General features: G+C 68.5%; 314 protein-coding genes, 6 tRNA genes, 1 pseudogene and 1 riboswitch (1 of these 322 cut by a window edge). Of the genes and pseudogenes, 142 read left to right on the plus strand and 179 right to left on the minus strand.

Annotation, left to right across the window (positions count from 1 at the left end; all coding sequences use genetic code 11):
* The 3 genes in view from F9288_RS19630 to F9288_RS19640 are tightly spaced (at most 41 nt apart) and all read left to right on the plus strand, a layout consistent with a single transcriptional unit that may run on beyond the window.
* Positions 1 to 403, plus strand: partial view of a SulP family inorganic anion transporter gene (locus F9288_RS19630; RefSeq protein WP_174838326.1) — the 3' portion only. 1,265 nt of this gene lie to the left of the window's left edge; only the last 403 of its 1,668 coding nucleotides appear in the window; its start codon lies beyond the left edge, outside the window; the stop codon is at positions 401 to 403.
* Positions 384 to 938, plus strand: coding sequence for a ParB-like protein (locus tag F9288_RS19635; protein ID WP_254620976.1), 555 nt, complete (start codon positions 384 to 386; stop codon positions 936 to 938). Before F9288_RS19630 ends, F9288_RS19635 begins: the two co-directional genes overlap by 20 nt.
* A gap of 41 nt (positions 939 to 979) precedes the next feature.
* Entirely contained in the window at positions 980 to 1,675 is a 696-nt protein-coding gene (locus F9288_RS19640) for a response regulator (protein ID WP_174838328.1), read from the plus strand.
* 116 nt (positions 1,676 to 1,791) lie between these two features.
* Here the strand turns inward: F9288_RS19640 and F9288_RS19645 are convergent, their stop codons facing one another.
* From F9288_RS19645 to F9288_RS19655, 3 genes are read right to left on the minus strand one after another with little or no spacing between them, the layout of a single operon-like run.
* Positions 1,792 to 3,219: an efflux transporter outer membrane subunit gene (locus F9288_RS19645; protein WP_368076174.1), complete on the minus strand. Its 1,428-nt coding sequence runs from the start codon at positions 3,217 to 3,219 to the stop codon at positions 1,792 to 1,794.
* Complete coding sequence (locus F9288_RS19650; RefSeq protein WP_174838329.1) at positions 3,216 to 6,410, minus strand: efflux RND transporter permease subunit; 3,195 nt, start codon at positions 6,408 to 6,410, stop codon at positions 3,216 to 3,218. The genes F9288_RS19645 and F9288_RS19650 overlap by 4 nt, the downstream gene beginning before the upstream one ends.
* A complete protein-coding gene (locus F9288_RS19655) occupies positions 6,407 to 7,651 on the minus strand; it encodes an efflux RND transporter periplasmic adaptor subunit (protein ID WP_174838330.1) in 1,245 nt (414 codons plus the stop codon). Before F9288_RS19655 ends, F9288_RS19650 begins: the two co-directional genes overlap by 4 nt.
* 212 nt (positions 7,652 to 7,863) lie before the next feature.
* On the opposite strand from F9288_RS19655, the gene F9288_RS19660 reads away from it, so the two are divergent.
* Positions 7,864 to 8,865, plus strand: coding sequence for a sensor histidine kinase (locus tag F9288_RS19660; protein ID WP_174838331.1), 1,002 nt, complete (start codon positions 7,864 to 7,866; stop codon positions 8,863 to 8,865).
* Here F9288_RS19660 and F9288_RS19665 read toward each other — a convergent pair.
* Complete coding sequence (locus F9288_RS19665) at positions 8,862 to 9,257, minus strand: (deoxy)nucleoside triphosphate pyrophosphohydrolase (protein WP_302675302.1); 396 nt, start codon at positions 9,255 to 9,257, stop codon at positions 8,862 to 8,864. The genes F9288_RS19660 and F9288_RS19665 overlap by 4 nt on opposite strands.
* 48 nt (positions 9,258 to 9,305) lie before the next feature.
* Here F9288_RS19665 and F9288_RS19670 point away from each other — a divergent pair, with 48 nt between their 5' ends.
* From F9288_RS19670 to F9288_RS19680, 3 genes are all read left to right on the plus strand, one after another.
* The gene (locus tag F9288_RS19670) at positions 9,306 to 9,512 is read left to right on the plus strand and encodes a Flp family type IVb pilin (RefSeq protein ID WP_174838332.1); all 207 of its coding nucleotides are present in this window, start codon (positions 9,306 to 9,308) and stop codon (positions 9,510 to 9,512) included.
* 136 nt (positions 9,513 to 9,648) lie between these two features.
* Entirely contained in the window at positions 9,649 to 9,816 is a 168-nt protein-coding gene (locus F9288_RS19675) for a Flp family type IVb pilin (RefSeq protein WP_174838333.1), read from the plus strand.
* A gap of 128 nt (positions 9,817 to 9,944) precedes the next feature.
* Positions 9,945 to 10,724 (plus strand): tyrosine-protein phosphatase, encoded by a 780-nt coding sequence (locus F9288_RS19680; RefSeq protein WP_174838334.1) that lies wholly within the window; start codon positions 9,945 to 9,947, stop codon positions 10,722 to 10,724.
* A gap of 2 nt (positions 10,725 to 10,726) precedes the next feature.
* Here the strand turns inward: F9288_RS19680 and F9288_RS19685 are convergent, their stop codons facing one another.
* Positions 10,727 to 12,025: an Nramp family divalent metal transporter gene (locus F9288_RS19685; RefSeq protein ID WP_174838335.1), complete on the minus strand. Its 1,299-nt coding sequence runs from the start codon at positions 12,023 to 12,025 to the stop codon at positions 10,727 to 10,729.
* Between the two features lie 67 nt (positions 12,026 to 12,092).
* On the opposite strand from F9288_RS19685, the gene F9288_RS19690 reads away from it, so the two are divergent.
* Positions 12,093 to 12,551: a DUF2147 domain-containing protein gene (locus F9288_RS19690; protein WP_254620977.1), complete on the plus strand. Its 459-nt coding sequence runs from the start codon at positions 12,093 to 12,095 to the stop codon at positions 12,549 to 12,551.
* Positions 12,552 to 12,557: 6 nt separating this feature from the next.
* Here F9288_RS19690 and F9288_RS19695 read toward each other — a convergent pair whose 3' ends face one another.
* Positions 12,558 to 13,187: a DNA-3-methyladenine glycosylase gene (locus F9288_RS19695; RefSeq protein ID WP_174838336.1), complete on the minus strand. Its 630-nt coding sequence runs from the start codon at positions 13,185 to 13,187 to the stop codon at positions 12,558 to 12,560.
* Between the two features lie 54 nt (positions 13,188 to 13,241).
* Here F9288_RS19695 and F9288_RS19700 point away from each other — a divergent pair, with 54 nt between their 5' ends.
* A complete protein-coding gene (locus tag F9288_RS19700; protein WP_174839215.1) occupies positions 13,242 to 13,559 on the plus strand; it encodes a 2Fe-2S iron-sulfur cluster-binding protein in 318 nt (105 codons plus the stop codon).
* Between the two features lie 156 nt (positions 13,560 to 13,715).
* On the opposite strand, the gene rlmB is transcribed toward F9288_RS19700, so the two are convergent.
* On the minus strand, positions 13,716 to 14,462 hold the full coding sequence (gene rlmB / locus F9288_RS19705) for a 23S rRNA (guanosine(2251)-2'-O)-methyltransferase RlmB (RefSeq protein ID WP_174838337.1): 747 nt from the start codon (positions 14,460 to 14,462) through the stop codon (positions 13,716 to 13,718).
* A gap of 198 nt (positions 14,463 to 14,660) precedes the next feature.
* Between rlmB and F9288_RS19710 the strand changes: the two genes are divergently transcribed.
* A tRNA-Tyr gene (locus F9288_RS19710) sits at positions 14,661 to 14,746 on the plus strand.
* A 430-nt stretch (positions 14,747 to 15,176) separates the two neighbouring features.
* Here F9288_RS19710 and F9288_RS19715 read toward each other — a convergent pair.
* Positions 15,177 to 15,250, minus strand: a tRNA-Gly gene (locus tag F9288_RS19715).
* Between the two features lie 69 nt (positions 15,251 to 15,319).
* Between F9288_RS19715 and F9288_RS19720 the strand changes: the two genes are divergently transcribed.
* Complete coding sequence (locus F9288_RS19720) at positions 15,320 to 16,456, plus strand: epoxide hydrolase family protein (protein ID WP_174838338.1); 1,137 nt, start codon at positions 15,320 to 15,322, stop codon at positions 16,454 to 16,456.
* Between the two features lie 64 nt (positions 16,457 to 16,520).
* Positions 16,521 to 17,798, plus strand: a complete 1,278-nt coding sequence (locus tag F9288_RS19725; RefSeq protein WP_174838339.1) for an isoprenylcysteine carboxylmethyltransferase family protein — start codon at positions 16,521 to 16,523, stop codon at positions 17,796 to 17,798.
* Here F9288_RS19725 and F9288_RS19730 read toward each other — a convergent pair.
* The 5 genes from F9288_RS19730 to F9288_RS19750 form a co-directional block, all read right to left on the minus strand.
* Positions 17,795 to 19,168: a glutamate--cysteine ligase gene (locus F9288_RS19730; RefSeq protein ID WP_174838340.1), complete on the minus strand. Its 1,374-nt coding sequence runs from the start codon at positions 19,166 to 19,168 to the stop codon at positions 17,795 to 17,797. The genes F9288_RS19725 and F9288_RS19730 overlap by 4 nt on opposite strands.
* Before the next feature lie 43 nt (positions 19,169 to 19,211).
* Positions 19,212 to 19,769 carry a septation protein IspZ gene (locus tag F9288_RS19735; RefSeq protein ID WP_174838341.1) on the minus strand — a complete coding sequence of 186 codons (558 nt, stop codon included), beginning with the start codon at positions 19,767 to 19,769 and terminating at the stop codon, positions 19,212 to 19,214.
* Between the two features lie 114 nt (positions 19,770 to 19,883).
* Positions 19,884 to 20,621 carry a 16S rRNA (uracil(1498)-N(3))-methyltransferase gene (locus F9288_RS19740; RefSeq protein WP_174838342.1) on the minus strand — a complete coding sequence of 246 codons (738 nt, stop codon included), beginning with the start codon at positions 20,619 to 20,621 and terminating at the stop codon, positions 19,884 to 19,886.
* Positions 20,618 to 20,830, minus strand: a complete 213-nt coding sequence (locus F9288_RS19745; RefSeq protein ID WP_174834737.1) for a hypothetical protein — start codon at positions 20,828 to 20,830, stop codon at positions 20,618 to 20,620. Before F9288_RS19745 ends, F9288_RS19740 begins: the two co-directional genes overlap by 4 nt.
* Positions 20,776 to 21,183: a DUF2147 domain-containing protein gene (locus F9288_RS19750; protein WP_254620978.1), complete on the minus strand. Its 408-nt coding sequence runs from the start codon at positions 21,181 to 21,183 to the stop codon at positions 20,776 to 20,778. The genes F9288_RS19745 and F9288_RS19750 overlap by 55 nt, the downstream gene beginning before the upstream one ends.
* Before the next feature lie 96 nt (positions 21,184 to 21,279).
* Here F9288_RS19750 and ubiA point away from each other — a divergent pair, with 96 nt between their 5' ends.
* Positions 21,280 to 22,194: a 4-hydroxybenzoate octaprenyltransferase gene (ubiA, locus tag F9288_RS19755; protein WP_174838343.1), complete on the plus strand. Its 915-nt coding sequence runs from the start codon at positions 21,280 to 21,282 to the stop codon at positions 22,192 to 22,194.
* Here ubiA and F9288_RS19760 read toward each other — a convergent pair whose 3' ends face one another.
* The gene (locus F9288_RS19760) at positions 22,195 to 22,701 is read right to left on the minus strand and encodes a hypothetical protein (RefSeq protein WP_254620979.1); all 507 of its coding nucleotides are present in this window, start codon (positions 22,699 to 22,701) and stop codon (positions 22,195 to 22,197) included. It abuts the gene before it with no gap.
* Positions 22,702 to 22,822: 121 nt separating this feature from the next.
* On the opposite strand from F9288_RS19760, the gene creD reads away from it, so the two are divergent.
* The 9 genes from creD (at position 22,823) to F9288_RS19805 (ending at position 33,876) form a co-directional block, all read left to right on the plus strand.
* On the plus strand, positions 22,823 to 24,208 hold the full coding sequence (gene creD, locus F9288_RS19765; RefSeq protein WP_174838344.1) for a cell envelope integrity protein CreD: 1,386 nt from the start codon (positions 22,823 to 22,825) through the stop codon (positions 24,206 to 24,208).
* Between the two features lie 14 nt (positions 24,209 to 24,222).
* Positions 24,223 to 25,005 carry a succinate dehydrogenase iron-sulfur subunit gene (locus F9288_RS19770; RefSeq protein WP_302675303.1) on the plus strand — a complete coding sequence of 261 codons (783 nt, stop codon included), beginning with the start codon at positions 24,223 to 24,225 and terminating at the stop codon, positions 25,003 to 25,005.
* A gap of 22 nt (positions 25,006 to 25,027) precedes the next feature.
* Positions 25,028 to 25,495, plus strand: coding sequence for a PaaI family thioesterase (locus F9288_RS19775; protein ID WP_174838345.1), 468 nt, complete (start codon positions 25,028 to 25,030; stop codon positions 25,493 to 25,495).
* Positions 25,496 to 25,526: 31 nt separating this feature from the next.
* Positions 25,527 to 26,618, plus strand: a complete 1,092-nt coding sequence (gene zapE / locus F9288_RS19780) for a cell division protein ZapE (RefSeq protein WP_174838346.1) — start codon at positions 25,527 to 25,529, stop codon at positions 26,616 to 26,618.
* 208 nt (positions 26,619 to 26,826) lie between these two features.
* Positions 26,827 to 27,789, plus strand: a complete 963-nt coding sequence (mdh, locus tag F9288_RS19785; protein ID WP_174838347.1) for a malate dehydrogenase — start codon at positions 26,827 to 26,829, stop codon at positions 27,787 to 27,789.
* A gap of 81 nt (positions 27,790 to 27,870) precedes the next feature.
* The gene (gene sucD / locus F9288_RS19790) at positions 27,871 to 28,761 is read left to right on the plus strand and encodes a succinate--CoA ligase subunit alpha (RefSeq protein ID WP_174838348.1); all 891 of its coding nucleotides are present in this window, start codon (positions 27,871 to 27,873) and stop codon (positions 28,759 to 28,761) included.
* A 74-nt stretch (positions 28,762 to 28,835) separates the two neighbouring features.
* A complete protein-coding gene (locus F9288_RS19795) occupies positions 28,836 to 31,802 on the plus strand; it encodes a 2-oxoglutarate dehydrogenase E1 component (protein WP_174838349.1) in 2,967 nt (988 codons plus the stop codon).
* A 77-nt stretch (positions 31,803 to 31,879) separates the two neighbouring features.
* Positions 31,880 to 33,076, plus strand: coding sequence for a 2-oxoglutarate dehydrogenase complex dihydrolipoyllysine-residue succinyltransferase (gene odhB, locus F9288_RS19800; RefSeq protein WP_174838350.1), 1,197 nt, complete (start codon positions 31,880 to 31,882; stop codon positions 33,074 to 33,076).
* 329 nt (positions 33,077 to 33,405) lie between these two features.
* Positions 33,406 to 33,876 (plus strand): GNAT family N-acetyltransferase, encoded by a 471-nt coding sequence (locus F9288_RS19805; RefSeq protein ID WP_174838351.1) that lies wholly within the window; start codon positions 33,406 to 33,408, stop codon positions 33,874 to 33,876.
* Positions 33,877 to 33,886: 10 nt separating this feature from the next.
* Here the strand turns inward: F9288_RS19805 and F9288_RS19810 are convergent, their stop codons facing one another.
* Genes F9288_RS19810 through F9288_RS19820 form a run of 3 tightly spaced genes read right to left on the minus strand, consistent with a single transcriptional unit; the run spans position 33,887 to position 36,345 of the window.
* Positions 33,887 to 34,414: a DUF2141 domain-containing protein gene (locus F9288_RS19810; protein WP_174838352.1), complete on the minus strand. Its 528-nt coding sequence runs from the start codon at positions 34,412 to 34,414 to the stop codon at positions 33,887 to 33,889.
* A 57-nt stretch (positions 34,415 to 34,471) separates the two neighbouring features.
* Complete coding sequence (locus F9288_RS19815) at positions 34,472 to 35,137, minus strand: hypothetical protein (RefSeq protein ID WP_174838353.1); 666 nt, start codon at positions 35,135 to 35,137, stop codon at positions 34,472 to 34,474.
* Complete coding sequence (locus F9288_RS19820) at positions 35,110 to 36,345, minus strand: TIGR04063 family PEP-CTERM/XrtA system glycosyltransferase (RefSeq protein WP_174838354.1); 1,236 nt, start codon at positions 36,343 to 36,345, stop codon at positions 35,110 to 35,112. Before F9288_RS19820 ends, F9288_RS19815 begins: the two co-directional genes overlap by 28 nt.
* A gap of 93 nt (positions 36,346 to 36,438) precedes the next feature.
* On the opposite strand from F9288_RS19820, the gene F9288_RS19825 reads away from it, so the two are divergent.
* From F9288_RS19825 to dinB, 7 genes are all read left to right on the plus strand, one after another.
* Positions 36,439 to 36,579 carry a hypothetical protein gene (locus F9288_RS19825; RefSeq protein WP_174838355.1) on the plus strand — a complete coding sequence of 47 codons (141 nt, stop codon included), beginning with the start codon at positions 36,439 to 36,441 and terminating at the stop codon, positions 36,577 to 36,579.
* Positions 36,572 to 37,933 carry a putative O-glycosylation ligase, exosortase A system-associated gene (locus tag F9288_RS19830; RefSeq protein ID WP_174838356.1) on the plus strand — a complete coding sequence of 454 codons (1,362 nt, stop codon included), beginning with the start codon at positions 36,572 to 36,574 and terminating at the stop codon, positions 37,931 to 37,933. Before F9288_RS19825 ends, F9288_RS19830 begins: the two co-directional genes overlap by 8 nt.
* A gap of 41 nt (positions 37,934 to 37,974) precedes the next feature.
* Positions 37,975 to 38,979 (plus strand): DNA topoisomerase IB, encoded by a 1,005-nt coding sequence (locus F9288_RS19835; RefSeq protein WP_174838357.1) that lies wholly within the window; start codon positions 37,975 to 37,977, stop codon positions 38,977 to 38,979.
* A 13-nt stretch (positions 38,980 to 38,992) separates the two neighbouring features.
* Positions 38,993 to 40,150, plus strand: coding sequence for a mechanosensitive ion channel family protein (locus F9288_RS19840; RefSeq protein ID WP_174838358.1), 1,158 nt, complete (start codon positions 38,993 to 38,995; stop codon positions 40,148 to 40,150).
* 182 nt (positions 40,151 to 40,332) lie between these two features.
* Positions 40,333 to 40,782, plus strand: a complete 450-nt coding sequence (locus tag F9288_RS19845) for a MaoC family dehydratase (RefSeq protein WP_174838359.1) — start codon at positions 40,333 to 40,335, stop codon at positions 40,780 to 40,782.
* Positions 40,783 to 40,845: 63 nt separating this feature from the next.
* Positions 40,846 to 42,024, plus strand: coding sequence for an acetyl-CoA C-acyltransferase (locus F9288_RS19850; RefSeq protein ID WP_174838360.1), 1,179 nt, complete (start codon positions 40,846 to 40,848; stop codon positions 42,022 to 42,024).
* 101 nt (positions 42,025 to 42,125) lie between these two features.
* A complete protein-coding gene (dinB, locus tag F9288_RS19855) occupies positions 42,126 to 43,214 on the plus strand; it encodes a DNA polymerase IV (protein WP_174838361.1) in 1,089 nt (362 codons plus the stop codon).
* Between the two features lie 6 nt (positions 43,215 to 43,220).
* Here dinB and F9288_RS19860 read toward each other — a convergent pair whose 3' ends face one another.
* Positions 43,221 to 43,664 (minus strand): MarR family winged helix-turn-helix transcriptional regulator, encoded by a 444-nt coding sequence (locus tag F9288_RS19860; protein ID WP_174838362.1) that lies wholly within the window; start codon positions 43,662 to 43,664, stop codon positions 43,221 to 43,223.
* 81 nt (positions 43,665 to 43,745) lie between these two features.
* On the opposite strand from F9288_RS19860, the gene hppD reads away from it, so the two are divergent.
* The 4 genes from hppD to F9288_RS19880 all read left to right on the plus strand — a co-directional run bounded on the left by hppD (position 43,746) and on the right by F9288_RS19880 (position 47,512).
* Positions 43,746 to 44,783, plus strand: a complete 1,038-nt coding sequence (gene hppD / locus F9288_RS19865; protein ID WP_174838363.1) for a 4-hydroxyphenylpyruvate dioxygenase — start codon at positions 43,746 to 43,748, stop codon at positions 44,781 to 44,783.
* A gap of 134 nt (positions 44,784 to 44,917) precedes the next feature.
* Entirely contained in the window at positions 44,918 to 46,198 is a 1,281-nt protein-coding gene (gene hmgA / locus F9288_RS19870) for a homogentisate 1,2-dioxygenase (protein WP_174838364.1), read from the plus strand.
* Positions 46,162 to 46,545, plus strand: coding sequence for a Rieske (2Fe-2S) protein (locus F9288_RS19875; protein ID WP_174838365.1), 384 nt, complete (start codon positions 46,162 to 46,164; stop codon positions 46,543 to 46,545). The genes hmgA and F9288_RS19875 overlap by 37 nt, the downstream gene beginning before the upstream one ends.
* A gap of 67 nt (positions 46,546 to 46,612) precedes the next feature.
* Entirely contained in the window at positions 46,613 to 47,512 is a 900-nt protein-coding gene (locus F9288_RS19880) for an alpha/beta fold hydrolase (protein ID WP_174838366.1), read from the plus strand.
* A 54-nt stretch (positions 47,513 to 47,566) separates the two neighbouring features.
* Here the strand turns inward: F9288_RS19880 and F9288_RS19885 are convergent, their stop codons facing one another.
* Positions 47,567 to 48,553 carry an NADP-dependent oxidoreductase gene (locus tag F9288_RS19885; RefSeq protein WP_174838367.1) on the minus strand — a complete coding sequence of 329 codons (987 nt, stop codon included), beginning with the start codon at positions 48,551 to 48,553 and terminating at the stop codon, positions 47,567 to 47,569.
* A gap of 132 nt (positions 48,554 to 48,685) precedes the next feature.
* Positions 48,686 to 49,648: a DUF2171 domain-containing protein gene (locus tag F9288_RS19890; protein ID WP_174838368.1), complete on the minus strand. Its 963-nt coding sequence runs from the start codon at positions 49,646 to 49,648 to the stop codon at positions 48,686 to 48,688.
* Positions 49,649 to 49,894: 246 nt separating this feature from the next.
* On the opposite strand from F9288_RS19890, the gene F9288_RS19895 reads away from it, so the two are divergent.
* Positions 49,895 to 49,970 (plus strand) — tRNA-Ala (locus F9288_RS19895).
* 136 nt (positions 49,971 to 50,106) lie between these two features.
* Entirely contained in the window at positions 50,107 to 50,865 is a 759-nt protein-coding gene (locus F9288_RS19900; RefSeq protein ID WP_174838369.1) for an NUDIX domain-containing protein, read from the plus strand.
* 11 nt (positions 50,866 to 50,876) lie between these two features.
* Here the strand turns inward: F9288_RS19900 and F9288_RS19905 are convergent, their stop codons facing one another.
* The 5 genes from F9288_RS19905 to F9288_RS19925 all read right to left on the minus strand — a co-directional run bounded on the left by F9288_RS19905 (position 50,877) and on the right by F9288_RS19925 (position 55,735).
* On the minus strand, positions 50,877 to 51,428 hold the full coding sequence (locus F9288_RS19905; protein ID WP_174838370.1) for a hypothetical protein: 552 nt from the start codon (positions 51,426 to 51,428) through the stop codon (positions 50,877 to 50,879).
* Between the two features lie 186 nt (positions 51,429 to 51,614).
* Positions 51,615 to 51,848: a hypothetical protein gene (locus F9288_RS19910; protein WP_174838371.1), complete on the minus strand. Its 234-nt coding sequence runs from the start codon at positions 51,846 to 51,848 to the stop codon at positions 51,615 to 51,617.
* Between the two features lie 61 nt (positions 51,849 to 51,909).
* Complete coding sequence (mprF, locus tag F9288_RS19915) at positions 51,910 to 54,468, minus strand: bifunctional lysylphosphatidylglycerol flippase/synthetase MprF (protein ID WP_174838372.1); 2,559 nt, start codon at positions 54,466 to 54,468, stop codon at positions 51,910 to 51,912.
* Positions 54,468 to 54,878, minus strand: a complete 411-nt coding sequence (locus F9288_RS19920; protein ID WP_174838373.1) for a DUF2147 domain-containing protein — start codon at positions 54,876 to 54,878, stop codon at positions 54,468 to 54,470. Before F9288_RS19920 ends, mprF begins: the two co-directional genes overlap by 1 nt.
* The gene (locus F9288_RS19925; protein ID WP_174838374.1) at positions 54,875 to 55,735 is read right to left on the minus strand and encodes an AcvB/VirJ family lysyl-phosphatidylglycerol hydrolase; all 861 of its coding nucleotides are present in this window, start codon (positions 55,733 to 55,735) and stop codon (positions 54,875 to 54,877) included. The genes F9288_RS19920 and F9288_RS19925 overlap by 4 nt, the downstream gene beginning before the upstream one ends.
* A gap of 69 nt (positions 55,736 to 55,804) precedes the next feature.
* Between F9288_RS19925 and F9288_RS19930 the strand changes: the two genes are divergently transcribed.
* Genes F9288_RS19930 through F9288_RS19940 form a run of 3 tightly spaced genes read left to right on the plus strand, consistent with a single transcriptional unit; the run spans position 55,805 to position 61,719 of the window.
* On the plus strand, positions 55,805 to 56,590 hold the full coding sequence (locus F9288_RS19930; RefSeq protein WP_254620980.1) for an ImuA family protein: 786 nt from the start codon (positions 55,805 to 55,807) through the stop codon (positions 56,588 to 56,590).
* The gene (locus F9288_RS19935) at positions 56,505 to 58,427 is read left to right on the plus strand and encodes a DNA polymerase Y family protein (protein WP_174838375.1); all 1,923 of its coding nucleotides are present in this window, start codon (positions 56,505 to 56,507) and stop codon (positions 58,425 to 58,427) included. The genes F9288_RS19930 and F9288_RS19935 overlap by 86 nt, the downstream gene beginning before the upstream one ends.
* A 16-nt stretch (positions 58,428 to 58,443) precedes the next feature.
* The gene (locus F9288_RS19940; protein WP_174838376.1) at positions 58,444 to 61,719 is read left to right on the plus strand and encodes an error-prone DNA polymerase; all 3,276 of its coding nucleotides are present in this window, start codon (positions 58,444 to 58,446) and stop codon (positions 61,717 to 61,719) included.
* Positions 61,720 to 61,815: 96 nt separating this feature from the next.
* Here F9288_RS19940 and F9288_RS19945 read toward each other — a convergent pair whose 3' ends face one another.
* Positions 61,816 to 62,073, minus strand: coding sequence for a hypothetical protein (locus F9288_RS19945; protein WP_174838377.1), 258 nt, complete (start codon positions 62,071 to 62,073; stop codon positions 61,816 to 61,818).
* A 107-nt stretch (positions 62,074 to 62,180) separates the two neighbouring features.
* Positions 62,181 to 63,182, minus strand: a complete 1,002-nt coding sequence (locus F9288_RS19950) for a fumarylacetoacetate hydrolase family protein (protein WP_174838378.1) — start codon at positions 63,180 to 63,182, stop codon at positions 62,181 to 62,183.
* A 174-nt stretch (positions 63,183 to 63,356) separates the two neighbouring features.
* Here F9288_RS19950 and F9288_RS19955 point away from each other — a divergent pair, with 174 nt between their 5' ends.
* The 3 genes from F9288_RS19955 to F9288_RS19965 all read left to right on the plus strand — a co-directional run bounded on the left by F9288_RS19955 (position 63,357) and on the right by F9288_RS19965 (position 66,677).
* Positions 63,357 to 64,511 carry an acyl-CoA dehydrogenase family protein gene (locus F9288_RS19955; protein ID WP_174838379.1) on the plus strand — a complete coding sequence of 385 codons (1,155 nt, stop codon included), beginning with the start codon at positions 63,357 to 63,359 and terminating at the stop codon, positions 64,509 to 64,511.
* A gap of 37 nt (positions 64,512 to 64,548) precedes the next feature.
* Positions 64,549 to 65,112 carry a YdeI/OmpD-associated family protein gene (locus F9288_RS19960; protein WP_174838380.1) on the plus strand — a complete coding sequence of 188 codons (564 nt, stop codon included), beginning with the start codon at positions 64,549 to 64,551 and terminating at the stop codon, positions 65,110 to 65,112.
* Between the two features lie 218 nt (positions 65,113 to 65,330).
* Positions 65,331 to 66,677 carry a DEAD/DEAH box helicase gene (locus F9288_RS19965; RefSeq protein ID WP_174838381.1) on the plus strand — a complete coding sequence of 449 codons (1,347 nt, stop codon included), beginning with the start codon at positions 65,331 to 65,333 and terminating at the stop codon, positions 66,675 to 66,677.
* 185 nt (positions 66,678 to 66,862) lie between these two features.
* On the opposite strand, the gene F9288_RS19970 is transcribed toward F9288_RS19965, so the two are convergent.
* Positions 66,863 to 67,528 carry a nitroreductase gene (locus F9288_RS19970; RefSeq protein WP_174838382.1) on the minus strand — a complete coding sequence of 222 codons (666 nt, stop codon included), beginning with the start codon at positions 67,526 to 67,528 and terminating at the stop codon, positions 66,863 to 66,865.
* An 81-nt stretch (positions 67,529 to 67,609) separates the two neighbouring features.
* Between F9288_RS19970 and F9288_RS19975 the strand changes: the two genes are divergently transcribed.
* From F9288_RS19975 to F9288_RS19990, 4 genes are all read left to right on the plus strand, one after another.
* A complete protein-coding gene (locus F9288_RS19975; RefSeq protein WP_174838383.1) occupies positions 67,610 to 68,794 on the plus strand; it encodes an acetyl-CoA C-acetyltransferase in 1,185 nt (394 codons plus the stop codon).
* 31 nt (positions 68,795 to 68,825) lie between these two features.
* The gene (locus F9288_RS19980) at positions 68,826 to 69,608 is read left to right on the plus strand and encodes an SDR family NAD(P)-dependent oxidoreductase (RefSeq protein WP_174838384.1); all 783 of its coding nucleotides are present in this window, start codon (positions 68,826 to 68,828) and stop codon (positions 69,606 to 69,608) included.
* 132 nt (positions 69,609 to 69,740) lie between these two features.
* Entirely contained in the window at positions 69,741 to 70,181 is a 441-nt protein-coding gene (locus F9288_RS19985; protein WP_174838385.1) for a thioesterase family protein, read from the plus strand.
* Between the two features lie 106 nt (positions 70,182 to 70,287).
* On the plus strand, positions 70,288 to 70,740 hold the full coding sequence (locus F9288_RS19990; protein WP_174838386.1) for a GNAT family N-acetyltransferase: 453 nt from the start codon (positions 70,288 to 70,290) through the stop codon (positions 70,738 to 70,740).
* Positions 70,741 to 70,844: 104 nt separating this feature from the next.
* Here F9288_RS19990 and F9288_RS19995 read toward each other — a convergent pair whose 3' ends face one another.
* Positions 70,845 to 71,600, minus strand: coding sequence for an SDR family NAD(P)-dependent oxidoreductase (locus F9288_RS19995; protein ID WP_174838387.1), 756 nt, complete (start codon positions 71,598 to 71,600; stop codon positions 70,845 to 70,847).
* Positions 71,601 to 71,774: 174 nt separating this feature from the next.
* Here F9288_RS19995 and dcd point away from each other — a divergent pair, with 174 nt between their 5' ends.
* Entirely contained in the window at positions 71,775 to 72,329 is a 555-nt protein-coding gene (dcd, locus tag F9288_RS20000; RefSeq protein WP_174838388.1) for a dCTP deaminase, read from the plus strand.
* A gap of 198 nt (positions 72,330 to 72,527) precedes the next feature.
* On the opposite strand, the gene F9288_RS20005 is transcribed toward dcd, so the two are convergent.
* From F9288_RS20005 to F9288_RS20020, 4 genes are all read right to left on the minus strand, one after another.
* Positions 72,528 to 72,956, minus strand: a complete 429-nt coding sequence (locus F9288_RS20005; protein ID WP_174838389.1) for a biopolymer transporter ExbD — start codon at positions 72,954 to 72,956, stop codon at positions 72,528 to 72,530.
* Positions 72,957 to 72,981: 25 nt separating this feature from the next.
* A complete protein-coding gene (locus tag F9288_RS20010; protein ID WP_174838390.1) occupies positions 72,982 to 73,467 on the minus strand; it encodes a biopolymer transporter ExbD in 486 nt (161 codons plus the stop codon).
* Between the two features lie 94 nt (positions 73,468 to 73,561).
* Positions 73,562 to 74,365 (minus strand): MotA/TolQ/ExbB proton channel family protein, encoded by an 804-nt coding sequence (locus F9288_RS20015; RefSeq protein ID WP_174838391.1) that lies wholly within the window; start codon positions 74,363 to 74,365, stop codon positions 73,562 to 73,564.
* 55 nt (positions 74,366 to 74,420) lie between these two features.
* Complete coding sequence (locus tag F9288_RS20020) at positions 74,421 to 75,071, minus strand: energy transducer TonB (RefSeq protein WP_174838392.1); 651 nt, start codon at positions 75,069 to 75,071, stop codon at positions 74,421 to 74,423.
* Between the two features lie 231 nt (positions 75,072 to 75,302).
* Here F9288_RS20020 and F9288_RS20025 point away from each other — a divergent pair, with 231 nt between their 5' ends.
* Complete coding sequence (locus F9288_RS20025) at positions 75,303 to 76,199, plus strand: hypothetical protein (protein WP_254620981.1); 897 nt, start codon at positions 75,303 to 75,305, stop codon at positions 76,197 to 76,199.
* Here the strand turns inward: F9288_RS20025 and F9288_RS20030 are convergent.
* Positions 76,174 to 76,545: a dihydroneopterin aldolase gene (locus F9288_RS20030; RefSeq protein ID WP_174838393.1), complete on the minus strand. Its 372-nt coding sequence runs from the start codon at positions 76,543 to 76,545 to the stop codon at positions 76,174 to 76,176. The genes F9288_RS20025 and F9288_RS20030 overlap by 26 nt on opposite strands.
* 41 nt (positions 76,546 to 76,586) lie before the next feature.
* On the minus strand, positions 76,587 to 77,219 hold the full coding sequence (locus F9288_RS20035) for a glutathione S-transferase family protein (RefSeq protein ID WP_174838394.1): 633 nt from the start codon (positions 77,217 to 77,219) through the stop codon (positions 76,587 to 76,589).
* A gap of 67 nt (positions 77,220 to 77,286) precedes the next feature.
* Between F9288_RS20035 and F9288_RS20040 the strand changes: the two genes are divergently transcribed.
* From F9288_RS20040 to F9288_RS20055, 4 genes are read left to right on the plus strand one after another with little or no spacing between them, the layout of a single operon-like run.
* On the plus strand, positions 77,287 to 77,808 hold the full coding sequence (locus F9288_RS20040) for a GNAT family N-acetyltransferase (protein ID WP_174838395.1): 522 nt from the start codon (positions 77,287 to 77,289) through the stop codon (positions 77,806 to 77,808).
* 38 nt (positions 77,809 to 77,846) lie between these two features.
* Entirely contained in the window at positions 77,847 to 78,407 is a 561-nt protein-coding gene (locus F9288_RS20045) for a DUF1285 domain-containing protein (RefSeq protein ID WP_174838396.1), read from the plus strand.
* Positions 78,404 to 79,006 (plus strand): CoA pyrophosphatase, encoded by a 603-nt coding sequence (locus tag F9288_RS20050; protein WP_174838397.1) that lies wholly within the window; start codon positions 78,404 to 78,406, stop codon positions 79,004 to 79,006. Before F9288_RS20045 ends, F9288_RS20050 begins: the two co-directional genes overlap by 4 nt.
* Positions 78,994 to 80,187, plus strand: a complete 1,194-nt coding sequence (locus tag F9288_RS20055) for a CCA tRNA nucleotidyltransferase (protein WP_174838398.1) — start codon at positions 78,994 to 78,996, stop codon at positions 80,185 to 80,187. The genes F9288_RS20050 and F9288_RS20055 overlap by 13 nt, the downstream gene beginning before the upstream one ends.
* On the opposite strand, the gene F9288_RS20060 is transcribed toward F9288_RS20055, so the two are convergent.
* From F9288_RS20060 to gcvA, 3 genes are all read right to left on the minus strand, one after another.
* Positions 80,157 to 81,821: a bifunctional diguanylate cyclase/phosphodiesterase gene (locus F9288_RS20060; protein ID WP_174838399.1), complete on the minus strand. Its 1,665-nt coding sequence runs from the start codon at positions 81,819 to 81,821 to the stop codon at positions 80,157 to 80,159. The genes F9288_RS20055 and F9288_RS20060 overlap by 31 nt on opposite strands.
* A gap of 71 nt (positions 81,822 to 81,892) precedes the next feature.
* Positions 81,893 to 84,130, minus strand: a complete 2,238-nt coding sequence (gene parC, locus F9288_RS20065; RefSeq protein WP_174838400.1) for a DNA topoisomerase IV subunit A — start codon at positions 84,128 to 84,130, stop codon at positions 81,893 to 81,895.
* Between the two features lie 32 nt (positions 84,131 to 84,162).
* A complete protein-coding gene (gene gcvA, locus F9288_RS20070; RefSeq protein WP_174838401.1) occupies positions 84,163 to 85,062 on the minus strand; it encodes a transcriptional regulator GcvA in 900 nt (299 codons plus the stop codon).
* Between the two features lie 23 nt (positions 85,063 to 85,085).
* Between gcvA and F9288_RS20075 the strand changes: the two genes are divergently transcribed.
* The 4 genes from F9288_RS20075 (at position 85,086) to F9288_RS20090 (ending at position 89,065) form a co-directional block, all read left to right on the plus strand.
* Entirely contained in the window at positions 85,086 to 85,340 is a 255-nt protein-coding gene (locus F9288_RS20075) for a hypothetical protein (RefSeq protein ID WP_174838402.1), read from the plus strand.
* Positions 85,341 to 85,650: 310 nt separating this feature from the next.
* Positions 85,651 to 86,430, plus strand: a complete 780-nt coding sequence (purC, locus tag F9288_RS20080) for a phosphoribosylaminoimidazolesuccinocarboxamide synthase (protein WP_174838403.1) — start codon at positions 85,651 to 85,653, stop codon at positions 86,428 to 86,430.
* 86 nt (positions 86,431 to 86,516) lie between these two features.
* Positions 86,517 to 87,707, plus strand: coding sequence for a transferrin-binding protein-like solute binding protein (locus tag F9288_RS20085; RefSeq protein ID WP_174838404.1), 1,191 nt, complete (start codon positions 86,517 to 86,519; stop codon positions 87,705 to 87,707).
* On the plus strand, positions 87,704 to 89,065 hold the full coding sequence (locus tag F9288_RS20090) for a porin family protein (RefSeq protein WP_174838405.1): 1,362 nt from the start codon (positions 87,704 to 87,706) through the stop codon (positions 89,063 to 89,065). The genes F9288_RS20085 and F9288_RS20090 overlap by 4 nt, the downstream gene beginning before the upstream one ends.
* A 44-nt stretch (positions 89,066 to 89,109) precedes the next feature.
* Here the strand turns inward: F9288_RS20090 and F9288_RS20095 are convergent, their stop codons facing one another.
* Both F9288_RS20095 and F9288_RS20100 read right to left on the minus strand, forming a co-directional pair.
* Positions 89,110 to 89,358, minus strand: a complete 249-nt coding sequence (locus tag F9288_RS20095; protein ID WP_174838406.1) for a hypothetical protein — start codon at positions 89,356 to 89,358, stop codon at positions 89,110 to 89,112.
* Positions 89,359 to 89,444: 86 nt separating this feature from the next.
* A complete protein-coding gene (locus F9288_RS20100) occupies positions 89,445 to 89,762 on the minus strand; it encodes a hypothetical protein (RefSeq protein WP_174838407.1) in 318 nt (105 codons plus the stop codon).
* Between the two features lie 135 nt (positions 89,763 to 89,897).
* Here F9288_RS20100 and uvrA point away from each other — a divergent pair, with 135 nt between their 5' ends.
* A complete protein-coding gene (gene uvrA, locus F9288_RS20105; protein WP_174838408.1) occupies positions 89,898 to 92,822 on the plus strand; it encodes an excinuclease ABC subunit UvrA in 2,925 nt (974 codons plus the stop codon).
* A gap of 51 nt (positions 92,823 to 92,873) precedes the next feature.
* On the opposite strand, the gene F9288_RS20110 is transcribed toward uvrA, so the two are convergent.
* Positions 92,874 to 93,893, minus strand: coding sequence for a FecR domain-containing protein (locus F9288_RS20110; protein ID WP_174838409.1), 1,020 nt, complete (start codon positions 93,891 to 93,893; stop codon positions 92,874 to 92,876).
* Complete coding sequence (locus F9288_RS20115; protein ID WP_174838410.1) at positions 93,817 to 94,473, minus strand: RNA polymerase sigma factor; 657 nt, start codon at positions 94,471 to 94,473, stop codon at positions 93,817 to 93,819. Before F9288_RS20115 ends, F9288_RS20110 begins: the two co-directional genes overlap by 77 nt.
* A gap of 134 nt (positions 94,474 to 94,607) precedes the next feature.
* Between F9288_RS20115 and F9288_RS20120 the strand changes: the two genes are divergently transcribed.
* Genes F9288_RS20120 through F9288_RS20130 form a run of 3 tightly spaced genes read left to right on the plus strand, consistent with a single transcriptional unit; the run spans position 94,608 to position 102,255 of the window.
* Complete coding sequence (locus tag F9288_RS20120) at positions 94,608 to 98,000, plus strand: TonB-dependent receptor (protein WP_254620982.1); 3,393 nt, start codon at positions 94,608 to 94,610, stop codon at positions 97,998 to 98,000.
* Positions 98,000 to 100,468, plus strand: a complete 2,469-nt coding sequence (locus F9288_RS20125) for a zinc-dependent metalloprotease (protein WP_174838411.1) — start codon at positions 98,000 to 98,002, stop codon at positions 100,466 to 100,468. Before F9288_RS20120 ends, F9288_RS20125 begins: the two co-directional genes overlap by 1 nt.
* Positions 100,465 to 102,255: an amidohydrolase family protein gene (locus tag F9288_RS20130; protein ID WP_174838412.1), complete on the plus strand. Its 1,791-nt coding sequence runs from the start codon at positions 100,465 to 100,467 to the stop codon at positions 102,253 to 102,255. Before F9288_RS20125 ends, F9288_RS20130 begins: the two co-directional genes overlap by 4 nt.
* Positions 102,256 to 102,280: 25 nt before the next feature.
* Here the strand turns inward: F9288_RS20130 and F9288_RS21960 are convergent, their stop codons facing one another.
* The 3 genes from F9288_RS21960 to F9288_RS20140 all read right to left on the minus strand — a co-directional run bounded on the left by F9288_RS21960 (position 102,281) and on the right by F9288_RS20140 (position 105,728).
* Entirely contained in the window at positions 102,281 to 103,165 is an 885-nt protein-coding gene (locus F9288_RS21960) for an acyl-CoA dehydrogenase family protein (RefSeq protein ID WP_217482558.1), read from the minus strand.
* On the minus strand, positions 103,081 to 103,902 hold the full coding sequence (locus tag F9288_RS21965; RefSeq protein WP_217482559.1) for an acyl-CoA dehydrogenase family protein: 822 nt from the start codon (positions 103,900 to 103,902) through the stop codon (positions 103,081 to 103,083). Before F9288_RS21965 ends, F9288_RS21960 begins: the two co-directional genes overlap by 85 nt.
* Before the next feature lie 80 nt (positions 103,903 to 103,982).
* Positions 103,983 to 105,728 (minus strand): DEAD/DEAH box helicase, encoded by a 1,746-nt coding sequence (locus tag F9288_RS20140; RefSeq protein ID WP_174838413.1) that lies wholly within the window; start codon positions 105,726 to 105,728, stop codon positions 103,983 to 103,985.
* 309 nt (positions 105,729 to 106,037) lie between these two features.
* On the opposite strand from F9288_RS20140, the gene F9288_RS20145 reads away from it, so the two are divergent.
* A complete protein-coding gene (locus tag F9288_RS20145; protein WP_254620983.1) occupies positions 106,038 to 107,717 on the plus strand; it encodes a thiamine pyrophosphate-binding protein in 1,680 nt (559 codons plus the stop codon).
* Positions 107,718 to 107,786: 69 nt separating this feature from the next.
* On the opposite strand, the gene F9288_RS20150 is transcribed toward F9288_RS20145, so the two are convergent.
* The 7 genes from F9288_RS20150 to F9288_RS20180 form a co-directional block, all read right to left on the minus strand.
* A complete protein-coding gene (locus F9288_RS20150) occupies positions 107,787 to 109,130 on the minus strand; it encodes an MFS transporter (RefSeq protein ID WP_174838414.1) in 1,344 nt (447 codons plus the stop codon).
* A gap of 187 nt (positions 109,131 to 109,317) precedes the next feature.
* Positions 109,318 to 109,797 carry a MarR family transcriptional regulator gene (locus F9288_RS20155; RefSeq protein WP_174838415.1) on the minus strand — a complete coding sequence of 160 codons (480 nt, stop codon included), beginning with the start codon at positions 109,795 to 109,797 and terminating at the stop codon, positions 109,318 to 109,320.
* Positions 109,798 to 109,857: 60 nt separating this feature from the next.
* Entirely contained in the window at positions 109,858 to 110,832 is a 975-nt protein-coding gene (locus tag F9288_RS20160; protein WP_174838416.1) for a fumarylacetoacetate hydrolase family protein, read from the minus strand.
* Positions 110,829 to 112,475, minus strand: coding sequence for an FAD-dependent oxidoreductase (locus F9288_RS20165; protein WP_174838417.1), 1,647 nt, complete (start codon positions 112,473 to 112,475; stop codon positions 110,829 to 110,831). The genes F9288_RS20160 and F9288_RS20165 overlap by 4 nt, the downstream gene beginning before the upstream one ends.
* Positions 112,475 to 113,497, minus strand: coding sequence for a protocatechuate 3,4-dioxygenase (locus F9288_RS20170; protein WP_174838418.1), 1,023 nt, complete (start codon positions 113,495 to 113,497; stop codon positions 112,475 to 112,477). Before F9288_RS20170 ends, F9288_RS20165 begins: the two co-directional genes overlap by 1 nt.
* A gap of 34 nt (positions 113,498 to 113,531) precedes the next feature.
* The gene (locus tag F9288_RS20175; protein ID WP_174838419.1) at positions 113,532 to 114,497 is read right to left on the minus strand and encodes a fumarylacetoacetate hydrolase family protein; all 966 of its coding nucleotides are present in this window, start codon (positions 114,495 to 114,497) and stop codon (positions 113,532 to 113,534) included.
* Between the two features lie 30 nt (positions 114,498 to 114,527).
* Positions 114,528 to 115,811, minus strand: coding sequence for an aromatic ring-hydroxylating dioxygenase subunit alpha (locus F9288_RS20180; protein WP_174838420.1), 1,284 nt, complete (start codon positions 115,809 to 115,811; stop codon positions 114,528 to 114,530).
* A 71-nt stretch (positions 115,812 to 115,882) separates the two neighbouring features.
* Between F9288_RS20180 and F9288_RS20185 the strand changes: the two genes are divergently transcribed.
* Positions 115,883 to 116,737, plus strand: coding sequence for an IclR family transcriptional regulator (locus tag F9288_RS20185; protein ID WP_174838421.1), 855 nt, complete (start codon positions 115,883 to 115,885; stop codon positions 116,735 to 116,737).
* A 36-nt stretch (positions 116,738 to 116,773) separates the two neighbouring features.
* Here the strand turns inward: F9288_RS20185 and F9288_RS20190 are convergent, their stop codons facing one another.
* Complete coding sequence (locus F9288_RS20190; protein WP_254620984.1) at positions 116,774 to 118,129, minus strand: methyl-accepting chemotaxis protein; 1,356 nt, start codon at positions 118,127 to 118,129, stop codon at positions 116,774 to 116,776.
* Positions 118,130 to 118,294: 165 nt separating this feature from the next.
* On the opposite strand from F9288_RS20190, the gene sdhC reads away from it, so the two are divergent.
* Genes sdhC through sdhA form a run of 3 tightly spaced genes read left to right on the plus strand, consistent with a single transcriptional unit; the run spans position 118,295 to position 120,905 of the window.
* Positions 118,295 to 118,720, plus strand: a complete 426-nt coding sequence (gene sdhC, locus F9288_RS20195; protein ID WP_302675304.1) for a succinate dehydrogenase, cytochrome b556 subunit — start codon at positions 118,295 to 118,297, stop codon at positions 118,718 to 118,720.
* On the plus strand, positions 118,720 to 119,103 hold the full coding sequence (sdhD, locus tag F9288_RS20200) for a succinate dehydrogenase, hydrophobic membrane anchor protein (protein WP_174838422.1): 384 nt from the start codon (positions 118,720 to 118,722) through the stop codon (positions 119,101 to 119,103). The genes sdhC and sdhD overlap by 1 nt, the downstream gene beginning before the upstream one ends.
* Positions 119,103 to 120,905 (plus strand): succinate dehydrogenase flavoprotein subunit, encoded by a 1,803-nt coding sequence (gene sdhA, locus F9288_RS20205; RefSeq protein WP_174838423.1) that lies wholly within the window; start codon positions 119,103 to 119,105, stop codon positions 120,903 to 120,905. Before sdhD ends, sdhA begins: the two co-directional genes overlap by 1 nt.
* Before the next feature lie 66 nt (positions 120,906 to 120,971).
* Here the strand turns inward: sdhA and F9288_RS20210 are convergent, their stop codons facing one another.
* From F9288_RS20210 to F9288_RS20230, 5 genes are read right to left on the minus strand one after another with little or no spacing between them, the layout of a single operon-like run.
* Complete coding sequence (locus tag F9288_RS20210) at positions 120,972 to 123,230, minus strand: TonB-dependent receptor (RefSeq protein WP_302675305.1); 2,259 nt, start codon at positions 123,228 to 123,230, stop codon at positions 120,972 to 120,974.
* A gap of 25 nt (positions 123,231 to 123,255) precedes the next feature.
* Positions 123,256 to 124,182 carry a FecR domain-containing protein gene (locus F9288_RS20215; protein WP_174838425.1) on the minus strand — a complete coding sequence of 309 codons (927 nt, stop codon included), beginning with the start codon at positions 124,180 to 124,182 and terminating at the stop codon, positions 123,256 to 123,258.
* Positions 124,175 to 124,681, minus strand: a complete 507-nt coding sequence (locus F9288_RS20220) for an RNA polymerase sigma factor (RefSeq protein ID WP_254620985.1) — start codon at positions 124,679 to 124,681, stop codon at positions 124,175 to 124,177. Before F9288_RS20220 ends, F9288_RS20215 begins: the two co-directional genes overlap by 8 nt.
* A 36-nt stretch (positions 124,682 to 124,717) precedes the next feature.
* On the minus strand, positions 124,718 to 125,524 hold the full coding sequence (locus tag F9288_RS20225; protein ID WP_174839226.1) for a ChbG/HpnK family deacetylase: 807 nt from the start codon (positions 125,522 to 125,524) through the stop codon (positions 124,718 to 124,720).
* A gap of 2 nt (positions 125,525 to 125,526) precedes the next feature.
* Positions 125,527 to 126,393, minus strand: a complete 867-nt coding sequence (locus F9288_RS20230; RefSeq protein ID WP_254620986.1) for a glycosyltransferase family 2 protein — start codon at positions 126,391 to 126,393, stop codon at positions 125,527 to 125,529.
* A 158-nt stretch (positions 126,394 to 126,551) separates the two neighbouring features.
* On the opposite strand from F9288_RS20230, the gene folK reads away from it, so the two are divergent.
* On the plus strand, positions 126,552 to 127,049 hold the full coding sequence (gene folK / locus F9288_RS20235; protein ID WP_174838427.1) for a 2-amino-4-hydroxy-6-hydroxymethyldihydropteridine diphosphokinase: 498 nt from the start codon (positions 126,552 to 126,554) through the stop codon (positions 127,047 to 127,049).
* Positions 127,040 to 127,115 (plus strand) — tRNA-Lys (locus F9288_RS20240). Before folK ends, F9288_RS20240 begins: the two co-directional genes overlap by 10 nt.
* A 73-nt stretch (positions 127,116 to 127,188) precedes the next feature.
* Here F9288_RS20240 and F9288_RS20245 read toward each other — a convergent pair.
* The 7 genes from F9288_RS20245 to F9288_RS20275 all read right to left on the minus strand — a co-directional run bounded on the left by F9288_RS20245 (position 127,189) and on the right by F9288_RS20275 (position 134,480).
* Entirely contained in the window at positions 127,189 to 127,563 is a 375-nt protein-coding gene (locus tag F9288_RS20245; RefSeq protein ID WP_174838428.1) for a glycine zipper 2TM domain-containing protein, read from the minus strand.
* Positions 127,564 to 127,640: 77 nt separating this feature from the next.
* Complete coding sequence (locus F9288_RS20250; protein WP_174838430.1) at positions 127,641 to 128,786, minus strand: DSD1 family PLP-dependent enzyme; 1,146 nt, start codon at positions 128,784 to 128,786, stop codon at positions 127,641 to 127,643.
* A gap of 13 nt (positions 128,787 to 128,799) precedes the next feature.
* Positions 128,800 to 130,062, minus strand: coding sequence for a D-arabinono-1,4-lactone oxidase (locus F9288_RS20255; protein ID WP_174838431.1), 1,263 nt, complete (start codon positions 130,060 to 130,062; stop codon positions 128,800 to 128,802).
* A gap of 24 nt (positions 130,063 to 130,086) precedes the next feature.
* The gene (locus F9288_RS20260; protein WP_174838432.1) at positions 130,087 to 130,758 is read right to left on the minus strand and encodes a TetR/AcrR family transcriptional regulator; all 672 of its coding nucleotides are present in this window, start codon (positions 130,756 to 130,758) and stop codon (positions 130,087 to 130,089) included.
* On the minus strand, positions 130,755 to 131,942 hold the full coding sequence (locus F9288_RS20265) for an MFS transporter (protein WP_174838433.1): 1,188 nt from the start codon (positions 131,940 to 131,942) through the stop codon (positions 130,755 to 130,757). The genes F9288_RS20260 and F9288_RS20265 overlap by 4 nt, the downstream gene beginning before the upstream one ends.
* A 1-nt stretch (position 131,943) precedes the next feature.
* Positions 131,944 to 134,172 carry a TonB-dependent receptor gene (locus F9288_RS20270; RefSeq protein ID WP_174838434.1) on the minus strand — a complete coding sequence of 743 codons (2,229 nt, stop codon included), beginning with the start codon at positions 134,170 to 134,172 and terminating at the stop codon, positions 131,944 to 131,946.
* 234 nt (positions 134,173 to 134,406) lie between these two features.
* Positions 134,407 to 134,480 (minus strand) — tRNA-Gly (locus F9288_RS20275).
* A gap of 328 nt (positions 134,481 to 134,808) precedes the next feature.
* Here F9288_RS20275 and F9288_RS20280 point away from each other — a divergent pair.
* Positions 134,809 to 135,609, plus strand: a complete 801-nt coding sequence (locus tag F9288_RS20280; RefSeq protein ID WP_174838435.1) for a universal stress protein — start codon at positions 134,809 to 134,811, stop codon at positions 135,607 to 135,609.
* 15 nt (positions 135,610 to 135,624) lie between these two features.
* Here the strand turns inward: F9288_RS20280 and F9288_RS20285 are convergent, their stop codons facing one another.
* Both F9288_RS20285 and F9288_RS20290 read right to left on the minus strand, forming a co-directional pair.
* On the minus strand, positions 135,625 to 136,770 hold the full coding sequence (locus F9288_RS20285) for an aminotransferase class I/II-fold pyridoxal phosphate-dependent enzyme (protein WP_174838436.1): 1,146 nt from the start codon (positions 136,768 to 136,770) through the stop codon (positions 135,625 to 135,627).
* Between the two features lie 9 nt (positions 136,771 to 136,779).
* The gene (locus F9288_RS20290) at positions 136,780 to 138,279 is read right to left on the minus strand and encodes a glycerol-3-phosphate dehydrogenase (protein WP_174838437.1); all 1,500 of its coding nucleotides are present in this window, start codon (positions 138,277 to 138,279) and stop codon (positions 136,780 to 136,782) included.
* A 76-nt stretch (positions 138,280 to 138,355) separates the two neighbouring features.
* On the opposite strand from F9288_RS20290, the gene glpK reads away from it, so the two are divergent.
* Entirely contained in the window at positions 138,356 to 139,843 is a 1,488-nt protein-coding gene (glpK, locus tag F9288_RS20295; protein WP_174838438.1) for a glycerol kinase GlpK, read from the plus strand.
* On the opposite strand, the gene F9288_RS20300 is transcribed toward glpK, so the two are convergent.
* From F9288_RS20300 to ggt, 11 genes are all read right to left on the minus strand, one after another.
* Positions 139,836 to 141,455, minus strand: coding sequence for an alpha-D-glucose phosphate-specific phosphoglucomutase (locus F9288_RS20300; RefSeq protein ID WP_174838439.1), 1,620 nt, complete (start codon positions 141,453 to 141,455; stop codon positions 139,836 to 139,838). The genes glpK and F9288_RS20300 overlap by 8 nt on opposite strands.
* 45 nt (positions 141,456 to 141,500) lie before the next feature.
* Positions 141,501 to 141,857 carry an iron-sulfur cluster assembly accessory protein gene (locus F9288_RS20305; RefSeq protein ID WP_174838440.1) on the minus strand — a complete coding sequence of 119 codons (357 nt, stop codon included), beginning with the start codon at positions 141,855 to 141,857 and terminating at the stop codon, positions 141,501 to 141,503.
* On the minus strand, positions 141,857 to 142,315 hold the full coding sequence (locus F9288_RS20310; protein WP_174838442.1) for an SUF system Fe-S cluster assembly protein: 459 nt from the start codon (positions 142,313 to 142,315) through the stop codon (positions 141,857 to 141,859). The genes F9288_RS20305 and F9288_RS20310 overlap by 1 nt, the downstream gene beginning before the upstream one ends.
* Positions 142,312 to 143,523: a cysteine desulfurase gene (locus tag F9288_RS20315; protein WP_174838444.1), complete on the minus strand. Its 1,212-nt coding sequence runs from the start codon at positions 143,521 to 143,523 to the stop codon at positions 142,312 to 142,314. Before F9288_RS20315 ends, F9288_RS20310 begins: the two co-directional genes overlap by 4 nt.
* Positions 143,520 to 144,593: a SufD family Fe-S cluster assembly protein gene (locus tag F9288_RS20320; protein WP_174838446.1), complete on the minus strand. Its 1,074-nt coding sequence runs from the start codon at positions 144,591 to 144,593 to the stop codon at positions 143,520 to 143,522. The genes F9288_RS20315 and F9288_RS20320 overlap by 4 nt, the downstream gene beginning before the upstream one ends.
* Complete coding sequence (gene sufC / locus F9288_RS20325; RefSeq protein ID WP_174838448.1) at positions 144,593 to 145,336, minus strand: Fe-S cluster assembly ATPase SufC; 744 nt, start codon at positions 145,334 to 145,336, stop codon at positions 144,593 to 144,595. Before sufC ends, F9288_RS20320 begins: the two co-directional genes overlap by 1 nt.
* Before the next feature lie 23 nt (positions 145,337 to 145,359).
* Complete coding sequence (locus tag F9288_RS20330; protein WP_174838450.1) at positions 145,360 to 145,632, minus strand: hypothetical protein; 273 nt, start codon at positions 145,630 to 145,632, stop codon at positions 145,360 to 145,362.
* Positions 145,629 to 147,092: a Fe-S cluster assembly protein SufB gene (sufB, locus tag F9288_RS20335; protein WP_174838451.1), complete on the minus strand. Its 1,464-nt coding sequence runs from the start codon at positions 147,090 to 147,092 to the stop codon at positions 145,629 to 145,631. The genes F9288_RS20330 and sufB overlap by 4 nt, the downstream gene beginning before the upstream one ends.
* Positions 147,092 to 147,529, minus strand: a complete 438-nt coding sequence (locus F9288_RS20340; RefSeq protein WP_174839228.1) for an Rrf2 family transcriptional regulator — start codon at positions 147,527 to 147,529, stop codon at positions 147,092 to 147,094. Before F9288_RS20340 ends, sufB begins: the two co-directional genes overlap by 1 nt.
* A gap of 119 nt (positions 147,530 to 147,648) precedes the next feature.
* Positions 147,649 to 148,503: an AraC family transcriptional regulator gene (locus F9288_RS20345; protein ID WP_174838453.1), complete on the minus strand. Its 855-nt coding sequence runs from the start codon at positions 148,501 to 148,503 to the stop codon at positions 147,649 to 147,651.
* A gap of 238 nt (positions 148,504 to 148,741) precedes the next feature.
* The gene (gene ggt / locus F9288_RS20350; protein WP_174838455.1) at positions 148,742 to 150,487 is read right to left on the minus strand and encodes a gamma-glutamyltransferase; all 1,746 of its coding nucleotides are present in this window, start codon (positions 150,485 to 150,487) and stop codon (positions 148,742 to 148,744) included.
* Between the two features lie 131 nt (positions 150,488 to 150,618).
* Here ggt and F9288_RS20355 point away from each other — a divergent pair, with 131 nt between their 5' ends.
* Positions 150,619 to 152,403, plus strand: a complete 1,785-nt coding sequence (locus F9288_RS20355; protein ID WP_174838457.1) for a long-chain fatty acid--CoA ligase — start codon at positions 150,619 to 150,621, stop codon at positions 152,401 to 152,403.
* Between the two features lie 3 nt (positions 152,404 to 152,406).
* Here the strand turns inward: F9288_RS20355 and F9288_RS20360 are convergent, their stop codons facing one another.
* Positions 152,407 to 155,322 carry a pitrilysin family protein gene (locus F9288_RS20360; protein WP_174838458.1) on the minus strand — a complete coding sequence of 972 codons (2,916 nt, stop codon included), beginning with the start codon at positions 155,320 to 155,322 and terminating at the stop codon, positions 152,407 to 152,409.
* A gap of 225 nt (positions 155,323 to 155,547) precedes the next feature.
* Here F9288_RS20360 and F9288_RS20365 point away from each other — a divergent pair, with 225 nt between their 5' ends.
* Positions 155,548 to 156,375 (plus strand): aspartyl/asparaginyl beta-hydroxylase domain-containing protein, encoded by an 828-nt coding sequence (locus tag F9288_RS20365; protein WP_254620987.1) that lies wholly within the window; start codon positions 155,548 to 155,550, stop codon positions 156,373 to 156,375.
* 74 nt (positions 156,376 to 156,449) lie between these two features.
* Positions 156,450 to 157,022, plus strand: a complete 573-nt coding sequence (locus F9288_RS20370; protein WP_174839230.1) for a NifU family protein — start codon at positions 156,450 to 156,452, stop codon at positions 157,020 to 157,022.
* A gap of 10 nt (positions 157,023 to 157,032) precedes the next feature.
* Here F9288_RS20370 and F9288_RS20375 read toward each other — a convergent pair whose 3' ends face one another.
* Positions 157,033 to 158,013, minus strand: a complete 981-nt coding sequence (locus F9288_RS20375; RefSeq protein WP_174838460.1) for a L,D-transpeptidase family protein — start codon at positions 158,011 to 158,013, stop codon at positions 157,033 to 157,035.
* Between the two features lie 115 nt (positions 158,014 to 158,128).
* Here F9288_RS20375 and aguB point away from each other — a divergent pair, with 115 nt between their 5' ends.
* The 4 genes from aguB (at position 158,129) to F9288_RS20395 (ending at position 161,833) form a co-directional block, all read left to right on the plus strand.
* Entirely contained in the window at positions 158,129 to 158,977 is an 849-nt protein-coding gene (gene aguB / locus F9288_RS20380) for an N-carbamoylputrescine amidase (RefSeq protein WP_174838462.1), read from the plus strand.
* A gap of 54 nt (positions 158,978 to 159,031) precedes the next feature.
* A complete protein-coding gene (locus F9288_RS20385) occupies positions 159,032 to 160,072 on the plus strand; it encodes an AI-2E family transporter (RefSeq protein WP_174838464.1) in 1,041 nt (346 codons plus the stop codon).
* A 154-nt stretch (positions 160,073 to 160,226) separates the two neighbouring features.
* A complete protein-coding gene (gene ctrA, locus F9288_RS20390; protein WP_174838466.1) occupies positions 160,227 to 160,922 on the plus strand; it encodes a response regulator transcription factor CtrA in 696 nt (231 codons plus the stop codon).
* A gap of 131 nt (positions 160,923 to 161,053) precedes the next feature.
* Positions 161,054 to 161,833, plus strand: coding sequence for an acetoin reductase (locus F9288_RS20395; protein WP_174838467.1), 780 nt, complete (start codon positions 161,054 to 161,056; stop codon positions 161,831 to 161,833).
* Here F9288_RS20395 and F9288_RS20400 read toward each other — a convergent pair.
* Together F9288_RS20400 and F9288_RS20405 are read right to left on the minus strand one after the other, a co-directional pair.
* On the minus strand, positions 161,824 to 163,509 hold the full coding sequence (locus F9288_RS20400) for an amidohydrolase (RefSeq protein WP_174838469.1): 1,686 nt from the start codon (positions 163,507 to 163,509) through the stop codon (positions 161,824 to 161,826). The two genes, F9288_RS20395 and F9288_RS20400, sit on opposite strands and share 10 nt — an antisense overlap.
* Positions 163,506 to 164,345 carry an NAD(P)-dependent oxidoreductase gene (locus F9288_RS20405; protein ID WP_174838471.1) on the minus strand — a complete coding sequence of 280 codons (840 nt, stop codon included), beginning with the start codon at positions 164,343 to 164,345 and terminating at the stop codon, positions 163,506 to 163,508. Before F9288_RS20405 ends, F9288_RS20400 begins: the two co-directional genes overlap by 4 nt.
* 83 nt (positions 164,346 to 164,428) lie before the next feature.
* Between F9288_RS20405 and F9288_RS20410 the strand changes: the two genes are divergently transcribed.
* Positions 164,429 to 165,685 carry a threonine ammonia-lyase gene (locus F9288_RS20410; protein WP_174838473.1) on the plus strand — a complete coding sequence of 419 codons (1,257 nt, stop codon included), beginning with the start codon at positions 164,429 to 164,431 and terminating at the stop codon, positions 165,683 to 165,685.
* Between the two features lie 145 nt (positions 165,686 to 165,830).
* Positions 165,831 to 166,583, plus strand: coding sequence for an arginyltransferase (locus F9288_RS20415; protein WP_174838475.1), 753 nt, complete (start codon positions 165,831 to 165,833; stop codon positions 166,581 to 166,583).
* Positions 166,584 to 166,586: 3 nt separating this feature from the next.
* Here F9288_RS20415 and F9288_RS20420 read toward each other — a convergent pair whose 3' ends face one another.
* Positions 166,587 to 168,554: a protein-disulfide reductase DsbD gene (locus tag F9288_RS20420; protein WP_254621228.1), complete on the minus strand. Its 1,968-nt coding sequence runs from the start codon at positions 168,552 to 168,554 to the stop codon at positions 166,587 to 166,589.
* A 101-nt stretch (positions 168,555 to 168,655) separates the two neighbouring features.
* Here F9288_RS20420 and F9288_RS20425 point away from each other — a divergent pair, with 101 nt between their 5' ends.
* Positions 168,656 to 170,323 (plus strand): alkaline phosphatase family protein, encoded by a 1,668-nt coding sequence (locus F9288_RS20425; protein ID WP_174838476.1) that lies wholly within the window; start codon positions 168,656 to 168,658, stop codon positions 170,321 to 170,323.
* Positions 170,324 to 170,326: 3 nt separating this feature from the next.
* Here the strand turns inward: F9288_RS20425 and F9288_RS20430 are convergent, their stop codons facing one another.
* Entirely contained in the window at positions 170,327 to 173,200 is a 2,874-nt protein-coding gene (locus tag F9288_RS20430; protein ID WP_174838478.1) for a PAS domain S-box protein, read from the minus strand.
* An 85-nt stretch (positions 173,201 to 173,285) separates the two neighbouring features.
* On the opposite strand from F9288_RS20430, the gene F9288_RS20435 reads away from it, so the two are divergent.
* The gene (locus F9288_RS20435; protein ID WP_174838480.1) at positions 173,286 to 175,328 is read left to right on the plus strand and encodes an NAD(+) synthase; all 2,043 of its coding nucleotides are present in this window, start codon (positions 173,286 to 173,288) and stop codon (positions 175,326 to 175,328) included.
* 6 nt (positions 175,329 to 175,334) lie between these two features.
* On the opposite strand, the gene F9288_RS20440 is transcribed toward F9288_RS20435, so the two are convergent.
* The 8 genes from F9288_RS20440 to F9288_RS20475 all read right to left on the minus strand — a co-directional run bounded on the left by F9288_RS20440 (position 175,335) and on the right by F9288_RS20475 (position 183,656).
* Positions 175,335 to 175,823 carry a hypothetical protein gene (locus F9288_RS20440; protein ID WP_174838481.1) on the minus strand — a complete coding sequence of 163 codons (489 nt, stop codon included), beginning with the start codon at positions 175,821 to 175,823 and terminating at the stop codon, positions 175,335 to 175,337.
* Positions 175,823 to 176,803: an NAD(P)H-dependent flavin oxidoreductase gene (locus tag F9288_RS20445; RefSeq protein WP_368076180.1), complete on the minus strand. Its 981-nt coding sequence runs from the start codon at positions 176,801 to 176,803 to the stop codon at positions 175,823 to 175,825. The genes F9288_RS20440 and F9288_RS20445 overlap by 1 nt, the downstream gene beginning before the upstream one ends.
* A gap of 41 nt (positions 176,804 to 176,844) precedes the next feature.
* Complete coding sequence (gcvPB, locus tag F9288_RS20450; protein ID WP_174838485.1) at positions 176,845 to 178,419, minus strand: aminomethyl-transferring glycine dehydrogenase subunit GcvPB; 1,575 nt, start codon at positions 178,417 to 178,419, stop codon at positions 176,845 to 176,847.
* Positions 178,416 to 179,774, minus strand: a complete 1,359-nt coding sequence (gcvPA, locus tag F9288_RS20455) for an aminomethyl-transferring glycine dehydrogenase subunit GcvPA (protein WP_174838487.1) — start codon at positions 179,772 to 179,774, stop codon at positions 178,416 to 178,418. Before gcvPA ends, gcvPB begins: the two co-directional genes overlap by 4 nt.
* Positions 179,774 to 180,541 (minus strand): class I SAM-dependent methyltransferase, encoded by a 768-nt coding sequence (locus tag F9288_RS20460; RefSeq protein ID WP_174838489.1) that lies wholly within the window; start codon positions 180,539 to 180,541, stop codon positions 179,774 to 179,776. Before F9288_RS20460 ends, gcvPA begins: the two co-directional genes overlap by 1 nt.
* 7 nt (positions 180,542 to 180,548) lie before the next feature.
* Entirely contained in the window at positions 180,549 to 180,920 is a 372-nt protein-coding gene (gene gcvH / locus F9288_RS20465; protein ID WP_174838490.1) for a glycine cleavage system protein GcvH, read from the minus strand.
* Between the two features lies 1 nt (position 180,921).
* Positions 180,922 to 182,064, minus strand: coding sequence for a glycine cleavage system aminomethyltransferase GcvT (gcvT, locus tag F9288_RS20470; protein WP_174838492.1), 1,143 nt, complete (start codon positions 182,062 to 182,064; stop codon positions 180,922 to 180,924).
* A gap of 164 nt (positions 182,065 to 182,228) precedes the next feature.
* Positions 182,229 to 182,339: riboswitch (glycine riboswitch) on the minus strand.
* A gap of 81 nt (positions 182,340 to 182,420) precedes the next feature.
* Positions 182,421 to 183,656, minus strand: coding sequence for a PQQ-dependent sugar dehydrogenase (locus tag F9288_RS20475; protein ID WP_174838494.1), 1,236 nt, complete (start codon positions 183,654 to 183,656; stop codon positions 182,421 to 182,423).
* Between the two features lie 173 nt (positions 183,657 to 183,829).
* Here F9288_RS20475 and rimP point away from each other — a divergent pair, with 173 nt between their 5' ends.
* From rimP to F9288_RS20540, 13 genes are all read left to right on the plus strand, one after another.
* Positions 183,830 to 184,366 carry a ribosome maturation protein RimP gene (gene rimP, locus F9288_RS20480; protein ID WP_174838496.1) on the plus strand — a complete coding sequence of 179 codons (537 nt, stop codon included), beginning with the start codon at positions 183,830 to 183,832 and terminating at the stop codon, positions 184,364 to 184,366.
* Positions 184,366 to 185,976 carry a transcription termination factor NusA gene (gene nusA, locus F9288_RS20485; RefSeq protein WP_174838498.1) on the plus strand — a complete coding sequence of 537 codons (1,611 nt, stop codon included), beginning with the start codon at positions 184,366 to 184,368 and terminating at the stop codon, positions 185,974 to 185,976. Before rimP ends, nusA begins: the two co-directional genes overlap by 1 nt.
* The gene (locus F9288_RS20490) at positions 185,976 to 186,197 is read left to right on the plus strand and encodes a 4-oxalocrotonate tautomerase family protein (protein WP_174838500.1); all 222 of its coding nucleotides are present in this window, start codon (positions 185,976 to 185,978) and stop codon (positions 186,195 to 186,197) included. Before nusA ends, F9288_RS20490 begins: the two co-directional genes overlap by 1 nt.
* Entirely contained in the window at positions 186,178 to 186,906 is a 729-nt protein-coding gene (locus F9288_RS20495; protein ID WP_174838502.1) for a DUF448 domain-containing protein, read from the plus strand. The genes F9288_RS20490 and F9288_RS20495 overlap by 20 nt, the downstream gene beginning before the upstream one ends.
* Positions 186,907 to 189,633 (plus strand): translation initiation factor IF-2, encoded by a 2,727-nt coding sequence (gene infB, locus F9288_RS20500; RefSeq protein ID WP_174838504.1) that lies wholly within the window; start codon positions 186,907 to 186,909, stop codon positions 189,631 to 189,633. It abuts the gene before it with no gap.
* A gap of 16 nt (positions 189,634 to 189,649) precedes the next feature.
* The gene (locus F9288_RS20505) at positions 189,650 to 190,030 is read left to right on the plus strand and encodes a glyoxalase superfamily protein (RefSeq protein ID WP_174838506.1); all 381 of its coding nucleotides are present in this window, start codon (positions 189,650 to 189,652) and stop codon (positions 190,028 to 190,030) included.
* Positions 190,014 to 190,403: a 30S ribosome-binding factor RbfA gene (gene rbfA, locus F9288_RS20510; RefSeq protein ID WP_174838507.1), complete on the plus strand. Its 390-nt coding sequence runs from the start codon at positions 190,014 to 190,016 to the stop codon at positions 190,401 to 190,403. The genes F9288_RS20505 and rbfA overlap by 17 nt, the downstream gene beginning before the upstream one ends.
* Positions 190,404 to 190,418: 15 nt before the next feature.
* Complete coding sequence (locus F9288_RS20515) at positions 190,419 to 191,006, plus strand: thymidine kinase (RefSeq protein ID WP_174838509.1); 588 nt, start codon at positions 190,419 to 190,421, stop codon at positions 191,004 to 191,006.
* A gap of 46 nt (positions 191,007 to 191,052) precedes the next feature.
* Positions 191,053 to 191,745, plus strand: coding sequence for a site-2 protease family protein (locus tag F9288_RS20520; RefSeq protein ID WP_174838511.1), 693 nt, complete (start codon positions 191,053 to 191,055; stop codon positions 191,743 to 191,745).
* The gene (gene truB / locus F9288_RS20525; RefSeq protein WP_174838513.1) at positions 191,742 to 192,632 is read left to right on the plus strand and encodes a tRNA pseudouridine(55) synthase TruB; all 891 of its coding nucleotides are present in this window, start codon (positions 191,742 to 191,744) and stop codon (positions 192,630 to 192,632) included. The genes F9288_RS20520 and truB overlap by 4 nt, the downstream gene beginning before the upstream one ends.
* Positions 192,633 to 192,657: 25 nt before the next feature.
* Entirely contained in the window at positions 192,658 to 192,927 is a 270-nt protein-coding gene (gene rpsO / locus F9288_RS20530) for a 30S ribosomal protein S15 (protein WP_174838515.1), read from the plus strand.
* Positions 192,928 to 193,079: 152 nt separating this feature from the next.
* Positions 193,080 to 195,410 carry a polyribonucleotide nucleotidyltransferase gene (gene pnp / locus F9288_RS20535; protein ID WP_174838517.1) on the plus strand — a complete coding sequence of 777 codons (2,331 nt, stop codon included), beginning with the start codon at positions 193,080 to 193,082 and terminating at the stop codon, positions 195,408 to 195,410.
* Positions 195,411 to 195,805: 395 nt separating this feature from the next.
* Entirely contained in the window at positions 195,806 to 196,867 is a 1,062-nt protein-coding gene (locus F9288_RS20540) for a class I SAM-dependent methyltransferase (RefSeq protein ID WP_174838519.1), read from the plus strand.
* Positions 196,868 to 196,876: 9 nt separating this feature from the next.
* Here the strand turns inward: F9288_RS20540 and F9288_RS20545 are convergent, their stop codons facing one another.
* Positions 196,877 to 197,650 (minus strand): class II aldolase/adducin family protein, encoded by a 774-nt coding sequence (locus tag F9288_RS20545; RefSeq protein ID WP_174838521.1) that lies wholly within the window; start codon positions 197,648 to 197,650, stop codon positions 196,877 to 196,879.
* 128 nt (positions 197,651 to 197,778) lie between these two features.
* Between F9288_RS20545 and clpB the strand changes: the two genes are divergently transcribed.
* Positions 197,779 to 200,358, plus strand: a complete 2,580-nt coding sequence (gene clpB, locus F9288_RS20550) for an ATP-dependent chaperone ClpB (RefSeq protein WP_174838523.1) — start codon at positions 197,779 to 197,781, stop codon at positions 200,356 to 200,358.
* A 54-nt stretch (positions 200,359 to 200,412) separates the two neighbouring features.
* Here the strand turns inward: clpB and F9288_RS20555 are convergent, their stop codons facing one another.
* Together F9288_RS20555 and F9288_RS20560 are read right to left on the minus strand one after the other, a co-directional pair.
* Positions 200,413 to 202,287: a tetratricopeptide repeat-containing sulfotransferase family protein gene (locus F9288_RS20555; protein ID WP_174838525.1), complete on the minus strand. Its 1,875-nt coding sequence runs from the start codon at positions 202,285 to 202,287 to the stop codon at positions 200,413 to 200,415.
* 99 nt (positions 202,288 to 202,386) lie between these two features.
* Entirely contained in the window at positions 202,387 to 205,365 is a 2,979-nt protein-coding gene (locus F9288_RS20560) for a TonB-dependent receptor (protein WP_254620988.1), read from the minus strand.
* Between the two features lie 274 nt (positions 205,366 to 205,639).
* Here F9288_RS20560 and F9288_RS20565 point away from each other — a divergent pair, with 274 nt between their 5' ends.
* Positions 205,640 to 206,155, plus strand: coding sequence for a hypothetical protein (locus F9288_RS20565; protein ID WP_174838526.1), 516 nt, complete (start codon positions 205,640 to 205,642; stop codon positions 206,153 to 206,155).
* Positions 206,156 to 206,179: 24 nt separating this feature from the next.
* Here the strand turns inward: F9288_RS20565 and F9288_RS20570 are convergent, their stop codons facing one another.
* The 7 genes from F9288_RS20570 to xseA form a co-directional block, all read right to left on the minus strand.
* Complete coding sequence (locus F9288_RS20570) at positions 206,180 to 207,463, minus strand: aspartyl/asparaginyl beta-hydroxylase domain-containing protein (RefSeq protein ID WP_174838528.1); 1,284 nt, start codon at positions 207,461 to 207,463, stop codon at positions 206,180 to 206,182.
* A complete protein-coding gene (locus tag F9288_RS20575; protein WP_174838530.1) occupies positions 207,442 to 208,176 on the minus strand; it encodes a 2OG-Fe(II) oxygenase family protein in 735 nt (244 codons plus the stop codon). Before F9288_RS20575 ends, F9288_RS20570 begins: the two co-directional genes overlap by 22 nt.
* A 2-nt stretch (positions 208,177 to 208,178) precedes the next feature.
* The gene (locus F9288_RS20580; protein ID WP_174838532.1) at positions 208,179 to 208,820 is read right to left on the minus strand and encodes a hypothetical protein; all 642 of its coding nucleotides are present in this window, start codon (positions 208,818 to 208,820) and stop codon (positions 208,179 to 208,181) included.
* Positions 208,820 to 209,458, minus strand: a complete 639-nt coding sequence (locus F9288_RS20585) for a putative 2OG-Fe(II) oxygenase (protein ID WP_174838534.1) — start codon at positions 209,456 to 209,458, stop codon at positions 208,820 to 208,822. Before F9288_RS20585 ends, F9288_RS20580 begins: the two co-directional genes overlap by 1 nt.
* Positions 209,459 to 209,522: 64 nt before the next feature.
* Complete coding sequence (locus tag F9288_RS20590) at positions 209,523 to 210,425, minus strand: M23 family metallopeptidase (protein WP_174838536.1); 903 nt, start codon at positions 210,423 to 210,425, stop codon at positions 209,523 to 209,525.
* On the minus strand, positions 210,422 to 210,622 hold the full coding sequence (locus F9288_RS20595) for a DUF2093 domain-containing protein (protein ID WP_174838538.1): 201 nt from the start codon (positions 210,620 to 210,622) through the stop codon (positions 210,422 to 210,424). The genes F9288_RS20590 and F9288_RS20595 overlap by 4 nt, the downstream gene beginning before the upstream one ends.
* A 12-nt stretch (positions 210,623 to 210,634) precedes the next feature.
* On the minus strand, positions 210,635 to 211,999 hold the full coding sequence (gene xseA / locus F9288_RS20600; protein WP_174838540.1) for an exodeoxyribonuclease VII large subunit: 1,365 nt from the start codon (positions 211,997 to 211,999) through the stop codon (positions 210,635 to 210,637).
* Here xseA and purD point away from each other — a divergent pair.
* The 8 genes from purD (at position 211,999) to F9288_RS20640 (ending at position 218,907) form a co-directional block, all read left to right on the plus strand.
* A complete protein-coding gene (gene purD, locus F9288_RS20605) occupies positions 211,999 to 213,249 on the plus strand; it encodes a phosphoribosylamine--glycine ligase (protein WP_174838542.1) in 1,251 nt (416 codons plus the stop codon). The two genes, xseA and purD, sit on opposite strands and share 1 nt — an antisense overlap.
* A gap of 68 nt (positions 213,250 to 213,317) precedes the next feature.
* Positions 213,318 to 213,995, plus strand: coding sequence for a hypothetical protein (locus F9288_RS20610; protein ID WP_254620989.1), 678 nt, complete (start codon positions 213,318 to 213,320; stop codon positions 213,993 to 213,995).
* A gap of 70 nt (positions 213,996 to 214,065) precedes the next feature.
* Positions 214,066 to 215,013 carry a DnaJ C-terminal domain-containing protein gene (locus tag F9288_RS20615; RefSeq protein ID WP_174838545.1) on the plus strand — a complete coding sequence of 316 codons (948 nt, stop codon included), beginning with the start codon at positions 214,066 to 214,068 and terminating at the stop codon, positions 215,011 to 215,013.
* Between the two features lie 28 nt (positions 215,014 to 215,041).
* The gene (locus tag F9288_RS20620; RefSeq protein ID WP_174838546.1) at positions 215,042 to 215,998 is read left to right on the plus strand and encodes a YihY/virulence factor BrkB family protein; all 957 of its coding nucleotides are present in this window, start codon (positions 215,042 to 215,044) and stop codon (positions 215,996 to 215,998) included.
* An 8-nt stretch (positions 215,999 to 216,006) separates the two neighbouring features.
* Positions 216,007 to 216,798, plus strand: a complete 792-nt coding sequence (gene fabI / locus F9288_RS20625) for an enoyl-ACP reductase FabI (RefSeq protein ID WP_174839233.1) — start codon at positions 216,007 to 216,009, stop codon at positions 216,796 to 216,798.
* Between the two features lie 3 nt (positions 216,799 to 216,801).
* Entirely contained in the window at positions 216,802 to 217,326 is a 525-nt protein-coding gene (locus tag F9288_RS20630) for a GNAT family N-acetyltransferase (RefSeq protein WP_174838547.1), read from the plus strand.
* The gene (gene aroC / locus F9288_RS20635) at positions 217,323 to 218,396 is read left to right on the plus strand and encodes a chorismate synthase (protein WP_174838548.1); all 1,074 of its coding nucleotides are present in this window, start codon (positions 217,323 to 217,325) and stop codon (positions 218,394 to 218,396) included. Before F9288_RS20630 ends, aroC begins: the two co-directional genes overlap by 4 nt.
* A gap of 214 nt (positions 218,397 to 218,610) precedes the next feature.
* Complete coding sequence (locus F9288_RS20640) at positions 218,611 to 218,907, plus strand: hypothetical protein (protein ID WP_174838549.1); 297 nt, start codon at positions 218,611 to 218,613, stop codon at positions 218,905 to 218,907.
* Positions 218,908 to 218,973: 66 nt separating this feature from the next.
* Here F9288_RS20640 and F9288_RS20645 read toward each other — a convergent pair whose 3' ends face one another.
* The 4 genes from F9288_RS20645 to F9288_RS20660 all read right to left on the minus strand — a co-directional run bounded on the left by F9288_RS20645 (position 218,974) and on the right by F9288_RS20660 (position 224,407).
* Positions 218,974 to 220,263, minus strand: coding sequence for an adenylosuccinate synthase (locus tag F9288_RS20645; protein WP_174838551.1), 1,290 nt, complete (start codon positions 220,261 to 220,263; stop codon positions 218,974 to 218,976).
* Between the two features lie 108 nt (positions 220,264 to 220,371).
* Complete coding sequence (locus F9288_RS20650; protein ID WP_174838553.1) at positions 220,372 to 221,466, minus strand: ATP phosphoribosyltransferase regulatory subunit; 1,095 nt, start codon at positions 221,464 to 221,466, stop codon at positions 220,372 to 220,374.
* Positions 221,467 to 221,561: 95 nt separating this feature from the next.
* A complete protein-coding gene (gene serA, locus F9288_RS20655; protein ID WP_174838555.1) occupies positions 221,562 to 223,139 on the minus strand; it encodes a phosphoglycerate dehydrogenase in 1,578 nt (525 codons plus the stop codon).
* A 104-nt stretch (positions 223,140 to 223,243) separates the two neighbouring features.
* The gene (locus F9288_RS20660; RefSeq protein ID WP_174838556.1) at positions 223,244 to 224,407 is read right to left on the minus strand and encodes a phosphoserine transaminase; all 1,164 of its coding nucleotides are present in this window, start codon (positions 224,405 to 224,407) and stop codon (positions 223,244 to 223,246) included.
* A 250-nt stretch (positions 224,408 to 224,657) separates the two neighbouring features.
* Here F9288_RS20660 and F9288_RS20665 point away from each other — a divergent pair, with 250 nt between their 5' ends.
* Together F9288_RS20665 and F9288_RS20670 are read left to right on the plus strand one after the other, a co-directional pair.
* Positions 224,658 to 225,281 (plus strand): extensin family protein, encoded by a 624-nt coding sequence (locus F9288_RS20665; protein WP_174838558.1) that lies wholly within the window; start codon positions 224,658 to 224,660, stop codon positions 225,279 to 225,281.
* A 9-nt stretch (positions 225,282 to 225,290) separates the two neighbouring features.
* Complete coding sequence (locus tag F9288_RS20670) at positions 225,291 to 226,163, plus strand: LOG family protein (RefSeq protein ID WP_174838560.1); 873 nt, start codon at positions 225,291 to 225,293, stop codon at positions 226,161 to 226,163.
* Positions 226,164 to 226,256: 93 nt separating this feature from the next.
* On the opposite strand, the gene F9288_RS20675 is transcribed toward F9288_RS20670, so the two are convergent.
* Positions 226,257 to 226,916, minus strand: coding sequence for a cytochrome c family protein (locus F9288_RS20675; RefSeq protein WP_174838561.1), 660 nt, complete (start codon positions 226,914 to 226,916; stop codon positions 226,257 to 226,259).
* A gap of 109 nt (positions 226,917 to 227,025) precedes the next feature.
* On the opposite strand from F9288_RS20675, the gene F9288_RS20680 reads away from it, so the two are divergent.
* A complete protein-coding gene (locus tag F9288_RS20680; RefSeq protein WP_174839234.1) occupies positions 227,026 to 227,916 on the plus strand; it encodes a prephenate dehydratase in 891 nt (296 codons plus the stop codon).
* A gap of 13 nt (positions 227,917 to 227,929) precedes the next feature.
* On the opposite strand, the gene F9288_RS20685 is transcribed toward F9288_RS20680, so the two are convergent.
* The 5 genes from F9288_RS20685 to F9288_RS20705 form a co-directional block, all read right to left on the minus strand.
* Positions 227,930 to 228,460, minus strand: a complete 531-nt coding sequence (locus F9288_RS20685; RefSeq protein WP_174838563.1) for a DUF1254 domain-containing protein — start codon at positions 228,458 to 228,460, stop codon at positions 227,930 to 227,932.
* Positions 228,457 to 229,026, minus strand: coding sequence for a DUF1214 domain-containing protein (locus F9288_RS20690; RefSeq protein ID WP_174838565.1), 570 nt, complete (start codon positions 229,024 to 229,026; stop codon positions 228,457 to 228,459). The genes F9288_RS20685 and F9288_RS20690 overlap by 4 nt, the downstream gene beginning before the upstream one ends.
* A 10-nt stretch (positions 229,027 to 229,036) precedes the next feature.
* Entirely contained in the window at positions 229,037 to 231,709 is a 2,673-nt protein-coding gene (ppdK, locus tag F9288_RS20695) for a pyruvate, phosphate dikinase (RefSeq protein ID WP_174838567.1), read from the minus strand.
* Between the two features lie 62 nt (positions 231,710 to 231,771).
* Positions 231,772 to 234,003 carry a glycine--tRNA ligase subunit beta gene (glyS, locus tag F9288_RS20700; protein ID WP_254620990.1) on the minus strand — a complete coding sequence of 744 codons (2,232 nt, stop codon included), beginning with the start codon at positions 234,001 to 234,003 and terminating at the stop codon, positions 231,772 to 231,774.
* Positions 234,000 to 234,905 carry a glycine--tRNA ligase subunit alpha gene (locus F9288_RS20705; RefSeq protein WP_254620991.1) on the minus strand — a complete coding sequence of 302 codons (906 nt, stop codon included), beginning with the start codon at positions 234,903 to 234,905 and terminating at the stop codon, positions 234,000 to 234,002. Before F9288_RS20705 ends, glyS begins: the two co-directional genes overlap by 4 nt.
* Positions 234,906 to 234,997: 92 nt before the next feature.
* On the opposite strand from F9288_RS20705, the gene F9288_RS20710 reads away from it, so the two are divergent.
* The 6 genes from F9288_RS20710 to ychF all read left to right on the plus strand — a co-directional run bounded on the left by F9288_RS20710 (position 234,998) and on the right by ychF (position 240,884).
* Positions 234,998 to 235,888 (plus strand): TraB/GumN family protein, encoded by an 891-nt coding sequence (locus tag F9288_RS20710; RefSeq protein ID WP_174838570.1) that lies wholly within the window; start codon positions 234,998 to 235,000, stop codon positions 235,886 to 235,888.
* Between the two features lie 125 nt (positions 235,889 to 236,013).
* Positions 236,014 to 236,631, plus strand: coding sequence for a 50S ribosomal protein L25/general stress protein Ctc (locus F9288_RS20715; RefSeq protein WP_174838572.1), 618 nt, complete (start codon positions 236,014 to 236,016; stop codon positions 236,629 to 236,631).
* 82 nt (positions 236,632 to 236,713) lie between these two features.
* On the plus strand, positions 236,714 to 237,283 hold the full coding sequence (pth, locus tag F9288_RS20720) for an aminoacyl-tRNA hydrolase (protein ID WP_174838574.1): 570 nt from the start codon (positions 236,714 to 236,716) through the stop codon (positions 237,281 to 237,283).
* 1 nt (position 237,284) lies between these two features.
* Positions 237,285 to 237,866, plus strand: coding sequence for a TIGR02466 family protein (locus F9288_RS20725; protein WP_174838576.1), 582 nt, complete (start codon positions 237,285 to 237,287; stop codon positions 237,864 to 237,866).
* Positions 237,867 to 237,982: 116 nt separating this feature from the next.
* Entirely contained in the window at positions 237,983 to 239,701 is a 1,719-nt protein-coding gene (locus tag F9288_RS20730; RefSeq protein WP_174838578.1) for a hypothetical protein, read from the plus strand.
* 82 nt (positions 239,702 to 239,783) lie between these two features.
* The gene (ychF, locus tag F9288_RS20735) at positions 239,784 to 240,884 is read left to right on the plus strand and encodes a redox-regulated ATPase YchF (RefSeq protein ID WP_174838579.1); all 1,101 of its coding nucleotides are present in this window, start codon (positions 239,784 to 239,786) and stop codon (positions 240,882 to 240,884) included.
* A gap of 18 nt (positions 240,885 to 240,902) precedes the next feature.
* Here ychF and F9288_RS20740 read toward each other — a convergent pair whose 3' ends face one another.
* Positions 240,903 to 241,322 (minus strand): MerR family DNA-binding protein, encoded by a 420-nt coding sequence (locus F9288_RS20740; protein ID WP_254620992.1) that lies wholly within the window; start codon positions 241,320 to 241,322, stop codon positions 240,903 to 240,905.
* A 24-nt stretch (positions 241,323 to 241,346) separates the two neighbouring features.
* Between F9288_RS20740 and F9288_RS20745 the strand changes: the two genes are divergently transcribed.
* The 4 genes from F9288_RS20745 to F9288_RS20760 all read left to right on the plus strand — a co-directional run bounded on the left by F9288_RS20745 (position 241,347) and on the right by F9288_RS20760 (position 244,876).
* Positions 241,347 to 242,096: a glutaredoxin family protein gene (locus tag F9288_RS20745; RefSeq protein WP_174838581.1), complete on the plus strand. Its 750-nt coding sequence runs from the start codon at positions 241,347 to 241,349 to the stop codon at positions 242,094 to 242,096.
* Positions 242,097 to 242,212: 116 nt separating this feature from the next.
* Positions 242,213 to 243,529, plus strand: a complete 1,317-nt coding sequence (locus tag F9288_RS20750; RefSeq protein WP_174838582.1) for an ectonucleotide pyrophosphatase/phosphodiesterase — start codon at positions 242,213 to 242,215, stop codon at positions 243,527 to 243,529.
* 14 nt (positions 243,530 to 243,543) lie between these two features.
* Positions 243,544 to 244,002, plus strand: a complete 459-nt coding sequence (locus F9288_RS20755; protein ID WP_174839237.1) for a MaoC family dehydratase — start codon at positions 243,544 to 243,546, stop codon at positions 244,000 to 244,002.
* A 175-nt stretch (positions 244,003 to 244,177) separates the two neighbouring features.
* Positions 244,178 to 244,876 (plus strand): DNA helicase, encoded by a 699-nt coding sequence (locus tag F9288_RS20760; protein ID WP_174838584.1) that lies wholly within the window; start codon positions 244,178 to 244,180, stop codon positions 244,874 to 244,876.
* A gap of 46 nt (positions 244,877 to 244,922) precedes the next feature.
* Here the strand turns inward: F9288_RS20760 and F9288_RS20765 are convergent, their stop codons facing one another.
* The 5 genes from F9288_RS20765 to petA form a co-directional block, all read right to left on the minus strand.
* Positions 244,923 to 245,327, minus strand: coding sequence for a hypothetical protein (locus F9288_RS20765; protein ID WP_174838586.1), 405 nt, complete (start codon positions 245,325 to 245,327; stop codon positions 244,923 to 244,925).
* A 198-nt stretch (positions 245,328 to 245,525) separates the two neighbouring features.
* Positions 245,526 to 246,068: an adenine phosphoribosyltransferase gene (locus F9288_RS20770; RefSeq protein ID WP_174838587.1), complete on the minus strand. Its 543-nt coding sequence runs from the start codon at positions 246,066 to 246,068 to the stop codon at positions 245,526 to 245,528.
* 114 nt (positions 246,069 to 246,182) lie between these two features.
* Positions 246,183 to 247,025: a cytochrome c1 gene (locus F9288_RS20775; protein WP_174838589.1), complete on the minus strand. Its 843-nt coding sequence runs from the start codon at positions 247,023 to 247,025 to the stop codon at positions 246,183 to 246,185.
* A 24-nt stretch (positions 247,026 to 247,049) separates the two neighbouring features.
* Positions 247,050 to 248,339 carry a cytochrome b N-terminal domain-containing protein gene (locus tag F9288_RS20780; RefSeq protein ID WP_174838590.1) on the minus strand — a complete coding sequence of 430 codons (1,290 nt, stop codon included), beginning with the start codon at positions 248,337 to 248,339 and terminating at the stop codon, positions 247,050 to 247,052.
* An 11-nt stretch (positions 248,340 to 248,350) separates the two neighbouring features.
* Positions 248,351 to 248,935, minus strand: coding sequence for a ubiquinol-cytochrome c reductase iron-sulfur subunit (gene petA / locus F9288_RS20785; protein WP_174838592.1), 585 nt, complete (start codon positions 248,933 to 248,935; stop codon positions 248,351 to 248,353).
* Positions 248,936 to 249,139: 204 nt separating this feature from the next.
* Here petA and F9288_RS20790 point away from each other — a divergent pair, with 204 nt between their 5' ends.
* On the plus strand, positions 249,140 to 249,589 hold the full coding sequence (locus F9288_RS20790; protein WP_174838594.1) for a tRNA (cytidine(34)-2'-O)-methyltransferase: 450 nt from the start codon (positions 249,140 to 249,142) through the stop codon (positions 249,587 to 249,589).
* A 46-nt stretch (positions 249,590 to 249,635) separates the two neighbouring features.
* Here the strand turns inward: F9288_RS20790 and F9288_RS20795 are convergent, their stop codons facing one another.
* Together F9288_RS20795 and F9288_RS20800 are read right to left on the minus strand one after the other, a co-directional pair.
* Positions 249,636 to 250,631 (minus strand): nitronate monooxygenase family protein, encoded by a 996-nt coding sequence (locus F9288_RS20795; RefSeq protein ID WP_174838595.1) that lies wholly within the window; start codon positions 250,629 to 250,631, stop codon positions 249,636 to 249,638.
* A gap of 82 nt (positions 250,632 to 250,713) precedes the next feature.
* Positions 250,714 to 252,087, minus strand: a complete 1,374-nt coding sequence (locus tag F9288_RS20800; protein WP_174838597.1) for an acyl-CoA dehydrogenase family protein — start codon at positions 252,085 to 252,087, stop codon at positions 250,714 to 250,716.
* A gap of 86 nt (positions 252,088 to 252,173) precedes the next feature.
* On the opposite strand from F9288_RS20800, the gene F9288_RS20805 reads away from it, so the two are divergent.
* The 4 genes from F9288_RS20805 to F9288_RS20820 all read left to right on the plus strand — a co-directional run bounded on the left by F9288_RS20805 (position 252,174) and on the right by F9288_RS20820 (position 255,479).
* Positions 252,174 to 253,166: a phosphotransferase family protein gene (locus tag F9288_RS20805; protein ID WP_174838598.1), complete on the plus strand. Its 993-nt coding sequence runs from the start codon at positions 252,174 to 252,176 to the stop codon at positions 253,164 to 253,166.
* Positions 253,163 to 253,510 carry a DUF6285 domain-containing protein gene (locus F9288_RS20810; protein WP_174838600.1) on the plus strand — a complete coding sequence of 116 codons (348 nt, stop codon included), beginning with the start codon at positions 253,163 to 253,165 and terminating at the stop codon, positions 253,508 to 253,510. The genes F9288_RS20805 and F9288_RS20810 overlap by 4 nt, the downstream gene beginning before the upstream one ends.
* A 100-nt stretch (positions 253,511 to 253,610) precedes the next feature.
* The gene (locus F9288_RS20815; protein ID WP_174838601.1) at positions 253,611 to 254,174 is read left to right on the plus strand and encodes an FxDxF family PEP-CTERM protein; all 564 of its coding nucleotides are present in this window, start codon (positions 253,611 to 253,613) and stop codon (positions 254,172 to 254,174) included.
* A gap of 120 nt (positions 254,175 to 254,294) precedes the next feature.
* Positions 254,295 to 255,479 (plus strand): acyl-CoA dehydrogenase, encoded by a 1,185-nt coding sequence (locus F9288_RS20820; RefSeq protein ID WP_174839238.1) that lies wholly within the window; start codon positions 254,295 to 254,297, stop codon positions 255,477 to 255,479.
* A 39-nt stretch (positions 255,480 to 255,518) separates the two neighbouring features.
* Here F9288_RS20820 and F9288_RS20825 read toward each other — a convergent pair whose 3' ends face one another.
* The 7 genes from F9288_RS20825 to cyoA are packed head-to-tail and all read right to left on the minus strand — an operon-like array spanning position 255,519 to position 262,045.
* Complete coding sequence (locus F9288_RS20825) at positions 255,519 to 256,049, minus strand: response regulator transcription factor (RefSeq protein WP_174838603.1); 531 nt, start codon at positions 256,047 to 256,049, stop codon at positions 255,519 to 255,521.
* Positions 256,046 to 257,332, minus strand: a complete 1,287-nt coding sequence (locus F9288_RS20830; RefSeq protein WP_174838604.1) for an ATP-binding protein — start codon at positions 257,330 to 257,332, stop codon at positions 256,046 to 256,048. Before F9288_RS20830 ends, F9288_RS20825 begins: the two co-directional genes overlap by 4 nt.
* Positions 257,329 to 257,997, minus strand: a complete 669-nt coding sequence (locus F9288_RS20835) for an SURF1 family protein (protein WP_174838606.1) — start codon at positions 257,995 to 257,997, stop codon at positions 257,329 to 257,331. Before F9288_RS20835 ends, F9288_RS20830 begins: the two co-directional genes overlap by 4 nt.
* On the minus strand, positions 257,994 to 258,386 hold the full coding sequence (gene cyoD / locus F9288_RS20840) for a cytochrome o ubiquinol oxidase subunit IV (protein WP_174838608.1): 393 nt from the start codon (positions 258,384 to 258,386) through the stop codon (positions 257,994 to 257,996). Before cyoD ends, F9288_RS20835 begins: the two co-directional genes overlap by 4 nt.
* Complete coding sequence (cyoC, locus tag F9288_RS20845; RefSeq protein ID WP_174838609.1) at positions 258,383 to 259,015, minus strand: cytochrome o ubiquinol oxidase subunit III; 633 nt, start codon at positions 259,013 to 259,015, stop codon at positions 258,383 to 258,385. Before cyoC ends, cyoD begins: the two co-directional genes overlap by 4 nt.
* Positions 259,016 to 259,020: 5 nt before the next feature.
* Positions 259,021 to 261,018: a cytochrome o ubiquinol oxidase subunit I gene (gene cyoB / locus F9288_RS20850; protein WP_174838611.1), complete on the minus strand. Its 1,998-nt coding sequence runs from the start codon at positions 261,016 to 261,018 to the stop codon at positions 259,021 to 259,023.
* 4 nt (positions 261,019 to 261,022) lie between these two features.
* The gene (cyoA, locus tag F9288_RS20855; RefSeq protein ID WP_174839239.1) at positions 261,023 to 262,045 is read right to left on the minus strand and encodes a ubiquinol oxidase subunit II; all 1,023 of its coding nucleotides are present in this window, start codon (positions 262,043 to 262,045) and stop codon (positions 261,023 to 261,025) included.
* Positions 262,046 to 262,166: 121 nt separating this feature from the next.
* On the opposite strand from cyoA, the gene F9288_RS20860 reads away from it, so the two are divergent.
* Positions 262,167 to 263,489 (plus strand): MFS transporter, encoded by a 1,323-nt coding sequence (locus F9288_RS20860; RefSeq protein ID WP_174838612.1) that lies wholly within the window; start codon positions 262,167 to 262,169, stop codon positions 263,487 to 263,489.
* Positions 263,490 to 263,680: 191 nt separating this feature from the next.
* Positions 263,681 to 266,368, plus strand: coding sequence for an aconitate hydratase AcnA (gene acnA, locus F9288_RS20865; protein ID WP_174838614.1), 2,688 nt, complete (start codon positions 263,681 to 263,683; stop codon positions 266,366 to 266,368).
* A gap of 81 nt (positions 266,369 to 266,449) precedes the next feature.
* On the opposite strand, the gene F9288_RS20870 is transcribed toward acnA, so the two are convergent.
* Entirely contained in the window at positions 266,450 to 267,856 is a 1,407-nt protein-coding gene (locus F9288_RS20870) for an amino acid permease (protein ID WP_174838615.1), read from the minus strand.
* A gap of 143 nt (positions 267,857 to 267,999) precedes the next feature.
* Here F9288_RS20870 and hemF point away from each other — a divergent pair, with 143 nt between their 5' ends.
* On the plus strand, positions 268,000 to 268,842 hold the full coding sequence (gene hemF / locus F9288_RS20875) for an oxygen-dependent coproporphyrinogen oxidase (RefSeq protein ID WP_174839240.1): 843 nt from the start codon (positions 268,000 to 268,002) through the stop codon (positions 268,840 to 268,842).
* 7 nt (positions 268,843 to 268,849) lie between these two features.
* Positions 268,850 to 269,443 (plus strand): N-acetyltransferase, encoded by a 594-nt coding sequence (locus tag F9288_RS20880; protein WP_174838616.1) that lies wholly within the window; start codon positions 268,850 to 268,852, stop codon positions 269,441 to 269,443.
* Here the strand turns inward: F9288_RS20880 and F9288_RS20885 are convergent.
* Together F9288_RS20885 and F9288_RS20890 are read right to left on the minus strand one after the other, a co-directional pair.
* On the minus strand, positions 269,413 to 270,159 hold the full coding sequence (locus F9288_RS20885) for a hypothetical protein (protein WP_174838618.1): 747 nt from the start codon (positions 270,157 to 270,159) through the stop codon (positions 269,413 to 269,415). The two genes, F9288_RS20880 and F9288_RS20885, sit on opposite strands and share 31 nt — an antisense overlap.
* Complete coding sequence (locus F9288_RS20890) at positions 270,156 to 270,971, minus strand: hypothetical protein (RefSeq protein WP_174838620.1); 816 nt, start codon at positions 270,969 to 270,971, stop codon at positions 270,156 to 270,158. Before F9288_RS20890 ends, F9288_RS20885 begins: the two co-directional genes overlap by 4 nt.
* 81 nt (positions 270,972 to 271,052) lie before the next feature.
* Between F9288_RS20890 and lipB the strand changes: the two genes are divergently transcribed.
* The 3 genes from lipB to F9288_RS20905 all read left to right on the plus strand — a co-directional run bounded on the left by lipB (position 271,053) and on the right by F9288_RS20905 (position 272,951).
* Complete coding sequence (gene lipB, locus F9288_RS20895) at positions 271,053 to 271,718, plus strand: lipoyl(octanoyl) transferase LipB (protein WP_174838621.1); 666 nt, start codon at positions 271,053 to 271,055, stop codon at positions 271,716 to 271,718.
* Positions 271,719 to 271,806: 88 nt separating this feature from the next.
* Positions 271,807 to 272,058 carry a hypothetical protein gene (locus F9288_RS20900; protein WP_174838623.1) on the plus strand — a complete coding sequence of 84 codons (252 nt, stop codon included), beginning with the start codon at positions 271,807 to 271,809 and terminating at the stop codon, positions 272,056 to 272,058.
* 200 nt (positions 272,059 to 272,258) lie between these two features.
* Positions 272,259 to 272,951, plus strand: a complete 693-nt coding sequence (locus F9288_RS20905; protein WP_174838625.1) for a hypothetical protein — start codon at positions 272,259 to 272,261, stop codon at positions 272,949 to 272,951.
* Positions 272,952 to 273,106: 155 nt separating this feature from the next.
* Here F9288_RS20905 and queE read toward each other — a convergent pair whose 3' ends face one another.
* The 11 genes from queE to F9288_RS20960 all read right to left on the minus strand — a co-directional run bounded on the left by queE (position 273,107) and on the right by F9288_RS20960 (position 284,106).
* A complete protein-coding gene (gene queE, locus F9288_RS20910) occupies positions 273,107 to 273,739 on the minus strand; it encodes a 7-carboxy-7-deazaguanine synthase (RefSeq protein ID WP_174838627.1) in 633 nt (210 codons plus the stop codon).
* A complete protein-coding gene (gene queC / locus F9288_RS20915; protein WP_174838629.1) occupies positions 273,739 to 274,437 on the minus strand; it encodes a 7-cyano-7-deazaguanine synthase QueC in 699 nt (232 codons plus the stop codon). Before queC ends, queE begins: the two co-directional genes overlap by 1 nt.
* 169 nt (positions 274,438 to 274,606) lie before the next feature.
* Positions 274,607 to 275,008, minus strand: a complete 402-nt coding sequence (locus F9288_RS20920) for a hypothetical protein (RefSeq protein ID WP_174838631.1) — start codon at positions 275,006 to 275,008, stop codon at positions 274,607 to 274,609.
* Positions 275,009 to 275,056: 48 nt separating this feature from the next.
* On the minus strand, positions 275,057 to 275,965 hold the full coding sequence (locus F9288_RS20925) for an Hsp33 family molecular chaperone HslO (protein ID WP_174838633.1): 909 nt from the start codon (positions 275,963 to 275,965) through the stop codon (positions 275,057 to 275,059).
* Positions 275,966 to 276,075: 110 nt separating this feature from the next.
* On the minus strand, positions 276,076 to 276,999 hold the full coding sequence (argF, locus tag F9288_RS20930; RefSeq protein WP_174838635.1) for an ornithine carbamoyltransferase: 924 nt from the start codon (positions 276,997 to 276,999) through the stop codon (positions 276,076 to 276,078).
* A 60-nt stretch (positions 277,000 to 277,059) separates the two neighbouring features.
* Complete coding sequence (locus F9288_RS20935) at positions 277,060 to 278,250, minus strand: aspartate aminotransferase family protein (protein WP_174838637.1); 1,191 nt, start codon at positions 278,248 to 278,250, stop codon at positions 277,060 to 277,062.
* A gap of 116 nt (positions 278,251 to 278,366) precedes the next feature.
* Positions 278,367 to 279,176 (minus strand): alpha/beta hydrolase, encoded by an 810-nt coding sequence (locus F9288_RS20940; RefSeq protein ID WP_174838639.1) that lies wholly within the window; start codon positions 279,174 to 279,176, stop codon positions 278,367 to 278,369.
* Positions 279,173 to 281,161 carry a DNA topoisomerase IV subunit B gene (gene parE, locus F9288_RS20945; RefSeq protein WP_174838640.1) on the minus strand — a complete coding sequence of 663 codons (1,989 nt, stop codon included), beginning with the start codon at positions 281,159 to 281,161 and terminating at the stop codon, positions 279,173 to 279,175. Before parE ends, F9288_RS20940 begins: the two co-directional genes overlap by 4 nt.
* Positions 281,162 to 281,204: 43 nt before the next feature.
* Positions 281,205 to 282,854, minus strand: a complete 1,650-nt coding sequence (locus F9288_RS20950; RefSeq protein WP_174838642.1) for a pilus assembly protein TadG-related protein — start codon at positions 282,852 to 282,854, stop codon at positions 281,205 to 281,207.
* Positions 282,851 to 283,282, minus strand: coding sequence for a TadE/TadG family type IV pilus assembly protein (locus F9288_RS20955; RefSeq protein ID WP_174838644.1), 432 nt, complete (start codon positions 283,280 to 283,282; stop codon positions 282,851 to 282,853). Before F9288_RS20955 ends, F9288_RS20950 begins: the two co-directional genes overlap by 4 nt.
* 134 nt (positions 283,283 to 283,416) lie before the next feature.
* Positions 283,417 to 284,106: a GcrA family cell cycle regulator gene (locus F9288_RS20960; RefSeq protein WP_174838646.1), complete on the minus strand. Its 690-nt coding sequence runs from the start codon at positions 284,104 to 284,106 to the stop codon at positions 283,417 to 283,419.
* 62 nt (positions 284,107 to 284,168) lie between these two features.
* Between F9288_RS20960 and F9288_RS20965 the strand changes: the two genes are divergently transcribed.
* Both F9288_RS20965 and F9288_RS20970 read left to right on the plus strand, forming a co-directional pair.
* On the plus strand, positions 284,169 to 285,023 hold the full coding sequence (locus F9288_RS20965; RefSeq protein ID WP_174838647.1) for an ABC transporter permease: 855 nt from the start codon (positions 284,169 to 284,171) through the stop codon (positions 285,021 to 285,023).
* 205 nt (positions 285,024 to 285,228) lie between these two features.
* Positions 285,229 to 285,618, plus strand: coding sequence for a DUF4440 domain-containing protein (locus tag F9288_RS20970; RefSeq protein WP_174838649.1), 390 nt, complete (start codon positions 285,229 to 285,231; stop codon positions 285,616 to 285,618).
* A gap of 67 nt (positions 285,619 to 285,685) precedes the next feature.
* Here the strand turns inward: F9288_RS20970 and F9288_RS20975 are convergent, their stop codons facing one another.
* From F9288_RS20975 to F9288_RS21070, 21 genes are all read right to left on the minus strand, one after another.
* Positions 285,686 to 286,852 (minus strand): deoxyguanosinetriphosphate triphosphohydrolase, encoded by a 1,167-nt coding sequence (locus F9288_RS20975; RefSeq protein ID WP_174839241.1) that lies wholly within the window; start codon positions 286,850 to 286,852, stop codon positions 285,686 to 285,688.
* Positions 286,852 to 288,714: a tetratricopeptide repeat protein gene (locus F9288_RS20980; RefSeq protein ID WP_174838651.1), complete on the minus strand. Its 1,863-nt coding sequence runs from the start codon at positions 288,712 to 288,714 to the stop codon at positions 286,852 to 286,854. The genes F9288_RS20975 and F9288_RS20980 overlap by 1 nt, the downstream gene beginning before the upstream one ends.
* A gap of 215 nt (positions 288,715 to 288,929) precedes the next feature.
* Positions 288,930 to 290,414, minus strand: coding sequence for a cell division protein FtsZ (gene ftsZ, locus F9288_RS20985; RefSeq protein ID WP_174838653.1), 1,485 nt, complete (start codon positions 290,412 to 290,414; stop codon positions 288,930 to 288,932).
* 105 nt (positions 290,415 to 290,519) lie between these two features.
* On the minus strand, positions 290,520 to 291,782 hold the full coding sequence (ftsA, locus tag F9288_RS20990; RefSeq protein ID WP_174838655.1) for a cell division protein FtsA: 1,263 nt from the start codon (positions 291,780 to 291,782) through the stop codon (positions 290,520 to 290,522).
* 17 nt (positions 291,783 to 291,799) lie between these two features.
* Positions 291,800 to 292,729 (minus strand): cell division protein FtsQ/DivIB, encoded by a 930-nt coding sequence (locus F9288_RS20995; protein WP_174838657.1) that lies wholly within the window; start codon positions 292,727 to 292,729, stop codon positions 291,800 to 291,802.
* Complete coding sequence (locus F9288_RS21000; RefSeq protein ID WP_302675307.1) at positions 292,726 to 293,679, minus strand: D-alanine--D-alanine ligase; 954 nt, start codon at positions 293,677 to 293,679, stop codon at positions 292,726 to 292,728. Before F9288_RS21000 ends, F9288_RS20995 begins: the two co-directional genes overlap by 4 nt.
* 51 nt (positions 293,680 to 293,730) lie before the next feature.
* Complete coding sequence (gene murB / locus F9288_RS21005) at positions 293,731 to 294,612, minus strand: UDP-N-acetylmuramate dehydrogenase (protein ID WP_174839243.1); 882 nt, start codon at positions 294,610 to 294,612, stop codon at positions 293,731 to 293,733.
* Positions 294,613 to 294,641: 29 nt separating this feature from the next.
* Positions 294,642 to 296,057 (minus strand): UDP-N-acetylmuramate--L-alanine ligase, encoded by a 1,416-nt coding sequence (murC, locus tag F9288_RS21010; RefSeq protein WP_174838659.1) that lies wholly within the window; start codon positions 296,055 to 296,057, stop codon positions 294,642 to 294,644.
* A complete protein-coding gene (gene murG / locus F9288_RS21015; protein WP_174838660.1) occupies positions 296,054 to 297,199 on the minus strand; it encodes an undecaprenyldiphospho-muramoylpentapeptide beta-N-acetylglucosaminyltransferase in 1,146 nt (381 codons plus the stop codon). The genes murC and murG overlap by 4 nt, the downstream gene beginning before the upstream one ends.
* A complete protein-coding gene (locus F9288_RS21020; protein WP_174838662.1) occupies positions 297,196 to 298,428 on the minus strand; it encodes an FtsW/RodA/SpoVE family cell cycle protein in 1,233 nt (410 codons plus the stop codon). The genes murG and F9288_RS21020 overlap by 4 nt, the downstream gene beginning before the upstream one ends.
* Positions 298,425 to 299,708 (minus strand): UDP-N-acetylmuramoyl-L-alanine--D-glutamate ligase, encoded by a 1,284-nt coding sequence (gene murD / locus F9288_RS21025; protein WP_174838664.1) that lies wholly within the window; start codon positions 299,706 to 299,708, stop codon positions 298,425 to 298,427. The genes F9288_RS21020 and murD overlap by 4 nt, the downstream gene beginning before the upstream one ends.
* Positions 299,705 to 300,775, minus strand: coding sequence for a phospho-N-acetylmuramoyl-pentapeptide-transferase (gene mraY, locus F9288_RS21030; RefSeq protein WP_174838665.1), 1,071 nt, complete (start codon positions 300,773 to 300,775; stop codon positions 299,705 to 299,707). The genes murD and mraY overlap by 4 nt, the downstream gene beginning before the upstream one ends.
* Positions 300,775 to 302,142, minus strand: a complete 1,368-nt coding sequence (murF, locus tag F9288_RS21035; RefSeq protein WP_174838667.1) for a UDP-N-acetylmuramoyl-tripeptide--D-alanyl-D-alanine ligase — start codon at positions 302,140 to 302,142, stop codon at positions 300,775 to 300,777. The genes mraY and murF overlap by 1 nt, the downstream gene beginning before the upstream one ends.
* Before the next feature lie 27 nt (positions 302,143 to 302,169).
* Positions 302,170 to 302,301 (minus strand): hypothetical protein, encoded by a 132-nt coding sequence (locus F9288_RS22330; RefSeq protein ID WP_302675308.1) that lies wholly within the window; start codon positions 302,299 to 302,301, stop codon positions 302,170 to 302,172.
* The gene (locus F9288_RS21040; RefSeq protein WP_174838669.1) at positions 302,298 to 303,710 is read right to left on the minus strand and encodes a UDP-N-acetylmuramoyl-L-alanyl-D-glutamate--2,6-diaminopimelate ligase; all 1,413 of its coding nucleotides are present in this window, start codon (positions 303,708 to 303,710) and stop codon (positions 302,298 to 302,300) included. The genes F9288_RS22330 and F9288_RS21040 overlap by 4 nt, the downstream gene beginning before the upstream one ends.
* Positions 303,707 to 305,428 (minus strand): penicillin-binding protein 2, encoded by a 1,722-nt coding sequence (locus F9288_RS21045; RefSeq protein ID WP_174838671.1) that lies wholly within the window; start codon positions 305,426 to 305,428, stop codon positions 303,707 to 303,709. Before F9288_RS21045 ends, F9288_RS21040 begins: the two co-directional genes overlap by 4 nt.
* Positions 305,425 to 306,165 carry a hypothetical protein gene (locus F9288_RS21050; RefSeq protein WP_174838673.1) on the minus strand — a complete coding sequence of 247 codons (741 nt, stop codon included), beginning with the start codon at positions 306,163 to 306,165 and terminating at the stop codon, positions 305,425 to 305,427. The genes F9288_RS21045 and F9288_RS21050 overlap by 4 nt, the downstream gene beginning before the upstream one ends.
* Positions 306,166 to 306,167: 2 nt before the next feature.
* Complete coding sequence (gene rsmH, locus F9288_RS21055) at positions 306,168 to 307,127, minus strand: 16S rRNA (cytosine(1402)-N(4))-methyltransferase RsmH (RefSeq protein WP_174838675.1); 960 nt, start codon at positions 307,125 to 307,127, stop codon at positions 306,168 to 306,170.
* On the minus strand, positions 307,124 to 307,624 hold the full coding sequence (locus tag F9288_RS21060) for a division/cell wall cluster transcriptional repressor MraZ (protein WP_174838676.1): 501 nt from the start codon (positions 307,622 to 307,624) through the stop codon (positions 307,124 to 307,126). Before F9288_RS21060 ends, rsmH begins: the two co-directional genes overlap by 4 nt.
* A gap of 304 nt (positions 307,625 to 307,928) precedes the next feature.
* Entirely contained in the window at positions 307,929 to 308,216 is a 288-nt protein-coding gene (locus tag F9288_RS21065; protein ID WP_254620993.1) for a hypothetical protein, read from the minus strand.
* A gap of 43 nt (positions 308,217 to 308,259) precedes the next feature.
* Positions 308,260 to 309,243, minus strand: a complete 984-nt coding sequence (locus F9288_RS21070; RefSeq protein ID WP_174838677.1) for a cysteine synthase A — start codon at positions 309,241 to 309,243, stop codon at positions 308,260 to 308,262.
* An 88-nt stretch (positions 309,244 to 309,331) separates the two neighbouring features.
* Between F9288_RS21070 and F9288_RS21075 the strand changes: the two genes are divergently transcribed.
* The 4 genes from F9288_RS21075 (at position 309,332) to aat (ending at position 311,841) form a co-directional block, all read left to right on the plus strand.
* Complete coding sequence (locus F9288_RS21075) at positions 309,332 to 309,820, plus strand: DNA-deoxyinosine glycosylase (RefSeq protein WP_174838679.1); 489 nt, start codon at positions 309,332 to 309,334, stop codon at positions 309,818 to 309,820.
* An 89-nt stretch (positions 309,821 to 309,909) separates the two neighbouring features.
* A complete protein-coding gene (locus F9288_RS21080; RefSeq protein WP_174838681.1) occupies positions 309,910 to 310,296 on the plus strand; it encodes a hypothetical protein in 387 nt (128 codons plus the stop codon).
* A 103-nt stretch (positions 310,297 to 310,399) separates the two neighbouring features.
* Positions 310,400 to 311,110 (plus strand): ParA family protein, encoded by a 711-nt coding sequence (locus F9288_RS21085; RefSeq protein ID WP_174839245.1) that lies wholly within the window; start codon positions 310,400 to 310,402, stop codon positions 311,108 to 311,110.
* Positions 311,107 to 311,841 (plus strand): leucyl/phenylalanyl-tRNA--protein transferase, encoded by a 735-nt coding sequence (gene aat / locus F9288_RS21090; RefSeq protein ID WP_174838683.1) that lies wholly within the window; start codon positions 311,107 to 311,109, stop codon positions 311,839 to 311,841. Before F9288_RS21085 ends, aat begins: the two co-directional genes overlap by 4 nt.
* 35 nt (positions 311,842 to 311,876) lie before the next feature.
* On the opposite strand, the pseudogene F9288_RS22250 reads toward aat, so the two are convergent.
* The 5 genes and pseudogenes from F9288_RS22250 to F9288_RS21115 form a co-directional block, all read right to left on the minus strand.
* Positions 311,877 to 312,110: pseudogene (locus F9288_RS22250) on the minus strand (DUF2155 domain-containing protein); the annotation flags it as partial.
* 209 nt (positions 312,111 to 312,319) lie between these two features.
* The gene (locus F9288_RS21100) at positions 312,320 to 312,712 is read right to left on the minus strand and encodes an NADH:ubiquinone oxidoreductase subunit NDUFA12 (protein ID WP_174838685.1); all 393 of its coding nucleotides are present in this window, start codon (positions 312,710 to 312,712) and stop codon (positions 312,320 to 312,322) included.
* Positions 312,713 to 312,743: 31 nt separating this feature from the next.
* The gene (locus tag F9288_RS21105) at positions 312,744 to 313,244 is read right to left on the minus strand and encodes a DUF192 domain-containing protein (RefSeq protein ID WP_174838687.1); all 501 of its coding nucleotides are present in this window, start codon (positions 313,242 to 313,244) and stop codon (positions 312,744 to 312,746) included.
* A gap of 1 nt (position 313,245) precedes the next feature.
* Positions 313,246 to 313,809 (minus strand): cold-shock protein, encoded by a 564-nt coding sequence (locus F9288_RS21110; RefSeq protein ID WP_174838689.1) that lies wholly within the window; start codon positions 313,807 to 313,809, stop codon positions 313,246 to 313,248.
* A 91-nt stretch (positions 313,810 to 313,900) separates the two neighbouring features.
* Positions 313,901 to 314,425, minus strand: coding sequence for a regulatory protein RecX (locus F9288_RS21115; protein WP_254620994.1), 525 nt, complete (start codon positions 314,423 to 314,425; stop codon positions 313,901 to 313,903).
* A 109-nt stretch (positions 314,426 to 314,534) separates the two neighbouring features.
* Between F9288_RS21115 and F9288_RS21120 the strand changes: the two genes are divergently transcribed.
* The 4 genes from F9288_RS21120 (at position 314,535) to F9288_RS22255 (ending at position 319,647) form a co-directional block, all read left to right on the plus strand.
* Positions 314,535 to 316,262: a fatty acyl-AMP ligase gene (locus F9288_RS21120; RefSeq protein WP_174838692.1), complete on the plus strand. Its 1,728-nt coding sequence runs from the start codon at positions 314,535 to 314,537 to the stop codon at positions 316,260 to 316,262.
* 77 nt (positions 316,263 to 316,339) lie between these two features.
* Positions 316,340 to 318,700: a bifunctional diguanylate cyclase/phosphodiesterase gene (locus tag F9288_RS21125; protein ID WP_254620995.1), complete on the plus strand. Its 2,361-nt coding sequence runs from the start codon at positions 316,340 to 316,342 to the stop codon at positions 318,698 to 318,700.
* A 91-nt stretch (positions 318,701 to 318,791) separates the two neighbouring features.
* Positions 318,792 to 318,868: transfer RNA gene (locus F9288_RS21130), tRNA-Trp, on the plus strand.
* Between the two features lie 239 nt (positions 318,869 to 319,107).
* Complete coding sequence (locus tag F9288_RS22255) at positions 319,108 to 319,647, plus strand: PEPxxWA-CTERM sorting domain-containing protein (protein WP_254620996.1); 540 nt, start codon at positions 319,108 to 319,110, stop codon at positions 319,645 to 319,647.
* 163 nt (positions 319,648 to 319,810) lie between these two features.
* On the opposite strand, the gene F9288_RS21140 is transcribed toward F9288_RS22255, so the two are convergent.
* From F9288_RS21140 to F9288_RS21150, 3 genes are all read right to left on the minus strand, one after another.
* Positions 319,811 to 322,237: a TonB-dependent receptor gene (locus tag F9288_RS21140; protein ID WP_254620997.1), complete on the minus strand. Its 2,427-nt coding sequence runs from the start codon at positions 322,235 to 322,237 to the stop codon at positions 319,811 to 319,813.
* Positions 322,238 to 322,488: 251 nt separating this feature from the next.
* The gene (locus F9288_RS21145; protein ID WP_174838698.1) at positions 322,489 to 323,778 is read right to left on the minus strand and encodes an NRAMP family divalent metal transporter; all 1,290 of its coding nucleotides are present in this window, start codon (positions 323,776 to 323,778) and stop codon (positions 322,489 to 322,491) included.
* Positions 323,775 to 325,364, minus strand: coding sequence for a sulfotransferase (locus F9288_RS21150; protein WP_174838700.1), 1,590 nt, complete (start codon positions 325,362 to 325,364; stop codon positions 323,775 to 323,777). The genes F9288_RS21145 and F9288_RS21150 overlap by 4 nt, the downstream gene beginning before the upstream one ends.
* Positions 325,365 to 325,550: 186 nt before the next feature.
* On the opposite strand from F9288_RS21150, the gene secE reads away from it, so the two are divergent.
* Positions 325,551 to 325,748, plus strand: coding sequence for a preprotein translocase subunit SecE (gene secE / locus F9288_RS21155; RefSeq protein WP_174838703.1), 198 nt, complete (start codon positions 325,551 to 325,553; stop codon positions 325,746 to 325,748).
* A gap of 19 nt (positions 325,749 to 325,767) precedes the next feature.
* Entirely contained in the window at positions 325,768 to 326,304 is a 537-nt protein-coding gene (nusG, locus tag F9288_RS21160) for a transcription termination/antitermination protein NusG (protein ID WP_174838704.1), read from the plus strand.
* Positions 326,305 to 326,410: 106 nt separating this feature from the next.
* Here the strand turns inward: nusG and F9288_RS21165 are convergent, their stop codons facing one another.
* From F9288_RS21165 to F9288_RS21175, 3 genes are read right to left on the minus strand one after another with little or no spacing between them, the layout of a single operon-like run.
* Positions 326,411 to 327,787: a hypothetical protein gene (locus F9288_RS21165; RefSeq protein ID WP_174838706.1), complete on the minus strand. Its 1,377-nt coding sequence runs from the start codon at positions 327,785 to 327,787 to the stop codon at positions 326,411 to 326,413.
* Positions 327,788 to 327,796: 9 nt separating this feature from the next.
* Complete coding sequence (locus tag F9288_RS21170) at positions 327,797 to 328,501, minus strand: DUF4163 domain-containing protein (protein ID WP_174838708.1); 705 nt, start codon at positions 328,499 to 328,501, stop codon at positions 327,797 to 327,799.
* A gap of 13 nt (positions 328,502 to 328,514) precedes the next feature.
* Positions 328,515 to 329,549: a quinone-dependent dihydroorotate dehydrogenase gene (locus F9288_RS21175; RefSeq protein ID WP_174838709.1), complete on the minus strand. Its 1,035-nt coding sequence runs from the start codon at positions 329,547 to 329,549 to the stop codon at positions 328,515 to 328,517.
* Between the two features lie 162 nt (positions 329,550 to 329,711).
* On the opposite strand from F9288_RS21175, the gene F9288_RS21180 reads away from it, so the two are divergent.
* On the plus strand, positions 329,712 to 330,518 hold the full coding sequence (locus F9288_RS21180; protein WP_254620998.1) for an EF-hand domain-containing protein: 807 nt from the start codon (positions 329,712 to 329,714) through the stop codon (positions 330,516 to 330,518).
* A 50-nt stretch (positions 330,519 to 330,568) separates the two neighbouring features.
* Complete coding sequence (locus F9288_RS22335) at positions 330,569 to 333,256, plus strand: TonB-dependent receptor (RefSeq protein ID WP_174838711.1); 2,688 nt, start codon at positions 330,569 to 330,571, stop codon at positions 333,254 to 333,256.
* 116 nt (positions 333,257 to 333,372) lie between these two features.
* On the opposite strand, the gene F9288_RS21190 is transcribed toward F9288_RS22335, so the two are convergent.
* The 6 genes from F9288_RS21190 to F9288_RS21215 all read right to left on the minus strand — a co-directional run bounded on the left by F9288_RS21190 (position 333,373) and on the right by F9288_RS21215 (position 340,062).
* Complete coding sequence (locus F9288_RS21190; protein ID WP_174838713.1) at positions 333,373 to 334,386, minus strand: inorganic phosphate transporter; 1,014 nt, start codon at positions 334,384 to 334,386, stop codon at positions 333,373 to 333,375.
* Between the two features lie 8 nt (positions 334,387 to 334,394).
* On the minus strand, positions 334,395 to 335,519 hold the full coding sequence (locus tag F9288_RS21195; protein WP_174839247.1) for a DUF47 family protein: 1,125 nt from the start codon (positions 335,517 to 335,519) through the stop codon (positions 334,395 to 334,397).
* A gap of 177 nt (positions 335,520 to 335,696) precedes the next feature.
* A complete protein-coding gene (locus F9288_RS21200; RefSeq protein ID WP_174838714.1) occupies positions 335,697 to 336,323 on the minus strand; it encodes a glutathione S-transferase family protein in 627 nt (208 codons plus the stop codon).
* A gap of 49 nt (positions 336,324 to 336,372) precedes the next feature.
* On the minus strand, positions 336,373 to 337,254 hold the full coding sequence (locus tag F9288_RS21205) for a dienelactone hydrolase family protein (RefSeq protein ID WP_174838716.1): 882 nt from the start codon (positions 337,252 to 337,254) through the stop codon (positions 336,373 to 336,375).
* Positions 337,255 to 337,326: 72 nt separating this feature from the next.
* On the minus strand, positions 337,327 to 338,418 hold the full coding sequence (locus F9288_RS21210; protein WP_174838718.1) for an MBL fold metallo-hydrolase: 1,092 nt from the start codon (positions 338,416 to 338,418) through the stop codon (positions 337,327 to 337,329).
* 33 nt (positions 338,419 to 338,451) lie between these two features.
* On the minus strand, positions 338,452 to 340,062 hold the full coding sequence (locus tag F9288_RS21215) for a DUF6311 domain-containing protein (RefSeq protein ID WP_174838719.1): 1,611 nt from the start codon (positions 340,060 to 340,062) through the stop codon (positions 338,452 to 338,454).
* A 120-nt stretch (positions 340,063 to 340,182) separates the two neighbouring features.
* On the opposite strand from F9288_RS21215, the gene F9288_RS21220 reads away from it, so the two are divergent.
* A complete protein-coding gene (locus tag F9288_RS21220) occupies positions 340,183 to 340,800 on the plus strand; it encodes a glutathione S-transferase family protein (RefSeq protein WP_174838720.1) in 618 nt (205 codons plus the stop codon).
* Positions 340,801 to 340,877 lie beyond the last annotated feature (77 nt).

The raw sequence follows: 340,877 nt of genomic DNA on the forward strand, positions 1-340,877 counted from the left end.
GCTGCCGGGGGTCGCGATCCTGCGCCCCGCGCAGCCGCTGTTCTTCGGCAATGCGGAGCGGGTGATGGGCGAGGTGGAACGGCGGCTGGGCGGCGATCGCGCGCTGGTGCTGAGCCTCGAGGAAAGCTCCGATCTCGACAGCACCGCGCTCGATTGCCTGATCGAGTTCGACGGGCGGCTGAAGCGCAACGGCATCCGCTTGCGGCTCGCGCGCGTTCACGATCATATCCGCGACCTGTTCCACCGCGCCGGGCAGGACACGCTCGTCGCGCGAAGCAGCTTCAGCGTCGCGGATGCGGTGGCGACGATAGAGGGAAATGACGATGCAGGATTTTCCACCGGTTCTGAAGCCGACCCCGATCCTGGATCTGCGCCCGACACAGATGACGGTCGGAAAACGTGAAGTCGCGCGCAAGCGCCGCGACTGGGAGGAACGTCCCCAGTCCACCGACGCCAATTTCCTGTCGCACCATCTCGTCCCCGCCGTGATCGGGCCGAAGCAGCGACCGTGGCTGATCGACAGCCATCACCTCGCGCTCGCGTTGCACGACGCGGGGCAGAAAACCGTGCTCGTGCGCGTCGTCGCCGATCTGAGCCACCTTCCGCCAGGGATGTTCATGACGGTGATGGACAACCGCAACTGGCTGCACCCCTTTGACGAGCATGGCGTGCGCCGGTCGGCGGACGATCTGCCCCGGAAAGTCACGAAGCTGCGCGACGACCCCTATCGCTCGCTCGCCGGCGAGCTGCGCCGCGCGGGCGGCTATGCCAAGGACGACACGCCCTATTCGGAATTCCTGTGGGCGGATTTCCTGCGTCATCGCGTCAAGGCCGCGCTGCTGGAGAAGGATTTCGATACGGCGGTGCAGCGCGCGCTCAAGCTCGCGCGCGGCGCGGAGGCCGCCTATCTGCCGGGCTATGCCGGTCCGCATGGTTGATCCGCGTTGAATCGGGAGCGCAAGCACCGCATGAAGCCGCGATGAGATTGCTGATCGTCGAGGACAATGCCGAGCTTGCCGAGGCGATGCGCGAGGCATTCGCGGGCCGACACCTGCATTGCGACATCGCGGCGGATGCCGGCGACGCGGAGATATTGATCCGCACGACGCGCTATGCGCTCGTCATCCTCGATCTCGGCCTGCCCGACGAGGATGGGCTGGACCTGCTGCGGCGGCTGCGCGCGGCGCGGCACAACGAGCCGATCCTGATCGTCACCGCGCGCGGCGAGGTGGAGAATCGCATCCTCGGCCTCAGCGCCGGGGCCGACGATTACATGGCCAAGCCGTTCCATTTCGACGAGCTTCACGCCCGCGTGCTGGCGATCCTGCGGCGCGAATCCGGCTATAAGGACCGGCTGCTGCGCGCCGGAGCGCTGGAGCTGGACACCGAGGCGCGGCAGTTCCGCGTCGATGGCGCGCTGCTGGAATTTTCCGTGCGCGAGGGCGAGCTGCTGGAGTTGCTGATGCGCCAGCTCGATCGCGTCGTGCCCAAGCGCGTGCTGGAGGACCAGCTGTTCGGCGCGGGCGACAGCCTCGGGTCGAACGCGGTGGAGGTCTATATCCACCGCATCCGCCGCCACCTGAAGAACGCCGGGCTGGCGCTGACCGTGCAGACGGTGCGCGGCGTCGGCTACATGCTCCAGACGGTGCAGGATGGATCGACATTCGGAAGATGACGAGCCGAAAATGATGGTTTTCCGTAACCGGAAGCGCAGCGAACTACAGGTCCGTGAGCACCGGAAGCGCGGAAAGCCGCCATTTGCAGGCCGTCAGGGCTGAATGTCGATCCGTCCTAGCGCGCGCCGACCGGCGTGCCGCAGGCCTGGAACAACGCCACCGTGTCGGTCAGCCGCGCGGCGGTCGCCTGGAGGCGCTGCACCGACGCCTGCGACGCCGCCGACGAGGCGTTGAGCAGCGCCAGCGTGCCGACCGCGCCAAGCTCCATCTGCCGCCGCGTCATCGCCAGCGTGCGCCCGGCGGCATCGTCGGCGCGCGTGGCGGCGTCCAGCGCGGCGGCGTCGGTGCGCAGGCCGGATAGCGCATCGTCCACGTCGAGGAACGCCTGCAACACCGCCGCGCGATATTGCGCCTTGGTCGCGTCCAGCGCCGCCTCCGCCGCGCGCTGGCGATGGCGCAATTCGCCGGAATGGAAGATCGGCTGGGTCACGCCGCCGATCAGCGCGAAGAACGGATTGCCGCTGGCGAACATGTCGAGGAAACGCGTCGAGGAGCCGCCGGCATTGCCGCTCAGCGTGATCGCGGGCAGTCGCGCCGCGATCGCCGCGCCGACATCCGCCGCCGCGCCGCGCATCTGCGCCTCCGCCGCGCGCACGTCCGGGCGATGCGCGACGATATCGGACGGCAGCGACAGCGGCAGGTCGGCGGGCAAGTGCAGTTCCTCCATCGCCGGCAGGTCGGGCAGCGGCGAGCCAGCCGGGCGGCCGAGCAGCGAGAGGATCAGCCCGGCCTGGTGATCGCGCTGCCGCTCCAGCGCCGGCAGCGCCGTCTCGACATTGGCGAGCACGGTCTGCTGCGCCGTCACCTCGGCCAGCCCCACGTCGCCTAGCGCGCGGCGGCGTTCGAGCATCGCGACCAGCGCGCGATTGTCCGCGATCGCCTTCTCCGTCGCCGCCACCTGCGCGTCGAGCGCGGCATGCTGGATCGCCGCGACGACGAGATTGGCGACCGCCGCGATCCGCGCCGCCTCCAGCCGCTGCCCCGCCACCTCGGCCGCCGCTCGGGCCGAGCGCACCGCGTTGCGTCCCGCGCCGAACAGGTCGAGCGGATAGGCCACCGTCACCTGCGCGGTATGCAATGTGTAGAGATAGCTCACGTTGTCGGCGAGCGGCGGGGAGAGCGCGCGCGATATCCGCGTCCGCTCCGCCTGATAGCCGGCGTCCACCTTCGGTCCCTGCGCCCCGGCGGTGGCGCTGGCCAGCTCGCGCGCCTGCCGGAGGTTGGCTTCGGCGGTCGCCAGATCCTCGTTATGCGCCAGCGCGGCGCGGACCAGCGCGTCGAGCTTCGCGCTGCCGAACGCGCGCCACCATTCGGCGAGCGCGGGCGCGCCCGCTTCCAGCCGCTGCGCCCCGCCGGTTACGGGCGCGATCGTCTCGGATACGCGCGCGGGCGGCAGCGGCGCCTCCGTCCCCGGATGCGCGGGAGCGATCGTGCAGCCCGCGAGCAGCAATGCCGCGAGCGAGACGGGAAACAGGCGCATCATGCCGGCTCCATCGGCGTGCCGTCGGCATGGTGCCGGTGCTCGGCGTGGCCGTGTGCCCCGTGATGGCGCGAGAAGCGCACGATCAGCACCGGCAGCACCATCAGGATCAGCACCGGCGCCAGCGTCATCCCGCCGACCACCACCAGCGCCAGCGGCTTCTGCACCTGGCTACCGATGCCGGTCGAGATCGCCGCCGGCAGCAGGCCGATCGCGGCCGCGAGGCAGGTCATCACCACCGGGCGCAGGCAGTGGCGCACCGTCACGGCGATCGCCTCGTCGCGCGCCAGCCCTTCGTTGACCTGGGTGTTGAAGGTCGCGACGACGAGGATGCCGTCCATCACCGCGATGCCGAACAGCGCGACGAAGCCGATCGCGGCGGAGATGCTGAACGGCGTGCCCGTCAGCGCCAGCGCCAGCACGCCCCCGATCAGCGCCATCGGGATGACGCTGAACGCCAGCATCGTGTCCCGGATCGAGCCGAAATTGGCGAACAGCAGCACGACGATCAGCAGCAGGCTGATCGGCACCACCACCTCCAGCCGCGCGACCGCATTGGCGAGGTTGCCCAGCTCGCCCGCCCATTCGAGGTGATAGCCCGGCGGCAGCACGACATGTTTCGCGATCCGCGCCTTCACCTCGTCCACCGTGCTGCCGAGATCGCGACCGCGCACGCTGAACTTGATCGGGACATAGCGTTCCTGATGCTCGCGATAGATGAACGACGCGCCGGAGGTGAGGCGGATCTTCGCCACTTCCGACAGCGGCACCTGCACCAGCCCGTTGCCGCTTGGCGCCGGCGCGCCGACGGTGATGCGGTTCAGCGCCTCGATATCGTTGCGCTGCGCCGGATCGAGCCGGACGACGATCGGGAAATAGCGATCGGTATCCTTCTCGTAGAGGTTGGCGACGGACGCGCCGCCGACCGCCGCCGCGATCGTCTGGTTGATGTCGTCGGGCGCGAGACCGTAGCGCGCCGCCGCCAGCCGGTCGATGTCGATGCGCACGGTCGGCTGGCCGAGCGAATCCGACACGCCGAGGTCGGCGATGCCGCGCACCTGCGCCATCTGCGCCTTGATCTCGCCCGCGATCTTTTCCAGCGTCTCAAGATCGCTGCCGAACACCTTGATCGAATTGGCGCCCTTCACGCCCGACGACGCCTCGTCGACATTGTCCTGGATATATTGCGAGAATTCGAAATCCACGCCGGGATATTTCGCCTGCAATTTCCGTTGCAGCTCGGCGGTGAGCTTCTCCTTGCTCGCGCCGCGCGGCCAGTCCTCCGCCGGCTTCAGCGGCGCGTAGAATTCGGCGTTGAAGAAGCCCGTCGCGTCGGTGCCGTCGTCGGGGCGGCCGTGGGTGGAGACGACGCGCTCCACCTCCGGCCGCCCGGCGATGATGCGGCGGATGCCGTTGACCACCGGCTGCCCCGCCTCCAGCGAGATCGACGGCGGCAGCGTGGCGCGGATGTAGAGGTTGCCCTCCTCCAGATGCGGCAGGAACTCCACGCCCAGCGCGCGCACCGCATAGAGCGAGCCGGCCAGCGCGATCCCGGTCAGCCCCAGCGTCAGCACGCGATTGGCGAGCGCGAAGGACACCGCCGGCTCGGCGACCCGCTTCAGCTGGCGGACCACCCATGTATCGACCTCCGCCAGCTTGTCCGGCAGCAGCAGCGCCGACAGCACGGGCGCGACGGTGAAGGCGGCGACCAGCCCGCCGGCGATGGCATAGGCATAGGTCTTGGCCATCGGGCCGAAGATATGCCCCTCCACCCCGGTCAGCGTGAACAGCGGCAGGAAGCTGGCGATGATGATCGCGGCGGCGAAGAAGATGCCCCGGCTCACGTCGTTCGACGCATGCAGGATCGCGGAGAAGCGGTTCGCCGTGCTCGCATGGATGCGCCCGGTGCCGATATCGTGCGACCGCTCCGCCATGCGGCGGAAGATCGCCTCCACCATGATGACGGCCGCATCGACGATCAGCCCGAAATCGAGCGCGCCGAGCGACAGCAGGTTGGCGGATTCGCCCTGGAAGATCAGCACCAGCACCGCGACCGACAGCGCGAAGGGGATCGTCACCGCGACGATCAGCGCGCTGCGCAGGTTGCCGAGGAACAGCCATTGCAGCGCGAAGATCAGCAGCACGCCCATGGCGAGGTTGTGCATCACCGTATGGGTGGTGACGCCGATCAGGTTCGAGCGGTCGTAGATGCGCTCCAGATGGACGCCGGGGGGCAGGACGCCGCCGGCATTGACCGTCTCCACCTCCTGCTCCACCGCGCGGATCGCGGGCATCGACCGCGCGCCGCGCTGCATCAGCACGATGCCCATGACGATGTCGTCGTCCGCGCCGTCCCCGGCGATGCCGAGGCGCGGCATGTTGCCGATCGCCACCTCGCCCACGTCGCGCAGCAGCACCGGCGTCGAGCCGCCCGCGCCGCCCCCCGTGCCGACCCCCATGCCAACCATCGTGTCGCGGATCGCCTCGACCGACTGGATCAGCCCGACGCCGCGCACGATCGCCGCCTGCTCGCCGAAATTCACCGTCTGCCCGCCGACGTTGCCGTCGCTCTTGCCGAGCGCCGCCAGCACCTGCGGCACGGAGACGCCATGCGCGATCAGCCTGTCGCGATCGAGCCGCACCTCATAGGTGCGCAGCTTGCCGCCCCATCCGGTGACGTCGACGACGCCCGGCAGCCGCTTGAAGCGGCGTTGCAGCACCCAGTCCTGCAACGTCTTGAGGTCCATCACCGAATAGCCCGGCGGGCCGACGATGCGGTAGCGGTAGATCTCCCCGATCGGGCTGGTCGGCGAGAGGGTCGGCTGCGCGCCGTTGGGCATCGGCGGGATTTGCGAAAGGCGGCCGAGCACGAGTTGCTCCGCCTCGCGGAAGGTCTCGTCATAGGTGAACTGGATCTTCACGTCCGACAGGCCGAACAGCGAGATCGAACGCACCGCCGTGACGTGCGGCAGCCCGGCGATCGCCACTTCGATCGGGGTGGTGACGTTGCGCTCCATCTCCTCCGCCGAGGTGCCGTTGCTCTGCGTCAGCACCTCCACCATCGGCGGGACCGGATCGGGATAGGCCTCGATATTGAGGTTCGCGAAGCCGACCGCGCCGGCCAGGATCAGCCCGATCAGCAGCGTCAGCACCAGCATCCGCTGGCGCAGCGCCAGCTCGACCAGCCGGTTCATTGGTCGAGGCCCGCCTCGTTGACGAACAGCGCGCCCTTGGTGACGACCCGGTCGCCGGGCTTGAGGCCGGCGAGGATGCGGGTGAAGCCGCCTTCGCTCGGCCCGGTGGTGACGGGGCGGGCGTAGAGCAGCCGGTCGCGCCCCTCCACCCACACGCGGGCGCTGTCGCCCTCATGGATCACCGCCGATCCGGGCACCAGCACGGCATCGCCGCCCCCGGTCCGCCGGCTGATCGTGAAGGAGGCGAACATCTGCGGCTTGAGCGCGCCGTCCGGGTTGTCGATCGAGGCGCGCACCGGCAGGCGGTGGCTGTTCGGATCGAGCGCCGCGCCGACATTGTCGATCCGCGCGGCGAAGGTGCGGCCGGGCAGCGCGGGCGTCGTCACCCGCACCTGATCGCCGACGTGGACGGTCGCCGCATCGCTCTCCGCCAGTTGCGCGACGAGCCAGACGCGCGAGGGATCGGTGATCGTCAGCAGCGGTGTGGTGCCGCCGGCGGTGACGAACTGGCCCGGCGCGACGTTGCGATCCGCGATCAGCCCGGCGACCGGCGCGCGATAGACGGTGGCGGGCTGCCCCGCGGGTCCCCCGCTGTCCCCGCTGCTGCCGAAGATCGCGACATGGTTGCGCGCCGCCCGCTCGGCCGATTCCGCCGTGCGCAGCGCCGATTGCGCCGCGACCAGATCGGCCTGCGACTGGGTGTAATCCTTCAGCGCGCCGCCGGCCGTCTCATAGATCGCCTTCTGCCGGGCGGCGCTGGCCGTGGCGACGCGCAGCGCCTCCGCCGCCGACGCGCGCTGCGCCGCCGCCGTCGCGAGCGCGTTGCGCGCATCGACCATCTCGGGCGACGCGATGCGCAGCAGCGGCTGCCCCTTCGCCACCCGCCGCCCCGGCTCGACATAGACCGCCAGCACCTGTCCCGAGAACGGCAGCAGGACGGGCGTGCTGTGATCCCCGTCGACCGCGATCGCCCCGCTGGCGCGCACGAGCTGCGCATCCGCCCCGCTCGTCACCGGCGCGATGGTGAGCTGCGCCAGCTGCTCCGGCGTCGGCCTGAACGCGCCCGCCGGCAATTTCGGCGGCACCGGCGGCGGCGAGGTGAACAGCGCCCGCGCGCCCGCGATCAGCAGCAGCACCGCCACCAGTACGGCGGCGGCCAGCACGACGAGGCGAAGCTGCCCGGCGCGGCCGATCGCCCGCGCGGGCGGAAGTGGTGACGAGGAAGCCAGATTGTCGGTCACGCGCCCTGTCCGCTGCCGGTTGATGCCTTCGTTCCCGGGAAAAGGGAGCCGTTCGCGCCCCTCTATTCCCCGTCGCTTACATGGACATTACGCTGACGCCGCGATCGGATATTCCTTCAAGTAAGGCGCCCGTAAGCAACCCCGCCCACAGTCCCCGCCGGTCAGCCCGCGCCTGCATCGGCTTCGCACGGATGTGGGCAGGAGAAGCCGCCGTGTCTCCATCATCGCTCTATCGCTCGCTCGTCCTGCCCGCCGGCGCGTTCCTACTGGTCGTCGCGGTCACGGTCGCCTCGGTGCATTTCGCCCCGGACCGGCCGTGGCTGCTGTTCATCTTCATGGCGCTGGCGTTCGTCGTCGTCGCGGTGGTGGGCGGTCGCGGACCCGGACTGGTGGGGGTCGGCTTCGGCACGCTCGCCCTCGCCGTCGCGCTGCCCGGCGAAGGGTTGGCGGTGCCCGATCCCGACGACGCGCTGGCGCTGATCGCGACGCTGGCGCTGGGGTTGCTCGTCACATGGGCGGCGGGTCACTGGAAGCGCCGGAATGACCTGCTTGCCGCCGAGCTGCGACTCGCCCGCGCCGGGCAGGAGCGCGCGGCCGCGCTGCTGCGCGAATTGTCGCACCGGCTCGCCAACGATCTCGCGATGCTCGTTTCCACCGCTTCGCTCGCTGCCCGCCGCTCGACCAGCCCGGAAACCGCCGCCACCCTCGATCAGGTGATATCGCGCATGGTGGTGCTGAGCCGGGTCTATCAGCGCCTGCGGATCTACGAGGCGACAAGCGAGCGGGTGGAACTGAGCGCCTTCCTCGCCAACCTGTGCGACGACATGCGGCTCACGCGCTTCAACATGCGCCCGATCGCGCTGCATCTGGAGCTTTCGGCCTGCGCCGTGCCGCTGTCGCAGGCGGTGATCCTCGGCCTGGTCACCAACGAGCTGCTGACGAACATCGCCAAACATTCATTTCCCGACGACCGGCCCGGCAATGTCACGGTGCGATTGCGGCCGCACCCCTTCCGCCCGGACGCGATGCAGCTCACGGTGAGCGACGACGGCATCGGCTTCACGCCGGCCGCGCCGGACGACGCGCACATGGGCCAGCGGCTGCTCGCCGCGCTCGCCTCGCAACTCGGCGGCGACATCGCGACCGCCCGGCAGGAAGGGAGGACGATCGCGACTCTCCACTTCCCGCTGTCGCCCCACGCGCCGGGCGCCTAGGATCGCAACGCCGCGAGCAGCGGCACGTCCGCCGCCGGCATCGGCAGCGCGGCGAGCGAATCGGCATCGCCCCATCGCAATTCGGCCGCCTCCAGCGCCTGCGGATCGCCGCTCCAGCGCCGGCAGCGATAGAGCATCAGGATCATGTGCCGGTCGCCAAGCGGCTGGCTGGCGAAGGTGACGGGAGAGAGATCACCGGGCGCGACGATAATGCCAAGTTCCTCATCCAGCTCGCGACAGAGCGCCGCCTCGGGTGATTCGCCGCATTCGACCTTGCCGCCGGGAAATTCCCACAGCCCGGCCAGCGCCTTTCCTTCCGGGCGGCGCTGCATGAGGATATGGCCAGCCTCGTCGATCAACGCGGCGGCCACCACGGGGAAAATTACGGTCACGGCGTGCGCGTCGACATTTCGTTAAGCCTGCTCTGTCATTCTTAGCCCATGTTACGATCGCGGCCATCCCGGACGACCGGTTTTCGTGCCTTCCGCGCGCGCCTCCTCCGCGATCGGCGCGGCGCGACGGCTGTCGAATACGGCCTGATTGTCGCGCTGATCGTGATCGCGATGATCTCCAGCCTGACGAATCTCGCCTCGGTGACCACCGGCATGTGGAACAACGTCAGCAGCAAAGTGGTCAACGCGCAATAATTCTCCGCGCCACGCGCTGAATTTGCCCGCCTTAAACATTCCTCAACCCAGACATTCTATCGATTCGCTTGCTGGATAGGGGGACCCTCGATCCAGTCGGGTGACTGAAGCAATAGATTACCACTGGAGATCGAGCATGCAGAAGATTCGGACCTTCCTGAAGAATTCGAAGGGCGCCACCGCGATCGAGTACGGTCTGATCGCCGCGCTCATCGCCGTCGCCGCGATCGGCGCCATGCAGGGCTTGGGCAGCAAGCTGACCACGACCTTCAACAACGTTTCGAGCAACATGAACGCCAGTTAAGCGTTCACGTTCGAAATTCTGAAAGAACGGGCGGCGGACTTCGGTTCGTCGCCTTTTCTTTTTTTGCGCGAGCGCGTCGCATCGACGCGGTAGCGACAATGCCACGCCGATCGGGTAGCGCGATTCGCATGACCGATCGCGTGCTGAGTTTCGAGGGCGTCCACAATTTCCGCGACTATGGCGGCTATCGCACGCCATCGGGGCCGATGTGCAGCGGCTTGCTGTGGCGTTCCGGCCAGCATGGCGACGCGACGCCTGAAGACCTCGCCGGATTGGCCCGCCTGCGCATCGCCACCGTGATCGACCTGCGCGGCGATACCGAGCGCCGACTCGCCCCATGCCGCCGCCACGACGGCTTCGACGGCGCGGTGCTGTTCGCCCCTGGCGAGACGACCGGCAGCGAACTCGCCCCGCACGAGGAAGCCGGCGCCGGCATCACCACCGCCGCGGAAGCGCGCGCCGCGATGAGGCGGCTCTATGCCACCATGCCCTTTCGCGACGTGCTGATCGGCTCGCTCAGCCTCTATTTCGAGGCGCTGGCGACGCGCGACGGGGCGAGCCTGCTCCACTGCCTCGCCGGCAAGGACCGCACCGGGCTGGCGGTAGCATTGCTCCACGGCCTGCTCGGCGTAAGCGAGGACGATGTGATGGCGGACTATCTCCTCACCAACACCGCCGGCGATCCCGAGCGGCGCATCGCGAGCGCGGCCGTGTCGGTGCGCCAGCGCTACGGCCCGCGGATGAGCGACGAGGCGGTGGTTGCACTGATGTCGGTGGAGGCGGATTATCTCCACACCGCGCTCGGCGCGATCCGCGAGCGGCACGGCAATGTCGAAACCTATGCCGAGCAAGTGCTGGGCGTGGACGCCGCCCGGCGCGAGGCAATCGCGGCGCGGCTGGTCGGCTGAACTCAGCCGAACGCGATCCCCCATAACAGCACGGCGTTCAGCGCGACGATCAGCGCCGCGACCACCCAGGCGACCGCGATCAGCCAGCGCGGCGCGACATGGGCACCCATCACCTTCGCGTTGCCGCTGAAGGTGACGAGCGGGATCACCGCGAACGGCAATTGCATCGACAGGATCACCTGGCTGAGCAGCAGCAGCGGCGTCGTCCCCCGGTCGCCCATCGCCACCACCACCGCGACCGCCGGCACCAGCGCCAGCCCGCGCGTCACCAGCCGTCGCAGCCACATCGGCAGGCGCAGGTCGAGGAAGCCCTCCATCACCACCTGCCCGGCGAGTGTGCCCGTCACGGTGGAATTCTGCCCGCTCGCCAGCAGCGCGATGGCGAACACCGTGCTCGCCGCGCCCACGCCCAGCATCGGCGCGAGCAGGCGGTGCGCCTCCTCGATCTCCGCCACGCCGGTCCGCCCCGCGACATGGAAGGTCGCCGCCGCCAGCACGAGGATCGCGGCGTTGATGAAGAAGGCGAGGCCGAGCGAGACGGTCGAATCGATCGTCGCCAGCCGGATCGCCTCACGCCGGTCGCGATCGGCGCGCCCGAACGCGCGGGTCTGCACCACCGCCGAGTGGAGGTAGAGGTTGTGCGGCATCACCGTCGCGCCGAGGATGCCGATCGCGATGTAGAGCATCGCCGGGTTGCGCACGATCTCCGCCGTCGGCACCAGCCCGCGCGCCGCCGCGCGCCAGTCCGGCCCGGCCCAGGCCAGCTCCAGCGCGAAGCAGCCGGCGATCACGATCAGCAGCGCGGCGATGAACGCCTCCAGCCGCCGGAAGCCAAAGCGTTGCAACGCAAGGATCAGGAACACGTCCAGCGCGGTGAGGCACACGCCGGCGACCAAAGGCAGGCCGAACAGCAATTTCAGCGCGATCGCCGTGCCCAGTACCTCGGCGAGATCGCAGGCGACGATCGCGATCTCGCACAGCACCCACAGGAGCAGCGTGACGCGGCGCGGATAATGCGCCCGGCACGCCTGCGCGAGATCCAGCCCCGAGCCGATCCCCAGCCGCGCGGCGAGCGCCTGAAGCACGATCGCCATCAGGTTCGACAGCAGGACGACCGACAGCAGGGCATAGCCGAACGCCGATCCGCCGGCGATGTCGGTCGCCCAATTGCCCGGGTCCATATAGCCGACCGCGACCAGCCAGCCCGGCCCGATGAAGGCGAGCAGCTTGCGCCAGAACCCGCCGCCGCGCGGCACGGCGACGGAGCCGTGGCTTTCCGGCAGGGAGCGCATGGTATCCATTGTCCGCCTCAATGCGGAAGCGCGCGACGCGGTTCAACCTTGATTGCGAAATGCGACGGAAAAGCGCTTGCCCAAGCGGAGCGCCACCGGCACGTTCCGCGTCATGATGCGCCTTCGCTTTCCCGTCCTCGCCGCGCCCTTGCTCCTGGGTCTCACGGGAGCGGCCCATGCCGCCGATCCGATCGCCGGCCGCTATCTGACGGCGGACGGATCGGGGATCGTCGCGATCGCCGCTTGCGGGGCGGCGATGTGCGGCAAGCTCGCCACCGTGGTGAAGCCCGCGCCGAACGGAGCGGCGGTCGATGCCAGGAACGCCGACCCCGCCCTGCGCTCGCGCCCGCTGCTCGGGCTGGCGATCCTGTCGGGCCTGACGGACAGCGGCAAGGACTGGCGCGGCGAGATATACGATCCGCGCCGGGGCCGGACGTTCAAGTCGATCGTCGCCCGCAATGCCGACGGTTCGCTCAACGTGCAGGGCTGCGTCGCGTTATTCTGCCAGACGCAGGTGTGGCAGCCGGCGCGCTGACGGCGGTCACACCGGCGCGGCGTCCGCCCCCGCGCCATAATGGTGCCAGGTGAAGATCGCCGCAGCGCCGCGATGCGGGCGCCATGCCTCGGCCAGCTCGCGCGTGTATTTCTCGCTCGGCCGGGATTCGTGGCCAAGGATGCGGCCGACCTCGATCTGCACCGCCAGATCGCCCGCCGGCCAGATATCGGGCCGCCCCTCCGCGAACAGCAGGTAGATTTCCGCCGACCAGCGCCCAATGCCCTTCACCCGCGTCAGCGCGGCGATCGCCGCCTCATCGTCGGCAGGCAGCGCGGCGAGATCGAGTCGCCTGCTCAGCACCTCGTCCGCGAGGCTGCGCGCATAGCCCGACTTCTGGCGGGAGAAGCCGCAGGCGCGCAGCGCCTCGTCGCTGGCGCGGGCGATGATCGCCGGATCGGTCGGGTCACCGACCTGCGCCTCCAGCTTGCGCCACACCGCGTCGGCGGCCTTCACGCTGACCTGCTGGCCGACGATCGTGCGCAGCAAGGTGATGTAGCCGCGCGCGCGGATGCGGGGCGCCGGATAGCCGACGCGGGCGAGCGCGGCGGCGAATTTCGGCTCGATTGCGCCCAGCGCATCAACGCCCGCGCGCAGTTGCGCCTCGCTCAACCCCATTGCAGCGTCGTGCTAAGGAAGGCATGGGGCAATGGGAATTTCACGGAGAGCATGATGCCTAAGCTTATCGTCGTTACGCGGGATGGGGAAGAACGCGAGCTTGACGGCGAGGCGGGCCTGTCGGTGATGGAGGTGATCCGCGATGGCGGCATCGACGAAATCCTGGCTCTGTGCGGCGGCTGCTGTAGCTGCGCGACCTGCCACGTCCATGTCGACCCGGAATTTGCGGCCAAACTGCCCGCGATGAGCGAGGACGAGAACGACCTGCTCGATTCGTCAAGCGACCGTAACGAGAATTCGCGCCTGTCGTGCCAGATTCCGTTCAGCGACGCGCTGGACGGGCTGAAGGTGACGATCGCGGCGGAGGACTGACGGGCGAAGGCGCGCGTGCCGCGCGCCGGTGCGCCAAGGCGTATTGCCTGTCACGGCCGGCGAACCCGTCCGACGGCGCGTCTCCGCGACGCCACCCACCATCCCCTCGTCACCCCGGCACAAGGGCCGGGGTGACGAAGAGGGTCGCCCCGCGAACTACCCCCGCGCCGCCACCGCATAGAGCGCGATCGCGGCGGCGTTCGACACGTTGAGGCTCTCCACCTTCGGCGAGATCGGCAGCTTCGCGAGCTGGTCGCAATGCGCCTCCGTGTTCTGGCGCATCCCCTCGCCTTCCGCGCCGAGCACCACCGCGATTCGCGCCTCGCCCATCGTTTCGGCCAGCGTCAGCGTCGCGTGGCCGGTTAGGCCGATGCGCCAGAAACCGGCCTCCGCGATCTCGTCCAGAGCGCGCGCGAGGTTCACCACGCGCACCCACGGCACCGTCTCCAGCGCGCCCGAGGCGGCGCGCGCCAGCACGCCCGATTCGGGCGGCGCATGGCGATCCTGCGTGATGATGCCGAGCGCGTCGAACGCCGCCGCGGAGCGCATGATCGCGCCGACATTGTGCGGATCGGTCACCTGATCGAGCACCACGAGCGGGCGACGGTCGTCGCGCCCCTGCTCCAGCAGGTCGCCGAGCCAAATTTCCTCCAGCGGATCGACCTCCGCCACCAGTCCCTGATGCGGCGCGTCGTTCGGCACCATCCGCCCGAGATCGGCTACATCGGCATAGACCACCGGCAGCACCGGCGGCAGATCGAGCGCCGCCAGCGCCTCGCGCGTGCCCCATAGCTTGCGCACGTTGCGATCGGGGTTCGCCAGCGCCGCGATCACGGCATGGCGCCCCCAGAAGCGGGGGCGGCCGCCGGTGGGCTGGGAGGGTCGGTGTCCGCGACGGGCCATCAATTGTCTTTCCGGTCAGGCGAAAGGATCATCGCAGCGGATTGGGCGGTGGTGGCGGGCGCGGCAAGGGTTTTTCCGCCGCGCGGGCGTTATTTCGCCGCGCAAGGCCGTGCCCCGCGCGCCGGACGGCCAGAGTGCGTTGACAGCGCCGCCGCGCTTCGGCATTGGGCGCCCTCGCTTTGACGAAGCGGCCCCATTGGAAGGGTGGCCGAGTGGTTAAAGGCAGCAGACTGTAAATCTGCCCACGCAAGTGTACGCTGGTTCGAATCCAGCCCCTTCCACCATCCGCCGCGCCAGGGGCTTCCCACGATCACCAGAGAAAAACGCCCCTTCGCGGGCTCATCGCGCTTGTCTCGCGAATACCCCGTCTGTCAGCGGCGCGCAGAAAGTTGCGGACAACACCGGCCCGGCGCGCACTTCAGCGCGATCGGCACGCCGGCAAGATACAACGCCGCCGCCATGCTGAGCTGGAGCAGCCTCCAACGCTCACGCGAGGGCGGAAGCGCCAGCGGCGCAAGTCCGAGAGAAAGAAACGGCGCGGGTCGCCAACGAAGCGGTCTCGTCCAAACCGGCGCAGCCAGCCACCGGGACACGCGCGATGAGAGCGAAAAGGGGAGCGATTTCAGGCCCGCCGATCTAAAGAGGCGTGGCCTCTGAAGCGATCACCGCCCGGCCCATATTTGGCGGCGGGTACGGCGCCGTCAGGTGGGAGGCTGGAGCGGGTAACGGGAATCGAACCCGTGTATTCAGCTTGGAAGGCTGCTGCACTACCATTGTGCTATACCCGCGCTCCGGTCGTCCGCCTGCCACACCAAAGCGGCGCCGGTCAACCGGGTGCGCGCCATGCGGAGAGGATAATGAGCGACGCGATCACCCCGTTCCATCTCGCCATCCCCGAAACCGAGCTGGACGACCTGCGCGCGCGGCTCGCCCGAACGCGCTGGCCGGAGCGGGAGACGGTGGACGGCTGGGAACAGGGCGTGCCGCTCGATCGCGCGCGGGCGCTGGTCGATCACTGGCGCGACCGATATGACTGGCGCGCGTGCGAGGCGCGGCTCAATACGCTCGGCCAATATCGCACGACGATCGACGGCACGGGCATCCATTTCCTCCACGTCCGCTCGCCGGAGCGGAACGCGTTGCCGCTGGTCATCACCCACGGCTGGCCGGGATCGGTGATCGAGTTCCTCAAGGTGATCGGCCCGCTCGCAGACCCTGCCGCGCACGGCGGCGACCCGCGCGACGCCTTCCATGTCGTCGCGCCCTCGCTCCCCGGCTACGGCTTTTCGGACCGCCCGGCGGATCGCTGGCCGGTCGAGCGGATCGCCGCCGCGTGGATCACGCTGATGAAGCGCCTCGGCTATGAACGCTTCGTCGCACAGGGCGGCGACTGGGGCTCGGCGGTGGCCTCCGCGATCGGCGCGAGCGGCGATCCGGCGGTGGCGGGCATACACGTCAACATGATCGTCGCGCCGCCGACGCCCGAGGATATCGCCAGCGCGGCGCCGGAGGAGCAACGCGCGCTCGTCACGCTGCAACGTTATATGAGCGACGGCAACGGCTATGCCCGGCAGCAGGCGACGCGGCCGCAGACGCTCGGCTACGGCCTGACCGATTCGCCCGCCGGGCAGGCGATGTGGATCTACGAGAAATTCCGCGAATGGAGCGATTGCGCTGGCGATCCGCTCAACGTGCTGACGATCGACGAGATCATCGACGACATCATGCTCTACTGGCTGCCGGGCACCGCCGCCTCGTCCGCGCGGCTCTATTGGGAGAGCTTCGACCGCTTCGCCGCTGCCCGAGTCGATCTGCCGGTGGCGTGCAGCCTGTTCCCGAAGGAGATTTTCGGAGCCTCGCGCCGCTGGGCGGAGCGGCGCTATCCGAACATCGTCTATTGGAACGAGCCGCCGCGCGGCGGCCATTTCGCCGCATTCGAACAGCCGGCGCTGTTCGTCGAGGAGGTGCGCGCCGGCTTCCGCCCGATGCGGTGATATTCGCAAAGCCCCGGATATCCTTCACGCGATGCTTACCATTGCCATGCCAGACAGTGGGGCGATGCTGCACGACCCCACCTTCTCCCCCGCCGTCCGCGCCGATCCGCGCCCCGCTTCGGCGGTGTCGCACGGCGTGGGGCTGGCCGGGCTGGCCGGGCTGATCCTGTGGGTCGCGGTCGCGCGGCATTTCGGGATGGACGGCCCTTATGCCGCGCTGGTCAATGTCGCCGCCTGCGCGGCGCCGATGGTCCTGTGGTCGCTGCTGATCGACAAGGTGCATCGCAACCCGAGCACCGGAATCGACTGGGCGAGCCGCCGCCCGCTACGCGAGACGATCGACGTCAGCCTCGTCAAACTCACCGGCCTGTGGGTGACATGGGCGGCGATCGCGCTGATCTACGCCACCGGGCGCTTCTATTGGCAGGGCAATTTCCAGTTCGCCATGTGGTGCTTCGAACGCGCCGCGCCGGTGCTGTTCGTGCTTTCCGTCCCCTATGTGATCTGGCTCGACCGCCATCTGGTCGAGCCGCGCGACGGGGCCTGGGCGCTCGGGGCGTGGCTGCTCGGGCAAGGCGCGCCGGAACGCGAGGCGATCTACAACCACCTGAGATCCTGGGCGGTGAAGGGCTTCTTCCTCGCCTTCATGCTGGCGATCGTGCCGCCGGGTTTCGGCGACTTCATCCGCGCCGATGCCTCCGCCGTGCTGCACGATCCGGTGGTGCTGGCGAATTGGCTGATCACCTTCATGTTCGTGATCGACGTGGCTTTCGCGACGGTCGGCTACCTGCTGACGATGCGCCCGCTCGACGCGCATATCCGCACCGCCAACCCCTATGCGGCGGCGTGGATGGCGGCGCTGATGTGCTATCCGCCGTTCATCCTGATGGATACCAACGGCCCGCTCGATTATCATCCCGGCACGGCGGAATGGACATACTGGCTGGCGGGGCACCCGGTCCTGCTGGCGACGACCGGCGCGGCGCTGGTGGTGCTGACCGCGATCTATGCGTGGTCGACGATGGCGTTCGGGATGCGCTTCTCCAATCTCACGCATCGCGGCATCCTGACGCACGGGCCCTATGCCTGGTCGCGGCATCCGGCCTATTTGTCGAAGAACCTGTTCTGGTGGCTCTCGACGCTGCCTTTGCTCTCGACCGGGAGCATCGTGGATGCGACGCGCGCGACGCTGCTGCTCGGCGTGGTGAGCGGCGTCTATTACTGGCGCGCGCGGACGGAGGAGCGGCACCTTTCCGCCGATCCCGACTATCGGGCGTACAGCGAGTGGATGGCGCGCAACGGCCCCGTGCCGCGCTTCTTCGCGTGGATCAGGGGACGCTAGAAGCTCGCTTCGCCGTAAACCCGCGACACGTCGCCGTTCCATGCGCCGTGATAGCGTTCCAGCAGCACCTCCGCCGGCACCTTGCCGCTGCGCACGATCTCGCGCAGCGGATCGAGGAAGCCAGTTTCGTTGTCGCCCGAGCGATTGAGCCGCGCGCGCGCGGCGAGGCCGGCGTTGGCGATCTCCAGCACCTCCCCCGCGATGTCGCGCAGCGTGCCACCGCCGGGGATTGGCGCGGATAGGCCGAGCTTCGGCGCGGCGGTGCGTAGCGCCTCGCGCTCCGCCATCGACCAGTGCTTCACCACGTCCCATGCCGCGTCGAGCGCGCCCTGGTCGTAGAGCAGCCCGACCCATAAAGCCGGCAGCGCGCAGATGCGGTTCCACGGCCCCCCGTCCGCCCCGCGCATCTCGAGGAAGGTCTTGAGCCGCACCTCGGGGAAAGCGGTGGAGAGGTGGTCGTTCCAGTCCTCCAGCGTCGGCTTCTCGCCGGGGAGGACGGGCAGTTCGCCCTTCAGGAAATCGCGGAACGACAACCCGGCCGCGTCGATATACCTGCCGTCGCGGTAAACAAAATACATCGGCACATCGAGCATGTATTCAGCGTAGCGCTCGTAGCCGAAACCATCCTCGAACACGAACGGCAGCATCCCCGTCCGCGCCGGATCGGTATCGGACCAGATGTGGCTGCGGTACGAGAGATAGCCGTTGGGCTTCCCTTCCGTGAACGGCGAGTTGGCGAACAGGGCGGTCGCCAGCGGCTGGAGCGCGAGGCCGACACGGAACTTCCGCGCCATGTCCGCCTCGCTCGCATAATCGAGGTTCACCTGGATCGTGCAGGTGCGCAGCATCATGTCCAGCCCCATCGAGCCGACGCGCGGCATGTGGCGCAACATGATGGCGTAGCGGCCCTTCGGCATGACGGGCAGGTCGCCGCGTGTCTTGTCCGGCCACATGCCGAGGCCGAGGAAGCCGAGGCCGAGCTTCTCCCCCGCCGCCTTCACCTGCTCCAGATGGCGGCCGGTTTCGCAGCACGTCTCGTGCAGATTGTCGAGCGGCGCGCCGGACAGCTCGAACTGCCCCGCCGGCTCCAGGCTGACGCTGCCGTCCGCGCCGGTCAGCGCGATCAGGTTGCCACCCTCCTCCACCGGCTTCCAGCCGTGCCGCTGAAGCTCGATCAGCAGCGCGCGGATTCCGTGCGGCTCGCCCCATGACGGCGCGTGGTGGTCTGTTAGCGAATAAACGAACTTCTCGTGCTCGGTGCCGATGCGCCAGCGTTCCTTCGGCTTCTCGCCCCGCGCGAAGCTGGCGATGAGCTGCTCGCGCGATTCGATGACCGGCGAGTTGCTTTCCGAAACGGTCTTGGTCGTCATGATCGCGCCTTACCGGGCGGCGAACGGGTCCGCTAGAGTGTAACTAGAGACCCTGCCCCACCCGCGCACGGCCGATCGCGTTGACCGTCAGGAACTGGGCCGCGAACAGCAGCAGTTTCGACGCCAGCGGGAAGACGGCGATGAACGCGGGCCAGGCGGCGGTGAAGGCCAGCGCGAACAGCAGGTTCAGCGCCGCGGTGGCCAGCATCAGCAAGGCCCAGACAAAGCCGAATAACGTCATCAGGTCGCCGATCCGCGCCAGATCGTCCGGCGAGACGTAGCGGTTCATCCATCCGCGCCGCAGCATCGCCAGGCCGACCACCGCATAGATGATGCTGGGCTTCACCATCACGAAGCGCGCGTCGCCGCTGAGCATCGTCGCCCCGGCGGAGAACAGGATCAGCGCGAGGCTCACCCATTGCAGCTCCGGCACGCGCCGATGCCGGAAAGCCTCCCACGCCACCACCGCGCAGCCGACGACCGCCCCCGCGCTCGTCGCGGGGACCAGCGCCACATGCGCCGCCAGGAGGAGCGCGAAGACGATCACGCCGAGCGAATCGAGGAACAGCGGCACCAGCGCGTAGAGGAGCGGCCTGAGCATTATCGCCTCAAGTATGTTTCCGTTGTTAACATAGCGATGCGGCCCGCGGCCACGGAAGTCAATCGAAAGTTATCAATGTCAACATTGAGGATGGACGAGGACGGTCGCCCGACGCTACCGCCAGTCGCCCGCGCTCGCCATCCAGATGGAGACGGCGGCGGCGGCGGCGGTATCGGCGCGAAGGATACGCGGCCCGAGCGAGATCGCCACCGCGCCCGGCGTCGCGCGGATCAATGCGCGCTCCTCGTCGTCGAAGCCCCCTTCCGGGCCGATCAGGATCGCCGCCGCGCCCGGCCGCATCGCATCGCGCGCGGGCGCCCCGCCCTGCTCGTCGGCGAAATAGAGCGCGCGCTCCGCCGGCCAGTCGCGCAGCAGCGCGGCGAGCTTCACCGGCTCCGCCACCTCGGGCAAGGCGGTGCGGCCGCATTGCTCCGCCGCCTCGATCATATGCGCGCGCAGGCGATCGGTGTTGGGCTTGTCGACCACCGTGCGCCGGGTGACGACCGGCACGAAGCGCGCGACGCCAAGCTCGCACGCCTTCTCCGCCATCCAGTCCACCCGCCCCTTCTTGAGCGGCGCGGCGAGCAGCCACAGGTCCGGCACCGCCTCGCGCGCCGCCATCCGCTCGCGCACGTCGAGCGCCAGCTCGCGCCGCCCGACGCTCTCCACCACCGCGAGCCATTCGCCGGTCGCGTCGTCGAACAGCCTGACCGGATCGCCCGCTTTCAATCGCATCACCTGCCCGAGATAATGCGCCGCCGGCCCGTCGATCCGCCGCGCGCCGGCGGCAAGCTGCTCGGGCACATAGAGGCGCGGCGTCGAGCGCGGCGGCCAGGAGGGGGGGGCGATCATTGCTTGCGGTCCCGGATCATGCGTCGCGCGAGCATGAACAGGAGGAAACCGGCGAAGGCAATGCCGATCACCGCGATCGCGATGCCGCCCGCCACCCGCAGGATGGCGTAGAACAGGGCCTCGACGAAACGGCCGATCGCGACGGAAAGATGGATCAGCGGACGCGCTTCCAGCTTTGCGTCTTGCAGCCGAAGCCCGCGAACAGGCACCCCTTGCCGACGATCGTATCGTGATCGACCAGTTCCAGCGTGCCGTCGAACGTCTGCCCGATATCCGGCACATAGACCTGCCCGTACCACAAGCCGTCATCCTCGCGCCGGAAGTCGTGGAACAATTCGGTGCCGATGAGCCGGTCGGTGCCGCCACGCGCGGCATCGGCCACTGCCTTCTCGCTGGCGGCGACGACGCGACCGCACAGCCCCTGCCCGCATGGCGCGATGCGGATGCGCACGCTGCCCGAATCGTTGCGCCACGTCCCCGTCAGCGCCGGCCCGCGCTGCGCCTCCACCGGGGCGACGATCGAGACGAGAGCGGCCACCGCCGCGATCCGCATCAGGGACATACGCTTGCACTCCTTCACCCGTCGCGGGTCTAGCCCGAACGACAAACTCGCGACAGCCTGTGGCGGAAGCATGACGCGAGGGATAGGAAGCGCATCGTGACCGACACGCCCGATATCGTCCCCGACAGCCAGCATCGCGGCATCGTCGCCGCCCTCCCCCCGCGCCTGCGCGACTTCGCCTTGCTCGCGCGGTTCGACCGGCCGATCGGCTGGTGGCTGCTGTTCTGGCCCGGCGCATGGGCGGTGGGGCTGGCCGGCGGCGCGGTCGAGCGCTGGCGGCTGATCCTGTGGCTGCTTGCCGGCAGCATCGCGATGCGGGGCGCCGGCTGCGTCTATAACGACATCGTCGACCGCAAGCTGGACGCCAGCGTCGCGCGCACCCGCGCGCGCCCGCTCGCCAGCGGCGCGGTGTCGCTCAAGGCGGCGTGGGCGTGGCTCGGCCTCTTGTGCCTCGTCGGGCTGGTCGTGCTGCTGCAATTGCGCGCCGACACCGCGATCATCGCGCTCGCCAGCCTCGCGCCGGTCGCCGCTTATCCGTTCATGAAGAAGATCACCTGGTGGCCGCAGGCGTGGCTCGGCCTCGTCTTCTCCTGGGCGGCGCTGGTCGGGTGGAACGAGACATGGGGCTGGCTCGCGCTGCCCGGCCTGCTGCTCTACGCGGGATCGATCTGCTGGGTGATCGGCTATGACACGATCTATGCGTTGCAGGACCGCGAGGACGACGCGCTGGTCGGCATCCGCTCGTCGGCGCGGCGGATGGGATCGGCGGTGGTGCCGGGGGTTGGCGGCTTCTATCTCGCCGCGCTGGTATTGTGGGGCGCGGCTTTCTGGCTCGTCCGCCGCGATCCCCTGGTGTTCGCGGCCCTGCTGCCGATGGCGGCGCACCTCGGATGGCAGGTGCTGACGCTCAGGCCGCAGGACAATGACGGCGCGCTCGCCCGGTTCCGCGCCAACCGCTTCGCCGGCCTGCTGATGTTCCTCGCCTGCGCCGTGGTGGGCACGCGGCTCTAGTCAGACCCGGCATCCCTTCCCGCGCGCGATGCCGCGCAGGAAGCCGCGCCGGGCGAGGCCGGCATAGGTCGCCGCCTGCATCCGCCGCTGCGCCGCCGCCGCGCCGCTCACCTCGCGCACCAGCCCGCGGAACGGGATGATCGTGTCGACCACCGTCTCGCCCGCCACCTTGGCGATTTGCCCCGCCTTGGTGCCGGTCACCGCCACCGTCTCGCCGAAATCGGGGCCGAGCGCATTGTTGAGCGCGGCGATCCCGCCTGAAAGCTGCGCGCAGGAAGCCGTGCCGCGCATGCTGTAGGGCGCGTTCGCCGCGCGCTGGAGCACGGGGGGCACCTTCTTGTTGCCGATCCCGACGTCATGCACCGGCCGCGCGGCGATCTTGCCCGCCTCGTCGAGCGTGGAATCGCCCTTCTGCTCCTGCGGGCGCGGCGCATCCTGCGCGGCGAGGCTCGCGGGCAGCGCCGCCGAGGTCAGGATCAGAACCACGCGGGCAATACGCATCATCATTCACCTCTCTTTTGCCGCTCAAGCCGGTTCAACGCCGCAACCGCGCAGGCGATCCGCGCGGATTGCGGCATCTTCGCTTCATCGCTAATCCCTCTCCATTCGCCGACGGAGGGACGCGCAAATGGCGGTTGGACAACGGACGCCCGGCGGCAAGCTGCTGATCGCGGTGCTGATCGGGCTGCTGCTCGCGATCCCGCTCTTCACCGTCTATCTGCTGGTATATGATCGCCAATCGCAGTCGCAGGTCGCGCGCGCCTCGATCGCGGAGGGCTGGGGCGGGCCGCAGACGATCGCCGGCCCGGTGCTGGTGCTCCCCTATCAGGAGCAGGTGACGGAGACGGTCAACGAAGGCGGGCGGCAGGTCGCCAGGACCAGCACCGTCTGGCGCGAGCTGACGCTGGCCCCGGAACAGGCCGACCTGCGCACCGACCTCACCCCCGAACGCCGCCGCCGCTCGATCTACGAGGCGGTGCTGTTCGACGCGGCGGCGAGCGGTACGGCGCGCTTCGCCCTCCCGGCGGACCTCGCGCGGTTCGGCATCACGTCCGATCGCCTGTTCTTCGACCGCGCCGAACTGCGCTTCGGCCTGCGCGACGCGCGCGGGCTTTACGGCCCGCCTCCGGCGGTGACGGTCGACGGGCGCAAGCTGGTGCTCCAGCCCGGCAAGGGCTCGCCCGCCACCGGCGGCGCCGGCTTCTTCACCTGGCTCGACGCCTCGGCGCTGCGCGAGCGGGCGATGACCGCGAGCTTCCGCTTCACCTTCCGCGGCAACGGCTGGCTCGCGCTCGCTCCGCAGGCGGGGGACACGCGCTGGACGGTCGCCTCGACCTGGCCGCATCCCAGCTTCCAGGGCGGCTTCCTGCCCAGCGCGCAGAAAGTGACGGCAAGCGGTTTTACCGCGACATGGCGGGTCGGCAACCTCGCGCTCGGCCGCGCGCTCGTCTCGGCCGGCGAGCAGACGCCGGACGCCGCGCCCAACGCGCTGCCCGACCGCTACGACACCGCGCAGCCGGCGGGCAGCTACGAGGCGCGGGTCGACCTCATCTCCCCGGTCGATCTCTACAGCCAGGTCAACCGCTCGGTGAAATACGGCTTCCTGTTCATCGGCTTCACCTTCATGGCGTTCCTGATGTTCGACGTGATCGCGGGGGTGCGCGTGGCGACGGCGGAATATCTGCTGGTCGGCGCGGGGCTGGTGCTGTTCTTCGTGATGCTGCTCGCCTTCGCGGAGGTGATCGGCTTCGCGGCGGCGTATATCCTGGCGGCGGCGGCGATCATCGGGCTGCTCGCGGCATATTCGGCCGCCGTGCTGAAAAGCTGGCGGCGGGGCGGCTATATCGCCGCCTTGCTCACCGCGCTTTACGCGATCCTGTACGTCCTGCTGAGCCTTGAAGCCTATTCGTTGCTGATCGGAGCGATTCTCCTGTTTGCGGCGCTGGCCGGCATCATGTACCTGACGCGCAATCTCGACTGGAGCGGCCTTCGCTCCGCGACCGCAAACGACTGAGATCGGGAAGAACGATGGCCGAATTCACCTTGCCCGCCAACAGCAAGATCAAGGGCGGACGGAAGATCCCCTCGCCCCAGCCGGGGGGCAAGATGCGGAATTTCAAGATCTACCGCTACGATCCCGACTCGGGCGAGAACCCGCGCTACGACACGTTCGAGGTGAACCTCGACGAATGCGGCCCGATGGTCCTCGACGCGCTCATCAAGATCAAGTCGGAGCAGGATTCCACCCTCACCTTCCGCCGCTCCTGCCGCGAGGGCATCTGCGGCTCCTGCTCGATGAACATCGACGGCAAGAACGGCCTCGCCTGCACCACCGCGATCGAGGACATGAGAGGCGAGGTGAAGATCACCCCGCTCCCCGCGATGGACGTCATCAAGGACCTCGTTCCCGACTTCACGCATTTCTACGCGCAATATGCCTCGATCAAGCCGTGGCTCCAGACGGTGACGCCGCCGCCCGCCGGCAAGGAGCGGCTCCAGTCGCCGGAGGACCGCAACAAGCTCGACGGCCTCTACGAGTGCATCCTGTGCGCCTGCTGCTCCACCTCTTGCCCGAGCTATTGGTGGAACAGCGACAAGTTCCTCGGCCCGGCGATCCTGCTGCAGGCCTATCGCTGGCTGGCCGACAGCCGCGACGAGATGACCGGCGAGCGGCTCGACGCGCTGGAGGACCCGTTTCGCCTCTACCGCTGCCACACGATCATGAACTGCGCCAACGCCTGCCCCAAGGGCCTGTCGCCGGCCAAGGCGATCGCGGAGATCAAGAAGATGGAAGCCGAGCGGATCGTCTGATCCCCGCGCATCGCCTTCTTCCATGACCGAACCCAAACCCGAATTCCTCTACGAGGAGCATCCCGATCATCCCGGCTGGATGAAATGGGGGTTCAAGGACGCGACGCGCTACAACGCCTTCCTCGGCGAGATGATGGTGCGCATCGACGAGGACGGCCATGCCCGCGTGCGGATGACGCCGCAGCGGCAGCATTCCAATCTCGCCAACGTCATCCACGGCGGCGCGATGCTCGGCTTCATCGACGTGTCGCTGTTCGCCGCCGCGCGCGGCTTCGGCCTCATCACGGCGGGCACGGCGGTGACGCTCGACCTCAACACCCATTTCATCGGCGGCGGCCGGATCGGCGAGCCGCTGGAGGCGCGCGTCGAGCTGCTGCGCGAGACGGGCCGCCTGCTGTTCCTGCGCGGGCTGGTCGTGCAGGGCGATGGCGATGAGGTGATGGCGGAGTTTTCCGGCACGATCAGGAAGCCCTCGACGCCGCGTCGATAGCCGTTCGTCCTGGCCGCAAGAAACGGAAATCATGGGTAAAGTCCTCACCGCTTATGACGCGCTGATCGCCGCCGGCGAGTTGCGCCCGGACGTGGAGCAAGCTTCCGCCGCCGCCCGGCTCGACGTGCTTGCCGCCGAATTGGAGCATCCGAAGACCAAGGGCCTGTTCCGTCGCCGCCCCGTCCCGCCGCGCGGCGTGTACATGTGGGGCGACGTCGGGCGCGGCAAGTCGATGCTGATGGACCTGTTCTTCGCCAATGTGGCGATCGAGCGGAAGCGCCGCGTCCATTTCGCCGAATTCATGCTGGAGGTGCATGGCCGCATCGCGATCGAGCGGCGCAAGGAGCAGGGCGACCCGATCCTCCCCGTCGCCGCAGCGCTGGCGGAGGAGGCGCGATTGCTCGCCTTCGACGAGATGATGGTGACCAACTCGCCCGACGCGATGATCCTCTCGCGGCTGTTCACCGCGCTGATCGAATCGGGCGTGACGGTGGTGACAACCTCCAACCGCGCGCCGTCCGAGCTTTATAGGAACGGCCTCAATCGCGAGCATTTCCTGCCCTTCATCGCGCTGATCGAGGAGCGGCTCGACATCCTCACGCTGAACGGCCCGATCGATTACCGCCGCGACCGGCTCGGCCAGCAGGACACCTGGCTGGTGCCCAACGGCCCGAAGGCGACCGCCGAGCTTTCCGCCGCCTTCTTCCGCCTCACGGATTACCCGCCCGAGGATCGCGATCACGTGCCCTCGGAGGATTTGATCGTGCAGGGCCGGGAACTGCACGTGCCCAAGGCGCTGAAGGGCGTGGCGGTGTTCAGCTTCAAGAAGCTGTGCGCGGAGGCGCGTGGCAGCGCCGATTACCTCGCGATCGCAAGGCGTTACCATACCGTCATCCTCGTCGGCATCCCCGTGCTGGGACCGGAGAGCCGCAACGAGGCGGCGCGCTTCGTCAGCCTGATCGATGCGCTCTACGAGCATAAGGTGAAGCTGCTCGCCGCCGCCGACGCGCAGCCCGACCAACTCTATCCCAGGGGCGACGGCCGCTTCGAGTTCCAGCGCACCGTCAGCCGGCTGGAGGAGATGCGATCGGAGGAGTATCTCACAGCCGGGCACGGGGCCTGATCGGGCCGGCGCACCCGCCGACGCGATATGCGCCCTTCGTTCAGGCGACGGTCAGCAAGCAGATTCGCCGGACACGGTCGTTTATTGCTATTGCGAATGTTTTGCAATAAATTCCTTAACCTTCGGGCTTTATCGGGTTGCCCTACGCGTTGGATGGGCGTAGGCGGCCTTTCCATTCACGCCGCAACCACTGACGGAAGGGAATGGAATGGCCCGCAAGAAGATCGCGCTGATCGGCGCCGGAAACATCGGCGGAACGCTCGCGCATTTGGCGGCCCTCAAGGGCCTGGGTGACATCGTCCTGTTCGACGTGGTGGAGGGCGTGCCGCAGGGCAAGGCGCTCGACCTGTCGCAGTGCGGCCCGGTCGAGGGCTTCGACGCGAAGATCACCGGCACCAACGACTACAAGGATATCGCGGGCGCGGACGTCATCATCGTCACCGCCGGCGTCGCCCGCAAGCCGGGCATGAGCCGCGACGACCTGCTCGGCATCAACCTCAAGGTGATGAAGTCGGTCGGCGAGGGCATCCGCGACAACGCGCCGGACGCCTTCGTGATCTGCATCACCAATCCGCTCGACGCGATGGTGTGGGCGCTGCGCGAATTCTCCGGCCTGCCGACCAACAAGGTCGTGGGCATGGCGGGCGTGCTCGATTCGGCGCGCTTCAGCTACTTCCTCGCCGAGGAGTTCGGCGTCTCCGTGAAGGACGTGAACACCTTCGTGCTCGGCGGGCACGGCGACACGATGGTGCCCGTGCTCGAATATTCCACCGTCAGCGGCATCCCGGTCAGCGACATGATCGCGATGGGCTTCTCCACCAGGGAGAAGGTTGACGAGATCATCAAGCGCACCCGTGGCGGCGGCGGCGAGATCGTCGCGCTGCTCAAGACCGGCTCGGCCTATTACGCGCCCGCCACCAGCGGCATCGCGATGGCGGAAGCCTATCTCTACGACCAGAAGCGCATCCTGCCCTGCGCGGCCTATCTGTCGGGCGAATATGGCGTGAACGACCTGTATGTCGGCGTGCCGGTCGTCATCGGCGCGGGCGGCGTGGAGAAGGTGGTCGAGGTGAAGCTCGGCGATGAGGCGAAGGCCAACCTCCAGGTCTCGGTCGACGCGGTCAAGGAACTGCTGGTCGCCTGCAAGGGCATCGACGGCAGCCTCGCGTAATCGCGGATTTCCGCCCGCGCGGGCATATGATTTGGAAGCCATCCTCTCGACGGGTGGTTTAAGGGTTTGATTGGAGAACCAATGAGCATTCTCGTCGACAGGAACACCAAGGTCATCACCCAGGGGATGACCGGCAAGACCGGCACCTTCCACACGAAGGCCGCGCTGGATTACGGCACGCAGATGGTCGGCGGCGTCACGCCGGGCAAGGGCGGCACGGTGCACGAAGAGCTCGGCCTGCCGAACTTCGACACGGTGGCGGAGGCCGTCGCCAAGACCGGCGCGAACGCCAGCGTGATCTACGTGCCGCCGCCTTTCGCGGCGGATTCGATCCTCGAGGCGATCGACGCGGAAGTGCCGCTGATCGTGTGCATCACGGAAGGGATTCCGGTGCTCGACATGGTCAAGGTGAAGCGTGCCCTTTCCGGCTCCAAGTCGCGCCTGATCGGCCCGAACTGCCCCGGCGTGCTGACGCCGGGCGAGTGCAAGATCGGCATCATGCCGGGCAACATCTTCAAGAAGGGCTCGGTCGGCGTGGTCTCGCGCTCGGGCACGCTCACCTATGAGGCGGTGTTCCAGACCTCCAACGCCGGCCTCGGCCAGACCACGGCGGTCGGCATCGGCGGCGATCCGGTCAACGGCACCAACTTCATCGACGTGCTGGAGCTGTTCCTGGCCGACGACGCGACCGAATCGATCATCATGATCGGCGAGATCGGCGGATCGGCCGAGGAGGAAGCCGCGCAGTTCCTGAAGGACGAGGCGAAGCGCGGCCGCAAGAAGCCGATGGCCGGCTTCATCGCCGGCCGCACCGCCCCTCCGGGCCGCCGCATGGGCCATGCCGGCGCGATCGTCTCCGGCGGCCAGGGCGGCGCGGAGGACAAGATCGCGGCGATGGAAGCGGCCGGGATCAAGGTCGCGGCTTCGCCCAGCGAGCTTGGCTCGACGCTGCTCGAAGTGTTGAAGGGTTGATAAATCCGCCCCGGAAGCGAACCTTCCGGGGCGCAAGCGGCATTCTCCCCGGGATGCCCCAGGACGGGTGAATCATGGGCTACGAAGGCCAGGATTTTTCGGACATCGCGGGCGGCGTCTCGCCGGCGTTCATCGACGCGCTCTACGCGCGCTACAAGACCTCGCCGGATAGCGTCGAGCCGGGCTGGCGCGACTTCTTCGAGGGGCTGGAGGGCGCGGTTTCCCATCCATCGTGGGAAAGCGACCGCTGGCCGCTGACCACCACCGACGACCTGACCGCCGCGCTCGACCCGACGCAGATGGAGCCGGCGCCCCGGCCCGCGAAGGGCAAGCCCGCTCCTGTCGCCGACGCCCCCGCCCCCAGCCAGGACGCGATCGTCAAGGCCGCCGCCGATGCGATCCGCGCGCAGATGCTGATCCGCACCTATCGCGTGCGCGGCCATCTCGCGTCGAACCTCGATCCGCTCGGCCTGTCCGGCCTGCGCGAGCTGCCGGCGGACCTCACCACCGAATATCACGGCTTCTCCGACGCCGACCTCGACCGCCCGGTGTATCTCGGCGGCACGCTCGGCCTGCAATGGGCGACGGTGCGCGAGATCGTCGCCATCCTGCGCGCCAATTACTGCGGCAACGTCGGCCTCGAATATATGCACATCGCCGACGTGGAGGAGCGTCGCTTCCTCCAGGACCGTATGGAGGGCAAGGACAAGGCGATCCAGTTCACCTCCGACGGCAAGAAGGCGATCCTCAACAAGGTGATCGAGGCCGAGCAGTGGGAACGCTTCCTCGGCAAGAAGTATGTCGGCACCAAGCGTTTCGGCCTCGACGGCGGCGAGAGCATGATCCCGGCGCTGGAAAGCGTCATCAAGTACGGCGGCCAGATGGGCGTCAACGAGATCGTGTTCGGCATGGCGCATCGCGGCCGCCTCAACGTGCTGGCCAACGTGATGGCCAAGCCGCTGCGCGTGATCTTCCACGAATTCGCCGGCGGATCGGCCAACCCGGACGACATCGGCGGCTCGGGCGACGTGAAATATCACCTCGGCACCTCCACCGATCGCGAGTTCGACGGGCACAAGGTGCATATGTCGCTGGTCGCCAACCCGTCTCACCTCGAGGCGGCCGACCCGGTGGTGCTGGGCAAGACCCGCGCGATCCAGACGATCGCGCACGATCTGGAGGAGCATTCGCACTCGCTGCCGGTGCTGATCCACGGCGACGCGGCCTTCGCCGGGCAGGGCATCGTATGGGAATGCCTCGGCTTCTCCGGCATCCGGGGTTACAACACCGGCGGCTGCATCCATTTCGTCATCAACAACCAGATTGGCTTCACCACCAGCCCGCAATTCGCGCGCTCCTCGCCCTATCCGTCGGACGTGGCGAAGGGCGTGCAGGCGCCGATCTTCCATGTGAACGGCGACGATCCCGAAGCCGTCACCTTCGCGTGCAAGATGGCGATCGAATATCGCCAGACCTTCCACCGCGACGTGGTGATCGACATGTGGTGCTATCGCCGCTTCGGCCACAACGAGGGCGACGAGCCGAGCTTCACCCAGCCCTTGATGTACAAGGCGATCCGCAGCCATCCGCCGGTCAGCGAGATCTACGGCGCGCGCCTCATCTCCGAGGGGGTGATCGATCGGGCGTGGATCGACGGGAACGTCAAACAGTTCACCACCCTGCTCGAAGGCGAGTTCGAGGCGGGCGCGAGCTACAAGCCGAACAAGGCCGACTGGTTCGCCGGCCGCTGGTCCGGCCTGTCGGTGCCGGCCGATGCCGAAACCGCGCGGCGCGTGGCGGACACCGCGATCGAGCCGAAGCTGTTCGACGCGCTCGGCCGGCTGCTGACCACTGTCCCCGACACGATCAGCATCCACAAGACGCTGGCGCGTGTGCTGGACGCCAAGCGCGAGATGTTCCGCACCGGCGAGAATTTCGACTGGGCGACCGGCGAGGCGCTGGCGTATGGTTCGCTGTTGTCGGAAGGCTATGGTGTGCGCCTGTCCGGGCAGGATTCCGGGCGCGGCACTTTCTCTCAGCGCCATGCCGTGTGGGTCGACCAGAACGACGAGCATAAATATATCCCGCTCGCGCATGTCGAGCATGGCGATTTCGAGGTGCTGGACAGCCCGCTCTCCGAATATGGCGTGCTCGGCTTCGAATACGGCTATGCGCTGGCCGATCCCAAGACGCTCGTGCTGTGGGAGGCGCAGTTCGGCGACTTCGCCAACGGCGCGCAGATCATGATCGACCAGTTCATCGCGGCGGGCGAGGCCAAGTGGCTGCGCGCCAACGGCCTGGTGATGCTGCTGCCGCACGGCTACGAGGGACAGGGGCCGGAGCACAGCTCGGCCCGGCCGGAGCGTTTCCTCCAGCTTTGCGCCGGCGACAACATGCAGGTCGCCAATTGCACCACGCCGGCCAATTACTTCCATCTGCTGCGCCGGCAGATGCACCGCCCGTTCCGCAAGCCGCTGATCGTGTTCACGCCCAAGTCGCTGCTGCGGCACAAGATGGCGGTGTCGGGCGCGGCGGACTTCCTGGGCGACAGCCATTTCCGCCGCATCCTCTCCGATCCGTCCGCCCCGGCGGACGCGGAGACGAAGCGGCTGGTGCTGTGCACCGGCAAGGTCGCCTATGACCTGATCGAGGCGCGCGACGCGGCGGGCGACACGGCCACCCAGATCGTCCGCATCGAGCAGCTCTATCCCTTCCCCGGCGACGCGCTGGCGGTGCGCCTCGCGCGCATGCCGAACCTCGATGAAGTGATCTGGGCGCAGGAGGAACCGCGCAACAACGGCTATTGGTTCTTCGTGGAACCCTTCATCGAACAGGCGCTGATCGCGGCGGACAGCCCGGTGAAGCGCCCGCGCTACGCCGGCCGCGCCGCCGCCGCCTCGCCGGCCACCGGCCTGATGAAGCGCCACCAGGCGGAGCAGGGCGCGCTGGTCGCCGATGCGCTCGGCCACAATGTTCGCGAGGAGATCCGCCGCACCCGCGAGGGCGATTCGGCGAAGAAGGCCGGCAAGGCCGGCGCGTGACTTTCGTCGCTCCGGCGCTTGCCGGGGCCTCACAGTGACAGCAATATCCCGGCTCCGGCAGGGATGATGAGGTAAAGATGGCAACCGAAGTTCTGGTCCCCACGCTGGGCGAATCGATCACCGAGGCGACGCTGGGCGAATGGCTCAAGCAACCGGGCGACAAGGTGGCGGCCGACGAGCCGATCGCCAGCCTGGAGACCGACAAGGTCTCGGTCGAGGTGCCCTCCCCTGTCGCCGGCGTCATGGGCCAGCATGCCGTGCAGGTCGGCGACACCGTGCAGGTCGGCGCGATGATCGCGACGGTCGAGGCGGGTGACGGCGTGGCTGCCGCCCCGGCTCCCGCCGCCGCCGCTCCGGCGCCCGCCACCGGCGAAAGCGCGGACACCCCGGCCGCGCTATCGCCTTCGGTGCGCCGCGCGGTGCTGGAGCATGGCGTCGATCCGGCGACGATCAAGGGCACCGGCAAGGACGGCCGCCTGACCAAGGAGGACGTCGCCGCCGCCGCCACCGCCAAGGCCGCCGCGCCGTCGGCCGCGCCCGCCCCTGCCACGCCGTCGGTCGCCGCCTCCACCGGCCGCAAGGAGGAGCGCGTGCGCATGACGCGCCTGCGCCAGACGATCGCCAAGCGCCTGAAGGACGCGCAGAACTCGGCCGCCATGCTCACCACATTCAACGACGTGGACATGACCGCGGTGATCGAGGCGCGCGCCAAATACAAGGACCTGTTCGAGAAGAAGCACGGCGTCCGCCTCGGTTTCATGGGCTTCTTCGTGAAGGCCGCGTGCATGGCGCTGAAGGATATCCCGTCCGTCAACGCCTCGATCGAGGGTGATGAGATCGTCTATCACGACTACGCCGATATCTCGGTCGCGGTGAGCGCGCCCAACGGCCTCGTCGTGCCGGTGATCCGCGACGCGGACCAGCTTTCGGTGGCCGGCATCGAGAAGACGATCGGCGACTTCGGCCGCCGCGCCAAGGACGGCACGCTCAAGATGGAGGAGATGAAGGGCGGCACCTTCACCATCTCCAATGGCGGCGTGTTCGGCTCGCTGATGTCGACCCCGATCATCAACCCGCCGCAGTCGGCGGTGCTCGGCCTGCACCGCATCGAGGACCGTCCGGTGGTGCGCGACGGACAGGTGGTGGTGCGCCCGATGATGTACCTCGCGCTCAGCTACGACCATCGCCTGATCGACGGCCGCGAGGCGGTGACCTTCCTCGTCGCGCTGAAGAACGCGATGGAAGACCCGACGCGCATTTTGATCGACCTGTGACCGTGCGGCCGCCGGCTTCCGCAGGAGCCGGCGCGCAAGTCCCGCGCGCCTGTTGCGACATACCGGCGGATATCGCCCGCCGGGCCACCGCCTTTCGCTGGTGAGGTAAACGGCCGTAGCGATCGGATGAATCGCCCGGACGGCTTTGCTATCATCGCGGGATGCCCGACGCTCCCTTTTATCCCGCTCTCTTGTACGGTTGGCTTTCAGCGCGATCGGTTTGCCGCGGGCTTCCCTTGCCCGTAGCCGATCGTGGCGGATTCAGGGTTGAAACGAATCTCCCCGACGAGGCGTGCCGTTGGGTCTTCCCCGCGCTTTGCGAGGGGCTGGTGGATATCGGGCGGGAAGTCACGCAGCCGCGCCACTTCATCAAGCTTTGCGGAACGGCTGAAGATCTGCGGGCCATCCTGCCGGAGACATGGCATCTTCAGCCCCGACGTTATTTCATGCTCGCGGCTGGCCGGCAGCCAGCGCCAGGGCCGCTGCCGGAAGGCTACAGGCTTGAATGCGACCGCAACGGCCCAGCGACGATGGCACGCATCACCGCCCCGGACGGCGTCCTGGCCGCGAGCGGACATGCCGCCGAGGCGGCGGGCGTCTTCATCTACGACCGGATCGAAACCGCGCCGGAACACCGGCGGAGGGGATTGGGCGGCATCGTCATGAACGCGCTGAACGCACACCGGAAATCGACGAACGCTCCCGAACTTCTCGTCGCGACCGAGGACGGGCGCCGACTCTATGCGTCGCTGGGCTGGACGGTGCTTTCCCCATATTCGACGGCGGTGACGGCCGGGTAACGCCGCCCGGTCACCGCCCGATCTCGCTCAGCGGCTTCAGCGAGGTTCCGCTCAGATACATCATCGTCACCGAAATCTCGGTCACGCCCTGCCCCACATGCACGGCGGTCTGCTTCGGCGAGGGCTTCCGGCCGAAGATGAAGTCCCAGATCGTCACGCGCGGATTGCCGCTCGCGCCGCCGCCGTCCGAGCGGTCGGTCTGGTCGTTGGCGTTGGCGTCGTGGCGCACGTCGATCGCATAATTGCCCGGCGCGGCGACGGGCATGCAGACCCGAATCGGCTCCGTCCGGGGTGTCGGGATCTCCACCTTGGTCTGCCACTTCACCTTGTCGAACCAGGTGGAGGTGTCGCCGCCGAAGGTACGCACGCGCAGCGTGCCGAGCCGGTTCTTGAGGCCGGTGATGGAGACGAGGATCGCCGGCCCCCCTCCCGCCACGCAGCGCGCCGCGTCGGGGCCGAGGATCGGGGTTTCCGCCGCTGTCGGTGGCGCATAGACCAAAATCGCGGCCAGCACCGCCGCCGAACGATGTTTCATCATGACGCCATCACCGCGAGTTGCGGCGTTTTTGGGGCATGAACCAGCTTATTTCCGCGCTCAATGCGCGGCGAGCTTGCGCAATGCGCCCAATGTGTCGTCCAGCCGCCGTCCCCGCGCGCGGGTCGCGGCGCCGCGCTCCAGCCGTTCGAGCAGCGCGGCGATCGAATCCGCGGGCTGCCCCTCGACCTCCGCCGCGCCGGGTAGCGGAAAGGTTTCAAACCGCTCGCCACGCGCTTCGGGCGTAACGGCGGCGAAGGCGCCGGGATCGAAATCGGCAAGCGGCAGATCGAGATCGGCCGGCAGCGCGCGCTCCTCATCGCCCGGCACCGGCTCCGCGAGGAGCGGTTCGCCAAGCTCGCTGCGCGCGGCGATCGGGCGGCGCGCGGGCGCATCGGGATGCGCGTCGGCCCGGCGCAACGGCGGCGTCGCGCCGAGCCGGGTGGCGCGGCGGCGTCGCGTGAACGGCAGGGGCGCGATCCGGGGCAGCAAGCCGGCCAGCACGATCAGCCCGCCACCCGCGAACGCCAGCAGCGTCCGTCCGGTCACGCCGATCGGCGGCGCGGCGCCCGGCACCAGCGCGGCGAGCCGCAGCCGCCCGACCGCCGCATCGAGCAATGCCGGCGGCGCGGCGGCGATCAACCCCGCCGCGAGCGCCCCCAGCGCGACACACAGCGCCGGAAGGAGATTCCGCATGTTCAGCTTGTAGCGGTTCGTTGCGACCATGACTCGTCCATACACGCGGCTTTGGTCAGCCGTTGGTAAACCGGCTCATAATTAGAAATATTTGACAACCAGTTACGTTCCGCCTCGACGAAGGCGCGGGCGCGTTCACGCCGCGCGTCCCAGTCGTCGCGATTGGAGAGCAGCCCCGCCAACGCGGCGGCGATCGCGGCGGAATCGTCGGCGGCGAACAACGTGCCGGTATCGTCGTCGCGGATCAGTTCACGGTGCCCGCCGACGTCGGACGCCGCCACCAGCCGGCGCTGCGCCATCGCCTCCAGCGGCTTCAGCGGCGTGACGAGATCGGTCAGCCGCATCCGCTTGCGGGGATAGGCCAGCACCTCGACCACGCCATAATAACGCTCGACCTGATCGTGCGGCACGCGGCCGACAAAATGGATGCGATCCGCCGCCGAAGAGGTGACTGCCTGCGTTCGCAATGCCTGCTCCATCGGGCCGCCGCCGACCAGCAGCAGCCGCGCTTTCGGCCGCGCCGCTATCAGTGCGGGCATCGCCGCGATCAGGTCGTCCAGCCCCTCGTAATCGTAGAAGCTGCCGATGAAGCCGATCGTGTCGCCCTCCAGCCCCAGCTCCGCCGCAAGCGCCTCGTCGCGCGGCCCCGGCGCGCCGAACAGGCCGAGATCGACGCCGTTGGGGGAGACGACGATCTTTCCCGGCACGATGCCGCGCGCGATCAGGTCGCCGCGCAGCCCCTCGCAGATCACCGCCACGGCATCGGCGCGGCGCACCGTCCATGTCTCCAGCGCGCGCGTCGCGCGATAGCGGGCGGAGCCTTCGCGCCCCGTGCCGTTGCCGACCGACGCATCCTCCCAGAAGGCGCGGATCTCATAGACCAGCGGCAATCCGCGCCGCCGCGCCACCCACAGCGCGGCGAGCGCGCCAAGCACGGGCGAATGCGCGTGGAGCAGGTCCGGGCGGAACGCTTCCACCACGGCGTCGATGCGGCGAGCGAAGGCGGCGATTTCCGCCAGTTCGCCGAGCGGCGCGGGCAAGGCGCGAATCGGTATCGTGCGGTGGAAGTCGATCCCGTCGATCCGCTCGAACGCAGCCTCGGTCGCCCCCTGTCGCGGCCCGGTGACGGCGGCGACCTCCCACCCGCGTGCCATCTGCGCCGTCAGGATCGCGCGGGTGCGGAAGGTGTAGCCGCTGTGCAGCGGCAGTCCGTGATCGAGAACGTGAAGGATACGCATCGCGCCCGACGCATGCCACGCGATCGTTTAACGCCGCGTCAACCGCATCTCGATTAGTCCCGGCCCGACCGTTCCTGCGGAGGCATTGCGCTCATGATCGACAATTTCGCGCTCGGCCTGACGCATGGGCTGATGCTGCTCGCCGCCTTCCTGCTGCTGCGCCGCCCCGACCTGGACCGCGAACCGTCGCCGCGCGACGACGCGCCGCGCAAGGGGCGCCGCCCGCGTGCGTGACCTCGCCTTCATCGGCTTCCTCGTCGCGCTGCTCGGTATGGGGCTGCGCAAGCCGTTCCTGTTCGTGCTGGCCTATGTCTATATCGACATCGTCTCGCCGCAGCGGCTGACATACATGCTGCTCAACAGCGTGCCAATCTCGCTGATCGCGGTGGCGCTGGCGGTCGGCGGATGGCTGTTCTTCGACGACAAGCGCGATTCGCGATTCGCCCCGCGCCAGGCGCTGATCCTCTTGCTGATGCTCTATTGCGGCATCACCACGCGCACCGCCGACTTCCCGGTCGAGGCGCTGGACAAGTGGGACTGGGTATGGAAGGCGCTGGCCTTCGCCGCCTTCCTGCCGCTCACGCTGCGTACGCGGCTCAGGATCGAGGCGCTGCTGCTGTTCATGGCGCTCTCCGCCGCGTCGATCATCATCGTCGGCGGGATCAAGACGCTGGCCTCGGGCGGCGGCTATGGCGAACTGAACCTGATGGTCGCCAACAATTCCGGCCTGTACGAGGGAAGCATCATTTCCGCCGTCGCGATCTGCCTGATCCCGATCGTGCTGTGGCTGTCGCGCTACGGCACCTTGTTCGGCACGGGCCGCGCGGTGAAGGGGTTCGCCTACGCCCTCAGCTTCGCCTGCCTGCTGATCCCGGTCGGCACCTCGGCGCGTACCGGTCTCCTGTGCATCGGGCTGCTGGCGGTGCTGATGCTGCGCGAGGTGAAGCGGCGGCTGCTCTATCTCGCCGCGCTGGGCCTGGCGGTGCTGGTCGCGGTGCCGTTCCTCCCCTCGGCGTTCAGCGACCGGATGGCGACGATCGAGACCTACAAGGCCGACGAATCTGCCTCCACCCGCCTCGCTGTGTGGCAGTGGACATGGGAATATGCCAAGACCCACCCGTTCGGCGGCGGCTTCGAGGCCTATCGCCAGAACCGCATCCGCTACGACACGGTGGCGGTGAAGGGATCGGGCGCATCGACCACCATCGAGCGCAACCTGACGGTCGACCAGAGCCGCGCCTATCACTCCAGCTATTTCGAGATGCTCGGCGAGCAGGGCTATCCCGGCCTTGCCCTGTGGCTGCTCATCAACGTGATCGGCATCGTCCGCATGGAGGTGTTGCGCCGCCGCTACCGCGAGGGCGAGTTCGCCTGGGGCGGCGCGCTGGCGGGGGCGTTGCAGCACGCCCACCTGATCTATCTGCTCGGCGGCGCCTTCGTCGGGATCGCCTTCCAGCCGTTCATCTACATGCTGATCGGCGCGCAGATCGGGCTGGACACCTATCTCGCGCGGCGGCGGCAGGAGAGCGCATGGGGTGGCTACTTCCGCCGCGCGAGCAAGCCGATTCCGGCAACCGCGCCAGCCTGAGCGACGGAACCCGCCCTCGTTCCGCGCATTTGGACGCGAAGATGGCAACGCGGAAAATCGTCTATTGCGATGACAGCACCCCCGGCATCACCCGGCGCAAGCTAGTCCGGGGCTGGGCCTATCACGACGTGCGGGGCCGGCCCATCACCGACCGCGACGAGATCGACCGGCTGAACGCGATCGCCTTGCCTCCCGCCTATGCCGATGCCTGGTTCTGCCCCCGCCCCAATGGCCATATCCAGGCGGTCGGCTGGGACGAAAGGGGCCGCAAGCAATATCGCTACCACCCCGATTTCCGCGAGGCGCGGGAGGCGGCGAAATACGATCGCTGCGCGGAGTTCGGTGCGGCGCTGCCGCTGCTCCGGCAACGCGTCGCGGCCGACCTGCGCAAGCGATCCATGTCGCGCGAGCGCGCGGCGGCGGCGGTGGTGCGGCTGCTCGACCAGACGCACATCCGCGTCGGCAACGAAGCCTATACGAAAACCAACCGCAGCTTCGGCGCCACCACCCTGCGCAAGCGCCACGCCCGCGTGAACGGCGCGACCGTGCGGCTGCGCTTCCGCGGCAAGGGCGGCGTCGAGCGCGAATGCGCGCTGACCGACCGCGCGCTCGCTCGTTTCGTCCGTGCCTGCGACGATCTCGGCGAACAGCATCTGTTCGCGTGGCTGGACGAGGACGGAAATGCGCATCCCGTCACCTCCTCCGACGTCAACGCCTATATCCGCGCCGCGACCGGCGAGGATTTCACCGCCAAGCATTTCCGCACATGGGGGGCGAGCGTCGTCGCGTTCGAGGCGCTCGCCACCGCCGAGCGGGACCTGAGCCTGAAGGCGATGCTGGAGCCGGTGACGCGCCGACTGGGCAACACGCCGGCGATCGCGCGCAAATCCTATGTCCACCCCGCGCTGATCGAATTGGCGCGGGCCGGGCAGGCCGCGTTCCGCAAGGGCTTGCGCATGCCGCGCAAGACACGTCACTTGAGCCGCGTCGAGCGCGGCCTCATCGCGTTCCTCGAAACCGGAGCGCCCGCCGCGTCAGCGGCCTGACAAGGGAAAGAAGATGAGCAATTCGAGCAGCGCGGCGAAGGCGCCCGTCCTGCCCCATCATAATTGGAACGAGCAGTTCCGCATCCTCTATCAATCGAGCAGCGAATGGATCGCGACGCACTGGTTGCAGATCGCGATCGCGGTCGCCATCGCGGTGGGGATCGCGAGCTTGCTGATCTGGGCGCGCAGCCTGGGACCCAGGCTCGCCAGCCGCAGCAGCAGCGGCAAGGGCTGGCCAGCGGTGTTCGGCCGTGCGATCCAGCGCACAGGCACCCTGTTCATCGTCTTGCTCGCGGCGAAGCTCGTCTCCGGTTTCGCCGACGCGCCGTGGCCGGTCGCGCGGACGATCAACGTGCTGTTCGGCATCGCCGCGATCTTCCAGAGCGCCACCTGGGCGCGCGAGGTCATCATCGGCGCGATCGAGCGGCGCACCCGCTCGGATCATTATTCGGGCGAGGCGCTGATGAGCGCGATGGGGCTGATCCGCGTGCTGGTCAGCTTCGCCGTGTTCGCGATCGCGCTGATCGTGGTGCTCGACAATCTCGGCGTGAACGTAACGGGCCTCGTCGCCGGCCTCGGCGTCGGTGGCATCGCGATCGGCCTCGCCGCGCAGGGCATCTTCGCCGACCTGTTCGCGGCGCTGGCGATCATCTTCGACCGGCCGTTCCGGCGCGGCGATTCGATCTCCTATGACACGTCGTCCGGCACGGTGGAGGAGATCGGCCTCAAATCCACCCGGCTGCGCGCCACCAACGGCGAGGAACTCATCATCGCCAACCGCAAGCTGCTGGACAAGGAGATCCGCAACAACGCCCGCCGCCCGTTCCGCCGCACCACCTTCACGCTGGGCCTCGCCTATGAGACGCCAGTGGAGAAGCTCGACGGATTCCCCGCGCTGGTGAAAGGCGTCGTGGAGGCGGCGGGGCTGACCTATATCCGATGCGGCTTCATGGGTTTCGGTGCGTCGACCCTCGATTTCGACATCGAGTTCGATAGCGACTCCGCCGATTACGCGGCGGCTTATGAGGGACGGCACAAGGTCGGCATCGGGTTGCTCAGGATGTGCGCGGAACAGGGCATCTCGATCCCCTATCCGACACAGACCACGCTGACCGCCGCGCCTGACGGGAAGCTCATCATGCCCTATCCCGACAGCCCTGCGGCCGGCTGACACCGCGTCGAGTCGGCCGTCAACTCCTTCGGGTTTAGAATATCGGGTTCGCCGCACCCACCAGCGATGCGGCCAATTTTCAAGCGTCGGGTCGGGAAGGCTTGCGGCGAACGCTCTTCCGCGCCTAGAGGGATGACCGCGCGCGCTGCGGCGCACAACAGACCAATGTACGGAGGGAGCGCATGACCGTCGACGAGATGAAGGCCAGCATCGGCAAGGAAACCGTGTCCGACTGGATCGAGGTGTCGCAGGACATGATCAACAAGTTCGCCGACGCCACCGGCGACCATCAGTTCATCCACGTCGACCCGGAGCGCGCGAAGCTCACGCCGTTCGGCACGACGATCGCGCACGGCTTCCTCACGCTGTCGCTGCTGCCGCAGATGGCGGCGAAGAATCCCGACACGCCGCGTCTCGACGGGGTGAAGATGGCCGTCAACTACGGCGGCAACAAGGTGCGCTTCCTCGCGCCGGTGCCGTCAGGCTCGCGCGTGCGGGGCCGTTCGAAGGTCACCGAGTTCGAGGAAAAGCGCCCCAGTCAGTACCAGTATACGACCGAGACCACCGTGGAGATCGAGGGCGCCGAAAAGCCCGCGATGATCGCCGAGTGGATCACGCAGGTCTTCGTCTGAGACGCGCCGCCAGCCGTTGAGACTGCCCTCCCCAGGCAATCCGAACCTTCAGGAGAAAAGACCATGCGTTCCGCCGTCATCGTTTCTACCGCCCGCACGCCGATCGGCCGCGCCTATCGCGGGGCATTCAATAACACGCTGTCGCCCACGCTCGCCGGCCATGCGATCCGCGCCGCCGTCGAGCGCGCGAAGATCGACGGCGCGGAGGTGCAGGACGTGGTGTTCGGCGCCGCGCTTCAGCAGGGCGCGCAGGCGACCAATATCGCGCGCACCTCGCTGCTGCGCGCCGGGCTGCCCGTCACCGTCTCGGGCATGTCGGTCGATCGCCAGTGCGCCTCCGGCCTGATGGCGATCGCCACGGCGGCGAAGGAGATCATGGTCGACAACATGGACGTCGCGATCGGCGGCGGCGTGGAATCGATCAGCATCGTGCAGACCCCGCAGATGCGCGTGCAGCCGGACCCGGAACTGGTCGCGATGCACAAGGACATCTACATGCCGATGCTCCAGACGGCCGAGGTGGTCGCCAAGCGCTACGGCGTCAGCCGCGACGCGCAGGACGAATATGCGCTCCAGTCGCAGCAGCGCACCGCCGCCGCGCAGGCCGCCGGCAAGTTCGATGACGAGATCGTCGCCGTCACCGCCAACATGGCGATGGTGAACAAGGAGACGAAGGAAGTCTCCTATAAGGAAGTGACGCTCGCCAAGGACGAGGGCAACCGCCCGGAGACGACGCTGGAGGGGCTGAAGTCGCTCGCGCCGGTGCTCGGGCCGGACATGAACATCACCGCCGGCAACGCCTCGCAGCTTTCCGACGGCGCGTCGGCAAGCGTGCTGATGGAGGAGAAGCTGGCCGAGAAGCGCGGCCTCACCCCGCTCGGCCGCTATGTCGGCATGGCGGTGGCCGGCACCGAGCCGGACGAGATGGGCATCGGCCCGGTCTTCGCGATCCCCAAGCTGCTCGACCGGTTCAACCTCAAGATGGACGACATCGGCCTGTGGGAGCTGAACGAGGCGTTCGCGGTGCAGGTGCTCTATTGCCGCGACAAGCTCGGCATCCCCGACGAGTTGCTCAACGTCAACGGCGGCGCGATCTCGATCGGCCATCCCTACGGCATGTCCGGCGCCCGCATGACCGGCCATGCGCTGATCGAGGGCAAGCGGCGCGGCGCGAAATACGTCGTCGTCACCATGTGCATCGGCGGCGGCATGGGCGCGGCCGGGCTGTTCGAGGTGCTGTAACCTCCCGCGGCAAGCTGGGTTACGGAAATCCCGGTCGCACGGCGCGGCCGGGATTTTTGTATGTTCGCGCCCTGTTCTCCTCATGCCGTTTCCGTGCCACAATGGCGGGCGTGTCGGACGCATCCTCCACGCGCAAGATCATCCATATCGACATGGACGCCTTCTACGCGTCGGTCGAGCAGCGCGATCAACCGGAACTGCGCGGGCGCCCCGTCGCAGTGGGCAGCGCGGAGGCGCGCGGCGTGGTAGCCGCCGCGAGCTATGAGGCGCGCGCCTTCGGAGTGCGTTCCGCCCTGCCCTCCGCGACCGCGCTGCGGCGTTGCCCGCATATCGTGTTCGTCCGCCCGCGCTTCGACGTCTATCGCGCGATCAGCCGGCAGATCCGCGCGATCTTCGCTCATTATACCGAGCTGATCGAGCCACTCGCGCTCGACGAAGCCTATCTCGATGTCACCGAGGACCGTTGCGGTCTCGGCTCGGCGCGCGCGATCGCGGCGGAAATACGCGCGCGCATCCGCGCCGAGACCGCGCTGACCGCCTCCGCCGGGGTGAGCTACAACAAGTTCATCGCCAAGCTCGCGTCGGACCAGAACAAGCCGGACGGCCTGTGCGTCATCCCGCCCGCGAAAGGGCCATCGTTCGTCGCGGCGTTGCCCGTCTCACGCTTCCACGGCGTCGGCCCGGTGACGGCGCGGCGGATGGCGGCGCTGGGGATCGAGACGGGCGAGGACCTGCGCGGGCAGAGCCGCGAGTTCCTCCGCGCGCATTTCGGCAGCCACGCCGATTACCTCTACGGCGCCGCGCGCGGGATCGACGAGCGTCCGGTGCGCGCCGACCGTCCGACCAAGTCGATCGGCGCGGAACGAACCTATGGGCACAACCTCACCGACGCCGGCGAGATCATGGCCGCGCTCGATCACGTCGCGGAGGCGGCATGGGAACGTGTCGTGCGCAGCGGCGAGCGCGGCCGCACCGTGACGCTGAAATTCCGCCGCGCCGATTTCCGCACCTTCACCCGCGCCCGCTCGCTGGTCGATCCGGTGGCGGACAAGGCGCAGTTCGCGGCGATCGGCCAGGCGCTGATGACGCGCGAGCTGCCAGTCGCGGGCGGCGTCCGGCTGCTCGGCCTGACGCTGTCGAACATCCTTGATGCGAGCGAGCGCGCGCAACCGGTGCTGCCCCTCGGCTGACGTCGCTCAGGCCGTCTCCAGCACGGCCGCGTCGATCCGGCGGAGCATCGCGGTGAACGCCTCCAGCTCGCCGGGCGCGAAGCTCGCGAAGATGCGCCGCTCCAGCTCCAGCGCCTTGGGCGCGACCAGCGCGTAAAGCTCGCGCCCCGCGTCAGTGAGCGACAACAGGTGGGAACGCTTGTCCGCCGCATTGGGCGCGCGTTGCAGCAGCCCGCGATCGACTAGCCCGATCGCCGCGCGGCTGACCGTCACCTTGTCCATCCGCGTGCGCTCGCCGATCTCCGCCTGCGTGATCGTGTCCACCTCCGCGATCACCGCCACCAGCCGCCATTCGGGGATCGAAAGGCCGAACATCACCTCATAGGCGCTGGCGATGCGGTCGCTCACCAGATTCGAGGTGATCGACAGGCGATACGGCAGGAACCGATCGAGCTGGAGCCGGTTGGTCATCGGTCACGTCGTAGCATTTGACACGACAGGCTCAAAACGCGATAGTAGTTTCAATTGATACCACTCACGGGAAGATTCGCCATGACCGCCGACAATCCGCTGGGGCTGAACGGGTTCGAGTTCGTCGAGTTCACCTCTCCCGATCCGGAAGGAATGGGAAAGCAGTTCGAGCAGCTCGGCTTCACCGCCACGCATCGCCACCCGACCAAGAACATCACCCGCTACAAGCAGGGCCGCATCAACCTGATGCTCAACCGCGACGAGGCCGGGCGCGTGGCGGCGTTCCGGGGTGAGCACGGTCCCTCGGCCAGCGCGATGGCGTTCCGCGTCACCGATCCCGAAGCGGCGATGAAATGGGCGCTGGAGCATGGCGCCAAGCCGACCGACGAAGACGATACCGTCATTCAGGGGATCGGCGGCAGCTACCTCTATTTCATCAAGGACGGCATTGATCTCTATGCCGACTGGGCCGAATTCACCGGCTGGCGCGAGGCTGAAGCGCGCAACAATGTCGGCCTCGACCTGCTTGACCACCTCACTCACAATGTCCGGCGCGGGCAGATGCGGGTGTGGAGCGAATTCTACCGCACGCTGTTCGGTTTCGAGGAGCAGAAGTATTTCGACATCAAGGGCCAGGCGACCGGGCTGTTCAGCCAGGCGATGATCGCGCCCGACCATGCGATCCGCATCCCGCTCAACGAAAGCCAGGACGACAAGAGCCAGATCGAGGAATTCATCCGCGAATACAAGGGCGAGGGCATCCAGCACCTCGCGCTGACCACGCCCGACATCTATGACACGGTGGAGCGGCTGCGCGCGCGCGGCGTGAAGCTCCAGGACACGATCGAGACCTATTACGAGCTGGTCGACAAGCGCGTTCCCGGCCACGGGGAGGATCTCGAGCGGCTGCGCAAGAACCGCATCCTGATCGACGGATCGGTGGAGAACGACGAGGGTATCCTGCTCCAGATCTTCACCGAGAACATGTTCGGCCCGATCTTCTTCGAGATCATCCAACGCAAGGGCAACGAGGGTTTCGGCAACGGCAATTTCCAGGCGCTGTTCGAAAGCATCGAACTGGATCAGATTCGGCGGGGTGTCATCAAGGTCGATGCCTGATCGGTGACGGAAGCAAGGCTTCCGCCGAGATGCGGCGCGGATGCGCCGCCATCGACCGGCCGGCGCGGCGAGCCGGGTCTCGGGCACGGCTTCGCCGGGTCCGACGCCCGGCGGGTTGGGAAGAGAGAGCAGCAATGACGACCGATTACCTCCCCGGCTTCGGCAACCATGTCGCGACCGAAGCCGTCTCCGGCGCGCTCCCGGTCGGGCGCAACTCACCGCAGAAGCCGCCGTTCGGCCTCTATGCCGAGCAGCTTTCCGGCACCGCCTTCACCGCGCCGCGCGCGGAGAACCGGCGCTCGTGGCTCTATCGCATGCGCCCGTCCGCGGAGCATCCGCCGTTCGTCCGCTATGACGGCGCGCCGCTTTTCTCGCCCGCGACCGGCGACGCGCCACTGGCCCCCAACCGGCTGCGCTGGGACCCGATTGCTGCCGCGCCCGCCGGCGGCGACCTGATCGACGGCATGACGACAATGCTGGTCAACGGCGATCCGGCGCATCTGGAGGGCGTCGCGCTCCACCTCTATGCCGCCGATCGCGACATGGATGCGCGCGTGTTCGTCGATGCGGACGGCGAGCTGCTGTTCGTGCCGCAGGAAGGCCGGCTGGAGCTGCTGACTGAGCTTGGCCGAATCGAGGTATCCCCCGGCCAGATCGCGCTGGTGCCGCGCGGCGTGCGGTTCCGCGCGCTGCTGCCGGACGGGCGGGCGCGCGGCTATGTCTGCGAGAATTACGGCGCGATGTTCCGCCTACCCGATCTCGGCCCGATCGGCGCGAACGGCCTTGCCAACCCGCGCGATTTCGAGACGCCGGTGGCGTGGTTCGAGGATCGCGACGAGCGCGTCGAGATCGTCCAGAAATATCTCGGCCATCTCTGGCGCACCGAGCTGAACCACTCGCCGCTCGACGTGGTGGCATGGCACGGCAATCTCGCGCCGTACCGCTACGACCTGTCGCGCTTCAACACGATCAACACGGTCAGCTTCGACCATCCCGATCCGTCGATCTTCACCGTGCTCACCTCGCCGAGCGACGTGCATGGGCGCGCCAACGCCGATTTCGTGATCTTCCCGCCGCGCTGGATGGTGGCGGAGGACACGTTCCGGCCGCCGTGGTTCCACCGCAACGTGATGTCGGAGGCGATGGGCCTCATCACCGGCGCTTACGATGCCAAGGCGGAGGGCTTCCGCCCCGGCGGCCTTTCCCTGCACAACCTGCTGTCGGGCCACGGGCCGGACAAGGCGACCTGGGACGCCGCCTCGAACGCCGCGTTGCAGCCGCACCGCATCGACGGCACGATGGCCTTCATGCTGGAAAGCTGCTGGCCGTATCGTCCCACCGGCTTCGCGCTGGACCACGCCCAGCCCGATTACGACGAATGCTGGGCGGATTTCCCCAAGGCGCGCCTCCCCTGACCGAACGCCTCTCCGTCACGCCGCCCGGCATCGCGCTCGGCCCGCTCGACCTGATCGCGGACGGGGCGGCGCGCGGCTTCGTGATCGAGATGCGCGCCGGGCGCTTCCACGGCTTCGTCGTGCGGCGTGGCGACGCGGTGGTCGGCTATGTCGACCGCTGCCCGCACATGGGCCTGCCGCTGGCGCAGAAGCTCGATGAGTATGTCGCCGCCGGGATGATCGCGTGCAGCTGGCACGGCGCGGTGTTCGATATCGCGAGCGGCGAATGCCGAGGCGGTCCCTGCCCCGGCGCATCGCTGTCGCCATGGCCGGTGACCGTCCGCGACGGGACGATCGTCACCGCCTGAGCCTGTATATTGCGATTTCGTGACAAAGCGGGCATTCTGCGTCGTTTGGAAGGAAGGCGCAGGCGAGATGGCGAAGGTTGCCGTCAACGGCATCGAGATGGAATATGACAAGTTCGGCGCACAGGATGCGCCGGCGGTGCTGATGATCATGGGGCTGGGCGCGCAGATGGTGCGCTGGCCGATGGCGCTGGTCGAGGCGCTGGTCGAACGCGGCTATCGCGTGATCCGCTTCGACAATCGCGACGTGGGGCTGTCCACCAAATTCGATCGCGCCGGCACGCCGAACATGGCGCTGATGGCGGCGTCGCATCTGATGCGCCGCCCGATCCGCGCGCCTTATTCGCTGACCGACATGGCCGCCGACGCGGTGGGGCTGCTCGACGCGCTGGGGATCGCGCGGGCGCACGTCGTCGGCGCATCGATGGGCGGGATGATCGCGCAGCTCGTCGCGGCGCATTGGCCGGCGCGCACGTTGTCGCTCACCTCGATCATGTCGACCACCGGCAATCCCGCGCTGCCCGGTGCCTCGTTGCAGGCGATGGGCATCCTGCTGCGCCGTCCCCGCAGCGACGATCTGGAGGCGATCGTCGCGCATGGCGTGAAAGCATCGAAGATCGTCGCGGGCCGCTTCCCCGAGGACGAGACGCTGATGGCCGAACGCTATCGCGAGGAAGTGCTGCGCAACCATCACCCTTCCGGCTTCGTGCGGCAGATGGCGGCGATCCTCGCCGACGGCGACCGGCGGGCGCGGCTGAAGGCGATCACCGTGCCGAGCGTCGTCGTGCATGGCGCGGACGATCCGCTGGTGCCGGTCGCGGGCGGACGCGACACGGCGGCGAGCATCCCCGGCGCGCGGCTGGTCGAGATCCCCGGCATGGGCCACACGCTGCCGCCGCAGGTGATCCCGGCGGTGGTGGACGCGTTCGACGGCATCGCGCGCCCGGTGAAGTTCGCCCGCGCAGCGTGATTCCTCCGGCGCTGGCGCCCGGCACGGGGCCGGGACCACATTACCGGCGAAAATCTATAGCCGCACCAGCATCTTGCCGGTGTTGCCGCCGGTGAACAGGCCGCGGAAGGCGGTCGGCATCGCCTCGATCCCGTCGTGGACGGTTTCGTGCCGCTGGAGTTTCCCCTCCCGCAGCATCGTCGCCATGTCGCGATAGAATTCGCCGGCGCGCGCGATGAAATCGCTGACGATGAAGCCCCGGATGTTGATCCGCGCGCCGATCACCTTCGCGAGATAGCGAAGCTCCTGCGGCTTGCCGTCGTTGTAGATGTCGATCATCCCGCAGATCGCGAAGCGCGCGTGCATCCGCGCGGCGAGCAGCGCGGCATCGAGATGCTCGCCGCCGACATTGTCGAAATAGACGTCGATTCCGTCCGGCACCGCCGCCATCAGGCCGCGCGCGACCGGACCAGCCTTGTAATCGACGACGTGATCCGCGCCGATCTCCTTCACCCAGGCGCATTTATCGGCGCCGCCGGCCGAGCCGACCACCGTCATGCCCTTGGCCTTGGCGATCTGCACCACGGTCGAACCGACCGCGCCGGCGGCGGCCGAGACGAACACCACGTCCCCAGCCCTTGCCGAGGCGACATCGAGCAACCCGAAATAGGCCGTCATCCCCGGCATGCCGAGCTGGCCGAGATAGGCCTGATCCTCCACGCCGAGATCGGGCAGCTTCTGCGCCTCGCCCGCGCCGAGCACCGCCTCCTCGCGCCAGCCGAACATGTGCTGCACCTTCGTTCCCACCGGCAGTTCCGGCGCGCGGCTTTCCACCACCTCGCCGATCGCGCCGCCCTGCATCGGCTCGCCCAGCGCGAAGGGCGGGACGTAGCTTTTCACGTCGTTCATCCGCCCGCGCATATAGGGATCGACCGACAGCCAGCGATTCGCGACCCGCACCTGCCCCTCGCCCAACGGCGCGGAAGGCAGATCGAGCAGCGCGAAATTCTCGTCGCCCGGCACGCCCTGCGGACGCGATTTCAAGCTCCACGCACGCGGCATCACCTTCTCCTTCGTCGATTTATCGAGTCTTGGGTATGGCGAGGCGGCCGGCAAAGCAAGGGGCCGGGCATCGCTGCCCGGCCCCGCGCCGCATGACGGTCGTCACCGACCGCTGCGGCTCTCTCCAGCCGTTCAGAAATTATTGCGCCCGAGCAACTCCCGCGTGGTCGGCGTCGAGGGGTCCAGCCCCTCGCCGCGATCCTTCTCGCGATCGCCGAACATCGCGCGATTGTTCTCCTCGTCGCGCCAATGCTGCTTCGCGGCCTCGGCCGTCTTGGCGAGCGTCACCTTGTCGTCGACCGTGGCGATCCAGTTCGACGGGATGGAATGATGACGGCCGCCGGCATCCTCGTCGCTCTTGGTCAGCAGGATGCGGTCGCCGTGGACCTTGTCGACCGTGCCGACATGCCCGCCGTCAGCGCCGAGCACCTCCATATGCTCGCGCACGCGCGTCAGCGAGTCGCGCTGCGTCTGGCGGTTGACGCGCCACGTGCCGAACTCATGCTCGAACTTGGTGCGATGCTCGCGACGATATTCGTCATAATCGCGATCGAGCGCGGCGATCTGCGCGCGGCGCCAGTTGCCGTAATCCGCGTCGCGCTCGCCGGACCAGCGCTCGCCGTAGCGTTCATCGTTCCACATGTCGGCCTGGCGCCGGCGCTCGGCATCCTCGTCGCCGAACCACGAGCGCAGTTCGTCGCCGGCGCGGGCGAAGAAGCCGCGATCCTGATAGTCGTAATCCGGCCCGGAGCGGGCATAGCGCATTCCCCGGTCGCGGCGACGCGCCGAATGGCGATCGTCATCGTCCCAGTCGCGATGCCGGCCGACATCCTCGAACCGGCGGCCGTCGGAAGCATAGCTGCCGTGATATTCACGGTCCGCCTCCGGGCGGCCATAGCGCTCGCGGTCGCCATAGCCCGAGTGGCCGTATTCGCGCGGACCATAGGGGTTCACATCGTACCGGGCACGATTCGGGCCGAAAGCGCCCGCCGCGAGATATTCACGGCCGCTCGAATAGGTGTAATCACGGCCCGACCCGAAATCGCGGCCGAAATCAGAAGGATCACCGCCGCCCCGATAGCGTTCATAGCCCATCTTCTCTCTCCAGAAATCCGTTGCTGCCACGATGCCCGCGCGCGCGCTGCGAGCGAGCATCGATAACGGAGAGAAAGGATGAAAACCCTCCTTGTTCCAGTCGTTACACCTGCGCATCGGGCAATTGCCGCAACGCGGAAGCGCCCCGTCGCAGCGAAAGTTCGGCCGGCGCGAACGAGAGGCGTTGCATCGCCGGAAAGAGGCCGCTAAGGGCGTCGCTCCCCGGCGATACGCCGGGAGCCGGGCGGGGCTGTAGCTCAGATGGGAGAGCGCTGCAATCGCACTGCAGAGGTCAGGGGTTCGATTCCCCTCAGCTCCACCACCCGGATTTTTCAGCAATTTATCGACGCAATCTTGGACGCCATCGGGCGAAATCGCATCGCCGCGCGCATTGACCGGTCTCCGCGCGCATGATTGATGCGAGTTCCGGGCGCGAGTGGAAAGGCGGCGAAACGATCATGAGCGACAACGATCTGTCGGAAGCGATTCCCGCCGCGACCCTGGTGATCTTCCGCGAAGGATCGGGCGCGCCGGAACTGCTGATGATGGAGCGCGCCAAGGCGATGGTATTCGCCGGCGGCGCGATGGTGTTCCCCGGCGGCCGGGTCGACGCTGGCGACCATACGCTCGCCGCGCGGCTGGCGGGCGGGGAGGAAACCGCCGCGCGCATCGCCGCGATCCGCGAGACGATCGAGGAAGCCGGCCTGCCGGTCGGGCTGAAGGAGCATCTTCCGGCGACGGCGCTGGCGGCGATGCGCGCCGGGCTGCACGCCGGCAAGAGCTTCGCCGAGGTGCTGGCGGAGGCCGGCGCGGAACTCGACCTGGAGCCGTTGGTGCCGTGGGCGCGCTGGCTGCCGGCGCATGCGCACATGCGGCGTTTCGATACGCGCTTCTATCTGGCCGAGCTGCCGGCCGATGCGCCGCGCGCGACGGTGGATGCCACCGAGAATGTACGGCTGGTATGGGCGACCGCGCAATCGGTGCTCGACGATGCAGATGCCGGCAGGCTCGCGATCATCTTCCCGACGCGGCGCAATCTGGAGCGGCTGGCGCAGTTCGGCAGCTTCGCCGAGGCGGTCGCCCATGCGCGGGAAACGCCGATCCACACGATCACGCCCTGGGCAGAGGCGCGAGACGGAGCGCAATATCTGTGCATCCGCGATGACGCCGGCTATCCGGTGACGTCGGAGCCGATCACCTCCGCGATGCGCGGATAAGCCGCGCCCGCTCAGTGCGGGAGCGCGCCTTCCTCCACCTTCTCCACCCAATAAGGGAAGAAGCTCGGCTGGCGAGACGACCAGCCCGAGGCGGTCGCTGCCGCCTCGCTGATCGACTGGAGCAGCTTGCGGCGCAATTCCGGGTGAAGGTGCGGCAGCGCGGCGGCGGCGCAGAAGGCGCCCGGCAGCCACGGCCGGACGTTCGCGCCGATCAGCCGTTCATAGAGGAAGCGATAGGAGGAGAAGGTCGGCAACCGCCCCTGCCCGAGATCGAAGGCGGTGACGGTGACGAGCGGCGCGAGGAACGCCTCGACGCGATCCAGCCCGCTGTCGTCGGGCACCAGGGCGCGGATATCGGGCAGGCGCTCGTAATGGCGGGCCTGCGCGCGGATGCTCGCCGCCTCCACCATGTCGCGCGACCAGCGCGCCATCGCATCCTCGCGATCGAGGCCGATATCGAGGGCGCGGCGGATGTAGCGCTGCGTCGACGCGGCGAACCCCGCGAATTCCTTCATTTCGGCCAGCGCCATCGCGCCTTCCGCAGGCTTCATTCTGGCACTCATCGACTCACCTCGTCTCGTACCAATCGAGCGAGGGCATCATGCGCCAAGATGGTTAAAGCCCCCCTTAACGGCCCGATGTCCCGCGTTAAGGATTGAATCACGGAGTTTGCCGCGCCGCAACAATGGTTGCGACGAGCCGAAGCGGATCGTTACATTTCAGGGTCAGGTGCGCCTTTTGCGCAACAATCACGCGCCGCGGCGACGGCGCTCGGCTTCCTCTTTCTCGTCATAGCCGGACGAGGGCGCGGGATCATGGCGCTGGCCGGGCTGGGTGACCGATGGCGGATCTGATGCGTCCATCGATTCATCCAGCCCCTCGTCGAGCTGGGCCTGCTTGCTGGAGGGGTCTTTCTTCAGCCGCCTGGCGATGGATTCATCCTGCCCGGCGTCCTGGCGGGCACTCTGGCTTTCCGGGGGCATCGTGCGCTCCTTGCTCTATCGAAAAGAGAACGAAGCGGCCCGCGCGGTGTTCCTGCCGTCGTCAGCTGTTCACCGCGCCGACCAGTGCGACCAGCGCGCGCAGGCGCGGCAGGCCGCCGGGCGTGGCGATATAGCGCGGCTCCCATTGCGGCTGGAACTTCGCCTTGAACGCGCGCAGCCCGGTGAAGCGGTAGAGCCGCTCCCCGCGCTCGAACAGGGCGCGGCCGATCTTCGCCCAGATCGGCGCGAGCCGGTCCTCCGGCATCCCGGACAGCGGCGCAAGGCCGAGGTTGAATGTCGCATGGCCCTGATCGCGTCCCCACTGGAACAGCCGCACGAACATCATGTCCATCGTGCCGGCGGGCGCATCGGGCAGGTGGCGCATCAGGTCGACGGACATCTCGCCCCCCGCCCCGTTGATCCAGATATTGGCGAAGGCGAGCAGCCGCCCCTCCTGCCGCACCGTCGCGATCGGGAAGCGCGCGAGATAAACGGGGTCGAAGGGGCCGAGGCTGAAGCGCTTCTCCTCCCCGCCCCGGTCGGCGAGCCACGCATCGGAGACGACGCGCAGTTCGGGGACAAGCGCGGGCACGTCCGCCGGGGGAATTACGGCGAAGCGCATCCCCTCGCGCTCGGCGCGGCGCAGCGCGGCACGGAAATCCTTCGCCTGCGGGCCGTCGAGCGAGAAATCGGCGAGACCGACATGCGCCTCCTCGCCGTATTTCATCACCTCCAGCCCCATGTCGATCATCAGCGGCAGCATCTCGCTGCTGATCTGATAGAAGCACAGCCGCCCATGCGCCGCGTCGCAGGCATGGCGGATCGCCCACACCAGTTCGCTCCACGCCGCCTCCGGCCCGACCGGATCACCCATCACGATCCAGGTGCGGCCGCGCACACGGTACATCAGGAAGGCGTCGCCGGCGGCGGAGATCACGAACCTCTTGTCGCCGGTGAAGGCGAGATTGGCGTCGGTCCGCGCGGCGCGGGAAAGCGCTGCCCGCGCCACCGCTTCCGGCAGGTCGGCGCTGGCCGCGAGGCGCGCGCTGCGGCCGACCAGCAGGTGCCAGATCGACACCCCCGCCATCAGCACCCCGGCGGCGAAGGTCGCGCGCAGGAAGCGCGGCGCATTGCCGTGAAGCGCGAATTTCCACCACAGGTCGTCGCTGTACGGCACGCGCTTGTATGCGAAGAAACCGGCCCAGACGCTCAGCCCCAGCGCCACCGCCGCCGCCGCGAGCCAGCGCCCGTCGAGTGGCTCGGTGGCGATCCCGCCGCGCCGGTAGAAGGCGGGCCGCGCATATTGCAGCACCGCGAGGATGACGAACTGGAGCGCCGCCTCCTCGTAATCCAGCCCCTTGAGCAACGAGAAGACGATGCCCGCGACCAGCAGCACGCGCGCCAGCACGAAGCCGCTGCGCAGCCGCGCGTTGAGCGCCGGCGCGACCAGCAGCATCAGCGTGCCGACGAGGCTGCCGGCGAGATGCGATCCCTCGATGAACGGCAGCGGCAGCATCTCGTCGAGGTCGGAAAGCCGCGCCTGCGCGCCCGGCAAGGCGCCGGAGACGAGCAGGATGAAGCCGGCGGTGAACACCAGCAAGGTGATCGCATTGGGCGCCAGCGCCCGCCCGACCTTGTCGAGCATGGTCAGCCCGGCGCCGATCGGCCGGCGCAGCGCGCTCGCCTCGCGCAGCACCAGCACCACGGCGGCGAGCAGCAGCGGCAGCAGATAATAGACCAGCCGGTAGAGCAGCAGCCCGGCGAATACCGCCGGCTTGTCCGCCGGCAGCGCGGCGAGCACCACCGCCTCGAACACGCCCAGCCCGCCGGGAACGTGCGCGAACACCGCGACGACGATCGCCAGCACATAAGCGACGAAGAAGGCGGGATAGTCCGCCTCCGACAGCCCCGGCACCAGCACGAACAGCACCAGCGAGGCGAGGATCAGGTCGATCACCGACACGCCGACCAATGCAAACAGGCGGCGCGGCTCGGGCAGCGGCAGATCGAAGCGGGAGGAGCCGATGCGGCGGATGCCCCCGGCGCGCAGGATCAGCGGCACCGTCGCCGCCGCCAGCAGCGCGAGGCCGGAGGCATGCGCCGCGCTCGTCTCCAGCGTCCAGCCCGCGAGATGCAGCGGCGCGTGCTGCACCAGCAGGGCGACGCCCGCCGTCGCGGCGATGCCGTTCCAGAAGGCGAGCGTGCCGATCGCGCCGACCTTCACCGCCTCCGCCAGCGACAGCCCGGCCTGTCCGTAGATGCGGTAGCGCGCCGAATTGCCGGTGAGCAGCGAAAGACCCAGATTGTAGCTGATCGTATTGCCGAGGAAGGAGGCCGTCGCGCCGACCTGCCACGGCTGCGGCCGCCCGATCACCCTTAGCGCGATCCAGTCGTGCAGCGTCAACAGCGTGTAGCTAGCCGCCGTCAGCGCCACCGCGAGCGCGATCCGCGCCGCCGGCACCTCGCCCAGCGCCGCGCGCACCTCGCGCAGATGGACCTCGGCCAGCACGAGGCGCAGCGCGACGAAGCCGAGCAGCGCGACGCACGCCACCGCCGCCGGCACCCACCAGCGGCGATGGCGCGAGACGAATCCCGCGACCGCAAGGCGCCGGCGTTGCATCAGCGCAGGCGATGCCACTCCTGCGAGCGGCAGAAATAATGCCGGACGAAGCAGCTCGATATCCGCAGCCGGTCCGGCGCGACCAGCGTGAGGCGCGACGGGAAGCTGCGCTTCATGTCGGGCGCGAACAGCCGGCCGGACCATGTGCCGTCACCGGCCGGGCGATAATCGCGGAGCAATTGCGTGCCGACGAGGCGGCCCACCCCGGCCGCGCGCGCATCCGCCATCGCGCGCCCGTCGGCCCAGACGATCGTGCCGCACAGCCCGTTGTCGCAAGGCGCGGTGCGCACCGCCAGCGTACCGCGCGGGTTGCTCCACACGCCGAGCGGCGGCAGCGCGGCGGCGGCGATGCCCGGCAATGCGAGCAATGTGCCGAGCGCGGCGCTGGCGACGATCTTCCGGCGTATCATTTCCCCTCCCGCGATGCGGGCGGCACGGCTGTCGCCCGGTCGATCGCCCCCATAACATTGCGCACGATCGCGGCGGTATCGAAATCGAGGAAATGGCCGCCCGGCATGGCGATATCGGTCACGTTGGGCTGGCGCGGGCCGAGGCAGCCGCTGTCCGTCTCCTCCACGCCGCGGATGCAGGTGACGGGCGCCCAGGTGATCGCGCCGATGCCGCGCACCGCATTGCCGTCCGGGGTGCCGAGATAGGTGATGTTGGTCGGATCGCTGCGGAAGAAGACGTGGCGCCCCGGCACGATCAACACCACCGCCGCGATGCGATGCCGCAGATCGGCGGGTAGCGCGGGCAAGGCGGCGGCAAGCATGTCCGCGCCGAACGAGCGGCCGATCACCACCAGTCGCGCCGCGCGGGAATCGGCCAGCGCGGTGCGCACCGCGTCGGCGACGATCGCCGCCGTCTCCGCCGCGCTGCGCCGCGTGCGGAAGGCGACCGGGGTGTTGAACCCGATCACCGGGATGCCGCGCGCGGCAAGCAGGTCCGCCATCGTGTCGCCCGGCCCGAAGCGCAGCCCCATGTCGCCGGAAAGATAGAGCGCCGCGATCCCGTGCCGCGCCGGCCCGGCTGCCGTCATCCGGTCATAGGGGTCGCGATCGAAATAGCTACCGCGCCACAGCGCGCCGATCAGGATCAGCACCAGCACGCCAAGCCCGATCGCCATCCGGCGTGGCCAGCGCCTGCGATGCGGTTGCGCGGCGGTTTCATACATGGCGTGCATGATGGCTGCATTAGCGATGCTCATCCAGCCCGCTGGTTTCGGCAGCATGACGAAATCGTAACGCGACGAGGTCTTTCCCGTCATTCCCGCGCGGACGGGAATGGCGGGAAGACGGATTGACTCGTCCCCTCGCAAGGAACAAAATGAGAACAAATGCCCTTTCGCGAGTCGTATCCCGTGCCCACCTCCACCGTCATTGCCGAGCTTCGCGAGACGCTGCGCGCGATCGAGGGCGACGGGCATCGCCGGCGCGAGACGCTGCCGTTCGGCATCGAGGCGCTCGACGCGCGGCTGGCGGCTGGCGGCCTCCGGCTCGATGCGCTGCACGAGATCGCCCCCGCCAGCGCGGATCTGGCAGACGACGCCTGCGCCACCTTGTTGATGGCGGGGATCGCGGCACGGGCATGGGGGCCGGTGCTGTGGGTGGTGCGCCGCCGCGACCTGTTCGCGCCCGGTCTCTACCAGGCGGGCCTGTCGCCGGAACGTGTGATCTACGCCGAGGCGCGCGACGATGCCGAGCTGCTCGCGCTGATGGAGGAAGGCATCCGTCATCGCGGGCTGGGCGCGGTGCTCGGCGAGACGAAGCGCGCCGCGATCGCCGCGACGCGCCGGCTGCAACTCGCCGCGGAGGGCGGCCGCACGATCGCGCTGCTGATGAAGCGGCACGCGCGCGACGGCGCCGATCCGCTCGCCGTGCCCTCCGCCGCCGTCACCCGCTGGCGCATCGCCGCCGCCCCTTCCGCGCCGCTCCCCACGCGCGGGCTGGCGGGCGGGCTGGGCCGGGGGCGCTGGCATCTGTCGCTCGCCCGCCAGCGCGGCGGCGACCCCTTCGACCTGATCGTGGAGGCCATGGATGAAACGGGTCGCCTCGCTCTACCTGCCGCATTGGTCGATCGACCGCGTCGTCAGGGCGGAGCGCCGCGCGTCGCCGCCGCCTGACGCGCCGCCGGTCACGCCTGCTCTCCCGCCGCGCCCCGCCGAGCGCGTCACCGGCTGGCGCCCCGGCGCGCGCTGGGCGAAGGGCGAGCGCGCCGTCGCGCCGCCCCCGGTGACGCATCGCGCGCCGCCGCTCGTCACCGTGACGCGCAACGGCAGCCGGATCGAGATCGCCGCAGCCTCCCCCGCCGCCGTCGCGCTGGGGATAGCGCCGGGCATGGCGCTGACGCAGGCGCGCGCCTCCGTCCCGGCGCTCGACGTGCGCGATGCCGACCCGGCCGGCGACCGCGCCGATCTGGAGCGGCTGGCGGCGGCGCTCGCGCGGCGCTGGACGCCGATCGTGGCGATCTCCGGCCCGGACAGCCTGTTCCTGGACCTGACCGGCGTCGCCCATCTCCACGGCGGCGAGGAACGCATGGCGCGCCGCATCGCGCGGCTGCTCGCGCGACTGGGCTTCACCACGCGGATCGCGATCGCCGACACCACCGGCGCGGCCTGGGCGATGGCGCGATATGGAAGGACGGCGTGGTCGACCTCGCTCCTCTCCGTCGTCGATCCGCTGGATTCGTCACCTCTCCCACATGGCGGCTCGAACGCAGCCTCTTCCCGCCCACCCACCGGGATGCACCACTCTCCGCCCAGTCCGTCACCTCGGCCTTGTGAGGCGGACCGCAGACCAGAGAGGCGAACGCCATCATCCGCGGCTCCGTGGCCCCCGACACAAAGCCGGGATAGTGGAGAGAGCATCATCATCCCGCCCGCCGCCCAACGCGCGGCGCTCGCCCCGCTTCCCGTCGCCGCGTTGCGACTCGAAGCCGATGCGCTGGAGTTGCTCGACCGGCTCGGCATCGAGACGATCGGCGAACTGCTGGCGACGCCGCGCGCGCCGCTGGTGCGACGGTTCGGCGCGGCGATCGTGCGGCGGCTCGATCAGGCGATCGGGGCCGCCGCCGAGCCGCTCGTTCCCATCGCGCCGCCGCGGCCGATCGCCGTCGAGCGCCGCTTCGCCGAACCGATCCTCACCGCCGAGGCGATCGAGCATTGGCTCGGCGGCCTGACCGGCGAACTGGCCGCCGTCCTCGCCCAAGCCGGGCTGGGCGCGCGCGCGCTGCTGTTCGTCGCCAGCCGGGTCGATCATCAGGCGCAGGTGCTGCGTGTCGGCTTCGCCCGCGCGACCCGCGACGCGGCGCATATCCGCCGCCTGATCGCGCGGCGGATCGAGGAGATCGACCCCGGATACGGCATCGACGCGCTCGCGCTCCACGTCCGCCGCGCCGAGCCGCTCGGACCGCAGGCGCTCGGCGCGGCGCTGACGGAGCGGCAGGCGCCCGACCTCGCGCCGCTGGTCGATAAGCTCGCCAACCGCATCGGCCATGCGCGGCTGTGGCGGCAGCGCCCGGTGGAAAGCGACGTGCCCGAACGCGCCGCCGCCGCCATCCCGGCGCTCGATCCGCCGTCGGAAGGCGAGGCGCGGCTGGCGCTCGACGACGTGCGCCGGCTCGACAAGCGGCCGCCCGATCATCCGTGGCACCCGCGCTGGCCGCGTCCGGCGCGGCTGCTGCGCCGGCCGGAAGCGCTCGATCACGTCCTCGCCGAGCTGCCCGATCAGCCGCCGCGCCGCTTCACCTGGCGCGGCGAGCAGCATCAGGTGGTGCGCGGCGACGGGCCGGAACGGATCACCGGCGAATGGTGGCGGCGCGGCGCCGAGCGCGACGCGGTGCGCGATTATTTCCGGGTGGAGGACGAGGCCGGCCGCCGCTTCTGGCTGTTCCGGCGCGGCGACGGCGTGCGGCCGGAAACCGGCGACCTCCTCTGGTTCATCCACGGCACGTTCGGATGAGGCGCGGCGAGCGGCCATGACCTACAGCGAGCTTCAGGTCACCACGCATTATTCCTTCCTGCGCGGCGCATCGTCGTGCGAGGAATTGTTCGCCACCGCCGCGCTGCTCGGCATCCCGGCGCTGGGGATCGTCGACCGCAATTCGGTTGCCGGGCTGGTCCGCGCACTGCGCGCCGCCGAGCATGTCGGCAATGTCCGCGCCATTCCCGGCTGCCGGCTCGATCTGGTCAGCGGCGATTCGGTGCTGGTGTGGCCGCAGGATCGCGCCGCGTGGAGCCGCCTCACTTCCCTGCTCAGCATCGGCAAGGCGCGCGCCGACGCGCGGCGCGGGGAGAAGGGCAGATGCTTCCTGCACTGGGACGATCTCGCCGCCCGCGCGGAGGGGCTGGTCGCCGCGCTGGTCGCCGATCACGTGCCGGACGAGCGCGCGCTGCGCTGGATGGCGGATGTGTTCGGCGGCGACGGGAGCAACGGCGGGCGCGGCCATGTCTGCCTCACGCATCATCGCCGGCCGGGCGATGCGCCGCGTCTCCACGAAACCGCGCTGGCGGCGGAGGCGTTCGGCCTGACCCCGCTTGCCACCGGCGACGTGCTCTACCACCATCCCTTCCGGCGGATGTTGCAGGATGTCGTCACCGCGATCCGCGAGAAGACGACGATCGACGACCTCGGCTTCCACCGCGAACGTCATGCCGACCGCCACCTCCAGCCGCCGGAGGAGATGGCGCGCCGCTTCCGCGATCATCCGCGCGCGCTGGCGGCGGTGGAGGCGGTGGTCGAGCGCTGCGCCTTCTCGCTGCGCGACCTCACCTATCAATATCCCGACGAGATCGTCATCCCCGGCAAAACCGCGCAGGAGGCGCTGGCCACGCTGGCGTGGAACGGCCTGAAGCATCGCTTCGGCGGGAACCCGTCCAAAGCGCATCGCGAACTGCTCGACCGCGAGTTGAAGCTGGTCGAGAAAATGGATTACGCGCCCTATTTCCTGACGGTCAATTCGATCGTCCAATATGCGCGCAGTCAGGAGATCGTCTGTCAGGGGCGCGGCAGCGCGGCCAATTCGGTGATCTGCTTCGCGCTCAACATCACCTCGATCGACCCGGTCAAACATCAACTGCTGTTTGAGCGCTTCGTCTCCGAGGAGCGCCGCGAGCCGCCCGACATCGACGTCGATTTCGAACATGAGCGGCGCGAGGAGGTGATCCAGTGGATCTACCGGGATTACGGCTATGAATATACCGCGCTCACCGCCGTCGTCATCCGCTTCCGCTCGCGCAGCGCGATCCGCGAGGTGGGCAAGGCGCTCGGCCTGCCGGAGGACATGACCACCGCGCTCGCCGGGCAGGTGTGGGGCTGGTCGAACGACGGCGTGCCGGCGCATCACGTCACGGCGCTCGGTCTCGATCCGAACGAGCCGCGCCTCGCGCTGGCGCTGGAATTGGCGCACGCGCTGATCGGCACGCCGCGTCACTTGTCACAGCATCCCGGCGGCTTCGTGCTGACGCGCGATCCGCTGCGCGATCTGGTGCCGATCGAGCCGGCCGCGATGGCCAATCGCTATGTGATCGAATGGGAGAAGGAGGATATCGAGTTCCTCGGCTTCATGAAGGTCGATATCCTCGGGCTGGGGATGCTGGGCTGCATGCGCCGCGCCTATGAACTGCTGGCCGCGCACAAGGATATCCACCTCAACCTCTCCAGCCCGCTGATGCAGGAGGATGATCCGAAGACCTTCGAGATGATCTGCCGCGCGGACACCTTGGGCGTGTTCCAGATCGAGAGCCGCGCGCAGATGTCGATGCTGCCGCGCATGAAGCCGGCGAATTTCTACGACATCGCGATCCAGGTGGCGATCGTGCGGCCGGGGCCGATCCAGGGCGGGATGGTCCATCCCTATCTGAAGCGGCGGATGCTGCCCCCGGAGGAGCAGGAGAAACTGGATTATCCCAGTCCCAGGCTGCGCGGCGTCCTCAAGAAAACCTTGGGCGTCCCTCTGTTTCAGGAACAGGCGATGCAGGTGGCGATCATCGGCGCCGATTTCTCGCCCGGCGAGGCGGACAACCTCCGCCGCGCGATGGCGACGTTCAAGTCCACCGGCGGCGTCGGCAAGTTCCGCGGGCCACTGATCAACGGAATGCTCCGTAACGGCATCACGCTCGATTTCGCCGAGCGGCTGGTGAAGCAGATCGAGGGCTTCGGCAGCTACGGCTTCCCCGAAAGCCACGCGGCGAGCTTCGCCAAGATCGCCTATGCCTCGTCATGGATGAAATGCCATCATCCCGAGGTGTTCTGCGCCGCGTTGCTCAACGCGCAGCCGATGGGCTTCTACGCCCCGGCGCAGATCGTGCGCGACGCCCGCGCGCACGACGTGGAGATACGCCCGGCCTGCGTGGTGGAGAGCGAGTGGGATACGACGATCGTCGGCAAGGCCCGCCCCGGCACGGACGATCGCCTGCCGCTGCGGCTCGGCCTGCGCATCGTCGCGGGGCTGTCGGCGGAACATGCCGGGAAGATCGTCACCGCGCGCGGCGAGCGCCCATTCGCCTCGATCGCGGACGTATGGCGGCGATCGGGCGTGCCGCTCGCGGCGCTGGAGCGGCTCGCCAAGGCCGATGCCTTCGCCGGCATGGGGCTGGACCGGCGGCAGGCCTTATGGGCGATCCGTGGGCTGGGGGAAAAGCCGCTGCCGCTGCTCGCCGCGCTGGAGACGCGCGAAACACCAGTCTATCTCAAGGCGCTGACCGCCGGGCGCGAGGTGGTGGAGGATTATCGCGCCACCCAGCTTTCGCTGCGCCCGCACCCGCTCACCTTCCTGCGCGGCGAGTTGAAGCGGCGCGGGATCGTGCCTTGCGCCGATCTGGCGACGATCCCGGACGGGCGGATGGTGGACCTCGCCGGGCTGATCCTCGTCCGCCAGCGGCCGGGGAGCGCCAAGGGCGTGCTGTTCCTGACGATCGAGGACGAAAGCGGCATCGCCAACGGCATCCTCTGGCCCGACCGGTTCGAGGCGCAGCGGCGCATCATCATGTCGTCCGCGATGGTGGCGATCCGGGGACGGGTGCAGAAGGAGGGGATCGTGATCCATGTGGTGACGGAGCGCGTCACCGACCTCACCTGGCTGCTGCGGCAGGTGGGCGACGTCGACATGCCGCGCCTCGTGCCGCACGGATCGGCCGGACCCGGCGGCCCCGATCGCGGCGAGGAGGAATGGCGCCCCCATCCGCGCACCGACTATCATTTCCGTGACCGCCGGGCGGACGTGATCCCGATCCGCAGCCACGATTTCCATTAGGCTCGCAAGCTCAAGGTCGCGGCGCGCGCGCCTACCCCCGGCCGTTCCCGCGCGAGCGGCAACGGCCCCGGCGATCACGCCGGGACCGTCACGACTTCACTTCGCCTTGTGATGACGGACGTGATGGACGCGGCGATGCTTCGCATGATGCGCGCGCTTCGCGTGGTGCTTCTTCACCATATGATGCTTCTTCGCGACATGATGGCGCGCATGCCGCACATGGGTCGCCGACCGGGCGCCCTGCACGCAATTGTCGCGCACCGTCGCCGAGCAGGGCGGATAGTCCGCCGCCGACGCGGTGCCCGCCGTCAGCATCCCCAGTGCGAACGCGCCGAGAAGGACGATCTTTTTCATGATCTTTCACCTCCGTCTTGTTTTCTTCGTCCGCGCCCGCCGAAGCATCGACCGGCACGCGGCATGACTTTGCCTACAAGCTCCATGAATGCCCAGTTAATTCGTGGTCATCCGACCGTCTGCTCGATCACGCCGAAGATCGGATGGTGGCGATCGTCCTCCGCCCAGATGCGCACCGTGTCGCCGCGCTTGAGGAACGGGGTGGCGGGCTTGCCCGACAGGATCGTCTCGACCGTGCGCACCTCGGCAAGACAGCAATAGCCCACGCCGCCCTCACCGATCGGCTTGCCCGGCCCGCCACCGGCATCGCGGTTCGAGACGGTGCCGGAGCCGACGATCGTCCCCGCCCCCAGCGCGCGCGTCCTGGCGGCATGGGCGATCAGCGTGCCGAAATCGAAGGTCATGTCCACGCCCGCCTCGACCCGGCCGAACGGCGCGCCGTTGACGTCGACCATCAGCTTGCGATGCAGCTTGCCGTCCCGCCACCAGTCGCCGAGGCTGTCCGGCGTCACGAACACCGGCGAGAAGGCGGAGGCCGGCTTCGACTGGAAGAAGCCGAAGCCCTTGGCCAGCTCGCCGGGAATCAGGTTGCGCAGCGACACGTCGTTGGTGAGGCCCACCAGCCGGACCGCCGCCAGCGCCTCCTCGCGCGTCGCGCCGAGCGGCACGTCGCCGGTGACGACCACCACCTCCGCCTCCAGATCGCAGCCCCAGCTTTCGTCCGCCAGCGGAATCGCGTCGCGCGGGCCGAGGAAGCCGTCCGATCCGCCCTGGTACATCAGCGGATCGTGCCAGAAGCTCTCCGGCATCTCGGCATTGCGCGCCTGCCGCACCAGCGCGACATGGTTCACATAGGCCGACCCGTCCGCCCATTGATAGGCGCGCGGCAGCGGCGCGGCGGCGTCATGCTCGTGGAAGCGTTCACGCGGGATCGTCTCATGCTCCAGATCGGTCGCGAGCAGCTCGAGCGCGGGCGCGATCCGGTCCCAATCGTCCAGCGCCGCCTGCAAGGTGGGGCACAGGTGGCTGGCGTCGGCATACCAGGCCAGATCATTGGAAACGACGACGAGCCTCCCATCGCGACCGTGCTTCAGGCTAGCTAGTTTCATTTGTTACGATCTCCTTCGCCCGCTCCTTGCCGCGAATGGCCGGCTGAGTCGAGAGCGTGGGCTGCTATGCGGCTCCGCGCAACCTGCGACAGCGCGCCATAACAAAAGTTACTTGACCCCTCGCCCCGCCGCCGCGACAAGGCGCGCAACTGTCTTGGGAGAGGATTTCCACGCATGTCGCTCGATACCGTCGCCGGCCGTTTCGCCTATAACGAGGATCACGAGGCGTTCCGCCAGACGGTCCGCAGCTTCCTCGCGAAGGAAGGCGTGCCCCATGCCGACCAGTGGGAGAAGGACCGGCTGGTGCCGAAATCCTTCTGGCAACAGGCCGGCGAGATCGGGATGCTCTGCCCCACCGTGCCGGAGGCTTATGGCGGCCTGGGTCTCGATTTCGGCTATAACGCGATCGTCGACGAGGAAATGGCCTATGCCGGCGTGCCGGCGGGCTTCTCGCTCCAGTCCGATATCGTCGCGGGCTATATGGAGAATTACGGCTCGGAGGAGCAGAAGAAGGAGTGGTTCCCGAAGATGGTTTCGGGCGACGTGATCACCGCGATCGCGATGACCGAGCCGGGCACCGGCAGCGACCTTCAGGCGATCCGCACCACGGCGCGCAAGGATGGCAATCACTACGTCATCAACGGCTCGAAGACCTATATCACCAATGGCCAGAACACCGACCTGACGCTGGTCGTCGCCAAGACCGATCCCGACGCGCAACCGGCGTGGAAGGGCATGTCGATCATCCTGGTCGAGAGCGACCGCGAGGGCTTCAAGAAGGGCCGCAAGCTCGACAAGATCGGTCAGGACGCCGCCGACACCTCCGAGCTGTTCTTCGAGGACGTGCGCGTGCCAATCACCAACTGCCTCGGCGAGGAAGGCATGGGCTTCATCTATCTGATGAGCCAGTTGCCGCAGGAGCGCCTGTCGATCGCGGTCTCCTGCCAGGCGTCGGCGCAGAAGGCGTTCGACGACACCGTCGCCTTCACCAAGGACCGCAAGGCGTTCAAGGGCACGGTGTTCGATTTCCAGAACACCCGCTTCGTGCTGGCAGACCTCAAGGCCAAGCTCCAGATCGGCTGGGCGCACCTCGACTGGGCGATCGCGCGCCACCTGAAGGGCGAGCTGACCAACGAGGAAGGCGCGGCGGCCAAGCTGTGGCACACCGACCTGCAATGGGAAGTGATGGACAAGTGCCTCCAGTTGCACGGGGGGGCCGGGTATATGAACGAGTACCCCATTGCCCGGATGTGGCGCGGGGCGCGGGTCAGCCGGATCTATGGCGGGACGAACGAGATCATGAAGGAAGTGATTTCGCGCAAGCTGTAACGGGTTGCAGGCGCGGCCACGTCCGCGCCGGTCGCGCATGGCGCGAGCAACGCGTTCGGCCGGCGGACGGGCGCGGCTTCACGCGCCCGATCCGGCCGACGGCTTTGCCGGCGGCGAGCCTCTTGCGCACGACAGTGCGGAGGCGCCATCCTTCGTACCGATGCCGCCCGCGATCACCTTCACCGTCACTCCGCGCTTCGACGGCGACATGTCCGCCATCCCGATCGGGTTCGACCAGCGCGCGGTATTCGGCATGGCGCGGCCGCCGGTGGTGGTGACGATCAACGGCTACAGCTATCGCAGCACGATCGCGATCATGCGCGGCGAGACGTTCGTGCCGCTCCGCCGCTCGCACCGCAAGGCGGCCGGCGTGATCTCCGGCCAGGCCTATGATGTGACACTCGCCCTCGACACCGCGCCGCGCACCGTCGACCTGCCCGACGACCTCGCCGCCGCGCTGGATACGGTCGGCGCGCGGGCCGGGTGGGACGCGCTGAGCTTCACCACGCGGCGCGAGCATGTCGAGACGATCGCCGCCGCCAAACGCCCGGAAACGCGGGACAAGCGCGTCTCCGCCGCGGTGGCCGCCGCGAGTCGCTGAATCGGGCGTTTCCCCTTTATCCCTTGACTTTTCGCGCGTCAGCCCGCATCTGCCCGCCGGTCGAGGCGTTCAAAACGCAGCGTGATCGGGCCTATCGGCCCCGGCTCCGCCTCGATTGTCGTTCGGGCATCCCAAGTCACGCGGGGCGTCAATCTTCCCCGCCTCCGCGCGCGCCGTCCGGCCCGCGCGGCCCGGCATATTTGCAGGTATTCCATTCCATGACCTTTTCCGACCTCGGCCTGACCGACGCGCTCGTCCGCGCGCTCGAGACCAAGGGCTATGAGACCCCCACTCCGATCCAGCGCGACGCCATCCCGATCGTGCTGACCGGCCGCGACCTGCTCGGCATCGCGCAGACCGGCACCGGCAAGACGGCGGCGTTCGTGCTGCCCTCGATCCAGCGGCTCGCGGATTCGCATAAGAAGCTGCTGCCGACGCATTGCCGCATGCTCGTCCTCGCGCCGACGCGCGAGCTGGCCAGCCAGATCGCCGAGAACGCGCGCGCCTATGGCCGCAACTCGCGGCTGTCGGTCGCCACCGTGTTCGGCGGCACCAGCATCAACAAGAACAGGAACGACCTGTCGCGCGGCGTCGATATCCTCGTCGCGACGCCCGGCCGGCTGCTCGACCTGGTCGAGCAGGGCTATTGCAACCTGTCGATGCTCGAGATCCTCGTGCTCGACGAGGCCGACCAGATGCTCGACCTCGGCTTCATCCACGCGCTGCGCAAGATCGTGAAGATGGTGCCGCGCCGCCGCCAGACCCTGTTCTTCTCCGCCACCATGCCGGAATCGATCCGCGAGCTGGCGGGCAAGTTCCTGCACGAGCCGGAAACGGTGTCGGTCGTCCCGGCCGCCACCACCGCCGAGCGCGTCGACCAGTTCGTCACCTTCGTCAACCAGCAGGAGAAGCAGGCCTTGCTCACCATGCTGCTGACCGACGAGCGGATCGACCGCGCTTTGGTGTTCACCCGCACCAAGCATGGCGCGGACCGCGTGGTGCGGCTGCTCGCCGGCAACGGCATCGCCGCCAACGCGATCCACGGTAACAAGAGCCAGCCGCAGCGCGAGCGCGCGCTGGTCGCGTTCCGCTCGGGCGAGGTGCCGATCCTCGTCGCGACCGACATCGCCGCGCGCGGCATCGACATCTCGGGGGTGAGCCATGTGCTCAACTTCGAGCTGCCCAACGTGCCGGAGCAATACGTCCACCGCATCGGCCGCACCGCGCGCGCCGGGGCGAGCGGCGTCGCCATCTCCTTCTGCGCGGAGGACGAACGCCCCTATCTGCGCGATATCGAGAAGCTGACGCGGCTGCGCGTGCCGGTCCGCGCGCTGCCGGCGGACTTCCTCAAGCGCGGCGAGGCGCTGAAGGCCGCCCGCGTCCGCGTCGCCGGCCCCGATCCGGCCCCGCGCGAGGATCGCCCGCGCGGCCCCGCCCGGCCGCGCGCGACGCACCAGCCGGTCAAGACGCGCGACTATGCCAACGCCAGCCGCCGGCGCGGTGGCGGCGGACGTGGACGCGGCGGTCGCGGCCGTGGCGGTCAGGGCGTCCCGGCCAACGGGTAAGGTAGCCTGGGGCCGATCGCCATTCAGGAGATGGCGGAGCGAAAATGGTGGTTTTGCGCGAACCGGCGCGCAGCGTACTTCCAGTACGTGAGCACCGGAAGCACGCAAAAGCGCCATTTGCAGCCCGCCAGAACTGAATGGCGATCGGCCCTAGCTCCTCCCCTGTGGGGGAGGAGCGAATTGCGTCACGAAAATTCCGTCAGCCACTCCGTTTCCGGCGCTCTTGGCGCATAGGTGCGGTTGGCCGGCTCGTCCTTGTCCTCGTAACCGATCGCCACGCCGCAGAACAGCATCCGCTCGGGCGGCGTGCCGAGGAAGCCTTCCACCGTCGCGGGATAGACCGCCCAGCATTCCTGCGGGCAGGTCGCCAGCCCGGCCTCCACCGCGAGCAGCATCAGGTTCTGGAGGTACATGCCGAGGTCGGCCCATTGCGGCGGCCCCATGCGGCGGTCGACCGTCACGAAATAGCCCGCTGGCGCGCCGAAGAACTGGAAGTTGCGCGAGAACCAGATCGCCCGCGCGCGCCGGTCCTCGCGCGGGATGCCGAGGTTGCCGTAGAGCAACTCCCCGATCTGGAAGCGGCGCCTGTCCATCGCCTCCGGCATCTCGCGCGGATAGATGTCATAGCCGGGCGTCTCGCTCTCGCGCCGCTCGATCTTGCCGCGCATGATCTCCTTCAGCCGCGCCATCGACGCGCCGTGGACGATATCGATGTGCCACGGCTGGAGATTCCCCCCCGTCGCCGCGCGCGCGGATTTCAGCGCCAGTTCCCGCAGCAGCGCCGGATCGACCGGGCGATCGAGGAAACCGCGCACCGATCGCCGCGCCTGCACCGCCTCGCTGACATTCATTCGCTTCTCCACCTCTTGCCGTCTGCGCCGATCCGCGCCAAATGCGGTTGCGGGATAACATCTGTTATGGAGAGTCGGAAGATGCCCGAGGCGTATATCGTCGAAGCGGTGCGGACGGCCGGGGGACGGCGTGGCGGCAGGCTTGCCGGCTGGCACCCGGTGGACCTCGCCGCGAAGGTGCTGGATGCGGTGGTAGAGCGGTCGGGGATTCCGGGCGCGGCGGTCGAGGACGTCATCATGGGCTGCGTCAGCCAGGGCGGCGAGCAGGCCGGGCAGGTCGGCCGCAACGCCGTGCTCGCATCGAAGCTGCCCGAAAGCGTGCCCGCCGTCACGATCGACCGCCAGTGCGGCTCCTCGCAGCAGGCGATGCAGTTCGCGGCGCAGGCGGTGATGTCCGGCACGCAGGACGTGGTGATCGCGGCCGGCGTGGAGAGCATGACGCGCGTGCCGATGGGCTCGACCTTCAAGCTGTTCTACGATGCCGGCCTCGGCAAGAACAAATCGCCGGGGCTGGAGGAGAAATATCCCGGCATCGTCTTCAACCAGTTCGCCGGCGCGGAGATGATCGCGAAGAAATACGGCTTCACGCGCGAGGCGCTGGACGAATTCTCGCTCGGCTCGCACCGCAAGGCGGTCGCCGCGACGCAGGCGGGCAGGTTCAGGGACGAGGTCGTGCCCGTCGAGATCGACACGCCCAAGGGCAAGGAACAACATACCGCCGACGAGGGCATCCGCTACGACGCCTCGCCGGAGGGCATGGCGGGCGTGAAGAAGCTCTCCGAGGAAGGCGTGCTGACCGCCGCTTCCTCCAGCCAGATCTGCGACGGGGCGAGCGCGGTGCTGATCGTCAGCGCCGATGCGCTCAAGAAATACAATCTCAAGCCGCTGGCGAAGATCGTCGGCCTCACCGTCACCGCCGGCGATCCGGTGGTGATGCTGGAGGAGCCGCTGTTCGCGACCGACAAGGCGCTGAAGAAGGCCGGCCTCACGATCGACGACATCGATCTCTATGAGGTGAACGAGGCATTCGCCTCCGTGCCGATGGCGTGGCTCAAGCATACCGGGGCGAAGGCCGACCGGCTCAACGTCAACGGCGGCGCGATCGCGCTTGGCCACCCGCTCGGCGCATCGGGCACCAAGCTGATGTCGACCCTGGTGCACGAACTGCGCAAGCGCGGCGGCCGCTACGGCCTCCAGACGATGTGCGAGGGCGGCGGCGTCGCCAACGTGACGATCATCGAGAATTGCGACTGGAAGGCGGCCTGAGCCGCCATCCCACAGGAAAGAAAGGGTTAAGATGAAGCTCGACAACACTATCTCCGCCGTCGTCACCGGCGGTGCCTCCGGCCTCGGCGCGGCGACCGCGCGGCTGCTCGCCTCGAAGGGCGTGAAGGTCGCGATCTTCGACCTTCAGGAAGAGAAGGGCGAGGCGGTCGCCAGGGAACTGGGCGGCGTATTCTGCAAGGTCAACGTCACCGACGACGCATCGGTCGACGAGGGCTTCGCCAAGGCGCGCGCGGCCAACGGGCAGGAGCGCATCCTCGTCAACTGCGCCGGCACCGGCAATGCGATCAAGACCGCGAGCCGCAGCAAGGAAGACGGCTCGATCAAGCACTTCCCGCTCGATGCGTTCAACTGGATCATCCAGATCAATCTCGTCGGCACCTTCCGCTGCATCGCCAAGTCGGCGGCCGGCATGATGACGCTCGATCCGCTGGAGGATGGCGAGCGCGGCGCGATCGTCAACACCGCTTCGGTCGCGGCGGAGGATGGCCAGATGGGCCAGGCGGCCTATTCCGCGTCCAAGGGCGGCGTGGTCGGCATGACGCTCCCGATCGCGCGCGACCTGATGGGCGAGGGCATCCGGGTCAACACGATCCTGCCGGGCATCTTCAACACCCCGCTGCTGGCCGCCGCGCCGCAGAACGTAAAGGACGCGCTGGCCGCCTCCGTGCCCTTCCCGAAGCGGCTCGGCGACCCGGCGGAATATGCCGCGCTGGCGACGCTGATGATCGAGAACGGCTATTTCAACGGCGAGGACGTCCGCCTAGACGGCGCGATCCGCATGGCGCCACGGTGAGCCGCAGGCGGCACGCGGATAGCAATGCTATCCGCGAGACCGCCAAGGCCGGCCGGCGGGTCGCGCAGCGAACCCGTCCGACAACGCGGGATTGACTCCCGCGTCGGCCCGTTCGTCGCAAAGGACAACCACATGCCCCGCCCCGCCGCATGGCGTCTCTCGCCCGACGCCTATCCCGTCCGCGAGCAGGTCCAGACGCGCTATCAGGATCTCGACACCAACGGGCATCTCAACAACGTCGCCTTCGCCGCGCTGTTCGAGACGTCGCGGGTGCGGATGAACCGTGCGCTCGGCATGTGGGAGAAGGTGGACGGCTTCCGCGCCGTGGTCGCGCGCAACGAGATCAACTATCTCGCGGAAGGCAGCTTCCCCGATCCGGTCGAGATCGCGATCGGCATCGGCCGGATCGGCAACCGGAGCTGGGAGATGCTCGCCGCGATGTTCCAGAACGGCCATCCCATCGCCACCTGCGACACGGTGATCGTGATGACCGCCCCGGCTGGCGAAACGCTGCCTGCTGCGCTGCGCGAGCGGCTGGAGGAATTGGGGATCAGCGGCAATCAGGTGCCGTAGGGGCTGATCGCATCGTTTGAGGACATGCGGATTGCCAGACACGTTGACGCAATAAATCGGACGCTGGAATGCGCCGGTCACAAAATCATCGACCATCAGCTGCATCATGATCGCAAATTCCACCCAATTGCGCCAAATCACATCTCTGCACGATGGGATTCTGCCGCTCTCGGCCGAAGCGGAAGGCGAAGGTCATCGCTTCATGCGACGTCTTCAGGATGAATGGAACTCCGGCACAAACCGTTTCGCAGGCCATGGAGAATGTCTTCTTGGCGCTTACGTTGACGGGCACATCGTCGCCATAGGTGGACTCAACAAAGATCCATACATCCCGGCCGCCACTGTCGGTCGGCTACGGCACGTCTATGTATCTTCTTCTGCACGGCGACAGAGGATCGGGACTATCCTGGTGAAGCATATTGCGGACAAGGCTTCCCGAACTTTCACCACCCTGCGCCTCCGCACGACAACGACTGAAGCCGCCGCCTTCTACGAACGCCTTGGCTTCCGAAGAACCGACGAAGAGGCTGCAACGCACGTCCTCGACTTGCGCGCTTGATAGCCGGCTCCCGGGCGCGGGCGGCTGGAGCGCCCCCTAATGACAGCGACTAGCGCGCCGACCCTTCCTTGTACGCAAGACGAAGCCTCGTCCCATCCCGCCCCCTACAGCGACTGCCCGTCGTCCACGTCGATCACCCCGCCCGTCACCTGCGCGGAGGCGTCCGACGCGAAATAGAGCATCAGCGGGTCGAGCGCGGTGATGTCCATCATCCGCTTGCGATGGAACGCCGCGATCTGCTTCGCGCCGCCTTCGGTCTGGAACCAGTCGCCGGCGATCTCGGTCTGGACGTAGCCCGGCTGGATCACGTTGACGTTGATCCCCTGCCGCACCCATTCGCGCGCGAGGTTGCGGCCGAGGTGCGCCACCCCCGCCTTCGACGCGGCATAGGCGCTGTCGCCCTGCCCGGTCAGATGCGCCGTGATCGAGCCGATGATGATCGCCCGCCCCTTGCCGCTCTCGCGCGAGCCGGCGGCCATCAGCCGTTTCGCACCCTCGCGCAACGTCAGATAGGCGCCGAGGAAATTGGCGTCGAGCAGCTGCCGCAACCCATCCACCGACACCTCGGTCGAGCGTCCGGCATGGCTCATCCCCGCATTGGCGACGATCGTGTCGACCGTGCCGAAGCGCGCTTCCGCCGCGTCGTAAGCGGCGATGGTCGAGGCTTCGTCGCCGACGTCGAGCGACACCGCCAGCGCATCCGCGCCGATCTCCGCCGCCAGCGCCTCGACGCGCTCGACGCGGCGCGCGCCAAGCACGACCTTCGCGCCCGCCTTCACATAGAGCCGCGCGAAATGCACGCCGAAGCCCGAGGACGCGCCCGTGATCAGCGCCACTCGCCCGTCCAGCCTGAAATCCATCGCTTTCCTCCCGCTTCCCTCGTTTGCGAAGCAGCGTTGCGCGGCGGTTCCGCCCGCGTCAACCGGCAATCCGGGCCAGCGCCGTCACCCTTCCGCGCCGGCGAATCGCCCTCCCCTCTTGCCAGCGTCGCGGCGCCCGGCGAAAGCGGGTGGAGGAGCAAGAGGAACCACCTGATGTCCATCCTGTCCGACCGCTGGATTCGCGAACGCGCGCGCGCCGACGGCATGATCGAGCCGTTCGTCGAGGCGCAGCGGCGCGACGGCTGCATCAGCTACGGCCTGTCCTCCTACGGCTATGACGCGAGGGTCGCCGACGAGTTCAAGATCTTCACCAATGTCGACAATGCGGTGGTGGACCCCAAGGATTTCGCCGCGAACAGCTTTGTCGACCGCAAGACCGACGTGTGCATCATCCCGCCCAACAGCTTCGCGCTGGCGCGGACGGTGGAATATTTCCGCGTGCCGCGCGACGTGCTGGTGATCTGCCTCGGCAAGTCGACCTATGCGCGCTGCGGGATCATCGTGAACGTCACCCCGCTGGAACCCGGCTGGGAGGGACATGTGACGCTGGAGTTTTCGAACACCACGCCGCTGCCCGCGAAAATCTACGCCAACGAGGGCGCGTGCCAGTTCCTCTTCCTGCAAGGCAACGAACCGTGCGAGACGAGCTACGCCGATCGCGCGGGCAAATATATGGGGCAGCAGGGGGTTACGCTGCCGCGGCTGTGAGAAGCGGCGGCGACCCGGCCGCTCTCCCGCATCGTCATCGCGCGGCGCTGGCCTGGGCCTGATCCGGCGCCGGGCTTTCGATTGCGCTGGCGCTGGATACCCCTGGCCGCATCCCCGGCGAACGCACCCGTCAAAGAAAAAAGGCGGCCCCGCGAGGAGCCGCCTTCCATCATCTACGTGATCCGATGGCCGAAGCCGTCAGAAATCGCGATAATATTGCTCGTTCCCGATGAAGCCGAGCTTGGTCACCTTCGAACGCTTGATCACCGCGAGGGTGCGATCAACCGCCTCGTAGCGCGCCTGCCGGTCGGGCTGGAAGTGCAGCTCCGGCTCCGGGACCATGCCCGCCGCCACGTCGAGATACTGACGCAGCGTGACCATGTTCACGGGCGTGCCGTTCCAGGTAACCGTACCGTCGATCGCGATCGCGACCACGTTCTTGTCCGGCTCGACCGGCGGCGGGGCCTGATTTGCCTGGTTCTGGGGCAGATCGACCTTCACCGCGTGGGTCTGGATCGGGATGGTGATGATGAACATGATGAGGAGCACGAGCATGACGTCGATCAACGGCGTCGTGTTCATTTCCATCATCGGCTCGCCGTCGTCGCGGCCACCACTCATTGCCATGTTATGTTACTCCTGACCGCGTCGCTTACAGCCGCTCGGGGTTTTCACCCGGCGGTGGCTCCGAAATGAAGCCAACCTTCGCGAAGCCGGCCATCTGCATGTTGAAGATCGCGCCGCCGATGCAGTGCCACGGCGTATTCACGTCGCCGCGGATATGCGCTTCCGGCAGTTCCAGGCCGGGGGCGTTGACGCCACCCTGCCGGGCGATCTCGGCCTTGAGCTTGGCTACCGCGCGATCGAGCAGCTCCTGATGGGTCACCGGGGTCATCCCCCAATAGACCTTGCAGCTGCCGTCCGGCGCGGTCGTGATCGAGAGCGACACGTTCTCGGGCTTGGTCGTGGTCGGGTCGAAACGCACGTCGGGAAGCTTGAGCTTCACCGTCTGGATCACGACCGGAACCGCGATAAGGAAGATGATGAGGAGCACCAGCATGACGTCCACCAGCGGGGTCGTGTTGATGTCCGACATCGGGGTTTCGGTGGAGGAATCACCACCAACGCTCATCGCCATGTGTCAGGCTTTCCTACTCATTCCGCCGCCGGGGTATGCCCCGCCGGCCGGTCGGCAGGGGTGCGCGAGGGCGCCCCTGCCTCCCCTATTCATCTCACGCGCGGGTCTGGGCACCACCGGTCTGACCGGCGGTGGTGGTCGCCGCGGCGGGCTTGGCCGGAGCCGGCTTGGCGGCACCCGGAGCAGCCGGACGGACCGCGCCGTTCGAGGCGATGTAGCCGAGCACGTCGTTCGAGAAGGCCGACAGATCTTCCGCGATCGACTTGTTGCGGCGCTGCAGCCAGTTGTAGGCGAGCACCGCCGGCACCGCCACGACGAGGCCGAGCGCGGTCATGATGAGCGCCTCACCGACCGGGCCGGCGACCGCGTCGATCGACGCCTGGCCGGCGGCGCCGATCTTGATGAGCGCGCGGTAGATGCCGATAACCGTGCCAAACAGGCCGATGAACGGCGCGGTCGCGCCCACCGTCGCGAGGAACGCGAGGCCGCTGCCCAGCTTCGAGTTGATCGACGCTTCCGAACGCGCCAGCGAGCCATGCACCCAGTCATGCGCCTCGACCGGATCGGTCAGCTTGCCGTGCTGGTCCTGCGCCGCGAGACCGTCGTCGACGATCTGCTTGTAGGCCGAGTTCTTCTCGAGCTTGGCCGAGCCTTCGCGCAGCGAGTTCGAATTCCAGAACGCCGCGCGGACGCGCTTGGCCTGGTTGATGATCTTCTGCTGCTCGAACAGCTTCGAGAACAGGATGTAGAACGACACGATCGACATCAGCACGAGGATGCTGAACACGGTCTGCGAGATCAGGCCGCCCTCACGGAGCGCGGGGAGCAGGCCGTACGGGTTGTCGCCCTTGGCAGCCGGCGCGGCGGCGGCGGCGGCGGCGAGAATGGTGGTGATCATAAAGTTGCTAGTCCCTTGAATATCGAATGGCGTCAGAAGGTGGAGTGGAAGCGGGTCATTCCGGAATGACCCACTTCACCGGCAGTGTCGCCCTGGACGCGATCGGCTGGCCGTTCTCGTCCTTGGCAGGCGTGTAGCGGACGCGGCTCTTGGCGATCCGGCACGTTGCCTGGTCTAGCGCGGCGCTGCCGCTCGACGACGTCACTTCACAGTCGGCTACGCGGCCATCGGTGCCGATGGTGAGGGAAGCGACGACGCGCCCCTGCTCACCCGCACGCAACGCTGACGGCGGATAATTGTCCGAGTTGAAGTATTGCCCCGGGTTCCCCTTCGCGACGGCCGCCTGCGAGATGCGCGGCGGAGCGGGCGGCGGAGGCGGCGGAGGCGGCGCCTCGACCGGCCGCGGCGGCGGCGGGACCGGCACGCTGATTATGGGCGGCGCAACCGTCGGCGCCGAGACGATCGGCGGCGGCGTCACGACCGGCGGCGGCGTCATCGGCACGTCCGGCGGCGGGGGCGGCGGTTCGTCCGGCGGCGGGGGCGGCGGCTCCTCGACGTCGAACGTATTTAACTTCTCCGACACCTTTTTCACGTATTGGTACGCGAGGCCGGTGACGAAGGCATAGCCGAGCGCAAGATGGATCGCCGCCACGATAATGATCGCGACGACCTTGCTCCCGCTCATCTTCTGGTCAGCGTAGGCCATTCAGCAGTGAAACTCCCTCATCCCTAGGGCCACTAGGGCCGGACCCCCGATCCAGCGCATCGAACCGGCGGCCCAGTACGTCCGTAGGCTAGAACATGCCACGGTACGGCGCGAGTCCTATCGCGACGTTTCGGGGCGTGCAAACGCTTTGTCTGGCGCAACAAACGTACGATCCCCACATGGCAGATTTATTTCTGTATCGGAAGGTGCCGATGGCGTAATCCAAACGGCATGAAAACCCTGACGTTTCCTTGCGCCCTGGCGGCCGCCGGGCTGGCCTTTTCCGCCGTTTTTCCCGCATTTGCGCAGCAGCCGCCGTTCATGGCGGAAGCCGGGCCGCCGGCCCCGCCCTATGCCGACATGGCCGATCTGGTGATCGCCAGCCCGCTGGTGATCGATGCGACGATTCGTTCGACTTCTAAGATAAAACCGGCCGAAGCGGCCGGACTCGCCCCCGGCGCGACCCGTTTCTACGTCGAGGCGGACGTCAACGCGCTGATCCGCGGCCCCGGCGCGATCCCGCCGCGCATCGGCTACCTGCTGGATGCCGCGCCCGATCCGCTGGGGCGCACGCCCAAGTATAAGAAATCACGCGTTCTTTTGTTCGCGCGCCCGGTCGCCGGGCAAGGCGGGCAGGTGCAGCTCGTGTCGCCGGGCGCGCAGCTCGGCTGGTCGCCCGCGAGCGATGCGCTGGCGCGGCGAATCACCGGCGAGGTTCTGGCGGCCGACGCGCCGCCGGTGGTGGTGGGGATCGGCAACGCCTTCCACGTCCCCGGCTCGCTGCCGGGCGAGGGCGAGACGCAGATCTTCCTGCGCACCGCCGACCGCCGCCCTGTCTCGCTCTCGATCCTGCGCCGCCCCGGCGAGCAGCCGCGCTGGGCGGTCGCGCTCTCGGAGATCATCGACGACGCGGCGGCGCCGCCGAAGCCCGATACCCTGCTATGGTATCGCCTCGCCTGCGCCCTGCCGCGCGCGTTGCCGGACGACAGCGTGGCTTCCCTTTCCGAAAGCGATTCCGCGCAGGCGCGCGAGGATTACCGATTCGTTCTCGAACGCCTGGGGCCGTGCGGGCGCACCGGCGCGACGGCGGCCGGGCAGCCGGTCAGCGGCGGTGACGGACCAGGGTGATCCCGATCGATTCGCCGGCCTCGGCGATCGCCAGCTTGACGATCTTCACCGTCACCCGCCGCACGCGCTGATCCTGGAGGAACAGCGTGTCTGCGATATGGTCCGCCACGCCCTCGATCAGCGTGAAATGCACGCCGGGCGGCAGCGCGCTCGTCGCCGCGCGCTTCAGGTCGAGATAGTTCTTCGACGCGCTGAGCGGCGTATCCGGCGCGAAATGCGCGGGCGCGTCGAGCTGGACGCCGATCGAGATGCGCAGCGGCTGCGGCAGGTGCGTCTCCTCCGAATAGATGCCGGTGAGCACCGGCACCTCCAGATCGTGCACTTCGAGTTCGAGGCTGTCGTCCATCGCGCGGCCCCTAGGCCCACCCCCGCGCCGGGGCAAGCCGGTCAGGCCGCGGCGCTGGGCCTCGCGCTCGCCGCCGCATGCCAGCGGCGCAGGTTCGCCGCCGATTCCGGCATCGTGAGCCTGGCCGACTTCGCGAAGTCGATCGTCGCCAGCGCGGTGATGTCGGCGAAGGTATAGTCCTCCCCGGTCACCCACGGCCGCGTCGCCAGTTCCTTGTCGAGCATCGCGACGAACATGTCCCACATGATCGTGCCGCGCGCGGCGAGCTGCGGGATCTGCGCCATTTCCGGCCATTTCCCCGCCGCCCCGCGCCCGGTGAAGGCGGGATTGCCGTTGCGCAGCACATAGACGGCGGCGGCATAGCCCTCGCTCTCGATTCGCCGCGTCGCGCTCTCGATCCGCGCGATCTCCAGCGGGGTGCGGCCGAACAGCGGCGGATCGGGCTGCACGGCCTCGAAATAGCGGCAGATCGCCGCCGATTCGCAGATCACCTCGCCATCGTCGAGTTGCAGCGCGGGCACCATCCCGCGCGGGTTGATCGCGAGGTAATCCGGGCCGAGCTGCTCATCCTTGCGCAGGTCGATCATCACCCGCTCGATGGCGATCCCCTTCTCGGCCAGATAGATCCGCACCCGCCGGGGGCTGGGCGCCCAGACTGCATCGAAAAGCTTCACGGCGTCATTCCACTTGCGTTCGGACGCGCTATCGCTAATCCGCGCCGCCCTTGGCGTCCATCGGGGAATGAGGCGGGTGATCGAGCTTACGGGACTGGACAAGGTGGATGGGAACGCGGTGGAGGCATTGCTCGACCGCGCGTTCGGCAGCGACCGCCACGGCCGCACCGCCTATCGCCTGCGCGCCGGCACCGCCGCGATCTCCGCGCTCAGCCTCGCCGCGCTCGACGACGGCGCGCTGGTCGCGACGATCCAGTGCTGGCCGGTGGTCTTCTCCGCCGACGACGGGCGCGTCGTCCCGCTCACCCTGCTCGGCCCGGTCGCGGTCGAGCCGGGGCGACAGCGCGACGGGATCGGGCGGATGCTGATGACGGCATGCCTCGACGCCGCCGCCCACGCGGAGCTGGACGATGCGATCATGCTGATCGGCGACCCGGAATATTATGAGCGCTTCTTCGGTTTCAGCGCCGCGCGCACCGCCGGCTGGCGCCTTCCCGGCCCGGTCGAGCGGCATCGCCTGCTCGCGCGCGGCGGTGGCGTGCCGGCGGGCGGCGGGACGATCGGCCCGCGCGCGGCGATGGCGGCCTGACCTTTACGGGGCGCGCCCCCTCCCCTAGTCCCGCGGACATGCCGATGGCCCCGCCCCCCGATTTCGAGACGCTGACGATCGCGGACATCGCGCGGCTGGCGGAGGGCGACCGCCTGCCCCCGGTCGAGCGCTGGCACCCGACGCATTGCGGCGACAGCGAGATGCGCATCGCGCGGGACGGCACCTGGTATCACCAGGGTTCGCCGATCGGGCGGCAGGCGATGGTGTGCGCGTTCAGCCGCATCCTGCGCCGCGAGCCGGACGGGGGATATGTCCTCGTCACCCCGGTCGAGAAGCTCGATATCGCGGTGGAGGACGCGCCCTTCGTCGCGGTGGAGATGAAGGCGGAGGGCGAAGGGCGCGACGCGGTGCTGGCGTTCCGGCTCAACACCGGCGATCTCGTCACCGCCTCGGCCGAACATCCGCTGCGCTTCGTCGAGCATGACGACGGCCCCCACCCCTATCTGCACGTGCGCGGCGGGCTGGAGGCGCTGGTGGCGCGCGCGGTCTATTACGACCTCGCCGAGCGCGCGCTGGCGGGAGACGACGAGCCACCCGGCGTGTGGAGCGCCGGCGCCTTCTTCCCGCTGCTGCCATGAGCGACCTCATCGAGCGCCTCCACCGCGCGCTCGCCACCGGCCTCACCGAAACGCCCGTGCTGCTGACCGGCGACCGCGCCGACCTCGATCTCGGGCCGGACGAGATGATGCGCCCGGCGGCGGTGCTGGTGCCGGTCACCGATCGTCCGCGCCCCGGCGTGATCCTCACCCGCCGCCCGGAGACGATGCGCCGCCACGCCGGGCAGGTCGCCTTCCCCGGCGGCCGGCTCGATCCGGGCGAGGACGCGGTGACGGCGGCGCTGCGCGAGGCGGAGGAGGAGATCGCCCTGCCGCGCGCCGCGGTGACGGTGATCGGCGCGGTCGATCGCTATCGCACCGTCACCGGCTTCCTGGTGACGCCGGTGGTCGGCGTGGTGCCGCCCGACCTGCCGCTCGTCGCCAGCGAGGCGGAGGTGGCGGCGGTGTTCGAGGTGCCGCTCGACTTCCTGCTCGACACCGCCAACCATGTCGAGGCGACGGTGGAGTGGCAGGGCCACGAGCGCCATTATTACGAGATCAACTGGGACGGCCATCGCATCTGGGGCGCGACCGCCGCGATGATCGTCAACCTCGCGCGGCGGCTGAGATGGACGATGTAACCGACGGAAAGACCATGCTTCCCGCCGCCGCATGGCGCGACCGGCCGGGCCTCGACAGGCTCGCGGCGGCGCTCGGCGCGGCAGCGGGCGAGGCGCGCTACGTCGGCGGCGCGGTGCGCGACACGCTGCTCGGGCTGGACGTGGCCGACATCGACATCGCCACCCGCCATGCTCCCGCGGAAGTGATCGCGCGGCTGAAGGCGGCGGGCATCAAGGCCGTCCCCACCGGCATCGAGCATGGCACGATCACCGCCGTCTCCAGCGGCACGGTGGTCGAGGTGACGACCCTGCGCCGCGACGTCTCCACCGACGGCCGCCGCGCCACCGTCGCCTTCACCGACGACTGGCGCGAGGATGCCGCGCGGCGCGATTTCACGATGAACGCGCTCTATGCCGATCCGCTGACCGGCGAGCTGTTCGACTGGTTCGGCGGGCTGGACGACCTTGCCGCCGGGCGCGTGCGCTTCATCGGCGACCCATATCAGCGGATCGCCGAGGATCATCTGCGCATCCTGCGCTTCTTCCGCTTCCACGCGCGGTTCGGCGACGCGATCGACGCCGAGGGGCTGGCCGCCTGCACCGATCGCGCCAACGACCTGATGGCGCTGTCGCGCGAGCGGATCGCGGCGGAGCTGCTGCGGCTGCTCGTCGCGGCCAATGCGGTGCCGGTGGTGGCGCTGATGATCGAGCGCGGCATCCTCCGCCCGGTGCTGCCCGAGATCACCGACGCCGCCGGCCTCGCCGCGCTCGCGGCGCGCGAGGCGGCCGAGGGCCTCGCGCCCGACGCGATCCGCCGCCTCGCTGCGCTGATCGCCCCCGATGCGGCGGAGGGCGTCGGCGCGCGGCTCAAGCTGTCGAACGCCGATCGCAAGCGCTTGCGCGCGGCGCATGACGGGCCGGGCGACGAGGGGCCGCGCGCACTCGCCTACCGCGCCGGGCCGGCGATCGCCACCGACCGGCTGCTGCTTGCGGGAGAGAGCGTCGCGGCGCTCACGGGCTGGACGCCGCCGCGCCTGCCGATCGGCGGCGGCGAGATCGTCGCGCGGGGGGTGGCGAAAGGACCGGAGGTCGCGCGGCTGTTGCGCGCGGTGGAGGACGAGTGGATCGCGCGCGGCTTCCCCGACGCGGCGGAGACGATCGCGATCGCCGATCAGTTGTTGAGCTCGCACAGCAGCCGATAGGCCGCTTCCGCTTCCACCGGCGGCGAATAGGCATAGCCCTGCCCGCAGGTGCAGCCGAGCGCGGCGAGCGTCTGCCCCACCTCGATCGCCTCGATCCCCTCGGCCACCGTATCCATGTTGAGCGCGGCGGCGAGGCCCAGCACCGCGCGGACGATCGCCACCTTGTCGCGATCGGCCAGCATCCCGGTGATGAAGCTGCGGTCGATCTTGAGGATGTCGATCGGCAGCTTCTGGAGATAGGCGAGGTTCGAATAGCCGGTGCCGAAATCGTCCATCGCGATCGTCGCGCCGAGCGCCTTCAGCGCGTGCAGCACGCGCGCGATCCGCTCCGGCTCGGACACCAGCGCGCTTTCGGTCAGCTCCAGCCGCAGGCGGCGCCCGGACAGGCCGTGCTGGTCGAGCGCGGCGGCCACCACCGGCGCCACCGCGTCGCGCTGCAACTGGATCGCGGAAAGGTTCACCGCCATCGAGACGCCGCAGTCGCCGCCCGCGCGCAGGTCCCACGCCGCCAGCGTCCGCACCGCCTGGTCGATCGCCCAGCGGCCGAGCGGCAGGATCAGCCCCGATTCCTCCGCCACCGCGATGAACCGCGCGGGCGATTGCGCGCGCCCCTCCTCGTCGGTCCAGCGCGCCAGCGCCTCGAAGCTGACGACCCGCCCGGTCGAAAGATCGCAGATCGGCTGGAAGTGCAGCGTGAGCTGCCGTTCCTCGATCGCGCGGCGCAATGCGGTTTCCAGCGCGAACTCCTCGCCCGCGCGCAGGAACGCCTGATTCTGATACGCTTCCGCCCGCCCGCTCTGCTTGGAGCGTTTCACCGCGAATTGCGCGTGGCGGATCACGTCCTCCGCCTCCGCCACCGTCTCGTCGACATAGGCGATGCCGATCGAGCAGGAGACGTGGATCTGATAGTCGCTGAGGCGGAAGGGCGTGGCGAGCACCGCGCGGATGCGCTTGGCGACATGCTCCGCCTCGTCGCGGCTCTCGTCGATCGACAGCAGGATGCCGAATTCGTCGCCGCCGGTGCGCGCCAGCACGTCGCGCGCGCGCAACGCGCCCTTGATCCGCCGCGCCAGCGCCATCAGCAGCTCGTCGCCCGCCATGCTGCCGAGGCAGGCGTTGATCCGGCTGAAGCGATCGAGATCGAGCACGATCACCGCGCAATCGCCGTCACCGGCGGCGATCACCTTCTCCAGCATGTCGCCGAAGCCACTGCGATTGGGCAGCCCGGTCAGGCTGTCGATCGTCATCTCGCGGCGCAGGCTCTGCTCGGTGCGCATCTCGCTGGTGTGGTCGACGAAGCTGACCATGCAGCGCGGCTCGGCGCGGAAGCCGACGCGCGCCAGCGTCACCGTGAAATGGCGCCGCTCCACCGTCTCCCCGATGGTCCAGTCGAACTCCGCGCGCGTTTCGCCCAGATCGAGGAAGGCGGCGATGCGCGGGGCGATCTCGTCCAGCGCGCGATCCAGCCCGAGCCGGCGGCAGATGCTGTTCGGCATCTCGCGCACCAACCGGCCATCGTCGAAGCCGGCGATCACCGCCGCGATCGGCAACAGCTCAAGCGCCCCCTCCGCCGCCGTCATGCCGGCGGGCATGACCAACGGGATGCCATTCGCGAAGGCTGCCCCTTTTTCCATTCACGATCCGTCTGGCATATGGATCGTTAACGATGACCTAAATTTACAATGGCTTGTCGATTCTTCCGGATTCAGAACCGGTTGTCGCGCGGGAAGCCGGTCGGCGGCATCCGTCCCGCCGCGCCCCGCGCCGCGCGCCACGGCGACAGGTCGCTTTCGGTGCGCGTCCGCCCGCTCTCGCCGCCCATCGACCAGCTCAGGCCATCCGCATAGCGGAAGGCGATCGCGTCGGAGAGGCCGCCGTCGCGATAGCGCTGGAGCTGCACGCCCTGCCCGCGCGTCATCTCCGCCAGCTCGCTCAATGGGAAGACGACCATCTTGCGATTGTCGCCGATCGCCGCGACATAATCGGCGCCTTCCGGGATCGGCCTGGCGAGGATCAGCTTCGCGCCGGTGCGCGGGGTCATCACCGTCTTGCCCTTGCGGGTCTCGGCCATCACGTCGCCCACCGCCACGACGAAACCGCGCCCGTCGCTCGCCGCGATCAGCAATTTGTCTAGCTTCGCCGCGCTCATGAAGGCGGCGATCCCGACATTGCCGTCGAGATCGATCGTCGCGCGCACCGGCTCGCCGAAGCCGCGCCCGCCCGGCAGCTTGTCCGCCGCCAGCGTGTAGAAGCGGCCGTTCTCCGCCGCGAGCAGCAGCTTGTCGGTCGTCTGCGCGTGGAAGGCATAGGCCGGGCCGTCGCCTTCCTTGAACTTCAGCGTGTCGGCGGAGGAAAGGTCGACATGGCCCTTCATCGCCCTGATCCAGCCACGCTGCGACAGGATCACGGTGATCGGCTCGCGCTCGATCATCGCCTCCAGCGGAATGTCGCGCGCGGGGGCGGCTTCCTCGATCGTCGTGCGACGCTTGCCGAGCGCGGTTTCGGGGCCGTAGCGGTCGCGGATCTTCGCGAGGTCCTTCTTCATCCGCGTGCGCTGCCGCGCGTCGGATGCGAGGAGCGCCTGAAGCTCGGCCTGCTCCTTCGCCAGCGCCTCCTGCTCGCGCTTCAGCTCCATCTCCTCCAGCCGGCGCAGCGAGCGCAGCCGCATGTTGAGGATCGCCTCCGCCTGCCGGTCGGTGAGCTGGAATTCCGCCATCATCACCGGCTTCGGCTCATCCTCGGTGCGGATGATCTCGATCACGCGATCGAGGTTGAGGAAGGCGATGATATAGCCCGCCACCAGCTCCAGCCGGTCGGCGATCCTGGCGAGGCGATGCTCGGTGCGCCGGCGCAGCACGACGAACTGATGCTCGACCCACGCCTCCAGCGCTTCCTTGAGGCTCATCACGCGCGGCGTGCGCGTCTTGTCGAGCACGTTGAGGTTGAGCGGCACGCGCGTCTCGAGGTCGGACATGCGGAACAGCCCGTCCATCAGCACCTGCGGATCGACCGTGCGGCTGCGCGGCTCCAGCACCAGCCGGATTTCCGCGTCGCTCTCGTCGCGCACGTCGGCGAGGATCGGCAGCTTCTTCTCATTAATCAAGGCGGCGATCTGCTCGATCAGCTTGCCCTTCTGCACGCCGTACGGAATCTCGCCGACGACGATCTGCCACGCCCCGCCCTTCTCGCGCTCCACCGTCCAGCGGCAGCGGACGCGGAAGCCGCCGCGCCCGGTGGCATAGGCCTCGCGGATCACGGCGGCGCCATCAACCAGCAGGCCCCCCGTGGGGAAATCCGGCCCCTGCACATGATCGAGCGGATCGGCCGCCGGATTGTCGATCAGCGCGATCGCGGCGGCGAGCAGTTCGGCGGCGTTATGCGGCGGGATGCTCGTCGCCATGCCCACCGCGATGCCGCTCGCGCCGTTCGCCAGCAGATTGGGGAACATGCCGGGGAACAGCTCCGGCTCCTGCTCCTCGCCGTTATAGGTCGGGCGGAAGGCGACGGCATCCTCGTCCAGCCCGTCCATCAGGTCGATCGCGACCTGCGTCAGCCGCGCCTCGGTGTAGCGATAGGCGGCGGCGTTATCGCCGTCGATGTTGCCGAAATTGCCCTGCCCGTCGACGAGCGGATAGCGCAGCGCGAAATCCTGCGCGAGCCGGACCATCGCGTCATAGACCGACTGGTCGCCATGCGGATGGTATTTGCCGATCACGTCGCCCACGACGCGCGCGCATTTCTTGTAGCCCGCCGCCGGATCGAGCCTGAGCAGCCGCATCGCCCACAAGAGGCGGCGATGCACCGGCTTCAGCCCGTCGCGCACGTCGGGCAGCGAGCGGGCGGTGATCGTGGATAGCGCATAGACGAGATATCGTTCGGAAAGCGCGCTGTCGAACGGGGCGTCGAGGATGCCGATCGGCGGTTCTGCGAAGTCGGTGGCCATGGAAGTGAAAGCCGTTAGCAGCGCGATCCGCGCTACGCCAGCAGCGCCTTGTCCGTGGCGATCTCGCGCAGCAGCCATTCGCGGAAGCGCGCGATCTTCGGCACGCGGCGGCGATGCTCCGGGCAGACCAGCCAATAGCCGTAGTTGCGGGTCGAGGTCTGCTCGAACAGCCGCACCAGTTTCCCCTCCGCCAGATCGTTGCGCCAGAAGAACGGCGTCAGCATCGCCACCCCCTGCCCGGCCATCGCGGCATACCCTTCATGCGCCTGGGAATCGAGCCGCATGCCGGGGCGCAGCGCGCCCTCGCGCACCTCCACGCCCGCCTCGCGCAGCCAGTGGCCCCACCACGGATCATTCGGGCTTATCAGCGGCAGCCGCAACAGGTCCACCGGCACGATCCGCCCGCCGTGCGCGGCGAGGAATTCCGGGCTGCACATCGGCGTGAAATCGACCCGCATCAGCAGGTCCTCGGAAAGCCCCTCCCAGCCGCCGCGCCCGGCGCGGATCGCGACGTCCACGTCCTCCGCCGCGAAATCGGTCAGCGCATCGCTGGTGACGAGGCGGACGGCCATCTCCGGGTGCGCGATCTGGAACGCGCCCAGCCGCCACACCAGCCAGGTGTTGGCGAAGGTGTTCGAGGTGGAAAGCGTCAATAGCGCCTCGTCCTCCGCGCGGATCGTGGCGAAGGCGGCGTCGATCGCGTCGAACGCGCGGGTGAGTTGCGCCGCCGCGCGCCGCCCCGCCTCGGTCAGCATCACGCGCCGCCGCTCCCGCCGGAACAAAGGTGTGCCGAGCCGCTCCTCCAGCAAGCGGATCTGATAGCTCACCGCCGCCTGCGTCATCCCCAGCTCCTGCCCGGCGGCGGTGAAATTCTCATGTCGCGCCGCCGCCTCGAAGGCGCGGACGGCGGCAAGGGGCGGGATGCGGCGCATCGCGAGATGATAAGGCTGGCTTGTTGATCCTGTCGAGCAATTTGTTGGCGCCGCATCAGCCACCGCGCCATATTCCGATCGTCAACGCAAACGGACAGGAGGAAGAAATGCGCGACGATTTTCTGACCCAGTCCTGGGCCAATTCGCATCATTCATTTGCTCGGGCGGTATCCGGCGCGATCGCCGGTCTGGTGGACGCGGCGACCGTCGGTTTCGCACGGCTGCATCGCGAACAATATGACGCGCCGTGGCGCCACCGCGGCCAGCGCTGCGGCTAACCCCTTCCCCGGAACGCGGGCGGGCGATCCCCGACCCCCAAGCGTTCGGCGGTTTCTGCCCCTCACCCGGCCGCCGATCGATCTCCCACCCCGTTCCGGGGATACCTCAATGGATGGGCGGTGACCGATCCGGCGCGGTACCGAAGGTCACACCCGGCTGATCTGGCCGCCGCTCAACCGGCGGCGCGCGGCGCCGGCGCCCGCTGATTGCGCCGCCAGCCCCCTTCCCGTATAGCTCCGGACAGATTCCCGCCCCGGCCGCGCGGCATTCGCGCCGCCGGGGCTGTTCATTTTTCGAGGGTAAGCGGCGATGGCGCGGCGGCGGCAGATCTACGAAGGCAAGGCGAAGATCCTCTACGAGGGGCCGGAGCCGGGCACGCTGATCCAGTATTTCAAGGACGACGCCACCGCCTTCAACGCGCAGAAGCGCGGCACGATCAACGGCAAGGGCGTGCTCAACAACCGAATCTCCGAGCATATCTTCACCCTGCTCGACCATATCGGCGTGCCGACGCATTTCATCCGCCGCCTCAACATGCGCGAGCAGCTCATCCGGCAGGTGGAGATCATCCCGATCGAGGTGGTGGTGCGCAACGTCGCCGCCGGCTCGCTCAGCCAGCGGCTGGGGATCGAGGAGGGCACGCGGCTGCCGCGCACGATCCTCGAATATTATTACAAGGACGATGCGCTCGGCACCCCGATGATCACGGACGAGCATATCGCCGCGTTCGGCTGGGCCAGCCAGGAGGAGATGCACGACATCGCCGACCTCGCGATCCGCATCAACGATTTCCTGTGCGGCCTGTTCGCCGGCGTCGGCATCCGGCTGGTGGATTTCAAGCTGGAGTTCGGCCGCATCTGGGACAATGACTACGGCCGCATCATCCTGGCGGACGAGATCAGCCCGGACGGTTGCCGCCTGTGGGACATGAACACCAACGAGAAGCTCGACAAGGATCGCTTCCGCCGCGATCTCGGCGGCGAGGCGGAGGCTTATCAGGAAGTCGCCCGTCGCCTCGGCCTGCTGCCCGATGGCGAGGATTCCGCGGTGCTGGACCTCGAGAGCCACCGCAAACGGCGCGGCAAGTGAGGCGCGCGCCGACGGGTCGTTGACCAACTCTTAACCACGCACGGTTACTTTCCGCCCAGACCTTGCTGGGGGAACGGTTCGTCACCATGCGTAATTATATCATTCTTGCGTCCGCGACCGCGCTCGCCGCCTGCGGCGGCGCCGGCCCGCAATCCGCCGGCAGCGTCGGCGCGCCCTCATCGGGTGGTTCAGGTTCCACCGGCACCTTCGTCAACCCGACCGAGACCAAGACCTACGACGCGATCGGCGGCGCGCAGCATTTCGCGTACAAGACGCGCGACGACGGCCAGACCCAGTATGGCGAGCTCTACGCCGGCGACGCCAACACCCCGCGCGACGGCGGCATTACCGTGGCGTACAATCCGCGCGACGCAATCTTCGAGGTGACGGTCAACCGCCCGCTCGCCAGCGTATCTACCGGTACGAACCGCTTCCAGGACCCGGCGCACCGTGTCGATTTCGGCGGCCTTTCGCAACCGCAGGCGGACGTGCCGCAACTGCCGGCCGCCGCCAACATCCAATATCTCCAGGCCGGCTCCTCAAGCGGCCCCGTCATCTCCGGCGGCGATCCCAACCATTATGTCGTCGGCAACGATACCTTCACGTCGCAGGTGCAGACCTTCTTCTACCAGAAGCCCGGCACCACCACGCAATATGTCACCTATGCCGGCTATGTCCGCAACACGCTGGGCGTCGTCAAGCAGACCGATCCGGTGACCAAGGGCACCTATCTCGAGAACAGTTATTCGCTCGATCGCGCCGTGTTCGCCTATGGCGAGCGCAGCGACAATTCGGTCGTGCCGAAAACCGGCAGCGCCAGCTTCACCGGTGACATGCTGGCGACGATGGTGTTCAATCCGCTGATCGACACCGATCCGCTCGCTTCCACCTATTTCCAGTGGATCACCGGATCGCAGACCACAACGGTGGATTTCGCCAAGCTCTCGGTCAGTTCCGCGTTCAACGGCACCGTCTCGGCCGCCGCGCTCGACGCTTATACCAACGGCAATTACGTGCTGCCCGGCGGCACCACCTTCACCGCCCATGGCTCCGCAACGATCGACCTCGTCGGCAAGGGCGGCTTCACCGGCACGATCGGCGACGCCAAGTTCACCACGCCGGGCGGCAAGGATTATGTCGTCTCGATCGCCGGCTCCAGTCTCGACGGCGCCTTCTTCGGCCCGGCGGCGCAGGAGATCGGCGGCGGCTTCCGCATCGTCGGCGGCACGCCGGACCAGCGGATCGATATCCTGGGCGCTTACACGGGCAAGAAATGATACGCGGCACAGCGGCGGCGGCGCTGCTGGCGGCAGCGGCGCTCGTCCCCGGCGGCGCGGGCGCGCAGGCGCTGATCGACCAGTGCGTCGCGCGCACATGCAAGGCGCGCCTCACCCCCGCCGAACTGCTCGACGAGGTGCAGAAGCTCGTCGCCGCCAAACGCTATGCCGAGGCGAAGCCGATGGTGGAGGCGCTGGCCGGCGTGCCGCAGCTCACCTTCCACTATCGCTTCCTCGCCGGCTATATCGCCGAGCAGACCGGCGACCTGCCGCGCGCGGCGGAGATGTTCCGCGCGATCCTGGTCGACGATCCGCGCCAGACGCGCGTGCGGCTGGAGCTGGCGCGCACCCTGTTCGCGATGGGGCACCCGCAATCGGCCGACCGCGAGTTCCGCCTCGCCGCCGAGGACCGCGACCTGCCGCCGGAGGTGGCGCGAACGATCCGGCTGGCGCGCACCGTGATCCGCTCGAAGCGCGCCTGGACGCTCAACCTCGACGCCGGCTTCGCGCCCGACACCAACATCAACAACGCGACTGGCGCGGACAGCGTCACCGTGCTGTTCGGGCCGCTGGCGATCCCGCTCGCGCTCAGCCCCGATGCGCGGGCACGATCCGGCACCGGCCATTTCGCGACGATCGAGAGCGGCGTGAAGCTGCCGGTCGGTGGCGACGTCAGCCTGCTAGGCGATTTCGACGCGGCCAAGACAGTCTATGGAGACAGCCGTTTCAACGACTTCTCCTATGAACTTGCCGGCGGCGCGGAAGTCGCGCTGAACCAGAGCCTGCGCGTGCGGATGCAGGCGGTGGGGGCGGATCGCGTGTTCGGCCAGCATCTCATCACCCGGCAGGTTGGGATGAAGGGCGGCCTGGAAGCCGACGTCAGCGACGCCTCGCGCGTCGGCCTGCAACTAGACGTGCGACACACCGCATCGCCGTTCGACAATAATTACAATGGCTGGCAGTCGGGTCTTTACGCGACCTATGAGCGCGTCGTCGCGCGCTCGATCGTCACCTCGGGCGGTGTCTTCCTGCGCCGCGACGCCTTTCGCGCCAAGGCCTATTCCAGTGTCGAGCTTGGCATGATCGCGGGCATCGGCGGGGAGCTTCCGGCCGGGTTCAACGTCGGTCTCGGCGGTTCGTTCAGCCGCGCGCTCTATGACGCGCCGATCCCGATCTTCTCGACCGATCCGCGCCATGACTGGCGCTTCTCGCTGCGCGCCACGGTCGGCAACCGCGCATTCGCCTGGCTCGGCTTCTCGCCGACGATCGGGGTGAGCTGGAGCCGGATGGATTCCACCCTGCCGCTCTACGCCAACAACCGCACCCGCCTGCGTTTCGCGCTGGCGCGCTATTTCTGACGGCGCGACGCCCTCCCGCCGGGGAGAGCGTCGACGTCCGCCCGTCACTGATGCGCTGGTGCCGGATGCGCGGCCTGCGCCTGCTTCTGCGCGGCGACGGTGGCCTTGTGCTTGTAGTAATAATGGCCCGCCGCGCAGCCCGCCATCGCGCCCGCTATCGCATGGTGCCCGGCGTAATGCCCCGCCACCCCGCCGGCGATCGCGCCACGGATGCAGCCCTTGGCCAGCGCCGGCGTCCCGCTCAGCGCCAGCGCGCCGGCGGCGAATGCGAGCATCAATTTCGATTGCTTCATGCCAATTCCTCCTGATCGGAGCCGCGCTTCTGCGCCCCGCCGGCTGACGGCGGGGCGTCCGCCGGATGAAATCGCGGTAATCGCCGTCACGCCTTCCGCGCGCCGAAGATGCGATCAAGCACCGCGTCCGCCATGTCGCCCACCACGTCGGCGACACGTTGCGGATCGATCATGCCGGGATCGCCGGGCTTGCGCGCCGGCTCCGCCTTCATGCGATGCTTGATCGCGGCGGCGCTCGCGGCGGCGGCCGCCATCGTCAGTCCGGAGGCGATGATCTCTCGCCCCGCCGGGGAATTGGCCTTGTCGAGCAGCGCCTCGCCCGCCTGACGCAATTCCTTCGGGATCTTCATCCCGCCGATCTTCTTGGGGATGCGTTTCCCCTTCCTGCCGTCCTTCTTCGCCATTTTCCGTTCCACTGCCGAGTGTAGCATTTATATAATACACATCCGGCGCGGCGCCAGCCCTCCTTGCCGCATCAAATCGCCGGCCCCATCTGTCGGGACTGGAAAGCTGGCCGGAACAGAAGTAGAACTCCCTTCATGCTGACTCACATCTCCGTCCGCGGCGCGCGGGAGCACAATCTCAAGGACGTGTCGGTCGATATCCCGCGCGACACGCTGACGGTCATCACCGGCCTGTCCGGCTCGGGCAAGTCGAGCCTCGCCTTCGACACCATCTATGCCGAGGGGCAGCGCCGCTACGTCGAGTCGCTGTCGGCCTATGCTCGCCAGTTCCTCGAGCTGATGCAGAAGCCGGACGTCGACCATATCGAGGGCCTCTCCCCCGCGATCTCGATCGAGCAGAAGACGACCAGCCGCAACCCGCGCTCCACCGTCGCCACCGTCACCGAGATCTACGATTACATGCGCTTGCTGTGGGCGCGGGTCGGCGTGCCTTATTCGCCCGCCACCGGCCTGCCGATCAGCGCGCAGACGGTGAGCCAGATGGTCGATCGCGTGATGGCGCTGCCGGAGGGGACGCGGCTCTATCTGCTCGCGCCGGTGGTGCGCGGGCGGAAAGGCGAATATCGCAAGGAACTGGCCGAGTGGCAGAAGGCCGGCTTCACCCGCGTGCGCATCGACGGCGAGATGCACGAGATCGACGAGGCGCCCGCGCTCGACAAGAAATACAAGCACGACATCGAGGTGGTGGTCGATCGCCTCGTCGTGCGCGAGGATATCGCGACGCGGCTGGCGGACAGTTTCGAGACCGCGCTGAAGCTGGCGGAAGGTCTCGCCTATGTCGATCTGGCGGACGGCGTGGTGCCGGGGCGCGAGGACGAGGCGGCGGCAGGCGGGCAGATGAAGAATGCCGGTATCCCCGCCAACCGCATCGTCTTCTCCGAGAAATTCGCCTGCCCGGTCAGCGGCTTCACCATTCCCGAGATCGAGCCGCGCCTGTTCTCCTTCAACGCCCCGCAAGGCGCCTGCCCGGCCTGCGACGGGCTGGGCGAGAAACTGATCTTCGACGAGGATCTGGTCGTCCCCAACCACGACCTGTCCCTCAAAAAGGGCGCGATCGTGCCGTGGGCGAAATCCAACCCGCCCTCGCCCTATTACATGCAGGTGCTGGGCAGCCTCGCGCGCGAGTTCGGCTTCAGCCTGGAGACGCCGTGGAAGGACCTGCCGGGCGAGGTGCGCCTCATCATCCTCCACGGCACCGGCGGCAAGCCGGTGACGCTGACGTTCGTCGACGGCAGGAAATCCTATGACGTGAAGAAGCCGTTTGAGGGCGTGATCGGCAACCTCAACCGCCGGATGCTCCAGACCGAGAGCGCGTGGATGCGCGAGGAGCTGGGCAAATATCAGTCGTCGCAAGCCTGCGAGGTGTGCCACGGCGCGCGGCTGAAGCCAGAGGCGCTGGCGGTGAAGGTCGCGCATCAGGACATCAGCCACGCGACGCGCATGTCGGTGGTCGATGCGCTTGCGTGGTTCAACGCCCTTCCCGCGCAGCTCACCGACCAGCAGCGCGCGATCGCCGAGCGCATCCTGAAGGAGATCGTCGAGCGGCTCGGCTTCCTCAACAACGTCGGTCTCGATTACCTCAACCTCGATCGCACCTCCGGCACGCTGTCCGGCGGCGAGAGCCAGCGCATCCGGCTCGCCAGCCAGATCGGCAGCGGGCTTTCCGGCGTGCTCTACGTGCTCGACGAGCCGTCGATCGGCCTGCACCAGCGCGACAACGACATGCTGCTCGCGACGCTGCGCCGGCTACGCGACCTCGGCAACACCGTGCTGGTGGTCGAGCATGACGAGGACGCGATCCGCACCGCCGATTACATCATCGACATGGGGCCGGGCGCGGGCGTCCATGGCGGCAAGGTGGTGGCCGAGGGCACCTTGCCCGAGCTGCTGAAGTCGAAGGATTCGATCACCGCCGATTATCTCAACGGCACGCGCGCGGTGCCGGTGCCGGCGAAACGGCGCAAGGGGTCGGGCAGGAAGCTTACCGTCCACAACGCAACCGCCAACAATTTGCGTGACGTCACCGCGAGCATCCCGCTCGGCACCTTCACCTGCATCACCGGCGTCTCCGGCTCGGGCAAGTCGAGCTTCACGATCGACACGCTCTATGCCGCCGCCGCGCGACAGCTCAACGGCGCGCGCATCCTCGCCGGCAAGCATGAGAAGATCACCGGGCTACAGCATCTCGACAAGGTGATCGACATCGACCAGTCGCCGATCGGCCGCACCCCGCGATCGAACCCGGCGACCTATACCGGCGCCTTCACCCAGATCCGCGACTGGTTCGCGGGCCTCCCGGAATCGCAGGCGCGCGGCTACAAGCCCGGCCGGTTCAGCTTCAACGTCAAGGGCGGGCGGTGCGAGGCGTGCCAGGGCGACGGCGTGCTCAAGATCGAGATGCACTTCCTGCCCGACGTCTATGTCACCTGCGACGTGTGCCACGGCGCGCGCTACAACCGCGAGACGCTGGAGGTGAAGTTCAAGGGCCATTCGATCGCCGACGTGCTCGACATGACGGTCGAGGATGCGGCGGAGTTCTTCAAGGCGGTGCCGCCGATCCGCGACAAGATGGCGATGCTGGCGGAAGTCGGCCTTGGCTACGTCAAGGTCGGGCAGCAGGCGACCACCCTCTCCGGCGGCGAGGCGCAGCGCGTGAAGCTGGCTAAGGAATTGAGCCGGCGCGCCACCGGCAATACCTTGTATATCCTCGACGAACCGACCACCGGCCTGCATTTCGAGGACGTGCGCAAGCTGCTGGAAGTGCTTCACGCGCTGGTCGAGCAGGGCAATACGGTGGTGGTGATCGAGCATAACCTCGACGTCATCAAGACCGCCGACTGGATCATCGACCTCGGCCCGGAGGGCGGCGTGAAGGGCGGCGAGATCGTCGCCGAAGGCACGCCGGAAACCGTGGCGGCGGCAAAGGGCAGCTTCACCGGCCGCTACCTCGCCCCGCTGCTGACCCGCACGGAGACGCGGGAGCCGGAACTGGTGAAATAGCGCTGGATCAACTCTCGTCGGAACAGCGGAACAAGCCGGCTAGGCCCACGGTTATTCCGTGCGCCCCAGCGCCACCTCGCCCCTCGACAGCGCGATCGATCCGTTCGGCATCGTCACCGCATTGATCGCGAAGCTGCTTTTCAGCGCTTCGACGAACTCGCGGCTTTCGCGGATGCCGAAGCGGCCGGAGACGACGAGCGAGCCGATCCGCGGATCGGCCACCACGATCGGCTTGTCACGATAGCGGTTGAACTCCGCCACAGCCTCCTCGATCGTCTCGTCGTTCAATTCGATGAAGCCATCCTGCCATGCGGTGCGCTGGCGGATCAGCGTCTCGCCGGGATTGGCGGCGGCGAGCAGGCCCGGGCGAATCAGCGTCGTCTCGCCGGCACCGACGCGGATCGTCTGGCCGTCGACATCGCTCACCGCCACCAGCCCGCTGGTGACGGTCAGCTCGGCGCGGTCCAGCCGCTTGCGAATATTGAAGCTGGTGCCGATCACCTGCACCCGCGCGTCGCCGAGATCGACCACGAACGGCCGCCGCCGATCGCGCGCGACGTCGAACAGCGCCTCGCCCTCGATCATGCGGACGACGCGGCGCGAGGCGTTCAGGCTGACGTCCAGCGTGGTGCCGCTGTTGAGCCGGATCGACGAACCATCCGCGAGTCGCGTCAGCCGCTGCTGCCCGTGGATCGTCGCCACGCGGTTCCCGTCCGACGACAGCAGCATCCGCCCTAGCCCGACCGCGCCCGCCGCGGAGGCGGCGAGCAGCCCGATCGCGGCGGAGCGGCGGGTGATATGGCGCTGGACGAGCGGCAGCGGCTCGACCGCCGGCGTGGCCGGCGCGTCGTCCTCGCCTGCCCCCGCCGCGTCGCCGCGCAGCCGGACGTGGCGCGCCGCCTCCCACGCCGCCTCCGCTTCGGCGAAGGCGACGGCGTGGCGCGGATCGGCGTCTATCCAGGCATTGGCTTCGGGGCGCAGACGCGGGTCGGCATCAAGGCGAACGACCCATGTCGCCGCCTCGTCGCGGATCGCCTTCCGCCCGTTCACCTTCGCCGCGCCGCTGGACAACGCCTTGATCCTCCTGCTCGGCCCGCGCGCGCGCCACGCGCGCCAGGGCCTTCGCCAGATGCTTCTCCACCGTTGAGACGGATATCCCCATGATCTCCGCCACCTCGCCGACCGAATGGCCCTGCACCCGCCGCAACAGGAAGGCCCTGCGCGGTTGCGGGGAGAGCGTTTCGACGACGCTTTCGAGATGCCGCAGCGCGTCGCGCGCATCGAACATCTCGTCATAGGATATGCTGCGCTGGAGCACTTCCAGATCGGCGACATAGTCGATCGAGACGATCACCTCGCGCCGCTGCTGGTCGATCAGGATATTGTGCGCCGTGCGCGTCATGAACGCGAGCCCGTGGCGGATGTCCCGCCATCCGTCATAAGCGTAGGTGCGCGCCAGCACCTCGGCGACCAGATCGTCGAGATCGTCGGCATCGCGCACCAGCCGCCGCAGCCGCCGCCGGAGAACCGGCTGGAACGGCAGAATGACGGTCTTGAACCAATGCAGCCTGTCGTCCCGATCGAGCAGCGCCGCGTTCCCCCCTTCCGATATCGCAGGCGGGCAATGCCGCCCGTCCTTTCCCCCACGCACATGAAAGCCGCCATTGCCCGCGCTGTCGAGACGGAAAATCGCAAAAAAGTTCGCCGGCGGGATGGAGGCAATGCCGCGGCCGCCCGTCAGACGAAATGACAGGCCGGAAAACCGGTAAAGAGGGGACAGATCAGATGCTCATTGGAATCGGACGAATCGCGCTCGTCGCGCAAGCCAGCACCGCGGCCGTGGCGCTGGCGATGCTGTCGCAACCGGCCGTGGCGCAGACGCAGGCGGTGCGCTTCGACATTCCCGCCCAGCCGCTGGGCGACGCCTTGCAGGCATTCTCCAAGCAATCCGGATACCGCCTGCTGTATCCTTCCGCGAATCTCGCGACCAGCCGCGCGCCGGCGGTGGTGGGCAGCTATGCCGCCGAAAACGCGCTGGCGAAGATCCTGGAGGGCTCGCCGCTGCGCGTCGCCTCGATCAACGGCCGCGTCGTGGCGTTGACCGCGCGCGATCCGGCGCGTCCGGTTTCGCACCGCATCGCCACCCCGGTGCGCTTCGCGCCGCAGCCGCAGGAGGCTGTTGCGCCCGGTGCCGCCCCCGTCGCCTCGCAGGACGCCGACCAGACGCCCGCCACCGAGGTCGTCGTCGTCGGTTCCCAGATCAAGGGCGCCAAGGTCAACGAGGCGCTGCCGGTCACGCTGATCGGCGCGCGGGAGATCCAGGATACCGGCGCGGTATCCGGCGACGAGCTGTTCCGCTCGGTCCCGCAGTTCGGCGACGTGACGTTCAACAGCTCCTATCTGCCGCAGAGCAGCAACGCCGCGCGCGGCGACGTCGGCTCGGTCAACCTGCGCAACCTCGGCATCGGCAACACGCTCGTGCTGCTCAATGGCCGCCGCGTCGTCAACCACCCGACCAGCCAGGCGAATGACCAGCTCGTGCCGGTGCTGACCTACAATACCAACGCCATTCCGGTGAACGGGCTGGAGCGGCTGGAGGTGCTGCGCGACGGCGCCGCCGCCATCTATGGCGCGGACGCGGTGGCCGGCGTGGTCAACACCGTGCTCAAGACCGATTACAACGGCGGCGACATCTCGGTGCAATATGGCGGAGCGGAAGGCACGCGGCTGCGCGAGCTGAACGTCAACGGCGTGCTCGGCACCAATTTCGCCGACGGCAAGGGCAATATCACCCTGTTCGCCAGCTACGACCACGGCACCGGCCTGATGTCGACCGACCAGTATTTCACCGCCTCGTCCGACCGTCGCGGCCTGTTCGCCGACACGCGCTTCGCGGGCAAGTCATCGCTCGACAATCGCAGCACCACGACGCCCTGGCTCGGCGGTGTCGTCGGCTCGCCGTCGTTCTTCGGCAAGGTCACGTCCAACGGCACGGCGATCAGCACCGCGTCGGGCGCGTTCCAGATCCAGCCGGCGTCGCTGAGCGGCTGCACCATCTCGGTCGGCAACGGCCTGTGCCTCACCAACGGCGGCCTCAACACCGCGCTGAGGGAGGATACCGCGGCCGAGGGCACGACGGTCATCCCGCGCCTCAACCGCGTCAACCTGTTCCTGACCGGCCATTACGACTTCGACGACGTGACCGCGTTCTGGGAAGCAGGCTATTATTACGCCAAGACCCATGCGCAGCAGAGCCCGATCCAGACGCTCAGCTCGATCCCGATCACGGTGCCGGCGAGCAACTACTGGAACCCGTTCGGCCCCGTCACCTTCGCCGACGGCACGCCCAATCCGAACCGCCTGCCGGGGCTGAACATCCCGGCCAGCGGCCTTCCGGTGAAGATCGCCAGCTATTCCTTCACCGATTTCGGCCCGATCAACGTCGACGTGACGAACAAGCAGTTCCGCCTGCTGTTCGGGCTGCGCGGCGACTGGCACGGGTTCAACTGGGAAACCGCCGGCAGCTATTCGGAAGCGACCGTCAACGACGTCAGCGACAATATCTCGCGCACCAAGCTGAACGAGATTCTCGCGCTGTCGACGCCGGCCGCCTATAATCCGTTCAACGGCGGCTCGCTCGCCACGCCGTCGATCGGTGACGGCACGCCGAGCAACGCGACCAGCATCAACGCCGCGCGCCAGAAGCTCGTCCGTTTCGACAAGGCGACGCTCGCGACCTACGACTTCCGCCTGTCGAAGAAGGATCTCGTCGTGTTGCCGGGCGGCGACGTCGGCTTCGCGGCGGGCATCGAGGCGCGGCGCGAGACCCAGTACGACAATCGCGACGCGCGCATCGACGGCACGATCGACTTCCTCGATCCCTATACCGGCAATGCGGTCAGCGATTTCGCCAACCTCAGCAAGAACCCGGACACGCACGGCACGCGCATGGTCTTCTCGGCCTATGGCGAGCTGGCCGTGCCGGTGGTGTCGCCGGAAATGGAGGTGCCGCTGGTCCGCAGCGTCAATCTCCAGCTTGCCGGTCGCTATGAGAATTACAGCGATTTCGGCAATATCGCGGTGCCCAAGATCGCTGGTTCGTGGGATGTGGTGAAGGGCTTCCGCCTGCGCGGATCGTGGGCGAAATCGTTCCGCGCGCCGAACCTCGAGCAGGTCAACGCGCAGATCATCGCGCGCACCAACACGCGCACCGATTACATCTTCTGCCAGGCGGATCTCATCAAGGGCGCGATCAGCAGCTTCACGGACTGCGCCAATTCCACCGTCCCCGGCGCCAAACGCCGCCTGTCGGTGACGGCACTGCGCTCGGGCAACCCGGACCTCGATCCCGAGCGCGCGACCACCTGGTCGGTCGGCACGGTGATCGAGCCACCGATCCCCGATCGCTTCGGCCACCTGACGCTGACCGCCGATTTCTGGAACGTGAAGCAGACCGGGCTGATCGGCATCTTCGGCGAGGGCAATGCGCTGATCCTCGACTATCTCCTCCGCCAGTCGGGCGAGACCAACCCCAACGTGGTGCGCGCCGCGCCGACGCCGGACGATGTCGCCGCCTTCGCGGGCACCGGCCTCGCCCCGGCCGGGCAGGTGCTCTACGTCAAGGACCAGTACGTCAACCTGCTGCCGCAAACGGTGCGCGGGCTTGACCTCAACGCGATCTATTCGGTGCGCGACACCGGGATCGGCGATTTCAACGTCTCCGTGAACGTGTCGCACCTGATCAAATATTATCAGGACCCGTCGCCGGGCATCGCGGCGCTGCTCGCGGCGCGCGCGGCGGGGAAGATCGACAAGAATACCGTCATTTCCGGCGGCGGGAGCCTGCTGCGGCAGAACTCGCGCCCGGCCTGGAAATGGTCGGCGTCGTTCAACTGGTCGCTGGAGAACGTATCGATCGGCGCCTTCACCCAATATATCGGCAGCGTGGAGGACACGAGCATCGATTCGGCCGCGGCGCCGTGGGTGGTTGACGGGCAGCTCACCGGCAACCTCTATGCCGAATACCGCTTCACCGGCGCGCTGAAGGGGGCGAGCATGCGCTTCGGGGTGCGCAACATCACCAACGAAGCGCCGTCGCTCGCCGCCACCGGCTATCTCGGCACGCTCTATTCACCGATGGGACGTTATTGGTACGGCAACATGCGGTATCGCTTCTGATGCGTCGCCGGCTCGCGGGGCTGCTGCTCCTTTCCGCGGCTTTGTCGCCCGTCCCCGCGCTGGCGCGGACGGGCGAGGCCCCGCTGTTCGCCGTCACGCCGGAGGAAGCGAGCGCGCATGTGACGATCCGCCTGCCCGCCGCCGGGGCGGACGGGGTGCTCGGGCGTTTCCTCTACACCCCCTCGATCGCCGCCGGACTCGGCCAGCCGGATCTCGGCGCGGACCGCGCGGGGCTTGGGCAGACGCAGATCGTCGTGTTCCGCCGCGTCGGCAAGCGCGTGCTGGCGATGTTCGAGAATACCCGCTTCCGCGCGCTCTCCGGCGATGCCGGGGAGGAGCGCGCGGTGGAGGCTTCCTTCGCGCCGTCGGTGGTATGGTCGGGCGACCTAACCGACGCGCCGGACGGTTCGGTGTCGTTCGACCTTTCCGGCTTCCTGCTGCGCGACGCGATCGACATCGCCGGGCGGCTGAAGCGCGGCAAGGCGGGAACATACAAGCTGGCACCGACGCTCAGCTATGTCGACACGAAGGAAAGCGCCGCCTTCCCCGACAATGTCGAATTCCAGTCGGTGCTGACCTTCCAGACCGACGAGGCCGGGCCGGCGGTCAACCGCATCGTGCCGGACGCCAAGGCGATCACCTTCGCGATCCATCACAGCTTCGTCCGGCTGCCCGACGCCAATTTCCACCCGCGCGCACACGATCCGCGCAGCGGCACCTCGGCGCAGGTGATCCGCAACGATTACGCGGCCGAGCTGGACCAGCCGATCGTCTCGCGACTCGTGCGCCGCTTCCGGCTGGAAAAGACCGATCCCAACGCCGCGCGCAGCCGCGTGGTGAAGCCGATCGTCTTCTACGTCGACCGCGCCGCGCCCGAGGCGATCCGCGCCGCGCTGATCGAGGGCGCGCGCTGGTGGGCGCAGGCGTTCGACGCGGCGGGCTATATCGACGCCTTCCGCGTGGAGACGCTGCCCGAGGGCGTCAATCCGGCGGACGTGCGCTACAACGTCATCGCCTGGGTGCATCGCGCGACGCGCGGCTGGTCCACCGGCACCACGGTGGTCGATCCGCGCACCGGGGAGATCGTGCGCGGCGTCGTCCAGCTCGGCTCGCTGCGCGCGTGGCAGGATCGGCTAATCTTCGACGGCCTGATCGGCGCCTCCAAGGAAGGCACCGGCGCGGCGGACGACCCGATCGTGCTCGTCCGCGCCCGGCTGCGCCAGCTTGCCGTGCATGAGGTGGGCCATGCGCTGGGCCTCGCGCATAATTTCGCCGGCAGCACCTATGCCGGCCGCGCCTCGGTGATGGACTATCCCGCGCCGCTGATCGGCGTGAAGGGCGACCGGCTCGATTTCTCGAACGCCTATGCCACCGGCGTCGGCGCCTGGGACAAATTCACGATCCAGTGGCTTTACGGCACCGCGCCGCGCGGGACGGACGAGAAGGCATGGCTCGATGGCCTCGCCCGCAAGGCCGAGGCGGACGGCTACCGCAATGTCACCGACGGCGACACGCGCGGCATCGGCGACGCCCAGCCTTACGGCAATATGTGGGACAACGGGCCGGACGCGGTGGCGGAGTTGGCCAATGTGCTCGCGGTGCGCCGCATCGCCCTGTCGCGCTTCGGCCCCGCCAACCTGCCCAAGGGATCGCCCGGCGCCGACCTGCGCCGCATGATCGTGCCGATCTACCTTTACCACCGTTATCAGGTGACGGCGGTGTCGAAACTGGTCGCGGGCGTGGACTATAGCTATGCCGTCGCGGGCGACGGGCATGACCGGGCGGAGATCGTCCCCGCCGCGAAGCAGCGCGCGGCGCTGGACGCGCTGATCGGCACGCTCGATCCGAAGCTGCTCGATTTGCCGGACACGTTGCTCGCGCAGCTTTCCTCGGTCCAGCCGGGCACGCCCGATCCGCAATATGAGATCGAGCTGTTCCCTGCGAACACGGCCGCCGCCTTCGACCTGCCAAGCGCGGCGGAAACCGCGGCCGATCAGACGCTGGAGGCGCTCCTCGCGCCGGAGCGGCTCAACCGGCTGATCGAGCAGGCGCGGGTCGATCCGGGACAATTGTCGCTGGGCGAGATGCTCGACAAACTCTCCGCCGCCGTCGCGCCGACCGCGCGCGGCCGCGAGGGCGAATTGCGCCGCCGCGTCCGCGCGCGCTATGCGGTGCGGCTGGCGACGGTGATGCAGGACAAGCGCCTCTCCCCCACCGCGCTCGGCGTGGTGCGCGGCGCGGCGACGCGGCTCGGCGAGAGGCTGCGTGCCTGCACTGGCGACGCGACCGAGACGGATGCCTGCGCCTATCTCTCCGCGATGCTCACCGGCCCCAATGCGCAACTCCGCGCGCTGGCCGAGCCGGTGGCGAAACCGCCCGAGATTCCGCCGGGCGCGCCGATCGGCGACGACGGCATCTGGGAAGACGACTGGCTGACCGCCCCGCTCACGACGAGGATATCGCAATGAAGTTTTCGAGCCTTTCCCGTTCGGGCCTCGCCCTGCTCGTCGCCGGCGGCGTGATCGGCGCGGGGCAGCTCGCCGCCGCGCCGGGCGACGGCGCGACCGCGATCGTCGGCGCGACGGTGTTCGACGGCACCGGCGCCGCGCCGCAGATCGCGACCGTGGTGATCCGCGACGGTCGCATCGCCGAGGTGACGCCGGGCGCCAAGGCGCCGCGCGGTGCGAAGGTGATCGACGCGCGCGGCAAGGCGCTGCTCCCCGGCTTCTACGACCTCCATACGCACTGGACGCCCGCCGGCGAGCCGAACACCACGCCGCAGATCGCGACCGATTACGTCCGCTCTGGCGTCACCACCGTCAACGATTTCCACGAGCAGCCGGAAAGCTATGCGCCGCGCCGCGAGTGGCTGAAGTCGCTCGTTTCGCCGCACGTCAATTTCGCCGCGCGGATCAGCACGCCGGGCGGGCATGGCGCCGACTGGGGCGATCAGTCGACGACGATCTGGATCAACACACCCACCGCCGCGCGCGCCGCGATCGAGCGGCTGAAGCCGTACAAGCCCGATCTCATCAAGGCGTTCACCGACGGCTGGCGCTACGGCATGGCGCCGGACAACACCAGCATGGACGGCTGGACACTCCACGCGCTCACCGACGCGGCGCACAAGGCGGGGTGGAAGGTGCTGACGCACACCGTCACCGTCGATCGCGGCGTGCTGGCGGCGCGCAGCGGCGTGGATTCGCTCGCGCACGATCCGCAGGACCGGGATATCACGCCCGACGAGGTGAAGACGATCGTCGCGTCGAGGATGGCGGTGATCCCGACGCTCGCGGTCTATGATCCCGACAAGGGCGGCGCGAAGCCGGATGATCCGCGCTATCGCCAGGGTGTCATCAAGTTCGGCCATGCGCTGCACAATGTGAAAGTGCTGTTCGACGCCGGCGTGCCGATCGGCGTGGGCACCGACGCGGGGATGCCCGCGACGCCGCACGGCTCCTCTACCCTCCATGAGCTGGAGCTGCTGGTTCGCGCGGGGCTGACGCCGTCGCAAGCGCTGGTAGCGGCGACGCGGACAAGCGCGCAGATCATGGCGCAGGACGCGGATCGCGGCACGATCGCCCCCGGCAAGCGCGCCGATCTCGTGCTGATCGACGGCAAGCCGTGGGAGCAGATCGCCGACGTCCACAAGGTGTCGCAGGTGATGATCGACGGCCGGCTGGTGTTCGGCCCCGGCGCGCCCGCGCTGCCCGAGGCGAACCGCACGACGCACATGCCCGTCACCAATGTCGCGGCGCTGGTCGACGATTTCGAGCGGCCGGACAAGCGCAGCACGCTTGACACGCTGCGACTGGAAACCGGCGACGGCGGGATCGACCGTTCGGTGGAGATCACCCAGGTCGTGCCGCGCAGCGACGGCGGCCACGCACTCCAGCTCGCCGCGCGGATGGCGGTGAAGGACGGCGCCTATGCCGGCTTCGCGGTGCCGCTGACGCGCGGATCGGTGCAGCCGGTCGACGTGCGCCGTTACAAGGGCGTGCGCTTCGACATCAAGGGGTCGGGCGATTTCGCGCTGCGCCTCAACGGCTTGCAGGGAAGCTGGTCCGCCCCGGTAAAAGGCGCGGTCGGCTGGACGAGCATCGAGGTGCCGTTCAGCGCGCTCCAGCCGGTGAAGTTCGGCAACCGGCCGGGCAAGCCATGGTCGGGCGACGATATCGTCCAGGTCGAGGTCGGCGGCACGCGCCCCGGCGGCGAGACGATGACCTTCACCGTGGACAATATCCGCTTCTATTGAGTCTTCGCGGATGCGGGGAACGCGTTCAGGCGTTCCCCGTCAGCGCCTGCTCCAGCAGGCCGCGTCCGATCACCTTGAGCGCCAGTGTCTCCTCCGCGCCCTCGAAGATCGACAGCACGCGCGCGTCGATCCAGTAGCGGCTCACCGCGCTTTCCTCGGCATAGCCCATGCCGCCGTGGATCTGGAGTGCCTCGCGCGTCACCATCTCGGCCGAGCGGCAGGCGATCAGCTTGGCGAGGCTCGCCTCCATCCGCCCGCCGCCTTCGTCCAGCGCGCGGCCCACGGCATAGGCCAGCCCGCGACAGGCGGCGAAGCGCGCCGCCATCTGCGCGATCTTCACCTGCGTGAGCTGGTAATCGCCGAGCGGCGCGCCAAACACCTTGCGGTCCCCGGCATAGGCGATCGCGGCCTTCAGCGCCGCGCGCATCACGCCCAGCGCCCGGCCCGCCGTCTGGATGCGCCCGCCGGTCATCCCGGCCATCGTCAGGTAGAAGCCGCGTCCCAGCCCCGCTTCGCCGCCGACGACATTGGCGTCCGGCACGAAGAAATCCTCGAACGCCAGATCGAACGAATGCATCCCGCGATAGCCAACGGTCGGGATCGCCCGCCCGCGCAGCGTGCCGCCACCCGGCTGGGCGAAGGTGAACTCATGCCCCTCGAACGAGGGCTTCTCGACCAGCAGCAGGCTGAGACCACGATGGCCGAGCGAGCGATCGGGATCGGTGCGGGTGACGACCATCAGCAGCCCCGCCTTGCCGGCGAAGGTGCACCACGTCTTGGCGCCGTTGACCAGCCAGCCGCCTTCCGTCCGCGTGCCGCGCAGCGTCAGCCCGGCGACGTCGGAGCCGTGATCCGGCTCGGTGATCGCGATCGCGCACAGGGATCGCCCACCGCGATGCGCGGCAGCCAATGCGCCTTCTGCCCCTCGGTGCCGCCGGCCATCAGCGCGCGGGTGAGGATCTCCGGCCGGGTGATGAGACTCCCCGCCGCCGCCAGCGAGGCTTCGGACAGTGCCTCGGTCACCGCGATCATCATCGGGGTATTCTCGCCCGCGTCCGGCGCGGAGCCGCCGAAGCGCTCGGGGATCGACAGGCCGAACACCCCCATCTCGCGCATCGGCTCCAGCAACGTCTCCGGCACGGTGAGGTCGCGGCGGTGGATTTCCTCCGCCAGCGGCGCGACCACATCGGCGGCGAAGCGGCGGAAGGCGTCGCGCGCGATCAAACTATGCTCGTCGAGCGGCACGTCGCCCAGTTCGCCGGCCGCCTCCGACACCGCGCGGCCCAGCGCGGCGAGCGCCTCCGCCCCGCCCGCCTCGCGGCGCAGCGCCCGCACCGGCGCGGCGAGCGCGTCTAACGGCTCGGGCGACAGACCCGTCGCGAGATAGATGCCCTCCAGCCGCGTCAGCACCGCCGGCGCCACCTCGGCGGCGAAGGCGCGGCCGAGCGACGCATCGAGCGTGGAGCGTCCCTCCGCCATCGCCTCGCGCGCGGCGAGCAGGTCGGCATAGCTCAGCGCGAGATCGTAGGTGACCGCCTGATGCGCATCGAGCGCCGCTGCGTCGAGCCGCCCCTCCCGCGCGCAAGCCTCCGCAACCCCGCGAACCACCCGCGCCAGCGCCGCATCAAGCGCGTCCAGTGCTTCCATCCCCGACCCTCGCTCCATCGCCTCTCTCCGCTGAATATTTCACGATAGGGCAGAATTGAGCGCCGCGCCAGCGTGAGAATCTATCGGCGCGGCTCGCGTGGCCCGTTCGGTTTGCGCGCCCGATGCTTCCCGCCGGGACCGCCGGCATGGGGATGCGGGCGAGCCGGACGCGCATGACGCGGCGGCCCATCGCTGTCGCCGCGCGCGGCGGGGTGCGGCGGATTGTCGGACGGTTCGATCCGCACGTCCTGCCCTTCGCCATCCTTCCCCGCCGTGCGCGCCAGCGCGGCGTTGAACTTCGCGGCGATCGCGCGCGGTATCTGGAAATGCGTCTCGGACGGACCGATGCGGATCGCGCCGATCTCGTTGCGCGACACATGCCCGCGCCTGCACAGCAGCGGCAATATCCAGCGCGGATCGGCATTCTGCCGCCGCCCCACGTCCATGCGGAACCACGCCACCTCGTCGAAGCCTGGGCGATGCCGCTCGCGTTGCGCCGCGCGGCGCGCGTCGGGCGTGTCCTCGATCATCTCCTCCGGCTCGGGGAGCGCCGAGCGATGCGCGCGAACGAGGGCGGCGGCGATATCCTCCGGCGAGCGCTCGGCGAGCAGCTTCTCGCCGAGCAGCCGGTCCTCCTCGTCGAACGCCGCCGGCTCCAGCAGCGCCGCGAGCAGTCGCTCGCGGTCGCGCACGCGGATCGCCTCCGGCGTCGGCGCCGGTATCCACTCGGCGTTGATACGCGCGCCGCGCAGCATCGATTCCACACGCCGCCGCGCCGGATAGGGCACGACGAGCACCGCCGTCCCCTTCTGCCCGGCGCGCCCGGTGCGGCCGGAGCGGTGCTGCAACGTTTCCGCATCGCGCGGAATCTCGACATGGATGACGAGGCTGAGGCCCGGCAGGTCGATGCCACGCGCCGCCACGTCGGTCGCGACGCACACCGAGGCGCGCCGGTCGCGCAGCTCCTGCAACGCGCGGTTGCGCTCCGATTGCGAATGCTCGCCCGACAGCGCCACCGCCGCGAAGCCGCGCTCCAGCAACGTGGCGTGCAGCCGGCGGACATTGTCGCGCGTGGCGCAGAACAGCATCGCGGTCTCCGCGCCATGGAAGCGCAGCAGGTTGACCACCGCCGCCTCGATCTCGGACGGGGAGACGGTCACCGCCTGATAGGCGATGTCGCCGTGGCCGCGCTCCTCGCCGGTCGTCGCCAGCCGCAGCGCGTCGCGCTGATAACGTTTCGCCAGCGCGACGATCGGGCGCGGCATGGTGGCGGAGAACAGCAGGGTGCGCCGTCCCTCCGGCGTCGCGTCGAGGATCTCCTCCAGATCCTCGCGGAAGCCCATGTCGAGCATCTCGTCCGCCTCGTCGAGCACCGCGACGCGCAGGCCCGACAGATCGAGCGCGCCGCGTTCGAGATGATCGCGCAGCCGCCCCGGCGTGCCCACCACGATATGCGCGCCGCCACGCAGCGCGCGCCGTTCCTTCGACGGGTCCATCCCGCCGACGCAGGTCGCGATGCGCGCGCCGGCCCTGGCATAGAGCCAGCCAAGCTCGCGGCTCACCTGCAACGCCAGCTCGCGGGTCGGCGCGATCACCAGCGCGAGCGGCAGCTCGGTGAAGGGCAAGGTCGCCTCGCCCGCGAGCAGTTCGCCGGCCATCGCCAGCCCGAACGCCACGGTCTTGCCGGAGCCGGTCTGCGCGGAGACGATCAGGTCGCGGCCCTCCGCGGCGGGATCGGCGACGGCGGCCTGCACGGCGGTGGGCGCATCATAGCCGCGCTCGGCCAGCGCCTCGGCGATCGCGGGCGGGAGATTGGAAAAGGTCATGGAACTCACGGATCATCTGGCCGCGCGGGCGGCCGGGGGAACGGTATCAGCGGCTGCGAAACCGTTGAAGCGGGGTCGACATGAACGCTAACGGCGCGGCCGCTCCAAGGAGCGCCGCCACTGGCCCGTGTTGTCGTCGATCGCGCGCCTATATCATGCCCGCCGCGCGCGCGCCATCGCGGAATAGCGACCCGATCCGCGCTGGTAAAAAGATCATAATTCGTTACATCGTCTCGCTGTTCGCAACACATTCTCCTTGCCATGAAGCGGCGATAAACATAACATGTTAAGCGAATGGAGGCTATTCGCATGAGTGGAACTATGGGCGGCGTGGACGGGATGACCGGCGGTCAGGCGCTGGTCGCGCAGTTGATCGTGGAGGGCGCGAAGGACATTTTCGCGATTCCCGGCATCCAGCTCGACTGGGCGGTGGAGGCGATCCGCCAGCGATCGAACGAGCTGCGGCTGATCGTGCCGCGCCACGAGCAGGCGACCTCCTATATGGCGGACGGCTATGCCCGCACCACCGGCCGCGAGGCGGTGTGCATGGTGGTGCCGGGTCCGGGGATGCTCAACGCCCTCTCCGGCATCGCCACCGCTTATGCCTGCAACGCGCCGGTGCTGTTCATCGTCGGCCAGATCCCCAGCAACACGATCGGCGCCGGCCACGGCATGCTGCACGAGATTCCCGACCAGAGCGGGATGCTCAAGGCGATGACCAAGTGGCACGGCATCGCGAAGTCGCCCGCCGAAATCCCCGGCCTCGTCCACGAGGCGTTCGTCCAGCTCCGCTCGGGCACGCCGCGCCCGGTCGCGCTGGAGGTGCCGCCCGATGTGTTGCAGGCGACCGGCCCCGTCACGCTGCTGCCCCGCGCCGAGCGGGTGCGGCAGGCCCCGGCGGCCGACGCGATCGCCCGCGCCGCGCAGGCGCTGGCCGGCGCGCGCCACCCGGTGATCTGCGCCGGCGGCGGCGCGGTGGCCAGCGGCGCGAGCGACGCGATCCGGGCGCTCGCCGAGCGGCTCCAGGCGCCGGCGGTGATGAGCGAGGCCGGACGCGGGCTGATCGACGATCGCCACCCGCTCGCGCTGATCGGGCTGGGCGGCCGCGCGGTGCTGCCCCATGCCGATGTGGTGCTGGTCGCGGGCAGCCGCTTCCTCGACGGGACGGCGCAGCCGACCGACAGCCGCGACGGCGTGACCTATATCTACCTCAACACCAATCCCGCCCATATGGGCGCGCCGCGTGCCGCGGGCATCGCGCTCGAAGGCGACGTGCAGGCGGGCGCCGAGGCGCTGCTCGCCGCGATCGGCGCGGGCGAGGCGCCTTCGGCGGCCGATCGCGTCGTCAGGGTCAAACAATGGTGCGCGCAGCAGATCGACGCGATCCGCCCGCAACACGATTACGTCCAGGCGCTGCGCTCGACGATGGCGGACGACGACATCCTCGTCAGCGAGCTGACGCAGGTCGGCTATTATTCGAACATCGCCTTCCCGGTGTACGGCCCGTATCGCTTCATCACGCCGGGCTATCAGGGCACGCTCGGCTACGGCTTCAACACCGCCCTTGGCGCGGCACATGGCAACCCGGACCGGCGCGTCGTGTCGCTCAACGGCGACGGCGGGTTCAGCTGGGGGATGCAGGAGCTGGCGACGCTGGCGCGCGACCAGCTCAACGCGTCCATCGTTGTGTTCGTCGACGGCAAGTTCGGCAACGTCCAGCGCATCCAGCGTCGCGTGTTCGGGGCGGAGTTCGGCACCGATGTCGCCAGCCCGGATTTCGAGCTGCTCGGCCGCGCCTATGGCCTGCCGACGACGATCACCGACTCGCCCGACGGCCTGCGCGACGCGCTACGCGCGGCGAAGGAGCGCGGCGGCCCGGCGCTGATCGCGGTCAAGGTCGGCGAAATGCCCAGCCCGTGGGCGCTGATCCATCCGTTCGTCCCCTCCCCCGTCCCGGTGCCGCCGAACCCGCTCGGCGATCCCGCCTGACGCGCGGCGACGGAACAGCGGAAGGCCCGGTCTCGCATCCTGCGGACCGGGCCTTTTCCTTTCGGGAAGTCAGCCGTTGCGGGCGAGGAAGCGGCGGCGCGCGCGCATCAGCATCACGCTCAGCACCAGCGACACCGCCATGATCAGCGGGTAGCAAAGGATGATCGCCCAGGCGATGCCGAGCGGCCCACCGATCACTTCCTCGCCGACGAAGGCGAACACGGCGGACCCGATCGTCTGGCCAAGGAAGTTCTGCGCCAGATTGAACAGCGCGACGATCTTGCCGATGTGGTGGCCCGGCGTGATCTCGGTGATGATCGCGAAGGCGGCGATCGGCATCGAGCCGATCAGCAGATTGGACAGCGCGAGGCAGACCCACACGCCGGTCGTCCCCTGCACCGTGAACATGCCGATCACCGGCACGATCTGCAACGCCTGCAACCAGATCGAGATCTTGAGGATCGCATCCCGGTCCCCCGCCAGCGAGCGGCGGTCGATCAGGAAGCCGGCGCCGAGCGAGCCGATCGCCGAGCAGATCAGCGCGATCGTCCCGGCGGTCGGGCCTACCACTTCCGGCGGCAGGTGATGCTGGCGCTCGATCGCCGGGGCGAGCCACGCGCTCCACCCGGTATTGGCGAGCGACCACAACACCGCCGCGCCGAACACCAGCACGTAAAGCCCCGTATTGCCGCGCATGTGACGCAACGAATCCTTCAGCCCGGCGCTCTCACCGGTATCGACGTCGACGCGGCGCGGCTCGCGGAACAGGAAGATCGTCAGGCCCAGGCACAGGCCGAACAGGCCCGGCACGACCATCGCGAACTGCCACGGCTCGATGCCGCCGAGGATCGGGATGCTGCTTGCCCCGCCCGACTTGGCGAAGCCGTAGAGCGCGCCACCGATCACCAGCGCCAGCGCGGAGCCGACCAGCGGCGCAGTAGTGTAGATCGCCAGCGGCCAGGCGCGGCGTTGCGGCGGGAAGCTGTCGCGGATCATCGACATCGCGCAGGGCTGAAGCGCGGCCTCGCCCACCCCCAGCCCCATGCGGCTGACGAACAACATGCGATAGGAGGAGGCGAAACCGGCCAGCATCGTCATCCCTGACCAGCCGATCACCGCCGTGCCGAGCAGCGTGCGGCGATTGAAGCGGTCCGCCGCGAATCCCATCGGGATGATCATGATGCTGTAGAGCGTCGCGAAGGCCGCGCCTTCCAGCAGGCTGATCTGCACGTCGCTGATCCCCAGCGAGGCGCGGATCGGATCGACCATCGAGCGCATCATGTTGCGATCGACGAACGACAGCACGAACAGCAATGTCAGATAGGATAGCAGCAGCCACGGCCGCCTCCCGCGCGGATAGGCCGCCGCGTCCTTGGCCGGGCCGTCATCGCCGGTCGCTACGCCATGCATCATTCCACTCCTGCCTCGTCCCGCACATGAAACACGCACTGAACTGGATCGAAATACGCGACCAAGTATCGTAATACGATACATATCGCGCGAAGGCTGCGCAATCGGGAAAGCATTTCCGACGCTGTTTCCTTCGCGAAAAATGCGACGAAAAAGACGCGGGCGAAACGACCGGGCGTTACCTCGCCCGTCAGCTGTCGTCGCGCGCCGCTTCGTCCTTTTCGAGCGCCACCAGCGCCGCGCGGAACGCCGCGAGTTCCTCCATCAGGCGGGCGAGGCGCTCCTTGCCGAACGCCTGGCGATAGCCTTCCACCAGCACGCGGGTATGCTCGGCCGTCCTGTCGACCAGCGCGCGACCCGCGTCCGTGATCGCGATGATCGAGCGGCGCTTGTCCTGTGGATCGACCTCGCGCTCGATCAGCCCGCGCTCGCCCAGTTCCTTCAGGATGCGCGTCACGCTCGGGCCGTGCAGCATCGCATTGGCGGCGAGCGCGGCGATGTCCAGCGGCCCCTCGTCGGTCAGCACGCGCAGCACGCGCCATTGCTGCTCGGTGACGTCGGCGGCGCGCAGCTTCGGGCGGATCGGCGCCATCGTCGCCTCGCGCGCGGCGAGCAACAGGCCGGCGATGGAATGGCGATAGGGCGGCAGGCCCCTGATCTGGTCAGACATCGCCGCAGCCATCGCACAAACCGGCCGCCCGGCAAATAGCCGGCGACACCCGCATCCCGCTCAGTTGCCGTGCCCCACCAGCCGGTTGCGCAGCACGCCGATCCCTTCGATCTCCAGCTCCACCACGTCGCCGTCGTCGAGAAAGGTCAGGCTCTCATAGCCGCAGCCGTCGCCCACCGTGCCCATCGCGATCAGGTCGCCGGGATGCAGCGTCTCGTCCTGCGAGATATAGGCGATGGTGCCCGCGATCGAATGCTGCCCGCCGCCGGAGGTGGTGCGCACGCGCTCATCGCCGTTGACGCGCGCAATCATCGTCAACGCCTCCGGATCGGCGATCTCGTCGACGGTGACAATACAAGGCCCAATCGCATTGCCGGTGTCGAAATCCTTGCCCTTGGCCGGGCCGAAACGAAATTGCGTCTCGCGCGACTGGAGGTCGCGCGCGGAGAAGTCGTTGAAGATGGTGTAGCCGAAAACGGCGTCGAGCGCATTTTCCGGCGTCAGGTCGCGCGCGGGGCCGCCGATGACGACGGCCAGCTCCAGCTCGTAGTCCATCAGCTTCGCGGCGCGGGGGCGGATCACGTCCGCATCGGGGCCGACGACGCTCATCGGATTGCCCTTGTAATAGAGCGGCTGCTCGAACCACACCGGCGGAATCTCGAACAGGCCGGCGGCGCGGAACTTCTCCAGCGTCGCCTCCGGGTCAGGCGTCGCCCTTGCACGGAGCTGCATCGCGGCGGCGATCGCCTGCCGCACATGCTTCTCGTAATTGCCGCAGTCGCGAATTTGCGTCGGGCGGGGGAGCGGCGCGAGCAGCGTCACTTCGCCCAGCGCGATCGTCTCGCCGCCCGCCATCAGCCGCGCGATCCGCTCCAGCCCGGCGCGGCCGGCGGCGATCACCGCGAGCATGTCGCCAAGCACATCGCCGCCGCCGTCGCGCGCGGTGGCGGCGGCGATGTCGAACACGCGGTCGCCGCCGAGCAGCACGCCGGGGCGCGCCTGCCCCGCGCTATTGCGGAAAGTCACCAGCTTCATCGGACGGCTCCACGCAATTGATCCACCAGCCCCGCCACGTCGCCGGGCAGCGCATCGCCGCGCCAGCCGACATGCAGGTCCGGGCGGGAGAGCAGCAGGTTGTGACGATAGACGCCGGTCCGCTCATCCGCCGCGACATCGATCACCGTCAGCGGCATCCCGACCGCCGCCGCCGCCCGCTCCAGCGGCAACACGTCGATCGCCGGATCGAAGCGCAACAACGTGTAATCCCGGCCGAAATCGTCATAGGCGGAATTGCCATTACGCCGCCAGAAATGCGGGGTGCGGCATCCGGGCACGGTCGATTGCTCGAACCCGGCCATCGAATAGCCCGGCTGCGCCTCCCCGTCGTAGGCGATGATATGGGAATCGGGGTAGAAATAGCCGAAGTTCAGGCCCCCGCAGCAATATTGCTGGACGTTGAGCGCATAGACCTGCCGCCCCAGCGCCGTGCGCGCCGCCTCGCCCTCCGGCCCGTCCAGTTCCACCGCTTCCGGCACCGCGCGGCGATGCGCGATCGCGCTCAGCGCGTGGTTCATCGCGAAATGCGACACCTGCTCGGTGATCGGCAGCCGCTCCGCCTCATAAGCATCGAGCAGCCGCTCCCCACCCCAGCCGTCCAGCGTCGCGGCGAGCAGCCACGTCAGGTTCATCGCGTCGGCGATGCCAGCGTTCATGCCGAAGCCGGCATAGGGCACCCACAGGTGGGCGCTGTCGCCGCAGATGAAGATGCGCCGGTCGCGGAACCTGTCGGCGACGAGACGGCGGCCGATCCAGTCCTCCTTGCTGATGATCTCATAGTCGAAATCATCGCCCACGCCGAGGATGGCGCGGATCGAGGCGTCGCGGTCGATCGCGTCGAAATCCTCCTCATGCTCGTAGAGGTAGTTGTGGATCAGCCACGTCTCGCGCCCGTCGATCGCCACCGTGTTGCCGGAGCGGCGCGGGTTGAGCGACAGGTTCATCCAACCCGGACGCCCCCGCATCATCTCCAGCAGGCGCGGCGCGCGGATGTAGGTGGATTGCACGCGCTGCACCACCGCGTCGCCCGACAGCTTCGCGCCGATGATCGAGCGCACCCGCGAGCGGCCGCCGTCGCAGCCGACCAGATAGCGCGCGGCGAGCGTCTCGGTCGCGCCGCTCGGCAGGTCGCGCACCGTGACGGTGACGCCGTCCGCGTCCTGCGTCGCCTCGACCAGCTCGGTCTCGTTGCGGATCGCGATCAGCGGATTGGCCGCCGCCTCGGCGAAGATCAGCGGCTCCAGATAGATCTGGTTGATCCGGTGCGGCGGCTCCGGCGTCGGCCACCAGGTATCCGGCCCGGTGAAGTCGGTCCGGCGCTCGGCGCGCGCGGGGATCGGGATGCGCGTGATCTCATGCCCCTGCGTCACGCTGGTGCGATAGACGCAATCGTTGGGATAGTCCGCCGGCAGGCCGGCATCGCGCACAAGGTCCGCGAAGCCCAGCCGGCGAAACGCCTCCATCGTGCGCGCGGCGACATGGTTGCACTTCACGCTCGGCGGCTCGCCGGCCTTGCGCGTCTCGACGACCGTCGAGCGCACGCCGCGCCGCGCGAGGTCCAGCGCCACCACCAGCCCGACCGGGCCGGCGCCGCTGATGATAACCTGCGTATCGCCCGCCATCACTGCCACGCCACGAACGCGCAGGACGATCCGGTGCCGCCCTCGGTGCGATAGAGCGTCTGGTATTCGACCTCGCGCATCTTCAGCCCCGCCTGGCGCATCGCCGCCGAGGTGGCGATCCAGCTCTTGCACTCCGACGTGCCGGCCATCAGCTCGTTCTGCGGGATGGCGCAGAGCGCCGCCTCGTCGTCGCTGGCGAGCGCGTCGAGGAAGCGGCGATCCCATTCCGGGTCGACCACGAAATGTGTCAGGCCCCCGGTGGTGAGCACCGCGACGCGCGCGTCGCTGTCCCACGCCTCGATCGCGCGGGCGACCGCGCCGCCGAACCGGTAGCAGCGCGCGGCGGACGGGCTGTTGTCGTAATACCAGCAATTCACGTCCACCGGCACGTTCGGCTTCACGCAATCGCGCATCACGTTCTTGTAGAGGAAGCCGTAGGCGTGCGGCAGGCCGTACATCAGCGACTTCTCGTTCCGCACGGTCGGCTTCTCATGGCACAAGGTCACGTCGAACGAGCCCTCGCGCACCAGATGCCGCGCGATATGCCGGCCGAAGGCGCGGTCGCCGGGGAAGGCGACGCGCTCGTCGGGCAGATGGCCGTGGTCCGACAGCTCGATGCCGATCGGCAGCCGCGCATTCTGCTCGGCGGTGCGCGGCAGGTTGGGCAATTCGTCGGCGGCGATCACGGCGAAGGCCGGCACGATATCCGAGAAGAATTCGTGCTGGTCGTTGCCGATCATCACCACGACGTCGGGGTCCGCCTCGCGGAACAGCGCGTGGAGCTGGTCCATCGCCGCGAACGACGCCTCCAGCGCGGCGCGGCGCGTGTCGATCGCCAGCCGCTCGCCGATCTTCTCATGCGCGCGCGCCGCCTCAAGCTCCGCATAGGGCAGCTTCTTGCCGTGGAACCACAGGGGCACGCCGTCCTTGCGGTCACGATCGCCGCGAAGATCCCAGTCCTCCGCCATGGTGTGAAGCTGCGGCGTATGCGCGCAGCCGATTCCGAGCACTATCCGGGCCATAAATCCTCCGCGCGCAGGTGCTTACCGGGTCGGCTCAGGCGCCGACCGAGATGCGGTTGGTGAGCTTGCCCAGCCCGTCGATCTCCACGTCGGTCAGCTTGCCGTCATAGAGGTTGAGGTAGGTGCCGATATTGCCGCGCGGGTGCTTCTCGGTGCCCTTGGAGGCGGTGCCGGTGTGCAGGCAGTCGCCCACCTCCATCGTGAACCACTTGCTCGCCTCGGAGATGACGCGCTCGACCGGGAAGAAATAGTTCGCGGTGCTGTCGTCGGCATAGCATTCGCCGTCGATATAGCCGCGCACGCGCAGCGCGTTGGGGTTGGGAATCTCGTCCTTGGTGGTGAGCCACGGCCCCATCGCCGCGAAGGTGTCGGCGCCCTTCGACTTGCTGTGATAGATGAACAGCAGATAGGTGTCCTCGCCGCCCTCGAACTTCGGGCGCCACGCCAGATGGTGCGGCTTGATGACTTCCGGGCGCTGCTTCAGCGCGATCGAATCCTGCGAGAATTTCACGCCGCTCGCGGTGACGTCGTTGGTCAGCGTATAGCCGAACACGTAATCCAGCGCCTTTTCGGGCGGCACGTTCTTCGCGTTCCTGCCGAACACGATCACCGGCTCCGGCTCGGGGATCGACTGGCCGTGATCCTTGAGCAGCTCGATCGGCTTGTTGTGGCCGGTCAACGCCGAGCGGCCCTTGGTGAAGAACATCGGCGCGGTCATCGGCTTGACCGCATATTGGTTGAGGTTGTTGTTGTTGACCGCGCAGCCGAGGATCTTCGACGGGCGCGGGTTGGGCGCCATCCAGTCGGCGTCGGCGAGGTCGATGACCGGCAGGCGGCTGGCGCGCGCGGCGTCGATCGCGGCGGCGGCGGCGTCCAGACCGGCGTTGCCGGCCTCGATCAGATCCTCCATCCACGGGAAATCGAGCGCGACCGCCTTGTCGTCCGCGACGCGCGCGATCACGGTCGGCTTGCCGTTGATCCTGATGGTGCCCAGCTTCATGTTGCTCTCCTGTGCCTGCCGCGGGGGCGGTCAGATGGTGTGTTCGGCGTCGGGTGCGATCATCCCCATCGCCACCTGGAACTCGCGCTTGATCTCTTCGGGTTGCCCTACCTGATGCGGGTAGTGCGGCTGGTTGAAGCGGTAGGCGAGCTTGCGGCCCAGCTCCCAACTTTCCTCCAGCGTCATCGAGGTGGTGAATATCTCACGGTGCTTGATCGGCAGCTCGACGCATTCGTTGCGCGCCGGATCGCGGACCAGGCCCTTGGGATCGCGACCCTCGGCCACCGCCTTCATATTCTCGTCGAAGGCGCGGCGGAGCATGATGATGCCGAGATCGCTCTGCCCGAGGTGCTCCTCGGTGCGGTCGGCGATCGCGCCCTGCCCGGCCCAGGCGACGATGTCCTGGTTGAGCACATGGCTGGTGATCCACTCGCCGCGTTCGTCCTTCACCGGCCCGTGCCAGTAAGGTACGCGCTGCTGGACATAAGGCTCCTGCCCCACGGGCACGCGATGGAACATCCAGGTGATGCTCAGCGTGTTCTCGTCATCCACCGGCACGCGCCATTCGATATGGTCGCCGAGGAAGAAGGCGTTGGGCCAAAGCGCGGTGGAGCCGACCGTCCAGTGCTGGCTGTCCTTGTCGGTATCCTCGCGGACGCGGCGGTAGATATGGCCGAACTCGAACTCGTCGAACTTCAGCTCCAGATGCTTCGGCCCGTAGCTGCCGTCGCCCGACAGGCGCGACGTCCAGTTGCGGTGCATCCATTCGAAATGGACCGGATCGAGGCTGTTCTCCTGGCACTGGAACCAGTTGCACGGCACATCGGCATAGACGACCTGCCGGAAGCCGTTTTCCCAGGTGAACGGCTCCCAGTTCGGCACCAGCGGCGCCGGGTCCGGCCCCATATAGGCCCATAGCATCCCGGCCTTCTCCTCGACCGGATAGGCCTTGGTGCGGATCTTGTCACGAAAGCGCGCCTTGGGGTTGGCGATGTCCTCGTAAGGCTGCTCGAGGCACTGGCCGCTCGCCCCGAAGCACCAGCCGTGGTAGCTGCACCGCAGGCCGTCTTCCTCGATGATGCCGAACGCCATGTCGGCGCGGCGATGCGGGCACTGGCGGTCGATCAGGCCATAGCTGCCGTCGCCCGCGCGGAACGCCACCAGCGATTCGCCCAGCAGCCTGACCGGCTTGATCCCGAGATCGTCGATCTCGGCGGCGGCGGCGAAGGGATGCCAGTAGCGGCGCAGCAATTCCCCCATCGGCGTTCCAGGGCCGACGCGCGTCAGGCGCTCATTCTGTGCCGGACTGGCCATCTTCCTCCTCCCCAAAAGCCGGTTGAATCGTCCCGCTCCGGCTATCGATCAGTATCGACATGCGCAACACGATGATCTATTTGTTGCACATGTCGCAACAGGATTTGTCCGCGAGCAAAGACCGCGATCCGCGCCGGCAAGCGCCGACCGCCGGGCTGGGCAAGATCGAGGCGGTGGCGACCGCCACGGCGATCATCGACTTCCTCGCCGAGCGCGGCCGCAAGGTTTCGGTGCAGGACGTCGCGACCATGCTGGGCATCACCAAGTCGCGCGCCTCGCGCCATCTCGCCAACCTGGAGCAGCTCGGGCTGGTCGGGCGGCAGGGAAGCCGGGGCTATGAGCTTGGCTGGCGGCTGGTGCGCTGGGGGCATATCGCGGCGGGGCGGCTCGATCTCATCACCCTGCTCGACGAATATCTCGTCGCGTTCGCGCGCGAGGCCGGGCTGACGGTGCTGCTATGCACCGATGCCGGCGGCGACGCGGTGGTGGTGCGATCGATCCCCGCGCCGCAGGCGATCCATATCGACGTGAAGCCGGGGCTGGTGCTGACCCTGCCGCACTCCCCCTCCGCGCGGATCGCCTTCGCCTTCCAGTCGCGCGAGCGGCGCGAGAAATTGCTCGGCCACCTCTGCGCCCGCGAGACCGATTTCCGCATCGCCGACCGGCAGGAGTTCATGCGGCAGATCGCCGATATCCAGCAGCATTACGTCTGCTGGACGCGCGACAAGTTCAACCTCGGCCACGGCGCGGTCGCCGCGCCGGTGTTCGATCAGGACGAGGAATTGCGCGCGGTGGTGACGGTGATGATCCCCAGTTCCGAACTGGGCGAGCACGGCCCGCCGCGCCGGCTGATCGAGGCGCTGCTGCGCTGCTGCGCCTCATGCTCGCAGCGGCTCAACTCGCGTCTCCATTTTCCGGCGGGGTGAATCGGGCGGGCGCCGCCGCGCCCGGCCGGCGAGGACTTACACCGCCACCTTGCGCGCGAAATCCCCGGCGCTCGCCTTCAGCACGGCGAGCCGGCCGGAGAGCGAATCGAATCCCGCGCCGAACGCGTCGATCTCGCCCGCCACCGCCTCGGTATCCTCGCGGATCGCGGCGATCGTGCTGGACATCGAATCCGCCGCCAGCGCGGTCTCGTCGACGGCGGCGGTGATCGCGGTGACGGTCTGCGCCTGCGCCTCCATCGCGCTACGGATGCGGTTGGCCGAATCCTCGACCTCGGCCACCGTCGCCTTGATGCTGACGTTGGTCTCCACCGTGCTGCGCGTGGCGGACTGGATCGCGGCGATCTTGCCGGCGATGTCGTCGGTAGCGCGCGCCGTCTGGTTGGCGAGGCTCTTCACCTCCTGCGCCACCACCGCGAAGCCGCGCCCGGCGTCGCCCGCCCGCGCCGCCTCGATCGTGGCGTTGAGCGCGAGCAGGTTGGTCTGCCCGGCGATGTCGCGAATCAGGCCGAGGATCGATTCGATCGACTGCGCGTGATCGGACAGCATCTGCGACACGCCGACCGCCGCGCCGGCCTGCGCGCTGGCGCGATTGGCGATCTCGGCCGCGACCTCAACCTCGCCGCGCGCATCCTCGATCGCGCGGATCAGGCCGGCGGCGGTGAGCGCCGCCTCGCGCATCGCGACGGCGGACTGCTCGGCGGCGGCGGCGACCTCGCTCGCCTTGCCGAGCACGCCGCGCGTCGAGGAGGAAGCGCCCGAGGCGAGCAGGCGGAGCGCCCCGCCCTCCGACGTCGCGCTTTCCACCGTGGCGGCGATCCCGTCGTGGAACTCGCTCGCCAGCCGGTCGCGCGCGACCTTGCCGGTGAATTCGAGATAGGCGGAATAGATCGCGACCGTGATCTCCCCCTCCAGTGCCGAAAGCCGCATCAGCGTGTCGACCATGCCGACGAGTCGCGGATCGTTGCGCTCGATCCGCCGCATCAGCACGTCGAGCGCCGCGCGGTCGCTGGCGCTGATCATCGAGAGCAGCGCGGTCTTGGACACGTCGGCGGCATAGGCCGCCGCCACCGAACGCTCGATCGATTCGATCCACGCCCGGCCGGCGGTGTCGAGGAAACGGTGCCGCAGGAAGACGCAGCCAAGATCGATCATCTTCTCCGTCTCGTCCGGCGCCCATGATCGCTGGTCGGCGAAGCAGCGCACCCATTGATCCCAATAAGCGGCGGCGACCTGCCGGATCTCCGGCTCGATCGCGGCCCAGACGTCGCGGCTGGCGGCCAGCAGGGTGCCGTCGGCGTCGAACACCTTCAATCTGCCGGCGATATCCACCGTCGCGGCGATCGATCCGGGTGCGGGCAAGTCGGTGGGCAACGCTCTGGCTCCATTCCTGATACCGCGCGAGGAGGTAACGATCACTGGTTAATCACCGGTTAGGCGGGGATCGAAACGATCGAAGCGGCCCTGCGCGCTTGCATCGCCGCGCTTGGCGTCTCATAGACCCGCCCGAACCGTCGGCTCATCGCAGGAAACACGCCCTTGGCCTCGAAACCCGCGCGTCCGCGCAGCCCGCACCTCTTCAGCGGCCCACTCCAGATTCATTATCGCTGGAGCCCGGCCATGCTGGCCTCGATCCTCCACCGCGTCACCGGCGACGGCATGGCGACCGTGGGCGCCATCCTGCTCGTCTGGTGGCTCGCCGCGATCGCGGCGGGCGGCGAGGCCTATGCCGCCTTCACCGGCGTCTTCACCAACGCCGCCGGGCATCTCAACCCGCTCGGCTGGGTGATCGGCGTCGGCCTCACCTGGTCGCTGTTCCAGCATATGATGAGCGGCATTCGCCATCTCGTGCTGGATACCGGCGCGGCGTTCGAGCTGAAGACGAACCGGCTGCTCGCGATCCTCACCTTCGTCTGCTCGACGCTGCTGACGATCGCCTTCTGGCTCTATCTGGGGATCAAGTGATGGGAACGGGAACCGAGCTTGGCCGGGTCCGCGGCCTCGGCAGCGCGCATCACGGCGTCTATCACTGGTGGCACCAGAAGGTCACCGCCGGCACCAACCTGCTGTTCATGGCGTGGCTGATGATCTCCATCGCCCGCATGCCGGCCTATGATTACGCCAGCGTCCGCGCGTGGCTGTCGTCGGCGTGGGTGGCGGTGCCGATGCTGCTGCTCGTCGCCTCGGTCTTCTACCACTTCCGCCTGGGCCTCCAGGTGGCGATCGAGGATTACGCCCATGCGCAGAACCGCGTGGTGCTGATGGTCCTCCTCAACCTGTTCGTCGCGGTCACCGCCGGGATCGCGATCTTCTCGATCCTCAGGATCGCCTTCGGAGCTGCCGCCTGATGCCCGCCGCCTATCAGATCATCGACCATAGCTACGACGCGGTAGTCGTCGGCGCGGGCGGCTCGGGCCTCCGCGCGACGATGGGCATCGCGGAGAGCGGCCTCAAGACCGCCTGCATCACCAAGGTGTTCCCGACGCGCAGCCACACTGTCGCGGCGCAGGGCGGCATCGCGGCCAGCCTCGGCAACAACTCGCCCGACCATTGGTCGTGGCACATGTTCGACACCGTCAAGGGTTCCGACTGGCTCGGCGACCAGGACGCGATCGAATATATGGTGCGCGAGGCGCCGGCCGCGGTTTACGAGCTGGAGCACGCTGGCGTGCCGTTCAGCCGCAACGACAACGGCACGATCTACCAGCGCCCGTTCGGCGGGCACATGCAGAACATGGGCGAAGGCCCGCCGGTGCAGCGCACCTGCGCCGCCGCCGACCGCACCGGCCACGCCATGCTCCACGCACTCTACCAGCAGAGCCTGAAGTATGACGCGGACTTCTACGTCGAATATTTCGCGCTCGACCTCATCATGGAAAACGGCGCGTGCCGGGGCGTGATCGCGCTGTGCATGGAGGACGGCAGCATCCACCGCTTCCGCAGCCACGCGGTCGTGCTGGCGACGGGCGGCGGCGGGCGCGTCTATCAGTCCGCCACCTCGGCGCACACCTGCACCGGCGACGGCAACGGCATGGCGCTGCGCGCCGGCCTCGCGTTGCAGGACATGGAGTTCGTGCAGTTCCACCCGACCGGCATCTACGGCGCGGGCGTGCTCATCACCGAGGGCGCGCGCGGCGAGGGCGGCTATCTCACCAACTCCGAGGGCGAGCGCTTCATGGAACGCTACGCCCCGTCCGCCAAGGACCTCGCCAGCCGCGACGTGGTGGCGCGATCGATGGCGATGGAGATGCGCGAGGGGCGCGGCGTCGGCCCGCACGGCGAATATATCTACCTGCACCTCGACCATATCGATCCCAAGGTGCTGCACGAGCGCCTGCCGGGCATCACCGAGACGGGCAAGATCTTCGCGGGCGTGGACCTGACGCGCCAGCCGCTGCCGGTCACGCCGACCGTCCACTACAACATGGGCGGCATCCCGACCAACTATCACGGCGAGGTCGTGCAGTTGAAGGACGGCGATCCGGATGCGATCGTCCCCGGCCTGTTCGCGGTCGGCGAGGCGGCGTGCGTGTCGGTGCATGGCGCGAACCGGCTCGGCTCCAACTCGCTGATCGACCTGGTGGTGTTCGGCCGCGCGACCGGCCTGCGCCTCAAGGACACGCTCAAGCCGAACACGCCGCACAACCCGCTGCCGGCAGGCTCTGAGGAGCAGGCGCTCACCCGGCTCGACCATTTCCGCAATGCGTCCGGCGGCACGCCCACCGCGCAGATCCGCAGCGAGATGCAGCGCACGATGCAGCGTCATTGCGCGGTGTTCCGCGATTCGGCGCTGCTGTCGGAGGGCGTCCAGAAGATCGAGGCGATCAACAAGGGGATGGCCGATATCGGCATCACCGATCGCTCGCTGATCTGGAACACCGATCTGGTCGAGACGATGGAACTGGACAATCTGATGGGCCAGGCCGTCGTGACGATCAAGGGCGCCGAGAACCGCAAGGAAAGCCGCGGCGCGCACATGCACGAGGATTATCCCGAGCGCGACGACGCCAACTGGATGAAGCACACCATCGCCACGTTCGACGGCTGGGGCGGCAAGGGCGGCGCGACGACGCTCGATTACCGCCCGGTGCACGATTACACGCTCACCGACGACGCGGAATATATCAAGCCGAAGAAGCGCGTTTACTGACGCCGCCTTCCCGGACGGGAACCGGAAGTCCCGCGCGAGGCCAGTGCCTTGCGCGGGACTTTTCGTTCAGCGCTCGATCCTGAAGCCCAGCATCACCGTCGCCGGCCGCAGCGGCGTGCCCTGCGCGCCGTTCGCGAGCGTGAAGGCGTTGCCGAAGGCGAAGCGGTTCCCCCGGCTGTCGGTGATATTGTCCGCCGACAGCCACAGGGTGAGATCGCGCCGCGACCATTCGGTGCGCGCCGACAGCACCGCATAGCCCCCCTGTTCGAGATCGAGATAGCGGCTGGTGCCGAGCACCGAGCGGCCGATATAGTCGAACGCCCCCGACGTCCGCATCGTCCCGCCGAACGCCCCCCAGCTATAGCTCGCCGCGCTGTGCGCGCTGAACGGCGGCGTGTTCGGCAGCCGCTGGCCGTCGGTCACATGGTTGACGGTGTAGAGCGCGGACAGGTCGAAGCGCAGGCGCGGCACCGGCACCCAGTCCGCGCTCACCTCCCCGGTCAGGATGCGCGCATTGCCGATGTTCGCGGTATAGGGCTGGCCGCGCCGGTCGATCAGGTCGGCCTGGATATCGTCCCAATGCGCATAGGACAAGGCGGCGGAGAAGTTCACGCCGGTCGGCCCGTCGCGCAGGTGCCGGATGCCGATCTCCCCCATGCCGATCGAATCCGACTTGAACTCCGCCACCCGTCCGATCCCGCGCGCCACCGCGAGACCGCCGGTACGGAAACCCGACTGGAGCCGGCCGTAGAGCGACAGGCGCGGCGCAAGCTGCCACGACAGCGCCAGCGTTGGATCGATGCGCCGCGTCATCCGTCCACGCACCAGATCGCCCGCGCGCGGCTTCAGCGAGGGATAGCCGTCGACGCGCGCCTCCGTGGCGCGCAGGCCGAGCGTGGCGGAGAGGCTGGCGGCGAGCGGTCGGGTCCATTCGCCGAATAGCGACACGTTCTGCGACACGTTGGTGACGCCGATGATCTCGGTCGGATCGTTCAACGGGCCGAGCTGGCGATTCTCCGCGTCGCGATTGCGCAGCACCGCCAGCCCGACGACCCACGATTCGCCGTTCGCGCGCGACCGCGACAGGCGCACCTCCTCCGTCAGCAACAGGTTCGATCGGGTGGTGACATAGCCGATCGTGCCCGGCGCGGCGCGCGGGGTCGCGTCGAACTGATCGTTGGCGTCATATTGGCTGACCCCGCTGACCGAGACGAACTCCAGCCCGCCCGCCCAGCGCTTGCGGATGCTGAGGCGGCCGAGCAGGATGCTGTTCCAGTAAGGCTGGGCCAACCGCGTCGCGCGCGTCAGCTCCCGCCCGTCGCCATCGACATATTGCGCGTCGCCGGCCGAGATGCGCTGCCCCAGCCCGGTGGTGTCGACCTGCCACCCGTCGCCCGCCTCGACGCGCAGCGTGACGCGGCCGCCGACCCGGTCGACCGCGTTGATCGCGCGCCGCCCGAGCAGGGGATCGTCGATATAGCCCCCATCATGCGAGCGATAGCCGACCAGCCGCACCGCCGCGACATCGCGCGAGACCGGCAGGTTGACGAAGCCGGACAGGTCGCCGCCCGGCCGCCCGCCGACGGTCATCGCCCCGCTGCCGGCGATCGCGGCGTGGAAGCTGTCGAGCTGCGCCGGGTTGGGGACGATGCGGATGATCCCGCCGATCGCGCCGGCGCCGTAGAGCGTGCCCTGCGGCCCCTCCATCACCTCCACCGAGCGGACGTCGACCAGCGCCAGGCCCGGCTCCGGCGTGGAATAGCTCATCTGGACGTCGTCGAGATAATAGCCGGTCGTCGCCTGGGTGGCGCCGTTGAAGCTGCTGTCGGCGATGCCCCGGATGAAGATCTTGTCGCGCCCCGGCCCGAGCGCGGTGGTTTGCAGCACGGGGGTGGAGCGCACCGTATCACCCAGCGCGGAGGTGGGGCCGCTGGCGGGCGCGTCCTGCGGCGCGATCGGCGTGATCGATGCCGGGAAGCGCAGCAGCGGCACGCGCTGCTTGCTGGCGGTGACGATCACGTCGGGCGCGGACGCCTGCTCGCCGGGGGGTGGAGAAACGCGCGGCGCCGGCCGGCGCTCGGCCACGCGGACGATGCGATAGCTGCGCGCGCCGATCCGCTCCGCGCGATAGCCGGTGCCGCGCAACAGCCGCCGCAGCGCTGCCTCCAGCGACAGCTCCGGCGCGGGCGGCTCGACACGGATCGTCCGCAGCCCCGGCTCCAGGCTGACGATCTCTCCGCCGGTGCGCGCCGCGAGTTGCAGCAGCGCGGCTTCGAGCGTGACCGGCTGCGCCAGCGCGGCGATGGCGGGCGGTGCGGCGATCACCGCGCCCGAGAGCGCGATCGCGAAGCTAGCGCGCCGGCCCCGCCGACGGTGCGATGATCCAGCTCCCCCCGTCATGAGAAACGCGCATTCCCGTCAATTCCGCGAAATGCGCCATGTCGCGCGGCGCGTCCCCCGTCAATCGGACGACGCCGGTAAATGGCGTGGCCGCGACGCGATCGTCCGCGCGAACGTCCCGCCCGAGGACGAGCGCGATCGTTTCCGCCGCGAAACGGATCGGCTGACCGGAAAAAACCAGGGTCCGCGCCTCGTCCGAATCGATCCGCGAGCGCACGATCCGCTGGCCGTCGAGCACGGTGAGCGCCTCACCCGCGTTCAGCGCGATTCGGTTGTTCTGCGGATCGAACAGCACCGAACCTTCGCTGACGCCCACATCCACGCCCCGCGCGCCACGCATCACCGAGAATATCGTGCCGACGTCCTCGATCTCCCAATCGCCGGCGCGGACGGTGAAGGGGCGGCCGGCGTCATGCGTGACGCGGAAGGTGACACGCCCGCTCTCCACCGCCGCCGAGCGCCGGTCGCCGCCGAGCATCACGCGCGCGCCGGAAGCCATCGCGATCCGCGTCCCGTCAGCGAGCATCAGCGAGCGCGGCGCATTGGCGACAACCTCCAGCGGCGTCCCGCCGCCGCCGCGCTGCTGAATCACCCCGATCGTGCCGACCACCGTCGCCGCGAGCACGCTCGCCGCGATGGCGACGCCACGCCAACGATGGCGCCTTGCCGGCGCGGCGAAATCCTCGTCGTCATTGGCCGCGACAAGCGGCGGGTGGCGCGCCGCGTCCCCGATGCTCACCACGTCATAGGCGCGCGCGTGGCGCGGATCGGCCTCCAACCAGGCGATGAAATCCGCCCAGCCGCGCTCGTCCATCGTCGCCTGGCGGACGTGCCAGGCGATCGCGGCGTCGAGGATCGTGTCGTCGATCTCATTCATCGCCGTCTCCGTCCGCCATGGCGTGCAACCGGCGATAGGCGCGCTGCAACAGTTTCTCGACCGCGCTGAGCGAGATGCCCAGCCGCACGGCTATCTCGCGCTGAGGCACCTGCTCGATGCGGAACAGGCGATAGGCGGTGCGCATCCGCTCCGGCATCGCGGCGATCGTCGCGTCCACCCGATGCAGCGCGTCGCGCGCCAGCGCCTCGCGTTCCGGCGTCGGCAGGTCGTGCGCCGCGTCGCCGGATTCGGCCCAATGCGTCTCCAGCGCCACGCGCCGCCGCGCCGCGATCCGCCGGTCGGTGGCGATATTGTTCGCCATGCGCATCAGATAGGCCGCAGGATTGTCCACCTGCCCGGCCGGGGTGGCGACGATGCGGAACCACAGGTCCTGCAACGCATCCTCCGCGTCCGTCGCGCTGCCGAGCCGTGCGGTAAGCAGCCGCAGCAACAGGGCGCGCTGCTCCCCATAAGCGGAAGCCAGTGCCGGCTCCGCCATCAGGCGCCCCTTCGCGGCGTGGCAGCGCACGCACCGTCATGCGTCGAATTCCAGGCCATGCGCACGAGCCATGTCCGCGATCCGCATCCGGTGCAAGGCCGCCGCCTCGCGCGGGCGCGCGCCGGCGATGTCGTCCCCCGGCAATTCGCCCGCGCCGGGATGGCACATGATGAGGTGCATCCTGCCCGGACGGCGCAGGAAGGTGGGGAAGATGCGCTCGTAATCGCCGCGGAAATCGTAATGCCCCGCGAAGCTGGAGTTGCAGGCGATACCGCGCCGCGCCGCCGCCCGGCGCAGGCCGCGCGCGTGATAGGCGCTGCCGATCGCCTTGCCGCGCCACCGACGCGCGGCGATCGCGCTCACCCGGTCGCCGCAATCGCGGACCCACGCGCCGGGAGCATGTTCCGCCACCGCGTCGAGGAACAGGCGGCGGATGCCGGGCAGCACATGCGCATGCTGGTGCGCGTCGACGAAATCGGGCGCGCGGCCCATCGCCTTGCGGAAGGCGCGGAACTGCGCGTCGATCTCGCCCGCGATCTCCTCCAGCGGCAAATCGCCTTTCGCCGCCGCCGCCGTCAGCGGATCGATCCCCGGCATCGCGCCGCCCGCCGGCACATATTCCGGCATGTCGGTAAGCGGCGCCTCGCCGGTGAGCGTGACGTGCAGCCCGACCTGCACGTGCGCCGGCAGCCCGCGCAGCAGATCGGCGTCGCGCGCCCAGCCGGGGCAGACCGCCATGCAGCTCACCGCGTTGATCCGCCCCTCGCGCGCGAGCGACGCGATCGTCTCGCTGATCGGCCGGGACAGCGCGAAATCGTCGGCGCAGACGATGAGACGCGGCATCGTCACGCCGCCACCGCCACGACATCCGCGACGGGCTGCTGGAAGGGACGCTCGCGCAGCCGGTCGCTCGACAATTGCCGCGCGGCGAGGCGGCGGGCGAGATAATCGTAGAAGAACCAGTCCCCGGCGCGCGCACCCAAGGCGAGGTAGCAAAGCCGCTCCGTCACCGTCCACCGCACCGAGGCGCGATCACGCTTGCGCGGCGCGGGCGCGCACCACAGGGCGGCGCCATAGCCGATCGAGCCGTGCGGCAGCAGCCGGTGCATCACCTCGTGATCCTCCAGCACCAGATTCCACCGTGCCGGATCGAAACCGCCCGCGCGGCGCAGCGCGGCGGTGCGGAACAATTGCCCGGCGCCGCCCGCGTGGCACTGGCTGGGGAACAGCCGCGCGACGAGGCAGATCTGGAACGTCCCCGCGATGCGTTCGACAAGCCGCGCGCGGCGCGACACGAAATAGGCCCCCGCCGCCGCGCGCCCGGTTTGCTCGATCAGCGCCTGGCCGGCGGCGAGGTAGTGCGGCGGATACCAGCTATCGGCGTCGCAGGTCGCGACATAGGGCGTCGTCACGAAGGGCAGGCCGGCGGCCAGAGCCGAAACCTTGCCCGGACGGCGCTCATGCACTAGCACATAAGGCAGGCCGTGATCGCGGGCCGCGCCGACCGCCACTTCCGCGCTGCCGTCCGTGCTGCCGTTGTCGATCAGGATCAGGAACGGCGGTTCCGACTGACCGGCCAGGCTCGCCACCGTATCGCGCAGGTAATCCCGCTCGTTGAAGAACGGCAGCAGCACCGACCAGCCCCGCTTGCGGGAGTCCCCCTCGGCTATCGCGGCGCCAAGCCCGACCGCGCCCGTGAAATCCTGAAACACGCCGCTTTCTTCCCCTGATCGACGATGTGGCCGGTTTTCCCCTCCCGGCCACATCAGCCATGACGGCGCCGCCGCGCGCGACCCGCACGGGCGCCGCGAAAAAATTTTCGCGGAAAATGGGGATGGATCTCCGGTTATCGGCTAGGGCCTCGCGGGCGATGACGCACGGCTATCTGATCGCGCTCGGCTCCAATCGCCGCGGCCGCCACGGCGACCCGCGCGCGGAGCTGCGCGCGGCACTGGCGGCGATCGGCGCGCGGCGGGTGTCGCCGATCGTTACGTCCGCGCCGCTCGGCCCGTCGAATCGCGCTTATGCCAATGCCGTCGCGCTGGTGGGGGATGCGGCCGACCCGCCCGCGATGCTCGCCCGCCTCAAGCGGATCGAGCGCGATTTCGGGCGGCGGCGCGGGCGGCGCTGGGGGACGCGGGTGATCGACCTAGACATCATCGCCTGGTCGGGCGGGGCGTGGGAATCACCCGGCCTCGTCATCCCCCACGCGGCCTTTCGCGAGCGCGATTTCGTGCTCCGCCCGCTTGCCGCGCTGATGCCCGGCTGGCGCGATCCGCTGACCGGACTTTCCGCGCGACAGCTTCACGCACGGTTGACCCGGCGGCGCGCGCTCCCTAACCGGCGTTTCGCTGGTGCGGGTCCGTAGCTCAGTCGGTAGAGCAAGCGACTTTTAATCGAGAGGTCCCGGGTTCGAATCCCGGCGGACCCACCAGCGCCCCCAGGCGGACAGGTCCGTGACGGCGCAGGCCCGGACGCGGGTAGGCGACCGGGCCTGCCGTTGGCCGTCAGCGGCAGCGCACGTTGCCGCGGTCGACCGAGCGGCCGAGCAGCGCGCCGCCCGCGCCGCCGATGAGCGTGCTGAGCGTGTCGCCGCCGATCGCATTGCCGAGCAGACCGCCGGCGAGGCCGCCGATCACCAGCCCGGTGGAGCCGTCGCTGCGCCGGCAGTAATAGCGCCCGTCGCGGCCGCGGTAGATGCGGTCGTTGCGCGTCAGGCGGCGCTCGCGATAGCGGCCGGGCCGATAGGCGCGTGAGGCATCCCAGCCCTGCCGATCGCCCTGCCAGCGATAATCGCGATGCTGCGCCATCGCCGGCACCGGCAACGCGACAGGCATCGCGACAGCGGCGGCGGCGAGGACGGCGGCTAATCTGATACGCATGGAATGTCTCCTTTTTGCGGAGACAGGAACGCCTGCGTCACGGTTTAGGTTCAATCGGGCCGCTTTCGGCCCCGTCGCTAACGCGAGCGGCCGCGCGCGCTCACCGGCCACAGATCGACCAAGGTGTTGCCGCTGACGACGTGATACCAGTCGTACAGGTTGACGGTCGGGTCGCAGTGCGGCGCGTTGAGCGAGACGATCGCGTCCAGCGCCGGAAGCTCGCCCGCCGGGTGGACCAGCGCGCCCTGCTCGTCGCCCATGAAGAAATAGACCGTCCCCTCCGCCGCGCCGGCAGCGATCAGCGGCGGCTTGGCATCGGTCGCCAGCGACTTGATGCCGGCGTCCACCGTCACCAACCCCGGCGAATTGGCGCTGATGACGCGGGTGTCGATCAGCAGCGAGGTCTCGAACGGCACCTCGCCTTCCTCCGGCGTCAGCGCGCAGGCGCGATACTGATCGTCCATGAAGACATAGGAGCCGACCTGCAACTCGGTGAACAGGCCGAGCGTCGCGTCGATGCGGTGGGTGCCGGTGCCGCCGCCGGAGACGATCGGCGGCTTGCCCCCCGCCGCCTCCAGAGCGGCGAGGACGGCGCGAAGATAATTGGCCCGCTCGCGCATCGCCGCATCGCGCTCTGCGAAACTCTCGATATGCTGCTGCGAGCCGCAATAATATTGCACGCCGCCGTAATGCAGTCCTGGCTCCGCGACGATCGCGCGGTAGAGTTCCACCGCCGCTTCCGGGCTGGCGACACCGGTGCGGTGGATGCCGGGATCGACGTCGATCAGGAGCGTCAGCGGCCGTCCGCCACGCGCCGTCACCGCCGCCGCGATGGCGCGCGCGCCGACCGGATTGTCCGCGACGCACATCAGCCCCTCGGCCCGCTCGTTGAGCGCGACCAGCCGCTCGATCCCCGGCGCGGAGAGGATCGGCGAGGTGATCAATATCCCTTCGATCCCGCTGTCCGCCAGCGCCTCCGCCTCGCCCAGCTTGGCGCAGCATTGCCCCAGCGCGCCGGCGGCGATCTGGCGGCGGGCGATCGCGGCGCTCTTGTGCGTCTTGGCGTGCGGGCGCAGCTTCAGCCCGTTCGCGGCGGCGAAATCGGCCATGCGCGCGATATTGCGGTCTAGCGCGTCGCGATCGACCACCAGCACGGGCGTGTTGAGATCGCGCCGCGATCCCTGACGGCCGACCAGATGGCGGTGGAGTTCCTCGTCGGTCATGGCCCTTGCCTCCCTAGATGCCGAACAGCCGCGCCAGATCGGCGTTGACGAACTTGCCCGCCGGATCGACCGCGGCGCGCACCTTCAGGAAATCGCCGGTGCGCGGATAGAGCGCGTGGACGTCCTCCGCGCGCAACGTGTGACGCTTGGCCCAGTGCGGCCGCCCGTTCGCGCCGCGCAGCACCGGCTCGATCCCGGCGAACAGGTCGCGCCACGGCATCCGCGCATATTGGTGGAAGGAGATCGACGCGCCGGGGCCGCGATTGAACGGCGACATCCAGATATCGTCCTCGGCCACCAGCCGGAACTCGAACGGAAAAGCCACGGGCAGCTTCTTGCGACGGATATAGGAAATCGCTTCCAGCAGGGTCGGCATCCCGTCCGCGCGGGGCAGCTCATATTCCATTTCCTCGAAGCGGATCGTGCGGTCGCCGGGGAAGATCTGCCACGCCGGGCCGACGCGGCGTGACGGCTTGCTGCTCAGCCGCATCATCAGCCGTTGCAGCGAGGGGATCAGGAAATTCGCCTTGCGGCTCAGCTCGCAGGCGATGCGGAACGGGCGCTCGTCGATATCGCTCGAACGCGGCATCAATCCTTCGCCCGCAACCGGCTGGAGGCTCTTGAAGATCACCGTGTCGGCATAAGGGAAGACGAAGAACTCGAAATGCCGCGTGGCGGCGCCCAGTTCCTGCCAGCGCTCCGCCATCTCGCCGAGCGGCCGCGCCTCGACCCGTTCCTCCAGATAATAGGCCGGCAGCACGTTGACCCGGATGCGCGTCGCCACGCCGAACAGGCCGAGCGAGATGCGCTGCGCCTGAAAGAGATCGGGGTTGCGCGCCGCATCGCAGATCACCAGCGAGCCATCCGCCAGCATCAGCTCGAACGCGAGCACCTGCGTCGAGAGGCTGCCGAGATCCTTGCCGGTGCCGTGCGTGCCGGTGGCGGTGGCGCCGGCCAGCGATTGCGGGTTCACATCGCCCTGGTTGATGAGCGACAGGCCCTCGTTCCACAACGCCTCGGTCAGCCGTGCGAGGCTCCAGCCGGCGGGCACCCAGGCGCTCGCGCGGTCGGCGGCGATCTCGATCGGCACGGCATAGTCGCCCATGTCGATCAGCGTGCCGCCCGTCTCGCACAAGGGCATGAAGGAATGGCCCGCGCCGCGCACGCGCACCTTCGACGCGGCGAGGATCGCGGCGCGCAACTCCGCCTCGCCGCGCGGCTTCGCGATCGCCTGCGGCCGCGCGTTCACGCTTCCCGACCAGTTATGCCATTCCATTCGCCCCGTTCTCCGTTGCCCGGCCTAGCTGAAGGTCGCGAAATAATGCGCGAACAGCAGGCACACTTCCCTGTTGATGATATCGGCGTCGCGGTCCGGCTCCTCGACCACCATCTCGATCGCGGCGTAGCTCAGCTCGACCGTCATGCGCGTCACCACCTCCAGCCGGCGCGGATCGGTGGCGGGGTAAAGCTCGCGCATGTGTCTGAGGAAATGCGCCGCCACCATGTCGCGCGAGCGAAAGCGGATGTCCTGAAGCACCGGCACCGCGCGCAGCGCGCGGCCGATCGCGAGGCCGCCGGGAAAGTCGCGCTGGATCGCCACCATCCGCTCGTGGATCGCCAGCGTCTTGGCGAGGCGATCCTCGAACGTATCGCCAGCGAGGCCGCCCGCGTCGGCCCAGGCGATCACCTCGTCGTCCTGCGCGCGCATCAGCCGGTCGCCGAGCTCCTTCAGCACCGCGTATTTGTTCGGGAAATAGCGATAGAGCGCCGGCGGCGAGAGGCCCGCCGCCTCGCAGATCAGGTTGGTGGTGAGCTGCTCGAACCCGATGCGCTCGAGCAACTGGCCGGCGGTCTCGAGGATCAGCTCGAACGTGTCCTGCGCGCGCGCCTGCCGGGGGCGCAGCTTGGTGGCCAGCGCCGGCTTTCTGGCGCGCGGGCGGCGCGCGCGGGCGGGGATCGCGGTATCGGTCATGCGGCGCGCGTGAGGATTACGGCGCGGCGAGTCAAATGGACCGCCAGCACGATCGCCATCGCCGCCGCCATCGTCCCCGCGCCGAGCAGCGCGCAGCCGCGCACGTCGTTGTCGCTCACCACCAGCGAGGCGAGCAGCGGGCCGATGCTGCATCCGAGCAGCGCCGCGCCCGAGCCGAGCACGGCGGCGCGACGCGTCGGGTCCGCCTCGATCACGAACGGGGTGAGCAGCGGGGCGGAGAACATCCACAGCCCGCCGAACAATGCCGAGCCGGCGAGGAACACCCCCTGCCCCGGCAACCGCGCGAACAGCAGCATCAGCGCCGCCATCGCCACCTGCGAGCCGAGCAGCGCCGGCAGCCAGCGCATCCGCCCGGCGAGCAATGTCGCCAGCGTGCCGCCCACTACCTGCGCCGCCAGCGACAGCGACAGCGCGAGGTCGGCGGTGCCGGCGGGATGCCCCGCCTGGCGCGACAGCGGCTCGACATAGATCCACACCGCCAGGATCGCGGCGTTGAAGCAGAACGCCCCGGCCAGCGCCGTCAGCCCGCGCGGAGACGGCAGGCCGCCAGGCTCGTCGACGGCGACCGGCAGCGGCTCGAACGCGCGCGGCACCGCGAAGCCGGCGAGCGCGGCGGCGAGGCTCATCGCCGCCAGCACCGCGAAGCCGCCGTCCGCGCCGTAAGGGCGCACCACCCACGGCCCGAGCGTGGCGACGACGACGAATTGCGCCAGCGTCTGCACGGTCAGATAGATCGCCGCCCAGCGCTCCGGACGCGGCGCGCGGACGATCATGGCGGTCATCAGCCAGATCAGCGCGCCGCTCGGCACGCCGTTCAGCCCGCGCACCACGACCAGCGCCCAGCCGTCGCACCACATGGTCGCGGCGTTGAGCAGCGCCATCAGCAGCCCGCAGGCGATCGTCAGCGGGCGCAGCCGGCGCGTGCCGGCCAGCGCCCCGGTCAGCCCGGCGGCGAGACCCATGGCGAGCAGCTCGACCATCCCGGCCTGCCCGATCTGCGCCGCGCTCAACCGCCCGGCATGTTCGAGCGCGCCGAGCAGCAGCGGCCCGACCCCCGCGAACATGATGCCGGTGACGCCGGCGAACAATGTCGCCGCCATCTCGATCGCGGCGGGCCGTGGACCGAGCCACGCGCGCTCTTCCGCACGAGGCCCGACGCTCATGTCAATAACGCGCCTTCAGATACAGGCCGTAAGTGCGCGGCGGACCGACGCTGAACACGTCGAAGCCGAGCGTCGGGATCGGCGTCATGTCCGAGATATTGGTCTCGTTGAAGACGTTCTTGCCCCACACCCCGATTTCCAGCCGATCCCGCGCGACACGGATGCCGAGCCGCGCATCGACGAAGGCGCGCGCCTGATCGGTCAGCCGGGCGTCGTTCGACGTATCGAAGAACACCTTGCTGCGGAACGACAGGCTGGTGTTGGCGACGAGCGTGCCCAACGGCGTCTCATGCTGCCAGTCGACCGCGCCCTGCACGCTGACCTTCGGCGCGGACGGCAGGGTGTTGCCCGAATAGTCGTTCCCGGCCGATTTGAAATCGCGATAAGTGGCGTTGAGATAGGCGGTGTTGAGCGACACGGTGAGGCCGCGCGTCGGCGTCGCCTGAAGCTCCAGTTCGCCGCCATAGATCCGCGCGGCGGAGGCGTTGGTGAAGAGCTGCCGCGTGAACGGCGGGTCGATGACCGTCGTATAGACCTGCAAATTCTTGTAATCGTAATAAAAGGCCGAGATATTGGCGCGTAGCGTGTGGTTGAGCCAATCGGTCTTGGCCCCAACTTCATAGGCGTTGACCGTCTCGTCCTTGTACGGCCCGATGTCCGCCGGATCGGTCGCCTGCCCGCTGAAGAAACCGCCGCTCTTGGCGCCGCGATTGTAGCTGGCGTAGATATTGGCGCTCGGCGTCAGGCGATATTGCACCCCGACCTTGCCGGTGAACGAACTGAACGTCTTCGCTCCGTCATAGGTGAAGATCGGCACCAGCCCGTTCGCCGCCTCGCTGACATAGTGGAAATCCTTGTGGTCGGCCGAGTAGCGCAGACCGCCCGTGAGCGTCAGCCTGGCGGTCAGGTCGTAATCGAGCTGGCCGAACGCCGCGTAACTGTCCACCTTCTGCATCAGCGGCCAGCCGAACACGCCAATGCCCTGTCCGGCATCCGCCACCGGGTCGTCCGATGCGAGAAGCGGGAGCACGTTATAGGCCGAATTGTTGTTGAGATAATCGTGCGCGTAATAAGCGCCGATCACATAGCGCAGCGGCGTGTGGCCGTTCGATTGCAGGCGCAGTTCCTGACTGAACGTGTTCTGCCGCGCGATATAGCTGGCGGTGATCGTCGGGATCGGGCTGGCGTCCGTATCCTCCTGATCGTTGCGGCTCGCATGCTGATAGCCCGTCACCGATACGATCGATGCCGCGCCGAGGTCGATCGTCAATGTGTTCGAGACGGTGAGCAGGTTGACCCTGTCCTTCCCCTCGAAGCTGTAATCACCCTGATAGAGGTTCTTGCTCGGATTCGTGTATCCCATGAAGGTCATGCACTGAGCCGTGCCGTAGAGCGCGGGCGCGCAGAACGAGTCGCTTTGATACGGTTCCGTCAGGAGCGGCCGATTGTACGCCCAGATCGATCCGCCGGTCGAACGACCCGTGCTCACCACCAGATTGTCGGTGACGTTGGCGCTCGGCGTGAAATGGACCGTGCCGCGCACCGCCCAGCGATTCGTGTTGTTGCCGTAATGGCCGGTCAGGCGGTTGAGGGTGTAGCCGTCGTCGCGCTGGTAAAGGCCCGCGATGCGCACCGAGAGCTTGTCGGCGATCAGCGGGACGCTCGCGCCGCCTTGCACGTTGACCGAGTTGAACCGGCCATATTCGGCGGAGAGATCGGCCTCCATCTCATTGCCGGGCAGCTTGCTGGTGACGTTGATCGCGCCGCCAGTGGTGTTGCGGCCATAGAGCGTGCCCTGTGGCCCGCGCAGCACCTCCACCTGTTGCAGGTCGAAGAAGGCCAGCCGCTGCGCCAGCGGCGAGGCGACATACACGCCGTCGGCATAGATGCCGACCGCGCTATTGGTCGCCGGGTTGAAATCGTTGACACCGACACCGCGGATGAAGATGCGCGGGTTGGCGCCATTGTCGTCCGACTTGATCTGAAGCCCCGGCGCCTGATTGGACAGGTCCACCAGGTCGAGCGTGCGGCGGTTCTGGATCGTCTCAGCCGTGATCGCGGTGACGGCGATCGGCACGTCCTGCAACCGCTCGCTGCGCTTCTGCGCGGTGACGATCACGTCCTGCACCTGCGCCGCGCCCGTATTGGCCGCCGACTGATCCTGCGCGGCGGCGGATTGAGCGACAGCCAGCGCCGCCAGCGAGATGGTGATTCCAAAAGTCCGTTTCATCGCGAACGGTCCCCCGTGAATTTTTTTGCCCATAAACGATAGCAATAAATACTCTTTTGGCAATGCGTGTTATACTATTGATATATAATGATATGATCTGAAAATGATGCGGGATATCGCCGCTATCGATAGTAAAAATTACCGATGCAGGCGCTCGAAAAGGCGCGAGTCGCATCGCCGCATGGCGCGCGTGCGCGCCGGGCGGAACATTCGGGAGAGCGGATATCGGAAGGCTGGAGCGGGTGAAGGGAATCGAACCCTCGTCGTAAGCTTGGGAAGCTTCTGCTCTACCATTGAGCTACACCCGCAATACCTTGAAAAAGCATTGCCTTTTTCGCGCACCCCGGTGGCTATCCAGCACTCGTTTCCGCTGGAATCCCGCCAAGGCGCGGCCGGGGCAATAGCTGCGTGGACGGCGGCGCGCAAGACGGGGCGCGCCCGGATTTGATGTCCGTCAAGCTGCGGCTTGATCGCGCGCAATGCCGTCCCCGATCCGGCCGCTACCATCAGCCGCGGATGTCGAGGCCCAATGATCCAAGGCATTGCGATGATCGTTCAACCCGCGAGGGCGTCGGCGGCAGCGTCCCGGCCATCCGCGCCCGCACCGCCGCACCTCACCGCCGAAGGAGGCAATTCATGAAGAACATTCTGCTGCTGGTTCACGACGATGCCGGGCAGGAATCCCGCCTGCAGGCCGCGCTGGACCTGACCCGCGCGCTCGACGGGCATCTCGAATGCCTCAGCGCGCTGCCGCTGCCGATTGTCGTCGGCCCGGCTGGCGGCGACGGCATGGTGATGATGGTCGCCGAGGAGCGCGCCGAGGAGGCCGCGCACAAGGCCCGGATCGAGCCGCGCCTCGCCGCCGAGGGCGTCAACTGGAGCTGGACGGAAGCATCGGGCTATCTGCCGACCTGTCTGTTCGATGCGGCGCGTGTCGCCGATCTGGTGGTGCTCAACCGCCGGCTGGAGCGTTCCGACCCGATCGACATGCGCTATTTCGCGACCAACGTCCTCTCCCACACCCGCGCACTGGTCGTGGCGGTGGCGGATACCTGTGACGGGTTCGACGCGGTCGGCAAGGCGCTGATCGCGTGGGACGGATCGGAACGCGCCATGGCTACGGTGCAGCGCGCCGTCCCGTTGCTGGCGCTCGCCGACGCGGTGAAGGTGGTGCAGGTCGGCGATCTCGACTCCAGCGCGATCCCGATGGAGAATCTGGCGACCTATCTGTCGCGCCACGGTATCCGCGCGGAGATCGAGACGATCGCCGACGAGGGCAGCATCGCGGTTTCGGTCCGGCTCGCGGCGGAGAAGTTCGGCGCGAGCTATATCGTGATGGGCGCCTACGGCCACCATCCGATGCGCGAGGCGCTGTTCGGCGGCGTCACCCGCGCGATGCTGACGGCATGCAGCCTGCCGATGGTGCTGGGGCACTGATACGGAGCAGCGTTTTTACGCTGCCGCCACGACCTCCCGCGCCGCGAACCACGGCGTGAGACGGCGCAGCGCCTCCTCGACCCGATCGGTCGACACCGCGAAGCTGAAGCGCATGAAGCGGTGGCCGTCGATCGGGTCGAAATCGATCCCCGGCGCGGTGGCGATCGCGGTGTCGAGCAGCATCTTCATGCAAAAATCCATGCTGTCGTCGGTCAGGTGGCCGACATCGGCATAGATGTAGAAGGCCCCGTCCGGCGGCGCGATCCGCTTGAGGCCGAGCGCGGGCAGCGCGGCGAGGAGCAGCTCGCGGTTGCGCGCGTAGGTGCGGATATGCCCCTCCAGTTCGTCGCGCTCGTCGAACGCGACCAGCCCGGCGTGCTGCGCCAGCGACGGCGGGGTGAGGAACAGATTGCCCATCCGCGCCCGCGCCGGCTCGATCAGGTCGGGCGGCACCACCAGCCAGCCGAGCCGCCATCCGGCCATGCTGAAATATTTCGAGAAGCTGTTGACGATCAGCGCGCCCGGATCGTCGCGCAGCATCGAGCGCGCCGGGCCGACATAGCTCAGCCCGTGATAGATTTCGTCGGAGACGATGCGGATGCCGCGCCGGCGGCAGACCGCCGCGATCGCCGCCAGCTCCTCCGGCGCGATGATCGTGCCGGTGGGATTGGCGGGGCTGGCGAGGATCAGGCCGTGCGGCGCGGGGTCGAGCCGTTCGATCGCGGCGGCGGTGATCTGGAACCGCTCCGCCTCGCCGCAGCCGATCTCGACCGGCTCGAGATGCAACGCCTTCACCGTGTTGCGATAGGCGACATAGCCCGGCCGGGCGAACGCCACCCGCTCGCCGGGCGCGAACAGGCAGGACAGCGCCAGCACCAGCGCGGGCGAGGCACCGCAGGTGAGGATCACCTGCTCGGGATCGACCGTCGCACCCTGCGTCTCGGCATAGTGGCGCGCGATCCGCGCCTTCAGCGCGCCGCTCTCCCAATAGCCCATCGGATCATTGTCGAGCACGCGATGCGCCGCCGCGATCGCGGCTTGCGGCGCGCCGGTGGAGGGCTGGCCGAACTCCATGTGGATCACCGGACGCCCCTCCGAAGCGAGGCGGTGCGCGGCACGGCTGATGGCGATGGCGTGGAACGGATCGATGATAGCGGACATGCGGACGGCTTAGCGGCTCCGTGCCCCACGTTCCAGATAAGCGGTGAGGCGCCTGGCGGTGCCGTCCGGGACATGCAGCCCGAGCTTGCCGCGGCGCCACAATATGTCCTCGGCGGTCCGCGCCCATTCATGCGCGACGAGATAATCCACCTCACGCACGGTCAACCCGCCGCCGATGTCCTCGCCGAGATCGGCCGGTGTCGCCGCATCGCCGAGCAGCGCGTCGATCCGCGTGCCGTAAGCGTGAGCGAGACGGCGCAGCAGCGCGGGCGGCAGGCCCGGCCGCTCCCGCCCGATCCGCGCGACGAAGGCGTCGAAATCGGCCCCCGGCATGTCGCCTCCCGGCAACGCCGCGCCCGCCGTCCATGCCGGGCCGGCTTCGGGCAGATAGCGCGCGAGATGCCGCATCGCGTGCTCGGCGAGCTTGCGATAGGTGGTGATCTTGCCGCCGAACACGCTGAGCATCGCCGCGCGCCCCTCGCCCGCGTCCAGATCGAGCACGTAATCGCGCGTCACGGCGGAGGCGCTCCCCGCCTTGTCGTCATAGAGCGGGCGGATGCCGGCGTAGCTCCATACGATATCCGCCTCGCCCAGCCGGCGCGCGAAATAATCGTTCGCGGTGTCGAGCAGGTAGCGCCTCTCCTCCGCGTCGATCGAGGCGCGGCCGGGCACCCCCTCCCACGGCTCGTCGGTGGTGCCGATCAGCGTGAATTGCCCCTCATAGGGCAGGGTGAAGACGATGCGGCGGTCGGCGTTCTGCAACATGAAGGCGTGATCGCCCTCGTAGAGACGCGGCACGACGATATGGCTGCCCTTCACCAGCCGCACGCCGCGATCCGTCCGCGCGCCGGGCACCCGCGCCAGCACGTCCGCCACCCACGGCCCGGCGGCATTGACCAGCACGCGGGCGCGGACCACGCTTTCCCCATCGGCATCGACGATCGTCGCGGTCCAGCCCGTCCCCTCGCGCCGTGCGTCGATCAGCCGCGTGCGCGTGCGGATATCCGCGCCGCGATCCGACGCGTCGCGCGCGTTGAACACGACCAGCCGGGCGTCATCGACGCGGCAGTCCGAATAGACGAAGGCGGTGCCGCGCGGATCGGCCAGCCCCGCGCCATAGGCGCTGCGATCGAGCCGGATCGTCTCCGTCCCCGGCAGCTTCTTGCGCCCGCCGAGATGGTCGTAGAGGAACAACCCCAGCCGCACCATCCACGCCGGGCGCGGCGAATGCGTCTGCGGCAGCACGAATCGCGCCGGCCAGATGATGTGCGGCGCCATGCCCCACAGCAACTCGCGCTCGATCAGCGCCTCGCGTACCAGCCGGAACTCGCCATATTCGAGGTAGCGCAGCCCGCCGTGGATCAGCTTGGTCGAGGCGGAGGAGGTGTAGTTCGCCAGATCGTCCTGCTCGACCAGCAGCACCGACAGCCCGCGCCCCGCCGCATCCCGCGCGATCCCCGCGCCGTTGACGCCACCCCCGACGATCAGCAGATCGAACTCATCCCGCATCGGTGGACGCTAGCATGCGTTGACCGGAATCAGGAAATGACCGAGCGTCGGGGAAACAGCGCGGCGGAGGAAAACGGTGGAGAGAACGCATATCCTGGCGATCGACCAGGGCACCACCTCCACCCGCAGCGTGATCTTCGACCGGCGGGCGAAGCGCGTCGCCACCGCGCAGGTCGAGTTCCCGCAGCATTATCCTGCGCCTGGCTGGGTCGAGCACGATCCCGAGGATATCTGGCGCGACACGCTAGCCACCGCGCGCGAGGCGATCGGCAAGAGCGGCGTCGGCGCGGGCGGGATCGCGGCGATCGGCATCACCAACCAGCGCGAGACGACCGTCGTATGGGAGCGCGCGACCGGCGAGCCGATCCACCGCGCGATCGTCTGGCAGGACCGGCGCACCGCCGAACGCTGCCAGCAGCTCAAGGCGGATGGCGCGGAGAAGGAGGTGCGCGCGCGCACCGGCCTGCTGGTCGATCCCTATTTCTCCGCCACCAAGATCGGCTGGATTCTCGACAATGTGCCCGGCGCGCGCGCGCGGGCGGAACGCGGCGAACTGGCGTTCGGCACGATCGACTGCTTCCTGCTGTGGCGGCTGACCGGCGGCAAGGTCCACGCCACCGACGTCACCAACGCGGCGCGCACCTCGCTGTGGAACATCCGCGAGGGATGCTGGGACGAGGAGATGTGCCGGCTGTTCGGCGTGCCCCGCGCCCTGCTTCCGCAAGTGCATGACAATGCTTATGTCTATGGCACCACCGCGCCGGGGCTGTTCGACGCCGAAATTCCGGTCGCGGGGATCGCCGGGGACCAGCAGGCGGCGCTGTTCGGCCAGACCTGCTTCGCGCGCGGTGACGCCAAGGCAACCTATGGCACCGGCTGCTTCATGCTGCTCAACACCGGCGAGGAGGCGATCCTTTCCGAGCACCGGCTGCTGACCACCCCGGCGTGGCGCATCGACGGGCGGACGACCTATGCGCTGGAAGGCTCGATCTTCGTCGCCGGGGCGGCGATCAAGTGGCTGCGCGACGGGATCGGCGTCATCACCCACGCCAGCGACACCGACGACATGGCGACGCGGCTGCCGGACAATGGCGGCGTCTATATGGTCCCGGCGTTCGTCGGGCTGGGTGCGCCGCATTGGAACCCGGACGCACGCGGCGCGATCTACGGGCTGACGCTCGGCACGACGCAGGCGCATCTGGCGCGCGCGGCGTTGGAGGCGGTCGCTTATCAGACGCTCGATCTCGTCACGACGATGATGGAGGACGGCAGCGCGCGGCCGGCGAAGCTGCGCGTCGACGGCGGGATGGCGGCGAACGACTGGCTGTGCCACTTCCTCGCCGGGCTGCTCGATGTGCCGGTCGAGCGACCTGACGATCTGGAGACGACCGCGCGCGGCGCGGCCTTCCATGCCGGGCTGGCGGTGGGGCTATGGTCGGGGCTGGAGGAACTGGCGGCGATCTGGTCGCGCGAGGCCGTATTCATGCCCGATATGCCGGAGGAAAAACGCGCGCCGCTGATCGCCGGCTGGCGCGACGCGCTGCGGCGGACGCTGCTCAGGTAACCACGTCGGGCGCGGTGCGGCCGGTGTGGCGGGCGATGCCGGCGATGGCGTCCGCCGCCGCGATCAGGTCCGCGAGCATCGTGCCGGTATCGGCGTTGAGCGTCCCTTCCGGTGGCTCGTAACGTTCGAGATAGACGCGCAGGGTCGCCCCGCTGGTGCCCGTGCCCGAAAGCCGGAAGACGACCCGGCTACCGCCCGCGAAGAGCACGCGCACCCCCTGATGCGCGCTGACCGATCCGTCGACCGGATCGCGATAGGCGAAATCGTCCGCCGCCGCGACGGTGAGGGGGCCGAAGGCGCGGCCGGGCAGGCCGGCGATCGCCTCCCGCAATCCGGCCATCAGCGTATCCGCCCGCGCGCCGTCGATCCCCTCGTAATCGTGCCGGGCGTAATAATTGCGCCCGAACCGCGCCCAATGCGCGCGCGCGATCTCCGCCACCGGCTTGCCGGTCGCGGCGAGGATGTTGAGCCACAGCAGCACAGCCCACAGCCCGTCCTTCTCGCGGACATGATCGGAGCCGGTGCCTGCGCTCTCCTCGCCGCAGATCGTCGCCATGCCGGCATCGAGCAAATTGCCGAAGAACTTCCAGCCGGTCGGCGTCTCGAACGCCGGCACGCCGAGCGCGGCGGCGACGCGATCCACCGCCGCGCTGGTCGGCATCGAGCGCGCGACGCCCTTGAGGCCGGCGCGATAGCCGGGGGCGAGATGCGCGTTGGCGGCGAGCATCGCCAGGCTGTCCGACGGGGTGACGAACATTCCCCGGCCGATGATGAGGTTGCGGTCGCCGTCGCCGTCCGAAGCCGCGCCGAAATCGGGCGCGCCGGGGGCCATCATCGTTTCATAGAGCGCGCGGGCGTGGACCAGATTAGGGTCCGGATGGTGGCCGCCGAAATCCTCCAGCGGTGTGCCGTTCACCACCGTCCCCGGCGCGAAACCCAGCCGCTTTTCGAGGATCTCGATCGCATACGGCCCGGTGACGGCGCTCATCGCGTCGAATTTCATGGTGAGGCCGGCGGCGCGGATCGCGGGGAAGTCGAACAATTGCTCCATGAGATCGGCATAGTCGGCGACCGGATCGACCACCTCGATCGCGCAACCGGCGAGATCGGTCGTGCCGCAGGTATCGATATCCACGTCCGGCGTATCCACGATCCGGAACGCGTCGATCGCGGTGGTCCGCCGGAAGATCGCCTCGGTGACAGCCTCCGGCGCGGGGCCGCCGTTGGCGATGTTGAACTTGATGCCGAAGTCCGCGTCCGGCCCGCCGGGATTGTGGCTGGCGGACAGGATCAGCCCGCCGATCGCGCCGCGCTTGCGGATCAGGCGCGAGGCGGCGGGGGTCGAAAGGATGCCGCCCTGCCCGACGATCACGCGGCCGAAGCCGTTGGCGGCGGCCATGCGGATCGCCCTGGCGATCACCTCGCGGTTGAGGAAGCGGCCGTCGCCGCCGATCACCAGCGCCGCGCCATGCTTCCCTTCCACCACGTCGAACACCGACTGGATGAAATTCTCCGCATAATGCGGCTGCCGGAAGACGCGGACCTTCTTGCGCAGGCCGGACGTGCCCGGTTTCTGATCGGGATAGGGCGTGGTGGCAACGGTCTGGATCATGCCCGCATCAAGCACGGCGCCCCGCGCCGGGCAAGCGCGGCGCGGTCAGACCGTGAAGCTCTCGCCGCAGCCGCAGGTGCCGGTGGCGTTCGGATTGTTGAAGACGAAGCCGGCGGTGAAATCGTCCTCTACCCAGTCCATCGTCGAGCCGACCAGATAGAGGATCGAGCCGCCGTCGACGAACAGCGTGCCGCCCGGCGTCTCGATCTTCTCGTCGAACGGCTTCGCCTCGGTGACGTAATCGACCGAATAGGCGAGGCCCGAGCAGCCCCGGCGCGGGGTGGAGAGCTTGACGCCGATCGCCCCTTCGGGCGCCTTCGCCATCAACTCGGCGATGCGCGCCTCCGCGCCCGGCGTGAGGATCAGCGCGGCGGGGCGGACGCGGGTCTTGACCTCGCTCATCACAACATCCCCAGTTCGAGCCGCGCCTCGTCCGACATCTTGGCCGGGTCCCACGGCGGGTCCCAGACGAGGTTGACGTCCACCACGCCGATACCGGGCACCGCGCTGACCCGCATCTCCACCTCGCCGGGCATGGATTCGGCCACCGGGCAATGCGGGGTGGTGAGCGTCATGGTGATTGCGGCGTGGCCCTCATCGGTCACCTCGACACCATAGATCAGCCCGAGATCGTAGATGTTGACCGGGATTTCCGGGTCGTAGATCTCCTTGAGCGCATCGATCACCGACTCATAAAGCGCGCCGCCCGGCTCGCCCGGCGCGTCGCCCTCCGGCTTCTGCGACAGGAAGCCGGTAAGGTAATCGCGCTTGCGCTCGAACGTGTCGCGCGCATCCTCCACCCGCGCCCTGGGCGGGGCGGTCACCGCGTCAACTTCCTCGATGCGGATCGGGTCGCTCATCCGAAAATCCTCGTCACTCGCTCGATACCCTTGACCAACGCGTCGATGTCCGCCGCTTTGTTGTAGACGCCGAAGCTCGCCCGCGCGGTGGCGGGGACGCTCAGCGCGTCCATCAGCGGCTGCGCGCAATGATGGCCGGCGCGGATCGCCACCTGTGCCTCGTCCAATATGGTGCCGACGTCGTGCGGATGCACCCCCGCCACCTCGAAGGAGACGATGCCGGCGGAATCCTCCGGCCCGAACAGCCGCACCGAATTGAGCCGCGCCAGCCGTGCGCGCGCGTCCGCCACCAATGCCGCCTCGTGCGCGTGGATGCGGTTCAGGCCGATGCCTTCGACATAATCGATCGCGGCGTGGAGGCCGACCACGCCGACGATATGCGGCGTCCCCGCCTCGAAGCGGGTCGGCGGCGGGGCGTAGGTGGTGCGCGCGAACGTCACGCGGTCGATCATCGAGCCGCCGCCCTGATAGGGCGGCATCGCGTCGAGCAGTTCCGCCCGCCCCCACAGCACGCCGATCCCGGTCGGGCCGTAGAGCTTGTGGCCGGAGAAGACATAGAAATCGCAGCCGAGCGCGGCGACGTCCACCGCCATGCGCGGCACCGCCTGACAGCCGTCGATCAGCAATTTCGCGCCGACGCCATGCGCCAGATCGGCCGCAGCCGCCACGTCGAGCACCGAGCCGAGCACGTTCGAGACATGCGCGAGCGCGACGAGCTTGTGCTCGGGCCGCAGCATCCTTGCCATCGCGTCGAGGTCGATGCGCTGGTCCAGGGTGAGCGGCACCACGTCGATCGCGGCGCCGACGCGCTCGGCGACCATCTGCCACGGGACGATGTTCGAATGATGCTCGAGCTGGCTCAGCAGGATGCGGTCGCCGGCCTTGAGCCGCGTCCCGGCCCAGCATTGCGCGACGAGGTTGATCCCCTCGGTCGCGCCGCGCACGAAGACGCATTCGTCGGGCTGGCCGCCGATGAACCCCGCCACCCGCCGCCGCGCCGCCTCATAGGCGAGCGTCATGTCGGCGGAGCGCTGATAGACGCCGCGATGCACCGTGGCATAGGTCTCGCCATAAGCGCGGGTGATCGCGTCGATCACCGGGCGCGGCTTCTGCGCGGTGGCGGCGGTGTCGAGATAGGCCCAGCCGGCCGGGATCGCCGGGAAATCGGCCAGCACGTCGAGCGCGCGTTCGGCGGCGGTGACGGTCATAGCGCCGCCTCCAGCCACGCATCGGCGTCGGCGATGAACGCCTCGCGCACCGCCTCGTGCCCGATCCGGTCGAGCGCGTCGGCGACGAAGGCATGGGTCAGCAGCGCCTCGGCCCGCGCCGGGGGGATGCCGCGGCTTTCGAGATAGAATAGCGCCCGCCGGTCCAGCTCGCCGACCGTCGCGCCGTGGGCGCATTTCACGTCGTCGGCGAAAATCTCCAGCTCGGGCTTGAGGTTCACGGTCGCGGTGCGATCGAGCAGCAGGCCGCGCAGGCTCTGCTCGCCGTCGGTCTTCTGCGCGTGGCGCGCGACCTCGACGCGGGCGGCGAGGCTGGCCTGCGAGCGATCCGCCGCTACCGCGCGCCACGTCTGCTTGCTGGTGCCGTTCGGCTCGGCATGGCGGATGGCGACGGCGCATTCCTGCTTCTGCTCATCGCGGGTCAGCAGCGCGCCGCCGTAATCGACGAACGCGCCGTCGCCGGCCAGCGTCAGCTCGGCGTCGATCCGGCTCCCCTGCCCGCCCGCGCCGAGGAAGACGGTGACGAGGCTGGCCGCCGCGCCGACCGTCGCCTCCTCGCGCAGCGAGACGAAGCCGGCCGGCTGGAGCAGCCGTACCGAGCGCATCAGCCGCGCGCCCTTGCCCAATGTCACGCGGGTGAAGCGGTTCGCCCAGCCCGCACCGACGAAGGTTTCCACCACCTCCGCCGCCGCATCGTCGGCCAGCACAATCTCCGCTGGCAGGTGGCTCTCGCCGGCGGTGGCGATATGGATAATCTGCACCGGATGCGCCGCCGCTTCGGTGTCGAGGCGCAGCGACCAGCCCTTGCCCACGGCGCGGCGGCCGAGCGGGTGACCGCTTGCGGCGATCGCGCCGATCGTCACGCGGTGGAAGTTGCTGCGACCCTCATCCAGCACGCCATCGACGAACACGAGGCGCGCGCCGGGCAGGTCGAGGAAATCCGCCTCCGGCCGCGCGACCGGCGCGAGCGCGGCGGCCGCCGCCAGCCCGCCGAGATCGGCCCAGCGCCACGCCTCCTCACGGGTGGAGGGAAGATCGAGCACCGCGTCCATCAGGCCGCCGCCTCGGCATAGCCCTCGCGCTCCAGCTCCAGCGCCAGCTCCGGCCCGCCCGAGCAGGTGATGCGACCGTCCGCCAGCACGTGCACGAAATCGGGCCGTACGTAATCGAGCAGCCGCTGATAGTGCGTGATGAGCAGCACCGCCTTGTCGGGCCGCCGCATGATGCGGTTGATGCCCTCGCCGACGATGCGCAGCGCGTCGATGTCCAGCCCCGAATCGGTTTCGTCGAGGATCGCGAACTTCGGGTCGATGATGCCCATCTGCACCATCTCGTTGCGCTTCTTCTCACCGCCGGAGAAGCCGACGTTGACCGGGCGCTTGAGCATGTCCTGCGGTAGCCCGAGCGCATCCGCCTCGCCGCGCGCGAGCTTGAGGAACTCGCCGCCGGACAAGGGCTTCTCGCCACGCTGGGCGCGCTGGGCGTTGAGGCTCTCGCGCAGGAACTGGACGTTCGACACGCCCGGAATCTCGACCGGATACTGGAAGCCGAGGAACATGCCCGCCGCCGCGCGCTCATGCGGCTCCAGCGCGAGCAGGTCGCGGCCCTCGAAGGTCACGCTGCCTTCCGTCACCTCATAGCCCGGCCGCCCGCCGAGGACATAGCCGAGCGTAGACTTGCCCGCGCCGTTCGGCCCCATGATCGCATGGATCTCGCCCGCGTCGATCGTGAGCGACAGGCCCTTGAGGATCGGCTTGCCGTCGATTTCGGCGTGGAGGTTTTCAATCTTCAGCATATTCGATTCCAGAATATCCGGGTTCATTGCCCGTCCCTCTTGCGCACGAAGGCGGCCACCTTCACCTCGACGCAATCGGCGAGCGGCTCGGGCTGGGTGACGCCGCCGTTGAAGCAGGCGACCGTCGCCTCGCAGGCGGTGCGGTCGATCTCGGCATCGCCGCTCGACACGCGCGCCTGACAGGCCTTCACCTTGCCGCCCTCGACCTGCGTGGCGATGCGCAGCCGGTGCAGCGCGGCCACCACCACATCCGGCGTCGGCGAGGCGAGGAGGAGCATGGTCGGAAGGAGGATCACCCGACACTCCCCTCAAGCGAAATGCCGAGCAGCTTCTGCGCCTCGACCGCGAACTCCATCGGGAGTTGCTGGAGCACCTCGCGCGCGAAGCCGTTGACGATCAGCGCCACCGCCGCTTCCTGATCCAGCCCGCGCGACATGGCGTAGAACAGCTGGTCCTCGCTGATCTTCGAGGTGGTCGCCTCATGCTCGATCTGGGCGGAGGGATTGCGCACCTCGATATAGGGCACGGTATGCGCGCCGCACTGGTCGCCGAGCAGCAGGCTGTCGCATTGCGTGAAGTTGCGCACACCCTCCGCCGTCGGCGCGACGCGGACGAGGCCGCGATAAGTGTTGTCCGACCGCCCCGCGCTGATCCCCTTCGACACGATCGTCGAGCGCGATCCCTTGCCGAGATGGATCATCTTGGTGCCGGTATCGGCCTGCTGGAAATTGTTGGTGACGGCGACGGAATAGAATTCCCCGACGCTGTTCTCGCCGGCCAGCACGCAGGACGGGTATTTCCAGGTGATCGCGGAGCCGGTTTCCACCTGCGTCCAGCTCACCTTGCTGTTCCTGCCCTGACACAAGGCGCGCTTGGTGACGAAATTGTAGATGCCGCCGACGCCGTTCTCGTCGCCCGGATACCAGTTCTGCACGGTCGAATATTTGATCTCGGCATCGTCCAGCGCGACCAGTTCCACGACAGCGGCGTGGAGCTGGTTCTCGTCGCGCATCGGCGCGGTGCAGCCTTCGAGATAGGAGACATAGGCCCCCTTGTCCGCCACGATCAAGGTGCGCTCGAACTGCCCCGTATTCTCGGCATTGATGCGGAAATAGGTGGAAAGCTCCATCGGGCAGCGCACGCCTTCGGGCACATAGACGAAGGTGCCATCCGAAAAGACCGCGCTGTTGAGCGTCGCGAAATAATTGTCGTGCTGCGGCACGACCTTGCCGAGCCACTTCCTCACGAGGTCGGGATATTCGCGGATCGCCTCGCTGATCGACAGGAAGATCACGCCCGCCGCCTTCAGCTCCTCGCGGAACGTGGTCGCGACCGAGACGCTGTCGAACACCGCGTCCACCGCCACCTTGCGCGCGCCCTCGACCCCGGCGAGCACCTTCTGCTCCTCGATCGGGATGCCGAGCTTCTCATAGGTGCGGCGGATTTCGGGATCGAGATCGTCGAGCGACTGAAGCGTCTTCTTCTGCTTCGGCTCGGCGTAATAATAAGCGTCCTGATAGTCGATCGGCGGGATGTTGAGCTTGGCCCAGTCGGGCGTCTCCATCTCAAGCCACTGACGATAGGCCTTGAGCCGCCAGTCGAGCATCCACTGCGGCTCGCCCTTCTTGGCGGAGATATAGCGCACCGTGTCCTCGGACAGCCCCTTGGGCGCGAAGTCCTGCTCGACCTCGGTCGCGAAGCCCCATTCGTATTTCTTCGAGACGGCGGCGAGCGCCTCGGCATTCTTCGTCGCCATTATGCCATCACCTCCTCGCGCGGCGCGGGCGCGGCGGTGGCGAGGCTCGCCAGCGTCACGCCGGCGAGCGCGCCGCGCACCGCCTCGTTCACGGCTTTCAGATGCGGTTTCACGCGGCAATTCCCTTCGATGGCGCAATCATGGTGGCCCGTCTCGATGCAGGTGGTGAGCGCGATCGGCCCCTCCACCGCCTCGACGACATCGGCGAGGCTGATCGCGGCGGGCGGGCGCGACAGGCGGAAGCCGCCGCCCGTGCCACGCGCGCTCTCGATCAGACCGGCGGCGGCAAGGCGGCTGACCAGCTTCTGCGCGGTGGGGAGCGGCACGCCGGTCTCCTCCGCCAGCAAGGTCGCGTTGAGCCGCCCCGCCCCGCCGCAATGGCGCGCGGCGGCGGTCATCATCACGACTGCATAATCGGCAAGGCTGGACAGGCGCATGGTTCGGGGCAATCGGATTGATTCGTTCCGATTGGGCAGATGGGCGCGTTGGCGGGGGAAATCAACCTTTGGTTGGCGCAGGCAAGCGCGCTCGCGCCCGGCGCATCCAACCCGCGACGCTAGGTATCGGAGATGATCGGATGCACCCGGCCGCCAAGCGCCAGCCGCTGCGACATCGTGAGCTGCGCGAGATGGCTCGGCTCGGTGCTAAGCTGGCGCGGGGTGAGGCCGGTGAATTGCTTCAGTTCGCGGATCAGGTGCGACTGGTCGTAGAAACCCTCGGCGATCAGTTCGTCGAGCGTCGCCGAGCCGTTGGCCAGCGCCACCCCGGCGCGCAGCGCGCGATATTTGCGCGCGAGCAGCTTGGGCGGCGCGCCATAGAGCGCGTTGCAGCGCCGCTCCACCTGGCGACGCGACAGGCCAGTGGCCTCGACCAGTGCGCTCACGTCCGGAGAGGGGCTGCCCGCCAGCCACGCATCGATCTGCCGCGCGAAGATCATCGCCCCGGTATCGGCCGCCGCGATCGATCCGCGAATGAAGGCGGCGGCGACGGCAACCTTCTCTCCGGTCCCCTCGGCCGCGCGCATCCGGTTGCAGACGTGCCGCACCGCGGGGCCAAAGAAGACCTCCCCGTCCAGCGCGCGATTCAGCATCGCCGAGGCATCGATACCGAGCAGCGCCGCCCAGCCCGCCGGCTGGAGACCCATGCCGATCACCTCGACCGGCCCCGCCGCGCGCGTCCGGAACGCACCGCTGGTCGGGCCGACGATGTGCACCTCGCCCGCCGGCTGCTCGGTCTCGTCGGGAAAAGCATAGCTGGCATCGCCACGCGAAAGACGGAAACGGAGCTGCGCATGATCGGCGCGCTCGACATCCTCGAACAGCGGGACGTCCGCCAAAAAGTGATAGAATAATGTAACGAACGGCTGAAGGTCCTCGGCTGGGACCACATAGTCCAGCTTGATGTCAGCCATGTTACAGCGCCCCGTCTTATCCCGCTATTCTATCGCACCACCGCACAAAAGAAAAGCGACCCGGCCACCAAAGCAGCCGGGTCGTTAAGGTGAGAACCCCTGTTGCCAGAAGCTCTTCGGGTCGCAGGTCCTTTAGACACGCTGGCACCCTGGAAGTATTGGATGGATTCGACGTTAATCCACGGTCTTTCATACAAATGGCATGGTTTCAGTCCGTTCGCGGGACTTATTCATTCGATCAGCGGCGCACGGAAACGGTCTCGACCAGCACGCGACCCTCGCGGCGCGGATCATAGCCGCCATCGATTCGCCCGTTGCGGAGAATCACGCCCTGCAACCCCGAATCCTCGCCCTGCCCCGGCCGGACCGTCACGCCGCGCGCGGCGAGTCCCGCGAGCACGGCGGGCGGGAACTTGTCCACCTCGCCGCTGAACATGGCCCCGCGCGCGATGAGGTTCGGCAGCGCCAGCGCATCCTGCATCGGCAACCCCCAGTCGACCGCGCCGACCATCGCCTTGCCGACATAGGCGAGGATCGCATTGCCCCCGGCCGAACCGAGCGCGCCGGCGAAGCGGTGATCGCCATCCAGCAGCACCAGCGGCGTCATCGACGAGCGCGGCCGCTTGCCCGCCGCGACGGCGTTGGCGGCCGGGCGGCCGTCCGCGTCGCGCGGCGTGAAGGAGAAATCGGTCAGCTGGTTGTTGAGGAAGAAGCCGTCGACCATCCGGCCCGATCCGAAGATCGATTCGACCGTCGTCGTCATCGACACGACATTGCCGCGCGCGTCGCCGACGATGAAATGCGAGGTGCCGGTCGGCTCCAGCGTGCGGTCCGCGCCGGCCTTTTCCGCGCCCGGCGGGTTGCCGGCGGCGGGCGGCGGGCCGGCGCGCTCACCGATCAGCTCGGCGCGCCCCGCGACATAGGCCGGATCGAGCAGCCCCTTCACCGGCACGCTGACGAAGGCCGGATCGCCGACATAGCGGTCGCGGTCGGCGTACATCAGCCGGCTCGCCTCGGCGAACTGGAACCACGCCCTCGGGTCCTGCGGCCCGCGCTTGTCGATATCGGTATGGCTGAGCAGCATGAGTAGCTGGAGCAGCCCCACCCCGCTCGACGGCGGCGGCGGAACGCAGACGAGATAGGCGCGATACGGCCCGCAGATCGCCTCGCGCTCGACCGGACGATAGCCGGCGAGATCGGCCAGCGTCATCGTGCCGGCGTGCGCGCCCTGATGCACCCGATCGACGATCGCCTGCGCCGTCCTGCCCGTATAGAGCGCGGACGGCCCCTCGTTCGCCAGCCGGTCGAGGAAGGCGGCGAAGGCCTGGTTGCGGAGCCGGTCGCCGGGGCCGACCAGCCCGCCGCCGGGCTTGGCGAAATAGGCGCGCACGTCCGGCGCGGAGGATTCCGGGTAGAGCGAGCTGGCGAGGAAACGCCCCAGCCGGGGCGAGACGATGAACCCTTCGCGCGCGGTGCGCTCGGCATCGCCGAACAGCTCGCGCCACGGCAGGTTGCCGTGCTTCTCTTGGGCGAAGGCGAGCATCTTGACCGCGCCGGGCACGCCGGTCGAGCGGCCGCTCAGCACCGCCACCGCGAAGGGCAAGGGCTTGCCGTTATCATCGAGGAACATGTCCGGCGTCGCGCCGGCCGGGGCGGTCTCGCGCCCGTCATAGACCGTCACATGACGCGTCGCGGCATCGTAATAGGTCATGAACGCGCCGCCGCCGATGCCGGAGCTTTGCGGCTCGACCAGCGAGAGCATCGCCTGCACCGCCACCGCCGCGTCCGCCGCGCTGCCGCCGCGCCGCAGCACCGCCATCCCGGCCTCCGCCGCGAGCGGGTTGGCGGCGGCGACGAATATCCGCGCGCTGGCCGCCGGCTGCGTGGTCGCGGGCGCGGGCGCGGCTGTCTGCGGCGGGGTGGCGGCGCACGAGCCGAGCGCGGCGGCGGCGATGGTGGCGAGAAGCGTGTTGACGAGCTTCATGGGCAGCTCCCTGCGACTGTTGTTTGCCGTTTGCGATAGCGGCGGGTGGCGGCGGCGTCCACGCTTGCCATGGCAGGTGACGGTGCCGTCGATCCGCCCTAAGACCCTGCGCACGGCCATGCGGAGAGGATATGCGGACGCTCGAACATTTCCCCAATCTCGTCACCATGTTCTTCACCCGCGCGGCGGAACAGGGCGACGCGCCGTTCCTGTGGGCGAAGCGCGACGGGGCGTGGCGGGCGACGAGCTGGGCGGAAGCGGCGCGACAGGTGGCGAGCCTTGCCACCGCGCTCCGGGCGAACGGGCTGCAGCCCGGCGACCGCGTGATGCTGGTGAGCGAGAACCGCCCGGAATGGTGCATCTCCGACCTCGCGATCATGGCGGCGGGCTGCGTCACCGTGCCGACCTACACCACCAACACGGAACGCGACCACGCGCACATCATCGAGAATTCCGGCGCGCGCGCGGTGATCGTCTCCAGCCAGAAGCTCGCTGACGTGGTGATGCGGGCGGTGGTGCGCACCACCCATGCCGAGATCGTCATCGGCATCGACCACCCCCGGCTGCGGCAGGCGGGCATCACCTGTCTCGACTGGAATGAAATGACCGCGGCGCATCCGGCCGATCCGGCGACGATCGCGGCCGAGGCGGATTTCGCCCGCGAGGACCTCGCCTGCATCATCTACACCTCCGGCACCGGCGGCGCGCCACGCGGGGTGATGCAGCATCACGGGGCGATCCTGCACAACGTCGCCGGCTGCACGCGGATCATCGCGGAGGATTTCGGCTGGGACGAGGAGGTGTTCCTCTCCTTCCTCCCGCTCTCCCACGCCTATGAGCATACCGGCGGACAGCATTTCCCGATCGGGTTGGGCGCGCAGATCTATTATGCGGAGGGGCTGGAGAAGCTCGCTTCGAACATCGAGGAGGTGCGGCCGACGATCATGGTGGTCGTGCCCCGCCTGTTCGAGGTGCTGCGCACCCGCATCACCAAGGCGGTCGAGAAGCAGGGCGGGATGAGCCAGAAGCTGCTCGGCATGGCGCTGGACGTCGGCGCGAAACGCTACGAACATCGGCTGAAGCTGACCGACCGGCCCAAGGCGCTGCTGGTCGATGCGATGTTCAAGCCGCGCATCGGCAGGAAGTTCGGCGGGCGGATGAAGGCAATGGTCTCCGGCGGCGCGCCGCTGACGCCGGAGGTCGGGGTATTCTTCCAGTCGCTCGGCATCACCTTTCTGCAAGGCTATGGGCAGACCGAGGCGGCGCCCGTGATCTCCTGCAACCGCCCGGCGGCGGGGCTGAAGATGGACACGGTCGGCCCGCCGCTGCCCGATACCGAGGTGGCGATCGCGGCGGACGGCGAGATACTGGTGCGCGGCGAGCTGGTGATGCACGGTTACTGGCGCAACGAGGCGGAGACGGCCCGGGTGCTGCGCGACGGCTGGCTGCATACCGGCGACATTGGCGAGATCGACGAGCGCGGGCGGATCAGGATCACCGACCGCAAGAAGGATCTCATCATCAACGACAAGGGCGACAATGTCGCGCCGCAAAAGGTGGAGGGGCTGCTGACGCTCCAGCCCGAGATCATGCAGGCGATGATCGCCGGCGACCGCAAGCCGCACATGGTGGCGGTGATCGTGCCGGACCCGGAATGGACGCAGGAATATTGCATGGTGAACGGCGTCAGGAACGAGCCCACCGCGCTCGCCGACGATCCCACCTATCGCGCGGCGCTGGGCGCGGCGGTCGATCGCACCAACAAGGAGCTGTCGGTGATCGAGCGGGTGCGGCGCTTCATCATCGCGGACGAGCCGTTCGGGATCGAGAACGAGCAACTCACGCCGAGCCTGAAGATCAGGCGGCACGTGCTGAAGGAGGTGTACGGCGAACGGCTGGAAGCGCTGTACCGGTAGGGCTTATTTCCCTGGCGTCACCGGCGCGCTTCCCGCATCCTTCCCGCGCGGCAGCACGGCGAGCGTCCAGTCCTTGTCCGGGCGGAGGTATTTCGCCGCCGTCGCCTGGAGGTTCTCCGGCGTGATGCTGGCGAGGTCGTCGACCATCGTGTGCAGCGCCTCCAGCCGCGCCGGGTCATAGGCTCCGCCGCTCGCCTGGATCAGCCAGAACTGGTTGCCCGACGAGGCGCGCGAGAGATATTGCAGCGTCGGCACCACCGTGCGCCGCAATTCGTCCGCGTCGATCGGCTTGGCGACCAGCTCGGCGGCGATCTCGCGGCTCAGCTTGAAGAACAGGTCGACCTTGTCGGGCTGCACCTGCCCCATCGCGATGATCCGCCCGCCCGTCGTCATGCCGAGCGGCCACTGACTCTGCGCCGAGGGACTGTAGCTGGCGCCGGCGATTGAGCGCAGGCGATCGAATAGCCGATCCGCGAAGACCGAGGCGAGGATGTCGAGCCGCCGCATCTCGGCATGGCCCGCCGCGCCGCCGCCGGTCGGCCAGGCGATCACCGCCGCCGCCTGCGAATCCGGGCCGCCGTGGGTGAGCACCACCGGCTTGTCGGCATGCGCGGGGAAGGCGACCGGGACGACCGGCGCATTATCCGGCCTGCGCTTCTTCAAGGCGCCGAAGGTGCGGGCGACCGCGGCGATCGCCTCATCCTCCTTCACGTCGCCGAACACGTCGACCTCGATCGGCCCCTTCGCCAGCACCGGCTCCCAGAAGGCGCGGAAGTTCGCCGGGGTCAGCGCCTCCACCTCCGCTTGCGACGGGGTGCCCCAGCGCACGTCGCCATCGCGGATGCGCCGTTCCAGCTCGCGGCTGAGCACGCCGTCGGGCGAGGCGTTAAGCCCCGGATAGCCCGCCAGCATCGCCGCCCTGGCGCGCATCACCGGCGCCGCATCCCAGCGCGGGAAGGCGAGCTTGTCCGCCATCAGCAGCAGGTTGTCGGCATAGTCGCCCGGCGTCGTCATCGCGCTGAACGAGAAGGCGTCCTCTGCGATATCGAGGTCCATCCCGATGCGCCGCCCGTTGGTCAACGCGTCGAGGTCGCCCTGGTCGAGATCGCCGATCCCGCCCGGCACCAGCGCCATGTCGCCCGCCCACGCCGGGGTCGGCACCTTCGCCGGCAGCGTCGAATAGCCGCGCCCGAACCGCACGCGGATATAGACGCGCCCGGTCTCCGACGAATTGGCGTAGAGCAGCATCCGCACGCCATTGCGGAACACGACCTTCTCGATCCCCGGCTCGCCCGCCGCCTCGCGCGACTTCACCTTGCCCGGCTTGCCGAGCTTCGGCAGGCGCGAGAAATCGATGTTCGCCTGATCCTTGCGGCTGCCGACCAGCCCGGACACGTCCTCCTTCAACGCCGCCGCCACCGCCGCCGGGGTGGCGCCGTCGGCGGTGCGCGTGTTGACGATCGCGCGGGTGGCGGTGCCGGCGAAGATGCGGCGGGTCGATTCGAGCAGCGCCTCGGGCGTGAACATGCCCTTGTCGTGCGCCTGCTTCAGGATGTTGTACGATTCCTGCGGCCCGGCGACCGTCTCGCGGATGTCGAGCGCGCCGACCATGTCGTCGGCCTGCTTCGCGCCGGCCTCGACCCGCGCGGTGCCGACGTCGTTGCGCATCGCCGCGTCGAACTCGGCATATTCGCGCTCGATCTCGGCCTGCGTCGGCGCGGTCGCCATCGCATCGGCGATCACCGCGCGCACATCCTTCATCGCGGCGTGCCAGTCGTCGCCGACCGGCAGGATATTGGTGAAGGTGACGTTGGCGGAACGCGACACGTCGTCGAGGCTGACCGACGCCTGGAGGAAGCTGCCGCCCGCCCGCGCACGTGTCTCCAGCCGGCGGTTGATGACGCGCACCGCGAGGAAATCGATGAAACGCTTCTGGTTGAAGATGATCGTGTCGTCGCGATAGATCCACGGCCGCAGCACCGCCATCGACACGACCGGCGGCAGCGCCGGCTCCGTGATCGTCGCGGTTTCGGGCGCGGCGGGGTCGGGCTTGCCGAAATCGGTGTCCGCCGGGTCCGGCCCCTTGCCGCGCCAGTCGCCGAAATTCTTGACGACCAGCTTCGCCGCCACATCGGGATCGATATCGCCGGAGATGATGACGACCGTCCGCGCCGGGCGATACCAGCGATCGTGGAACGCCTGGATCGTCGCGGGCGTCGCCGCCTCCAGCGTCTTGACCGAGCCGATCGGCGAGCGGTCGGCGAGCGGCTGATGGGCGAAGAACAACCCGCGCATCGCATCCGACCAGCGCACCTGCGGCCCCGGCGCCTCGCGCTGCTCCGCCAGCACGGCGGGGCGCTCGGCGGCGAGGCCCCGTTCGGTGATCGCCGGCTCCGCCATCATCCCGGCGAAGATCTTGAGGCTCTCGTCCAGGCTGTCCTGCGTCGCCGCCGGCAGATCGAGCTTGTAGACGGTCTGCGTCGGCGTGGTCTGCGCGTTCGAATCCGATCCGAACGTCGCGCCGAACCGCTGCCACACCCGCTTCGTCTCGCCATCGGGCACATATTTCGACCCGCGGAACGACAGGTGCTCGATGAGATGGGCATAGCCCTGTTCCGAATCGCGCTCGTTGAGCGACCCGGCGTCGATCCTGACGCGCACCGCCACCTGCCCCGGCGGCACGCCGTTCTTGCGCACCGCATAGCGCAGGCCGGTGGAAAGCCTGCCGAAATGCCAGGCGGGATCGGGCGGGATATCGGACCGCTCGAACAGCCACGGCCGGGTATCGACCGTGACGGCCGGGGCGGCGGGCGCGGCCGCCGGCTTCTTGCGCGGCGGAGCCGGGGCCGGCGCGGCGGCATTGGCGATGAGGGCGAAAGCGACCAGCGGCGTCGCCACCGCGCGCGTGAAAAACGACATGGCCGCGCTTGTACGAAGGCCGGACGGGATCGGCAACGGCATCGGCGCCAACTTTGCATTTCCCTTTTCGCGCCATGTTTTGGCCCGCTCCGGGTTCTAGCCAGCACCGCAGGCGACGTGGACCCCTTTGCCGCGACGCCGCGTTTCCCGTCTGCACGTATTCCGCAGGCGCAACAACTGGACTGAAGCGACGTGGAGCTCGACGTAAGGCACGCATCGCCCGGAATGGGGCACAATTCGGGCAACGCCGTCGGCGTTCCCGTGATGGTGCCCGATCTCAACATCATCTCCGGCGCGCCCACCCCCGGCAGCGCGATGCGGGCCGAGCGCGGCCGCCCGCTCATCATCACGATCGGCAAGCATCTGCGCGGATTCTTCGACCGGATGATCGCCTCCTCCTCGCTCGTCGCCAATACGCCGGTGCTCGACGTGCGCGATTTCCCGTGGACGCAGATGCTGCGCGAGAACTGGCGAGCCATCCGCGACGAGGCGGTGAAGGTCGCGCTGCGCGCCCATGCCGCCCCCAGCCTGTCGACGATCTCGCCCGACCACCGCTCGATCGCGGAGGTCGACAAATGGCGTTCCTTCTTCCTCTGGGGCTACGGCTATCGCATCGACGAGAACGCCGACCGCTGCCCCGCGACCGCCGCGCTGGTGGAGCGGATTCCGGGGCTGAACTCCGCCTTCTTCTCGATCCTCGCGCCGGGCACGCACATCCCGGATCATCGCGGCGTGACCAAGGGCCTCATCACCTGCCACCTCGGCCTCGTCGTGCCGCGCGACGGCGACGTCAGGATGCGCGTCCACGATCGCGTCGTGCGCTGGGCGGAGGGCGAGACGCTGGTGTTCGACGACACCTACCGGCACGAGGTGTGGAACGAGACCGGCGGCACCCGCGTCGTGCTGCTGATCCAGGTCGAGCGGCCGCTGCGCAATCCCGGCAAGTGGGTCGCCGACACGTTCCTGCGCATCGTCCGCCGCTCCGCCTTCGTGCAGGAGGCGCGCGAGAATATCGAGACGTGGAACGCGGCGGTGAAGCAGATGGACGTCTAGAGCCGGGTGCCAATCGGCTCCGTCGCGGCGGATCAAGCCTTGATCCCCGCCGCGCGCGGAGCCACATGGGCTTCATGCTGATCGAGACCGAAGCCACCCCCAATCCGGCGACGCTGAAATTCCTTCCCGGCCACACCGTGATGGAGAACGGCACGCGCGATTTCGCGACGCCGGAGGAAGCCGCCGCCTCGCCGCTCGCCACCGCGCTGTTCGATCTGGGCGACGTGACCGGCGTGTTCTTCGGCCGCGACTTCGTGTCGGTCACCGCCGCGCCCGGCGTCGAATGGCACGGGCTGAAGCCCGACGTGCTGGCGATCCTGCTCGATCATTTCACCGCGCGGATGCCGCTGTTCAACGCCCCCTCCGCCGATTTCGCGGTGCCGGCGGCGGAGGAGGAGATCGCCGACGATCCCGCCGACGCGGATATCGTCGCGCAGATCCGCGAGCTGATCGACACGCGCGTCCGCCCCGCCGTGGCGAACGACGGCGGCGACATCATCTATCGTGGGTTCGACAAGGGGAAGGTCTATCTCCGGATGCAGGGCGCCTGCTCCGGCTGCCCCTCCTCCACCGCGACGCTGAAGAACGGCATCGAGCAATTGCTCAAATATTACGTGCCGGAAGTGACCGAGGTCCGCGCGGTCTGAGGGGCGCGGCCTATTTCCCCACCACGAAATCCTTGAGGCTGCCCACGTCGGTCAACGCATCGGGGGTGACGACCACCGTCGCGCCCGGCACCAGCACGCTCTCGATCGCGGCGCGGGTGGCCGGCGTCATGTCGATGTCGCCGAACTGCATGTCCTCGTCGAGCGCCTGGCCGGGCAGCGCGATCCGCGTCCAGCGGCGCGCGCCGGCGGAATCGGCGGACTGGAGCGAATAGAGATAGGGGTGGTCGATCTGCCGCCCCACCCCCACAGAGGCGCGGCCGATGATCCGCCCGCCACGGATCACGAACAGCGCGCGATCGGTGGTGCTGACCACGATCGAGACCGGCCCGGTCGGCGCGCGCGCCGGGTCCCAGAAATCGCGCGTCCCCGGCGCCGCCTGCGCGCCGCCCTTCGCCGCCGCCGCGATCACGTCGCCGGCCGGCACCACGGCGGGCAGCGCCTCGCGCTTCGTCACCACCACCGTCATGCCGAGCGGCGTCGCGCCGTAGAGCGTCTCGGCGAACTTCGCCGGCAGCCGGATGCAGCCGTGCGACGCGGCATGGCCCGGCAGCGCTCCGGCATGGAGCGCAACCCCGTCCCACGTCAGCCGCTGCATGAACGGCATCGGCGCGTCGTTGTAGAGATTGGAGTGATGCACCTTCTCCTTCTGGAGCACGGTGAAGATGCCGGTCGGCGTCTCATGCCCCTTCTTGCCGGAGGAGACGGTGGTGATCGCGATCGGCAAGCCGTTGCGATAGACCACCGCGCGCTGCGTCTCGAGGTTGACGACCATCAGGATCGGGCCGGCGGGCGCGGTCTGCGGCGCCCACATATATTCGCCCGCCTTCAACGCCCGCGCCGCGCGCAGCGCCGAGGAATTGTCGAGCGTCGAGCGGCCGGTGACGGTGACCGTCTTCGGCTCGACCTGATCGGCGGGGACGGCCTGCGCGGCGATCGCGGCGGCGGCGGTGAGGAAAGCGAACATCGGCATGGAGACGCCTTAGCGCGCATGGACGGCGTTTTGAATCACCGATATTCCCGGCGGCCGTTCCCGAACGTCTCCCCGGCCATTGGCGCGCCGCGCCGCATCGCCTACATGCCCGCGCATGACCGAGATCACCGTCGCCGCGCTGCAACTCGCCTTCTCCGACGATCTGGAGCGGAACATCGCCAACGTCTCCCGGCTCGTGCGCGAGGCGGCGGCGAGGGACGCCCGGGTGATCCTGCCGCCGGAGCTGTTCGAGGGCGAGTATTTCTGCCGCGTCGAGGACGAGGGGCTGTTCGCCAACGCGAAACCCACCGCCGAGCATCGCGCGGTCAAGGCGATGCAGGCGCTCGCGGCCGAACTGAAGGTGTGGATCCCGACCAGCTTCTTCGAGGCGGACGGGCCGCATCATTACAACAGCCTCGCGATGGTGGACCCGGACGGCAAGGTCGCCGGCGTCTATCGCAAGAGCCATATCCCGGACGGGCCGGGCTATGAGGAGAAATTCTATTTCCGCCCCGGCAACACCGGCTTCAAGGTGTGGGACGGGCCGGGCGCGAAGCTGGGCATCGGCATCTGCTGGGACCAATGGTATCCCGAGACCGCGCGCGCGCTGATGCTGATGGGCGCGGAAGTGCTGTTCTACCCCACCGCGATCGGCAGCGAGCCGCATGACGAGGGGCTGGACACCGCGCGCCTGTGGCGGCGCGCGATGATCGGCCACGCCGTGTCGAACGTCGTGCCGGTGGTCGCCGCCAACCGCATCGGCACCGAGCACGGACAGACCTTCTACGGCACCAGCTTCATCTGCGACGAGCGCGGCGACATCCTCGCCGAACTGGGCCGCGCGGAGGAAGGCGTCATCACCGCGACGCTCGATCTCGATCGCGTGAAGCGGCACCGCGCCGCCTTCGGCTTCTTTCGCGATCGCCGCCCCGATCTCTACGGGCGGCTCGTCCACGATATCTGAGCGCGCGGCCAAGCGACTGTCGCGCGACGGCTTTTTCTGGCATCCTCGCCCGCGATGAGCCGTCTCTCGCCCGACGACGCCGACGCGCGCTTCATTCGCCGGCTGTTCCTTGTCGCCCTGGTATTCGCGCTGCTCGCCGCGCTCTATGTCGCGGGCAACCTGCTGATCCTGTCCTTCGGCTCGATGCTCGGCGCGATCGTGATCCACGCGATCGCGGAAGGTTACGGCCGCGCGATCCGCGTCCCGCCCAAGCCGGCGCTGGGGCTGGCGATCGTCACGGTGCTGGCGCTGATCGCCTTCCTCGGCTGGCTGTTCGGCGTGGCGTTCCGCGAGCAGGTGAACCTGTTCGTCACCCGCCTGCCCGCGACGATCGCGGATCTCGGCGACTATATGTCGCAGACGCCGGTAGGGGCGAAGATCGCCGACGCGGTGCGCTCGGCCTATGCCGGCAGCCGGATCGCGCAGGATATCGGCGGGCTGGCGCAGGGGCTGGGCGAGATATTGCTCAACGCGCTGCTGGTGCTGGCCGGCGCGATCTTCTTCGCGGTCGATCCGCGCGTGTACGAGCGCGGCTTCCTGCTGCTGATGCCGCGATCGAAGCGCGCGGCGATCGACGATGCGCTGTCGGATGTCGCCTCCACGCTGCGGCTGTGGCTGCGCGCGCAGCTGATCCAGATGACGACGATGGGCGTGCTGGTCGGGCTGGGGCTGTGGATCGCCGGCGTGCCCTCCGCCGCCGCGCTGGGGCTGCTGACCGGCCTGTCGGAGTTCATCCCCTATATCGGCCCGCTGGCGGCGATGCTCCCCGCGCTGGGGCTGGCGGCGACGCAGGGGCCGGCGACGATCGCCTGGGCGCTGACGGTGTTCGCGATCGTGCGGCTGGTGCAGACCAACTTCATCACCCCGTTCGTCACCAGCCGGGTGATCGCGATCCCGCCGGCGGTAACCCTGTTCGCGATCCTCGCGATCGGGGCGGTGTTCGGCATCTTCGGCCTGTTCTTCTCCGCCGCGCTGCTGGTGGTGATCTTCACGTTGGTGCGCAGCCTTTACCTCCGCGAAACGCTTGGCGAGGATATTGGGGAAAGCGCCCCCTGAACGCCGCGATTCGTCTCCGGAACCCGCGCGACTCGCGGGAATCCCTCGCTTAAGACGAAATTAACCTTTTGCGTTCAGACAGTATTTGGTTAATGATTCTGTCGCGTCCGGGCCTTGGGAGAGGTGCGGGCGCGGTCTCGAACGGGGAAATCAGATGCGGGTGTTGCTGATCGAGGACGAGCCGACGACCGCCAGGGCGATCGAACTCATGCTCTCCGCCGAGGGCTTCAACGTCTATTCGACCGACCTTGGCGAGGAGGGCCTCGACCTTGGCAAGCTCTATGATTACGACATCATCCTGCTCGACCTGAACCTGCCGGACATGCACGGCTATGACGTGCTGAAGCGGCTGCGCGTCGCCCGCGTCACCACGCCGGTGCTGATCCTTTCCGGCATCAACGAGATGGATTCCAAGGTGCGCTCGTTCGGCTTCGGCGCCGACGACTATGTCACCAAGCCGTTCCACCGCGAGGAGCTGATCGCCCGCATCCACGCGGTCGTCCGCCGCTCGAAGGGCCATTCGCAATCGGTCATCAAGACCGGCAAGCTCGCCGTCAACCTCGACGCCAAGACGGTCGAGGTCGATGGCGCGCGGGTGCATCTGACCGGCAAGGAATATGCGATGCTGGAGCTGCTCTCGCTCCGCAAGGGCACCACGCTGACCAAGGAGATGTTCCTCAACCATCTCTACGGCGGGATGGACGAGCCGGAGCTGAAGATCATCGACGTCTTCATCTGCAAGCTGCGCAAGAAGCTGAGCCTCGCGTGCGAGGGCGAGAATTACATCGAGACCGTGTGGGGCCGTGGTTACGTCCTCCGCGAGCCGGAGGAGGCCGCGCAGGTCGCCTGATCGACACTCCTTCGTCACCGGGAGACGGCCGCGCCATCGGGGGGTGACGCGGCCGTTTTCCTTTTCCGGCGTTGCCGACGCGATGCCGCGCGGGCATGTTCCTCCCCGGAAGCGGCGAGGGAGGATGCGTGATGTCGATCGAGGGAAAGGTTGTTCTCGTCACCGGCGGCGGCCAGGGGATCGGGCGCGGCATCGCGCTGCGGCTGGCGCGGGACGGCGCGAGCCTCTGCCTGGTCGATATCAACCGCCCCGCGATCGACGCGGTGGCCGGCGAGATCGCCGCGCTGGGCGGCAAGGCGACGATCTTCGTCGCCGACGTCGGGGACCGCGAGCAGGTCCATGCCGCGATCGACCATGCCGAAAGCACGCTCGGCGGCTTCGACGTGATGATCAACAACGCCGGGATCGCGCAGGTCCAGCCGCTGTCGGACGTGACGCCGGAGGAGGTGGAGCGCATCTTCCGCATCAACGTGAACGGCGTGATCTGGGGCATCCAGGCGGCGGCGGCGAAGTTCGTCGCGCGCGGGCGGAAGGGCAAGGTCATCAACGCCTGCTCGATCGCGGGGCAGGACGGCGCGGCGATGCTGGGCGTCTATTCCGCCACCAAGTTCGCGGTGCGCTCGCTCACCCAGTCAGCCGCGAAGGAATTCGCCAGCCGTGGCATCACCGTGAACGCCTATTGCCCCGGCATCGTCGACACCGGCATGTGGGAGGAGATCGACGAGCGTTTCTCCGCCGTCACCGGCGCGCCGCGCGGCACCATCTCCACGCGCGCGATCGAGGGGATCGCGCTGGGCCGGATGGAGACGCCGGAGGATGTCGCCGGGCTGGTCGCGTTCCTCGCCGGGCCGGATTCGGACTATGTCACCGGCCAGTCGATCATGGTGGACGGCGGGATGGTCTATCGCTGACCGGTCTGTTTCCGCTCCCATGCTTTCTCACCGCCGATCCACGTCTGCTCGACCACCGTCTTGCGCAGGTCGGTCGGGCTGGCGTTGAGCGGATCGCGATCGACGATGATGAAATCGGCGCGCTGGCCGGGGGCGAGGATGCCGAACCTGCTCTCCGCGAAGCCGGCGTAGGCCGCGCCGCCGGTATAGGCCCACCACGCCTGCTCGCGGGTCAGCGCCTCCTCCGGCCGCCAGCCGCCATAGGGCTGGCCGTCCGCGTCCTGCCGGGTGAACGCCGCCGCCCAGCCGGCCCAGGGATCGGGCTTCTCGACCGGCGTGTCGGAGCCGAAGGCGAGCTTCGCGCCGGTGGCGAGGATCGATTTCCACGCATAGGCCCCGGCCAGCCGCTGCGGCCCCAATCGCGCCTCCGCCATCGTGCGGTCGCTGGTCTGGTGGACCGGCTGCATCGACGCGACGATGCCGTGGCGGCCGAAGCGCGGCAGATCCTCCGGCGCGACGATCTGCGCATGTTCGATCCGCCAGCGGCGGTCGCCGGAATAAGTGTCCGACAGCGCATCGATCGCGTCCAGGACCTGCTGGTTGGCGCGGTCGCCGATCGCATGGACCGCGATCTGGAAGCCGTCCATCGCCGCGCGGCTCATCTGGTTCTGGAGCTGCGCGTCGGTGTTGAAGCCGAGGCCGGACTGGCCCGGCGCATCGGCATAAGGCGCTTTCAGCCACGCCCCGCGCGAGCCGAGCGCGCCATCGGCATAGAGCTTCACCCCGCCCATCCGCAGCCGATCGCCATAGAGCCACGGCGTCGGCCCCTTGCCGCCGACGCGGCTCGCCGTCTCGACGCCGCGCGCATAGCTCATCACGCGGATGCGCAGCGCGCCGATATCGGCCATGCGGCGATAGCTGAGCCAGTCGTCCAGCGTCGTCCCCATGTCGGCGATCGCGGTGACGCCATAGCCGAGCAGCACCTGCTGCGCGGCGAGGAAGGCGGCGTCGCGCTCCTTCGGCAAGGGCTGCGGGAGAACCTTGTCGACAAGCTGGGTGGCGGCATCGACGAACACGCCGCTCGGCTGGCCGCCCGCGCCCTTCTCGATCCGGCCGCCGGCCGGGGTCGGCGTGGCGGCGGTGACGCCGGCCTCGCGCATCGCCGCGCCGTTCGCCCAGCCGGCGTGGCCGTCGGCGCGCTCCAGCCAGATCGCGTGGCCCTGCGAGATCGGATCGAGATCGGCGGCGGTCGGAAAGCGCCCCAGCCCCCATACCTCCTGATTCCAGCCGCGCCCGATGATCCACTTCCGGTCCGGGTTGGCGGCGATATAGGCGGCGATCCTCGCCTTCGCCTCGTCGAGCGATTTCGTGTCCGACAGGTCGAGCGACATCGCCGCGAAGCCGAGCTGCTCGACATGGCCGTGCGCGTCGATGAAGCCGGGCAGCAGCACCTTGCCCTTCATGTCCGCGCGCCAGTCGTAGCGCGGGCCGGGGTCCTTCTTCGTCGGCTTGCGCGGCTCCTCGTTGACGGGAACGAGGCGGACGACCTTGCCGTCCTTGTCCATCACCAGCGCCTTGAAGCGCACGACCCTGCCGTCGCGGTCGAGCGTGATGCCCTGCACATTGTCGATCAGCGCATCGGCCAGCGCGGGAACGGGAAGCAGGACGGCGGCCGCCGCGAGCAGCGCCGCCCTCATCGCGGCAGCCGCCGGACCAGCGCGCTGGTGTCCTGTCGCCCGCCGCCCAGCTTCTGCACCTCGGCATAGAATTGATCGACCAGCGCCGCGACCGGCAGCACCGCGCCGTTGCGCTTCGCCTCGTCGAGCGCCAGCCCGAGGTCCTTGCGCATCCAGTCGATCGCGAAGCCGAAGTCGAACTCGTCCCTCGCCATCGTCCCCCAGCGGTTGACCATCTGCCAGCTCTGCGCCGCGCCGCCGGACACCGCCTCGAACACCTTGTCGAGATCGAGCCCGCTCGCCTGCGCGAACCGCAGCGCCTCGCTCAGCCCCTGCACCACGCCGGCGATGCAGATCTGGTTGACCATCTTGGACTGCTGCCCCGCCCCGGCCGCGCCGACATGGACGATGCGCGCGGCATAAGGCTCCATGACCGGCCGCGCCCTGGCCATCGCGGCGTCGCTGCCGCCGCACATGATGGAGAGCTGGCCCTTCTCCGCGCCCGCCTGCCCGCCGGATACGGGCGCATCGACCGAAAGCGCGCGCGCCGCCGCCAGCCGCCGCGCGATATCGGCGGAGACGGTGGTGTGGTCGATGAACACCGCATCCGCGCGCATCGCGGCGAAGGCGCCATCCGGTCCGAGCGTCACCTGCTCCAGATCGCCGTCGTTGCCGACGCATGTCACCACCGCGTCGGCGCCCGCCGCAGCGGCGGCCGGCGTGTCCGCGACCTCCAGCCCGGTCGCCGCCGCCCTGGCGCGGGTGCGGTTATAGACGACGACGTCGTGTCCGGCGCGGGCGAGATGCCCGGCCATCGGGGCGCCCATGACGCCGGTGCCGATGAATGCGATCCTCATGGAGATGGGGATTAGGCGGAGTTTCCACGGCGCGCCAGATGGTCTAGGCGGCTCCCTCTCCGCCGCGCCTGTTGCGGCATTTCATGGAGGTTATGTTGGCAAGCCTTGCGACGAGCAGCGAATCCCTTCCCGTCACCCTCGACGACGTGCGCGCGGCGCACATGCGGATTCGCGACTCGATCGTGCGCACGCCCACCCTCATCAGCAAGACGCTGTCGCAGCTCACCGGCGCGACCGTCTATCTGAAGTTCGAGAACCTCCAGTTCACCGCCGCCTACAAGGAGCGCGGGGCGCTCAACACATTGCTCCAGCTTTCGGACGAGGCGAAGGCGCGCGGCGTGATCGCGGCCTCGGCGGGCAATCACGCGCAGGGCCTCGCCTATCACGCCAACCGGCTCGGCGTGCCGGCGACGATCGTCATGCCGAAGACCACCCCGATCGTGAAGGTGACGCAGACGCAGGGCCACGGCGCCACCGTGGTGCTGGAGGGCGACACGTTCGACGCCGCTTATGCCCATGCCCGCACGATGGAGGCGAACGAGGGCTATACCTTCGTCCACCCGTTCGACGATCCGCGCGTGATCGCCGGGCAGGGTACGGTCGCGCTGGAGATGCTGGAGGACGTGCCGGGAATCGACACGTTCATCACCCCGATCGGCGGCGGCGGCCTCATCTCCGGCATGGCGACCGTCGCCGCCGCCGCGCCGCGCCGCGCGGTGGAGGTGATCGGGGTGCAGGCCGAGCTGTTCCCCTCGATGTATAATCGCATCCATCACACGGACCTGCCCTGCGCCGGGGATACGCTGGCCGAGGGCATCGCGGTGAAGGAGCCGGGCGGCATCACCGCGCGGATCGTGGAGGCGCTGGTCGACGACATCCTGCTCGTCTCCGAACGCAATCTGGAGGAGGCGGTGAGCCTGCTGCTCCAGATCGAGAAGACGGTGGTCGAGGGCGCGGGCGCCGCCGGCCTCGCCGCGCTGATGCAGCACGGCGACCGCTTCCGCGGCAAGACGGTGGGCGTGGTGCTGTGCGGCGGCAATATCGACACGCGGCTGCTCGCCAACGTGCTGCTGCGCGATCTCGCCCGGTCCGGCCGGCTGGCGCGGCTGCGCATCCGGCTGAAGGACCAGCCCGGCGCGCTCTACAATGTCGCGCGCATCTTCGACGAGCAGCGCGTCAACATCATCGAGGTCTATCACCAGCGCGTGTTCACCTCGCTGCCGGCCAAGGGCCTGATCGCCGACATCGAATGCGAGGCGCGCGATCGCGGGCACCTCGACCGGCTGATGGCGGCGCTGCGCGACGGCGGCTATGAGGTGAGCCCGGTCGAGCCGGCCTGAAACCGGGCCTCCTCCACCCACTGGAACGGCGCGGGCGGACGCGTTAACCTCCATTCGTGGTTAACAGCCTTTTCACGATTGCGGCGAGGTCGCATATCCTCGGAGACGGCGCGGATCATCGCGCCGGCTCAAGGGGTAAACGTCGGTGACGGCGCCATTTCGCTTTCCGCGCTTCTTCGTGACCAGCCCCGCGCCATGCCCCTATCTGCCGGGGCGACAGGAGCGGAAGGTGTTCACCGAGCTTTCCGGCCCGCACGCCAACGAGCTGAACGACGCGCTCGGCCGGATCGGCTTCCGGCGCAGCCAGTCGGTCGCCTATCGCCCGTCGTGCGCGGGCTGCTCGGCCTGCGTCTCGGTGCGCGTCGTCGCGCATGATTTCGTCGCCAACGCCACCCAGCGCAAGCTGATCCGCCGCCACGCCGATCTGGAGGTGACCGCCTGCCGCCCGTGGGCGACCGACGAGCAATACCAGCTCCTGCGCCGCTATCTCGCCGCGCGCCACCCCGGCGGCGGCATGGCGGGGATGGACGACACCGATTATGCCGACATGATCGAGCAATCGCCGGTCAACTCGGTGATCGTCGAATATCGCGAGCCTTCGGTGAACGGCGCGCGGGGCAAGCTGATCGGCGCCTGCCTCACCGACCGGCAGGCGGACGGGCTGTCGATGATCTACAGCTTCTTCGCCGCCGACCGCGAGGACCGGCCGGCGCTGGGCAACCTCATCATCCTCGACCATATCCTGCGCGCGCGCACCGCCGGCCTGCCCTATGTCTATCTCGGCTATTGGGTGAAGGGATCGGCGCGGATGGAATACAAGACGCGCTATCGCCCGCTCGAGATCCTCGGCCCGCGCGGCTGGACGCTGCTGCCGGAGGACGAGGCGGTCGTCGCCTGAGCCTCACGCGCCGGGCAATGCCGCCAGCATGTCCGGCGTCAGCAATTGCGGCAGGACGCGCGGGGCCGGCGCGCCGGGAGCGTACCACAGGTAGAGCGGCACGCCGGCGCGGTTGTTCGCCTCGATGAAGCGGCCGAGCGCCGGGTTGCCGTCGGTCCAGTCGCCGACCAGCACCGCCACCTTGCCGTGCCGGAACGCGCGCGCGACCTTCTCCGTCTCGATCGAGGTCTTTTCGTTGACCTTGCAGGTGAGGCACCAGTCGGCGGTGAAATAGGCGAACACCGGCCGCCCTTGGGCGCGCAGCGCGGCGAGCCGCGCCTCGCTGAACGGCTGCGCGCCCGCGACCGCCGCCGCCGGAGTCGCCGCGCCGGGATGCAGCAGCGCAGCCGCGACCAGCGCCCCCGGCACGCCGATCAGCGCCGGCCACCACGCGCGCCCACGCCCGGCGCGCTGCGCCAGGCCGGTCAGCCACAGGCCCACCAGCAGCAGCGCCAGCGCGATCAGCGCGAGCATCAGCCCGACACTCCCCGCCTGCCGCCACAGCACCCAGCCGAGCGCCAGCGCGGTGAGGAACATCGGCAGCGACAGGATGCGCCGCACCCGCGCCAGCCAAGCCCCCGGCTTCGGCAGTCGCCGCCGCAGCGCGGGCACGAAGCCGATCAGCAGGAACGGCAATGCGATGCCGAAGCCGAGGCCGGCGAATATCATCAGCGCCGCCACCGTCGGCAGCACCAGCGCCGCGCCGAGGGCCGCGCCCATGAACGGACCGCTGCACGGCGTCGCGATGAACGCGGCCAGCGCGCCGGTGGCGAAGGCGCCGGTCGTGCCGGAGCGGCCGGCGAAGCGTGGCGTCGGCAGCTCGAACAGCCCGGCGAGGTTGAGCGCGATCCCGGCGACGAGCAGCAGCAGCGCGCCGATCACGCGCGGGTCCTGCAACTGGAACGCCCAGCCGACCGCCGCCCCGCCCGCCCGCAACGCGAGCAACGTGCCGCCCAGCGCGAGGCAGACGACGACCACCCCCGCCGCATAGGCCACAGCCTCGCGCCGCGTGCCGCGCTCCGTCTCGCCCGCGCGCGCGAGACTCAGCGCCTTGAGGCTCAGGATCGGAAAGACGCAGGGCATGATGTTGAGCAACAGCCCGCCGAGCACCGCCCCGGCGAAGGCCGCGAGCGCCGCGCCCCATGCCCCTTCCCCGCCGGCGGCCGGCGCGACATTGCCCGGCTCCGCGACGATCGCCAGCCCGCGCCCGTCGCCGGTCGCCAGCACGCCCTCGATCCGGCCGTTGACCGGGGTCGCGGCGGCCTTCGTCTCGATCACCAGCCGGTCGCCGTCGCGCGCCACTTTCTGCGGCGCGGCGAAATCGACCGCGCCGGTCGCGGCCGGGTAGAAATACGGCTGGTTCACCGGCGCGTCCGCCGGGAACGGCACGCCGAGCCTGAAGGTGCCCCCGCTCGCCTGCCATGTCGCCGTCGCGCCGAGCGGCTGCGGCAGCGCGCGCCGCCATGCGTCGAACCGCGCTGCGCTTGCCGGATCGGGCGCGCCGTCGCCGATCGTCAGCACCGTCTCCAGCGTCTGCGTCTCGGGCACGCACAGATCGTTGGTGCAGACCAGATAGTCCGCCTTGACGGCGATCGGCAGCCGCGCGCCCGCCGTCAGCCCGGCCGGCACCTTCAGATCGACCAGCATCGCGAACGGCCGCTCGAACACATAGTTCATCAGCCCGGCGATCAGCAGCCGCTGCGGCACCGGATAGCGCAGCTCGCCCGCCGTCGCGCCGGGCGGCAGATGCCATTCCAGCCGCGTGCCGACGCCCGCGTCGCCGGGGTTCTGCCAGTAAGCGTGCCAGCCCGGCGCGGGCGCGGCGTCGAAGGCGAGCGTCACCGTGCCGCCCGCCGCCGGCCGCGCGGTTTCCGCCACCAGCCGCATCGCGACATGCGGCGCGGCGCCGGCGGGCAGCGCGAGCAATGTCATCAGCCCGACCAAAAGGGCCGATACCCGCCGCAACCATGCTTGCCTCGCCATCATGGCGCGGACATACCCTGCCCGCCAACGCTTTGCACCAAGGACCGAAGATGAAAGTGCGGATCGCCGCTCCCCTCGCCCTGCCGATTGCCCTGATCGCTGCCGCCTTCGCCGCCCCGGCGCTCGCGCAGCAGGCCGCGCCCGCCGCTCCGGTCGCCGAGGCGGCGGGGCCGCGCGCCGCGCCGAAGCTGATCGTCGCCATCTCGGTCGATCAATTCTCCGCCGACCTGTTCGCGCAATATCGCAATCGCTTCACCGGCGGCTTCGCGCGGCTGTTGCAGGGCGTCGTCTTCCCCTCCGGCTACCAGAGCCACGCCGCGACCGAGACCTGCCCCGGCCACTCGACGATCCTGACCGGGATGCGCCCGGCGCACACCGGGATCATCGCCAACACCTGGCTGGACCAGAAGGCGGGCCGCGCCGACAAGATGGTCTATTGCGCGGAGGACGAGCGCGTCCCCGGCAGCGACCATAACAACTACACCGCCTCCGACCTGCACCTGAGGGTGCCGACGCTGGGCGAGATGATGAAGGCCGCCCATCCCGCCACGCGCGTCGTGTCGGTCGCGGGCAAGGATCGCGCGGCGATCATGATGGGCGGCCACAAGGTCGACGAATTGTGGTTCTGGGACGGCAAGACCTTCGCCTCCTATGCCGGGCGCGCGGTGCCGCCGACGGTGGCGCGCGCGCGGACGGCGGTGGCGGAGCTGATCGCCAAGCCACAGGGGCCGCTGCCGCTGCCCGGCTGGTGCGCGGCGATCGCGCGGCCGATCCAGGTCGGCAACCAGACGCTTGGCACCGGGCGGTTCGAGCGCGCGGCGGGCGACGCCAAGGCGTTCCGCGCCTCCCCCGCGATCGACAGCGCGGTGCTCGGCATCGCCTATGGCCTCGCCCACGACATGAAGCTCGGGACCGGCGCGGCGCCCGACCTGCTGATCGTCGGCCTTTCCGCGACCGATTATGTCGGCCACGCCAACGGCACGCAGGGCAGCGAGATGTGCATCCAGATGAACGAGCTGGACCTGTCGCTGGAAACCTTCTTCGACGCGCTCGACGGGCTGGGCGTCGATTACGAGGTGGTGCTGACCGCCGACCACGGCGCGCACGACATGACCGAGCGGCAGCGCGAACATGCCATGCCGATGGAGACGCGCGTCGATCCCGCGCTTTCCCCCAGGACGGTGGGCGCGGCGATCGGCAGGGAGCTTGGCATCGCCGGGCCGGTGCTGATCGGCGGCGAGGGCGACGTCTATGTCTCCAGCGACGTGCCCGCCGCGAAGCGCGCTGCGGTGATCGCGGCGGCGGTGAAGCGTTATTCCGCGATGCCGCAGATCGCCGCCGTGCCGACCCGCGAGCAGATCGCCGCGACGCCGATGCCCAAGGGACCGCCGGAAACCTGGACGCTGCTGGAACGCGCGCGCGCCTCCTATGACCCGGAGCGGTCGGGCGATTTCCTGCTGCTGCTCAAGCCGCGCGTCACGCCGATCCCGGCGCCCGGCCCCGGCTATGTCGAGACCCACGGCAGCCCGTGGGATTACGACCGCCGCGTGCCGATCCTGTTCTGGCGCAAGGGCATCGCCGGGTTCGAGCAGCCGCTGTCGGTCGAGACGGTCGATATCGTGCCGACGCTCGCCGCGACGGTGGGGCTGGAGGTGAACGGCCTCGATGGGCGCTGCCTCGATCTCGACGCGACGGCCGCGTCGACCTGCCCGCGCTGACGGCTATCCCGCCAGCATCTCCGCCAGCCGGCGGGAAACGGCGCCGGCGGGATAGGGTTTCTGGATCACCGCGTCGTCGCCGACATGCGCCAGCGCGCGCAGGTCGGCGTAGCCGGTCACGAACAGCACCGGCAGGCCCGGCCGCAGGCCACGCGCCTGCGCGGCGAACTCCGCCCCGTTCATTCCCGGCATCGCGAAATCGACCACCGCCGCGTCGAGCACCATGTCGCGCTCCACCACACCCAGCGCGCGCGGGCCGTCGGCCGCCTCGATCACCAGCGCGCCGGCATCGCGCAATTCCTGCGCCGTCACCGCGCGGACGTGCGCATCGTCGTCCAGCACCAGCACGGTGCGCCCCACGATCGAGCAGTTCCCGGCGGCCGCCGGCTCACTCGCGCGCGGACGAAGCGGCGCGGCGGCGCGCGGCAGGTAGATGCTCACCGTCGTCCCCTCGCCCGGCGCGGTCTCGATCCTGATCCCGCCGCCCGATTGCTTGACGAAGCCATAGACCTGCGCCAGCCCCAGTCCCGATCCCTTCCCCACCCCCTTGGTGGTGAAGAACGGCTCGAACACGCGCGCGCGCACCTCCGCGCTCATCCCCTCGCCGGTATCGGAGACCGAGACGACGACATAATCGCCGGCCGGCGGCTCGTCCGGCGAGGCCGGCCCGCCCAGCGCGACATTGCCGGTGGCGAGCATGAGCGAGCCGCCGGCCGCGCCCATCGCGTCGCGCGCGTTGATCGCGAGGTTGAGCACCACCAGCTCGAACTGCGTCGGATCGACCAACGCGTGCCACAATTCGTCCGCCAGCCGCATGTCGATGGTGATCGCACGGCCGAGCGTGCTCTCCATCAGCTCGCGCATCCCCGCGATCGTCTGGTTCAGCTCGACCACCTTCGCCTCGAGCCGCTGGCGGCGCGAGAAGGCGAGCAGTTGCGCCGTCAGCGCCGCGCCGCGCTCGGCCGCCATGCGCACATGCTCCAGCCGCTGCCGGTCGCGCGCGTCGGCCGTATCGCCCAGCGTCCGCTCCAGCGTCGCGACATTGCCGAGCACGACGGTCAGCAGGTTGTTGAAATCGTGCGCCACGCCGGAGGTGAGCTGCCCCACCGCCTCCAGCCGCTGCATCTGGTGGAGCGCGGCCTCAACCCGCTCGCGCTCGGCGATCTGCTCGGTCAGCTCGCGGGTGCGCTCGGCGACGCGGCGCTCGGAAGCCTCGCCGGCGAGATGCGCCTCGCTCACGTCCACCGCGCAGCAGATATAGCCGCGATAGGCGCCGTCGACGAGGCGCGGCCGCGCCTCCGCATGGACCCAGCGCGATTCGCCGCGCGCGGTGCGCAGCCGCAGGTCGCCGCCCATCGGCCGGCGCTCGACATCGGCCTGCGCGCGGATCGCCGCCATCATCGCGCGGTCCTCCGGCAGATAGAGCCGCGTCCAGCCTTCGCGGATGATCTCCGCCGGGGATACGCCGAGGAACGTCTCGAAGAACTGGTTGGCGAAGACGATCTCGCCCTTCTCGTCGGTCTGCCAGACCAGCGCGGGCAATGAATCCGAAAGGTTGCGGAAGCGCGCCTCGCTCTCGCGCAGCGCCTCGCGCTCCTGCCGCCGGCGGGTGATGTCGATCACGGTGCCGGCCGCGCGGACGCAGCGGTCGCCCTCGAAGATGCCGCGCCCGGTCGCCGCCAGCCAGCGCAATTCGCCGTCGTCGGCGCGCCGGACGCGGAACTCGACGTCGAGCGGCTCGCGCCGCGCCGGGTCCACCGTCGCCTCAAGGCTGGCGCGGACCGCCTGCTCGTCGGCGGGATGGAGATGGGCGTAATAATCGTCCAGCGTCATCGGATGATCGGGCGCGAAGCCGTAGATCGCCTTGGCCCGGTCGGACCACAGGCTCTGCCGCTCGGGCAAATGGATGTCCCAGGTGCCGATCCCCGCCGCTTCCGCCGCCAGTTCCAGCGATTCGCGGCTCAGCGCCAGCGCCCGCTCGGCGCTGTGGCGATCGGTGACGTCTGTGCCCTGCACGAACACCCCCGTCACCGCGCCGGTCGCGTCGACCAGCGGCTGGAACAGGAAATCGACGTAGCGCGTCTCCGCTTCCATGCCCGGTCGACGGCGCAAACGCGCCGCTGAGCCATTCTCGCGATAGGATTCGGCGCTCGCCCACACCGCGTCCAGCCGTTCCAGATAGCCCTGCGTCGCGATCTCCGGCAGCACGTCGCGGGCGGCGCGCCCGACGATGCCGCCCTCCCGCTCGCCGATCAGGTCGCGGAACGCGCGGTTGGCCAGCTCGACGACATGGTCGCGGCCGCGTAGCACGACGATGAAGCCCGGCGCCTCCTCGAACATCTGCGCCAGCCGCGCGCGATCGTCCGCCAGCGCGCGGGCCGCGCGCACCTGCGCGGTGGTTTCGGAGACGATGCACAGCACCCCGCCGATCTCGCCGCTATCCTCCCGGACCGGGGAATAGGATACGTCGAAGAACACTTCCTCGCCGTAGCCGGCGCGCTCGATATAGAAGGGGCGGTCCTTCGCGCGGAACGTCTCGCCGGTCTCGCGGACATGCGCGAGCAGCGGCTCGAGGTCATCCCACAGCTCGCTCCATGCCTCGCGCGCCGGGCGGCCGAGCGCGGCCGGGTGCTTGTCGCCGATCGTCGGCGCATAGGCATCGTTGTAGAGCGCGACATAGTCCGGCCCCCAGAACAGCACGATCTCGGCGGCGGCGGGGAGCATCAGGGCGACCGCGTTGACCAGCGCCGGCGGCCAATGCCCGATCGGGCCGAGCGGCGATGACGACCAGTCCTTCGCCAGCATCATCTCGCCCAATGCGCCGCAACCGGCGAATTGCCGCGCAACCCTGCGCGCGTCTGTCGGCGGGTCGTCCATCGACACCCTCACTATCGCTTTCAACCCATCGCGAAAAGCGCCGAAGCATGGCGCGGACGTACAAAGCGCGTTAGACCGGCGACAGATGAAGCCGGCATTCCGTTCAATCCACGCCCATCGCCTGCTGCGCGTCGCCGCGGCGACCCCGCGCGCCTCGGTCGGCGACGCCGCCGCCAACGCGCGGGCGGCGATCGCGCTGGCGCACAGCGCGCACGACCAGGCGGTCGATCTCGTCGTCTTTCCGGAGCTGAACCTCACCTCCTATGCGATCGACGACCTCCACCTGCAATCCGCGCAGCAGGCGGCGACGCTGGCCGCGCTGGAAGCGGTGACGGAAGCGACGCGCGACCTCACGCCGGTGCTGCTGGTCGGCGCCGCGCTGGCGCGCAACGGACGGCTCTACAATTGCGCGGTGGCGATCGCGCGCGGGCGCGTGTTGGGCGTGGTGCCCAAGTCCTTCCTGCCCAACTACCGTGAATATTACGAGAAACGCTGGTTCGCGTCGGGCGCGGGCCTCGCCGGGCTGACGATCGCGATCGGCGGGGATGAGGTGCCGTTCGGCACGGACCTGATCTTCGCCGCCAGCGACCTGCCGCACTTCGTGTTCCACGCGGAGATCTGCGAGGATTACTGGGCGCCGACCCCGCCGTCGACGCCCGGCGCGCTGGCCGGGGCGCTGGTGTGCTGCAACCTTTCCGCCTCGAACATCACGATCGGCAAGGCGCGCGAGCGGGCGATGCTGTCGGCGGCGCAATCGGCGCGCGCGCTCTGCGCCTATGTCTATGCCGCCGCCGGGCCGGGGGAGAGCACCACCGACCTCGCGTGGGACGGTCAGGGCACGATCCACGAGCTTGGCGAGTTGCTCGCGGAATCGGCGCGGTTCGGGCACGATCCCGAACTGTGCATCGCGGACGTGGATTGCGAGCGGCTTATGCAGGAGCGCACGCGCTTCGGCACGTTCAACGACGCCGCCGCGCTCGCCGGCCACCCGGAGACGCGCTTCCGCCGCGTCGGCTTCGCGCACCGGCCCGATTTCGCCGACGTCGGCCTGCGCCGCGCGCTGCGTCGCTTCCCGTTCGTGCCGAACACGCCGGAGAAGCGCGACGCCGATTGCTACGAAGCCTTCAACATCCAGGTCGAGGGGCTGGCGAAGCGGCTGGAAGCGACCGGCGCGAAACGGCTGGTTATCGGCGTGTCGGGCGGCCTCGATTCCACCCACGCTTTGATCGTCGCGGCCAAGGCGCTCGACCGGCTCGGGCGCGCGCGGAGCGATATCCTCGGGGTGACCATGCCCGGCTTCGCCACCAGCGAGGGCACCAAAGGCAACGCGTGGAGGCTGATGCACGCGCTCGGCGTGACGGCGGAGGAGATCGACATCCGCCCCGCCGCGCGCCGGATGCTGGAGGATATCGGCCATCCCTTCGCGAACGGCGAACCGGTCTATGACGTGACGTTCGAGAATGTGCAGGCGGGGCTGCGCACCGACTATCTGTTCCGCCTCGCCAACCAGCGCGACGGCATCGTCGTCGGCACCGGCGACCTGTCGGAACTGGCGCTCGGCTGGTGCACCTATGGCGTCGGCGACCAGATGAGCCATTACGGCGTCAACGCCGGCGTGCCCAAGACGCTGATCCAGTTCCTGATCCGCTGGTGCATCGCGACCGACCAATATGACCCGGAGACCGATACGGTGCTGGAGGCGATCCTCACCACCGAGATCAGCCCGGAGCTGGTGCCCGCCGGCGCGGACGGCGCGATCCAGAGCACGGAGGCGCGGATCGGCCCCTATGCGCTCAACGATTTCTTCGCGCATCATGTGATCCGCTACGGCCTCGCGCCGTCGAAGATCCTGTTCCTCGCATGGCACGCATGGCGCGACGCGGAAGCGGGGCGCTGGCCGGAGGGCGTGCCGGCGGCGGCGCGCGTCGCCTATGACCTCGACACGATCCGGGGGTGGCTGGAGAAATTCCTCCACCGCTTCTTCCGCACCAGCCAGTTCAAGCGCTCGGCGCTGCCCAACGGGCCGAAGGTGTCGTCCGGCGGCGCGCTCAGCCCGCGCGGCGACTGGCGCGCGCCGAGCGACGGCACGGCGGCGGCGTGGCTCGCCGAACTGGCGGGGTGGGATTGAGATAGATCAGGGCAGCCCGGCAGCGATCCACAGCACCAGCGCGTTGCCGAAGCCGAGCGAGGCGTCGCGCCACGCAAGCGGCGCTAGCATCGCGCCGATCGAGATCACGCACATCGCCAGCGCGATATAAAGGAAGCGCGCCGCGCCGCTCGCCCGCCACAGGCCGATGAAGTGCAGCCCGACGATCACCCCGACCGCGCAGAGGAAATAATCCCCCCACCCGAAACGCGGCAGCAGCGAGGAGGCGAGCATGATCGCCGCGATCTCGAACGCCACGGCCAGCAGATAGGCGCGACGGCGGAACAGCGCATTGCCTTCGCCACGTATCTGCGCGCGGAGCCACAGGCGGCCCAGCAGCCCTGCCGCGATCAGCGTCACCGCTCCGCCCGCAATGGCCCGCATCGGATACGGCAGCGACAGCGCCAGTGTGCCGATCACACCCCACAAGGCACCGAACAGCACCCCGATAACGCGCGGGATCGGCCATGCACGCATCACCCGCGCGGCAGGCCCGCGACCACCGTTTTATATTCCCGTATCGTCTCCTCGAAAATCCGCGCGACCGGCTTCACCTCGTGGATGCGCCCGGCGACCTGCCCGGTGAGCGCGATGCCCGCCTCCAGGTCGCCTTCGAAATAGACCTTCCGCGTGTCGGCGAACTCGCCGAAGATATTGGGCGAGCCCTCCGCCGCGATCCGCGTCGACCGCCCGGTGCGCAGCGCGCGGAGCGCCGGCCCCGGCCCCTTGCGGTTGAGGAACACCGTATCCGTGGCATCGGCGTCGAGGATCGCCTGCTTCCAGTTCCCGTGCACGGGGCTTTCGGCGGAGGAGAGGATGCGCGTGCCCATCAGCACGCCCTCGGCGCCGAGCGCGAAGGCCGCCGCCATCGTCCTGCCGTCCATGATCCCGCCGGCCGCGACGACTGGCACGTCGACCGCCTCCACCACCTGCGGCACCAATACCATGGTGGAGACATCCTTCGGATTCTTGAACCCACCGCCCTCGCCGCCCTCGACGATCAGGCCGTCCACGCCCGCCTCCACCGCGCGCAACGCGCCCGCCAGATTGGGGACGACATGGAACACGGTCAGCCCCGCCTCCTTCAGCATCGCGGTATATTTCATCGGATCGCCGGCGGAGGTGGTGACGAACTTCACCCCCTGATCGATCACGAAACGGATGATGTCGGGGTCGCGGACGAAGGCCTGCGCGACGTTCACGCCGAACGGCTTGTCGGTAAGCTCGCGCATCTTGAGGATCTCCTCGCGCACCGCGTCCAGCTCGCCCGAAGAGGTCTCGATGATCCCCATGCCGCCCGCGTTCGACACGGCGGAGGAAAGCTGCGCGCGCGCGATCCAGCCCATCGCCGCCTGGATGATCGGCTTCTCGATCCCCAGCATTTCCGTGATGCGCGTGCTTACCGCCATTACCCTCTCCCGCTTTTTAGAAGAACGGGTTGGCACGAAGCGCGCCACGGCGCCAGCCCGAAACGGGCCGGCGCCGAATTGCGGGTATGCTACTCGGCGGCGACCGCCGCCGGTTCCGGCTCCTGCCAGACGAGCTTCGGCTTGCGCGCCGCCAGCGTCTCGTCGAGCCGGTTGCGCGGCGCGAAATGCGGCGCGGTGCGCAACGTCTCGTCGCCGGCCCGCGCCCGTTCCGCCACCGAGCGCAGCGCGCCGATGAACTGGTCGAGCGTCGCCTTGCTCTCGGTCTCGGTCGGCTCGACGAGCATCGCGCCGTGGACGACGAGCGGGAAATACATCGTCATCGGATGGAAGCCCTCGTCGATCAGCGCCTTGGCGACGTCGATCGTCGAGAAGCCCTCCGCGAAGCCTTTATCCGAGAAGATCGCCTCGTGCATGCACGGCCCCGATGCGGCGAATGGCGCGTCGAGCACGTCCTCAAGGCTGCGCAGCACGTAATTGGCGTTGAGCACCGCGTCCTCCGCCACCTGCCTGAGGCCGTCCGCGCCGTGGCTGAGGATATAGGTGAGCGCGCGGGTGAACATCCCCATCTGGCCGTGGAACGCGGTCATCCGGCCGAAGCTGTCGGCGTGATGATCCTGCGCCGTCTCCTCCTCGACCAGCACGAAATGATCGCCCTGCTTCTCGACGAACGGCAGCGGCGCGAACGGCGTAAGCCGCTCCGAAAACACCACCGGCCCGGACCCCGGCCCGCCGCCGCCGTGCGGGGTGGAGAAGGTCTTGTGCAGGTTGATGTGCATCGCATCGACGCCGAGGTCGCCCGGCCGCACCCGGCCGACGATCGCGTTGAAGTTCGCGCCGTCGCAATAGACATAGCCGCCGGCCGCGTGGACCGCTTCCGAGATCGTCTTGAGATCGCGCTCGAACAAGCCGCAGGTATTGGGGTTGGTTATCATCACCCCCGCAACGTCCGGCCCGAGCCGCGCCTTCAGCGCCGCCGTATCGACGCGGCCTTCCTCGGTCGCGGGGATATTCTCCACCGAGAAGCCGGCGAAGGCGGCGGTGGCGGGGTTGGTGCCGTGCGCGCTCTCGGGCACCAGGATCACCTTGCGATGCCCCTCGCCGCGCTTCTCCAGCGCCGCCTTGATCGCGAGGATGCCGCACAATTCGCCATGCGCGCCCGCTTTCGGGCTCATCGCGACCGAATGCATCCCCGTAAGCGTCACCAGCCAGTGCGCGAGCTGCTGGATCACCTCCAGCGCGCCCTGCACCGTGTCGATCGGCTGGAGCGGGTGGACGTCCGCGAAGCCCGGCAGCCGCGCCATCTTCTCGTTGAGGCGCGGGTTGTGCTTCATCGTGCACGAGCCGAGCGGGAACAGCCCGAGGTCGATCGCGTAATTCTGCCGGCTGAGGCGGGTGTAATGCCGCACCGTCTCCGGCTCGCTGAGACCGGGAAGGCCGATCGGCGCGGAGCGCGCGAGGCCGCCCAGGCGGCTGGTCGCGGTGGCGGGCGGCGCGATCTCCACGCCGGTCGTCTCGCTGCCGCCGATCTCGAAGATCAGCGGCTCCTCCAGCATCAACGCCTTGTTGCCGGTGAAGGTGGGCCCGGCGTTGCCGCCCTGCGCAGGCGTCGTCGGACGCCAGCCGCTCTGGTTGATCGCGGTCATGCCAACACCTCCTCGAGCGCGTTGGCGAGTGTTTCGACATCCTCCGGCGTGGTCGTCTCCGTCACCGCGACGACCAGCCCGTTGGCGAGACTCTCGACGCCCGGATAGAGCCGCCCGAGCGAGACGCCCGCGAGCACGCCTTTCTCCGCCAGCGCGCGGACGATCGGGCGCGCCTCCTTGCGCAGATCGAGCGTGAACTCGTTGAAGAAGGTGTCGTTCACCAGCCGCACGCCCGGCACCTTCGCCAGCCGCTCCGCCGCGACGACCGCGCCGGCGTGGTTGGCCGCCGCCAGCGCGCGCAGCCCCGCCTCGCCCAGCAAGGTCATGTGGATCGAGAAGGCGAGCGCGCAAAGCCCTGAATTGGTGCAGATGTTCGACGTCGCCTTCTCGCGCCGGATATGCTGCTCGCGCGTGGAGAGCGTCAGCACGAAGCCGCGCCGGCCGTCGGCGTCCACCGTCTCGCCGCACAGCCGCCCCGGCATCTGGCGGACATATTTGTCCTTGCAGCCGAACAGGCCGACATAGGGCCCGCCGAACTGGAGCCCGACGCCGAGCGACTGGCCCTCGCCCACCACGATATCGGCGTCCATCTCGCCGGGCGAGCGGATCGCGCCGAGCGCCACCGGCTCCGTCACCACCGCGACCAGCAGCGCCTTTTGCGCGTGGCATGCGTCGGCGAGCGGGCGCAGGTCCGCGATGCGACCGAGAATGTCGGGATATTGCACCACGACGCACGAGGTGTCGCCGTCGATCTTCGCGATCAGCGCGTCGATATCGGTTTCGGCGGTCAGCACCGGCGGCGACACGTCGAGCGCATCGCCGGTATATTTCGCCATCGTCCTGGCGACCGACACATAATGCGGATGGAGGCCGCCGGAGAGGATCGCCTTGCCGCGCCTGGTGATGCGCCGCGCCATGCCGATCGCCTCCCAGCATGCGGTGGAGCCGTCATACATGCTGGCGTTGGCCACATCGGTCCCGAGCAGGCGCGCGACCTGCGTCTGGAACTCGAACAGCATCTGGAGCGTGCCCTGCGCGATCTCGGGCTGGTAGGGCGTGTAGGCGGTCAGGAACTCGCCGCGCTGGATGATATGGTCCACGCTCGCCGGCACATGATGGCGATAGGCGCCGCAGCCGAGGAAGAACGGACCGTCGCCGGCCGCCATGTTCCTGCGCGCCAGCGCCGACATGTGGCGCTCGACCGCAAGTTCGCTGGCATGGCCGGGCAGGCCGGCGATCGGGCCGGCGAGGCGGACGCTTTCGGGCACGTCGACGAACAGGTCGTCGATCGAGGACGCGCCGATCGCGGCGAGCATCGCCGCGCGGTCCGGCTGGGTAAGGGGCAAGTAACGCATCAGTCGGGCTTTCTCATCGTGAAGCGCAGGCGGACGTAATCGGCGACCCATGCGCCGTCCGGCCCGCGTAGCCGGTCGGCGAGCCGCGCCTCGATCGCCTCCGCGATCGCGGGCAGGTCGGCGGGGTCGATCCCGGCGGCGTCGAACGCGCCGGTCATGAAGGTGGCGATCCAGCCCGTCACGCCGCCGGGCAGCGGCGTCGGGCGCGGGATCAGCGTGGCAGCGATGTCGGTGAAGCCGGCATCGGCATAGACGCGGGTGAACTCCTCGACGGAGGGATACCAGTGCCGCGCGCTGTCCGGGATCGCATGGCCGCGCGCGGCAAGCTCCGCGTCGATGCCCTCCCACAACGCGGCGCAATTTCCCCCGCCGCCCATCTCGCCGACGAAACGCGCGCCGGGCTTCAGCGCGCGCATCACGCCGCGCGCCACCGCGCCGGCATCGCGCATCCAGTGCAGCGCGGCATTGGAGAAAGCGGCGTCGAACCCGGCAGAAAAGTCCAGCGCCTCGCCGCTCATCACCCGCGCGTCGAGACCGCGCTCGCGCGCCGCGGCGGTCATCGCGGGCGAGGCATCGACCCCGACCACTTCCGCGCCGGTCGCGGCGATGGCCGCCGTCAGCACGCCATCACCACAGCCGACGTCGAGAATCCGCTCCCCCGCGCGCGACGCGAGCAGCGCGACCACCGGCTGCCCCAGCGCCGGCACGAACGCGGCGTTGGCGGCATAGGCCGCGGGGCTCCAGTCGGAGGTGGGGGAAAGGGTCATCGCCGGATCACAGCTTGGCGACGAACGCCTCATAGGCGCTTTCGTCCATCAGCCCGTCCAGCTCGGACGGGTCGGACAAGGTGATCTTGAAGAACCAGCCCTCGCCTTCCGGGTCGGTGTTGACCAGGCCCGGCTCGTCGGCCAGCGCCGGATTGCCCTCGATCACCGTGCCGGAGACGGGCGCATAGACGTCGCTCGCCGCCTTCACGCTCTCGACGACCGCCGCGTCGTCGTTCTTCGACAGCGCCTTGCCTTCCTCCGGCACCTCGACGAACACGATATCGCCGAGCTGGCCTTGCGCATAGTCGGTGATGCCGACGGTGCCGACCTCGCCGTCGACGTCGATCCACTCATGGTCTTCGCTGAAATAACGGCTCATCTCACTTCACTCCTCGGAAGTAACGGTGGGGAACGAAAGGCATCGGCATCACGGTCGCATTGTGGACCTTGCCGCGCTGGGTGAGCTGGATATGCGTGCCGGGCGCGGCGAGCGCGGGCGGCACATAGGCCATCGCGATCGGCGCGCCGACCGTGGGCGCGAAGCCCCCGGACGTGACCTTGCCCACGTCGCTGCCGTCGGCATCGAGCACCGACGCGCCCTCGCGCACCGGCTGGCGCCCCTCGACCAGCAGGCCGACGCGCTTCGCCGCCGGGCCGTTCTCGCGCTCCAGCAGGATGCGCTCGGCGCCGGGGAAGTCGCCCGCCTCGCGGCGGCGCTTGAACAGGGCGAAGCCGAGATCGGCCATCACCGGCGTCGTCTCGGGCGACAGGTCGTGGCCGTAGAGCGGCAGCCCCGCCTCCAGCCGCAGTGAATCGCGCGCGCCCAAACCGATCGGCCTGACCTCCGGCTGCGCCACCAGCGCATCGGCCAGCGCCTCGGCGGCGTCGGCCGGCACCGAAATCTCGAACCCGTCCTCGCCGGTATAGCCGGAGCGGCTGATCCACAGGCCATGCCCCTGCCATTCGAACGGCGCGGCCTGCATGAACACCAGGGCATCGACGCCGGGAACGATGCGCGCCAGCGCATCGACCGCCTTCGGCCCCTGCACCGCCAGCAGCGCGTGATCGTCCATCAGGTTGAGCGTCACCTCGTCGGGCAGATGCTCGATGATATGGCCGATGTCGTCATATTTGGTCGCGCCGTTGACGACCATGTAGATGCGGTCGTCCGCCTGCCGCGTCAGCATCAGGTCGTCGAGGATGCCGCCCGCCGCGTCGAGCAGCAGCGAATAGCGCGCTCGATTGAAGGCGAGGCCGGCGATATCGGCCGGCATCAGCGCCTCCAGCGCCGCGACCACGCCTTCGCCGGTGAAGGTGAGCTGGCCCATGTGGCTCACGTCGAACAGGCCGGCGGATTCGCGCGTCCACAGATGCTCGGCCATGATGCCTTCATACTGGACGGGCATGTGATAGCCGGCGAACTCGACCATGCGGCCGCCCTTCGCGCGATGCCATGCATCGAGCGGCAGCGTCTGGATCGGCGGTTCCTCGAAATCGTCGTCGCGGCGGGTGGTGTCGTTCACGGGGCTTCTTCCGGCAGAAAGGGCGATGAACGCGGGAACGCTCCCCGCGGTCGATCCGTTCACCCCCTCTGTCACGGAACCTGAGAGCTTCACGCCGCGCGCCGCGCGGGGCTTACCCCTTCGGTGAGGCGGGCTGAAAGCGCGCCTGCTTTCCAGAGTATCGTTTGGCCCGCGCGGTCCTTCTGCCTGAGAGATTCCGGGGCGGTTGCTCCTTCGGCGGCCTCTTGCCCGATCCTCGAAGGAAGGGTTCGGAGGCTCTCTCCCGCGCGTGCCTTGCCGGTTGCCCGGGTCACGATGCGCGCAAGGCTGTGACCGCGCGGACGCGGAGAGTCAATCGCGTTTCGGCGACCGCCCGCTCATTTCCGCGAAAGGCGGAACAGCCGTCCCTCGGCACCGCGTCCGCCATCCTCCACCAGCCAGATCGCGCCGTCCGCCGCCTGCGCCAGCCCGCGCACGCGGAAACCCATGTTCCACTGGTTGGCGGGCGTCGCTTTCGCCCCGTTCAGCGTAACCCGCACCAGCGTCTTGCCGGACATGCCCGCGATCATCAGCGAGCCTTTATATTGCGGGAACATCGCGCCGGAATAGACGATCAGCCCGCCAGGCGAGATCGTCGGCGACCACCACAATTCCGGCGCGGCGAATTCCGGCTTCGAGGGATGATCGGGGATCGGCGCGCCGGAATAATTGTCGCCGTTCGACACGATCGGCCAGCCGTAGTTGCGGCCGGGCCGGAGCAGGTTCAGCTCGTCGCCGCCCTTCGGCCCCATCTCCACTTCCCACAAGCGTCCGTCCGGCGTGAAGGCGAGACCGTAGGGATTGCGGTGCCCGAGCGTCCAGGTCTGCGCGCGGACGCCGCCGGCCTTATATTGCGGGTTACCCGGCCACGCCGCCCCGTCGAGCGTCAGGCGCAGGATCTTGCCGAGCGCCTGTTCCGGGTCCTGCGCCGGCATGAAGCGCTGACGCTCGCCGGAGGAGAGGAACAGCGACTTGCCGTCCGGCGCGAAGGCGATCGCCCCGCCGAACTGCCCGCCGGGACCGTCCGATCCGGCGCGCCAGATGACGCGCTGGCCGGTGAGCGCCGCGCCGTCGAACACCGCTTTCATCAGCGCGAGGCTCGCGCCGCCATTGGGGCGCGGCTCGGAATAGCTGAGGTAGATCGCGTGGCTTGTCGCATAGTCCGGCGCGAGCACGACGCCGAGCAAGCCGCCCTGGCTGCTGAGTTGCACCGCCGGCACGCCCGTCACATTGGTGACCTTCCCGTCCGCCGCGCGCAGCTTGAGGTGCCCCGGCTTCTCGGTGACGAGCGCGGCCCCGCCGGGCAGCATCGCGAGCGCCACTGGCTGATCGAACCGGCCGATCTCGGTGACGGTGAAGGGTGGCGGCGTGAGCGCGAGATTCGCGTGGCCGGTGGTCGCGGGGACGTTCCTGATCGACGGCTCGGCGGGCGAATCCTTCGGCACCGGATTGTTCGCGCCGGCCGGCTGCGGCCCCTGCGGCCCCTGCTCCGCCGCCGACGGATTGGCGGGCTGCTGCGCCGAGCAGGCCGTGCCGACCAGCAGGGCCAGGGCGAGGGAATGGCGGCGAATCATGGAGCTCTCCCGTCGATCATCGTCACGTCGCTTAACACAATAACGCCCGCGCGGTTGCCAGCTTGCGCCGCGTGCGCGTTCGTCATATATCGCCCTCGCTTTCTCTACATCGCGAGATGAAGAGGCTGCGGGGTTCGCCCTCGCGGCGGCAACAACGCATATCTGGAGCATCCATGGCGGATATCGCCGCACTGACCCGATTGATCGAGCCCGAGGCGACCGCGCTGGGCTTCGAGCTCGTGCGCGTGCGGCTGTTTGGCAAGGGCGACGAGCGCACGTTGCAGGTGATGGCCGAGCGCCCCGACACGCGCCAGCTCACCATCGAAGATTGCGCCGAGCTGTCGCGCCGCCTGTCCGACATGCTCGACGAGACCGATCCGATCGAGGACGCCTATCGGCTGGAAGTCTCCTCCCCCGGCATCGACCGGCCGCTGACCCGGCTCAGGGATTTCGCCGACTGGGCGGGGCATGAGGCGCGGATCGTGCTCGATGCGCCGATCGACGGTCAGAAGCAGTTCAAGGGCGAGCTTTCCGGCGTGGAAGGCGAGACGATCGTCATCGTCCAGCAGAAAAGCGGCACGGTCGCCCGCGTCCCGTTCAGCGGCGTGGTGGACGCGAAGCTGGTGCTGACCGACAAGCTCATCAAGGCAACCGTCCCGCTCTCCGCCGAGGGCGCGGAAGAAGAAATCGAAGCAGAGGAAACCAACTAATGGCCACCGGCGTCACCGCCAACCGGGCGGAGCTGATCGCGATCGCGAATTCTGTCGCCAGCGAGAAGATGATCGACAAGGCGATCGTCATCGAGGCGATGGAGGATGCGATCCAGCGCGCGGCGCGCACCCGCTACGGCCAGGAGATGGACATCCGCGCCAAGCTCGATCCGAACAACGGCGACCTCAGGCTGTGGCGCGTCGTCGAGGTGGTCGAGCAGGTCGACGACATCTACAAGCAGGTCGACGTGAAGGGCGCGCAGAAGCTGAAGGAAGGCGCCGTGGTCGGCGACTTCCTGGTCGATCCGCTGCCCCCGATCGAGTTCGGCCGCATCCAGGCGCAGGCCGCCAAGCAGACGATCTTCCAGAAGGTCCGCGACGCCGAGCGCGAGCGGCAATATGAGGAGTTCAAGGATCGCGCCGGGGAGATCATCACCGGCGTCGTCAAGCGCGTCGAGTTCGGCCATGTCGTCGTCGATCTCGGCCGCGCCGAGGGCGTGATCCGCCGTGACGCGCAGATTCCGCGCGAGGTGGTGCGCGTCAACGATCGCATCCGCAGCCTGATCCTGAAGGTGGTGCGCGAGAATCGCGGACCGCAGATCTTCCTCAGCCGCGCGCACCCGGATTTCATGAAGAAGCTGTTCGCGCAGGAAGTGCCGGAAATCTACGACGGCATCATCGAGATCAAGGCCGCCGCGCGCGATCCGGGCAGCCGCGCCAAGATCGGCGTTATCTCCCATGATTCGAGCATCGACCCGGTCGGCGCCTGCGTCGGCATGAAGGGCAGCCGCGTGCAGGCGGTGGTGCAGGAGATGCAGGGCGAGAAGATCGACATCATCCCCTGGTCCCCCGACACCGCGACCTTCGTGGTCAACGCGCTCCAGCCCGCCAACGTCAGCCGCGTGCTGATCGACGAGGAAGAGGACCGCATCGAGGTGGTGGTGCCCGACGACCAGCTTTCGCTGGCGATCGGCCGCCGCGGCCAGAACGTCCGCCTCGCCTCGCAGCTCACCGCCAAGGCGATCGACATCCTCACCGAGACGGACGCGAGCGAGAAGCGCCAGCAGGAATTCGTCCGCAATTCCGAGCTGTTCCAGAACGAGCTGGACGTGGACGAGACGCTCGCGCAGCTCCTCGTGGCCGAGGGCTTCAGCGAGCTTGAGGAAGTGGCTTACGTCGAGCTGGACGAGCTGGCCGGCATCGAGGGCTTCGACGAGGATCTCGCGCAGGAGCTGCAAAGCCGCGCGCAGGAAGCGCTGGAGCGCCGCGAGGCCGCCGCGCGCGAGGAGCGCCGCGCGCTCGGCGTCGAGGATGCGTTGGCGGACCTTCCCTATCTGACCGAGGCGATGCTCGTCACGCTGGGCAAGGCCGGGATCAGGACGCTGGACGACCTCGCCGACCTCGCCACCGACGAACTGGTCGAGAAGCGTCGTGCCGAGCCGCGTCGCCGCAACGAGGATGCGCCGAAGCGTCCCGAGAACAAGGGCGGCGTGCTCGCCGAATACGGCCTCAGCGAGGAGCAGGGCAACGAGATCATCATGGCCGCCCGCGCGCACTGGTTCGAGGACGAGGACGTAGGCGCGCAGGCTTCGGAGGAATCGGAAGCCTGATGCCTTTCGTCTCGATCCGGCTGGCAGGCTCCGCGTCGAAGGAGCAGAAGGCGGGGCTGGTGGCCGACGTCACCGCCTCGCTCGTCGCGCGGCTGGGCAAGAGCCCGGCGGCGGTGCAGGTCGTGATCGAGGAGGTCTCGCCGGAGAATTACGGCGCGGCCGGCATCCTGATCGCGGACCGCAAGCCCGAGGGGGACGCACATGCGGCACCCTCGCAATGAGACCGTAAAGGCCCCCACCCGCACCTGCATTCTCGGCCGCGAGCATGGCCCGCGCGACGTGCTCGTGCGGCTGGCGCTCTCGCCGGACGGTCGCGTGCTGCCCGACGTGCGCGCCAAGGCGCCGGGGCGCGGCGCGTGGATCGGGGTGACGCGCGCCGAGCTGGAAGCCGCCGCCGGGCCGAAGGGCAAGCTGCGCGGCGCGCTGGCGCGGGCGTTCAGGACCAACGACTTCATTGTCCCCGACGACCTGCCCGATCTGGTCGCCGCCGCGCTGGAGCGCAACGCGCTCGACCGGCTGGGGCTGGAGGCGCGTGCCGGCACGCTGGTGACCGGCGCGGAGCGGATCGAGGCGGCGGCGCGGGCGGGACAGCTCCACGCGCTCTATCACGCCGCCGACGCGGGCGAGGACGGGCGCGGGAAGCTGGCGCAGGCCTGGCGCGTCGGCTCCGGCCGCGAGGGAAGCGACCTCAAGGGGTTGGCGTTGCCGCTGAATCGTCCCATATTGTCGATGGCGCTGGGCCGCGAGAACGTGGTACATATCGGCGTCACCGACCGTCTGGCGGCCGGGCGACTGGGCGATGCGCTCGATCGCTGGCTGCACTTTATCGGCCCTGAACTGAATTCGATGCCTTGCGAAACGGCCTCGCAAGGCGCATCGCCGCCCGGACCATCCGGGCAACCGGCCGTGACGACGCGACGAGGAATTTGAGTGAGCGAGACCGACAACGACAAGCCGAAACTTGGCATGCGCGCGCCTCTGGGGCTGAAGCGCACGGTCGAGACCGGCAAGGTGAAGCAGAGCTTCAGCCACGGCCGTTCGAACACGGTGGTGGTCGAGGTGAAGCGCCGCCGCGTGCTCGGCCCCGGCGGCGCTCCGGCACCCGAACAGACCCAGGCCCCCGCCCCCGCCCAGCCCGCGCCGGAGCCGGCGCGTCCGGTCGCACCGCGCGCGCCAGCCGGCGAGACGCCGCAGGAGCGTCAGGCCCGCCTGCTGCGCGAGGCCGAGGAGCAGCGGATGCACGCGCTGGAGGACCAGCGCCGCCGCGAGGAAGCGGAGCGTCACCGCGCCGCCGAGGAAGAGGCGCGCCGCGTCGAGGAGAAGCGCGAGGCCGAAAACAAGGTTACCGCGCAACCCGCGCCGGAGCCTGAACCCGCTCCCGCGCCGGAACCGCAGCCGGAAGCCGTCAAGGCCGCCGAGCCGGAGCAGCCCGCGCCTGTCGCCGCCGAAGAGCCCGCCGCGCCGAAGCCCGCGCCTGTCGCGCCACCGGCACCCCCGCCCGCCCCCCCGGCGGTGGAGCTTGGCCGCGATCCGTCACTGCCCGCACCGCGCCGCTTCTCGCCGGTCGTCCGCCCCGAGATTCCGAAGCCGCAGCCCAAGCCGAAGCCCGAAGCGGCCAAGCCCGCCGCTCCCGCTGCCGCGTCGTCCTCCGCCCCGGCGAGCGGCGGCGGTCAGCAGCAGCGCAGCCTGCCCTCGGGTCAGGCGACGCCGCGCAACGCGCCCCCGGCGCGGCCGCAGCAGCGCGATCGCAAGGGCGACGAGCGGCGCGGCGGCAAGCTCACCGTCAACCGCGCGCTGAGCGAGGAAGGCGCGCGCGCGCGCAGCCTCGCCGCCTTGAAGCGCGCGCGCGAGAAGGAACGCCGCACGCAGTTCGGCGGCCCGCGCGAGCCGCAGGCGAAGCAATATCGCGACGTGCAGGTGCCCGAGGCGATCACCGTCCAGGAACTCGCCAACCGCATGGCCGAGAAGGGCGCCGACCTCGTGAAGGCGCTGTTCAAGATGGGCATGCCCGTCACCGTCAACCAGACAATCGACCAGGACACGGCCGAACTGCTCGTCACCGAGTTCGGGCATAACATCGTCCGCGTCTCGGATTCGGATATCGACCTCCAGGTCGATGCCGCGCTGGACGAGGAAGCGGAGCTGAAGCCGCGTCCGCCGGTGGTGACGATCATGGGCCATGTCGACCACGGCAAGACCAGCCTGCTCGACGCGCTGCGAGGCACCGACGTCGTGAAGGGCGAGGCCGGCGGCATCACCCAGCACATCGGCGCCTATCAGGTGACGCTGAAGGACAAGTCGAAGATCACCTTCCTCGACACGCCCGGCCACGAGGCGTTCACCGCGATGCGCGCGCGCGGCGCGGACGTGACCGACATCGTGGTGCTGGTGGTCGCCGCCGACGACGGGCTGATGCCGCAGACGATCGAGGCGATCAACCATACCAACGCGGCCGGCAAGCCGATGATCGTGGCGATCAACAAGATCGACAAGCACGAAGCCAATGCCCAGCGCGTGCGCGAGCGCCTGCTGGAGCATGAGGTGGTCGTCGAGCAGATGGGCGGCGAGGTGCAGGACGTTGAAGTCTCCGCGCTCAAGAAGACCGGCCTCGACGACCTGATCGAGAAGATCCAGCTTCAGGCCGAACTGATGGAGCTGAAGGCCAATCCGGATCGCGACGCCGAGGGCATCGTGCTCGAGGCGAAGCTGGACAAGGGCCGCGGCCCGGTCGCGACCGTGCTGGTCACGCGCGGCACGCTCAAGGTGGGCGACGTGTTCGTCGTCGGCGCGGAGAGCGGCAAGGTTCGCGCCTTGGTCGATGACAAGGGCCGCCAGCTCAAGAAGGCGGAGCCGTCGATGCCGGTCGAGGTGCTGGGCATTTCCGGCACGCCATCGGCGGGCGACCAGTTGCAGGTGGTGGAGAACGAATCCCGCGCCCGCGAGGTGGCGGAATATCGCCAGAGCGTGCTCACCCAGAAGCGCACCACCGCAGCCCCCGCGAGCCTGGAGAGCATGTTCTCCGCGCTCAAGGCCAATCAGGCGATCGAATATCCGCTCGTCGTCAAGGCCGATACGCAGGGCACGGTGGAAGCGATCGTCGCCAGCCTCAACAAGCTGTCGACCGACGATATCAAGGTGCGCATCCTGCATTCGGGCGTCGGCGGCATCACGGAGAGCGACGTGAACGTCGCGGCCGCTTCCGGCGCGCCGCTGATCGGCTTCCATGTCCGTGCCAACGCCAAGGCGCGCGAGATCGCCGAGCGGCATCATGTGGCGCTGAAATATTACGACGTCATCTATGACCTGATCGACGAGATCCGCGCCGGCATGGCGGGCGAACTCGGCCCCGAGGCGTTCGAGACGGTGGTGGGCCGCGCGGAAATCCGCGAAGTCTTCTCCGCCGGCAAGCACGGCAAGGCGGCCGGCCTGCTCGTCACCGAGGGCGCGATCCGCAAGGCGCTCAAGGCGCGCATCACACGCAACGACGTCATCATCTACAACGGCGAGATCGCGTCGCTGCGTCGCTTCAAGGACGATGTGGCGGAAGTGCGCGCGGGGCTGGAATGCGGCGTGACGTTCACGCAGAACTTCACGGACATCAAGCCGGGCGACTACCTCGAAACCTTCGAGGTCGAGCTGCGCGAGCGGACGCTGTAACGGCGGCCCGCTCGCCATGTTCGGCGCGCCCACCCCGATCCTGCGCAGCTTCGACGAGGCGCGGGCGAAGGCGTTCTATCTGGATTTCCTCGGCTTCGAGCTGATGTTCGAGCATCGGTTCGAGCCGGGGCTTCCGCTCTACATGGGCGTGCGCAAGGGCGATTGCGTGCTGCACCTGTCCGAACATTACGGCGATGGCTGCCCGGGCGCGGCGCTGCGTATCCCGGTCGATGACGTCACCGGCTATGTCGCCGGGCTGCGCGCAAGGCAGTTCGGCAATGCGCGGCCGGGCGAGCCGCAACAGGCGCCATGGGGATCGCTGGAGATCACCATCGCCGATCCGGCGGGCAACCGCCTGACCTTCTATACCGAGAGCGAAGATGGCGCGAGCGAATGACACTGCGGGAGACCGTTCGGTCCGCACCCTGAGGGTCGGCGAGCAGGTGCGGCATGTGCTGTCCGAAATCCTGCAACGCGGCGACGTGCATGACGACACGCTCGCCTCGCACCTCGTCTCGATCACCGAGGTGCGCATGTCGCCGGACCTGCGCCATGCCACCGTGTTCGTGAAGCCGCTGCTCGGCAAGGACGAGGAGGTCGTGTTGAAGGCGCTGCGCACCCACACCGCCTTCCTCCAGCGCGAGGTCGCGCGGCGGGTGAACATGAAATATGCGGCGAAGCTGAAGTTCCTCGCCGACGAGAGTTTCGACGAGGGCAGCCATATCGACGCGCTGCTCCGCGCGCCGGGCGTCGCGCGCGACCTGGACTGAACCGGGGGCGGCGGGGTGGCGAAGCTCTATTTCTACTACGCCTCGATGAACGCGGGGAAGTCGACCACGCTGCTGCAGGCCGATTTCAACTATCGCGAGCGCGGCATGGCGACGATGCTGTTCACCGCCGCCGTGGACGATCGCTTCGCGGCGGGGACGATCTCGTCGCGGATCGGCCTCACCGCCCCGGCGACGCTGTTCGATGCGGCGACCGACATCGCCGGCCTCGCGCTGGAGCGGCACGCGGCCGGGCCGCTGGCCTGCGTGCTGGTGGACGAGGCGCAGTTCCTGACCGCCGCGCAAGTCGATCAGCTCGCGCATCTCGCCGATACGCATGGCATCCCGGTGCTCGCCTATGGCCTGCGCACCGATTTCCGGGGCGCGCTGTTCGAGGGATCGGCGCGGCTGCTGGCGCTGGCCGACGCGCTGATCGAGATAAAGTCGGTCTGCGCATGCGGGCGCAAGGCGACGATGAACCTGCGTGTCGATGCGGAAGGCCGCGCGGTGGCGGAAGGCCGCCAGACCGAGATCGGCGGCAACGACCGCTATGTCGCGCTGTGCCGGCGGCATTTCGTGGAGGCGATGGCGGAAGCGCGCCGATAGGCCCCTCCCCTATCCATCCGCCCGCTTCGTCCCTAGATCACGCGCCATGAACCCCGACAATGTCTTCTATGCCGCGGCGGTGTGGATCATCCCGCTGGTGATCGCGATCGTGTTCCACGAGGTGGCGCACGGGCTGATGGCGCGCGCGCTCGGCGATCCGACCGCGCATGAACAAAGGCGGCTGAGCTTCAACCCGCTACGCCACGTCGATCCGATCGGGACGGTGGTGCTGCCGCTGATCCTCGCGCTCGCCAAGGCGCCGGTGTTCGGCTGGGCCAAACCGGTGCCGGTCGATGCGACGCGGCTGCGCAACCCGCGCTGGGGGATGGTGGCGGTGGCACTCGCCGGGCCGGGGATGAACCTGCTGCTCGCCGCAGTGACGGCGTTGGCGGTCGGCGTGATCTCGGGCAGCGCGCTCGGCAACGGGCCGCCGCAGGGCGTGACCGGCTTCGTCTGGGCGAACCTCGTCAACTTCCTGATGATCAACATCTTCCTCGCGGTGTTCAACCTGCTGCCGATCCCGCCCTTCGACGGCGGGCATGTCGTGGAGGGCGTGCTGCCCCGCCGACCCGCCGCGCAATGGGCGAAGCTGGCGCGGTTCGGCTTTCCGCTGCTGATTCTGCTGCTGGTGGTGCTGCCGACGATCTTCCCCAGGGCGAGCATCATGCAGCATATCGTCGGCCCGCCCGCCGACGCGCTGCTCCACGCCTATCTGCGGTTCGCGAACCTGTTCGCGTGAACGGCTGGATCATTATCGACAAGCCGCTCGGCCTCGGCTCGACGCAGGCGGTGAGCGCGGTGAAGCGGGCGCTGCGCGCCGGCGGGTACGGCAAGGCGAAGGTCGGGCACGGCGGCACGCTCGATCCGCTCGCGTCGGGCGTGCTGCCGATCGCGCTGGGCGAGGCGACCAAGCTCGCCGGGCGGATGCTCGACAGCGACAAGATCTACGACTTCACGATCCGCTTCGGCGAGGAGACCGACACGCTCGACGCGGAAGGCCCGGTGACCGCCACCAGCCCCGTCCGCCCGACCCGCGCGGCGGTGGAGGCGGCGCTGCCGCGTTTCACCGGCCCGATCGCGCAGGTGCCGCCGGCCTATTCCGCGCTGAAGGTGGACGGCCAGCGCGCCTATGACCTCGCGCGTGCAGGCGAGGAAGTAGCGCTCAAGAGCCGCGACGTAGTGATCCACGCGCTCACCCCCCATTCCACGCCGGACGGCGCGCTGGAGGAGATCACCCTCACCGCCAATGTCTCGAAGGGCACGTACATCCGCTCCCTCGCCCGCGATATCGCGCGGACGCTTGGAACCCTCGGCCATGTCACCTATCTGAGGCGGGTCAAGGCGGGGCCGTTCGGCCTCGATCACGCGATATCGCTGGACAAACTGGCCGAATTGGGCCAAGGGCGCGCGCTTGAACAATCTCTCCTGCCATTGAGGGCGGCGCTGGACGACATCCCGGCTCTCTCCCTCTCTCCCGACCAGGCAGGGGCGCTCCGTCAGGGGCGCGTTCTGGCCGGGATCGCCGCCGGGGATGGCCTTCGCCTCGCGCTGCTGGACGATGTGCCGGTGGCGCTGGTCGATGTGGCGGATCGTGAGGTCCGCGTCGTCCGCGGCTTCAACCTGTGACATGATGTCGAAGGACTGAAATTCTATGTCGATTACCGCTGTGCGCCGTCAGGAACTCATCAAGGAGCACGCCCGCCAGGAAGGCGATACCGGCTCCCCCGAGGTGCAGGTCGCGATCCTCACGGAGCGCATCCGCAACCTGACCGAGCACTTCAAGGGCCATGCGAAGGACAATCACTCCCGCCGCGGCCTGCTGATGATGGTCAACCAGCGCCGCTCGCTGCTCGACTATCTCCGCAAGAAGGACGGGGATCGCTACCTCGCCCTCATCGCGAAGCTCGGTCTTCGCAAGTGACACGAAGGGCGCCCTCGCGGCGCCCTTCTCGTATTCGTCGATCCGCAATCCGGCGGATCGGCATGAGGCGAAATCTCGCCTCGCGCCGCGCAGGCCGGACAGCCTGCAAAGAGGCCCCCGTCGCATCGGGCGACGGGAGTGAAGGAAAACAAATGTTCGATACCCAGAAGGTAAGCATCGAGTGGGGCGGAAAGACCCTCACGCTCGAAACGGGCAAGGTTGCCCGTCAGGCCGACGGCGCGGTGATCGCGACGCTCGGCGAAACGGTGGTGCTGTGCGCCGTCACCGCCGCCAAGTCGGTGAAGGAGGGGCAGGATTTCTTCCCGCTCACCGTCCATTATCAGGAAAAATTCTCGTCCGCCGGGCGCATCCCGGGCGGCTTCTTCAAGCGCGAGCGCGGCGCGACCGAGCGTGAGACCTTGGTCAGCCGCCTGATCGACCGCCCGGTCCGCCCGCTGTTCCCGGAAGGCTTCTACAACGAGATCAACTGCATCGCGCAGGTGCTCTCCTATGACGGCGAGAACGAGCCGGACATCCTGGCGATGGTCGCCGCATCCGCCGCGCTCACCATCTCCGGCGTGCCGTTCATGGGGCCGATCGGCGCCGCGCGCGTCGGCTACAAGGACGGCGAATATCAACTCAACCCGACCGATGCCGAGATCGCCGAGGGCGAGCTGGATCTGGTCGTCGCCGCCACGCATGACGCGGTGATGATGGTCGAATCCGAAGCCAAGGAGCTTTCGGAAGAGGTGATGCTCGGCGCGGTGCTGTTCGCGCACAAGGCGTGCCAGCAGGTTGTCGACGCGATCATCGACCTCGCCGAGAAGGCCGCCAAGGAGCCGTGGGAGCTTCCCGCCAACGACGGCCAGAAGGCGCTGAAGGCCGAGCTGAAGAAGCTGATCGGCAAGGACATCACCGCCGCCTACAAGCTCACCGACAAGCAGGCGCGCCAGACCGCACTGGGCGAGGCGCGCGCCAAGGCGAAGGCCGCGATGGCCGACAAGCCCGCGCGGGAGCAGCTCGTCGCCGGCAAGCTGGTGAAGAAGCTGGAGGCGGATATCGTCCGCACCGCGATCCTGAAGGATGGCAAGCGCATCGACGGCCGCACCACCACGCAGGTCCGCCCGATCGAGGCGGAGGTGCACTTCCTGCCGCGCGCGCACGGCTCCGCCCTGTTCACGCGCGGCGAGACGCAGACAATCGCCACCACCACGCTCGGCACGCGCGACGCGGAGCAGATGATCGACGGGCTGAACGGCCTCTCCTACCAGCATTTCATGCTGCACTATAACTTCCCGCCCTATTCGGTCGGCGAGGTTGGCCGCTTCGGCGCGCCGGGGCGCCGCGAGGTCGGCCATGGCAAGCTGGCGTGGCGCGCGCTGCATCCGGTGCTGCCGACGAAGGAGGAGTTCCCCTATACGATCCGCGTCACCAGCGACATCACGGAGTCGAACGGCTCCTCCTCGATGGCGACGGTGTGCGGCGGCTCGCTGAGCCTGATGGACGCCGGCGTGCCGCTGAAGCGCCCGGTTTCCGGCATCGCGATGGGCCTGATCCTCGAAGGCAAGGATTTCGCGATCCTGTCCGACATCCTGGGCGACGAGGATCACCTCGGCGACATGGACTTCAAGGTGGCCGGCACGTCCGAAGGCATCACCACGATGCAGATGGACATCAAGATCGCCGGCATCACCAAGGAGATCTTCGAGGCCGCGCTGGCGCAGGCCAAGGAAGGCCGCGCGCACATCCTGGGCGAGATGAACAAGGCGCTGGGCGAAACCCGCACCGAGCTTTCCGCCCATGCCCCGCGCATCGAAACGATGCAGATCGACAAGTCGAAGATCCGCGACGTGATCGGGACCGGCGGCAAGGTGATCCGCGAGATCGTCGCCACCACCGGTGCGAAGGTCGACATCGACGACGAGGGCGTCATCAAGATCAGCTCGTCGGACGGCGCGCAGATCGAGGCGGCGATGAACTGGATCAAGGGCATCGTCGAGGAAGCCGAAGTCGGCAAGATCTATAACGGCAAGGTCGTCAATCTCGTCGATTTCGGCGCGTTCGTGAATTTCATGGGCGGCAAGGACGGCCTCGTCCACGTCTCCGAAATCCGCAACGAGCGGGTCGAGAAGGTGTCGGACGTCCTGAAGGAGGGCCAGGAGGTCAAGGTCAAGGTGCTGGAGATCGACCAGCGCGGCAAGGTTCGCCTGTCGATGCGCGTCGTAGATCAGGAAACCGGCGCCGAACTGGAGGACACCCGCCCGGCGCGCGAACCGCGCGGCGATCGTGGTGATCGCGGCCCGCGCCGTGACGGCGGCGACCGTGGTGGCCGTGGTGGCGATCGCGGGGACCGCGGCGGCGACCGTGGCGATCGCGGCCCCCGCCGTGACCGCGGCCCGCGCCGCGAGCGCGGCGAAGGCGGCAGGGAAGACGGCCCCGCCCCGGATTTCGCTCCCGCCTTCCTGACCGGCGACCGCGACTGATCGTCGGCACCGTTCTAGGTGAAACGGAAAAGCCCCGGCAGCGATGCCGGGGCTTTCTTTTTCTCCGGTCGCGCAGTTCGCGAACCCGGCACATGAATGACGAACGCTTCATCCCCTGCCAGCCAGGACCGATCGCCATCTCCTGAATGGCGATCGGTCCCAAGCCTCATGCCGTGGATGATGCGGCCGCTATTGCACCCCGGTGGCGATGCCAGTTTTCGCTGCACGTCGACGTGGGGACGGAAGCGGTAATCCTGTCCCGGTTTGCGGGACGTGCAATCACGTTCTTTGCCCGCACGGCCGCGTGACGGTTTCTTCCAATCCAACGCGCGGTCACCGGCGTATCCTCCGCGCGCAAATCTCCGGGAGAGTCAACGAACATACAGGAGAGAATCATGCCCGCCGCGATCGATGAAGCGAAGCTCCACGCCTTTGCCATGAAGATGCTGGGCGATCTGGGCGGCGCGATGAGCGTGCCGACCGTGCGGCTCGGCTTTCGGCTGGGGCTGTTCGATGCGCTCGCGGCCGGCCCGGCCACTTCAACCGAGCTGGCGCAGCGCGCGGGTGGCCTGCACGAACGCTATGTGCGCGAATGGGCGCTGGCGCAGGCGGCCAACGGCTATGTCGAGTTCGATCCCGCGACGGAACGGTTCAGCCTCTCGCCCGAGCAGGCGATGGTGTTCCACGTCAGCGACAGCCCGGTGTATCTCGCCGGCGCGTTCGAGGTGGTCGCCGCGATGATCGAGGCGGAAGCGAAGGTCGAGGAATGTTTCCGCAACGGCAGCGGCGTGCGCTGGGGCGATCACGCCGGCTGCCTGTTCTGCGCGACCGGCGCTTTCTTCCGGCCCGGCTATGTCAACAATATCGTCCAGTCGTGGATTCCGGCGCTGGACGGGGCGGAGGCGAAGCTGCGCGGCGGCGCGAAGGTGGCGGATATCGGATGCGGGGTCGGATTCTCGACGCTGCTGATGGCCCGCGCCTATCCCGAGAGCAGGTTCGTCGGCTATGACTTCCACGCGCCCTCGGTCGAGCAAGCGCGGCGCCACGCGCAGGAACATGGCCTCGACGACCGGGTGCGCTTCGAGGTTTCGGCCGCGAAGGACATCGCCGGGCGCGATTTCGATCTCGTCACGACGTTCGATTGCCTGCACGACATGGGCGACCCGCGCGGCTGCGCCGCGCATGTCCGCGAGATGCTCGCGCCCGGCGGAAGCTGGATGATCGTCGAGCCGATCGCGGGCGACCGGCCGGAGCAGAACCTCAATACGATCGGCCGCCTGTTCTACAACGCCTCCACCATGATCTGCGTCCCCACCTCGCTCGATCAGGAAGTCGGCGCGGGCCTCGGCGCGCAGGCCGGCGAGGCCAAGCTCACGCAAGTCGTCCGCGACGGCGGCTTCGCCAGTGTGCGCCGCGCGACGGAGGGGCCGTTCAACATGGTGCTGGAGGCGCGATAGTCGCTCCGCTCACTCCCGATAGCTGGGGTCGATCCGGTCGAGCTTCCTGAGCAGCGCCGGCCATGCCAGCCTCTCCGCCACCATCCCCATGCCCTTCGGCGCGGATTGCCGCGCCACCTTGTCCTCCACGCCCTGCGGCGGGGTGTTGAGGTTCTCCTTGCCGGCCGAGAGCATCAGCACCTGCGCCTCACACGCGCGCTCCAGGAAATAGAGCCGCAGGAAGCACGCCCCAACGCTATTGCCCACCGTCAGCGTGCCGTGGTTACGGAGGATCATCGCATGCTTGTCGCCGATATCCACCACCAGCCGCTCGCGCTCCTCCAGATCGGTCGCGATGCCCTCGTAATCGTGATAGGCAACGTCATGCCCCGCGATCATCGAAGTCTGGGTATGCGGCAGCAGGCCGAATTCCATCGCCGACACCGCCTGTCCATGCGGCGTATGCAGGTGCATCACCGCCTGCGCGTCCTCGCGCGCGATGTGGATCGCGGAATGGATGGTGAAGCCCGCCGGATTGACCGGGTGCGTCGTCGGGCCGACCGGATTGCCCTCCACATCGATCTTCACCAGCGAGGAGGCGGTGATCTCCTCGAACATCATGTCATAGGGATTGATGAGGAAATGATGCTCCGGCCCCGGCACCCGTGCCGACAGATGCGTGAAGATCAGGTCGTCCCAGCCGTAGAGCGCGACGAGGCGATAGGCGGCGGCGAGATCGACCCGCGCTTCCCACTCGCCGGGGGCATATTGCGGCTTGCTATCGACGGTCGCCAGCGTGGCCATGACTCGCTCTCCTGTTTCGATTTGCAACCCTTGTACCGCCGATCCGTTGCCATCGCCACCTTCCTCGCCGCACCCTCTTGTGTGGCAAAAATGCCACATTACATCCCTGCCATCTCAAGGGGAGCTGTATGAACCTCGAAAAATTCACCGACCGCGCCAAGGGTTTCCTCCAGTCGGCGCAAACCGTCGCGATCCGCATGAACCATCAGCAGATCACGCCCGAGCATCTGCTCAAGGCGCTGCTGGAGGACGATGCCGGCATGGCCGCCGGGCTGATCCAGTCCGCCGGGGGCGACCCGCGCCGCGCGGTCAGCGAGACCGACCTCGCGCTGTCGAAGATTCCGGCCGTCTCCGGCTCCGGCGCGCAAGCATCGCCGGGGCTGAACAACGATGCCGCGCGCGTGCTCGATTCCGCCGAGCAGATCGCGCAGAAATCGGGCGATTCCTATGTCACGGTCGAGCGGCTGCTGGTCGCGCTGGCGCTGGCGCTCAACACGCCGGCGGGCAAGGCGCTGAAGGCCGCTGGCGTCACGCCGGAGGGGCTGAACGCCGCGATCAACCAGCTTCGCGGCGGCCGCACCGCCGACACGGCCAGCGCCGAAGATCGCTATGACGCGCTCAAGAAGTTCGCGCGCGACCTGACGCAGGCGGCGCGCGACGGCAAGCTCGATCCCGTGATCGGCCGCGACGAGGAAATCCGCCGCACGATCCAGATCCTCGCGCGCCGCACCAAGAACAACCCTGCCCTCATCGGCGAGCCGGGCGTCGGCAAGACCGCGATCGCGGAGGGCCTCGCGCTGCGTATCGCCAACGGCGACGTGCCGGACACGCTCAAGAACCGCACGCTGATGGCGCTCGACATGGGCGCGCTGATCGCGGGCGCGAAATATCGCGGCGAGTTCGAGGAACGGCTGAAGGGGGTGCTCGACGAGGTGAAGGGCGCCGAGGGCGACATCATCCTGTTCATCGACGAGATGCACACGCTGATCGGTGCGGGCAAGTCGGACGGCGCGATGGACGCCTCCAACCTGCTCAAGCCCGCCCTCGCGCGCGGCGAGCTGCATTGCGTGGGCGCCACGACGCTCGATGAATACCGGAAATATGTCGAGAAGGACCCGGCGTTGCAGCGGCGCTTCCAGCCGGTGTTCGTCGGCGAGCCTACGGTCGAGGACACGATCTCGATCCTGCGCGGGCTGAAGGATCGCTACGAGCTGCATCACGGCGTGCGCATCACCGACGGCGCGATCGTGGCGGCGGCTACCCTGTCGAACCGCTACATCACCGATCGCTTCCTGCCCGACAAGGCGATCGACCTGATGGACGAGGCCGCCAGCCGCATCCGCATGGAGGTGGAGAGCAAGCCGGAGGAGATCGAGACGCTCGATCGCCGCATCATCCAGCTCAAGATCGAACGCGAGGCGCTGAAGAAGGAAAGCGACGCCGCATCGAAGGATCGCCTGGCGAACCTCGAGACCGAACTCGCCAACCTTGAGCAGCAGTCGGCCGAACTGACGCAGCGCTGGCAGGCGGAGAAGGAGAAGATCGGCGCGGAGGCCAAGCTGAAGGAACAGCTCGATGCCGCGCGCACCGCGCTGGAGCAGGCGCAGCGCGAGGGCAACCTCGCCAAGGCCGGCGAGCTTTCATACGGCACGATCCCCGCGCTGACCAAGCAGCTCGAGGAGGCGCAGGGCGCCGCCAAGGGCGCGATGCTGCGCGAGGAGGTGACGGCCGACGACATCGCCAATGTCGTCAGCCGCTGGACCGGCGTGCCTGTCGACCGGATGCTGGAGGGCGAGCGCGAGAAGCTGCTCCGCATGGAGGAGGTGATCGGCAAGCGCGTGATCGGCCAGGCCGATGCGGTGCGTGCCGTCTCCACCGCTGTCCGCCGCGCGCGCGCCGGCTTGCAGGACCCGAACCGGCCGCTCGGCTCGTTCCTGTTCCTCGGCCCGACCGGCGTGGGCAAGACCGAGCTGACCAAGGCGCTCGCCGAATTCCTGTTCGACGATCCCAACGCGATGGTGCGCATCGACATGAGCGAGTTCATGGAGAAGCACAGCGTCGCGCGGCTGATCGGTGCGCCTCCGGGCTATGTCGGCTATGAGGAAGGCGGCGTGCTGACCGAGGCGGTGCGGCGGCGGCCCTATCAGGTCGTGCTGTTCGACGAGGTGGAGAAGGCGCACGGCGACGTGTTCAACGTGCTGCTCCAGGTGCTCGACGACGGGCGGTTGACCGATGGGCAGGGCCGGACGGTCGATTTCTCGAACACGCTCATCATCCTGACCTCGAACCTCGGCAGCCAGTATCTCGCCAATCTCGGCGAGGACGAGGATGTCGAGAAGGCCGAGCCGCAGGTGATGGAAGTGGTCCGCGCGCATTTCCGCCCGGAATTCCTTAACCGGCTGGATGAGATCATCCTGTTTCATCGGCTCGGCCAGGCGCACATGGGGCCGATCGTCGATATCCAGGTGGCGCGCGTGCAGAAACTGCTCGCGGACCGCAAGGTGACGCTCCACCTCACCGACGCCGCGCGCGCGTGGCTCGGCCGTGTGGGCTATGATCCGGTCTATGGTGCGCGGCCGCTGAAGCGCGCGGTGCAGCGCTACTTGCAGGACCCGCTCGCCGAGATGATACTGCGCGGCGACGTGAAGGACGGGGCGACCGTCAATGTCGACGAGGGGGATGGCAAGCTGGCGTTGGCGGTGGGGTGAGAACGGGGCGGGCGAGGAGTCATGCGATCCTCGCTCGCCTCCGTCGCTCATGACTCAAAGTGCGTAATGCATCCGCTCCGCCCAGCGAGCGAGAGTGGGGAGCGCCGGCTCCAGATACTTCTGATAATTGCGCCACCGCCCGATCGAGCGATCGTTGATAGGTTGCGTAACCTGCGCGTAGCTGGCGGTCGCTACGACGCGATTAGCCGCCGCGCCGGCGCGGTTGTCCAGTACTGCAGGGTTCCATGCGATTTCCAGGAAATCGAGCAGCGATCGCATCTCCGCTTCCGGATTTGTCACCATTTGTTCGTAACGGATGCGATGCACGTTTAGCGGCAGCCGTTCCTCGGCAAGACTCCATGCATTGAACGACAGGTCAAAAAGGCGCGCGGCGCTTTCGATATGCTGGAAATGCACCATCGCCTTATTCGGCACGAACCGCGCCATGAAGCAACTGAGCAAGCTGTCGCATGGGTGACGTTCGACAAAAACGAATTTCGCCGCCGGAAACAAGCGATGAATCAGCGGCACACGGACCATATGCAGGGGATATTTGTCGACGACCGTTCGCTCGGCGATCTCCTCGCCGGCATGTCGGGTCAGATGATCGAAATAGGTGGCGCGCCCGTTCGCAATCCGCTCTTCGCTTAATGCGGCGGGATCGATCGATCCGAACGAGCGCTCCACCGCCTCCAGCATCGGCGGCTCCTCCAGAACCATGAGTTCAGAAAGATTGCGCAGCATCGTATCCAGCAAGGTAGTGCCGGAACGGGGAAAGCCGATGATGAAAACTGGCGACGTCGTTGTCGGTATCGGCGAGACCGATGGTGATCGGACGGCCGGCTCATTACGCAATCGCGCTATCGTCGCAGTGATTTCGCCCGGAAAATTCATTGCCTGGGCCACCAATGCCGCCGGCTCAGCCGCTCCGATTCGGTTCATTTCGGTAAAGGCGGCAAAAGCCTCGTCAAAATTTCCGAGCGCGTCGTTCAATTGCCCGCGCAATTCAGCGAAGCGCGCGGGGTTGATATCGTCCCCTGCCCCGGCAAGCGCCTCCAACGCTTCGACCGGTTTGCCGCGTCGCCGCATCAGCGTAGCCTCCACGAAGGCGATCGCTGCATCACTTAACCCGCGTCTACGCGCATCTGCAATCAGCTCTTCTAGGGCTTCGAGCCTGCTCATCCGATCGAGCAGCATGCCAAGCTCTCGCCAAGCCGGGGTATGATGCGGATCGATCCTCAGCGCGCTGCGATACGCCCGCTCCGCCGCGTCGAAATCATCCACCCCTCCCTCGGCCAGTCCTAGCTCGGTCAGAATCGAGATATCGCCCGGAAGCAGTGTTGCCGCACGGCGCATTACTTGCTGCCGCTCGCCATGACGTGCGGCGGCAGCAAGGGCTTGCGACAGACCGATATGAAATAAGGAATCGCGCGGACGCAATGCCACGGCGCGGGAAAAGGCTTCGATCGCCTCACCCAGCGCACCGGCATCGCGAGTCAAGAGACCGAGGTTGTTCCAGCTTTCATAGTCATCCGGCATTTCAGCCAGAACCGCACGAAAGCCGACAATTGCGGCATTGTGCCGCCCTTGCTGTTGATCGACATAAGCAACGATACGCCGCAGTTGCGCAGCCGGCGAATGCGAAGCCGCGCGGCGAGCGTCATCCAACCGCCCCGCTTCGATCAGTGCGAATGCAAGCTTGGTCAACAGCGCCGGATGCCCTGGCGCTGCGTCAAGCGCACGCTCGAGCTGAGGAATAGCCTCAGGCGCCCTGCCCAAAGCGAGCAAACTTTGCCCCCGCAGCGCCGCGAGGCGAGGATCAATCGAACCTGCGGCAACCCAACGAGCAACCTTCCCCTCCGCAGCCGCGGGATCGCCGCGCTGTAAATCCTCGAACGCGGCCGTCAGCGCAGCTTCCAGATCGGTCATGATCCCAATCTAGGCGACCGCAAATGGATACGGAAGCATTTCATGAAAAAGGGCGACGCATTCGCTGCGCCGCCCCATTTCGTTAACAATCGCGTTCGATCAGAACTTCATCTTGGCGCTGACGAAGAACGACCGGCCGAGAACGTCATAGACAGTCGGGTAGGTGTTCGACTGCTCGCCGTTGCCGCCGTTCTGCGCCGAAGCAGCGAGCGGTGGCTTCTTGTTGAACAGGTTGCTGACGCCGAAGTTGAGCGAATAATGCTCGTTCACATCGGCCGAAAGCGTCAGGTCGAAGTAGTTGACGGCGCCGAGACGCTCCGAAGCGTAAACGTACGAGGGATCGTCGTCACGAACCGAACCGAAATAGCGCCACTGGACCGAGGTGCTGATCGCGCCAATGCCCAAGGTCGTACGCAGGCTGTGCCGCCACTTCGGCGTCGGGACACCGCAAGCCAACACACCGAAGCGACCAGCGCATTCAGTCGTCGTCGTCGGATCGCCCGAAATCTGCGTGATGATGTTATGGATCAGACGCGTGCCGTTAAAGTTGAAGCTCAGCCTGGCGTCACCGCCAAACAGTTCACCCAGCGGATAATTATAAGTCGCGCCGACATCGATACCCGAGTTCTTCAACCCGCCAGAGTTAACGTTCTGAGCGGAGAAGGTATCAATTTCACCAGCCGCGTTGCGCGTAATCAGCGAGCAGAATGACTGATTGAAGTTGATGAAGCACTCGTTGCCGATCGTGGTGGTTGTTACGGTGTGGATGAAATTGTCCACCTTGATGTTATAGTAGTCGACCGTCAGCGAAAGGCGCGGAACGAACGACGGCTGGATCACCGCACCGACCGTGTAGGTCTTGGCCGTCTCTTCACGCAGGTTCGGGTTGCCGCCGATGAAGGTCAGCGGGTTTACCACGTTCGGATCCTGGATCGCCGGATTGCCGATCAGGGAAACCGGCGCGCCGGCACCCGAGAACTGCGCAACGCAGATGTCATGCAACCTGCCCGCATTGACAGCAGCAGCGGTGCCACACTGATCCGCATTGCCCGCGAAGCTGACCGTGTTGCCGAGATACAGCTCGTTGACGCTCGGACCACGAACCGCCTTCTGATACTGGCCGCGGAAGGTGATGTCCCGAACCGGAGCCATCTCCACGCCAGCAGACCAAGTGAACACGTTGCCCGGCGCATTGGAATAATGCGATGAACGAGCCGCGCCATTCAGCTCAAGGCGATGAATGATCTGGTCGTTAAGCAGCGGAACGCGAATTTCGCCGAAGAACTCCCGCACCGAATAGCTGCCGGAAGTCGGCTGCCCGGAGTTGAAGCCGGCCACGTTGCCGGAAGCGAGATAGGTGTCAGGAGTGACCGACCCCGCCTCGTTGCGCCACTCCGCACCGAACGCCACACCAACGCCGCCTGCACCGAGATCAAACAGGTTCGGGTTGCTTACGACGAAGCTCGCGACCTGAGTGGTATACTCCTCAAGGTTCGTCGCACCGACGGAGATGTACTTCGCCGCCTCCGGGCTGAGCTGGTTCAGGCCGAAGATGTTCGCAGGATAGCAACCCGCTGCGCGTGCCGTTGCGTCAGCGCAAACGAGCGTGCCGCCAGCAACCGGGAACGGAGAAATCGAGCCATCGGCGGCCTGGAACGCGGTCTTGGTCGCAGCAAGAAAATTGCTGATCGCGACGTTCCCGAGCTGGCGCTGCGAGTTCTTGGTACGGGCATACATATAATAGCCATCGTAACTGAAGCCCGCGCCGATATCGCCCTTCATGCCCGCGACGATGCGATAAGCACTGCGATCGTCATAGTTCACACGGGGACCAATCTGGGTCGTGCGGAACGCCCAGCTCGGCACGCTGACATAGCCCGTGTTGCCGGTGTCGAGGGCCTGCAGCGCTGCCTGCATTGCTGGCGAGAAAAACGGCGAGTTCGTCTGCAAAGTCAGCGGCCCCGTGGTGCCGCTCGCATTGCTTGCATAGGGTGAACCCTGGCCAATCGGCGTCGCTGCGAGCTGCGACTCAACCCGGTTGTTGACGAACTGGGCTTCGAAATACGGCGTGAAATGCTCGTTGATCTCATACTGCCCCATCGCCGAAACGAGGAAGCGCTCCTGCGGAACCTGCAGGTAGTTGACCGGCGAGTAATTGTAGCCGTTCGCGCCGACGTAGCAGCGGCCGACGCCCGGGCTACCGAAATCTTGGTTGTCGCAGCCAAGGCCCGAGGTGATCCCGAGACCGGGCTTGATAACCGTCTTTCCATCAGCGGCGTAAACGGTGGGGATATTGATACGGCCCTGCGGCACGGACGGCGAACCGCCGGCGGCGACAAGGTGTCCCTTCCCATCGTCGACCAGCGCGTTATACGCGAAATCGCGCTGACCCGCATAGGTCGGGTTACGCTTCGTGTAATCGACGAACAGCGTGACGTTGCCGCGATTGTCATCGAAGTTCGAACCGATGGTGCCGTTGACGTTCCACATCTGGCCATCACCCTTTTCGGTGACGCCATACTGGCTGTTCAGCTCAACGCCCGAGAAATCGCGCTTGAGGATGAAGTTGACGACACCCGCGATCGCGTCCGAACCGTAAACCGCGGACTGGCCGCCAGTCACGACGTCGACGCGGCTGATCAGCGAGCTCGGAATGGTGTTGAGGTCGACGATCTGGTTGACGTCGTAAGACATGTAACGACGGCCATCGACCATCACCAGGGTGCGCTGCGAGCCGAGGCCACGCAGGTTGACCGTCGCAACGCCGCCGCCTGGGTTGTTCGAAGTCGACGAGGTAGTCGGCGTCACCTGCGGCAGGTCGTTCAGGACGTTTTCGATGTTGGCGCTGCCAGCACGCTTCGCGATGTCAGCCGAGCTGACGATCGAGATCGGGCTGGTGCCCTCAAGATCAGGGCGCGCGATGCGCGAGCCGGTCACAACGATGTCCTGCTGCGGAGCGGCATCGGAAGCGGAAGGCGCCTGTTGCGCGAAGGCCGGCGTGGAAACCAGAGCCAAACCGATCGCCAGCGTAGCCGCACCGCAATAGAGCGCAGCTTCAGTTGAACGACGATTAATCACATGCAATCCCCTTTACAGTGAGAGACCCCCAACAATCGAACATGCGCTCTATTAAACTTGCCGCATTGCCCGATCACCACCTTGCGGTGGAGGAAGCCTCATTTGGATGGTCAATCTGTGCGTTCGGAGATTCATACTGTAAAGCGGGAACGACGTTTGCGAACGTAATCGACGACGATATGTCGCAATAGTGCAACACCTTTGCACAGCCGTCAGCTTGCCGCCTCGCGCCGCGGCGGTTAGGTTCGGTCATCAGATCAGGGCATAGCCGCAGATGAAAATTTCCCGTCTTTCTGCCGTCGTTATCGTCACGCTGGGCACGACCGGCATCGCCGCCGCCGGGCAGCGGCAGCAAGCGGGGATTTTTCGCGATCTGGTGGATTGCCGGGCAATCGCCGACGATAAGGCGCGGCTGGCATGCTATGACGGCAAGGTTGCGGCAATCGCGCAGGCCGCGGACGCCGGGGACGTTGTCGTTGCGGACAAGACCCAGATCAAGGAAGCAAAGCGCGCGCTGTTCGGCTTCGGCAGTGTGCGATTGCCGCTCCTGGGCGGGAGCGACAAAAACGGCGACGCGCCGAGCGAGATCGACGCCAAGATCGTGCGCGTCCGGCAGATCGGCTATCAGAAATGGGAATTCGCGCTCGATAACGACATGACGTGGCGCCAGACCGACGATGAGGCGACTTACCCACGCGCTGGCGATACAGTGACGATCAAGCGCGCAGCGATGGGCAGTTACATGATGAAGGTCGGGCCCAAATTTATTCGCGTGATGCGTACGCAATAGTCGACCATATCATTCGCCCATCGATCACGTCTTAACTTCGCCCATACGCGCCAGTACTTGGTTCGTAGTGCGCAGCAAAGCTCTTTCCTCTTCGTCGAGGAACGGATTCCACACGTCGATAATCATGATTATGCGCGTGTCGTCGCTCTCATTCCATGCCTCATGCTCGATCGTATCGTCGAATGCCCACGCCTCTCCCTCGCGCCACTCGCGCGTCTCCGAACCAACGCGAAAGCCGCACCCCTGTGGAACGATCAGCGGCAGGTGCACCACAGCGCGGATATTGGTCACGCCGTGGTGCGGCGGTATCCGGGTGTGCGGCTTCAGCGTGGAGAACATCACCGTCGGGCCGCGATGCGGGATATCTAGCAGCGGCAGGTCGGCAAGCGCGCTCGCCGTAACCGGGCAACGATCGAGCATATCGCGGATCGGCTCGCCATCCTTCAAAAGGAAAATCGCGCCCCAGTTCAGTGAGCGGTTCAGCGCGTGCCATTGGTTTTCCGGCGTGCCGGGGGCGATGTTGACATAAGGCACATTTGGATCGGCACCTTGGAGAAGGCCGAGAAGTTCGCGCCGAATGTCGTCGGTCGCCTTTTCCAGCTTTTCGAACCAGGGAAATTGTGCGCGATCGAAGAATTGCATCGCCGGCAGATAGGGAAAATGCAGACCAGCAGGTTTGGGATGGTAGATCTTACGCCGCCCCCCCAAAGCCTCCAGCGCATGTTCGAACCGTTGCGAGGCGATCGGGCGGTCGCCGATCTCCGCGCGGATCTCCCGCTCGATGCTCTGGTCTTCGCTGTCGACCAATGCCTTGCCGTGGCGTAAGGCATCGGCGACGCGCGGTGGCAGCGTTTCGAAGGCCGGCGCCGCGTCGTTTAGCGCGCGATAGGCCAGAACAGCTTCGGCCTTGCGATCATGGCGCTCAAACCACTGGGCTTTTTCCAGCAGCGCGACCACGAAATAGGGATCGGCCACCAACGCCCGATCCAGCGCGGCAAGTTCGGCGGCGGAATCGCCCGTCGCCCGCGCCGCGAACGCTAGGTTCAGCCAGATCGGGGGTGCCTGCGGGTCTTGCGCCACGGCCCGCTCGAACATGCGGCGCGCGCCCGCCGCATCACCACCCGAGAGAAGCCGATTGCCGATCATATTCAGCGCGCGAGGATGTTCGGGCGCGATCGCCAATATCCCGCTGAGACAGGCGGTCACTTCCGCATCACGCCCCGCTCTCGCCGCATGTTCGACTTGCTCGAACAAACGCCCGATCCTGGCGGCGGCGGAACCATCGTTCACGGCCTGGACCTCAGCCATCCGGTGATCGAAACCCTCTTTTTTCCAGCCGCCGGACTTACTAGCGAAACGCTATGCGGCACAGGTACGGCGAATATATCCAGCACATTGAACTCCGGGGAAAGCGCACGGGCTTCGCCGCCGTCCGCGCCATGAAACAGCAGCAAACCACCCCATTCCAATCGCCAGAACGGCGTCAGCCCACAAACATAGGCTGCGTGGCGGCTCTTGCCTTCGACCAGATCGTCATGGCCGGTAAGGAAGTCGCCACCCGAAAAGCGGGTGGCCTGAGCATCGGCGAAGTCAATTCGATCCTCGCCAGTGATCCTGCGAAGGAAATTTCGCGCTTCGCCTTGCGATAGCCACAGAGCGAAACGGTTCAACAGATCACCACATTCCGCACGCTCCGCTTCAGCGTCCGGCGTGCGGATCGTTTCATAGCGGAACTGGAAGCCATGCGTGGCGCCCGAATAGACCGCCGCGTCGAGCGCGGCCACGCGCTCCGCATCCATTTGCGCGCGGACATCGGCATCAAGCTCATAGACCTTATCGCCGGCGTTCAGCACCTGGCGCCAATCTGTCCGACCATGTAAATGATCGGAAAGCGGAATGGGGTCGGCAAGAAAATTTCGAATCCGCACGCTTCCGCGCTCGCGATAACAACGCGCGAGCGCGGTAATATCGTGATTACCCAGCACGAAGTCCAGCGATGGGCCCTTCGCCTTCTCCGGCATGCTCACGCGCTCCCCAGCGCCGCGATAAGCGAGATATCTATCAGCCGGCGAGGCCTCGTTCTCGCTCCCATCATTCTGTGACGTAGCTGCATCCACCCCGGGAACATCAATATGCTGCCGGAGCCGGGACGAACGGTAACTTCCGGAGAATAGAGCGCCGCCTGCGGCGCCAAAACGGTTTTGACACGCAACCCGGCCATCTCAATCATCGGCGCCGGGAGACGTGGGTCGAGAAAGACCAGTTCTCCGCCTAACGACTGCTCCGTTCTTCCGGCATAGCCGTCGTCTACAATATGCAGGCATCGCCAGAAAGCTTCGTAATCCGGCCGCAGATCGAGATGCTCGCCATGAGCAATCTCGTAGGCCGAACCTGTGATCCGCCAATCGACAGTCGCAGGATGCCCGTTTGCCCCGGCCGTTCCGCGATCGGCCAGCGCGCGAACATGGCTGGAGAGCACACGCAACGAAGCCGGCCACGCATCCCGCCAATCCACCTTTCGAGGACGACCCGTTCCGCGATCTACAGCAACACCTTCGAAAAGCAGCGCATCGAGCGTGGCGGCAATGCCCACGTCCTCCAATCGATCGATCACCAACGCCGTAGCGAAAAGCGGCTCGGCGTGAATCTGCATCATCGTCTCCATTACTGCGTTCGCGCGATCATGTTGATCGCGATCGAGATGCGCGTTCCTGAGCCATGATAGGGGCGGACCGAATGACCGAGAAATGAGGGAAACCCGATCAACAATCCGCTGAACGGCCTTACCCATGTCTCCTGTTCCTCGACATTGCCGCCGGCGACACGATGGCGAAGGCCCGGCGTCCGCATCCTCAGGAACGGCATGCGGGGATCGACGAACACCAATTCTCCACCCAGCGCGGGATCGGCCGATCCGGCATATCCATCGTCGACGTAATAGACGAACGAAAGATACGAGCCAGGGTGCCAGTGATTTTGATTCGAATCGCCCACACGATTGATATTAGCCCACATTTCCGGTCGCCATGCCACCGACGGGGTTGATCCATCGGAGTTTGCCGTCAACCGACGACACGCCTCCGTCACGATTCGGGCGAGTGAGGCCGCCGCCTCGCCACCCCAGCGCAGCATGTCTATTTCCGACTGCCAGCCGCCGACATTGGATCGGCTCACGCCGTTCTGCCCGGCGCTTCGCTGGACGATCGCCTCGCGCAATGACGCGCTCAACGCGCCGCTATTCGGCACCACGACAGTATAAACCGAGGTCGGAAATACAGAGGCTATGCGCACGCTCGGACCCATCCTTCATTCGTTCGGTTTCCGCCAGCCAAGTGCGTGGAGCGTATCACGTGTGGAAGGAGCGACATTACCGCCCCATATTCCCCGCTACCCGCATCGGGTCGATCCTCTTCCCACGCCACATCATCGCCCAGTGGAGATGTGGCCCCGTCGCGCGCCCCGTCGCGCCGACGCGGCCGATCTCCTGGCCCTGGCGGACGTGATCGCCGACCTTCACCTCGATCCGCGACAGGTGCAGGAAGGCGCTGTTCAGCCCCATGCCGTGATCGAGCATCAGCAGATTGCCCTCCAGCGTGAAGGACGATGACGCGGCCAGGATCACCACGCCGTCCGCCGGGGCGACCACCGGCGCGCCGGCCGGCTTCGCCACATCGACGCCGCCGTGATAGGCACCCGGCTCGCCCCGATAGATGCGCTGCGCGCCGAACAGGCCGGAGATGCGGCCGCTCGCCGGCCAGATGAAGCGCTGACGCCAGCCGTCGGCGTCGGTGCGCATCGCGCGCGCGACCTTGATCTGTTCCAGTTCAGCGGGGCGGCGACGGGCGAATTCGGCGCTCGGCACGGGGACCTTGGCGACGGTGTCGAGCCGTTCGATCCGCCAATCGCCGGGCGCGATGTCGAACTCCCGCGTCGCATGGCGGCCATCGGCGAGTGTCGCGACCAGCGTCGCGCGCGGGCCGGCGTCGCGGTCGAAGGCGATCAGGAAGCGACCGTCGCTCGCCACCTCGATCGGCATCCCGTCGAGCGCCAGCGAAACAGTGCCGGACGGCGCGGTGCCGAGCATCAGCGCGCCTTGCCGCGGCGCACCTGAAAAGGCGCCGAAGGCCGCTGGCGGCAGCGGTCGCGGCGCAGGCGGCGGCGCGGGACGCGGAACAGGCATGGGCGGCGGCGCTTCGCTCGCCGGCGGCACGCAACCCGCCGCCAGCGTCGCGATCAGCGTGATCCCGGCCCACCGCCTCGCACGGCTCATCGCGGCGAGAGCGCCTCGGTCGCCAGCGTCGCGGAGGCGAAGGCGCGCTGCCCCATCACGTCCCAATAACGCAGGTCTTCCAGCGGGATGCGCGCGCCGGAAACCGCGCAGACGACATGATCGCCCGGCGTCAGCACGCGGAAGCCGTTGGCGAGATAATGCAGCCGCGCGGGCCGGTCGGTATTGGACATCAGCATCGGATCACAAACTCATAGAAGGGATGGCTGTTCGGGCGGAGGCGGAGCATAGGTCCGCTGCCGCGCGCCCTCAACCTTCGCGTCGACATTGCCGTCGTGGAAATGGAGCGTCACCGCCCCCGCCGCCCGCACGGCGGCGGCGGTGGTGAGGGTCGCGCCGGCGCGCGCGGTGACGCGGGCATAGCCGCGCTGCAACGGCGCATCCGGGTTCACCGCCGCCAGCAGCCGCCCGAAATCGGCGAGCCGCTGCCGCGCCGCCTCCAGCCGCCGGTCGAGCGTCGCGGGTCGCAGCGCGCCGGCAATACGGTCGAGCTGGCCGCGCGATTGCGTGACGCGGCGCTCCAGCGCGCGATCGGCGCGCTGGCCGGCGTCGTCGAGCCGCTGGCGCTGCGGGCCGAGCAGCCGATCGCGCGTCGGCAGCAGCCGCGCCTGCGCCTCCAGCCGCTCACGTCCGCGCTCGACATAGCGGCGCGCGCAGCGCTCGGCGCGCTGGGCGTGGGCGGCAACCGTAAGACGGATGTCGGCGAGCACCGGCACCGCCAGTTCGGCAGCGGCGGTGGGGGTCGGCGCGCGCAGGTCGGCGGCATGGTCGCAGAGCGTCGTGTCGGTCTCGTGTCCGACCGCCGAGATCGTCGGAATATCGGAGGCCGCGACGGCGCGCACCACCACCTCCTCGTTGAACGCCCAGAGGTCCTCGATCGAACCGCCGCCGCGCGCGACGATGATAAGCTCGGGCCGCAATTCCTCCGCCAGCGCGTTGAAGCCGCGCACCGCCGCCGCCACCTCGTTCGCCGCGCCGTCGCCCTGCACCTTCACCGGCCAGACGAGGACGTGGCTGGGGCAGCGGTCCTCCAGCCGGTGCAGGATATCGCGGATCACCGCGCCGGTCGGCGAGGTGACGACGCCGATGCGGCGCGGCAGGAACGGCAGGCGGCGCTTGCGCTCCTGATCGAACAGCCCCTCCGCCGCCAGCGCGGCGCGGCGCTTCTCCAGCAGCGCCATCAGCGCGCCCGCGCCGGCCAGCTCCATCCGCTCGATGATGATCTGGTATTTGGAGCGGCCGGGATAGGTCGTCAGCCGCCCGGTGGCGATCACCTCGATGCCGTCCTCCGGGCGGAAGGCGAGGCCCGCCGCCTGCCCCTTCCAGATCACCCCGTCGATCACCGCCGCCTCGTCCTTGAGGCAGAGATAGGCGTGGCCGGAGGCGACGCGCTTGTAGCCGGAAATCTCGCCGCGCAGGCGGACATGGCCGAACTCGCCCTCCACCACCCGCTTCAGCCGCTGGGAGAGCTCGCCGACGGAAAGCGCAGGCGCGTTGCTGCCGGGAGCGGCCTCGGCTACCAGCCGGCCCGGCGGATCAAGGAAGGGATCGGACATTGAATGTATTGCTGATCGGCTCTGGTGGACGTGAACATGCGCTGGCGTGGAAGCTGGCGCAATCGCCGAAGCTCGATACCCTGTTCGCCGCTCCCGGCAACCCCGGCATCGCGCGACATGCGACGATCGCCGCGCTCGACGTGACGGATCACCGCGCGGTGATCGATTTCTGCCGCCGCGAGCATATCAAGCTGGTGGTGATCGGGCCGGAGGCGCCGCTGGTCGAGGGGCTGGCCGACAATATCCGCGCGATTGGCGTCCCCGTGTTCGGCCCCGGCCGCGCGGCGGCGCAGCTCGAAGGGTCGAAAGGCTTCACCAAGGACCTGTGCGCGCGCGTCGGCATCCCCACCGCGCGCTATTTCCGCGTGACGAGCCGGGATGGCGCGCTCGCCACGCTCGACGATTTCGGCGAGAAATGCGTCATCAAGGCGGACGGCCTCGCCGCCGGCAAGGGCGTGACGGTGGCGCAGACCCGCGCCGAGGCGGAAGCGGCGATCGCGGCGCTGTTCGCGGACGGCCCGGCCGAAGCGGTGATCGAGGAGATGCTGGAAGGCCCGGAGGCGAGCCTGTTCGTCCTGTCGGACGGCACCGTCACCGCCGCGTTCGGCTCGGCGCAGGACCACAAGCGCGTCGGCGATGGCGATACCGGGCCGAACACCGGCGGCATGGGCGCCTACAGCCCCGCCGCCGTGCTGACGCCGGAGCTGGAGGAGCGCGCGCTGGGCGAGATCGTCCGCCCGACGATCGACGCGCTGGCGGAGGCCGGAACACCCTATGTCGGCGTGCTCTACGCCGGGCTGATGCTGACGGCGGACGGGCCGAAGCTGATCGAATATAACGTCCGCTTCGGCGATCCCGAATGCCAGGTGCTGATGATGCGCTTCGCCGGCGATCTGGTGGAATTGCTGCTGGCGGTGGCGGAGGGGCGGCTTGCGGACCAGCCGGAACCCGCCTTCTCGCCGGAAGTTGCCCTGACGGTGGTGATGGCGGCGAAGGGCTATCCGGGGACGCCCGTCACCGGCGGCGCGATCGGCGGGATCGACGCGGCGGAGGCGACTGGGGCGATCGTGTTCCAGGCCGGTACGAAGGAAGCGGATGGCAGGCTGGTGGCGAGCGGCGGCCGCGTGCTCGCCGTCACCGCGAGCGGGCCGGACGTGAAAAGCGCACAGGCCGCCGCCTATCGCGCGGTCGACGCGATTGACTTCCCGGACGGTTTCTGCCGCCGCGACATCGGCCGGGGCGCGATCTGACCGCTGGACAGGCGCGGGTACGCGAGTAAGGCTCGGCACGGACACGGGAGCACGAGATGGGGTCACGAATGGCAGACACCGGCACGCTGACGACGATCGCGCTCGCGCTGATCGCGGTGGTCGCGGTGCTGACGATCATCGGCATCCTGTGGGGCGCGCATCTGAAACGCCAGCGTGTCGCGGCCGAGCGGATCGAGGAACTGGCCGCCGAGCAGGACCGCAAGGCCGCCGCCCGCACCCGCGCCGCCGCGAAGCCGCCGGTGGACGCCGTGCCACCTGTGCCGCCGCTGCCGGTAGCACCGCCGCCCCCGCCGCTCGCCCCCGAGCCGCCCGCGCCACCGCCGGTCGAGGAGGAAACGGCGTCCGACCCCGCGCCGCTCGCCGACGAGCCGATCGTGGCGGCCGGTCCGCTGGAGGCTTCCCCGGCGGTGGAGGCGTCGTCCACGCCGGCCGCGCCGCCCGAGCCTGAGCCTGAGTCCGAGCCAGCGCGCGAAGGCCCCTCGCCCGCCGACGGCCCGATCACCCAGCTCAAGGGGCTGGGACCGAAGCTGGCCGAGCGGTTGACGGAGCTGGGCATCACCACGGTCGGGCAGCTCGCCGCGCTCGACGCGGCGGAGGCGGAGGCGCTCGACGCGCGGCTCGGCCCGTTCACCGGCCGGATGAAGCGCGATCGCTGGATCGAGCAGGCCCGCTTCCTCGCCGCGGGCGACCGCGCCGGGTTCGAGGCGGCATTCGGGAAGCTGTGAGCCGTCGATCCTCATTGCGCTCGCGCCTTCACCGCCCCACATAGTCGGATAACACACCAACGGGGATTCGATGGCCGATCCATATTCGACGCTGGGTGTCGCGCGCGGCGCTTCCGAGGCGGACATCAAGAAGGCGTATCGCAAGCTCGCGAAGGAGCTGCATCCCGACCGCAACAAGGACAATCCCAAGGCCTCCGAGCGCTTCAGCCAGGTGACGTCCGCTTATGACCTGCTGACCGACAAGGAGAAGCGCGCGCGCTTCGACCGCGGCGAGATCGACGCGGACGGCAATCCCACCTCCCCGTTCGGCGCAGGGTTCGCCGGCGGACGCGGAGGTGCCGGCGGCGGCGGCTTCCGCTCGCAAGGCTTCGAGTTCGGCGGCGACGGCGAAGGCGTCGACATGTCCGACATCTTCGAGGGCCTGTTCGGCGGGCGCGGCGGCGGTGGAGCCGGCGGCGGCGGGTTCGCCAGTGGCTTTGGCCGGCGCCAGCCACCGCCCAAGGGCGCCAACGCCGCCTATCGCCTGCGCGTGCCGTTCGTCGACGCCGCGGCGCTCGCGCCGCAGCGGATAACGCTGGGCGACGGCAAGACGATCGACCTCAAGCTCCCCGCCGGGGTCGAGGACGGGACGCAGATGCGCCTGTCCGGCAAGGGGGAGCCGGGGCCGGGCGGCGCGGGCGACGCGATCGTCACGATCGAGGTGGTGCCGCACCGCTTCTTCACCCGCGACGGCGACGACGTGCGGCTCGACCTGCCCGTCACGCTCGGCGAGGCGGTGCTGGGCGGGCCGGTGAAGGTGCCGACCGTCGAGAAGCCGGTGATGCTCACCGTCCCGGCCGGCTCAAGCTCCGGCAAGGTGCTGCGTCTCAAGGGCAAGGGCTTCCACAAGAAGGGCGGCGGGCGCGGCGACCAGCTCGTCACGCTGATGGTGGACCTGCCGGCGAACGACGCCGCGCTCAGGCAGTTCGTGGAAGGCTGGGACGGCGGCGGGAACCCGCGCGCGGCGATGGGCGTCTGATAACCGGATCCGAAAAAGGGGAGCGCGGTTGGACGATGTCACGAACACGCTGACACCGGAGGCCCGGGCGGAACGCTTCCACGGCGCGCTCGGGGACGAGCTTTCGAGGCTTGAATCGGGCAATCGCGCGCTGGAGGTGCTGAAACGCGCCGCCAATGGCGTCTATACCGTCGGCTTCATGCACGCCGGCAACCTCGCCTATCTGGCGCTGATGGCGGTGTTCCCCTTCTTCATCGTCGCGGCGGCGGTGCTTTCCGCGCTGGGCGAGAACGACCGCATCCAGATGGCAGTCACCTCGTTCCTCCATGTCCTGCCGCCCGACGTATCCGATATCCTGCGCAAGCCGATCCACGACGTGCTGACCGCGCGCACCGGCTCGCTGCTGTGGCTCGGCGCGCTGGTCGGGCTGTGGACGGTCGGCAGCTTCGTCGAGACGATCCGCGAGATTTTCCGCCAGGCCTATGGCACGAAAAGCACGCAGCCGATCTGGCGCGCGCGGCTGGGGCTGTCGTTCGGCATCGTCGTGTCGGTGGTGCTGGCGCTGATCTCGTTCCTCGTGCAGGGCCTGCTCACCGCCGCCGAACAGTTCGTCTATCGCCTCATCCCTTGGGCGCAGGACGTCGCCGGCTGGATCGGGATCAGCCGCGCGATCCCCGGCGTGGTGATGTTCGGCGCGCTGTTCATGCTGTTCTATTTCGTCACCCCGTCGAAATACCGCTACACCGGCAGCCGCAAATGGCCCGGCGCGCTGTTCACCACCGCGTGGTGGATCGGGATGACGGCGGTGCTGCCGCTCGTCCTCGCGCAGTTCGGCGGCTATAGCCTAACCTATGGCGGCCTCGCCGGCGTGGTGGTGACGCTGCTATTCTTCTATCTGATCGGCCTGGGGCTGGTATTCGGCGCGCACCTTAACGCGGCACTGGCGGAACCGCCTGAAACGAGGCTAGAGGACGCGTCCGAGCAAGAAGAAAAGGCGGGACCGTGAGCGGATTGATGGCCGGAAAGCGCGGGCTGATTATGGGCCTCGCAAACGACAAGTCACTGGCGTGGGGGATCGCGAAGAAGTTGAGCGAGGCGGGCGCGGAGCTTGCCTTCAGCTATCAGGGCGCGGCGATGGAAAAGCGGGTGCGCCCGCTGGCCGAGCAGCTCGGCGTGGCGCGGCTGTTCGACTGCGACGTCAGCGACATGGCCGCGCTGGACGCCACCTTCGCCGCGCTGGCGCGGGAGTGGCCGACGATCGATTTTGTCGTCCATGCGATCGGCTTTTCCGACAAGTCCCAGCTTCGCGGCCGCTTCTACGACACGACGCTCGACAATTTCCTGATGACGATGAACGTCTCCGCTTACTCGCTGGTGGCGGTGGCGAAGCGCGCGCGGGAGATGATGCCTGAGGGCGGATCGATCCTGACGCTGACCTATTACGGTGCGGAGAAGGTGATCCCGCATTACAACGTGATGGGCGTCGCCAAGTCCGCGCTGGAGACGAGCGTGAAATATCTCGCGGTCGATCTCGGGCCGGAGAATATCCGCATCAACGCCATCTCCGCCGGCCCGATCCAGACGCTCGCCGCACGCGGGATCGGCGATTTCAACTACATCCTCAAATGGAACGAGCTGAACTCCCCGATGCGCCGCACCGTGACGATCGAGGATGTCGGCGGCGCGGGACTCTATCTGCTCTCCGACCTCGCGAGCGGGGTGACGGGCGAAATCCACCATGTCGACGCGGGCTATAACGTGATCGGCATGAAGGCGGAGGACGCGCCGGACATCGCGCTGGCCTGAGCCGTGACCGTCACCGTCCGCCCCGCGCGCGCCGAGGACGTGGCCGCGATCGATGCGCTACTGCGCGCGAGCTTCCCCGCGCCGGACGAAGCAAACTTGGTGCGTGACCTGTGCATGGAGGGCGACATGGTGCTCACCCTGATCGCCGAGGACGAAGGCACGGACACGCTGGCCGGGGCGATCGTGTTCAGCCGGATGGACGTGACCGTGGCGGGCAGGCAGGTACCCTCCGTCGCGCTCGCCCCGCTCGCGGTCGCCGCGCCTTACCGGCGGCAGGGGGTGGCGGAGGCGCTGGTGCGCGCCGGGCACGACCGGCTGGAGGCAGAGGGCGTGGTGCTGAGCTTCGTGCTCGGCGAGCCGGATTATTACGGTCGCTTCGGCTATGACGCGGTGGTCGCGCGCAACTTCTCCTCGCCTTATGCGGGGGAATATTTCATGGCGCTGCCATTGCAGGGCGGCCTCGTGCCGTGCGGCGTGCGCGAGGCGGCACATCATGCGCCCGCTTTCTCACGATTGGGAACGCAATGAGCTTCAACACCTTCGGCCGCGTCTTCCGCTTCACCACCTGGGGCGAGAGCCACGGCCCGGCGCTCGGCGCGGTGGTGGACGGCTGCCCGCCGGGGATCGCGATCAGCGAGGACGACATCCAGCCGTGGCTCGACAAGCGCCGGCCCGGCCAGTCGCGCTTCACCACGCAGCGGCGCGAACCGGATCAGGTGCGCATCCTCTCCGGCACGTTCGAGGGCCGCACGACCGGCACGCCGATCAGCCTGATGATCGAGAATGTCGACCAGCGTTCGAAGGATTATTCGGAGGTGGCGCGCGCCTATCGCCCCGGCCATGCCGATTACGCTTATGACGCGAAATACGGCTTCCGCGACTATCGCGGCGGTGGACGCTCCTCCGCGCGCGAGACGGCGGCGCGCGTCGCGGCGGGCGCGGTGGCGCGGCTGGTGGTGTCTGAAGTGCGCATCCGCGCATGGGTGGAGGCGATCGGCGGCGACGCGATCGACCCTGCCGTTTTCGACGACGCGGAGATCGACCGCAACGCCTTCTTCTGCCCAGACGCCGCCGCAGCGCTTCGCTGGGAGGCGAAGGTGGATGCCGCGCGCAAGGCCGGCTCCTCGCTGGGCGCGATCGTGGCGTGCGAGGCGACCGGCGTGCCGCCCGGCTGGGGGGCGCCGCTCTACGCCAAGCTCGACAGCGAGTTGGCCGCCGCCTGCATGTCGATCAACGCGGTGAAGGGTGTGGAGATCGGGGACGGCTTCGCCGCCGCCGCGCTGACCGGCGAGGAAAATGCCGACGCGATGCGCCCCGGCCCGGACGGCTGGCCGCATTTCCTCGCCAACCACGCCGGCGGGATCGCGGGCGGCATCTCGACCGGTCAGCCCTTGCGGCTGCGCGTTGCGTTCAAGCCGACCAGCTCGATCCTGACGCCGGTGGAGACGATCACCCGCGCAGGCGAGGCGAGCGAGATCGCCACGAAGGGACGTCACGATCCCTGCGTCGGCATTCGCGGCGTACCGGTGGTGGAGGCGATGGTCGCACTGGTGCTCGCCGATCAGGCATTGCTGCATCGCGCGCAATGCGGCGGCTGAGGCGCGATCAGTTCCGCCAAGAAACACGAATCACCAATATGAACAACGGTTAATAATCGCTTCGTCTCCGGCACCGAACATTTCAGCGCTGCAATAATATTTCCCGCTTGAATAGCCGAGCTGAAAGGTGGCTGGATCAAGACCAGACGACACTACATCCCGAATTTTCTCCTTATATTGATTCCCATAACGGGGAAGCACCAGGAGAAGATTTATGAAGTTCATCCACATCCTTGCCGCCGGCGCCCTTATCCTTCCCGCGGTCGCGATCGCGCAGTCCGCTCCCGGCGATCAGCCGACCACGTCCGCCAAGCACAAGAAGGGCAAGAAGCATCACGAAACGATGAGCGCCCCGGAGGCGGCCCCGGCCGACACGACCACGCCGCCGGCCGCGACCGACCCGGCGACCACCGCGCCGCCGGACTCGACCATGCCGCCGGCCACCACCACGCCGGAACCGGCGCCGGCTCCTGACCCCGCGCCTACCAGCCAGACGCCACCGCGTCTCTGATCGGTTGGCGGGATTCTCCCGGAGGGGTCGGCGGATTTCGGTCCACCGGCCCCTTTGTCTTACAGGTCAGTCCGCGAACGGATCGCGCACCAGGATCGTGTCCTCGCGCTCCGGGCTGGTCGATACCAGCGCGACCGGGCAGCGGATCAGTTCCTCGACACGGCGAATATATTTGATCGCCTGCGCCGGCAGGTCGGCCCAGCTCCGCGCGCCGGCGGTGGATTCGCTCCACCCCTCGATTGTCTCGTAGATCGGCTCGACCTCCGTCTGATCGGCGGCGTGCGACGGGAAATAATCCAGCACCTCACCACGCAAGCGATAGCCGGTGCAGATCTTCACCTCCTCGAACCCGTCGAGCACGTCGAGCTTGGTCAGCGCGATGCCGGTGATGCCGCTCACCGCCGCCGACTGGCGCACCAGCACCGCGTCGAACCAGCCGCAGCGCCGCTTGCGCCCGGTGACGGTGCCGAACTCGCGCCCGCGCGTGCCGAGCCGCTCGCCAGTCGCATCCTCCAGCTCGGTCGGGAACGGGCCGGAACCGACGCGGGTGGTATAGGCCTTGGCGATCCCCAGCACGAAGCCGACGCCGCCCGGCCCGATCCCCGAGCCGCCCGCCGCCTGCCCCGCGATCGTGTTCGACGAGGTGACGAAGGGATAGGTGCCGTGGTCGATATCGAGCAGCACGCCCTGCGCGCCTTCGAAGAGGATGCGCTGGCCCGCCGCGCGCGCCTCGTTGAGATCGCGCCATACCGGCTTGGCGAAGGGCAGGACGAAGCCCGCGATCTCGCGCAGTTCCGCCAGCAGCCGCTCGCGATCGATCGGCGGTTCGCCGAAGCCGGCGCGCAGCGCGTCGTGATGCGCGGTGAGGCGATCGAGCTGCGGCCCGAGATCGTCGAGATGCGCGAGGTCGCACACCCGGATCGCACGGCGGCCGACCTTGTCCTCATAGGCCGGGCCGATGCCGCGCCGCGTCGTGCCGATCTTGCCCGCGCCGCTGGCATCCTCGCGCAGCGCGTCGAGATCGCGGTGGAAGGGCAGGATCAGCGCACAATTGTCGGCGATGCGCAACGTCTCCGGCGTCGCCTTCACCCCCTGCTCGCCGAGCCGCGCGATCTCGTCGCGCAGCGCCCAGGGATCGAGCACCACGCCGTTGCCGATCACCGACGGCGTGCCGCGCACGATGCCGGAGGGGAGCAGCGAGAGCTTGTAGGTCTTGTCGCCGACGACGAGCGTATGGCCGGCGTTATGCCCGCCCTGGAAGCGCACCACCATGTCGGCGCGCTCGGCCAGCCAGTCGACGATCTTGCCCTTGCCCTCGTCGCCCCATTGCGCGCCGATGACCGCTACGTTCGCCATGGATACAATACTCCCCCTGCCGAGGGAATCCACGCGCCCTTCGACAGGACTCGGCGCGAGGATGTGTGCAGATTTTCGCCGCGCCGGTAGCCTTGCGCGACGCCAGCGTCAACCGCCTAGCAGCCGCGCCTCGCCGCGATCGAGGATATGCGTGCAGAGCTGCGCCTCGGGCGTGTCCCCCGCCTCCAGCGCGGCGACCGTCACCCAGCCGGCGGCGCGCATCCGCGCGCCTTCGGCGGCAGGCGCGCCGTAAGGGAGGAACAGCCGCCGCCGCTCCGGCGTGGTCGTGCCCACCAAGACATCGGCGTAGAGCGAGAAGCCCGTCGCCATTTCCTCCGTGCCGTCCTCGCGCACGATGCGATAGGTGCCGCCGCGCCCGACCTCGCGATCGACGCCCCTCACGAACAGCGAGAAGCCGAGCCAGGTCTGATATTCGAACCCGTGCCGCTCGGTCGGATCGAGCGTGAGCTGCACGCGGTCGCCGAGCGAATCGACGATCTCCGCGAGGCCCGCGATGCGCGAGGCGAGGATGCCGTGCGTGTCGAAGGCGCGCAGCCGCTCCAGCGCTTCCGGGAACGGCCCGGCGGCGGCGATCAGCGGGAGATAGGCGGGCGCGAGCGTGGCGACGCCGCCCGCGTCCTTGGCGTCGAGTCGCTCGCGCAGCGCGTCGACATCCGCCACCGGCAGCGTTCCGGCCATCGCATCGACCAGATCGGGCAGCGTGAAGTCGATCGAGATGCCGCTCGCTCCCGCCGCCTCCAGCGCATCGACCGCGACCGTCACCACCTCGCGCGCGGCCGCGACCGAATCGAGGCCGATCAGCTCCGCACCGATCTGCCGCGCCTCGCGCGCGGGGTTGAGCGCGTCGCCACGCAGCTTGAGCACCGGCCCGGCATAACTCAGCCGCACCGGGCGCGGATGATGCGCCATGCGTGTTGCCGCGATCCGCGCGATCTGCGCGGTAAGGTCGGGCCGGATCGCCAGCGTGCGCTGCGACACCGGATCGACGAAACGCACCGCGTTGCGCAGCCCGCCGTCCTTCAGCCGCGAACCAAGCCCGTCGGCGAACTCCGCGAGCGGCGGATCGGCGCGCTCGTAACCGTGGCTCGCCGCCGCCGCGAGCGCCCGCGCCTCCACCGCCGCCGCCGCATCGGCGAACGGGGGAAGCGTGTCGCGGAAACCTTCGGGGAGCAATGCGGTCATGATAGTGCGAATCCGTTGGGGCCGGGCCTGCCGATCCCCTGCCCTTTCTCACCGCGAAAGGACAGTCCTCCGGCTGGCCCGGCCCCGATAGGCTGTCAGAACGCCAGCCCCATCGCGGTCTTCACGCCGGGCAGCGCCTTCACCCTGGCGAGCAGGTCGGCGCTCACCTCGTCGTCGACCGAGAGCAGCAGCACCGCCTCGCCGCCCGCCTGACGGCGGCCGAGGTGGAAGGTGCCGATATTGACCCCGGCCTCGCCCAGCAAGGTGCCGATGCGGCCGATGAAACCCGGCGCATCCTCATTGACGACATAGAGCATATGGCCGGCGAGATCGGCCTCCACCTTGATGCCGAACAGCTCGACCAGACGCGGCGCGGCATCGCCGAACAAGGTGCCCGCCACCGAGCGCTCGCCCGCGTCGGTCTTCACCGAGACGCGGACGAGCGTGTGGTAATCGCCCTCCCGCTCGGTGCGGATCTCGCGCACCTCGATGCCGCGCTCCTTCGCGAGGAAGGGCGCGTTGACCATGTTCACCGTGTCGGTCTGCGTGCGCAGGAAGCCGGCCAGCACCGCCGAGACGATCGGCTTGGGGTTCAGCTCCGCCGCCGCGCCCTCGGTGTGGATCGAGATGCGCGGGATCACGCCATGCGAAAGCTGGCCGACGAGGCTACCGAGCTTCTCGGCCAGGGCCATATACGGCTTGAGCTTGGGCGCCTCCTCCGCGCTCAGGCTCGGCACGTTGAGCGCGTTGGTCACGCCGCCGGTGACGAGATAGTCCGCCATCTGCTCCGCGACCTGGATCGCGACGTTCACCTGCGCTTCCGTGGTGGACGCGCCGAGGTGCGGGGTGGAAACGAAGTTGGGCGTGCCGAACAGCGGGCTTTCCTTCGCCGGCTCGGTGACGAACACGTCCAGCGCCGCGCCCGCGATATGGCCTGAATCCAGCCCTTCCTTCAGCGCCGCCTCGTCGATCAATCCGCCGCGCGCGCAATTGATGATGCGCACGCCCTTCTTCGTCTTGGCGAGATTCTCGGCCGACAGGATGTTGCGCGTCTGGTCGGTCAGCGGCGTATGCAGCGTGATGAAGTCGGCGCGGGCGAGCAACTCGTCGAGCGTCACCTTCTCCACGCCCATCTCCAGCGCGCGCTCCGGCGTCAGGAACGGATCATAGGCGACGACCTTCATCCGAAGGCCGTGCGCGCGATCCGCGACGATCGAGCCGATATTGCCCGCGCCGATCAGGCCGAGCGTCTTGCTGGTCAGCTCGACGCCCATGAAGCGGTTCTTCTCCCACTTGCCGGCCTGCGTGGAGGCGTCGGCCTCGGGAAGCTGGCGGGCGAGCGCGAACATCAGCGCGATGGCGTGCTCTGCGGTGGTGATCGAATTGCCGAACGGGGTGTTCATCACCACCACGCCCTTGGCGGAGGCGGCGGGGATATCGACGTTGTCGACCCCGATCCCGGCGCGGCCGACCACCTTCAGGTTGGTCGCGGCGTCGAGAATCTCCTTCGTCACCTTGGTCGAGGAACGGATGGCGAGGCCGTCATACTGGCCGATGATCGCTTTCAGCTCCTCCGGCGTCTTGCCGGTGATCTCGTCCACTTCCACGCCGCGCTCACGGAAGATCTGCGCGGCCTTGGGGTCCATCTTGTCGGAAATCAGTACTTTAGGCATGGAACATATCCTGCAACTGCGCCGTCATCCCCGCGAAGGCGGGGATCCATTATCGCTGACGGCAGTGAGTATGGATTCCCGCCTTCGCGGGAATGACGGATGCTTCAGGCGGAAGCCTTCACCTCGGCATAGGCCCAGTCGAGCCACGGGCCGAGCGCCGCGATATCGGCGGTGTCGACGGTCGCGCCGCACCAGATGCGCAGGCCGGCCGGCGCATCGCGATAGCCCGCGACGTCGAACGCCGCGCCTTCCTTCTCCAGCAGGCCGGCCATCGCCTTGATGAAGGCCTCGTCCGCGCCCTCCACCGTGAGGCAGACGCTGGTGCGCGAGCGGATGCCCTTGTCCACCGCGAGGTGGCCGAGCCAGTCGCGCTCGGCGACGATCTTGTCGAGCGCCGCCGCGTTCGCGTCCGAACGCGCGATCAGGCCCCTGGCGCCGCCGATCGACTTCGCCCATTCGAGCGCGAATATCGCATCCTCCACCGCCAGCATCGACGGCGTGTTGATCGTCTCGCCCTTGAACACGCCCTCGGCGAGCTTGCCCTTGGAGACGAGGCGGAACACCTTCGGCAGCGGCCACGCCGGAGTGTGATTCTCCAGCCGCTCCACCGCGCGCGGGCCGAGGATCAGCACGCCATGCGCGCCCTCCCCGCCCAGCACCTTCTGCCACGAGAAGGTGGCGACATCGATCTTGTCCCACGGCAGGTCATAGGCGAACACCGCGCTGGTCGCGTCGGCGAAGCTCAGGCCCTCGCGGTCGGCGGCGATCCACTCGCCGTCCGGCACGCGCACGCCGCTGGTGGTGCCGTTCCAGGTGAACAGAACGTCGCTCGACCAGTCGACCTTGTCGAGATCGGGAAGCTGGCCGTAATCGGCGCGATGCACGGTCGGCTCGAGATTAAGCTGCTTGACCGCATCCGTCACCCAGCCCTCGCCGAAGCTCTCCCATGCGAGGCACGTCACGTCACGCGCGCCGAGCATCGTCCACATCGCCATCTCGAACGCGCCGGTGTCGGAACCGGGCACGATGCCGATGCGATGCGTGTCGGGCAGCGCGAGCATCTCGCGCATCAGGTCGATGCAATATTGCAGCCGCTGCTTGCCGAGCTTCGAGCGATGCGAACGGCCGAGCACCTCGGCGTTCAGCTTCGACGCATCCCAGCCCGGAGGCTTGGCGCAGGGACCGGATGAGAAATGGGGACGAGCCGGCCTGGTGGCGGGCTTGGCAGGCGCATTGGTGGCGCCGGTAACGAGCGTCGTATCAGTCATGTAACTCTCCTCGCAGAGAGCACGCGCGGCGTTGGGACCGCGTGGCCCGTCGACGGCCCTAGCGATGCGCGGGCGCGCTGGCAAGCGGCTACCGTCACTGTTTCCCGATCGACCGGCGTTAGAGGATGCAGCGATTCGGATCACCTCATCAACGAGTCGCTTCGTCACACCCCGCTTGCCCCGCGGTCCGCCGTCGCGGCAGGCTCCCCCCGTGCGGAGCGTGGGGAAAGTTGGCCGCGGGCGCGCGGCGATGGCGTTGCTTGCCGCGCTTACCCTCGCCGCGTGTGGGCGTACCGAGCGCCCGGCCTCGCCGCGCGGCTATGCCCCGATCATCGGCCCCTCGGCGCGCGAGACCGCGCAATGCCTTGCGGACCTGCGCATGCTCGGCGTCGATTACCAGCCGTTGCCGGACCGGCAGTTCGGCCCCGGCTGCGCGATCCTGGGCACGGTGAAATTGCTCGACGTTGGCGTGCCGACCACCAATCTCGGCGCGGTGCGCTGCGGCGAGGCGCGCAGCTATGCCGCCTGGGCGCGCAACGCGGTGGGGCCGGCGGCGTATCAGATCCTCGGCAGCGAGCTGGCGCGTATCGATTCGATGGGCAGCTATTCGTGCCGCAACGTCGCCGGCACCGCGCGCCGCTCCGGCCATTCCATCGCCAATGCGATCGACGTGGGCGCGTTCGTGCTGAGGGACGGGCGGCGGATCACCGTGCTGAACGACTGGAACTCGCCAGACCCGAACGTGCGGCAATTCCTGCGCGTGATCCACCAGTCCGCGTGCAGACGTTTCGGCACCGTGCTGTCGCCGGATTACAACACCGCGCACCGCGACCACCTGCATCTGGAGGATGACCGGGCGAGTTTTTGCCGCTAACGATTTTCGATGACCGAAACTCGCGTACCAAGCCGCGTCTTCCCGCGCGCGAAACAGGATGCGGAAGCCGCCAAGACCGGCATCTCCACCCCGCAGACCGAAAACCCCGCCTACCGCCTCGCCTTCCAGGACCTCGACTTCCTGCTGCGCGAGGACCTGCGCCCGGTGCGCTTCCAGCTCGAGTTGCTGAAGCCGCAACTGCTGATCGACGAGGCGCATATCGGCTCGACCTTCGTCTTCTACGGCTCGGCGCGCATCCCTGAGCCGGACAAGGCGCAGGCGCTGCTCGACCTCGCCACCGACGACAAGAGCGGCGCCATCGCCGAGCGGCTGGTCGCCAAGTCGAAATATTACGAGATGGCGCGCGAACTGGCGCGACTCGCCAGCAACTTCCCGCGCGACGAGAGCGGTCGGCGGCATTTCGTCGTCTGCTCGGGCGGCGGCCCCTCGATCATGGAAGCGGCGAATCGCGGCGCGACGGACGTCCATGCCGATTCGATCGGGCTGAACATCGTGCTGCCGCACGAGCAGGCGCCGAATCCCTATGTGACGCCAAGCCTGTCGATGCAGTTCCACTATTTCGCGCTCAGGAAGATGCACTTCCTGCTCCACGCGCGCGCGCTGGCCGCCTTCCCCGGCGGATTCGGCACGTTCGACGAACTGTTCGAGCTGCTGACGCTGATCCAGACCGGCAAGATCGCGCCGATCCCGGTGCTGCTGTTCGGCCGCGAATTCTGGGAGCGGGTGGTGAATTTCGACGCACTGGTCGAGGAGGGTGTCGTCTCGGAGCGCGACCTCGACATCTTCACCTATGTCGAAAGCGCGGCCGAAGGCTGGCAGGTCGTCCAGCGCTTCTATCAGGAGCAGACGCCGCCGGCCTGAACGCCGGCGATCCGACACAAGAAACGCGCCGGAGGACGATCCTCGCGGCGCGTTTTCTTGCCTCTCGCCCGAAGGCAAGGGCCTTGACGGGAATTACTTCTTCGCCGGTTCTGCAGCCGGAGCGGCGGCATTGGCCGGGGCAGCGGCGTTGCCGGCCGCTTCCGCCGGAGCCGACGCATTGCCGGCCGCGCCTTCCGCGCCGGCTGCCGGCTTCGCATCGGCCGCCGGGGCGGCGGGCAGCGGCAGGTTCGAGCCCTGCTGGTTGATGTAGAGGATGATGTCGGCGCGATCCTGCGCGTTCGACAGGCCGGCGAAGGTCATCTTCGTGCCGGGGGCGAACTTGCGCGGGCTGGTCAGCCACGCGTTCATCTTGTCGAAGTCCCACTTGCCGCCGACCGCCTTCAGCGCGTCGGAGAAGGCGAAGCCGCCCTTACCCTCGGCGATCCCCTCGCCCAACGTGGCGTACAGGTTCGGGCCGACGCCGTTCGCGCCACCCTGGTTGATCGTGTGGCAGGCGGCGCACTTCTTGAACACTTCCGCGCCCTTCGCCGCATCGGCCTTCGGCAGCAGCGCCGCGATCGGCACCGCCGCTTCGGCCGCGCCCGCGCCGCCTTCGTCGGCGGCCTCCACGGGATAGCCGAACTTCTCGACATGGCCGGAGTGGAAAATCATCCCGCCGGCGATCGACAACCCCAAGGCCGCGCCACATGCCGCAAGCACCCACCCCGCAATGGTGTTGTTCCGATCGTTCATATCGTGAAACCGCCCCTTGAATTATCACGAACCCCATAGAAAAGCCGCGATGCGACCGCAAGCGGCGCTTTGCTTCCCCGTCGATCGCGCGCTAACGGCCGTTCCCGAGATGGAGAACTTCGCCGCCCCCGCCCGCCCGATCGTCGCCGCCATGGCCGCCGCCGCCGCCGCCGAGCCGGAGCGCGCCGTCGCCTTCCAGGGCGCGCCCGGCGCCAATAGCCACGTCGCGGCGCTGGAGGCGTTCCCGGAGGGGCTGCCGCTGCCGTGCTTCTCGTTCGAGGATGCGATCGACGCGGTGAAGGAAGGGCGCGCGGGCCATGCGATCATCCCGATCGAGAATTCGCTGCACGGCCGCGTCGCCGATATCCATTTCCTGCTGCCCGAGTCGGGGCTGGTCATCACCGGCGAGCATTTCCTGCCGATCCGCTACGCATTGATGGGGCTGGGCGAGCGCGACGAGGTGCGCGAGGCGATGAGCCATCCGCAGGCGCTCGGCCAGTGCCGCCACTGGCTGAAGGCGCACGGGATACAGCCGCTCGCCTATCCCGACACCGCCGGCGCCGCCGCGATGGTGGCGGAGATCGGCAAGCCCGAAACCGCCGCGCTCGCCCCGCCGCCCGCCGCCGGGATCTACGGCCTGAAACTGCTGGCGAACGACATCGCCGACGCCGATCACAACACCACGCGCTTCGTGATGCTGGCGCGCGGCGGCCGCCCGGCGGTGGGCGACGGCCCGTGGATGACGACCTTCATCTTCGAGGTGAAGAATATCCCCGCCGCGCTCTACAAGGCGATGGGCGGCTTCGCGACCAACGGCGTCAACATGACCAAGCTGGAGAGCTACCAGCGCGGCGGCAGCTTCGCGGCGACCGAATTCTTCGCCGATGTCGAGGGGCGACCCGGCGACGCGGCGTTCGATCGCGCGATGGAGGAACTGGGCTTCCATTCGAAATGGGTGCGCGTGCTCGGCACCTACCGGCAGGCGCGCAAGCGGGGCTGATCCCCCTTCCCGTTCAGGCTCCCGCCCCCAATATCCGGCAGGTCGAACCGCGCCGCGCGGCATCGATCGCCGGGAAACGCGCCGGATCGTCGACGAGGATGCGGATCAGCGCCACGCCGCGCGCGCCCTTCACCCGCACCACCTCCGCGCCGGCCGGCACCACCTGTCCCTCCTGCGCGACCACCACCCGCATCGACTTGCCGCCGTTCTCGACATTATTGCGGATGAAGGCGACGTCGGTGTTCGCCTGGAACACCGACAGCGACCAGTAATTCGCCGGCACCGGCGCGACCGAGATCGCCAGCGGCCCCTTCGACAGGTCGAATGCGCAGGACGAATAAGCGAGATCGGGGCTGGGCCGCACCACCGCGCGCGACTTGTCGGTGGCGAGCGGCATATGCCCGAAGCCGTTCATCCCCAGCTCGGCCATTCGCGACACCGCCGCGCTCATCAGCATCTGCGGCGTGCGCGAAAGCGTGACGAAATAAGTGACGACCGCCAGCACCACCGCCAGCACGACCGGTCCCGCCCAGCGCCGCATCATGCGCATGCCTCCCGCCGGATGCTCGGCAACTGGTCGCGCGCCGGATTGGTCCTGCCTTCATCGGGCGGCAGATAGGTGCGCACGGTCAGCTCGAAATGGTCGAGGCCGGCGGTGGGCAGCCAATGCCCGGCCTGTTGCTTCGGCGACACCAGCACCGTCCAGCGCCCCTGCTCCACCGGCGGGATCGCCGCGCTCTCGATCGAATAGGGTCCGTCGCCGGCGAGATAGCCGTCGCCGTCGTAGAGCGTCATGCTCCACCACCGCCCCGGCAGCATGCCGCCGGTGACCCGATAGCTGCACCGCCCGTCGAGCGAGCGGCCTGCATCGTCCGTCGCCGCCGTGTAATAGCGCGCCTCCCGCGCCGGCAGCGCGAGCAGCCCGCGCCGCGCGACCACCGCCCGCGTCCGCGCGCTCTGGTCGGCGGTGCCGAAATCCATGCCCGTCGTCCACGGGCCGATCATCACATTGGAACCGAGCGCGCCGGCGCGCACGACATGGATCGCGCCCGCCAGCCCGGCCACCACGCCCACCACCGCAAGGATCAGATAGCGGACGTATGGCCTCATGCGCGCTCCCCTATTTGTTCAGCGCCGCCTGTGCTGCCGCCAGGCGTGCGATCGGCACACGATAGGGCGAGGCGGAGACGTAATCCAGCCCCACCGATTCGCAGAAGGCGATCGAGGCCGGATCGCCGCCATGTTCGCCGCAAATGCCGAGCTTGATTCCCGGCCGGGTCGATCGCCCGCGCTGGGCCGCGATCTGCACCAGCTCGCCCACGCCCTCCACGTCGAGGCTGACGAACGGATCGCGCGCGTAGATGCCCTTCTCGACATACGTGGTGAGGAACCGGGCGGCATCGTCGCGGCTGACGCCGAGCGTCGTCTGCGTCAGGTCGTTGGTGCCGAAGGAGAAGAACTCGCCGGCCTCCGCGATCTCGGCGGCGCGCAGCGCGGCGCGCGGCAGCTCGATCATCGTGCCGACGAGATAATCGACGCGCTTGCCGCGCTCCGCGAACACCGCCTCGGCGGTGCGATCGACCACCGCCTTCATCAGCTCCAGCTCGCGCTTGGTGGCGACCAGCGGGATCATCACCTCCGGGATCGGCGCCTCGCCGGACTTCTCCGCCACGTCCAGCGCCGCCTCGAAGATCGCGCGCGCCTGCATCTCGTAGATTTCGGGATAGGTGACGCCGAGGCGGCAACCGCGATGGCCGAGCATCGGGTTGAACTCGTGCAGCTCCGCCGCGCGGCGCTTGAGCGTCTCAACGTCCACCCCGGCCGCCGCCGCGACCTCGGCGAACTCCGCCTCCTCATGCGGCAGGAACTCGTGCAGCGGCGGATCGAGCAGGCGGATCGTCACCGGCAGGCCGGCCATGACTTCAAGGATCTCCACGAAATCCTTGCGCTGTTCCGGCAGGAGCTTCTCCAGCGCCGCGCGCCGCCCCGCCTCATCCGCCGCGAGGATCATCTGGCGCACCGCGGTGATCCGCGCCGCATCGAAGAACATATGCTCCGTGCGGCACAGGCCGACGCCCTCCGCGCCGAAATCACGCGCGGTGCGGCAATCGAGCGGCGTCTCGGCATTGGCGCGCACCTTGAGGCGGCGCACCTGATCGGCCCATTGCATCAAGGTGCCGAAATCGCCCGCCAGCTCGGGCTGGATCGTGGCGACCTCGCCCGCCATCACCTCGCCGGTCGCGCCGTCGATCGTGACGATCTCGCCCTCGCGCACCTCGCGCCCGCCGACCCGCGCGATCTTCGCCCTGGAGTCGATCGACAGCGCGCCCGCGCCGGAAACGCAGGGGCGGCCCATGCCGCGCGCCACCACCGCCGCGTGGCTGGTCATGCCGCCGCGCGCGGTGAGGATGCCCTTCGCCGCGTGCATCCCGTGGATGTCTTCCGGCGAGGTTTCGGTGCGGACGAGGATCACCGCCTTGCCGTCCGCCGCCCAGCGCTCGGCCGTGTCGGCGTCGAACACCGCCGCCCCGCTCGCCGCGCCCGGCGAGGCGGGCAGGCCCTTGGTCAGCACGTCGCGCGTGGCATCGGGATCGAGCGTCGGGTGGAGCAGCTGGTCGAGCGCCTGCGGATCGACGCGCGCGATCGCCTCCTCGCGCGTGATGAGGCCGGCATCCGCCATCTCCACCGCGATCTTCAGCGCGGCCTTGGCGGTGCGCTTGCCCGAGCGCGTCTGGAGCATCCAGAGCTTCCCCGCCTCGACGGTGAACTCGATGTCCTGCATGTCGCGGTAATGGTTTTCGAGCCGGTCGAACACGGCGGCCAGCTCGCCATAGACCGCCGGCATCGCCTCCTCCATCGAGGCGGCCTTCGCGCCAGCCGTCTCGCGCGCGGCCTTCGTCAGATATTGCGGCGTGCGGATGCCCGCCACCACGTCCTCGCCCTGCGCGTTGATGAGGAACTCGCCGTAATAGGCATTGTCGCCGGTCGAGGGATCGCGGGTGAAGGCGACGCCCGTCGCCGAGGTGTCGCCCATGTTGCCGAACACCATCGCCTGCACGTTGACCGCCGTGCCCCAGTCGCCCGGAATATCGTTGAGCCGGCGATAGACCTTGGCGCGCTCCGACTGCCACGAGCCGAACACCGCGCCGATCGCGCCCCAGAGCTGGTCATGCACGTCCTGCGGGAAAGGCTTGCCCCATTCCTGCTCGACCAGCTTCTTGTATTCGCCGACCAGCGCCTTCCAGTCCTCGGCCGCCATCTCGGTATCGAGGGTGAAGCCCTTGTCCTCCTTGGCGATCTCCAGCGCTTCCTCGAACGCGCCGTGGTCAAGCTCCAGCACGACGTCCGAATACATCTGGATGAAGCGGCGATAGCTGTCCCACGCGAAACGCTCGTCGCCGGAAACCTTGGCCAGCCCCTCGACCGTCGCGTCGTTGAGGCCGAGGTTGAGCACCGTGTCCATCATGCCCGGCATCGACACGCGCGCGCCGGAGCGGACCGACACCAGCAGCGGCCCCGCACCCGCGGCCGAGGCATCGCCGAACTTCTTGCCCGTAACCGCCTCGATATGCGCGATGCCCTGCGCCACCTCGGCGCGGAGCGATTCCGGGAATTGCTCGCCGTCGTCGTAATAGCGCGTGCACATCTCGGTCGAGATGGTGAAGCCCGGCGGCACCGGCAGGCCGATCGAGGCCATTTCCGCCAGATTCGCGCCCTTCCCGCCGAGCAGGAACTTGTCCCCCTTGCCCCCGTCTGAAACGCCACCACCGAACCGATAGACGTATTGCGTCATGTCCAATCCCTAAGTGTCTGTTTTCGCTGCGGGAGCGAAAGGTCTGGAAGGCGAGGGCGCGATTATCCCTCGATTCTGGAGAAATCCGCGACGCTGTGCACCGCAGCACGAACGCGCGCAAGCAGCGCGAGCCGGGCGTCGCGCTTGACGGGATCGGCGTCATTGACCGTCACCGTATCGAAAAAGGCGTCGATCGGCGCGCGCAGCGTGGCGAGCGCCGCCATCGCCGCCTCGAAATCCTCATTGGCGACCGCGCGCGCGGCGGCCGGCTCGGCGGCGTCGAGCGCCGCGATCAGCGCCGCTTCGTCGGGCTCCGGGGTCTGATTCACGCGGCCCGGCTCGTACTTCTCTTTCTTGAGGATGTTGGCCGCGCGCTTGTATCCCGCGAGCAGGTTCGCGCCGTCATCGGTGCCGATGAACGATTGCAGCGCATGGACACGCGCGAGCAGGCGGACGAGATCGTCCTCCCCGCCGAGCGCGAACACCGCGTCGATCAGGTCATGCCGGACGCCCGCCTCGCGCTGCTGGACCTTGAGGCGGTCGGCGAAGAATCGGGTAACTTCATCCGCATGTGTGCCAGCGAAGAAAAGCGCCTTGGTGACCGCATCGTCAGCACTGCTTTGAGCGCCTTTCGTTCCCAGCAAACCGGAAATCGGACTATCGAGTGCAGCCGCGACGTGAACATCCATCAGTCGCTGACCGACATCGGACAGCCCCTCACTCAAAACCTTATCAATTGAACCCGCAATATCGTGATGTGCGGGTTCGCTCGCCCAACCAAGCAACATCATTGTGAACAGAAATCGGTCGAAATCCAAACGAATGCCGATTTTAAGTATGATACTAATGCAGCCCAAGGCGGCCCGTCGCAAAGCAAACGGATCTCGCGACCCACTCGGGCGCTCATCAATGCCGAAGAAACTCGAAATCGTATCGAGCTTATCCGCCAGCGACACCGCCACCGTAACCGGCGCGGTCGGCACGTCATCGCCCTGTCCGACCGGCTTGTAGTGATCGCGGATCGCCTCGGCCACTTCGCGCGGCTCACCCTGCGCGGCGGCGTAGTATCCGCCCATCAGGCCCTGAAGCTCGGGGAACTCGCCGACCATGCCGGTGACGAGATCGGCCTTGCACAATTCCGCCGCGCGGCGCGCCAGCTTCGGATCGCAACCGGGGACGATCTTTTCCGTCGCCAGCCATTCCGCCAGCTTCGCGACGCGCTCCACCTTGTCGGCGACGGTGCCGAGCTTTTCGTGGAAGACGATCTTCTCCAGCTTCTTCGCCTGCACCTCCAGCGGCACCTTGAGGTCCGTCTCGTAGAAGAAGCGCGCATCCGAAAGCCGCGCGGCGAGCACCTTGCGGTTGCCCTCGACGATCTTCGCGCCGCCATCGGTCGCGGCGATGTTGGCGGTGCAGACGAAGGCGTTGGCGAGCTTGCCGTGCCCGTCGCGGCAGACGAAATATTTCTGGTTCACCCGCGCGGTGAGCTGGATCACCTCGGGCGGCACCTCAAGGAAGGCCGCGTCGAACCGGCCGAGCAGTGGCACGGGCCATTCGGTCAGCCCGGCATTCTCCGCGACCAGCCCCTCGTCCTCGATCAGTTCCAGCCCGGCCGCGCGCGCCAGCGCGGTCGCGCGGTCGCGGATGATCGCCATGCGCTCGTCCTGATCGACGATGACATGGGCGGCGCGCAGCTTCTCGACATAATCCGCCGCCGAGCCGATCGTGATGACGCCCGGATGGTGGAAGCGATGGCCGAGCGTCGCCGCCCCGCTCTCCACGCCCGCGACGGTGACGGAGACGATTTCGCCCCCGAACAGCGCGACGATGCCGTGCAGCGGGCGGACCCAGCGCTGGCTCTCTGTCGAGCGCGAGTCCGCGCCCCAGCGCATCGACTTGGGCCATGGGAAGGCGCGGATCACCGCCGGGATCGCCGCTGCCAGCACCTCCGCCGTCGCGCGGCCGGGGCGTTCGGTGACGGCGAACAGCACGCCGTCGCGCTCCTCCAGTTGCTCGCGCGTCAGGCCGGTCTTGCGCAGGAAGCCCTCCAGCGCCTGCGGCGGGGCGGATGCGCGCGGCCCCTTGATTTCCTCGCGCACCGCCTCGGTCGCGTCGGGCAGGCCGCGCAGGATCAGCGCGAGGCGGCGCGGGGTGGCCCAGGTAACCGTCTCCGCCGCAGAGATGCCGGATTGCGCCAGCTCGGCCGCGAACAGGCGGGCGAGGTCCTCGCGCGCCTTGGCCTGCATCCGGGCGGGGATTTCCTCCGAGCGGAGTTCGAGCAGGAAATCGGTCACGCGGCATTCCATTCGGGATATTTCGCCTGCCATGCGGGCGTGTTCTTCTCGATCCACGCCGCGCAGCTCGCCTTGGCCAGATCGCGCACGCGGCCGATATAGGCCTGCCGTTCCGCCACCGAGATCACGCCGCGCGCGTTGAGGAGGTTGAAGATATGGCTCGCCTCGATCGCCTGTTCATAGGCGGCGATCGGCAGCTTGGCGGCCAGCGCGTTCTCGCATTCGGCGGCCGCCTTGCGGAACAGGTCGAACAGCGCGTCGGTATCGGCGACCTCGAAATTCCACGTCGACATCTCGCGCTCGTTCTCGAGGAACACGTCCCCGTAACTGACGCCCTCGTCATTGAAGCGCAGGTCGTACACGTTGTCGACGTTCTGGATATACATCGCCAGCCGTTCGAGCCCGTAGGTCAGCTCGCCCGCCACCGGCTTGCAGTCATAGCCGCCCATCTGCTGGAAATAGGTGAACTGGGTGACTTCCATCCCGTCGCACCACACTTCCCAGCCCAGTCCCCATGCGCCGAGCGTCGGACTTTCCCAATCGTCCTCGACGAAGCGAATGTCGTGGACGCTCATGTCCACGCCGATCGCGGCAAGGCTGCCGAGATAGAGCTGTTGCAGGTCGGGCGGGCTGGGCTTCAGGATCACCTGATACTGGTAATAATGCTGGAGCCGGTTGGGATTCTCGCCATAGCGACCGTCGGTCGGGCGGCGGCTGGGCTGGACGAAGGCGGCGTTCCACGTCTCCGGCCCAAGCGCGCGCAGCGTGGTCGCGGGGTGGAAGGTGCCCGCGCCCATGCGCATGTCATAGGGCTGGAGGATCACGCAGCCGCGCTCGCTCCAGTAATGGTGCAGCCGCAGGATCATGTCCTGGAACGACAGCGGCGCTTCTGTTGACCTCATGTTCATCGCGCGCGGGCAATGACGGATGGCTCGCCAACAGGCAAGGGCGTGAGTAATGCCGTCCCTGCCACTTTGACACGAGGTCCGCGCCGTTGTTCCGTTCCTTCTCCGCTTCTTTCGCCGCCCTCGGCCTCGCCTTCGCCCTCCCCGCCTGCGCGCAGCCGGCCGCGACGAAGGATGCCGATCCCGCCCTGTGGGTGGTGAAGGACAAGGACACGACGATCTATCTGTTCGGCACGATCCATGTGCTGAAACCCGGCCTGTCGTGGTTCGATGAGGCGGTGAAGAAGGCGTTCGACCGCTCCGGCACGCTGGTGCTGGAGATGGTCGAGCCGGACCGTGCGACGCAGCAGAAGGTGGTGCTGTCCAAGGCGTTCGCGCCGGACGGCCCGACGCTCTCCGAGCAGATTCCGCCCGACAAACGCGCGGCGATGGCGAAGGCGCTGACCGACAACGGCCTGTCGCTTTCACAATACGACCGGATGCGGCCGTGGTTCGCGGCGATCACATTGTCGATCCTGCCGCTGGAGAAGATCGGCTACGATCCCGCCAACGGCCCCGAAGGCATCCTCACCCGCGCGGCACAGGCGCAGAAGAAGCAGGTGATCGGGCTGGAGACGTTCGAGGGCCAGATGTCGATCTTCGACAAGCTCTCGCAGAAGGGGCAGATCGAACTGCTCACCTCCACGATCGACGAGTTGCCCAAGGCGCGCGAGAACATGGACAAGATGGTCGACGAATGGGCGCGCGGCCGTCCCGAGGAGCTGGCGAAGGACATGAACGCCTCGCTCAAGGACACGCCGGAAGTGGCGCAGACGCTGCTGCTCGATCGCAACAGGCAATGGGCCGGCTGGATCGCGGAGCGGATGAAGACGCCGGGCACGGTGTTCATCGCGGTCGGCGCGGGACACCTCGCGGGGCAGGGCAGCGTGCAGGAGCAATTGCTGCGCTACAAGCTGAAGGCGGTGCGGATAAAATATTGACGGAATGGGGCACGCCCGCCTCGCCATTGCCTTTTCCTCCATCTCCCGCTAAGCGCGCCGGCTTCCGCCATGGTCATCCCTGGAGGCGTGGCGGGAATCGAACCAATTCGTTTCGGAGAAATGCAATGAGCGACACACTGACGCTCGCAGCCGAGACGCGTGAGCAGGTTGGCAAGGGAGCCTCCCGCGAACTGCGTCGCAACGGCCGCGTCCCCGCCGTGATCTACGGCCAGAACAAGGCGCCCGCCTCGGTCCATCTCGAGGAGAAGGAACTGGTGAAGGCGCTCGGCACCGGGCACTTCATGAACTCGGTCATCATGGTCGCCGGCGAGCGGACGCTGCCGAAGGACGTGCATTTCCATCCGGTGACCGATCGCCCGGTCCATGTCGATTTCCTGCGCATCTCGGCGCACGCCAAGGTGACGGTCGCCGTCCCGGTGGCGTTCACCGACGAGGAAGCGGCTCCCGGCCTCAAGAAGGGCGGCGTGCTCAACATCGTCCGCCACGAGCTGGAGCTGGTGTGCGACGCGGCGGAGATTCCCGCCGAGGTGTCGATCTCGCTCAAGGGCTTCGATGTCGGCGAGTCGGTCCATATCTCGCATGTGACGCTGCCGAAGGGCGCGGCCTCGGCGATCGAGGACCGCGACTTCACCATCGCGACGATCGTCGCCCCGTCGGCGCTGAAGTCGAGCGAAGGCGCGGCCGAGGCCGCCGCCGAGGAGGAAGGCGACAAGGCGGAGTAAACCTCCCGCTTTGTCTGTCGAGCCAATTCCGGGCGGGGCGAGGGCAACCTCCCCCGCCCGTTTCATGTCGGAGGATGCAGGCGTGCAGCTTTGGGTGGGACTCGGCAATCCGGGGCCGCAATATGCGATGCAGCGGCACAATGTCGGCTTCATGGCGCTGGACGCGATCGCCGAGGTCCACGGCTTCGGGCCGGTCGCGAAGAAATTCCACGGCTGGGTGCAGGAGGGGCGGCTGGGATCGGAGAAGATCCTGCTGCTCAAGCCCGCGACCTTCATGAACGAAAGCGGCCGCAGCGTCGGCGAGGCGCTGCGCTTCTACAAGCTCGGGCCGGAGGCGCTGACCGTGTTCCACGACGAGTTGGACCTCGCCCCCTTCCGCGTGAAGGTGAAGATCGGCGGCGGCACGGCGGGGCATAACGGCCTGCGCTCGATCGACCAGCATCTCGGCCCCGATTTCCGCCGCGTGCGGATCGGCATCGGCCATCCGGGGCACAAGGATCGCGTCACCGGTTATGTCCTCGGCAATTACGCCAAGGCGGAGATCGACCCGCTTTCCGACCTGCTCGGCGCGATCGCGGCGGAAGCGCCGTGGCTGGCGAGTGGCGACGATGCGCGGTTCATGAACGACATCGCGCTGCGGCTGGGGAATTGACATGCCCATCCGCACGCTATTCCCCACATTGTTCTACGAAGGCCGCATCGACGACGACGCGCTCCTCGCCGACCTCGACCGGTCCGCCCGCCTGCTGGCGGAGGAGGACGGCGCGGGCCGGGCGTGGTCCCGCGCCAACGGCTATCGCGGCTACACCAGCTACGCCTCGCTGGATGACCTGCCGGCGCGCGATCCCGCCTTCGCCGCACTGAAACGCCGGCTCGACCGGCATGTCGCGGCCTTCGCGAAGGAGCTGCGACTCGAACTCGACGGGCGGCGGCTGAAGCTCGACAGCCTGTGGGTCAATTTGATGAAGCGCCACGCCACGCATAGCGGCCATATCCATCCGCACAGCGTGATCTCCGGCACCTGCTATATCGCCGTCCCGCCCGGATCGGGCGCGCTCAAGCTGGAGGACCCGCGCCTGCCGATGCTGATGGCGGCGCCGCTGCGCCCCGACACCTTCGTCTATGCCGAGCCGGCGCGCGGCAGCGTCTTCCTGTGGGAAAGCTGGCTGCGTCACGAGGTGATGTCGAGCGACGCCAGGGACGAGCGGATCAGCATCAGCTTCAACTATGGCTGAGGCGAATCCCGCCTGCGCCAAATCCTGCTCGCGGATGAACCGTCCGCCCAGAACCCGTTCATCCGCTGGACGTTATGGGGGGTACATAATCGGAGGATGGACGGAGGCATGATGCGATGGCCGGATTTCGCTTTTCCCGCTTCGGCGCGTCGGTGGCGCTTGCCGCGCTGGCGCTCGCCGGGTGCAACCGCGCGGCGCCCAACGAGCAGGCGCTGCTGAACAACCAGAGCGCGGCCGCGCCGCTCCCCAACCTGCCGGCGACGCTGCCGATGACCGACGCGCCCGCCCCGCCCCTTGCGACCGCGCCGCGCGCCACCGCGCTGCCGGACGCGCGCCCGATCCGCGCCGTCCGCGTGCGCGATGCCGGCAGTGGGGCGGAATATGCCTATGCGGACGCGGCCTACCAGTTCGCCGACGCGCTCGGCGAGGCGCCACCCGATTATGGCTTCGACTATGACGGGGTCGAACCATGGGCATGGCAGGGCTATGACGATTCGGTCGTCTTCGCCGAGCCGGTCTCCGGCGGCTACCGCACTTATTACTACCGGCCCGGCGCGGACGAGCCCTATTTCGTCCGCGATCCTTATTATTCATATGGTTACGACGACGGCCAGCTCGCGGTGGTCTATGCGCCCGACGGCGGCGTCGTGCCCTGGGCCGATTACGGGCCGCAGGTGGTCTATGCCTCGCGCTATCTGGTGCGCGGACGCGACCTGTGGCGGGCGTCGTTCGAGCGGCGGATCGCGATCAGCGCGCAGGCCTGGACGGAGCGGCGCAGCGACTGGTTCGCGGAACGGCAGCAATGGGCCGCGACCCGCGCCCGCCAGCCGATGTGGGTCGATTACGCCCGCCAGGATTGGGCCGCGCAACGCCACTGGCAGGCCGAGGAGGCGCGTCGGGCCGCCGATGCGCGCCGCTTCGCCGCCTGGCAGGCGCAGGACTTCCGCCCCGCCCCGCCGCCGCGCGCCATCCCTCCGCAATGGCAACAGGCGTCATGGGCGCGCGACCCGCATCGCTTTGCCCCCGTCGCAGCGGCGGCGGTGGCGGGCGGAGCGGCGGTGGCGGGCGGCATGATGGCGCATAACGCGCAACTCGCCGCCGAGCGCCAGCAAGCGCTCGCCGCGCGCCAGCAGCAACAGGCGCGCCAAGCGCAACTCGTCGACACCGCTCGCATCCAGCAGGAGCAGGTGCGACAGCAACACGCGCTTGTGGAACAACAGCAGCAGGCGCACGCCGACCAGATGCGCCAGCAGGCCATGCGTCTCCAGCAGCAGCAAGCGCGCACGGCCGAAATGAACCAGCGGAGCGTGCAGCAGGCAGCCCGGCAACAGCAAGCCCGTGCCGCCGACATGGCGCACCGCGAGCAAGCCAATGCCGCTCGCGCTCAGCAGCAGGCTCGCGCGGTGGAGATGGATCAGCACCGCGCGCAGCAGGCGGCCCGCATGGAGCAACAACAGCGCGCCCGCGCCGCCGACACCGCGCGCCGCGAGCAAGCCGGCGCCGCTCGCGCCCAGGAAATGCGCGCCCATGCCGAACAGCAGCAGCAAATGCGCGCCGCCGCGATGAGCCAGCGTCGCGAGCAGCAGGTCGCGCGCATGGAGCAGCAGCAACAAGCGCGCGCCGCCGACATGGCGCGCCGCGAACAGGCCAACGCCGCCCGCGCGCAGGAAATGCAGGCGCGCGCGCAACAGCAACAACAGGCTCGTGCCGACCAGGCCGCGCAGCGCGCGGAGATGCAGGCCGTCCGCGCGCAGGAGCAGCATGCCGCGCCGCGTCCGCCCGCGCCTCCGCATCCCTCCGAGCCGCCGCGCCACGGGCCGGAGCGTCCGCGCTGACCGCCGATCGCGTCCCTCGGGCTGGCGCGATGCGGGCGGAGGCTGTACGGCCGCCCGCATCTCCATTCCTTGAGGAACGAACATGGGTTTCCGTTGCGGCATCGTGGGCCTGCCCAATGTGGGCAAGTCCACCCTTTTCAACGCGCTGACCGAGACGGCGGCGGCGCAGGCCGCGAACTATCCCTTCTGCACGATCGAGCCGAACGTCGGCAATGTCGGCGTCCCCGATCCGCGCCTCGCCAAGCTGGCGGCGATCGCCGGATCACAGAAGATCATCGAGACGCAGCTCGCCTTCGTCGACATCGCCGGGCTGGTGCGCGGCGCGTCCAAGGGAGAGGGCCTTGGCAACCAGTTCCTCGGCAACATCCGCGAGGTGGACGCGATCGTTCACGTCCTGCGCTGCTTCGAGGACGGCGACGTGACGCACGTCGAGGGCAAGGTCGATCCGATCGCCGATGCCGAGACTGTGGAGACAGAACTGATGCTCGCCGATCTCGAAAGCCTCGAGAAGCGCGTGCCCAACCTCGTCAAGAAGGGCCAGTCCGGCGACAAGGAATCGAAGATCGCCGCCAGCGTGCTCGGGCAGGCGCTGGAGCTGCTGCGCGAGGGCAAGCCCGCGCGGCTGACCCAGCCGAAGGACGTTGAGGAGGAGCGCGTCTTCGCGCAGGCGCAATTGCTCACCGCCAAGCCGGTGCTCTACGTCTGCAACGTGGAGGAGGAGAATGCCGCGACCGGCAACGCCCATTCCGCGCGCGTATTCGAGAAGGCCGCCGCCGAGGGCGCGGAGGCGGTGGTCGTCTCCGCCGCGATCGAGGCGGAGATCGCCACCATGCCGCAGGAGGATCGCGGCGAGTTCCTCTCCGAGCTTGGCCTTGCCGAGACCGGCCTCGCCCGCGTGATCCGCGCCGGATACAAGCTGCTGCACCTGCTCACCTTCTTCACCGTCGGGCCGAAAGAGGCGCGGGCCTGGACGGTGCCCGCCGGATCGAAGGCGCCGCGCGCCGCCGGGGAAATCCACACCGATTTCGAGCGCGGCTTCATCCGCGCCGAGACGATCGCCTATGACGATTACGTCGCGCTCGGCGGCGAGGCCGGCGCGCGCGAGGCGGGCAAGCTGCGGCAGGAAGGCAAGGAATATGTCGTCCACGACGGCGACGTGATGCTGTTCCGCTTCAACGTGTAAGGCGCGCGACCCGCGCCTTCACCCTTCGAACGCCGCGATTATCGGGCACCCGCCACCCTCCCCCCGCGCGCAGGATCGCGCCAGCCGGGCGAGCGCGTCGCGCGCCGCGCTCAGTTCCGCGATCTTCTCGTCGAGCGCAGCGATGCGCCGCTCGGCCAGCGCGCGCGCCGCCGCGCGATCCTCGCCCGCATCGAGCGCGAGCAGCTCGCCGATCTCCTCCAGCGTGAACCCCGCGCCCTGCGCCGCGCGGATGAAGCGCAGCCGGCGCAGCGCTTCCGCGTCATAGCGCCGGATGCCGCCGTCGATCCCGTGCCCGTTGCGCGGCGGCGTCGCGATCAGCCCGCGCCGCTGGTAATAGCGCACCGTTTCCACCCCGACGCCGCCCGCCTTCGCCAGCGCGCCGATCGTCATCGCCGCCATCGCTTGACTCCGTACCATGGTACAGACCCTATATCGGCGCGTATGGACACCACCGCAAGCAAGCGCGCGACGCTTTATCGCATGGTCATGCCCGGCCATATCTGCCCTTATGGCGTGAAGGCGAAATGGCTGCTCGAACGCCACGGCTATCAGGTTGACGACCGCTGGCTCGCCACCCGCGCCGAAACCGACGCGTTCAAGGCGCAGCATGATGTGAAGACCACGCCGCAGACCTTCATCGATGGCGAGCGCGTCGGCGGCTATGACGACTTGCGCCGCTTCTTCGGCAAGCCCGTCGCGGAGCCGGGCGCGACCAGCTACCGCCCGGTGATCGCGCTGTTCGCGATGACCGCGCTGATGGCGCTCGCGGCGAGCTTCGCGGTGGCGGGCACGCCGTTCACGATCCATGCGGGCGAATGGTTCATCGCGTTCAGCATGTGCGTCCTCGCGCTGCTCAAGCTTCAGGATGTCGAGAAATTCTCCAGCATGTTCGTCAATTACGACCTGCTGGCGCGGCGCTGGGTGCCCTATTCCTATCTCTACCCGTATCTGGAGGGGCTGGCCGGCGTGCTGATGGTCGCGGGCGCGCTGACCTGGCTCGCCGCCCCGGTCGCGCTGGTCATCGGCGGGATCGGCGCGGTTTCGGTGTTCAAGGCGGTCTATGTCGAACGGCGCGCATTGAAATGCGCCTGCGTCGGCGGATCGTCGAACGTGCCGCTCGGCTTCGTCTCGCTGACCGAGAATGTGATGATGATCGCGATGGCGCTGTGGATGCTGGCGCGGATGCACTGAGCGATTGCGAGGCAGGTGGAATCACCTGTCGGCTCGGAAATCTCGGCAAACAAAGAAAAATAGCGCGCCGAAAATCTGCCTTTCACCTGTCATGGACGCGGCGTAAGCGAGTGGGGATGATCGCCCGTACCCTCGCGCTTTCCGCGCTGCTCGCCGTCGGCGCCTGCGCCTATCCGTACAGCCCGCATGCGCTGCCGCCGATCAGCCAGCCCGCGCCGCGCATTTCCGGCGCACCCATCGCGGCGGCGACGGCACAGGCCGCGCAGCGCGTGCCCGTCATCCTCGTGTCGATCGACGGCTTCCGCCCCGATTATCTCGATCGCGGCGTCACGCCCAATCTCTCGCGCCTCGCGGCGGACGGCGTGTCGGCGGCGATGCGCCCGTCCTTCCCGTCCAAGACCTTCCCCAACCACTGGACGCTCGTCACCGGGCTGCGGCCGGACCGGCACGGCATCGTCGCGAACAATATGGAGGACCCGACTCGCCCCGGCGAGAAATTCACCATGGCGACCGATGACCCCTTCTGGTGGAACGCCGCCGAGCCGATCTGGGTGACGGCGCAGAAGGCGGGGATTCCCGCCGCCGCGATGTTCTGGCCCGGCTCGAATGTCGGCTGGGGCGGGGTGCGGGGCAGCGAATGGCCCAACACCGTCCAGGGCGGGATGCGGCCCGACGACTGGCAGCAGTTCACCCAGCAGATGCCCGGCGAGAACCGCGTCCGCGCGGTGATCGACTGGCTGCGCCGCCCGCCCGCGACGCGCCCCGGCTTCATCACGCTCTATTTCGACACCGTGGACACCGCCGGCCACCAATATGGCCCGGCGAGCCAGCAGGTGACTGATGCGGTGGCGCAAGTCGACCGCTGGATCGGCGATCTCGTCGCCGGCCTCGCCGAACTGCGCCAGCCCGCCAATCTGGTGATCGTTGCCGATCACGGCATGGCCCCCACTTCCAGCGATCGGGTGATCGCGCTCGATAAGCTCGTCAGCCCGGACGACGCGCGGCTGATCGAGGCCGGCCCCTATGCCAGCTTCGAGCCGGTTCCCGGCCATGAGCGCGCGGTGGAGGCGGCGCTGCTCAAGCCGCACGCGCACCTTACCTGCTGGAGGAAGAGCGATATTCCGGTGCGCTTCCACTACGGCAGCAACCCGCGCGTCCCGCCGTATTTCTGCCTTGCCCAGGATGGCTGGATAACGATGAAGACCGCACCGACCAGCGCCTTCACGCGCGGCGAGCACGGCTATGACAACGATCAGGCCGATATGCGCGCGCTGTTCATCGCCAGCGGCCCGGCCTTCGCCAGCGGCAGGAAGCTGCCGACGTTCGACAATGTCGACGTGGCGCCGCTGCTGCGCGACCTGCTCGGATTGCCGGCGGGCAGGGCTCTCGACGGCACCGACGCACCATTTCGCGCTGCGCTGAATCAACGATAAGCGAGAGGATGAGGATGCAATATTTCGAGGATATACCGGTCGGCGCGAAGTCGAGCTTCGGCAGCTATCAGGTGACGCGGGAGGAAGTGATCGCCTTCGCGGAGAAATACGATCCGCAGCCCTTCCACCTTTCCGACGAGGCGGCCGCGCAGACGCATTTCGGGCGGCTCTCGGCAAGCGGCTGGCATACCTGCGCGATGGTGATGTCGATGATCGTGGAAAATCTGAAGAACCACCGGCAGGCCGGGCTTGGCTCCCCCGGCGTCGACGAGTTGCGCTGGCTCAAGCCGGTCTATCCCGGCGACACCCTGCGCTGCGAAACCGAGGTGATCGAGAAGCGCCAGTCGCGGAGTCGGCCCGAGATGGGCATCTTCAAGAGCCGCATGACCGTGCTCAACCAGCATGACGTGCCGGTGATGACGATGGTGTCGAACGGCCTGATCCGCACCCGGCCGGACGCGGCGGCGGGGTGATCGCGGCGCTTGCCCACGGTCCCTCGTTTGCTATGATTGGCGCAGGCTCGGCCCGCGCCTCCTCCCTCCGATCGGGGAAGTATCATCCATACGGGGCAGGCGATCGTCGAACCGTCCATTCGGGCAGCGCATAAGGAGGGGATTGCGTCCACGCCCGGCATGGAGGTTTTCGCCAATGACGCTCTCCGCCCCGATCCATCGCCTGAAGCGCCGCGCCAGATTGCTGGCGCGCGACCGGAATATCCCGCTGCACGCCGCACTCGATCATGTCGCCCGTCTGGAAGGCTTCGCCGCATGGAGCCTGCTTTCCGCCACGGTCGCGACGAATAGGCCTCTGCTCGCCAGGCTCAGCGAAGGCGACCTGCTCCTGCTTGCCGCCCGTCCCGGACACGGCAAGACGCTGCTTGGGCTGCGCTTGCTGATCGACGCCGCGCGCGCGGGCAAGAGAAGCGTCCTCTTCACGCTCGAGTTCAGCGAGTCGCAGGCGCGAACCCACCTTGGCGCGCTGGCTCCGGATGCCCAGGCTGCGGCGATCGAGATCGTGACATCCGACGATATCTGCGCCGACTACGTGATCCGCCACCTTTCCGACGCATCGCGCGGAACGGTCGCGGTGATCGATTATCTGCAAATCCTCGACCAGCATCGGAGCAAGCCGGCGCTCGGGGAGCAGATCGCCGCGCTTCACGCTTTCGCGCGAAGCAACGGCGTCATCCTGACGTTCATCGCCCAGATCGACCGCTCATACGATCCCGCGCGCGAGCCATTGCCGGACCTGGCCGATATCCGCCTGCCCAATCCGCTGGATATAACCCTGTTCTCCAAAGCCTGCTTCCTTCACGAGGGCAGGATGCGCTTCCAGCCGCTCACCTGACGCAACCGGCCGGCGCGCAAGCGCCGGCTGGCCATCGTTAGCCCGTTCAGCGGTGCGGCGGCGGCCCACCGCGAGGGCCGCGCCCGCCAAAGTTGCCGCCGCCACGGTTATGGAAGTCGTGCCAGTTCGGGCGAGGGTTGGGGCGCGGGCCGGCGCCGTTGCCGTTGCCGCCGGGCCGGTTATGCCAGTAATTATTGCCCCGGCCCTCCCAATAGCGCCGCTGGTCGTCATTCCAGCGATATGGCCGGCGATAATGGTCGTACACATAGACGCCGGTGCCGGGATAATAATAGTCGCCGTACCAGCCCCAATAGCCGGGGTCGTAGCTGTCGTAATATCCAGGCCCGTAACCGACCGACATGCCGCCATAGCCATAGTCGCCGGCGCAGGCCGAAACGCCCAGCCCCGCTGCCCCGACCAGCGCCACCAGCATGATCCGCTTGCGATCCATCGTCCTTCTCCCTCGTTTCCGGGGGCGGCCGGGAAGCCGCCAGCGGTCATCCAAAGATCGAACGCAAACGGCTGTCGCGCCGCCCACGTTCCTGATTGTAGCGGATTATCGCGCGCAGCGGGTGAAGCGACGCTGAATTGACCCTTTCTCTCCCGTTCAGGTTCGACGGACCGATAGAGGGCGTCGCCGGATCGGGAGCTAATGCCCCGGAAAGCTCACCAGCGCATCCACCTGCACCCCGTCCGCCGCCAGCGCCGCCGCGCCGCCGAGATCGGGGAGGTCGATCAGGAACTGCGCCTGTGTCACCACCGCGCCGGCCGTGCGCAGCAGGCGGATCGCGGCGCGGGCGGTGCCGCCGGTGGCGATGAGGTCGTCGACCAGCAGAACGCGCGCGCCCGGCGCAAGCGCGTCGGCGTGCATCGCGATCCGGTCCTGCCCGTATTCGAGCGCATAATCCTCGGCGATGGTTGCGCCGGGCAATTTGCCGTCCTTGCGGATCAGCAGCACACCGGCGCCGAGCGGCACCGCCAACGCGGCGGCGAACAGGAATCCGCGCGCCTCGATTCCGGCGACCAGATCGACCGGACCGTCAGTCGCCGCCACCATCCGCTCGACGCACGCCGCCAGCCCCCGCGGCGACAGGAGCAAGGTGGTGATGTCGCGGAACTGGACGCCCGGCTTGGGGAAATCCGGGATGGTGCGAATCAGCGCCTTCAGATCGTCATTCAACGGCACCTCCATCGGCGCGCCCAAGCGGCCGGACCCTTATATCGTCCAAACGCGAAACGGCGGCCGGGGTATCACCACGGCCGCCGCTTCGTCACCTGCTCCCTCATGCGAAGGTGCCGGGCGTCCTCAATGCTTCATGTCGCGCCACACGTTCTGATAGGCGCCCCAGGTGAGGAACATGAAGATCGCGAGGAAGATCACCGAGGCGAACCCGGCGCCGTGACGCGATTCCAGGTTCGGCTCGGCCGTCCAGGTCAGGAAGGCGGCGACATCGCGCGCCATCTGATCCTTGGTCGCCTTGGTGCCGTCGGCATAGGTGACCTGACCGTCCTGCGTCAGCGGCGGCGGCATCGCGATGTTCAGGTTCGGGAACACCGGGTTGTAATGCAGCCCCTTCGGCGTCACCGAGCCGGGGAATTCCTTGACCAGGTCGGCCGGCTGGTCGCGATAGCCCAGCAGCAGCGCGTGGACATAGTTCGGGCCGTTCTCGCGCGCCTTGGCGATCAGCGAGAGGTCCGGCGGCAGCGCGTTGTTGTTCGCGGCGCGCGCGGCGACCTCGTTGGCGAACGGCGACGGGAACGGATCGGCCGGCACGTTCTTGCGCGTGGCGGGCTCGCCCGTGTCCGGGTTGATCGACGGCTGCTCGGTCGCCCAGCCGGCGGCGATCGCTTTTACCTGCGCGTCGGAATAGCCGATCTTGGTGAGATCGCGGAAGTGGACGAACTTCAGCGAGTGGCAGGCCGAGCAGACTTCCTTGTAGACTTGGAAGCCGCGCTGGACCTGCTGCCGGTCGAAGGTGCCGAACAGGCCGGCGGACTTCAGCCCGGCGTCCTCCGGATGGATGCGATAGACCTCTTCGGCCGTTTCCGGCGCGGGATCGGTGATCGCGGTCTTCACCGTGCCGAACAGCGCGAAGCCGAGCGCCGCGACGAACGCCGCGCCGATCAGGAGTGCGATGGTACGAACCATTGTCTTGTCAGTCCCCCGTTCGGCTCAGTGCGCCAGCGCGGTTTCGGCCGGCGACGTTCCGCCATGCTTCGCCAGCACCGCTTCGGTGATCGAGTTGGGCAGCGGCCGCGGCCGCTCCGAACGCGCCACCCATGGCAGGATGATCAGGAAGTGCGCGAAATAATAGATCGAGGCGATCTGCCCCATGATGACGTTGCGCGCGATCGGCTCCGCCCCGCCGACATAGCCGAGCACCAGCACGTCGATGAGCAGCACGAGCAGGAACCAGCGATAGGTCGGCCGGTAGTTGGCCGAGCGCACCGGCGAGGAATCCAGCCACGGCAGGAAGAACAGCAGCAGGATCGAGCCGAACATCGCCAGCACGCCCCACAGCTTCGCCGGGATCCACAGGAAGTTGAAGGTGAACGACTTCAGGATCGCGTAGAACGGCAGGAAATACCATTCGGGCACGATGTGCGCCGGCGTCGAGAGCGGGTTCGCCTCGATGTAATTGTCCGGGTGGCCGAGCAGGTTCGGCGAGAAGAACACCAGCAGCGCGAATACCAGGAAGAAGGCGCCGACGCCGACGCCGTCCTTCGCCGTGTAATAGGGATGGAACGGCACCGTGTCCTGCTCGCCCTTCACGTCCACGCCGGTCGGGTTGTTCGAGCCGGGGATGTGGAGCGCCCAGATGTGCAGGATGATGACCGCCGCGATCACGAACGGCAGCAGATAGTGCAGCGAGAAGAAGCGGTTGAGCGCGGCATTGTCCGGCGCGAAACCGCCCAGCAGCCAGATGCGGACCGTCTCGCCCACGCCGGGGATCGCCGAGAAGAAGCCGGTGATGACCTGCGCGCCCCAGAAGCTCATCTGCCCCCATGGCAGCACATAGCCCATGAAGGCGGTGGCCATCATGAGGAGGAAGATCACCACGCCGAGCAGCCACACCATCTCGCGCGGCGCCTTGTACGAGCCGTAATAGAGGCCGCGCCCGATATGGACATAGACCACCGCGAGGAACATCGACGCGCCGTTGGCGTGCGCATAGCGCAGGAACCAGCCGCCGTTGACGTCGCGCATGATATGCTCGGTCGAGCCGAAGGCGACCAGCGCGTTGGGCGCGTAATGCATCGCCAGCACCACGCCGGTGACGATCTGGCATACCAGCGCCACGCCGGCGAGCACGCCGAAGTTCCACCAGTAATTGAGGTTGCGCGGCACCGGATAGCCGGCGCCGATCGCGTTATAGACGAGGCGCGGCAGCGGCAGCTTCTCGTCCAGCCACCGCATCAGCGGCTGCTTCGGCTCATAATGCTTGGCCCAGGGAAAGCTCATCTTGCGCTACCTCAACCGACCGTTACGGCCGTGTCAGACTTGAAAGTATAGGGGGGCACGAACAGGTTCAGTGGCGCCGGCCCCTGCCGGATGCGCGCGGCCGTGTCATAGGCCGAGCCGTGGCACGGGCAGAAATAGCCGCCGAACGGCCCGCGATTCTCGCCCTCGCCCGCGCCCAGCGGTACGCAGCCGAGATGGGTGCACACGCCGAGCGTGATGAGCCAGTTCTTCTTGCCCGGCTTGGTGCGCTGCTCCAGCGTCTGCGGATCGCGCAGGATGCTGAGCGGCACCGCGTCGGCCTCCGCGATCTCCTTCGGCGTCAGGTTGCGCACGAACAGCGGCTGCTTGCGATAGATCGTCTTGATCGCCTGGCCCGGCGCGATCTTGGACAGATCAACCTCGGTGGTCGCCTGCGCCAGCACGTCGGCGGACGGGTTCATCTGGTTGATGAGCGGCAGGACGATGACGCCCGCGCCCACGCCCGCCCAGGCGACCGCCGCGATATTGATGAAATCGCGCCGACGGGGATCGTGGCCTTCCTCGAGATAGGGAGCTGGGTTCTCACCCGGGGGAATCGTGTTTTCGACCGTCGCCATTCGCTAACCCTTGTCCCTTCCTGCCGGGGCGGGTGCACGGTAACGGATGTCGATCCTCCCACGCCCGCCTCATGTCCACCGTCCCCACGGAGGCACGGGCCTGATAACCGCGACCCCCGCCCCTGCCAACAGCATTTTGCGCAAAACCGCCAACTCGCCCCCACCGCCCTTCCGCCGGGCGCCGTCGCGGGCTAACCGCGCGCCATGCGCATCGCCCTGTACGAGCCGGACATCGCCGGCAATGTCGGCACGATCCTGCGGCTCGCCGCCTGCATGGGCGTCGGCGTCGACCTGATCGAGCCGATGGGCTTCCCGTGGAGCGATCGCGCGCTCGCCCGCGCCGGGATGGACTATGCCGCCGCCGTGGCGGTGACGCGCCATGCCGACTGGGCGGCCTTCGCGGCGCGGGCGACGGGCCGGATCGTGCTCGCCACCACCAGCGGGGCGATTCCCCTGCCCGACGCCGCGTTCAGACCCGACGACGTGCTGCTGTTCGGCTCGGAAGGCGCCGGCGTGCCGCAGGCGGTCCATGATCGCGCGGACATGCGCGTGCGCGTCCCGATGCATGCCGGCTTCCGCTCGCTCAACGTCGCGGTGTCGGCGGCGATGGTGCTGGGCGAGGCGCTGCGCCAGACCGGCGGCTGGGCGGCGTGATTCGGCCGTGCCAGCTCACCGCCTCGCCAGCTTCGCGCGGCCTTCCCTACGCCGCCGCCTCGGCATAACGGCTGACCATCGACGCCAGCCGGCCCTCAATGATCTCCTCCGCCTCGGCGACGATGCGGTCGACCAGTTCCCTGACGGTGGGGATATCGTCGATCAGGCCCTGCACCATGCCGGCGGACCAGATGCCGCCGTCGGTATCGCCATTCTCCATCGCCGCGAGGCCGCGCTTGCCGGCGACGAGGTGCTGCACGTCCTCGAACTTCGCACCCCCGCGGCGCTCGATCGCGACGACCTCCTGGCTCACCGCGTTCTTCATGACGCGCGCGGTGTTGTGCAGCGTGCGGAAGATCAGGTCGGTGGCGCGCTCGTCGTTCGCCACCATCTGCTGCTTGAAGCTCTCGGGGATCTCGGCCTCTTTCGTGACGCAGAAGCGCGTGCCCATGTTGATGCCGTCCGCGCCGAGCGCGAGCGCCGCGACCAGCCCGCGCGCGTCGCCGAACCCGCCCGACGCGAGCATCGGCACCTTCACCCTGTTCGCCGCCGCCGGGATCAGGATCAGGCCGGGGATATCGTCCTCGCCCGGATGGCCCGCGCATTCGAAGCCGTCGATCGAGATCGCGTCCACGCCCATCCGCTCGGCGGAGAGCGCGTGGCGGACGGCGGTGCATTTGTGGATCACCTTGATGCCGTGCGCCTTGAAGTCGTCGACATGCTCCTGCGGCTTGTAGCCGGCGGTCTCGACGATCTTCACCCCGCCCTCGATGATCGCGCGGCGATATTCGGCATAGGGCGGCGGGGTGATCGTCGGCAGGATCGTGAGGTTCACGCCGAACGGCTTGTCGGTCAGGTCGCGGCAGCGCGCGATCTCCTTCGCCAGCGCCTCGGGCGTCGGCTGGGTCAGCGCGGTGATGAAGCCGAGCGCGCCGGCATTGGCGACGGCGGCGACCAAAGGCGCGCGGCCGACCCACTGCATCCCGCCCTGCGCGATCGGATGCTCGACCCCGAAAGCCTCGGTGAAGCGCGTCTTGAGCATGTTCCCTCTCCCCTAACCTACCATAACAGATGTTACGCCGATTCGCCGCGCCGCCGCAAGCCCTGCCGGCGGGGCGGCGGCCCTACTCCTGCGCCGCGCCGATCGCCTGCCAGCCGGAGCGCGGGCGGATCTGGCTCTCCGTGCGATAGTCCACATCCTCCCAGCCCAATCCGGCGAATTCCTTCCGCTTCGGCCCGAGATAGCCGAACAGGAACGCCGCCACCTTGCGCATCTGGATCTCCTCCGCGCCCTCGGTGATGCGGTAGCGGCGATGGTGGCGGTAGATATGCTCGAACGGCTTGTGCCGCGAATAGCCGATGCCGCCATGCACCTGCATCGCCCGGTCCGCCGCCTCGCAGCACAGGCGGTTCGCCCAGTAATTGCACATCGAGACCTTGTCGGAGAGGCGCTTCTCCACCTCCGGATGGGGCATCTGGTCCATCTCCCACGCGGTCTTGCGGATGAGGAGGCGCAGCATCTCCGCCTGCGTCGCCAGCTCGACCAGCGGGAACTGGATCGCCTGGTTCTTCGCCAGGTCCTCGCCGAACGGCTTGCGCTGGCGGGCGTAGCGCACCGCTTCCTCGATGCAATAGACCGCCGCGCCGAGCGAGGAGGCCGCCTGCCGGATGCGGTTCTCATGGACGAAGCTCTGCGCCAGCGGCAGGCCGTTGTCGACCGGCCCGAACACCGCGCTGTCCGGCACCCATACGTCGGTGAAGCTGACGCGCGGATGATCGGTCGGCATGTTGAAGGTCCACAGATATTCCTCGACCTTCACGCCCGGCGCATCGGCGGGGACGAGGAAGCAGGTGATGCCCCGCGCCGCGCCATCCTCCCCGGCGGTGCGGGCGAAGAGGGCGCAATGCGTCGCCTCGTGCATCCCGGTGGTCCACATCTTCTCGCCGTCGATGCGCCAGCCCGCCGCGCCGTCGCGCTCCTCGCGCACCGCCCGCGTCTCCATATGCGTCGCGTCGGAGCCGTGGTCCGGCTCGGTCAGGCCGAAGGTGACGCGGCGCGTGCCGTCGAGCGTGCCGGGGATGAACTCCGCCTTCTGCTCGTCCGTCCCGAAATCGTCGAACATCTTGGCGAAGGGATTGTTGGCGACGATCGAATGCTCGTTCTGGAGATCGTTGTGCAGCCCCAGCCCCTTGGAGGCGAGATATTCGCGGATCACGCACATCCACAGGTTGCTGCCGCCCTTGCCGCCGAACTTGGGCAACAGCGCGAAGCGCAGGTGCCCGGCCTTGTCCGCGCGCCGCTTCGCCTCGCGCAGCAGCGCTTCCCATTCATGACGCGGCAGGCCGCCGTTCTCGAAATCGGTGCGCGCCCATTCGCGGCGGTGATCGAAGAAGCGGATATTGTCGTCCGCCTGCTCCAGCGGCTTGATTTCCGCCTCGATGAAGGCATCCAGCTCGGCGAGATAGTCGACCAGTTCCCGGGGCAGCGCGAAATCCATTTGATCCTCTCCGGACAATCCTTAGAACACTATGCAATTTGACGCGGCGCGGCGGAAATGGCCAGCCCGAAACGACAGGGAAGCAGATGACGGACGTCGAGGAAAGGCTTGCGGCGCTGGCGCCGGTGCTGGCGGGGGGCGAGGCGCGGATCGCGGACCTTTCGCTCCTCACCGGCGGGGCGAGCATGGAGACATGGGCGTTCACGCTCGTCCTGGCGTCGGGCGAATCGCGCGCGCTGATCCTGCGCCGGGGCAATTCGCCGCTCGCCGCCCATCCGGGCAGCAAGCCGCCGCTCAGGATCGAGGCCGAGCTGATCGCCGCCGCCGTGGCGCACGGCGTCCCCGCGCCCGAGGTGGTCCACATCTGCGACGCGGCGGACGGGCTGGGCGAGGCCTATGTCATGGCGCGCGTCTCGGGCGAGACGCTCGGCAAGCGAATCGCGACCGACCCGGCCTTCGACGCGATCCGTCCGAAGCTGGCGCGGCAATGCGGCGAAGCGCTGGCGCGCATCCACGCGACGCCGCCGGTGGCGGAGCTGGCCGCGCTCGACGTGCGCACCACGCTCGCCAATTACGAGGAGACGTGGCGCGCCTCCGGCGCCGTCCGCCCGACGATCGAGGCGGCCTTCCGCTGGCTGGAGCGGCGCGTGCCCGAGACGACCGACCTCACGCTGGTCCACGGCGATTTCCGCAACGGCAATCTGATGATCGATCCCGCGACCGGCCTCGCGGCGGTGCTCGACTGGGAGCTGGCGCATGTCGGCGACCCGGCGGAGGATATCGGCTGGATCTGCACCAACAGCTGGCGCTTCGGCCGGCCGGAACATCGCGTCGGCGGGTTCGGCGGCCTCGACGACCTGCTCGCCGGCTATGAGGCGGCGGGCGGCGCGCCGATCGCACCGGAGCGGGTCGATTTCTGGCAGATGCTCGGCAGTCTAAAATGGGGCGTGATGACCACCATGATGCACGCGCGCTGGGCCGCCGACCCCGCCGCCGGGCCGGAGCGCGGGGTGATCGGCCGCCGCCTTTCGGAAACCGAGGCCGATATCGTCGCCATCATCGAACGGAGCGCCGCATGATCTCCCATCCCACCGCGCGGGCGCTGGTCGAGGGCGTCTCCCGCTGGCTGCCGGTCGACGGCAGCGCGAGCGGCTTCACGCTGCGCGTCGCGCGCAACGCGCTGGAGATCGCCGCGCGCGACATGGCGCTCGGCCCCGCCGCGGACGCGCGCGCGGCGGAGCGCATCGCCGCGCTGCTCGGATGCGATGTCGGCGACCGCGACTCGCTCGACCGGCTGCTGGTGGAGGCGATCCGCGCCGGATCGATCGCTCCGGACGATTCGCGACTCGTCGCCCATATGAAGGCCTGCGCGCTCGACTCACTCGCGATCGACCAGCCGAGATATGCGCACGAATTGAAGTAACCCGCCTGTACCGGAACGGGACGCGCCATCCGCAAATTAACCTTTAATTAACAACGCAGACGCGGCATTGCGGTGTCCGTCACCATAGGGGAAGAAAACCATGAAGAAGCTAGCGTTCGCCACCGCCGCAGCCCTCGCCGCCGTCTCCGCCGTGCCGGCCTCGGCCGTCACCACGAGCATCACGCTGCAGCCGATCGGCGGCACCTACAATGCCGTATTCGGCAACACCGACCCCTATGCCACGGGTCAGAAGTACGGCTTCTTCAATTCGCTCGCCAAGGGCACGGACGTCTACAATTTCACCGTGCCGACCAACGGCGACCTTTACGGTTTCGTGGGCTCGGTCGGCCTGTACCTCACGCTGACCAACCTCGATTTCACGTCGGTCATGCTGGACAACGGCATCGCGTTCAACAAGGTCAGCGACGGCGTCTTCGAACTGCAGACGCTGGCGGCCAGCTCGCTTCTGGCCGGCAATCACTACATCACGGTCAAGTATAACAATGCGCAGATCGGCTCGAACTACGCCGGCCTCCTCTCGTTCAACCCGAGCAGCGGCGCGGTGCCGGAGCCGGCCACCTGGGCGCTGATGATCCTCGGCTTCGGCATGGTCGCGGGCGCGATGCGCTATCGCCGCCGCGAGACGGCCGTCCGCTTCGCCTGATCGGCCCACCCCTTTCCGGGCCGGATGGGGCCGTCCGCCTTCGTGGCGGGCGGCCCTTTTCCATTGGACAAGCCGCCGCAATCCCGCGAAGCGGCGATGGCGAAACCACAGGAGTTGATGATGGCCGGCATGGGCGCGTTCGACTGGGCGGACCCTTTCTTTCTCGACGATCAGCTCTCCGATGACGAGCGGATGGTGCGGGACACGGCGCGCGCCTATGCGCGGGAGAGGCTGGCGCCGCGCGTGATCGACGCCTTCGCCAACGAGGTGACCGACCCGGCGATCTTCCGCGAGATGGGGGCGCTCGGCCTGCTCGGCCCGACGGTGCCGGAGGAATATGGCGGGGTCGGCGCGTCTTACGTCGCCTATGGCCTCGTCGCGCGCGAGGTGGAGCGGATCGACTCGGGCTATCGCTCGATGATGAGCGTGCAGTCGAGCCTCGTCATGTATCCGATCTACGCCTATGGCTCGGAGGAGCAGAAGCGCAAGTATCTGCCGAAGCTGGCGTCGGGCGAGTGGATCGGCTGCTTCGGCCTGACCGAGCCGGATGCGGGCTCCGACCCCGGCGGCATGAAGACCCGCGCGGTCAAGACCGACGGCGGCTATCGCATCTCGGGCAGCAAGACGTGGATATCGAACGCGCCGATCGCGGATGTGTTCGTGATCTGGGCGAAGTCCGACGCGCATGGCGGCGGCATCCGCGGCTTCGTGCTGGAGAAGGGCATGAAGGGCCTCTCCGCGCCGAAGATCGAGGGCAAGCTCAGCTTGCGTGCCTCGATCACCGGGATGGTGATGATGGACGAGGTGGAGGTCGGCGAGGACGCGCTGCTTCCCGAGGTGCAGGGGCTGAAGGGGCCGTTCGGCTGCCTCAACCGCGCGCGCTACGGCATCTCGTGGGGGGCGCTGGGCGCGGCGGAATTCTGCTTCCATGCCGCGCGGCAATATGGGCTGGACCGGCACCAGTTCGGCAGGCCGCTCGCCGCCAACCAGCTCTACCAGAAGAAGCTCGCCGACATGGAGACCGAGATCGCGCTCGGCTTGCAGGCGAGCCTGCGCGTCGGGCGGCTGATGGACGAGGGGAAGTTCGCGCCGGAGATGATCTCGATCGTCAAGCGCAACAATGTCGGCAAGGCGCTCGATATCGCGCGGATGAGCCGCGACATGCACGGCGGCAACGGTATCTCCGGCGAATATCAGGTGATGCGCCACCTCATCAACCTCGAGACCGTCAACACCTATGAGGGCGCCCATGACGTCCACGCCCTCATCCTCGGACGCGCCATCACCGGTATCGCCGCTTTCTGAACCACCGCCAGCCGCGCAAGCTGGATAAGGCGCGGCGCGTCAGATGTGCCGCTTCTCCAGCTTCCGCGCCAGCGTCCGCCGGTGCAGCCCGAGCCGGCGCGCGGCCTCCGATATGTTGAAGTCGGTGTCCACCAGGGTCTGGTGGATATGCTCCCATTCCAGCGTCTTGATGCTGGTCGCGCGCGTCGTGATGTCGGTGTCGGGATCGCCCTCGACGCGGGCGAAGGCGGCCTCGATGTCGTCGGTGTTGGCCGGCTTGGTGAGATAGTTGGTCGCGCCGAGCTTGATCGCCTCCACCGCCGTCGCGATGCTGGCGAAGCCGGTCAGCACGACGACGCGCATCGCCGGATCGAGCGCGTGGAGCTGCCGCACGCAGGTCAGCCCGGAGGCGCCGCCGCCGAGCCGCAGGTCCACCACCGCGTGATCGGGGGCGAAGCGGCGCGCGACAGCCTCCAGCGTGTCCGGCCCGTGCACCACCTCCACGGCATAGCCGCGCCGCTCGAACGAGCGCGCCAGCGTGCGCGCGAACACCGTGTCGTCCTCGACGATCAGCAACCGGCCGCTGCTCATCCCTTCTTCTCCAGCGACAGCGTGGCGAGCGGCAGGCGCAGCACCACCACCGCGCCGCCGCGCGGATCGTTGCGCGCCTCCAGCGATCCGCCCAGCGTCCGCAGCACGTTGCTGGCGAGGAACAGGCCAAGCCCGGCGCCGCGCCGCTCCTTGCTACTCTGATAGGGGCGGCCGATGCCGTCCAGGAACTCGGGCGGGAAGCCGCGCCCGTCGTCGCGTGCGGCGATGACGATCTCCTCCTCGCCGCCGTCGCCGGCATCGTCGAGCGCATAGGTCAGCGTGACGTGGCTCGCGCCCGCCTCGATCGCATTGTCGAGCAGGTTGACGATGGTCTGCGCCAGCGCGCGGTCCGCGACGATCGGCGGGTCGCGCCACAGGCAATCGTCGAGCGTCACCAGCTCCGGCCGCCCCCAGCGCTCGACGATGCGCTGGACGAAGCGGCGCAAGGTGGTGCGCGCCGGGGCCTCGCCGGTCACCTCGCCGGCGGCGAACAGGATGCCGGCGAGGATCTCCTTGCAGCGCGCCACCTCCGCCTCCAGCTCCGCGATCTCGCCGGCCAGACGCGGGAAGGCGCGCGCCTCCGCCTCGTGCCGCCAGTCGCCCAGCGTCACCGACAGGGTCGAGAGCGGCGTGCCAAGCTCATGCGCCGCGCCGCTCGCCAGCAATCCCATCCGCACGATCTGCTCCTGCTCCGCCGCGAGGCTGCGCATCGCCGCGAGATGCGCGTCGCGCTGGCGCAGGTTCGCCGCGCCGCGCGTGACGAATAGCACCGCCAGCACCGCCGCCAGCGTGAAGTTGAACCAGCTTCCCAGCATATAGGGCACCGAGAGCCGGCTGGCGAACTCCGGCGGCAGCGGCAGCGGGCGGTGGACGAAGGCGAGCAGGGCGAAGGCCGCGCTCGTCACCGCCACCAGCAGCCAGCTCGACCACGCCTCCAGCAGCACCGCGCCGAGCACCACCTGGAGCAGGAACAGGGTGACGAACGGATTGGTCGCCCCGCCCGACAATGCGAGCTGGACGCCGAGCGCCGCCACGTCGATCAGCAGCGCGCCGAGCAGCTCGGCATTGGTGACCGGGAAGCGCGCGGTGGCGAGCTGGACGAGGTTGAGCACCACCAGCCCCGCGAGCGTCGTCAGCATCGGCGCGAGCGGCAGGCGGATGCCCATGCCGAACTCGACCACGAGGATCGTCGCGAGCTGCCCGCCGACCGCCAGCCAGCGCAGCAGGATCAGCAGCAGCAGATTGCGGCGCGCGGCGTCCTGCGGGCGGGGCGGCAGGCTCATCGCCCGCCCCTGCGCCACGCGCGCCACGCCAGCACGGCGAGCAGCGCGGCCATCGCGAACCACGTCAGCGCATAGCTGAAGTGCGCGTTGCGGAAGGCGACGACGGTCATCCCGCCGCGCGGCCAGTTCGCGCCGCTCGGCCCCGCGTCGATGAACCACGACGCGACCGGCCCGAGCCGCTCCGCCGCCGCGATCGCCGCGACGTCACGCGAATACCAGCGCCCGGCGGCGGGATCGTTGGCGCGCAGGAAGCCGCCGCCCGGCTCGGTGAGCCGCAGCAGCCCCGTCACCGCGCCCGCCCCGCTCGCGGCGGGCGCGCGGCCGCGCATGTCGGCGGGCACGAAGCCGCGATTGACGAGGATGCGCCCGCGCGGCGTATCGAGCGGCGTCATCACCCAATAGCCGCCGCCGAGATCGGTCAGCGCCTGCACATAGGCGTTATGCCCCGAAAGCCAGCGCCCGCGCACGGTGACGCGGGTGTAGGTATCGTCCGGGGTCGCCCGATACGTCGCGGGCGGGGCGGGTGCCGGGGCAGCGGCGAGCTTCGCCTCGACATGGCGGATCAGCGCCAGCTTCCATTGCAGCCGCTCGAGCTGCCACACGCCGAGCCCGACGAAGCCGAGGATCGCCGCGATCGTCAGCAGCTTCGCGAGCGCCGATCTCACATCCCGCTCATGTCCATCGTATGCGCCGCCGGCTGCCCGATCATCGGCGGCATCATGTAATGGTTCATGTTTATCATCACCCACAACGTCCCGGCCAGCACGATCACCAGGATCACCAATGTGAAGATCAGCGCCATCAGCGACCAGCCGTTCTCCGACCGGGTGTTCATGTGCAGGAAGTAGATCATGTGGACGACGATCTGCACCGCCGCCAGCGCCGCGACGATGGCGGCGGTGATGCGCTGGTCGGCGATCACGCCGCTCATCACCAGCGCGAAGGGGATTGCGGTGAGCAGCACCGACAGCAGGAAGCCGGTGAGATAGCCGCGCCGCGTGCCGTGCGGCGCGCCCGTCGCGTCCTCGTGGTGATGATGTTCCCGCGCGCTCATGCCATCGACCCCAGCAGATAGACGAAGGTGAAGACGCCGATCCACACGACGTCGAGGAAGTGCCAGAACAGCGACAGGCATTCCAGCCGCCGGACGTTGGCGGGGATCAACCCCTTGGCGGACACCTGCACCATCAGCACCACCAGCCAGATCGAGCCGAAGGTGACGTGCAGCCCGTGCGTGCCGACGAGGGTGAAGAAGCTGGAGAGGAACGCCGAGCGCCCCGGCCCCGCCCCTTCGTGGATCAGATGGTGGAACTCGAACAGCTCGATCCCGAGGAAGCCCAGCCCGAACAGCAGCGTGACGACCAGCCAGCGCAGCGCGGCGGCCTTGCGATGCGCATGCACCGCGATCATCGCGAAGCCGTAGGTGATCGACGAGAGCAGCAGCAGCGCGGTGTTCACCGCCACCAGCTTCAGGTCGAACAGTTCGTGGCTGGTCGGCCCGCCCGCGAAGTTGCGGCCATAGACGCCCCATGACGCGAACAGGATGCCGAAGATCAGGCAGTCGCTCATCAGGTAGAGCCAGAAGCCCAGCATCGTGCTGGAGCCTTCGGCGTGATGATGCGGCTCGGTTTCCCAGAACACCGGCGCGGCGTCGGTGGCGGCGGTCGGGTTGCTGTGCGCCATGATCGTCAGGCCCTCGCCGCCAGCGCCTTCAGGCGCGCGGTTTCCGTTGCGGCCACCTCGGCGGCCGGGATGTCGTAATCGCGGTTGTAGTTGAAGCTGTGGAAGATCGCGGTGCCGATCACCCCCAGCATGCCGCCCGCGACCATCCACCAGATGTGCCAGATCAAGCCGAATCCGGCGACCGCCGACAGCCCGGCGAGGATGATCCCGGCGGCGGTGTTGCGCGGCATGTGGATATCGATCCACCCCGCCGCCGGCACCTCGCAGCCGCGCTTCTTCATATCGGCCCAGGCGTCGAGATCGTGGATCACCGGGGTGAAGGCGAAATTATAGTCGGGCGGCGGCGAAGAGGTGGACCATTCCAGCGTGCGGCCGTTCCACGGATCGCCCGTCACGTCCCTTAGCGCCTCGCGGTTCCTGATGCTAACGACGATCTGGATCAGGAAGGCGAGGATACCCACCGCGATGATCGCAGAGCCGATCCCGGCGATGACGAACCAGATCTGCAGGGAAGGATCGTCGAAGGTGCGCAGCCGGCGCGTCACGCCCATCAGCCCGACGACATAGATCGGGGCGAACGCCACCCAGAAGCCGATCACCCAGCTCCAGAAGCTCACCAGCCCCCATTTGCGGTCGAGCTTGAAGCCGAACGCCTTGGGCCACCAGTAATTGATCCCCGCGAACATGCCGAACACCACGCCGCCGATGATGACGTTGTGGAAGTGCGCGACGAGGAACAGCGAGTTGTGCAGCACGAAGTCGGCCGGCGGGATCGCCAGCATCACCCCGGTCATGCCGCCGATCACGAAGGTCAGCATGAAGGCGACCGCCCACATCATCGGCAGCTCGTAGCGGATGCGGCCGCGATACATGGTGAACAGCCAGTTGAAGATCTTCGCGCCCGTCGGGATCGAGATGATCATCGTCGTGATGCCGAAGAAGCTGTTGACCGTCGCGCCCGATCCCATCGTGAAGAAATGGTGCAGCCACACGAGATAGGACAGGATGCAGATGACGATCAGGGCATAGACCATCGACGTATAGCCGAACAGGCGCTTGCCCGAGAAGGTGGAGACCACCTCGCTATAGACGCCGAACGCCGGCATCACGAGGATATAGACCTCCGGGTGGCCCCAGATCCAGATCAGGTTCACGTACATCATCGGGTTGCCGCCGAAGGTGTTCGTGAAGAAATGCGTGTCGAGATAGCGGTCCAGCCCGAGCAGCGCGAGCACCGCGGTCAGCACCGGGAAGGCCGCGACGATCAGCACGTTGGTGACCAGCGTCGCCCAGCAGAACACCGGCATCTTCATCATCGTCATGCCCGGCGCGCGCAGCTTGACGATCGTGGTAATGAGGTTGATCGCCGACAATGTCGTGCCGACGCCCGCGATCTGGAGCGACCATATGTAGTAATCGACGCCCACGTCCGGGGAGAAATCCAGCCCCGACAAAGGCGCCATCGCCAGCCAGCCGGTGCGCGCGAACTCGCCGACGAACAGGCTCGCCATCACCAGCATCGCGCCGGCGGCGGTCATCCAGAAGCTGAAATTGTTGAGGAACGGGAAGGACACGTCGCGCGCGCCGATCTGGAGCGGCATGATATAGTTCATCAGCCCCGTCACCAGCGGCATCGCGACGAAGAAGATCATGATGACGCCATGCGCGGTGAAGATCTGGTCGTAATGCTCGGCGGGCAGGTAGCCCTGGCTGCCGTTGAACGCGATCGATTGCTGGATGCGCATCATCACCGCGTCGGAAAAGCCGCGCAGCAGCATGACGATGCCCAGCACCATGTACATGATGCCGATGCGCTTGTGGTCGACGGTGGTGAACCACTCGCGCCACAGATAGCCCCACAATTTGAAATAGCTGATCGCGCCGACCACCGCGATGCCGCCCAGCGCCACGGCCGCGAAGGTCGCGACGAGGATCGGCTCGTGATAGGGAATGGCGTCCAGCGTCAGCCGGCCGAAGATGAATTTGGTCAAGGCGTCGGACATTGCCTCAGGCCCCCGTCGCCGGCGCGTGGGCGTCGTGCGATTGTGATGGTGATTGATACGACGGCGCGGCGTCGGTCGGGGGCATCGGGGCCGAGGGCATCGGCGCGGCGACATGGCCGTGCATCGATTCGCTCATGCACGGCGTCCCCGGCTTGACGCACAGGTTCACCGCGCGATCGAACAGCCCGCGCTCGACCGCCGGGAAATAGGTGACCGGCACGCGCTCGCTCGGCTGCTCCAGCTTGAGATAGTTCGCCGCGTCGAGCCGCGCGCCGCCGCTCGCCCTCACCTTGCCGACCCAGCGGCCGAACGCCGCGTCGTCCACCGCATGGGTGCGGAAGCTCATGCCGGAGAAGCCCGCGCCGCTGTAGTTGGCGGACATGCCGGCATAGTCGCCCGGCTTGTTGAGCACGGCATGGAGCTTCGTCTCCATCCCCGCCATCGTGTAGATCATGCCCGCCATCGCCGGCACGTAGAAGGTGTTCATCACCCCCGACGAGGTCATGCGGAAGCGCACCTGCCGATCCACCGGCACGACCAGTTCGTTGACCGTCGCCACGCCCTGCTCCGGATAGATGAACAGCCATTTCCAGTCGAGCGAGACGACCTGCACTTCCAGCGGCTTCTGGTCCGCCGGCACCGGCTTGCCCGGCGCGATCCGCCCGAGCGGGCGATAGGGATCGAGCGTGTGCGTCGAAACCCAGGTCAGCGCGCCGAGCGCGATGATGATGAGCAGGGGGCACGACCAGATGACCAGTTCCAGCGCGGTCGAATGGTCCCAGTCCGGGCTGTATTCCGCCTCGCGCTCGCGATTCGACGCGCGATAGCGCCATGCGAACACCACCGTCAGGATCATCACCGGCACGATGATGAGCAGCATCAGCCACACCGACCACAGGACGAGATCGGCCTCCTGCCGCGCGACGTCGCCGGACGGGTCCATGACGACCATGCCGCAACCGCCCAGCGCCGCGAGCAGCGGCGCGGCGAGCAGCGCACGGGGCCACTTCCAGTTTCGAGCATTCATGTGCATGATAGCTCCCGGCTAGATCGGATTGTGCAACTGCGAAATAGGACAATTTGTCCTATCCCCGCCCCCGGACGGCGAGCCTAAGGGAGCGTGATTTTCTTTCGAGAGTTTATGCCAGATGGCCGAAGCGATTGCCAATTCCGCCAGCCTTGAGCGCGACGCCCGCGCGCTCCACGCCGGAGACCCGGTTCGCCCCGGCGAGATAGCGATCGGCGTCATCATCGGCCGCACCTCCGAATTCTTCGACTTCTTCGTCTATGCGATCGCCTCGGTGCTGGTGTTCCCGCAGGTGATCTTCCCGTTCGTCGATCGCATCACCGGCACCCTCTATTCGTTCGCGCTGTTCCCGCTCGCCTTCCTCGCGCGGCCGATCGGCACGCAGATCTTCATGGCGATCGACCGCCGCCACGGGCGCGGAACGAAGCTCACCATCGCCTTGTTCCTGCTCGGCACCTCCACCGTGTCGGTCGGCTTCCTGCCGAGCTACGCCTCGGTCGGCATCGCCTCGGCGCTGATCCTCGCGGCGCTGCGCGTCGGACAGGGCATCGCGCTGGGCGGGGCATGGGACGGCCTCGCCTCGCTGCTCGCGCTCAACGCCCCGGCGAACCGGCGCGGCTGGTACGCGATGGTGCCGCAGCTCGGCGCGCCGCTCGGCCTGATCGTGGCGAGCGGGCTGTTCGCCTTCTTCGTCGGCACGCTCGGCGTCGATGATTTCATGTCTTGGGGCTGGCGCTATCCGTTCTTCGTCGCCTTCGCGATCAACGTGGTGGCGCTGTTCGCCCGGCTGCGCATCGTGGTGACGCCGCAATATACCGAGCTGTTCAAGGCGCGCGAGCTGACCCCCTCGCGCGTCACCGCGACGGTGAAGGCGCAATGGCGCAACATCGTCATCGGCGCCTTCGCCCCGCTGGCGAGCTTCGCCCTGTTCCACATGGTCACGGTGTTCCCACTGTCGTGGGTGGCGCTGTTCACGCAGGAGAGCATAACCCGCTTCCTGTTCATCGAGATGATCGGGGCGGCGTTCGGCGTGGCGGCGATCGTCGCCTCCGGGATGCTGGCCGACCGGATCGGGCGGCGCGCGGTGCTGGGCTATACGGCGGCGGCGATCGCGGCGTTCTCCGGCTTCGCGCCGCAATTGCTCGACGCGGGCGGCGCGGGCGAGGCGACCTATATGGTGCTGGGCTTCATCCTGCTCGGCCTGTCGTTCGGCCAGTCCTCCGGCGCGGTGACCAACAATTTCCCGAAGCGCGCGCGCTACACCGGGGCGGCGCTGACCTCCGACCTCGCCTGGCTGTTCGGCGCGGGCTTCGCCCCGTTCGCGGCGCTGATCCTCGCCGACAAGTTCGGGCTGATCGCGGCGGGCGGCTATCTGCTGTCCGGGGCGATCGGCACTTTGGTCGCCTTGGCACTCAACTCCGAGCTGGCGCGCCGGCTGGATTGAGGGGCCGCGATCGGGCGCGATAACCCGCCTCGCGCCCCTTCCCCCCCGCCGCACCCGCTGCTATCGGCCACCCGGAACACGTCGCTCATCCGCCCGACCGGGCGCGCTCGCGCGGCGGCCCGGCACCTGTCGCGGCCGCCGCCTCCCCGCCGCGCCCGGCAAGGCCCGAACATCAAGGGGAAAGGACCCGCATGACCGCCATCGGCCACGATACGCTCGGCGCTCGCTCCACGCTCGCCGTGGACGGCAAGTCTTACGACTATTTCTCGCTCGCCACGGCGGCGGCGAAATATGGCGACATCTCGCGCCTGCCCTTCTCGATGAAGGTGCTGCTGGAGAACATGCTGCGCTTCGAGGACGGCGTGACCGTGACGCCGGAGGACGTGCAGGCGATCGTCGACTGGCAGAAGGAGCGCCGCTCCGACCGCGAGATCCAGTATCGCCCCGCGCGCGTGCTGATGCAGGACTTCACCGGCGTCCCCTGCGTGGTGGACCTCGCCGCGATGCGCGACGCGATCACCAGGCTCGGCGGCGACGCGGCCAAGATCAATCCGCAGGTGCCCGTGCACCTCGTCATCGACCACTCGGTGATGGTCGACGAGTTCGGCACGCCCAAGGCGTTCGCCGACAACGTCGATCTCGAATATGCCCGCAACGGCGAGCGCTACGAGTTCCTGAAATGGGGCAGCAAGGCGCTCGACAATTTCCAGGTCGTGCCGCCGGGCACGGGCATCTGCCATCAGGTGAACCTCGAATATATCGGCCAGGCCGTCTGGTCCGCCAAGGAGACCGGCGAGTTCGCGAAGAACGGCGCGATGATCGCCTACCCCGACACGCTCGTCGGCACCGACAGCCACACCACGATGATCAACGGCCTCGGCGTGTTGGGCTGGGGCGTCGGCGGGATCGAGGCGGAGGCCGCGATGCTCGGCCAGCCGGTGTCGATGCTGATCCCGGAAGTCGTCGGCTTCAAGCTGACCGGCAAGCTGCGCGAGGGCATCACCGCCACCGATCTCGTGCTCACCGTCACGCAGATGCTGCGCGCCAAGGGCGTGGTCGGCCGCTTCGTCGAGTTCTACGGCCCCGGCCTCGCCTCGATGAGCCTCGCCGACCGCGCGACCATCGCCAACATGGCGCCGGAATATGGCGCGACCTGCGGCTTCTTCCCGGTCGATGACCGCACGCTCGACTATATGCGCCTCACCGGGCGCGACGATCACCAGATTGCGCTGGTCGAGGCGTACAGCAAGGCGCAGGGCATGTGGCGTGACGCCTCGTCGCCCGATCCCGTGTTCACCGACACGCTCGAGCTGGACATGGGCAGCGTCGTCCCCTCGCTCGCCGGCCCGAAGCGCCCGCAGGACAAGGTGACCCTCGACACGGTGGATGACGTGTTCAACGCCGATCTCGCCAAGCTCTACAGCAAGCCGGCGCCGGTGCGCGTGCCGGTCGAGGGCCGCGACCATGACATCGGCGACGGCGACGTGGTGATCGCCGCGATCACCTCCTGCACCAACACCTCGAACCCCTCGGTGCTGGTCGCCGCCGGCCTCGTCGCGCGCAAGGCGCGGGCGAAGGGGCTGAAGCCGAAGCCGTGGGTGAAGACCTCGCTCGCGCCGGGGTCGCAGGTCGTGACCGACTATCTCGACAAGTCTGGCCTCAGCGAAGACCTCGACGCGATCGGCTTCAACCTCGTCGGCTACGGCTGCACCACCTGCATCGGCAATTCCGGCCCGCTGGCGGCGCCGATCTCGGCCGCGATCAACGGCAACGACCTCGTCGCGGCGAGCGTGCTGTCCGGCAACCGCAACTTTGAGGGCCGTGTCAGCCCGGACGTGCGGGCGAACTTCCTCGCCTCGCCGCCGCTGGTCGTCGCCTATGCGCTGAAGGGCACCGTCACCGAGGACATGGTGGCCACCCCGATCGGCAAGGGCGAGGACGGGTCGGACGTCTATCTCAAGGACATCTGGCCGACCAACGACGAGGTCAACGCGCTGATGACCGCGAACATCGACGATGCGATGTTCCGCGCGCGCTACGGCAACGTCTATGCCGGCGACGCCAAGTGGCGCGAGATCCAGGTCGAGGGCAGCGACACCTATGGCTGGCGCGCCGGCTCCACCTATGTCGCCAACCCGCCCTATTTCGAGGGCATGGAGATGACGCCCAAGGCCGTCACCGACATCATCGAGGCGAAGCCGCTGGCGATCCTGGGCGATTCGATCACCACCGACCACATTTCGCCGGCCGGCTCGATCAAGGCGGACAGCCCGGCGGGCATCTACCTTCAGGAGCATCAGGTCTCGAAGGCCGACTTCAACAGCTACGGCGCGCGCCGCGGCAACCATGAAGTGATGATGCGCGGCACCTTCGCCAACATCCGCATCAGGAACGAGATGGTGCCGGGCGTCGAGGGCGGCATGTCGAAATATGACGGCGAGGTGATGCCGATCTACGACGCGGCGATGCGCTACAAGGCGGACGGCACCCCGCTCGTCATCGTGGCGGGCAAGGAATATGGCACCGGCTCGTCGCGCGACTGGGCGGCGAAGGGCACCAACCTGCTCGGCGTGCGCGCGGTGATCGCGGAGAGCTTCGAGCGCATCCACCGCTCCAACCTCGTCGGCATGGGCGTGCTGCCGCTCCAGTTCGCGGACGGCGTGGACCGCAAGACGCTGAAGCTCGACGGCTCCGAGACGTTCACGATCCACGATGTCGCCGGCCTGCGCCCGCGTCAGGACGTGGAAGTGACGCTCACCCGCGCCGATGGCAGCAGCGAGACCTTCCTCACCCGCTGCCGCATCGATACGGTCAACGAGCTGGAATACTTCCTGAACGGCGGCATCCTGCAATATGTGCTGCGCAAGCTCGCCGCCTGATCGGTCGGGCTGACGCGAAAAAGGGCGGTCCGTCTCGCGACGGGCCGCCCTTTTCGTATCCACGCTCCCGAAGGAGCGGGTTTATGCGTCGCTCATCGCCGCCCCCGCGTTCGCGCGGGCGCGGCCGTAGACGAAGTAGAGCACCAGCCCCAGCGCGTTCCACATCAGGAAATATTCCTGCGTCCGGTGCGGCAGGCTGAAGAACAGATAGATGCAGCCGAGCACGCCGATCGTGCCCACCACGGGCCACAAAGGCGTGCGGAAGGTGCGCGGCGCATCCGGCGCGCGGACGCGCATCACCATCATCGACACGCACACCGCGACGAACGCCGCCAGCGTCCCCGCATTGGCGAGCGCCGCGATGGCGTCCAATGGCATCAGCCCGGCGATGATCGCCACCAGCACCGCCGTCAGCGCGGTGATGCGCACGGGTGCGCCGCGCCGCGACACCTTCGCCAAAGCCTCTGGCAGCAGCCCGTCGCGCGCCATCACGAAGAAGATGCGGCTCTGCCCGAACAGGAAGCCGAGCAGCACCGTCGGCAGCGCCACCACCGCGCTCACCGCGAGGAAGGTCGCGAAGCCGCTCCGCCCGATCTCGCGCAGGATCAGCGCCAGCGGCTCGGGGCTGTCGGCGAAGCGGGTGAAGGAAAGCGCGCCGACCGCCGCCACCGCGACGAGCATGTAGATCGCGATGCACGCCACCATCGACCCGACGATGCCGATCGCGAGGTCGCGCCCCGGATTGCGCGTCTCCTCCGCCGCCGTGGAGATGGCGTCGAAGCCGTAGAAGGCGAAGAAGATGATCGCCGCCGCCGCCATCACGCCGCGCTCCACCCCGTCCGGGCTGGCGTGCTTGGCGAAGCCGAACGGCATGAACGGCTCCAGGTTGGCGCCGTTGAAATGCGGCAGCGCGATGCCGACGAACACCGCCAGCGCGATCATCTTCACCACCACGAGGATCGCGTTGAGCGTGGCGCTCTCCCGCGTGCCGAACATCAGCATCCCCGCCACCACCGCGATGATGAACACCGCCGGCAGGTTGACGACCCCGCCGAGCGCCGGCCCGTTGGCCAGCTCCACCGGAAAGCCGTAAGGCGTCAGCAGCGGCGTGGCATAGCCGGACCAGCCGACCGCGACGGTCGAGACGACGAGCGAATATTCTAGGATCAGCGACCAGCCGATCACCCAGGCGATGATCTCGCCCAGCACGGCATAGCTGTAGGTATAGGCGCTGCCCGAGGCCGGAATCATCGTCGCCATCTCGGCATAGGCGAGCGCGGCGCAGGCGCAGATAGCCCCGGCGATGACGAAGGACAGGATCACCGCCGGCCCGGCGCGATCCGCGCCGACGCCGATCAGCGTCAGGATGCCGGTGCCGACGATCGCGCCGACGCCCAGCGCGACGAGATGCGGCCACGACAAGGTGCGCGCCAGCGCGCGCTCCGGTGGCTGCTCCACGATGATCTTGCGGCGTAACAGGCTGCCCATTCACTCCCCCTCGATGGCATTCCTCGATGCGGGGGCGTAACAGATGGAATGAACATAGGAAATGCGCTGTGCGGCGATTGGCGCGCGCGACCATGGCGGCGCGGGAGTTGCCAGCCCCGCGACCGGCGCTTACCGCCTTCACGATGCAGCCGCTAGACGAACAGCAATCCACCGCGCGCGCCTGGTTCGAGCAATTGCGCGACCTGATCTGCGCCGAGTTCGAGGCGATCGAGCGCGAGGCGGGATCGGACGCGCGCTTCGACTATATCGCCTGGGACCGTGCCGATCCCTCCGGCGCGCCCGGCGGCGGCGGGGTGCGCGGGGTGATGAAGGGGCGCGTGTTCGAGAAGGTCGGCGTCAACGTCTCCACCGTCGGCGGCGCGTTCGAAGGCGAGTTCGGCAAGACGATCCACGGCGCGGGCGACGACCCGCGCTTCTTCGCCACCGGGATCAGCCTCGTCGCGCACATGGCCAACCCGCACGTCCCGGCGGTGCATATGAACACACGCTTCCTCGTCACCACGAAGCGCTGGTTCGGCGGCGGGGCGGACCTCAACCCGCCGCTGCCGATCGCGGAGGATACCGCCGATTTCCACGCCGCGCTGAAGGCCGCCTGCGACGCGCACGACGCCGGCCATTATCCGCGCTTCAGGCAATGGGCGGACGATTATTTCTACATCCCGCACCGCAAGGTGCATCGCGGCGTCGGCGGCATCTTCTACGATCATCTGGAGGGCGATTTCGCGACGAATTTCGCCTTCACGCGGGATGTCGGCAGCGCCTTCCTCGAGATATTCCCGCGCATCGTGCGGCGACGGATGCACCTGCCCTTCACCGGCGCGGAGCTGGCGGTGCAGCGCGAATGGCGCGGGCGCTACGCCGAGTTCAACCTCGTCTATGATCGCGGCACGTTGTTCGGGCTGAAAACCGGCGGCAATATCGACGCGATCCTGATGAGCCTGCCCCCGGTCGCCACCTGGGACTGAGCCGGCGATGGCCCTCACCCCCGTGCCGGGCGACCAGCTCGCGACGATCGTGACGTCGCTGGAGATGACTCGCCGTCCGCCGCTGCGCCCCGCGCCGGATGCGCCGCTGCGGCTGGTGCATTGGCCCGCGCCGGACCTCGACAAATATCGCGCGCTGTTCCGCCGCGTCGGCGGGCCGTGGCTATGGTATTCGCGGCTGGCGATGGACGATGCGCGGCTGGCGGAGATCGTCCATGCCCCCGCCGTCTCCGTTTTCGCCGCCGTCGATCGCGCGGGGATCGAGGTCGGGATGCTGGAGCTGGACCATGCCCGTCCGGCGACGTGCGAGATCTGCTATTTCGGGCTGGTGCCGGAGCTTGCCGGAAAAGGCCATGGCCGCTGGCTGATGAGCGAGGCGCTGACGCGGGCGTGGCGCGCCGAGGTGCGGCGCGTGACGGTCAACACCTGCACGCTCGATCACCCTTCCGCGCTCAATTTCTATCGCGCGCAGGGCTTCGTCGCGGTTAAGCGGACGATCGAGACCTTTCCCGATCCGCGCCTGCTCGGCCTGCTGCCGGCGGACGCGGCGCCTCAGGTCCCCTTGCTCGCCAGCCGCCGATAGACGGCGATCCCGATCGCCAGCACGCCGAGGTGATAGGCGGTGGCCGCCGCCGCCATCCCCGCGTCGATCAGCGCGAGCACGATCGGGTTGCGATGCTCCGGCGAGCGCAGCACGTCGTCCGCCCCGATCAGCGGCGCGAGCACCAGATATTGCGCGACGAACAGGGTGACGATCGCGGCGAGCACGCCCCACCATTCGCGCCGCGTCAGCAGCCAGCTCCGCCCCAGCGCGCGCGACGCGCTGATCGGCGCCTCCACCACCAGCGCGGGGACGGTCGCGACCAGCCGCGCCTGGACGTACAGACCCGGCAGCACGAACAGCCACAATCCCAGCCCGACCGGGATCGACACCAGCAGGTCGGCGAGCAGGAACCGCCCGAAGCGCCGCGCGGCGGTGGCCAGCGCGGTCTTCACGTCGGGCCGCGCCGGGTGGATCAGCAGGATGACGAGCGCCGCGAGGCCGTAGATGCCGATCAGGTCGGCCAGCAGATACCAGCCGGCATTGGCCTGCCCCCAGGCGGTCAACCGCTCCAGCCACGCCTGCATCGCCGCCTGGTCGCCCGGCGTCTGCGGCAGCGCGGGGGGCGGGGCGACGAGCAACTGCACCGCGAAGGCGGGCAGGAAGACGAACGGCGCCGCGAGGCGCACCACCAGATCGCCCTCGCGGCGCAGGATCGTCCACGCGTCGCCGAGGACGCGGCCAAGGGAAAGCATCATGCGTTGTCGAGGCGTTCGCGCGCGGCGATGTAGAATTGCGCGCTGAAGGCCGCCTGCAGGACGCTGAGGCCGGCGGTGACGATGCCCGTGACGATCGCGAGCACCAGCACGCTCCACATCCGCCCCTCGTCGCCGAACGCGATCTGCGTCGCGCTGCCCAGCACCCAGGTCACGGCGGTCAGCAGCACGATCGCGACCAGCGCGTAGAGCAGGATCAGCCCGATCAGCTTCATCGTGCTCCCATGCGTCAGGGCGAAGGCGCGGGCGAAGGCGCCAAGGCCACGCCGCTCGTTCGTCACCACCGCGAACAGCGGCAGGAGCCGCGCGCTGAGCCACAGCATGAACGCGCACAGCGCCAGCAGCACCGGAACGGCCGCCGCCGCGCGCGAGGGATCGAACGAGGGCGAGGCCCCCTGCTCCAGCCGCGCCATATCGACGCTCCCCGCCATCAGCCATGCGAGCGGCGCGATCACCACCACGAAGGTCGCGACGACCACCACCAGCAGCACCGCGATGCCCGCCGGCAGGCGACGCCGCCCGATCGCGATCGCCTCATGCCGGTCGACCGCCGGATCGCTGGCCATCGCGGTCATCGCCAGCGTGCCCCATATCGCCAATACCGCCACCGCCAGCCCGACCAGCCCGGCGAGTAGGCGCATGCCGCCGGAAGCGCTGCCCATCGCCATCAGGCGCATGATCGCCTGCAACACGGAAGGCGCGAACAGGAACAGCCCGGCGAGCCACGCCAGCATCCCGAGCCGGCCGGCGATCACCTCGGTCGTCCGATCCCATACCGTGCCGATCCGTACCATAAGAACTCCTGTCTGCGGCGAGACACGTAGCGCATCGTCCCCACGCTTGCCAATCGAGCGTGTCGACCGCATCTGGCGGGCGTGGACCAGTCAGCCGATATCGAATGGCGCGTGTCGCCGGGCCTTACCGATTATGCCGCCGCGCTCGCCGGAATGGAGGCGCGCGCCGCCGCGATCGCCGCGGGGGAAGCGGGCGAGCTGATCTGGCTCGTCGAGCATCCCCCGGTCTACACCGCCGGCACCAGCGCCGACCCGGCCGAGTTGATCGATCCGCGCTTCCCGGTGGTGAGCGCGGGGCGGGGCGGGCGCTACACCTATCACGGGCCGGGGCAGCGCGTGGGCTATCTGATGCTGGACCTGACGCGGCGCGGGCGCGACGTGCGGCATTTCGTCCATTCGCTCGAAGGCTGGGTGATCGCGGCGCTGGCGCGGCTCGGGATCGAGGGTTTCCGCGCGCCGGGGCGGATCGGCATCTGGACGATCGACCGCGCCGGGCGCGAGGCGAAGATCGGCGCGATCGGCGTGCGCGTGCGGCGCTGGGTGACGTTCCACGGCTTTTCGGTGAACCTCTCGCCCGACCTCGCGCACTTCGGCGGGATCGTGCCGTGCGGCATCGCCGACTATCCGGTGACCAGCGCCGAAGCGCTTGGCGCGCCGCAGGATCTTGCAACCTTCGACGCCGCTCTGGCGTTGACCCGCGACGACTTCATCAATGCCCTCTCCGGCGCTCGCGAAAACGAGACTTGAGGGGAGGGCCGGATGCGACTAATGTCCACCCCGATTTGGGGATTAATGGCTACGCGCCCGTCCAAATCCACTGTCTAGGGAGCTTTCAATGCGTGCTATTTCCAAGATCCTGACCGGTACGGCCATTGCGGCGGCGGCTCTCGCCGTTTCGGCTTGCGGCTCGAAGACCGAGACCACCACCGAGAACACCACCATCACCGACATGAACGCCACCGAGGGCATGGACACCACCACCGACAACATGACGGCGGTCGACAGCTCGATGAACGCTGGCGCGATGGCGAACGACACGGGCGCTGCCGACGCGAACGCGATGGCGCCGGCTGGCAACGCCCAGTAATCCGCCGCAAGGCACCGATTACGAGGAAGGCCGTCCGGTATCCGGGCGGCCTTTCGCTTGTCCGCCCGGATCGCGCGGACGCGGAGCCTTGCGCACAGGCAAGCACAATGCGGCAGGCCGAGTCCGCAACGTGACGAATCGGGCTTGGGTTAACAGCGCAAAAGGCCTAGAATCCCGCGCGTTGCGTGGGAGAAGTTGAAGTGTCGTTGGGGCAGATCATCGCTGCGGGCGTTGCCGCGGGAGCGCTTGTCGGCGCGACGCCGGCCACCGCGCAATTCTTCATGCAGGCCAAGGACTTGTCCGGTACGCCGGTGGTCGGGAACGAGGCCGGTCTCGGGCCAGAACTGCCCGGCGCGACGCTGGAGGAGCAGAAGGCCGCGATCGTCTGGAGCGTGCGCGCCGCGCTCAATGTCGCCGCGCTGCAATGCCAGTTCGAGCCGACGCTGACCGCCGTCAGCAATTACAATGCGATGCTCATCGACCACAAGAACGAGCTGAAGCACTCCTGGGACACGCTCGGCAAATATTTCGCGCGCATGAACAAGACGCCCAAGGCCGCGCAGAACGCGCTCGACCAGTTCGGCACCCGGACCTATTCGAGCTTCACCACGGTTTCGGCGCAGTATAATTTCTGCCTCACCGCCAATGCGGTCGGCCGCGACGTGGTGTTCGCGCCTCGTGGCAGCTTCGGCACGCTGGCGCTCAACCGTATCCGCGAATTGCGCAACAGCCTGACGCCGTGGGGCGAGCAGCGTTTCCCGCGCTATATCTATACGCAGTCGCCGCCCTTGCCGCGCCTCGATCCGATCTGCTGGAAGAACGGCGACTGGCAGGTGAAGAAATGCGGCGCGCAGAACTTCCCGCCCGCCGGCGTGGGCATCGCACAGCGCTGAACCGGCGGGGCCAGGCCGGATCGACATTCAGAAGATGACTAGCCGAAAATGGTGGTTTTCCGTGACCCGGAGCGCAGCGGACTAAAGGTGTCGTGAGCACCGGAAGCGCGGAAAGCCGCCATTTGCAGGCCGTCAGGGCTGAATGTCGATCCGGCCTAGCGCAGTCCCAGCATCTTGTGCGTCTGGAGCGTCAGCCGCCAGCGCGGTCGCTCCATGACCAGCGCGACCGCCGCCACGCGATTGGCGTCCGCCTGGGGATCGTCGAGCGGCTGGATCAGATGATGCGTGAAGTCCCATGTTTCCATCGCATCCACGTCGCTCCCCGGTTGCGGCCAGACCAGCTTCAGCTCGTCGCCCGAGCGCTGCACCGTCTCGCTTCCGGCCTTGGGGCTGATGCACACCCAGTCGATACGGGGATGGACCGGCAACGTGCCGTTGCTCTCGATCGCGATGAAGAATCCGGCGGCGTGGAGCGCGTCGACCAGCGCGTCGTCGACCTGCAGCATCGGCTCGCCGCCGGTCAGCACCACGAAACGCTCCGCCGCCGGGCCGTCCCACATCGCGACGACCGCCGCGGCGAGCGCGGCGGCATCGGCGAAGCGCCCGCCGCCCAGCCCGTCCATGCCGACGAAATCGGTATCGCAAAAGCGGCAGACCGCGTTCGCGCGATCCTCCTCGCGCCCCGACCACAGGTTGCACCCCGCGAAGCGCACGAACACCGCGCGCCGGCCCGCCTGCACGCCCTCGCCCTGGAGCGTCAGGAACATTTCCTTGACGGCGTAGCTCATCAGGGCGCCGGGGGCGTCACCGCATAAGCGGTCGGATCGGGCACGCCAGCCTCCTCGAAGCCCTTGTGGCGCAGCCGGCAGCTATCGCACAGGCCGCAATGCAGCCCGCCCGGCGCGGGATCGTAGCACGACCAGCTCACGCCCATGTCCAGCCCGAGCCGCGCGCCCTCGCGCACGACATCGGCCTTGGTCATCATCTGGAGCGGCGCGCGGATGCGGAACGGCGCGCCCTCCACCCCGGCCTTGGTGGCAAGCTCGGCCAGCGCCTCGAAGCCGGCGATGAATTCCGGGCGACAATCGGGATAGCCCGAATAATCGAGCGCGTTGACGCCGACATAGATGTCGCGCGCGCCGCTCGCCTCCGCCCAGCCGAGCGCGAGGCTGAGGAAGATCGTGTTGCGCGCGGGCACGTAGGTGACCGGAATCCCCTCGCCCACCCCGTCCTTCGGCACGGCGATATCGTCGGTCAGCGCCGATCCGCCGAACGCGCGCAGGTCGAGCGGCAGGACGACATGGCGCTCCGCCCCGAGCAGGCGGGCGACGCGCCGCGCGGCGGCCAGTTCCACCTGATGCCGCTGGTTGTAATCGACCGACAGCGCCAGCACGCGGAAACCGGCCTCGCGCGCGAGTGCGGCGGAAACCATGGAGTCCAGGCCGCCCGAAACCAGGACGACCGCCAGCGGGGATTGGCTTGTCATAAGCCGACACGCGCTAGGCGCTTGCCGCCGCCCGCGCAAGAAAAAGGGCCGCCCGAAGGCGACCCGAGAAGGAGACCGGCCGGGAAGGGCCGGATCAGGGAGAAAGCGTGCCCAAGAAAAGCACGTCCCTTGATACCCCTGGAGTATTAACGCCCCGCTAACGCGGCGATCAGCATTTGCCCGTGCGGCGCCCTTCGTAATCGAAATCGAACGGCGCGCCCTTCACCAGGCCCTGCGTCTGGACGCGGATCAGGTTGCGGTCCTCCACCCGGATCGTGGTGCGGCCATAGCCCTGGCCGGGGCAGCGATATTGCACCGTCACGCGATTGGGCTGATCCTCGATCACATATTGCGCGCATTGCGCCGGCCCGTGGACCAGTTGCAGCAGCAGCCGGGGATCGTGGACGCAAATCGCGCGGGGAGACGCGGCGCTGTTGCCGATCTCGTGCAGCGACCAGGCGCCCGGCTCGACCCCGCCGAGCGCGATCATCCGGGCCTCCTGCGCAACGGCACCGGCGGCGACAGCGGCGAGCAGCAGCGCCGCCGGACGAAGAAGGGCGAATCTTTTCACAACCGTAATCATATCACGATTCGTCGCAGATCAAGCGCGTCTCGCCGATCATGCGGCGGCGGAACCGATCCGGACCGGGAAAACGGTGGAGCAGAAGCGGCAATCGACCGCGATCACCCCGTCCGCGTCGGCCATCTCGCGCTGTTCCTCGATCGGGAACTTGGCCAGCACCGACTGGATATGCCCGGCGGTGCAGCGACAGCCGCGCACGATTCGGCTCTCCGCCAGCACGCGCACCTCGCGCTCCTCGTTGAACAGCCGCCAGATCAACGTCTCCAGCGGCAGCGCCGGATCGGCCAGCTCGTCCGCCCCCATCGTCGCGCCGAGCGCGGCGACATTCTCCCACTCGGGGTGATCGTGGCGGACATGCAGCCGCTCGCGCCCTTCCTCGCCATGCGGCAGGTGCTGGAGGAACAGGCCGCCGGCGATGACATGGCCGTCCTCATGCCGCACGCCGACGCGCACGAGGCTGGGGATCTGCTCGGACTGGACGAAATAGCGCTCCGCCACCTCCGCCAGCGATGCGCCGTCGAGCGGGACGATGCCCTGATAGCGCTCGCCGCTGCTGGCGAGATCGAAGGTGATCGCGAGATAGCCCTGCCCGAACAGCGCGAACAATGTCGGCTCCGCCGGCCCCGCCGCCAGCCGCTCGGCATCGAAATCGACATAGCCGCGCAGCTCGCCGCCGCGATAATCGACCACCAGCAGCCGCACGACGCCATTCTCGGTCTGCGCCTGGAGCGTGAGCTGGCCGGCATCGTCCTTCAGCGTCGAGCCGATCAGCGCGCCGAGCATCAGCGCCTCGGCCAGCAGCGCCTCGATCGCCGGGGGGTAGGCGTGGGCGGAGAGAATCTCGTCCAGCACCGGTCCGAGCCGCGCGATGCGCCCGCGCGCGTTGCGCTCCGGAATCGCGAAGCCCAGCGCGCGATCTAGATCGGTTCCGGAAACGTCAGCCATCGAAAATCACCCTTCGTCCCGCCCGAAACCGGGACATCGCCAGTCCGTGCCTGTCGGAAAGAACCGGCCAGCGCCGGTGCCGGCCCTAAGTGGGGACGATCGGCCGGCGATCAACCGATCTGGCCGAAGCACCAGCGCAGGATCGCCTTCTGGGCGTGGAGCCGGTTCTCCGCCTCGTCCCAGATCAGCGATTGCGGGCCGTCGATCACGTCCGCCGTCACTTCCTCGCCGCGATGCGCGGGCAGGCAATGGAGGAACACCGCGTCGGGCTTCGCCTTCGCCATCAGGTCGCGCGTCACCTGATAGGGCGCCATCGCCCTGAGCTTCGTTTCGGCATGGGCCTGCCCCATCGACACCCAGGTATCGGTGACGATCACGTCCGCGCCCGCCGCCGCCTCGGCCGGATCGGCGACGACGCGCGCTCGGCCCCGCCCCAGCGCGACATCGGCGTCGGCGGGCATGAAGCCTTGCGGACAGGCGGCGATCACGTCGAAGTGCAGCAGCCCGGCGGCCTCCATGATCGAGGCGAGCACGTTGTTGCCGTCGCCGAGCCACGCGACCTTCAGCCCCGGCAGCGCCTTGCCGTGCTCGATGATCGTCTGGAGGTCCGCGACGATCTGGCACGGGTGCGAGGCGTCGGTGAGGCCGTTGATGACCGGCACCGTGGCGTGAGCCGCCATCTCCTCGATCTTGGCGTGATCGTCGGTGCGGATCATGATCGCGTCGACATAGCCGGAGAGGACGCGCGCGGTGTCCGCGATCGTCTCGCCGCGTCCGATCTGCATCGTGCCGGCGTCCGCGACGATCGGCGCGCCGCCGAGCTGGCGGATCGCCATGTCGAAGCTGAAGCGCGTGCGGGTGGAGTTCTTCTCGAACACCATCGCCAGCGCGCGGCCGGCGAGCGGCGCGTCGGCGTCGGGCGCGCCTTTGGGCAGGCCGGCGCGCGCCTTCTTGCGATCGATCGCATCGGCGAGGATCGCGGCGATGCCGTCCGCGCCGGCATCGGACAGGTTCAGGAAGTGACGGACGTTCATGCTATCTCCCCCCGGAGAATCCGCCCCGCCGCCGGACCGGCCGGCGCGCGGGGCGCGATGTCAATCGTCGGCGGCGGGCACGTACACCCGCGCCGCCTCGCTCAGCCGCTCGACGCATTCGGCGATATGGCTCTCGTCGATGTTGAGCGGCGGCAGGATGCGGACGACATTGTCGCCGGCCGACACCAGCAGCAGCCCATGGTTGTCGCGCGCATGGGCGACGAAGCGCCGGCTGTCGCTCTTGAGCTTGAGTCCGAGCATCAGCCCGTGGCCGCGCACGCTGTCGAACAGATGATCGTGGTTCGGGATCATCTGCTCCAGCGCCTGCCGCAGCCGGTTGCCCGTCTTCTCGACATTCTCGAGGAAGCCGTCCTCGAGGATCACGTCAAGCACCGCCTCGCCCGCCGCCATCGCCAGCGGGTTGCCGCCATAGGTGGAGCCGTGCGTGCCGATCACCATGCCCTTCGCGGCCTCCTCGGTCGCGAGGCAGGCGCCGAGCGGGAAGCCGCCGCCGATGCCCTTCGCCACCGCCATGATGTCCGGCGTGATGCCGTACAGCTCGTGCGCGAACAATTTGCCGGTGCGGCCGTAACCCGCCTGCACCTCGTCCAGCACCAGCAGCAAGCCGTGCTCGTCGCACGCCTTGCGCAGCCCTTGCAGGAACTCCTGCGTCGCCGGGCGGATGCCGCCTTCGCCCTGGATCGGCTCGACCAGGAAGCCGGCGGTATTGCCGTCGATCAGCGCCAGCGCGCCGGCGAGATCGTTGAAACTGGCGTATTTGAAGCCCGGTAGCAGCGGCTCGAACCCGTCGCGCATCTTCGGCTGGTTGGTGGCGGAGATCGTCCCCAGCGTCCGCCCGTGGAAGGCGGTGTCGAAGGTGATGAGGTCATGCCGCTCGGGATGGCCGTTGGCGAAATGATAGCGCCGCGCCGTCTTGATCGCGCACTCCACCGCCTCCGCGCCCGAATTGGTGAAGAACACCGTGTCGGCGAAGGTGGCGTCGATCAGCCGCTGCGCGAAATGCTCGCCCTGCGGGCTGCCGTAGAGGTTGCTGACGTGCATCAGCGTCGCCGCCTGATCGGCGATCGCCTTCACCAGCTTCGGATGGCCGTGGCCGAGGCAGTTGACCGCGATGCCGCTGGCGAAATCGAGATATTTCTCGCCGCGCTCGCCATAGAGATACGCCCCCTCGCCTCGCACCGGCCGCACCCCGCACCGGGGATAGACGGGCATCAGTGCGGTGATGGTCACGGGGCATCTCCTGAAAAAGAGCAAGGGCGGCCCGGAAAGGGGCCGCCCGGAAGCCGCTAATACCGGGGGTGCGGGGGGAGCGTCAACACCAGCACAGTCCCCTCCATTCCAGAGCGCTATTGATCCGTGCGCCGTCGAAGAGTCGACAACCATGCCAGGATTCTCATCTGAGATTTGGGCTGAAACGCCAGTTCGTGCCCGGCCCCTTGAACAAGCTCGAATTTAGCGCCTGGAATCGCTTCCGCCACGCTACGACCTTCCTTCCACGGGATGACGCGATCACCATCACCGTGCAGGACAAGAACACGCAAATGTCGCCCGCGCAATTTATCAATCGTGGCGTAACGGTCCCACAAAAGCCATCGCACCGGGACGAAGGGAAAATGATATGAGGCCACATCTTTCAGCCTCGAAAACGGGGAGACCAACACCAATCCGCCGATATTGCCTTCAGCGGCAAGTTGCGATGCGATCCCAGAACCAAGCGAATAGCCGACGAGGATCACGTCCGATCGCGCGATCCCTCTTTCTGCGAGCCAGTTCAATGCAGCACGCCCATCGCGATACAGGCCATCTTCGGTTGGCTTGCCCGAATTGCCGGCGTAGCCCCGATATTCCACAAGCAACACGCCGTAACCCCGTTGCCTTGGTAATTCACTCGCAACGCTCGCTCCTTTGAGCGAGTCAGCATTACCGTGAAAATAGACCAGCGTCGGGCGGCCGTTCGATGCCTGATGATAAGCGGCAACCAGTTCCAACCCATCTTCAGTATGCAGAACGACGCGGTCGAATCCGGACGGAACATGCCCCTGAGCATTGGCGGGGGGTCGATAGATGAACCATCGTTGCCCAACGGTCAGCGCGACGACGCCCGCGAGATAAGCGATGGCCGCAATGGCTATCGCGATTCCCATCCACTGTTTCACGCGTCGATCGTCTCCTCGTCGATCCGCGCGGCATTCTCCTGGATGAAGGCGAAGCGGTGGGCCGGGTTAGTGCCCATCAGGCGATCGACCAGGTCCTTCACCCCCGCGCGCTCCTCATATTCCTGCGGCAGGGTGATGCGGATCAGGCTGCGCGTCGCCGGGTCCATCGTCGTCTCGCGCAGCTGGCCGGGGTTCATCTCGCCGAGGCCCTTGAAGCGCGCGACCTCCACCTTCCTGCCCCTGAACGGCCCCGCCTCGATCTCGGCGCGGTGGGCGTCGTCGCGCGCGTAGAGCGACTTGCTGCCCGCCGTCAGGCGATAGAGCGGCGGCTGCGCGAGATAGAGGTGCCCGCGCCGCACGATGTCCGGCATCTCCTGGAAGAAGAAGGTCATCAGCAATGTCGCGATATGCGCGCCGTCGACATCCGCGTCGGTCATGATGATGACGCGCTCGTAGCGCAGATTGTCGGCCACGCAATCCTTGCGCGTGCCGCAGCCCAGCGCCTGCCCCAGATCGGCGATCTCCTGATTGGCGAGGATCTTGGCGGAGGTGGCGGACGCGACGTTCAATATCTTGCCGCGGATCGGCAGGATCGCCTGCGTCTTGCGGTCGCGCGCCTGCTTGGCCGAGCCGCCGGCCGAATCGCCCTCGACGATGAACAGCTCGGTCCCCTCCGGGCTGTCCGCCGCGCAATCGGTGAGCTTGCCGGGCAGGCGCAGCTTGCGCCCGGAAGTGGCCGTCTTGCGCTTGACCTCGCGCTCCTGCTTGCGGCGCAGGCGCTCGTCCATCCGCTCCAGCACATAGCCGAGCAGCGCCTTGCCGCGATCCATATTGTGGCTGAGGTAATGATCGAAATGGTCGCGCACCGCCTTCTCGACCAGCCCGGCCGCTTCCGGCGAGGTCAGCCGGTCCTTGGTCTGCGACTGGAATTGCGGATCGCGGATGAAGACGGAGAGCATCAGCTCCGATCCGACCATCACGTCGTCGGCGGAAAGGTCCTTGGCGCGCTTGTTGCCGACCAGATCGCCGAACGCGCGAAGCCCGCGCACCAAAGCCTGCCGCAAGCCCTGCTCATGCGTGCCGCCGTCGGGGGTCGGGATGGTGTTGCAATACCAGCTATAGCTACCGTCCGACCACAGGGGCCACGCCACCGCCCATTCGACGCGGCCCTGCCCGGCGGGAAATTCCTGCGTGCCGGTGAAGAAATCGGCCGTCGCGCACTCCCGGCCCGCGATCTGCTCGCGCAGGTGATCGGCGAGGCCGCCGGGGAACTGGAACACCGCCTCGGCCGGCGTATCGTCCGCGATCAGCTCGGGCGCGCATTTCCAGCGGATTTCCACGCCCGCGAACAGATAGGCCTTGGACCGCGCGAGGCGATAGAGCCGCGCCGGCTTGAAGTGCATCTCGGTCCCGAAAATCTCCACGTCCGGCGTGAAGGCGACCGAGGTGCCGCGCCGGTTCGGCGCGCTGCCCGCATTCTCCAGCGGCCCCAGCGTCTGCCCCTTCGAGAAACGCTGGCGATAAAGCTGGCGGTCGCGCGCCACCTCGACCACCGTGTCCGACGACAGTGCGTTGACCACCGACACACCGACCCCGTGCAGCCCGCCCGAGGTGGCATAGGCCTTGCCGGCGAACTTGCCGCCGGAATGGAGCATGGAGAGGATCACCTCCAGCGCGCTCTTGTCCGGGAACTTGGGGTGCGGATCGACCGGCATCCCGCGCCCGTTGTCGACGATCGTGAGGCGGTTGCCGGCGGCCAGCGTCACCTCGATCCGCGTCGCGTGGCCGGCGACCGCCTCGTCCATCGCATTGTCGAGCACCTCGGCGGCGAGATGGTGCAGCGCGCGTTCGTCGGTGCCGCCGATATACATGCCCGGCCGCCGCCGCACCGGCTCCAGCCCCTCCAGCACCTCGATCGAGGAAGCGTCGTAGCTGTTGGCGGGGCTGCCGGCGGAGGCGGAAGGGTCGAAGAGATCGTCGGACATACCCCGCTATATCGGCGCGTGGCGCAAGGGCAAAGCCCGTCGCCTATCCCACCAGCACCGCCGTGCCGCAACGCACGCCGGTCACGCGCAGGTCCGCCTCGCCGATGCCGACACCGAGCAGCCCGGTGAGGTTCATCAGCAGCCCGTCGAGCGCCGGCGCGACCAGCGAGAGCGCCCCGCCGACCGCCTGCACCAGCGGGTCGAGCGGCAGCGGCAGGATGCCGAGCAGCACCGCCCGCACCGACGCGCGCGAGATCAGCGAGGTCGCCAGCCCGCCGACCGGAGAGGTCGCGCGCACCTTCTGGCGCGTGCCCGCCGCGATCGCCGCAGCGTCGAAGCGCAGGCTCTGCCACGGCTCGCTCGCTCCGGCGGAGATGTCGGCGAGGCCGGTGACATCGGCCAGCAGGGTGTGGACCAGCGTCGTCCGCGTCGGCGTGATCGGGGTCTTGAAATCGGCGAGCTTCGATTCGTCGATAGTGCCGATCGCCGCGCGCACGATATCGGTCCGCGCCTCCAGCGTCACGTTGCGGACATTGGCCCCGGCGCAGTCGATCGCGGCCAGCCGCCCCTCCGCCCCGGCAATCTCGACGAACAGCGGCAGGTCGATCGTCGCCAGCGACCCGATGCCGGGCAGGCTAACCGATCCGATCTGCGTGCGCACATAGAGCCGCGTCTGCGCGGTGCGGACGATCGGGGCGCCGGTGTCGGTGATCGTGATCCACGGCGAATTGGCCTCGCGCTCGCCGATCGCCAGCGACACGCGGGTCGAGGTCAGCCCCGGCACCGTCGCGCCGAGGTTGAGCGCCACCTGCCGCTCTTTCGAGGCGAGTTGCAGGATCGCCGTCAGCATCGCCAGCGAATCGACCCTGGCGATGCCGGTGCCGCCCTCGCCCTGCCGCGCGAACGGCCCGGCGTCGATCAGCGCGGAGAGCGTGAGCGAACGCTCGCCGACCAGCTTGAGCAGGCCGTTGACCGCCCGCGCCGCATCCGCCTTGCCGTCCGCGCTCAGCGCGCCGGCCAGCGCGTCGAGCGCCTGCGGGGTGGAGACGTTGCTCTTCAGGATATCGTCATAGGTCACCGCCTTCAGCCCCGCGCTGGTGCGGAGCATCGGCAGGTAGCGCAGCAGATCGACATCCGCCCCGGCCAGGGCATTGTAATCCATCACGGAGAGCGAGACGTTGCTCCCCGTCAGCGCGGAGAGATAATTGTTGAGCAGCCCGCCGTCGAGGCTCGCCAGCCGCGACCCGATCGAGAAGGCGGCATAGCGTTGCCGCGCGGCGGTGGCGGTGCGGGCGATCACCACCTCGCGCCGCCCGAAGATCGCCGCGAGGAAGGTGGGCGAGGTCGATTGCAGCTCCACCCGCGCCGCGCCGCTGCCCGATGGCGAGGCGACGAAGCGCGCGGCCGGTGCGATCGTCGCGTCGGCGCTGTAGCTGCCCCGCGTCACCCGCGTCGTCACCGCGCGGGGAAAGCGCGCGGCGGCGACCATCGCTTCCGCCGTTTTCTGCCCGTCCGCCGCATCCCCCGAGGCGGCGGCGAGCGCGGCGGCGTCCGCGATCCCCTGGAGGCGCCGCGTGTCGAGCTGCACCGAGCCGACATCGACCGCGAACGCGGCCATGCCGATCAGGATCGGCATGGCCGCCGCCAGCAGCATCCCGACGCCCCCGCGCCGGTCCGCCGCCAGCCGCTTCACAGCACGCCCCCCTGCTGGATCACCGCGCTGCGCTCGATCAGCGGATCGGGCATCGGCAGGAGGCCGATATGGAACATCCCGATCCGGCTGGCGTCGACGCGAACACGCACCGTGATCATCGGCGGCGCCTCCTCCACCGAGAGCGTGGCGGTGCCGGGCCGGATTTCGGGCAGGCGCAGCAGTTCGCGGGTCATCGCCGCATTGGCGAGCGACAGCCGCTCAGCCGCGCTCATCCCCGCGATCGTCGCGCGCGCCGAATCGTTGGCGAGCTGCTGCGTGCTATGCGCGAGCAGGAAATACTGGCCGTAGCCCGAGATCCCGAGCAGGATCATCAGCAGCACCGGGGCGAGCAGCGCGAATTCGACGATCGCCGCCCCCCGCGAATCGCGGAGCAGCGTCACGGGCGGGAAAGAGGATGATCGTTTCATGGCAGGGCGCAGGATCGCGCCGCCGCCTTAAGGCACCGCCATGCGCCCGATCGCGCCGAAATGCGCGAAACATGTCGCGCGACAGGCCGACAAACTCGCGGAATCGCGCCGTAATGGCGCGATTCCGCGTAAAATCAGCGCATCCGCGGCCCGCCGAACGGGATCGGCGGCGCGCGCCGGTCGCGGCGCGGCAATTGCGCCTGATAGGCATGGCCGCAATGCGCGACGCAATAAGGGAAGCCCGGATTCACCTTCTCGCCGCAGAAGTGGAAATCCGGCTCGCCGGGGTGGCCGAGCGGCCATTTGCACACCTTGTCGCTGAGATCGAGCAAGGTCGTCTTGCCGGCGATCTCCGGCGAGGGCTTGGCCGGGACGAGGCGGCGCGGCGGGGCCGGGGCGATCGGCGGCTGCTGCTCGCCCGGCGCCTGCCGCACGAAGCCGCCAGGGCCGACCGAGCGCAGCACCGGCTGGTTCTCGTTCGGCTGACGCGGCGAAAGATCGGTGGTGATGGTGATCGGCTTCGGCTCCGACGCGCGCGGCATCGCCGGCGCGGCGGCGGGCGGCGGAGGCGGTGCGGCGACCGGCTCGCGCACGGGTGCGGCGGCGACGGGCGGCGGCGCCTTCGCCTCGGGCTTCGGCTCCAGCCTTGCCTCGGCCTCCTTGGGGACGACCGGCGACGGGCGCGATTGCAGGCCCAGGCGATGCGCCTTGCCGATCACCGCATTGCGACTCACCCCGCCGAGCGCCTCGGCGATCTGGCTCGCGGTCTGCCCGCCTTCCCACATGGTCTTGAGCGTGTGGATACGCTCCTCGGTCCACGACATCGTTCTTCCTTCGCTGGCGGCCGGGTTGCAGGCGCCCGCCGCAGCGTCTACCCGCATGCGCGATGAGCAGCCATCCCCCAATCGGCCAAATTCCGTCGGCGATCAGGAACGCGCCCGGCGTCCCGGTGATCCGGAACGTCAATTGGGGCGGCCTGAAGACCCTCTATGTGAAGGAGGTGCGCCGGTTCTTCAAGGTGCAGCTCCAGACGATCTGGGCGCCAGCCGCCACCACGCTCCTGTTCCTGATCGTCTTCACCATCGCCACCGGTGCGAAACGGCCGGTGCATGTCGGCGGCGTCGACATCCCCTTCGCCGATTTCATCGCCCCCGGCCTGATCATCAGCCAGGGGATGATGGGGCCGGCCTTCGCCAACGCCAGCTTCTCGCTGCTGGTCGGCAAGATCCAGGGGACGATCGTCGATTATCTCCAGCCGCCGTTGTCCAGCGCCGAGCTGCTGACCGCGCTGGTCGGCGGGGCGATGACGCGGGCGTTCCTCGTCGGGCTGATCTGCTGGGCGGCGATGGCGCTCTATCCCGGCGTGCACGTAACGCCGTTGCATCCGTGGGCGGTGATCTGGTTCGGCTTCCTCGGCGCGGCGTTCCTCTCGTTCCTCGGCGTGCTGACCTCGATCTGGGCGGAAAAGTTCGATCATGCGGCGGCGGTGACCAATTTCGTGATCGCGCCGCTGGCGCTGCTGTCCGGCACTTTCTATTCGGTCGACCGCCTCGCCCCCGCGTTCCGCGCGTTCAGCCACGCCAATCCGTTCTTCTACATCATCTCCGGCTTCCGTTACGGCTTCGTCGGCACCGCCGATTCGCCGGTGCTGGTGGGCAGCGTGGTGATCCTCGCGATCGACGCGGCGCTGGGGGTGCTCTGCTACGTCCTGCTGCGGCGGGGGTGGAAGCTCAAGAACTGAGGGCGGCGAGGGCCTGCCGCCGGTCGCACGGCTTCGCCGCGACCGATCTTTACGCGAACGGCCTTCCATGCGAGGCTTCGGGGATCGACTCATGGGGGCGGCCATGAAAGCATTTTCCTCGCTTCGGGTGCTGCTCTGCGCCGGCCTTCTCGTCGGCGCACCCGCCTTCGCCGACTGGAAGCCCGCCAATCCCGAGATCGCGAAAGTGGTGGCCGATCCGCGGATCGCCGGTGCGCTGGCCGCCGTGAACGCCATCGACCGGGCGGCCGTCGCTGACGACCACGCGGCGTTTGCGGCGCTGTTGGCCGACGACCTTGCGGTCAACAATCCGCAGAACGGCGTTTCGGTCAGAGGCGCGACCGCCCGACGCAGCGCCGCCGGCCAGATCAGCTATGCGCGTTACGATCGCGTGATCGAATATGCCGGCTTGCGCGGCGATATGGTCGTTCTGATGGGGGAGGAGATCGTGATCCCGCGAAGTGACGGCGCGACGCCGACGCGCGCGGTTCATCGCCGTTTCACCGATTTCTGGGAATGGACGAAGGGCGGCTGGAAACTGACCGTCCGTCAAGCAACCATCATCACGCGCCCGTGACGCGAATCGCCATTCACAGCCTCGCGTGGCTGAGCCGAATGCCGGTCCGCTCCGTGGGATCGAGCGCCTAAAACCCCTCCGGCATCCGCGCCGGCCCGACCACGCGCTCATATTCCCGGATCGCGAACCGGTCGGTCATGCCGGCGATGTAATCCGCGATGTGGCGGCTCAACGCCGGTTCGTCCGCCGGGAGCGCGGCGCGCCATTCCTCCGGCATCAGCAGCGGGTCGGCGCGGAACGCCGCGAACAGGCCGGCCACCACATCATGCGCCGCCGCCGCCGCCTCGAGCTGTCGCGGATGATGATAGAGGTTGGCGTACATGAAGCGTTTGAGGTCGCGCTCCTCCTCGCGCATCGCGTCCGAGAAGGCGGCCAGCGCCCGTCCCGCCGCGCGCACGTCGGCCACATCGCCCACGCCCGATTCGGCGATGCGGCGCCTGGTCTCCGCGATCAGATCGAGCACCATCGTGCCGATCTGCTGGCGCACCAGCTCGCGCGAGAGCCGTCGGTCGGAGATATCGGGAAAGCGCGCCTTCGCCGCCGACCAGCCACGCGCGACCAGCGGCACCTCCAGCAATTGCGCCGGCGTCAGCAGCCCGGCGCGCAAGCCATCGTCGATGTCGTGATTGTCATAGGCGATGTCGTCGGCCAGCGCCGCGATCTGCGCCTCCAGGCCCGGCCAGGTGCCCAGCTCCAGCCCGGCCTCGGCGTCCGCCTCGGCCAGCGCCCAGCCGGGATGGCGCACCGGGCCGTTGTGCTTGGCCAGCCCCTCCAGCGTCTCCCATGTCAGGTTGAGGCCATCGAAGCGCGGATAGGATCGCTCGATCCGCATCAGCGTGCGCAGGCTGTGGCCGTTGTGGTCGAAACCGCCCGCAGCCATGGTCGCGGCCTTCAGCGCGTCCTCGCCGGCGTGGCCGAACGGCGGGTGGCCGATATCGTGCGCCAGGCAGACCGCTTCGGTCAGGTCCTCGTTCAATCCCAGCGCGCGCGCGATCGTGCGGCCGATCTGCGCCACCTCGAGGCTATGGGTCAACCGGACGCGGAAGTGATCGCCGTCGGGGGCGAGGAAAACCTGCGTCTTGTGGCGCAGCCGCCGGAAGGCGATCGAGTGGATGATGCGGTCGCGGTCGCGCTGGTAATCGTCGCGCGGGCCGCGCGGCACGCCGGCCGATTCGCGGTGGAGCCGCCCACGCCCTGTCGCCGGATCGGACGCCCAGGGCGCGGGCGGGACGATCATTTGCCCTCGATCTTGGTCATCTTCTGGCCGGCATTGCTGGTGAAGGTGAAGGCCGACACGCCCTCCTTCGCCAACTTGTTGACCATCGCGCGGGCCTCGGCCTCCGTCTTGAACGGGCCGGTGACGACGCGGTTGGTGGCGCGCAGCCTGGTCGTATAGGCGTGCTTGCCGGCGAGCGTCGCGGTCTTGCCCTTCACCGCCGCCCACGCTTTCGGCAAATCCTCCTCGTTCGCCCCGCCCGCAACCTGCACCCAGATCCGCGCCGGCTCGGCCTTGGCCGCCTTGCGTTCCTCGGCGGCTTTCTTCGCTTCCTCCGCCTTCTTCGTGGCGGCGAGTTTCTTCGCTTCCTCGGCCTTTTTCTGCGCGGCGGTCAGCTTCTTGGGCTTGGCCTCGTCGGCATCGGTCTCCTCGGCGCGCGCGCTGGCCTTGCCGCGGCCGTGCCTGGGCGGAGTTGCGTCGGCGGTTTCGGCCGGTTCCTCGGTCTTGGCACCAGCCTTGCCCCGCCCGCGTTTCGGCGGAGTCGCGTCAGCCGTTTCGACCGCTTCCTCCGCCCTGGCCTTGCGGCGCGTGGCGACAGTTTCGACTTTCTTCTCGGGCGGACGCGCCTCGGTCATCTCCGATTCGGGCACCGCGATGCCGGCGATGATCTTCGCAAGGATCGAATCCTCGCCTCCCTTCGGCGGCGCGCGACGCGACGAACGGCGCGGGCGCGGCGGTTCGACCGGGGCGGGCGGCGGATTGGTGACGGAAGCGACCTCGATCGGCGGCAGCGGCTTCTGCGCGGCTTCCGAAGCCGGCACCGCCTGATAAGGCGCGCGCGGCGGCAGCTTCTGCGTGACCTCGCTCGGCGCGGCGAAGACCACGCCCTTGCCGGGATAGGAGGGCGGCTGCGGCAACGGCTCGGCGGCCGGCGACGGTACGGACGTAGCGGCGGCCGCCACCGCGACCGGCGCGGCGGGCTTGCCCCTGCTCCGGTCACGACGGTTGCGCGCGGTTTCGACCACCGGAGGCGTTGCCGGCGGCGTCACGGTCGCCACGCGCACCGGCGCACCGGCATCCGGGCCGAGCGGCGGGAGCGATGGCGTCAGCCGTGCATCGGCCAGCCGCGCCGCGCTCGCGCGCACCTCGCCGAAATGGACCGCGAAGGCCTTGTCGACCGGCGCGAGCGAAGGCAGCCGCTGGAAGAACGGCGCCAGCCCGCTGGCCATGCCGCCCGGCATCATCGTCGTCGCGATCTTCTCCGCGCCCGCGACGTCACCGCCCATCGCCAGGATGAAGGCCCGCGCGCGCCATGCGCCGCGATCGCCGCCGCGCAGCAGCGGCTCGATCTCCTTCAGCGCCTCCTCCTGCCGCCCGGAAATGGCGAGCGACAGCGCGTAGCGACGCTGCACCTCGTCCTGCGGCCCGGCCTTGAGCGCGAGGCGATAGTCGCGCTGCGCCCGCTCCTGTTCGCCGATCAGGTCATAGGCGAGGCCGCGATCGCCCGCGAAGCTGCGCGGATCGAGGCCATAACCCGCCGCCTGATCGAAATAGCGCAGCGCCTCGCCCGGCCGCTCCTGCTGCACGAGGATGCGCGCCATCCCGGCCTTCACCCGGCCGTTCATCGGATCAATCTCGTCGGCGCGCTTGAACAGCGCCGCCGCGCCGCTTGCATCGCCGAGCTTGAGCGACAGCTCGCCAGCCTCGATCAGCGCATTGAGGTCGCGCGGATTGGCCCCGACCGTGCGCATCGCGGCGGCGAGCTGGTCGGCATCGGAGCCGGCCTGCGGCAGCGGCTGGACCATCTGGGGGGCGGCGAGGGCCGGCAGCGCGGTGGCGGAGGCCAGCGCCAGGAAAGCAAGGGAAATGGTGCGCTTCATCGCGTCGGGAAAAGTCTCAATCTGGGGCGGCGGAATGCCGCTTCGCTATGGCACCGGCCGCGCCGGGCCGGAACCCGCGCGCGCCGATCCGGGGGCAGGAAGCGGCGAACTCCATTGTCGCGCGGCGGACATGCCCGGCGCGACCGCGCGGCGCGATCACCGCCAGCCACCCGGCGAGACGCGGCCGGCGCGGAAAGGCCGCCCCGGCACCCCGCTTACTGGTTGTTCTGGCGATGCAGGAAGCGCGGGATATCCAGCGAATCCTTGTCCTCGCCCTCGGTCGCGCGCTGCGTCCCGCGCGAGGCGTTCTGCATCCGCTCGAACAAGGTGCCGCCCAGCTTGACGCGCGGCGCGGGCGCGGCTTCCTCGCCCGTATCGGCACCCGACGACAGCCAGCGGCGTCGGCCGGCCGGCGCGGGCGCATCGTCCTCGAACACCTTCGGCGTCGATTCCTCGGCGGCCGGCGGAGCGGCCGGCGCGGGTTCAGGCACGATCGTTTCGCTGCCGAGCAGCAGTTCGTCCTCCGCCGGAGCGGCGGCCTCGGGCTGCGCGACGACATCGGTCAGCTCGATTTCCGGCTGCTCGGGCGCGGGAGCGGCGGCGGGCTGCTCGGCGGCAGGAGCCGGTTCCGCCGCCGGGGCGGCGGATGCGGCGGGCGGCGCCGGCTCGGCGCGCCGCGGCGCGGAGAAGCTGAATGCGCGCGCTGGCTCCGGCACGGGCGCGTCGGTGCGCGCCTCCGCCTCGATGCCGGTGGCGACGACCGACACGCGGATCTTGCCCTCCAGCTCCGGGTTGAAGGCCGAACCCCAGATGATGTTCGCTTCCGGATCGACCAGTTCGCGGATGTGGTTGGCGGCCTCGTCCACTTCCAGCAGGCGCATGTCCTCGCCACCGGTAATCGAGATGATGACGCCCTTCGCGCCCTGCATCGACACGCCGTCGAGCAGGGGGTTGGCGATCGCCTTCTGCGCGGCGACCAGCGCGCGGTCGTCACCGTCGGCCTCGCCGGTGCCCATCATCGCCTTGCCCATCTCCTGCATCACCGAGCGGACGTCGGCGAAGTCGAGGTTGATGAGGCCCGGCATCACCATCAGGTCGGTGATGCCGCGCACGCCCTGCTGCAGCACCTCGTCGGCCATCTCGAAGGCCTGCTTGAAGGTGGTGTTGGCGTTGGCGATCAGGAACAGATTCTGGTTCGGGATGACGATCAGCGTATCGACGTACTTCTGGAGTTCCTCGATCCCCGCATCAGCGGACTTGGCGCGACGATTGCCCTCGAACGCGAACGGCTTGGTGACGACGCCGACGGTCAGGATGCCCATGTCGCGCGCCGCCTTGGCGATGACGGGGGCCGCGCCGGTGCCGGTGCCGCCGCCCATGCCGGCGGCGATGAAGCACATGTGGGCGCCCTCGAGTCGCTTCGACAGGTCCTCGATCGTCTCCTCGGCGGCGGCGCGGCCGATCTCCGGCCGGCTGCCCGCGCCAAGGCCCTGCGTGATCTTCGCGCCGAGCTGAATCTTCTCCGGCGCGGTCGACTGTTTCAGCGCCTGCGCGTCCGTGTTGGCGACAAGGAAATCAACCCCCTGCACCTCGGCACGCATCATGTTGGCGATCGCGTTGCCGCCCGCGCCGCCAACGCCGATCACCGCGATGCGCGGCGTCAGCTCATCCGTTTCCGGGGTGATGAATTCGATTCCCATCGCCTATTTTCTCCGCCTGTCCGGCCTTCCCCATCGCCGGACGTGTCGATTAACCTTCCTGCAACATAGCGCCCGGCCGTGCCAGCCGAAAACCGTCGTGCAGCCTCAATAATTGGCCTTCACCGTTTGAAAGAGGCGTTTGAGCGCCCTCAGTCCTTTCGGCCGGTAAACCTGCTGTTGTTGCTGGGGCACCAGCCCGCGCAGATCGATCGGATCGTTGGCGGCGAAGAAGGCCAGCCCCGCCAGCGCCGCGAAGCCCGGCCCGGCATGCGCTTCCGGCAGCCCGGTCAGCCCGCGCGGCCGCCCGATGCGCACCGAGCGGCCCAGCACCTGCTGCGCGTAATCGGCGATCCCCTTCAACTCCGCGCCGCCGCCGGTGAGCACCACCTGGCGGTTGATCGGCCCCTCGAATTTCAATTCCTTGAGCGCCGCCTGCACCTCGCCGACCAGTTGCTCCAGCCGGGTGCGGATCACCGCGATCAGCGCCGCCTTGGTGATCTGGAGCGCGTCGCCGTCCTCCTCGTTCGCCGGGGTGCGGATCGTTATCATCTCATGGTTGTCGCGTGGGGACGCATTGGCCGAGCCGTGGAAGCATTTCATCCGCTCCGCCTGCCCGCGCGTCGTGCCGAAGGCGGAGGCGATGTCGTCGGTGATGTCGGCCGAGCCGATCGGGATCGACTTGAGGCCGACCAGCATCTCTCCCGCGAACAGCGAAACGTTGGTGATGCCCGCCCCGATCTCGACCAGCGCGACGCCGAGATCGCGCTCCTCGTCCGACAGGCAGGCGAATCCGGTCGCCACCGGCGAGGCGATGATCGACTTCACCTCCAGATGCGCCGAGCGCACGCACAGATCGAGGTTGCGCACCGGCGAGCCGTCCGCCGCGATGACATGGATATGGACGCCGAGCCGGTCGGCGTGGAGGCCGAGCGGCTTCTTCACGCCTTCAAGCCCGTCGATCGTGTAGAGCGCGGGCTGTGCGTGGAGCACCATGCGCCCCTGCGGGTCGATCGACTGGCGGCCCTCCTGAAGCAGCGCGTCGATATCCGCCTGCTCGATGCGGTGGCCGTTCAGCTCGGATTCGATGAACGCTTCGTCGGACACGAGGCCGCCGGCGGAAAATCCCGCCCAGACGTTCTCGATATTGATCCCCGCGATCCGCTCCGCCTGCTCCACCGCCTCGCGCACCGCCACCTCGGTCGCGGCCATGTCGGCAATGTATCCGCGCTTCACGCCCTTCGATTCGCGCTGCCCGGTGCCGAGCACGATCAGCTCGCCGCCGTCGCCCTTCTGCGCGATCATCGCCGAAACCTTGGACGTGCCGATGTCCAGCGCGGTGATGAGACCTTCAGGTGCCGCTTTCGCCATGTCCCCGTTCCCCTTCGTCAGACGTCGCCGACGCGCGCGACGCGCATCTCGCTGGTGGTGCCGCCGCCGTTTTCCCCCGCATCGGCATCGGCGCGACTGCTTTCCGGCCCCGGCTTGCGCGCGACCAGCTTGGTCGGATCGCGCATGTCGAAGCGCACCCAGCCCTTGCCGAGCAGCGGCTTCGCGCCGTCCATCTCGGCGAACTTGACCAGCGCCTGCGCCGCGCCGTCCTGCGGCAGCAGCAGCGTCTCGCCGGTGTCGAAGGTCAGATCCCAGCGCCGGTTGCCCACCCATGTGGCCGCCTTGACGCGCGGGCGCAGCGCCGGGGCAGCGGCAAGCAGCTTCTGATAGCCGTCCTCCTGCTGCGCCGCGCCGGGGCCGATCATCAGCGGCAGGCCCGCCGGCATATGGTTCGGATCGACCGGATCGAGCAAAGTGCCGGTGGCGTCGATCAGCGTGAGCTGGCCCTCGTTCTGCCAGATCGCCGCCGGCTCGCGCTCGACGATATGGATCAGCAGCCTGTCGGGGAAGCGCCGCGAGACATAGGCGTCCGCGATCCAGCCGTAGGCTAGCAGCCGCTTGCGCACCGCCTCCAGATCAACCGCCAGCAGCGGGCGCTGCGCCGTCTGATTCTCCAGCGCGATGGCATAGACCGTCTCGCGATCCATCCGCTTGAGGCCGGTGATATCGACCTGCTCGACGCGCAGCCCGGCGCGGCCCGCACCCTCCGCGATCGCATCGCCGACCATGCCGGGCAGGCCAAGCCATGTCGCCGCCGCGATCGCCACCGCCCCGCCGAGGCCGAGCATGCTCCACGTCACCGCGCGGCGCAGCGTGTCGTGGCTGATCGGCAGCTTGGCGATCAGCCGGTCGCCGAGCGAGGCCTTGCGCCGCTTCGGCGCGCCGGGCCGGCGGGGCGGCGAGCGGCGGACGGGCTGGCGGCTCATGCGCCCTTCTCCCGCAGCGCGGCGTCGACGATCGCCTGCACCAGCTCGGCATAGCTCATGCCGGTGTGCCGCGCCTGTTCGGGAACGAGGCTGAGCGGCGTCATCCCCGGCTGGGTGTTCACTTCCAGCAGGAACAGCCCTTCAACGCCGCGCTCGTCATCCCAGCGGAAATCGGCACGGCTGCACCCCTTGCAGCCGAGCAGCCGATGCGCGTCGAGCGCGATCTGCCTGCACGCCTCGGCGATCTCGTCCGGCACCGGGGCGGGGAAGAGATGCTCGGTCATCCCGTCGGTATATTTGGCGTCGTAATCGTAGAAGCCGCTCTTGGGCCGCAGCTCCGTGACGCCCAGCGCGCGGGGGCCGCCCGGCCCCTCCAGCACGGCGGTGGTCAACTCGCGCCCGCGCACATAAGGCTCGGCGAGCAGTTCCTCGAAATCCTGCCACGGTCCCTGCACGTCGCGACCGATCGGGGAGCCGTAATTGCCGTCCGCCGTGACGATCGCGATGCCGACCGACGAGCCTTCGTTGACCGGCTTCAGCACATAGGGGCGCGCGAGCGGATCGCCTTCGAACAATTCGGCCGACTTCACCACGCGCCCGCCCGGCATCGGGATGCCGTGGGGCACGAGCTGGTTCTTGGTCAGCACCTTGTCGATCGCGATCACCGAGGTGGCGAGGCCGGAATGGGTATAGGTGAGGCCGAGCAGGTCCATCATCCCCTGCACCGTGCCGTCCTCGCCCGGCGAGCCGTGCAGCGCGTTGAACACCACGTCGGGCCGCGCCTCCGCCAGCCGCGCGGCGACGTCGCGCTGCATGTCGATCCGCGTGACGCGATGGCCGAGCGACTCCAGCGCCCCGGCGATCCCCGCGCCCGACGACAGCGAAACCTCGCGCTCCGCCGACCAGCCGCCCATCAGCACGACGATGTGGAGGGGACGACGGTCAGGCACGCGATGCTCCTTGCGATACGAACGACTTCAACGGGACGAGCGAGACGCGCATCACGACGCCACCCCGACGCGCTGGATTTCCCATTCGAGCGTGACACCGCTCGCCGCCTTCACCCGCGCGCGCACGTCCTCGCCCAGCCCCTCGATATCGGCACTGGTGGCGTTGCCGAGGTTGAGGAGGAAATTGGTGTGCTTCTCGCTCACCTGCGCGTCGCCCCGGCGCAGGCCCCGGCACCCGGCCGCATCGACCAGCGCCCACGCCTTCCCGCCCGGCGGGTTCTTGAAGGTCGAGCCGCCGGTCTTTGATCGCAGCGGCTGCGATGCCTCGCGCGAGGTGGCGATGCGGTCCATTTCCGCCTGAATGACTTCCGGTTCCCCCGGCACGCCCCGGAAAGTGGCGCTCACCACCACCGCACCTTCCGGCAGCTCGGAATGGCGATAGCTGTAACGCAGGTCCGCCGCCGTCAGCGTGCGCCGCTCGCCGGAGCGCAGCACGACCTCGCATTCGACCAGCACGTCCGCCGTCTCGCGCCCATAGGCGCCGCCGTTCATCCGCACGAAGCCGCCGACCGTGCCGGGGATCGAACGCAGGAACTCGACGCCCGCGATTCCGGCGTCGCGCGCGGTGGAGGAAACCAGGATGCCGCTCGCCCCGCCGCCGCATCGCAGCGTCGTCACGTCCAGCACCTCGACCCGCGCGAAGGGCTTGCCGAGCCGCACCACCACGCCCGGCACGCCGCCATCGCGCACGATCAAATTCGATCCCAGCCCCAGCGCCAACACCGGCATCGCCGGATCGAGCCGCGCCATGAATTGCGCGAGATCGTCCGCGTCCCTCGGCTCGAACAGCCATTGCGCCGCACCGCCCGCCTTGAACCAGACGAGCGGCGCGAGCGGAGCGTTCGGGGTGAGCTTCCCCGCGACCTCGGGCATGGCAGCCACGGAAAGGACGGATGCGACGCTCATCGTCGCGCCTCGATCGCCGGGGCGAGGCCGGCGGCCCATTTGGTGATGTCACCCGCGCCAAGGCACACCACCTGATCGCCGCCGCGCACCGCGCCGGCCAGCGCATCGGCCAGCGATTCCGCGTCGGCGACCGCCGTCGCCGCGCGATGCCCGCGCCGTTTCAACCCCTCGACCAACGCCTCCGAGTCGACGCCCGCGACGGGCGCCTCGCCGGCAGCATAGACCGGGGTGACATAGACCATGTCGGCGTCGTTGAACGCGCTCTGGAAATCGTCCATCAGGTTGCCGAGCCGTGAATAGCGATGCGGCTGCACCACCGCGATCACCCGGCCCTGCGCGCTCTCCCGCGCCGCCGCCAGCACCGCGCGGATCTCGACCGGGTGGTGGCCGTAATCGTCGATGATCGTGGCAACGCCGCCCTCGCCCGTCACCTCGCCGACCTTGGTGAAGCGGCGCTTGACCCCGCCGAACTTCTCGAAGCCCTTCTGGATCGTCGCGTCGTCGATCCCCAGCTCCAGCGCCACGCCGATCGCCGCCAGCGCATTCTGGACATTGTGGCGGCCGGGCATCGGCAGGTCGATCTGCTCGATCGAACGGACCGTGCCGTCGCGGTGGCGGATGATCGCCTCGAAACGGTTGCCCCCAGGATAGGGAGTGACGTTCACCCCGCGCACGTCCGCCGACGCCGCGAAGCCATAAGTGACGATCCGCCGGTCGCGCACGCGCGGAATCAGCGCCTGCACCTCCGGGTGATCGAGGCACAACAGCGCCGCGCCGTAAAACGGCACGTTCTCGACGAACTCGACGTAAGCCTCCTTCGCCCGCTCGAAATCGCCATAGTGATCGAGATGCTCGGGATCGATGTTCGTCACCACCGCGATCGTGCCGTCGAGGCGCAGGAAGCTGCCGTCGCTCTCGTCGGCCTCCACCACCATCCAGTCGCTGTCGCCCAGCCGGGCGTTGCTGCCGTAGCTGTTGATGATGCCGCCGTTGATGACGGTCGGGTCCACCCCGCCCGCGTCGAGCAAAGCCGCGACCATCGAAGTCGTCGTCGTCTTGCCATGCGTCCCCGCCACCGCGACGGTGGACTTGAGGCGCATCAGCTCCGCCAGCATCTCCGCGCGGCGCACCACCGGCACGCGACGCTCTAGCGCGGCCTCCACCTCCGGGTTGCCGCGCTTGATCGCGGTGGAGGTGACGACCACCGCCGCCTCGCCAAGGTTCTCCGCCTTGTGCCCGATCGCCACCGGGATGCCGCGCGCGCGCAGGCCCTCCACCACATAGCCCTCGGCCACATCGGAGCCCTGCACCTGATAGCCGAGGTTGTGCATCACCTCCGCGATGCCGGACATGCCGATGCCGCCGATGCCGACGAAATGGATCGTGCCGATATTGGTTGGGACGCCCTTCACGCAAACGCCTCCTTGCGCACCACCGGGCCGACCGGCAGCGCGGCACGCGGCGCGTCGAGGCTTTCGACCAGATCGGCGAGGTCGCGCGCCGCATCGGGCTTGCCGCAGGCGCGGGCGCGGCCGGCGGCATTGGCCAGCGCCTCGGGATCGAGGCCGAGCTTCTGCATCTGCTTGGCAAGTTCGGAGGGGGTGAACCGGCTCTGCGGGATCGTCCGCGCGCCGCCCGCGCGGGTGATCTCGCGCGCGTTGGCGGTCTGGTGGTCGTCGGTCGCGGTCGGCAGCGGCACGAGGATCGCCGGGCGCCCGGCGACGGTCAGCTCCGCCAGCGTCGAGGCGCCCGCGCGCGCGATCACGACATGCGCCCAGCCGAGATGCTCGGGCAGGTCGGGCAGATAGGTGGCGAGGTCCGCCGCGATATCCAGCTCGGCATATTTGGCGCGCGCCGCGTCGATATCCTCGATCCGCGCCTGATGCGTCACCTGCAGGCGGCGGCGGAAGGCGACGGGGAGCATGGCGAGGCCGTCCGGCACCACCTTGCTCAGCACGCTCGCGCCCTGCGATCCGCCGGTGACGAGGACGCGGAAGATGCCGTCCTCCTCCAGCAGCGGATAGGGTTTCGCGCGTAGCGCCAGCACGCTGTCGCGCACCGGATTGCCGACGCAATGCGCCTTGGCGAGAAGAGCGGGCTTGAGCCGCTCCGTCTCGGCATAGGAGGTGGCGATCGCATCCACCCGCCGCGCGACCAGCCGGTTGACGCGGCCGAGCACCGCGTTCTGCTCGTGAATCGCGGTCGGGATCTTCTCCGCGAAGGCCGCGGCCAGCGCCGGGAAGGCGGGATAGCCGCCGAAGCCGATCACCGCCGCCGGCCGGAAGGTGCGGTAAAGCTCGCGCGCCATCGCCCGCCCGCGCCACATCTCGCGCGCCGCCCTGAGCCAACCGGCCGGGCCGCCGCTCAGCCGCCCGGCGGGGAGGACATGGGTCTGCACTCCGTCGAACAGATCGGGGAAGCGCACCCCGCGCTCGTCGGACACCAGCGCCACGCGATGCCCACGCCGGATCAACTCCTCCGCCAGCGCGGCCGCCGGGACCATATGTCCGCCGGTGCCGCCCGCCGCGAGAACGAAATGCCGCGACTGCATCACATGGCTCCCCATCGCGTCACATAGGGGCTGCGCAGCAGGAACGGGTTGCGCCGCGTGAAGGTGAGCAGCAGCCCCATTCCGATCGACAGCGCGATCATCGATGAGCCGCCATAGCTGATGAACGGCAAGGTCATGCCCTTGGACGGCGCGAGGCCGGTGTTGACCGCCATCGAGACCAGCGCCTGCGCGCCGAACTGCGTGGCCAGCCCGCCGGCCGCGAGCAGCTTGAAATTATCCTGCTCGTCGAGCAGCTTGACGAAGACGCGCACGACGATCGCCAGAAACATCACCGCGATCACCATGCACACGATCAAGCCGAATTCCTCGCCGATGACGGAGAAGATATAGTCGGTGTGCGCTTCGGGAAGCCCGAATTTGACGCGGCCGCCGCCGGGGCCGGTACCGGTCCAGCCGCCCGCCGTCAGCGTGGCGTGCGCGGCGTTGGTCTGGAAATGGTCGCTCGCGCCCGTTCCCTCCGCATCCGGGAACAGGAAGGCGTCGATCCGCGCCCGCGCCGTGCCGTAGAAGACATAGGCCGCGACCAGCGCCGCCGGCGCCATCGCCACGAACGCCGCGATCGTCCGCCATGGCGTCCCCGCGATCATCAGCAGCGCGAGCCACACCGCGCAGAAGATGATCGTCTGCCCGAGGTCCGGCTGGAGCATCAGCATCGCCGCGACCAGCCCGGTCAGCGCGAAGGTGATCGCCGTCACCGGCAGCGATTCGTCGCGCGCGCGCAGCGACAGCAGCCACGCGACCGTGACGATGAAGCACGGCTTGAGGAACTCGGAGGGCTGGAACTGCGCCAGCCCGAAGCCGATCCAGCGCCGCGCGCCGTTGACCGTCACGCCGATCAGCGGGGTGACCGCCAGCAGCGCGGCGAACACGCCGCATCCCAGCACCGCCAGCCGCCGCGCGGTGTTCACCGGCAGCATCGAGGTGATGAACAGCACCGGCAGCGACACCGCCACCCACATCACCTGCCGCCAGAAATAATAGAGCGGCGGGAATTTCACATGCTCGCCCGAATAACGCACCGCGCTCGCCGGGCTGGCGGCGGCGACGGCGAGCAGCCCGACGGCGATCAGCGCCAGCGTCAGCAGCAGCAGCACGCGATCGGTATCCCAGAACCAAGTGCCGAGCGGCGAGCGGTCGCCGCGCCCGCCACGGCCCTTCAGCCGCGCGCGAAGCCCCGCCTCGCTGACGATCTCCACCTGTTCCTCGCTCATGCCAGCGCCTCCACCGCCTCGCGAAATGCCTGACCGCGATGCTCGTAATCACGGAACTGGTCGAACGACGCCGCCGCCGGCGACAGCAGCACCGTGTCGCCCGGCGCCGCCGCCCGCGCCGCGCCGGCCACGGCGGCGGCGAGCGTCCCCGCCTCGTCCACCGGCATCGCGTCCTTCAGGATCGCGGCGAAGCGCGGCCCTGCCTCGCCGATCGTATAGGCGCGCACGACATGATCGAAGAACGGGCGGCAGGCGTCGAGGTCGTCGCCCTTCGCCCGCCCGCCGACGATCCAGTGGACGCGCGGGAAGGCGCCGAGCGCGGGCGCGGTGCTTTCGGGATTGGTCGCCTTGCTGTCGTCGACATAGGCGACGCCGGCCACCTCGCGCACCTTCTCCATCCGGTGCGGCAGGCCGGTGAAAGTCTCCAGCGCGCGATCGATATCGGCCGCCCTCACCCCCAGCGCCTTCGCCGCCGCGATCGCGGCGAGCGCGTTATGCGCGTTATGCGGTCCCTTGAGGCTCGGCCAGCGCGACTGGTCCAGGCACACGCCGGGCGCGATCTTCGTCAGATGCTCGCCGCGCGCCGAAAGCGACCGCGCGATATCGGCGGAAGGCGCGTCGCCGATCCCGATCACCGCTTCGTGCTCCGACGATTGCATCGCGAACAGCCGCGCCTTGGAAGCGACATAGCCGTCGAAGCCGTCATAGCGGTCGAGGTGATCGGGCGTGATGTTGAGCAGCACCGCGACGTCGCAATCCAGCGTCCGCGTCAGGTCGATCTGATAGCTCGACAGCTCCAGCACATAGACGCCGCCGGCCGGCAGCGGCTCCTGCGCGAGAATGGGCAGGCCGATGTTGCCGCCCATCAGCGCGGGGATGCCGGCGGTCGTGAGGATATGGGTGACAAGTGCGGTGGTGGTGGATTTGCCGTTGGTCCCGGTGATCCCGACCACCTTGTGCGGCGGCAGGTCCGCGCGCGCCTCGGCGAACAATTCGATGTCGCCGGTGATCGGCACGCCGATCGCGCGCGCCCTCGCTGCCAGCGGATGCGTGTTGAGCGGCACGCCGGGCGAGACGACCAGCGCGTCAACCCCTGCGAAATCCACGTTGTCGAGGTCCGCGATCTCCACGCCGCCGAAGCCTTCGCGCCGCGCCGGATCGCTGTCCCACGCCACCACCTGCGCGCCGCCCGCGACGAGCGCGCGCACGGTCGCCGCGCCGGTCCGCGCGAGGCCGAGCACCGCATAGCGTCTGCCGCGCCAGTGGGAGGAGACGATCACCTGAGCTTCAACGTCGAAAGGCCGGCAAGCGCCAGCACCAGCGCGATGATCCAGAAGCGGATCACCACGGTCGGCTCGCTCCAGCCGAGCTGCTCGAAATGGTGGTGGATCGGCGCCATGCGGAACACGCGCTTGCCGGTGCGCTTATATACGGCGACCTGGATGATGACCGACAGGGCCTCCACCACGAACAACCCGCCGATGATCCCCAGCACGATCTCGTGATGCGCGATCACCGCGATCGTGCCCAGCGCGCCGCCGAGCGCGAGGCTGCCGGTGTCCCCCATGAACACCGCCGCCGGCGGCGCGTTATACCACAGGAAGGCCAGCCCCGCCCCCACCATCGCCCCGCAGAAGATCGCGAGGTCGCCCGCGCGCGGCACGTGCGGGATGCCGAGATAGTCGGCGAACTTCACGTTGCCGGCGAGATAGGCGATAATCATGAACGCCACCGCCGCGATGATGACCGGCATGGTGGCGAGGCCGTCCAGCCCGTCGGTCAAATTCACCGCATTGCCGAACGAGACGATCGTGAAGGCGGCGAAGAGCGGATAGAAATAGCCGAGTTCGAGATAGTAACGGTTGGTGAAGGGCAGGAACAGGCCGGTGCCGTTCTCCTGGCTGATGATCCACGCTGCCACCCCGGCAATGAGGAATTCCAGCAGCAGGCGCACGCGGCCCGGTATCCCGGCGGTGGTCGCCTTCGTCACCTTGTCGTAATCGTCCATGAAGCCGATCGCGCCGAAGCCGAGCGTCACGAACAGGCTGGCCCAGACGAATGGGTTCCGGAGGTCCATCCAGATCAGGATCGCAAGGCTGAGGCTGGTGAGGATCATCAGCCCGCCCATCGTCGGCGTGCCGCGCTTGGCGAGATGCGTCTGCGGCCCGTCGGCGCGGATCGGCTGGCCCTTGCCCTGCCTGAGGCGCAGCCAGCCGATGAATTTCGGCCCGATCACCAGCCCGATGAACAACGCCGTCGCCACCGCGCCGCCGGTGCGGAACGACAGATACCGGATGAGGTTGAGGACGCTCGGGAAACCGAGGCTTTCGGCGATCAGGTACAACACTATGAAACGCCCCCGGCGAGAGCCGCGACAACCCGCGACAGCCCCACCCCGTTCGATCCCTTGACGAGCACCGCATCGCCCGGCGCGATCACCTGTTTCAGGCAGTCAAGCGCGGTCGCGGCGTCGGGCACATGGACGAAATCGACGCGCCCCTCAAGGGCCTCGGCCAGCGGCGCCATCTTTTCACCGACCAGCAGCGCCGTTTCGACGCGCGCGTCGAGCAACGGCCCGGCCAGCGCGGCGTGCCAGGCGTCGCTCCCGGCGCCCAGCTCGCGCATCTCGCCGAGCACCGCGACATGCCGCCCCGGCTCGTGCGCCAGCACCTCCAGCGTCGCCGCCATCGAGGCGGGATTGGCGTTGTAGCTCTCGTCGATCACCAGCGCCTCGCCCCCCTTGACCGCCGCCTTGAACCGGTCGCCGCGCCCGGCGAGGCCGCCCAGCTCGCCCAGCGCCAGCCCCGCCAGCCCGAGGTCGCCGCCCGCCGCGTCGACCGCCGCGATCACCGCCAGCGCGTTCGACACCCAATGCGCGCCGGGCTGCGACACGGTGAAGCTCAATTCGCGCTCGCCCACCTTCGCGGTGACGAAGGTGCCGGCGTCGAGCCGCATCGTCTCCAGCGGCCGCACGTCCGCCCCCTCGTCCAGCCCGAAGGTGACGATCCGCCCGGCATAAGGCGCGGCGGCATCGATCAGCCGGTCGCGGTGCGGGCTGTCATGCGGCACGATCGCCACGCCCTCCGGCTCCAGCCCGCGAAAGATCTCGCCCTTGGCGTCGGCGATCGCGCTTTCGTCGGGAAAGAACTCGGTATGCGCCGGGGCGATGGCGGTGACGAGCGCGATGTGCGGGCGCACCAAAGTCGTCAGATGCGCCAGCTCGCCCGCGTGGTTCATCCCCATCTCGAACACGCCGAAGCGCGTCTCGCGCGGCATCCGCGCGAGGCTCAGCGGCACGCCTGTATGGTTGTTGTAGCTCTTGACCGAGCGATGCACCGCGCCCGGCGCGCCGCGATCGAGCGCGGCGAACAGCGCCTCCTTGGTCGAGGTCTTGCCGACCGAGCCGGTGACGCCGATCACCTTGCCCGCCATGCGCGCGCGGGCCGCGCGGCCCATGTCCTCCAGCGCGGCGAAGGTGTTTGCGACGCGGACGCAAGGGTGCGCGGTGACTTCCGACACCAGCGCACCCGCCGCGCCCCGCGCGAAGGCGCCGTCGATGAAGCGATGCCCGTCCGCCGCCGTGCCCTTCATCGCCACGAACAGGTCGCCCGCGCCGATCTCCCGGCTGTCGAACGCGACACCGCGCACCGCGAAATCGGCGGAGGCGGTGCCGCCGGTGGCGGCCGCGATCTCGGCGGAGGTCCAGAGGGTCATGGCGGGCCTATAGCAAGCACGGTCGCGTCAGCGCAGCCCGCTGACCGCGTCGCCGCTCACCAGTTCATAGCGCAGCCCGAGCTTGCGCCGCTCGCGCGGACGCTTCTCGCCATCGGCCGGAGTGAACGGACGGGCGGGAATGTTGATCTTCCTTTTCACGCTACCTCCCTTGCGACAGTGACGTCATCGAACGGCAGGACGAGATCGCCGACGATCTGGCCCTGCTCATGCCCCTTGCCGGCGATCAGCACGATATCCTCGGCCCCCGCCATGCCGATCGCGCGGGCGATCGCGGCGCGCCTGTCGCCGATCTCGATCGCGCCGGGCGCGCCCTCCAGTATCTCGGCGCGGATCGCCGCCGGGTCCTCGCCGCGCGGATTGTCGTCGGTGACGATCGCCACGTCGGCCTGCGCGGCGGCGATCTGCCCCATCGGCTCGCGCTTGCCATGGTCGCGGTCGCCGCCCGCGCCGAACACCAGGATCAGCCGCCCCGCGACATGCGGGCGCAGCGCGGCGATCGCCGCCTCCAGCGCGTCGGCGGTATGCGCGTAATCGACATAGACCGGCGCGCCGGACGGGGCGATCACGGCCCGCTCCAGCCGCCCGCGCACCGGCTGGAGCCGCGCGAGGTTGGCGATCGTCGTCGCGACATCGCCGCCGGTCGCGATCACCAGCCCGGCCGCGACCAGTGCATTGGCCGCCTGATAGGCGCCGATCAACGGCAGCGTCACCTTATGCTCGCGCCCGTCGGCGGCGATCACCAGCCCCTGCCCGAGCAACGTCGGGTCGCGCGCCACCAGCCGCAGCGTGTCGCCATGCTCGCCGACCGTGACCAGCTTGTTGCGCCGCGCGCGAGCGAGGTCGATCACCCGTTCGGACTGCGGATCGTCGACCCACACCACCGTCGTCCCCTCATCGGCCAACACCTCGGAGAACAGGCGCAGCTTGGCGGTGAAATAGGCCGCCATGTCACCGTGATAGTCGAGATGGTCGCGGCCGAGGTTGGTGAAGGCGGCGGCGATCACCGGCACGCCCTCGGTGCGATATTGGCTCAGGCCGTGGCTCGACGCCTCGAAGGCGAGATGCGTCACGCCCTCGCGCGCCAGCCCCCCGACATTCGAGAGGAATGTCACCACGTCCGGCGTGGTGAGCCCCGTCACCACCCTCTCTTCAGCGGTGGCGACGCCGAGCGTGCCGATCGAGGCGGCGTGATGCCCCGCCATCCGCCAGAGCTGCCGCGTCATCTCGACCGTGGAGGTCTTGCCGTTGGTGCCGGTGACGGCAATCGCCGTCTCCGGGAAGGGCGCGAAGAATTTCGCCGCCATGCCAGCGAAGGCGGCGCGCGGATTGTCGCTGGCGATATGCGCCGCGCCCTCGACCTTCGCCTCCGGCCGCGCGACCACGGCGATCGCGCCGGCGGCGACGGCGGCGGGGATGAAGTCCTCGCCGTTGACGCGCTGCCCCTCGAACGCGCCGAACACGGTGCCTGGCGCGACCTTGCGGTGGTCGATCGCGAAGCCCGTCACCTGCGCGGTTTCCGGGCCGCCGGTGAGCTGGCCCAGCTTCATTCGGCGCTCCCTTTTTCTTCCTTCGCGCCCGGCGCCTTCCACAGCAGCGGGTTGAGATCGCTTTCGTCGATGTCGCGATGATCGTCCGGGATCACGCCGAGCAGCGCGCCGGTGCGGCTCACCACGCGGCTCACCACGGGGGCTACGGTATAGGCGGCGGTGGTCTGGAACGAGTTCGCCTGCACGCGCTTGGGCGAATCCATCATCGCGATCACCACATAGCGCGGCGCGTCCATCGGGAAGGCGGCGGCGAAGGTGGAGACATTGGCGTTCCGGGCATAGCCGCCGCGCTGCGCCACCTCGGCGGTGCCGGTCTTGCCCCCGATGCGATAGCCGGGCGCCTCGCCCTTGCGCCCGGTGCCGTCGAGCACGACGAGGCGCAGGAGCTGCCGCAGCCGGTCGCTGGTCGATTGCTGGATCACGCGGTGGCCCTGCGGCTGGACGCCCTGCGGCACCTTGAGCAGCGTCGCCGGATGCCAGATCCCGCCGTTGACCAGCGCGGCATAGGCGCTGGCGAGGTGCAGCGGCGTCACCGCGATGCCATGGCCATAGGCGGTGGTCATCACCGTGGTGCGCGCCCAATAGGTCGGCCACAGCGGGCGCGCCTTCTCGACCAGCTCGATATCCGGCTTGCGATCGAAGCCGAGCTTGCGGAACATGTCCTGCATCCGTCCCGCGCCGACCAGGTCGGCGATCCGCGCGGTGGCGATGTTCGAGGAATAGATCAGCGTTTCCGGAATGTTGAGCCAGCGCTTCTGCTCATGTCCGCGATCGTCGTGGATCGTGAAGCCGCCGACCTTCAGCGGCACCGTCGCATCGAAGCGGCGGCTCATGTCGGTGACGACGCCATAGTCGATCGCCGCCGCCATCGCGATCGGCTTGAAGGTCGAGCCAAGCTCATAGACCGACTGGGTGACGTTGTTGCGCAGTTCCTCTGTGCCCGCCATGCCGACCCGGTTGGGGTTGAACATCGGCAGCGAGACCATCGCGATCACCTCGCCGGTATGCGCGTCCATGACGATGCCGGCCGCGCCCTTTGCCTGCATGTCGCCCATCGCGCGGCCAAGCTCGCTCTCCATCGCCGCCTGCACGCGGCTGTCGATCGACAGCGCCACCGGCGTTCCGTTCTGCGCCGGATCGGTGAGCCGCGCCTCCAGCGCCCGCTCCATCCCGCCCATTCCCCTGCCGTCGGTGGAGAGATAGCCGAGCGCGTGCGCCGCCAGCGTCGATTGCGGATAGAGCCGCTGCGTCTGCCGCTCGAAGACGATGCCCGGCTCGCCGATCGCGTTCACCGCCTCGACCAGCGCGGGGCTGGCGCGACGGTTGAGATAGGTGAACGGCACTTTCTTGCTGATCTGCGTGTAGAACCATTGCTGGCTGCCGATATCCGGCATCAGGTCCGCCAGCCGCTGCGCGATCTCGCCGCGGTCGCCCAGCAGACGATCGGGGTGGACGCCGATCGCCCAGGCGTCGATCGTGCGCGCCAGCGGCTCGCCGTTGCGGTCGACGATATCGCCGCGCGGCGCGGCGCCGAGGATGGACGCGCGCGCCGGCTTGCCTTCGATCGCCAGCCAAGCCAGCCGCCCGACCACCACCGTCACGGCGGCGGCGAACAGCAGCATCAGCATCATCAGCCGCATGTGCTGCGTCGCGAGCAGCGCATGGCGCTGCTCGCTGGCCTTCACCGATCGGGCAGGGCGCGCGACCAGCGTGGTCAACGTGGCCGCCGTGCCTCGGCGCGCGCGCCGCTCATCAGATCGCCCAGCGTGGTGTCGCTGAGCAGCGACTTGTCGAGCATCGCCACCGCCTTGCCCCTGCGGGAAACGGGCGCGCTGTCGGCCGCGACCTCGGTGCGCATCACCACGGCGGCGGTCAGCTTCGGCGCGGCGGCGCGATCGCCGGCTGCCTCGCCCCTGTGCGCCGCCGGGCTAGCCTCGGCCAGATCGGCGTGCATCAGCACCGCCGGGGTGAGGCGGGGCGCCTCGGCGCGCGCGGCGACCTTCACCAGCGTCGCGGGACGCGCGGCGGCGGCAACGGCGGGCGTCTCGTCGATCACCGGGGTCGGCGCGGCCGGGGCGTGGGCCGGCGAGGGCAGCGACGGCACGACCAGCGCGGCGGTGCGGATCGCGCCCTGCTGCCCGCCCGGCATCGGCGCGGCGCGATCGAAGCTGATCGAGGCGAGCTGCGCCTCATCGCGCACGAACTGGGCGGCGGTGGGCGCGGCGAGCGCCAGCGTGTCGCCGTTCCAGCGTTCGAGCTGCGCGAGGTTGGAGCGGACGTCGAACTCCGTCTCCAGCGCGCGGATATCGCGCTGGGCGAAGCTGATCCTGCCGTTGAGCTGCTCCAGCCGCTTGCGCTCCGCCGCGACCTGAAGCGAGATGAGGTAGAAGCCCAGCGACACGATCACCACGCCGCCGAACCAGCCCAAGCCCTTCAATCTGTACGTCGCTGCCATCGTTACGCCTCCACTAACTCGACGCCGCCCGCCCAGGCCGCCGCCCCGGTGCGCCGCGCCACGCGCAACGTCGCCGAGCGCGCCCGCGGATTACGCGCCACTTCAGCCGCGCTCGGGCGCACCGCCTTCGCCGCCGGCTCGAAACTCGGCGCCCGCGCCTCGCACGCTTCGGGGCGATGCCGCGACCCGGCCGGCATCGCCCCGCTGCGCTCACGCAGGAACCGTTTCACCAGCCGGTCCTCCAGGCTGTGAAAGGTGACGACCGCGAGCCGACCGCCCGGCGCCAGCACGCGCTCGGCGGCGGCGAGGCCCTGCGCCAGCTCCTCCAGCTCGCGGTTCACATGGATGCGGATCGCCTGGAAGGCGCGCGTCGCCGGGTCCTTCTTGTCGTGCGGCCGATGCCCCAGCGCGCGGCGCACGACCTGCGCGAGCTGCCCGGTGGTGGTGAGCGGCCGCGCCGCGACGATCGCCTTGGCCACGCGGCGCGAGCGCGGCTCCTCGCCGTAGCGCCACAGCACGTCGGCGATCAGCGCCTCGTCGGCGGTGTTGAGGAAATCGGCGGCCGACGGCCCCGCCCGCGACATGCGCATGTCGAGCGGCCCGTCCCCCTGGAAGGAGAAGCCGCGCGCCGGCTGGTCGAGCTGCATCGACGACACGCCGATATCCAGCACCACCCCGTCGACCGGCGCCGCGTGGCGCGTCTCAAGCTCGCCGGCCATGGCGGAAAATTCGGCCGGCACGAGGATGAGGTCCGGGTTCGACGCCTCCAGCGCCCGCCCGGCGGCGATCGCATCGGGATCGCGGTCGAAGGCGATGACGCGCGCGCCCGTCGCCAGCAGCGCGCGCGTATAGCCGCCGGCGCCGAACGTGCCGTCGACCACGGTCTCGCCGCGCCTGGGGGTAAGCGCGGCGAGCACTTCGTCGAGCAGCACCGGGATATGGGGATCAGCCTGCGCGGTCACAGCGCATACCCCTTCTCCTCGCAGGCGAACTCGACATATTCCTTGAGGAACGGGTCGATTCCCGGCGTCTCGATCAGGATCTTCGGGCTCCAGATCGTGATCCAGTGGAACGAGCCGTAGAAGACGGCGAGCGTATCGATCCGCGCGTATTTGCGCTCGAACGCCGGCATGATGAAGCGCCCGCTGCCATCGAACGGCAACGGCTCCGCGCCGCCGGCGCGGTCGAGGATGTTATAGTCGGTCCGGCCGGTCTTCTCGAACTGGGCGGCGTCGAGCTGCTCCAGCCGCGCCTTCCAGAACGGCACGAAGCGCGGATCATAGGCGATCAGGCAGCGATGCTCGGGATGCGGCGCGATGATGACGGTGCCGCCGTCCTTCCCGTCCTCGCGCGGGGAATTCTTCGCGAGCATGGCGCGCAGGGTGTTCGGGATCGCCACGCGCGACTTGTCGTCGACGAGCGCGATACCCTTTCCCTGATAGTCGATCCTTTCCGACACGCCCACCTCGCCCGCGGCGGACGCGCTTCTCCGGCCCGGAAACCAGCCCGTTCGGCCGCCCGGCTATCGCGAAGACAAGATACAGCGAGTCCGCCCCTCTGTAGCCCGATAGATATCAGGGCGTGTCGGGGATGGGAAGGGAAATATGGGGAAAATCGGGGAACAGGCGGTCAGCCGGGCGGCTTTCTTCCCGATTCCGCCACGGCGAAGCGCATGCGTTCCGCTTCCGTTCGCGCGAAACGGCCGGCGGAATCCGGGGTGGACCGGGGAATCACCGGCGATTCCATGAGCGTCATGGCCGGATTCACTGGCGCGGCGCGGCCGGGGCGGCGCCGTTGGCGGTGGCGGGGGCGACGCCCAGTTCGGCGAGCGGCTCGTTCGGCGCGGCGACCGGCTGTTCGCTGTTGGCAAGCGTCATGTTGGCGACCGCCTCCGCCTTGGGCGCATCGACCGCGGTCACCGGCTTCTCCCGGCTGGCGGCGCTGAAGATCGCGCTGGCGAGGCCGATGAGCAGCACCACGGCGGCCAGGCCGATCAGGCCGACCCGCACACGCTGCACCGTCTGGTTCGATGGGGGTGTTTCGGTACTCATCCGTCGTGCGAGACTAACGCCATATCGCGCGAATGTCGAATTTTTACACCGGCAGCCGCCGCTCCAGCCCCTTGGCCGAGAGCCATTCCGGGTTATAAAGCGTGGAAAGATAACGGAAACCTGTATCGCACAGGATGGTCGCGATGCGCTTGCCCGGCCCAAGGTCGCGCGCCAGCCGCACCGCGCCGGCGACGTTGATGCCGGACGACAGGCCGAGGCACAGCCCCTCCTCGCGCAGCAGCCGCTCGACCCAGTCCAGCCCTTCCTGATCGGGGATGCGATATTGCGTGTCGATCGGCGCGCCCTCGAGGTTGGCCGTGATCCGCCCCTGGCCGATCCCCTCGGCGACCGAATTGCCCTCCGCCTTCAGCTCGCCATGCGCATAATATTCGTAGAGCGCGGCGCCATGAGGGTCGCTGAGCGCGATCGTCACGCGATCGTCCTTCGCCTTCAGCCCCATCGCGACGCCGGCGAGCGTACCGCCGGTGCCGACCGCGCAGGTGAAGCCGTCGACCCGCCCGTCCATCTGCGCCCAGATCTCCTCGGCGGTGCCGACGATATGCGCGCGGCGGTTGGCGATATTGTCGAACTGGTTGGCCCAGATCGCGCCCGGCGTTTCCTCGGCGATGCGCCGCGAGGTATGCACGAAATGGCACGGGCTGGAATAAGGCGCCGCCGGCACCGTCACCAGCTCCGCGCCGAGCGCGCGGAGCGTGTCCATCTTCTCCTTGGACTGGGTATCCGGCATCACGATGATCGTGCGATAACCCTTGGCATTGGCGACCAGCGCGAGGCCGATCCCGGTGTTGCCCGCCGTCCCCTCGACGATCGTGCCGCCGGGCTGGAGTTGATCGCGAGCCTCGGCGTCCTCGACGATGAACAGCGCGGCGCGATCCTTCACGCTGGCCCCTGGATTGGCGAATTCGCACTTGCCGAAGATATCGCACCCCGTCGCCTCGCTCGGCCCCTTCAGCCGGACGAGCGGGGTGTTGCCGATGAGCGAGAGTGTGTCGGAAGCGGTGTGCATGAATGCTTATGTGCGCCGCCGGGGCGGTCGCGGCAACCACGCTTGCGCTTTAGCGGCCGATAGCGTGATTGATCGCATGGTCAGGCATATGGCACGCAAATCCTCCTTCCCGCCGGTCGTCGACGATCGCACGCGCGTCCTGATCCTCGGCAGCCTGCCGGGCGAGCGCAGCCTTGCCGAGCAGCGCTATTACGCGCATCCGCAGAACCAGTTCTGGCGCCTCGTCGGCCATGTCGTCGGGCGCGATCTCGCCGCCCTCCCCTATGAAGCGCGCCTCGCGGCGCTGCTGGAGGAGCGGATCGGGCTGTGGGACGTCGTGGCCTCGGCGCGGCGATCGGGCAGCAGCGATGCGGCGATCCGCGATCACGCGACCAACGACCTGCCGGCGCTGATCGACTCGCTCGCGAGCCTGCGCGCGGTGGCGTTCAACGGCGGCACGGCGCTGCGACTCGGCCGGCCGCTGCTGGCGGGGCGCGTGGTGGCGCTGGTCGCGCTTCCTTCCTCCAGCCCGCTCCACACGGTCGGCATCGCGGCGAAGCAGCCGGCATGGGATGCGCTGGCCGCCTTCATCGGCTGATTCCCGCGCTCGAAAACAGGCGCCGCAGGATACAAAATTTCATCGCGCCCTTGACGGAGGCGACACCGGGGGTATGGCGTCGCTCTGCTATGAAAAGCCACCTTCTCCTCCCTGCCGCCGCCGCGCTGATCGCGCTTTCCGCCTGCAATTCGCAGCCGAGCAAGCCGGAAATCGTCGACACCAACCCCGATCCCATGGCCGCCGAGTTGGCCAACAAGGGCGCGGTCGAGCTTCCGCCCGCGATCAAGGCGGACAAGACCTTCCGCTGCAAGGACAACAGCCTCGTCTATGTCACCTTCTTCCAGGGCGACAAGCAGGCGATCGTCAAGACCAAGCAGGACGGCTCGCCCACCACGCTGAAGGCCGAGAAGGCCGGCGATCCGCTGGTCGCCGACGGCGGCTGGAAGCTGACCGGCGACCCCAGCCACATCACCCTGACCCAGCCGGGCAAGGGCGAGCAGGCCTGCAAGGCCTGATTTTCCGCAATCATCCAGCTTTCGAGGCCGGCGCACCCGTTGCGCCGGCCTTTTTAATCGGCGGCGCTTGCCTCGCGCCGCGCGGCGCTGCACCTTCGCGCATATGGCGACGATCGCGGTTTACAGCCTGAAGGGTGGCGTCGGGAAAACGACGCTGGCGGCCAACCTCGCATGGTGCGCGGCGGCGAAATCGGCGCGCCGCACCCTGTTGTGGGATCTCGATCCGCAGGCGGCGGCAAGCTGGATGCTCGGTCGCGAGGCGAAGCACGATCGCGCGCAGGCGGCTTTTTCGCGCGAGGTGGACGCGCGCAAGCTGATCCGCCCCACCACCGTCGAGCGGCTCGACCTGCTCCCCGCCGACGCATCGCTACGTGACCTCGACCACCTGCTGCGCGAGATGGACAAGAAGAAGCGGCTGAGCAAGCTGATCGCCGGCCTCGGCGACTACGACCGCGTGATCCTCGATTGCCCGCCCGGCCTCACCGAGACGGCGGAGCAGGTCGCGCGCGCCGCCGACCTGATCGTCATCCCCGTCGTCCCCTCCCCGCTGGCGCAGCGCGCCTATGAGGAGATCGAGCGGCATCTCGGCGGGCGCACGCCCACGCTCCCGGTTCACGCGATGGTCGATCGCCGCCGGCGGATGCACCTGGAGGCCGTCGCCGCCCATCCCGACTGGCCGGTGATCCCGATGGCGAGCGTGGTCGAGGCGTCCGCCGCCGCGCACAAGGCCGTGGGCGAGGTGGCGCCGCGATCGGCGGCGGCCGCCGCTTTCCTCGATATCTGGCAAAGGATCGAGCGACGACTCGCTTCATGAAGTTCGAGCGGCTCGATCCGGCGATGGTGCTCGGGGCCTATTCGGTCGGGGTGTTCCCGATGGCCGACGGCCGCGACGCGCCCGGCGTCTATTGGGTCGAGCCGCGCCGCCGCGCAATCCTGCCGCTCGACGGCTTCCATCTCTCCCGCTCGCTGCGCAAGAAGCTGCTCGCCGACCGCTTCCGCATCACCGCCGACCGCGATTTTCCCGCCGTCATCCGCCTGTGCGCGGAAGCCGCCAGCGACCGGCCGGAGACATGGATCAACCGCTCGATCGAGCATGTCTTCCTGCATCTCCACGAAACCGGCCACGCCCATTCGATCGAATGCTGGGACGGCGAGGAACTGGTCGGCGGCCTTTACGGCCTCGCGCTCGGCCACGCCTTCTTCGGCGAAAGCATGGTGAGCCGCGCGGCCGATGCCTCGAAGATCGCGCTCGCCGCGCTCGTCGCGCGGCTGCGGGCGGGCGGCTTCACCCTGCTCGACTGCCAGTTCATGACCGGGCACCTCGCCTCGCTCGGCGCGGTGGAGATCGACCGGGCCGATTACATGGTGTTGCTGGGCGAGGCGCTCGGGCCGCTCGTCTCCGCGACCGGCGCGTCGTCGGCGCCGTCGCTGGCGTCGGCATCCGCCGCCGCGGCCGATTTCTTCGCGGTCGAGGCGGCGATGACGTCGGTATCCGCGCCTTTCGCCGGGAAGGACATCGTGCAGCTCTTGGCCCAGACGTCATAGACCGGGTGCTGCACCACGTTGAGCGCCGGGCGCTCCTTGAACAGCCAGCCCGAGAAGGCCCGCCGCCACAAATTGTCCGCGCCCTTCACGTCGAGCTGGACGAAGGCGCCGGTCAGTTGCTCCTGCTCCCATGGCGCGGTCTTCTCGCAGGCGCGCAGCCGGACGATCGTGTCGCCGACGCGCAGCGCCTGCCCCGGCTTCATCGTCAGGTCGCGGCTCACGCCGTTGCGCTTGTTGAGGAGGCCGATCACCGCCACGCGCTCCGCCATCGGCGTCGTGCCGGCGTCGGCCGCCTGATCGCTGCCGTCGACCGCCGTCACGCCGTCCGGCGCGGGGCGCGCGGCGGGCACGGCCTGCGACGCGGCGGGGGCGGCTGCGCGGGGCGTCGGCGCGGCATCGGCGAGCCAGTGCCGCCCTTGCCACAGGCCCACGCCGGCCAGCGCGACGACGAGCGCGCCGCCCGCCGCCAGCGCGCGCTTCACGCCTCGGGGCTCCACGCCTCATAATCCCCGGTCGCGGGCGCGCGCTTGCCGCCCTTCTCCAGCGCGCCCGGCGGGCGATAGGCGAGCGCGGTGCCGGTCATGTTCGGCACGGCCGGCTTCTCCCAGCGGCGCGGCGCGGGCAGCGCGCGATCGGGCGCGTCGTCGACATGATGATGCAGCCAGCTGAACCATTCCGGCGGCACGCGGCTGGCGTCGTTAGCGCCCTGATAGATCACCCAGCGGCGCGGCTGGCCGGCGGTGTCGGTGCCGCCCTCGTAATAGACGTTGCCGAGCGAATCCTCGCCCACGCGCGTCTTGCCGCGCAGGCCGAACCAGGTGCCGATGGTCGCGCCGTTCCACCAGGTGAACGGGTTCAGATTGATGCCCATGCGCCGCGCTTACCCCCGAAGCCCGCGCGCTTCAACCGGGCTTGCCATCCCCCGGCCCGCTTTCCCACGTCACCTTGTCGCCTTCGTCGATGCCCAGCTCGCCGGCGCGCCCGCCGTTGATCTCCAGCACCGCGGTGACCGCCTCGCCCGACGGGATCGGCGTTTCGGAGAAAGGCACGCTGTTCTCGGCGATCCGCGCGATCGTATGATCGGGGCGGATGAACAATATGTCGAGCGGGCTGGGCGTGTTCTTCATCCAGAAGATCGCCGGCTTCGGCGGCCCGCCGTCGGGCGGATAGGGCGCGAACAGCATCCCGCCGTCCTTCGGGATGTCGGTGCGGAACATCAGCCCGCGCTCCTGCGCGTCGGCGGTCGACGCCACCTCGACCCTGAATTCGTGCGATCCCCTGGGGCCGGCGATCGTCAGCGTCACACGCTTCGCCGCGCCCGCGCCTTCGGTGGCGCCGGCATCGCCGCGCGAGCAGGCGGGGGCGAGCAGCGCGAGCGCCGCGACGGCCAGGATACGCAACATCTCATTCCTCCGGCGCGATATCGACCACGACCGCGAGCGGACCCTTGCGGCCCTCCACCACGCGCGCGCGCAGCGGCTGGTCCGGCTCCACCTCATGGATCGCGGCGCGGCGCAGCGTTTCCATATGGACGAATATATCCTGCTCCCCGTCCGGCCGCACCAGGAATCCATAGCCCTTGAGCCGGTTGAACCATTTCACCAGCACCGGCTCCCACTCGCCCGCCTCGTCGATCATGCTCGCGGGATCGATGCGCGCGCGGTCGCGCGGCTGGCTTTGCTCCACCGCCTGCGACGTGTCGATCGACAATATCTCCACCGCCTGGAAGCCGCGCTCGCGCTGCACCGCGATCGCCTCCACGCGCGAACGCTCCGGCAGGCTGCGGCGGCCGAGCGGCTGGAGCACGCTGAAATGGATCAGCACGTCGCCGGTGTCGCCCGTATCGGGCACGAGGAAGCCGAAACCGCGCGTGACGTCGAACCACTTGAGCGTGCCGGCCACCCGCACGCCCTCCCCGGCGCCGGGCACGCCTTCTTCCTCTTCGCGGTCATCCGCATCGCGAGACATGTCGCTACGCACTTATACGTGATCCCCCCCGGGTTCGTCCCACGCTAGCATGGTTACGATCCGGTTCAACAGGCAAACCACGCGGCACACGTCATTCATCGCCCTCGAACGGGACACCGGGGGGCGACAGCACGATCCGCCGCGCCAGCGCCGGGGCATGGCCGGCGCGCACCATCGCCGCCACCTGCCGCTCGCGCAGCCGCTCGTCTGGCGCGGCCTTCGCCCACGGGCCGAAGCGGCGGCGGCGCGCGAAGGCGAGCGCCGCGTCGAGCGGTCGTTCCGCCGCCGGCTCGATCGCGGCGACGGCGTCCTCCTCGCCGACATGCGCCGCGCGCAGCGCCTGCGCCACGCGGCGCGCGCCGAAGCCGCGCCGCGCCAGCGCCGCCGCGCGCATGTCGGCGAAGGCGCGATCGTCGACATAGCCCAGCGCCGCCATCCGCTCCGCCACCGTCGCGGGATCGGCCGGCGCGCCGTGCCAGCCGCGCTCGCGCACCTTGCGGCGCAGGTAATCCGCCAGCTTGCCGCGCGTCGTCGCGAACCGCTCGACATAGCGCAGCGCCAGCCGGTCGAGCGCGGCGGCATCGAGCGGGCGGGCGGGACGAGGTTCGCGGGGCACGCCATGTTGTTGCCACACTGACGAACGAATTTAAACGCGCGAGGCGCGCAGGTGCTGCCGTGAGCAGGCTTGCGACCCGCCAGGGGCGCGCGAAAGGTACAATGCTGGAATGACTACCCTCGATCCCACTCCCACGCAGGACGCGCTGCCACGGCGCTTCGCGGATTTCGCGACGCTGGGCGAGGCGCTGGATTATGCGGCGCAGGGCAAGCGCGGGCTGAATTTCCACGATGCGCGCGGCGCGCTGACCCGCGTCTATCCCTTCGCCGAACTGCGCGGGGACGCGGAAAGCGCGGCGTGGCGGCTGGTCGCGGCGGGCGTCGCGCCGGGAGACCGCATCGCGCTGGTGGCGGAGACGGTGCCGGAGTTCGCGGCATTGTTCTTCGGCACGGTCTATGCCGGCGCGTGGCCGGTGCCGCTGCCCCTGCCCACCTCCTTCGGCGGCAAGGAATCCTATATCGACCAGCTCAGCGTCCAGCTCGCGAGCTGCGATCCGAAGATGCTGATCTACCCGCCGGAGCTGGCCGCGATGGCCGGCGCGGCGGCGGCGGCGCGCGGCGTCGAGGGCGTGGACTGGAGCGAGCTGCTCGCCACCGAGGCCGTGCCGGTCGCGCTGCCGCCGGCGAAGGGCGAGGATATCGCCTATCTGCAATATTCCAGCGGCTCGACGCGCTTCCCGCATGGCGTGGCGATCACCCATCATGCGCTGCTCAACAACCTCGCGGCGCATTCGCACGGGATGAAGCTGGTCGACAGCGACCGCTGCGTCTCGTGGCTGCCGTGGTATCATGACATGGGGCTGGTCGGCTGCTTCCTCTCGCCGATCGCCAACCAGGTCTCGACCGATTACCTCAAGACCGAGGATTTCGCCCGCCGTCCGCTGGCGTGGCTGGACCTCATCAGCCGCAACCAGGGCACCACGATCAGCTACTCGCCCACCTTCGGCTACGACATCTGCGCCCGCCGCATCTCCAGCCAGACGCGCGCGTCGGACCGCTTCGACCTGTCGCGCTGGCGGCTTGCCGGCAATGGCGCGGACATGATCCGGCCGGACGTGATGCAGGGCTTCGTCGATTCCTTCGCCGACGCCGGGTTCAAGGCCAGCGCCTTCCTGCCGAGCTACGGCCTTGCCGAGGCGACGCTGGCGGTGTCGATCATGCCGCCGGGCGAGGGCATCCGCGTCGAGCTGGTCGAGGAGACGCAGCTTTCCGGCGTCCCGGCCGGGCAGGACCGCCCGCAACGCTATCGCGCGATCGTCAATTGCGGCAAGCCGGTGCGCGACATGAAGATCGAGATCCGCGAGGAGGACGGCACGCCCCTGCCCGAGCGCGCGATCGGCAAGGTGTGGTGCAGCGGCCCATCGGTCATGGTCGGTTATTTCCGCGATCAGGAGGCGACCGAGGCCTGCATGAAGGGCGGCTGGCTCGACACCGGCGACATGGGCTACATCTCCGACGGCTATATCTATATCGTCGGCCGCGCCAAGGACATGATCATCGTCAACGGCCGCAACCATTGGCCGCAGGACATCGAATGGGCGGTGGAGCAGCTTCCCGGCTTCAAGCAGGGCGACATCGCCGCCTTCGCCATCACCACGCCTGGCGGCGAGGAGACCCCGGCGGTGCTCGTCCAGTGCCGCACCTCCGACGATGCCGAGCGCACCCGCCTGCGCGACGAGATCCGCGACCGGGTGCGCGCCGTCACCGGCATGAACTGCGTGGTGGAGCTGATCCCGCCGCGCACGCTGCCGCGCACCAGCTCGGGCAAGCTCAGCCGGGCGAAGGCGCGCAACCTCTATCTCTCCGGCGAGATCAAGCCTTACGCCATCGCCGCCTGAACCCCATCGTTTCGAACAGGAATCCGGCGCGGCCACGGAAACGATTGGTCAACCCCTGATCGCGTATGCGTTCGGGCGTGAGTGTCACAGAACCCCCCACCGTCCGTCGTCCGGCGGTCCCGATCGGGCCGCTGCTCGGCCTTTCCGAAGGCGAGGATGCCGCCGCCTGGGCGCGGATTCGCGGGGCCACGCTGCATGCCGGGCGACAGCTCGCGCTGTTCATGCTCGGCGCGAACCTGATCGGCGCGACGATCGTGGTGATGCTGTTCTCCCATTTCGTGCCGCCGGTGTGGCTCGGGGTCTGGACGTTCGGCGTCATGCTGATCGCCACTTTCGTCGCCGTCCGCCGTTTGCGGATCAGCCCGGAACCCGACGCGCTCGCCTCCGTCGACGATCTGCGCGGCACCGGTTTCGAGGGCGCGGCGCTGGCCGTGGCGTGGAGCGTGCCGGTGCTGCTGTTCGGGCGCTATGGCGATTCGGCGACGCCGCTGGCGTTGTGGATGGTCCTGTCGGTGCTGATGTCGGCCGCCGCGCTGGCGCTGGCCCCGCTGGTCCTGGCCGCGCTGGGCTTCATCGGCGGGGTGGCGCTGGCGGTGACCGCCGCCTTCGTCATCGCGCAGGTCTATGTCGCGGCGGCGGGCACGGTGCTGTTCGCCGCGATCCTCATCATCGCCTGCGTCTCGCGCGCGCAGGCGCTCGTCCTGCTGCGCGGCTCCGAGCTGACGCTCACCGAGCGCGACGAGACCGTCAGCCTGCTGCTTCGCGAGTTCGAGGAGACCGGCTCCGACTGGCTGTGGGAAACGGATGTCCAGCGCCGCATCGTCCGCGCCAATGGGCGCTTCGCCGTCGCGCTCGGCGTCGCGCCCAGCGCGATCGAGGGGCTGCCGCTGCTTCAGGTGCTCGCCGGCCCGTCGTGGGAATCGGGCAATTTCTCGGCCGCGCTGCGCCAGCTCGCCGAAAAGCTGAAGAATCGCGAGAGCTTCCGCGATCTCGTGCTCCCGGTCCTGGTCGACGGCGAGCAGCGCTGGTGGGAGATCGCCGCCAGCCCGCGCTACGACGATCGCGGCGATTTCGTCGGCTTCCGCGGGGTCGGCTCGGACGTCACCGAGCAGCGCACCACCGCCGACAAGATCAACCGCATGGCGCGTTACGACACGCTCACCGGCCTGCCCAACCGCCTGCTCATCAACGAGGCGCTGGGCCGCGCGCTGGTCGAGGCGGAGAAATGGGGGTCGCGCTGCGCCTTCATGATGATCGACCTCGATCGCTTCAAGGCGGTCAACGACACGCTCGGCCATCCGATCGGCGACCGGCTGCTCGGCCGCGTGTCCGAGCGGCTCGCCCAGCTCGTCACCGACAATGAGATGGTCGGCCGGCTCGGCGGCGACGAATTCGCCGTGGTGGTGCGCGACGCCACCGACAGCGAGCGCGTCGAGCAGCTCGCCCGGACGATCATCGAGACGCTTTCCCGCTCCTATGAGGTGGATCAGCATACCCTGTGGATCGGCGCCTCGGTCGGCGTCGCCACCTCGCCGCGCGACGGGCGGACGGCGGAGAACCTGATCCGCTCGGCCGATCTCGCGCTCTATCGCTCGAAGGACGCGGGCGGCGGGGTGTTCCATGCTTACGATCCGCAGCTCCACGTCAATGCCGAGGAGCGGCGCGTGCTGGAGATCGCGCTGCGCAAGGCGCTCGAGCGCGGCGAACTGCACCTGCAATATCAGCCGGTGGTGGAAGCGGCGAGCGGTCGCCTCACCGGCTTCGAGGCGCTGCTGCGCTGGAACAACCCGCAGTTCGGCCTCGTCAGCCCGGCCAAGTTCGTGCCGCTGGCGGAGGAGGCGCGGCTGATCGGCCCGATCGGCGAATGGGTGGTGCGCACCGCCTGCGCCGAGGCCGCGCGCTGGCCCGACGACGTGCGAGTCGCGGTGAACGTCTCGCCCGAGCAGCTCCACGATCCCAATTTCGTCACCGTCGTCGCGCAGGCGCTCGCCACGTCCGGCATCTCGCCCAGCAGGCTGGAGCTGGAGGTGACCGAAAGCGTCTTCCTGCGCGAGGGCACCGGCGCGGTGAAGGTGCTGGAACGCATCCTCGATCTCGGCGTGCGGCTCAGCCTCGACGATTTCGGCACCGGCTATTCCTCGCTCGGCTATCTCAGCCGCACCCGCTTCTCCTCGATCAAGATCGACCGCAGCTTCGTGCAGGGCGCGTCGCGCGGCGTGCCGGAGGCGCTGGCGATCATCTGCGCGGTGGTGGCGCTCGCGCGCAGCCTCGGCATGGCGACGACGGCGGAAGGGGTGGAGACCGAAGCGGAGCTGACCATGATCCGCGAGCTGGGCTGCTCCAAGATCCAGGGATTCTATTTCGGCCGCCCGCTGCCGGTGGAGGAAGCGCGCGCGCTCGCTGGCCGGCATCGCCCCGATGCCTATATCGCGGCGTGAGGCCCGCCTCGCTTTCGGTGAGGGAACGATCGTCACGGCCCGCTCCCCTATTGCCGCCGCCGCCGGCTCGCGTTAGGGGGCATTCCCTCGTAGGGGTGTAGCTCAGCTGGTTAGAGCGTCGGTCTCCAAAACCGAAGGCCCTCGGTTCGAATCCGAGCTCCCCTGCCACCTTTCCTGATCGCGGCCGATCGCCGAACAGGTGCCGGCGGATCATTCCGTTTCGCCATGCGCCAGATGACGCGCGATTCGATCGCGTCCGGTGAAGCAAGTCAGTGTCCCATTTCGGCACGAGCTTCGTAAAAATGATTAACACGCTGTAACTACGCGCCCAATTGCGTCATGAGCGGGCACGATCAAGGCGGCGGGCCGATTCGCCATCGCCGGAACCGATCGAACCTGGGAGTTAGATGATGCGCAAGTTGGTAGCCGCTGCTGCCCTGTCGGCCGTTTCGGCCATCGCGATGGCGACGCCGGCTTCGGCGGCGATCGTGTTCAATCTCGACAATGTGAAGCTGGTCGACGGCGGCACGCTGACCGGGTCGTTCACCACGAGCGACGATCTTTCCGCGCTGGAGGATTTCTCGATCACCTCGGCGGGCGGCAACGGCTGGCCCTACGGCACCTTCGCCGGCACGACCTACACGATGGCCAATGCCATCAGCCCGGTGTTCTGGACTTTCGCGCAGGGCATTTCGGCGAATTTCGCCGGCGCGCAGCTGAACATCTTCTTCAGCAGCCCGCTGACCGCCACAGGCGCGACGCTGAACCAGACCAGCAGCGAAACGCAGACGCTCGCCGGATCGCGTTGGCTGACCGACGGAAGCGTGTCGGCCGTCGCGGGCGGGGGCAGCGTTCCCGAGCCGGCGACCTGGGCGATGATGATCGCCGGCTTCGGCGTGGTCGGCGCGGCGATGCGCCGCCGCAAGGTGCGGGTGCGCTTCGCCTGATACGCTGGCGATCGCGAAAGGAAGAGGCGCCGGGTGACCGGCGCCTTTTTTCTTGCGCGGCCCGCCCGCGTGCGGAACGGTTCCGCCAATGGAAAAGGGCGGAACGTCGCCGCCCCGCCCTTCCCCTGAACCTTGACGCGCCGTGGCGCGTCAGGCTCCTCCCCTAGAACTTCGCGCCCGCGCGGATGCCGATCGTCCGCGGCTGGATCGGCACGATATAGGGCCGCTGGCCGCACGACCCGCATTCCTCGAAGCGTGAGATTTCTCCGCGCTCATCCCACAGATTCTGCACGAAAACCTCGACATTGTAATTGGTCAGCTCCGCGCCCACCGCGAGATTGGCGGTGGTATAGGCACGCAATCGGCCAAGCTCGGCGGCCTGAGCGAGACGAAGATCCGACGACGCCGAGCTTTGATGCGCCACCAGCCCCTGGATATAGCCTTTCGCCGAGCCGAGCGGCACGGTGTAGCGCGCCGTGCCGTTGATCTTGAACTCCGGCGTGATCGGCAGCCTGGTGCCCGCCGGGGCGAGCACGTCGAGCGGATCGCCGCTGCATATCACGGTGGTGCACAGGGCGTTCAGCGTCTTGGCGTCGTTATAGGCGCCCGCCGCCGTCAACGTGAGCGGCCCGGTGTTGAGTGTCGCGTCCATCTCCACGCCACGGATGCGCGCGTTCGGACCGTTCTGGATGATCGTGAAGCTGTTCGGACCGAGGAAGGAGAACTGGAACGTGTCCCAGTTCTGCTGATAGACCGCGCCGTTGAAGCGGAACATGCCGCCCATCAGCGTCGTCTTCCATCCGACCTCGTAATTGGTCAGATAGTCGGGCGCATAATCCTGCACGTCGCCGCGCCGGTTGATGCCGCCGGGCCGGAAACCGCGCGACCAGGTGGCGTAGAGCATCAGCTGATCGCTAGGCTTCCACGTCAGGTTGAACTTGTAGGTGACGCCCTGCCCCTGCGTGCGCTTGGGAATGAGCTGTCCGCCGGAGAGATTGGCGAGATTGGTGCATGGCGCGCCCGCCACCGTGACCGGCGCGAAAGGCGCGGGGGTCTGCGGGGAGCCGCCGTTGACCATCTGCCCCAGCGTCTGGCCGTTGGTGAGGAAGCAGCCGGCGACGCCCGAACCCGAGCTGCCGGCGGCGTTATAGGGTGTCGCCGTATAAGGAATGCCGCTCTCGTCCGCGCCGGGATTGCGCCCGAAGCCGAAGAAACCGACCAGCGAATTGTCGTAGATGAACGCGCGCGCGCCGGCCGTGAAGGTCAGCGTCGGCAGAACATCGAAGCTCGCTTCGCCGAACATCGCATAGTCCTTGTCGACGCGATGCTGCTGGGTGAGCCACAGCGTGCCGGGCCAACCGTTGACCGACACCTGCGGCCCGAGGCCCGGAATCTGATAATCCTGATGGATCAGGTTCGACTGGCGCTGGTAGAAGGCGCCGGCGACCAGCCGGAACCGCTCCGTGGCCGGCGATGCGACACGGATTTCCTGGCTGGTCTTCTTGAAATGATCGGTGCCGATCACGCGCTGGCGCGGATCGATCGTCTTGCCGGTGGCGTCCTGATAACTGAAGTAGTTCGCCAGCCCGCCGACCGATTGGTACATCTGGTCATACGCTTCGGCGTAATCGGTATAGTCGCTCGACTGCGTGTCGCGCCGGTCGAGATAGGCGCCGGCATAGGTGACGTCCCAATTGCCGAGCTTGCCCTCGATCGTCAGCGCGCCCTGGATGAAGCGGTCGCGGCGGTATTCGGGGTAGAAATGCTGCACCTGAAGATCGCCGACCTGCGGATCGAAGCCGTAGCTGCCGTGGCTGCGCTGTTCCTGATAGAGAACGGTCGGCGTGACGGTCCAGTTGTTGTCGAGATCGACCTTGAGCGCGGCGCGGCCGCCCCACGTCTCGGTGTCGTTGTAATCCTTCTTCACATAGGCATTGTTGTTGACGCTGATCCCGTCCTTGATGCAGCCGTCGATATGGCCCTTCTCGTCATAGGTCGGCGTGCCGCAGAAGGTGCGCGTGCCGGCGACATTGTCGATATAGCCCGCGTCCTTCTGGTAGAAGCCGACCACGCGCAGCGCGACCCGGTCGGAGAAGGGCGTGTTTATCATCCCCTCCAGCTTGCCGCCGACGCCGCCCTTGTGGACGGTGTTCAGCTCGCCGTCGACGCGCCCCTGGAAGCCGGAGGTGTCGGGCTTGTTGGTGATGATGCGGATCGTGCCCGCCTCGCTCGACGCGCCATAAAGCGTGCCCTGCGGGCCGGACAGGCTCTCGATCCGCGCCACGTCGTAGATGTGGATGTCCAGCGTGCCGCCGATCGTCGTCACCGGCTGCTCGTCGAGATAGCTGCCGACCGAGGGCAGCGAGCCGGAATGGTTGCCGTCCCCGCCCGAGGCGACGCCGCGCATATAGACGGTCGTCACGCCCGGCTGCGACGTCTGGAACGCGACCGACGGCAGGAGCTGGGTATATTCGTTGAAGTTCGAGATATTGAGCTGGTCGAGCTTCCGCGTGGACAGCGCCTGGATCGAGATCGGCACCGTCTGGATATTCTCGTCGCGCTTCTGCGCGGTGACGATGATGTCGCTCATCGCGTCATTCGACACGCGGGAAGACTGCTGATCCGTCGTCTGAGCCATCGCGGGCGCGGACAAGGCCGCCGACGCAAGAAGTGAAACCAGCATGCGGTTCTTGAAACTTGCCATCTTTCCCCCCTGGGATGACGCTTTGTTGCAAGATTGTTGCGGCATCGCGCCCCGGTCAATCGCGTGTTTTGCGCAACGCAACAATGCGCGCCGACCGTGACAGATTTGCAACGCTGCCGGAACGACCCGTGAGCCGCTCAGAACATCGCCGCGATCATCACCACCGCCGCCGCCCCCATCAGCAGCGTCGCGCCCCAGCCGAGCCAGCGGATCATGCGCGGCGCGACGAACGCGCCCATCACGCTTTCGCGCGAGACGAGCAGCAGCAGCACGATCATCAGCGGCACCGCGACGACGCCGTTGATAACGGCGCTCCAGAACAGCGCGCGCATCGGGTTGATCGGCGAGAACTGGATCACCAGCGCGGCCAGCACGCACACCGCGATCACCGAATAGAAACCGCGCGCGTCGCTCGCCTTGCGCTCCAGCCCGCCGTTCCACTCCATCGCCTCCGCCATCGCATAGGCGGCCGATCCGGCGAGCACCGGCACCCCGATCATCCCGACGCCGAGGATGCCGAGTGCGAACAGCAGGAAAGCGAAATCCCCCGCGATCGGGCGCAGCGCGCTCGCCGCCTGCGCCGCCGTCTCGATGGTCGTCACCCCGCCGGCATGGAGCGTCACGGCGGTCGCCAGCATGATGAAGAAGGCGGTGAGATCGGAATAGGCCATCCCGCTCCACGTATCCCACGAGATGCGCGAAAGCTCGGCCGGGGCGTCGGAAGGCGCGTCGATCAGGCTCGGCGCGCCGCGCAATTCCTCCACTTCCTCGGAGGCTTGCCAGAAGAACAGATACGGGCTGATCGTGGTGCCGAACACGCCGACCACCATCGTCGCCGCATCGCCGTCCAGCCGGAAACGCGGCCATGCCGTATGCCGCAGCACCTCACCCCACGGCACATGCACGGTGAACAGCACGCCGGCATAGGCGAGCAGCGAAACGGTCAACCATTTCAGAAACTTGACATAGCGATGATAGGGCACGAACACTTGCAGCCCGAGCGTCGCGGCGACGAACGCCAGCGTCATCCAGCGCTGGCTGATCCCGGTCACCAGTTCCGCCGCCTCGCCCATCACCGCCACGTCCGCCGCGATGTTCAGCATGTTGGCGATCAGCAGCAGCAGCACCAGCGCGCGCAGCAGGCCGGGCGAGAACGCCGCCTTGATATTGGCCGACAGCCCCTTGCCGGTGACGCGGCCGAGCCGCCCGCACATCACCTGCACCGCCGACATCAGCGGATAGGCGAGCGGCATCGTCCACAGCATGTCGAAGCCATATTGCGCCCCGGCCTGCGAATAGGTGGCGATGCCGCTGGGATCGTCGTCCGCCACCCCGGTGATGACGCCGGGGCCGAGCTGCGAAAGCGGATGGCGCAGGATGCGGCGCCAGCGTGGCGAATCGCGCTCCGGGCTACTCGCGTCGCTCATGCGAAGGCCGGCGCACCGGGATAGCGATCGATCACGTCGCCGAGCGCCGCCTCCAGCGGGCCGAGATGCGCCGCGAACGGCCGCCATGCCCGGTCGCCGCCACGGAAGATCGGCTGGCGCACCTGTTCGGAGCTGGCGGTGCGCACCGCGCGCTCGGTCTCATGGAACGACAGGCAGGCCGGCTCGAACGCGAGGCCGAGCCGGTCGAGCAGGTCGCGGATGCCGGCTTCCGGCGAGTCGACCAGCTCCTCATGGATAACGCGCCGCACCGCGCCGGGCTGCGCCGCGTCGACATGCGCCATCAGCCGCACATAGTCGCGATAATACAGCGCCATGTCCTCCAGCCCGTAGCTGAACGCCTGTCCGCGCGCGAAATGCTGCTTGAAATTGGAGAAGCAGCAGGCGCGCGGATCGCGCCGCGCGTCGATGATCCGCGCATTGGGCAGGATCAGCCGGATCAGTGGCACATGCAGCCAGTTGTTCGGCAATTTGTCGATGAAGAACGGCCGCCCGCTGCGCCGCTGCACCGAGGCGCGGCGGAGATATTCCTCGCCCAGCTCGCGCGCCTGCGCCGCCGTCAGCGCGGCGAGTCCGCGCGGATAGTCCGCCACGCGATGCGCCATCGCCGGCATGTCGGGCAGTTCCGTCGTCCCCTCCACCTCGCTGTGGCTCGACAATATCTGCTCGATCAGCGTCGATCCCGCGCGCGGCATCCCCAGGATGAAGATCGGGTCCGCCGCCGGGCAGCCCCAGCCGGCGCGCCTGGCGAAGAAATCGGGCGTAACCAGCCCGGTCAGCGCATCGACCATGCGGGTGACCTGCCCCGGATCATAGCCGAGCTGCGCCCGCCGCGCGTCATTGCCGGCGGCGTAATGCGCGAAGGCGGCGTCCGCCTGCCCGCGATCCTCCAGCGCCTTGCCCAGCGCGAAATCGAGGTGCAGCGCATCGTCCGCGCCCAGTCCGGCGGCGGCGCGCGCGCGCTCCATCGCCGCGATATCGGCGTCGGCGAAACGCACCGTCTTGAGGTTGGCGAGGCTCCACCACGCCTCGCCCAGCGTCGGCTGGAGCGCGATCGCGCGGCGATAGGCGGCGATGCCGTCCGCCTGGCGCCCGACCGTCTTGAGCATATGGCCGAAGCTCATCCACACCTTCGGCTGCCCCGGCGCGGCGGCGAGCACGCGCTCGTAGAGCGCAATCGCCTCCTCGAACCCGCCGAGCCGGCCGAGCGCGGCGGCCTTCAGGTTGGCGTGGCCGACATGATCCGGCTCGGTCGCGAGCAGCTCGTCCAGCTCGACCAGCGCCTCCGGCGCGCGATTCTGGCGATAGAGCACCAGCGCGAGGTTGGCGCGCGCGGCGGTGAAGGCCGGCGCCAGTTCCAGCGCGCGGCGCAGCAGATTCTCCGCATCCCGGTTGCGGCCGATCCGCCCGGCCAGTTCCGCCAGCATGCGGATCGCGCGCGCGTCAAACGGATCGCGTTTCAGATATTCCTTCAGCAACGGCTCCGCGACATGAAGCCGCCCGTCGTGCAGCGCGAGCGCGGCATCGAGCAGCATCGGCGGATAAGGGTGGGCCGCGACGGTCGCCATCGCGCGCGACGATGATGGCAAGCGCCTCCCGGTGCAAGCGGCTTGACGCGCCCCTTGCCTTCGCGTGGCGGCGACGCTATTTCCGCGACCCATCCGACAGCGAGGACGGGCTTCACCGTTTCCCTGATGACAGGGAAGCGGTGGCGGACCTATGCCTCGCTCGGCACGTTTGCGAAGGCGCGTACAGTGGCGAAGACGTCCCCGATCGAATTCATCCGTCAGGTTCAGGCAGAGACCCGCAAGGTCGTCTGGCCGTCGCGGCGCCAGACGGCGATGACCGCGCTGATGGTGGTGGTCATGACGACGGTCCTCGCCCTGTTCTTCCTCGGCATCGACACGGTCTTCGACCAGATCGTGAAGACGCTGCTCGGCCTCGCGAAATAAGGGACAAGGTTTCACGCACATGGCGCGCTGGTACATCATCCACGCTTATTCCGGTTTCGAGGGCAAGGTCCGCGACGCCATCATCACCGAGGCGGAGCGGCTCGGCCTCTCGCAACTCGTCGAGCAGATCGAGGTGCCGACCGAAACCGTGACGGAGGCGCGTCGCGGCAAGAAGGTGTCGGTCGAGCGCAAGTTCATGCCGGGCTACGTGCTCGCCAAGCTCGCCATGAACGACGACGTCTATCACCTCGTCAAGAACACGCCGCGCGTGACCGGCTTCCTCGGCGCCTCCGGCAAGCCGCAGGCGATCAGCGACGCCGAAGCCGCGCGGATGCTGAACTCGAAGGAGGAAGCCGCCACCGCGCCGAAGCATCAGGTGAAGGTCGATTACGAGATCGGCGATTCCGTCAAGGTGCTCGACGGCCCCTTCGCCAGCTTCAACGGCACGGTCGAGGAACTCGATTTCGACAAGTCGAAGGTCAAGGTCTCCGTCTCGATCTTCGGCCGCGCGACGCCGGTGGAACTCGATTTCGAGCAGGTCGAGCGGAGCAAGTAAGGCGCAGGCGGCACGCGGATAGCAAGGCTGTCCGCGAGACCGCCAAGCCCGGCCGGCGGGTCGCGTAGCGAACCCGTCCGACGACGCGGCTTCGCCGCGTCGGGCCTCAGTAAATAACCCGAAACCCCACCGCGACCGCCGCCACTACCACAGGCGGCCCGACCAGCCGCGCCCATCTCGTGCGCGCGTCCACGCCAAGCGCCAGTGCCAGCGCGCCCGCGATCATCGTCCAGAGATAATAGCGCAACTCCGCCGCCACGCCGAGCGGCGCGTAGCCCAGCGCATAGAGCAGCGCCGACCACGCCAACACCCGCGCCGGGAAGCCGCTCGCGCCCGCCCACAGCAACCCGATCATCGCCGCGATCCACACGCACGGCCAGCCGAGCGGCGTCTCCCCGCTACGGCAGGCCAGCCAGTCGACCGCGCGCACGACCGGGTTTAACGCGACGGCAAAGCCCCATTCGTTCGGCGGCGCGGCGACCTGCACCGGCCGATCGACCGAATCCGCCGCGAGGAACCGCGTCTCGACGTTCCAATGCGCCAGCCGATGCGCAGCATAAGCGACCGGATGGCGCAGGATCGCGCCGAGCCAGAACAGGTGCGGCTCGATATGATCGCGCGCGAAGGCGTCGCGCACCTGCTCGAACCCAATCGGGCACGGCTCGTCTACCCACCAGGCATAGCTGTCCCACCTCGCCGGGGTGTAGCAATGCCGGTTGACCGCCACGGCGTCCTTCACCCCCACCGGGGGGAACTGCTCCTTGCCCGAATAATAGCCGATCCCGCCGAGATCGAAGATGATCAGCGACAAATCGACATGACTCGACCTCGCGCCGGTCAGGCGGTTGGCGAGCGGCATCGCCGCCGCGAGCAGCGCGAGCATCACCGCCCCGCCCGCCGCCATCCGCGCCGGCCGCACCCGCCACGTCTCTGGCAAGGTCCACAAGGCCAGCGGCAGCGTCGCGAACACCGCGTTGAAGCGCAGGGTGGAGGCGAACAGCAGCAGCGCGAACGCCGCCACCCGCATCGCCTCCTTTCCTCTCCTCGACTGGTCGGCGAGCGCGCACAGCCCGACCGCCGCGATCAGCGCCCCGGCCATCAGGCTGTCCTTGATGATCGTCGCCATCAGCGCCACCAACAGCGGCAGCAGCGCGACGCAGCCGATCGCGAGCGCGCGCCTGCCAGCCCCGGCCCGCGCCGTCGCGACGATCAGCAGCGCGAAGCCCAGCGCGTACAGCCCGAGCTGCAACAGCAGCATCGGCGCCGGGCCATGGGCGAGCGGCAGCAACTGCCGCCACACCCATTCCATCGCCGGCGGGTGCCAGTCGTCGAAATCGCCGCTCAGCGCCTGATCGTACTGCCGCAGCGAATCCCAGGTGACGAGGCCGGGCCAATAGGCGAGCGATCCCGCGCAGCCGATCAGCAGCGGCAGCAGCGCCCGCGCGGCGGCGGGGAAAGCCGGCGGCCGTGAATCGCGCGCCATCCGTGCTGGCTAGCGCCCGACCGCGAAGGCGGCGCGATAGGCCGGCTTCACCGCGCGGAGCAATGCCGGCGTCACCGGCAGCGTCACCTCATAGGCGCCCTCGGCATAAGGCCCCGCGACATAGGGATCGGCGATCAGCCCCACGCGGTCGATCCGGCCGCGGTTCGAGGAGCCGAGCAGCACGGTAAGCTCGCCGATCTTCGGGCATTGGCTGAACGAATCGTCGCCGGAGGGCCGCTCGCCGCCGCGCCGCCGCGCCCGCTCCGCGTCCAGCCGCGCGCAGAACGCCGGGCCGACCGCCGCCTGCAACGCCGCCGGGGAGGCGAACACCGCCTTTGGCTCCAGCCGCCGCCGCGCGGCCTTGTCCCACAACATCCCGAACGATCCCGGCGAGCCATGCGCCCCGCCGGTATAGCTGTAGATGTCACCGGACAGGCTCAGGAAGCGCGGCGTGTCCGTCACCACCTTCCACGTCTTCTGCGTCTCATATTGGCGATAGGGGAAGCCGCTCTTGCGCGCCTCGGCCCGCGCCGCCGCCGCGTCGCGCGCGGTGGAGGCGCGCAGCTTCGCCTTGTCCGCCTCCAGCCACGCGCGCAGCGCCGGGATGCGCCCCGCCTCGGCCGGATAGCTGTAGGTGAACTTGTAATCCCGGGTCTGCGCCGCCGCGCCCGCCGCCAGCGCCACGGCGAGCGTGGCGCCCATCATCATCCGCATCACCTTCCTCCTGCTATCCCTGACCCACTGCCTCCGCGATCGAGCGCAATCCCTCGCGCCGCACGCGCCCGGCCAGCCCGCGCGCGACGCGGCGGGCGATGCCCGGCCCTTCATATACCATCGCGCTGTAAAGCTGGACGAGACTCGCACCGGCGCGGATGCTGTCCCACGCATGGTCGGCGGTGGCGATGCCGCCGATCGCGACCAGTGGGAGCGCGCCGCCGGTCGCCGCGCGGAAGTCGCGCAGCCGCTCCAGCGCCATCGCGCGCAGCGGCTCGCCGGACAGGCCTCCCACCTCGCCCGCATGAACCGAGCGCAGCGGCGGCCGGGTGATCGTCGTGTTGCTCACCATCAGCGCGCCGAGCCGCCGGTCGAGCGCCGCGCGCGCGATCGCGTCCACGTCGGCGGGCTGGAGATCGGGCGCGACCTTCAGGAACACCGGCACCGCGCCCGCCACCTCCGCCAGGACGCGATCGAGCAGTTCGTGCAGCGCGCCGACATCCTGCAACGCGCGCAGCCCCGGCGTGTTCGGACTGGAGATGTTGAGGGTAAGGTAGCTGGCGTAAGGCGCCATCAGCCGCGCCATCGTGACGTAATCGGCGATGCGGTCGGCGGAATCCTTGTTCGCGCCAAGATTGACGCCGACGATCCCCGGCCGCCCGGCGCGCGCCACCAGCCGCTTCGCCGCCGCCGCCCCGCCCTCGCTGTTGAAGCCGAAGCGGTTGATGACGGCGCGGTCCTCGGTCAGCCGAAACAGGCGCGGGCGCGGGTTGCCGGGCTGCGGCAGCGGCGTGATCGTCCCCACCTCCGCGAAGCCGAAGCCGAGCGCGAGCAGCGCGTCCGCCACTTCCGCGTCCTTGTCGAACCCCGCCGCCATGCCGACCGGATTGGGGAAGCGCAGCCCCGCCACCTCCACCGCCAGCGCCGGGTCCGCCATCGGCGCGGCGCGGCGCGGCATCAGGCGCAGCGCGGCGATCGTCAGCCGGTGCGCACGCTCGGGATCGAGGCGGAAGATCGCGGGGCGGATCAGGTCATAGGCGGTCGGCACATGCGCTCCGGCGACAGGGGTTTCCGCCCGCCGCTATCCGCGCTCGCCCGTATCGGCGCAAGGCCGCACGTTGCGCGGCCACGACAATCATTACAACTCTGTAATACCTTCGAGACGATCGTCCGTGAAACGCGCATCCATATCCGCAACCAGGGGTGCCGCGTGATCCGATCCCATATCCTTGCCGCGACGCTGCTGCTCGGCGCCTGTGCAACCGATCACCCGCCGCCGCCGCATCATGGCGGCCCGCACGGCCAACGGCCGGCCGGCGACGGCGAGCCGCATTATCTGTTCATCAGCCCGATGGGCGAGCCGTTCCGCGTCGAGCATCCCGAAAAGGCGTGGTTCGCCGGCGCCGACACCAACCACGACGGCCGCATCGACCGCGCCGAGTTCCGCGCCGATGCGATGCGCTTCTTCCATCTGCTCGATCGCAACAACGACGGCGAGATCGATCCCGACGAGATCGATATCTACGAGAACCGCATCGCCCCGGAAATCCGCGTGCGCGACGCGGGAGGCGGCGGACGCGGGGCGGGCTGGTCCGGCGGGCGCGGCGGCGGTGGCCATGGCGGGCGGGGCGGGGGTGGCCGGCACGGGGGCGGCTTCGGCGGCGGTGGTGGCGGCGGCGAGCAGCCCTCCGGCGCGGCGCCACGGCCCGCGCGCGAGCAGCCGCAGGGCGCGGCGCACTGGAGCTATATCGCGCTCCCCGAGCCGGTGACGGCGGCGGACGCCAATTTCAATCGCGGCGTCGACGCGAACGAGTTCCAGCAGGCGGCCGACCAGCGCTTCATGCTGCTCGACAGGAACGGCGACGGCTTCATCACGCCGGGCGAATTGCCCGCCATCGACACGCGCGCGCGCGGCGGATACGGCGGGCCGCGTGGCGGCTTCGGCGGCGCGCGTCCGTTCCACCGTCCCCCGCCGCAGGGTGGCGGGGACGAGGATCGCGAACCGCCGCAAGGCTGAACGGCGCGACCAGCCTCCATTCATCTTGCCTTCGTCATCACCGGGAAATCATGTTCACTTCATCTTCCGCCTTGCGCCATGCGCTCCATTCGTCGCTCGCCCTCGCCCTCGGGGCGATCGCGCTGGCGCCCGCCGCGAGCGCGCAGGAAGCGAAGCAGCCGGCCGTCGCCCCCGCCGAAACCGACGTGACCGATCAGGACGATGTCGTCGTCACCGGGCAGGCGCTGCCCGGCTCGGTGATCGGCGACATCCCGCCGGAGAACCGCCTGACGCCCGCCGACATCGCGGCCTATGGCGTCGATTCGGTCAGCGACCTGCTCGACCAGATCTCCGACCAGACCTCCAGCATCCAGGGGCGCGGCAGCAGCGGCCCGGTGGTGCTGGTCAACGGCAAGCGCATCTCCGGCATCAACGAGGTGGGCGACCTGCCGACCGAATCGATCGCGCGGCTCGATATCCTGCCGGAGGAGGTCGCGCTCAAATACGGCTATAGCGCGACGCAGAAGGTGGTGAACATCATCCTGCGCCGCCGTTTCCGCGCGCATGTCGCGGGCGCGGGCGCGGGCGCGGCGACCGATGGCGGCGGCGGCAACGCCAACGGCGATTTCGGCATCACCCGCATCCACGACAACGAGCGGCTGAACGTCGTCGCGCGCGCCAAGGCCAGCGCGGCGCTGCTCGAAAGCCAGCGCGGCATCGTCGCCGATCCGGCGGCGGGCGATCCCGCCAACGCCCTCGCGAGCGACCCGGACTATCGCACGCTCAACCCGTCGACGCGCAATTATTCGGTCAACGGCAGCTATGCCTATCAGATCTCGCCCAAGCTCTCCGCCTCGCTGAACGCGACCGCCGGCTATCAGACGAGCCGCGGGCTGGCGGGCGCCGCGCCGCTTTCCGGCGCGCTCGACCCGGACGAGATCGCCGCGCTGCGGCAGGACAGCGACGCCTTCACCGCGCATGGCGGCGTGACGCTGAACTACGACCTGTCGACGAGCTGGAAGCTGTCGTTCACCGGCACCTACGACCACAGCGACACGCGCGGCGACACCGATCGTTTCCAGAGCGCGGCGATCCGCGACCAGCACATCACGGCGATCGGCAACACGGCGGGCGCGTCAGTGCTCGTCTCCGGCCCGCTGTTCTCGCTGCCCGGCGGCAAGGTCCGCACGTCGCTCCAGTTCGGCGGCAACGCCAGCCAGCTCAGCTCCACCACCGACCGGCTCGGCGGGGGCACCACCATGTCGAACGCCGTCACGCGCTCGACCGGCAACGCCCAGCTCAGCTTCGACGTGCCGATCACCAGCAGCAAGACCGGCTTCGGCAGCGCGATCGGCACGCTCACCGCCAACGTCAACGGCGAGGTCAACCAGCTTTCCGATTACGGCACGCTCGGCACGTTCGGCTACGGGCTGAACTGGACGCCGCGCACCGGGATCACCGTGATCGCCTCGGTAAACGAGGATCGCGTCGCGCCGACGCTGCAACAGCTTCGCGGGCCGTTGCTCGTCGTGCCGAACGTGCGCATCTTCGATTTCACCAACGGGCAGACGGTGCAGGTGTCGCAGATCACCGGCGGCAACCCGGACCTGAAGGCCGACGACCGGCATGTCTTCAAGCTCGGCTTCTCCCTGAAGCCCGCGTCGAAGCTCGACCTGACGATCAACGCCAATTACCTCAGCAGCCGGGTGAACAACCCGATCGGCAGCCTCTCCGGCGCGAGCCTGGTGGCGCAGAACGCCTTCCCCGATCGCTTCATCCGCGATCCGGAGACCGGCGATCTCGACAGCATCGACGCGCGGCCGCTCAATTTCGCGCGCGAGGAGAAGGAGCAGTTCCGCTGGGGCATCGTCTTTTCCAAGGTGCTGCGCGCCGCAACGCGCCCGGCGCCGCCGCCGGGCGGCTGGGCGGCATGGCGCGAGCGCCAGCGCGCGGCGGGCGAGGCCGGGCGCGGCCCCGGCCAGCCGGACGCGGAGGGTGGTCCGCCGCCGCGGTTCCGTAACGGTGCTCCCGGCGCGCCGGGCGATGTCGTGGTCAACGGCCAGCGCCGTGACGACGGAATGGACAATCCGCCACCGCCGCCGCCCGACGACATGGGGCCGCCACCGGGCGGACCACCGCCCGGTGGACCGGCGCCCGGTGGACCGCCGCCGGAAGGCTTCGGCGGACCGGGCGGTCCCGGCGGCTTCGACCATGCCAATGGCCACGGCGGCGGCTTCGGTGGCCGTGGCGGCTTTCGCGGCGGGTTCCGTGGCGGCGGCGGCAACGAGGCGCGGCTCCAGCTCTCGATCTGGCACACCTGGTCGATCCGCGACACGTTGGTCTTGCGCGACGGCACGCAGCCGCTCGACCTGCTCGCGGGCGACACGATCGGCGCGATCACCCAGCCGCGTCACCAGATCTCGTTCAACGCCGGCGTGGTCGACAACGGCGTCGGGCTACGGCTGAGCGGAAGCTGGCGCGGCGCGGCGACGACAAGGACCTCAGCCACCCCGGCGGTCGGCGACCTGCACTTCTCCTCGCTCACCACCTTCAACCTGCGGCTGTTCGCGAACATCCAGAATCGCGTGCCGCACGAGAAATGGGCGCGCGGGCTGCGGCTGTCGCTGGGCGTCGACAATATCTTCAACAGCCGCCAGCGCGTGACCGACGCGACCGGCGCGACGCCGCTCGCCTATCAGCCGGGCTATCTCGATCCGCTCGGGCGGACGATCAGCCTGTCGCTGCGCAAGATGTTCTGACGGGAGCGGGCGTCATCCGCCCGATCCCGTCACCCCGGTGGAAGCCGGGGTTTCGGGCCACGAGGCGCGCCACATGAGCATGAGATCCCCGCCCCCACCGGGACGGCGCACCCGCGTCAGAACAACCGCGTCGCCAGATAGAAGGCCGCGCCGATCGCGGCCGAGGCGGGGATGGTGATGATCCACGCCACCACCACGTTGCTCGCCACGCCCCAGCGCACCGAGGAGGCGCGCCGCGCCGTTCCCGCGCCGACGATCGCGCCGGTGATCGTGTGCGTGGTCGAGACGGGGATGCCGAGCGCGGAGGCGGTGAACAGCACGATCGATCCGGCGAGCGACGCGCTGAAGCCCTGATGCTGCGACAGCTTGGTGATGCGCGAGCCCATCGTCTCGATGATCTTCCACCCGCCCGTCACCGTGCCGAGCGCGATCGCGATATAGCAGCTCACCGCCACCCAGTGCGGCACCGCGAACGGGCCGGTGAGATAGCCGGTGGAATAGAGCAGGACGGTGATGATCCCCATCGTCTTCTGCGCGTCGTTGAGGCCGTGGCTGAGCGAATAGGTCGCCGAGGAGACGAGGTGCAGCGCGCGGAACGAGCGTTCCGCCTGGAAGGTCGTCGCGCGGTGCAGCGCCCAGCTGCTGACCAGCATCACCAGCATCGCCAGCATCATGCCGAGCAGCGGCGAGAGCACGATCGCGAGCAGGGTCTTGTTCAGTCCCGCCCATTTCACCACGGCGATGCCGCCATGCGCCACCCCCGCGCCGATCAGCCCGCCGACCAGCGCGTGGCTCGATGACGAGGGGATGCCGCGCAGCCAGGTGATGACGTTCCACGACATCGCCCCGCCGAGCGCGCCGAAGATCACCGCCGGCGTGACGATATCCTTGTCGACCAGCCCCTTGCCGATCGTCTCGGCGACCGCGTGGAGGCTGGGGAAGGCGATCGTCAGGAAATAGGCGGCGAAGTTGAAGAAGGCGGCGAACGCCACCGCCTTCACCGGGGAGAGCAGCCGCGTCGCGACGACGGTGGCGATCGAATTGGCCGCGTCATGCAGGCCGTTGAGATAGTCGAACGCCAGCGCGACCAGGATCAGCCCGACGAGCAGCGGAAAGGCGAGGTCGTGCATCGTGGCGATCAGGCGTGGTCGATCACGATGCCGTCGATCTCGTCGGCGACATCCTCGAACGCATCGACGATCCGCTCCAGATGCTTGTAGAGTTCGCGCTCCACCACGAAGCGCAGCGTGTCGGTCCTGCCATAGGCTTCCAGCGAGCGCTTCAGCCCGGCGGCGTGGATATCGTCGGCATGGCCCTCGATCCGCACCAGCCGCTCGGTCAGCTCGTGCAGCCGCGCGCCGTTGCGGCTTACGTCGCGCAGCAGCGGCATCGCCTCCGCCGCCAGCCGCGCCGCGTCCAGCACGATCCCCGCCATGTCGCGCATCTCGGGCGCGAATTCCGTCACCTGATACAGGTCGATCGCGTTCGCCGCCGCCTGCATCTCGTCGATCGTATCGTCCAGCGCGCCGACCAGCGCGGTGATCGCGCCGCGATCGAACGGGGTGAGGAAGGTGGTGCGCACCGTCGTCAGCACCTCGCGGGTGATCTGGTCGGCGTCATGCTCGCGCTCGATGATCTCGGTGATATGCTCGCGCGCCGCCGGCCCTCCCTCCAGCAGCCGGGCGGTGGCTTCCGCGCCGGCCAGCACCGTCGCGGCATGGGCTTCGAACAATTCGAAGAAATTGCCGGTCTTGGGCAGCAATCGCTGGAACCAGGCGAACATCGAGCGGACTCCGGAAATGGGTTGTTGAATAATCAGCGAAGGCCGCCGTCGCACCGCCATCTCAAACTGCGCGGGGGCGAAGGAACGGATCAGCTCGCGCAGGTCCGGCTCGTCAACGGCATGGGCGGCATCGGCGAGCGAGAACCAGCGCCGGTCGCGCTCGGCCTGCTCCTTCCACTTCGGCAGCTCGCGCGTCACCGCGAGCGGAAAGACATCCACGTCGACCATCAGCGAGGCGCCGCTGCTGCGCCGCTTGCGATAGCGATAGGCGCCAAGCGGCACCGGGCACAGCGCGCCGCACACGCCGGCCTCCTCCTCCGCCTCCTGCGCGGCGGCGGAATGGAGCGTCGCGCCGGCGCCGATATTCCCCTTGGGCACGACCCAGCGCCCCGTGCCACGCGAGGTGACGAGCAATACCTGGACTTCGCTGTCCCGCGACGATCCGTCGATGCGATAGGGAAGCGCGGCGATCTGACGAATGACCTGTCTCTTCTGGCTGATTCTGCCGCCCCTTATCCGGGTGCAACAAAAATGTCATCGCCGCTTCGCGACGGCAAGGCCGGGGAGCGCCGCGCACTCGCGTCGGTTCTCGCGCGGATCACGCCCGGTCGACGGAGCGCCGGGCCGCGCCGGATAGGCGACAACCTCGCGCCGCGTTCAGCCGGCCGGTTCCTGCTGGGGGATCAGCGCGTCGTCGATCTCCCGCGCGCGCACCGCCGCCGGACGGCCCATGATGCGCTCCGCATAGCGTTCGAACGCCTCCCGCTTCGGCAGCGATCCGAACTGCATTCCCCAGCCGACATGGCTGCCGACATAGACGTCCGCCGCCGTGAAGCGCTCCCCGGCGATATAGGAATGCGCGCTCACCGCCTGTTCCAGCACGTCCACGACGCGATCGAGCGTGCCATAGCCCGCCATCGTCTGCTGCCGCGCATCCGGCTGGACACCGAACGAGCGGTCGGTGGTCGCCGCCTCGACCGGCCCGGCGGCGAAGAACATCCAGCGATAATAATCCGCGCGCTCGCCGGCGGTCGGCGCCAGCCCGGCCTCCGGGAAAGCCTCCGCGAGATAGGCGATGATCGCCGCCCCTTCTGTCACGACGCGCCCTTTGTGGACGATCGCGGGCACCTTCCCCATCGGGTTGATCGCGAGATAATCGGACGCCTTCATCGTCGTGCCGTAATCGAGCAGCACCGTTTCGTAAGGCGCGCCGATCTCCTCCAGCATCCAGCGGACGATGCGGCCGCGCGACATCGGATTGGTGTAGAAAACCAGGTCGCTCATCACCGTCTCCTGTCGATTCGATATGAACAAAATAGGAACATCTACCCGGTCAGGCGTCAAGATATTTGTGCAGGAACGCGATCGACCGCCCCCAGGCGAGGTCCGCCGCCGCCTTGTCGTAGCGTTCCACAGAGGTGTCGTTGTTGAAGGCGTGATCAACGCCGGGATAGGTGAAGCTCTCCACCCTCTTCCCCGCCGCCTTGAGCGCGGCGACCCACGGTTCGCCGGTCTGGGCGACGCGCGCGTCCTTGCCGGCATAATGGAGCAGCATCGGCGCCTCGACCTTCGCGGCTTCCGCCGGCGCCGGCGCGGGGCCGTAATAGGCCACTGCCGCGTCGATCGCCTTGCCGCCGGCCACCGCGAGGCGATTGACCAGCGCGCCGCCCCAGCAGAAGCCGATCACGCCGCCCTTGCCGCTCGTCTCCGGCCCGCGCTTCGCCTCGGCGAGAATGGCGAGGCCCTGCGCGATGACGAGATCGTAATCGACCTTGGCGATCATGTCGCGCGCCTTGTCCTCGTCGGCGGGCGTGCCGCCCCACGGCGCGAGGAAATCGGGCGCAACGGCGCGGAAGCCGGCCAGCGCGATGCGCCGGGCGACATCGCGGATATGATCGTTCAGCCCGCGATTCTCATGGATCACCATCACCGTGCCGAGCTTGCGTCCACCCGCCTTTGGCCGCGCGAGATAGGCGATAGAGGACTTGCCGGCGGCGGTGGCGCGGACCGTCTGCGTCAGCAACCGCCTGTCGTCCGGCGCGGTGATCGCGGCGGCGGCCGGCGATGCGCCGATCGCCGCGATCAGCGCCTCGGCGGCGGCGGCCGAGCCGGCGAGCGCGGTCATCTCGCGCAGCAAGGTGCGCCGGTCGCGATGCTCATGGGTGAAGTCGTCATACAGCCGGACGGCGGATTCGCGCAGCGACGGATCGGTCATGTCCTGGTCTCCGATTCGCCCCCCGGCGCGCTGCGGATCATAGTCGCTGGCCGCGGAAGTGGAAGCCGCGCGTCAGGCGCGGTGGAACCACCACACGCCGTCGCGCGCCTCGCGCACCGCGCGGCCCTCCACCTCCAGCCGGCGCAGGTGCGCGAGCGCCTCGCCGGTCGCCATGCCGATCACCTCCGGTCCGATCGGACGGCGGAACAGGGTAGTGAAGCAATCGACCGCGCGGATCGGTCCCGCCGCCATCAACCCGACCAGCGCATCGAGCCGCTCGCGATGCTCGCGATCGAGCGCGTCGAGCCGGGTGTGGAGGCCGTGGAAGGGGTCGCCGTGCCCCGGCAGCACCAGCAAATCCTCCGGCAGCCGCTTGAACTTCGCGATCGATTCGAGCCAGTCGCCGAGCGGGTCCTCGTTATGCTGGCTGACGTGGAGCGAGACGTTCGAGCTGATCCGGGGCAGCACCTGATCGCCCGCGATCAGGATGCGCCGATCGTAGCTGACGAGGCAGGCATGTTCGGGGCTGTGCCCGCGCCCCGTGACGACATGCCAGTCGCCGCCGCCGATCCGCAGCACCTCGCCGTCCTGGATGCGCGTATAGGTGATCGGGAGGCGCGAGATCATCTTGGCGAAGTTCGACCAGCCGCTCGCCGCGCCGCGCGCGATCTGCGCCTCGTCCCAACCGGCGCCGCGCCAGAAATCGAGTTGCTCGCGCGGCACCTCCGGCCGGGCATCGGCGGAGAGCATCCGCGCCATCAGCCATTCGGTGCGCGTCATCAACACGGGCGCATCGTCGAAGCGGCGCGAGAGCCAGCCGGCGAGGCCGATATGATCGGGATGCAGGTGCGTGCCGAGGATGCGGCTGATCCGCGTGCCGGCGAGCGGCCCGTCGAGGATCGCGCTCCACGCCTCGGTCGAGCGCGGCGAGGCGGTGCCGGTGTCGATCGCCAGCGCCTCGTGCGCGCCATCGTCGAGGATCAGGCCGTTGACGTGCTTGAGCGGGCCGGACATCGGCACCCGCCACCAGCGGATGCCCTCCGCGAGCGCGAGCAGCTCGCCCGGCTGCGGCCCGCGCTCGCCGAAAGGGAAGGTCAGGCCGGCGTGGCTGGTCGGGGTCAGGCCCTCGTCGCCGATCAGGGTGCGCTGGAGATTTGCTGCCATCGCCGACGCTCGTGCCACCGACGCGCGCTTTTCTCAAGCGATCGGGTTGATCGCCATGCGCCGGGGGACGACGAGCGTAACGCCGTCCAGCACCACGGTCCGCGCACCGGAAGGCGCTTTCGCGGCGCCGGTCAGCACGTAGAGCCGGTCCGGATCGAGTCGTCCGGCGTTGAAATCGGCGACTTCCTTCGCCAGCCGCGCTTCGGTGGCGGGAGACTTGCGCGCGGCATAGACGAGACGCACCGGCCGCCCGCGATCGACCGCGCGCCACGCGACCTCCTGATACAGCGCGAGATCCGCCTCCGCCTTCGCGGGAACGAACGTCACGTCGCGCGCCGCCGCGATCGCGGCGTCCCAGCGCGGATCGGTCGTGCGGACATAGGTGACGTGCCGCCCCGCTTCCGCGCTGGTCGAGCGCACCGCCGCTGCGATCCCCGCCGTGTCCGCGATCTGGATCGCCAGCGCGGCGACGAGCAGCAACGCCGCCCGCCCACGCAGGCGGAAGACGAGAATGAGCAGCGCGAAGATCAGCGTATAGGCGACCGGCCAGAACAGCCGCCCCGACGCGCGCACCATGTCGAGCAGCGGCGCGAAGGCTCCCGGCAGCGTGAATCGCGCGACCTTCATTCCCGCGAAATCGGGGAAATTGCTGATCGCGACCAGTGTCAGCACGATGAACGCCGGCGCGAGCCATGCCAGCCGGCGCAGCGTGGCACCGTCTTCCCCCGCGCCTCGCGACGCGGCGTAGAGCGCCACCGGCACCAGCAGCAATATGCCGAGACCGAGATACTGGAAGCCTTCCAGCCCGCGCCCCTCGCGTTGCGGGATGGCGGGAAGCAGCGTGCCGTAACCCGGATTGGCCGGGTTCCACAGCGCATCGAGCGGCATCGCGAAATAGCCATAGGTGCCGGTGACCGCGAAACGGCCGCCCGCACCGAGCCACCGTTCGACCAATACCACCGCGCCCAGCGTCGCGACGGCGGCGACCACGATCCGCGGGCGCTCCCCCGCCCCGCCTTGCCAGAGCGCCATCATCACCGCGCTCCCCCAGATCGCCGCGACCATCACCAGAAGGTAACTGTGCACCAGTGCCGTCACGACGAGCAGCGCGGCCCAGTGCAGCGGCGCGCGGCCGCGCCGCGTGTCGGTGAACAGCCACAAGGCCCATAGGATCAGCCAGTGCGCGAACAGATTGGTGTGGATGTAGCGGTTCAGCAGCGTCGGCGGCGCGGCGAGCAGCGTAACGCCGCACCACAGGCTGAGCGGATCGGGCGCATATCTGCGCAGCAGCAGCCATGCGAACCATATTTGCAGGAACAGGCACAGCAGCACCCACGGCCCGACCAGTTGCGCATCGGCCGGCAGCAGGCGCGCGAGGGGCGTGGCCGCCAGCGTGACCAGCGGATTGGAGTCCGTGAACAGGACCGGCACGCCCTCGGGCGCGTTGAGCAGGGTGGTGCGCGCGCTCCAGCCCGCGTCGCGGTCATGCAGATAGGCATGGGTGCCGAGCGCATTCTCGCCATTGTCGCTGCCGCGCAGCAGCCAGCCGACATTGCCCACCTCCAGCGTCGCCGGATGGAACAGCGCGAGGAAGAGCGCGACCGGCAGCAGGATCAGCGGCAGACGGGCGGCGAGCGCGGACATGGCTTCGGCGTTAGGCAAGGATGGTTAACATCGGGCGAAGTGGAGAACGACAAGCGCCGCTTTTCACCGCGCGCGCCGTTTTCATTTGCGCAGGTGCGCCGCCGGCATCACCGTTCGTCCATGAGCGCGCTGATCCTCCATGAAGACCCGGTTTCGGGCAATTGCTACAAGATCCGCCTGACGGCGGCGCATCTCGGCATCCCGATCGAGCGGCGGGCCTATGACATCAGGCGCGGGGAGACGCGCACCGCCGCCTTCCTGACGCGGGTCAACGCCAACGGGCGCATCCCGGTGCTCCAGGTCGGCGACGATTACCTGCCGGAGAGCGCGGCGGCGTGCATCTATCTCGCCCATGGCTCCGCGCTGATCCCGCACGACCGTTTCGACCATGCGGACATGCTGCGCTGGATGTTCTGGGAACAATATAACCATGAGCCGAATGTCGCGACGCTGCGCTTCTGGCGCGCGCTGATCGGCGAAGCGCATCTCACGGAGGCGCAGCGCGCGGCGCTTCCGGCGAAGGAAGCCGCCGGGCATGAGGCGTTGAAGCTGATGGACGAGCATCTCCAACGTGCGGAATGGTTCGCGGCCGGGCGCTTCACGCTCGCCGACATCGCGCTCTACGCCTATACCCATGTCGCCGGCGAGGGCGGGTTGAACCTGTCGCACTATCCGGCGGTCGAGGCATGGCTGGCGCGCGTCGCGGCATTGCCCGGCCATATCGCGATGGACGGCTGAACTTTCTTCAAACCGTCACATCGGCGTGACACGCGCGTAACACCTATAAGGCATGGCGGCTTCAGGGAGGGCCGCCC

Source organism: Sphingomonas sp. CL5.1, assembly GCF_013344685.1.
Lineage (GTDB): Bacteria > Pseudomonadota > Alphaproteobacteria > Sphingomonadales > Sphingomonadaceae > Sphingomonas.

Bases quoted from the DNA above. Each gene is read 5' to 3' on its own strand.
- cyoB (WP_174838611.1), bottom strand. From the start codon at position 261,018: ATGTCCGACGCCTTGACCAAATTCATCTTCGGCCGGCTGACGCTGGAC.
- F9288_RS20595 (WP_174838538.1), bottom strand. From the start codon at position 210,622: ATGCTGATGTCCAATACCGACCGGCCCGCGCGGCTGCATTATCTCGCC.
- parC (WP_174838400.1), bottom strand. From the start codon at position 84,130: ATGGCCACCGACTTCGCAGAACCGCCGATCGGCATCCTCGACGCCCCG.
- aroC (WP_174838548.1), top strand. From the start codon at position 217,323: ATGAGCTTCAACACCTTCGGCCGCGTCTTCCGCTTCACCACCTGGGGC.
- fabI (WP_174839233.1), top strand. From the start codon at position 216,007: ATGGCCGGAAAGCGCGGGCTGATTATGGGCCTCGCAAACGACAAGTCA.
- F9288_RS21140 (WP_254620997.1), bottom strand. From the start codon at position 322,237: ATGAGCGACATCATCGTCACCGCGCAGAAGCGCGACGAGAATATCCAG.
- F9288_RS21105 (WP_174838687.1), bottom strand. From the start codon at position 313,244: ATGTTGCGTATCCTGGCCGTCGCGGCGCTCGCGCTGCTCGCCCCCGCC.
- F9288_RS20140 (WP_174838413.1), bottom strand. From the start codon at position 105,728: ATGACCTTTTCCAATCTCCCGCCCGCGATCGCCGAGGCGCTGGCCGAG.
- F9288_RS20410 (WP_174838473.1), top strand. From the start codon at position 164,429: ATGGAGGTTATGTTGGCAAGCCTTGCGACGAGCAGCGAATCCCTTCCC.
- rimP (WP_174838496.1), top strand. From the start codon at position 183,830: ATGGCGGATATCGCCGCACTGACCCGATTGATCGAGCCCGAGGCGACC.
- F9288_RS20420 (WP_254621228.1), bottom strand. From the start codon at position 168,554: ATGACATTGCTCGCGCTGCCCGCCGGCGCCGCGCCGCATGTCGCGATG.
- F9288_RS21210 (WP_174838718.1), bottom strand. From the start codon at position 338,418: ATGGCAGCAAATCTCCAGCGCACCCTGATCGGCGACGAGGGCCTGACC.
- F9288_RS20685 (WP_174838563.1), bottom strand. From the start codon at position 228,460: ATGATGCGGCGCTGGGCGGGACCGGTCGTGCTGGCGGTGGTGCTGGCG.
- gcvA (WP_174838401.1), bottom strand. From the start codon at position 85,062: ATGCGCCGCATCCCGCCCCTTGCCGCCGTCCGCGCCTTCGAGGCGGCG.
- F9288_RS20310 (WP_174838442.1), bottom strand. From the start codon at position 142,315: ATGAGCGACCCGATCCGCATCGAGGAAGTTGACGCGGTGACCGCCCCG.
- ftsZ (WP_174838653.1), bottom strand. From the start codon at position 290,414: ATGGGAATCGAATTCATCACCCCGGAAACGGATGAGCTGACGCCGCGC.
- F9288_RS20020 (WP_174838392.1), bottom strand. From the start codon at position 75,071: ATGGCCTACGCTGACCAGAAGATGAGCGGGAGCAAGGTCGTCGCGATC.
- mprF (WP_174838372.1), bottom strand. From the start codon at position 54,468: ATGCAACGCCGGCGCCTTGCGGTCGCGGGATTCGTCTCGCGCCATCGC.
- F9288_RS19795 (WP_174838349.1), top strand. From the start codon at position 28,836: ATGGGCTACGAAGGCCAGGATTTTTCGGACATCGCGGGCGGCGTCTCG.
- ppdK (WP_174838567.1), bottom strand. From the start codon at position 231,709: ATGACGCAATACGTCTATCGGTTCGGTGGTGGCGTTTCAGACGGGGGC.
- F9288_RS20995 (WP_174838657.1), bottom strand. From the start codon at position 292,729: ATGAGCCGCCAGCCCGTCCGCCGCTCGCCGCCCCGCCGGCCCGGCGCG.
- F9288_RS21040 (WP_174838669.1), bottom strand. From the start codon at position 303,710: ATGAAGCTGGGCCAGCTCACCGGCGGCCCGGAAACCGCGCAGGTGACG.
- F9288_RS19945 (WP_174838377.1), bottom strand. From the start codon at position 62,073: ATGAAAAAGATCGTCCTTCTCGGCGCGTTCGCACTGGGGATGCTGACG.
- F9288_RS20640 (WP_174838549.1), top strand. From the start codon at position 218,611: ATGAAGTTCATCCACATCCTTGCCGCCGGCGCCCTTATCCTTCCCGCG.
- F9288_RS20245 (WP_174838428.1), bottom strand. From the start codon at position 127,563: ATGCGTATCAGATTAGCCGCCGTCCTCGCCGCCGCCGCTGTCGCGATG.
- F9288_RS20805 (WP_174838598.1), top strand. From the start codon at position 252,174: ATGACGGACGTCGAGGAAAGGCTTGCGGCGCTGGCGCCGGTGCTGGCG.
- F9288_RS20575 (WP_174838530.1), bottom strand. From the start codon at position 208,176: ATGCCGGAGAAGGCGAAGGGCCCATCGCTGGACTTCGTGCTGGGTAAT.
- F9288_RS20860 (WP_174838612.1), top strand. From the start codon at position 262,167: ATGGCCGAAGCGATTGCCAATTCCGCCAGCCTTGAGCGCGACGCCCGC.
- F9288_RS20170 (WP_174838418.1), bottom strand. From the start codon at position 113,497: ATGGCCCGGATAGTGCTCGGAATCGGCTGCGCGCATACGCCGCAGCTT.
- F9288_RS20280 (WP_174838435.1), top strand. From the start codon at position 134,809: ATGAAGAACATTCTGCTGCTGGTTCACGACGATGCCGGGCAGGAATCC.
- ftsA (WP_174838655.1), bottom strand. From the start codon at position 291,782: ATGGCGAAAGCGGCACCTGAAGGTCTCATCACCGCGCTGGACATCGGC.
- F9288_RS20005 (WP_174838389.1), bottom strand. From the start codon at position 72,956: ATGGCAATGAGTGGTGGCCGCGACGACGGCGAGCCGATGATGGAAATG.
- F9288_RS19720 (WP_174838338.1), top strand. From the start codon at position 15,320: ATGAGCGACGCGATCACCCCGTTCCATCTCGCCATCCCCGAAACCGAG.
- F9288_RS20705 (WP_254620991.1), bottom strand. From the start codon at position 234,905: ATGAGGTCAACAGAAGCGCCGCTGTCGTTCCAGGACATGATCCTGCGG.
- F9288_RS19845 (WP_174838359.1), top strand. From the start codon at position 40,333: ATGACCGTCGACGAGATGAAGGCCAGCATCGGCAAGGAAACCGTGTCC.
- F9288_RS19835 (WP_174838357.1), top strand. From the start codon at position 37,975: ATGGCAACGCGGAAAATCGTCTATTGCGATGACAGCACCCCCGGCATC.
- F9288_RS20095 (WP_174838406.1), bottom strand. From the start codon at position 89,358: ATGAAGCAATCGAAATTGATGCTCGCATTCGCCGCCGGCGCGCTGGCG.
- gcvPA (WP_174838487.1), bottom strand. From the start codon at position 179,774: ATGCGTTACTTGCCCCTTACCCAGCCGGACCGCGCGGCGATGCTCGCC.
- F9288_RS19925 (WP_174838374.1), bottom strand. From the start codon at position 55,735: ATGACGGGAAAGACCTCGTCGCGTTACGATTTCGTCATGCTGCCGAAA.
- sdhD (WP_174838422.1), top strand. From the start codon at position 118,720: ATGGGAACGGGAACCGAGCTTGGCCGGGTCCGCGGCCTCGGCAGCGCG.
- parE (WP_174838640.1), bottom strand. From the start codon at position 281,161: ATGTCCGACGATCTCTTCGACCCTTCCGCCTCCGCCGGCAGCCCCGCC.
- queC (WP_174838629.1), bottom strand. From the start codon at position 274,437: ATGACAAGCCAATCCCCGCTGGCGGTCGTCCTGGTTTCGGGCGGCCTG.
- F9288_RS21965 (WP_217482559.1), bottom strand. From the start codon at position 103,902: ATGGAAGCACTGGACGCGCTTGATGCGGCGCTGGCGCGGGTGGTTCGC.
- F9288_RS20690 (WP_174838565.1), bottom strand. From the start codon at position 229,026: ATGAGGCCATACGTCCGCTATCTGATCCTTGCGGTGGTGGGCGTGGTG.
- F9288_RS20800 (WP_174838597.1), bottom strand. From the start codon at position 252,087: ATGGATTTCGCGCTGCCCCGGGAACTGGTCGACTATCTCGCCGAGCTG.
- F9288_RS20010 (WP_174838390.1), bottom strand. From the start codon at position 73,467: ATGGCGATGAGCGTTGGTGGTGATTCCTCCACCGAAACCCCGATGTCG.
- F9288_RS20900 (WP_174838623.1), top strand. From the start codon at position 271,807: ATGCGTGCTATTTCCAAGATCCTGACCGGTACGGCCATTGCGGCGGCG.
- F9288_RS20145 (WP_254620983.1), top strand. From the start codon at position 106,038: ATGAGTGGAACTATGGGCGGCGTGGACGGGATGACCGGCGGTCAGGCG.
- F9288_RS19735 (WP_174838341.1), bottom strand. From the start codon at position 19,769: ATGCTCAGGCCGCTCCTCTACGCGCTGGTGCCGCTGTTCCTCGATTCG.
- pnp (WP_174838517.1), top strand. From the start codon at position 193,080: ATGTTCGATACCCAGAAGGTAAGCATCGAGTGGGGCGGAAAGACCCTC.
- F9288_RS20365 (WP_254620987.1), top strand. From the start codon at position 155,548: ATGGGGCACAATTCGGGCAACGCCGTCGGCGTTCCCGTGATGGTGCCC.
- hppD (WP_174838363.1), top strand. From the start codon at position 43,746: ATGACCGCCGACAATCCGCTGGGGCTGAACGGGTTCGAGTTCGTCGAG.
- ggt (WP_174838455.1), bottom strand. From the start codon at position 150,487: ATGAAGCTCGTCAACACGCTTCTCGCCACCATCGCCGCCGCCGCGCTC.
- F9288_RS20300 (WP_174838439.1), bottom strand. From the start codon at position 141,455: ATGATCCAGACCGTTGCCACCACGCCCTATCCCGATCAGAAACCGGGC.
- F9288_RS20425 (WP_174838476.1), top strand. From the start codon at position 168,656: ATGAAAGTGCGGATCGCCGCTCCCCTCGCCCTGCCGATTGCCCTGATC.
- F9288_RS21020 (WP_174838662.1), bottom strand. From the start codon at position 298,428: ATGAGCGAGGAACAGGTGGAGATCGTCAGCGAGGCGGGGCTTCGCGCG.
- F9288_RS20675 (WP_174838561.1), bottom strand. From the start codon at position 226,916: ATGAACGATCGGAACAACACCATTGCGGGGTGGGTGCTTGCGGCATGT.
- F9288_RS20440 (WP_174838481.1), bottom strand. From the start codon at position 175,823: ATGCGTGCATGGCCGATCCCGCGCGTTATCGGGGTGCTGTTCGGTGCC.
- F9288_RS19770 (WP_302675303.1), top strand. From the start codon at position 24,223: ATGGCCGAATTCACCTTGCCCGCCAACAGCAAGATCAAGGGCGGACGG.
- F9288_RS21070 (WP_174838677.1), bottom strand. From the start codon at position 309,243: ATGCACACCGCTTCCGACACACTCTCGCTCATCGGCAACACCCCGCTC.
- F9288_RS19860 (WP_174838362.1), bottom strand. From the start codon at position 43,664: ATGACCAACCGGCTCCAGCTCGATCGGTTCCTGCCGTATCGCCTGTCG.
- F9288_RS19990 (WP_174838386.1), top strand. From the start codon at position 70,288: ATGATCGCAAATTCCACCCAATTGCGCCAAATCACATCTCTGCACGAT.
- cyoD (WP_174838608.1), bottom strand. From the start codon at position 258,386: ATGAGCGCGCGGGAACATCATCACCACGAGGACGCGACGGGCGCGCCG.
- F9288_RS19840 (WP_174838358.1), top strand. From the start codon at position 38,993: ATGAGCAATTCGAGCAGCGCGGCGAAGGCGCCCGTCCTGCCCCATCAT.
- F9288_RS21150 (WP_174838700.1), bottom strand. From the start codon at position 325,364: ATGGCGACCGTCGCGGCCCACCCTTATCCGCCGATGCTGCTCGATGCC.
- F9288_RS20570 (WP_174838528.1), bottom strand. From the start codon at position 207,463: ATGGCTGAGGTCCAGGCCGTGAACGATGGTTCCGCCGCCGCCAGGATC.
- F9288_RS20745 (WP_174838581.1), top strand. From the start codon at position 241,347: ATGGACACCACCGCAAGCAAGCGCGCGACGCTTTATCGCATGGTCATG.
- F9288_RS19880 (WP_174838366.1), top strand. From the start codon at position 46,613: ATGGCGAAGGTTGCCGTCAACGGCATCGAGATGGAATATGACAAGTTC.
- F9288_RS21110 (WP_174838689.1), bottom strand. From the start codon at position 313,809: ATGTCTCGCGATGCGGATGACCGCGAAGAGGAAGAAGGCGTGCCCGGC.
- F9288_RS20290 (WP_174838437.1), bottom strand. From the start codon at position 138,279: ATGCGGGATGAGTTCGATCTGCTGATCGTCGGGGGTGGCGTCAACGGC.
- clpB (WP_174838523.1), top strand. From the start codon at position 197,779: ATGAACCTCGAAAAATTCACCGACCGCGCCAAGGGTTTCCTCCAGTCG.
- F9288_RS20810 (WP_174838600.1), top strand. From the start codon at position 253,163: ATGATCTCCCATCCCACCGCGCGGGCGCTGGTCGAGGGCGTCTCCCGC.
- F9288_RS20430 (WP_174838478.1), bottom strand. From the start codon at position 173,200: ATGGACGACCCGCCGACAGACGCGCGCAGGGTTGCGCGGCAATTCGCC.
- F9288_RS19955 (WP_174838379.1), top strand. From the start codon at position 63,357: ATGTCGCTCGATACCGTCGCCGGCCGTTTCGCCTATAACGAGGATCAC.
- folK (WP_174838427.1), top strand. From the start codon at position 126,552: ATGACGCACGGCTATCTGATCGCGCTCGGCTCCAATCGCCGCGGCCGC.
- F9288_RS19750 (WP_254620978.1), bottom strand. From the start codon at position 21,183: ATGTCCCTGATGCGGATCGCGGCGGTGGCCGCTCTCGTCTCGATCGTC.
- F9288_RS19995 (WP_174838387.1), bottom strand. From the start codon at position 71,600: ATGGATTTCAGGCTGGACGGGCGAGTGGCGCTGATCACGGGCGCGTCC.
- F9288_RS20025 (WP_254620981.1), top strand. From the start codon at position 75,303: ATGAAAACCCTGACGTTTCCTTGCGCCCTGGCGGCCGCCGGGCTGGCC.
- F9288_RS20160 (WP_174838416.1), bottom strand. From the start codon at position 110,832: ATGAAGCTGGTGACTTTCCGCAATAGCGCGGGGCAGGCGCGCCCCGGC.
- sucD (WP_174838348.1), top strand. From the start codon at position 27,871: ATGAGCATTCTCGTCGACAGGAACACCAAGGTCATCACCCAGGGGATG.
- F9288_RS22255 (WP_254620996.1), top strand. From the start codon at position 319,108: ATGATGCGCAAGTTGGTAGCCGCTGCTGCCCTGTCGGCCGTTTCGGCC.
- F9288_RS20400 (WP_174838469.1), bottom strand. From the start codon at position 163,509: ATGAGGGCGGCGCTGCTCGCGGCGGCCGCCGTCCTGCTTCCCGTTCCC.
- F9288_RS20820 (WP_174839238.1), top strand. From the start codon at position 254,295: ATGGCCGGCATGGGCGCGTTCGACTGGGCGGACCCTTTCTTTCTCGAC.
- F9288_RS20590 (WP_174838536.1), bottom strand. From the start codon at position 210,425: ATGAGCCGTGCGAGGCGGTGGGCCGGGATCACGCTGATCGCGACGCTG.
- F9288_RS20340 (WP_174839228.1), bottom strand. From the start codon at position 147,529: ATGCGCCTGTCCAGCCTTGCCGATTATGCAGTCGTGATGATGACCGCC.
- F9288_RS22335 (WP_174838711.1), top strand. From the start codon at position 330,569: ATGTTCACTTCATCTTCCGCCTTGCGCCATGCGCTCCATTCGTCGCTC.
- F9288_RS20740 (WP_254620992.1), bottom strand. From the start codon at position 241,322: ATGGTACGGAGTCAAGCGATGGCGGCGATGACGATCGGCGCGCTGGCG.
- F9288_RS20925 (WP_174838633.1), bottom strand. From the start codon at position 275,965: ATGGCTGACGTTTCCGGAACCGATCTAGATCGCGCGCTGGGCTTCGCG.
- aat (WP_174838683.1), top strand. From the start codon at position 311,107: ATGAAGTTCGAGCGGCTCGATCCGGCGATGGTGCTCGGGGCCTATTCG.
- F9288_RS19890 (WP_174838368.1), bottom strand. From the start codon at position 49,648: ATGGGCTATGAACGCTATCGGGGCGGCGGTGATCCTTCTGATTTCGGC.
- F9288_RS20770 (WP_174838587.1), bottom strand. From the start codon at position 246,068: ATGGAGGTGCCGTTGAATGACGATCTGAAGGCGCTGATTCGCACCATC.
- nusG (WP_174838704.1), top strand. From the start codon at position 325,768: ATGGCGCGCTGGTACATCATCCACGCTTATTCCGGTTTCGAGGGCAAG.
- F9288_RS19985 (WP_174838385.1), top strand. From the start codon at position 69,741: ATGCCCCGCCCCGCCGCATGGCGTCTCTCGCCCGACGCCTATCCCGTC.
- F9288_RS20090 (WP_174838405.1), top strand. From the start codon at position 87,704: ATGATACGCGGCACAGCGGCGGCGGCGCTGCTGGCGGCAGCGGCGCTC.
- F9288_RS20320 (WP_174838446.1), bottom strand. From the start codon at position 144,593: ATGGACGCGGTGCTCGATCTTCCCTCCACCCGTGAGGAGGCGTGGCGC.
- F9288_RS20255 (WP_174838431.1), bottom strand. From the start codon at position 130,062: ATGGAATGGCATAACTGGTCGGGAAGCGTGAACGCGCGGCCGCAGGCG.
- F9288_RS20375 (WP_174838460.1), bottom strand. From the start codon at position 158,013: ATGCCGATGTTCGCTTTCCTCACCGCCGCCGCCGCGATCGCCGCGCAG.
- F9288_RS20610 (WP_254620989.1), top strand. From the start codon at position 213,318: ATGGCAGACACCGGCACGCTGACGACGATCGCGCTCGCGCTGATCGCG.
- cyoA (WP_174839239.1), bottom strand. From the start codon at position 262,045: ATGAATGCTCGAAACTGGAAGTGGCCCCGTGCGCTGCTCGCCGCGCCG.
- F9288_RS20960 (WP_174838646.1), bottom strand. From the start codon at position 284,106: ATGTCGTGGACCGAGGAGCGTATCCACACGCTCAAGACCATGTGGGAA.
- F9288_RS21065 (WP_254620993.1), bottom strand. From the start codon at position 308,216: ATGAGTACCGAAACACCCCCATCGAACCAGACGGTGCAGCGTGTGCGG.
- F9288_RS20520 (WP_174838511.1), top strand. From the start codon at position 191,053: ATGAACCCCGACAATGTCTTCTATGCCGCGGCGGTGTGGATCATCCCG.
- F9288_RS20435 (WP_174838480.1), top strand. From the start codon at position 173,286: ATGAAGCCGGCATTCCGTTCAATCCACGCCCATCGCCTGCTGCGCGTC.
- F9288_RS19940 (WP_174838376.1), top strand. From the start codon at position 58,444: ATGACCTACAGCGAGCTTCAGGTCACCACGCATTATTCCTTCCTGCGC.
- F9288_RS21170 (WP_174838708.1), bottom strand. From the start codon at position 328,501: ATGCGGATGATGATGGGCGCCACGCTCGCCGTGGCGCTGGCGGCGGGC.
- acnA (WP_174838614.1), top strand. From the start codon at position 263,681: ATGACCGCCATCGGCCACGATACGCTCGGCGCTCGCTCCACGCTCGCC.
- F9288_RS21215 (WP_174838719.1), bottom strand. From the start codon at position 340,062: ATGTCCGCGCTCGCCGCCCGTCTGCCGCTGATCCTGCTGCCGGTCGCG.
- F9288_RS19680 (WP_174838334.1), top strand. From the start codon at position 9,945: ATGACCGATCGCGTGCTGAGTTTCGAGGGCGTCCACAATTTCCGCGAC.
- F9288_RS20360 (WP_174838458.1), bottom strand. From the start codon at position 155,322: ATGTCGTTTTTCACGCGCGCGGTGGCGACGCCGCTGGTCGCTTTCGCC.
- F9288_RS19875 (WP_174838365.1), top strand. From the start codon at position 46,162: ATGCTGGGCGGATTTCCCCAAGGCGCGCCTCCCCTGACCGAACGCCTC.
- F9288_RS19930 (WP_254620980.1), top strand. From the start codon at position 55,805: ATGCCCTTTCGCGAGTCGTATCCCGTGCCCACCTCCACCGTCATTGCC.
- F9288_RS20250 (WP_174838430.1), bottom strand. From the start codon at position 128,786: ATGACCGACGAGGAACTCCACCGCCATCTGGTCGGCCGTCAGGGATCG.
- murB (WP_174839243.1), bottom strand. From the start codon at position 294,612: ATGCCCGAGGTCGCGGGGAAGCTCACCCCGAACGCTCCGCTCGCGCCG.
- F9288_RS20790 (WP_174838594.1), top strand. From the start codon at position 249,140: ATGCGCATCGCCCTGTACGAGCCGGACATCGCCGGCAATGTCGGCACG.
- F9288_RS20825 (WP_174838603.1), bottom strand. From the start codon at position 256,049: ATGAGCAGCGGCCGGTTGCTGATCGTCGAGGACGACACGGTGTTCGCG.
- aguB (WP_174838462.1), top strand. From the start codon at position 158,129: ATGACCGAGATCACCGTCGCCGCGCTGCAACTCGCCTTCTCCGACGAT.
- F9288_RS21200 (WP_174838714.1), bottom strand. From the start codon at position 336,323: ATGAGCGACCTGGTTTTCTACACCAATCCGATGTCGCGCGGCCGCATC.
- F9288_RS20650 (WP_174838553.1), bottom strand. From the start codon at position 221,466: ATGACCGCATTGCTCCCCGAAGGTTTCCGCGACACGCTTCCCCCGTTC.
- F9288_RS20130 (WP_174838412.1), top strand. From the start codon at position 100,465: ATGAAGTTTTCGAGCCTTTCCCGTTCGGGCCTCGCCCTGCTCGTCGCC.
- F9288_RS20955 (WP_174838644.1), bottom strand. From the start codon at position 283,282: ATGAAACGATCATCCTCTTTCCCGCCCGTGACGCTGCTCCGCGATTCG.
- F9288_RS20755 (WP_174839237.1), top strand. From the start codon at position 243,544: ATGCAATATTTCGAGGATATACCGGTCGGCGCGAAGTCGAGCTTCGGC.
- F9288_RS20215 (WP_174838425.1), bottom strand. From the start codon at position 124,182: ATGAATGAGATCGACGACACGATCCTCGACGCCGCGATCGCCTGGCAC.
- F9288_RS20725 (WP_174838576.1), top strand. From the start codon at position 237,285: ATGCCCATCCGCACGCTATTCCCCACATTGTTCTACGAAGGCCGCATC.
- F9288_RS19920 (WP_174838373.1), bottom strand. From the start codon at position 54,878: ATGATACGCCGGAAGATCGTCGCCAGCGCCGCGCTCGGCACATTGCTC.
- F9288_RS20870 (WP_174838615.1), bottom strand. From the start codon at position 267,856: ATGGGCAGCCTGTTACGCCGCAAGATCATCGTGGAGCAGCCACCGGAG.
- F9288_RS20315 (WP_174838444.1), bottom strand. From the start codon at position 143,523: ATGACCGTCACCGCCGCCGAACGCGCGCTCGACGTGCTGGCCGATTTC.
- F9288_RS20645 (WP_174838551.1), bottom strand. From the start codon at position 220,263: ATGGCGAACGTAGCGGTCATCGGCGCGCAATGGGGCGACGAGGGCAAG.
- F9288_RS21100 (WP_174838685.1), bottom strand. From the start codon at position 312,712: ATGGGCATCAATCTGAACCCGTTCACCTGGTGGAACGGCGCGACCATC.
- F9288_RS20060 (WP_174838399.1), bottom strand. From the start codon at position 81,821: ATGGAAAAAGGGGCAGCCTTCGCGAATGGCATCCCGTTGGTCATGCCC.
- F9288_RS21165 (WP_174838706.1), bottom strand. From the start codon at position 327,787: ATGGCGCGCGATTCACGGCCGCCGGCTTTCCCCGCCGCCGCGCGGGCG.
- F9288_RS20180 (WP_174838420.1), bottom strand. From the start codon at position 115,811: ATGGCCAGTCCGGCACAGAATGAGCGCCTGACGCGCGTCGGCCCTGGA.
- ctrA (WP_174838466.1), top strand. From the start codon at position 160,227: ATGCGGGTGTTGCTGATCGAGGACGAGCCGACGACCGCCAGGGCGATC.
- F9288_RS21205 (WP_174838716.1), bottom strand. From the start codon at position 337,254: ATGACCGATCCGTCGCTGCGCGAATCCGCCGTCCGGCTGTATGACGAC.
- dinB (WP_174838361.1), top strand. From the start codon at position 42,126: ATGGCGGGCGTGTCGGACGCATCCTCCACGCGCAAGATCATCCATATC.
- F9288_RS21120 (WP_174838692.1), top strand. From the start codon at position 314,535: ATGACTACCCTCGATCCCACTCCCACGCAGGACGCGCTGCCACGGCGC.
- F9288_RS20660 (WP_174838556.1), bottom strand. From the start codon at position 224,407: ATGACTGATACGACGCTCGTTACCGGCGCCACCAATGCGCCTGCCAAG.
- F9288_RS20890 (WP_174838620.1), bottom strand. From the start codon at position 270,971: ATGGTACGGATCGGCACGGTATGGGATCGGACGACCGAGGTGATCGCC.
- F9288_RS20155 (WP_174838415.1), bottom strand. From the start codon at position 109,797: ATGTCTGACCAGATCAGGGGCCTGCCGCCCTATCGCCATTCCATCGCC.
- F9288_RS20370 (WP_174839230.1), top strand. From the start codon at position 156,450: ATGCTGATCGAGACCGAAGCCACCCCCAATCCGGCGACGCTGAAATTC.
- F9288_RS20880 (WP_174838616.1), top strand. From the start codon at position 268,850: ATGGCCCTCACCCCCGTGCCGGGCGACCAGCTCGCGACGATCGTGACG.
- gcvH (WP_174838490.1), bottom strand. From the start codon at position 180,920: ATGAGCCGTTATTTCAGCGAAGACCATGAGTGGATCGACGTCGACGGC.
- F9288_RS19825 (WP_174838355.1), top strand. From the start codon at position 36,439: ATGATCGACAATTTCGCGCTCGGCCTGACGCATGGGCTGATGCTGCTC.
- F9288_RS20100 (WP_174838407.1), bottom strand. From the start codon at position 89,762: ATGGCGAAGAAGGACGGCAGGAAGGGGAAACGCATCCCCAAGAAGATC.
- F9288_RS19675 (WP_174838333.1), top strand. From the start codon at position 9,649: ATGCAGAAGATTCGGACCTTCCTGAAGAATTCGAAGGGCGCCACCGCG.
- F9288_RS20165 (WP_174838417.1), bottom strand. From the start codon at position 112,475: ATGGCGGGCGATACGCAGGTTATCATCAGCGGCGCCGGCCCGGTCGGG.
- F9288_RS19730 (WP_174838340.1), bottom strand. From the start codon at position 19,168: ATGACGACCAAGACCGTTTCGGAAAGCAACTCGCCGGTCATCGAATCG.
- F9288_RS20120 (WP_254620982.1), top strand. From the start codon at position 94,608: ATGCTCATTGGAATCGGACGAATCGCGCTCGTCGCGCAAGCCAGCACC.
- F9288_RS19775 (WP_174838345.1), top strand. From the start codon at position 25,028: ATGACCGAACCCAAACCCGAATTCCTCTACGAGGAGCATCCCGATCAT.
- F9288_RS20265 (WP_174838433.1), bottom strand. From the start codon at position 131,942: ATGAGCGTCGGGCCTCGTGCGGAAGAGCGCGCGTGGCTCGGTCCACGG.
- F9288_RS20050 (WP_174838397.1), top strand. From the start codon at position 78,404: ATGAGCGACCTCATCGAGCGCCTCCACCGCGCGCTCGCCACCGGCCTC.
- sdhA (WP_174838423.1), top strand. From the start codon at position 119,103: ATGCCCGCCGCCTATCAGATCATCGACCATAGCTACGACGCGGTAGTC.
- F9288_RS19970 (WP_174838382.1), bottom strand. From the start codon at position 67,528: ATGAATGTCAGCGAGGCGGTGCAGGCGCGGCGATCGGTGCGCGGTTTC.
- F9288_RS20270 (WP_174838434.1), bottom strand. From the start codon at position 134,172: ATGAAACGGACTTTTGGAATCACCATCTCGCTGGCGGCGCTGGCTGTC.
- F9288_RS19850 (WP_174838360.1), top strand. From the start codon at position 40,846: ATGCGTTCCGCCGTCATCGTTTCTACCGCCCGCACGCCGATCGGCCGC.
- F9288_RS20030 (WP_174838393.1), bottom strand. From the start codon at position 76,545: ATGGACGACAGCCTCGAACTCGAAGTGCACGATCTGGAGGTGCCGGTG.
- xseA (WP_174838540.1), bottom strand. From the start codon at position 211,999: ATGTCCGATCCCTTCCTTGATCCGCCGGGCCGGCTGGTAGCCGAGGCC.
- F9288_RS19695 (WP_174838336.1), bottom strand. From the start codon at position 13,187: ATGGGGTTGAGCGAGGCGCAACTGCGCGCGGGCGTTGATGCGCTGGGC.
- F9288_RS21085 (WP_174839245.1), top strand. From the start codon at position 310,400: ATGGCGACGATCGCGGTTTACAGCCTGAAGGGTGGCGTCGGGAAAACG.
- hmgA (WP_174838364.1), top strand. From the start codon at position 44,918: ATGACGACCGATTACCTCCCCGGCTTCGGCAACCATGTCGCGACCGAA.
- F9288_RS20505 (WP_174838506.1), top strand. From the start codon at position 189,650: ATGTTCGGCGCGCCCACCCCGATCCTGCGCAGCTTCGACGAGGCGCGG.
- F9288_RS20395 (WP_174838467.1), top strand. From the start codon at position 161,054: ATGTCGATCGAGGGAAAGGTTGTTCTCGTCACCGGCGGCGGCCAGGGG.
- rbfA (WP_174838507.1), top strand. From the start codon at position 190,014: ATGGCGCGAGCGAATGACACTGCGGGAGACCGTTCGGTCCGCACCCTG.
- F9288_RS20775 (WP_174838589.1), bottom strand. From the start codon at position 247,025: ATGGTTCGTACCATCGCACTCCTGATCGGCGCGGCGTTCGTCGCGGCG.
- F9288_RS20585 (WP_174838534.1), bottom strand. From the start codon at position 209,458: ATGGGTCCGAGCGTGCGCATAGCCTCTGTATTTCCGACCTCGGTTTAT.
- F9288_RS19975 (WP_174838383.1), top strand. From the start codon at position 67,610: ATGCCCGAGGCGTATATCGTCGAAGCGGTGCGGACGGCCGGGGGACGG.
- F9288_RS20795 (WP_174838595.1), bottom strand. From the start codon at position 250,631: ATGCTCAAGACGCGCTTCACCGAGGCTTTCGGGGTCGAGCATCCGATC.
- F9288_RS20225 (WP_174839226.1), bottom strand. From the start codon at position 125,524: ATGCCGCGTCTCATCGTCTGCGCCGACGATTTCGCGCTGTCCCGGCCG.
- mdh (WP_174838347.1), top strand. From the start codon at position 26,827: ATGGCCCGCAAGAAGATCGCGCTGATCGGCGCCGGAAACATCGGCGGA.
- F9288_RS21075 (WP_174838679.1), top strand. From the start codon at position 309,332: ATGGCACGCAAATCCTCCTTCCCGCCGGTCGTCGACGATCGCACGCGC.
- F9288_RS19810 (WP_174838352.1), bottom strand. From the start codon at position 34,414: ATGATGAAACATCGTTCGGCGGCGGTGCTGGCCGCGATTTTGGTCTAT.
- F9288_RS20545 (WP_174838521.1), bottom strand. From the start codon at position 197,650: ATGGCCACGCTGGCGACCGTCGATAGCAAGCCGCAATATGCCCCCGGC.
- ychF (WP_174838579.1), top strand. From the start codon at position 239,784: ATGGGTTTCCGTTGCGGCATCGTGGGCCTGCCCAATGTGGGCAAGTCC.
- F9288_RS20780 (WP_174838590.1), bottom strand. From the start codon at position 248,339: ATGAGCTTTCCCTGGGCCAAGCATTATGAGCCGAAGCAGCCGCTGATG.
- F9288_RS20750 (WP_174838582.1), top strand. From the start codon at position 242,213: ATGATCGCCCGTACCCTCGCGCTTTCCGCGCTGCTCGCCGTCGGCGCC.
- serA (WP_174838555.1), bottom strand. From the start codon at position 223,139: ATGCCTAAAGTACTGATTTCCGACAAGATGGACCCCAAGGCCGCGCAG.
- F9288_RS20125 (WP_174838411.1), top strand. From the start codon at position 98,000: ATGCGTCGCCGGCTCGCGGGGCTGCTGCTCCTTTCCGCGGCTTTGTCG.
- F9288_RS20670 (WP_174838560.1), top strand. From the start codon at position 225,291: ATGACCGAAACTCGCGTACCAAGCCGCGTCTTCCCGCGCGCGAAACAG.
- F9288_RS19815 (WP_174838353.1), bottom strand. From the start codon at position 35,137: ATGGTCGCAACGAACCGCTACAAGCTGAACATGCGGAATCTCCTTCCG.
- F9288_RS20680 (WP_174839234.1), top strand. From the start codon at position 227,026: ATGGAGAACTTCGCCGCCCCCGCCCGCCCGATCGTCGCCGCCATGGCC.
- F9288_RS20885 (WP_174838618.1), bottom strand. From the start codon at position 270,159: ATGATGCTTTCCCTTGGCCGCGTCCTCGGCGACGCGTGGACGATCCTG.
- F9288_RS20185 (WP_174838421.1), top strand. From the start codon at position 115,883: ATGATCTATTTGTTGCACATGTCGCAACAGGATTTGTCCGCGAGCAAA.
- murF (WP_174838667.1), bottom strand. From the start codon at position 302,142: ATGACCCTCTGGACCTCCGCCGAGATCGCGGCCGCCACCGGCGGCACC.
- F9288_RS20565 (WP_174838526.1), top strand. From the start codon at position 205,640: ATGAAAATTTCCCGTCTTTCTGCCGTCGTTATCGTCACGCTGGGCACG.
- F9288_RS20055 (WP_174838398.1), top strand. From the start codon at position 78,994: ATGGACGATGTAACCGACGGAAAGACCATGCTTCCCGCCGCCGCATGG.
- F9288_RS20495 (WP_174838502.1), top strand. From the start codon at position 186,178: ATGCGGCACCCTCGCAATGAGACCGTAAAGGCCCCCACCCGCACCTGC.
- F9288_RS19905 (WP_174838370.1), bottom strand. From the start codon at position 51,428: ATGAGTGCCAGAATGAAGCCTGCGGAAGGCGCGATGGCGCTGGCCGAA.
- F9288_RS20175 (WP_174838419.1), bottom strand. From the start codon at position 114,497: ATGAAGCTGGGCACCATCAGGATCAACGGCAAGCCGACCGTGATCGCG.
- F9288_RS19820 (WP_174838354.1), bottom strand. From the start codon at position 36,345: ATGCGTATCCTTCACGTTCTCGATCACGGACTGCCGCTGCACAGCGGC.
- F9288_RS21220 (WP_174838720.1), top strand. From the start codon at position 340,183: ATGAGCGCGCTGATCCTCCATGAAGACCCGGTTTCGGGCAATTGCTAC.
- F9288_RS20345 (WP_174838453.1), bottom strand. From the start codon at position 148,503: ATGGCTGACATCAAGCTGGACTATGTGGTCCCAGCCGAGGACCTTCAG.
- F9288_RS20460 (WP_174838489.1), bottom strand. From the start codon at position 180,541: ATGACCCTTTCCCCCACCTCCGACTGGAGCCCCGCGGCCTATGCCGCC.
- F9288_RS20765 (WP_174838586.1), bottom strand. From the start codon at position 245,327: ATGGATCGCAAGCGGATCATGCTGGTGGCGCTGGTCGGGGCAGCGGGG.
- sufB (WP_174838451.1), bottom strand. From the start codon at position 147,092: ATGGCGACGAAGAATGCCGAGGCGCTCGCCGCCGTCTCGAAGAAATAC.
- F9288_RS20980 (WP_174838651.1), bottom strand. From the start codon at position 288,714: ATGAAGCGCACCATTTCCCTTGCTTTCCTGGCGCTGGCCTCCGCCACC.
- F9288_RS19725 (WP_174838339.1), top strand. From the start codon at position 16,521: ATGCTGCACGACCCCACCTTCTCCCCCGCCGTCCGCGCCGATCCGCGC.
- F9288_RS20830 (WP_174838604.1), bottom strand. From the start codon at position 257,332: ATGAGCCTGCCGCCCCGCCCGCAGGACGCCGCGCGCCGCAATCTGCTG.
- F9288_RS19900 (WP_174838369.1), top strand. From the start codon at position 50,107: ATGAGCGACAACGATCTGTCGGAAGCGATTCCCGCCGCGACCCTGGTG.
- F9288_RS20305 (WP_174838440.1), bottom strand. From the start codon at position 141,857: ATGAGCGAGGTCAAGACCCGCGTCCGCCCCGCCGCGCTGATCCTCACG.
- F9288_RS19640 (WP_174838328.1), top strand. From the start codon at position 980: ATGAGATTGCTGATCGTCGAGGACAATGCCGAGCTTGCCGAGGCGATG.
- F9288_RS20405 (WP_174838471.1), bottom strand. From the start codon at position 164,345: ATGAGGATCGCATTCATCGGCACCGGCGTCATGGGCGCCCCGATGGCC.
- F9288_RS21145 (WP_174838698.1), bottom strand. From the start codon at position 323,778: ATGAGCGACGCGAGTAGCCCGGAGCGCGATTCGCCACGCTGGCGCCGC.
- F9288_RS20085 (WP_174838404.1), top strand. From the start codon at position 86,517: ATGCGTAATTATATCATTCTTGCGTCCGCGACCGCGCTCGCCGCCTGC.
- petA (WP_174838592.1), bottom strand. From the start codon at position 248,935: ATGGCGACGGTCGAAAACACGATTCCCCCGGGTGAGAACCCAGCTCCC.
- F9288_RS19760 (WP_254620979.1), bottom strand. From the start codon at position 22,701: ATGATGATGCGTATTGCCCGCGTGGTTCTGATCCTGACCTCGGCGGCG.
- F9288_RS20150 (WP_174838414.1), bottom strand. From the start codon at position 109,130: ATGATGCATGGCGTAGCGACCGGCGATGACGGCCCGGCCAAGGACGCG.
- F9288_RS20040 (WP_174838395.1), top strand. From the start codon at position 77,287: ATGAGGCGGGTGATCGAGCTTACGGGACTGGACAAGGTGGATGGGAAC.
- F9288_RS20615 (WP_174838545.1), top strand. From the start codon at position 214,066: ATGGCCGATCCATATTCGACGCTGGGTGTCGCGCGCGGCGCTTCCGAG.
- F9288_RS19885 (WP_174838367.1), bottom strand. From the start codon at position 48,553: ATGCCGCGTGCGTGGAGCTTGAAATCGCGTCCGCAGGGCGTGCCGGGC.
- F9288_RS19980 (WP_174838384.1), top strand. From the start codon at position 68,826: ATGAAGCTCGACAACACTATCTCCGCCGTCGTCACCGGCGGTGCCTCC.
- F9288_RS20580 (WP_174838532.1), bottom strand. From the start codon at position 208,820: ATGGAGACGATGATGCAGATTCACGCCGAGCCGCTTTTCGCTACGGCG.
- F9288_RS20285 (WP_174838436.1), bottom strand. From the start codon at position 136,770: ATGTCCGCTATCATCGATCCGTTCCACGCCATCGCCATCAGCCGTGCC.
- F9288_RS19700 (WP_174839215.1), top strand. From the start codon at position 13,242: ATGCCTAAGCTTATCGTCGTTACGCGGGATGGGGAAGAACGCGAGCTT.
- F9288_RS20540 (WP_174838519.1), top strand. From the start codon at position 195,806: ATGCCCGCCGCGATCGATGAAGCGAAGCTCCACGCCTTTGCCATGAAG.
- F9288_RS19910 (WP_174838371.1), bottom strand. From the start codon at position 51,848: ATGCCCCCGGAAAGCCAGAGTGCCCGCCAGGACGCCGGGCAGGATGAA.
- odhB (WP_174838350.1), top strand. From the start codon at position 31,880: ATGGCAACCGAAGTTCTGGTCCCCACGCTGGGCGAATCGATCACCGAG.
- F9288_RS20730 (WP_174838578.1), top strand. From the start codon at position 237,983: ATGGCCGGATTTCGCTTTTCCCGCTTCGGCGCGTCGGTGGCGCTTGCC.
- zapE (WP_174838346.1), top strand. From the start codon at position 25,527: ATGGGTAAAGTCCTCACCGCTTATGACGCGCTGATCGCCGCCGGCGAG.
- F9288_RS20760 (WP_174838584.1), top strand. From the start codon at position 244,178: ATGACGCTCTCCGCCCCGATCCATCGCCTGAAGCGCCGCGCCAGATTG.
- cyoC (WP_174838609.1), bottom strand. From the start codon at position 259,015: ATGGCGCACAGCAACCCGACCGCCGCCACCGACGCCGCGCCGGTGTTC.
- F9288_RS19950 (WP_174838378.1), bottom strand. From the start codon at position 63,182: ATGAAACTAGCTAGCCTGAAGCACGGTCGCGATGGGAGGCTCGTCGTC.
- F9288_RS19650 (WP_174838329.1), bottom strand. From the start codon at position 6,410: ATGAACCGGCTGGTCGAGCTGGCGCTGCGCCAGCGGATGCTGGTGCTG.
- F9288_RS19965 (WP_174838381.1), top strand. From the start codon at position 65,331: ATGACCTTTTCCGACCTCGGCCTGACCGACGCGCTCGTCCGCGCGCTC.
- rpsO (WP_174838515.1), top strand. From the start codon at position 192,658: ATGTCGATTACCGCTGTGCGCCGTCAGGAACTCATCAAGGAGCACGCC.
- hemF (WP_174839240.1), top strand. From the start codon at position 268,000: ATGCAGCCGCTAGACGAACAGCAATCCACCGCGCGCGCCTGGTTCGAG.
- F9288_RS20355 (WP_174838457.1), top strand. From the start codon at position 150,619: ATGCGGACGCTCGAACATTTCCCCAATCTCGTCACCATGTTCTTCACC.
- F9288_RS19635 (WP_254620976.1), top strand. From the start codon at position 384: ATGACGGTCGGAAAACGTGAAGTCGCGCGCAAGCGCCGCGACTGGGAG.
- F9288_RS20490 (WP_174838500.1), top strand. From the start codon at position 185,976: ATGCCTTTCGTCTCGATCCGGCTGGCAGGCTCCGCGTCGAAGGAGCAG.
- argF (WP_174838635.1), bottom strand. From the start codon at position 276,999: ATGAACGTCCGTCACTTCCTGAACCTGTCCGATGCCGGCGCGGACGGC.
- uvrA (WP_174838408.1), top strand. From the start codon at position 89,898: ATGCTGACTCACATCTCCGTCCGCGGCGCGCGGGAGCACAATCTCAAG.
- F9288_RS19645 (WP_368076174.1), bottom strand. From the start codon at position 3,219: ATGATGCGCCTGTTTCCCGTCTCGCTCGCGGCATTGCTGCTCGCGGGC.
- F9288_RS19960 (WP_174838380.1), top strand. From the start codon at position 64,549: ATGGCGCGAGCAACGCGTTCGGCCGGCGGACGGGCGCGGCTTCACGCG.
- F9288_RS21050 (WP_174838673.1), bottom strand. From the start codon at position 306,165: ATGGCAGCGACGTACAGATTGAAGGGCTTGGGCTGGTTCGGCGGCGTG.
- purC (WP_174838403.1), top strand. From the start codon at position 85,651: ATGGCGCGGCGGCGGCAGATCTACGAAGGCAAGGCGAAGATCCTCTAC.
- F9288_RS19740 (WP_174838342.1), bottom strand. From the start codon at position 20,621: ATGATCGCCCCCCCCTCCTGGCCGCCGCGCTCGACGCCGCGCCTCTAT.
- F9288_RS19935 (WP_174838375.1), top strand. From the start codon at position 56,505: ATGAAACGGGTCGCCTCGCTCTACCTGCCGCATTGGTCGATCGACCGC.
- F9288_RS21080 (WP_174838681.1), top strand. From the start codon at position 309,910: ATGAAAAGCCACCTTCTCCTCCCTGCCGCCGCCGCGCTGATCGCGCTT.
- F9288_RS20260 (WP_174838432.1), bottom strand. From the start codon at position 130,758: ATGACCGATACCGCGATCCCCGCCCGCGCGCGCCGCCCGCGCGCCAGA.
- F9288_RS20555 (WP_174838525.1), bottom strand. From the start codon at position 202,287: ATGACCGATCTGGAAGCTGCGCTGACGGCCGCGTTCGAGGATTTACAG.
- nusA (WP_174838498.1), top strand. From the start codon at position 184,366: ATGGCCACCGGCGTCACCGCCAACCGGGCGGAGCTGATCGCGATCGCG.
- rlmB (WP_174838337.1), bottom strand. From the start codon at position 14,462: ATGGCCCGTCGCGGACACCGACCCTCCCAGCCCACCGGCGGCCGCCCC.
- F9288_RS20220 (WP_254620985.1), bottom strand. From the start codon at position 124,681: ATGGCGGAGCCGGCACTGGCTTCCGCTTATGGGGAGCAGCGCGCCCTG.
- F9288_RS20015 (WP_174838391.1), bottom strand. From the start codon at position 74,365: ATGATCACCACCATTCTCGCCGCCGCCGCCGCCGCCGCGCCGGCTGCC.
- creD (WP_174838344.1), top strand. From the start codon at position 22,823: ATGGCGGTTGGACAACGGACGCCCGGCGGCAAGCTGCTGATCGCGGTG.
- gcvPB (WP_174838485.1), bottom strand. From the start codon at position 178,419: ATGACCGCGATCAACCAGAGCGGCTGGCGTCCGACGACGCCTGCGCAG.
- F9288_RS19670 (WP_174838332.1), top strand. From the start codon at position 9,306: ATGTTACGATCGCGGCCATCCCGGACGACCGGTTTTCGTGCCTTCCGC.
- F9288_RS20665 (WP_174838558.1), top strand. From the start codon at position 224,658: ATGGCGTTGCTTGCCGCGCTTACCCTCGCCGCGTGTGGGCGTACCGAG.
- F9288_RS20715 (WP_174838572.1), top strand. From the start codon at position 236,014: ATGAGCGACACACTGACGCTCGCAGCCGAGACGCGTGAGCAGGTTGGC.
- queE (WP_174838627.1), bottom strand. From the start codon at position 273,739: ATGAGCTACGCCGTCAAGGAAATGTTCCTGACGCTCCAGGGCGAGGGC.
- F9288_RS19685 (WP_174838335.1), bottom strand. From the start codon at position 12,025: ATGGATACCATGCGCTCCCTGCCGGAAAGCCACGGCTCCGTCGCCGTG.
- F9288_RS20045 (WP_174838396.1), top strand. From the start codon at position 77,847: ATGCCGATGGCCCCGCCCCCCGATTTCGAGACGCTGACGATCGCGGAC.
- F9288_RS20475 (WP_174838494.1), bottom strand. From the start codon at position 183,656: ATGATTCGCCGCCATTCCCTCGCCCTGGCCCTGCTGGTCGGCACGGCC.
- F9288_RS21190 (WP_174838713.1), bottom strand. From the start codon at position 334,386: ATGCACGACCTCGCCTTTCCGCTGCTCGTCGGGCTGATCCTGGTCGCG.
- dcd (WP_174838388.1), top strand. From the start codon at position 71,775: ATGTCCATCCTGTCCGACCGCTGGATTCGCGAACGCGCGCGCGCCGAC.
- sufC (WP_174838448.1), bottom strand. From the start codon at position 145,336: ATGCTGAAGATTGAAAACCTCCACGCCGAAATCGACGGCAAGCCGATC.
- F9288_RS20965 (WP_174838647.1), top strand. From the start codon at position 284,169: ATGAGCAGCCATCCCCCAATCGGCCAAATTCCGTCGGCGATCAGGAAC.
- F9288_RS20815 (WP_174838601.1), top strand. From the start codon at position 253,611: ATGAAGAAGCTAGCGTTCGCCACCGCCGCAGCCCTCGCCGCCGTCTCC.
- F9288_RS20385 (WP_174838464.1), top strand. From the start codon at position 159,032: ATGAGCCGTCTCTCGCCCGACGACGCCGACGCGCGCTTCATTCGCCGG.